Raw genomic sequence first — 447,050 nt, 5'->3', positions numbered from 1 at the left:
GCGGGGCGGATGAACAGGCGCTTCATCTCGCAGGCGTTGGCGTAGTCGGAATCCGTCATCGGCCGGAACCCGCCGCAACCGGCGATCTGGCCGTCGACCAGCGCGAGCAGGAGGGTGCCTTGCGGCTCGTCGTACTCGCCGGGGAGCGAGGCCAGTTCCTGGTCGAAGTTCTGGAAGTCGAGGTCGACGTCCAGGCTCTGCGCGTATTCGCGCATGATCGCGCGCGCTTCTTCCCACAACGGGGGCGAATCGGGGCAGATCAGGCGTATCTCAGGGGTGTCCACAGCGGGCGAGTGTAGCGAGGCCGTTCCGGCGATCAAGTGCGGCGTCTAGAGGCGCCCATCAAGGGCCGGCTGCCGGACCGTGCATCGCGAAGCCAGGTCGGGTCAGCAGGCGCTGGTACCAGGCTTCGACCGACGGGAGAGCCGCATGCGCGATCGGCGCGGCGCGCCAGCGATGGGCCGACAGGCCCAGCACCACGTCCGCGAGCGTGAAGGTGTCACCGAGCACGAACGGCCCGCCCGAGCGCGCGAGCTGCCGGTCGAGCATGGCCATGTGCCGGTTCCAGTTCGCGACGCCGGCTTCGATCAGCACGGCATCCTGGTGCTGCGCGCTCTTGCGCACCGTCGCCATGAACGCATAGCGCCAGCTGTTGTTCAATTCGCCGCCCTGCCAGTCCATCCACATCTCGACGAGCGCCCGCTCGCGCGGCCCGTCAGGCAGCAGGTCGACACGGCCCTCGCGCCGCGCGAGGTAGCGGCAGATGCTGTTGCTCTCCCACATCGAGAACGGCCGGCCGTCCTCCGAGCCCGGCATCGGCGTCGCAGCGGCATCGTCGAGCAGCACCGGCATCATCGCGTTGGGGTTGAGCGCGCGGAACGCGTCCGCCTTGACGTCGACGTCCTCGCGCGTCAGGTCCAGGCCCAGTTCGACGCCGGTCCACAGCACCTTGCGGACATTGATGGACGCCGCGCGTCCGAGCACACGAAGTCCGCTCATGACGATGCCGCGGTCGCCGCCGAATCCACGGGCGCGAAGCCCAGCACCACGCGGCGCGTCTTGGCCGACTTCTTCTCGATCTTCGTGACGACCACTGCGCCGATCTCCGACGTGTTGCCGACATGCGTGCCCCCACAGGGCTGCAGGTCGACGCCGTCGATCTCCAGCAGGCGCACTCGCCCGGTGCCGCGTGGCGGTTGCACGCTCATGCTGCGGACCAGGGTCGGATTCGCGTCGAGTTCCTCGTCGCTGATCCAGCGGTGGCCGACCGGATGCGCCTCGGCGACGAGCCGGGCGATGCCGGCCGTCAGCGCGTCCTTGTCGAGCGGGTCGGTCATGTGGAAATCCAGCCGCGCGTAACCCGCGGTGATCGAGCACCCGTCGACCGGATGCGGCACCAGCGCGCACAGCAGGTGCGTCGCGGTGTGGAAGCGCATGTGGGCATGCCGGCGCGCCCAGTCGACACGCGCGGTGACCGGCGTGCCGGCGTCGAGTCCGGTCAGGTCCTGCTCAGGCGCGGGCAGGTGCAGGATCTCGCCACCTTCACCCTTGCGGGTGTCGGCGATGAGCAGTTCCCGCCCGCCCGCCAGTGTCAGCGTGCCGGCGTCACCGGCCTGGCCGCCGCCTTGCGGATAGAACACCGTGCGATCCAGCAGCAGGCCGCGCTCATCGGCGCGCAGGAGCGTCGCCTCGCACTCGCGCAATTGCGCATCCTCGCGGAAAAGATCCAGCGTGCTCATCGGGTCCTTGTCGTCACTGGCGGCGCTTCGTCGGGACGTCGGCAAGACCTCATTCGAGGTCGCCAGACTGCGTCGGCGCATCGGACAAGGTCCCCTCGATGGCCTCCAGCTCGACCGGGCCCTTGGGCGTCGAGAGCTGCGCACGCAGGCCGTCGCGGGCCTCGAAGCCGAGCAACTGCACCCCGCTCTCGGGCAGCTTGTCGGTCGGATGGGCGTCGCCCTTCCATTCGATCGGCACCGGCAGGCCTTCCTTGCGCAGGCGGCGGCCGTCCTCGCGCAGCGCGATGCGCCAGCTCAGGTCGCCTCTCGCCGCCTCGACCGCCTCGCCGGCATCGACGCCCTCGCCCGCCCAGGTGGCCAACGTCGCGTCCAGGCTCTGCACCCGCGCGACCCAATGCAGCAGCGACGGACCATCGTCCTTCAGACGCTCACGCACGGCCGGTTGGTCCAGGTCGAACCAGCGGGGCCGGCCGGGATCCGGGGCCTCCGGATCGATCGCGATGATTTCCAGGTAGCAGCGCGGATAGGTCGGCGGCCCGCTGATGTTCAGCAGCAGGTTGTGCGTGCCCATCAGCGCGTGGCGCCCACCGGGTTGAGGAGACACGCCGAGGACGCGCTCGCACCATTCGCGGCCCTCCTCGAGGGTGTTCGCGGCGACAACGAGATGATCGACTTCCATGCTCATGGCTTCACAACCTCACCTGACCGTGGATCAACGGCGTGACATCGCCGCCAATCCAGCAATGTCCGCCCTCTTTCGCCACATGCACCCGGCCGGCACGCCCGAGGGCGGCGCCCTGGGCGGCCACATAGCGGTCGGGCGCCAGACCGGCGCCTTGCAGCCATAGTGCCAGACCCGCGTTGAGGCTGCCTGTCACCGGGTCTTCCGCAGGGCCGAGGCCGGGCACGAAGGCCCGCACCTCGAACTGCAGCGGCGAGCCCGCAGGATAAGCGCCAACGACGCCCAGCTTGAGTCGCCCCATGGACACGTAGTCCGGTTCGATGGCCAGGACCGCCTCGGCCGACGCCAGGCGCGCCGCCATCCAGTCGGGGCCGTTGTTCACCCAGACGACGTCGAGCAGGTCCGCGTCGGCGACGCGCAGCGCGCGTGCCACCTGTTCGCGCAGCGCCGGCTCGACCGGCCCCTCGCGCAGCAGCGGCGGCGCGGCGAAGGCCAGCCGCGCGCCGTCACGGCGGATGCGCACCAGGCCGATGGCGCATTCCTGGACCACCTCGCCGGGCCGCTTCGGATCCCCGCCGCTGGACAGCCAGGCGTGACAGGAGCCCAGCGTCGGATGCCCCGCGAAGGGCAGCTCGCCGCCCGGCGTGAAGATGCGGACGCGGTAGTCGGCATCGGGATGCGTGGGCGGCAGCAGGAAGGTCGTTTCGGAGAGGTTGGTCCATTCGGCGAACTTCGCCATCGTGGCGTCGTCCAGACCGGCGCCGTCGATGACGACGGCCAGCGGGTTGCCCTTCAGCGCCTCGGCGGTGAAGACATCGACTTGAACGAAGCGGCGGAGTTCGGACATGGGGAACCTCGGAAAAACAAGGCGAGTCGATCCGTCCCGCCTGACGAGGCGGTGACGGGTGACGGGAACAGGGGACAAGCCCCGACCCCGGGCGGGGTCGGCGTCGGTGCCTGCGTCGGCGCTTTTGACGACGCCTGAGACGGCGAGTCGATCAGGGCGCCGTTTCGGCGGTCGTCAGCGCGAGCGCCTCGTGCAGCACGCGGCCGAGCTTGTCGACGCCTTCCGCGATCAGGTCGGGCGTCAGCGTCACGAACGACAGGCGCAGCGTGCGCGTGTCCGGCTGGTGCGCGTAGAACGCGGCGCCCGGCACGTAGGCGATGCCGGCCTCGACGGCGAGCGGCAGCAGCGCCATCGCGTCCAGGCCCTCGGGCAGGCGGATCCAGAAGAACATGCCGCCCTCCGGTGTCTGCCATTCGCAGCCGGGCGGGAGGGACACCGCCAGCGCCTTGGCCATCGCGTCGCGGTTGGCCTTGTAGCGGGCGCGGATCTTGGGCACGTGCTCGTCGAGGAAGCCGCCCTTGATGACCTCGTGCACCACGCGCTGGTTGAAGCCCGGCGTGTGCAGGTCGGCTGCCTGCTTGGCCTGCAGCAGCTTTGGGTAGAGCTCGCTCGGGGCGACGATGTAGCCCAGGCGGAAGCCCGGCGTCAGCACCTTGGAGAACGAGCCCAGGTAGATGCTGCCTTCGGGCCACAGCGAGCTCAGCGAAGCCGGCGGCGCCTGGTCGAACCACAGGTCGCCATACGGGTTGTCCTCGACGATGGGCACGCCGGCCTTGCGGGCGGCGGCGACCACGGCCTGCCGGCGCTCCAGGCTCATCACGCGGCCGGTCGGGTTCTGGTAGTTCGGCAGCAGGTACGCGAAGCGCGTGCCCGGCGCGTCGTGCGGCAGCGCCTCGATGGCGGAAGGCAGCGGGCCTTCATCGTCGCTGGCGAGGCTGGCGAAGATCGGCTCGTACGGCGTGAACGCCTGCAGCGCGCCGAGGTAGGTCGGCGTCTCGACCGCCACCGGCGCACCCGCGTCGCACAGCAGCTTGCCGACCAGGTCCAGTCCCTGCTGCGACCCGCTGGTGATCAGCACCTGATCCGGAGACGCGTTGATCCCCAGCGTCGCGACCTTGGCCGCCACCCACTCGCGCAGCGGCGCGAAGCCTTCGCTGGCGGCGTACTGCAGCGCTTCCTTCGCGTTGTGCGTCAGCACGCGGTCGCAGGCGGTCTTGATGGCCTCCACCGGGAACGTGTCCGCGCTGGGCAGGCCGCCGGCCATGGACAGGATGCCCGGCTTCTCGGTGACCTTGAGGATCTCTCGGATGATGGACGGGTTCATGCGCGCCGCGCGGCGGGCCTGCGTCCAGGGACTGCGGTTCATGGGGGTTGTCTCCGGTTGAGCGGACCAGTCTAAGGGGTCGACCAGCACAGGACCAATACACTGCGCCATACCACCGCATGATCTGTATCGGCATGGACACCAGCACAGCCAACGCCAGCATGAGCGCCCCCAACAGCGCGAATGTCGCTCCGGTCGCCCTCTCCCGCAATGCCAGCCAGCCGCTCGCGCAGCAGCTGGCGCAGCGATTCGCGGCGCGGATCCAGCAGCGGCTGCTGCTGCCGGGCGCGCGTCTGCCGTCGGTGCGGGATTGCGCGCGGCACCATGGCGTCAGTCCGTACACGGTCGTCGCGGCCTACGACCAGCTGCTCGCGCAGGGCCTGCTGGAGGCGAAGAAGAAGCGAGGGTTTTTCGTTCGCGAAACCCGGACGCCGGTGCCCCGGGCGGCGTTCGCCCACGACGTCGCCCCCACGCCACTGCCGCCGCCGGTGGACGCCAGCGCGCTCATCCGCGGCATGTTCCAGGCGGATGCGCGACGCTCGCCGGGCCTGGGCACCTTGCCGGCGGAGTGGCTGGACCTGGGGCTGCTGCAGTCGACGCTGCGGCGGCTCGCGGCGAACGCCGACGACGCCCTGCTGTCCGGTTACGGCGAGCCGCTCGGCGACGAGCGCCTGCGACGCGCGCTGTCGCGGCGCCTGCTGGACATCGCGGTCCAGGCGGCGCCGGACCAGATCATGAGCACCGTCGGCGCGACGCACGGGCTGGACCTGATCACGCGGGCCTTCCTGGAGCCGGGCGACGCCGTGCTGGTCGACGACCCGGGCTGGGCGATCGAATACGCGCGCCTGTCCCAGGCCGGCATGCGCTTGTTGCCCGTGCCACGCGGCGCGCATGGACCGGACATGGCGGTGATGCGCCGGCTGATCGAGGAGCACCGGCCGCGCATGTACGTGACGGTGTCGGTGCTGCACAACCCGACCGGTGCGACGCTGGACCTGGCGCATGCGCACCAGGTGCTGCAGCTGGCGCACGCGCACGACCTGCTGATCGTCGAGGACGACACCTACGCGCTCTTCGCGCCCAACCACGCACCGCGGCTGGCCGCGCTCGACCAACTGCGGCGCACGATCTACGTCTCCGGTTTCTCGAAGATGCTGTCGCCGGCCTGGCGCGTCGGTTTCGTCGCGGCGAGCCCGGAACGCATGGCGCGCCTGACCGACCTCAAGCTGCTGGCCTCGCTGACGACCAGTCCGCTGATGGACCGCGCGGTCGCGTTGTGCCTCGAGCAGGGCCTGCTGCGCAAGCACGCGGAACGCATCGCGGCGCGGCTGGTGTCCGCGCGCCAGCGCTGCGTGCGGCTGGCCGAGGACGCCGGCTGCCGCTTCGCCGCGACACCGGCCGGCCTGTTCGGCTGGGTCGACGTGGGCGCGGACACGGAACGCCTGGCCCCCGCGTTGATGGACCAGGGCTGGCTGATCGCGCCCGGCATCCTGTTCAGCCCGACGCGCACGCCGGGCACGCTGATGCGCATCAACTTCGCGACCTCGCAGGATCCGAAGTTCTGGCAGGCGCTGGAACGGGCACGCGAGGCGCTCAAGCGCTGAGTCCCTCAGCCGGCGCGGGCGTCCGAGGGCCGCTCCGCCCACCAGCCCTTCCCGTCACCGGCTCACTGGCGGGCGCCCTCGTCGCGCACCGGCGCCCAGGGACCGATCAGCCGGTAGCCCTGACGCCGCGTGCAGATCACGGCGACCGGCTCGCCGCGCAGCGTGGCGGGCCGTACCCGCCAATCCTTCATCGCGACGTGCACGTGGGTGATGAAGGTGCGGTTCGGTCCCTCGGCGAGGGTCAACGGCTCCACGCGGCCCTGCGCGTCGACCTTGAACATCACGACGACATTCGCGTCATTCCCGTTCATCAGGTGGGTCGCCGGGTACATGGTGTCGCTGCCGAATTCGAGGTAGGGCGCCACATCGTGCGGCCCCTTGCAGCCGCCGATGGCACCGGGCTTGAGCACGTTGTCCGTGTCGTAGGGGCGGCCGAACGGGTTGAGCGGCTGCGGCGCGCAGGCGCCGAGCATCGCGGCCAGCGCGAGCGCGGCGGCGCCCACCGCGGAGGCGGAACGGATCGTCATTGGAGAACCTCCCTGGGCGCGTTCCGCATCGCGGGCCGCGTGTGGTCGTTGTTGTCGCGCACCATCCTAGCGACGACGCCTAAGATCCACGCTCATGACGATCCCTAGCTCCTCCTCCCCCGCCGACCTCGGTGCCGCGCTCGCCGAGGCCTGGACCACAGACACCCTGCTCGACGACGCCGCGTGGTCGCTGCCCGACGAGGCCGCCGCCTATGCGGCGCAGGCGGAACTCGCGAAGCGGCTCGACTGGCTGTCGCCCGGGCGGGTGCAGTTCTGGAAATGCGGCGGCTCGTCGCGCGACGGCGCGCTGGGCAGTTCGCCGCTGCCGCCGCAGCGCGCGCGAGAAGTCCGCGGCCTGCGCAACGGCGGTGACTTCGGCGACCTGACGCTGGTCGGCGCGGAAGCGGAGATCGCCCTGCGCCTCGGGCAAGACGTGACCCCGGAGATGGCCGCGGCGCTGGTGCCCGGGCAGGCGGAACACCTGATCGACGCGATGTGCGTCGCCGTGGAATGGCTGGGCTCGCGCTGGCAGCGCGGCCTGGCGGCGGACAACACGCTGCGCCTGGCCGACGCGCAGACGCACGGCGCGCTGGCGCTGGGTCCGTGGCAGGCGTGGAAGCCTGGCCACGACTGGGCGAACCAGCCCTGCGAACTGATCGTCGAGGGTCAGCCGCCGATGGGCGGCGTCGGCGGCCACGGCCTGAACGACCCGGCCTGGGTCGTGGCCGGCTGGCTGCAGATCGCCACGCGCGGCGGGCTGACGGTGCCGGCGGGCAGCGTCGTCACGACGGGCTCGTGGCGCGTGGCCACGAAGCTCGCCAAGGGCGCGACGGTCACCGCCCGCTACGAGGGCCTCGGTGAGCTGACCGTCCGCGCCTGACGATCAAGGTCTGGCCATCGGCGCCCGGCGGTCAGCCTGACGATCACTTCCCGTCGAGTTCTTCCCAACGCGTCATCAGGGTGAGGAGCTCGTCGTCGATCTCGGCCGCGCGGTTGGTCACCTCGGTGATCCGACCCGCGCCCTGCTGGTACAGCTCGGTGCCGTTGAGCAACGCCTGCAGGTGCTTCTGCTCGGTCTCGAGCGCGCCGATCTGCTTGGGGATCTCGTCCAGCTCGCGCTGTTCCTTGTAGCTGAGCTTGCGCTTCGTGGCCACGACCGGCGCGGGAGCGGGTGCCGGGGCAGGCGCCGGCGTGGGTGCGGCGGCCGGGGCCTGGCGGGCCTTGATCTCGGCGGCGCGCTGCGACTGCTGCAGCCAGTCCTCGATGTCGCCTTCGTACTCGCGCCACTTGCCGCCGCCTTCGCTGACGATGGTCGAGGTCACGACGTTGTCCAGGAAGCGCCGGTCATGGCTGACCAGGAACACGGTGCCGTCGTACTCGGCCAGCAGTTCCTCCAGCAGTTCCAGCGTCTCGATGTCCAGGTCGTTGGTCGGTTCGTCCAGCACCAGCACGTTGGCCGGCCGCGCGAACAGCCGGGCCAGCAGCAGCCGGTTGCGCTCGCCGCCGGACAGGCTGGACACCGGCGATTCCGCCCGCGCGGGCGAGAACAGGAAGTCGCTCAGGTAGCTCTTGACGTGCTTGCGCTGGTTGCCGATCTCGATCCACTCGCTGCCGGGGCTGATCGTGTCGGCCAGCGTCGCGCTGAGGTTGAGCGCGTCGCGCATCTGGTCGAAGTAGGCGACCGACATCTTCGTGCCCAGACGCACCGCGCCACTGTCGGGCGGCAGTTCGCCGAGGATCATCTTCAGCAGCGTCGTCTTGCCGGCGCCGTTCGGGCCGATCAGGCCGACCTTGTCGCCGCGCAGGATCGTGCCGGTGAAGCCGTCGACGATCACGCGATCGCCGAAGCGCTTGGAGACGTTCTCCAGCTCCGCCACGATCTTGCCGCTGGAATCGCCGGTGGCGACGTCCAGCCGCACCTTGCCCTGCACATCGCGGCGGGCCTGCCGCTCGTTGCGCATCTCGTGCAGGCGCTGCACGCGAGCCACGCTGCGCGTGCGCCGGGCTTCCACGCCCTTGCGGATCCAGACCTCTTCCTGCGCCAGCAGCTTGTCGAAGCGGGCGTTGGCCAGCGCCTCGTTCTCCAGCTCGTAGGCCTTGGCCGCCTGGAAGGCGGCAAAGTTGCCGGGATAACCGCGCAGCTGGCCGCGGTCGAGTTCGACGATACGGTTGGCGACGTTGTCCAGGAAGGCGCGATCGTGGGTGATCAGCAGCAGCGAGCCCTTGAAGCCGTTCAGCAGTTCCTCGAGCCAGCGGATCGCGTCGAGGTCCAGGTGGTTGGTCGGTTCGTCGAGCAGCAGCACGTCCGGCTGCGCGACCAGCGCGCGGGCCAGCGCGACGCGTTTCTTCAGACCGCCGGAGAGTTCGCCGATCTTGCGGCCGCCGTCCAGGTCCAGCCGGTGCAGCGTCTCGTCGACGCGCTGCTCCCAGTTCCAGGCGCCGATCTGCTCGATGCGTTCCTGCACCCAGCCGAGGTCGTCGTTCTCGTCGTGCGCCTCGTAGCGTTCGCGCAGCGCCTTGGCTTCGGCGACGCCTTCGCTGACGACGTCGAAGATCGTCGCCTCCGGGCGCAGCTCGGGTTCCTGCGGCACGTAGACGCTGGTCAGGCCCTTCTCGAGCTGCAACAGCCCGTCGTCGAGCTTCTCGATGCCCGCGAGGACCTTCAGCATCGAGGACTTGCCGGTCCCGTTGCGACCGATCAGACCGACGCGGTCGCCGGTTTCGAGGGAGAAATTGGCGCCGTCGAGCAGCGGCACGTGGCCGAAAGCGAGGTGGGCGTTGGAGAGGGAAAGGACAGCCATGGGGCGATTGTCCCCGATGAGCGTGACGGTCGCCTCTGACCGCCCTCAGACCGGGCTCGGGTCCGGTTCAGACCCAGACGCGATAGGCCCAGAACGCCTCGTCCTGGGCGACGCGGCGGCGCAGTTCCTCCGGGCTGAAGCCGCTGAGCCGGCGGGTCTCGCGGCAGAGGTGGGCCTGGTCGGCATAGCCATGGTCCTGCGCCAGCGCGCTCCAGATCACGGCGCCCTCGTCCTCGTCGAGCTTGCGCACCTGCTGGAAGGCAGCCTCGGCGCGGCTGACCAGACGAAGCGCGCGCAGACTCTGGCCGCTCCATTGCTTGATGCGGCGTTCCGCCTGGCGGACGCTGCGCCCGTGGCCCGCCGCGATCGCGCGCAGGGCCAGGTGTTGCATCCAGCCGGCGTAGCCGCGCGGCGGCGGATCGTCCGCCAGGACCTCATCGCGCACCGCTTGCCAGCGCGGCAGCACGAAGTCTTCCAGCGTGCGCCGCGCCGTCTGTTCGTCGCGGGCCGCGAGCATCGCGGCGTCGAGCGCACGCCACGCGGGATCGTCGATGAACGACAACGGCAGCATCCGGTCCTTGAGCTGGCCGAGATCGATGCCCGTCATCGCCTGCAGTGCCTCCGGCCGGATCGCGACCATGAACGCGCGGCAGTCGGGCGTCGCCTGGAAGCGCTTGGGGCCGCCGCGCGGTCCGCCGATGACGCTGGCGGGCAGCCAGCGACCTGGCTCGCCATCGCGGGCGCCGTCCGTCTCAACATCCAGCTCCCGCACACGTCCGCTCAGGGTCCAACTGAGGCCACACAGCGGCGTCGCGGGGAACCAGCTTTGGCATTGGGCATCGGACAAGGTTTCGCCTTGCTCGGCGGCCGCCGACAGGTCTCGCCATAGGTAAGCGTAGAGGCAGCCCTCCAGCGCGCGCGACGGGATGTGCAGGCGGGCGACGGTGCCGGGATGCAAGGGAGCGTCCATGCGTCGCAGTCTAGGCGCACCGCCCGCCTTGCTCCCTCTCCCGCGCCGCGGGAGAGGGTGGGGGTGAGGGCCAGCGGCCGGAGAAGTACGGTCACGGACGATGTCGCTTCGATTCAAGACGACTCACCGCGTGGTGGCGACCATGCGATCCCATGAGCCACGTCCTTGCGATCCCCGATGCCGTCCCCGGTCCGCGCCCGCGCTGGGCCGGCCTGCCCGAAGTCCTGTCCATGCGCCGCGACTACCTCGGCCACATGCAGCGACTTCAGCAGCAGTACGGCGACGTCGTCCACCAGCGGTTGCTCGGCCTGGACGACTTCAACTTCTTCCACCCCGACCACGTCCGCGAACTGCTGATCGCCGGCCACGACGGGATGATCCGCTGGGAGCGCGCGACGCAGGTCTTCGCCGACGCGCACGGCCGGAGCGTGCTCGTCGCCGAAGGCCCGGCGTGGCAGCGGCAGCGCAAGCTGCTGCAGCCGGGCTTCGCGCCGCAGCGCGTGCAAGGCTTCCTGCCGTTGATGGTCGACGCTGCCCATCGCGCGCTGGATCGCCTTCCCGGCAATGGCGCGGCAGATGCCGGGACAGGGTGCGGCACCGCGATCCCCGGTGGCATCGATCGCGCCGGCGGCGTTGACATCGACTTCGAGCAGCTCATGACGCTGTTGACGATGGACGTGATCCTGCGCACGCTGTTCTCAACGGGCGACGGCGAGGCCGTGGCCGCCGAAGCCTCCTGGGCGGTGCACGAGCTCGGCAAGGTGGCGATGGGCGAGATGTACGTGCCGGTGAGCGCGCCGCAGTGGGCGCCGTGGAAACGCGGCAAGCGCCGTGCGTTGCGCGCGCTGGACACGCTGGTCCGCGGTCATCTCGGCGAACGCCGCGCGAGCGCGGAGCGCGGCGATCCACCACCGGACGACCTGCTCGCGATGCTGATGTCGCTGCGCGACGCCGACGGTGCCGCGCTCGACGACACCGCCCTGCGCGACGAGTGCATGACGACCTTCCTGGCCGGCCATGAGACCAGCGCCGCCGCGCTGACCTGGTGGGGCTGGTGCATGGCGGCGAATCCGGACGCGCAGCGACGCGCGGCCGACGAGGTCGACGCCGTGCTCGGGGGCAGGACACCGACTGCGGCGGACCTGACACGGTTGCCGTGGCTGAGCCTGTGCATCAAGGAGACGCTCCGCCTGTATCCGCCGGCGCCCGCCCTCTTCTCCCGCCAGCTGACCGGCGAGGTGGAGATCGCCGGGCTTCGCCTCCAGCGCGGCGCGATGATTCGCCTGACCCCCGGCGTGATCCAGCGCGATCCCCGCTGGTTCGACGAGCCGGACGCCTTCCGCCCGGAGCGCTTCGACCCGGCAGCGGGGCATCGCGACATCCCGCGCGGCGCGTGGATGCCCTTCGGCGCGGGGCCGCGCGTGTGCCTCGGCAGTCACTTCGCGCTGATGGAGATCACGCTGATCGCGGCGATGGTGCTGCAACGCCATCGCCTCGCGCCGGTGCCGGACGTGCCAACACCGACCCCGGTGCTCAACATCACGCTGCGTCCGGCGACGCCATTGCGGCTGCGCCTGCTGCCGCGCTGAATCTTTTATTCGTGGACGGCGGGCGAGGCGGTCCGTAGCCTCGCGGCATGACCGCCTTACGAGATCGTCTCGGTCAACCGAACGAAGCTTCCGTCCGAGAGTTGGAAGCGCACCCAGCGCATCCGGCTCGGCAGGATGGGCATGTCCTGCTCCACCGAAGCACCGGTGTCGAATTCGACCGCGCCGGGCGCGGGCTCGTACCAGCCGAGCGCGTCGAGCCGCGCCTCCTGCGCCACGATCTCCGGCGTCGCGTAGCACCACAGCGCGCGGCCGATCAACTCGGCGCGCGGCAGCCGGCACAGGTGCTCGCGTCCGCGCGACATCGCCAGCAGGCGATGGCTGAGGTCGCAGATCAGATGCACCGCGCCGGGTGCGCGCTCGACAAGGCGCCCCAGCTCGAAGTCGGCGGCGCTGTCCAGTCGCGCGGCCATCAACCGGCGCAGCGTCTGCTGCTCGTCCAGCGAAGGCGCGGCCAGGCCGGACTCCCACCGCGACACCGTCGTCTGCGACACCTGGAGCTCCGCCGCCACCGCGCCCTGCTTCAAGCGGCGCAGCGTGCGCCACAGACGCAGGCTGCGGCCGAGCTGGCGGGCATCGCAGGAGAGCAGCGGCGAATCGTTCATGGCGAGGCGGCGGACAGACGGAGGGTCAAGGGCTCGATGTCGATGTCGATGTCGATGTCGATGTCGATGTCGATGTCGATGTCGATGTTCAGGATGATCGGTACCGGAGGACCGGAGTGAGGATTTTGCTGTACTACCTCTGCGGCGTGTTTGCCGCGGCGCAATTGGGCAAGCTGGCGGCGCTGTCGCCGCCGATCGCCCGCGAGCTGCAGCTCGGACTGGCGGCGATGGCCGCGTTGACCTCGCTGCTCGAGGTCTGCGGCGCCACGCTCGGCGGCGTTGCGGGACGCTGGCTCCCGCGCATCGGGCTGAAGCGCGCGCTGGCCGCGGCGGTCCTGGCGCTCGCGATCGGCGCTGCCGCGGCGGGATTCGCCCACGGTGTGGCCTTGCTCGCGCTGGCGCGGCTGGTCGAAAGCCTGGGCTACCTCGCGGTCGTCGTCGCCGCGCCCGTGCTGATCGCCCGTGCAGCCGAAGGCCGGCGCCAGGCCGCCGCGATGGCGCTCTGGAGCACCTTCCTGCCGGTCGGCATGGCGATCGGCGCGTGGACCTATGCGCACGCGGCGGGCTGGGCCGGCTGGCGGCCCGCGCAGGCGTTGAGCGTCGCGGGCGGCGTGCTGCTGTGGATCGGACTGTGGTCCGTCCGCGGGGACGACGATCCGCACGCCGTCGAATCCCGCCATCCGCCGGGTCCGACCGGCGCTCTGCTGTGGGCACTGGTCGCCGCCTTCGGCGCGTACGCGATCGCGGAAGTCGGCCTGCTCGCGCTGCTGCCCAGCCTGCTCACGCAAGGCGGCATGCCCTTGAGCGCCGCCGGCACCTGGACCGCCGCGGCCGCGCTGGCCAACGTGCCCGCCAGCGCCCTAGGCGCATGGCTGCTGCGCCGACATGGCGCGCTGTCCCGTGGAATCGCCGTCGGCATGGCGGTGTCGCTGGGCACGTCGGGGCTGCTCTATCTCGGCGTGATGCGCGATGGCGGCGATGCTTCCTGGCAGGCCGTGCTCGCGATCAGCATCAACGCCGCCTCGGGCGTGTTCCCGAGCCTGGTCTTCGCGCTGCTCCCCCTGGCGGCGCGGACGCCGGAGCGCCTGTCGCTGGCCAGTGGGCGCCTCACGCAGTTCGGCGCCTCGGGGGCGCTGCTCGGTCCGCCGCTGATGGGCACGGTCGTCGAGCGCTGGGGATGGAGCGCCGCGGGCGGCCTGTCGCTCGCGTTGTCGCTGCTCGCGATTCCGCTGGCGCTCTTTGCATGGCGGCGGCTCGCTCAATCGTCCGAGGAGAACCCGGACGCCGCCACGATCGGTCCCCACTGCGCACGTTCGGCGGCGAGCCGGCGCGCGTAGTCCGCCGGCTGCATCGACAGCGGCTCGAAGCCGAGCTTGGCCAGGCCCTCGACGACCTGCTTCTCGCGCAGCGCGACGCGCACCAGGTCGAAGACCTTGTCGACGATCGCGGCGGGCGTCTTCGGCGGCAGGAAGAGGCCGTAGGTCTCGACGCCGATGATGCCCTTGAAGCCCTGCTCGCCGAAGGTCGGCACCTCCGGCGCGAAGCGCGAGCGCTCGTGGTCGGTGACGCCGAGGATGCGCACGCGACCGCCAGCGACGTAGGGCAGCAGGTCGCCCAGGATGAAACAGCCCGACGCGATCTGCCCGCCCATCAGGTCCTGCAGGCCAGGCGCGGCGCCGCGGTACGGCACGTGCGTCAGCGTGATGCCGGCGGCGCGCTTGAACTGGTCGCCGAGGAAGTGCGGCATCGCGCCGGCCGCGGGCGACGCGTAGGACGACTGCTCCGGATGCGCCTTGGCCCAGGCGGCGAAATCGCCCATGGTCTTCACCGTCGCCGGCACCATCGGCCCGACGCCGAAGCCGCAGGTCGCGTTGGCGATCGGCGAGACGGCGATCGCGTCCGTCTCCGGCTTGTAGGCCAGCTTGCGATAGACATGCGGATAGATCGTGAACATCGACGACGGGCTCATCAGCAGCGTGCCGCCGTCGGCGGGCGCGTCGCGCAGCGCGGTCACCGCAAGGCGGCCGCCCGCGCCGACGCGCTGTTCGACCAGCACGTTCTCCGCGAGCCGCCCCCGCCAGGCTTCCGCGACGCGCCGCGCGCTGACGTCCACCGAGCCGCCGGCCGGGAAGCCGACGAGGATGCGCGGCATCGCCGCGGTCTGCGCGCGCAGCGGTCCCGCCAGCCCGGCCATCGCGGCGCCGAGCAGCAGGCCGGCGTCGCGGCGGGTGAGCTTCCGATCGAGGTCGTCCATCGCTTGTCTCCGTCGTTGTTGTCTGTCGTCGTCTGCCGTCGTCGTCTGCCGTCGTCTTCTTCTGTCGTTGTTCTCAGTCGACGTCTTCCGTGGTTCTCATCCGCCGCCGCCGTGCGCCGCGGCGATCTCCGCCAGGTGCTCCAGATCCGCCTTCAGGCGCGCGGCGCGTTCGCCGAGCTCGCTCATCAGGCGCTCGTCGTGCGTGCGCACGCGCCGTTCCAGCACGGCGAGCTGGCGCTTGCCGGCCGCCGTGAGGAACAGACCCCAGCGGCGCGCGTCCTCGGCATCGTCGCGACGCTCCACCCAGCCGCGGCCGGTCAGCCAATCCGTCAACCGCAAGGCACCGCTGCGATGCAGCCCCATCGCCTGCGCGAGCAGGCCCTGCCGCATGCCCGGATTGCGTCCGACCAGGACCAGGGCGGCGAAGCGTTGCGGGCTGACGTCGAGCTCCGCCGTCGCGCGGTAGAAGTCCAGGTAGAGCGCGTTCTGGGCCCGCCGCAACGCATAACCGAGCAGGTCGTCGAGGACGCCGTAGTCCAGCCCGGGGACGGGCAGCAGCGGCGCCTCGGGCGGCTCGGGGACGACGTTCGGCGCTTTCGATCGGCTCATCGGGATCAGCTTAGGTACTGTTGCATAGCGCAACTATCTCGCTTACCCTGACTTCATCGACTGGAGATCCCCATGGCCCTCGACATCCTGATCGCCGGCGGCGGCATCGGCGGACTGACCGCGGCGCTGGCGCTGCAACGCGACGGGCATCGCGTGACCGTCTGCGAGGCCACGGCGGAACTCAAGCCGCTGGGCGTGGGCATCAACCTGCTGCCGCACGCGGTCGCCGTCCTCGACGGCCTGGGGCTGATGCCGGCATTGCAGGCGATGGCGGTGCCGACCTCGGCGCTGATCTTCGCCAACCGGCACGGGCAGACGATCTACGAGGATCGGCGCGGCCTGGCCGGCGGCTACAGCCATCCGCAGTTCAGCGTGCATCGCGGGGAACTGCAGTTGATGCTGTGGCGCGAGGCGGCGGCGCGACTCGGCGCGGAACGTGTCGTCAGCGGCTGGCGCGCCACCGGCGCGCGGACCGATGGCGACGGCGTGATCGCGCAAGGGGCGGACGCCTCCGGCGCCCTGGTCGAGCGGCGCGCGGACCTGCTGATCGCGGCGGACGGCATCCATTCGGCGATCCGCCGGCAGTTCCATCCCGACGAGGGCGCGCCCCGATGGAACGGGATGATGATGTGGCGCGGCACCTCGCTGGCGAAGCCGTTCCTCGACGGACGGACGATGGTGCAGGCGGGACACCGGCGCGCGAAGTTCGTCGTCTATCCGATCGCGCCGCCGCGGCCGGACGGTCTGCAGCTGGTCAACTGGATCTGCGACCGGCGTCTGCGCGAGGACGGCCTGGGCGGCGGTCTGACCGCGCCGGGCCGCGAGGACTGGAACAAGCCCGGCTCGATCGACGACCTGCTGCCGACCTTCGGCGGCTGGCGCTTCCCGTGGCTCGACGTGCCGGGCGTGATCGCGAGCGCGACGCAATTGCTGGAATGGCCGATGGTCGACCGCGACCCGCTGCCGCGCTGGCGCCAGGGCCGGATCACGCTGCTGGGCGACGCGGCGCATCCGATGTACCCGATCGGATCGAACGGCGCGACGCAGGCGATCCTCGACGCCGAGGCGATCGCGCGGGCGCTGCGCGAGGAACCGCGCGTGGAGACGGCGCTCGACCACTACGAAGCCGAGCGCTTGCCGATGTGCGCGCGCATCGTCGAGCTGAACCGCCAGGAGGGGCTGGACTACATCCTCGACATGGTCGAGGAACGCGCGCCGGACGGTTTCGATCGGCTGGAGGACGTGATCGATCCGGCGGAGGTGGATGCGTTCGTCAAGCGCTACAAGGCGGCGGCGGGGCATCGCCAGACAGCGTTGCCGGAAACGCCGAAAGATGCGTCTCCGGCCTCCGCGCCGTAGCATCCGGAACCGCCCTGCTCATCTCGGTCACCCAGTCTCCCTGGATCGGGGACCGCGCCTGGATTTCATGCTGATTGAGGTGAGAGACGTCAGGCGACGGGCTTCGAAGAATCACCACCTTCCCTCACGAAGTTGCAGGAGTGGTGAATGTCCTTCATGTACCAAGAACAGCAGATGACCGCAGATGAATTCCTGAGCTGGCAGCTTGACCAAGAGGTGCCGCACGAGTTGGCCGGCGGTCATGCGGATGCTCTGCCCGATCGTGACGCCACCTTCTTTCGGGTCCTGGTCAACGTCACCTCTGCGATCCGGCGGCACTTGGACGAATCCGAATCGGCAGTGTTCATTCGAGGCGAGCACTTGCCGATCGATGTTCACAACGTCATGTGCCCTGACGCCATGGTTGCGAATCGCTGGAGCCCTGTAGATCCTCCCTGGACCATGGAGATCGTTTCCTCCCGAGGTCGCGCGCCGGACGCGGTACGACGCACATTGGCGCTTCGCCGCATTGAATCGCTGGAGGAGCACGTGACGGTCGATCTGGCCACCCGAACACTCCAGGTGGACCGTCGACTCGCCTCAGGGGCATGGTCATCCGTGTCCTTTGCCGAAGGCGATCGGGCCACGTTCCATTCTCTGCAGTTGGAGTTCGAGGTATCGGACGCTTTCGCGGGGCTGGGTCGCGAACAGCCGTCGCTCACGCTGAGCGAGTTTCTCGCGTGGGACAGGCTCGCCGGACAATCCGAACTCTCCAGGTACGAATTCAATGACGGCGTCATCATCATTCGCGCCGGGGCGAAGCTGAACCATGAACGCGTCGTCAACAATGTCGTCGTTGCCCTGTCTGCCCACCTCGACGGCACGGGATGCGAGGTCTTCGGAAGCAATCTCAGGTTGACCTGTGACGGTTCGAAAGGCGCGTTCTTGCCTGACGCCTCAGTCGTCTGCGACGCCGCGGACCTGACCAACGACGATGAGATCCGCAGGCCCATTGTGCTTATCGAGGTTCTCTCACGGTCCACACAAAGCCGTGATCGAACCGTGAAGCGCGACCACTACCTCCGGATCCCGACACTGCGGGAGTATGTGTTGATCGACTATCGGCTACGAAGGATCGACATCCACCGGCGCGAGCAAGGGGGAACCTGGTCACTATTCCAGTGCATTGCCGAGTCGCCGTTGACTTTGACGTCGATCGACTTCGTGTTGCCTGCCGAAAAGGTCTATGCCCGCGTTCGGGCAATCGGCGAGTGAGACTCAGACGTCAGCCCACCCCGTCCTCAACCACCTCGCCCAGTCCCCTCGACCGTTCCGGGAAGCGAGGTCCGCCACCGCCTCATGGTCGTACGGCACGCTGACGGACTCGGTGCGCCAGCCCTGCGCCGTCCGTTCCAGGATCGCATAGCGCGCTTCTGGAGAGCCGTTCTCCGCGACATGGCGGATCGGATGGTCGTCATCCCAGGCCTGCAGACCGACGCTGCCGGGATTCACCAGCCACTGACCTCGCGCGCTGCGCAGCACGCGCGGAATGTGCGTGTGGCCGCAGCACACCACCGTTGAAGCTTCATCGCCGAGCCGTTCGGCGATCTCCGGCGCCGTCGCCATGCTCAAGCGAGGGCCCTCCTGTGTATCGAGGAAGTACTCGATATCGCTGCGCGGCGTGCCGTGGCACAGGAAGACCTCGTCGCTCAGCTGCATCGTCTTCGGCAGCGAGCGCAGCCAGGCGAGCTCCCCGTCGCCGAGTTGCGCCCGCGCGAAGCGGTCGGACTCGCCGCCGGGCTTCTCCGCCGTGACCGCGAGCAGTTGCCGCTCATGGTTGCCGGCGATCGTCGGCCAGCCTTGCGCCATCAGGTACTGCGCCGTTTCCAACGGCTGCAGCGGCCCGGACAGGATGTCGCCGAGGTTCACGATCTGATCCGCACCCCGGCGCCGCGCATCCGCCACGACGGCCTCCAGCGCGAGCAGATTCCCGTGGATGTCGGACAGCAGGGCGATGCGCATGGCGGCCTCGGGGGTAGCAGCGCGGTGGCGCGTTCAGCCCGCCAGTTGCCGCGCGTGATGCGCCAGGTGATCGTCGATCACGCTCGCGATGAAGTAGTAGCCGTGGTCGTAGCCCTCGTGACGGCGCAGCGTCAGCGGCTGGCCGATCGACGCGCAGGCCGACTCCAGCGCTTCCGGGTACAGCTGCTCGACGAGGAACTTGTCCGCCAGGCCCTGGTCGACCAGGATGCCGTGCGGATACGGCGCGCGCTTCTGTGCCTGGATCAGTGCGCTCGCGTCATGCGCGGGCCAGGCGTCGCGGTCCTCGCCCAGGTAGCCGGTGAACGCCTTCACGCCCCAGGGGCAACGGCTCGGCGCCGCGATCGGCGCGATCGCCGACACCGACGCGAATGCGCCCGGATGACGCAGCGCCAGCGTCAGTGCGCCATGGCCGCCCATCGAGTGGCCCGCAATGCCCGTCTTCGCGGCATCCAGTCCGAGCGACGCCTGCACTTGCGGAATCAGTTCCCGCATCAGGTAGCTCTCCATCCGCCAGTGCGTTGCCCACGGCGCTTGCGTGGCATCAAGGTAGAACCCTGCCGCGACGCCGAAGTCCCAGGACGCCGTCGCGCCCGGCAACGCGCTCACCGTCTCGCCGCGCGGACTCGTGTCCGGCATCAGCAGCGCCAGTCCCAACTCAGCGGCCTTGCGTTGCGCGCCGGCCTTCATCGTGAAGGTCTCTTCGCTGCAGGTCAGCCCCGCGAGGAACACCAGCAGGCCCTTCACCGCCCGCGCGCCGCCCTGCGGCAGGAACAGCGCGAAGCGCATCGGCAGACCGATCTCGGCCGAGTCGTGGCGATGGAAACGCTGCACGCCGCCGAAGCTGGCGTGCTCGCTGATCAATTCGAAAGTCATGTCGATGTCCTCAGGCGACCGCAGCCGCGCTCAGCGCGCCGCGGCCATCGCCGCTTCCAGCGCGTCGATGAACACCGCGCCGACGTCGAAGCCCGTCTGCTCCATGATTTCCTGGAAGCAGGTCGGGCTGGTCACGTTGAGCTCGGTCATCCTGTCGCCGATCACGTCCAGCCCCACCAGCAGCAGGCCACGCGCCGCCAGGATCGGCCCGAGCGCCTCGGCGATGCGGCGGTCGTCATCGGTCAGTGGCTGCGCGACGCCCTTGCCGCCCGCGGCCAGGTTGCCCCGCACCTCGGTGCCCTGCGGGATTCGCGCCAGCGAGTACGGCACCGGCTTGCCGCCGATCAGCAGGATGCGCTTGTCGCCCTTGACGATCTCCGGCACGAAGCGCTGCACCATCACCGACTGCGCGCCGTTCTTGTTCAGCGTCTCGATGATGCTGCCCAGGTTCAGCGCATCCGCCTTCACACGGAAGATGCCCATGCCGCCCATGCCGTCCAGCGGCTTCAGGATGATGTCCTGGTGCTCCGCATGGAACGCGCGGATCGCCGCCGCCGACCGCGTCACCAGCGTCGGCGCGATGAACTGCGGGAACTCCAGGATCGCGAGCTTCTCCGGATGGTCGCGCAGCGAGGCCGCCTTGTTGAACACCTTCGCGCCTTCGCGCTCCGCCTGCTCCAGCAGGTGCGTGGCGTAGAAGAACTCCGAATCGAACGGCGGATCCTTGCGCATCAGCACCGCGTCGACGTCGGCCAGGGCCAGGTCTTGCGTCGCGGTGACCGCGTGCCACACGGCCAGCTTGGTGCCGGCCTGGCTGGCGACGGCTTCCGGCGTCAGCGTCAGCCGCTGCGCCGCATGCGCCGTCACGCGCCCGCCGCTGACCCACAGCAGGTCCGGCACCTCGCAGACCCAGAGCTCGTGGCCGCGGCGCGCGGCCTCGCGCATCATCGCGAAGGTGGAGTCCTTGTAGGTGTTGAAGGTCGACAGCGGATCGGCGACGAACAGCAGTTTCATGGGCAAGGCTTTCAGCAGGAGTCTCAACGTTTCCTGAAGTGTTGCACCAAAAGAGAAACCGCACCGGCAACCACGCCCCAGAACGCCGAGCCGATGCCCAGCAGGCTCAGCCCGGACAGCGTCACCAGGAAGGTCAGGATGGCCGCGTCGCGATGCGCCTCGTCCTTCAGCGCCGCCGACAGGCCGCCGGCGATCGTGCCCAGCAGTGCCAGGCCCGCCACGGCAGCGATCAGCTCGCGGGGGAAGGCGGTCAGCAGCCCCACCACCGCGCCGCCCGCCAGACCGATCGCGAGGTAGAACACCCCTGCCATCGCCGACGCCATGTAGCGCCGCGCCGGATCCTCGTGCGCTTCGCGCCCCATGCAGATCGCCGCGGTGATCGCCGCGAGGTTGAACGCGTAGCCGCCGAAAGGCGCGAAGACGATGGACGCGAAGCCCGTCGCCGCGATGCTCGCCGACACCGGCGTCTGGTAGCCCGACGCCCGCTGCGCCGCGACGCCGGGCAGGTTCTGCGAGGCCATGGTCACCAGGAACAAGGGCAGCGCCACACCGACCAGCGCGGTCACCGAGAACGACGGCGTGACCCACACCGGTGTCGCCCAGTCCCAGACGACAGCCTCCAGATGCAGCCGCCCCTGCGAGGCCGCGACGACGATGCCGGCCACCAGCACCAGGGGCGTCGCATAGCGGGGCAGGAAACGGCGCGCCAGCACATAGGTGAGCGCCATCGTCAGCACCATCGCCGGCGCGGTCTTCGTGGCCAGCACCGCGTCCAGGCCGAAGCGCGCCAGCACGCCGGCCAGCAGCGCGGAGGCGATCGCGATCGGAATGCGGTCCATGATCCGTTCGAACCAGCGCGTCGCGCCGGCGATCAGGATCAGCGCGCCGCAGACGATGAAGGCGCCGACCGCTTCCGGCATCGAAATGCCGGAGACACCCGCGATCAGCGCGGCGCCGGGCGTGGACCACGCGGTCAGGACCGGCTGCCGGGTCCACAGCGACAGGCCGAGGCTGGTCAGCCCCATGCCCAGCCCGAGCGCCCAGATCCAGGAACTGGTCTGCGCCGGCGTCGCGCCCAGCGCCTGCGCGGCCTGGAACACGATCGCCACCGAACTGGTGAAGCCCACCAGCACCGCAACGAAGCCCGCGACCACGGCGGACAGGGACAGGTCTTTCAGCCAGCGATTCATGGCCGCCAGCATAGCGACGCCCGCGTCAGATCTCGACCTTCGACCCCAGCTCCACGATCCGGTTGGCCGGCAGGTGGAGGAAGTCCGCCGCCGCCGCCGCGTTGCGGTGCATGCTGGCGAACAGCTTCTCCCGCCACAGCGCCATGCCCGACCCGATCGTCGGGATCACGATGTCCCGCGACAGGAAGTAGCTCGTCTCCATCTCGTCCAGGTGCACCCCGCGCTGCTCCAGCAGTTTGAGTGCGTCCGGCACGTCGGGCTCGTTCTTGAAGCCGAAGTGCAGGTTGACCTGCCAGCAGTCGTTGTCCAGGCTCTCCACCTCGACGCGTTTCTCGAAGCCGATCCACGGCACCTCGTGATGCTTGACGCTGACGAACAGGTTCTGCTCGTGCAGCACCTTGTTGTGCTTGAGGTTGTGCAGCAGCGCGTTGGGCGTCACGCCCTGCTCCGCCGACAGGAACACCGCGCTGCCCTGCACCCGCGTCGGCGGGTTGATGAACACGGCCTCGAGGAAGCTCTTCAGGTCGATCGCGTCCTCGCGCAGCTTGTCCGACAGCAGCCGCCGGCCCTGCTTCCAGGTCAGCATCAACGTGAACATGCCGAAGCCGATCAGCAGCGGGAACCAGCCGCCGTGCGCCACCTTCAGCAGGTTGGACGCCAGGAAGGTCGCGTCGATGACGAAGAACGCGCCCGTCGCGACCACGCACAGCCACAGCGGATAACGCCAGCCGAAGCGGATCACGAAGAAGGTCATCACCGTCGTGATCGTCATGTCGATGGTCACCGCCACGCCGTAGGCGCCGGCCAGCTTGCTCGACGACTCGAAGAAGGCCACCGCCACCACGACGAAGGCGAACAGCCCCCAGTTGACGAAGGGGACGTAGATCTGGCCGATGTCGCGCACCGAGGTGTGGACGATGCGCATGCGCGGCAGCAGCCCCAGTTGCACCGCCTGCTTGGTCACCGAGAACGCCGCCGTGATCAGCGCCTGCGAAGCCACGATCGCCGCCAGCGTCGCCAGGATGAAGAGCGGGATCTCCGCCCAGCTCGGCGCGAGCAGGAAGAACGGGTTCTTGATCGCCTCCGGGCTGTCCAGCAGCAGCGCGCCCTGGCCGAAGTAGTTCAGCGTCAACGCCGGCATCACGAAGCTGTACCAGGCGATGCGGATCGGCTGCTTGCCGAAGTGGCCCAGGTCGGCATAAAGCGCCTCGCCGCCGGTCACCACCAGCACCACCGCGCCCAGCGCGACGAAGGCGATCCAGCCGTAGTGCGTGCAGAAATCGATCGCCCACATCGGGTTGATGGCCTGCAGCACATGCGGGTTGCCGAGGATCTTCGGGATGCCCAGCAGGGCCAGCGTGGTGAACCACACCAGCATCACCGGCCCGAAGGCCTTGCCCACGCCGCCGGTGCCGAAGCGCTGCACCGCGAAGAGCCCCGCCAGCACCACCAGCGAGATCGGCACCACCGCGTCGTGGTACTGCGGCGCGTAGACCTCGATGCCCTCGACGGCGGAGAGCACCGTCATGGCCGGCGTGATGACCGCGTCGCCGAAGAAGATCGCCGTGCCGAACAGCCCCACCAGCATCAGCCCGCGCCGCAGCGACGGCTTCTCGCGCACGGCCGTCGTGGCCAGCGCCAGCATGGCGATCAGGCCGCCCTCGCCGTTGTTGTCGGCGCGCAGGATGAGCAGCACGTACTTGAAGGAGACCACGATGGTCATGGTCCAGAACAGCAGTGACAGCACCCCGAGGATGTTGTCGTGCGTCATGGGGACGTGCGCGCCGTGGAAGACTTCCTTCAGCGCGTACAGGGGACTGGTGCCGATGTCGCCGTAGACGACACCGAGGGCCCCGACGGTCAGGCCGGCCAGGGCGGCCGGCGAGCGGGGCGCGTGATGTGAACTCACAAAGGTCGCGGCAGCCACGCGGGCTGCCGGAAGTCGAAAGTGCGTATTGTCTGCCTTCCGTTGTGCAGTGCGTCAATGCCCCCCGCCACCGTTGCGGGGGCGGGGGTTGACGGCGTCCGCCGGAACACGTAGCTCGCCTCCCGGTCCAGGCGGTCTTCGCACGGGCTGGGCTGGACGGCAAGACCTGACCCGCCGGACGACGCCATGACGATGCCGGACGCCCCCCAGACGAACACCTGGCGACGGGCGGAACCCGTGGTGCCGCATGACAACTGAGCCTCGCAACCATGAGGTGGTCTCATGGATCGGAGGTCTCCATGCCGTTCTCAACTCCCGCGTCCAACGCCCGTGACGTGTCGGACCCGTCCCTCGTGCCGCTGGTCGACCCCGGCCCGCCGCTGCCGCCGTCTCAGCCCTGCTTCGTCGAGATCGTCCTGAATCGCCCCATCCGGCGAGCCCCCGACGTGCCGCGGCCGATGCCGCCGAAACGCTTCCGCGCGAAATCGCACAAGGGTCCGGCCCCTCAGCCGCCGAAGGCGTCCGGCGCCGTGCAGCCGGCACGTCCGCCGTCGCCCACGGAGGCGTCCCGGGCGGCCTGGCTGCTGGAGGCGGACGGCCGGCGGGCGCGGAAAGACGCGTCACGCACCCGCTTCGAACGCCTCCGGGATCGCATGGCCGGCGCCATCCCGATGCCCTTGCGCCGGGCATGGCGGGCCGTCAGTGGCGCCGCCCAGCGGATGGTCGACCGCCTGCGGTCACGGGGGGCCTCGCCTCAGGCGTAGTCCTCGGCGTCCGGGTCGGTCGTCTCCAGCTCGTAGCTGGCCGCGAGCATCGCGAGGCGGCCGATCACGCCGTACATGTAGAAGCGGTTGGGCGCGCTGGCGCCGGGCTTCTCGCCGGGCGCCGGCAGGTGCGACGAATGCGCGAAGGCCAGCGGCACGAAGCTCGAACCCGGCGCGTTGAGGTTCTCGTCCTCGGCGCGGTCGGCGTGCACGCGGTAGAAGCCGCCGACGACATAGCGGTCCATCATGTAGACGACCGGCTCGGCGACCGCCTCGTGCATGCGCTCGTGCGTCACGACGCCTTCCTGCACCAGCACCTGCGACAGCGCGGGCACGCCCTCCAGCTTGGCCAGCTTGTCGCGCGCCTTGATCGCCAGCACGTCCAGGTCCTTCGCGTCGCGGATCGTCATCACGCCCAGGCCGTGCGTGCCGGCGTCCGGCTTGACGACGACGAAGGGCTTCTCCTGGATGCCGTATTCCTTGTACTTGCGGCGCGTGCGCGTCAGCGTCGCGTCGACCTGCGCCTGCAGCGCGTCCAGGCCTGCGCCGGTCGCGAAGTCCAGCCCGTCCACCGCCACCGAGTGCGGATAGATCAGCCACGGATCCATGCCCAGCAGCTTGGCGAACTTCTTGGAGACTTCCTCGTAGGCGCGGAAGTGCTGGCTCTTGCGGCGCTGCGCCCAGCCGGCGTGCAGCGGCGGCAGCAGGTACTGCTCGTGCAGGTGCTTCAGCACGTCCGGAATGCCGGCCGACAGGTCGTCGTTCAGCAGGATGGTGCAGGGATCGAAGTCCTTGAGCATCAGCCGCGAGCGCTGGCGGATCAGCGGCTCCAGCGTCAGCGAATTGCCGTCCGGCAGCGCGACCGTCGTCGGTTCCTTGACCGACTCGTCCAGCGAGCCCAGCCGCACGTTCAGCCCCGCCATCGAGAAGATACGGACCAGCGTCGCCAGGTTGGACAGGTAGAAGCTGCCGCGGTTTTTCGCTTCCGGGACCAGCAGCAGGTTCTTGGCCTCGGGGCAGATCTTCTCGATCGCCGCCATTGCCGCCTGCACGGCCAGCGGCAGCATCTCGGGCGTCAGGTTGTTGAAGCCGCCCGGGAACAGGTTGGTGTCCACCGGCGCCAGCTTGAAGCCGGCGTTGCGCAGGTCCACCGAGGTGTAGAACGGGGGCGTGTGTTCCATCCACTCGAGCCGGAACCAGCGTTCGATCGCCGGCATCGACTCCAGGACGCGCTGCTCCAGTTCATTGATGGGCCCGGTCAGGGCGGTGATGAGGTGAGGGACCATGATGAGCGGGCGCCTGGACAGCCGGAGGGCGGATGTTCCGATTCTAGGCACGCCCACATTGGGGTTACTCGCCCCATCTCAAGGGGGGCTCAAAAAGGGCCGTACCCTCCCCCACCGGGTGTGCGGATGACGAAGACGTCGCCCGGCGCCATCTCCACCTGACCGATGTGGCCCAGCGCCTCGATCCGGCCGTCGGCCCGCTCGACGAAGTTCTCCCCGACCGCTCCCGGCTGGCCGCCGGCCATGCCGAACGCGCCCGACAGCCGCCCGTTGCTCAGGATCGAGGCTGTCATCGGCGTCAGGAAGCGGATGCGGCGCTCGCCGCCCTCCCCGCCGTGCCAGCGGCCCGCGCCGGACGATCCCTGACGGATGGCATAGCTGTCCAGCCGCACCGGGAAGCGGAACTCCAGCACCTCGGGATCGGTGAGCCGCGAGTTCGTCATGTGCGTCTGCACGACCGAGGTCCCCTCGAAGCCGGGCCCGGCGCCCGAACCGCCCGAGATCGTCTCGTAATACTGATGTGTCGCGTCGCCGAAGGTGAAGTTGTTCATCGTGCACTGGCCGGCCGCCATCACGCCGAGCGCACCGTACAGCGCGTTGGTCACGCACTGCGAGGTCTCCACGTTGCCCGCGACCACCGCCGCCGGGAAACGCGGGTTCAGCATGCAGCCCTCGGGCACGATCACGTCGATCGGCTTCAGGCAGCCCGCGTTCAGCGGGATCGCGTCGTCGACCAGCGTGCGGAACACGTAGAGCACCGCCGCCATCGTGATCGACTTCGGCGCGTTGAAGTTGTTGGGCTGCTGCGCGCTGGTGCCGGTGAAATCGACCGTGGCTCGCCGCGCCGCCGTGTCCACGGTCACGGCCACCTGGATGCGCGCGCCGTTGTCCAGCGGCAGCGTGAACGCGCCATCCTTCAGCACCGAGATCACGCGCCGCACCGAGGCCTCGGCGTTGTCCTGCACGTGCCGCATGTAGGCCTCGACGGTGGCGCGGCCGAACTGCGCCACCATCGCCTGCAGTTCCTGCACGCCCTTCTCGTTGGCAGCCACCTGCGCGCGCAGGTCGGCCAGGTTCTGCGCCGGATTGCGGCTCGGGTGCGGGCCGGAGCGCAGCAGCGCCTGCAGCTCGGCTTCGCGCAGCCGGCCCTGCTCGACCAGCTGGAAGTTGTCGATCAGCACGCCTTCCTCGGTGATGTCCTTCGAGAACGGCGGCATCGAGCCCGGCGTGATGCCGCCGATGTCGGCGTGGTGGCCGCGGCTGGCGACGAAGAAGCCGGGCGTCGCGTCGTCCTCGTCCAGGAAGACCGGCGTCACGACGGTGATGTCGGGCAGGTGCGTGCCGCCGTGGTACGGGTCGTTGAGCACGTAGACATCGCCGCGCTTCATCGAAGGGTTGCGCTCGATCACGGAGCGGATCGACTCGCTCATCGAGCCCAGGTGCACCGGCATGTGCGGTGCGTTGGCGATCAGCTGGCCCTGCGCGTCGAACAGCGCGCAGCTGAAGTCCAGCCGCTCCTTGATGTTGACCGAGTGAGCCGTGTTCTGGAGCCGCAGCCCCATCTGCTCGGCGATGTTCATGAAGAGGTTGTTGAAGACCTCCAGCACGACCGGGTCGGCCTCGGTGCCGAGCGCGCGCGTGCGGGCGCGGTCGCGGAAGCGCGTCAGCAGCAGGTCGCCGGAGGACTGCAGCTCGGCGCGCCAGCCGGCGTCGACCACCGTCGTCGCGTTGCGCTCGGCAATGATCGCCGGACCGTCGATGCGGGCGCCCGGGCGCAGGGACTCGCGGTGGTGGAGTTCGGCCTCGCGCCAGCCGGCAGGCGACTCGTCGGCCAGGCAGTACATGCGCACGCGCTCCAGCGGCTCGGGGCGGTGCGTGCTGGCGATCGCGGCCTCGGCCGGCGCCTCCAGCGACGCGCCGGCGGCGAGCGCTTCGACCGAGACCGCCTCGATCACCAGCGCGCGGTCCGGCATCAGGAAGGCGAAGCGTCGGCGATAGGCCTGCTCGAAGGCCTCGCGGATGGCGGCGATCGCCGCGGGCGCCGACCCATCGAGTGGCAGCGGGCAGGTCAGCGCCGTGTCGGTGCCCTGGTAGCGGACCTGCGCCCGCGCGATCGTGCGCAGCGCACCGGCGGGAACACCTTGCGACTCGAGCTCGCCGCCCGCCTGCGCGGCCAGCGAGGCCGCCGTCTCGCGCGCGGCGGCCAGGCCGCCGGCATCGAGCGCGCGTTCGATCGAAGCCTCGCGCATCGCGGTCTGGTCGGCCAGTCCCATGCCGTAGGCGCTGAGCACGCCGGCGAACGGATGCGCCAGGATGCGCGTCATGCCGAGCGCGTCCGCGACCAGGCAGGCCGCCTGGCCGCCCGCGCCGCCGAAGCACTGCAGCGTGTAGCCGGTGACGTCGTAGCCGCGCGCGACGGAGATCCGCTTGATCGCGTTCGCCATCGCGCCGACGGCGATCTGCAGCGCGCCGGCGGCGGCGTCCTCGGCCGTCATCGGCCGGCCGGCGGCGGACATCTGTCCCGCGAGGGCATCGAAGCGTGTCTTCACGACCGCGCCGTCGAGCGGCTCGTCCGCGCCCGGCCCGAAGACTTTCGGGAAATGCGCCGGCTGGATGCGGCCCAGCATCACGTTGGCGTCCGTCGTCGCGAGCGGGCCGCCGCGGCGGTAGCTCGCGGGACCGGGGTTCGCGCCGGCCGAGGCCGGTCCCACGCGCAGCCGCGCGCCGTCGAAGGCGATCACCGACCCCCCGCCCGCCGCCACCGTGTGGATGCTCATCATCGGCGCGCGCATGCGCACGCCGGCGACCTCGGTGTCGAAGGCGCGTTCGAACTCGCCCGCGAAGTGGCTGACGTCGGTCGAGGTGCCGCCCATGTCGAAGCCGATGACCCGGTCGTGGCCGGCCGCCTCCGCCGTGCGCACCATGCCGACGATGCCGCCGGCCGGGCCGCTGAGGATCGCGTCCTTGCCCTGGAAGCGGCGCGCCTCGGTGAGGCCGCCGGAGCTCTGCATGAAGAACAGCCGCACGCCGGGCATCTCGGCCGCGACCTGGTCGACGTAGCGCCGCAGGATCGGGCTCAGGTACGCGTCGACGACGGTCGTGTCGCCGCGCGGGATCAGCTTCATCAGCGGGCTGACCTCGTGCGAGACGGAGATCTGCGTGAAGCCGATCTCCTGCGCGATGCGCTTGGCGGCGAGCTCGTGCTCCGGCGTGCGCCAACCGTGCAGGAACACGATCGCGCAGGCGCGCAGGCCGTCGTGGAACGCGAACTGCAATTCGGCCCGCAGCGTGGCTTCGTCCAGCGGGGCGATCGCGCGGCCCTGCGCGTCGATGCGCCCGTCGGCCTCGATGACGCGCTCGTACAGCAGCTCGGGCAGCTGGATGTGGCGCTCGAAGAGCTTCGGGCGCGCCTGCGTCGCGATGCGCAGCGCGTCGCGGAAGCCGCGCGTCGTCACCAGCAGCGTGCGGTCGCCGCGGCGCTCCAGCAGCGCATTGGTCGCGACCGTCGTGCCCATCTTGACGCAGTCGACGCGCTCCGCCGTGATGGGCTCCCCGGCCTTCAGGCCGAGCAGGCGGCGGATGCCCTCGACCGCCGCGTCGCGGTAGTGCTCCGGGTTCTCCGACAGCAGCTTGAGCGTCTTCAGCGTGCCATCGGGGGCGCGTCCGACCAGATCGGTGAAGGTGCCGCCGCGGTCGATCCAGAACTGCCAGCGATCGGAGGAGGGGGTGACTTGCATCGTGAGGTCCAGGGAGTTCATTCAGGCGGCCGCGGGCGCGAGTTCGCGTCCTTGGGTTTCAGGCAACGCCAGCGCCGCGACGATCACCAGACCGTAGCAGAGCGCCGCCATCCATCCCAGCGTCTGCCCCAGCGGGTACTGCGTGCTGAAGCTGCCGATCAGCGCGGGACAGGCGGCGCCGAGCGCCCGTCCGATGTTGTAGCAAAAGCCCTGGCCCGAGCCGCGCACATCGCTGGGAAACAGTTCCGCCAGGAAGGCGCCCATGCCGGAGAAGATGCCCGACAGGAAGAAGCCCAGCGGAAAGCCCAGCATCAGCATCAGGCCGTCGGTGATCGGCATCTGCGTGTAGGCCAGCACCAGGATGCCGCCCATCAGCGCGAACAGCATGAAGCAGCGGCGCCGGCCGATCGCGTCGCTGAGCCAGGCGCTGGTCAGGTAGCCGGCGAAGGAGCCGGCGATCAGCACCAGCAGGTAGCCGCTGGTCCCCAGCACCGACAGATGGCGCTCGGTCTTGAGGAAGGTCGGCAGCCAGGTCGTCACCGAGTAGTACGCGCCCTGCATGCCGGTGGCCAGCAGGCTGGCGAGCACCGTGTTGCGCAGCAGCGCCGGCGAGAAGATGCGCAGGAAGTTCGCGCGCTGGCCGCGGGCTTTGGCGCGTTCCTGCTCGGCCAGGTAGACCTGCGGCTCATCGAGGTTGCGGCGGATGTAAAGGATCAGCAGCGCCGGCAGGATGCCGATCCAGAAGAGCACCTTCCATGCGGTCTCCGGCGGCAGCACCGAGTACAGCCCCCAGAACGCCACCGCCGATGCCGCCCAGCCGATGGCCCAGCTGCTCTGGACCAGCCCGGCGGCCTTGCCGCGGTGCTTCGCCTTGATCGTCTCCGCGATCAGCACCGAGCCCACCGCCCACTCGCCGCCCATGCCGAAACCCTGCATGGCGCGGGTGAAGAAGAGCTGCTCGAACGAGGTCGTGAAGCCGCTGAGGAAGGTGAACAGCGCGAACCACAGCACCGTCCACTGCAGCACGCGGACACGGCCGAAGCGGTCCGCGAGCACGCCCGCCGCCCAGCCGCCGACGGCGGAGGTCAGCAGCGCGCCAGTGGCGATCGCGCCGGCCTGGCCCTTGCTCATGCCCCAGGCCGCGATCAGCGTGGGGATCAGGAAGGTGTAGATCATGTAATCGAAACCGTCGACGCCGTAACCGGCGAAGGTTGCGGTGAGGGTGCGCCGCTCGGTCGGCGTGGTGTCTCTGAGCCACATGGTGCATCGTCTTTCTTCGGTGTCGACGCGTGGCGCCGACGGGGGACGGAGACGGCCGACGCCATGCACGGGGTGCGCGCGGCGGCCGGGACGGTACTGCGGAGGCATCCGATCAGGGACGGATCGGGAACGGATCGGAGATGGATCGGAGATGGATCGAAAACAGGCCGTGATCGGGCCGGGATCAGGTCGCGATGAGACCCTTGTTGAGGAGATCGGTGAGGAGCATGTGCCCGGGCGCATGCGTGATGCAGAACGGGGGGCGCGCGGCGGCGATGGCCGATTGCGGGGTGACGCCGCAGGCCCAGAACACCGGCAGCTCGCCGTCGCGGATGTCGACGGCGTCGCCATAGTCGGGACTGGCGATGTCGCGGATGCCGATACGCGACGGGTCCCCCACATGCAGCGGCGCACCGTGCACCTGCGGGAGCCTCGAGGTGATCTGTGCCGCGCGGATCGCGTCGGCGGCGGTCAGCGGCCGCATCGACACGACGGTCGGCCCGCGGAAGATGCCGGCCGGCGCAGTCGCGATGCTGGTGCGGTACATCGAGACGTTGCGCCCCTGCTCGACGTGGCGCAGCGGGATGCCCTCGGCCAGCAGCGCATGTTCGAACGAGAACGAGCAGCCGATGACGAAGGCGACCAGGTCGTCGCACCACCAGCGCATCACGTCGGTGGGCTCGTCGACGAGTTCGCCGTCCCGCCACACGCGATAGCGCGGCACGTCGGTGCGCAGGTCCAGGTCGGCGCCGAGCGCCGCGAGCGTCGGATCACCCGGCTCGGTCACGCCGAGCAGCGGGCAGGCCTGCGGGTTCAATGCGCAGTAGCGCCGGAAGTCGTCGGCCAGTGCCGCCGGCAGGATCGCGAGATTCGCCTGCACGAACTCGCTGGCCAGGCCGCTGGTGTGGCCGGTGAAGCCGCCGGCACGCGCGGCGCGCCGGACGTCGAGCGCGCTGGACAACGCGTCGAGATCGAGGAGATCGGTCGGGTGGCTCATGGCGGGATCGCGGTGGCTGTCTGACGATGGAGCGGATTGTGGAAGCCGACACCCCTCGCGATCCAACGCAAATTTTCCGCGCACCATCATCGATTTTTTCGATGAGCCCAGCAGTGATTCCGCTTAGCGCCGCGACGGCGCCGATGCCATGCGGGCTTTCCCGGTGGACCTGCCGGAAGCCTTCCCCGCGCCATGCCGCGCGACGTGATCCAGCGCGGAGTCGAGCACCGACTCGGTGAGCTGCGAACTCGGATCCTCGCGGTAGCTCGCATGGATCGGCAGCGGCACCAGGTCGGTGTCGCTGCGCAGCACGCGCAGCGAGGTCCGCTTCGCCAGCTGTTCCGCCACCGCCACCGGCAGCGTCGCGATGCCGAAGCCCCCTTCCACCAGCTGCACCATCGCCGAGATCGACGAGATCGCATGCACGCGCGGCAGCGGCAGGCCCGACTCCTGGAACATCTGCAGCAGCGCCTGGTGCGGCTGGGAGCCGCGCTGGAAGGTCAGCAGGTCGTGGCCCGCCAGGTCCGACAGCCCGTAGCGGCGTTTGGTGTGCAGGTCCGAGCGGCCGACGAATCCCATGGGCATCGAGGCCATCGCCCGCGTGCGGACGCCGCCGGCATCGGCCGCCGGAATCGCCGCGAAGACCAGGTCCTGCGCGCCCCGCCGCACCTGGTCGACCAGCACCGGCGAGGTCTCCACCGTCAGCTCGAGCTCGAAGTCCGGATTCGCCGCGCGCATCTCCTGCAGCCAGCCGGTGAGCCAGCTGTGCACCACCGACTCGATCGCGCCGATGCGCAGCACCGCCGGCCGGCCCGCGCCGCCGGTCCCGCCCATCTCCTCCTTCACCTGACGCTGCATGTCGAGCAGCCGCTGCGCCAGCGTCTGGAAACGCTGGCCGGCGACGGTCAGGCGGAACTGCTTGTCGCGCCGGTCCAGCAGCACGACGCCCAGCTCTTCCTCCAGCGTCGCGATCCGGCTCGACAGCGCGGACTGCGTGATGTGAAGCTTTTCCGCCGCGCGCGTGATGCTGCGCAGCGAAGCGGCCCAGTGGAAGGCTTCGACAAAGCGGAGGTTCATGGCGGCGGATTATGGGGATGCACGGACGTAAAAAAGCCGCCCCAAGGGGCGGCTTGAACATTGCAGGAGACTGAAGATTTACTTGTGATACGCGGTCTCGCCGTGCGAGCTGATGTCCAGGCCCTCGCGCTCTTCCTCTTCGGAGACGCGCAGACCGATCACCAGGTCGACCACCTTGAACGCGATCACCGAGACCACGCCCGACCACACGATGGTCAGCACGACGGCCTTGAGCTGCGTGAAGACCTGCGTGCCGATCGAGTAGGCGTCCGGCGCGATCGTCGCGGCGGTCACCCAGTCGCCGACGGCCGACGGGCCGCCCAGGCTCGGGCTGTTGAAGACACCGGTCAGCAGCGCGCCGACGATGCCGCCCACGCCGTGGACGCCGAAGACGTCCAGCGAGTCGTCCGCGCCCAGCAGCTTCTTCAGGCCCGACACGCCCCACAGGCAGGCGAAACCGGCGACCAGGCCGATCACCAGACCGCCGCCGATGCCGACGTTGCCGGCGGCCGGCGTGATGGCGACCAGACCGGCCACCGCACCCGACGCGGCACCCAGCATCGAGGCCTTGCCCTTGAGCAGCGCTTCACCGACGCACCAGGCCAGCACCGCGGCGGCGGTGGCGAACAGCGTGTTGATGAAGGCCAGCGCGGCGAAGCCGTTGGCTTCCAGCGCGGAGCCGGCGTTGAAGCCGAACCAGCCGACCCACAGCAGCGAGGCACCGACCATCGTCAGGGTCAGGCTGTGCGGCGTGAACGCTTCCTTGCCGTAGCCGATGCGCTTGCCGACCATGAAGGCACCGACGATGCCCGCGACCGCGGCGTTGATGTGCACCACCGTGCCGCCGGCGAAGTCCAGCGCGCCCCACTGCCAGAGCAGGCCGGCCTTGCTGTTCATCTCATCGACGACCGCCGCCGAGGCGTAGGCGTCCGGACCCATCCAGAACCAGACCATGTGGGCCATCGGCGCGTAGCTGAAGGTGAACCACAGCGTCATGAACAGCAGCACCGCGCTGAACTTGATGCGCTCGGCGAAGGCGCCGACGATCAGGCAGCAGGTGATGCCGGCGAAGGTGGCCTGGAACGCGGCGAAGACGATCTCGGGGATGTAGACGCCCTTGCTGAAGGTCGCGGCCGGCGCGAAGGTGCCCGCGACGTTGTCCCAGATGCCCTTCATGAACAGCCGGTCGAAGCCGCCGATGAACTTGTTGCCCTCGGTGAACGCCAGGCTGTAGCCGTACAGGGCCCACAGCACCAGGATCAGCGAGAAGGTCACCATGACCTGCATCAGCACGGACAGCATGTTCTTGCTGCGGACCAGGCCGCCGTAGAACAGGGCAAGACCCGGCACCGTCATCATGATCACCAGCAGGGTGGAGACCATCATCCAGGTGGTGTCGCCCTTGTTGATGACGGGCGGAGCCGCTGCGGCGGCGGACGCGGCATCGGCGGGGGCCGAGGCGGCCGGGGCGGCGGCCACCGGCGCCGTCGGCGCGGGGGCCTGCGCGGTGGTCTCGCTGGCGACGGCGGCGGGCGCGGAGGCCGCATCCTGCGCCATGGCCGCGGGGGCCAGGCTGGTGAAGGCTGCCGCGGCCAGGGCCAGGCAGGCGAGTAGTTTCTTCATGATCGGGACTCTCTTCGTTGGATCTTGATCGGCGGACGCGCGGAACTGCTGCGCGCGGGGACGGCGAAGGACTGCAGCGGACGGCTTCGCGGCCTCCCTCGGGGGCCGCGTCGGATCAGGGCTCGCTCAGAGCCCCCTCACAGGGCATCCTGGCCGGTCTCGCCGGTGCGGATGCGGATCACCTGGTCCAGCGGGGAGACGAAGATCTTTCCGTCCCCGATCTTGCCGGTGCGGGCGGCGTTCTCGATCGCCTCGATGACCTGCTCGACGACGGTGTCGGAGACCGCGGCCTCGATCTTCACTTTCGGCAGGAAGTCGACGACGTACTCCGCGCCGCGGTACAGCTCGGTGTGGCCCTTCTGGCGGCCGAAGCCCTTGACCTCGGTGACGGTCAGCCCCTGGACGCCGATGGCGCTCAGCGCTTCGCGCACTTCATCCAGCTTGAAGGGCTTGATGACGGCAGTGATCAGTTTCATGCGTAGCTCCTCAGAAGACCTTCTTGACGGACACGACCACACCGTTCTTGCCCAGGTCCTTGCCCTTGCCGCCGATGTAGTTGTCGTTGTTGGTGGCGACGAAGCCGAGGCCGAAGGTGAAGCCCTCCCAGTCCTTGTTCGCCGTCAGCGAGTAGTCCGTGTAGCTGAAGTCGCCGTTGTTCTTGACCTTCTGGTGGCCCACGTGCGGGGTCAGCGTGAAGCCGCCGCCGACGTCGAAGGTGGCGCTGAGGTCGAGGTAGCCGCTCTGCTTGGAGTCGGCGAAGCCGAACAGGTTGCTGATCGCGTGCGAGTACTTCAGCGTGGCGGGGCCGAAGGAGACGGCGCCGTAGAGCTCGTTGGTATTGGCGCTGGTGGGCAGCTTGTTGCTGGGGTAGTTGTAGCGCAGGAAACCGACGTCGACGGTGACGCCGCCGCCGACCTCGGTCTTGTAGCCGGCGTAGGTGTCGATCTCGATGTCGGCGTCACCGCCGCCGTCCTTGATCCACTTGATGGTGGAGGCCCAGGCGCCGATGTAGAAGCCGCTGGAGTGGGCGTAGTCCACGCCGCCTTGCAGGGCGGGCTTGAGGCGGGTCTGCGAGATGCCGCGATAGCGGTAGTCGGAGGTGACGCTGACGTTGAAGGACAGCGGATTGGTCTCCTCCGCCAGCGCCGGAAGGGCGATGGCGGCAATGGCGGCGACGGCTGCGGCACGGACGGCGGCGATGGGCTTCATGCGCGGGGACTCCTGATTGTTGGGGCGACTCTGGGCGACTGCTTCCAACGAGGCTTTGCAGCTTTTGTGCCAAGCATTCCCGGGCGAGCCCGCTCCCCCACATTTCCCTCCGACAGGGCCCCATTCCGGCTCACGCCGCGACGAACGGTTGCCGATACCGCCCCGTCAAGCGTCAAAGCGCACCAAATGCATGCGCGGATGGGGGATTGGTTAACCCTAGAAACGCCCCAACAGGGTGCTAGGCGTGAAATCGTTCGCTGCGGACACTGCGGACCTCAGGAACCGGAAGGGTGCGGAGGGGATGCGGATGTCAGGCGACGGAACAGGCGGCAAGTCCGACGGAGAGTCCAACGGAGAGTTGGACGGCAAGTCGAGTGGCGTGCAGATCCAGTGGCCCGTGGACCTGTCGCACATGCGGCCGGAGGACGCGGCGGAGTGGGTGGTGAAGCGGTACGGAGACGGTGCGATGCCGATCGTTCCGGAGCGGATCGCCAGGCGCATGGGCATTGAGGTATATGCCCTGACCGACGGGGATCGAAGCTCGGCGTATCCCGGCGCGGACGGCAAGTTCTGGATCGTGGTGGATGTCAGCGATCCGATCTACCGGCTGCGCTTCGCCATCGCCCATGCACTCGGCCACATCGTGCTGCGCCATGAATGTCCCCCACTTGAATCGTGGAACTCGTTCGCCAACGAAGCCCCCGATCCGCGGGACCAGGCCGCCAACCTGTTCGCCGCCAGCTTGCTGGTTCCCACTGAGAAATTGCGGTGGTGCGTCACCAGCGGATGGATGAGAAATGTCGACCAGATTGCCAAGACGCTGTGGGTTCCTCGCGGACTGCTGTCCTTTCGATACGGCCAGTTGCTCGATAGCCGATGAGCCTGCATCCCGCTCAAGCCGCTCAAGGAGCCGCACGTGCTCGACCATCCTCCCCCTCTTCAATCCTCCGATCTCGACAAGGTCAACACGACGACCGGCATTGAACTGCTGAAGGCGGCGACAGACACCATCGAGACGGTGCTCAAGGGCCTGCCCAAACGCTGAGGCGAGGCGACATCTCATGGCGATGTCCCTCTCCATCATCCACAGCCGGGCGCTGGACGGGCTGTCGGCCGCCGCGGTCGAAGTGGAAGTGCATCTGGCCAACGGACTGCCGAGCTTCACGCTGGTGGGGCTCGCGGACCTCGAAGTCAAGGAGTCGCGGGAGCGCGTGCGTGCCGCACTGCAGAGTAGCGGGCTGGAGTTCCCGGCGAACAAGCGCATCACCGTCAATCTATCGCCGGCAGACCTGCCGAAGGAAGGTGCGCGTTTCGACTTGCCGATCGCGCTGGGACTCCTCGCGGCCAGCGGGCAGATCGACGCGGAGATGCTCACGAACATCGAATGCGCCGGAGAACTCGGGCTCTCAGGTGAGCTGCGTCCGGTCAAGGGCGCGTTGGCGATGGCGCTCGCGCTGCGCGCGGCCAGGCTTGAGCGGGAGCTGGTCCTGCCTCGGGGCTGCGCCGAGGAAGCGGCGTTGGTGCAGGGACTCGTCGTGCGAGAGGCGGCGCATCTGCTCGACCTCGTGAACGCGCTGCAACCGCACAGCGAAGCGCCCTTGCCGCGCGTGCAGCGCGATCCGCCACCGCGCGGCGAGACCCCGCTCGACCTGCGCGACATCAAGGGACAGTCCGGACCGAAGCGCGCCCTCGAAATCGCGGCGGCGGGCGGCTTGAGCATCCTGTTGGTCGGACCGCCGGGCACCGGCAAGTCGATGCTTGCGCAGCGGCTGCCGACGCTGCTGCCGCCTCTATCGGAGTCGGAAGCGCTGGAGTCCGCCGCGCTGCTCAGCGCGAACGGGCAGTTCCGCCCGTCGATGTGGGCACAGCGCGCTTTCCGCGCGCCGCATCACAGCGCCTCGGCGGCCGCGATGATCGGTGGAGGCTCGCCGCCTCGCCCCGGCGAGATCACGCTCGCGCAGCACGGGGTGCTCTTCCTCGACGAGCTGCCCGAGTTCCAACGCATGTCGCTGGAAGCCCTGCGTGAACCGCTCGAGACCGGCCGCGTGCACATCTCGCGCTCGGCGCATCAGGCGGAGTTCCCCGCTCGCTTCCAATTGGTCGCCGCCATGAATCCCTGTCCCTGCGGGCATCTCGGCAATCCGACAAAGGCCTGCCGATGTTCACCGGACCAGGTCACACGGTATCAGAACCGTCTCTCAGGGCCGCTGCTGGATCGCATCGACCTGACCGTGGAGGTGCCCGTGTTGTCCCCGGCCATCCTGTCGGCGGCTGCGGATGGCGAGACCAGTGCCACGGTCGCGGCTCGCGTCGTCGCGGCGCGTGATCGCGCGGTGCGGCGCCAGGGGTGCTCGAATGCGATGCTGGCCGCCGGGCAACTCGACGGGCATCTGGGCATGTCGCCGGAGGGCGAAGCGATGCTGCATCGCGCGGCGGCGCGACTGGCCTGGTCCGCCCGCAGCTTCCACCGTGTGCTGCGCATCGCGCGAACCGTCGCCGACCTGGCCGACAGCGACGTCATCACAGCCTTGCATGTCTCGGAAGCGATCCAGTGGCGACGGGCACTGCCGGGGCGCAATGACTGACCCCTCATGCACGCCCTATGCAGGCCTTACGCACGCCTCACGGCGCCCGTCCAGAAACGACAAACGCCGGCATGGCCGGCGTTGTCGATGAGCGCGCGCGGAACCGCGCGGCGCTTATTGGCGGATCAGCTGACCTTCGCTGGCGCGCACGACGTCGCCGGCCTGCACGCCCGGGTCGTGGCTGAAGGTCATCGTGCGGTTGCTCTGGTCGGCGTTGCGCATCTTGACCACCCACACGGTCGTGCTGCGCTGGCGCTTCTCGATTTCGTTGCCGGCGTAGCCGCCCGCGACCGCGCCACCGACGGTGGCGATCTTCTTGCCGGTACCGCCGCCGACCGCGCTGCCCAGCAGGCCGCCGACCACCGCGCCGCCGACGACACCGATGCCGGTGCCTTGGCCCTGACGGGCCTCGGTGTGGACCGACAGCACCGTCGCGCAGGCCGAGCAGATGCGGGATTCGGACTGGGCGGAACCGGACGTGCCGTTGTTGTCCGCATAACCGGTCGAACCGCCGTCCCGCGGCGCCTGTTGCTGCGCCACGCGGCGCGAGTCGTTGGCCGGACGCTGCTGGACCGCGTCATCGCCGGAACGGCGGGCCGCCCGGGACTCGTCCGCGGCGTTGGCGCCATTGCGGTCGACGATGTTGCCCTGCTGCTCGGTCGCCGCCACCGGCGAATCGGGCAGGGACGGCGCCGCTTGACGCCCTGCGAAGAAGGCCGCCACGACCAGCACGGTCGCCCCAACGGCCCCAGCCGCGATCTTCTGATTGGTATTCAACGCCATGATTCACCTCTTATGGTTTTCCCCTAGCAACGGGGGATGGGCGAAGAATGCCACGCTGTTACAAGTCGCGGGGGCCGAAAACTGTCCCGTTTGTAAAGGGGTGAAACGCGGCCTGTAGGACAAGGCCGCATCCTGCGGTTTTCGTTGCGCCGGCGCGTCGCTGCCGCGTCGCAACAGCGCGGCGGCGGGTCAGCCGAGCAGCGGCGCCAGCGCCCGTTGCGCGTCCTGGTGGTCGAGCGCCATCCGGGCCGCCCAGTCCGCCACCTGATCGTCCCCGATGCGGCCGACGTTGAAGTACGCCGCCTCCGGATGCGCCAGATAGAAGCCGCTGACGCTGGCCGCCGGCGTCATCGCCATGCCTTCGGTGAGCGCCATGCCGATGTCCTCGGCCTGGAGCACGCGGAACATGTCCCGCTTGACCAGGTGGTCCGGGCAGGCCGGATAACCCGGCGCCGGACGGATGCCCCGGTAGGACTCGGCAATGAGCTCCTCGTTGCTGAGCGTCTCGTCCGCCGCATAGCCCCAGAGGTCCAGCCGCACGCGCTGGTGCAACCGTTCGGCGAAGGCCTCGGCCAGGCGATCGGCCAGCGCCTTCAGCATGATCGCGGAGTAGTCGTCCAGGTCGTCGATGAACTGCTGCTCCTTCTTGTCCACGCCCAGGCCCGCGGTGACCGCGAACAGCCCGATGTAATCCGGCACCGTGCCCTTGGCCGCGATGAAGTCGGCCAGCGCCCGGTTGGGCCGGCGCACGCCGTCGACGACCGGCCGCTCGGTCTGCATGCGCAGCCCGCGCCAGGTCATCAGCACCTCGGTGCGCGACTCGTCGCTGTAGATCTCGATGTCGTCGTCGTTCACCTGCGCGGCGGGGTACAGGCCCATCACGCCGCTGGCGGTCAGCCAGCGGCCCTCGATCAGCCGCTGCAGCATGCGCTTGCCGTCGCTGAACACGCGTTGCGCCTCGGTGCCGACGATCTCGTCCTTGAGGATCGCCGGGAACGGGCCCGCCAGGTCCCAGGTCTGGAAGAACGGGCCCCAGTCGATGCACTGCGCGAGCTCGGCCAGGTCGTAGTTGCGGAATTGGCGTTTGCCGATGAAGCGTGGCACTGCCGGCGTGTAGGTCGTGAAGTCGGCGCAGTGCTTGTTCGCGCGCGCCTGCGCCAGCGTCACCATCGGCGTCTGCTTCTTGTTGGCGTGCAGCTCGCGGACCTTCTCGTAGTCGGACTTCAGTTCGTCGATGAAACGCGTGGCGCGCTCGTCGGACAGCAGGTCCGAACACACCCCCACCGAACGCGACGCGTCCGGCACATAGACCACCGGGCCTTCATAGTGCGGCGAGATCTTGACGGCCGTGTGCACGCGGCTGGTCGTCGCGCCGCCGATCAGCAGCGGGATCTTCTTCATGCGGAAGTAGTCGTCGCGCTGCATCTCGGCGGCGACGTACTGCATCTCCTCGAGGCTGGGCGTGATCAGGCCCGACAGCCCGATGATGTCCGCGCCCTCGACCTTGGCCTTCGCGAGGATGTCCTGGCACGGGACCATCACGCCCATGTTGACGACCTCGAAGTTGTTGCACTGCAGGACCACCGTCACGATGTTCTTGCCGATGTCGTGCACGTCGCCCTTCACCGTCGCGATGACGATCTTGCCCTTGGAGCGCACGTCCTCGCCGGCTTCGGCCATCAGACGTTTCTCTTCCTCGATGTAGGGCACCAGGTGCGCGACGGCGGACTTCATCACCCGCGCGCTCTTCACCACCTGCGGCAGGAACATCTTGCCGGCGCCGAACAGGTCGCCGACGACGTTCATGCCGGCCATCAGCGGCCCTTCGATCACGTGCAGCGGCCGGCCGCCCTTGGCGAGGATGCCTTGCCAGGCTTCCTCGGTGTCCTCGACGATGAAGTCGGTGATGCCGTGGATCAGCGCATGCGACAGCCGCGCGGCGACGTCGCCGGCGCGCCAGGCCAGCTTGGCGCTGTCGTCCTTGGCGGCGCCCTTGACCGTCTCGGCCACCTCGAGCAGCCGCTCGGTCGAATCCTCGCGGCGGTTCAGCACCACGTCCTCGACGCGCTCGCGCAGGTCGGCGGGGATCTCGTCGTAGACGCCGACCATGCCGGCGTTGACGATGCCCATGTCCATGCCGGCCTGGATCGCGTGGTACAGGAACACCGTGTGGATGGCCTCGCGCACCGGCTCGTTGCCGCGGAAGCTGAACGACACGTTGGACACGCCGCCGCTGACCTTCGCGCCGGGCAGGTTGCGCTTGATCCAGCGCGTCGCCTCGATGAAGTCGACGGCGTAGTTGTTGTGCTCCTCGATGCCGGTGGCGATCGCGAAGATGTTGGGGTCGAAGATGATGTCCTCGGGCGGGAAGCCGATCTCGTCCACCAGCATCCGGTAGGCGCGGGTGCAGATCTCGATCTTGCGCTGGTAGGTGTCGGCCTGTCCGGTCTCGTCGAAGGCCATCACCACCGTGGCCGCGCCGTAGCGGCGGATCAGCTTGGCCTGGCGGCGGAACTCCGCCTCGCCTTCCTTCAGCGAGATCGAGTTGACGATGCCCTTGCCCTGGATGCACTTCAGGCCGGCCTCGATCACCTCCCACTTGGAGGAGTCGATCATGATCGGCACGCGCGCGATCTCGGGCTCCGAGGCGATCAGGTTGAGGAAGCGCACCATCGCGGCCTTGCTGTCGAGCATGGCCTCGTCCATGTTGATGTCGATGACCTGCGCGCCGTTCTCGACCTGCTGGCGGGCGACGCTCAACGCGGCCTCGAACTCGCCGTTCAGGATCAGCCGCGCGAAGGCCTTCGAGCCGGTGACGTTGGTGCGCTCGCCGATGTTCACGAAGAGCGTGCCCGCGCCGATGTTCACCGGCTCCAGGCCGGAGAGCTTCATCGGCGGCACGGCGACGGGCGTCGCGCCCTGCGCGGCGGACAGGTCGGGGGCGTTGGCGGCGGAATTCGGGGCGGACATGGCGGCGGCGCTTTTCGAAGCTGGACGTGAGCTGGAACGAAAGACGGGGCCGCGCAACTCACCGCAACCCCGCGGAACGCGGGTCGGTGAGCGCCGTTGTGAGGCGGTGTCCGGGAGTCCGACACCGCCGTTCCGAGCCTGGCGGGCACCCGGGTGACGGGACCTGTCGCAACGCTCCTCGGAAACCACCGCCGCCGCAGGGGCGCGGGTGCGGCCTTGCTGGTAGCGGGAACAGCGTGCATTCTACCGATCCGGCCCTGGTTTGTTCGTGCCGTAATGCCTTGCGGGGCCGCGTGCGCCCGTATCCTGCGCGGCGCAACGACACAACAACGACAAGACGACGACACGTCGATGGGAAGCCGCCGTGGATCTGGTCCAACTTCCTCCCAACAGCCTGCGCGTGGGACAGGTGCTGACGTTCTCGCTGCGCGACGCGGCGGGACATCTGCTGTTCGCCTCCGGGCATCCGCTGCCCGACACCCCGCAGGTCCGCGACCTGCTGGCCCGCGGGCCGTTCGTGCAGGCGCATGAGACGCGCGAGTACCAGCGCGCCCTCGCCCACAAGCTCGACACGATGATGCTGCAGGGTGCGTCGATGTCGGCGCTGGCCAACGCGACCGCCGAATACAAGCCCACGCGCCCGATGCCGATGCCGCAGCAGACGGCGCCGGCGCACACCGCCATCTGGGCCGACCTGCAATGGCACGCGCAGCAGGTGCTGCGCGATGCGCGGCGGCCGGACTTCCTGCTGCGCCTGACGGAGCTGCTCGACAAGGTGCTGGGCCGGCTGACGCAGCAACCGGACGCCTCGCTGGCGATGCTCGTGCACGACGCCGGCCAGGAGCCGCTGCAGTACAGCGCGCGGCATGCGCTGCTGTCGCTGGCGCTGGTCGAGATGACGACGCGCCAGCTGGGTTGGGGCGAAGGCCGCCGCCGCACGCTCGGGCTGGCGGCGCTGACGATGAACCTCGACAGCGGCGCGCAGCAGGACCAGCATGCGATGCGCCCGGAGGCGCTCGGCGAGGCGCAGCGCGAACAGCTCGCCGGTCACGGCGACCGCGCGGCGGCGACGCTGCTGGCGATCGGCGTCGACGACGAGGACTGGCTGACCGCCGTGCGCCTGCATCACGACGCCGGCCCGGGACCGCTGAGCGGCCGTTCCGACGGCGAGTTGATGGCGCGGCTGCTCCGGCGCGCCGACGTCTACGGCGCCCGCCTGAGCCCGCGGCGCAGCCGCCGGCCGTTGTCCGCGGCACAGGCGGCGCGGGCGGTCTACCTCGACGAGCTCCAGCAGCCCGACGAGGCCGGTGCCGCGCTGATCAAGGCGATCGGGCTCTACCCGCCCGGGTCGCTGGTGCGGCTGGCCAACGGCGAGGAAGGCATGGTCCTCAAGCGCGGCCACAGCGCCAACGCGCCGCTGGTGGCCTCGCTGCTCGGCCGCAGCGGCACGCCGTTGACGTCGCCGGTGCTGCGCGACACGCGCCTGCAGGCGCAGGCCATCACGGCCAGCCTCGCGCCGCATGAGATCCGCCTGCGGATCAACATGGATGCGATGTTGAAGTTGTATTGATCGCCCGCGCGGCCGCGAGCCGCGCCGGGATCAGGCCTCTTCGGTTTCCTCGACCAGCCCGCTGAACAGCTTGCTGCCCCAGCGGCGCGGCTGGTAGGCGGAGACCTTCTGCGCGATCGCCCGGATGTGGTCCGGCGTCGTGCCGCAGCAGCCGCCCGCGATGTTCAGGAAGCCTGCGGCGGCGAACTCGCCGACCAGGCGGCCGGTGACATCCGGCGTCTCGTCGAAGCCGGTGTCGCTCATCGGGTTGGGCAGCCCGGCGTTGGGGTAGCAGGAGATCGGCGTGTCGCCGGCCGCCTTCGAGAGTTCCTCGATGTAGGGCCGCATCAGCGCCGCGCCGAGCGCGCAGTTCAAGCCGATCGCGATCGGCTGCGCATGCCGCACCGAGTGCCAGAACGCCGTCACCGTCTGCCCCGACAGGATGCGGCCCGACGCGTCGGTCACCGTGCCGGAGATGATCACCGGCAGGCGTTCGCCGGTGTCGTCCATCAGCTCGTCGACCGCGAAGATCGCGGCCTTGGCGTTGAGCGTGTCGAAGATGGTCTCGATCAGGAACAGGTCGACGCCGCCCTCCAGCATGGCCTTGGCCTGGTCGTAGTAGGCCTTGCGCAGGGTGTCGAAATCGACGTTGCGGGCGCCGGGATCGTTGACGTCAGGGCTGATCGACGCCGTGCGCGGCGTCGGGCCGAGCGCGCCGGCCGCGAAGCGCGGCTTCTCCGGCGTGCTGAACGCGTCGCAGGCTTCGCGCGCCAGCCGCGCGGCGGCGACGTTCATCTCGTAGGCGTAGTCCTGGAGGCCGTAGTCCTCCTGCGCGACGGTCGTCGTGCCGAAGGTGTTGGTCTCGATGATGTCGGCGCCGGCATCGAGGTACTGGCGGTGGATCTCGCTGATGACCTCGGGCTTGGTCAGCACCAGCAGGTCGTTGTTGCCCTTGAGGTCCTTGGGATGATCGGCGAAGCGCTCGCCGCGGAAGTCGGCTTCCGTCAGCTTGTAGCGCTGGATCATCGTGCCCATCGCGCCGTCGAGGACGGCGATGCGCTGCGCCAGGATGGCGGGCAAGGCGGCGCCGCGGGTGTAGGCGACGGCGGGACGGGTGGAAGTCGGGGCATTCATGGGGCTCGATTGTAGAAAGCCCCGCCCCGGCCCACCGTTCTCAACCGCCGAAGACCTTCTTCAGGATGGCGCTTCCCGTGCCGACCGGGTCCTGGCGGATCTTCTTCTCTTCCTGGCCGATCATGAAATAGAGGCCGTCCAGCGCCTTGTCGGTGACATAGCCCTGCAGGTTGGCGTCCTCCTTGCGGATGAGACCGAACCCGGAGGCCTTGCCGGCCACCGCGTTGTACTTCTCGCTCAGCGACTGGCGCTCGGTCGCCTTCGTCACGATGGGCAGGAACTTCGTCGTCAGCGGCGAGCGGGTCTTCTCCTCGAAGAACTGCGTCACCGCGTTGTCGCCGCCGCGCACGATCTTCACCGCGTCCTCGACGCTGATGTTGCGCACGGTGGTCACCAGCAATTGGCGCGCTTCGGGCATCGCCTGCTCGGCGGCGCGGTTCATCGAGGTGATCAGGTCGTCGATGCGCTTGCCCTGGCCGGTCGTGCGCAGCAGGCGCGCGGCGTCCTTGAGGGCGCCGGGCAGTTCTATCTTCACCTGAGGGTTGCCGAGGAAGCCGTCGGTGCGCCCCAGGTTGGCGAGCGCCGCCTGGGCGCCGCGTTCGAGCGCCGCGCGCACGCCGGAGGCGGCGTCGCCCTCGCTCAGGCTCAGCGCCATTGCCCAGGGCGAGGCGCAGCCAGCGCCCAGCAGCGCGATCAGGTCACGGCGAAACAGATTCATCGGTGTCTCCTTCTTGAGCATCAGGGGTGGCCGTCTCGACGGCTTCAGGGGCGGCCTCGGCAGCGATATCCGGGGTATCGGCGGCAGCGTCGTTCGCGGACTCGTCAGAGGGCTTGTTCGAGGATTCGTCCGTGGCGTCCTCGTCGGTGCCGGCGTCGTCCGACACTGCATCTTCCGACTCCGCGAGGTCCATGTCGATGGCGCCGAACGGGCCGGGGCCGTCGCCCAGCTTGAACTCGATGCGCAGGCTGTCGCCGGGTTCCAGCGACACCGGCTTGCCGAGCACCGGCGTGCCCGCGCCGACCAGCGTGCCGGCGCGCAGCGGCCGGTTGAGGGCGGCCTCGGCCAGCAGGTCGCCGAAGGACCATTTCATGCCCGTCTTCGCGTCGACGACGGCCTGCTTGCGCCCGTTGCGCATGACCTGCAGCTGCAGCGCCGCGCGACCGAGGTACCAGGCGCCGGTCAGTTCGTCGGGCGTGACGGCGACCGGTGCGAACTGCAGCGCCGGGCGGCTGTGCAACGCCGGCCAGCCGTTGGCGAGTTCCTCCTGCTGCACCGGCCGCAGCACCCAGTCGCTGACCAGCATCAGCAGCCGGATCGACTCCAGCGCCTGCGACGGCACCGCGCCCTGCGCCAGATCGCCGGTCAGCGCGGCGAGCTGAGGCTCCGGTTCCAGGCCCGGCGTGCGCAGGTCCAGCAATTCGGTGGGACCGAGCAGCGCCTCCGCGCCGCCGGCGCGCAGCAGCGGCGCGCTGAGCCGCTCCGGCCACGCGAGGCCGCGTTCGCGCAAGGCCTGACCCTGCTCGGGGTAGGCCTCGCCGGCGATCCATCCGGCAAGGCGCGGCAGCGGTGCCAGGCATTGCTTCGGATCGAACGCGAACGCGTGCCGCGCCCGGCCGTGATTCAGCGACTGCGACAGCGCCTCCAACTGGGGCGCCATGAAATTCCAGTCGTCGAGCACCTGTTGCAGGCGCGTGGCGATCCCGTTGGCATAGCATGCCTGGCTCAGGTCTCGCGACACGACCACCAGTTGGCCGTCGCGGGATCCGTCGCGGTAGGTGGCGAGTTTCATTGTGGTGAGCGGACAGTCATTCGTGGGGCGATCGTTGGCGGCATTTTCACCTCAGGATCGGATGGCCTTCGCGGCAGCCGTCGCCGGGGCGCTGATGCTGCACGCGGGAGCGATCGGTGCGCTCTCGGGGCGCCCGCTGCCGCAGGCGATCGACACGCCGGTGGTGACGACCCGCATCATCGACGCACCGCGCCCGCCGCCCCCGCCGAAGGCCGAACCGGTCGCACCCGTGATCGCTCCGCCCGCCGTGCGGCGCACATCCCCGCGCAGCGCCCCCGCGCCCGAGACCCGTCCCGTGCCGGCGCTGCTCGCGATGCCCTTGCACGGCGACGGCACCCTCGCCTACGCGTTCCTCATCGACGGCCAACCCGGCGAGGCGGCCCTGAGTTTTCACATCGGAGAAGGCCGCTACAACATCACGCTCGAACGCCGCGCCGGCGATCGCGAATTACCGGTCTGGCGCAGCGAAGGTCGCGTGGGTCCGCAAGGTTTGCAGCCGGAACGGCATCGCGTTTCCCGCCAGGGCCGCGAACGCGAACTGCAGATCTTCGACCGCGACGCCGCGCGGCCGGTTCTGCTGGTAGGCGCGCGCGCCTATCCCCTGTCGGCGGGCACGCAGGATCGCCTCTCGTGGTGGTTGCAACTGGCCGCCATGATGGCCGCGGAGCCCGCGCCCTTTCTCGGCCAGCGGATGCGTGTCCCGGTCGCCGGTCCGACGGGCGTCGGCGACTGGGATTTCGAGGTGATCGCCCGCGACGGCGACCGGTGGCTCCTGCGGCGCGATCTCGTGCGCGGCGCGGGCCGCCCCGCGCTGCAATGGTCCGTCTGGCTCGACGGCCGGCGGGGTTTCCTGGCCGTGGACCTGCGCTTCAGCCTGGACGATGACGAACAGTGGGCGCTCCGCTTGCTGGAGTGATCCCGTCAGCCGCGCACATGTCCGTTTGACCTCGACCCCGTGTGTGCGCGTTACGGTTCGTATATCCGTGAAACCTTGTGCGGTTGGCACCACAAATGCTTGAGGCACGGCCAGCGTGTTCCGCAAGTTCTGCCACCATGGGTCATGGCCTGGGTTGGGAGCGACGGGTCTTGAATCCGTCGCAACAGGCCATAACTCCTACAACCAAGGAGTCCTTCATGCACATGCTCTACGACTCACCGAGCTACATCGTCGTCCAGTTCGATGTACCGGTCGCGCCGTCCGCTGGCGATGCTGCGCACGCCGCCCAGGTGGACCACACCAACCTTCCCTCGCTGCAGCGCGACGGCTTCGAGATCGTCGACAAGTTCACCCGCAAGGAAATCTTCATCGAGGGTGCCCTGGCCCAGACCTTCCAGGAGGGCGTCGAAGCCCTGATCGAGCAAGGCCCCGACGTCGACGACCTCGACGCCTTCATCGCGCAATACGCGAACCTGGGCCAGCAGCCCGTGATCATGCATTGATCCTCCCGCAGCACCCGCCCCCTGACATGCAGTCAGCCACTGCCCCGCCAATGGGCAGTCAGCGATTGCCTGTGGGGCCGGAGTGGTGCTAGGGGTTCGCGGACGCGATGCCCCTTGCGCCGCGGAGAGCCCGCGCTTGGCCTCCCGCACGCTGTCCCCCGCCGAACTCCGCTGATCCCATCAGCCGGGGCTTGTCCCCAAACCTTCCCTGCGCCAAGATCGTGCAGCCGCGCCCCTCCGAGGGGTGAAGCGGCAAGCGGCGCCCGGGTCCGGGGCCATGTCCGCGTCCTCGACGCCGTTCTCGTTCCGGAGACTCCCCTCCCGCACGAACCATGGCCAAGCGCGCGCAGCTCCCGCTGGACTCTCCGGGCCTGTCCGACAGCCCGGTGCTGGACCTCATGTGCTCGCACTTCGTGCTCACGCTGACGGTCCGCCACGCCAACCGCTTCAATCCGCGCCGCGACCTCAGCGGCCTGCTCGCGCTGACCGCGCGTCACCTCGTCTGGCCGCCGCAGGTGCTGGCGCGCGTCCGTGGCTATCTGGCACGGCGCTGCCAGGGGCACTCGCTGTGGGCCGGGCATGAGCGGCTGGGCGACGCCGCCTTCCTCGCCCGTCACGGTGTCTGGCGCGGCCCTTTCGCCGAGGGCACCCTGTTCTTCTACCTCGACGAGTACATCAAGGACGCCCCCAAGGACCTGCTGGCGCTGCTGTCCTGCACCTGCGACGCGCTCGATGGCCAACTGCGGAGCCGATCCACGCTGGTGGAGCAGAACATCGACGTCCTCGGTCGCCTGCTTCAGTTGAACGCTGCCGAGCGTGCGCTGCTGCTCTACGGCACGCTGGCGCGTTATCAGCGTGAACTGCGCGGCGCCCTGGTCGAGTTCAAGGTGAACACCGCGCAGGAGGCCTTCGCCGCGATCGCGGAGGTCGCCGGCGTCGATGCGCACGAGGTGGCCGACGCGCTGCGCGCCGGTTCACGGCTGGAGCGCGTCGGCATGATCGAGAACCTGATCGCCGAGCACAACATCACCGACCTCTCCGACCTGATGAAGGTCAGCGAGCAGCTGCCGCCGGTGCTGATGCGCGCCTACGACGGCCCGCAGGACCTGATGGCCGTGTTCACGCGCCCGGTGACGCCGAGCCCGCTGCAGCGCGCCGACTTCGACTTCATCGCCGAGGACGTGACCCTGCTCGCGACGCTGCTGCGCCAGGCGGTGGCGCAGGCACAGGCGGGCGTGAACGTGCTGCTCTACGGTCCGCCGGGCACCGGCAAGACGGAGCTGGCGAAAGTCGCCGCGCGCGAGGCCGGCCTGAGCCTGTACGAGGTCGAGTACGCCGACCGCGACGGCAACGCGCTGAGCGGCCGCGACCGCTACCGCTCGCTGCAGATCAGCCAGGTATTCCTCAAGGCCAGCCACGACGTCGCGTTGCTGTTCGACGAGGTCGAGGACGTCTTCCCGCACCTGAGCGGCGACACCGCGCACCTGATGGCCCGGCTCGACGCGGCGCTGGAGGTGCCGGCGACGATGACCGTCAACGGCAAGGCCTGGGTCAACCAGATCCTGGAGACCAACCCCGTTCCCGTGCTGTGGATCACCAACCGCATCGAGCACATCGACCCCGCGTTCCGGCGCCGCTTCCAGTACCACCTCGAACTGACCTCGCCACCACCCGGCGCCCGGCTGGGACTGGTGCGCAAGGCGCTGGAGGAACTGCCGGTGCCGGAGGGTTTCGCCGAACGGCTGTCCGAGCGCCGCGGGCTGACGCCGGCGCAGGTCCGCACCGCCGTGCGCTTCGCACGCCTGGCGGGCAGCGAACGGAGTGACGTTGCCGACGGCGGCGCGGATGCTGATGCGGAGGCACGGGCTGCCTTCAACGAACGCCTCGTCAGCCGGCAGCTGCTGCATGCGGACAAGGCGCTCGGCCTGGTCGACGCCTCGCCCCAGGCGCGGCCGTCGGCGACGCGTTACTCGCTGGACCTGATCCACTGCGAATGCCGCTTCGCGCTGCCGCGCCTGATCGAGGCGCTGCGCCGCCGCGGCATGGGCAGCCTGTGCTTCCACGGCCCGCCGGGCAGCGGCAAGACCGCCCTGGCGGAACACATCGCGTCGGAACTGCAACGGCCGCTGATGGTACGGCTGGCCAGCGACCTGATGTCCAAGTACGTCGGCGAGACGGAGCAGAACATGGCCCGCATGTTCGAAACCGCCGCCGCCGAGGGCGCGCTGCTGCTGCTGGACGAGGCCGACAGTTTCCTGCGCAGCCGCCGGAGCGCCGAACGGCATTACGAGGTCAGCGAGGTGAACGAGATGCTGGCCGGCATGGAACGCCACGCCGGGCTCTTCATCTGCACGACCAACGCCTTCGACGACCTGGACGAGGCGGCGTTGCGCCGCTTCAGTTTCAAGATCCGCTTCAAGGCGCTGCGGCTGGACCAGCGGCTGACGATGTTCGAGCGCGAGGTCGGCACGCGGCCGGACGATGCGCAAGCGGACCGGCTCGGCGCGCTGGATGCGTTGACGCTGGGCGACTTCGCGGCGGTGCGGCAGCAGGCCGAGATCCTCGGCGAGGCGCTGTCGCCCGACGAGTTCATGACGCTGCTCGAGGCCGAACATCGCGTGAAGCCGGAGGTCCGGCAGCGCCGCCCGATGGGCTTCCGGGCCGGCGAGACCTGACCCCTTCATCACTCTTGCCCCCATTTCGGCCTCCCCATTCGGGTCTCCCCAATCAGGCCTCGCTCTTCGGTGGGTGCACCGCTTGCCTCGAACCGGTCCGGTTCTATGGCATCGTGCCGCCCATGCTGCATCCGTCCCTGTCGTCTCTCCTGACGCGAGCCTCGCGAGGTCTCGCCACCGGCGCGCTCGCCCTTCTGGCGCTGCTGCTCGGCACCGGCGCGGTGGCCGCGCCGAAGGCCTCCTGTCCGCCCGAGCCCGCGCCCCTGTCCGCCGACCGCCTCGCCGCCCAGGCCAAGGACCGCGGCCTGATGTGGACGCTCAAGCGCGATGGGCGGACCTCCTACCTCTACGCCAGCCTGCACGTCGGCAAGCCGGGCTGGGCCGCGCCCGGCCCGCGGCTGCGCAAGGCGCTGGACGAGGTCGACGCCGTCGCGCTGGAGCTCGACCCGCTCGACCGCGACGCCTGGAAGATGCCGGCGATGCCCGAGCTGCCGCTGGACGCCGCCCTGCGCCAGCGGCTGGACGCGCAGGCCGCGGCGGTGTGCCTGGAGCCCCGCGCGCTCGCCGCGATGCATCCGTTGCTGCAGACCAGCACCTACATGCTGCTGCGTGCCCGGTCGCTGGGACTGGACGTGCGCTACGGCCAGGAGATGCTGCTGAGCCAGTGGGCGCGCGACCGCGGCCTGCCGGTGCTGGCGCTGGAGACGCTGCAGGGCCAGCTCGAGGCGCTGCTGCCCGCCGACGAGGACGCGGCGCGGCGCGAACTGCGATCCAACCTGCAGCAGCTCGAACGGCCGAAGTCGCTGCTGCGCACGCTGGACACGATGGTGGGCGTCTACGACCGCGGCGACCTGGGCCGCCTGAACCGGTACGCCGACTGGTGCGACTGCGTGGCCGACGCCGCCGACCGCGCCGCGCTGCAACGGATCAACGACGGGCGCAATCCCGCCCTCGCCCAACGGATCTCCGAACTGCACCAGCGCGGCCAGTCGCTGCTGGTGGCCGTCGGCGCGATGCACATGACCGGACCGCGCGCGCTCACTGCCTTGCTCAAGGAACAGGGCTTCGAGGTAACCCTGATGCCGCGGACCGGATCGCGGTGACCGAGTTGCGGCACACTGGGCCGCGCCGGCCCGGTCTTTCCGCCGGCCTTCTCCTTCTTTCCACCGACGCTTTCCCTCTGGAGTCGCGCATCTTGGACAACCTGCCGTCCTTCTTCCAATCGCTGTTCCTGGTGCCGCTGACGCTGCTGCCGATCATCAACCCGGTGGGCGTGGCCCCGATCGTCATCGGCGCGGCCGGCGGCGACGACAAGGTCCTGAAGCGGCTGGCGCGCCAGGTCGCGATCAACGGCTGGGTCGTGATCATGGTGTCGCTGCTGGTGGGCACCTACGTGCTGGACCTGTTCGGCATCTCGCTGCCGGTCGTGCGCGTCGGCGGCGGCCTGCTGGTGGCCTACAGCGCCTGGGTCATGCTGACCCGCAACGAGACCGACGAGATGCAGGCCGCCGTGGTGCACGCCTCGCCCGGCGACATCACCGAGGCCGAGATCGTCCGCCGCAGCTTCTTCCCGATCACCTTCCCGCTGACTACCGGTCCGGGCAGCATCGCCGCGGCGATCGCGCTGGGTGCGCAGATCCCGCGCTCGCCGGTGCCGTACGTGATGGGCGCGGGCATCGCCGCCATCGGCGCGGCCTTCACGGCCGCCGTGGTCTACCTGGTCTACCGCAACGGCGGCCGGCTGCTGATGAAGATGGGCGAGGTCGGCACCCTGGTCATGATGCGGCTGATGGCCTTCGTGCTGCTGTGCATCGGCATCCAGATCCTGTGGTCCGGTTGGGCCGACCTGAACCACATTCCGACCTGACGCGGACACCGCCCTTCCCGACATCGGACGGTCCCCGCCAGGACGTAGGATCGGACCCATGGCCGCCCCCGGGCACTCCGCGCACGCGGAGGCAACCGGCGCGGACGGCCCCAGGAGACACCATGGCGGACACCGACTTCAGCAAATTCGTTCCGGGCTTCGATTTCCTGCAAGGACTGATGAAGAACGCCGGGGCCGCGATCCCTGGCTTCAACCAGTGGGTCGCGCCGACGCTGGATCCCGAGGAGCTGGACAAGCGCATCGACGAACTGCGCACCGTGCAGTTCTGGCTCGAGAACAACGCCCGCATGCTCAACGCGACCATCCAGGCGCTGGAGGTGCAGCGGATGACGCTGTCGACGCTGCACGCGATGAACGTGCCGATGGCCGACCTGAAGGACGTGCTGAAGACACCACCGGTGCCGCCCGCGCGGCCGGCGCCGGCGGAAGCGCCGGTTCAGGCGGAAGCGAAATCCGCGCCGATGCCGGAGGCGGGTGCCCATGACCCGGCCGGTCCCAGACCTGCCGGTGCCGATCCGATGCAATGGTGGAACGCCCTCACGCAACAGTTCACGCAGGTCGCGTCCAACGCGATGAAGACGGCCCAGACCGCCGCGGCGGCCGCGACACCGGCGACCAAGGCGGCCCCGCCGGCGGCGAAGAAGGCGTCCGCCACATCCGCCGCCAAGTCCGCCACGAAGCCCGCCGCAAGGAAGGCGGCACCCGCGCGCAAGGCCGCCCCCAAACGCAAGGCGCCTTGAGCCATCCCCAGTTCCATCGAGGGCCGTTCATGCCTCGTTTCTTCCAGGCACACGCCACCCATCCCGATCCCCACATGGCGCTGGCGCTGGCCGGCGCGCAGCTGGAGGGGCAGCGCGCCGGCATGACGCCGACGCTGGGTTTCCTCTACCTCACGCATCCCTACGTGCCGCAGGCGCAGGCGCTGCTGGACGAGGTGCGCGAGCGCTGGCCGGGCTGTGGCTGGGTCGGGGCCTCGGCGCTGGCGGTCAGCGCCAGCGGCGTCGAGTACTTCGACGAGCCGGCGCTGGTCGTCATGCTCTGCGACCTGCCCTCGGACCAATGGCGGATCTTCTCGGGACTGCGGCCGCTGACGCCCGACTGTGAGTCGCGCAGCCTGCTGCTCCACGCCGACGGCGGCACGCCCGACCTGCAGGAACTGATCAGCGAGCTCGCCCAGCGCTGCAGCAGCGGCTACCTCTTCGGCGGGCTGGTCAGCGGGGGCGACGACGCGGTGCAGATCGCCGACGGCGTCTTCGAAGGCGGTCTGTCGGGCCTGGCGCTCGGCCCGGACGTGCGCTGGATCTCGCGCGTCAGCCAAGGCTGCCAGCCGCTGGGCCGCGAACGCCGCGTCACCGGCTGCGACGGGCCGCTGGTCACGGAACTCGACGGCCAGCCGGCGCTCGACGCGCTGCTCGAGGACCTGAAGCTGCCCGCCTACACCGGCGAATCCGGCTCCCTGCGCCAGGCGATGCCGCTGTTCCGCCGCACGCTGGTCGGCCTCAGCGACGAACCCGGCGCCCGCCGCGAGTACGGGGCCGAGGTGCGCGTGCGGCACCTGGTCGGCCTCGATCCCGGCCGGCGCGGCATCGCCGTCGCCGAACAGATGCACGAGGGCGAACTGCTGAGCTTCTGCGAACGCCACCCCGACGCCGCCCGGCGCGACCTCGTGCGCATCTGCACCGAGATCCGCGCCGAGGCGGAGGAGCGCGGCGCCCGCATGGCCGGCGCGCTGTACTTCAGCTGCACCGGTCGCGGCGGGCCGCACTTCGGCGCGCCGTCGGCGGAGCTGCAGTGGGTGCAGCACGCGCTCGGCGACGTGCCGCTGGCCGGCTTCTTCGCCAACGGGGAGATCGCCCACGCGCGCTTGCACGGCTATACCGGCGTGCTGACGGTGTTCCTGGACGCCTGATGCCCGCCCGCCGCGACCTGCTGCAGGCCGCCGCGGCCTCGGCCTTCTCCACCGCCCTGCCTGCGCTGTCCCTCCTGCCGGGGCTCGCGTCGGCCGCCCGGCCCGCCAGCGTCCCGCTTGCCTCGACGCCGCCGGAACCGACCACCGTCGTCTATCCGCGCCACCTGCCGCAGCAGGACAAGCAGGTCGACTACTTCATCAGCCTGCTGCACGCCGCGCTGCAGCGCAGCGGCACGCGCTACGCGCTGATCCAGACCCAGTCGGAGATGGTGCAGAGCCGCGCGCTGCTGGAGATGGCCAGCAACGACCCCGGCATCGACGTGTTCTGGACGATGACCGACCCGCAGCGCGAGAAGAGCCTGCTGCCGGTCCGCGTTCCGCTGGACCGCGGGCTGATCGGATGGCGCCTGTGCCTGACGCGCGCCGCCGACCGCGACCGCCTGCGCGACGTGAAGGATCTGAAGGACCTCGCGCGGCTGACCGCCGGGCAGATGCATGACTGGCCTGACACCGCCGTGCTGCGCGCCAACGGCTTGCCGGTGCAGGTGAGCACGCATTACCAGGGCCTGTTCCAGATGCTGTCGGCGGGTCGCTTCGACTACTTCCCGCGGTCGATCTTCGAGATCGATTCGGAGCTCAGCAGCTTCGCCGATCAAAACCTCGTCATCGACCCTTACCTGCTGTTGCACTACCCGGCGGCGCTCTACATGTTCGTCCGGCCTGGCCGTCCGCGGCTGGCGGCGGACCTGACGCGCGGCATGAACGCCCTGGTGGCCGACGGCACTTTCGAGCGCCTGTCGCGCCAGATCTTCGGCGATCTGCTGCAGCGCCACCGCATCGACCAGCGCCGTGTGCTGAGGCTGCGCAACCCGCTGCTGCCCGCGCAGACGCCGCTCGACCGCAAGGCCTTGTGGTGGCCGTTGCCGGGTTCCCGCTGACGGGTTCCCACCGACGGGGGATGCGGGTTCAGTCCGGGGTCAGCGCGCGGGGCTACAGTTCGACGCCATGACCGCCGTCCTTCCTTCGACCCACGAGCCGCCCGGCGACCAGGCCGCCGCGCTGGCCAGCTACCGTGCCGGGCGCCGCTCGAAGCTGGTCCAGGCCCTGCGGGCCGAGCTGCCTGCGCATGCGCTGCTGTGGCAGGACGAGCAGACGCGCCCCTACGAATGCGACGGCCTGACCGCCTATCGCGAACGCCCGCTGGCGGTGGCGCTGCCCGAGACCGAGGCGCAGGTCGCCGGCGTGCTCAAGGCCTGCCACGCGCTGGGCGTGCCGGTGGTGGCGCGCGGCGCGGGCACCGGCCTGTCCGGCGGCGCGATGCCGCACGCCGAAGGCCTGACGCTGGCGCTGGCGAAGTTCAACCGCATCGTCGCCATCGACCCGCTGGCGCGGACCGCCCGCGTGCAATGCGGCGTGCGCAACCTGGCGATCTCCGAGGCGGCGGCCGCGCACGGCCTGTACTACGCACCGGACCCGAGCAGCCAGATCGCCTGCACGATCGGCGGCAACGTCGCGGAGAACTCCGGCGGCGTGCATTGCCTGAAGTACGGCCTGACGCTGCACAACGTGCTGAAGGTGCGCGGCTTCACGGTCGAAGGCGAGCCGGTCGAGTTCGGCTCCGAGGCCCTGGACGCCGCCGGCCTGGACCTGCTGAGCGTCGTCATCGGCAGCGAAGGCATGCTGGCGGTGGTGACCGAGGTCGTCGTCAAGCTGACGCCCAAGCCGCAGTTGGCGCGCTGCATCATGGCCAGCTTCGACGACCTGCGCCGCGCCGGCGACGCCGTGGCGGCGATCATCGCGGCCGGCATCATTCCCGCCGGCCTGGAGATGATGGACAAGCCGATGACCGCGGCGGTCGAGGACTTCGTCCATGCCGGTTACGACCTCGACGCCGAGGCGATCCTGCTGTGCGAGAGCGACGGCACGCCCGAGGAGGTCGAGGAAGAGATCGGCCGCATGAACGAGGTGCTGCGCGCGAATGGCGCGACGCGGCTCGAAGTCAGCGAGAACGAAGCGCAACGGCTGCGCTTCTGGAGCGGCCGCAAGAATGCCTTCCCGGCCTCGGGGCGCATCAGCCCGGACTACATGTGCATGGACTCGACGATCCCGCGCAAGCGGCTCGCCGACATCCTGCTGGCGATCCAGGAGATGGAGCGCAAGTACGGGCTGCGCTGCGCCAACGTCTTCCACGCCGGCGACGGCAACCTGCATCCGCTGATCCTGTTCGACGCGAACGATCCGGATCAGCTGCACCGCTGCGAGCGTTTCGGCGCGGACATCCTCGAGACCAGCGTCGCGATGGGCGGCACGGTCACCGGGGAACACGGCGTGGGGGTCGAGAAGCTCAACAGCATGTGCGTGCAGTTCTCGCCGCAGGAACGTGAATGGATGCTGGCTCTGAAGCGGGCCTTCGATCCGCAAGGCCTGCTGAACCCCGGCAAGGTGATCCCGACGCTGCAGCGCTGCGCCGAATACGGCCGCATGCATGTGAAGCGCGGCGCCCTCTCATTCCCAGAACTGGAGCGATTCTGATGGCAGCGCAAGCAGCAGGTGTCGCGGCGGCGGACACGGATCCGGCCGCCGGCTTCGTCCCCGCGACGCAACTGATGGCCACGCTGGAAGCGATGGCGGCACGCTTCGCCGAAGGCCGGCCGGTGCGTTTCACCGGCCACGGCAGCAAGGACTTCTACGGCGGCCCGCTGGGCGACGCCGAGCCGATGTCGACGCTGTCCCTCAACGGCGTGATGGCGTATGAGCCGAGCGAGCTCTACATCACTGCCGCCGCCGGCACGCCCGTGGCGGACGTCGAGGCGCTGCTCGCGCAGCACGGGCAGCACCTGGCCTTCGAGCCGCCGCGTTTCGTCGGCGCGGCCTCGGGCGGCACGGGCACGATCGGCGGGATGGTCGCGAGCGGGCTCTCGGGTCCGGCGCGTGCGACGGCCGGCGCGGTGCGCGATCACGTGCTCGGGTTGACGATGCTGGACGCGAAGGGCGAACTGCTGCACTTCGGCGGCACGGTGATGAAGAACGTCGCCGGCTACGACGTGTCGCGGCTGATGGCCGGATCGATGGGCGTGCTCGGGTTGATCGCCCAAGTCACGCTGAAGGTGCTGCCGCAGCCGGTCGCGACGGTGACGCTGCGCTTCGAGGCCTCGCAGGACAAGGCGCTGCTGCGGATGAACCGCTGGGGCGGGCAGCCGCTGCCGATCTCGGCGAGCGCCTGGTGGGACGGCGCGCTGGTGGTGCGCCTCTCCGGCGCCGAGGCGGCGGTGCGCGCGGCGGGCCACAAGCTCGGCGGCTCCGCGATTCCGGAAGCGATGGCCGCGCCGTTCTGGCAGGGCCTGCGCGACCAGTGCGACGAGTTCTTCCTCGGCGCGCGCCGGGCGGTGCAAGGCGGCGCCACGCTGTGGCGCATCGCCGTGCCGTCGACGACGCCGCAGATGGCGCTGCACGGCGAGCAGCTCGTGGAATGGGGCGGCGCGCAACGCTGGGTCGTGACGCCGATGGCGCCGGCGCAGGTGCGAGAGGTGGTGGCCGCGGCAGGCGGACACGCGACGATGTTCTACGCGAACGACAAGTCGGACGGCACGTTCTCGCCGCTCGGCCCGCAGCTGACGCGGATCCACAAGGCGCTGAAGCGGCAGTTCGATCCGGCGGGGATCTTCAATCCGGGGCGTCTTTACACTGATCTATAGCCGGTAGACGTCCGATCTCCAGCCAACGCCAACTTCTTTCTCTCCATGTACGTCAAATCCCTCCAGATCGAAAACTTCCGGCGCTTCGAGAAGTTCGAGTGCGCGTTCGATCCGAAGCTGACCTTGTTGATGGGGCTGAACGGGGCGGGCAAGTCATCGCTATTGAAAGCCATTGCCCTTCCGATCAGCGCGGCCATGCACCGCGGCGGTTGGTCGTCCCGGCTCGCGTTTGAACGAGATGATGTGCGCTGCGGGTATTCAGACGAACCATCTAACGAGAGTTGGAAGCACCTCATTTTTCCTTCAACCCTGACGGTCGAGTTGGAGACCGACGAAGGAGATGCGCTTCTTCGTCTTGAGCACAGCGGCGTGGAATCTCACCTTATTCAAGGGCGTACTGCGGTCGAGCGGGAATTCGGCCCCCACAACTTTCAGGGTCAGGTGTTCCGTTCGTTTTCCCCAGAGAACGTCTCTCCCATCCCCTTGGTCGCGCGATTCGGCATCTCGACGCCAAAGAGTTCGGTTGTCATGGCGGTGGCCAATCGTCCATTCGAGGAGAAGCGCCAGATCTGGGATCGCTTCAACAGCGATTCAATCGATGCTTCAAGCCTTTCCCAATGGTTTCAATTCAACGAGTTTCGATCGCTACAAGAAGGCAGAGAGCCGCTGATCTACCGCGCGGCCAAGGAAGCGGTCATCGCCGCGACGCACGCGGTGGATATCAAGTTCGTCGTCCGCGAGAACCGTTTGATGCTTCGCTTCGCTGCGGACGGGTGGCGACCCTTCGACGAGTTGAGCGATGGCCAACGTCGATTGGCCGGGCTGTTCATGGAGATCGCCGTTCGCGCGTCTTCCCTCAATTCCCATCTTGGGGATCGATGCGTTGCCGAAACTCCTGGATTGGTGCTGATCGATGAACTCGACATGCATCTGCACCCGCAGTGGCAGCGTGCCGTGATCGACGACCTGCTGGAAACTTTCCCGAAGCTCCAGTTCATCGTTGCATCGCACTCTCCGTTCCTCATCCAATCAGCATTGGAGCGGGGAATCGTGATCGACGTCGCGACAGGCGAACTCGCAACCGCGACAGATCACAGCATCGAAGACATCACCGAGCAGGTGATGGGCGTAGACCAGCCTCAGCGAAGCCAACGCTTCCTGGAGATGCGGCAACTGGCGCAGGAGTACCTCGAGCTCATGGAATCGCCAGCGCCCACTGCTGAGGCAAAGGCCGATCTGAAGGCTCGACTGGATCAAGCCCTCTCCGTTTTCGCCGATGATCCAGCGGCTGCGGCCTGGCTGAGCCAGAGGCGCATTGCCAAAGGAATCTGATCGATGCGCTCTGTCGACAAAGGCTCTCATCCCACGCTCGACACAGGAGAACTTGTTCAGCTCAGCCCGTATCAAGAGGCCGCCACGCATCTGAAGCGGCGATTAGGCAGGTATTGCAGTTTCTGCGAACGCTCCGTCCCTGTTAGCCTAGCGGTTGAGCACAAGCTTCCTAAGCATCACTTTCCCGAGTTGGAATGCATCTGGGACAACTTCCTGCTCGGCTGCGCCAACTGCAACGGCGTCAAAGGAACCACTTTCGTCGTTGACGGCGCTGTGATGTTCCCGGACACCCACGACACTTTCAGCGCATTGGAGTACGTCGAGTCGGGGCGCATCCGCCTCCGTTCGGGTCTGCCTAGCGAGACCGCTGCGGAAGCTACTGCATTGCTCAATCTGGTGGGGCTTTCTCGCGAGCCTAAGGACCTAACGGAAGCTGATCACCGCTGGGACGATCGGCTGGAGACTTGGTCCCTCGCCATCCAAAGTCGCGAGGACCTTGCTTCTGACGACACGCCTGCGATGCGTGCAGCCATTCTTCGAACTGCAGTTTCGCGAGGAGGCTTTTCGATTTGGATGGTTGCGTTCGCGCACGACCCCAAGATGCGCCAGGCTCTCGCCACCGCCTTCCCAGGCACCCGTTCTCTGGAAGTGGCCGCCTGACCATGCAAACCCACCTGGCTCCCGAATTCCAAGGCACCCCGGAAGGCGAGACCGCCGAGGCCATCCTGCGGCGCTGCGTGCACTGCGGCTTCTGCACCGCGACCTGCCCGACCTACCAGTTGCTGGGTGACGAGCTCGACGGTCCGCGCGGCCGCATCTACCTGATCAAGCAGGTGCTCGAAGGCGAGACCCCGACCGAGGCCACGCAGCAGCATCTGGATCGCTGCCTCACCTGCCGGAACTGCGAAACGACCTGCCCGTCCGGCGTCCAGTACGGCCAGCTCGTCGAGATCGGCCGCCAGATCGTCGACGCGAAAGTCGAGCGCCCGCGCGAGGAGCGCCTCAAGCGATGGCTGCTGAAGGAGGGCCTGACCTCGCCGCTGTTCAAGCCGGCGCTGCGGATCGGCCAGGCGCTGCGTCCGCTGGTGCCCGGCGCGTTGAAGGACAAGGTCCCGCCCAAGCCGGACGCGCGCGCGCACCAGTGGCCGCAACGCACGCATCCGCGCAAGGTGCTGATGCTGCTCGGCTGCGTGCAGCCGGCGATGATGCCCAACATCAACGCGGCCACCGCCCGCGTGCTCGACGCCGCCGGCGTGCAGACGCTGGTCGCCGACGAGGCCGGCTGCTGCGGCGCGATCCGGACGCACATGAACGACCACCACGGCGGCCTGGCCGACGCGCGGCGCAACATCGACGCCTGGTGGCCGATGGTCGACGGCCACGGCGAGCAGGTCGAAGCCATCGTGATGAACGCGTCCGGCTGCGGCGTGCAGGTCAAGGACTACGGCCGGTTGCTCGCGCACGATCCGGACTACGCGGAGAAGGCCCGACGCGTGTCCGCGCTGACCCGGGACCTCAGCGAGTTCCTGCCCAAACTGGTCCAACCGCTCCGTTCGCGGCTCGGCAAGGACTCATCGGCGGCGCGGCGCCCGAAGCTCGCCTATCACCCGCCTTGCACGCTGCAACATGGCCAGCAGCTGCGCGGCGGCGTCGAGGGCCTGATGCGCGAGCTCGGCTTCGAGATCTCGATCGCCCCCAGCGACAGCCACCTCTGCTGCGGTTCCGCCGGCACGTATTCGGTGCTGCAACCGCTGCTGTCCAAGCAGTTGCGGGAGCGCAAGCTCGCCGCGCTGGCGCCGCTCGAGGCCGAGGCCATCGTCTCGGCCAACATCGGCTGCATCCAGCATCTGCAGAGCGGCACCGACATTCCCGTTCGACACTGGGTCGAAATCCTGGACGACGCACTTCTACTTCGATGAGTCATTGACTCGCGCTCCGGATCTCTTGAGAAATCGTCGCGTCGGCGCATCACTCTGCGCCAAAACCCTTCCCACTTGAGAAGGAGTTCTCACATCAGACGCCCCAACCCGGGCAAACCCGGGCATGCCCATTGCCTGCGGCCCGCAGAATCGCCCCCCATAACAGGAGGGGAGCGCGTCAAGCGATCCAACCAGAAAGTGAAAAAGGCCGGTCACCGCGTGGTGTCCGGCCTTTCTTCCATCTGGGCCGATACTCCGCTGTCATATTTGTTTCAGCGGCTTCGTCCGAAGCCCCGATCCGCCATGAGCCTGACCCGTCGCGCCTGGTTGCTGGTGCCCGTCCTGGCCGCGCTGGCCGCCTGCGCCAACGCCCCCTCCTCCTCCACATCGGCCACCGGCGCCGCGCCGGCAACACCTGGCCCCGTCGCCTCCGCCTTCCAGGCGAAGAAACCGCCGAAGCTGGTCGTCTTCATGGTCGTCGACGGGCTGCCGATCCGGCAGGTGCTCGGCTACCGCGACCAACTCCAGCCGGACGGCTTCAAGCGCTTCCTCGACCGCGGCGCGTGGTTCGCCAACGCGTATTACGGTCACGGCTACACGGTGACGGCGGCCGGCCACTCGATCATGCTGAGCGGCGCCTACCCGCAGCGTAGCGGCATCATCGGCAACGAGTGGCGCGATCCGCAGACCGCCGCCCCGCAGTACAACACCGCCGATCCGCGCTACCAGTACATCGGCAACAAGACCGAGCCGCTGGCCGGCACCAGCCCGAACAACTACAAGGTCGAGACCGTCGGCGACGTGCTGCGCACGCTGCAGCCGGCGTCCAAGGTGATCGGCATCTCCGGCAAGGACCGCGGCGCGATCCTGCCGGCCGGCCACAAGGGCACGGCCTACATGTACATGGGCGGCAGCGGCGAATTCGCGTCATCCACCTACTACATGGACAAGCACCCCGCCTGGGTCGACGCCTTCAACGCGGCCAAGCCGGCCGACAAGTTCTTCGGCAAGACCTGGACCCCGATGCTCCCGGAATCGGCCTACGCCCGCAGCGTGCCGGACGGCCAGCCCTGGCAGGCCAACAGCGGCAACGGCAACCGGCTGCCGGCCGTGCTGGGCGCCGGCATGGACGGCCCGGGGCCGCGCTTCTACGGCAACATCCTGCCCTCCCCGTTCGGCGACGAGCTGACGCTGGCCTTCGCCAAGGCCGCCGTCGAGGGTGAGCAGCTCGGCACCGACGACCAGACCGACCTCCTGTCCGTCAGCCTGTCCGGCCACGACTACATCAACCACGCGTTCGGCCCCGAGTCGCGGCTGTCGCACGACCACTTCCTGCACCTGGACGCCGACCTGCAGGACTGGTTCAAGTACCTCGACGCCAAGATCGGCCACGACAACTACGTTGCCGTGCTGACCGCCGACCACGGCTTCACCGACACGCCCGAATGGGCGAAGTCGCAGGGCCGCGACGCCGGACGGATCAATCCGGCGCAGGTCGTGGGCGTCATCAACGCGGGCCTGTCGAAGCGCTTCGGCGAGTTCCGCTGGGCCCTCGGCATGTCGGGATCGGGCGTGATCTTCGACGAGGTGGCGATCAAGATGGCCGGCCTGAACCCCGACGACGTCTACGCCGTCGCCAAGGCGTCGGTCGAGCAGATCGACGGCATCCAGGTCGCCTTCACCCGCGCGCAGCTGGCGGGGACGGACACCACGACGCCCTACCTCGAGCAGTTCCGCCGCTCCTGGTACCCCGGCATCGCCGCGCAGTTGCAGGTGGTGCCGAAGGCGGGCTGGATGTTCGGTTCCCGTGCGACGGGCACGACCCACGGCAGCCCCCACGAGGACGACACCCACGTGCCGCTGTTGACCTGGGGGCCGAAGTGGGTCGGCCAGGGCCGCATCGAACAGCGCGTCGAGATCGTTGACCTGGCGCCGACGCTGTCGGCCCTGCTGCACATCCCCGCGCCGAAGCAGGCGCAGGGTCAACTGCTGCCGCTGCCGGCAAAGTAAGCCACCCAAGCGGGGATTCCCCCCGTTCACCCCACCCACCCGCCACCGAAGCGGGGGTGGGGTGCGTCCGCCACACGGCTCCTGTAGGCTCTCCGGTCTCGCAGAAGTGACAGGGAGACCGCCGTGTTTGGCTGGTTTGAAAAACTCGTCGATCCGTTTCCGCAGACCCCGGCGCCTCAGCCGCCCAAGGGGTTCTTCACCTTCGTCTGGGCCGGCTCGCACGGGATGCGCGGACTGGTGGCGGTGCTCATCGTCCTGACCGCCGCGATCGGCGCGTTCGAGGCGCTGCTGTTCTCGATGCTGGGCTCGGTCGTCGACTGGCTGAGCCAGGTCCCGCCCGCGCAGTGGTGGGCGACGCAGCAGGACAAGCTGCTGATGCTCGGCGGCATCCTGCTGGCCAGTCCGCTGCTGATCGCGCTGCAGTCGATGAGCAAGTACCAGGGCCTGTCCAGCAACTTCCCGATGCGGCTGCGCTGGAACTTCCACCGGCACCTGCTCGCGCAGAGCATGAGCTTCTACCAGGACGAGTTCGCCGGCCGCGTCTCCGCCAAGCTGATGCAGACGGCGCTGGCCGTGCGCGAGTGCTGGCTGATCGTCACCGACATCCTGGTCTTCATCACGATCTACTTCGTGACGATGCTGGGCGTCGTCGGCAGTTTCGACGCGACGCTGCTGCTCCCCTTCCTGGGCTGGCTGGCCTGCTACGTCGTGGCGCTGAGCTACTTCGTGCCGCGCCTGGGCAAGGCCGCCACCGCGCAGGCCGACGCCCGCAGCCTGATGACCGGCCGCATCACCGACGCGTACACCAACATCAGCACGGTCAAGCTGTTCTCGCACTCCAACCGCGAGGCCGGCTTCGCCCGCGGCGCGATGCAGGACTTCCTGAACACCGCCTACCGCCAGATGCGGCTGATCAGCGGCTTCGAGATCGTCAACCACGCGCTGTCGATGGGCCTGATCGCCTCGACCGCCGGCATGACGGTCTGGCTGTGGACACAGGGTCAGGTCGGCATCGGCGCAGTCGCCGCCGCCACGGCGATGGCGCTGCGCCTGAACGGCATCTCCCACTGGATCATGTGGGAGATGGCCAGCCTGTTCGAGAACATCGGCACCGTGCAGGACGGCATCACGACGCTGTCGCGCCCCATCGCGATCCAGGACGCCGACGGCGCCCGCGCGCTGACGGTGACGCGCGGCGAAGTGCGCTTCGACCACGTCGACTTCAGCTACGGCGGCCGCAAGACCGTGCTGCACGACCTGACCCTGACGATCCGCCCCGGCGAGAAGATCGGCGTGGTGGGCCGTTCGGGCGCGGGCAAGTCGACGCTGGTGAACCTGCTGCTGCGCTTCTACGACGTGGACAAGGGCCGGGTGCTGATCGACGGCCAGGACATCGCCACGGCCACGCAGGACAGCCTGAGACGACAGGTCGGCATGGTGACCCAGGACACCAGCCTGCTGCACCGCTCGGTCCGCGACAACCTGATGTACGGCCGCCCCGACGCGACGGAGGACGAGATGCGCGCCGCCGCCGAGCGGGCCGAGGCCGTGGACTTCATCGACGGCTTGACCGATCCGAAGGGCCGCCAGGGCTACGACGCCCACGTCGGCGAGCGCGGGGTGAAGCTGTCCGGCGGCCAGCGCCAGCGGATCGCCATCGCCCGGGTGATGCTCAAGGACGCGCCGATCCTGCTGCTCGACGAAGCGACCAGCGCGCTGGACTCCGAGGTCGAGGCCGCCATCCAGCGCAGCCTGTACCGGCTGATGGAAGGCAAGACGGTGGTGGCGATCGCGCACCGGCTGTCGACCATCGCGGCGATGGACCGGCTGATCGTGATGGACCAGGGCCGCATCGTCGAACAGGGCGACCATGCCGCGCTGCTGGCCCAGGCCGGCCTGTACGCGAAGCTGTGGGCGCACCAGAGCGGGGGCTTCCTGGTGGAGGATGAGATCGACGAGGAAACGAAGGAAGACGCCCCGGCGCAGGCCTTGTCGCCTGAAGCCGTCACCGGCATGGGCCGTCCGCCTCATGCCGCCGGATCCATCGTTGGACATGTGGACCAAGCGTCAACAACGGCAAAGGATTCCGCGTAAGCCAGCGCTGACTTAATTGGCATGTGGCGGACGCCGCACGCCACCCGTTCAAGGGGTTGGGCGGGGTATCCGGTGGCAGGCTTGTATGGAACACTGCGATCGCAGGTCGGACGGGAGCGCCGATCCGCTTGAGCGTCCGCAGGAATCGGGACGACGTAGCACCACGAAAGCTGAGCATATGGACAACAGCAGCGACACCACCCCGCAGTCTTCGGCCACCACGACCCCGGTCGCGGGCCCCGTCGTCTCGCAACGCCGCCGCCGTTTCATCCAGGCGGGCGTGGTGCCCATCGGCCTGACGCTGGCCAGCCGTCCCGCGATGGCCTGGCACTGCAACACGACCTCGGCCTGGGGCTCGGCGATCCTGCGCAACGGCGGCGCCAGCGTGCAGGCCCGTGCCGACGCGGCGGTGATCAACAACACCGAGTGCTGGTACATCTCCAACTGGAAGGACAACTCGGGCCGGACCCAGGTGCGCGGCGGCAACGCCCCCTGGAACTACATCATCGCCCAGTGGTATTCCGGCAAGTCCCTGTCGTACGCCCGCTCGAACCTGACCGTCGCCAAGCTGTTCCCGGGCGGCCTGAAGAACGTCAGCGGCACGTCCAACGTCTACAACCTGCTGAAGAACGACACGGCAGGCTACGGCACGATGATGATCGTCGCGCGCCTGAACACCCTGTTCGCCGGCAACAGCGTCAACCAGTGCGTGCTCTCGGCCACCGGCCAGGACATGCTGCTGCAGATGGCCACGCAAGGCCCCGGCATCTTCAAGCCGTCCAACTCCACTGGCGCGGCCTGGACCCAGGCGGACTTCAAGAACTACCTGTACAGCAACTATCTCGTGGCCTGATGCCCGGCCCGGCTTGGCGCTGCAGGCAACCGATCGCTGAGGTGCTGCTCGCCTGGGAGGGCGAACAGCACGCGGTCTATTTCGACCCCGAGAGCGGGGACACCCACCTCATCGCCGCGCTCGGCGCGCAGTTGGCCGAATGGCTGGCCGCCGGGCCGCTCGACCGCGACCAGCTCCTGGCGCGCCTGACGCGGGAGGTCGACTGGGACGAACCCCCGACGCCCGAGGCGCTCGCCGAACTCCTGGATCTGCACCTGCGCCGTCTGGCCGAGGTTCACCTGCTGACGCCGGTGGACATGGCGGATGCCGCGGCGGACGCGGTGGAGGAGCCGGTCGCTTGAAGCTGCAGGACGTCGGCACCGCCGGGCTGCGGGCCCGGATGCGCGACGGCGGCGTGACGCTGCGGCTGTCGCCCTTCACCGTGCGCGTGCGCTCGGACATCCCCCACCTCGCGGCGGACGTCGCGGCCATGTACCGCGACTTCGACCTGGTCGACGACAACGAGTTCGTCGACTTCTACGTCGCCGTGCTGCGCAGCCCGCATTGGCTGAGCCGGCTGCAGGGCCGCGCGGAGTTCTGGTTCGACGGCCAGCGCTCGTTCACGCCGCTGCCCGCCGCGCAGGCGCTGGCGATGCTTGAATGGGGCATCAACTGGTGCATCGCCGCGCACGCCCATCAATTCCTGCTGATCCACGCAGCGGTGCTCGAGCGTGACGGCCGCGCGCTGCTGATGCCGGCACCACCGGGGTCGGGCAAGAGCACGCTGTGCGCGGCGCTGGCGCATCGCGGCTGGCGGCTGCTGTCGGACGAACTCGGCCTGCTGGACATGACCACCGGCCTGGTCCATGGCATGGCGCGGCCGATCAACCTGAAGAACGCGTCGATCCCGCTGATCCAGTCCTTCGTGCCGGAAGCGCATTTCAGCGCGTCCATGCCCAACACGTCCAAGGGCACCGTCGCGCTCGTGCGCGCGCCGCAGGATGCGATCGAGCGCCGGCTCGCGCCCGCCCGGCCCGCCTGGGTCGTGCTGCCCGCGTGGCGCGCCGACACCGCCGCGCAGCTGCTGCCGATTGAACGTGCCCGCGCCTTCATGGACCTCGCCGAGCAATCCTTCAACTACGACGTGCACGGTCAGTCCGGCTTCCGGACGCTGGGAAGGCTGGTCGACGCCTGCGCCTGCTACCGCTTCGAGTACAGCCGGCTCGACGAGGCCGTGGCGCACTTCGAGACACTGGCGGAGTCTTCGCCATGAGCGCGCATCACGGCGAACGCCGCCGGCCGCTGCTGGTCCGCGTGCTGCTGCAGCCAGCGATCGCGGCCGGACTGAGCCTGACGGATTGGGACCTGCTGCTGCGTCAGGCGCGGCGGTCCAACCTGGCGGGCAAGCTGGCCGCGCAAATGGAGACCGGCGGCTGGCTGGACGCCTTGCCGGCGCCGGTGCAGCCACACCTGCGCTCGGCGCTGCTGCTGTCGCGACGCCAGGCGCAGATGCTGCGGCGCGAGGTCGACCTGCTGCGCCAGACGCTGGCCGAGCTGCCCGGGCCGCTGATCCTGCTCAAGGGCGCCGCGTATGCGCTCGGCGGACACGCCCCGGCACCGGGGCGGATGTTCAGCGACATCGACCTGCTGATCCCGCCTGAGCAGCTGCCGCGCTGCGAGACGACGCTGCTGGTGCACGGCTGGGACTTCGACGACGGGCTGGACGCCTACGACCAGCGCTACTACCGCGAGTGGATGCACGAGTTGCCGCCGTTGCACCACAAGCGCCGGGGCACCTCGCTGGATGTGCACCACACGCTGCTTCCGCCGACGGCACGCACGCCGCTGGACAGTCGCGCGCTGTTCGACGCACCACGACCGCTGCCGGGCCTGCCGGGCGTCTTCACGCTGCCGCCGGAAGACATGCTGCTGCACAGCGCCGCCCACCTGTTCCACGAGGGCGAGTTGCCGAACGGCCTGCGCGACCTGTTCGACCTGGACGCGCTGCTGCGGGAGTTCGGTGCGATCGAGGGCTTCTGGCCGCGGCTGGCCGAGCGCGCACGTCGCATCGGCCTGTCCCGCCCGCTCTGGCTGGCGCTGCGCTACACGCGGATGCTGCTGGACACGCCGTATCCGGACACTTTGCCGTCGGAGCTCGGCCCGCCGCCGGGCCCGCTGGCGCTGCGACTGCTGGATGCCTGCTACCGCCGCGCGCTGCGGCCGGCCCACGACAGCTGCCGCCTGCCCGGCCATGCCCTGGCCGAGAGCGCGCTCTACGTGCGCTCGCACTGGCTGCGGATGCCCTTCGGGCTGCTCGCGCTGCACCTGGCACGCAAGGCCTGGGGGCGGATGACGGCGGTCCCCGAAGCGCCCAAGGTCGACGCGCCCCGCGACGCCTGAAGGCCCTCACCCCACCCGCTGCCGCAAGCGGAGCGCGGGCCCTGCGGGCGGGAGCACCCGTCCGGGCGCGGCCTTTGCCACGAGGGCCAGGGCCTTCGCTTATGCTCGCTTCCCATGAATCGACCCAAGCCTTTTTCCATGATCCGCGAGTTCCATCTGGCGGACTGGTTCACCCTGGGCAACGCCTTCTGCGGTGTCGGCGCGTTGTTCTCGGTGATGACCTACCTGCAGACCGGCACGGTGCAGCACCTGTACTACGCCTGCGCGCTGATCCCGGCGGCGCTGGTCTTCGACGTGCTCGACGGCCGCATCGCGCGCTGGCGCCAGAAGAGTTCCGCGATGGGGCGTGAGCTCGACTCGCTGGCCGACGTGATCTCCTTCGGCGTCGCGCCGGCGGTGATCGCCTACGGCTGCGGCATGCAAGGGCTGTGGGACCGCATCGTGCTGGGCTTCTTCGTCGCCTGCGGCGTGTCGCGCCTGGCCCGCTACAACATCACCGCCGAGACCCTGTCCGGCGGCGGCGACAAGGTCGCGTACTTTGAAGGCACGCCGATCCCGACCTCGCTGCTGATCGTGATCGTGATGTGGGTCGCCGCCTGGCAAGGCGCGATCGGCGAAGCGCTGTGGTTCGGCGGGGTCAAGCTCGGCGGCTTCACGCTGCACCCGCTGGTGCTGCTGTTCGCCATCTCGGGCTCGCTGATGATCAGCCGGATCAGGATTCCGAAGCTCTGATCCGGCGCGGCACGCGGCCCACATCACCCCCGCTTCCGCTTGCGGGAGAGGTCGGGGTCAGGACCAGCGGCCGATGTCTCAACGCGGCGTCGTGAAGATCGCGCCGCCGCGCAGCGGATCGCGCCAGGGCTCGTCCGGCGCCGCGCTCGCGGGACGAGTTCCCGGTGCTGTCTGCACCGGCGCCGGACAGTTGCCCGTCGCGACATGGTTCAGCGCCGCGGCCAGCAACGCCTCCTTGGCATCGCCGAGCTCGTGCTGGAGGTCGTCCTCCACGAAGCACCCTGGAATGCCGTTCAGTCCTGATCCCCCAGGCACGAACCCCTCGTCATACCCTGTGAATCCCTCGTCGTTGCCCATCACATGCTCCAGCGGCAGGACAGTGTGGCCACAGTTGTGCCTGGGGCTGGTGGCCAGCGGCCGCCCACAGGTGGTGCTGCCGATCTGCACGATGTCCATGCCGACGCCTCGCAGGCCGTTGATCAGGGCCTCGCTGGCCGCGCAAGTCGCAGCCTGGGTCAGCACATACACACGATTGAGGCGGTCGTCATTGACCGTGGGCAGCAGATCCTTCTCCGCACAGGCCTGGCTCACATCGGCGCACGCATGGAACGGCAGCTGGGCCCGGTCCAGACCGTTGCTCCGGAGCTTCGCGAAGGCTCGGCCTTGCGTCCGCCAATGGCCGGCGATCATGTGGGCCAGTTGACTGGCGACGGACAGGTCGCCGCCCTGGTTGAATCGCAGGTCGATCACCAGCTCGTCGATCTGCGACTCGTTGAAGTGGCGGATGGCCGTGGCGAGCTCGGCGGTCGCCTGCGCGTTGTGTTCCTGGAAGAGCAGATAACCGACCTTCGTCCCGTCGACCTCGACGGAAGTGGCCATCGGCACGGGATGTCTGGCGAGGCCGCTGGTCAGCTTCACTTCCTTCGATGAAGTCCTGTCCTTCGCCGCCAGCAGGAAGGCGTGCGTCGTTCCCTTTTCTCGCGGAAACATCGATGCCGCCAGGATGGCCGAACGCTTCTCGTCGGCGACCTCGGGTCCAAAGCCAGCGGCGCCAATCAACACGTCGCCCCGCCGGACGCCTTGCCGTTCCGCCTCGCTGCCGCGCTGCACGTAGGCGACGCGGATGTCCCTCGGCGGCGTGTGCGATCCCAAGGACCATTCGATGCCGAACCCGGGCACGTCCCCGCCGCTCATGAAGGCCCTGAACGCGGACGTGGGCGCGACCTGGGTGTAGCCATCCCGGCGTTTGCCGCCAGGCTTGAACGCCGGCGAGCGCAGGGCGCCAAGATAGTCCGACAGGGCCTGGGACACGTCGACGCCGCCGTCGTCGAACGCGTCGACATCGACATGCGGCACGTCCTGGCGCCAGAGGTAGACCTCGTCCATGAGCGATCGCACCCAGTTCCGCTCGATCGCCAGGCTGCCGATGCGCCGGGCGCTGCCCGCCTCCGCGTTCTCCGGATCGCATTGGCCCGCGTAAGCCGAGCTGTGCTGGAACGCGCGATTCAGCACGCGGCCGGCGTCCTTGCCGTCCACTCCTGCCGCGCCGCGTGGTCCTGTCGGGCCCTGAGGACCTGGGAGACCTTCCGGGCCAGGAATGCCCGGTTCACCCCGTTCACCCCGATCGCCTGGTCGGCCGTCCTTGCCGTTCAGCCCATCCTTGCCCTGCTTGCCATCCTCGCCGGTCGGTCCCTCCTCGCCGTCCTCGCCAGGCAGACCCCGTGGCCCGGGTACACCGTGCTCGCCGTCCTTGCCGTCCAGTCCGTCCTTGCCATCCATGCCAGCCGGTCCGGGAAGACCGATCGTTCCGTCCTTGCCGGCCGGGACGGGAGGGCTGTCCTTGCCGTCGAGCCCGTCCATGGCGATCACCTCCTCGCCATCGTCATCGCCATGACAGGCTTGCAACAGCGTGGCGAACGCAGCGCACATCACGACGATCGACACCCGCCTCATCGCGAGCTCGATCCAGGTTCTCTTTGTCATTCCTGTTGTCCGCCGATCGACTCGGTGGCCTCTTTGGGAGAAGGCCACTTTGTCGAAGCGACGCGGGCAGGGTTCCGTTGCGCTGCGCAACAAACCGGCACGCGCGAACAACGAAAAAGCCGCTCCTGGGAGCGGCTTTTCCCGTGCGCCTGGAACGGCGCGGCGCGAACGGTCAGGGCCGTCCGCCGACGATCCGGTTACTGCGCGCCGCGAGCTTCCTGAGGCTCAGCGCGACGGCGTCCTCGCCTGCCGACCGGACCCCCATCGCCAGCGCCCGGCCGGCCTCCGACGGCACCGCCGCCGGGCAGGTGCCGTTGCTGCGGTACTGCAGGGCCGCGGCCAGCATGGCTTCGCTGGTGTCGCCCAGCGCGTGGTTGAAGTCGTCCGCCACCTGGCAACCCTTGACCCCCGTCGCGCCCGAGCCCGCCGGCACGAAGCCGTCCGCGTACTCGCCGAAGCCCTTGTTGTTGGTGCCGACGAACTCGATCGGGAAGTAGCTGTAGCCGCAGTTGTCCTTGGCGGAGAAGCCATAGGGCTTGCCGCAGGTGGTGCCGCCGACGAGCACGACCTCGACGTCGACGCCGCGCAAGCCGTTGATCAGCGCCTCGCTGGCCGAGCAGGTGCCCGACTGCGCCAGCACGAACACGCGCTTCAGGTTCAGCGCCGGCAGCGGCTGCTGCGAGGTGCAGTTGTTGCCCGACAGCAGGCAGGACTCGTTGTAGAACGGCGTCTTCGAATCCGGGCTGTTGGTCTCCGCCGTGCGCTTGCTGTTGTAGCGCAGCTGCTCGAAGGTCTTGTCCGACGTCGCCGCGTTGCCCGCGATCATGTAGGCCAGTTCGCTGGCGATGAACAGGTAGCCGCCGCCGTTGTAGCGCAGGTCGACGACCAGATCGCTCACGCCGCTGGCGCTGAAGTTCCGCATCGCGGCGATCAGTTGCGCTTCCGCCGTCAGGATGTGGTCGTTGAAGACCATGTAGCCCACCTTCGCGCCGTCGGCGGCGGTGAGCACCTGGCTGGTCGGCACCGGGGTCTTGGTGATGCTGCCGGCAGCCAGCGTGACGTCGCGCGGCAATCCTGCGTTGGAGGTCAGCACGAAGCGGTGGCTCGTGCCGGCCGTGTCGGGGAAGAGCGCCGCGTTGAGCGTGTTCACGCCCGCCGAGTCGCCGGCATCCGCGGCCGCGCCGTCGGCGGTCACCAGCGTGTCGCCGCGCCGCACCCCCGCCCGGTCCGCCACGCTGCCCGGCTCGACGAAGGCGACGCGCAGGCCGCGCGGCGGCGTCGGCGACTTCATCGACCACTCGATGCCGTAGCCGACTTCCACGCCGCCCTGCGACAGCGCATTCCACTCGCGCGTGCTCATCACGAAGCTGAACTGGTCCTTGCGCTTGCCGCTGGCGGTGAGCGCCGGCGACAGCAGGTCCTCGAAGTAGGCATTCAGCGCGGTCGCGACGTCATTGCCGCTGTACGCGGACGCCGAGGCGTTGATGGCCGGCACGTCCTCGCGCCACAGGTAGGCCTCGTCGAGGTAGGAGCGGATCCAGCTCTTCTCGGTGCTCAGCGAGCCCGTGCGCAGGTTGGCGGCCGCCTCCGTGTTGCCCGGCGCGCATTGCTGGGCGTAGCTGGCGCTGGGCTGGATCGGCGTCTCGCCACCGGTGTTCCCGCCGGTGTTCCCGCCGTTGTTGCCACCGCCACCGACGGATCCGCCGCCACCGCCGTTGCTGCCGTTGTTGCTGCCGTTCAGCGGCGTGCCGCTGGCATCGCCGCCGCCGCCGCAGGCGCTCAGCAGCATCACTCCGACGGCACCGGCCACGGCCAGACGCGTCACCCGCCACATCGCGGATCGATTCATCGCAACTCCCTCGTGGGACTCGCGTCCCGTGTCTTATGTTTCTCCGCTGACACCGCTGGATGTCATCCGGAAACCTACGAGGGCCGAGTTATAGCGAAAAACCGGGCCGGGCCGCGTGCTTAGTCGAGCGTCTCCGCCTTCAGGGTGACAAATGATGCGCCCTCGCCACTGACGAAGATCCGCCCCCCGAACCAGCCCGCAGGCGCCGGCAGGTCCAGCGTCTGGCCGGGTTCCAGCCAGTGATCGTCGGGCCAGCCGGCGCGCGTGATCCAGGCCCGCCCGCCGAAGACCCGCAGCCGCACCGGGCGGCGCAGGCGCAGCGCGATCGGACGGCCGTCGGTCGGCAGCACGACGGCGTCCCGTCCGGGACCGGGGGGAACGAACGCCGGCGCCGGCCAGACCTGGGGCTGGGACCGGGGCCGGAACGGCGAAGGGAGCAGGCGGAGCGGTTGCATGCCGTCACGATAAAAAATCCGGCTGTCGCGCTCCATCCACAGCCGCCGACCGATGCGAGGCATACAGCCCGCGCACGAACGGGGCCTGTGCTGGCCGGCTTGCCGCTCATCTGTATCGGTCAATGCCGACTTCGAACACACAGAATCGACGCATGGACGCGCCGCTGTTACCGCTGTACATGCAACTCGCCGACCGGATGGCCCGGTCGATCCGCTCGGGCACCCTGAAGCGCGGCGAGCGGCTGCCGTCGGTGCGGGACCTGGCCGGGCAGCACGGCGTGTCGCTGTCGACGGCGGTCCAGGCCTACCGCTGGCTGGAGGACGCGCGGCTGATCGAGGCCCGGCCGCGCTCGGGCTACTTCGTCGCGGCGCGCCCGCCGCGGCTGCCGGAGCCCCGCGTCTCGCGCCCCGACACCTCGTCCCGGATGGTGCAGCTGGACCAGTTGGGCGTGCAGGTGATGGCGCTGTCGCAGGACCCGTCCTTCGTCTCCTTCGGGGCGGCCTGTCCGGGGCCCGAGCTGTTCGACCAGGACCGCGTCCGCCGCGCCATGGCGCGCGCGGTGATGCGCCATCGCGACCTGCTGTGCACCTACCCGCTCGGCCCGGGCATGGAGGAGGCGCGGCGCGCGGTCGCGCGCCATGCGCTGGGACTGGGCTGCGTGCTCGACCCGGACGAGGTCGTCCTCACCAACAGCTGCATGGAGGCGATCAGCCTGTGCCTGCGCACGGTGTGCAAGCCCGGCGACGTGGTGGCGCTCGAATCGCCGACCTATTACGGCTTCCTGGAGATCCTCCAGAGCCTGCACCTGCGCGCGCTGGAGATCCCGACGCATCCGCGGCACGGCATGTCGCTGGACGCGCTGCAGCTGGCCTTCGAGACCCAGCAGGTCAAGGCCGTGCTGACGGTGCCGACGCTGTCGAATCCGCTGGGCGCCTCGATGCCGGTGCCCGAGCGCCGCCGCCTGGCGGCGATGCTGGCGCAGCACGACGTGGCGCTGATCGAGGACGTGCTCTACAACGACCTGTCCGAGCAGGAGGACAAGCGCCGCGCGGTGAAGTCCTTCGACACGACGGGGCACGTGATGATCTGCGGCTCGTTCTCGAAGACGATCGCGCCCGGGCTGCGGCTGGGCTGGGTCGAGGCGGGCCGCTGGGGCCGGGTCTTGCGTCGGACGAAGGCGGTGCAGTCCGGCGGCCAGACCAGCGTGCTGGAGCTCGCGCTGGCGGACCTGCTCACGCAGGCGGGCGGCGGCGCCGCGTTGCGGCACCTGCGGGCGACGATCGCGGCGCGCGTGGACCAGGCCCGCCAGATGATCGCCGAGAGCTTCCCGAAGGGCACGCGTGTGTCCGACCCTGCCGGCGGCTTCATCCTGTGGGTGGAGCTGCCCGACGGGCTCGACACCGCGCTGCTGTACGAGGCCTGCCTGGCGGAGCACATCGTGATCGCGCCGGGGATGATGTTCTCCGCGAGCCCGCGTTTCCGGAACTGCGTGCGACTGGGCTTCGGCGGCCAATGGGGCGAAGAACACCCGCGCGCGCTGCGCCGCATCGGCGCGTTGGCCAAGGCGCTGCTCTTGGCGCCCTCCAACACCTCGAACTCGTCCGATGACGAACTCGCGGCCTGAAGGGTGGCCAATCTAGGCGCGGAGCACAGCCGTAGCAGCGCTACGGCGCGCATCCGCAACGACGAGTGGCCGCCCTTCAGGCCGCGAGTCACCCTTGGAGCCATTCGTCTTCAGTGGCCAGACCCTTCGGTGACCTGAGGCGCGTCTGCGCGTCCTCATCTCCGAGCAATCGCCAGCGCCACCAGTCGGTGCTGATGGACTTGATGAGTGCCGCGTGATGCGCGGCGAGCTTCTCCGGCGCGCGCTCGCGCTCACGGCCGAGCAGCCGTTGCCCGAAGCCCGCGCCGCGTTCCCCGCCGCCGCCGAAGCTCATGTGATCGGCGCCTTCGAGCCACAGCTGCGCCTTGGCACCGGCCGGCAGCGTGTCGTAGACGGCGCGGCGGTAGCGGCCGTCGCGTTCCTGGCCGATCGGGTTGCCGTCGAGGCTGCCGGTCAGGCACAGCATCGGGCGCGTGATGCCCTTGATACCGCCCGGGAAGTGCCCCGCCGACGGACTGAACGCGGCGAAGGCCTTGAAGTGCGACTCCGTCAGGTCCGGCGCTGCGCGCACCTGGAAGTCGCGTCCCGCGACCGCCAGCGTCGTCTGCGCGCCGAAGGAGTGGCCCGACATGCCCAGCGCCTTGGGCGACACGCGCGCCCACGGGCCGTTGCCGTCCTTCTGCAGCTTCAGCAGCTGCCCGACGGCGAACTGCACGTCGTGCCCGCGTTCGATCAGCTGCTCGGCGCTCGCGGCGGCCTTCACACCCTGCAGTCCGCCGCCCCAGATCGCGCGGTCGCTGCCGGCATGCTGCAGATGCAGGGTCGCGATGCCGGCCTCGGCCCAGGCCTGCGCCCATTCCGTGCCGCCGTCGAGACTGCCGCCGAGACCGTGCGAGAACACCACCAGCGCCACCGGGCGGTCGCCCTCGGGCAGACGCAGGCGCCACGGGATGTCGCGCAGCCGGGACTGGTCGCGCCAGACGCCTTGCTGAACGCCGGGCGGGCCGTCCCTCCGGACGTCGGCGTCCGGCGCGCCCTGCGCACGCGCGGGCAGCCACGCGGCGGTGCCTAAAGTGGTCCCCGCAGCGCTCAGCGCGGAGAGGGCGGAAGCACGCTTCAGGAGCGCGCGGCGAGCGGGATCGTGAGGCTGAACATTCATGGCGGCGAAGCGGGCAGATCCCGTTCCCGCCTCAAGCCGGCACCGGGGACCGCACCGGTTGGAGGCGCAGCGCCCAGCAGACGCCGCCGACCAGCAGCACCACGCCCGCGACCCCCATCAGCGGCGGCCACGCGCCGCGGTGCAGCTGCGCGTAGGCGAGCGCGGCCAAGGTCTCGAAGACGATCAGCTGGCCCACCAGGGCGGTCGGCAGGCGCTGGCTGGCCTCGTTCCAGCACAGGGTGCCGAGCCAGGAGGCGAACAGGCCGACGGCGGTCATCAGGCCGACGTAAGGCCACAGCCGGGGTCCGGCGGGAAAGTCGAAGCCGGCCGGCAGCAGCGGCAGCCCGGTGCCGTCCGCGACGGCGATGACGAGGAAGGCCAGTACCGCCATCGGCAAGGTGACCAGCCCCTGCGCGGTGGCCCAGGCCCGGGGGTTGCGATCGGCATGCGCGCGCAGCCAGTCGGCGTTGCGGATCGGGTACCAGGTCCAGCAGGCCAGCGCGATCAGCGCCAGTCCCGCGCCTTGCAGATACCGGCCCAGTTGCTGGGGCGCGACCGCGGCCTGCTCGACCTGGTTGACGCAGCCGATGCCCAGCGCGATCAGCAGCAGCGCCGGCGCCAGGTCGCGCCAGCGGTAGTGCCCATCGCGCGCGGCGTTGCGCTGGTTGGAACAGACCGCGATGACCACGGGCAAGGTGCCGATGATCATCGTCGGCAACGGTCCGCCGGCGCGCTGGATGGCGGCGGCCAGCGTCAGGTAGTAGAGGAAGTTGCCGATGGCGCTGAGCTTCACCGCGTCGACCCAGTCGGCGCGGGTCAGGCGTTTCAACTCCCGCCAGTCGAGGGCCGCCAGCGGCACCGCGAGCAGGCCGAACGCGAGGTAGCGGCCGGCCATCAACATGGCGGCGGGGTAGTCGGGCAGCAGCAGGGGCGTGACGAACACCAGGCCCCACATCAGGCCGGCGGCGAGCGCGAACAGGAATCCAGACAACATGCGACGCAGTGTCGCGCGCCGTCAGGGCCGGCGTCTTGTACCGAGTTGCTGCTGGTAGCGCGCCGGCGTCACGCCATAGCGGCGCGCGAAGGCGCGCGTCAGGTGCGCCTGGTCGGTCAGACCGACGGCGGCGGCCACCTGCGCGGGCGCCTGGCCGGCGGCGAGCTGCCGCTTGGCCTCGTTGAGCCGCAGGGCCATCAGCGCCTGCTGCGGCGTCGCATGGTGCTGCGCCTTGAAGCTGCGCAGGAAGTGGAACGGACTCAGTCCGGCGACGGCGGCGAGACGCCCGGTGTCCATCGCTTCGTCGAGGTGGGCGCGCATGTGCTCGATCACCGGCGCGAAGCGCGGTGCCGCGCCGTCGGGGCGGACCGCCGCGCGATGCGCGTGGCGGCTCAGGCCCTGGACCAGCTCGAGCAGGGCGCTGTCGAAGGCCAGCGGCTCCCGCGCGTGCCACAGCGCGGCGATCAGCCCGGCGGCGCGCGTGGCCGCCTCGGCATCGTGCGCGACGGCGGCGTTGAAGCGCCAGGCCGGGCCGCCGTACAGCCCGGCCAGCACCTCCTCGTCCAGGTAGACCATCCGGTAGCCCCACGCGTCCGCGGTCGCGGCCTCGCCGGTGTGGATGTCCTCGGGGTTCATGAGCATCAGCGTCGCGCGGGGGGCGAGGTGCTCGCCGCCGCGCCAGCGGAAGCGCCCGACACCGTCGGTGATCGCGCCCAGGCCATAGGCCTCGTGCGTGTGCGGCTCGAAGCTGTGGCGCAGGATGTGGGCGTGGTACAGCTCGACGCCCGCGCGATGCGCGGGGCGACGGTACTGGGCCTGATCCTCGGGATGTTCGAACGCCGTGGGCATGAGGCCGAGTCTATGCGGGGCCTCGCGCCGCGCATTGGCGCCAGCCTTCGCGGCTTCGGAAGTCCGGCGGCGGCGGCGCTCAGAGCAGGCCCGGCGTCATCCCGGTCCAGCGCTTGAACGAGCGCCGGAAGTTGCTCTTGTCCGTGAAGCCCAGCGAACGCGCCACGGCCTCGCCGCGCTGGCCGCGCAGCAGCATCAGGTAGAGCGCGGCATGCGCGCGGACCTGGTCCAGCTGCGCCTGATGGTGCGTGCCGAGCTGGGCCAGCTGGCGCTTGAGCGTCGCCGGACTGACGCCGAAACGCCGCGCGCTGCGCTCCAGCGACGGATCGCCGCCGACCTCGGCCAGCAGGTGGTCGTAGAGGGCCGCGAGCTGGCCGCGGGAGGCGGCCTCGGGATCCGCGCCCTGCGCCAGCGCGCCGGCCGCCATCGCCGGACGGCCCGGGACCGCTGCGGGCCAGGGAACGGTCGCCGCTGTCAGTGGCAGCCGCATCGCATCCACCTGACAACCGAAGCGCAGATCGGGGCCCAGGTAGGCCGCGTGCTGCGAAAGCTCGCGAGGGCGCGTGCGGTTGAAACTGAAGGACCACGGCAACCGTTGTCCGCCGCCCAGCCATTGCGCCATCGCGACGACGGCGCTCATCTGCATGTCCACGAGCAGCGGTTGCAGGCTGGCCGGTGCGCCGCAGGACTCGGTCCAGACGAGCAGCAGCTCGTCGGCCGTCTCCACCAGCCGGGGCGTGAGCAACGGCGACAGGCGCGCCGGCCAGTCGCAGAGCACCCGTAGCGCCTGGCGCAGGTCGCCAGCCTGCTGCATCGCCTGGCTGGCCAGGCCGTAATGCCCCGGCAGGCTCAACTGGCCGACGACGAACCCGACGTCGCGCGCCAGCGGCTGCAGGGCGGCCAGCATCGACAGCAGCTGGCGCGGTGACAGCACCTCACCCGGTGTCACCCCGCAACGGCCCAGCCATTCCTGTGCTTCGAACCCGCGGCTCCGGGCGAACTCGGCCAGCAGCGCGCCCTGGTACGCCCAGGGGATGAAGGCCCGATCGGCGCCATGATGCGGTGCGGCGCGTGTCGGCAAGGCCTGGCGCAACGCGGCCAGCGCATCGTCGGCCACGGCCGACACAGCCGACACAGCCGACACATTCGCCACGGCGCCCATGGCGGAGGTGGCCGCCGCGCCGACGGCCGCAGGGGCGTCGTCCGCGACGAGTCTCACCGCAGCCGCTCCAGCAGGCGCAGCACCTGCGCCTCCGCGTCTTCCTGCGGATCCAGCGCGGCGCTCGCCATGCGGGCGCTCAGCCGCGCCCGCGTGCGTCCGTCGGCACACGGATGCACATGCGAGGACAAGACCGCCAGCAGATCGCCCGGAAGGGCCGAATCGGCCTCCGGCAGCAGCGCCACGAAGCGGTCGGCCGCGTAGCGGCACAGCAGGTCGCCGCCGCGCAACTGCAGCAGCAGCAGCGGGCCGGTGGCCTGCAGCAGACGGTCGGCTTCCGCCAGGCCGTGCTGGCGCGCGAGCGCGGGCAGGTCCTGCCAGCCCAGCATGACCAGGGTCGTGCCTGCCGCCGTCGGGCTCGTCGAAGCGGCTTCCGACGTCCGTGCCAGGTCTTGCTGCCGACGGATCTGATCCAGCAGATAGGCGCCGTCGCCCAGTTGCGTCAGGCCGTCGATCTGCGTGTGTTCGCGATAGCCCCGCTCGCGCCCGGCGCGCAGCGCATTCAGCGCGAGCTGCTCCTGCCGCCACAGGTGCAGGCCGAAGGTCAGGCCCGTCATGCCGACGACGTGGAAGGTCGACTCCATGCCCATCAGCAGCGTGAACTCGCGCGGGAACTTCCAGAACTCGTCCATCAGGTCGGCCCAGCCGCCCAGCAGCATGCCCGACAGGCCCAGGCAGAGCCAGGTCGTGACGCGGCCCGCGGGCCGGCTCGCGCGCAGCTGCACCAGCCACAGCGCCAGCATCGCGACGATGGAGGTCTCGCTGACGATGTCGATCCAGCGCCAGATCGACGTCGGCTTGGCCACGGCCCAGTAGCCGAAGGCCCAGGTGATGCCCGCCATCGCCAGCAGCAGCGCATGGCCGAAATGGCGCGAGCCCGCGACGGGCGCGAGCACCAGCGGCGGGCGGGGCAACACGACTTTCATGAGACGACTTTCATGGCGCGCGATGCTAGGCGGCGCGTGTGACAGCCGCTGTCACATCACCGGGCGGGGGTCGATACGGCTCACCGGCTGCGGCGTCGCGGAGCCGCCCGCACGCCGCTGTGACGAGAATGCCGCGCTGTCACGGACCCGCCACCCGCGATTCCTAAGGTGCGTCCCCATCCGTGACTCACCTCCCTCCCGCCATGCGCACGCCTCCCCGCCCCACCCTGCTCGCCCTGTGCCTGTCCAGCCTCTTCGCCGCCGCGCCGGCGCTGGCGCAGCAGGCCGGCGATTCCAAGGCCGACACGAAGACCGAATCGAAGAAGGACGCCAAGGACACCAAGCCCGAGCCGAAGCAGCTCGAGACCGTCACCACCGTCGGCCAGGCCGCGGCGCTGCGCTCCGCGCTCGACAAGCAGGCGGCCGCGACGGGCGTCGTCAACGTGGTGCACGCCGACGGCATCGGCCAGCTGCCCGACAACAACGCCGCCGAGGCGCTGGCCCGCATGCCGGGCGTGTCGGTCGAACGCGACCAGGGCGAAGGCCGCTTCATCCGCGTCCGCGGCCTGGGCCCCGACTACAACGCCGTCAACATCAACGGCGCGCTGACGCCGGCCTCCGAATCCGATCGCCGCGCGCCCGGCCTGGACCTGGTGCCGGCCGGCCTGATCCGCTCGCTCGAAGTGCAGAAGACGCTGACCCCGGACCAGGACGCCAACTCGCTCGGCGGCACGGTGACCGTGCGCACGCTGAGCGCCTTCGACCAGCCGGGCCGGCTCTTCACGATGGAGCTCGGCGGCAACTACGACGCCAACGCGGGCAAGACCAAGCCGCGCGGCTCGGTGGCCTTCGCCGACCGCTTCGCCGGCGGCACGCTGGGCGTGGCGGTGGCGCTGTCCGGCGACCAGCGCCGCTTCGCCAGCGACAACGTCGAGACCGGCGGCGACTGGGACGGCGAGAAGCTCAACAGCTTCGAGCTGCGCCGCTACACGATCACCCGTGAGCGCGTCGGTGCCGCGCTGAACCTCGACTTCAAGCCGGACGACGCGTCGCTCTTCTACCTGCGCAGCTTCACCAGCAAGTTCACCGACCAGGAGAACCGCCAGTCCATCGCCGTCGAGTTCGAGGAGGCGCAAGCCCCGGGCGAGACCGGCGACGGCACCGTCAGCCGCGGCCTGAAGGCGCGCAAGGAGATCAACAAGTCCAGCGCGGTGGTGCTCGGCACCGAGCTGTCGCGCGGCGACTGGAAGTTCTGGGCCGAGGCCGGCGCCGGCCGCGCCAGTGAGAACAAGCCCGACACGCTGGCCTCATCCGCGTTCACGGCGGACTTCTCCGGCCTGGGCTACACGGACACCGTGAAGCCGATGCCCACGGCCGTCCCCGGCCTCGGCGACCCGTCGCTGTATGCGTTCAACAAGGCCAAGATCGAGAAGAGCAACGCCACCGACCGCGTGCGCCACCTGAAGGCGGACGTGCAGCGGGAGTTCGACCTCGGCGGCTGGGACCTCGACCTCAAGACCGGCCTGAAGGCGACGCGTCGCGACAAGGACAACGAGCAGGAGACTTACGCGCCCAGCGCCAAGGTGCTGAAGAAGGCGCCGTACGGCCTGAGCAACGCGCAGCTCGGACTGGGCAACTTCGTCGGCGGCGGATCGGTCGACTACCCGTGGACCTCGTTCGGCCCCGGCATCGACTTCGGCAAGCTGCACGGCCTGTACGGCGGCTACGACCTGAACGCGTTCCGCGACGAGGTCGATTCCACCGTCAACGACTACGGCATGAAGGAACGCACCGACGCCGGCTACCTGCAGGCGACGCTGGAGAGCGGCGGCACGCAATGGCTGGTCGGCGTGCGCCACGAGCGGGTGCGCTTCACCGCCGACGGCACCGCCTGGAAGGACGGCGTGCTGAGCCCGGTGCATGAGGAGACGCGCTCGCGCCACTGGCTGCCGGCGGTGCTGCTGCGCCAGAAGCTGAACGAGGGGCTGGTGCTGCGCGCGGCGCTGACGCACTCGGTGGTGCGGCCGGCCTTCGGCCAGTTGAGCCCCGGCGTGACCGTCGACGGCGACGAGGCGACCATCGGCAATCCGCTGCTCAAGCCGCTGCGCGCGCGCAACCTGGACCTGGGTCTGGAGCAGCGCCTGGGCCGCGACGGCGCGATGTCGGCCTACGTGTTCCACAAGAAGATCCGCGACTTCGCGTTCCAGACCGACCTGGCGGGCACGCCGGGCTGGGAGGACTTCAGCCATGTGGAGGCCTTCGCCAATGGCGGCGACGCGACGGTGCGTGGCGTGGAGCTCTCCTGGAGCCAGGCGCTGAGCACGCTGCCGGCGCCGTGGAACGGCTTGGTGATCGGGGCGAACGGCAGTTTCGTGAAGTCGCGCGCGACCATCGGCGGCTATGACGGCGGCCAGTTCGTCAGCCGCCGCATCGCGCTGCCGAGCCAGTCCGACCGCAGCGTCAACCTGAGCCTGGGCTGGGAGTCGCCGGCCTTCGGCGCGCGCATCGCGCTGAACCACAAGTCGCCGTACCTGCTCGAAGTCGGTGACGTGCTGGACGCCCGGCAGGATCGCAAGGTCGACACGCAGAACCAGATCGACGCATCGATGCGGGTGCAGCTCACGAAGCAGCTGCAACTGCAGTTCGAGGCGCTGAACCTGAGCAACGAGCGCTACTACGTGTACCAGGGCAGCAAGGCCTTCAACACGCAGTACGAGCAGTACGGCCGCGCCTACAAGCTCAGCCTGAAGCTGGCGATGTTCTGAGACGGCAGCGCACGATGACGATGATGACGAAGAAGACGATCGGTGCCTTCGCGTTCTCGGCCGCGCTGGCGGCCGCGATGTCGGTGATGGGGTTGGCTGCACACGCGGCGACTGCAGGCGTCGCGGGTGCAGGGGCGCGTGCAGGTGCGGGCGCCGCCTCCGCGGCGATGCCGAAGGCCGTGCTCGAACTCGGCAAGGGCGGGCTGCGGCTGCTCGACGACAAGGGCCAGGTGGTGGACGAGTTCGGCGTCCGGGCCAAGCGCTGGGACCGCCGTCAACTGGCGGACGGGACCACGGTCGCGTTGCTGCAGGACGCCGACTCCGGCGCGCTGCGCCTCATCGAGGTCCGCGACCGCCGCCTGCGCGAGCGCGCGCACTGGACCGGTCCGGCCTTCGATGTGGAAGCGGTCTGCCTCTACCTGGAGCCGCGGCAGCTGACGCTGCAGGCGTTCCTGCTGGGCAGCGACGGCTTGGCCGAGCAATGGCTGCTGTCGACGCCGGGCCAGGGCGAGGCTAAGGGAGCCAGCAAGGGCGGCAGCAACGGCGGCATCAACAGCAGCAGCAATGATCTTGGCAAGGGTCAGGTGTTGCGCCAGCTGGCCACGGTGCCCGATGCCAAGGGCTGCACGGTGCGGGACGACGAGGCGACGCTGTACGTCGCCGAGGCCGGCGTGGGCCTGTGGGCCTTCGTCGCCGATGCCGAGCGCGCGGGCCGCGAGCTCGTCGCGCCCGGTCTGGCGCCGCAGGACATAGGGCTTTGGCTCGAAGCGCGAACGGCGCAACCCCGGCCCGTGATCCCCGTCGCGATGCCCTCGGCCCAGACCGAGCCGGTGCGCGGCGGCGGCGACGCGGCGGACGACCCGGCGATCTGGGTTCATCCGACGCAGCCGGGCAGGAGCCGCATCCTCGGCACCGACAAGAAGCGCGGCCTGGCGGTCTACGACCTGCAGGGCCACGAGACGCAGTTCCTGCCGGTGGGCCGGGTCAACAACGTCGACCTGCGCCAGCGCGTGCGCTACGGCGATCGCACCTGGGACCTCGCCGTCGCGACGCAGCGCGACCAGCGCAGCGTGCTGCTCTTCGGCATCGACGGCGCGGGCCAGGTCTCGACGCTCGCCGAGCTGCCGACCGGACTGGACGAGGTCTACGGCATCTGCAGCGCGCGCAATCCGGCGGGTGGGCTGGACGTGTTCGTCAATGACAAGGATGGACGTCTCCTGCAGATGCGCGTGACGCGCAAGGGCGGCGCCTGGACGTCGGAGACGGTGGCGTCGATGAAGCTGGCGACCCAGCCGGAAGGCTGCGTCGCGGACGAACCCGGCCGGCAGTTCTTCGTCGGCGAGGAGAAGCGCGGGCTGTGGCGCGTGGCGCTGGACGCGGACGGCCGGCTCGGCGACGCCGCGATCATCCTGCCGGTGGGCGAGGTGCTGCATGCGGACGTCGAGGGCATGGCGGTGCATCGCAGCCCCGCCGGCGCGTGGCTGGTGGTGTCCTCGCAGGGCAACGACAGCTACGTGGTGCTCGACGCCGATGCGCCGCACGCGGTCAAGGGTCGATTCCGCGTCGGACTGAATCCGGCGCGCGGCATCGACGCCGCCTCGGAGACGGACGGCCTGGACGTGACATCGGCGTCGCTCGGCGGCGAGTACGGCGAAGGACTGCTCGTCGTCCAGGACGGCCACAAGCGCTGGCCCATGGGGCGGCAGAACTTCAAGCTGGTGCCGTGGAGCGAAGTGGTCAGGGTGATTGAGGCGCCCAAGAACACGGGGCGATGATCAAGATATTGATCATTTGAGGCCAGAAGCCAAAGCTCTTGAGCTTCTGGTCTCAGCGCATCCGCCGGCGCAGATCCTGGCGCGCGCTTTCCGCGAGATCGGTGCCGCGCGCGCCGCCTTCCGGGAACGACGCCATGCCCATCTGCAGGCGCACCTGCATCGTCATGGCGTCCACGCCGTAGGGCCCGTTGAGCGCGGTCTCCAGACGGTGCTGCACCAGGTGAGCCTCGGCGATGCCGGCATCCAGCAGCAGCACTGCGAAGCTCGTCTCTCCCACTTGCAGGACCATGTCGGTCCCGCGCACCCGGCTGCGCAGACGACGGCCCACGGCCGTCATCAGCCCGTCCCGGGCCCCGGTCGCGGCGGCGCGTTCTGCGGCGCCCTCGCCTTCATCGGCATCGTCCGCGCACGTGGTGGCCTCGACGGCCGGCGTCGCCAGCTCGGCTTCCAGCCACAGCACCGACAGGTGACCGCCGTAGCGGCGGCACTGCGTCAGCTGACGCGAAATCATGAGGCCGAACTCGGCCAGCGAGTCCACCCGCGGCACCCACAGCGCCGGCGTCTGCCGCGGCGGCTTGATGAGCGCGACCCGGGCCTGCTCCAGGGCGTCGGCGGGCGCTGCGGCGGCGGTGGACGGACTCATGCGCAACTGCTCCAGACGGAAGACGGGGTCACGCCCGCGCGCCGGAACCGGCCGCCCGCGGGGTGCGAATGAATGGGGGTGAGGACACGACCCGCTGAAGCAGCCCGATCCTTGCCGGCCTCCCTTGCCACATTGATCAAGCCGTGTCCTCATCTATCTAAAACGGATCCCCGACGGCGTTCCCGACATCCGCTAACAAAAATCTTCTCAGTGGAAACCCTTGAATTGACGCCTGCGACATGCTGGGCGCGTCATCCGTCGCCCGAAGGTCTGTAACAAGGTCATACGAGGCCGCTAGAGTTCCGCTCCATGAAGGACATCACCGAACTGCTGCACGACGCCGGTCAAGGAGACCGGGCCGCCGCCGACCAGGTGGTGGCGCAGCTGTACGGCGACCTTCAGCGCCTGGCGCGGCAACGCATCCGCCAGGCAGGAGACCTGACCCTGCTGGACACGACCGCGCTGGTGCACGAGGCCTGGCTGCGGCTGGCCGGCTCGCAGGGGCAGACCTTCCCGGACCGGCGCCACTTCCTGGCCTATGCGGCGCGCACCATGCGCCATGTGGTCATCGACCTGGTGCGCGCGCGCCAGGCCGAGCGCCGAGGCGGCAACCAGCCGGACCTGACGCTGAACACCGCCGTCGTGGAAGGCGTGCCGCAATCCGACGATCACATCCTGCGCGTGCACGAGGCGCTGGAGGAGCTGGCGACCATCGATCCGCGTCTGGCGCAGGTGGTCGAGATGCGCTACTTCGGCGGCTTGCTCGAGCAGGAAATCGCGGAAGCCCTCGGCGTCACCGAACGGACCGTCCAGCGGGACTGGCAGAAGGCGAGAATCCTGCTTTCGATGAGCCTCAAGGACTGACCCCCGCCGGGTCGGATCCGACGGGTTCGTCCTCACCGCCACCAGACGCCCGCCCGATGGACGCACTCGATAAACAGCGCTGGATCGCGCTGAGTCCGCTGCTCGACGAACTCCTGGACCTGGAGGGGCCGGACCGCGCCCGCCGGCTCGAGGAGATCCGGGCCGGCGACGTCGCCATGGCTGAACACCTCGAGGCGCTGCTCGCGCGCGACGAGGCGCTCAACGAGGACGGCTTCCTGGAGCAGCCCGCCGCGGAGGCGCTGCAGGGACCGGTGCCGTCGGCGGTGCCGCCGCTGGACTTCCGCGGCGAGTCGCTCGGCCCCTACGAGCTGGAGCGCGAGCTCGGCCAGGGCGGCATGGGCGCGGTGTGGCTCGCGAGCCGGGCCGATGGCCGCTTCGAGGGCCAGGTCGCCGTCAAGTTCCTGAAGTCCGGCCTCTTCGGCAAGGGCGACAGCGGGCGTTTCGAACGCGAGGGCCAGATCCTCGCGCGGCTCTCGCATCCCAACATCGCGCGGCTGCTGGACGCGGGCGTGCACAACGGGCATCAGCCCTACCTGGTGCTGGAGTACGTCGACGGGCTGCCGATCGACCGCTACTGCCAGCTCAACGCGCTGGATGTCGAGTCGCGCATCCAGCTCTTCCTCGACGTGCTGGCGGCGGTGGCGCATGCGCATTCGCGGCTGATCCTGCACCGCGACCTCAAGCCCAGCAACATCCTGGTCACGCACGACGGCCAGGTGAAGCTGCTGGACTTCGGCATCGCCAAGCTGCTCGACGACGCGACCCACTCGGGCGCGGCGACGGAACTGACGCAGCGCGCCGGCAGCGCCTTCACGCCGCAGTACGCGGCGCCGGAGCAGGTCCAGCAGGCCGACGTCACGACCGCGACCGACGTCTATGCGCTGGGCGTGCTGCTCTACCAGATGCTGGGCGGCCGCCATCCGACGGCGGACGACACGCAGACCCACCTGGACCGGCTGCGCGCGGTCGTGGAGCTCGTGCCCAAGCGGCTGTCGGACGTGGCGCGCGACCAGCTCGACCCGGTCATCGCGCGCCAGGCCAAGCTACTGCGCGGCGACCTGGACACGATCGTCGGCAAGGCGCTGAAGAAGAAGCCGTCCGAGCGCTATGCCAACGCGGAATCGATGGCCGTCGACCTGCGGCACTGGCTGGCGCATGAGCCGATCACGGCAAGACCTGACACGCGGTTCTATGTGCTGGGGCGCTTCGTGCGGAGACACCGCTGGAGCGTGGCCGCCAGCAGCCTGGCCGTGCTGGCGATGGTGTCGCTGACCGGGCTCAGCGTGCTGCAGGCGCGGCGTGCCGAGCGGGCGGAGCACCAGGCGCAGGAACGGCGGCAACAGGCGGATGACCTGTTGAGCTACATGCTCGGCGAGTTCGCGGACAAGCTGCGGCCGGTCGGCCGGCTCGAGTTGCTGGATAGCGTAGGCAGCAAGGCGCTGACGTACCTCGCACAGGACGACAACGCCACGCCCGAGGAACGTCTTCAGCGCGCCAAGGCGCTGACCGTCATCGGCGAGGTGCGGGTCTCCAAGCGCAATCTGAAGGAGGCGCTGGAACCCTTGCAAGCGGCCAGCAGACTGCTCTCCGGCGCGCCCCCCTCCAAGGAACTGAACGGCGCATGGTTCAAGGCGCAGGGAGCGGCGGCATTCTGGACCGGCCATGTGTATTACTACACCCGGGAGCTGGAGAAGGCGGCCAGCGCGTGGCTCGAATATCGCGATGCGGAGCAGGCATGGGTCGACGCGGAACCCACCAATCGCGAGGCCCTCGTCGAACTCTCCTACGCCTACAACAGCCTGGGGACGGCGCGACTCAACATGGCCGAACTGGCCGAGGCCACGACCTACTTCAAGCGCTCGATCGAACTGAAGAAGAAGAACATCGACGCCGATCCGAAGCCCGATCCCAAAGCGCTGATGGAGTACGCAGACAGCTTGAGCTGGCTGGGCAACGTGTTGCTGCAGCAGGGTCTGGAACGGGCGGCTGAGCGCCTTTTCTCCCAGGGCACGGACGTCATCGCGAGCGCACGCAAGACGGCGCCCGACGACAACCTCTGGCTCTATCGGGAAGCCATCATGCGCAGATGGCGCTCGGATGCCCTCGCTCGAATGGGCCGCATCGTCGAAGCTGAAGAGGAGCTACAGACCACCTTGACGATGTTGAAGCGACTGACCATGGTTGATCCGTCGAATACGCAGTGGCGGCTCAATCTGCTGACTGTCGACGTGAGCGACTTCGTCTTGCGCGCCAACAGGATGTCCCCGGCGGAACGGGTCGAGGCGGCCCGCAACCTGTACAGGCAGTGGGAACAGTACGGAAGTGAAGTCCCCAAGTCGAGTGCAAGGACGCTCGAATCCCGGGCAAGGGTCCTGACGCTGCTGGCTCGCGCCCTGGTTGCACAGGGGAGGGCAGAGGCGGCGGTCCAATCGCTCGGTGCACCTATGAAGGAGCAGTCCGGCTCCCTTTCTACCCGAGCGACGGATCTGAACTTCATCACGAGTTATGTCGACACGCGCCGGACCTTGATGGAGATCGCCGCAGCCTCGCCTCGATCGGTGCCGCCCGCGGTCAAGGCCGCCGCGTGCAAGGAGATCGATGACGCCACCATGAAGATGGGCAGGGCTATACGTGTTCATCAGCAGATCACGCAGGCCTGGGTTGAGGCCCAATCCTGTTTGGGGAGGGGAGACCGAGAAGACGTGAAGCAAGCAGCGTCCTGGTTGCTGCGTGACCGAACTGCCGAGCTGCCCCCCTGAGCCAATGTCACCCATCCAAGGAGAGGAAATCATGTCCGCAACCATCTACGTGTCCGCCAAGATCAGCCCTGACGGCAACTTCGCCGATTGCATCTATGCCCGCAATGTCGACGGATCCGATCCGTATGACAGCGGCATGATCAGCATTCCCGAAAACTCCGGCGAATGCATCTTCGCCCAGGCCGAATCGACCGAACTGCTCCTGATCGGTGCAACGTTCAAGACGATTGGCTCCGCGCCCGGCATGAACGCGAGCAACTTCGCCCCGGCGGACGACGAAAACAATGTCGCCTTCGCGATGCCGTTGACCAGCGTCATCACCAAGGGCGTCGTGCTGCTGTTCTCGACGCCGGGCGTCGTCGAGAGCCTCTACCCAAGCAGCGATCCGCAGGTCACTAACGACGCCGTGTCCTGCTGACTGGCCACCCGGGCTGTCAGCGCGACGGCCCGGCGACCGGCGAGAGGCTCGGGAGTGCCTCCTCCGCCATGACCCGTCCCAGCCGGGACGGGTTCACCCGATCCATCACGCGCGCGTCGAGCGCGAATTCCTTCTGCTGCGTGTAGGCCACCGCGCCGATCCTGGGCAGACTGCCGGCCGCCTGCGGCCCGAGCATCCCCAACACCGGATAGACGCGCAGCCGCACGATCAGCAGGCCCTGCGCCACGTCGGCGAACACGGCCGTCTCCAGCACCCGCGTGCAGCCGCGCCGCTGCACTTCCGCCAGCAGTCCCTGCAGATTGCGCGGCACGTCGGTCGCGGACACCGGCAGCACCACGTTGACCACCGCCAGGCCAGCGGCCACGAGCGGCTCGCGCGCCGCGAGGTTGAAAGCGCCGTTGGCCTCGTCCCACAGGCGATTGGCGGCGGGCTGCTCCGCATCGAAATTGCGCCCCTGGCCGAAAAGCAGCACGCACGGCGCGCCGCTTGCCACGGACGCTGACGCGGGCGCCGGAGCGGATGCCGGCGCCTGAGCCCGCGCCGGCCCGGCGGTGAGGGCAAAGGCGACGATGGCGGCTTGCAGAAACGCCTTCCGGATGTGCGGTCTAGACATGCGGCGGATTGTGCGCCGCCGGGATCGCCGCACAATGGCCGCTCCGTCTTGCAGGAGAGAACGATGCGTGAATGGACGAGCCTCGGCACCCTGTGCGCGACGACCGTGGCAGTGGTGGCGACCGTCGCTCTCGGCGGCTGCGCGACGCCGCTGAAGGATGAGCGCATGCGGCCCGGCGCGACGACCAGCGCCGAGGTGCAGCAGTACTACGGCCAGCCGACGCGCGTCTGGCCGGAGGCCGACGGCGGCCGCACGCTGGAGTACGCGACGCAGCCCTTCGGCCAGACCTGCTACATGGTCCGTCTGGATGCGCAGGACCGCCTCGTCGGCACGACGGACGGCCTGTCGCCGGCGAGCCGCGAGCGCATCGTGCCGGGCCTGACGACGGAGCAGGTGACGCGCATGCTCGGCCAGGAGCGCAAGCGCATCTTCTTCAGGCTCAGCGGCGAGGACGTCTGGGACTGGAACATCGCGCCGGAGATGAACGGCTACCTGCTGCGTTTCAACGTCCACTTCAAGAACGGCGTGGTGGTGCGCACCTCGCAGAGCGTGGTCTATCCGGATCGGCGTTTCCTGTGGGATGACTGAGAGGCCGCGAAGCAGCGGCGTCGCGCCACCACGACGACTCCGCAACTTCAGGCCAATCGCATAGCAAGACGAGTCATTGAATCGGGTCTCCGTCTTGGGGACGATGTCCATCGCGACGCCCATTCCCCGGGCTGCGAGAAAGGACCTCTCCCGTGACCTCCATTGAAATCCAGCTGCCGCCCCTTCTTGCACACGAGGCGGCGCGCGCCGGCCTGTTCGCGCCAGACCGCCTGGAGACCATGTTCCGCAGACAACTCCACGTCGAAGATCTCCAAGCTTTCTTGAGGGAAGAAGAAACCCTCGAAGAACTGGTCATGCAAGAAATTCAGGTGGAAGTCGATGCGGTCCGGGCAGACAAGCGAACAGCGCAGCGCAGTACGACTCGTGCTTGACACCAATGTCGTCGCTTCCGGCCTCATGTGGGAGGGAGCCACGGCGCGGCTGATGGAGCTCGCGGCCAACGGCCCTCTCCATGTCCAGCTCGTTTGCAGCAGACCGCTGTTGGCGGAGTTGCGAGACATCATCGGGCGTCACAAGTTCTCGAAACGCCTGTTGCTGAAGTCCCGCAGTGCCGACGAATTCGTCGCGGACTATGCCTGTCGCACCACCCTGGTGGCACCGACGGCGATTCCACCCACGGTGCACGAGGATCCTGACGACGACGTGGTTCTGGCGACTGCCCATGCGGGTCGGGCCCATTTGATCGTCACCGGAGACGCTCATCTGCTGAAGTTGGGCCGCTTCAGATTCGTTCCAATCGTGCGCCCCGCCGCCGCCATTGCCATGCTCGGCGGCCCGCCACTGCGCAGAAGGACGCCCCCCTCTCCTCCCAAAGGGGGAACCCCACCCCCACGCCTGTGACGGAATGAATACAGCCCCTGCGCTGTCGTCGCGCTGACGTACGGAGCCGTTCACACCCTCTTTACACTCCCGGGCCAAGAGGGAGAGAAGAGGATGTCGAACCAATCCGTCGGCCTGGCGCCCCGCGCGCTGGCCATGGTCATCGACGGCGTTTTGATGATCGCCGCGAGCACCTTGTTGATGTGGGCCGTGTACGGCGACCCGGTGTCGAAGTGGAACGATCTGCGGCCCGGCACCATCGCCATCAACTGGCTGCTGCCGCTCATCGTCTGCGTCGCGTTCTGGTCCTGGCAGGGCGCCACGCCCGGCAAGCTCGTCGCCGGCATCAAGGTCGTGGATGCCCGCAGCGGCGGGCGCCCGACACCCGCGCAGGCCTTGATCCGCTGGATCGGCTATCTGATCTCGGCGATTCCGCTGTTCGCCGGCTTCCTGTGGGCGCGCATTGACCCCGAAGGCCGCGCATGGCATGACCGTCTGTCCCGCACCGCCGTCGAGCGCAGCCGACCCGCCCCGGCCGACGGCGAAGGCCTGCTCATCGGCTACATCGCCAGCCACTGGCGCGGCGAGCAGAGCCTCGCCCAGAGCTTCTGGATCAACCACGTCCTCCTGACCTGGCCCCTCGCCGCCGGCGTGCAGGGCCTGGTGGCCTGGCTCGCCACGAAGAGCGACGGCCTGCAGGGCGTCGCGATCGCGCTGCTCATCGTCTGGCCGCTGCTGATCCTCGTCGAGATCTGGAGCGCCGTCGGCACCTGGCGATCGGTGCGCGGCTACGTCGACGCCGGCGGGTCCTACCTGATCTCAGGGTTCGCGCGTCTTTCACTGCTGTTGTCATTCCTGCAGATCGCGTTCTCCCTTGCGCTCGGCGTGTTCGGCGAACTCCCCGAACTGTGGAAGCTCGCCCGCGGCATCGATCCGATCGGCAACGTGCACCTCGTCGTCAGTGCCGACGGCCGCACGATGAAGCTCAATGGCCCCATCGGCGCTGGCGATGCGGGCCGACTCGGCTCGCTGCTCGAGGCCTCCCCGGCCGTACGCCTGCTGGAGGTCGCCTCGCCCGGCGGACGCGTGACCGAAGCCGAACGCATGGTCCAACTGATCCGACAACGCGGTGTCGGCACGCGCGCGATCGGCAATTGCGAGAGCGCCTGCACGCTGGTCTTCCTGGCGGGCAACAAGCGCCAGCTGATGCCAGGCGCCCAGCTGGGCTTCCACCGTGCCTCCAGCGGCTCCTTCAATCCGGCCTTCGACGAGATCGCCAATCAGGAGCTTGCACGCACGTACCGCCGCATGGAGCTGCCGGAGGAGTTCATCCAGAAGACGCTCAACACGCCGGCGCGCACCATGTGGTATCCGCCGCCCGTCGAGCTGGTGCGTCACTCGCTGATCCAGCCGCCGCCGAAGACGCTGGACGTCGCCCTGCCCGAAGGGGACAAGCCCGGTGAGTTCGCGCCGCTGAGCGAGTACGTCAACGCACTGCGCGCGAGCGACGCGTGGTTCCGGCTCGACCAGCGCTTCCCCGGTTTGATCGACGATGCGGCGGGCCGCATGCGCGCGGCCCATGTGGGGCTGGCCGGCTCGGAACATGCCGTCGACGGCGCGCAGATCGCGGCCCAGGGCGCGCTCGCACCCAATGTGCGCGAAATGCTGCTCACCGGCTCGCGTGACCTGCGCCGCCGTTACCTGCAAGTGCTGCGCGCGCAGCTGACCGCCGCGCAGGCGCTCGGCGCCGAGACCTGCCAGTCCTGGTTGTCCGGATCGCCGGTACCGCGCCGGCTGCTGCCGGAAGACGCCATGGCGTTGGAGGCCCTCTGGCTGACCGACGCCGCCGGCGAGGCGCTCCCCACGCGCGCCCGCACATCGCAGGCGACGCCGCTGGAACTCGAGGTGGTGAGCCGGACCGTCGGCGCCACCGCTGCGGGCGCGTTCTCCAAGCTGTGGACCGAAGGCACTGCGGGATCCGCGCCCATCACCTGCGAGCGTGCCGGACAGGTGCTCGATCACATCCAGCGTCGCACCGTCGGCGCGCCGCGTGAGCTGGCGGAGCGGGTGGTGTTCCAGAACGCGCGCTGAGCCGGCGACCGCGCGCGGCCTCCACGTCACACCATGAAGAAGGCCCTCGTCAGAGGGCCTTTCCGTTTCCGGGGACCTGAAGCGGCATGTGCCGCGACGGCCAGCGCTGCCGGTCAGTCGTCCTCGCCGAGGCCGGCGGCCGTCTTCGCGCGGATCCGCGCGTGGTGGTAGGCGCCCTGCGGGATGTGCAGCAGGTCGGCGATGCGCCACATCGTGTGGCGCTCGATGTCGCCGAGCTTACCGTCGGCGTAGGCCACGCCCCACATCAGCTCGACCAGCCGCAGCTTCGTCGGCATGTCCCAGCGCTCGTCGACCGGCGAGGTGAAGGCGAACAGGTCGGACGCCGTGCGGGCGGTGCGCTCGGCCTGCGCGGTCAGCGCATCGGCCTCGTCCTCGGACAGCGCGAACAGCGCCGTGAGCGCCTTGTTCACCGCGGCGCGTTCGACGCCGGAGAAATCAGCGTCCGCGCGCATCACCTCGACCAGCAGCACGGCCGCCGCCAGCGGCAGCGACGGCGCGCCGCCCCGCGAGCCGCCGAACGCGTCGTCCGGCGCGAGCGTGTCGAAGAGGTCCATGAGGGACTTGAACATGCCCGAATGGTGGCATGTGGCGGGGCCCAGGGCTTATGCCGTGCTTAAGCCGCTGGCCCTCACCCCGGCCCTCTCCCGCAAACGGGAGAGGGAGAAGGCATGCGGATCACCGCACCTTGCCGTCCTTCCACGCATTCAGCAGCTTCTCGTAGGCGATCGTCTCGCCCTTGGGCTTCTCGTTGGCCAGCTTGGCCCACGGCGCGCCCTTGTCGGACAGCCACTTCTTCGGGTCTTCCTTCTTGTTGAGCTTGGGCGCGCACTTGGCCATGCCCGCACGCTCCAGGCGCGCCATCACGGCGTCCATCTCGTCGGCCAGCGTGTCCATCGCGGCCTGCGGCGTCTTCTCGCCGGTCACCGCCTGCGCCACGTTCTTCCACCACAGCTGCGCCAGCTTCGGATAGTCCGGCACGTTGGTCCCCGTCGGCGTCCACGCCACGCGCGCCGGCGAGCGGTAGAACTCGATCAGGCCGCCGTACTTGTTGGCGTTCTTGGTGAAGTACTCGCTGCGGATGTCGCTGTCGCGGATGAAGGTCAGGCCCTGGATGCTCTTCTTCAGGCTCACCGACTTGGCCGTCACGAACTGCGCGTACAGCCAGGCGGCCGCGGTCCGGTTGGCGTCATGGCCGCTGAAGAAGGTCCAACTGCCCACGTCCTGGTAGCCGTTCTGCATGCCGTCCTTCCAGTACGGACCGTTCGGTCCCGGCGCCATGCGCCACTTCGGCGTGCCGTCCGCGTTCACCACCGGCAGGCCCGGCTTGACCATGTCCGCCGTGAACGCCGTGTACCAGAAGATCTGCTGCGCGATCTGACCCTGCGCCGGCACCGGACCCGATTCCCCGAAGGTCATCCCGGTCGCTTCCTTGGGCGCGTACTTCTTCATCCAGTCGACGTACTTGGTCAGCGCGTAGACCGCCGCCGGCGAGTTGGTCGCGCCGCCGCGCGCCACCGAGGCGCCCACCGGCGTGCACTTGTCGTCGGCGACGCGGATGCCCCACTCGTCGACCGGCATGCCGTTGGGAATGCCCTTGTCGGCCGCGCCGGCCATCGACAGCCATGCGTCGGTGAAGCGCCAGCCCAGCGACGGGTCCTTCTTGCCGTAGTCCATGTGGCCGTAGATCGGCTTGCCGTCCAGCGTCTTCACGTCGTTGGAGAAGAACGCGGCGATGTCCTCATACGCGCTCCAGTTCAGCGGCACGCCCAGGTCGTAGCCGTACTTGGCCTTGAACTTGTCCTGCAGGTCCTTGCGCGCGAACAGGTCGGCGCGGAACCAGTACAGGTTGGCGAACTGCTGGTCGGGCAGCTGGTAGAGCTTGCCGTCCGGCGCCGTCGTGAAGCTGGTGCCGATGAAGTCCTTCAGGTCCAGCCCGGGATTGGTCCACTCCTTGCCCGCGCCGGTCATGTAGTCGGAGAGATTCATGATCTTCCCGTACCGGTAGTGCGTGCCGATCAGGTCGGAGTCCGAGATCCAGCCGTCATAGATGCTCTTGCCCGACTGCATCGAGGTCTGCAGCTTCTCGACGACGTCGCCTTCCTGGATCAGGTCGTGCTTGACGGTGATGCCGGTGATCTCGGCGAAGGCCTTGGCCAGCACCTTGCTCTCGTACTCGTGCGTGGTCAGGGTCTCGGACACCACCGAGATCTCCTTCACGCCCTTGGCCTGGAGCTTCTTGGCCGCCTCGATGAACCACTTCATCTCGGCCGTCTGCTTGTCCTTGGACAGCGTCGACGGCTGGAATTCGCTGTCGATCCACTTCTTCGCCTCGGCCTCGCCGGCCCATGCGGCGTTCGCTCCCAACGCCAGCAATGCGGCCACGGCCAGCGCGGAATACTTGCTCTTGTTCACGCTTGTCTCCTGTGTCTGTCGAATCTCCCCCTGCTTGAGGACGAATCGCGGCTCCGGGGGAACGGGAAAGCCGAATTCCTTGAAGCGCTCAACTACTCGGACAACTGCTCGATCACTGCTGGCTCAACCCTTGCGCAGGATCAGTCCCAGCACCAGCATCGATGCGACGAAGCTGAACCAGACGCTGGGCTCGGCTTCCAGCTGGAACCATTCCATCATCTTCGCGCCCAGGCCGACGAAGGCCAGGTTGATGTACGCCGCCGTCAACAGGCCGATGAACAGCCGGTCGCCGCGCGTCGTGCGCATCGGCAGCCAGCCCTTGCGCAGCGTCGTCGGCGACTTGATCTCCCACACCGTCATGCCGACCAGCATCAACACCACGCAGGTGAAGAAGACGGCCACCGGCGTTGTCCACACCATCCAATCGAACATCGTGGACCTCCTTTAGACGCGACCCATCGCAAAGCCTTTTGCGATGTAGTGACGGACAAACCAGATGACGATCGCGCCCGGCACGATGGTCAGCGTGCCGGCGGCGGCCAGCGTCGCCCAGTCCATGCCGGAAGCGCTGACGGTACGGGTCATCGTCGCGACGATGGGCTTGGCGTTGACGCTGGTCAGCGTGCGCGCCAGCAGCAGTTCCACCCACGAGAACATGAAGCAGAAGAACGCCGCCACGCCCACGCCGGCCTTGATCAGCGGCAGGAACACGGTCAGGAAGAAGCGCGGGAACGAGTAGCCGTCGATGTAGGCGGTCTCGTCGATCTCGCGCGGGATGCCGCTCATGAAGCCTTCCAGGATCCAGACCGCCAGCGGCACGTTGAACAGCAGATGCGCCAGGGCGACCGCGATGTGCGTGTCCATCAGCCCCAGCGTCGTGTACAGCTGGAAGAAGGGCAGCAGGAAGACCGCCGGCGGCGTCATGCGATTGGTCAGCAGCCAGAAGAAGACGTGCTTGTCGCCGAGGAACGAATAGCGGCTGAACGCATACGCGGCCGGCAACGCCACGGTGATCGAGATCACCGAGTTGATGCCGACATAGATCAGGCTGTTGATGTAGCCGCTGTACCAGGACGGGTCGGTGAAGATGGTCTTGTAGCTGGCCAGCGAGAAGTGCTGCGGCCAGAGGCTGAAGCTGGAGAGGATCTCCTCGTTGGTCTTGAAGCTCATGTTGACCATCCAGTAGATGGGCAGCAGCGCGAAGAGCAGGTACGCGATCAGGAAGATCGTGCGCTTGCGGAAACGGCGGTCATCCATGGCCGGCCTCCATCGACTTGTCTTGGGTGCCGAGCGACTGCATCCAGTTGTAGAGGATGAAGCACAACAGCAGGATGATCAGGAAGTAGATCAGCGAGAACGCGGCCGCCGGTCCGAGGTCGAATTGGCCGACCGCCTTCTGCGTCAGGTACTGGCTGAGGAAGGTGGTCGCGTTGCCGGGTCCGCCGCCGGTGAGGACGAAGGGCTCGGTGTAGATCATGAAGCTGTCCATGAAGCGCAGCAGCACCGCGATCATCAGCACGCCCCGCATCTTGGGCAGCTGGATGTAGCGGAACACGGCGAACTTGCTGGCGCCGTCGATGCGCGCGGCCTGGTAGTAGGCGTCGGGGATGGAGCGCAGTCCGGCGAAGCACAGCAGCGCCACCAGCGGCGTCCAGTGCCAGACGTCCATGATGAGCACGGTGATCCAGGCATCGGTCGCGTCGCCGGTGTAGTTGTAGTCGACGCCCAGCGCCTGCAGCGACGCGCCGAGCAGCCCGATGTCCGCGCGGCCGTAGATCTGCCAGATGGTGCCGACGACGTTCCAGGGGATCAGCAGCGACAGGGCGACGATGACCAGCACCAGCGACGAACGCCAGCCCTGCGCCGGCATGGACAGCGCGAGGCAGATGCCCAACGGAATCTCGACCAGCAGCACCGCCAGCGAGAAGCCGAGCTGCCGCAGCAGCGCGCCGTGAAGTTCCTCGTCGCGCATCACCGCGGCGAACCACTCGGTGCCGACGAAGACGCGCCGCTCGGGCGAGATGATGTCCTGCACCGAGTAGTTCACCACCGTCATCAACGGCAGGATGGCCGAGAAGGCCACGCAGATGAACACGGGCAGGACGAGGAACCAGGCCTTCTGGTTGATCGGTTTCATGCGAGGCCCTCCGTGGTCGCCGCGATCAATCGCTCATCGGCGCCGTAGAAGCAGGTGTGGGGATTGAGTACGCGCAACGCCACCGTGGCACCCGGCTCGGGCGGCTGCGCATGAGCGGACAGGCGCGCCTTCAGCGTGTGCGGGCCGACCTTCGCGGTGAGCAACCAATAGGTGCCGATGTCCTGGACCTGGCTGACCACGCCGGTGATCGTGCCCGGCAGCGCGGGGACGCCGTCGCTCACGTCGTCGACCTCCACGTACTCGGGCCGGATGCCCACCATGAACGGCTCCGCGCGCGACAGCGCCGCGCCGGTGCCGGGATCGACCGAGCCGGCGACCGGTTGCCCGGCGACGCTCAGGCCGCCGCCGTCCTCCAGCGCCGCCGGCAGGAAGTTCATGCCCGGCGAGCCGATGAAGTGGCCGACGAAGCGGTGGCTGGGGCGCTCGAACAGCTCGCCGGCCGAGCCGACCTGCACCGCGCGGCCGCGCGTCATCACGACGATCTGGTCCGCGAAGGTCAGCGCCTCGACCTGGTCGTGGGTGACGTAGACCAGCGTGAGCTTGAGCTCGTTGTGGATCTGCTTGAGCTTGCGGCGCAACTGCCACTTCAGATGCGGATCGATGACGGTCAGCGGCTCGTCGAAGAGCACCGCCGACACGTCCTCGCGCACCAGGCCGCGGCCGAGCGAGATCTTCTGCTTCGCGTCGGCGGACAGGCCCGACGCGCGCTGGTTCAGCTGGCCGTTGAGCTCGAGCATCTCGGCGATCTTGCCGACGCGCGCCTTGATCTTGTCGGCCGCCACGCCGCGATTGCGCAGCGGGAAGGCGAGGTTCTCGGCCACCGTCATCGTGTCGTAGATGACGGGGAACTGGAACACCTGCGCGATGTTGCGCTGCTGCGGCGTCAGCGCGGTCACGTCGCGGCCGTCGAAGCGCACGCTGCCCTGCGAGGGCCGCAGCAGGCCGGAGACGATGTTCAGCAGCGTCGTCTTGCCGCAGCCCGACGGGCCGAGCAGCGCGTAGGCGCCGCCGTCCTCGAAGGTCATTTTCAGCGGCAGCAACGCGTAGTCGCTGTCCTCCTTCGGATCGGGACGGTACGCGTGGGCGAGGTCCAGGTCGATGCGGGCCATCAGCGGGCTCCCCGGCGCTCGGGGGCGCGTGTCAGCAGGCCGGCCGCGTCGAAGACGTGGACGTGGGCGGCGTTGAGGTACAGCGTCAGCGGGGCACCGAGCTCGAAGTCGTGCACGCCGGTCAGCTGCGCGACCAGCTCGCCGATCTGCGTGCGCGCGTGGACGAAGGTGTCGGAGCCGGAGATCTCGGCCAGCTCGACTTCGCCCTGGATCGCGATGTCGCCGGGCCGCTGCGTGACGTGCAGCGCGCTGGCGCGCACGCCCACCGTCACGCCGCCCTGCCCCGGCAGCGCGAGGTCGAGCCCGGGCCGCAGTTGCAGCCGGTCGCCCATCCCCTGGGCGATGAGCAGGTTCATCGGCGGGTCGCTGAAGGCGCGCGCGACGCGCAGCGACGCCGGCCGGTGGAAGACCTCGGCCGTCGGACCGTATTGCAGCAGCTCGCCGGCGTCCATCACCGCGGTGTAGCCGCCGAGCTGGAGCGCCTCGGCCGGCTCGGTCGTTGCGTAGACCACCGTCGATTCCCCGGCGGCGAAGAGCTGACCCAGTTCCTCGCGCAGTTCCTCGCGCAGCTTGTAGTCGAGGTTCACCAGCGGCTCGTCCAGCAGCATCAGCGGCGCCTGCTTGGCCAGCGCCCGCGCCAGCGCGACGCGCTGCTGCTGGCCGCCGGACAGCTGGGCGGGCAGCTTGTCGAGGTGCATCTCGATATGGAGCTTGTCGGCGAGCTCGTCCACGCGCCTGCGGATGGCGTCCCGGTCGAGCTTGCCGCGCAGCTTCAGCGGCGAGGCGATGTTGTCTCGCACGCTCATCGACGGGTAGTTGATGAACTGCTGATAGACCATCGCGACGTCGCGCTTGCGCACCGGCCAGCCGGTGACGTCCGTGCCGTCGACGGTCACGGTGCCGTCGCTGGGCTTGTCCAGGCCCGCCATCAGGCGCATCAGCGTCGTCTTGCCGGCCTGCGTCGCGCCCAGCAGCACGGTGACCGCGTTCGGCACCAGCCGCAGGTCCATCGGGTACAGGTGCTGCTGCGCGCCGACCTTGTGGCTCACGCCGCGCAGGCTCAGCTCCATGAAGTCGGCTCCATCGTTGTCTCTCTCTGCAGGTTCTGCATGTCGTTCTTGTCGGTCAGATTCTCATCCGGCGCCCGCGCCGGGGCCAGGTCATGCCGCGGCGGCCGGCGGTTTGACCCAGAGGTGCTCGCGTTCGGCGAACCACTGGACCACCGCCATCCGCTGCGCCTCGGTGTAATGCAGTCCCAGCTTGGAGCGGCGCCACAGCACGTCGTCGGCCGCGCGCGCCCATTCCTCGCGGACCAGGTATTCGAGTTCCGCCTGGTGCAGCCCGGGGGCAATCTCCGGGCCAAGGTCGTCCAGACGCTCCGCGCCGCCGAGCACACGCCCGAGGCGCGCGCCGTAGGCCCGTGCGAGGCGGCGCGCCAGCGACGGCGGCAGCCACGGATGCCGCTGTCCCACGGCGGACAGCAGGCGCTGGAAATCCGTGTCGGGCCGCTGCGGCGCGCCGATCCAGTCGCGCAGGTCGCCGCCGGGCAGATGCGCATGCTCGGTCCAGGCGCGGCGGCGGTCGCCGAGCAGGTCGCCCAGCAGATCGGCCGCATCCTCGGCCAGCTTGCGGAAGGTCGTGATCTTGCCGCCCCATACGCTCAGCAGCGGCGCGCCGCCGTCCGAGTGCGTCTCCAGCAGGTAGTCGCGCGTCACCGCGGAGGGATCGCCGGAGGCGTCGTCCAGCAGCGGGCGCACGCCGGCGTAGGTCCAGACCACGTCCGACGCGGCCACCGGCTCGCGGAAGTAGCGGCTGGCCTGCTCGCAGAGGTAGGCGATCTCGCGCTCGTCGATGCGCGCCTTGCCGAAGCCGGCCAGCGCGTCCGGCGCCAGCTCCACGTCGGTCGTGCCGATCAGCGTGAAGTCGTCTTCGTACGGGATGGCGAAGATGATCCGCTTGTCCGGGTTCTGGAAGATGTAGGCGTGATCGTGCTGGAAGCGCTTGCTCACGATGATGTGGCTGCCCTTGACCAGGCGCAGGCTCTTCGTGGCGAGCGCCTCGCCGCGCGCGGGCGCGGCGACTTCGCGCAGGAAGCCTTCGGCCCAGGGGCCGGCCGCGTTGACCAGCGCGCGCGCCTTCAGCGTGCGGTCGCCGTCGGCGCAGCGCAGCGTCGCGGTCCAGTGGTCGGCGTGTCGCTTCGCGGCGGTGACGGTCGTGCGGGTGTGCAGCACGGCGCCGTGCTCGCGCGCGTCGAGCGCGTTCAGCAGCACCAGCCGGGCGTCGTCCACCCAGCCGTCGGAATAGACGAAGCCCTTGGTGTACTCGGCCTTCAGCGGCTCGCCGTAGGGCGAGCGGCGCAGGTCCACGCCCTCGGAGCCCGGCAGCACCTCGCGCCGCGCCAGGTGGTCGTACAGGAACAGGCCGATGCGGATCATCCAGGCCGGGCGCATCGCCGCGTCGTGCGGCATCACGAAGCGCAGCGGCCACATGATGTGCGGGGCGCTGCGCAGCAGGACCTCGCGCTCCTGCAGCGCCTTGCGCACCAGCGAGAACTCGTAGTACTCGAGGTAGCGCAGCCCGCCGTGGATCAGCTTGGTCGAGGACGAGGACGTGTGCGCCGCGAAGTCCGACGCTTCCGCCAGCACGACCTTCCAGCCGCGGCCCGCGAGGTCGCGCGCGATGCCGGCGCCGTTGATGCCACCGCCGACGACGAGCACGTCGCATTCCCCGTCCGCGCCGGAGAGACCGGACGCATCGCGCGCACCGACGATGCCTGCATCGGGAGCGGCGCGGTCGGCGGAAATCGGGTCGGGGATCGAGGCGGCGGTCAAGGTGTCTCCTTGGATCGAATTGGCCGGACAGTCAAACGGCCACCCTGCTATGGCCGTTGGAAAGTTCGCAATTCTGTTCTTCTTTTTTCTTTTTAGCGCGAATATGCGCGTTTCGACTGAGGGTTAACCCGATCAATTGTTCGTTTCGGTTCCTTTAGCCTGCGCGCCATGAATCCGAACCCCCGTCAGAACGATCTGCTGCAGGAGGTGCGCGCCCATGGATCGGTGAGCGTCGAGTCGCTTGCCGAGAAGTTCGGCGTGACGCTGCAGACGGTGCGCCGCGACGTGCAGCGCCTGGCCGAGGCCGGCCTGGTGCAGCGCTTCCACGGCGGCGTGCGCGTGCCCTCGTCGACCACCGAGAACATCGCCTACCGCCAGCGCCAAGCCATGCAGGCCGACGGCAAGGCGCGCATCGCGCGCGCCATCGCGGCGCGCATCCCGGCCGGCTGCTCGCTGATCCTGAACCTCGGCACGACGACCGAGGCGGTGGCCCATGCGCTGCTGCGCCACAAGGGCTTGCGCGTGATCACGAACAACCTGAACGTCGCGATGATCCTGAGCGACAACCCGGACTGCGAGCTGGTGATGGTCGGCGGCTCGGTGCGGCACCGCGACCGCGGCATCGTCGGCGAGGCGGCGGTCGACTTCATCCGCCAGTTCAAGGTGGACATCGGGCTGATCGGCATCTCGGGCATCGAGTCCGACGGCAGCCTGCGGGACTTCGACTACCGCGAGGTGATGGTGGCGCGGACCATCGTCGAGCACTCGCGCGAGGTGTGGGTCGCGGCGGACGCGACCAAGTTCAACCGGCCCGCGATGGCCGAGGTCGCCCGATTGCCGCAGATCGACGCGCTGTTCACCGACGAGCCGCCGCCGGAGCCCTTCCCCGCGCTGATGGCGGATGCGGGCGTGGAGCTCGTGGTCGCGCCGTAGCATCGCGACACCAAGAACACAACGAACGAGACAAGCCATGACCTACCTGCTCGCCCTGGACCAGGGCACCTCGAGTTCGCGCGCGATCGTCTTCGACGCGCAAGGGCGCATCGTCGCGATGGCGCAGCGCGAGTTCCGCCAGATCTATCCGCAGCCGGGCTGGGTCGAGCACGATGCCGATGAAATCTGGGAGACGCAGCTCTCCGTCGCCCGCGAGGTGCTGACCAAGGCATCGCTGAAAGCCTCGGAGGTGAAGGCGCTGGGCATCACCAACCAGCGCGAGACCACGCTGGTGTGGAACCGCAAGACCGGGCGCGCGATCCATCACGCGATCGTCTGGCAGGACAGGCGCGCCGAGCCGCAATGCGCCGCGTTGCGCGAGCAGGGCCACGGCCCGCGCATCCAGGAGAAGACGGGGCTGGTGGTCGACGCGTATTTCTCGGGCACCAAGCTGCAGTGGATCCTCGACAACGTCAGCGGCGCGCGCGACGCGGCGGAGCGCGGCGAGCTCGCGTTCGGCACGGTCGACAGTTGGTTGATCTGGAAGCTCACGAACGGGGACGTTCACGTCACCGACGTCAGCAACGCATCTCGGACGATGCTGTTCAACGTGCGCGAGAACCAGTGGGATGAAGAGCTGCTCGCGCTGCTGCGCATTCCGAAGTCGCTGCTGCCCGAAGTGAAACCGTCGGCGTCCGAATTCGGGCGCGTGGCGCCGGAGCATCTCGGCACGGCGCTGATGATCGGCGGCATCGGCGGCGACCAGCAGAGCGCGCTGTTCGGGCAGGCCTGCTTCGAAGCCGGCATGGCCAAGAACACCTACGGCACCGGCTGCTTCATGCTGATGCACACGGGTCCGCGCTTCCAGACCAGCGCGAACGGGCTGATCACGACGAGCGCGGCGCAGATCGACGCGACGCCGCAATACGCGCTGGAGGGCAGCGTGTTCATCGGCGGCGCGGTGGTGCAGTGGCTGCGCGACGGGCTGAATGCGATCAAGGGCAGCGGCGAGGTGCAGGGCCTCGCGGAGAGCGTGCCCGACGCGGGCGGCGTGATGTTCGTGCCGGCCTTCACCGGCCTCGGCGCGCCGTACTGGGACGCGGAAGCGCGCGGCGCGATCGTGGGTCTGACGCGCGGCTCGACCGTGGCGCACATCGCGCGCGCGGCGCTGGAGAGCATCGCGTTCCAGAGCGCGGCGCTGCTGCAGGCGATGAGCCGCGACGCCGTGGCGGCCGGCGGCGCGCCGGTGAGCGAGTTGCGCGTCGACGGCGGCGCGTGCGTGAACGACCTGCTGATGCAATTCCAGGCGGACCTGCTCGGCATCCCGGTCGTGCGTCCGAAGGTGATCGAGACGACGGCGCTCGGCGCGGCCTACCTCGCCGGCCTCACGGCGGGCGTCTACGGCAACCTCGGCGACATCGGCCGCAACTGGCAGACGGAACGGACCTTCCGCCCGACCATGTCGCGCGACCGCGCAGAGACGCTGATGGCGCAGTGGGAACGCGCGGTGAGACAAGCCTCCGCGCGCTGACCGGACCCCTCTTCGGAAGGCCCCATTCAGGGGGTCAGGTCTTCACCCCTCAATGGGATCAGAACCCTATCGATTCGCCGGCACCCAGCAGCGTCAGAACGCCCAGCACCGCAAAGATGATCGCCGCGATCCCGTGAACCAGTCGCACCGGCATCTTGTGCGCGAGCTTGTCGCCCACGAAGACCGCCGGCACGTTGGCGATCATCATGCCGAAGGTCGTGCCCGCGACCACCGGCCACAGGTCGTTGAAGCGCGCCGCGAGCGCCACCGTCGCGATCTGCGTCTTGTCGCCCATCTCCGCCAGGAAGAAGGCCACGATCGTCGTGCCCAGCACGCCCAGGCGGAACTTGCCGCCCGTCTCCTCTTCATCGATCTTGTCGGGGATCAGCGTCCACGCCGCCATCGCGATGAAGCCCACGCCCAGCACCCAGCGCAGCGTCTGCGCCGACACCTGCGTCGTGATCCAGCTGCCGACGGCACCGGCGCACGCGTGATTCACCAAGGTCGCGATCAGGATGCCCAGCACGATCGGTCCCGGCTTGCGGAAGCGCGCCGCCAGGATGAAGGCCAGCAATTGGGTCTTGTCGCCGATTTCGGCGAGGGCCACGAGGCCGGTGGAGATGAGGAAGGCTTCCATGAAAGACTCAGCGGCCGAGACATACCAATGACCATGTCGCCGCCGGCCGCAAAAGTCCGGGGACATGGTCAAAGGTCTCGCCAGGCTGGGAACCCGTGGGTTCCTGGCTACCTCGCGCCATGAGCCAAGGCTCAAGTCTGTTGACGCGGGTCTGCTGAATCGGCCTGCCGCCCAAGAGGCCTTCCAAAAGGCCGGGCGACGGGCGGGGTGCAGCGGCTACTCCCCAATGACAGCCCGCATTGTAGTCGCTGCCAGCCCCGGCCACGCGCGCTGCGCCGGCCCTGGCGGGCCCGCATCGCCCAGCAGCAGCAGATGTGTGCGGGTATCGCGCCAGCTGGACGCCATCAGCAGCTGAAGCACCGGCGCGCTCACCGCGTGCAGGCGCTGCGGCCACAACACGCAATCCTCGAGCTCGCCCACCGCCAGCGCCTGCGCCAGCAGCGCATCCGGCGCCTCGGCGAGCTGGAACTCCCACTCGCCTTGCGCCAGGGCCTGCGCGAGCGCCAGGTCCTCCGGCGTCACCGCCTCGGCCGCAAGCAGCGGCAGTTGCTCGCGCAACAACGCGAGCTGGTCCGGCACCGTCGACACCGGCAGCGTCACGCTCAATCGCCAGCACAGCGCCCCGTTCAACGATTCGATCTCGCTCTCCCACGGCCAGGGCAGCCGCGCCATCAGCCGTTGCTGCATCAGCGTGCGTGCCAGCTCGCGCAACGCGGGTGGCGTGCCGCGCGGCACCGGTGTCTGCACGACCAGCCGGCAACCCTGACCCTGCGGCAACGGCAGGAACTGCGCGATCGCCGGCGTGGGCGCCGCGGCCGGCAGCGACACCGCCGGCGTCGCACCGGTCGGTGGCACCTTCGCCACGCGCCAGCTACCCATGAAGTCTTCGGCCAAGCCGCGCGCCGTCTGCAGCGTCAGGTCCCCGGCAAAGAGCAGCACCGCGCGCTCCGGCCGCCAGTACTGGCGATGGAAGGCCAGCACGTCCTCGCGCTTCAGCCGCTTCAGGCTGGCCGAGGTCTGCACCGGCTGCGCGCGGCCCCGGAACTGCCGCCGCGCCGCCCACGGCGCCAGCAGCAGCGCATCGGCACGCCGCAGCACCAGTGCATCGATGGCGCGGCTGCGGATGTGCTCCAGCGATTCGAAGGCGAGCAAGGGCCGTTGCGTCAGGTCCGCCAGCAGGTTGACCGCGTCGTCGCATTGATCGGGCAAGGCCTCCAGCGCGATCTCCGCCGTCGACGGCGTCAACTCCAGTCGCAGCGGCAGACCCAGCAGATCGCCCGCATAGGCGATGTCGGCGGATTCCATCTCCTCGCCGTCGCGCTTCGCGCCTTGCGCGAGCATGGCCAGCGCCACTTCCGCCAGGCCATCCTTGCCCGCCGGGTCCCGCAGCCAGCCACCCTCCCCGATCAGGCGGATCGCCGTGCGCGGCGCACCGGGCCGCGGCAGCACGAGGACGCGCAATCCGTTCGCGAGCTTCGTCTGTTCGAGTGGCAAGGGCTGCGGCGCGGGCGCGGGCGGCGCCTCGGGCGGTCGATCGAATCCGTCCTGCGCCAACGCCGGCCAGGCGGCCGACCCCGACACGATCGCAGTGCCGAGCATCAGCCCGCGGCGGTGCAGATCGACCGTCATGCGGCGACTCCCGCGGCGGCGCCGATGTCCGCCAGCAGCGTCAGCGCCGGCGCCTGCACGACCTGCTTGCGCCAGAACTGCTGCACCTCGGCACTGCTCAGCTTGAGCCACGCGGCCATGTCCCTGGCCGGCGCTCCGGCGTCGCCCCGCACCGCCCAGGCCGTGCCGAGCGACCGCGCGAGGCGGTCGGCGGTCCAGTCGGCCGACAGCGTCTGACGCCGCAGCAGCGCCTTGGCCTTGTTGAGTTCCTCGTCGGTCACCGGCTCGTCGGCCAGGCGCAGGACTTCCTGCTGCAAGGCCTGCGCCACCGGCGCGGCGGTCTGACCGTGCGCCGCGAGCGCCTGCGCGACCAGCAGTCCCGCGTCGCGGTGCACGTCCAGGCGCAGGCTGAGCTGATGCGCCAGCGCCTTCTCGTCGACCAGCGTGTCGATCAGCCGGCCGGAACGGCCCAAGCCCAGCAGCGAATGGGCCAGCTGCCAGATCGGCATGGACGGATCGTCGGCGCGCGGCACCTGCCAGATGAGCGCGGCCGCCGGCAGCGGCGCCTGCGCGAGCGACAGCTTCAGTGTCTGGCTCTGGGGCCGGCGCGCCTCGCGCATCTCGCGCGGCTCCGCACCGGACAGTGACGGCGACGATGAAGACGGCAGCGTTGCCGAAGCCGACGAGGAAGCCGAAGAGGAGGCTGAAGAGGCCGTCGTCGTCGAGATCGAGTTCGAAGACAGTTGCGCCGGCATCGGCGGCCGGATCGAGCCGAAGTAATGCAGCACCCAGCGCGCCACCGCCGCCTCGTCGAAGGCGCCCGTCACGACGAGCAGCGCGCGGTCGCAGCCGAAGCGGTTGGCATGGAAGGCGCGAACGGCGTCGATGTCCAGGTCCTTGAGCTGCTCCGGGTCGCCGAGCGCGCCGCGCTGGTACGGATGCGTCAGGTAGCCGTGGCGCTGGACGGCCAGATCCAGCCGCGCATACGGATTGAGTTGCGGCTCCTGCACCGCCTGACGCAGCTGCTGCCGCGCGGTGGCGAGCGTGTCGGGCTCCAGCCGGGGGTTGCTCATGCGTTCGGCCTCGGCCCACAGCACGCGCTCGAGCTGGTGTGCGGGCACGACGGTCTGCAGCGCGGCGAAGTCCTCGTCGATCTCGATCCCGCTGCGGCCGCCGGCCGAGGCGACCAGCCGGTTGAACTGCCCCGGCTCCAGGTAACGGCTGGCACCGGCGACGAGTCGCAGCACCAGGTGCGTCATGCCGCTGCGGCCGGTGGGATCGTCGCGGCCGCCGCAGCGGTAGACCACGCGCACCGCCGCCTGCGTACCCGCGACCGGGCGCGCCAGCCAGAGCAGGCCGTTGGGCAGCCGTTGCGGCTCGAGGGACGGGGCACTCGTGGGCGCACTCATATGGGCGGCAATCCTAGCTGCCAATCCGCTGTCAGCAGCCGGTCCGCATCATGGACGCGACATCGTCCTACAGGTCGGCCCACCCGAATCGGGGGCCCCGGAGGGGCGATGAGGAGCCCGGCCCACGCCGGTGCCCCGCACGAAGGGGACAAACGCCCCGCCGTCATCGTCGATCCACGGAGAGCCCGCCATGAGCGCCATGAACTTCGCCTACACGATCGTCTACGTCGAGGACGTGGGTGCGTCGCTGGACTTCTTCGAGCGCGCCTTCGGCCTCCGGCGACGTTTCCTGCACGAGTCCGGCGCCTACGGCGAACTGGAGACCGGCGCCACGACGCTGTCCTTCGCCCGGCACGACATCGCGCGCGGCAACCTCGGCCAGGACTACCGGAAGGCCGAGGACGGCACGCCGCTGGGCATGGAGATCGGCTTGTCCACGCAGGACGTCCCCGCCGCCTACGCCCTGGCGCTGGCCGCGGGCGCGCAAGGCCTGACCCCCCCGACGACCAAGCCCTGGGGCCAGGTGGTGGCTTACGTCCGATGCCCCGACGGGTCGCTGGTCGAGATCTGCACGCCGATCTGACGCGGACTAAGCCTCGTCCCTGGCGCCAGGCCGCGGTTCGACCACGATCCGCGCGTGGCGCTGGAAGGTGAAGTACGCCCAGGCCCAGTCCGCGAAGACGCGGACGCGGTTGCGGAAACCGATCAGGAAGTACACGTGCACGAACAGCCAGAACAGCCAGGCGGAGAAACCGCTGAACTGGATCGACCCCAGGTCGGCGACCGCCGCCTTGCGGCCGATCGTCGCGAGGTTGCCGTAGTCCATGTACCGGAACGGCGGCTCCGAGCGCCCCTGCATCCGCGCCAGGATCTGTCGCGCGGCGTGGCGGCCCGCCTGCTTGGCGCCGGGGCTCACGCCGGGCACCGGCTTGCGGCTGCCGTCCTTCTCGAGGCTGGTCGCCGCGGCCATGTCGCCGACGACGTAGATCTCCGGATGGCCGGGGATGTTCATGTACTCGTCGACGACCACGCGCCCGGCGCGGTCCAGCGGCACGTCCAGCGTGCGGGACAGCGGCGATGCAGCCACGCCGGCCGCCCAGACCTTGGTCCGCGACGCGATGCGTTCCTTGCCGCCGTCGGCGGTCTGGAGATCGACGCCCTCCTCGTCGATGCCGACGACGCGGCAACCGGTCCGCACCACCACGCCGATGCGCTCCAGCTGCGCCTGGGCCTGCGCCGACTGCGCCGGCTTGAACGCCGCCAGGATCCGGTCCGAGCCCTCGACCAGCAGCACCTGCGCGCGGCTGGGATCGATGCGGCGGAACTCGTCGCGCAACGTGTGGCGGGCGATCTCGGCCAGCGTGCCGGCCATCTCGACGCCGGTCGGCCCGCCGCCGATGACCACGAAGTTCAGCCACGGCGCGCGGCTGGCGGCGTCAGGCAGCGTCTCGGCGCGCTCGAACGCGCTCAGCAGCCGCGCCCGGAGCTGGAAGGCATCGGCCAGGGTCTTCAATCCGGGCGCATGCGCCTGCCACTGATCGTTGCCGAAGTAGCTGTGCGTCGCGCCGGCGGCCACGATCAGATGGTCGTAGGCGAAGCGTTGACCGTCGGCGAGCACGACTTCCCTCGCGTCCTTGTCGATGGCCTCGACGTCGGCCATCAGCACGGTGAGATTGCGCTGATGGCGCCGCATGTGGCGGATCGGCGAGGCGATCGACGGCGCGGACAGTCCCGCCGTCGCGACCTGGTACAGCAGCGGCTGGAACAGGTGGTGGTTACTGCGATCGATCAGCGTGACGCGGACCGGCGCGCCGTCGAGGACCTTGGTGGCCTCCAGGCCGCCGAAACCGCAACCGACGATCACGACATGGGGGAGCGCAACATGTGGGTCAGCCATGCAACACATCGTAGCGGGGATGACGACCTGGACAGGTCATGTCCATCGCTGACAATCGTCCGATGCGCCGCGCCGACCGCCTGTTCCAGATCGTCCAACTCATCCGTGGACGCCGTCTCACCACCGCCGAGTTCCTCTCCCAGCGGCTGGAGGTGTCGATCCGCACCGTCTACCGTGACGTCGCCGCGCTGCAGCAGCAGGGCGTGCCGATCGACGGCGAGGCGGGCGTCGGTTACCGCATGCGGGTGGGCTTCGAGTTGCCGCCGCTGATGTTCAGCGCCGAGGAAGCCCAGTCGCTGGTCGCCGCGGTGCGGCTCGCGCAGCCGCAGCTGGACGCGGTGCTCGGCCAACGCGCCGAGGAGGCGCTCGGCAAGATCTTCGCGGTGCTGCCCGGCTCGGCCCGCGCGGCGGCGGAAAGCCTCACGGTCTACGCGCCGCAGCGCGGCCTCGATGCCGCCACGCGGGAACGCCTCACGCACCTGCGCCAGGCCACCGAATCGCGCACCAAGCTGCGCCTGCACTACCTCGACCTCAGCGACCAGACCAGCACACGGCTCGTGCGGCCGCTGGCCTGCTTCTTCTGGGGACCGGTGTGGACCTTCTCGGCCTGGTGCGAGTTGAGAGAGGACTTCCGCAGCTTCCGCGTCGACCGCGTGCAGCAGCTCGAGCTGACGGAGGAACGTTTCCGCGATGAGCCGGGCAAGACCCTCGCCGACCTGCAGCGGCGCGAGAACGCGCGCGAGAACTGGGCCTAGGCCAGGCGGATCAGCGGACCGCCACGCCCTGCGGCAGCACCGCGGCGCGCGGACGCCAGCGCAGCAGCGGCGCCTCGATCCAGCGATGGAACGGCAGCGCGGCCAGGTTGCTCAGGAACCAGGCGGCCACCAGCGCCAGCGGCGCGAGCGCGTCCAGCATCGGCGCGGGACTCTCGGCGCGGTGCTCGTAGATCGCGTTCACGAGCAGGCAGACCGGGAAGTGCACCAGGAAGAGCGCGTAGGCGTGACGCGCCATCGACTGCACCGGCGCCTGCCCGTGCCGTTCGAACCACGCCGGCAGCGTGCCGCGACGCCACAGCACGATGACCACGGCCGTCAGCGCGGCGACGACCAGACGCTCGCGGAACTGCAGCGCGAGCGCGGCGACCATCAGTCCCCCCAGCGCCAGCAGTGCGGCGCGACGCGCGGCCGGCGCCCAGCCCTGGCACCAGCACAGCAGCACGCCCAAGCCGTAGGCGCCGAAGAAGTAGATCGCGTAGGCGTCCATGTCGGCCATGCGATTGAACTTCAGCAGCGACGCGGCGCAGAGCGCGCCGACGACCGCCGGCGCCATCCACTGCCGCGACGCGCGCGTCAGCGGCAGGCAGCGCAGCCCCCACATCACCAGCAGGAGCAGCGCGAAGAGCTGGAAGTCGATCGCCACGTACCAGGCGCCGACGGTCAGCGCCTCGACCGACATCAGGTCGTGCAGCAGCAGCGCATGAGCCAGGATCTGCGTGAGGTGGACCTGGGTCGGCACCAGTTCCGGCAACAGCGGCTGGACCAGCCACGACGCCAGCAGCGTCAAGCCGACCGCCGCCATGAACGGCGGCACCAGGCGCCAGTAGCGCTGCGCCAGCAGGGCCGGCGCCGAACGGCGCAGCTGCGGCTCCTGGGCCGAGAGCGCCCGCGCGCTGAGGTAGCCGCCCAGGACCAGAAACACCTGCACGGCCATGCGGCCGTAGTCGTAGAGCCATCCCGACAGCAACGGGAACAGGCCGTGCATCGCCTCCGCGATCGGTCCGTAGACCGACAGGTGATGCAGCACGATCAATTGCGCGGCGGCCGCGCGCAGCGCGTCCAGCGGGAAGAGGCGAGAGGCCATCAGGGGGCGGCGGATTCGGTCGCCGAGAGGCCCAGAGGACGCATTCGGCGGAAAACGAAGCGGCCACCGCGAGGTGGCCGTTGAATTGCGCCGGATTCTATAAGCGAATCAACAAGTTACATCGGCGCACAAGTGCGATGACGATCGCGTGACGCCCGGGCGTCGGCCTCAGCGCTTGTCGCGGGGGCGTGGCGGACGCGGTTTCGGCACGGGAAACAGCGTCCCGTTGAAGATCGCCGCGAACCAGCCGAGGTACCAGTCGACCAGCCGCTGCGGCCACGGCTTGGGGGGCGCTTTCACTGGCAGGGGACGGTCGGAGGGATGCCGGCGCTCGACGGCGGCGGCGAAGTCCGTGAGCCGCGCGCGGAGCGCCTGCAGGCCGGCCACCTTCGACGGCGTCGCGGCCTCGGCCTGGATCACGAGCGCCACGTGCAGCAGCGCGCGGTCGTCGCCGAGCAACTCCAGCCGCAGTTGCGCCTGACCCGTCACTGCGCCCGTGCGGGGCCCGCGACCCTCGAAGCTCAGACGCAGGCGGCTGGGCGCGTCGAGATCGAGTTGCAGCATGCGGCCCTCGAATCCCGGCAGCGACAGCGCAAAGACGCCCGGCGCATCGCCGGCCTGGAGGCTGGCGCCCTCGGGCAGGCTGTCGGCGAGCAGGGTCAGGTCGTGCAGCGTCTTCCAGGCCAGGGTCTGGGGGACGGGCAGGACGAGATCGTCGTTGAGGGCGAGCGTGGGCATTGGCGGGATTGTGGACCCGTCCGCGCGATCACGCGGACATGCGCGCGGTCCGACGCAGACGGGAACGAAATTCGCTATGGTGCGCGCATGGACAACATGGACCTGCAGGTGCTGCGCCAGGTGCAGCAATGGACAGACGCCGATCAGCGCGTCGTGCTCGGCACCATCACGCGGACCTGGGGCTCGGCGCCGCGGCCGGTCGGATCGATCGTCGCGGTGCGTTCTGACGGACTGATCACCGGATCGGTCTCCGGCGGCTGCATCGAGGACGACCTGGTCGCGAAGATCCGCGAGGGCGCGCTGACCTTGAAGACGCCGGAGCTGATCCGCTACGGCGTCGGCGCGGAAGCGGCGCAGCGCTTCGGGCTGCCCTGCGGCGGCACGCTGGAGCTGATGCTGGAGCCGGTCGGGGCGCACTCGGCGATCGCGCCGCTGCTGGAGCGGCTGTCACGCGGCGAGCGCGTGCTGCGCACGCTCGACCTGGCCACCGGTGCGGTCTCGCTGGCGGAGCCCGGCGAGCATTCACGCGACGGCGCGGACCGGCTGGTGCTGAGCGACGCGCTGCTGGTGACGCACCATGGCCCGCAATGGCGGCTGCTGATCATCGGCGCGGGGCAGATGAGCCAGTACCTGGCGCAGATGGCGCTGGCGCTCGACTACCAAGTACAGGTCTGCGACCCGCGCGACGACTACCCGTGGACGCTGATCGCCGCGCCGCTGACGCGCGAGATGCCGGACGATGTCGTTCAACGGCTGAAGCCCGACGGCCACACGGCGATCGTGGCGCTGACGCACGACCCCAAGCTCGACGACCTGGCGCTGATGGAGGCGCTGCGCGGCCCGGCGTTCTACGTCGGCGCGATCGGCTCGCGCGTGAACCAGGCCAAGCGCCGCGCGCGGCTGAAGGAGCACTTCGACCTGACGGACGCGCAGCTGGATCGGCTGCACGGCCCGGTGGGCCTGCACATCGGGGCCCGCACGCCGCCCGAGATCGCGCTGGCGATACTGGCGCACATGACCGCGGAGCGGTATGGCGTGCAGGTCAGCAGCAGCGCGACGCCAACGGATGGGAGCGAGGCGGGGTGCGTGGTGTGAACCAGACGTGCGTTGATCCGATGGTCGCTCCCCCCGCTCAGGCGGGTTGCGACGCCGACCGGCCAGATTCCCAGGCCGCGGCCATCGGCAGCAATGCCGCCGCCGCCCAGCTCGCCACGGCGCCTCGCGCAGCGAGGCTGACGCACAGCGCGGGCAGGCCGCGCACCACCTGCCCGGTGTTCTGGATGTGCAACTCCAGACGTGCCATCTCGCGTCGACGCTCGAAGGCCGCGCCGGACCAGGCGGTCAGCCACGCCGCAGGCATCAGCGCCGCGGGTCCTTGCAATCGGACGCCGTCACGCGCCGCGGCTCTCAGCACACCGCGCAGCGCCGGCAGGTCGCGCCAGGCGCCGAGGCTCGCCGCCGTCGCGACCGGCATCGCGTCGATCGCGCGAAGTTCGGCCCGCGCGGGCATCGCTGCCGGCAGCCGGAAGTCCCAGGCGAGGCCGAGACGCTTCAGCAGCATCAGCATCCACCAGCCCGGGTCGAACTCGCCCGGATAAAGGCCCAGTCGCGCGGAACCGGGGAAGGCATGGTGGTTGTTGTGCCAGCTCTCGCCCATCGTCAGCAGCGAGGTCCAGCGGATGTTGCGCCCCTGGACGGCGGCGCCTTCGACCTCGTGATGCATGCCGCCCGCGTTGTGGGCGAAGTGCCCGATCAGCCAGTGCCCGACGACCCCGGCGCAGATCCGCGCGCACACGCCCCAGCAGACGAAGGCCCAGCCGCCTGCGGCGTAGAGCAGCAGCGCCGGCGGCAGTTGCTGCAGCATCCAGGTGCGTTCCAGCAGACGCAGGTAGCGGTCATCGGCGATGCGGGGCTCCAACTCGATGCGCGGCTCGCGCGCAAGGCGCAGCTCGCAATGCAGCTGCCACCAGCCGTCGCGCCAGAACGAGGCGCCGTGACGCAGGTAGGGATGGCAATCAGGGAGGCGCTGCGCGAAGTCGCGCAGCTCGTGCTGGCGCAGCAGTCCCAGCGGACCCGCGAGCCCCACCTGGACGCCGAACCAGATCAGCAAGCGCTCGAGCCAGCGCGGCGCCTGGTAGCTGTCGTGGATCAGCTTGCGATGGCTGCCGAGCGAGTGGCCCAGCAACAGCACCGCGACCGTGGCCAGCACGAACACCAGCACGGCGGGCCAGGACAGGAAGAACCAGGCGCCGACGAGCGCGCCCGCCAGATTCGCGATCAACCAGAACGACTTCACCGGCGAATAGCGGACCTCGCCGATGAGGACATCTTCTGGCGCATCGACATGCACGCGGTGGCCGTCGAGGGAGTCAGGGGCGGCGAATGGCATGGGGGTCTCCGGGATCAGCCCTTGGCAGACTTGGCTCGTTTGGCGGCTGCGACGGTCTTGACGGCCTTCGTGACCTTCACCGTCTTTGCGGAAGTTGATGGCGCCGCGGCTTTGCTCGCACTGGCGCGCGCCTTCGCCTCCTGCTTGAGCGGCCGGCCGACCGGACAGACCTCCAGCGCGTAGCCGGTCAGGCTGTTGACGAGGTTGTCCGGGTTCAACCGGTACAGGACGAACTGCCCCTGGCGCTCGCTGCTGACGAGCCCGGCCAACTCGAGGATGGAGAGATGGCGGGAGATCGCCGGCGCGCTCATGTTGAAGCGCTCGGCCAGCGCGCTCGTGCTCAGTTCGCCGCCGGAGAGGTAGGCGAGGATCTGACGGCGCGGCCCGGAGGCCAACGCTTCGAAGACGCGATCGAGTAGCATGAGAATCAGCTATTAAGCAATTTGTTAATAGCTTATCTCCAACGCAAGTCGCCTGACAAGTGGAAGATTGAAATGACAAAGGGCCAGCACTTGCCTGGCCCTTGTTCGACGTCAAAGCCCTCGCAGAGGGCGACATTCACCGCATGCTGTATCCGCGCCCATCCATGCAAGCCTCCACCGCGCGGTTGAACACGCCGGCGTCGTTCATCGACGAGGGTTGCGTCGTCGCCCAGCGGTTGCATTCCTGGCGGTCGGCCTCGGTCTGCGCGGCCGACTGCCCGTTGCGCGGATAGATGATCGGATCGGGCCGCGGCGGCGCGACCGGCGCCGGCGTCGCCGCGTCGGCACCCGGCGGCGGCGCGACGACCACGTAGCCCGGTCCCGGCGAGGCCACCGTGTAGTAGGCGCCGTTGGCGTAGTAGTACGGGTAGCCGCCGATGCGCAGCGTCACGTAGGCGCTCGGCAGGATGGGGACCACGAAGCCCAGCGGCGGCGCGATCACGCGGAAGCTCGGGCCCCACGGCTGGTACCAGACGCCGCCGTGGTACCAGTAGCGGTTGCCCACGAACACCGCGCCGCCCGGCAGGCCGCGCGCGACATAGCCCGGCGCGGGGTAGTAGTGGTCGTGGTGGTAGCGGCTGTCCAGGCGCAGGCCGATGTCGACACGCGCCCCGCCGCCGCCGTGATGCTGCGCGGACGCCAAGCCCGCGGACAGGGCCAGCGCAACGGGAATCAACCAACGAAGCTTGTTCAGGCTGCTCATGATCTGCTCGCGCCGTCCATCGGCGCCCAAAAAGTCCAGATGGCTTATTCAACGCCGCAGCACTCGGCCACGTCTACGGAAGGGAGTTTCGCCGGGGTAAAGAACCATTGCTTCGAAGGCCCCGTGCAAGCTTGCAAACACGTCGCGACGCCGGCCCGGCGGCCGACCACGTCCGCGGATCGGCGATGATTCGCGCCGCCTGGCGCCTCCCCCGTCAAGGCACGCCTCCACGAGAGATTCACGAGACATTCACGCCGCCGCCACGCGCCGCCCCGACGCCATGATCGAGCTCTACTACTTCCCCAGCAACGCCAGCTTTGCGCCCCACGTCGTCCTGCATGAACTGGGCATCCCGTTCCAGCTCCGGCTCGTCGACCGCGACAAGGACGAGCACAAGTCGCCCGCCTTCCTCGCGATCAATCCGAACGGCCTGCTCCCCGCGATGCGCGACACGCGCCAGTCCGAAGGCGACGGTGCGGGCAACAGCGAACTCGTGCTGTTCGAGACCGCCGCGATCCTGCTGCACCTCGCCGACACGCACCCCGATGCCGGCCTCATGCCCCCGCTGGGCAGCGCCGAACGGGCGCACGCCTACAAGTGGCTGATGTGGCTGACCAACACGCTGCAGCCCACCGTCATCGCCTACTACTATCCCGATCGTTTCGTCGCGCCGGGGAACACCGCCGGCAGTGCCGAGGTGAAGGCCCAGGCGCAGGTCCGCGCCGGCGCGCAGCTGGATCTGCTCGCCGCCGAATTCGAACGCCACGGCGGGCCGTTCATGCTCGGCGAGCGCTATTCGGTGCTGGACGCCTTCGCGTTCATGCTCTGCCGCTGGACACGCAACTTCGCCGATCCGGCGCGCAACCGGCCGGCCCTGGCCGCGTTCCTCGAACGCATGGCGCAACGTCCCGCGCTGCAGCGCGCGATCGAAACCGAGAAGCTGCCGAAGCCCTGGTTCTGAGGGCTCAGCGCGCGGGCAGCGCCCGCAGGTAGTCGTAGAGCCGCTGCGCGATCGCCGCGCGATCGGCCGCCGTCATCGCTTCGGACAGCGGCGGCATCGTCGTGCCGGGTCGCACCGCGGCGGGGTCGAGCAGCCAGCGCTTCCACGCCGCGGCGTCATAACCCTGGACGACCACGTCGAGGTCCAGCGGCATCTTGTCGCCGCCATAGCCGCGAATGCGGTGGCAGCTCAGGCAGTGCGTGCGGGCGAGGTCCGCCGCATCGGCGTACTTCGCCGCCAGGCCGCCGGGCAACAGCGCGCGCGTCGAGGACGGTCCCACGCTCACCGACGCGACCTGGTACGGCCACAGTGCGCCGCCCTCGGCCTGCAAGGCCTTCGACCCGCGGTTGTCCCAGACCAGATAGAAGGGACCGAGCGGAACCTGCTTCTCGCCCTGCAGATGGTTGTCGACCTGGAAGGCCTGCCCGTCGGCGCGTGCATGCACCAGCCACGCGCGATGCTGCGCGAAGCGCTCCACCGGGATGCGGGAGACGAAGCCATCCAGCGCGCGGAACTCGAGCTCCTGACCTGGCGCCCGCCAGCCCTTCCCGAGCACCGCCGTCAGCACGGCATCCGCCGGAAAACCGACATAACGCACTTCAGGCATGCGGCCGTCGCGAATCAGATGGGGCTCGAGGACGGCGACCGTCACCGCGGCGCCGTTCCGCGTCGACGATTTGTCCGCGCTCTTTTCCTTGCTGCTGTCCGCCTGCAGGCTCAGCTGTCGGCTGAGCTCGGCGGGCTTCGGCAACTCGACGGCGAGCGCCGGCATCGCGGCCCATGCGCTCGACATCACGACTGCCGCAGCAATCGCGCGGGTCACTCGCATCGCGTTCATGGCTTGAGGATCAGCATCCCGCGGGAGTGTGCTTGCACGTCCGATTCGTTCAACCACTCGCGGCGGTACTGCCCCTTGGCCAGCAGCTCGGCTTGATCGCTGTAATGCGCATCCGGCCAGACGCCGCTCTGTCCCACCGGGTTGACGCCGAGCGCCTCCTGCGGCCGCGCGAAGTCGATCAGCCGTCGCGTCGACGGCCCGTAGACCACGCCCCACGGCGCGCTGCCGTTGCGCTGCGCGAGGTTGTTGGGCACCTCGTGGCCGCCGGGCACCGGGAACGGGCCGACGTTGAACAGCTTGTCGAGCGGCTTCTGCTTGCCCAGCGGATGTTCGTGCGTCAGCGTGTGGACGCTGTCCCAGCGCCAGGCCGTGCTGTCGGGCCCGAGCGTCATGCTCAGGTGCGCGACCGCCGCCTTCCAGGCACGGCGCACGATGTCCGTCTGCGTCTCGCGCTGCGGCGTCGAGCGGTCGTCCCACCAGGGCGAGTCGGTGTCCGCCGTCAGCTTCGGCAGCGCCTGATCCAGCGCGCGCGTGCGGCGCAGGTTCTCGAACTGCGCGTCGCCCAGTTCGTCCTTCATCGCCGCGCGCAGCAGTTCCGCCGCGAACTGCTGGAACAGCACCGGCGCCACGGCGTCGGCCTTGTAGGCGCCGTTCCAGCGCACCAGCGCCTCGACCAGCGACTGCTCCTCGGCCGAGGCCGAGCCGCGCAGCAATGGGATGATCGGCCGCAGCACGCGCGGGCCGTAGTCGGTCTGCACGTCGAGCTGCAGCGCCTGGCTGTTGTGGATGTCCCAGCGCTTGCCCTGGTTCAACAGCGCGTCGAGGCGGATGCCCCGCTCGGCCAGGTTGTAGTAGCCCGGCACCGGCGTGTCGCCCGCCGGCTGGAAGTTGGCGGAAACGATGTAGCCGCGCGCCGGATTCTCCTCGTGCGGATTCGCGGAGAAGGGCAGGAACCCGGGCTTGTCGGCCTCGTCCGTCGCGCCATCGAGCACGAAGGTCGGGTTCACGCCCTCGGGCCGGATCGGCAGCTTCGCCGCGGCCCACCAGGCGATGTCGCCGGCCGCGTTGGCCCAGACCACGTTCAGGCCCGGCGCGTGGATCAGGCTGACCGCTTCGCGCGCCCGGTCCAGCGTGTCCGCGCGGCCCAGCTTGTAGAAGCCGTCGATCACCGGGTTCTCGGTCTCCAGGAAGGCCCACCACATCGCCACCGGGCGCTCGCCGCGGTCGCCCGGGATCGCGTCGTTGACGATGGGGCCGTGCGGCGATCGGCGCAGCGTCAGCACCTGGTCCGGCTGCCCCTTGACCTTGAGCACCTCCTGGCGCGACGTCATCGGCACCCAGCGGTCCTTGATCCAGACCTCGTTCGGATTCTCCGGGTTGACCTTCTCGGCGATCAGGTCGACGTCGTCGTTCTGGAACATCGTCAGGCTCCAGCCGAAGCGCTGGTTGTGCCCCAGCAGCGCCATCGGATTGAGCGCGAGATGATGCCCGTAGAGCTCGAACTGCGGCGTGCGCAGATGCGCTTCCCACCACACGGCGGGCGTCGAGTACGCGATGTGCGGATCGCCCGCGAGCAGCGGCTTGCCGCTGGCCGTGCGGCTGCCGGAGACGACCCAGGCGTTGCTGCCTTCGAACTGCGGCAGGCCCGCGAGCTCCGCGGCGCGGCCGCTGACCTCGGCCAGCCGCGCCAGCATCGGCGCCACGTCGGCGAAGCGACGGTCAGACGGGCTCGGCGCCCCGGGCGATCGCGGCGCATTCAGCGCCTGCGGCTCCAGCGCGCCTTTCGGATGCCACGCGAGATCGAAGATGCGCAGATAGTCCGGCCCGAGCTGGTCGCGCACCGCCGTCAGCGCCGGTTCGGTGCGGAAGGCCGCCGCGAAGCTGTAGGCCAGGTACCCCGCGATGCTGTAGGTGTCCGCCGCCGTGAACGGGCGCTTCGGAATGCCGAGGATCTCGAACTCCAGCGGCGCGGGTCGCGTGGCCTGGTATTGGTTGACGCCGTCGAGGTAGGCGTACAACGCGCGGACCGCGCCCGGCTGCGCGGTGATCGCCGACGAGGCCGCCGCCAGTTCATCGGCGCGCTGCCGGATGCCGAGCGTGCGGAACAGGCGGTCGGTCTCGACCAGCTTCGGGCCCAGCACCTCCGCCAGTTCGCCGCGCGACAGCCGGCGCAGCATCTCCATCTGGAACAGCCGGTCCTGCGCATGCAGGTAGCCGAGCGCGCGGTAGAGGTCGTCCTCGTTGCGGGCATCGACGTGGGGCACGCCCCATTCGTCGTAGCGGACGGTGACCGGGGCGCTCAGGCCGGAGAGCTGCAGCTCGCCGTCGCGCACCGGCAGCTTCTTGTGGACATGCCAGGCCGCGCCCGCGGCGCCGATGGCCACGAGCACGGCGAGCGTGACCGCGCCGCGCCTGAGCCAGCGACCGACGCTCATGGGCGGACCGGTGGGCGCAGGTGGGACAGCGCCTCGACGCGCTTGATCAGCTCGCGGTCGTTCCAGGGCTTGTGGAACATGCCGTACAGCCCCTGGATCTGATGCAGTCGCGCATGCAGCTCCTCGTGGCCGGTGATCGCGATCATGGGCAGGTCCTCCGTGGCGAGGGCGCCCTGCACCGCCTTGATCAGCTCGAAGCCGTCCATGTTGGGCATCTCGAGGTCGGTGATCAGCACGCCGAAGCGGGTCTGGCCGAGCAGCTCCATCGCCTCGACGCCGTCGCGCGCGGCGACGACCTCATGGCCGGCGTCGCTGAACAGCTTCAGCAGCTTGGCGCGCACCACGGCGGAATCGTCGACCACCAGCAGCGGCAGGCGCTCGGGTGCGACGCCGGCCACGGCCGGCGCCGGCGGGGGCACGGCGGGGGTGGCGGCCGGCACGGGCGGCAGCGGACGCGGCGTGGGCGGCGGCGACGCGTCGAAGTCACGGTAGTCGCCGCGGCGCACCGTGATGATGATGATCAGGATCGCCAACGGAACGACGATCAGCAGCGGCAACAGGAACGGCTGCAGGGTCTCAGGCAAATCAAACGGCATTCGGCTCTCCGACTCCTCCCCAAACCGGGCACGCTACACGGTCAAGGGGCGTCACTGTAGAGGAAAAGCCCTCTCGATGGATGGCCGGTGGATGACACCCGACGAGCCGCTGCCGCGTTCATGGGGCCGATGCGCTCGCGCCACAGCCGCTTGTGGCGCCGTCCCCGCATCCAGGGGCTTGCGTGACTTCCGGCCTGAGGTCGGGCTCGCCTGCTCCTCCGCCGTTCGACTTGACTCGATTCGCATCGGCGCCACGCCGCGCGAAGGTCCACCAGTTTTTGCGATTGTTGGCCGCCGACACCCCTCCGATGCTCTCGCCTCCGTCGAACGAACGGCTCGACACGCACGAGGGCCGCACGATGAATTCCTACTCATTTGTGCGATTCCGAAGTTCTGGGGGCTCGCTATGATTCACCCCAATACGTCCCCCACCTCTGTCCCCGGCGAAAGCGCGGTGCGTCACGTGGGGGCCTTCATTTCTGGACCGGTGGCGCGTGCCCTCAAGCCTTTCGCCACCACCTGTCAGCAGATTGAATTGCTTCGATCCCGAGGGCTCGAGATTGACGATGAGCAGTCCGCGCGCGCATCACTGAGCCAACTGGGCTACTACCGCTTCTCCGGATACGCCCATGCACTGAAGGTGGCGCGAGCCGATAGCCACCCGACAGCCCGGCAATTCAAGCCCGGCGCCACGTTTCCGCTGGTGGTTCAACTCGCAGAATTCGACAAGGCCCTTCGGCTGCTCGTGCTGCAAGGCCTCGAACTCATCGAGATCGCCGTAAGGGCGTCAGTCGCGGAGCAACTCGGCAAGCTCGATGTTGAGGCGCATCGCAATCGCGCGCTGCTCGATGGCCGATTCACGAATGCATTGCCGGGACAGATCTCCGCACACGACGAGTGGCTGCAGAGGTTCGACCTGCTTTTCGCGCGGTCAAAAGAGGACCTGGTTGAACATCACCGCCTGCACTATGGCGCCCGCATGCCCGTTTGGGCTGCGCTCGAAATCCTCGAATTCGGACTGCTCTCCCGGCTCGTGGCAGGCCTGCAGCATCGTGACCGGCGAGCGCTCGCGCGCCGGTTTCAGGTAAGCCATCCCGGCGTGCTCACATCCTGGCTCCACGCCTTCAACCTGACCAGGAACCGAGCCGCCCATCATGCCCGCCTGTGGAATCGAACCAATGTCATGGCACCGCTGCTCCCCACGCCCTCCGAAAGTGGAGATCTGGCATTTCTACATCTCGACGAGTTCGCCAGGAAGCGGCTCTTCGGCACCCTCTGCTGCATGCAGTCGATGATCCGCGCCATTACGCCGCGCTCGGCTTGGCATGTGCAACTCAAGATGCTGACGCGATCGTTCCCTGCATCACCGGCGCTGTCGCTGCATTCGGCGGGTTTTCCAGCGAATTGGGAGACGCTCGCCTTGTGGAAGGACTGAGCTGCCGCTCAAGGCACGCGCGCTGCCCTCAACCGGCGGTGCACCGCCCTCGCCTGCGGCACCCAGCCCAGCCGCGCCCAGCGGCGCCACATCAGCAGGCCGCGGATCCACTCGTCGGCGGCGTAGGCGATCCACAGCCCCACCAGGCCCAGCCCCAGCACCTCGCCCAGCAGCCAGCTGCCGCCGGCCAGCACGAGCAGCATCGATCCCGCGCCCACCATCACCGGGTACTTCGCATCGCCCGCCGCGCGCAGCGCGTTGATGACGACGAGGTTGAAGGTCCGCCCCGGCTCCAGGATCACGGTGATCCACATCAGCACCACGGCGCTCGCGAGGATCTTCTGGTCGTGCGTGAACATCTGCAGCAACCACGGCGAGGCCGCCGCCGCGCCGGCCGCGACCACCACGCTGATCATCAGCCCGCGCGCGAGCGCGCGCCGCACCAGCCGGTGCGCCTCGTGCAGCTGCCCCGCGCCGATCAGGTGCCCGACGACGATCTCCGCCGCGAAGCCCGTCGCCAGCCCCGGCAGCAGCACGAAGTACATCAACTGCGACGTGTAGCTGTGCGCCGCCAGCGCGGACGCGCCGAGGTGCCCCGCGATCGCCACGCTCACCATGTAGGCGAGCCGGTAGGCGATGTTCTCCGCCGCGCCGGGCAGGCCGATGTGCAGCACACCCGCCAACTCGGCGCGCGGCAGGCGCCACCAGTCGGAGGCCTTCGGCCGCAGGTCCAGCCGCGCGCGCCACAGCCACACATGCAGGGTCAGCCCGAACGCCCGGCTCACCGCCAACGCGACCGCGAAGCCCGGCAGGCCGAGCTGCGGCATCAGCGTGATCGACAAGAGCAGCTGCGCCACCTGCATCGCCACGAGCACCATCAAGGTGTCGCGGCTGCGCAGATGCGCCCGCATCACGCTCGCCATCGACGCGTTCCAGGCGTCGAGCATCATGGCCGGCGCCAGCGCCATCAGGAAAGGCTGCGACAACGGCAGCACTTCCGCCGGCGCGTTCATTAGGCGCAGCAGCGGGCCCGCGAACAGCAGCGCCATCAGCGCCGTGAAGCCGCCCAGCCAGGTGCTCGCGCCGAGCGCTGCCCGCGCCGTCGCGTCGGCCACCGCACGACGCCCGCCGCCCAAGGCCTGCGTGATCACCACGCTGATGCCGGCGCCGATGATGCGGAACAGGATGAACAGCGTCGCCGCCAATTGGTTGGCCAGCGCGAACGCGGCACCGGCGGGGTCGGAGATCCGCGCCGCCAACATCGTCCCGATCACCCCGATGGCGATGCCCAGGCAGAGCTCGAGGAACAGCGGCCAGGCCAGCGCGAACAGGCGCGGGGTCGGGAGGGAATTCGGAGAGGAGGACATCAGGCAGCGGCGGCAGGCAGGTCCGCGCCGCCGCTGACAGCGGAGGACACGACGCGCGGAATTCTCTCGTGATGCCCTCGGGCCGGGGGCCGTAACCGCGATGAAACCGACATGAACCCGTGACGGCGCGGGAAGGACGCCGGGGGTCTGTGGTTTCGCCGCCACCGCGGCGGGCGATCAGCGATCGCCCGCGGGCATCGACCCGCTCAACCTGCCGAAGGTGCGGGCGGCGTGGTGACCGGGCACATGGGCAGACCGCCGGCCATCAGCGTGGCGCGCTCGGCATCCTCGGCCCGGCGCAGCGATACCAGCTCCGACCGCGCGCCGTAGAGCTCGTCGAGTTCTTCCAGCAGCAGCGCGCGCACCTGCGCCTCCGCGATGGGCGGCAACGCGCGGACCCATTGCCGGTCGCGCGCGTCCAGGCGGTAGACCACCACCCAGATCTCACAGGTGTCGATGAATGCGGACATCAGCGCAGCCTAGTCCAGCCGCCACCGGCTGGCGATGGGGACTGCCCCGACCCGTGCGCCATATTCATCGAATCGCGACGCCAGGAAGAGGGATCAGCGCGGTCCGATCAGCGCCATTCGACGACCGACACGCCCAGCCCGATCCGGGACTCGCGGAAGTTGTAGTCGATGAGGCTCTCGCCGTAGCCGCTGAACAGCTGCAGGTAACCGTGCAGCCCGCCGCCGATGGGGAAGGCCCACTCCAGTTGCGCCGATCCGCGCGAGCGGTCGCCTCCCTTCAGGCTGTGCCGCGCCGTCACGGCCAGCACGTGCCGGCCCAGCTTCTGCGTCACCAGCACCTCGCCACGGCCGATGTAGTCCTGGATGCCCGGGTTGTCGTCGCTGCCCGTGTTGAGGATGCGCCACCAGGGACGCAGGCTCACCGTGGTCTCGCCGCGCTCCAGGCTCAGCTCGCCGATCACCCGGTTCCAGCTGCGCGACAGCGGCACCGCCCGGCCATTGGACTGATGGTTGAAGCTCAGCCCGACCATGCTGGCCTTCCACCCGAACGGCAGGCCCACGTCGGTCCCGTGCGTCAGGATGAGTTCGGGCTCGTAGTTGGTCTCGCGGAAGGGCCGCGACTCGCGCCCGTTGTAGACCTGCCAGCGCGAGTTCTGCGTGTACGCGCCCCACACGGAGAAGGTGCCGTGGTCGTCGAGTGCCCAGATCTTGGACTTCAGGCTGATCTGGAACTTGGCCTCGTTCTTGTCCAGGTCCAGCGCCTGGACCACGCCGTTGTCCGGGCTCTCGGACGACGCGGGCCCCGGCGTGCGGTTCGACCGCGTGGTCCACGACACCGGCAGCAGGTAGACCGGCCGGTGCGGGCGCGGCAGGAAGCGCGGCATCTGATCGCGGCAGGACAGCTCCCAGCGCTCCGACAGCGTCGAGCCCAGGTAGTTGCGGGCACTGCCGGAAGCCTCCGGCAAGCGCGAACAGGGGTCGTCGACGCGCGGCGAACTCGCCGCGGCTGCCACCGGCAAGGCGGCCGGCACCGGCTGGAGCCGGACCTGGGCCGCGGCCGACGGCGGAGGCGCGTCCGGCGCCCGGCCGCTCAAGCGGTCGTAGCAGGCCAGGCGCGCATCGTTGTCGCGGATCGCGGCGCAGTCGGCCGGTGTCTTCGCCGACGAGGCCGCCGACATCGCGGGGTTCTCGGCCGGCAAGGCCGCGACCTGCGCGGACACGTCCTGCGGCATGGCCGCGATGAGCGCCGCCAGCAAGGCGGCGGCCCATGTCATCGCCACGGCCAGGCGGCGGCGGAACTCCCTGATGGACAGCATCTCGTTAAGCCCTTGTTCAGTCGGGGCGTCGAGTGCAAACAGCGTTCCCGGGGGCGATCGGCATAAGTTGCCAGCAGCACCCTCCCTAGAATCGGCCACCATGCAGACGCCCCCTTCCGTCGCCCTCGCCCCCGGCCTCATCGCCGCCGGCAAGTCCTGGCCCCGCTGGGCCGCGCTGGCCGCGCCGCTGCTGCTGGCCGCCTGCTCGCAACTGCCCCGGACGCCCGCCCCCGCCTCCGAGCCGACGCCCGGCGGCCCGTTCAGCCCCGCAGCCCTGCAGGCGCTGCGGCCGGCGCAGTTCCGCTCGACGGTCGGCACCACCGTCCAGGCCCAGGAACGCTGGAGCACCGACCGCACCCGCATCCGGACCGCATCCGCGCAGGCGCTGGCCGCGCCGCAGGACGGCGCCGCGTTGCGCGAGTTCGCGCAGGCCTTGCGGCTCGTCGCCCATTACCGGGCCGAGATCGACACCGCCCGCCCGGCGCTGCTCGCCGCGCTGCCCGCGCTGGACGGCCAGCCAGCCGACATCCAGCGTCCGCTGCTCACGGCGGCGTACACGCTCTATGCGGTCGACGCCGCCCCGTTGCTGCGCCCGCTGCTGCCGCGCCTGGCCACGCCGCGCGAATTCGCGATCGCCGCCTACGCGCTGATGCAGACGCGCCAGCCTTCAGACCTGGCACTGATCCAGTCCCAGCTCGCCCAGCGCGACCGCGACGAGCCGCGCCTGCAAGCCCTCGCCCAGGCGGTCTCGACCGCGCAAGGCGTGCCGCAGAGTGCGCGGCCGCCGCTGGCCGACCTGCTCGCGATCCGTCCGGGGTCGCCCGTCGTGTTCAGCTTCCAGCGGCCGGGCCGGCAGCAGATGGGCCTGGCCCTGGTGCGCCAGGCCGATGGCCGCTTCGTGCGGCGTCCCGATGGCGGCCTGTTCAACATCGAGCAGTTGGCGCTCTCGAGCAGCGGCCTGCCCGGCACGATCACGCTGGGCAACACGCCGCAGGGGCTGTTCACGATCCAGGGCGCGGGCCGCGCGGCCTCCAACATCTGGATCGGCCCCACTCCGTACCTGCACACGAAGGTGCCCGGCGAAGCGAGCGTCGCCGAGTACGAGCAACGCGCCCCCGGCCCGAACGAACCCGCCTGGTCGCTGGACCGGTACCGGGCCCTGCTGCCCGCGTCGTGGCGCGACTACGCGCCGTTGCAGGAAGCCTGGCTGGCCGGCCGCGCGGGGCGCGACGAGATGCTGATGCACGGCAGCACCATCGATCCGCGCTACTACGCCGGCAGCCGTTACTACCCGGGCACGCCGTCGGACGGCTGCCTGGTGGCGATGGAGTACTGGTCCCCGGAGGGTGTGATGGTGCACAGCGACCAGATCGCCCTGCTCCAGGCCTTCACCGCGCAAGGACGCGACCGCGGCTACATGGTGCTGATCGAGCTGGACGCCGCGCCCACACCGGTGGCCCTGGCGGAAGTGATCCAGGCCGTGCTCGAAGCCGAGGCCCGCACGAACGGACGCTGACGAGGCACGAGCAGGGCGTGATTACCGTGGGTTATGGCGCGCCCGCCCCGTTTCATTGGCAGAGTAGGAATCGGCCCACTAGAGTAGGCCGCACCTTGCGGGCCTCCCCTTCCGCCCTGGCCGACCCATGTCCCATCCTTTGAAGACCGAAACCCCCAGCGCCGACCACCAGGACCTGGACCTGTACGACAGTGCCCGATTGATGGAGGTCTTCATCGACGACCAGCGGTCGGCGGTGGAAGCGGTGCGGGCGGCGGCGCCCGCGCTCGCAGCGGCGGTGGACGCGGCATTGCCGCGCATCGCGGCGGGTGGCCGGCTGCTGTATGCCGGCGCCGGAACCTCCGGCCGGCTGGGCGTGCTGGACAGCGTCGAGCTGGTGCCCACGTTCTCCTGGCCGCGTGAGCGTGCCGTCGCCGTGCTGGCGGGCGGTGAAGGCGCGATGTTCGTCGCCGTCGAAGGCGCCGAGGACGACGAGCCCCAGGGCCGCCGCGACATCGAGGCGCTCGCGCCGACGCCCGACGACGTGCTGATCGGCATTGCCGCCTCGGGCCACACGCCTTACGTGCTGGGCGCGCTGGCCGCGGGCCGCGCCGCCGGCTGCCTGACGATCGCGATGGCCAACAACCCGGGCGCGGCGGTCTTGGCCGCGAGCGAGCATCCGGTCCTGCTCGACACCGGCGCCGAGGTGATCTCCGGCAGCACGCGTCTGAAGGCGGGCACCGCGCAGAAGATCGCGCTGAACAGTTTCTCCAGCGCGTTGATGGTCAAGCTGCACAAGGTCTACGGCAACCTGATGGTGGACATGAAGGCCACCAACGCGAAGCTGGTCCGGCGTGCCGTCGCGCTGACGATGCGCGCCGCCGGCGCCGACGAGTCTGCCGCGCGCGCGGCGCTCGACCAATGCGGCTTCCACGTGAAGACCGCGACCGTGATGCTGCTGCGCCAGCTCGATGCCGCCGACGCCCAGGCCCTGCTCGCGCGAAACGCCGGCGACGTGCGCGGCGCGCTGGCCGATCGCTGAGCCCTCCGCGCGGCGCTCGCACAGTCCTCGCACGCAAGCGCTGCAATCCCCGATGCAAGCCCCGCACCGTTTGCATCGACACTGAGGCTCATGTCCGCCTCTCCCGAATCCCCGAGTTCCGACAACGCGCGCAGCACCGGCGGCGCACCCAGCCCCTGGCGCTGGGTGCCCACGCTCTACTTCGCGCAGGGCATGCCGTACGTGGTCGTGATGACCTTGTCGGTCATCATGTACAAGAACCTGGAGATCTCGAACACCGACATCGCGCTCTACACCAGCTGGCTCTACCTGCCCTGGGTGATCAAGCCGCTGTGGTCGCCGCTGGTCGAGATGCTGGGCACGAAACGTCTATGGGTCGTGACGCTGCAATTCGCCGTCGGCGCGGCATTGGCGATGGTGGCGCTGACGCTGCCGATGGAGCGCGCCTTCCAGATGTCGCTCGCCGTGCTCTGGCTGATGGCGTTCGCCTCGGCCTCGCACGACATCGCCGCCGACGGCTTCTACCTGCTCGCGCTGGAGAAGCATGAGCAGGCCGCCTTCGTCGGCGTACGGTCGACGTTCTATCGCGTCGCCAACATCGGCGGTCAGGGCGGGCTCGTCTGGCTGGCCGGTGAACTGCACGACCGAGGCGACAGCTGGGTGCTCGCCTGGCAGGGCGTGATGGCGGTCCTCGCGGGCGCCTTCATGCTGCTCGCGGCCTGGCACTTGTGGCGCCTGCCGCGCCCGGCCGTCGATGTGCCCCTCCCTCGCGACCAGCGTGAACCGGGCACGTTCTTCCGGATCTTCGCGGCGTTCTTCCGCAAGCCCGGTCTCGCCGTGACGCTGGGCTTCCTGCTGCTCTACCGTTTTCCCGAAGCGCAGTTGCTGAAGCTCGCCACGCCCTTCCTGCTCGACCCGCTGGACAAGGGCGGCCTTGCGCTGACCAACAAGCAGGTCGGCATCGCCTACGGCACGGTCGGCCTGATCGCGCTGACGCTGGGCGGGCTGCTGGGCGGCTGGGTCATCTCGCGCGTCGGACTGAAGAAGGCGCTCTGGCCGCTGGTGCTCGCGATGCACCTGCCCAACGTCGTGTTCCTGGTCATGGCCTATGCGCACCCGGGCAGCCTCGCCGTCATCAGCGCGGCGCTGGCGGTCGAGCAGTTCGGCTACGGGCTCGGCTTCACGGCCTACCTGATGTACATGGTCCTGGTCGCCGAGGGCGCCCACAAGACCGCGCACTATGCGATCTGCACCGGCTTCATGGCGCTGGGCATGATGCTGCCGGGCATGTGGAGCGGCTGGCTGCAGGACCACCTCGGCTACCCGCACTTCTTCGCGTGGGTGCTGATCGCGACGATCCCGTCGCTGGTCATGACGGCGCTCATCCAGGTCCCCGAGAACTTCGGCCGCAAGGAGCCCGGCGCATGAGCGCGTCCACGACCGGCGGCGGCCACGGCGGCGACCGCCTGCTGTCGCTCGACGCCTTCCGCGGCTTCGCCATCGCAGCCATGCTGCTGGTCAACAATCCGGGCGACTGGTCGCAGCTCTACGCGCCGCTTGAGCATGCCGAGTGGCACGGCTGGACCTTCACCGACTGGATCTTCCCGTTCTTCGTCTTCATCAGCGGGATCTCGATGAGCTTCAGCCTGGCCCGCCGCGGTCAGGCCGCCGATCGCCCCGCCTTGCTGCGCCACATGTGGCGTCGCGGGGCGACGATCATCCTCATCGGGCTGGCGCTGAACCTCTTCCCGTTCTTCCACTTCGAGACGCTGCGCATCCCCGGCGTGCTCCAGCGGCTGGGACTGATCACGATCCTCGTCGCGCCGATCGCGCTGTGGTGCGGATGGCGTGCCCAGCTGGCGTGGTTCATCGGCCTGCTGCTCGGCTACGGCCTGGTGCAGACCTTTGTCGCCGTGCCGGACGCGCAGGGCGTCTGGCATCGCGGCTCGCTGCAGCCGGGCGAGGACGTCGGCGCGTGGCTGGACCGGACGCTGCTTATCGGCCATCTGTGGGCGAAGAGCAAGACCTGGGACCCCGAAGGCCTGCTGAGCACCCTGCCCGCCGTCGCGAGCCAGATCGCCGGCCTGCTCGCGGGACGTTGGCTGGCGCTACGTGGCCGTGATCCCGGCGAGAAGGCGACCTGGTTCATGGTGTCGGGTCTTGCCTGCCTCTGGATCGCGCAGGTGCTCGACGCCTGGACGCTGCCCATCAACAAGAATCTCTGGACCCCCGCCTTCGTTTTCCTCACGACGGGCTGGGGATGCCTCGTGTTCGGCGTGTTCTACTGGCTGCTCGATGCCGCGCCCCTGCCGCGGATGCGTGACGCGATGGCGCGGCGCGTCCACCCGCTGGTGGTGTTCGGTGTGAACGCGCTGTTCCTGTTCGCGCTGTCGGGCGTGGTGGCCCGGCTGCTCGGATTGATCCATGTCGCCGAGGGTGTCACGCTCAAGGCCTGGCTGGTCGCGCCGCTGCGCGCGCTGCCGGTGGATCCACGTTTCGCGTCGTTGCTGTTCGCCGTCGGTTTCGTCGCGGTGTTCTACGGCATCGCGTGGGCGATGTGGCGGCGCGGCTGGATCGTGAAAGTGTGAGCGGCCCCTGCGGCGCCGCCAGCTGAGAGCCCTCGATGCGACGACGACAGTGGATGACCGCGGCCCTGGCCGCACCGGTGCTCGGTTCCCTGGGCACGACGCTCACGGGCTGCGGCAGCGCCCCGCCCCAGGCCTTGCCGGCGCTGCCTGGCCCCGGCCCTGACAACGACCCGCCGCCGGCGCCGCGCGAGTTCCGTGCCGCCTGGGTCGCGACCGTCGCCAACATCGACTGGCCGAGCCGCCGCGGGCTGAGCGACGCCGCGCAGATCGCCGAGATCCACGCGATCCTCGACAGCGCCCGCGCGCTGCGCCTGAACGCGATCGTGCTGCAGGTGCGCACCAGCGCGGATGCGCTGTACCGCTCGACGCTGGAGCCGTGGAGCGAGTACCTCTCCGGCGTGCAAGGCCAGGGGCCGGGCTACGACCCGCTGGCTTTGTGGATCGCGCAGGCGCATGCGCGCGGCCTCGAGCTGCACGCCTGGCTGAACCCGTACCGCGCGAAGCAGAGCGGCGGCAAGTCGGCCGCCGCCGCCACGCACCTGAGCCGCACCCGGCCGGAGTGGGTGAAGAAGTACGGCGACCAGCTCTGGATCGATCCGGGCGAGCCGGCCGCCGCGGACCACACGCTGGCCGTCTGCCGCGACCTGCTCACCCGTTACGCGGTCGACGGTCTGCACATCGACGACTACTTCTATCCCTACCCGGTCCAGGACGCGGCCAAGCAGGACATCGACTTCCCCGACGACGCCAGCTGGCTGCGCTATCTGCACGGCGGCGGCACGCTGTCGCGCGCGGATTGGCGGCGGGACAACGTCGACCAGCTGGTGCGGCGGATGTACGAGCTGGTCCGCGAGTTGCGCCCCACCGCGCGCGTCGGCATCAGCCCGTTCGGCCTGCCGCGGCCGGACCTGCGTCCTGCGGGCATCATCGGGTTCTCGCAATACGACAAGCTCTACGCCCACGTCGAGCACTGGATGGCGATGGGATGGCTCGACTACGTGGCGCCGCAGCTCTACTGGCCACGGGCGCAGAAGCCGCAGGCCTTCGAGCCGCTGATGCGCGCCTGGCAGGGCGTCAATCCTTTGGGGCGGCACGTCTGGCCGGGCCTGTTCACGAGCCGTGCCGCCAACGAGGCTGAAGGCTGGCCGGCCGACGAGATCCCGGCGCAGATCGAGCTCATGCGCACCGCGCCGCCCACGGGCGGACACCTGCACTTCAGCATGGTCGCGTTGTTGAAGAACCGCCGGAACATCGCGGATACCTTGCGAGCCGGCGCTTACCTCCACCCCGCCCTGCCGCCGGAAACGCCGTGGCTGACCGCCCCTGCCTGTGGAGTCGTCGCGCTGGAGCGCCTGGCCGACGGCCACCTGCGGCTGTCCGCCCGGGAGGGCGCTCCGCCCCGTGCCTTTGCGCTGTGGAAACGCGACGCGCGGCGCGCCGACTCGCCCTGGCTCTTCGACCTCGTGGGCCCGGACGGCGACCTCGGCCCCGTGGGCGACGGCTGGCTGCTGAGCGCCAGCGCAGTCAACGCGATCAACCGCGAGGGGCCCCGGACGACGTTCTCAAGTTGAACGCGACCGACTCAAAACTGTCGATTCCGCGCAACGACGGGTCAGCGCCGGGGCGCACCCCAGCTCCGTGGAAACCCTGTATCACCGTGGTGCGCGAATAGTCCGGAAGAGCCCATTTCCGGGCGGGGTCCGCCCGTTCCGTCGCGTGCGACAAACAGGTGGGAAAGCGCCGGCGCCCCTGTCATTCCTTGTCACAAACCCACAACATCCGGCAAAGAGACTCACGGCCGTGCATCGCCGAGGCGGGTGCCGGGACTCCCGGAATCCGCCCAGCAACAGGGCCCGTCAACGCGGAAAGCCCCCCGCACGGCGGATTTGGCCGCATTGCTGGGGGCTGTCTCGACTGGTAGGCTTTTTGCTTCAGATGAAGGAGGAGCCGCGTCAAGACGGTTCCCCGACACAGGCGGGCTGGTACGAGCAGAGCCTGGCCAAGGATGTTTTCCTGGGCCGGAAAAACCAACGTAAAACGTTTGCGAGCTTCCGAAGTTGATGACTTCGGCAGACGAAAACGGTTGCGCGAGGAATCTGCCAACGGAAGGGCGGGAAGCCTTCCCCAGCCGCACCAGGATTTCAGTTGTTAGTTCAGTTTGGTCTCGTCGCACAGGAGCGCAGGAATGAATCAGAAGAATTGGTCGGGTTTCCGCAAAACCGCCTTGGCAGCCGCCGCGGCACTGGTCGCCGTCATGCCGGCCATGGCCCAGGAAGCCAAGAAGGACGCCGACACGTCCGCCGATGACGGCGCGCCGCGCGCCAAGGAAGACAAGGTCCGTCTGGGCACGATCACGATCGTGGGCAGCGGCGGCAAGCTGGCCGCCGGCCAGATGCTGAACGAGGACACGGCCAAGAGCCGTTCCACCGTCACCCGCGAGGCGATCGACAAGGACCGCTCCTCCGGCAACCCGTTCCAGGCGCTGGCCCTGCTGCCGGGCGTGAACACCTTCAACTACGACGGCACCGGCCTGTTCGGCGGCGGCCTCACGGTCCGCGGCTTCAACTCCGACCAGATGGGCATGATCATCAACGGCGTGCCCGTCAATGATTCGGGCGGCTACGCCGTCTACCCGCAGGAATACGCGGACCAGGAAAACCTCTGCACCCAGTCGCTGGCGCAAGGCACCCCGGACGTGGACTCGCCCAACGCCGGCGCCACGGGCGGCAACATCACCGTCACCAGCTGCGACCCGGAAGACAAGCAGCGCATCCGCGTCAGCCAGGGCCTCGGCGAACTGCGCTACACCCGCACCTTCCTGCGCTACGACACCGGCCGCTTCCTCAACAACAGCGCCAAGGTGTTCGTCAGCTACTCGCACACCGAGGCTGACAAGTGGAAGGGCGACGGCCAGGCCAAGAAGGACCACATCGACGCGGCGTTCCGCTGGGACATCAACCAGGACAACGTGATCCTGGGCTCGGTGCTCTACAACCGCGCGATCAACAACAACATCAACAGCATCAGCCTGGCCCAGCTCAAGGCCAACGGCTACAACTTCGACTTCTCGACGAAGTTCCCCGGCCACCTGACCCCGGTCAAGGGCACGGCCCAGAACGAAGGCGCCTCGGGCTACCTGCCGTCGCCGGCGTACTACAAGCTGGCCAACAACCCGTTCGAGAACGCCATCGTGTCGGTCTCGGGTTCGTTCAAGGTCGCCGAGAACACCTACCTGAAGGTCCAGCCCTACCTGTGGTACGGCTTCGGCAACGGTGGCGTGCAACAGACCACCCTGTCGGAAACCAACACCTTCCTGAACCCGGCCACCGGCGCCAAGGTCAGCCAGGACCTGAACGGTGACGGCGACACGCTCGACACCCTGATCGTCGGCCGCGCCTCGGTGACCCGCACCATGCGCCCCGGCCTGACCACCGAAATCAACACGCAGATGGGCGACCACGCGCTGAAGGCCGGTGTCTGGATCGAGCGCGCCAGCCACAAGCAGACCCAGCCGGCCGTGCGCGTGAGCGACTCGGGCGAGCTGTCCAGCGTCTGGCTGAACAGCAGCTACATCCTGCGTCCGGACGGCAGCCGCTATCAGGGCCGCGACTGGGAGACCATCAGCACCTCCGGCCAGTTCTACGCCAACGACAACTGGTCGTTCGCCGAAGACAAGGGCCTGCTGATGCTGGGCTTCCGCACCCCGTACGTGAAGCGTGACGTCAAGAACTTCGCCAACGAAGGCGTGACGGCGGACTACAACTTCGAGAAGTCCTACAGCGAGTTCCTGCCGCAGGTCGGCGTCCGCTACCAGCTCACGCCGAGCCAGCAGGTCTTCGTGAACGTCGCGAAGAACTTCCGCGCGCCGCCGAACTTCGCGTTCACCGGCTCGAACGTGAACGTCGCGAACAACGTCGCCACCCTGCGCCTGGCTCCCAAGGCCGAGACCTCGATCAACACCGACCTCGGCTACCGCTTCCAGACCAAGGACATCTCGCTGTCGGCGACGGTGTTCAACGTGGACTTCAAGGACCGCCAAGGCAACGCCTACGATCCGAACACGCTGAACAGCGTGTACACGAACATCGGCCGCGTGAAGACCCACGGCCTGGAAATGGAAGTCGGTTCGGGCACGTTCAAGGGCTTCTCCGCCTACGGTTCGCTGACCCTGCAGAAGAGCAAGGTGAAGGACGACCTGCCGGTCTCCGTCGTCAACGGTCAACAGGTCTTCCTGCCCACCAAGGGCAACAAGATGACGCTGACGCCGGACATGATCCTCGGCGGTTCGGTGCAGTACACCTACGGCCCGTTCTACGCCCGCCTGAAGGTCAAGCGCACCGGCAAGCAACAGGCCACGCTGATGAACGACGAGGAAGTGCCGGCATACTGGACCGGCGACGTCGACGCCGGCTACAACTTCGGCAACGTCCAGGACTGGCTGAAGAACATCCAGCTGCGCCTGAACGTCAGCAACATCGGCAACGCCCAGTACCGCAACCCGAGCTCGGGCACGGTGGTCAATGCCCAGGCGTATCCGAAGCTCGGCGGCACGACCTACAACCAGACGGCCAGCACGGTCTTCTACTACCTGGGCGCCCCGCGCTTCGTGTCGATGAATCTGAGCGCCGACTTCTAAGTCGACGCACCGAAGCGGCCACGGCCGCTCCGCATGGAAACCGCGCCCTTCCCGGCGCGGTTTTTTTTCGTCCGATCACTGGGGCGATCGCGACCCACGGTGAAGCGATGCCTGACCCTCTCCTTCCCATGAGCCTGACTCATACCTGCCACGCGCATTGACAATGGCGAACGCCCGGTGCCCCTCGTAAGCTCCGCGCGCCAACGCCGCCATGAGTCCCACGCCCTCCGTCACCGACCAACCCCTCGAGCACGACCGCACCGACCGTGCCGTGCCGGCCCGCGCGGGTGCCGCGTCAGGATCGCTGGGACTGGGCCTGGACGCCGGCGGCACGCAGACACGCTGGGCGTTGGCCCGACCCGACGGCAGCCTCGTCGCACGCGGCGAGGTCGGCGGCTTCAGTGCGCTGCTGCTGGACACCAGCGCCGGACGCGTCGTGCTGGCGCAGACGCTGCAATCGCTCGCCGCCGCCGTGCTGTCGCACGCGGCGCCCGGCGCGCTGCACGGGCTGCAGGCCGGCATCACCGGACTCGGCGAACCGGATGGCCCCGCCGGCCGGCAACTGCGCGCGCTGCTCGCCCAGCAGCTGGGTCTGGCCCCGGCGCAGATCCAGTGCGACAGCGACATCGCGCAAGCCTGGCATGCGCTGTTCCGACCCGGCGAGGGCTACCTGGTCTACGCCGGCACCGGCGCGATCGCGGCCTTCATCGACGAGGCCGGTTCGCTGCATCGCGCCGGCGGCCGCGGCCCCTTGCTGGGCGACGAAGGCGGCGGCCAGTGGATCGCGCGCGAGGCGCTCGCGCTGGTCTGGCGCCGCGAGGACGAATCCCCCGGCGCGTGGAACGAATCCCCGCTCGCGCGACATCTCTTCGACGAGCTCGGCGGCCCCGACTGGCCGACGACGCGCGCCTTCATGTACGGCGGCGACAGCGCGGCACGCCGCGGCTCGATCGGCCGCCTGGCGCTGGCCGTCGCACGCGCCGCGGCGGACGGCGACGCCGACGCCCTGACCCTGCTGCATCGCGCCGGCCGCGAACTCGCCCGGCTGCCGCTGGCCCTGGTGCGCCGGCTGGGCGTGCGTCCCGTCAGCGCCGCCGGACGTGTGCTGCAATTGCATCCCGCCATCGAATCGGGCCTGCGCGACGCCCTGCCGCAAGACCTGTCCCTCACCGTTCATCAACCCGACACCGCCCTGGCCGCCGCGAGGCGGGCCGCGCTCGCCTCATGAAAACCAAGCTCCTGACCCTCGCCGCCGCCGCGCTGCTGGCGGCCTGCGCCACGCCGACGCTGCAGATCGATCGCACCCATGTCTCCGAGAACCAGGACAGCCGCGCGCAGTTCCTGATCCTCCACTACACGGTGCTCGACTTCGACAAGTCGATGAAGGTGCTGACCACCGGCGGCAAGGTCTCGGCCCACTACCTGGTGCAGGAAAAGCCCTCCAAGGTCTACCAGCTGGTCGACGAGAACCGCCGCGCCTGGCACGGCGGCGTCAGCTACTGGGGCGGCGCGACCAACCTGAACTCGGCCTCGATCGGCATCGAGATCGTGAACCCGGGCTTCACCGAGACGCCGATGGGCCGCGTCTACGCGCCGTATCCGCAGGAACAGATCGACGACGTGATCAAGCTGGTCAAGGAGATCGTCGCGCGCCAGGGCATCCGCTCGGACCGCATCCTCGGCCACAACGACATCGCGCCGGGCCGCAAGCAGGACCCGGGTCCGGCGTTCCCGTGGAAGCAGCTCGCGGACGCCGGCCTGATCGCCTGGCCCGACGCCGCGCAGGTCCAGATCAAGCAGGCGATCTACCAAGTCGCCCCGGTGCCGGATGCCGTCTGGTTCCAGAAGCGGCTGGCGCAGGTGGGGTACCAGACGCCGCAGACCGGCCTGCTGGACACGGCCACGCGCGAGGTGATCAGCACCTTCCAGATGAAGTACCGGCCGGCCGACTTCTCCGGGAACATGGACGCCGAGACCGCCGCGCTGCTCGAGGTCGTCACGACGCCCGGCGGCATGCTGATGAAGAAGCCGCTGCCGGCGGACAGCCGTCCGCGTTCAGAGTATTGATGGCTCCCGGCTGACCCCGTCACGTTCGCCCGCCACGCACCCCGCCGCCGCCCGCCTTGCTGAACTTCCTGCTCCGCCGCCTGGCCTCGTTGCTGCCGACCCTGATCGGCGTGACGCTGGTCGCCTTCGGCCTGATCCGGCTGGTGCCGGGCGATCCGATCGCGATCATGATGGGCGAGCGCGCGCTCGACGACGACACCCACGCGCGGCTGATGCACGAGCTCGGCCTGGACCAGCCGCTGTGGCGCCAGTACGCGGACTACGTCGGCGGCCTGCTGCACGGGGACCTGGGACGCTCGCTGGTCTCGCACGAGCCGGTGTCGCACGAGTTCCTCGCGCTGTTCCCGGCCACGGCGGAACTGGCGCTCTTCGCGCTGCTGCTGGCGATCGTGCTCGGCATGGCGCTGGGCACCGGTGCCGCGCTGCGGCGCGGCTCGCTGCTGGACCAGGGCGTGATGGGCGTGGCGACGGTCGGCTACTCGATGCCGGTGTTCTGGTGGGGGCTGATCCTCATCATGTTCTTCTCGGTGGGCCTGGGCTGGACGCCGGTGTCGGGTCGCATCGCGGTGGAGTACGACGTGCAGCGCGTCACCGGCTTCATGCTGATCGACGCGGCGCTGCACGACGAGGCGGGCGCCTGGCGCTCGGCGCTGCGGCACCTGCTGCTGCCGGCGCTGGTGCTGGGTACCAGCACGACGGCGGTGATCGCGCGGATGACACGCTCCAGCCTGCTCGAGGTGCTGCGCGAGGACTACATGCGCAGCGCCCGCGCGCGCGGCCTGTCGCCGTCGCGGGTGGTGCTGGTGCACGGCCTGCGCAACGCGCTGATCCCCGTGATCACGGTGATCGGATTGAAGGTCGGCAGCCTGCTGGCTGGCGCGGTGCTGACGGAAACCATCTTCAGCTGGCCCGGCATCGGCAAGTGGCTGATCGATGCGATCGCGCGGCGCGACTATCCGGTGGTGCAGGCGGGGATCCTGATCTCGGCCTGCACCTTCATCGCGGTCAACCTGCTGGTGGACCTGCTCTATGGCGTGGTCAATCCGCGCATCAGAAAATGAGCCCCCAGTCGCTCCGCTCCGGCCCCCGAGGGGCGCAGTCCGCCTTGGGGGCGGCCCGGCGGCGGACATGGCAGGGATGACACGACCATGAGCGCCCTCCCCTCCACGTCGACAGCCCCCGCGGCGATCGCGCCCCCCGGCCCGCTCGCCGAGTTCTGGCGCGGGTTCTCCGCCAACCGCGGCGCGCTGTTCGCACTGATCGTCTTCACGCTGCTGGCGCTGGCGGCGTTGCTGGCGCCCTGGATCGCGCCGCATGATCCGGTGCGGCAATACCGCGAGCACATGCTGACGCCGCCGATCTGGATGGACGGCGGGCAGACGCGCTTCCTGCTCGGCACCGACGAGCTCGGCCGCGACCTGCTCTCGCGGCTGCTGCACGGCGCGCGCGTGTCGCTGGGCATCGGCCTGGCGTCGGTGGTGCTGTCGCTCATTCCCGGCGTGCTGCTCGGACTGCTGGCCGCCTTCCATCAACGGCTGCTCGCGCCCGTGGTCATGCGCGTGATGGACGTGATGCTGGCGCTGCCGGGTCTGCTGCTGGCGATCTGCGTGATCACCGTGCTGGGCCCGGGCCTGATGAACACGGTCATCGCGATCGCCGTCGGCAGCCTGCCGGAGTACGTGCGGCTCACACGCGCCGCGGCGCTCGCGGAGCTCGGCAAGGACTACGTCACCGCCAGCCGCGTCGCCGGCGCGTCGACCTGGCGGCTGATGTTCTCGGCCGTGCTGCCGAACTGCCTCGCGCCGCTGATCGTCAACGCCTCGCTGAGCTTCTCCGCGGCGATCCTCGAGGCGGCGGGCCTCGGTTTCCTCGGCCTGGGCGTGCAGGCGCCGATGGCGGAGTGGGGCACGATGCTTTCGTCCGCGCGCGACTACATCGTCCGCGCGCCGTGGGTGGTGACGCTGCCGGGACTGGCGATCCTGCTGTCGGTGCTCAGCGTCAACCTGATGGGCGACGGGCTGCGCGACGCGCTCGATCCGCGCCTCAAGAGGGTCTCGTGATGCTGGAGATCCGCGATCTGCGCGTGCGCTTCGGCGCCTTCCCGGCGGTGGACGGCGTCGACCTCGACGTCGCGCCGGGCGAGGTGCTGGGCATCGTCGGCGAGTCGGGCTCCGGCAAGTCCGTGAGCATGATGGCGCTGATGGGCCTGATCGATCCGCCGGGACAGGTGAGCGCGACGGCGCTGCGCTTCCAGGGTCAGGACTTGCTCGGCATGAGCGCGTCGCAGCGGCGCAAGCTGATCGGCAAGGACATCGCGATGGTATTCCAGGACGCGCTGGCCAGCCTCAATCCGAGCTACACCGTCGGTCACCAGCTGGAAGAAGTACTGCGCGCTCACCTCGGTCTGCGCGGCGCCGCGGCGCGTCAACGCGCGACGGAGCTGCTGGAGCAGGTCGAGATCCCCGACGCCGCGAGCCGGCTGAAGGCCTATCCGCACGAGCTGTCCGGCGGCATGAACCAGCGCGTGATGATCGCGCTGGCGATCGCGTGCTCGCCCAAGCTGCTGATCGCCGACGAGCCGACGACCGCGCTCGACGTGACGATCCAGGCCCAGATCATGGACCTGCTGCTGCGCCTGCAGCGCGAGCAGGGCATGGCGCTCGTGATGATCACGCACGACCTGGCGGTGGTGGCGGAGATGGCGCAGCGCGTCGCCGTCATGTACGCGGGCCAGGTGGTGGAGACGGGCGCGTTGCCCGATGTCTTCGAGGCGCCCAAGCATCCGTACACCGCCGCGCTGATGGCGGCGATCCCGGAACACAACCGCGGCGCGCGACGGCTGCAGGCGTTGCCGGGCATCGTGCCGGGCGCGCTGGACCGGCCGGCGGGATGCCTGTTCTCGCCGCGCTGCGCGCGCGTGCAGGCGCGCTGCCGCGCCGAGCGTCCGGACGTCGTCGACGGCGTGCGCTGCTTCTATCCGTTGGTCGAGGAGTCCGCCGCATGAGCGCCGCGCCTGACATGCCCGTCGCTTCCGATGCGGCACCGCTGCTGGTGGCGCGCGATCTCGCCCGCCACTACCGCGTGAGCCGCGGCTGGTTCGCGCCCAAGGCGACGGTGCGGGCGCTGGACGGCGTCAGTTTCTCTCTGGCGCCGGGCAAGACACTGGCGGTGGTCGGCGAATCGGGCTGCGGCAAATCCACGCTGGCGCGCGCGCTGACGCTGATCGAGACGCCGACCTCCGGCGACCTCCGGATCCACGGCCGCGACGCCGCCGACGCCTCCGCGCGCAAGGCCTTGCGACGCGACGTGCAGATGGTGTTCCAGAACCCGTACGCGGCGCTGAATCCTCGCAAGACGATCGCGTCGACGCTGGCGGAGCCGCTGGTGATCAACACGTCGCTGGGCCGCGCCGAGCGGCAGGAGCGCATCCAGTCGCTGGCCGCGAAGGTGGGGCTGCGCCAGGAGCACCTGCAGCGTTACCCGCACATGTTCTCGGGCGGTCAACGCCAGCGCATCGCGATCGCGCGGGCGATGGTGATGCAGCCGGGGATCGTCGTCGCGGACGAGCCGACCTCGGCGCTGGACCTGTCGATCCAGGCGCAGATCCTGAATCTCTTCATGGACCTGCAGGAGGAGTTCGGGACGGGCTACGTGTTCATCTCGCACAACCTGGCGGTGGTGGAGCACGTAGCGGACGAGGTGATGGTGATGTACCTCGGCCGCGTGGTCGAGCACGGCGACAAGCGCCGCCTCTTCGCCAAGCCGCTGCACCCGTACACGCAGGCGCTGATCAGCGCGACCCCGGCGCTGCGCCCGGCCGACCGCCGCCAACGCATCCGCATCCACGGCGAGCTGCCCAGTCCGCTGAAGCCGCCGACGGGATGCGCGTTCCATCAGCGCTGCCCGAAGGCCGTCGCGCGCTGCGCGGAGGTGCGGCCGGAGTTGCGGGAGATCGATGGACGACTCGTGGCTTGTGATGTGATTTGAACAACCATTCGAGGCAATTGCGATCTGCGTGCTTCGTCCCTCCAATGACAGGTCGTTAGCGCACTGGCGCGCGCCCCGTTAAAAGGAGGTCCTATGAATGCCGAGTCTCCGTTTCCAACGATTCCCCTCTTCTAATTTGCTCGCGATCCGGCTGCAGCCATGAAAGCGGCCCACCATGGCCCCTTGCTTGTCCACCGAGTGGGTCAACCGCTTTTCTATGCGCTCAGCCCGGAACTGCACCACGCCCTGATGACGGAGCTTGAAGAGCTGATCGGTGATCGCGACATGCTGCTCTCGACGATCAAGGGCGCCGAGACCGTCGAAGTCGATATCAACGATCTCTGATCCCAGCCACGCGCCTCATCCGCATAACCCAGTGTTATGGTCCAACCCGCCCATTTCAGTTGTGACCTGGGAAGCGGCGTTTCGACAATGCGCGGCTTGCCCTCCTCCCGATGCGCTCAGTCCTCCCCCTCTCACTGGCCATAGTCCTGTCCGCCGCCCTGCCTGCCGCGTTCTCTGCCGCTCATGCGGCCGGCGCCGCCGCGGTCAAGCCGCTCGTGTACTGCACCGACGCCAGCCCCGAGGGCTTCGACCCGGGGTTATGGGATTCGGCCAGCACGAACAACGTCAACAACCAGATGTTCCAGGGGCTGGTCCGCTTCGAGCGCGGCGGCACCGCGCTGCAGCCTGCCCTCGCGACGAGCTGGACCATCAGCCCCGACGCCCGCGAGTTCACCTTTACGCTGCGCGAGAACGTCCGCTTCCACACCCGCCCGTGGTTCACGCCGACGCGCACGTTCAACGCCGATGACGTGCTCTTCACCTTCGGCCGTTTCCTCGACCGCGAGCACCCGTTCAACAAGGCCTTCCCCGCCAACTTCATCTATCCGCAGAACCTCGGCCTGGCCAAGGCGATCGCGAAGATGGAGAAGCTCGACGACCACACCGTCCGCTTCACGCTGGCACAGCCCAACGTCACCTTCGTCACCTGGTTCGCGATGGCCTTCGCCGGCATCCAGTCGGCGGAGTACGGCCAGCAACTGCTGCGCGACGGCAAGGCCCCGCAGATCAACCGCCTGCCCATCGGCACCGGCCCGTACCGCTTCCGCAGCTATGCCAAGGACGACGTCGTCCGCATGGAAGGCAACCCCGACTACTGGGGCGAGCCGCAGAAGACGCAGAAGCTGATCTTCACCATCAGCCGCGAGGCGCCGGTGCGCGTGCAGAAGCTGCTCGCCGGCGAGTGCCAGATCACCTCGCCCCTGCGCGACATCGACGTCGCCGCGATCGACCGCCATCCGGAGCGCATCAAGCTCGAGAAGATCCAGGCGCTCAACATCTCCTACCTGTCCTTCAACCTGCGCAAGGCGCCGACTGACAACCGGCTCGTGCGCGAAGCGCTGGACATCGCCGTCGACCGCGACGCGATCTTCCGCGCGCTGTTCCCGCGCGGCGACGCCATGCAGGCGGTGAATCCGTTCCCGCCCGCGATCCCCGGCTACAACAAGGCGTTGAAGAACGAATACAACCCCGAGCGCGCCAAGGCGCTGCTCAAGCAGGCCGGTTTCCCGAACGGACTGGACCTCGATCTGTGGGCGCTGCCGGTCACGCGCCCGACGAATCCGAATGGCCAGCTGATGGCGCAGCTGATCCAGCAGGACTGGGCCCGCATCGGCGTGCGCGCGCAGATCCGCAGCTACGAATGGGGCGAGTACCTCAAGCGCGCCAACGCCGGCGAGCACACGGTCTACATGAGCGGCTGGTCCGGCGAGAGCGGCGACGCGGACGACTTCCTGACGCCCAACCTCAGCTGCGCGACCAACAAGTCGGGCGTGAAGTTCTGCAACCAGGAGTTCGAGCGGCTCATCGACGCTGCCCGCGCGACGGCTGATCAGCCCAAGCGGATCGCGCTCTACGAAAAGGCCCAGGAGATCTTCAAGCGCGAACGGCCTTGGATCACGATGGCACACTCGACGGTGTACATCCCCACCAGCAAGGACTTGCGAGGCTTCAAGATGCAGCCGAACGGGGGGGTGGTGTTTGAGAACGTCTACCGCGAGTGAGCATGCGTCTTCGTCACATTGAAGTCTTCCACGCGATCATGCAGGCCGGCACGATCAGCGGCGCGGCGCAGCTGCTCCACATCTCGCAACCCGCCGTGACCAAGGTGCTGCAGCATTGCGAGCTGCAACTCGGCATGCCGCTGTTCGACCGCGTCCGCGGCAAGCTTTATCCGACGCCGGAAGCGCAACGGCTCTTCGTCGAGATCGACAAGCTCAACCGCGACCTCGTCGCGATCCGGCGCCTCGCGGCGAACCTGCGCAGCGGCGAATCCGAATCGCTGCGCCTGATGGCCACGCCGACGCTGGGCGCCTCGGTGATCCCCGCGGCGATGACGCATTGGGCGCAGGCCTTCCCGCGCAGCCGCTGCCAGCTCAGCACGAATCACACGCGCGAGATCGTCTCCGCGCTGCTGCTCGGCGAGGCCGACCTCGCCCTCAGCCTGCAGGACCCGCGCCACCCTGGCATCAAGGCCGAGGTGCTGGCCAGCGGCACGATGATGGCGCTGTGCCCGATGCACAGCCCCGAGGCGCAAGGCGCCGGCCCGCTGCCGCTGGAGGAGATCCAGTCCGAGCTGATCGCGATGGCCGAGGACGACCCGCTCGGCCACATGCTGCACAACGCCAGCGAGGCCGAAGGCCGCCACCTCGACAGCCGCATCACGGTCCAGACCTACCAGCTCGCCCGCGCGCTGGTGGAAGCCGGCGTCGGCATGACCGCGGTCGATCCCTTCACCGCCGCCTCGGCCGACCGCACCCGCGTGAAGGTCCGTCCGCTGGCGCCGGCCATGAGCATCCAGCTGTACCTCCTGACCTCCGCCAGCGCGCCGCTGGCGCAGGCGGCGCGCCGGCTGGTGACCTACCTGCGGGACGCCGCCCGCGCCAACCTCGAGAGCCTGGAGTGACGCGCCTCGGCGTCTGATCTTCCGGCTCCACGCCGCTTCACCATGACTCCGGACGCTTCCGTCGCCAACGCCCCGCCACCGCCCATTCCCTGCGAGGAAATCGCCTCGCACGCGGAGTTCCGCTCGCTGCTGACGATCCCCGGCATCGCGGTGGACCTGCGCTACGCGACGCCCGACAACTTCGTCGGCCGCAACGTCTACGGCGGGCTGGACTGCGCCTACCTGCGCCGCGAATCGGCGGACGCCGTCGCCGAGGCCGCCGCATACCTGGGCCGCCACTGCCCCGGCGTGACGCTGGTCGTGCTGGACGCGCTGCGGCCGCAACGCGTGCAGGAAGCGCTGTGGGCCGAGCTCGAAGGCACGCCGCTGACCAAATACCTCGCGCATCCGGCGCGGCGCTCGATCCATTCGTTCGGCATGGCGGTCGACGTCACGCTGCTCGATGCCGCCGGCCGCGAGCTCGACATGGGCACCGGCTTCGACGAGATGACGCCCGCATCGCACCCCGAGTTCGAGGCCGAACAGCTCGCCGCCGGCGGCCTGACCGCCGACCAGCTCCGCCACCGCGGCTGGCTGCGCGCGGCGATGCGCCACGCCGGCTTCCAGACCATCAGCACCGAGTGGTGGCACTTCGACTTCGGCGATCGCGAGCGCGTCCGCCGCGAATTGCCGCTGGTGATCTGACTCCCATCCGACATCACGTCATCGCACGAATCGCCTGACCGCCTGGCTGACTCGACGCGCCTGCCTTCCGGAGATCCCATGACCGCTTCCCGTCGCCAGATCCTCACCGGCGCCGCCACCGCGGCGGCCGCCGCGCTCGGCGCGCTGCCGGCTGCGCAGGCCCAGACGACCGCGCCCGCCCGCGATCCCCGCAACGCCCGCGCGGCGACGGCGCCCGAGCCGCTGCGCGCGCGACGTCTGAAGGTCGGCGACACCATCGGCCTCGTCAGCCCCGCCAATGCCACCTACGAGCGCGAGCCGCTGGAGATCGCCGTCGAGTCGCTCGAGGCGCTCGGCTTCAAGGTCAAGCTCGGCGCCAACGTGCGGGGGCGTTACGGCCAGTTCGGCGGCACCGACGTCCAGCGCGCGGCGGACATCAACGATTTCTTCGCCGACGACGAGGTCGCGGGCATCCTCGCGCTGACCGGCGGCTCCGGCTGCAACCGCATCGTCGACAAGCTGAACTACGCGCTGATCCGCCGCAAGCCGAAGTTCTTCGGCGGCTTCTCGGACCTGACCAGCCTGGTCAATGCGATCCACAAGCAGACCGGGCTCATCACCTTCCACTGCCCGGTCGCGGGCTCGGAGTGGAACGAGTTCTCCCTCCAGCACTTCCGCGCCGTCGCGATGGACGCCCAGGCGGACCTGCTGCAGAACCCGCAGGGCGAGCGCGGCGCCAACCTCGTCCAGCGCGAGGACCGCATCAGCACGCTGCGTCCGGGCCTCGCGCGCGGACCGCTGGTCGGCGGCAACCTGGCCGTGCTCAGCTCGCTGGCGGGCTCGCCCTTCTTCCCCGACACGCGCGGCGCGATCCTCTTCCTGGAAGAGGTCAACGAGTACATCTACCGCGTCGACCGCATGCTCTCCACGCTGCGCCTGTGCGGCGCGCTCGACCAGTTGGCCGGCGTCGTGCTGGGCAAGTTCACGCAGTGCGGGCCGGGCGACGGCAACTTCGGCACGCTGACGCTGGACGAGGTCTTCGACGACTACTTCCTGCCGCTGAACGTGCCGGTCTATCGCGGCGCGATGATCGGCCACATCCGGCGCAAGTTCACCGTGCCGGTCGGCCAGCCCGCCGAGATGGACGCACGCGCTGGCACGCTGCGGCTGCTGTCGCCGGCGGTGCTCTGAGGGCGCCAGCCGCCCCGCGTTCCACGCCCTCGCGCCCTTCTTCCGGCCTCTCAGGGGAACCGCCCTTCTCCGGCACCCGCCCGCTTGGCTAGCATGGCGGCCGAGGGAGTTCCTGACCAATGAAGACAGTTCGAGACCCGCGCGAGACGCGGGCAGGCGGCCGCATGGCCGCATTCGCCATCGCGGCGACCGTGGCCGTGGCCGCCATGGCCTTGACACCCGTCGGCGTCGCCGCCGCGCCACTGCCGGCGCTCACCGACGCCCCGGCCTGGGTGAGCCCCGTCCCGCCGGATCCCGCCCGGACGGTCAAGAACGCGATCCAGGGCCTGGACTACCTGCTGGCGGACGCGCAGACCCGGGTCGCGCCGGACGGCACCCGGCAGGCCTTCCGCCACTACGCGATGCGCGTGCGCACGACCAAGGGGCTGGACCAGGCCGGCCAGCTCGAGATCGAGTGGGACCCCGCCTATCAGCGCGTGCAGCTGCACCAGCTGCGGGTGCTGCGCGACGGCCGCTGGCTGCCGTGGCGCGATCGCGTGTCCGCGCGCACCTTGGATCGGGAGCCCGAGGCCGAGCAGCGCATCTACGACGGCCGCAAGACCATGATCCTGCAGCTCGACGACATCCGCGTGGGCGACGTGCTCGACTACGCCTACAGCGTCAGCGGCTGGAACCCGGTCTACGCGGGCCGGCAGTTCGGCGGCTTCTCGCTGGACTACGGCAGCCCGGTCGCCCGCATCCACAACCGCCTGGTGATGCCGGGCGGGCGCGAGATCGTCGTCCGCACGGCGCCGGGCACGCCGCCGCCGCGCCGCAGCACCGAGGGCGGTCAGCAGGAGCTGGTCTGGGACGCGAGCGACGTGCCCGCGGTGCAACGCGAGAACAACACGCCGTCCTGGTTCGATCCCTGGCGCCAGGTGCGCTGGACCGAGTTCCGCGACTGGGGCGACGTCGCGCGCTGGGGCGCGCCGCTGTACCAGCCACCGGCGCGGCTGTCACCGGCGCTGCGGGCGGAGGTCGATCGCATCGCCGGCGCGTATGCCGCGCCGGCCGAACGCGCCGCGGCCGCGCTGCGCCTGGCGCAGGAGCAGGTGCGCTACCTGTCCATCTCCATGGGCGCGGGTTCGCACGCACCGCGCGCGCCGGACCGCGTCTTCGCACAGCGCTTCGGCGACTGCAAGGACAAGTCGCTGCTGACCGTCGCGCTGATGCGCGCGCTGGGCCTGCAGGCGAACGTCGCCCTCGTCCACACGGAGCTGCGCGAGAAGCTGGCCGACGAACTGCCCTCCGCCGGTGTCTTCGATCACGCGATCGTGCAGGCGGTGGTCGATGGCAAGACCTATTGGCTGGATCCGACGCGATCGCCGCAGCGGGCGCCGCTGGACCTGATCGCGCCCGCGGACTTCGGCCAGGCGCTGGTGCTCTCGCCGGAGACCACGGGCCTCACGCCGATGACGACCGGCGACGCCGCGATCTACCGGCGCCGGATCGCCGTGGTCTACGACCTCAGCAAGGGGCCCGGCCACCGCGCCGGTTTCGAGGTCACGACGCGCTACGAGGGCGTGGCCGCCGAGCGCATGCGCAACGGCACCTTCTCGGAGAACCTGCCGGACTACGAATCGAAGTCGCTGAAGTACTACGCGAACTACACCCGGCTGGCGGGCATCCGGCCGCTCGCGACGATGGAGTGGCAGGACGACGAAGAGGCCAACGTCGTCACCACCCACGAACGCTACGACATCGACGATCCCTGGGAGCGCGACAAGCGCGGCCAGCCGTCGAAGGCCGGGCTGCCGTCCCCGGAGATGGTGGACCTGCTGCGCAAGCCCGAGATCGCGCTGCGCAAACAGCCGCTGGGTTTCGCCCGGCGCGAGGAGCTGGTCATGCGGGTCGAAGAACGCGTGCCGGATTCCTGGGCGCCGATGGCCAAGGACAGCGACGTGCAGAACTTCCAGTCGCACGCGTTCTCGTATCAGCGCGAATTCAAGATGGAAGGACACCGCGTCCACCTGACGCAGACCTTCCGCAGCAAGTCCGACCATGTGCCGGTCGACCAGCTGGCGGACCATGCCAAGACGATGGACAAGGCGGCCGACTGGGTCGGCCACGACCTCACATGGGACGTGCCGCCGCGGTCAGGCGCTGGCGAAAAGGGCAGCCTGGGCAAGGGCATCCTCGCCCTGATCGGCATGCTGGTCGTGTGGATAGGCGCCTACCATGGCTCGAACTGGCTGCGCCGCCGGCGCCTGGACGCGTCGCTCGCGCGGGTCGCGGCGGCTAGCGCCGCGCCACCCAGTCCACCAGCGCATCGATCGCCGGACGCGCCTTCGCCGCCTGATCGTCATTGACGATCGCCACGACGATCCAGGTCTTGCCGGTCGAGTCCGGCACGTAGCCGGCCAGCGCGACGACGTCGCGCAGCGTGCCGGTCTTCATCCGGGCGCGGCCCTCCGCGGCCGTGCCCTTCATGCGGCGGACCAGCGTGCCGTCGACGCCGGCCACCGGCAAGGTGGCCAGCAGTTCGGGACCATGCGCGCCGCGAGCCGAGGCCTGCAGCATCGCCGCCATCTGCGCGGCCGAGGCGCGCTCGCTGCGCGACAGGCCCGAGCCGTTCTCCAGCGCCAGGCCGGCCGTGGCGATCTTTTGCGCGGCGAACCACTCGCGCACGACGCGCGCGGCCGCCTCGCGGGTGTCCTCGCCCGGCTGGGCCGCGGACGCGCCCAGCCGCAGGAACAGCATCCGCGCCAGCGCGTTGTCGGAGGACTTCAGGATGGGTCGCAACAGCTCGGCCAGCGGGCGGTCGCGGTGCTGCGCCAGCACACGGGCGCCTTCGGGCGTCGCGCCCTCGCGGATCCCGCCCGACAGCGTGCCGCCCAGCGAGCCCCACAGCTGCCGCAGCGCCTGCGCCGTCTCCCACTGGCGATCCAGCACGTTCAGCGACTGCGAGACCTGGCACCCGCGCGGGAATTCGCCCGCCAGCACCAGGCGTCCGCCGCCGTCCGGCAGCGCCTCGAAGCGCGACGGCAACCAGCCGTCGTCCCAGTCTTTGCAAGGCTTGTCGTTCAGCGTGACCGCGCTCGCGTCGATCGCGAGCCCGCCGAACTGCGGATAGGGCCGCACCGTCAGGCCGCGGTCGTCGGACCAGAAGTCGTACTGCAGCAGGCTGCCGTTGAGGTGCAGCGCATCCGGGATCACGTTGTACGGGAACTCGGCCTGCTCGTCGAAACGCGGCGCGCCGATGTCCGGACGCGCCGGGTTGAACAGGCCGCGATCGACGACGATGCCGCCGGCCAGTTCGCGCACGCCGTGGCGCTCGCGCACCTCACGCAGCATCGCCCACAACGCGGGCCAGTCGAGGTCCGCGTCGCCGCCGCCCTTGAGCACCAGCGGTCCGTCGAGGCGACCGTCACGCACCTCGCCTGCGGCCAGCAGCTGCGTCTGTCCCCGGCTGTTGGGACCGAGCCGGTCCAGCGCCACGACCGCGGTGATCGTCTTCATCGTCGAGGCGGGCGCCATCGGCCGGTCCGCATTCAGGCGCAGGCCGGTGCCCGGCGCGTCCAGCGGATAGGCCACCACCGCCAGCGACGAGGCCGGCACGCCGGCCTGGCGCAACGCGGCCTCGACCGGCGCGGGCGGGGTGTCGACGAAGGTGGCGCAGCCGCTCGTCACGAGCGCGGCGACCAGAAGCACGAAGGCGGGGAGGGCTCGCATGAGCAGCGACTGTATATTCCCGGCCCCGCTGCATTCCCGCAGGTTATACGCGCGAGACAAGCATTCATCGGGACGGAAACAACAAATGGGTGACGTTCCTATGACGGTGAAAACCGCTCGTGCTTGAAGATCATTCACAGCTCGCAACACAGCCACATCAAAGGGTCGCCCTCGCATCGGACGGCCGCAGTCGTTGGAGGCGTTCCAGGACGCCGGACCGGTTAACAAGGAGAAGGTCGTGAAACTGAATCAACTCGCCCGCTGCCTCGTCGTGGTGGGACTGGGCGCCCACGCGGCGGCCTGGTCGCAGGAAGTCCAGAAGATCGAGCGGGTGGAAATCACCGGCTCCAGCATCAAGCGCATCCAGGACGAAGGCGCGCTGCCCGTGCAGACCATCTCGCGCCGCGACCTGGACCGCCAGGGCATCGTGTCGGCCGAGCAGCTGATCGCCACGCTCTCCTCCAACGGCAACGGCCTGGACAACCTGGCCTCCAACGCGGACGTGGTCTCGGGCCAGTCCCGTGGCAACAACGGCGCGACCTCCGCCAACCTGCGCCTGCAGGGCGCCAACGCCACGCTGATCCTGCTGAACGGCCGCCGCATCGCGGCGCACGGCCTCAACGGCGGCGTCGTCGACCTGAACCAGATCCCGATGGCCGCGATCGAGCGCGTCGAGGTGCTGAAGGACGGCGCCTCGTCGACCTACGGCACCGACGCCGTCGGCGGCGTCATCAACTTCATCCTGCGCAAGGACTACACCGGCCTGACCGTCAGCGGCTTCTCCGACGTGACGCAGCACAGCGGCGGCAACATCTACCGCGGCTCGGTGACCGGCGGCATCGGCAACGTCGACAAGGACGGCTTCAACGTCATGGCTGTCCTGTCCATGACGGACAACAAGCGCCTGGACGGCTCGCAGCGCGACTTCGTCAACAGCTTCCAGCCCGAACGCGGCCTGTCCCCGGACACGCGCGGCACGCCGTTCGCGACGGTCTTCTTCTCGCCCACGATCACGGCGCCGGTCTACAACGGCACCACCATCACCAGCGCCAACATCCTGGACCTGCCGGGCGGCGCGGGCTGCGCCTCGCAGCCGGGCATGGCCCCGTACGCGGAGAAGCTGTGGAACTCCGCCGCCGCGTCGCCGGCCAACCAGTTCGGCTGCGCGTGGGATTCGGGCAAGGCCGCGGTGATCCAGCAGCCGGTGAAGAACACCAACCTGGTCACGCGCGGCATGCTCAAGCTGGGCGAGCACATGCTGACCGGCGAAGTGCTGCTGGGCAAGTCGGAGTCGCAGAAGATCTTCTCCGCCAACCAGATCAGCAGCGGCAGCGCCACGGCGACCATCGGGCTGCCCAACGGCACCAACGCGATCAGCCCGTTCCGCAACCTCGCCTATCCGTCGACCGGCGCCGGCTACCAGGCCGTGTGGAATGCGCTGGTGGGCACCTTCCCGTCGCTGGCCTCGCAGGCCGGCAAGCCGCTGGCCTTCCGCTGGCGCTGCATGGAGTGCGGCCAGCGCGAGTTCGAGACCACCACCGACACCGGCCGCTACCTGCTGAGCATGGACGGCCCGCTGCCCTTCCTCAAGGACTGGGACTACAAGGTCGGCGCGTCGCAGGCGTTCAGCAAGAGCAACTCGGTGCTGGGCAGCGGCTACCAGAACTGGGTCGGCCTGGCCAACCTGATCAACACGGGCGTGCTCAACCCGTTCCTGCTGGCCGGACAGTCGCAGACACCGGCCGCGCTGGCGGCGCTGGACGCGATCTCGGCCGAGGGCACCAAGCTCTACGGCGGCAAGTACACGACCGACGAGTACGACGCGACCGCCTCCGGTCCGCTGTTCAAGCTGCCGGCCGGTGACGTGATGGGCGCGGTGGGCGTGGACTACCGGATCGAGAAGTACCGCTTCGACGGCAACCAGACGGTCAACACCAACGACATCAACACCTGGATCTTCAACGCGCCGTTCGACAACGTGAACGCGCTGAGCGGCGTGAAGCGCAAGGTGGGCGCGATCTTCGGCGAGACCATCATCCCGATCGTCAAGAACCTGGACCTGAACCTCTCGGTGCGCTACGACAAGTACACCGGCTTCGGCAGCACGACCAACCCCAAGGCTTCGATCCGCTACCAGCCGATCGACAGCCTGGTGTTCCGCGCGTCGTACAGCACCGGTTTCCGCGTGCCGACCTTCAACCAGCTGTTCAACGGCGTGACCGAGTCGCCGTACACCGGCGCCGGCGTGCCGGATCCGGCGACCTGCCCGACCAACGTGGTCAGCAACACGCCGGGCTGCCAGGCGGTCACCTTCAACACGCTGTTCGGCGGTCGCAGCGACCTGAAGCCGGAAGAGTCGAAGATGTCCAACATCGGCTTCGTGTGGCAGCCGATGAAGGACTTCAGCGCCTCGGTGGACCTGTGGGACATCCGTCGTGACGGCCAGATCCAGAGCCTGACGCTGACGCAGATCCTGAACAACTACCAGCTGTTCCCGCAGGCGTTCCAGCGTGACGCCAACGGCGTGCTGCAGACGGTGGACACCCGTTGGGTGAACACCGGCGAGACGCAGACGCGCGGCCTGGAACTGTCGATGCGCGGCAGCACGCCGATGAACGGCGGCCGCCTGAGTGCGGGGCTGGACGGCACCTACCTGCTGAAGAAGCGGTCCAAGCTGCTGGACAACGTGGCCTTCGGCCCGAGCGAGATCGGCCAGTTCACGCGGTCGAGCGAGCTGGGCATCCGCTGGAAGCACAGCGCGTACATCACCTACACCTATGGCGACTGGGCCTGGTCGCTGCGCCAGCAGTACAGCACCGGCTACTACGGCTACGTCCCGCCGGGCGTGGCCAACGGCAACGCGTCGACGCCGGCCTTCGATCCGTGGGTCAAGCCGTACTACCTGCACCACGCGAGCGTGGCCTACAGCGGCATCAAGAACCTGACGGTCACCGTCGGTGTGAAGAACATCTTCGACCAGGATCCGCCGTTCGCGAACAGCTACGACACGAACACCGGTTCGGGCAGCTCGTGGGAACCGCGTGTGGCCGACCCGCGCGGACGGTCGTTCACGCTGGGCCTGGACTACAAGTTCTTCTGATCAAGCGCCGCCTGCCGCCTCGCGCGGCGGGCCATCGGACACCAAGCCCGCCGGGAGACCGGCGGGCTTTTTTACGCCTGGCCGCCGAGTGCACGAGAGCTCAGCGGGAACACGTTCCTGATGCCCTGCTCCCTGATGTTGTGCAACAAGCGGAGGATCGGGCCGGTGGGACGGGTCAGTCCCTGCTCATAGCGGCGCAGCAAGCGCGCCGTCGTGTTGAGCATGTTGGCGAAGGTGTAGAGGTCCAGATCCGCGCTTTCACGAATGATCCGGACTTCCTCGGGCATCAACGGCTCCGCTGGAGCAATACCGACCCAAGCCAGTCGCTGGAAGTCCTCGCCGCTCGCCAAGCCGCAGGCATACATACGGCGTCCGGTCTTCACCATCCGGTCAATCGAGTCGAACTTGCGTTTACGCATCACAGATCACCTCTTTCAAAAGTCCTGAAACGACGGCCCCCGCCAGTTGATCGTCGTTCATCTTTTCGAGGAGCACGTTGGTTTCCTTGCAGCCACGGAGCCTCCACCCTTCGATGTTGGCCACCGCATTCTTCGCGTAGCCCTCGATGAAGAACCACGGCCCGCCTCGTCGATGGGTGACGATCACGCGATACCCATCGCGTTTGCCGGACCCGGATCGTCCGATCCGCTTCTTGAAGAGTCCACTACCGAGATTTGCATCGATCAGCCCACGTTCCATTTCCGCCACGGCGCGGCACAGGTCCGCGTCTGCGCAGCTCCTGCTTGCGCATCCACCGTTGAAAGCCTTCAACCAGATAGATGGGATTCGCCACTTCGACCTCTCGACCTCTTCGCACTGTTTCGAGAGGCCTGAGTGACAGGTCTTGCCCAGGACTGATTCGTCCTGAAGTCGGCCCCCTGATGGGGGAGAAGTGGCGCTCAGGCGCTGAGCGTTCTCTCGGCCGGATCCAAGGTCACCGCCACGCCAATCGGCAGCGGCAGGTTGGGCGTCGCATGGCCGCTCGGCCAGCCGGCGAGGACCGGGATGCCGAGGTCGCCGAAGTAGTCGGCGAGCACCTCGTCGGGCGAGTCGGTGTCGGTGAAGCTGCCGAGCAGCACGCCGGCGATGTCGTCGAGCGCGCCGGCCAGGCGCAGCTGGCACAGCAGGCGGTCGATCTTGTACGGATCCTCGCCAATGTCCTCGAGGAACAGGACCGCGCCGCGCAGGTCCGGCATGAACGGCGTGCCCAATAGCGCAACGAGCACCGCCAGGTTGCCGCCGCTCAGCACGCCGCGCACCGGCGTCGAACCGCGGTTCAGCACATGCGGCGCGAGTGCCGGCCCGAGAGCCTCACCGATGCGCAAGCCGCTGCGCAGGCGCTCGGCCAGCGCCACGGCGTCGGCCCAGTCGGCGTCGCCCTTGTGCCAGTCCGAGGCCGGCATCGGCGCATGCCAGCCGGCCATGCCCAGTTGCTGGCGCAGCGCATGCAATGCCGTCAGGTCGCTGTAGCCGATCAACGGCTTCGGCGATCGACGCAGCAGCGCGCGATCGATGCGGTCGAGCAGCCGCAGGCAGCCATAGCCGCCGCGCAGGCCGATCACCGCATCGACGTGAGGATCATCCAGCGCCTCGTGCAGGTCGGCGAGCCGGCGACCGTCGTCCGCCGCGAGGTGGCCGAGGAAGGCCGGTCCGTGACACCCGGGAAAGAGCTTCGCGCGAAAGCCCAGCCGCTCGATCAGCGGCACCACGAGGTCGAGCGTACCGTCCCTCGGCGGGCCGGCGGGCGCGATCACGCCGAGGCAAGCGCGCTCGGGCAACGGGGGCAGCAGGAAGGTGTCGTCGGCCATGAGCAGCGTGGAGGAACATCGGCGGCGCGCGCCGGGAACATCGTCGGAATCAGGACTCCAGCCAGGCCGCCATCCGCGCGTCGATCGCGGCGCCGAGCGCCGGGATGCGCCAGGTCGTGGAGCAGCTGGGATGCGGAGCGTAGCGCGAGCCGAGGTTGCTCAGCAGCGCGATCAGGTAGTGCCGGCGTCGGGGCAGGATGCCGCGCACGATGCCCGCATCGGACGTGTAGTTCTCAGTGTTGCCGGTCTTGTGTGCGAACCAGACCTCGCCACCCATCGCGAAGCGGCGGAGGTCACCAGGCAGCGACACCTCGCCCGCATGCAGCGCGCCGTCCGGCATCAACCACCGACCCGGCAGCCGCGCTGGCAGACCCGGCACCCAGCCAGGCACGCCACCCAGCGCGCCGCTCGACAACACCTGATGCAGGGCCTGGTCCTGCAACGCATGCATGGCCTGGTTGCGGCTCTCGGGCGAGAGGCGCGGCGCATCGCCGCGCAGCCATGGCGCACGCGGCGCCACCGGGTCCAGCCACCACAGCAGCCGCACCGTGTCCCAGGCCGTCATCTGGATCTGGCCCACGCCCGATCCCGAGCCGTTGCCCCAACCGCCCTCTGGCGTCGTGTTGGCGAAGCGCAGCGTCGTCAGCCCGAGCGAGGCGAACAGCGTGTGCAGCTCATTGCGCACTTCGCGCCCGCCGTCGCGGCGGATCGCGCCGGCGGCGTGCATCAGCGTGACCAGCGCCGAGGTCGCCTCGTTGCTGCTCCAAGTGACCATGTCGTAGGCCCAATCGGACACCGCGCGCTCGCGGCCGCCGTAGGTCAGCGGCTGCCACCAGCCGGCCCGCCCCTGGTCGACCAGCCGGCCCACGCCCGCCAGCAGCATCAGCTTCAGCAACGACGCGGGGTAAGGCGCCACCATGCGGCCGCCGCCCTCGCCCACCTCGCCTGCCAACGGCGTCCAGTCCATCGCGGACCAGTCGGACGCCGGCCGCCACGCGATCGAGTTGCCCTCGGCATCGCGTTGATCGGCCAGGAACTGGATGTTGCGCACGGAGCCCGCGTCTGCCGCGATGTCGGCGACAAGACCCTGCGGATGCTCGCGCGAGAAGAGCACATTCGCCGCGACCGGCGCGCCGCGTTCCGGGAACGCGACGACGGCCAGATCGATGCTCGGGAAGTGCCGGATCGGCCTGTCGTCGTCCTGCGGATCGCGCGTGGCGCCGAAGTCCTGGGCGAGCACCGCGGCCCGCAGCGCCTCGGCGAGCGAGGCGGCGTCCAGCGCGACGGGCTTGGCGGCCGTCGTCATCGCGGGCCCTCAGGCAGCGCGGAGTTGCAGCCCGTCCAGCGCGATCGGACTGGGCTTGCCGGAGATGAGATCGGCCACGATGCGGGCCGAGCCGAACGAGAAGGTGAATCCCAGGGCGCCATGACCGACATTCAGCCACAGCCCGCGCAGCGGCGTCTCGCCGAGCATGGGCGCGCCGCTCGGCGTGGCCGGGCGCAGACCGGCCCAGGGCACCGCGTGGTCGTAGTCGGCCGCCTTCGGGAAGGTCTGGCGCACGTTGCGCTGCAGCGCGGCCAGACGCTTCGGATCGATGCGGGTGTCATCGCCGACCAGGTCCACCATCGCGGCGACACGCAGTTGATCGCCGATGCGGGCGTAGAGCGTCTTGCGCTCGAAGTCGGTGACGCTGACCGTCGGCGGGCGATGCACGCCGTTGATCGGGGCGGACAGGCTGTAGCCCTTCAGCGGATACAGCGGCAGCCGCACGCCGATGAGTTCCGCCAGCGCCGCGCTCTGCAGGCCGGCGGCCAGCACGATGCCGTCCGCGACCAGATCGCCCTGGTCCGTCCTCAATGCGACGACACGATCGCCCTCGACGATGAAGCCGGTGGCGTTGGCCTTCACCCGTCCCCGGAAATTCGGATGCCGCGCGAGCCGCTCGCCCAGCTGCACGCTGAGCGCATGGCAATCGGCCACGGCCTCACCGGAGGTGAAGATGCCGCCGGCCAGCCACTCCGCGCCGCCGTCGCCGAGCGAGGGCTCGATCGCCAGGCATTCATCGCGGGTCAGCGCCCGTTCCGGCCCCCGTGCGGGCGTGCGTGCGGCAACGCGGGCGAATTCCTCCGGCTTGCGATACACGACCAGCTTGCCCGGCGTGCGCAGCGCGATGGCATCGAGCGCCGCATGCCGCTGAAGCTCGCCGAAGCACTGCTGACTGAACGCGCCGAGTTCGAGCAGGCGTTCGGTGGTGCGCTGATTGACCGGCCCGCGGCAATGCGCCAGGAACGACGCCAGCCAGCGCCATTGCGCCGTCGTGCCGTCCGGCTTGAAACGCAGCGGACCGTCCGGATCGAGCAGCCAGCGCAGCGCCTTCAGCGGCACGCCGGCATCCGCCAGCGGCGACACGTAGCGGTAGCTGAGCTGACCGCCGTTCGCACGGCTCGCGCCCGTGCCGAGCGTGGCCTCGCGCTCCACGAGCGTCACCCGATGCCCCGCCTCCGCCAGGGCCCAGGCGGTGGTGACGCCCACGACGCCCCCACCGATCACGACTAGCTGCTTCATCCCGGACGAATTCATTCTTGAATGGTCCGGGAGGTTACGGATTCACGACACCCTCAGCCAATGAAAGCGGTGCCGCTACCCATAACCTTGTTGAATGTGCGCAAGGACTATCCCTGTGGCCTCGGGTCCACCGCCAGGCGGCCTTCGTTGCGCGCGCGCCCATTGACCGGATGTCGCGGAGGCCATCCGACGTCGCCCATGCAGTCCCAGATGGCATCCCCGATCTTGTGGCCGCCGCGATGTCCCACAATGAACTCGGTCTCCGCATTGATGATCCCCCGGTCGAACAATCGACGGAAGATGCTCCGCGCCACGTCGGCGCAGATTCCTTCCGTCTTGAACTCTGCGCCTCGCTCCACGGCGTAACGGTGGAAATTCACCGTGTTGTCAGCGCGGTCGTAGCCCAGGGCGTGCAGGAAGACTCCGCTTCTCACGGCGTGATCCAGGTACTCCGCCGCCCGTTTCGGCTGGCCTGCCCGTTCATGCGCCGAGATCAACGCGTTGTAGACGCTCACGTCGGGATGCACGCGTTCGCCGGTGTGCGCGTTGACGGCGCGATCCAGTTCATCGAAGCAGGCCCGCGCATCGGCCGTCCTGCTGCCGCACAGGGCCATGCCGCTGACCGTCGCTCGCAGCACATCCGAGGCCGTGCATGCGCCGGTTATGAAGTCCTGGACCCTCGATGCGTTCCGGGACGGCCTCCCGCCCGCCTCTTGCTGCCGCCGCAATGCGGACGCCGCGGGGGAGGACGTGGTGTAGAACGCCCGATGCCATCGGGGCTTTCTCGCGTCTCGCCGGGGCGGGGTCTCCATCTCCTGCGGTGCCGGCGCGACGGGCGGTTCGGCGCCGAGGTCGGGCGGAGTGACGCCCGGGGCAGGAAATTCACGAGATGAATCCAAGTTGAGCATGACACGTCCTGTTCGAGGGATCGACGGAGTGCACATGCAAACCCACAGGGTTCACTTGAAAACGTTCTGACAATGAAAAAGGGCAGCCTCCCGGCTGCCCTCATCGCCTCCGATGGATCGGGTCAGGTCATGCCAGGACGGCCGCCATCGCGTTCGCCGTCGCCTCGACATTGCGCGTGTTCAGGCCCGCGATGCACATGCGGCCGGAGCGCAGGATGTAGACACCGAATTCCTCGCGCAGACGATCCACCTGCTCCGGCGTCAGGCCGGTGTAGCTGAACATGCCGCGCTGCTTCAGGAAATAGTCGAAGTTGCGGCCCGGCACCTTGGCCGAGACCACCTCGAACAGCGCGTTGCGCATCGCCAGGATGCGCTCGCGCATCTCTTCGACTTCGCCCTCCCACAGCGCGCGCAGCGCCGGGTCGCCCAGCACCTTGGCCACGACCTGGCCGCCGTGCATCGGCGGGTTCGAGTAGTTGCGACGGATCGTGAACTTCAGCTGCCCCAGCACATTGGCCGCCTGCGCCGCGTCGGGACACACGACCGACAGCGCGCCGCAGCGCTCGCCGTACAGGCTCATGTTCTTGGAGAAACTGTTCGCGACGAAGAAGCTCAGGCCCGCCGAGGTCAGCGCGCGGATCGCGAAGGTGTCCTGCTCCAGCCCGTCGCCGTAGCCCTGGTACGCCAGGTCCAGGAAGGGGATCAGCTCGCGCTCCTGCAGCACCGGGATCAGCGCGTCCCACTGCGACTGCGACAGGTCCACGCCCGTCGGGTTGTGGCAGCACGCGTGCAGCAGCACGACGCTGCGCGCCGGCATTTCCGAGAACGCCTGCAGCATCGCGTCGAAACGCAGGCCGCCGGTCTTGGCGTCGTAGTACGGGTAGCTCCGGCACTCGATGTACGAGCCCTCGAAGACGGCGCGGTGGTTGTCCCAGGTCGGGTCGCTCAGGTAGATCGCGCTGTCGGGGAAGTAGCGCTTGATGAAGTCCGCGCCGACCTTCAGGCCGCCGGACGAGCCCACGCCCTGGATGGTCGCGACGCGCTTGCCCTGCAGCGCTTCGCTGTCGGCGCCGAAGAGCAGCTTCTGCACCTCGGTGCGGAAGTTGGCCGCACCTTCCATCGGCAGGTAGGGCCGCGCGCCGGCCTGTTCCACCACTGCCAGCTCGGCGCGGCGCACGGAGTCCAGCATCGGGATGCGGCCGTCGTCATCGAAGTAGATGCCGATGGACAGGTTGATCTTCTGCGTGCGCGGATCCTTCTGGAAGGCCTCGTTGAGACTCAGGATGGGATCGCCCGCGTAGGCGTCGACGTGCTGGAACATGCTGGAAACTCCACGTTGGACTATCGGCTCGCGTCATTATCCCCAGCCGCGACCGCCCGCACCGGAACAGCCCCCGTGCCGACGCACCGGTACAGGCCCGACGACAATGCCGGCTTCGCATTGCTTGCCCCACAGAATCACATGATCACGGACTTCAACGCGCGCGGCGCGGCCTGCCTGCCCGGCCACATGGGCATCGAGATCGTCGAGGTCGAGAAGGGCCGCGTCTTCGCGCGCCTGCCGGTCACCCAGCAGGTCATGGCGCCCAACGGCTACCTGCACGCCGGCAGCGTCGTCACGCTGGCCGACACCTGCTGCGGCTACGGCTGCATCTCGTCGCTGCCCGACGGCGCGCAGAACTTCACCACGGTCGAGCTCAAGTCCAACCACCTGGGCACGGCCCGCGAAGGCGTCATCGAGTGCCTCGCCACCGCGGTCCACATGGGCCGCACGACCCAGGTCTGGGACGCCACCGTCACGCACAACGGCAAGACGATCGCGCTGTTCCGCTGCACGCAGATGGTCCTGTATCCGAAGGCCTGATCGCGCATCGCGTCCTGCCACCTTTTGCGCGCTTGGCCGCCATGGCATGGGGCCTTGCCGGCCAGCGGCAAAACCCCAAGCCATGCCGTCCCCGAACCACCGAGGACTGCTGCCATTCCGAGGACTGCGTCAGAGCGCCTTGCCGCTGCCGATGGCCATCACCAGGCGCGTGACGAGCGCCAGCTTCGGCGCGATGGCGTCGACGACGACGTACTCGCTGTCGCTGCTGTGCGCGCCGTAGCCGCGTACGCCCAGGCCTTCGATCACCGGCGCCTTGGTCGACAGCGAGGCGTAGGCGGCATCGGTGCCACCGCCGGTCGGGCGGTCGCGCACGACCAGTTCCAGCTTCTGCTCGTCGGCCAGGGCCTTGACCTTCGCGGCCAGCGCGCGCGACGCGTCGGTCGCCTGCAGCGGCGGGCGGTTGCGGTTGAAGCTCAGGGTCACTTCCGCATCCGGGACCAGCTTGTTCTGGATGCGCTTGCGCAGCTCGGCCTCCAGGGCATCGAAGTCGGAGAAGCGGTCCGCGCGCGCATCGCCCTGGGCCTCGGCGCGCTCGGGAATCGCGTTGCGGACCGAGCCCGCCTTGGACATCGTCCAGTTCAGGTGCAGGCCGCGCTTGGGATCGGACAGGTCGCGCGTCTGCAGGATCTGGTGGGACAGCTCGGTCAGCGCGTTGATGCCCTTCTCCGGCGCCGCGCCGGCGTGCGACGAGCGCCCCTTGACCTTCAGGTCGACCATGGCGATGCCGCTGGTGGCCAGACGCACCGTGTCCGGCGTCGTCGGGCCGCCGCCGCCCTCGAAGGACAGCACGGCGTCATGCTCGCCGCCGAGCTTCGTGATCAGCGGGTGCGACCCTGGGGAACCGATCTCCTCGTCGGCATTGATCAGCACGGTGATCTCGGCGTAGTCCTTGAAGCCGACGGACTTCAGGATCGCCAGCGCATGCAGGATCGTGGCGATGCCCTGCTTGTCGTCGGCGATGCCCAGGCCGTAGGCGAGGTTGCCGTCGATGCGGAAGGGCTGCTGCTTCAGGCCGCCGCGCTGGTAGACGGTGTCCATGTGCGCGATCAGCATCAGGCGTTTGCCGTTGGCGTTGCCGCCCTTGAACGAGGCCCGCACGACCTGCCCGACCTTGGCCGGACCGTCGCCCGCGTCCGAGGTCGGCGAGGCGATGACGGTGTCGGGATCGATCAGCTGGACCTGGCCGCCCAGGTCGCGCAGCCGCTGCGCGATGACGCCGGCGATGCGGTCCAGGCCCTGGCGATCGGAGCTGCCGGACTCGATCTCGACCAGCTGCTGCAGGGTCTTCATCAGCGCGGGCTGTTCCTTGGCGGCGAGCGCGGTGAGCTCGGGCACCGTCTGCGCGTGCGCGCCGAGGGCGGTCATCGCGGCCAGGGCCAGCGCCGCGCGGCGCAGTCGGGGGAAGGAAGCGGTCATCGGATGGGTCATCTTCGCGATCTCCAGCGTTCGTGAGGGGAGGGGCGGGCCATCCTAGCCATCATTCCTGTCCGCTTGAACGCTCGAAAGCGATAGGGCAAGCTCCCGGCCATGCGTCAGCCGCCGCCATTCGCCCGCCGCCTGTGCGTCTGCGCACGGACGGCGTTGATCCTGTCCGCGGTGCTGCCTGCCTTCGCGGAAGAAGCGCGCCGCAACGTCTTCGACGACCCCTTCGTGCAACTGACCTCGGCGATTCCCCTTGCCGAATGTCCGGCGCCTCCCGGTCCGTTGATGACCGATGCCGAGGCCAAGGCGCAGGCGCACGGCCGCATCGAGCGCGGCACCAGCTGCTTCCAGAGCGGCCGCTGCCGGCTGCCCAACGCGTATCTCTACGACAAGGAGATCATGCCGCGCGTTCAGAAGGCGATCGCCGCCGACGGCCGGTTCGACGCGACGACGAGTGCCTGGGCGCTCGGCCAGCGGCGCTGGATCTGGCTGCAGGGCTGCGTGCGCAGTGCCGATCAGGCGGCCGCGCTCGAGGCCTTGGTGAAGCAGATCGACGACGTGGAGATGGTCGTCAACGAGTTGAAGCTCGTGCCCGGCGCGCCGGCCAGTCCAGCGCCGGGGGCCTCACGCTGAGCGGGCGTGTCCGTCGTCCAGCCACTCGATCCACCGTCCGTGCGGATGGGACCAGGCCAGCGATTCCGTGCGGACCTCGCCGCCGTCGCGCCATTGCAGCGTCCACAGCGTGCCGCTGCCGGGCGACTCGCCGGCCGGGCAGTCCGGTGGCGACGGGAGCGGGGCGAGCTTGCCCACTTCGCCGCTGATCCAGGCCAGGCCGCGCTCGCGCACCAGCCGGCCGATGCGCTCGACATGCGTCGTGAATGCCGCGGCGTCGAAGTAGGCCAGCACCCAGACGTTGAAGATCACCGGCGTGACGCCGGCGGGCAGTTCATCGATCCAGCGCTCGAGCACCGAGAGCCCATCCTCCGATTGCACCAGCGGCACCGGATGCCGCCGTGCATCGGCGAGCGCGCGGTCGAGGCGCTCGCGACGCGCGGCATCGCCCGGCCACAGACACGCGCGCAGCCAGCGGGCCGCCGCGTCGTCGGCCGGATCGATGGGATGCAGGTCGACGCCCATCCGGTACGACGCGCGCCAACGCGGCTCGCCAAGCAGCCCGGCGGGCCGCTCGCCTCGCCAGAGCGTCGGGACCAACGGGGCATCGGGCGAGGCGCCGGGCAGCGCCTCGACGCCGTCGTCATAGGCGTAGCGATCGACGCCGAGGATCAAGCCCGCGCTGCAACCGAATTCGAACAGCGCGAACTCGACCGGGGAAAGGTCGGCGCCACCGAGACGCGTCGCCAGGGTCTGCAGCACGGGCCGCAGCACGGCGCAGCGGCCGGTCTCGTTGGTCTGCGTGGTGCGCACGCGGATCAGCGCGCGCAGCGCGGCGTCCTCGCGGCGGACGAAGTCCTCGAGCCGCGACTTCAGTTCATCGTCCGGCGCCCGCGTGCCGCCGACGCTCGCGTAGTACGCGGCGATCGGATGGGGCTCGCCGGCCAGGATCCGGTCGTGCAGTGCGGCCAGCAGCAGCACTGGCTTGCGCTGGGTCGTCGGTGCTTCCAGCAGCAGGGACATGAGGCCCCGATCGGCAGCGATGATGCCTGCGAGCGCCGCGTAGAACGGGTCGTCCGCGCCGTCGGTCTCGGCGAAGCGGGTGAAGTGGTGGGCGATGCGCCCCAGTGCGTCTTCCATGAGCAGTGACTCTAGGCTCGCGGGTGCCGCCAGAATGTCGGGTATCCGACAAATGCCTTCCGCTCATCGTGCCACCCGCACTGCTACCGCCCTCGCCCATGCCCGGCGCCGTCCAGGCCCTGTGCGCCAACTTTCCCGCCCTGGCGCCGCCGTCCACGCCCGATTTGCGCCTGGAGGCGCTGATGCCTGCTCGCCGACTCGCGGCTGGCCGGGTGCTCTTCGCGCAGGGGCAGACGCCGACGGCGTTCTACATGGTGGAAGACGGCGAGATCGAAGCCCGCTTCGCCGCGCTCGACGGTCGCATGTCGGTGCTGGAGCACGTGCGCGCGCCGCGCCTGTTCGGCCTCGCGGCCTTCATCAGCGGCAAGCCCTCGCGCTACGAGGCGGCGGCCATCTCGGACAGTCGCGTGCGGGTCATCGGGGAGGCCGCCTATCGCGTGCTGATGGACGAATGGCCCGGATTCGCGCGCGCGCTGATGCGGGAGTTCGCCGAACGCTTCGAAGGCAACCTGCGTCTGCTGGAGGCCGCCAGGCACCTGAGCGCCGCCGAACGCTTCGGCGTGGCGCTACGCCAATTGGCCGATGAGCGTGCGGCGCCCCCGGACGCCGAGGGTTGGCGGACATTGAAGGCGACGCAGGCGGAACTGGCGCAGCTCGCCCATCTGTCGAGGCAGACGGTCAATCAACTGCTGCGCGCTGCGCAGGCCGAAGGTCGGCTGCGGCTGCGTTATGGCGGGATCGACGTCCGCCGGTGAGCCTCACTCCGCCAGCGCCGCCTCGATCTCCCCGCGGATAGCCGCCGGAGCATCGTTCGGGGCGAAGCGCTTCAGCACCTGGCCGTCGCGGCCGATCAGGAACTTGGTGAAGTTCCACTTGATCGCCTGCGTGCCCAGGATGCCGGGCTTCTCCCCCTTGAGCCATTGCCACAGCGGATGTGCTTCCCCGCCGTTGACCTTGACCTTGGCCATCATCGGGAAGCTCACGCCGTAGTTCAGCTGGCAGAACGACGAGATCTCCTCGTTGCTGCCGGGGTCCTGGCCGCCGAATTCGTTGCTCGGGAATCCGACGACCACCAGCCCGCGCGCCTGGAAGTCGCGCCACAGGTCCTCGAGACCCTTGAACTGCGGCGTGAAGCCGCACTCGCTGGCGGTGTTGACGACCAGCAGCACGCGGCCGCGGTACTCCGACAGCGCGACCGGCTCGCCGGCGATGCTGACGGCGTCGAAGTCGAAGGCAGTCTTGCCATTGGCGCTCATGGGGGGACCCTCCTCGTAACGGCCCGGGTGGACCGGGATGCATCCTAGCGCGGCGGAACGGATCAGGCGCGGCGCCGTTCCAGCGCCGCCAGCATCGCCGCGGCCAGGATCGCGGCACCGCCCGCGGCGGTTTTGCCGTCCAAGGTGCCGCCGCCCAGCAGCAGCGCCGAGATGGCGGCCACCGGGACCTCCGTCAGCATGACCACCGCCGTGACGTTGGCCGGCAGCCGCGCCGCCCCGTATTGCAGCGACAGGTTGGAGACGAAGAACAACAGCGCCATCCCCGCCAGCGGCAGCAGCCAGGCCGCGCCGGGCAGCGACGGCCACGGCGCGAGGCCCTGGCCGGCCATGGCCATGGCGGACAGCCCCGCCACCAGCACGCCGCCGGTGAACATCGCCAGTGCCCGCGCGCCGGGGCTGCGGGCCGCCTCGCGGCGCAGCATCACGTTGTTGAATGCGAAGGTCATGCCCCCGATCAGCCCCAGCACGTCCGGCAGGCTGGACGGCACCGGCCAGCCGCCGTCCGCAGGCGCCAGCACCGCCAGTGCGCCGCCCAGCGCCAGGGCGATGCGCAGACCGGCCGACGCCGTCAGCGGCTCGCCCAGCACCAGGCGCGCGAGCAGCACGGCCCACAGCGGCATCAGGTAGAAAAGCAGCACCACCCGGACCACGTCGCCGGTCGACACGCCCCAGTTGAACGCGGTGTTGGTCATCCCCGCCGCCAGCGTCACCACCCACAGGCCGGGGGAGCGCAGCCATTCCGCCAGGGCGCCGCGCTGGCTGGCCAGCACCACGGCGAGGGACAGGACGTACAGGATCACCGTCGTCCACAAGGGGTGCATGCCCGCCCCCTCGAACTGCCGGAAAGGCCACCAGGACAGCCCCCAGATGGTGGCGTTGAGCATCAGCGCGAGGATCGGCATTCGGGAACTGGAGACAGGGCGGGGGACAGAGGGAGGGACAGACGAAGGGACAGGGGCGCGACAGATGCGCACAAGAGGTGGGGCTTGTGCAACAGTCCCCCCCGACAGGGCTTGGATCCGGGCTGCGGACCGGCCAACAATGCCCAGGGTTTGTAGCATGGCGCAAGGACTGACCCTGACCTCCAATCGGGGCGCCGTGCGCCTGTCATGCACGCGGCCTACCCTGTCGCGTGTGACCCGTCCACCAAAGTAGGGAGAGCTTCTTGGATCACCTGGCCTGTTTCGCCCCCGAGGATTTGCAGTCCAAGCCCGGGCCCGACCTGCAGAGCTACCACTGGCGCCTGCTGGCTCAAGGGGACTCCTGGTTCTCGACCGCCCAGGCCAAGCTCAGTGCGCACGCGAACCTGCTCCAGGAACTGGTGCTGACCAAGGCCACCGTCGCGATCAACTGCGCCGGGCAGCGCGAAAGCCTGTCCAAGGTGGTGGAACTGGCGTCTTCCCCCGACTTCGTCCGCCTGCTCACCGCGCCGGACGCCCCCGTCTGGGACGGCGTCCTGCTGTCCGTGGGCGGCAACGACCTGATCCAGGCGGCGCAGACGCCGACCCAGCTCGACGGCGTGGAGGTGCCCCTGCACCTGCGCCTGCTGCGCAACCAGACCGAATGGGGCCCGCCATCGGCCGGCGTGGGGCGCTACTTCTCGGAACCCGGCTGGGCGACCTACGCCGAGTACCTGAAGGCCAACCTGCGCCATCTGCTGACGCTGCGGGACCAGGGCCCGTCCGCGGGCAAGCCGGTCTTCATCCACTGCTACGCGGTGCCGATGCCGCGTCCGGCCGGCGCGGAAGACGCCGGTCACGGGCCGTGGCTGTATCCGGCGCTCAAGGCCTACGCGATCCCGGCCGCCGACTGGGCCGCCGTCAGCCGGCTGATGGTGATGCACCTCGCGCTGCTGCTGAAGACGCTGATGGCGGACAAGGAGCAGTTCCCGGGGCTGTTCGTGTTCGACTCGACCGCCGTCCCGCTGGCCGCGGCCACGCCGGGCGCCAGCGGCATCAGCGGCGACTGGCACAACGAGATCCACCTCAACCACAGCGGCTGCCTGAAGATCGGTCGGGCGTGGTCGGAGCACATCGACCAGGTGCTGACCACCGGCGGCATCGTCGTCGCGGCGCCGCCGACCGGGCGAGGACGCGCACGGCGCTGAGGGCTTCAGGACTGGGAGCAAGAAACGACAACGGCCCCGAAAGGGGCCGTTGTCGTTTCAGCGGAAGCCTCCGCGCAGGCTCAGTGCTTGTCGCTGCGGGCGATGGCGAGCAGGCGGTTGAGTTCCTCGGCGTGCTCGCGCTTGTTGTGCGCGTGCCAGCGGCCGACCACCCACATGATCCCCGCCACCAGCAGGCCGAAGATCGTGATCGAGCCGAAGGCCGAGGTGCCGAAACGCGTCAGCATCGTGTACAGCGCGCCCAGGCCCAGGATGCAGGCCTGCTCGTTGAAGTTCTGCACGGCGATCGAGCGGCCGGCGCCCATCAGGTTGTGCCCGCGGTGCTGCAGCAGCGCGTTCATCGGCACGACCAGGTAGCCGCCGATGCCGCCCAGCACGATCAGGAAGGGGATGGCCAGCCACAGGTTGTTGATGAAGTTCAGCACCAGCATCAGCAGCCCCATGGCGATGCCCAGCGGGATGACGCCGGTGGCCTTGTCCAGGCGCACGGCCATCGAGGCGGCCACGGCGCCGACGGCGGTGCCGATCGCCACCACGCCGGCCAGTGCCGACGCCTGCGTCGTGCCGTAGCCCAGCGCCGCGGCGGCCCAGGCGAAGACGATGTAGCGCATGTTCCCGGACACGCCCCAGAACAGCGTCGTCATGCCCAGCGAGATCTGGCCCAGCTTGTCCTGCCACAGCCGCGAATTGCAGGCGGCGAACTCCCGCACCAGGTCGGTCGCGTTGTGCGAGATCGGCTGCAGCGGAGAATCGGTGCGGGGGATGCGCAGGTTGAAGAGCGCGGCGATGAAATACAGCACCACCATGAAGGCGATGGCCGCCTCGGGCGGGGTGTCGATGCCGGTGTCGATGAAGGGGATGTCGATGGCCAGCAGCATCGCCGACGCCTTGTCCCCGATCAGCTGTCCGCCGAAGACGGCGCCCAGGATGATGGACGCGATGGTCAGGCCCTCGATCCAGCCGTTGGCCTTCACCAGCTGGGACGGCGGGAGGAGCTCGGTCAGGATGCCGTACTTGGCCGGCGAGTAGGCGGCGGCGCCGAGACCGACGATCGCGTAGGCGATCAGCGGGTGCACCCCCACCAGCATGCTCAGGCACCCCAGCACCTTGATGGTGTTGGAGATGAACATGACTTTGCCTTTGGGCACCGCGTCCGCGAAGGCGCCGACGAAGGGCGCGAGCACCACGTAGAACAGCGCGAACATCGGCACCAGGGCGGCGCGCTGCCACTCGGCGGCGCCGCTCGTGCGGAGCAGTTCCACGGCGGCGACGAACAGCGCGTTATCAGCCAGCGAGCTGAAGAACTGCGCTGACATGATGGTGTAGAAGCCTTTTTTCATCGACCCGGAATACCTGGAACTGCGGTGAACACGCTGGGTCCACGGGGTGGGGAAAGGCAGCGCTGCGGCGGGTTTATAGCACGCGCTCGTTTTCGTAACAGCGCTTCACGGGACAGGGTGCGCGTGTTAGTGGGCGCCGGTTTTCCGTTCATGGCGCGGCACAATGGGAACCCATGCCGCGTCCGATCGAAGCCCTCGTCCACCAGCCCGCGCTGGCCCACAACATCGCCCGCGCCCGCGCCTGCGCGCCCGACGCGCAGGTGTTCGCGGTGGTGAAGGCCAATGCCTACGGCCACGGCATCGAGCGCGCGTTCGACGCGCTGCGCAGCGCCGACGGCTTCGCGCTGCTGGACCTGGACGAAGCCCAGCGCGTGCGCGATCTGGGCTGGCGCGGCCCGATCCTGCTGCTGGAAGGCTGCTTCGAATCCCGCGACCTGGAACTCTGCTCGCGGCTCAAGCTCTGGCACGCGGTGCATCACGAGCAGCAGGTCGACTGGCTGGCCATGCACAAGACCCACGAGCCGCACCGCGTGTTCCTCAAGCTCAACAGCGGCATGAACCGGCTCGGCTTCACCTCGAGCGCGTTCCGTGGCGCCTGGAACCGTCTGAACGCGCTGCCGCAGGTGGACGAGATCTCGCTGATGACGCATTTCTCGGACGCGGACGGACCGCGCGGCATCGAGCACCAGACCGCCGTCTTCAAGGAGGCCACGGCCGACCTGCCGGGCGCGCGGACGCTGAGCAACAGCGCCGCGATCCTGCGCCACAGCCAGGATCCGGCGGTGCGGGCCGACTGGGTGCGCTCGGGGATCATGACCTACGGCAGCGCGCCGGACTTCCCGGAGCACGACATCGCCCACTGGGACCTGAAGCCCACGATGACGCTGCGGGCCAAGGTGCTGGCCGTGCAGCACCTGAAGGAAGGCGACAGCGTGGGCTACGGAAGCAGCTTCGTGGCGCAGCGCGCGATGCGCATCGGCACGGTGGCCTGCGGCTATGCGGACGGTTATCCCCGCCACGCCGTGCACGGCACGCCGGTGCTGGTCGGCGGCCGGCGCAGCGCGACCATCGGCCGCGTGTCGATGGACATGCTGGCGGTCGACCTGAGCGACCTCCCCAACGAGGGCATCGGCAGCGAGGTCACGCTCTGGGGCCAGGGTCCGCACGGGTCGGTGCTGCCGATCGACGAGGTGGCGCGCTCGGCCGGCACCATCGGCTACGAGCTGATGTGCGCGGTGACCCGGCGCGTACCGGTGCACGTCGAGTCGCTGGGCTGACGCCCGGGGATCGTCCGGCAGGATCGGCGACAGCGGCGTCATGCACCTGGACTGGACGCCGGCCGACTGGGAACTGGAGATCTCCGCGATCCGGGCCAGCGGCCCCGGCGGCCAGAACGTCAACAAGGTGAGCAGCGCGGTGCATCTGCGCTTCGACATCCGTCGCTCGACACTGCCGGCGCTGATCAAGGAGCGCCTGCTGGCGCTCAGCGACCAGCGGATCACGGCCGAGGGCGTCGTCGTGATCAAGGCCCAGGAGTCGCGCAGCCAGGAGCAGAACCGGGCGGATGCGATCGCCCGGCTGGTCGCGCTGGCGCAGAGCGTGGCGCACACGCCGAAGGCGCGCCGGGCGACCAAGCCGACCTACGGCTCGCAGAAGCGCCGGCTGGAGGCCAAGAGCCAGCGCGGCGACATCAAGGCCGGGCGCGGCAAGGTCCGCGGCGACTGAGTCGTCCCGGGCTGGACGACCATTGAGGGAGAGACATGTTCAAGGCATTGCGGATCCTGATCCTGCTCGGGATCCTGTTGACGGTGGCGGTCACCACGCTGGTGGGCCGGTGGCAGGCCCAGTCGTGGAAACGGCCCCAGATCGTGACGCTGTATCCGATCAATGCGTCGGGCGACGCGGTGACGGACCTCTACCTGGAGCGGCTGGACGCCACCGCCTTCGCGGGACTGGCGCCCTACTTCCAGCAGGAGGCGGCCCGGTACGGCGTGTCCTTGTCCGAGCCGGTGCGGATCGTGCTGGGCAGCCGTGTGCGTGTCGCGCCGCCGACGGTGCCGCGCGACGCGGGGCCGTTGTCGGCGATCTCGTGGAGCCTGCGCATGCGCTGGTGGGCCTGGCGCCAGACACCGCCGAGCTCGCCGGTGCCCGACGTGAAGCTCTTCCTCATGTATCACCCGCCGGACTTCGCCGGCGCGCTGCCGCATTCGATCGGGCTGGAGAAGGGCCGGCTCGGACTGGTGCACCTGTTCGCAACGAAGGCGCAACAGGCGCAGAACGAGGTCGTCATCGCACACGAGGCGCTGCACACCTTCGGCGCGACCGACAAGTACGACCTGTCGACGCTGGCGCCGGTGTTCCCCGAGGGCTTTGCCGAGCCGCGCCAGGAGCCCCGCTATCCGCAGACGACCGCCGAACTGATGGCCGGCCGCATCCCGGTCCGGGAGGGCGAGCAGCGGATCCCGTCGGGGCTCGGGGAGACGGCGGTCGGTCCGGCGACGGCGGTGGAGATCGGCTGGGTGAAGTGACCGACCGTTGCCACACCCCTCCATTCGAGGGGTCTCACCAGCGCAGAGGCGCTCAGGCCCTGATCTCCTCCAGCAGGTCCGGGTAGCGATCCAGCAGCCGCAGCAGCTTGATCAACGCCAACGGCGGCTGCGTCTTGCGATCTTGACGCCTTGCGAATACGCAAGACCCGACCCCAGTTCCCGCTTCATTGGGAGGCGATCAAAAAGGCATCACAAGGAGTTCGGAACCAAGCGCGAGCACGCGCTCACCGCTGCGGCCGCGTCGCCACGTAGATGCTGCTCAAGCACAGCACCATGCCGGCGAGCGCGAGGGCCGTCGGCCGCCAGCCTTCGAAGATCGCGGAGATCCCCAGCGCGATCACCGGGATCACCACGCCGGTCAGCGCGGCGCGCGCCGTGCCCTGACGCTGCGCGAGCTTGAAGTACAGGACGAACGCGAACACCGAGCCGAACACCGCCAGGTACAACAGGCTGAACACGTATTCCGGCGTCCACGCGAAGTTCAGGCCCTGCCCCGTCGTGACCGACGCGGCCAGCAGGAACACCGCGCCGTAGCCCATGCTCCACGCCAGGACCGGTACCAGCGGCAGGCCGCGGCGCGTCAAGGTCAGCGTCAGCACGTTGCCGATGCACGCGGCCAGCACCGCCGCCAGGCCGATCGCCAGGCCGTAGGCCGCCGTCGGGCGGGCGCCGGTCGAGGCGATCTCCGGCCAGAAGATCATCACCACGCCCGCCACCGCGCCCGCCGACGCCGCCAGGAAGCGGCCCGTCACGCGCTGGGCGAAGAAAATCCGCCCCGACAGCGCGTTGCCGAACACCATCAGGCAGAACAGCACCGCCACCAAGCCGCTGGGAATGTGGCGCTCAGCCTCGTAGACGGAGAAGTAGTTGCCGCTGTACTGGACGATCCCCGTCGCTAGCATCAGCCCGTGCGCCGACCACGGCAGCTTCAGCGACAGTTTCTGCCAGCGCGCGAAGCCGGCCAGCATCAACGCCGCCAGACCGAAGCGCCAGCCGACCGAGTTCAGCACCGGGACACCCGAGGCCAGCTGATAGAGGATCACGTGCCAGGTGCTGGCCCAGATCAGCGTCGGGCCCCAGAACAACCAGCGATCGGAAACGGTGGACATGATGTGCGGCAGCGATCTGTACCGGCCGCCCGCGCGAGGACGCATTCAGCGAACCGGTGGAAATGACGAGGCCGCCCTGTGGGGGCGGCCTTCGGTGGGAGACGCCCTCCTTGCGGGGGCCGCAGGGAGGGTCCGGACGTCGACCTCAGTCGGCGGCCTTTTTGAAGGTCGCCAGCAACGCGCCGGCACCGACGAACAGCGATCCGAAGATCCGGTTCATCGCCTTCAGGTGCGATTCCGAGCGCAGCGCGCGCAGCACGCGCGCTGCCAGCAGCGTGTAGCCGGCCATCACGACCGCGTCGGTGAAGGCCAGCGTCGCGCCGATCACCGCGTACTGCTGCGGCAGGCTGTGGTGCAGGTTCAGGAACTGCGGCACCACGGCCAGCAGGAAGACCGTGCCCTTGGGGTTCACCGCGTTGATGCCCCAGCCGCGCAGGACCAGGTCGCGACGCGAGACCTGCTTGCTCTCGGCCTGCTCGGCCACCAGCGGCTTGGCCGGCGACCGCCACTGCTGGATCCCGAGGTAGACGAGGTAGGCCACGCCGGCCCACTTCACCACCGCGAACGCCTGTTCGGACGCCGCGATCAGCGCGCCCAGTCCGGCGCCGACCACCACGATCTGGGTCAGGATGCCCAGGATCAGGCCCATCGTCATGAAGTAGCCGCGCTGGAAGCCGTGATTCAGCCCGGCGCTCATCGCCGCGATGGCACCGGCGCCCGGGGACAGGCTGATGGCCCAGGAGGCCGCGAAAAACCCCAGCCAGACTGACAACTCCATGATCGACTCCTTCGAAGGAGCCGAGGTTGTAGCACGCCGCCTCTGCGCCGACGAAGGTCAGGGTTAACGCGGCCCCGTGTCCATCGGCCTTGCGGGCGACCCAGCGTTCTCCCCAGGGAGGGCGGACCGGTGGCATCGGCCCGGGTTATGCCCGCCGCCGCATTCGGAATGCCGCCCCTGCGGCGGCGCTTCAATAATCCCGCGCCATGTCCGCCACCGTCCTGCTCATCGTCGTCATCGCCTACTTCTCGCTGCTGCTGGCGGTGGCCTGGTGGACGTCCCGCCGCGCGGACAACGACAGCTTCTTCATCGGCAACCGCAACAGCCACTGGGGACTGGTCGCCTTCGGGATGATCGGCACCTCGCTTTCCGGGGTGACCTTCATCAGCGTGCCGGGCTCCGTCGGCGCCGGCGCGTTCAGCTACTTCCAGATCATGCTGGGCCAGTTCGCCGGCTACGCGGTCGTCGCCTTCGTGCTGCTGCCGCTCTATTACCGGCTCAACCTGAGCTCCATCTACCGCTACCTCGGCACGCGCCTGGGCGTCGCCGCGCACCGCACCGGCGCGGGCTTCTTCATCCTGTCCCGCACGCTCGGCGCCACCGCCCGGCTCTACCTGGTCGTGCGCATCCTGCAGGACCTCGTGCTCGCCCAGTTCGGCATGCCGTTCTGGCTCAGCGCGCTGCTGGTGCTCGTGATGATCCTGCTCTACACGCTCGAGGGCGGCGTCAAGACCATCGTCTGGACCGACACGCTCCAGACCACCGGCATGCTCGGCGGCCTGGTGATCTGCGTGGTGTTCCTGCTGCACGCGCTGGGCCTGGACCTGGCGTCGGGCTGGCAGGCGATGCGCGCGGCCGGCCTCGCCGAGGTCTTCGTCACCGACCCGATGAGCGCCTCGCACTGGGCCAAGCAGCTGCTCGCCGGCGCGGCGATCGCCGTCGCGATGACGGGACTGGACCAGGAGATGATGCAGAAGAACATCTCGGTCAAGCGCCTGGCCGACGCACAGAAGAACATGATGGTGATGGCGGCCATCATGACCGTCGTCGTGCTGCTGTTCCTGTTCCTCGGCGGCCTGCTGACGATGTATGCGCAGCAGCAGGACATCGCCGCCCATGGCGACCGCCTGTTCCCCGCCGTCGTGATGGGCCACCTGCCGGCGTGGGTGCAGCTGATCTTCGTGGTCGCGTTGATTTCGGCGCTGTTCCCGAGCGCCGACGGCGCCATCACCGCGCTCACCTCCAGCACCTGCATCGACCTGATCGGTCTGCAGGAACGCCGCGACTGGGACGAGGCCCGCCAGCGCCGTGTCCGCAAGGCCGTGCACCTGGGCTACGCGCTGCTGTTCCTGCTGCTGACGCTGGGCTTCCGATGGCTGGACGACCCCAGCATGGTCAACCTCATCCTCAAGTTGGCGGGTTACACCTACGGTCCGCTGCTGGGACTGTTCGCCTTCGGCATCCTGACGACGCGCACCTTGCGCGCGGGCATCCTGCCGTGGGTCGCGCTGGCCGCGCCAGCGCTGTGCTGGGTCGTCGACGCCCACCAGGCCACCCTTTTCGGGGACTACCGGATGGGGTTGGAGCTGCTGCTGGTGAACGCCGCTCTCACCTTCGGCGGTCTCTGGGCAGGTTCGCGTTCTCCGATGGACAGGATCGGGCGTTCCGCAGCGGTGAACTGACCCTCGCCCGCTATCCTGCGGCGACATGCCCACGCCGCAAGTCACGCCGCATTCCCTGCCGCACGCCGACCGCGCCCATCAGGCTCGTCACGCCTCGGCATCCATGTCCTTCGCCGAGCGCCACCACGCGCGCCTGCACTGGATCCAGAACTTGCGGCACCGGCTGCGCGGCCAGTTCCTGCTGCGGCTGCACGTCTTCGTCATCGCGCTGCTGATGTTGGGCGCGCTGATGCTGGGTGGCGCGGGACTGCGAGCGCTCGGTGTCGAAGCCCTGGCCTGGCGCTACGCGTTGCTGCTGCCTGCCAGCTACCTCCTCTACCTGGGACTGCTGCGCGTCTGGGCGCGTGCGCTCGTGCGCCGCCACGGGTCGCCGCTCGAGGCCACGCCAGACCTGCTGGACCTTGGCATCCAGCTGTTCAGCGGTCTGCGACATGGCACCCCTCCCGTGCCGTTCCGCAGCGGTGGAGGCGGAAACTTCGGCGGTGGCGGGGCTTCCGGAGATTTCTCCACAGGCTCGTCCACATCCTTGTCCACCGACTTGCCAACACCATTGTCCACAGGTTTTCCAGTGGACTTGCCAACAGCTTCTCCCTTGGACTTGTCCCCAGCCGGCGATGCGCTCGGTGCCGCCGGCGACGCCCTGGGCGGGCTGGATGAGGGCGCCATCATCGCCGTGCCCGTGCTGCTGATCGTGGGGATCGGCGCGGCGCTGGGTTTCTGCGTTTTCGGCCTGTTCGGCGTGGAGGTGCTGCTGGCCGTTTCCGTCGAACTGGCGCTGGCGAGCGTCGCCGGCGGCATGGCCTGGCGGCGCATGCATGAAGAGGGTTTCTGGCGGTGCGCGGTCCGGCGCACCTGGGTGCCGGCCTTGTCACTGGTCGTGGTGGGCGTGCTGCTGGGGGCGGCCGTCGACCGGTGGATCCCGGCCGCCGACTCGCTGCCGCATGCCTGGCAACTGGTCCGCCTGAAGTAGCGGCGACGGCGGGCGGCCTCCTGCCGCGAGCGGGTCGAGGCGGCGGCGACAATCCCGCCCCATGGCCACTCAGAAATCCCACTACGTCTGCTCCGAATGCGGCGCCACCAGCGCCAAGTGGCTGGGCCGCTGCCCGTCCTGCAGCGCCTGGAACACCCTCGTCGAAACCGCCGCCGAACCCGCCGCCGGCAAGAACCGCTTCCAGGCGCTGGCCCGCAGCCAGCCCGTCGCGACGCTGTCCGAGATCGAGGCCCGCGACTTCGAACGCACCCCCACCTCGCTGGAGGAACTGGACCGCGTGCTGGGCGGCGGCATCGTCACGGGTGGCGTGGTGCTGATCGGCGGCGATCCGGGCATCGGCAAGTCGACGCTGCTGCTGCAGGCGGTCGACGCGCTGTCCCGCCAGATGAAGGTCCTCTACGTCACCGGCGAGGAATCCGGCGCGCAGGTCGCGATGCGGTCCCGCCGCCTGGGCCTGGACGGTTCGCAGGTGCGCGTGCTGGCCGAGATCGGCCTGGAGAAGATCCTCGCCACGATCGAGGTGGAACAGCCGGACTTCTGCGTCATCGACTCCATCCAGACGATGTACTCCGAGCAGCTGTCCTCGGCGCCCGGCTCCGTCGCGCAGGTGCGCGAATGCGCCGCGCAGCTGACCCGCACCGCCAAGTCCGGCGGCTGCGCGATGGTGCTGGTCGGCCACGTGACCAAGGAGGGCGCGCTGGCCGGTCCGCGCGTGCTGGAGCACATCGTCGACACCGTCCTCTACTTCGAGGGCGACACCCACAGCAGCTACCGGCTGGTCCGCGCGATCAAGAACCGCTTCGGCGCGGTCAACGAGATCGGCGTCTTCGCCATGACCGAGAAGGGCCTGAAGGGCGTCACCAATCCGAGCGCGATCTTCCTGTCCACGCACGGCGAGCCGGTGCCCGGCTCCTGTGTGCTGGTCACGCTGGAGGGCACACGGCCGCTGCTCGTCGAGCTGCAGGCACTGGTCGACGGCGGCGGGCCCAGCCCGCGCCGGCTGTCGGTGGGCCTGGAGCGCGACCGCCTCGCGATGCTGCTGGCCGTGCTGCACCGGCACGCGGGCGTCGCGACCATGGACCAGGACGTCTTCGTCAACGCCGTCGGCGGCGTGCGCATCAGCGAGCCGGCGGCTGACCTGGCCGTGCTGCTCGCGATCCAGAGCTCGCTGCGCGGCAAGCCGCTGCCCAAGGGCTTCTTCGCCTTCGGCGAGGTCGGCCTGGCCGGCGAGGTCCGCCCCGCGCCGCGCGGCCAGGAGCGGCTGAAGGAAGCGGCCAAGCTCGGCTTCTCGATCGCGGTCGTACCGCAGGCCAACGCGCCGAAGAAGCCGATCGACGGCCTGACGGTCCACCCGGTCGCCCGCATCGAGGACGCCATCGAGATCCTGCGCGGGCTGTGACCTTGCCGGCGTCGGGATCGGCGATGGCGGCATCCGCAATCGCCACACCCGCCGCCGCCGCGGCCCGACGACAATCGCGGGTTCCGTCCCACCCGGCCGCCCCCGCCAGGCGCCCCCTTCGGAGTTCCCCCGCATGAACCGCCTCGTCGGCATCCTCCTCGCCATCGCCGCCATCGTCGCCGGCACCTACTTCTTCGGCTGGAAGGGCGCGATCCTGGGCACGTCCGCCGTCATCTTCTACCTGCTGCTGCAGTTCTCGCAGCTGATGCGCGTCATGCGCACGGCGCAGAGCTCGCCGCTGGGCCACGTCTCCAGCGCGATCATGCTGAACTCGAAGCTGCACGCCGGGATGAAGCTGATCGACCTGATCCGCATGTGCAAGTCGCTGGGCGTCAAGGTCGAGGAGAACACCTACCGCTGGACCGACACCGGCGGCGACGCGGTGGACGTGGTCATGGAACGCGGCGTGGTCGCACGATGGACGCTGATCCGCGCCCAGGAGCCCGAATCGGCCGCCCCCGACTACACACCGGCCGCATAAAATCCCCGACTTCGCAGCACCCGGCCCATTCGCGGCCGCAAAGGAAGACCCATGTCTCTGGACGATCGCGACGGCAAGATCTGGATGGACGGCGAGCTGGTGGACTGGCGCGACGCCAAGATCCATGTGCTGACCCACACCCTGCACTACGGCTGCGGCGCCTTCGAAGGCGTGCGGGCGTACCAGACCGACAAGGGCACCGCGATCTTCCGGCTGCGCGAGCACACGGAGCGCCTGTTCAACAGCGCCAAGATCCTGCGCATGAAGATCCCGTTCTCGATCGAGCAGGTCGAGGCCGCGCAGAAGGCGGTCGTGCGCGAGAACAACCTGGCCAGCTGCTACCTGCGTCCGCTGACCTGGATCGGCAGCGAGAAGCTGGGCGTCAGCCCCAAGGGCAACAAGATCCACCTGATGGTCGCCGCCTGGGCCTGGGGCGCCTACCTGGGCGAGGAAGGCCTCAAGCGCGGCATCCGCGTCAAGACCAGCAGCTACACCCGCCACCACGTCAACATCACGATGACGCAGGCCAAGACGGTGTCGAACTACACCAACTCGATCCTGGCCAACATGGAAGCGACCGAGGACGGCTACGACGAGGCGCTGCTGCTGGACGCGTCGGGCTTCGTCTCCGAAGGCGCGGGCGAGAACCTCTTCATCATCAAGAACGGCGTGGTCTACACGCCGGACCTGTCGGCGGGCGCGCTCAACGGCATCACCCGCAACACCATCTTCGCGATCTGCCAGGACCTGGGCCTGCAGCTGGTCGAGAAGCGCATCACCCGCGACGAGGTCTACATCTCCGACGAGGCCTTCTTCACCGGCACCGCCGCTGAAGTCACGCCGATCCGCGAGCTGGACCGCATCGAGCTGGGCAGCGGCAGCCGCGGCCCGATCACCGAGAAGATCCAGTCGGCCTTCTTCGACATCGTCAACGGCCGCAATCCCAAGTACGCCCACTGGCTGAGCGTGGTCTGAACGGGGTCTCCCCCACGGACCGCCAGCCGCCGCAAGCTTTCAAGAACAAGATCATGAGCGCCAACACCACCACGCCCAAGGCCACCGTCGAAGTCACCGCGCAGGACCTGCAAGGTCCGGGCGTCGTCTTCTGCCCGAATCCCAAGATGCCGCTGTGGAGCAACCATCCGCGCGTCTTCATCGACCTGAGCCACACCGGCGAAGGCGCCTGCCCGTACTGCGGCACGCTGTACAAGCTGAAGGCCGGCGAGCACCTGCCCTCCGGTCACTGAGCCACGACGGCCGACGGCATGCCAGTCGGCCCTCGCCCGCTCCCCTGAACAAGGAAAGAGACCCATGGTGCGCAAGCCTCAGACCGCCCTGCTGCTGGCCTCTCCCGAGGACACCGAAGCGCAGTTCTACGAGGCCCTGCAGGCCGGCGACCTGGAACGCCTGATGGCTGTCTGGGGCGACGAGGACGAGGTCTGCTGCGTCCATCCGGGCGGGCCGCGCGTCGTCGGCGCGGCGGCGATCCGGGCGAGCTTCGAGCAGATCTTTGCCAGAGGCTCGATCCCCGTTCATCCGGAGTGCCAGCGCAGGCTGGTCAACGGCGAGACGGCGATCCACCAGGTGCTGGAGCGCGTCGAGATCACCGACGAGGACGGCGTGCAGAGCGCCTGGGTCGTCGCGACGAACGTCTATCTGAAGACGGCGCTGGGCTGGCGCATGGTCGCGCACCATGCGAGCCCCGGCACCTCGCAGGACGTGAAGCAGGAGCTGGCTATCGTGTCCGCCGGCGCGCCCACGACGCTGCATTGAGGGGGTTGTCCATGCAGTACCAGGCGCCTCCCTGGTTGCCCGGAGGCCATGCCCAGACGATCTGGCCCGCGCTGTTCGCGCGCCGCTACGTCGGTCCCCCGCCGCAGTTCCGCCGCGAACGCTGGTTGACCCCGGACGGCGACTTCGTCGACGTCGAGCACCTCGTCGATCCCGCGACCTCCGCGCCGAACACCTCGGCCACCGTCCCGTCGAACGGGGCGGATGCCACGACCGCGCCCGCCGAACGTCCGCTGCTGGTGCTCTTCCACGGGCTGGAAGGCTCGGTGGACAGCCAGTACGTGCAGGCCTTCGCCGCGGTGGCACAGCAACGGGGCTGGGCCTTCGCGATGCCGTACTTCCGAGGGTGCTCGGGCGAGCTCAATCTCGCACCGCGCGCGTACCACTCGGGCGACTACACCGAGATCGGCTGGATGCTGGAACAGCTGCGCGCCGCGCATCGCGGCCCGATCATCGCCGTCGGCATCTCGCTGGGCGGCAACGCGCTGCTGCGCTGGGCGCAGGAAGCCGGCGAAAGCGCCGGATCGACGGTGAAGGCCGTCTGCTCCGTCTGCTCGCCGGTGGACCTGACGGCCTCCGGCCATGCCATCGGCAAGGGCTTCAACGGGCTCGTCTACACGCGCATGTTCCTGCGGACGATGATGCCCAAGGCGATGAGCAAGCTGAAGCAGCATCCCGGGCTGTTCGACGCCGAGCGGATGCGGCGCGTGCGCAACCTCTACGAGTTCGACAACATCTTCACCGGGCCGGTGCACGGCTTCCGCGACGTCGACGATTACTGGCTGCGCGCCTCGGCCAAGCCGCACCTGGCGCGGATCCGCATCCCGGCGTTGGTGCTGAACGCGCGCAACGACCCGTTCGTGCCGGCACACAGCCTGCCCGAGCAGAGCCATGTCGGCGCGCATGTGACGCTGTGGCAGCCGCGCGAGGGCGGGCATGTCGGCTTCCCGTCGGGCCGGCCGCCCGGGCATGTGCGCACGATGCCGCAGCGCGTCACCGACTGGCTGGCGACGCGGCTCTGAGCCGCGCGGAAAGGACACGCATGGATGCCATCGTCGAAGCGGCCCTGAAGAAGTGGCCCAACGTGCCGCATTGCTACGGCTGGCTGGCGCTGGACGCGCGCGGCGACTGGTACATGCGCGACGAGCGCATCCAGGCCGCCGGCCCGTTCCCGACGGTCAAGGGCAGCCGCATCGTGCATGACAAGCTGATCGCCTTCATCGACCGCAACTACGCGTCGGACGACCAGGGCGCCTGGTTCTTCCAGAACGGGCCGCAGCGGGTCTACGTGCAGCTGGAAGCCGCGCCCTGGATCTGGCGCCTGCAGCCGGACGGCCGCGTGCTGAGCCACACCGGGCGCGAGGCACAGGTCGCCACCGCGGTGCTGGACGAGCGGGACCGCCTGTTCCTCGAGACCGACCTGGGCCTGGGGCTGGTCCACACGCAGGACATGGGACCGGCGGCGGACGCGCTCGAAGCGGGGCGCTGGGGCATGTCGAACGCCACGCACGCCGAGTTGCTCGCCCGTCATGGCGTGTTGCTGGCGCCCGTCGATCCAAAGGGGGAATCGGGCAAGTCCTGACCCTTCCGAAGAGTGAGACGATCTCTTCAGGCGATCGTCCATGAAAAAGCCGACCCTCAGGTCGGCTTTCGTGTTTCTTGCGCGAGCGGTTTACTGCGACGCGGCGGAGGCCGCGGCGGCGGGCGCCGAGGCACCTGCGTCGGCGCCGGAGGCGGCCGCGGCGGGCAGCTTCGGCTCGTCGAACTTGGCGCCGCCCTGGTTGGCCATGTAGACGACCGCGCGGGAGATCTCGAAGTCGCTGAAGTCGCCGCCGCCCTGCGGGCCCATGTTGCCCTTGCCCTTGAGGGCGGAGTGCACCAGGGTGTCGAAGCCGGTCTTCACACGCGGGCCCCAGGCGTCGTGGTCGCCGATCTTGGGAGCGCCGGCCGCGCCGGTGGCGTGGCAGGCCGCGCACTGGCCCTGGAAGACCTGCTCGCCGGTCTTCATCGCGGCGGCATTGGTCAGGTCTTTGAGCTCGATCGAGCCCACGGGCTGGATGCGGGCGGCGACCGCCTGTGCCTCGAGGCCGGAGCCGCCGGCGCCGGGCTTGATCTCGCTGGACACGTAGTTCGCGAGCATCACGATGATCACGATCGGAATGACGAAGGCGAAGAAGACGGCGACGATCAGTTGCTTGGGGGTCTTGATCGGGCCCTCGTGGGCGTCGTGTCCTTCGGCGTGCGTGTCCTGGGCGTTGGCGTGGTCCTGGGTTCCGCTCATGAATTCCTCGTGGCTCGAATCGAATCGGATACGGCAGAAGCGAGTCCGTGTTTCGGCAGGGCTGTCGGATGACGGATCGCCCTGGGAAAACCGGACCGTGGAACAGCAAATCGGCGCAGTATAGCCAGCCCCCTGTCGCCCCACCCTGGGGCTTTCGTCAAGGTCGGCACGTTGGTGGGGCAGGTGTTGCGCGAGGGTCGCGCAGGTGTTCGCGGTGGTTCCGTTTCGACGGGACGGGCGTGGTCGGGTCGAGGAGGGTCAGAAGAAGGCTAGAATGCGCGCTTCCCGCGGCGACCGTGGTGAAGTGGATATCATTGGGCCCTCCGAAGGCTTAGTCGCAAGTTCGATTCTTGCCGGTCGCACCAGAATTCCCAGAAGCCGGTTGTCACGTGTGTGGCAACCGGCTTTCTGCTTTCTGGCCTTGCACGGTTCGATCCCCCATTCGGCGTGGCCTCCGACACGCAAATTCGCTCATGCGGATGCCGCCATTTGTGCGATTGATCCGCGAACGGATTTCCCTAGAGTTCCTCACCTCTGCTCCAGCGCGACTGGCCAGGTCAGCGCCTCGCTGGAGCTGGCTTCACGCCCGCCAAGAGGTCTTCGGATGGAACTGCTCAAAGAGAACTGGATCAGGCTCGCCTACGGCGCGGCCAGCGTCGGCATCGTGTGGGCCGCGTATCACTTCCGCGTCGAAGTGCTGTCGGACAAGGACACCTTCGACCGCTTCAGCTACATCGGCGGTGTCGCGACCTTCATCGGTCTGCTGATCACGGTGTGCGAGGTGCTGCAAGCCATCAGCATCTCAAAAGGAATTCGCGCCGAGGCGCGGGCGCTGCTGGCCGAGGCGCGGAAGGTGGATCGCGCAGCGCTCCTGAGCGAGTGCCTGTTGTTGATCGATCGCATCAACGACGACCTCATCGACAACCGGAGGTCCACAGCCCTGCAATGCGTCCAGCAGGCACGACGGTCCTTCTTGCGCGCCGTGCCGCCTGGCCCTGAAACCGACGAGTTGTCCTCCGGGCTGGTGGGACTTGAGGCGCATCTCCAGGACGCGATCCGATCCAACGATCGAGATGAACGTCTCTCCAAGCGCGTCCTGACCGACATCCAGGAACGCTCCCTGGATGTGAAGCAAGCCCTTGAACAACTGATATCCGGAAGGAGCAAACCTCATGTTTCCTGAGAAGGTCCGACACTTCGTGTCCGAACTCGTGCAGCGCACCGAAGCCGGAGAGCTCCCGTGGACGTACGACTATTTCGACGCCGTCTTCTGCACGGCAAAGAACTTCTCCGCGAGGCTGCTCTTCTCCCAGAACTCGCGGGAGTCCTGTACCCAATTCGTCCTGGTCTATCGCGACGCCGAAGACAACCTTTACGACTTCTGCGTCACAAGCCTTGCCAATGACATCACCGACTATCACCTCGCGAAGCAACTCTTCGACACGGCGCGCGCCAGCGGGATGGCGCTCCCGTTCTGACATCCTGAAAGATGGACACTGAGGTCACTCCCACCAAGGAACAGAACGCCATGCGCCTCCTCATCCTCGGCGGCACCGTCTTCCTCGGTCGCCATGTCATTGACGCCGCGCTCGCGCGCGGCCACACGGTTTCGATGCTGAATCGCGGGCGGCACGGCCCGGGTCTGTTCCCCGAGGTCGAACGCCTCATCGGCGATCGCGACGGCGACATGAGCGCACTGGGTGGTCGCGAGTTCGACGCGGTCATCGACTGCACCGCGTTCAACCCCGCGCAGGTCGAGCGCACCGTCGCCGCGCTCGACACGGGAACGCCGCATGTGGTGCTCGTGTCCTCGATCTCGGCGTATGGCGTGTTCCCGCCGCATCGCGTCTTCGACGAATCGACGCCGCTCGCTGAGGGCAATGAAGGCTACGGGCCGCTGAAGGCCCGTGCCGAAGAGGCACTCGCCCGCGCCCTGCCCGACCGGCACGCGATCGTGCGGCCAGGGCTAATCGTCGGCCCGCATGACCCGACCGGTCGATTCACCTATTGGCCGACGCGCGTCGCTCGCGGCGGCGAAGTGCTCGCTCCCGGGCGGCCAGAACGGCCGGTGCAGGTCATCGATGTCCGCGACCTTGCCGCGTTCTGCGTGACGCTCGCGGAGTCACGGACCACCGGCGCGTTCAACGCCGTTGGTCCGCGTCTGCCGATGAAGGAGTTGCTCGACGCTTGCTTGCAAGCCGCACCCGGCAGCGACGCCCGCTTCACCTGGAAGCCGGACGCCATGCTGCTCGTGCTCGGCGTCGCGCCGTGGACGGGGCTGCCGCTCTGGTTGCCCGAGGAGGATCCGGATCACGGCGGCATGCTGCTCGGCGACGCCTCCCGCGCCGTGGCCGTGGGCCTCAGGACCCGTTCGATTCAGGAGACAGCAGCCGACACCCTCGCCTGGGCGAGCGCACCGCGCGAGCCGGGCTGGGATGCCAGCAAGCTCGTCGCGACGCTCGCGCCGGAGCGCGAGGCCGAGATCCTCGCCGGCCATTCCGCCACGGACCGCCCGAGCGGCCCGGGCGGTGCAGGTCACATCACGTCAACCTGAACACCGCAATCGCCGTCGACAACCGTGTCGACTGGTCCTTGAGGCTTTCCGCCGCCGACGCCGCCTCCTCGACCAGCGCCGCGTTCTGCTGCGTCATCTGATCCAGTTGACCCACCGCGGCGTTCACCTGGTTGATGCCGTCGCTCTGTTCCTGCGAGGCCGCGCGGATCTCGGCAATGATGTCCGTCACCCGCTGCACGCTGGTCACGATGTCGTTCATCGTCGAGCCCGCGTCGCTGACCAGGCGCGAACCCGATTCCACGCGCTCCACGCTCGTGGCGATCAGCGTCTTGATCTCCTTGGCGGCCTGGGCGCTGCGCTGCGCGAGCGAGCGCACCTCGCTCGCCACCACCGCGAAGCCCCGGCCCTGTTCGCCCGCGCGGGCCGCTTCCACCGCCGCGTTCAAGGCCAGGATGTTGGTCTGGAACGCGATGCCGTCGATGGTGCCGATGATGTCGGCGATGCGGCGCGAGCTGTCGCTGATCTCGCCCATCGTCGACACGACCTGCCCCATCACCGCGCCGCCGCGCTGCGCCGTCTCCGCCGCGGAACCGGCCAGCTGGTTGGCCGTCGTCGCCGCGTCCGCGGTCTGCCGCACCGTGCCCGTCAGCTGCGTCAGCGATGCCGCCGCCTGCTGCAGATTGGACGCCGTCTGCTCCGTGCGCGCCGACAGGTCCATGTTGCCCGTGGCGATCTCAGCGCTGGCCGTGCTGATGCTGTCCGTCGAACCGCGCACCTCGCCGATCAGTCGCACGAGCGAGCCCTGCATGGCATCCAGCGATCGCAGCAACTGGCCGGTCTCGTCGCCGCCCGAGGTCTCGATGCGGCCCGTCAAATCGAAGCGCGCGATCGCGTCGGCCACGTCCGCCGCCTGCGCCAGCGGGCGCGTGATCGAACGTGTCAGCCACACCGCCAAGGCGCCGCCCACCGCCAGCGCGACCAGCCCGAACACCACCAGGGCCATCCGCGCCCGCGCGTTGGTCTCCGCCAGCGCCTTCAGCGCCAGGTCGAGCTGATCCCGCTGCTGCTGCGCGATCACGCGGATGCTTTCCAGATAGGTCGCCGCGGCCGGCTTGAACTGCTCGTCGAAGAGCTGCTTCGCCCGTGCCGGATCGCCCTGCTTCTTCGCCTCGGTGATCGTGTCACGCACCTTGATGTAGGCCTTGCGCAGCTCGATCACGCGGTCGAACGCGGCGCGTTCCTCGGGCGAGTTCAGCAGCTTGTCCATCCGGGCCTGCAGCTCGTTGGAGGACTTCGTCGATTCCGCCGCCTGCTCGGCGAAGAAGGTCGCCAGGGCCGGGTCCGCGCTCACGGCGATCGCCGTCGTGCGGGTCCCGCCGTTGAAGACATTGCGGTACCAGTCGGACGCCACCCGCTCGGTGACGATGGTCTCCTGGTACATGGACTCCGTCTGTGCCGCGACGCGGCTCAGCCCCAGATAACCCATCGCCGATCCGATCAGCGCGATCACCAGTACCAGGGCCTGGACCAGCCCCAACCGCCGACCGATGGATCCCCGGACGTTCGTGTTGGCCATCATGTTTGTTCTCCTCGACACCGGCCCGAAGGGAGATCGGACCGCGATGCCCGCGCGATGTTGGCACCGGTACCGTACACCGATATCAAGTCGCCGTTAAGAGGCCTTCTGCCCGTGCATTGCTTGGCAGAGGCGTGGGCGATCCTCAGATCCTCGGCGTCAATCGCACTTGAGGAATCGGCTTGAGTGATCCCACGTCCAGCGTGCGCGGCTGGCCCGACAGCTTGCGGGGCGTCGCGGCACCGATGCCGTCCAGGCCGGTGAGGAAACGCGCCGCCTCGGCTCGCAACGCCGACGAGCGCTGGTAGCGCGTGTCGGTCTCGAGCAGCACCAGCCAGTCCGCCGCCGTCCCGGCGCCCTTGCCGGATTCCATGCCCGTGCCGGTGCCAGGGCTTGCGCCCATCACCGACGCCAGCCCGACCGTCGCGGGCTGCATCACGCCGAGGAAGGTCGTCAGCCGCGCGCGCCGGTGGCTGTCCCAGCCCGCGCCGCCTTCCGCGCCCGACGGATGGAAGCGCGCGACCAGGCGCTGCGCCGCCATGCCGCCCGCGTCCGCCAGCGCGGCGATCGTGCCGGCGGGCATCGCGAGGTTGAGCCCGCCCTCCTCGGCCTTCTGGCTGATCTGGACGATGCGGTCGCGGAAGCCCGGCGTCGGGAACAGGATCTCATCGCGCCAGTTCTGCATCGTGCCGACGATGCTCCCCAGGAAACCGACCAGCCCCGCCAGCGGCGCTTTCTCCCGAGCCTCGGGCGCGTGATGCTCCCAGCCGTCGACCAGGTCCGGCTCCGGCCAGTAGCGCAGGCGGCCGCCGCGGTCGTCCTCGGGCAGGTAGATCCGACCGCCGTCGTTGCCCGGGTCCTCGGGCCGGATCCCGTGGTCCGGATGCGGCGGCTTCAGGTTGACCGCAAAGGTCGGATGCCGCGGCAGCATCGCGTCGAACAGGTGCAGCGGCATGTTGCTGCCGATGCCGCCGTCGGAGAACCAGATACGCGTCGCCCGCAGTCTCAGGCGGCGGCGCTCCTCGGCGGTCGTTGCGGCGCGGACCGCGGCCTGCGTGCGCTGGTTGGCCGTGCGCGACCAGTCCACCGCATACAGCGGCACCGCCGACAGCAGCAGCGGAAAGCTCAGGCTCATCCGGATCGCCACCACCACCGGCAGGTCGCCATGGCGCGGCAACGGGCGCAACTCGCGACCCTGGGCGCTCTCGATCACCGGGCCGTCGTGGCCGTCGCCGAACGGCGCCGCCAGGGCCGCCATCACCGCCGGCGGGAACAGCCGCGACCACTCCGTCGGGTCGTAATAGAACATCGGCGTCCCGGGTCGGAACGGGATGCTGTAGACCATCTGCTGACTGACCGCGCTGGTGATCACCTCGAGGTTGATGCGGCGCGTCGCCGGGTCCGGTCCCCACAGGTCGCCGAAGCTCAACGGCGGCCCGTCGACGCTCTTGCCGGCGAGTTCGTTGAAGTAGACGTGGAGCCAGTCGGTCAGCGCCGCCTGCCCCTCCTGCTCCTGACCCGGCTGCGTCAGTCCGCTGCACAGGCCGTAGCCGTTGTCCTTGAGCCCACGCAGCAGGCTTCGGGTAAAGAGCACCGCGACCGCTCCGACGAGGGCCGTCGCCACCAGAGCGACGATCACCGCCGCTCCCACGACCGCGAGCAGCTTCTGCCAGGGTCCGGTGCCGGCGTCGGGCGCGATCAGTTGGACATATGGCACCAGCAGCACCGCGCCGATGCCGGCGATGGCCGACGCCGCAAGACCGTGCATCGCCACCATCCCGCCGACGACCGAGGCCACCGCCGCGCCCGGCGGCTTTCCGAGCGCCCGCATCAGGACATCGAAGTGACGGCGCAAGGCCGGAACAGGCTGGAAGAGCGCGAACAGCCGGCTGCGGCGAGGGCCAGGTCTTGCCCCCGGCAGTTCGGCGCCGAGCTCCTCCGGCAGGCGGGCCAGTTGCTCGAACGCGCCGGCATGCCCGCGCTGGCGACCGAGTTCCGCCGCGGCGCTCGCGCCGGCCGCGATCGCACCGGCCGACGTGCCGCCGATGTTCTTGAACCGGTATCGCTCCGAGAGTCCGGCCACCAGCCGCGGATAGATCACGCCGCTGGTGACGCCGCCCTTCATGACGAGGTCGCAATGACTGACCCCATCGGTTCCCGGCTCCGTTTCTGATTGGCGCATGTCGTCGCTCCCCATGACGCCTGATTCTCAGGGTCCGGGCGACCAGCGCTGTCAGGATCGTTCGGGATCGACCTCGCGCACCTGGCCGTCGCGCAGCATCACGCGGCGGTCGCCGAAGCGCGCCAGGTCCTCGGGGTCGTGCGTGATCATCAGCATCGGCACGCCGACGCGCTCGAGCAGCGTGTCCAGCTCCGCGCGCATGCGGCCGCGCAGTTCCGGATCGAGCGCGGAAAACGGCTCGTCGAGCAGCAGTGCGCGCGGCTCGTTCACCAGCGCACGGGCGAGCGCGGTGCGCTGGCGCTGACCGCCGGACAGCTGGTGCGGCCGCTGCTGCGCGACGCGTTCCAGCTCGAAGGCCTGGATCCAGCGGTCCACCGCCTCGCCGCCATCGTGGCGCGACGGGTTGCGCCAGCCGCGCTTCAGCGCGAAGGCGATGTTCTGCCGCACCGTCAGCTGCGGGAACAACGCGTAATCCTGGAACAGGTAGCCCAGCCGCCGCTCGCGGGCCGGGACGTCGATGCGCGACGCGCTGTCGAAGACAGGATGGCCGTCGATGTAGATCGTGCCCTCGTCCGGCTTCAGCAGGCCCGCGATGGTCTGCAGCGTCAGGCTCTTGCCGGCGCCCGACGGCCCGTAGATCACCGTCCGCCGCGCCTCGGTGCTGAAGGCGACGTCGAGCTCGAAGCGGCGCCCGCCACCCTCGACGTGCTTGCGGATGCGGACCTCGAAGCTCATGCGGCGCTCCTCGGGCCGGCCAGCTTGCCGGCGGCCAGCAGCACCACGATGCAGGTCAGCGACACGATCAGCACCAGCAGGTTGGCGGTGTCGTCCTGGCCGGCCTGCACCGCTTCGTAGACGGCGACCGACAGCGTCTGCGTCTTGCCCGAGATGCTGCCGGCGACCATCAGCGTCGCGCCGAACTCGCCCAGCGCGCGGGCGAAGGCCAGCAGCACACCGGCGAGCACGCCGCGCCATGCCATCGGCAGGGTCACGCGGAAGAACAGCGACCATTCGTTGAGCCCGAGCACGCGGCCGGCACGCTCCAGCTGCGGATCGACGCCTTCAAAGGCGGCGCGCGCGGACTTCATGACCAGCGGGAAGGCGACGATGGTCGCCGCGATCACCGCGCCCTGCCAGGTGAAGATCAGGTTGATGCCGAAGGTCTCCCACAACCAGGCGCCGAGCCAGCCGCGCTTGCCGATGACGACCAGCAGGTAGTAGCCGAGCACCGTCGGCGGCAGCACCATCGGGAGCGTCAGCACGGCGTCGAGCAGTTCGCGGCCGGGGAAACGCAGCCGCGCGAGCGCGAAACCGGCGGCGACGCCGAGGACCAGGTTGAGCGCGGTCGCCCAGCCGGCGACCTTCAGCGACAGCGCAAGCGCGATCCAGGCGGATTCCACGGGGGACGGCGCTCCTCAGATCGCGGTCGTCGGCCGCTCAGGGCTTCTGGAAGCCGTACTTGGCCAGCACCGCCTGGCCGGCGACCGAAGCGACGAAGTCCAGGAACTGCTTGCCGCCGTCGGCATTCGTGCCGCCGTTGGTGACGGCGATCGGATACGAAATCGGCGTCTCGGTCGGCACGCTGAACAGGATGCGGACCTTGTCCTTCAGCACGAAGGCATCGGTCGCGTAGACGAAGCCGGCCTCGGTCTCCCCGCGCGAGACGTAGTCCAGCGCCTGGCGCACGTTCTGCGCATAGACGGCCTTGGGCTCGACGGCGGTCCACAGGTTGGCCTTCTCCAGCGCGCCCTTGGCGTAGCGGCCGGCGGGCACGCCTTCCGGCTTGCCGATGGCGATGCGCTTGACGGTCGGCTGCTGGAGGTCGGCGAGCGACTTCAGCGCCACGCCGTTCTCCGCCGGCGTGATCACGACCAGCGCGTTGGTGACGAAGTTGCGTCGCGTGCCGTCGACCAGCAGCTTCTGCTGCTGGGCCTTGTCCATCGTCTCCTGGTCGGCCGACGCGAAGACGTCCACAGGCGCGCCCTTGGCGATCTGTGCGAGCAGCGCGTCCGACGCGGCGAAGTTGAACTGGACCTTCGTCCCCGGATGCGCGGCCTCGAAGGCCGGGGCCAGTTCCTTGAACGCGTTGGTCAGGCTGGCCGCGGCGGAGACGGTCACGTCGGCGGCGTGGGCCAGGCCGGCGGCCATCAGCGCGAGGGTGAGAACGGCCGTACGGCGGGCGATCTGGACGGGGTGAATCGAGCGCATGGCGAGTCCCTCGAAGGGTGGACACGGAGGAGGCTCGCAATATATCCCAGGATATTGCGCCGACCTCAGCCGGCGAGCAGCTTCATCAACCGTTTGATGTCCGGCTTGCAGGCTTCGAGCGCGGTCTCCTCGATCTGTCGATAGAGCGCGATCAACGCCCGGCCGGACTCGGTCAACGCGCTCCCGCCACCCTTGGCGCCGCCGGCGGCGGTCGCGACGGCGGGTTCCTTGAGGGCGCGGTTGGTCTCGTCGATCAGCAGCCAGGCCCGTCGATAGGACATGTCCAGCGACTTGGCCGCCGCGGTGATGGAGCCGGTCTCGTCGAGCGCCTCCAGCAGCGCGATCTTGCCGGGACCGATGGCGATGACGTCGCCGATGGTGACGCGCATGCGGAGCTTGAGCGTGGGCTTGAGCGCCGGCTGGGGCGTGGACGGAGCGGGAGTCGGACGGGCAACCATGCCGCGCATTACACCTGAAGCCGCACGGGACGGCGGGCCTGGGACATGCCTCAGTCCGCCAGGGTCCAGCGACCGCGCCCCGCCGCCTTGGCGGCATAGAGCGCGTCGTCGGCACGGCCGAGCAGCGCCACGTCGCCCTCCGCCCCGCCGTCGTGACACGCGATGCCGATGCTGGTCGACAGCCGCAATTCCTGACCCTGCAGCGTCAGCGGCGCCGCCACCACCTCCAGCACCTTCTCCGCGACCAGCGTCGCCTCCTGCGGCGCATTCAGGTTCTCGAGGATCAGCACGAACTCGTCGCCGGCCAGGCGGCAGAGCTGGTCGGTCTCGCGGATCGCGCCGCGCACGCGGTCGGCGAAGGCCCTCAGCACCACATCGCCGCCGGCATGCCCCAGCGAATCGTTGATCTGCTTGAAGTGGTCCAGGTCCATGAACATCAGCGCCATCGTCCGCTGGTTGCGGCGCGTGCGGGCGATCGATTCGGACAGGCGGGACTCGAACTGGCGCCGGTTCGGCAACCCCGTCAGCGGGTCGACACGGCTGAGCTGGTCCAGCTCCCGCTCGATCTGCTTGAAGGGCGTGATGTCGCTCGCCAGCGTGTAGACACCGGCCACGCTGCCGTCGGGGCGCAGGTCGGGCACGTATTCGGCGAGCATGTCCCGCGTCACGCCGTTCATCTCCGAGCGCGTCTCGAAACGCTGGCGCGCCCCCGCCAGCGCCGCCTTCAGGAAGGGCTGCCGCTGTGCGTACAGCACCGGCCCGGTCACCTCGCCCACCGGCCGGCCCAGCGCCGTCTCCAGTTCCACGCCCATCCAGGTCCGGAACGTCGCATTGAGGAAGCGCAGCCGCTCCTCCGAGTCGATGTAGGAGATCAGCACCGGGAGGTTGTCCGTGATCGTGCGCAGCCGGCGCTCGCTGTCCTCGTGCCGCAAGAGCGCGTCGTGCAGTTCCAGCGTGCGCGCCTCGACGCGCAACTCCAGCGACGCGTTCAGCTCCGCCAGCGAGCGGTCCTGCGCAGCCTGCCGCTGCGCCAGATCGGTCAGCGCATGCGACAGCACCGCCGCCTCGCGATAGCCGCCGACGGTGGGAAGCGCGTCCTCGCTCAGGTGACGACGCTGCGCGATCGCGTCGGCCAGCTCGTTCAACGGCCGGCTCATGCGCCGCGCCAGCCACCAGCTCGCCGGCACCGATGCCGCCAGCAGCAGGATCGCGCTGAGCATGATCTGGCGACGCAAGCCGTAATAGTCCGCCAAGGCCACCGCCACCGGTTGCCGCACCAGCACCGTCCAGCCCAAGCCGGGGTACGCGCCGTAGCCCTGGCTCGGCACGCTGACGGCGAAGTAGTCGACACCGCCGGCCTCCTGATGCCGCAGGCCCTGGCCGTTCTCGGTGCCGATCGGCATCGTCTTGCCCTCGCGGTCCGACGGTCCGAGGATCACCAGGCCGTCCTTGCCCAGGACCAGCGCGTCGGCCTGGTGGGCCGCCATCGTCGCGTCGATCAGCTCGCTCTTGATCCGGCGCGCCCAGCCCCAGCTCAGGTGCACGCCGAAGACGCCCTGCAACTGGCCGCGGTGGTCCAGCAGCGGGATCGCGAAATCGACGAAGCGCCAGGGCTCGTTCTGGCGCGGCAGCAGCTTCTCCAGCAGCAAGGCCGCGTGCACGTCGCCGACGAAGGGCTGACCGCCCTTCGCGCCCTGCCACCACGGACGCTTGGACACGTCGACGCCGTCCAGCAGCCCGCCTGCGGCGGCCAGCACCTTGCCCTGCCCGTCGGTCACGCCCAGCCACGCGAAATGGTCGTAGCCGACCTGCACCTGATCCAGCGCCCGGCGCATCGTCTCGGGATCGTCGAAGCGGCGGAAGGGCTCCAGCTGGGCCAGCACCCGTACTTCCTTGAACTGCTGCGCCATGCCGTGATCCAGCGCGTCGCGGAAGTCGATGGCGACCTGTCGCAGCAACTCAACCGCGCGGCGCTCGGCATGGGCACGGGCGAAGTTCTCGATCAGCAGGGCGGAGATCAGCAGCGCCGCCGCCACCGCGCCCAGCACCATCGCGGTGAGCCAGCGGCCCAGCGACGCCCGCGAGCCGCGCGGCGGGACGAAGCGGTCGGTGCCCGCGCCGCCGGATCCCTGGGAGCCTCCGGGCGCGGGAGGCGACGGCAGGGCCTGCGTGTTGTCGTGCATTGCACAGTTGTAGCGAGTGCCGGGCCAACCCGCAACGCGGGATAGTGCCACTGCACCGGGGAGGGGCAAAGACCGACCCTGTGCGGGCACCGTCGCGGGGCGGACTGTGCAGGGGCACCAAAAGCGATCAAGCTGGAGGCCTGACCCGTCCGCCCGGCGGGCGGGGGTGGGCACGGGGCTTGCAACCTGCCCCTCCCGACCGTCCACCGGAGGCGGTCCGTCCCCTGGAGACCTCATGCATGCGCTGACCCTTCCGGCCGCTGGCCACTATGACGAGATGCTGCTGCAAAGCGGCGCGATCCGGCCCAGCTACCAGGCCTTCGCGGACTGGCTGCACGCGCAGACGCCCGACGCCCTGGCCAAGAAGCGGGCCGAGGCCGACCTGCTCTTCCACAAGGTCGGCATCACCTTCGCCGTCTACGGCGACGAGGCCGGCGCCGAGCGCCTGATCCCCTTCGACACCGTGCCCCGCATCGTGCCGGCCGACGACTGGCGGATGCTGGAGCGCGGCCTGCGCCAGCGCGTCACCGCGCTCAACCGCTTCCTGTGGGACATCTACCACGACCACGAGATCGTGAAGGCCGGCCTGATCCCCGCCGAGCAGGTCTTCGCCAACGCGCAGTACCAGCCGGCGATGCAGGGGCTGGACCTGCCGCTGGGGGTCTACGCGCACATCACCGGCGTGGACCTGATCCGGCATTCCGACGGCGGTTATTACGTGCTGGAGGACAACCTGCGCGTGCCTTCCGGCGTCAGCTACATGCTGGAGAACCGCAAGATGATGATGCGGCTCTTCCCGGAGCTGTTCGCGAAGTATTCGATCGCACCGGTCGCGCACTACCCGGCGCTGCTGCTGAACACCCTGCGCCAGGCCAGCCTGGCGGACAACCCGACCGTCGTCGTGCTGACGCCGGGGCCGTTCAACTCGGCCTACTTCGAGCATGCCTTCCTCGCCCAGCAGATGGGCGTGGAACTGGTCGAGGGCCAGGACCTGTTCGTCAAGGACGGCTTCGTGTTCATGCGGACCACCGTCGGCCCCAAGCGCGTCGACGTCATCTACCGCCGCATCGACGACGCCTTCCTCGACCCGCTGGCCTTCCGGTCCGATTCGATGCTGGGCGTGCCGGGCTTGCTGTCGGTCTACAAGCAGGGCCACGTGGTGCTGGCCAACGCGGTGGGCACCGGTGTGGCCGACGACAAGTCCATCTATCCGTACGTGCCGGACATGGTCCGCTTCTACCTGGGCGAAGAGCCCATCCTGCACAACGTGCCGACCTGGCAGTGCCGCAAGCCGCAGGACCTGGACCACGTGCTGGCCAACATGGCCGAGCTGGTGGTGAAGGAGGTCCACGGGGCCGGCGGCTACGGGATGCTGGTCGGGCCGGCCGCCACGGCGGCCGAGGTCGCGGACTTCAAGGAACGGGTGAAGGCGAATCCCTCGAACTACATCGCGCAGCCCACGCTGTGCCTGTCGAGCTGCCCGACCTTCGTCGAACGCGGCATCGCGCCGCGCCACATCGACCTGCGACCCTTCGTGCTCTCGGGGCGCGAGGTCAACATGGTCGCTGGCGGCCTGACGCGCGTGGCGCTGAAGGCGGGCTCGCTCGTCGTCAACTCGTCGCAGGGCGGCGGGACGAAAGACACCTGGATCCTGGAGAACTAATGATGAAGCCCCCACGCTCACTTCGTTCACTGCCCCCCGAGGGGGCGCACGCCCCCCTTGGGGCGGCCCGGCGGGAGGCTTGAATGCTCAGCCGTACCGCCGCACAGCTCTACTGGATGAGCCGCTACATGGAGCGCGCCGAGAACCTGGTGCGCATGCTCGACGTCACGCACTCGCTGTCGCTGCTGCCGCAGTCGCGCGGCGCGGCGACGGAGCTCGCCGCGCCGCTGGCCGTGACCGGCACGCTCGAGGCCTACCAGGCGCGCCACCCGCGATTGAGCGCGGAGCAGCTCTTCCGCTTCATGGGGATGGACCTGGAGAACCCGGCCTCGGTGCTGTCCTGCATCCGGCAGGCGCGCGAGAACGCGCACGCCGTGCGCGGCCAGATCACCGCCGAGATGTGGGAGGCCATCAACACCAGTTGGCTGGAAGCCCGCGAGCTCGCGCGCAAGGGCGTGGCCGAGCCGTCGTCGTTCTTCGACTGGGTCAAGGAGCGCTCGCACCTGTTCCGCGGCGCGACCTACGGGACGCTGCAGCGCAACGACGCCTACTGCTTCATCCGGCTGGGCACCTTCGTCGAGCGCGCGGACAACACCGCGCGGCTGCTGGACGTGAAGTCGCAGCTGATCGCGCCCGCGGTGGACACGCTGGCGCCCGTCGACGCACCCAGCGAGAGTGCCCCCGACTTCTATGCCTGGAACGCGCTGCTGCGGTCGCTCTCGGCCTTCGAGGCGTATCACGCGGCCTACCGCGACAGCCTCAACGGCCGCCGCGTGACCGAGCTGCTGATCCTGCGCCCGGACGTGCCGCGCTCGCTGCGTGCCTGCTGCGACGAGATCCGCGCGGTGCTGCCGCAGATCGAGGCGCGCGGCGGCGACGAGGACGCGGGCCGCAAGGTCAAGCAGAGCGCCGGCCGGCTGGCGCTGCGGCTGGAGTATGGTGCGGTGGACGAGATCCTCGACCAGGGGCTGCATCCCTGGTTGACGGGTTTCCTGCAGGATTCGGCGCGGCTGGGCCGCGACATCCAGCAGGCCTATTTCGAGGCGCAGTGAAACCAGGAACAGCGCCATGCATCTGCACATCTCGCACGAGACGGTCTACGCCTACGACTCCCCGGTGGCGCGCAGCACCCAGTACCTGCGCCTGACGCCGCGGCCGACGCGCGGCCTGCGCGTGCTGCACTGGCAGCTGGAGCTGCCCTCGCCCGCCAGCGCCTGCAAGGACGCGTTCGGCAACACGATGCATGTGCTGAGCCTGGACGGCCCGCGGCGCGACATCGTGCTGCGCGCGATCGGCGAGGTCGACACCGACGACGCGCCGCCCACGCCGGACCCGGAAGAAGAGCTGCCCTCCCCGCTGTTCCTGCGCGACAGCCCGCTGACGCGCGCGGACGACCAGCTGCGGCAGTTCGCCGCCGGATTCGCGGACGCCGCGAAGGCCGACGCGCACGGGGCGCTGCTCGCGATGATGGCGGCGATCGGCGAACGCATGCCTTACGTGCGGGGCTACACCGACGCGGCGACGCCCGCGGCGGAAGCCTTCGAGACGGGCCACGGCGTCTGCCAGGACCATGCGCAAGTCTTCGTCTGCTGCGCGCGGCTGCTGGGGCTGCCGGCGCGCTACGTGTCGGGTTACCTCGCGACGGACTTCGAGCATGTGGCAAGCCACGCCTGGGGCGAGGTGCGTCTGCCCGCGGCCGATGCCACCGAACCCGCGCACGGCATGGCCGGCGGCTGGCTAGGCTACGACATCAGCAACCAGTGTCTGGCGGACGGCCGTTACGTGAAGCTGGCGACCGGCGCGGACTACCTGGACGCCTGCCCGGTGCGCGGTGTCCGCACGGGTGGCGGACTGGAGACGATGCGGGCCGAAGTGCATGTGAAGCCCGGCACGACCGACCAGCAATGAGCGTGCACCACGACGGCGCGCTGCAAGCCTGATGCGCTAACCTTCCGCCCCATGACTTACTGTGTTGCCATGCGGCTGCGTGCCGGCCTGCTGTTCGCGTCGGATTCGCGGACGAACGCGGGCGTGGATCACATCGCCACGTTCCGCAAGATGAACCTGTTCGAGCAGCCCGGCGAGCGCCTGATCACGCTGCTCACGGCCGGCAACCTGGCGACCACGCAGAGCGTGGTGAGCCTGCTGCGCCAGCGCGCGACCGTCAACGGCCGGCACCTGATGAGCCTGACGTCGATGTACGACGTCGCGGAGCTGGTGGGCAAGACGCTGAAGGAAGTCGTCGCGCGCGACAGCGACGGCGTCGGGCAGCTGAACCAGGGCGTGGACTTCGGCGCCAACTTCATCGTCGGCGGGCAGATCCGGGGCGAGGCGCCGCGCGTCTTCCACGTCTATCCGCAGGGCAACTTCATCGAGGCCACGGAAGACACGCCCTACGTGCAGATCGGCGAGTCCAAGTACGGCAAGCCGATCATCGACCGCGTCATCGACTTCGAGAGCTCGCTGGCCGAAGCCACGAAATGCGCGCTGATCTCGTTCGACTCGACGATCCGGAGCAACCTGTCGGTGGGGCTGCCGATCGACATGCTGCTCTACAAGACCGACAGCTTCGCGCCGGCCGAGCCGCACCGGATCACGAAGGACGATCCCTACTTCACGACGATCAGCCAGGGCTGGGGCGGGGGGTTGAAGCGGGTGTTCGAGCAGTTGCCAGACGAAGACTGGTTCGCGTGAGCGGACGGCAAGCCCGTCACGGCTTGCCCTTGCAGTCGCAGACCTCGCTGCCGTTGTCGAAGACGACGCGCCAGCGACCATCGGCATCTAGCCGCCAGGTGGACGCGAAACGCGCGACCAGCTTGTCCTTCACGTGCACCGGTCCGGTGGAGTAGCCGAGCTTGCCGTCGGGCAACACCTCGACGAGATCGGGTGTCCAGGAGAACGGCGCTTCGGCGCCTTCGAAGAAGCGCTTCCAATGCGCGAGCACGGCGGCCCGGCCGCGCAGCGGCTGCTTGCCGTCGATGAAGATGGCGTCCTCGGCGACGAATTCGGCGAAGGCCTTGAAGTCCCGCTTGGCCATCGTGGCGGCGAAGGCGATCTCGGCGTCGCGGACAGGGTTCTGCTCGCCAGTGACGGAGGGCGTTGCTGCATTCAGCGACATCGCCGCGGTCGCGCTCAACGCGCCAGAGGCCAAGGCAAGCGTGGATCGGAGGATCGAGCGGCGGTCGGGCATGGCGGGGCTCCTCGAAGTGCGCCCCCAGTCTAGGTCGCACCCCGGACCCTGCCATCAGTCATCCAGCGACTTCAGGAACTGCTTCAACTCCGGCGTCCTCGGCGAACCGAAAACATCGGCCGGCGTGCCGATCTCATGCACCCGTCCCTGGTGCATGAAGATCACCCGGTCCGCGACCTTGCGCGCGAAGTTCATCTCGTGCGTGACCATCAGCAGTGTCATACCCTCGTCGGCCAGCGATTCGACGACGCGCAGCACCTCGCCGACCAGCTCGGGATCCAGCGCCGACGTGATCTCGTCGCACAGCAGCACCTGCGGCTCCATCGCCAACGCCCGCGCGATCGCCACGCGCTGCTGCTGTCCGCCGGAGAGCTGGTCCGGCATGGCATCGAATTTCTCCGCCAGCCCCACCCTCGCCAGCAGCGCACGCGCCTGCTCGGCGGCGTCCTTGTCGGAGCGCCGCTTCACCAGCGTGGGCGCCAGCATCACGTTGCGACCGACGCTCAGGTGCGGGAACAGGTTGAAGCTCTGGAAGATCATCCCGACCTGCTGCCGCAGCGCGCGCATCGCCATCGCGCTTTCGTATAGCAGCGGCTTGTCGGCCACGCGCAGCGAGCCCTCCTGGAACTGCTCCAGGCCGTTGATGCAGCGCAGCAGCGTGCTCTTGCCCGAGCCGCTCTTGCCGATCAGCGCGATCACCTCGCCGCGCATCACGTCCAGGTCGATGCCCTTGAGCACCTCGTTCGTTCCGTAGGACTTGCGCAGCGCGGTGATGCGCACGATGGGCACGCCGGGAGCGGGCATCGCCATCGGCGGGTTCATCTCGTCGATCGGGTGGTCGATCACGTGATCGATCAGCTTGTCAGGCAGTGCGGCCATGCTGCTTCCTTTCGAGGTGTTGGGCGGCCAGGCTCACGGGGAAGCACAGCGCGAAATAGAACAGCGCCACGCAGCCAAAGACCAGGAAGGGCTTGAAGCTCGCGTTGGCAATCATCCCGCCGGCCTTGGTCAGCTCCACGAAGCCGATCACCGATGCGAGCGCGGTGCCCTTGATGACCTGCACCAGGAAACCGACCGTCGGCGCGATCGCCAGGCGCGCCGCCTGCGGCAGGATCACGTGGCGCAACTGCTCGCCGAAACTCATCGCCAGGCTGCGCGCCGCCTCCCACTGACCGCGCGGGACGGCTTCGACGCAACCGCGCCAGATCTCGACCAGGTAGGCGCTCGTGTAGAGCGTCAGCGCCAGCGAGGCCGCCGTCCACGCCGAGACCTCGATGCCCAGGAGCGACACGCCGAAGTAGGCGAGGAACAGCTGCATCAGCAACGGCGTGCCCTGGAAGATCGCGACGTAGGCGCCGATCACGCGCTGCGTCTTGCGGCCCAGGCCGATGCGCAGGCACAGCAGCGTTCCGCCGACCAGCCCGCCGCCGATGAAGGCGATCAGCGACAGCGCCACCGTCCAGCGCAGCGCGAGCGCCAGGTTGCGCAGGATGTCCCAGAGGGTGAACTCGATCATGAACGCCTCCCGCCGCCGAAGAACCACTTCGGTCCCGCCCAGAGCAGCAGGCGACGCGTGATCAGCGACAGCGCCAGATAAATCGCCAAGGCGACGAAGGTCGCCTCGAACGCGCGGAAGTTGCGGCTGTGGATCAGGTTGGCGGCGTAGCTCAGTTCCTCGGTGGAGATCTGGCCGCACACCGCGGTGCCGAGCATCACGATGACGATCTGGCTGGTCATCGCCGGCCACACGCGCTTGAACGCGGGCGGCAGGATCACGCGCGTGAAGACCTGCGTCGGGCCGAGGGCCAGGCTTTGCGCCGCCTCCCACTGGCCTTTTGGCGCGGCCTGGATGCCGGCGCGCAGGATCTCGGTGCCGTAGGCGCCGAGGTTCAGCGTCATCGCGATCAGCGAGGCGGCCTCCGGCGACAGCTTCACGCCCAGCGCCGGCAGGCCGAAGAACACGAAGAACAGCTGCACGATGAAGGGCGTGTTGCGCAGCAGCTCGACGTAGACGCCGACGCCGCGCCGCAGCGCCGTCGACCCGCAGGCGCGGGCCCAGGCGCCCAGCGTCGCGATCAGCAGGCCGAGCGGCACGGCGATCACCGTGAGGCCGACCGTCCACGCGAGGCCGCGCAGCAGCAGCGGCCATTCGGCGAGGACGGCACCGAAGTCGAACTCGATCATGGGTGGCTCCCGATGTGCCTGCTAGGTGCGATCGATGCCGAGGGGCAGTGGACTCGCCGCTCAGAGCGGCAGCTCGCCCGCGCCGCGGCCCAGCCACTTCTTGGAGAGCGCCTCGAGTTCGCCGCCCTGCTTGGCGGCAGCGACGATCGCGTTGACCTTCGCGAGCAGCGCGTCCTCGCCCTTGGCCACGCCGATGAAGCACGGGCTGTCCTTGAGGAGCAGCTTGTATTCGATGTTCAGGCCGGGCTGGCGCTGCATCAGGTTGCCGGCGACGGCGGCGCTGGTGGCGACCACCTGCGTCTGGCCGGCGGCGAACGCGGCGATGGTGGCGTTGTTGTCCTCGAAGCGCTTGAACTCCAGCGTCGACGGCGCGACCTTGGCGAGTTCCTGGTCCTCCATGGCGCCTCGCGTCACGGCGACGGTCTTGCCGGCGAGGTCGGCGAAGCTCTTGATCGCCAGGCTCTTGGGCGCGAAGACGGCTTGATAGAAGGGCGCGTAGGCCGAGCTGAAGGCGATGACCTTCTCGCGCTCCGGGTTCTTGCCGAGCGTCGAGATGACGAGGTCCGCCTTCTTCGTCTGCAGATATGGGATGCGGTTGGCGCTGGTGACCGGCACCAGCTCGACCTTCACGCCGAGCTTGGCGGCGATCAGCTCGGCCATCGCGACGTCCAGGCCTTGCGGCTTCATGTCGGGACCGACGAAGCCGTAGGGCGGGTAGTCGGTCGGGATCGCGATCTTGATGGTCTTGGACTTGGTGATCGTGTCCAGCGCGGTCTGCGCGTGTGCGCCCAGCGCCATGACACCCAGGCTGAGGCCGAGGCCCGCCGCCAGCAGCAGGCGACGCGGCAGGAAAGCGCGGACGGAGGGACGGACGGCGTGGCTCATAACAAGGCTCCTAGGTAGGGGGCGGGGGCGGAATCGGAGGCGTCGGCCGCTGCCGTGCGCGCGCGGGAACGGCGTGCCGGTGCGGCGGGAGCCGACGTGGAGGAAGCGGCGGCGGAAGTCGAAGCGGAAGCACTCGACGCCAGCGGCGTGAGCGCCTGGCGAAGGTGATGCAGCGGGTCGTCGGTCTGCGTCTCGAGCTGCAAGCCGGCCTGCACGCTGGCGAGGTGCTCGGCCATCAGCGCCTCGGCGCGGACGGCGTCGCCCTGCTCGAGCGCGGCCACGATGGCGACGTGTTCCTGGCAGGACTGCGCGGCGTCGTGCGACGACTGGTAGAGCATCGCGATCAACGTGGTGCGCGCGGTGTAGTCGCGCAGCGTGTCGGCGAGCAGGCTGTTGCCGAGGCACTCGGCGAGACAGACGTGGAAGTCGCCGAGCAGGAAGCTGCGCGCGCCGATGTCGTCGCCACGCAGGGCAGCCTTCTCCTGCGCGAGGTGCTTCTTCAGGCGCGTGAGCGCGGGTTTGTCGAGCGGCCGCCGGCCACGAAGCAGGCCGAGTTCGATGACTCGTCGTGCTTCGAACGCCTCACGGGCTTCGTCGCGCGAAGGAGCGATGAGATACCAGCCGCGACGCGCGCTGACGGTCACGATGCCACGCGCGGCGAGCCGGGTCAGTGCCTCGCGGACGATGGTCCGGCTGCAGTCGAAGAGCAGCGCGAGCTGCTGCTCGCCGAGGCGCGTGCCCGGTGCCAGCTTCTGCGCGAGCACGGCATCGATGATGCGTTGGCTGATGTCGGTGGCGGTGATGCCCATGCACGGGGCTTTGCAGCTTCCGTGCCAGCGCGGGTCCACCCTGCCTTCCCAGGCTCATCTGTCTTGTATGCAAGCCAGAACGACACCCGCGCACCGCGGTTGCGCACAAGCTTGGTGTGGCGGGCACTGTCGCAGTGCCTGTGGGGACCTTATGCAAGCGCCTCGATTTGCTTCTGACGAGTCCGCCAAGCCAAGTGGATGAGCCGGCTCTCTGCGCGATCCAACATAGGCCCGTAGAAGAGTGGCTGCGTCGTCGCGAAACTCGCAGTTCCCATCTTCTGGTCCTCACAGCCCTCAAAGCGCTCGCCAACAAGATAGCCCTGGACACGCGTGTCGCGCCCGATCAGTTTGAGCTCTCGCAGTCGCTTGGCGCTGTCCCACACAACCAGTCGTTCCTTGGCACCGGCCTTGATTCCTGGCCGAGTCAGTACAACGACGATCAGTTGATCGATGCCGTTCTGGTCGAGGTCGGGGTCGGAAGCTGCACACGAATAGAAGCCGACACTCCGGTCCGGCGTCAAGATCGCGTGCAGATCCGGGAAGACGCTGGCGATGAGCAAGTTGGGAACGAATTCGATGGAGTCGAGCTGGGAATCCAGCAGCCAGAGATGGAGCCCGAATACTGGTTGAAGCTCAGGCGCTCCGCGGTCGGGGATGTCGACCAACACCCTGCGTAGGTCCTCGATCAACTCGAGGCGGCGCGAGATCTCATTCTGCAAAGCTTCGGTCATGGCTGACTCCTTCAGTTGTGAAGACAGCCAGTGTCAGAAAGAACTTCGGCGCCGAAAATGGCGCCGAATTGCAGGAGTCGCTGATATCTGAGTCAGTGTCAGCCGTCGACCCGCATCGAGTAGTCGACCGCCTTCGCGTCTTTGGTCAGGCGTCCGACCGAGATGCGGTCGACGCCCGTCGCCGCGATCCAGCGCAGCTGGTCGATGGCCACGCCGCCGGACACTTCCAGCAAGGCCTGACCCCCGGCGATCGCCACCGCCTCGCGCATCATCGGCTCGCTGAAGTTGTCCAGCAGCACGCTGACCGCGCCGGCCTTCAAGGCCTCGCGCAGCTGCTCGATGGTCTCGACCTCAACCTGGATGGTCACGCCGGCCTCCAGCGCCTGCGCCTGTTGCAGCGCCTGCGTCACACCGCCGGCCGCGGCGATGTGGTTCTCCTTGATCAGGATGCCGTCGTAGAGGGCCAGGCGTTGATTCGCCCCGCCGCCCACGCGCACCGCGTACTTCTGCGCCAGCCGCAGGCCGGGCAGCGTCTTGCGCGTGTCGAGCACCGCGCAGCCGCGCGGATTCGGGCTGGCGCCTTCGATCGCGCGCGCATGCGCCCGCGTCGTCGTCGCCGTGCCCGACAGCAGCTGCAGGAAGTTCAGCGCCGGCCGCTCCGCCGACAGCAGCGACCGGCCTTCGGCCTCGATGCGGCAGACCACCGTGTCAGGCGCCATGTCGGCGCCCTCTTCATACGACCACTCGATCCGTGACGACCCGTCCAGCGCCAGGAACACGCCCTCGAACCAGTCGCGGCCGCACAGCACCGCCGCTTCGCGCACGCGGACATGCGCCGTCACGCGCCGGCCCGCCGGCACCAGCCGCGCGGTCCAGTCGCTGACGCCGATGTCCTCGAACAGCGCATCACGGATGTTGCGTGCGCGGGCCTCGTCCAGGGTCTCGTTGTGATCGAACATCGTCGCGGGTCTCTGCCTAGCGCTGCGCTTACTCGGCCTCGCCGATCGTGATCGACAGTTCGCCGAAGCCCTCGATCACACCGGTGATCTTGTCGCCCGGCTTCACCGGACCGACACCTTCCGGCGTGCCCGTGTAGATCAGGTCACCCGGCTCCAGGTGATAGAACTGCGACAGGTTGGCGACCAGCTCCGGAATGCTCCAGATCATGTCGGACAGGTCGCCGCGCTGCTTCTCCACGCCGTTCACGGACAGCGTGATCGCGCCCTTCGTCAGGTCGCCCTGCTCCGAACGCGGCACCAACTCGGTGATCACCGCCGAATGCTCGAAGCCCTTGCCCAGGTCCCACGGCCGGCCGATGGCCTTGGCCTCGTTCTGCAGGTCGCGGCGCGTCATGTCCAGCCCGGCGGCGTAGCCCCAGACCGCATCGCCGGCCTGCTCGGGCGTCGCCTTGAACACCGGCTTGCCGATCGCGACGACCAGCTCCATCTCATAGTGCAGGTTCTTCGTCCCCGGCGCGTAGGGGATGGTGCCGCCCGACGGCGCCAGCGCGCTGGCCGGCTTGGTGAAGTAGAACGGCGGCTCGCGATCCGGGTCGCTGCCCATCTCGCGGGCGTGGGCGGCGTAGTTGCGGCCGACGCAGAAGATGCGGCTGACGGCGTAACGCGCGTCGGTGCCACGCACGGCCACGGCGGCCTGCGGCGCTGGGGGGAAGAGGTAGGTGCTCATGACGGTGCGGACGTAACGATCGAAACGATCATGAAAGGGAAGAAGCGAGCGCGCAGCATAACCTTGGCAAATCCGCGCCGCATTGCTAGGGTTGCGGCCATGTTTGAAGCCCGCCCCGCCGGTCAGCGCCTGACCGTCCTGACGTGTGCCCTGATCCTGGCCGCCTGCGCCAGCCCTGGCCCCTCCCCCACCCGTCCCTCCTCCGGCGGCCCCAAGGTCTCCTCCTGGCCCGACCGGGACGGGCCCGACGCCGTCATCCCGCCCGACCTGAAGAAGGTCCCCGACGCGGTGCCCAAGCTGGAATCCATCCGCAAGGGCGGCCCCAACAAGCCGTACGAGGTGCTCGGCGAACGCTACGAGCCCATCGCCGAGGACAAGCCGCTGGTGCAGAAGGGCCTGGCCTCCTGGTACGGCCGCAAGTTCCACGGCAAGCCGACGTCCAGCGGCGAGATCTACAACATGTACGCGATGACGGCCGCCCACGCGACCATCCCGATCCCGAGCTACGCCCGCGTGCGCAACCCAAAGAACGGGCGCGAGATCATCGTGCGCATCAACGACCGCGGCCCCTTCCACAAGGGCCGCATCATCGACCTGAGCTACACCGCCGCGCTCAAGCTGGACGTGCTCAACGGCGTGGCGCCGGTGGAGATCGAGCGCATCACCTACGAGGACATCCGCACCGGCGCGTGGACGCGGGACCGCGACACGCTCTCGCCCGATCCGAAGGTCGCCCCCGACACGCCGGTCTACGCGGCCGCCACGCCCAGCGGCGCGCCCGACCTGACGACCACCGCGCAGATGCGTCCGACGGTCACGCCGGTGCCGGCCCAGGTGCCGCTGCCGACGCCGGTGATGCCGCCGGTGGCCAAGGCGGATCGGCCCACGACATCGTCGACAGGGTCCACGACCCCTTCGACCGCCTCATCGGCGACGCCGGACGCGGGCATGACGCCGATCCCCATCACCGCGCTGCCGCCGGGCAGCGACCTGCCGCCGACGGGTCAGTCCAAGGCCGATGCGATGGCGGTCGCCACGGCCGGTGCGATCGCCGCGACCGACTCGCAGGCGCCGGTGCCCGCGCTGAAGATCACCGCCGCCGCGCAGGGCTACTGGCTGCAGTTCGGCGCGTTCTCCCGCATGGAGGGCGCGGAGCAGCTGCGCGAGCGCTTCACGCGCGGCATGGAAGAACTCGCGCCGATGCTGACGATCTTCAAGGACAAGAACCTGCACCGACTGCAGGCCGGCCCGTTCGCGAGCCGTGAGGACGCCCGCGCCGCCGCGGACCGCGTCCGCACCTCGATGGCGTTGACGCCCATCCTGGTCGAGCGCCGCTGAAGGCCCCGAGCGTCCCGCGCGCCGCGAGCGCAGGGCGCGGGCGTTCCGCCAGGCTCAGCGCCCGCCGGCCACGTCCAGCGTGGCACCGACGGTGTAGCTCGCCGCGTCGGACATCAACCACGCGATGACCTCGGCGATCTCCTCCGCGCGGCCGAGCCGGCCGATGGGAATGCCCTTGGCCGCCTCCGACAGCCGGGCCTGCAACTCGTCCGCGGGCAGGCTGTCGGCATGGATGTCGGTCTCGATGACCCCGGGGCGCACGCCGTTGACCCGGATGCCCTGCCCGATCAGTTCATGCCCGAGGCTCAGGGTCAGCGTGTCCACCGCGCCCTTGCTGGCGGCGTAGTCCGAATAGAGGTTCGCCGACCCGCGCTGCGCCGCGCGCGACGAGAGGTTGACGATCGCGCCACCGCGTCCGCCGTGCGCGGTGCCCATCCGCGCGGCGGCCTGCTGCGTGCAATAGATCAGCCCGAAGACGTTGACCTCGAAGACGCGCCGGATGCGGTCGGGGGTCAGGTCCGCCAGCGAGGCCATGCGCCCCACCACGCCGGCGTTGTTCACCAGTCCGGTGAGCCGGCCGAGCCGCCCGTCGATCTCGGCGAACATCGCCGCGACCTCGTCCGGATCGGCCACGTCGGCGCGGAGGGTCACCGCCCGCCGGCCCAACGCCCGCACGCGGCTCGCGACGCCTTCGGCCGCATCGGCATCCTGCTGGTAGTTGAGCGCCAGATCGTGACCGCGCGCCGCCAGCAGCAGCGCGGTCGCCGCGCCGATGCCGCGGCCGGCACCGGTGATCAGCGTGATCGGACGATCGGCCTCGCGGGTCGACGCGGCGGAGCCGCCGGCTCCCTTGGAGTCAGGGACATCATTCGTCATGAGCGCGATTGTGCGCGTCGCATCGCTTTGCGATGATGGTCCGCATGCCGCCGCTCGACGCCGCCACGCTGCTGATGGTGATCGCCGTGATCGACGCCGTCGCGTGTGTCGTCTGGCTCGCGCTGGGCGAGGCGCTGCGCATCGCGCCGCGCGCGTCGCGGCAGATCTCGGCGTATCACGGCCTGCTCGCGCTGGCCTGGTGGCCGGCCCTCCCGGACACGATGGAGCGGCTGGTCGCGCTGCCGCTGGACCTGGTCTCGGCGGGACTGCTCACCGCCGGCGTCCGCGGGCTGACGCGCGTCCGCGACGGGGCGTGGGACATCGTCGCCATCGTGGGTCTCGGACTGATCGCCACCGCGTTCACGGCCGGCGATCCGGACCTCACCAGCGCACGCGCCATCTCCAACCTCGTGGGCGGTGTGCTCGCACTGATGGCGGCGTGGGACGTCGCGACCGGCGCCGGTTTCCGCCTCACCCTCACCGGCGTCGTCGTGCTGCCGTACGGTGTGCTGGCCGCCGGCTGCTTCTGGCGCGCGGGCGGACTGCTGGGCTGGATCCCCGCGGGTCTGAGCGTCGCGGGCCTGGGTGCCAACGCGCCGCTGGCGCTGCTGCGGCTGGTGGTGGACCTGACGATCGCCACCGGGCTGGTCGCCCTCGTGATCCAGCGCCTGATCGCGCGGGTGCGTCATCTGACGCGCCGCGACGCGCTGACCGGGCTGCTCAACCGCCGCGCGCTGGAGGAAGTCCTCGCCCGCCTGCAGGCGCAGACCGAGCGGGGCCGCCGCCACGCGGTGCTGGTGCTGGACGTCGACCACTTCAAGCGCATCAACGACGAGCTCGGCCATGCCGGCGGCGACGCGGCGCTGCAGCACCTGGCGGGCGTGCTCGGGGAGACGCTGCGCGACACCGACGGTTTCGGCAGGCTCGGCGGCGAGGAGTTCGCCGTCCTGCTGCCCGACACCGACCTCGACGGCGCGATGCTGGTCGCCGAGCGACTGCGCGAGCTGCTGCAGAAACAGCCGCTCACCTGGGGCGACAAGCTCTGGCCCATCAGCGCGAGCTTCGGCGTCGCGACCATGCATCCGGGTGACGCCAACGGCCATGGCGCGTTGTCGCGGGCCGACGCGGCGATGTACGCGGCCAAGGCGCGCGGGCGCAATCGCGTGTTGCGCGCGGCCGGCGAAGCGGAGTTCGCCTGATGCTGCCCGTCGCCGATCCGGTCACGCTGATCGCCGCGCTGGTGGCGCTGTTCGGCGTGGCGACGGTGGTCTGGCTCATGATCGCCGTCGGCCTGCGCGAGTCCCCTTGGGCCTGCGCGAGCGTGGCCGGCGCGAACGCGGCGCTGGCCGGCGGGTTCCTGCTGCACGAGGCGCTCGGCCTGGTGCCGCGTCTGGAGTACGGCTGGTCCGACCTGCTGTCGCTGACGGCCTTCGGCCTGGTGCGGCTGACGGTGCCGCTGGTCGGCGAGCGGCCCGCGCCGTGGCGCGTAACGCTGCTGATGATCGTCGCAGTCGGCCTCGTGACCGCGCGTCTCACCGGCGGACCGGAAGCGCTGCCGCACAAGCTCGTGCTCTACGGCGCGATGAGCGCACTGGCATTGATGTCGGCCTTCGATGCCTGGCAACTGATGCGGGCGCGGGGGCTGAATGCACGCGCGGCGCTGGTGCTGGCGTCGCCACTGGTGGTGGTCGGCCTGCTGCTGCTGTCGCGTCCGCTGGAGGCGGTGCTCGCCCCGGGCCGCACCGAAGACATCCACGTCGCCAGCGCCTTCAACATCGCCTGGCTGTGGGCGTCGCTGGTGCTGGCGCTGTTGATCAACGGATGGATCGCGTTCCTGCTGCTGATGAAGCTGGTGCTGGAGATCCGCCGGCTGACCGAGCGCGATCCGCTCACCGACGCGCTCAACCGCCGGGCCTTGTCCGAGGCCGTGGACATCGAGCATTCCCGCCAGATGCGCGGCCACGGCTATGCGCTGGTGCTGCTGGACATGGACCGCTTCAAGCAGTTGAACGACACGCTGGGCCATGCGGCCGGCGATGCCGCGCTGAGGGCGCTGGTCGCGCTGCTGCGACCGTGCCTGCGCGAGGTGGACCGCCTCGCGCGCCTGGGCGGCGAGGAGTTCTGCGTGCTGCTGCCCCACACCGGCATCGCCGGCGCGGCGCTGGTCGCGGAACGGATGCGCACGCTGCTCGCGGAGCATCCGTTCGCGTGGGAAGGGCAGGCATGGCCGCTGACGGCCAGCTTCGGCATCGCCGAGTCCATGCCCGGGGACGCGACCGCCGCCGACGTGCTGCGGCGCGCCGACCAGGCGCTCTATCGGGCGAAGGGGCAGGGGCGCAACGTCGTGCAGGCGGTGGAGCTGGAGCCGGCGCGGACGCAGGAGCGCTGAGGCGCGCCGATGAACGCGGTCAGGCCAGGGCGACGCGGTTGCGGCCCAGGTGCTTGGCGCGTTCGACGGCGGCGTTGGCGCGGGCGATGAGCAGGTCGGTCGCGTAGGGCGGCGCGCTCGCCAGACCCATGCTGAGCGTCACGTCCAGGCCCGGCGCGAGCTCGTTCCAGGGGTGCACCGAGACGCTGGCGCGGATGCGCTCGCAGACCTCGAAGCCGCGGTCCGCGATGGTGTCGGGGAACACGACGAGGAACTCCTCGCCGCTCCATCGCAGCAGCAGGTCGGAGCCGCGCGTGTTCTCGCGCAGCAGGTCGGCGAGCGCCTGCAGCACGCGGTCGCCGACCTCCTGGCCATGGCGCTCGTTGATGTTGCGCAGGCCGTCGGCGTCGATCAGGGCGACGGTCAGCGGACGCGCCTCCTGTTCCGCCGCGCGCAGCAACGGCGGCAGGCGGGCCTCCAGGCAGCGCCGGTTGCCCAGGCCGGTCAAGGGATCCTTGAACTCGGCCGCATCGCGCGCGGCGACGCTCGCGGGATCGGCGGCGAACTCCGCCTCCATCCGCGAGACGAAGTACTGCGATTGCGCCATCAGCTGCGAGACCGCGCGCCGTCGCTCCAGCGTGCGCGCCTGTTCGAGGTGGAACAACGACGGCCCGAGCAGCGCGAGCGCCTTCGCGGCACGGTAGCTGGCCTGGTGCTGGCGCACGCGCTGGCCCAGCGGCACGTCGTGCGGCACGGGGATCGCCGGCGCCGTCGACGCGCCGGCGGTCGCGACCCGATCGGTCTCGGCGCGCAACGCCTCCAGTTGCTGCCAGGCGACGCTGGCTTGGCCGCGCGCCAGTTGCAGTTCCGCCAGCATGCAGCGCAGGCGCCAGTCCAGCAGCCGGAAGCCGGCGCGTTCGCTGTCGTCGCGGGCCTCGATCAGCAGCGGCTCGGCCTCGTCGAGGCGACCCATCAGCAGCAGGACTTCGCCGAAGTTGGACGCGGTCAAGGCGATGCCGTAGCGGTCGCCGAGCTGCAGCGAATGGGGACGTGCCTCGCGGGCGAGCTCCAGCGCGCGTTCGAGCGTGCGGGCCGCCTGCTCCGGCGCGGCGCCGTCGCGCTGCAGGTGGTAGGCACCGATCGCGACCGTGCACAGGTTGGTGAGCGTGACGACGCGCTCGAACGGCGTCGGGTTGGTGCGGAGCAGGCCCGCCGCCTCGCTCATCAGGCGCTCGGCCTGCCAGGGGTCGCCCATGCGCTCGAAGCAGGCGCCGAGGCCGTTCAGCGCGACGGCATGCAGCCGCAGGTCGCCAAGCTCGCCGGCGAGTTTCAGCGCCTCATGCGCGCAGGCCAGCCCTTGTTCGAACGCGCCGAGCTCGCAGGCGGCAAGGCTCATCCAGCGCAGCAGCTCGCACATCGCGGGGCTGGCGCCCAGCGGACGCATCAGGCGCAGCGCGCGTTCGCCGACGTCGAGCACGCCGGGCAGATCGCCCATGCGCAGCCGGAAGAAGCTGCGCAACTTGCCGGCCTCGGCCTGCTCGTTGATGAAGCCTTCGGCATCGGCTCGATGCCAGATCGCGTCGGCGAGCGCGACGCCGTCGTCCAGCCTCGCCTGCTGCTGTGCGAGACGCGCGCGCTCGAGCAGCTCGCTCAGCGGAACGCCGTCGAAGGCGTCCGGCGAGGTCGGATCGGAAGAGGGAACACCATGCGGAAACATCCGGCAAGGTTAGCCGATCAGACGACGGCGCCGCTCAATTCACTTGCTCGTGGGCATCACGAACTCGGCGCCCTTGGCGATGCTGGCGGGCCAGCGCTGCATGACGCTCTTCTGCTTCGTGTAGAAGCGGACGCCGTCCTCGCCGTACGCGTGCATGTCGCCGAAGAGGCTCTTCTTCCAGCCGCCGAAACCGTGCCAGGCCATCGGCACCGGGATCGGGACATTGATGCCGACCATGCCGACCTGCACGCGGCGTGCGAATTCGCGGGCGACGTTGCCGTCGCTGGTGAAGCAGGCCACGCCGTTGCCGAACTCGTGCGCGTTGACGAGGTCCAGCGCCTCGCCGAAGTCCTTGACCCGCACGCAGACGAGCACGGGGCCGAAGATCTCTTCCTTGTAGATGCGCATCGTCGGCTTCACGTGGTCGAACAGCGTGCCGCCGGTGAAGAAGCCGTCGGGCAATCCGTCGACGCGATGACCGCGGCCGTCGACGACCAGTGTCGCGCCTTCCTCGACGCCGTGGGCGATGTAGCCCTCGATGCGGTCGCGCGCCTCGCGCGTGACGATGGGGCCCATCTCGGCATCGAGCGCCATGCCGTTCTTGATCTTGAGCGCCTTCGCGCGCTCGGCGAGCAGCGGCACGATGCGGTCGCCGACATCGCCGACCAGCACGGCCACCGAGATCGCCATGCAGCGCTCGCCCGCCGAGCCGTAGGCGGCGCCGATCAGCGCGTCGACGGCCTGGTCGATGTCGGCGTCGGGCATGACGACCATGTGGTTCTTCGCGCCGCCGAGCGCCTGCACGCGCTTGCCGTTGCGGGCGCCGGTCTCGTAGATGTACTGCGCGATCGGCGTGGAGCCGACGAAGCTCAGCGCCCGCACGTCGGGATGGTGCAGCAGCGCGTCGACGACCTGCTTGTCGCCCTGCACGACCTGGAAGATGCCGTCGGGCAGCCCGGCCTGCTTGAAGAGCTCGGCAATGGCGAGGCTGGGCGAGGGGTCGCGCTCGCTGGGCTTGAGGATGAAGGCGTTGCCGGTGGCGATGGCCAGCGGCGCCATCCACATCGGGACCATGAACGGGAAGTTGAACGGCGTGATGCCGGCGACCACGCCGAGCGGCTGGCGCGTGGTCCAGTTGTCGATGCCGGTGGAGACCTGCTCGGTGTAATCGCCCTTGAGCAGTTGCGGCACGCCGCAGGCGAACTCGACGACGTCGATGCCGCGGCTGACCTCGCCCTGCGCATCGGTGAAGACCTTGCCGTGCTCGGCGGTGATCATCGCGGCGAGGCGGTCGCGGTGCTGGTTCAGCAGATCGAGGAACTTGAACATCACACGCGCGCGGCGCAGCGGCGGCGCGTCCGCCCAGGCGGGGAACGCCGCCTGTGCCGCGGCGACGGCGGTACTCACGTCTTCGACGCTGCCGAGCTGGAGCTGGCGTGCGACCTGGCCCGTGGCCGGATTGAAGACGGCCTGGCTGCGGCCGGACGTCGCCGGATACAGCTCGCCAGCGATGAAGTGGGTGATGTCGGCGCTGTCGGTGAAGGCGGCGGGGGCGTTGGCGGTCGAAGTCACGGCGGTCTCCTGCTTCTTGGGGGCATCGGGGGTTGGGAACGAGTCTAGGCACCACCTCTTCGCCTGCCTAGCCCACATCACCGATCACATTGTTCGATAAACTGAACAATCATGGCCCGTCGTTCCCCCTCCCGTCCGCCCTCACCTGCTGCGTCCCCATCGCCCGTGCGCACCGGGATGCCTGCCGCGCCCGCGACCGCAGCTTCCCCGGACGTCGTCACGCCCTCCTCCCTCCGAGGGGACGCGCGTGATGAGCTGTTGTGGTCGCAGCTTCAGGCGCTGATCGCGGTGGCGCGGCTCGGGAGCTTCACCAAGGCGGCGCAGCGCCTGGGTTTGTCGAAGGCGGCGATCAGTCAGCGCGTGGCGGAGCTGGAACGCCACCTCGACCAGCAACTGGTGCTGCGCACGACCCGCTCGGTGCGGCTGAGCGAGTCAGGCTTGCGACTCGTCGAGCAGGCGGAGCCGGGACTGGTCCTGCTGAACCGCAGCCTCAGCGAAGCGCGCGAGGCGGCCGGCGCGCCGCGCGGCCTGCTGCGCGTGACGGCGCCGGTGGCACTGGGCAGGCAACACGTGGCCCCGGCGCTGCCGTCATTCTTCGAGCGCTATCCGGAGTTGCGGATCGAGCTCGATCTCTCGGATCGGCTGGTGCCGTTGGCGCAGGAGGGTTTCGACCTGGCGATCCGGCATACGAGCGCGCCGCCGGAGACGCATGTGGCCTTCAAGCTTTGCGCGTCCCGGGCGCTGTTGACGGCAAGTCCGGCCTACCTGGAGCGGGCCGGCGTTCCGCAGCGTCCGGCGGAACTGGCGCAGCACCGCTGTCTGCCGTATCTGCGTCCGGGACCGGCGCAGTGGTTCTTCGAGCGGACCGCAGGCGACGCGGAGCCCGAGCGCATCCGCGTGCCGGTGCAGGGGAACTTCCGCGCGAGCAACAGCGAAGTGCTGCGCGACGGCGCGCTGTCGGGGCTCGGCATCGCGCTGCTGCCGGACTTCAGCGCGCGGGATGCGATGCGGGAGGGGCGGCTGATCGAAGTGCTGCCCGACTGGCGCGCGGTCGGTTTCTTCGGCGATGCGATCTACGCGATCCATCCGTGGAGCAGCCACACCCCGCAGGGGGTGCGCCTGCTGATCGATCACCTCAAGGGGATCATGAGCGCGGGGTATTGACCACGGCGCCGATCCCCGAGAGGGCATCCAGCCGGGCGCGAAGGTCGGCGATCTCCGCGGCGAAGTTGTCGCGGGCGGTGGTCGCGCCGACGAGTTCCATCTCCGCGGCGAGGCGCTTGTCGGACTCCGCGGCGGAGGTCGCGACCTGGCGTTCCAGTTGCTGGCGCAGATCGACGAGCTGTGCGTCCTTGCCGGCGATCGCGAGCTGGTCCTTGGCCTTGCCGACCAGCGCGTCCGAGGCGATGTCGCGTGCGTGGCGCAGCTCGATGGTCAGGCGCTCGATGCTGGCGTCGCGTTCGGCGACGCGCGAGAGCGCCTCGTCGCGCGCGGCGGCGACCTGGTCCAGGTGCGCCTGCAATTCGTCGCGCTCGGATTCCGCGCGCTCGTTCAGATGCAGCAGCGCGGCGAGGTCCGTCTCGGTCCGCGCCAGGCTGTCGCGCAGGCGGGAGGCGACGTCCTCCATCAGATGCCGCGCATCGCGGAAGGTGGCGGAGATGCCTGAGGCGGCAGCCGGAGCGGCGACGGCCGCATCGTCGAATGTCGTGTCCATGTCGGTTCCCAATCAGGTCCGTGAGCCGAAGGGATCACGGCGGCGGCCGATGCGTGTGTCGGGCGCCCAGGGATGTGAAGGCGACCCGGGGCATCCGATTCTTTAATCGCCCCTCGTGAAGGCTGACGTTTGGATGCCAGACCCGCCGCTGCCAAGATGGCGGTCAGCCAACGCCCTTTGCGGGCCGATCGCCAAGGAGTGTCCGACCATGAGCACCGTCTCCATCCTGTCGAAGCTGTTCCGCCACCAGGCCTGGGCCCACGACGGGTTCCTGCAGGTCCTCGAAGGACCTGACGCCGAGCGGCATTCCGAAGAGCGCCAGACTGCGCTCCGGGTCCTGAATCACTGCTACGTCGTCAACCAGATCTTCACGGGGCATCTGACGGGCCAGCCGCACGGGTACACGGCCAGCAACACCGTCGAGACGCCGACGCCGCAAGCGCTGCGTGCGGCGCATGCGGCGTCGGATCGATGGTTCCTCGAGTACATCGAGTCGGTCACGCCGGAGCAACTGGCCGAGCCCATCGCCTTCACCTTCACCGACGGCGATCGCGGCACGATGACGCGCGAGGAAATGCTGTTCCACGTCGTGACCCACGACGGGTTTCACCGCGGCGAGGTCGGTCGCCTCCTGAAGCAGATCTCGTTGCTGCCGCCGCGCGACACCCTGGCCGTGACCCTGCATCGGGAAGAACCAGACCGGCGCGAGCACGGCTGACCCGATTCCTCGGGGGCCGCCATGACGTCGTGGCGCCGTAGCGCCGTGGCGGCTTTATCCGATGGCCCGCGCCATGTACCGCACCCACCCGATGCGGCCCTGCTCCCGCAGCCCCGAGTCCATGAAGCCGGCCTTCTCATAGGCGCGCCGGCCCGGTGCGTTTTCCTCGTCGACCGAAAGTACAAGCCGCGCGGACGCCGGCCATTGCGTCCGGACCCACGCGAAGACCGCGCGGAGCGCCAGCGTCCCGTAGCCCTTCCCTTGGTGCGCGAGGTCGATCCGCATGGCGCTGATGACGGCATCCGATGCCTGCGACCAGGCAGGCAGGCTTGCGGCACGCTTGAGGACCAGGAAGCCCACGACCTGCCGACCTGCCACGATGGCCAGGCCGGCCACGTTGCCGTCCGCGTTGGCGTCGCACGTCTGCATGGCGCGCTCGACGCTGCCGGCGAACTCGACCTGCGCATCAGTGACCGACAGCGTCGACACGGCATGCCGTTCAGCGTCGGTCAGCGTGTCCCAGGTCTTCAAGGCAATGACGGTTTCGACGGACCTCAGGTAGTAGCGATCGAACTCGCCTTCATCGACGAGCTCGAACCCGTGTCGTTGATAGAAGCGGTTCGAGTCGCTCTGCTTCAGCGCACCGACGCGCACCGGCAGTCCGAGCCGTCGCGCTTCGTCGAAGACGATCGCCAGCACCGCCGCGCCGAGGCCGCGACCCTGGTTCACCGGATTGATGTAGAGGTGGTCGAGTGACAGCCATTCCGCCTGCGGCGTCGTGACGACGAAGCCGATGCGATGTCCGTCGACGACGATGTGCCGCGTGCGCGCCGGGTCGAAGCTCGACAGGAAACGCTCACGGGCGCGCTGCGGATCGAAGCGGCCGATGCGCTCGAGGCTCTCGCGCATGGCGGCAATGCGCAGGGCCACCAATGCCGAAGCGTCGTCGGACTCTGCGTGCTGGAACGTGAGGATCGAACTGGCGGAGGTGCGCGTCATGGCGGCGGAGTATCCAGGCGCTTGAGCGTCACGATCACGTCGTCGACATACGTTGCTTCCACCTGCTGCGCTTCCTTCAGCGCAAACAGTTTGCCCATCGGCATCAGGAAGCCGCAGTCACAGCCAGGCCCTGAGGTGACCGTCGTGAAGCCCTCGCCGGAGATCGAGAACCGCACATGACCGTTGCCAACCCGATGCTGACGCTGCTCGATCACAACGGGGCCGGACACGGTGCGCAGCGCGGGCGAGGTCGCAAGCTCGCGACGGGCGATGGTCTCCCGCGTCTCGCGGACCAGCACGCCGAACGACGTGCCGAAGAACAGGGCGCCGAACATCCACTGCGCCAGCAGCGCCAGCGGGCCGGGCAGTCCTCGCAGCCAGACCTGCCTGCGTGCCGCCGCCCAGAGCTGCGCACTGCCGATCACCAGCAGCAACACGAGTATCGGGATGGGGCCCCAGGAAAGCGGCGCGTCGACAAGCGCATACAGCAAGGTGCCACTCATGCCGGTCAGCTCGACTTGAATCAGCAGTCATGGCCCGATGGCAGCGACGCCTCCGGGTCGGTGCCGCTCTCGGGCTCAACCCCGTGAACGGCCATGGCATAGAGCCCCGCCACCCGCGCCACGGTGATGCCATCGCGCTGTTCTACCGCCAGCGGATGGTCCGTGGGCTCCAGTTCGATGAACGGGCGGATGAGGCCGTCACGCAGGTGCACCCGGGTCTTCAGGTTCACGGTGTCCGGATAGCCCTTGAGGCCCGCATTCAGCCATCCGAAGAAGGGCCCGACGTGGGATCGTTGCTCGTGTTCAAAACACGCGACCCATTGCTCGTAGCTGGCACGGCTCAGTGACACCCAGACGCCCCAGCTGAACGGATCGGACTCGCCCTCGACCGGGATCTCCAGGCAGCCACGGATGAAGAAGAACTCTTCATCGATCACGCAGTCGTCGCTGCTCAATGCGCAGCGCCACTCGCGCTCCGCTTCGGGAACGACGTAGTAGCTGAGCGGTGCCGGCGCATCGAGCGCCGGCATCCCGTGATGCGTCTGGCCACATCCCGCGCAATGAAACTCGAACCCCATGCCGCTCCCCGAATCCTGGTCCCGGCGGATCGTAGCCGTGTCGCCGAAACGCCTGGCACACGCCACAAAAAAGGACGCCCGACCAGCAGAGCTGACCGGGCGTTGCAAGTCCTAGAAAGGACGTCGTTGGGATCGGTGCCGTCCATCGGGGCCTTGCGGGCCGCGCCGTTGGAGGGCGTAGATGCACTCTAGGGCGAACCCTGAGCGTGCGGCATCCCCTCAAGGTGGGATACATGCGAAAAATGGTCAGCAGGTGTAAGAGCGACTCCGCATTACGGAAAAACGGCGCACGCCCACCCCGTTCGCACCATGACTTTCGTGCGGTGACGAACAGAAGCCATGCGACTCCCCTGCCCCGACGGGCTCGCCCGGATAATCGCCCCCATGACCGCGCCCAAGCATCCCAACAAGTCCGCGCCTCGCCGGCCCGCCCCGAAGACGTCCGGGGGCCCCGCCAAGACCGGCACGCCGTCGCGCGGTCCGCGGCCGCAGCAGGGATTCGCTCCGGCAGGCCCGTCCGGGCCATCCGCTGCACCAGCGCCGGCGGCGCCGCCCGAGGCCTGGAGCGATGACGATCTCGAGGAGCTGCAATCGCTGCTCGACGAGGTGCCCGCGCCGCTGGAACCGCTCGACGTCTCGATGCTCGACGGCTTCCTGGTCGCGGTGATCCTGCAACCCAAGCCGGTGCCGCTGTCCGACTGGTGGCGCTGGGTGCTGGACTCGGAGGAGGGCCGGCCCGCTCCCGCCCGCTACGACGCGCGGCCGCTGCTGCAGCTCGTCCAGCGTCGCGAGCACGACCTCAAGCAGGCGATCGCCGATCGGCAGTGGTTCGATCCGTGGGTCTTCGAACTCGATGAGGATGCGTCGGCTTCCGAGACCGTCCTGCCGTGGGTCGCCGGCTTCGCGCTCGCCGCGGACCTGTTCCCCGCCTTGATGAACCTGGATGAGACCGAGCTCACCGAGCCGCTCGCCCAGCTCTACATGCACCTGGACCCCGACGACCTCGAGGACGCGGAGGCGCTGCTCGTGGAGATCGAAAGCCTGGAGCCACCGGAAGAGCTCGACGACGCGGTCGAGAGCCTCGTCCGCGCCAGCCTGCTGCTGGCCGATGTGTCGCGGCCTATCCCCGCGCCCAAGCCGCAACGGCCGGGCGGCCATCGCCGTGGCCCGGGTGGCCGCGGCGGCCCGCCGCCCCGTCGACTGCGCTGAGGCTTTCAGCGCAGCGTCCGGTCACTGCGGGGGAATCGCCGCGCCAGGGCCGACCTGGCGCTTCATCCACTCGCTCATCTCCCAGAGCGTGTGACCGACCGACTCGCGCGCCGAATAGCCGTGCGACTCGAACGGCAGCGTCACGTAGCGCACCGAGCCGCCCGTGCCCGCCAGCGCCTGGTACAGGCGCGCGCTCTGGATCGGGAAGGTGCCCGAGTTGTTGTCCGCCTCGCCGTGGATCAGCAGCAGCGGCTCCTTGAGCTTGTCGGCGTAGTTGAACGGCGAGAGCTTCTGGTAGACGTCCTGCGCCTCCCAGTAGGTGCGGCGCTCGCTCTGGAAACCGAAGGGCGTCAGGCTGCGGTTGTACGCGCCGCTGCGCGCGATGCCCGCCTTGAACAGGTGGGTGTGCGCCAGCAGGTTGGCCGTCATGAACGCGCCGTAGCTGTGGCCGCCGACGACCATGTGCTCGCGGTCGCTGACACCCAGTTCCACCGCCTTGTCGATGACCGCCTGCGCGTTGGCCGTGATCTGCGCGATGAAGCTGTCGTTCACCGTCTTGGGATCGCCGACCACCGGCATGGTCGCGTCCATCAGCACCACGTAGCCGTCCAGCAGCAGCATCAACGGGCTGGTGGCCGCGAAGCTGTTGAAGCGGTTGCCGGAGCCGCTCACCTGACCCGCGGTCGACGCGTCGGTGTACTCCAGCGGATAGGCCCAGACGAAGGTGGGGCGGCGCTCGCCAGCCTTGTAGCCCGGCGGCTTGTAGAGCCAGAACGACAGCTCCACGCCGTCCGCGCGCTTGAAGCGGACGAACTCGCGCTGGATGTCGCGCAGTTGCGGCGACGGATCCTTCACATCGGTCAGCGCCTGCGCTGTCGCGAGCGCGGCCCCGCCGCGCAGCATCACATTGCCGGGCTCGCTGACGCTCTCGCGCACCGTGAGGACGCGGGCGCCTTCGGTGTCGAGCACTGCCAGCGGGCGCTCGTAATGCGCGCTGTCGCCGCCGTTGGCTTCCGAGCCGGACTGGAACACGCGCGTCTTCTTGTTGTCCGCGAGCACGAGCCGGTCGATGAAGGGCTTGTCGCCCTCGGGGCTCGCACCGGTCCCGAAGTACCAGATCGCGCCGCCGTCCAGGCGGACCACCGTCCGCCCGGTCGACTGCATGCGAGGCAGCGGCGTGCCCGGGTCACGGTAGCGGTCACGCACCGAGCGCTCGATCAGCCGTTGCGCCGGCGATGCGCCGTCCATCGTGACGAGTTCCGTCGACGTGCGCATCTTCGTCAGGTCGAAGTCCTGCACCAGCGCCTGCTTGCCGCCCTCGATGAACTCGAGCCGCGACAGCCGCTGCGGGACGCGATGCACCTCGCGCGCCTCGCCGGTGTAGGGCGTGTCCAGCCGCATCAGCCGGTCGCGATGGGGCACCTGCGCGCGGTTGTCGCCGCCGTCCAGCGCCTCGACCCAATACACCGCGCCATCCGCGCCGGGTGAGGCGAAGAAGTGGCGCGGTCCCGTGATCACGCCTTCGACCGGCACGCCTTCCTTCAGCTTCACCTTGCCGATCGCCACGACCTTGCCGTCGACGCCGCGGACCTCGGCCTGCGCGGCGAAATCGTCCCAGCCGACCTGGTAGCTGAACGGCGGCAGCAGCCGCATCGTCAAGACCTGACCCGGCGTGCCGAGCGCCTCGAGATGGCTGAAGATGCCCGGCTCGCCGACCGGGCGCACTGCGCCGCTGTTCAGATCGATGCGTGCCAGCTGCGAGGTCGCGTGGTGCGCGAAGACGGCCGCCTCCTGCGCGTTGGTCAGCAGGTTCTGCTGGGTGCGCTCCGGCGAGTTGCGCGCGATGGATTCCTGTATCGACGGGCCCGAGGGCGCCGCGAAGGTCGGCGCCGGACCGCGCTTGGCGGGCACCGTCAGCGTGACGAGTTCATGGTCGTTGAGCCACACGACGTCGTTCTCGAGCATCGTGTGCAGCTTGAGCTTGGGCACGGCCTTGAGCTTGCCCGTCGCGACGTCGCCGGCCCACAGCTCGACCGCCGTGTCGGTGCGCCGGTTCAGCAGGAAGCGCTTGCCGTCCGGCGAGAAGCGCAGGTGATGGAACGCGCCGCCCGCGGGCAACACGACGGGGCGGGCGACGCCGTCCGCGCCGTTCTGGAGCGGGCGCAGCGACAGCGACTCGATCGTGGTGATCAGCTGCGGGCTGTCGGTCGCCGGGTCATAGCGCAGGCCGGCCTGGCGCAGCACGGGGCGGGCGAGTTCGGCGATCGCGCGCGACTTCCGGTTGACGACGATCGCCAGAGTGCGCTGGTCCGGCGAGACCTGGAAGACCGGCAGGGCCTTCGCGTCGAGCACCGCGCGGATCGCTTCGGACGGCTGCTGGTAGATCTGCGCGAGGGTCGCGGCGGAGGTCAGGGCCGAGGTCGATGCCGCCTCGTCCGACGGTGCCGCGATCGCGGAGAGCCCACCGAACGCGGCGGACAGGGACAGGGTCAGCGGGATCAACGACGAGGCGCGAGGCTTGGGCATGTGTCGGCACCGTTAAGCAGGGGAAGGCGGCAATCTATCAGCGCCCTCCCCCCGATGTCCGACGTCAGCCCCCCGGGTGATCCCGAGGTTTCAGGCCCGCCGCCTCACGTCCGTATCACGCAGCGAACAGACGCGCCGCATGCAGGCCCAGACCGGTCGCGACCGACGCGAAGCGGTCGCCGCGCACCGTCTTGGCGTCGGGGTAGTCCGCCGCGATGCGGTCGGCCAGCACGGTCAGGCCCGTCGAGCCGCCGGTGAAGTACAGCGCATCGATGTCCGAGGGCTTCAGCCCCGCGCGCTCGACCGTCTCGCGGCCCGCCTGCGCGATGCGCTCGATATCGCCGCGCAGCGATTCCAGCGCCACGGCTTCCGAAAGAGGCACCGTGAGGCCCGACTCGATCAGCTGCAGGTCGATCACGCAATCGCCGCCACCGGCGACCTCGATCTTGGCGTCTTCCGCGCGGTTCGCGAGCTCATGGCCGAGCCGCTCGTCCAGCACCGTCATCAGCCGCTGGTGATGGCGTGGATCGCCGTAGAAGCCCTTCATGTTGCGCAGCTCCAGCACACGCTGCGGGCTGTAGCAGGTGTTGATCAGGTGCCAGGTCGCGAGGTCGAAGTAGACGCCGCTGGGCACCTCGCGCGGCGTCTGGCCGGGCTTGGCGGGGCCGAGCGCGCGGTAGCCGAATTCGCGCAGGATGCCGGTCAGCTCGATGTGGCGGTCGAAGTCCGTGCCGGCGATGTGCACGCCGTGGTTGGCGAGGATGTCGTCGCGGCGGTCCAGCCGCTTCGCGCGGTCGGGGCCGACGCGCACGAGCGAGAAGTCGGAGGTGCCGCCGCCGATGTCGGCGACCAGCACGAGCTGCTCGCGGTCGGCCTGCTGCTCGAAGTCGAACGCGGCCGCGATCGGCTCGAACTGGAAGTGCACGTCTTCGAAACCCACCGCGCGGGCGGCGGCGGCCAGCGAGGCCTGCGCCGCTGCATCGCGCTCGGGCTCGCCGTCGACGAAGTAGACGGGCCGGCCCAGCACGACACGGCGCGGCTCGTGGCCCTTCGCATCGGACGCGCCGGCTTGCTTGCGCAGGCGCTTCAGGTAGCCGCTGAGCATGTCGATGTACTTCACGCCGCGCCCGCCGCCGACGTCCGTCACCTGGTCGATCAGGCTGGAGCCGAGGATGCTCTTCATCGAGCGCATCAGCCGACCGTCGACGCCCTCGACGTAGGCGCTCATGGCCGCACGGCCGAAGGCACGTGGCGGGCCGTCGGCGTCGTGACGTCCCTCGGCGAAGTAGAAGACCGCCGTCGGCATGGTCACGTTGCCGCCTTCGAGCGGCACCAGGCGCATCGCGCCGGGACGTTCGATGTCAGGCACGGCGACCGCCGAGTTGGAGGTGCCGAAGTCGATGGCGCAGAAATCGCGCGGCAGGTCGGAAAGCGATGAGGACATGGCGGCGCGGCGGGAAATGCGAAAAGGGCGCGGATTCTAGCCGCGCCCTGGTTTCGGGGTTCCGGCGCCTCGATGACGCCGGGAGGGGTTCCGCCGGATCAGGCGGGCTGGAGATTGCGCACGGCCTTGGCCGGCAACGCGTCGCCGTAGAAGCCGAAGTCCAGCGCGGGCCGCTTGCCGCTCATCAGTTCCGCCAGCGCGCGGCCGGAGCCGGCGCCGTGCGTCCAGCCCAGCGTGCCGTGGCCGGCGTTGATCCACAGGTTGGACGCCTTCTGGCTGCGGCCGATGTAGGGCACGTTGGTCGGCGTGCTCGGGCGCAGGCCGGTCCAGAAGTTGGGCTCGGACAGGTCGGCGACGCCGGGGAACAGCTCCTCGTAGCGGCGCACCAGCGACTCGCAGCGCACCTTGGAGGTCGGGCTGTCCAGGCTGGTGTCCAGGCCCACGAGCTCGGCGGTGCCGGCGATGCGGACGAAGTCGCCCAGGCGCGAGATCGCGATCTTGCGCGCATCGTCCAGCAGGCTGACGGTGCTGGCCTGCTCCGGCTTCTTCAGCCGCAGCGTGGCCGAGTAGCCCTTGGCCGGATAGATGTTGAGGTGCTCGCCCAGCGACTTGGTCAGGGCCGGCGCGTACGACGCCAGCGCCACGACGTAGGCGTCGCCCTTGAGCCATTGCGTCTGGCCCGTCTCGCGCGACTGGATCTGCACGCCGGCGATCTCGTTGCCTTGCGCGCCGCCTTGTGCCTGCAGCGTCACGATGTCGTGGTTCCACAGGAACTGCGCGCCTCGCTGCTCGGCCAGCTTCGCCAGCGCCTGCGTGAAGACGCGGGCGTCGCCCGATTCATCGCTCGGCGTGTAGGTGCCGCCGAACACCGCGTGCTGCGCCGAGCGCAGCGCGGGTTCGATCGCCAGGACCTCGTCCCGGCTCAGCACGCGGCGGTCGACGCCGTGGCGGCGCATGATCTCGGCGCCCTGCGCGCCGGCCTCGAAATCGGCCTCGCTGCCGAAGAAGTGCAGGATGCCCTTCTGCAGGCGGTTGTACTCGATGCCGGTGTTCGCGACGAGCGATTGCAGCGACTCGTGGCTGTAGCGGCCCAGGCGCACCAGCTGCTCGACGTTGCGCTCGAACGCGGCCGTCGTGCACTGTCCCAGGAAGGACAGACCCCAGCGCCATTGCGCCGGATCGAGCCGGGGGCGGAACAGCAGCGGCGCGTCGTCCTTCAGCAGCCACTTGGCGACCTTGAACGGCGCGCCCGCGTTGGCCCAGGGCTCGCAGAAGCAGACCGAGATCTGGGCGCCGTTGGCGAAGCTGGTTTCCAGCGCCGCGTCGGGCTGCCGGTCGACGACGACGACGTCGTGGCCCTGATCCAGCAGATACCAGGCGGTGTGGATGCCGATGATGCCGGCGCCGAGGACGATGACCTTCATGGAGAGCTCCAGGTGAACTTGTGGTTCTGCTGCGGTTCAGCGTTGGACATGCATGCGTCAGGCCAGCGGGCGCAGGATCAGCTGCAGTCCCAGCAAAGCCATCACGAGGGCGATCAAGGCATCGATGCTGCGCCAGACCGCCGGCCGGCGCAACGCCGGAGCGACCGCCGCCGCGCCGAAGCCCAGCAGCGAGAACCACATCCAGGACGCCACCGAGGCGCCCGCCGCGAACGGCCATTGCAGACCCGCCGGCTGTTGCGCGCCGACGGTGCCCAGCAGGACCACCGTGTCCAGGTAGACATGGGGATTCAGATACGTCATGGCCAGCGTGCTGCCCAGCACCGCCGACAGCGAAGCGCTGCCCGCCTGCGCCTGCAGCCCGCCACGGGGAGACAGCGCGCGCAGCGCCGCCTTGGCGCCGTAGGCCAGCAGGAACGCGGCACCGCCCCAGCGGAAGACTTCCATCAGCAGCGGGCTCGCGGCGATCAGCCGGCCCAGTCCGAACACCCCCAGCCAGATCAGCAGCATGTCCGAGAGCGCACACACCACCACCACCGGCGCCACGTGCTGGCGCATCAGGCCCTGCCGCAGGACGAGCGCGTTCTGCGCGCCGATGGCGACGATCAGGCCGGCTCCGGTGAGCCAGCCTTGCAACAGGGCTGCGCTGGGGGACGACATCGGGGGGCTTGGCTGAAGCGTGGCGGGAGGTAGGTGTCGGGGCGAACGTTGCCATCCGCCCCGTGAGGGGTGGATCGCCGGATTGTCGGGAGCACACCCGCTTTCATGAAGCCGGATTAATATCTCAGCGAATCCATTAGGAACGCTTATGAAAGACCTGGACGCCGCCGGGCTGGACTGTCTAGCCGCGCTCGCCGACGAACGCAGCTTCGAACGGGCCGCGGAGACGCTGGCCATCACGCAGAGCGCGGTGTCGCAGCGGCTGCGCAGTCTGGAGGCGCAGGTCGGGCAGCTGCTGGTGGTGCGTTCCCGGCCGTTGCGACTCACCGAACCCGGCAAGCGGCTGTTGCGCTATGCCCGTCAACTGGCGGCGTTGCGCGCCGACGTGGTGAGGGAGCTGGGCGTGCAGGCGGCCCAGGCCGAGCGGCTGCCGATCGCCGTGAACGCCGACAGTCTGGCGACCTGGGTGCTCCCCGCCCTCGACCCGCTGGTGCAGCGCGGGATGCGGGAGGGATTCGGGCTGGAGCTCGTCGTCGACGACCAGGACTTCACCCACGACTGGCTGCGCCAGGGCGAGGTGCTGGGCTGCGTCACGACCGTGCCGCAGGCCTTGCGCGGCTGCATCGCCCAGCCGCTGGGCGTGATGCGCTACATCGCCGTCGCGAGCCCCGACTTCGTCGCGCGCATGCTGCCCGACGGACTGGGCGCGGCCAATTTCGCGCAGGTGCCCTTCCTCGTGTTCAACCGCAAGGACGACGCCCAGCAGCATTGGGTCCGCCAGGCGATGGGGCTACGCTCCGCCAGGCTGAACGCCCGCTACGTGCCGTCCAGCGAGGGCTACGTCAACGCGGTGCGCATGGGCTGGGGGGTCGGCGTCGCGCCGGAGCTGCAGGTCCGGCCGCTGCTCGCGAGCGGGGAACTGGTGGCGCTGCGGCCGGAGGTCCAGGTGGAGGTGGCCCTGTACTGGCACCAGTGGAAGCTGGGCGGCGAGACCGCCGCAGGTGCCGGAAAGACGGCAACGCCGGAAGGCGGGGCGCCTCCAGCGTTGCTGGATCAGATCGGAGAAGCGCTGGCCCGGGGAGCCCGGGACGCCTTGCTCAGCGCTTGAGGGACGCGACCTGCACCTGGCCCTTGGCTTGCGCCTGCAGATGCGCCGGGACCACGGCGGTCGCGCCCGAAGCGGGCGTGGCGCCCTGCTCGGCCAGACGCATCCGGAAACCGCCGCGCTCGTGCTTGTCCTGCACGGAGTTGGCCAGCCAGGCGGAGGTCAGCACGACGCTGCTGACGATCGCCCAGGTCATCGACTTGTGAATCAGTGGAGACATGAGAAAGCAATGGCTTCCACGAACTAGGGAAGGCCCGAAGCATAGTCACCCCTGAATGAGGGGGGCATCACACCTAAGTGGGGCTCGTGGTTATTTCGCCGCACCTGTGGTGGGCACGCCCCAATCTGTGTGTATTTGTGAACGCGATTCCGGAGCACCCGCGATCTGGGGATTTGCCTGAAGACAAAGACGCGCAAACTGTGCTTCACCGCGCGGCGTCGCAGTCACCGCGCAACGGTCACACCCCGTGCTTTCCGACGAGGTCCATCATGCGAATCACCTCCGCCCTTCGCCTTTTCCGTCGCAACACGCCCGGCAGTCACGAGCCGGAGCCCGCCGACATGGGCACCGCATTCGGGATGGAAGCCAGCTTCGGCGACGACAGCGAGTACGAGGACTTCCGGCGCAGCGACTACGGGCTCGAGTCCGAGTCCGCGCCGCCGGCCACGATCGAATCGCCTCTCTCCTGGATGGCCGCCCGGCGCGGCTGACACGACAAGGCGCCCTCTGCGGGCGCCTTTTGCATTCCTGGGGTGCGTCGCCTTCCGGCTGGCGCGGATCAGCGGATCAGCAGCACCGGCACCTCGCTGTGCGCCATGACTTTCGTGGCGACCGAGCCCAGCACCAGCTTGCCCAGCGCCGTGTGGCCGTGCGAGCCCATCATCAGCAGATCGAAACGCCCCTTCTCGGCGACGGCCGTGATGGCGTCCGACGCGTGTCCGGTCTTGATGACGTACTGCGCCTTGATGCCGCGCTTGTCCATGAACGTGCGGATCGGCTTGAGGACCTTCTCGGCCTCGTCCTGGTAGTACTCGGCGAGCACGGCCTTGTCGAGCACCGCAGCCGCGCGCGGCGGCACGCCGGGGACCACGTGCACGACCGTGTAGTCATGCGATCCGCCCAGCCACTCGTCGTGGGCGGAAAGATAGGCCAGCATGCGCTTCGAGTACGTGCTGCCATCGACGGCGACGAGGATCTTCATCGGGATGTCCCTCTCTCTGACAGCCGACATCCGGCCGCGGACCAGTGTGGCACAGGGGCGCTTCCGGAAAGCCGCCTGCAGGCCGCAGGTTGCTTCGTCCTTGACGTTGGACAATCGCGCTTTCCGTCATCCGCCCCGCCGCTGATCCGCCGTGCGACTGCAACTGATTTCCGACCTCCATCTCGAACGCCAGACCGACTTCCAGACCGTCGCCGCGCCGGACGTCGACCTGCTGGTGCTGGCCGGCGACGTCGGCTCGTACCAGACCGGCTCGCGGCTGGTGACGGACGACTTCGGCCTGGGGCGCTTCTCGCCGAAGCGCGACGGCGCGCCGTGGTCGCGCGTGCTCTACGTGCCCGGCAACCATGAGTACGACGGCATCGACTTCGCCACCGCGCATGCGCGGCTGCGCCAGACCTGCGCCGATCTCGGCATCGAGTGGCTGGACCGCGAGGAGATCGTCATCGGCGACGTGCGTTTCCTCGGCACGACGCTGTGGGCGGACTTCGACGCGCTGGCCGCGCGCGAAGCGACGCCGACCAAGCAGCTGGCGGCCAGAGAGAAGGCGTTCCGCGCGGCGAACCACTACCTGCGCCGGTTCTCGACGCTGGTCGACGGGCAGCACATGCTGGCGGAACGGCAACGCGACCTGGCACTGGAATGCCAGGCCTGGCTGCGCGAGGCACTCGAACGACCCTTCGATGGAAAGACCGTGGCGGTGACCCATTACGCGCCCAGCCTGCGCAGCGCGGACCCGCGCTACGGGCTGACGCCGGGGACGGCGGGCTTCTGCAATTCACTCGACGACCTGTTGCCGTATGCGGACCTGTGGCTGCACGGCCACCTACATTGCGGCCACGACTATGTCGTCGAGTCGGCGTCCGGTCCGCGCGGCGACGTGCCGCACCACTGCCGCGTCGTCGCGAATCCGCTGGGCTACGCCAACAAGGGCGAGCAGGAGGACTACCGGCCGGACCTCGTCATCGAGGTGTGAGCCCCTTCCAGCCTTTCCCGCTTCGTCGAGCTTGGCCGCGCCTCAGCGCTTGGCCGGCGGACCGTCGTAGGTCCACAGGTATTCGCGCGGCATCGGGCCCTTGTTGCGTCCGCCCTGCTGCGTCTGCTCCCACGCGTGCGCCAGGATGCCCACCGAGCGCGAGATGCAGAACAGCCCCCGCGCCAGCGGCGCCGGGAAGCCGAGCTCGGCATAGATGACCGCCGTCGCGCCGTCGATGTTCATCGGGATCCGGCGACCGTCCTTGCGCCGCTGCAGTTCCGCTTCCACGGCGCGACCGATGGTCGCGAAGCGGCCCGACACGACGCCCAGTTGAGCCGCCTCGTCGACCAGCTCCAGCAGCCGCGGCGCGCGCGGGTCCACCGGATGGAAGCGGTGTCCGAAGCCCGAGACGAACTTGCCCCGAAGCTCGATGGCCTCGTCCAGGCCCGCGGCAGTCGCGGCTTCGAGCGAGGCCCCCGCGTCCATGCGCATCGCGATCGACTGCAGCATCTCCACGCATTGCTCGCCCGCGCCGCCGTGCACGTCGCCGAGCACATTGATCGCCGATGCCATCGCGTTGTTGAGCCCGACACCGCAGGTGGCGGCCATGCGCGCGATGGCGATGCTCGGCGCCTGCGGGCCGTGGTCGACGGCGGCCATCAGCGCCACGTCCAGCAGCTTGGCCTGTTCCGAACCGGGCAGCTCGCCCCGCGTCATCAGCCAGATCATCTGCGCGAAGCTGACCTGTCCGATCAGGTCCTGGATCGCGTGCCCGCCATAGCGGATGACGCCGGGCGACATCTCGATGATCGAGGTGCGCCACCAGTCCGGCACGCGCTGATCGTGGACCGGGCCCTTGGCCGCGGCAGCGTTGTCGTCTTGGGCGCTCATACGGCCTTCTCCTCTTTCAGCGCGGCGCGCTCGGCGGCGCCATAACCCAGCTCTTCCAGGATCGATTCGGTGTCCTGCCCCAACCGCGGTGGCGGCGTCGACACCGACGGTGCCTGGCCGTTCAGCTTGAAGCCGGTGCGCAGCACACGGACGTCGCGGCCGACGCCGGGAACGTTCTCGAAGTGGGCGACCATCCCGCGATCAGCAACCTGCGGATGGGCGAGCGCCTCTTTCACCGAGTACACCGGCCCCGCCGGCACCCCTGCGTCGTTGAGGCGCTGCCACCAGTCCGGCGCCGGGCGATCGCTCATCGCGGCCTCCAGCAGATGCTTGAGTTCGGCGCGGTGCTTCAGCCGCGCGTGGCGGTCGACGAAGCGCGGATCGGTCTTCCATTCCGGATGGCCGACGGTGTCGCAGACCGCCTCGAACTGCTCCTGCTTGTTGGCCGCGATGTTCAACAACCCCTGCCCCGTGCGGAAGGTCCCCGAGGGACTGGCCGTCACGTTGTCGTTGCCCATCGGTTGCGGCTCGCGGCCGGCGACGAGCAGGTTCGACACCGCCCACCCCATCGTCGCCATCGCGGCTTCGAGCATCGACACGTCGATGAAGGTCGCGTCGGCGCGTTCCTTGTCGGCCAGCGCGGCGGCGATGGCCATCGCCGCGGTCAGGCCGCCGATCGTGTCCGCCACCGGATGGCCGACGCGGTAAGGCGCGGTGTCCGGACCGCCGGTGATGCTCATCATCCCGGACATGCCCTGGATGATCTGGTCATACGCGGGCAGGTCGCGCAGTGGGCCGTCCTGGCCGAAGCCCGAGATCGCGCAATAGATCAGACGCGGATTCACCTGCCGCAGTTCGTCGAAACCGACGCCCAGGCGCTGCATCACGCCGGGCCGGAAGTTCTCGACGACGACGTCCGCCGTCGCCACCAGCTTGCGGAACACCGCCTTGCCGGCGGGCCGCTTGAGGTCGATGGTGATCGAGCGCTTGCCCGGGTTCTGCGCCAGGAAGGACACGCCCATGTGCGCCTGGTTCAGCGCGGTGTCGGCGCCGAGCTGTCGGGCCAGATCGCCGGTCTCGCGCGCCTCGACCTTGATGACGTCGGCACCCAGGTGCGCGAGCTGGTGGCACGCGAAGGGCCCGGCCAGCACGTTGGTCAGGTCCAGGACGCGGACGCCGAGGAGCGGAGAGGGGCTCATGCGAGGCTCCGTCGCGGACTCAGTCGACCTTGACGTTGCCGCTGCGGACGACGTCGCCCCAGCGCTTCTGCTCGCGCGCCAGGAACTGCGCCGCCTGCTGCGGCGTGCCGGCCATCGGCACGCTGCCTTCGGACTGCAGTTGCCCGATCGTGGCCGCCTTCGACAACGCCTTCTGCACCTGCGCGTTCATCCGGGTCACGACCGCCGCCGGCGTGCCGGCCGGCGCGACGATCATCTTCCAGTCCGAGGTGTCGAAGCCCTTGAAGCCGCTCTCGGCCACGGTGGGGACGTCGGGCAGCACTGGCAGCCGCGCGGCGGAACTGATCGCCAGTGCGCGCAGCCTGCCGGCCTTGATGAAGGGCACCACCGTCTGCGGCGTCGCGAAGTAGTAGTCCACCTGCCCGCCGAGCAGGTCGGTCGCCGCCGGGCCGGCCCCCTTGTAGGGGATATGGGTCACCTGGATGGCGGCCTGCTTGGAGAACAACTCCCCCGTGAGGTGGCCCACCGTGCCGTTGCCGGCGGAGGCCATCGTCAAGGTGCCAGGTTTTGCCTTCGCGGCAGCGACCAGGTCGCCGACGGTCTTGAAGCTCGAGGACGACGAGACCACCAGCACCACCGGCTGCCCCGCGACCAGCGCCACCGGCGTGAAGGCCTTGGCCGCGTCGTACGGCATCTTGGGATAGAGCGTCGGGTTGATCGCCAGGTTGGCGGTCTGGCCCATGCCCAGCGTGTAGCCGTCGGCCTTGCTCTTGGCGACGGCGTCCAGTCCGATGTTGCCGCCCGCCCCGGCCTTGTTGTCCGGGACGAAGGTCCAACCGGTGTCCTCGCGCACCTTCTCCAGGATCAGGCGCGACACGATGTCCGTGCCGCCGCCCGGCGGGAACGGCACGATCATCCGGATCGGCTGCGTCGGGAACGCGGCGTCCGCCGCCATCGCCGGCGTCGCGGTCATGCCGGCGATGGCGGCGGCGATCAGCGTGAAGGCGGCGCCTCGGATCAAGTACTGCGTCATGTCGCGCCTCCGTGTTTGTTCTATCTAGCAGAACGTCGGTTTGTTTGATAGAACTGTAGAACGTCTCGCATGACCTGAGACGAGGGATTACCCGTGGCTGAAAAAGACGAATCGCCTTCCGGAGCAGCCGACAGCACCGCCGCATCGAGCGGCGTCGCGGTGCTCGACCGCGCGTTCGCGCTGCTGGGGGCTTTCGGCCAGGACGACGACGCCCTGTCGCTCGCCGAGCTGTCGCGACGGACCGGCCTCTACAAGAGCACCGTGCTGCGATTGCTGGCCGCGCTGGAACATGGCGGCTTTGTGCGACGGCTGGCAGACGGGCAGTACGCGATCGGTCCCGCGCCGCTGCGTCTGGCGACGATCTACCAACGTTCGTTCCACGTCGGACCGATCGTCGAATCGCTGCTCAAGCAGCTCAGCACGGACACCGGCGAGACGGCCTCCTTCTACGTCCGGCACGGCGAGGCCCGGATCGCGCTCTATCGCTGGGAGCCGGCACGCTCGGTGCGCGCGGCGGTGGCGGTGGGGCAGCAGTACGCGCTGCAGCAAGGCGCTTCGGGGAAGGTGCTGTGCGCGTTCTCGAGCGACTGGCGCGACGGCCTCGCCGCCGTCCGCGACCGCGGCTGGGCGGCCTCCTACGGCGAGCGCGAACCGGACACCGCCTCGGTCGCCGCGCCGGTGTTCGCCATCGATGGTCGCCTGCAGGGCGCGATTGCCGTCTCCGGACCGCGGGTCCGGCTGTCGCCGCCGGAGACGATGCTGGGCGCCTGCCGCGCCGTGCTCGGCGCCGCGCGCGAAGCCAGCCGGCTGCTCGGCGGTGATGTCGCGCTGCTGGACGCGGCGCTGCGCACGGTGTCCGTCGCCGACTTCACGACCGGCGGCTGACCATGTCAAACGCCGGCGCTGGGGCCGGCGTTGTGCGTCTTCATCGTCTTCACCGCGCCTCGGGAGCGGCGTGACGATCAGCGGCGATCGCGCTCAGGCCGCGCCGTGGCAGTTCTTGAACTTCTTGCCCGAGCCGCAGTGGCACGGATCGTTGCGCCCCAGCTTGGGCGCGTCGCGGCGCACCTGCTCGACGTGATAACGCTGCTGCTCCGTCGCTTCCTGCAGGTCGACGACCGTCAGGATCAGGTCCTCGATGGCCTCGTCGATGTTCTTGAGCGGATGCTCCTCGTTGAGCAGCTCGACGATCTCCACTTCTTCCGGCGTCTCGGCCGGCAGGTGGCGGTACAGGCGCGCCAGCAGCGCGTTGATGTTGTCGTCGGCCTGCTCGTGCAGGTCAGGGAAGGTCACCGCGGCGTACTCGAAGCCGCCGACCCAAGGCAGCAGCGCCTGGGTGATCGGGTCTTCGGGGAGTTGGGGCGCGTCCGGATCGACGGGCTCCTCAGCCACAACTTCCGCGGCGCCCTCGGCTTGTGCCTCGCCGTCTTCTGCGCCTTCTTCTTCCGCGTCGAGATCCAGCACGACGGGGTAGAACCAGCCCTGCTCCAGCATGCTCTGGTTCAGCGACGCGAAGCGGCGCTCCACCAGCGAGCGGATGCGTGCCAGCCAGGCGGGGTCGATGTCGTCGGGGAGCGCGCGGCCTTCGTAGTCGAAGATCGGCGGCAGCCACTCCTCGATCGGGATCAGGCGGGGCTGCACCAGCACGCCGGCGAGGTAGCCGTCCAGCATCGAAGCGTCCAGCGGCTCGAGCGGCTCAGGAGTGATGGCGAGAAGTTCGTCGAGTTCGTCGAACTCGGCGTCGGAAAGGTCGTGGGCAATGCTCATGGGGCGCGATTGTCGCCGCTCAGGTCGGCGGGCGTGGTGACAGCCGTGCCGGCGGACGGCGGACGCACCGCGTCGATCAACCGTTCGCGCATCCAGCGCTGGGCGCTGCGGTCCTCGTTGCGCAGGTGCCAGAGCACGTCCACGTGGACCGGCGACAGCGGCATCGGCAACGGCCGGTAGATCAGCGCGTCCTGGTAGCCGGTGGCAGTGATGAAGGACTGCGGCAGCACCGTCAGCAGGTCGGAATGCGCCACCACCCGGCCGGCGGTGAAGAACTGGTTGACGGTCAGCGCGATCCGGCGGCTGCGCTTGAGCGCCGCCAGCGCCTCGTCGACGAAGCCGTACGGCCGGCCCGAGAAACTCACCAGCAGGTGATGGGCCTGGCAGAAGACATCCAGCGTCAACTCCTGGTCGGCCAGCGGATGACCGCGACGCATCACGCAGACGTAGTACGAGTCGTAGAGCCGCTGCTGCCGGATCGCCGCCATGTCGCCCTGCCCCTTCAGCGCGGCGACCGCGTTCGGGAAGTAGCCGAGCGCGAAGTCCGCCTCGCCCTGCTCCAGCAACAGGCGCGGATCGCGCGTCGTCAGCGGCAGCACATGGACGTTGGCCAAGGCCCGCATCTGCTCCAGTTGCTGCATCAGCGGCGGGAGGATCAGCGCAGCCGTCGCGTCCGCCATCGCCAGACGGAAGGTGTACTCCTCGGACGTCGGCTGGTAGTCGCCGGGATCCAGCGCCACCCGCAACCGGGTCAGCGCCGAACGCACTTCCGGCCACAGCCCTTCCGCCCGCGAGGTCGGCTTCATCCCGAAGGCCTGACGCACGAACAGGTCCTCGCCGAGCGCTTCGCGCAGCCGCTTCAGCGCATGGCTGACGGCCGGCTGGGTCATCGACAGGCGCTCGGCGGCGCGGGTCATGGAGCGCTCGGCCATGACGGCGTCGAACACCTTCAACAGGTTCAGATCGAGGTTCCGGAAGCTCATGGAAGGCACTTTTTCTCGGAGAACGCGCAGAAATGGCCGCCAAGCAACGGTCCGGCAGAGGCCCTCGAACAGGTCATCGAGGCCTGGGTTTGCGCATTCCTTGGCACTCGGCGGTGACCGGCGTGACGCGCATCACGGGCTGGACGCGGTCCGCCCAATGATATGCACAGCGTTCATACATTCAATGCCCATCTTTCATTGGCGGCATGACTAGGGGAAACCCTATAGTTCAGTCCATCGGTTCTACAGAGCCGACCCAACAAGTCAATCAAAGGAAATCGCCATGAGCGTCGCTACCCAAACCTTCGGTCTTCCCCTGAGCCGCACGGTGCGTCGCGGCGGCACGTTCGCCACGATCGGCGCCCGCGTCTGGGCCCGCACGATCACGAACGTCAAGGCCCGCATCGAGTCCGCCAAGATGGCCCGCGCCGAGCGCGAGATCCTGGCCCTCGCCGCCCAGTACGAAGAGAGCATGCCCTCCTTCGCCGCTGAGCTGCGCGCCGCGAACGCCCGCCGCAACGGCTGAACGATTGAACGGCTGATCAGCCGACCCGCCGGGTGCCGTATGGGCCCGGTCGCAAAGTCCGGAAGCGTCGTGATGTGAGCGCAGGCTCTCATTGAACACCGCACCAGGCCAAGCAAAAGAAAAGCCCGCTTCGAATCAATTCGAGCGGGCTTTGCCTTTTCAGGTTCCCCCGGACCCGCCTCTTTCGAGGCGGTCGCCGGGTGGAATTCGGGGAACGATCAGGCCTGGGCCAGGCGCTGTTCGATCTTGGCCTTGGTGGCGGGCAGTTCCGCCGGCAGACCCTGGGCCAGCTGGACGAACAGCTCATCATGGAGCTTCAACTCTGTCGCCCAGTCTTCGTTCGAGATGTGGGTGACGGTCTTGTACTGCTCCGGCGTGAACGCCAGGCCTTGCCAGTTCAGGTCCTCGTAGCGCGGGCTGGTGCCGAAGGCGTGCTCGACGCCCTGACCCTGACCGTCGACGCGCTCGAGCATCCACTTCAGCACGCGCATGTTCTCGCCGTAGCCGGGCCAGACGAACTTGCCGTCGGCGCCCTTGCGGAACCAGTTGACGCAGAAGATCGCCGGCAGCTTGGCGCCGGACTGGGCCAGCTTGGCACCCAGCGTCAGCCAATGCTGGAAGTAGTCCGCCATGTTGTAGCCCATGAAGGGCAGCATCGCGAACGGGTCGCGGCGCACCACGCCCTGCTGGCCGGCGGCCGCGGCAGTGGTTTCGGAGCCCATGGTCGCGGCCATGTAGACGCCTTCGGTCCAGTCGCGGGCCTCGGTCACCAGCGGCACGGTCGTCGAGCGACGGCCACCGAAGATGAACGCATCGATCGCCACGCCGGCGGGGTTGTCCCATTCGGCATCCAGCGCCGGGTTGTTGGTCGCGGCGACGGTGAAGCGGGCGTTCGGATGAGCAGCCTTGGCGCCGGTTTCCTTGGCGATTTCCGGGGTCCAGTCCTTGCCTTGCCAGTCGACCAGATGGGCGGGCGGCGTGTCGGTCATGCCTTCCCACCAGACGTCGCCGTCGTCGGTCAGCGCGACGTTGGTGAAGATGACGTCCTTGTCCAGGCTGGCCATGCAGTTCGGATTGGTCTTCACGTTCGTGCCCGGGGCGACGCCGAAGTAGCCGGCTTCCGGGTTGATCGCGTAGAGTCGGCCGTCCTTGCCGGGCTTGATCCAGGCGATGTCGTCGCCGATGGTGGTGACCTTCCAGCCTTCGAAGCCAGCCGGCGGGATCAGCATCGCGAAGTTGGTCTTGCCGCAGGCGCTGGGGAAGGCGGCGGCGACGTGGTGCTTCTTGCCTTCCGGCGAGGTCACGCCCAGCACGAGCATGTGTTCGGCCAGCCAGCCCTGGTCGCGGCCCATCGTCGAGGCGATGCGCAGCGCGAAGCACTTCTTGCCCAGCAGCGCATTGCCGCCGTAGCCGGAGCCGTAGGACCAGATCTCGCGGGTCTCGGGGTAATGGACGATGTACTTCGTCTTGTTGCAGGGCCACTTGACGTCGGCCTGGCCGGCTTCGAGCGGCGCGCCCACGGTATGCACGCAGGGGACGAACTCGCCGTTGTCCCCCAGCGTGTCCAGGACTGCGCGACCCATGCGGGTCATGATGCGCATGTTCACGGCGACGTAGGGGCTGTCGGACAGTTCGACGCCGATGTGGGCGATCGGGGAGCCGATCGGGCCCATCGAGAACGGCACGACGTACAGCGTGCGGCCGCGCATGGCGCCGCGGAACAGCGCCTTGTCGCCGGTCTGCAGCAGGGCGCGCATCTCGGCGGGTTCCATCCAGTTGTTGGTGGGACCGGCGTCGAGCTTGTTCTTCGTGCAGATGAAGGTGCGGTCCTCGACGCGCGCCACGTCGGTCGGATCGCTCCAGGCGAGGAAGCTGCCCGGTCGCTTGGCCGGGTTCAGCTTCTGGAAGGTGCCGGCGTCCACGAGCTGCTGGCACAGGCGGTCGTACTCGGCTTGGCTGCCGTCGCACCAGTAGACGTCCTTCGCCTCGGTGAGGGCGGCGATCTCGGCGACCCAGGCGACGAGGCGCTGGTGTTTGACGTAGGCCGGTACGTTCAGGCGCAAGCCTTCCATGACGGGTTGGTTCATGACGGTTTCCAATTTGAGGATATGAAAAGCGGAATTGGGTCAGCTCCGTTCCGGTGGCTCCCGCCCCTGTTTTTCAGAGGAGGAGACCGCGGAGCTGACCCAATGCCGCGCCTCAGCGTGGTGCTTCGCCGAACACTGGTTCCAATGTAATCACGCCGTAACTCCAACGCTTGCCGGGGTTATGCGTTTCTGGAATGGTTTGATGCATCGCCTGGCGGACGGTGGACCCGCGGGGCAGGCAAACGGCGTGCGCGCCGCGTGCCGGGCGATCAAAGCGGGAGGTGCGCCTCCCGGCACAGCTCCCACAACGCCGGCACCCACAGCGTCTGCGGCGCCGGTTTCGGCAGCTTGACGAGCCCGGCCTCTCCCGGCCAGTCCCGGCGGGGCGATGCCGCGCACAGCAGCGTCTTCATCCCCGGCCAGCGCGCGCGCCAGTCGTGCCACGCCTCGATCGACGGCAGCGACTCCGGCGATGAGGCCAGCAGCAGTCCCTGCCCCGTCGCCGCCGCTTCCTCGAGCGCCTCTGGCAACTCCTCATCCCGCTCGACCTCGCGCGCGTCGAATCCGCATTGCAGCAGCCGCTCCAGCATCACCTCGCGCACTGCCGCGCAGCGGTCCCACACGACCGCCACCCAGCCCTCGCCGATACGCTCCATCCCGGCCTGCGTCTGCAGGGGCGGCCATTGCACTTCGGCCTCCGTCGCCTCGATCAACGGGAGTTCCGCGATGAAGCTGCTCCCCTGCCCCGGCGAACTGCGCCCGCTCAACTCCCCGCCCATCGCCCGCATCGTCTGACGCGCAATGGCCAGTCCGAGTCCCAAGCCGGGCATCGCGCTCACCGCCCGGCCCCGGGTGAACGGATCGAAGATCCGTTCCAGTTCCTCTGACGCCAGACCCGGCCCCTCGTCGGTCACTGACAGCACCAGTTGCCTGCCGTCAACGCGAGCCTTCAGCACGACCTCGCCCGGTTGCCCGTACTTCGCCGCATTCGACAAGAGATTCAGCAGCACCTGGCGGAGCCGCCGCGCGTCCAGCGCCACGACCGCCGGCAGCGATTCATCCAGGGTCAGCGAGAGCCGGGTCTTGCCTGCCAGCATCAAGGCCTGCGATTGCAGCGCCAGCTCATGCAGCAGACCATGCAGGTAGACCGGCGCATTCAGCACCTCGACATCCGCCTCCGCCGTCGGCTGCCGCGCGAAGCGCTGCAACTCATCGATCGTGTCCAGCAGCATCACGCCGCCGTGCTCCAGCGCCTGTCGGGTCGATTCGAACTCCGTCCCCGGCGTCAGCCTTCGCGTCAGTTGCACCATCGACGCCAGCGGCGCGCGCAGGTCATGGCCGATGTGTCCGAGCAGCCGGCCCTTCGCCGCATCGCTGGCCTGCGCATGCGCGCTGGCGCGAGCCAGCTCCGCGGTGCGCTCCAGCACCGCCGCTTCCAGCGCCTGCGCGTGCTGAAGACGCTCGCGCTGCAGCAGCCTCAGCATCGCCACCAGCACCGCCGCCGCGCCCGCCGTGCCCACCATCGACGGGGCCAGCTCGATCCAGTCCGCGTACGGCAGGAAGCCGAGCAGGCTGAAGTACCGCGGCGCCATGCCCAGCACCACGCCACCGAGCGCACAGAGCCACACGCCGCCGACCGGATCGCCGCGCCGCATCGCGCGGAAGCTTGCGATCAGGCCGATCGCCGTCAGCGCCAGGTTGGTCGGCGCGGCCATGCGCGTGCCCGTCTGATAGTCCGCCCCGATGCACGCCGCCACCGCGATCAGGCTCATCCCCACCACCGCGAGCAGGGCCCGGTGCACCGCCGGTTGCGTGACGCGCAGCCGCAGCACCGTCGCCAAGGCCATCAGCTGGAAGACCGTCGTCAGCGCGCCCGTCGTGCCCAGCGCCCGTTGCGCCCAGTCCGTCGCGTCCGGCCAGAACCGTTGAAATGCGGTGCCGCGCATCGCCATCTCGTAGACCATGGCGCTCGAGAGGAAGGCCGCGATCCACGCGTACCCGCGATCGCGCAGCGACACCGCTAGCCCCGCCGCCAACGCCGCCAGCGTCAGCCCCACCGCGGACAGCATTCCGTCGCGCCAGACCCGCCATTGCTGCTGCTCGACGAGCGCTTCCGCGACCCAGAGCGTCGGCTCGATGGCCAGCGCCCCGCGGCTCGCGGCGCGCAGCCGCAGTTCCCAGACCTCGCCGGGCTCGATGCGCATCGGGAAGGCGCTCTCGCGCAATGCCAAGGGCCTCTGGTCGAAGGGGATGTCGGTGCCCGCGCGTTCCCGCGTCCACGGCGTCGCGCTGCCGTCCGGCAGCAGACGGCGGCGATAGAGCGCCACCGACTCGATCCGCGCCGGGTCGACCATCAGGACGTAGCGTGCTGCCTCGGCCCCCTCCTGGCGCAGCGTCCAGCGCAGCCAGTAGGTGTGGCGGGTGTACCCGGGCGACAGTGCGGGCCGATTGGCGGGCCGCCAGCGCGTCGGTCCATCGGGGAGCAGGTCCGCGCGCTCGATCCAGAGCTGCCCCTGGTCGACCAGCGCGATGCGGCCCGGCGTCGTGCCGTGAAGGGCGATCACCGGTTGCGGCTGCACCTCGCTCGACACATCAGGCACCGTCACCGGCAGTTCCGGGACGGGTTCAGCACGCGCGGCGGTCAACGCAACAGTGAATGCGACCGCGACACCCAGCGCAGCGGTCCATCGGCGCCAGCCGGCCATCAGGGCGCCAGGCCTTCTGAAGCGCCGGACTCGCGCGTGCGCAACGCCGTCCGGTAAGCCTGCGGGCTGAGCCCGTTGCGCTCGCGGAACGCCGTCGCGAAGTTGCCGGCGTTGGCATAACCCACGTGGAACGCGATGTCCGAGATGCTCATGTCCGTATCGGCCAGCAGCCGCTGTCCGGTCCGCACGCGCTCGTCGCTGATGTAGCCGGACACCGTCTGCCCCAGCTCCTCGCGGAACAGCGCCAGCAGCCGCCGTCCGGTCAGCCCGACCTGCCGGCCGATCTGGTTCACCGTCAGCGGCTCGACCAGGTGCTCGCCGATGTACTGCCGCGCCGCGTTCAACAGGCGCTGGTCGGGCGTGCCCGCTTCAGCGGCGGGATCCGCCTCGACATCGTTTGAAGCCTGCGGCCTGCGCGATGCGGCCAGATGCAGATGCACCCGCACGCGCGCCAGCACCTCCTGCGGATGGAAGGGCTTGCTGATGAAGTCCACCGCACCTTGGGACAGGCCCTCGATCCGGCTGTCCACGTCGTTGTGGGCGCTCAGGAACAGCAGCGGCATCTCGCGCGTCGCCGGATCGGACTTCAGCAGCCGGCACAGGGCGAAGCCGTCCATGTCGGGCAGCCCGACGTCCAGCAGCGCGAGGTCCGGTGCCAGGCCTTGCGCCTTCTGCAGCGCCGCGCGGCCGCTCTCGGCGAAGGCCAGCCGGTAGAGCGGATGCAGCAGCGCGGTCAGCCAGCGCAGGTCCTCGGGCTGGTCGTCCACCAGCAGCAACAAGGGGCGATGGATCGCTGGAGCGGGCGCGGCACGGGACATGGCCGGAATTGTCCCGGCCCGTCCCCCGCAACGCGCGCGCGGCGCCCCGTCCGGTGGGCGCGTGGCGTTCAAACCGCCCATCTGGGGGGGAGGAACGGGAGCGGAAAAACTACCGGAAACAGGCACGGCCTGACCCCCTCCGCCGCCCTTGAACGAATCGCCAAACATGCGCGGCGAATTGACAGAACTCCGGACCGCTGCCGCACGGGATAACCGCGCCCTTGCCAAACACAACCGGAGATTGGGAATGAAGTACAGCACGCGACAAGGCGCGGCCGGCCTGGGGCTGAGTCTGATGAGCCTGTCCGTCAGCCTGGCCTGGGCCGCGGCACCGGACGCCGGCCAACTGCTCAACGAGCAGCGCCGCCTGAATCCGCCCGCGCAGCGCGGCGACCTCGACAAGGCCCCGACCGTCAACGCGCCCCTGGGCGACGACCAGCAGGCCGGCCTGCGCGCACGCATCGACCGCATCCGTTTCACCGGCGCCGACGACCTGATCCCCGAGGCCGACCTGCAGGCGCTGGTCGCCGACGCCAAGGGCCGGCAGCTGTCGCACAGCCAACTGCAGGCGCTGGCCTCGCGCGTCACGGCCGCGCTGCAGAAGCGCGGCTTCGTGCTCGCCCGCGCCTACCTGCCCAGGCAAGACCTGACCCAGGGCGAACTGGAGATCGCCGTACTGTCCGGCCGGCTGCAGTCCGGCGCGAACCGCGTGCGGGTGACCGGCGCCGACGAGGCGCTCGCGCCGCGCCTGGGCGCGATCGCCGACGCAGCCCTGGCCTACGGCCCGGTCCGCTACGAGCAGCTCGAACGCGCGCTGCTGCTGATCAATGATGTGCCGGGCGTGCAGGCCCGCGCGACGCTGGAACGCGGCGACGAACCCGGCACCAGCCGCCTCGACGTCCGCGCCGAAACCGGCCGCGCCTGGGCGCTGGACGCCTCGGTCGACGATTACAACAACCGCTACACCGGCCAGTGGCGCGTGGGCGCCGCGGCATCGCTGATCCGGCCGCTGAACCATGAGGACCTGCTGCAGGCCAGCGTGTCGCGCACCGACGGCAGCCGCCAGGCCGCCCTCGTCTATGGGTTCGCCGTCGGCGCCTCGGGCCTGCGCGCCCAGCTGGCGACGACCTGGCTCGACTATCACGTCGGTGAGGAGCTCAAGCCGCTGGACCTGCGCGGCACCGCGCGGACCGTCTCGGCCAGCCTCAGCTATCCGCTGCTGCGCAGTCGCGAGCGCAACCTGTGGGTCTCCGCCGAAGGCGAACAACGCACGCTGGTGGACGACGCGCTCGGTCAGACGCTGCGCGATCGCCGCCTCAACCGGCTGTCGATCAACGTCTACGGCAATGCGTGGGACAACGTGCTGGGCGGCGCGCAGAACGACTTCGGCCTGGGCGTCACCAACGGCACCGTCGCGCTGCGCGAAGCGGGCGACCAGATCGCCGATGCGATGACCGCCCGCACCTCCGGCAGCTACGACAAGCTGACCTGGCGCGTCTCGCGCCTGCAGACCGCGCAGGCGCTGCCGGGATGGGGCCTGTTCGTCGGCGGCTACGGCCAGATGAGCGCGCGCAACCTGGACTCCTCGGAGAAGTTCCTGCTGGGCGGACCGTCGGGCGTGCGCGCCTATCCGGTCGGCGAGGCCAGCGGCGACAACGGCTGGGTCGGCACCGCCGAACTGCGCCGCGAGCTGCGCATGGGCAACGGCTTGGCCGCGCAGCTGATCGCTTTCGCGGACTACGGCCGCGTCGAGCAGCACGAGCGCCCGTGGGCCGGCGCGCTGGCTGGGCAGCCGAACTCCTACGGACTGGGCGGCGCGGGCCTCGGCGCCAACCTGGCCGGCGAGCGCTGGACGCTGCGCGCCAGCTGGGCGCATGCCGTCGGCCACAACGCCGGACGGTCCGCCGCCGGCCGCGACGCCGATGGCCGCGACGACCGCGAGCGCTTCTGGCTCCAGGCCTCCTTCCACTATTGATCGACGCCGCGGCCGACCTTCAGCCCGCCTCGAGTCCGCGTCCACGCCCGACTCCGCGCCTGCTGATCCGGCCGCCTCCATCGCACTGACCGAACAGATCAAAGAGAACCACCATGGGATCGTTGAACCACAGCTATCGCCTCGTCTGGAACGAGCTTTGCGGCGCCTTCGTCGCCGTGCCTGAATTCGCCCGCGGACGCGGCAAGCGCACCGGCGGCACCGTCCGCCGCGCGATCGCCGCCGCCATCGCGGCTGCCGCAGCCGGCGCCTTCGCGGGGCCGGCCGCCGCGCTCGATGCGGGCGCGCTGCCCACCGGCGGCCAGATCGCCGCCGGCCAAGCCGCGCTGACCCAGCAGGGCTCGCAACTGCGCATCGACCAGACTTCCAGCAAGCTGATCCTCAACTGGAACAGCTTCGACATCGGCAGCGGCGCCTCGGTGCGCTTCAACCAGACCGGCGCCGACGCCGTGGCGCTGAACCGCGTCACCGGCGGCGCACCGAGCCAGATCTTCGGCGACCTCTCCGCCAACGGTCAGGTCTGGCTGGTCAACAACAGCGGCGTCGTCTTCGGCAAGGGCGCGACGGTCAACGTCGGCGGCCTCGTCGCCAGCACGCTAAACGTCAGCGACGCCGACTTCCTCGGCGGCCGCGCGCGCTTCTCCGGCACCAGCACCGCGCAGGTCCGCAACGACGGCGCCATCCACGCCGACGGCGTGGTCGCGCTGCTGGGCGCCTCGGTGGTCAACACCGGCACGATCAGCGCCGGCCAGGTCGCGATGGCGGCGGGCCAGCAGGTCGCGCTCGACTTCAACGGCGACGGCCTGCTGCAGGTCCGCGTCGACCAGGCGGCGCTCGACGCCGAGCTGTCGCAGGAAGGTCTCGTGCAGGGCCGGCAGGTCGTGCTGAGCGCGCCCAGCGCCAGCGCGCTGCGCGCCAGCGTGATCAACATGGACGGCGTCATCGAGGCCAAGGGCCTGTCCGAACAGGGCGGCCGCATCGTCCTCGACGGCGGTGACTCCGGCCAGGTGAACGTCACCGGCCGCCTGGAGGCGAGCTCGGCCCAGGGCCTGGGCGGCGACGTCCGTGTCACCGGCGGCACGATCGCGCTGCGCGGCGCGACGCTCGACGCCAGCGGCGCCACCGGCGGCGGCCAGATCCACGTCGGCGGCGGCTGGCAAGGCAAGGACGCGAGCCTGCGCAACGCCGACAACGTCAGTGTCGACGCGGCGACCACGCTGCGCGCGAACGCCACGCTGACCGGCAACGGCGGCGAGGTCGTGACCTGGTCGGATGGCCGCACCGAATTCTCCGGGCGCGTGGAATCGCGCGGTGGCGAGCAGGGTGGCAACGGCGGCCGCATCGAGGTCTCCGGCAAACAGGAACTGGCCTACAACGGCCGCGCCGACGCGCGCGCCGCGAAGGGCACGACCGGCGACCTGCTGCTCGATCCGGCTTCTCTCGAGATCAACGGCGGCGGCAGCGGCAGCGGCGCGCTGACCGGCTCGGTCGTCTACGAGAAGGACATCGAGGCCCAGCAGGCCAACGTGCTGCTGCAGGCCACCGGCGACATCCTCGTCAACGACCTGAACCTCAACGGCGGCGACGGCAAGATCACGATGCAGCCGAACGTCAGCCTGCGCATCGAGGCCGGCACCAGCAGCGGCACGCACCTGACGCCGCCGTCCAACCTGACCGACGGCAGCTTCGGCAGCAACTTCGATCTGATGTTCGCCAACGCCAGCAACGTGCTGGAGGTCTCGGGCAGCGGCAGCCTGATGCTGGTGGCCGGCGCGACCGGTTCGGGGCGCGTGCTCAACGTGCCGACGCTGATCGCGCACGGTGCCGGCACCAACCCGTCCGGCGCGCTGCCGACGCACAACGTCTCCAGCCCCGGCAGCGGCACGCCGGGCGCGGGTTCCATCACCATCTACGGCGCCGACGGCGCCACGGTGGGCGGCTCGCTGACCACCAACGGCGGCTACGTCCGCATCTGGGCCGACTCCGACAACGGCGGCGCCGGCTTCTTCACGCTGTCCGCGCCGGTCAACACCAACGGCGGCAACCTGTACGTGTCGACCGGCAGCGGCGACGTGACGCTGAACTCCAGCATGGTGCTGGGCACCGGCCGGATCTTCTTCCGCGCCGACGGCAGCTTCACCGACGGCAACAAGATCCTGGCCGGCCTGCTGAGCGTCAGCGGCGACGTCAACATCGACACGCCCTTCATCTTCAAGGGCGGCGCCAGCATCTACACGGACAGCGCCATCAACTTCGGCAACGTCAACGTCAACATGGACACCGGCACGGGCGTCCTGACGCTGCGCGCCAACCGCATCGACTGGGGCAGCTCGACGCTGCAGAACCTGAGCACCGCGTCCCTGCGCCTGGAGCCCTTCGACCCGGCGACCAACATGGTGCTGGGCGACGCGAGCGGTTTCGCCTCCGCGACGACGCTGGCCAAGCTGCCGGGCATCAAGAACCTGACGATCGGCCGCGCCGACGGCACGGGCACGATCAGCGTGCCGGGCAACTTCAGCTTCAACGCGTCGGGCAGCTTCGAGATGGTCGACCGCACCATCGACATCACCGCCGGCACGCTGAACAACACGACCGGCAACGTCGTCCTGACCGGCGACAACGTCAACCTGTCGCAGACCATCACCGCCAACGGCGGCGCGGGCAAGGTCACGATCCGCCAGATGACGGCGGCCAACGAGCTGCACCTGGGCGGCGGACTGAGCAACGCGTCGATCGGACAGGTCAACGCGGCCACGCTGGAAGTCGGCCGCAGCGACGGCGGCAACCTCGTCTTCGACAACGACATCACCACCAACGCCACCACGGTCAGCCTGAAGAGCGGCGGACAGGTGATCGGCGTGAACGGCGGCGTGGCGGCGGCCAACGTGGCCGTGACCGCCGGCCAGGGCGCGACGCTGACGGATGACACCTTCAGCTTCACGCGTCTGGCGCTGGACGTCGGCGGCACCACCGTCGTGAACCCGGCCAGCGCCAACGGCTTCACGCTGGGCACCGTCGACGGCGTCGTCGGCCTGACCACGCATGGCGCCGCCAACGTAACGCTCAACAGCGGCACGGGCACGCTGGCGCTCGATGCGCCGATCAACTTCACCGGCGGCGCGGCGCAACTCACGCTGCAGGCGCCGAACTGGAGCAGCACGGCCAACCAGGTGACGAGCAACGGCGCGCTGGCCACGGTCGTCTTCGACCGCACCGGCCCGGCCACCGGCATCACTGTCGGCGGCACGACCACGGCGGACCTGACCAACACGATGCTGGCGCGCTTCAACGGCGTGAACACGCTGCGCGTCGATGCCTCGGACCTCGACCTGAGCGTCGTCGATCCGGTCCAGCTGTCCCTGGGCAACCGCCTGGAGCTGCTGGGCGGCACCTTCGCCCAGGCCGGGGCGATCACGATGACCAACGGCGGCGTGCTCGTGCGCGCCGAGGCCGGCGGCATCGATGTCGCGCGCAACATCAGCTCGAGCGGCACCGTCTCGCTGGACGATCGCGGCACGGCCGGCATCGGCAACCAAGGTGGCGGTCTCGTCACCGCCGGCAAGCTGGCGTTGCGCAGCGGCGGCGACGCCGTCTTCGACGGCGCGCAGCAGGTCGGTACGGTCGCGGCGGACGTCCACTCGCTGGCGCTGATCAACAACGGCGCGCTGATCGTCGGCACCGCGGACGGCCTGCAAGGCATCCAGGCCGACGGCACGGTCGCCGTCCAGGCCCAGGGCGCCAACGCGGATCTGACGCTGCAGCAGCAGGTCGTGGCGGGCAATGACGGCCATGCCGCCACGCCGATCGTCCTGCGCGCGGGTCGCAACTTCGTCAACCAGGCCGGTGCGACGGCGCTGCAGGCGGGGAACGGGGGTGCCTGGCAGGTCTACTCGACCTCCCCGCTGAACGACACGCGCGGGGGTCTGGTCGCCGCGTTCAAGCAGTACGACGCGAGCTACGGCGATACCGTGCTGGGCAGCGGCAACGGCTTCCTCTACACGGTGGCGCCGACGCTGAACGTCGGCCTGTCGGGCAGTGCGTCCAAGGTCTATGACGGCAACACCGACGCGGCGACCGGCGGTCTCCAACTGGCGGCCACCGGTGCGATCGACGGCGACGTGGTGAACCTGGCCATCCGTGCCAATGGCGCGGCCCATTACGACACGAAGAACGTGGGCAATGGCAAGACGGTGACGGTCGACGGCATCGTCGTGGCCGACGGCCAGAACGGAGGCACGGCCGTCTACGGCTACCGGCTGGCGTCGGACAACGCCAGCGCCGCGATCGGCCAGGTCACGCCCAAGACGGTGACCGTGGCCAACGGCGCCGTGCAGGACAAGGTCTATGACGGCAACACCACGGCGCAGTTCTCGGCCGGCGGCATCGCGGGCCTGGTGCAGGGCGACGCCGCAGCGCTCAACGGTTCTGCCAGCTTCCTGGACAAGAACGCGGGCCGCGGCAAGACCGTCGATCTGTCGGGCCTGGGCCTGACCGGCGCCGATGCCGCCAACTACGTGCTGGACACCAGCGGCGGGGCGACTGCCTCGATCACGCCCAAGACGGTGGACGTCGGCGCGATCCAGGTCGGCAACAAGGTCTATGACGGCACGCGCGGCGCACAGGTCACCACCGACGGCGTCATCGGCACGATCGCGGGTGACGCGCTCGGCGTGGCGGCCAGCGGCCAGTTCGACAACAAGAACGCCGGCAACGGCAAGGCGGTCGACGTTCAGCTGGCGCTGACCGGCGCCGACGCGGGCAACTATCAGCTGGCGACCGGATCGACCCAAGCGACGGCCGACATCACGGCGCGCACGATCCAGGCGCCAGCGGTGACGGTCGTGGACACAACCTTCAACGGCGGGACGGCCGCGACGATCGTGGTCGGAGCGCCGCAGGGCGTGCTGGCCGGTGACCAGGTGGGCGTCGGGGGCACGGCCCGCTACGACACGCCGTTCGTCGGTACCGGCAAGGCGGTGGACGTGCAACTGGCGCTCACCGGTGCGGACGCGGGCAACTACCGCCTGGATCCGGCGACGCTGACGGTGACCGGCACGATCAAGGCGCAGGTCTCGCCGCCGGCGGTCAGCGCGCTGGTGGTCCAACCGGTCGGCGGCAACGGCACGCAGGACGGCGGCGGCAGCAAGACGTCGAACGTGCCGACCGGCAACGGCGGCAACGGTGGCGGCCTCGGCAACAGCGTGTCCGCCGTCGCGGCGGGTCCGTCGGGCAATCCCGCGGGCACGGTCGACGTGGGCAACGGTGGCAGCGGCAATGGTGGCAGCGCGGGGAACGGCTCCGGCAGCGGTGCAGGCAACGGCAACGGCGCGAACACCAGCAACGGCCTGGGCGGACAAGCTGGCGCCGATGGCAGCGCGGGCAATGCCATGAACGGGAACGGGAACGGCTCGACCCAGGGCGCGGCTGCGGGCTCCGGCACTGTCGGCGCCAACGGCGGCGCGGCTTCCGGTGACGGATCCGGCGAGAACGCCAACGGCACCGGCACCGGCACCAGCATTGCCGTCGCCAACGTCAGCGTGGAGCAGATGCTGCGCGACAGCGGACAGATCAGCCTGGCGATCGACACGCCGGCCTATGACCAGCCGCGTCAGAGCCAGTTGCCGGTCTACGCCGACAAGGGCGATGCGGCGCCGACGCCGCTGGGCATGTTCCGCGTGGACGACCTGGGCGACAGCCTGGCGCTGAAGCCGGTGCAGCAGCCCGTCCCGGCGGCGGACGTCGCCTCCGGCGGCGTCACCCGCCAGGTGAAGGCGATCGTGGCGCTCGGCGGCGAGCGTTCGGCGACGCTGGACGTCGTGCTGATGGCCGACGGCACGCTGCGGGTGCAGGCGCCCGCCACGGCCGCGGAGCTGGACGACGACCTCGTCACCACGCTCGCGCTCAGCGCGCTCAAGCAGCAGACCGGCGTCGCGCCCACCAGCGTGCGTGCCGTGATGCTGCGCCGCGGCGGCTGACCCGCCGGTCGCGGCGATCCCCGCCAGGGGATCCCCTCAACGCCGCGGCGCCGACACGCCGCGGCGTTGCCGTTTCCGGCCGTCGGGCTGCCCCCAACGCTTCGGGGGTCGGCTCCCACGCCGAAACGCCCTATGCTCGGCGCCTCCTCCGCGAGGTCCCCGACGCCCATGTCCGCCCCCACCGGCCTGTCGCTCCGAGCCCGTCTCTACCTAGTCCTGGGCCTTGCGCTCGCGCTGGTCGCCGCGTCCGCGCTGCTGGGCTGGTGGCAGTCCAAGCGGCTGGCCGGCATCGCGCAGTCGCTGTATGAGGACCGGCTCGTCCCCGTCGACCTGCTGCGCGAACTGGAGCACACGCTCGGTCCGCACCAGCTGGGCGCGCTGCTGGTCACGCAGGCGCAGCAGCCCGACGCCGGCAAGCTGGACAGCGGCGGACGCCGTCTCGCCGACACGACCCGCCAGCTCTGGACCCGCTACCTCGGCACGCGCATGGCGCCGGCCGAGCGCGCCCTCATCGCCCGCACGCAACCGCTGCTCGATCAGCTCTGGGCCGCCCTCACCACAGGCCAGGCCGCCACGCCGGACACGCTGCGCGAGCTGAACCTGCGTCGCCTCGCCACGATGCGGATGCTCGACGAGCTGATCGCCTTCCAGCTCAGCCAGGCCCGCGTCGACACGGAGCGCGCGCAGCAGACGGCCACCGAAGCCGCACACCTCGGCCTGCTCCTGGTGCTGCTCACCGGCGGCCTCTGCAGCGTCGTCGTCTGCACCGTCTGGACCCGCTACGACGACGAACGCCGGCTCGGCCAGGACTCGCGCGAGCGGCTGCAGCGGCTCTACCTCGCGCTGTCGCAGACCAACCAGCTCATCGTGCGCCGCGAGGCCGATGCCTTCGACGATCCACGGGCCGAGCAGCATCTGTTCGAAGGCCTCTGCCGCATCTGCGTCGAGACCGGTCATGCCCGCCTCGCGGCCGTCGTGCTGACCGACGGCGACCACTTCGAGCGCGTCGCCGAACACGGTCCCGGCGATCGCCTGATGCCCGGCACGCCGAAGCAATGGTCGCGCGACGCTCCCTTCGCGCGCAGCTCGATGGCGACGCGCGCGATCCTCGAAGGCACGCACCAGGTCAGCAACCGCGCGCTGGAGGATCCCAGCCTCGCCCTCCCCGGCGCGCCGGTGATCCCGCCCGGCGTCGAGTCGATGGCGGCCTTCCCGCTGCGCCGCCGCGGCGAGGTCGTGGGCGCGCTCAGTCTGCTCGCCGGCGAGCCCGGCTACTTCAGCCCGCAGGTGCTCCAGCTGATGGACGAGATGGCCGGCGACCTGTCCTTCGCCCTCGATCATCTGCAACGCGAGCGCGATCAGGCGCGCGAGCTCGACGTCCTGCGCGACGCATTGCGCCGCCAGGAGGGCAGCCTTGTCGAAACCACGCCGGCCGCCTTCCGGCCCTCGATGCCGCCACCGCCGCTCGTGCCCTTGGGGACGCCGCCGACGCCTGCGGCAGAATCGCCCGATGCAACTGATCAGTCTGAACACGGCCCGCGCTGAACCGCTGCTCATCGACGGGCGCCCGGTCATGACGGGCATCCGCAAGCGGCCGGTGGACGGCGAGGTGGAGGTGCGGCCCCTCGGTCTGGAAGGCGACGAACAAGCCGATCCCAGCGTCCACGGCGGCCTGTCCAAGGCCGTCTATGCCTACCCGTCCGAGCACTACGCCTTCTGGCGCACCGTGCGCGCGCAGGCGCAGGCCGCCGGCTGGGACGACGCGCTGCCCTGGGGCGCGATGGGCGAGAACCTGACGATCTCCGGCCTCGCCGAAGGCGACGCCTGGATCGGCGACGTGCTGGTCTTCCCCGACTGCGAGCTCGCGGTCAGCGAGCCGCGCTACCCCTGCTTCAAGTTCAACGCGGTGATGGGTTTCAACAAGGCCGCGAAGATGATGACCCAGAGCGGGTGGTGCGGCTTCTACCTTGCGGTACGACAGCCCGGCACGATTGCCGCGGGCCAGTCCTTCACCGTGCGCCCAGGACCGCGCGAGGTCTCCATCGCGGAGCTCTTCCGGGCCAAGACCCACCGCTGATCCTTTCTTACTCCCTCTCCCGCTTGCGGGAGAGGGCAGGGGTGAGGGCCAGCGGCCGTGGCAGTACCGAGGCCCTCAGTCCGCCAACGCCGGATAGTCGGTATAGCCCTCGGCGCCGCCACCATACATCGTGGCCGAATGGGCCTTCTGCAGCGGCGCGTTGAGCTTCAGACGCCGCACCAGATCCGGGTTCGAAATGAAGCTGCGACCGAAGGCCACCGCATCCGCATGCCCCTTGGCGACGGCGTCGATCGCCATCTCGCGGGTGTAGCCGTTGTTGGCGATGTAGACGCCCTTGAAGCGCTCGCGCAGCGCGTCGTAGTCGAACGGTGCGACATCGCGCGGACCGCCGGTATGGCCTTCGATGACATGCAGGAAGGCCAGCTTCATCGGCGACAGCTGCTCCACCACATAGTTGAAGAGCGTCTGCGCATCACTGTCCTGGCCGGCGTCGTTGACCGGCGTGACCGGCGACAGCCGCAGACCGGTCCGGTCGGCGCCGATCGCCGCGGCGATGGCCGTCATCACCTCGAGCAGCAGGCGCGCGCGGTTCTCGATCGAGCCACCATAGGCGTCGGTGCGGTCGTTGATGCTGTCGCGCAGGAACTGGTCCAGCAGGTAGCCGTTGGCACCGTGCACCTCGACGGCGTCGAAGCCCGCGGCCATCGCCGCCTTCGCCGCATGGACGTAGGACTGGATGACACCGGGCAGTTCCTCGAGCTTCAGCGCGCGCGGCGCGGCGACATCGACGAAGCCGTCCTTCGTGAAGGTCTTGCTCTTGGCCTGGCGGTCCGTCGCCGACAGCGGCTTGGCACCGCCGGGCTGGAAGTCGGCATGGGAGATGCGGCCCACGTGCCACAGCTGCACGGCGATCTTGCCGCCGGCCTCATGGACGGCGTCCGTCACCTGCTTCCAGGCGGCGATCTGCTCGGGCGAGTGGATCCCGGGCGTATCGAGGTAGCCCTGTCCCTCCTGCGTGATCTGGGCGCCCTCGCTGATGATCAGTCCGGCGCTGGCGCGTTGGCGGTAGTACTCGATCGCCAGCGGTCCCGGCACCAGGCCGACGGAGCGGTTGCGCGTGAGCGGCGCCATGACGACGCGGTTGGCCAGCGAGAGGGCGCCGACTTGCAAGGGGTCGAAGAGACTGGGCATGACGATGTCGAAGAGGCGGAGTGGGTGTGACGTGAAGCCCGGTGGGGGCCGGACCAGAATGGCACGCAGCTTAGCGAGCGAATCCGGCCTTCGCAGCGCCTAGGCGACAGCCCGGATGCGGGCTGGGGCCTTGCGCGGCCTTCACGATGGGCTCGTAACGCTTGGCTACACTCGCCCGGCTGCCTGGGGACGCCGTCCCCGCCTCCGCGCGGCATCCCTCCTTCACCGCCACGACCCGGGAGCCTGTCGATGCCCTTTGGTTCCTCGCTCTCCTCGCTCGAATCCTGGCTCCGCGCGCCGAGCATCGACCTCGGACGCCGACGCCTGGTACAAGCCGGCGCCTCGCTGGCGCTGACGCCCTGGCTGCTGCCTGTGCACGCGCAGCGAGGCGGCGCGTCGGGAGCCGTGATGCATGTAGGGCCCGACCATCCGGTGAAGACGCTGGCGGCGGCGGCCACGCAGGCGAAGGCCGGCATGACGATCGAGGTGCAGGCCGGCGACTATGCCGGCGATGTCGCCGTCTGGGCGCAGGACGACCTGACGCTGCGCGCCGTCGGCGGACGCGCACGGATGCTGGCCAAGGGTGCGCATGCGCAGGGCAAGGGGATCTTCGTCACGACCGGCAAGCGGATGACGATCGAGGGCTTCGACTTCGTCGGCGCGCGCGTGCCGGACCGCAACGGCGCTGGCATCCGGCTGGAGCGCGGCTCGCTGACGCTGCGCGACTGCCGCTTCCAGGACAACGAGAACGGCCTGCTGGCCGGCAACGACGCCAGCATCGAGTTGCGCATCGAGTCCTGCGACTTCGGCCCGATCGCACCCGGCGAGGGCCGCACGCACACCTGCTACGTCGGCGCGATCGGCAAGCTGTCGGTGGTGGCGAGCTACTTCCACCACGGCGCGTCGGGCCATCTGCTGAAGACGCGCGCGGCGGTGAACCACATCTTCTACAACCGCCTGACCGACGAGACCGGCCGCGCGAGCTTCGAGCTCGAGTTCCCCAACGGCGGCGTGGCACTGGTGATGGGCAACGTGATCCAGCAGAGTCCGTCGAGCGAGAACTACCACCTGATCGCCTACGGCAGCGAAGGACTCTCGAACCGCCGCAACGAACTGCACCTGATCAACAACACGCTGGTCGACCGGCGCCAGGCCGGCGGCGTGTACCTGCGCATGGCGCAGCAGGCGCAGAAGCTGCGGCTGATCAACAACCTGCTGTGCGGCAAGCACGAGTTGCCGGCGGGTCCGGACCGCGAGCAGCACCACAACTACTTCGTCGAGCTGGACAGCTTCGTCGATCCGGATCGCTACGACTTCCGCCTGCGGCCGGACTCGCCGCTGATCGGGCGCGCGGTGGACGCGGGCGTCGTCGACGGACAGGTGCTCAAGCCGGCGATGCAATACCAGCATCCGTGCGGGCTCAAGGAAGTGCCGGCGGGGACGGCGTATTCGCCGGGGGCGTTTCAGGTTTGAGGCCGATGGACAGCTGACCCGCAGCCTGCACCGGGTACAGTGCCGGACATGCTCGCTTACCGACACGCCTTCCACGCCGGCAACCACGCCGACGTGCTCAAACACCTGGTGCTGGCCGAGGTCCTCCGCTACATGGGGGAAAAGGACAAGCCCTACACCGTCGTGGACACCCACGCCGGCGCCGGCGGCTACGCCCTCGACGGCCGCTACGCCCAGAAGAACGCCGAACACGCCGGCGGCATCGCCGCGCTCTACTCGCGCAAGGACCTGCCCGAGCCGCTGCAGCAATACGTGCAGCTGGTGCACGACTTCAACCCCGGCAAGAAGCTCGAGCAGTACCCCGGCTCGCCGGCGATCGCGCGCATGCTGATGCGCTTCGACGACCGCCTGCGCTGCTACGAGCTGCACGGCACCGACCACCGCATCCTCGCCAGCTACCTCGAGGACCGCGCCAACACGCAGGTCCTGCAGCAGGACGGCTTCGCGTCGCTGAAGGCGGAACTGCCGCCGCCCTCGCGGCGCGGCGTCGTGCTGATGGACCCGTCCTACGAGATCAAGGCCGACTACGGCAAGGTCGTCGCCGCGCTGCGCGAGGGGCTGCAACGCTTCGCCGACGGCACGATCGCGATCTGGTATCCGCAGCTGCAGACCGTCGAATCCGCGCAGCTCGTGCAGCGCCTGAAGTCGGCCTCCGAGCCCATCGCGAAGAAGGGCTGGCTGCACGTGCGCCTGACCGTCACGCAGGCCGACGAGCGCGGCTTCGGCATGATGGGCAGCGGCATGTTCGTCGTGAACCCGCCGTTCGTGCTCCACGACAAGCTGGCCGAATGCCTGCCCACGCTCGTGGACACGCTCGGCCAGTACGACGACGCCAACTACCTGCTGGAACAGCAGACCGCCTGATCAGTACCCGACGGTGAAGCGCCGACGGATGTGCTGCGGGCGCTCGAGTTCGTCGACGATGGCGACCGCCAGGTCGGCCGTCGACACGTGGGCCGGGCCGTTGGCGTCCATCACCGGCGTGTCCAGGCTGACGCGGTAGCTGCCGCGGCGCTCGCCCGGTTCCAGGTGCGGGGCGGGCGACAGGAAGGTCCAGTCCAGCGACGACTCCAGGCGGATCAGGTTCAGCGCTTCGCGCGCGGCCAGGGCGCCCTGCTTCCATTGGTCCGGGAACTCCGGCAGGTCCACGATCTGCACGCCCGGCGCCGCGTACAGGCTGCCCGCGCCGCCGACCACCAGCAGGCGCTTCACGCCGGCGCGCTTCACGCCGTCGTAGATGGCGCGGGTGCCTTCCAGGAACTCGGTGTGGATGTCCGGCACCGACCAGCCCGGGTTGTAGGCATTGACCACCGCGTCCACGCCTTCGACGGCGGCGGCGACCTGGTCCGCCTGCTTCGCGTCGGCCTTCACCACGGTCAGGCCGGCACGGGCGTCCAGCTTGGCCGGATCGCGTGCCAGGGCGACGACCTCATGGCCACGGGACAGCAGTTCCTTGAGCACTTCCTTGCCGACAAAGCCGGTCGGTCCGATCAGGGCGACTTTCATGGGGGATTCCTTTCGAGGGAGATTCCGAGAGATTCGGGGGATGCGACGGGGTGTCGCGATGAAGTGAACTGTAGAAACTTCACAATCGCCGCAGAAGTCCTCAGAATCCGACTCCATTCTTTAGACGATCTACACAATCTCCCGATGCTGGACCAACTCCGCCGGATGGCCGTGCTGGCGACCGTCGTCGAACAGGGCAGCCTGGTCGCCGCGGCGCGGCAGCTCCAGACCACGACCTCCGCCGTCAGCCAGCAGCTGCGCGCGCTGGAGCGCGACATGGGCGTCACGCTGCTGCACCGCTCGACCCGCCGCCTCAGCCTGACGCCCGCCGGCGAGCGCTTCGTGCAGGGCTGCCAGGCGATGCTGGCCGCCGCCCGCGAGGCGCAGACCCAGCTGCACCACCTGCGCGACGCGCCCGAAGGCGAACTGCGTGTCAGCGCCCCGGTCGGCGCGGCGCGGCAGATCGGACCGTCGCTGGCGCCGCTGCTGGCGGCTCATCCAGGAATGAGCCTGCATCTGGAGGTGGACGACGGCTTCACCGACCTCGTCGCCAAACGCATCGACCTTGCCGTGCGCTTCGGCCGGCTGCCCGACAGCAACTGGGTCGCACAGCGCATCGGCCAGCGGACCGTCGGGCTCTATGCCGCGCCGGCCTACCTGGCGCGGCGCGGCGTACCCACCTCGATGTCGGACCTGACGCGTCATGACTGGGTGTTCCTGCGCTCCGACACCGGCACGATCCGCAACCTCTCGCTGGTCGGCCCCGACGGCCGCGAGGAAGTGCTGCGCGTCGATCCCCGCGCGAGCAGCAACAACCAGCTCAGCCTCCAGCAGTTCTGCGAGGCGGGCATCGGGCTGGCGTTCCTCAGCGCGGAGGACGTCGAGGAGTCGCAGTCCCAAGGCCGCCTCCTGCCGCTGCTGCCCGGCTGGTCGCTGCCGATGCTGCCGGTCTACGTGATGACGCCGCAGCGCGATGCGCAGCCGGCCAAGGTCCGGCACGCCATCGACGCGCTGCGCCACGCGTTTGCCGGCGCGACGCCGGCGGCCATCTCGACGTCCCCGGTATCCTCGACGTCTGCTGCGTCATCGACCGGGAACGACCAGGATGTCCGATGAACACTGGATTCAGCTGCGACGCGATCCGCGCACCGGCATCGAGACCGTGCGGGCGCATTTCACCGGCCACGCCTACGACCCGCACGGCCACGACGAACTCCTGATCGGCATCACGCAGCAGGGCGTGCAGCGCTTCCATTGCCAGCGCGCCCTGCACACGAGCACGCCCGGCCGTGCGATCCTGATCGAGCCGGGCGCGGTTCATGACGGCCATGCGCCGGAGGACGCCGGCTTCACCTACGCGATGCTCTACCTGCCGCAGGACTGGACGACGCGGTTGCTGGCGCAGCACGGGCTGGCTGGACTGTCCGCGATCCAGCCGGCATTCCGCGACACGCTGGCCGAAGACCCGCGCCTCTTCGCGGCGATCGAGTCGGCCTTCCACGCGCTTCACGGCGGCGAGGCGCGTCTGGGCTGCGACCAGGCCCTCGACCGCCTCATGGGGCTGCTCGCCCGGCATGTTGGTGTCTCGGACGAACCGGTCCGCGGGGACTCGACCCGGCTGGCGGAACGCGCCCGCGAGTTCCTCCATGACCGGATGGCGGAGGACGTCGGCCTCGACGACCTGGTCGCGTACACCGGGATGGACCGCTTCCGCCTGACACGGCAGTTCAAGCAGACCTTCGGCCAGTCGCCGCATGCCTACCTGGTGAGCCTGCGGCTGCGCGCGGCACGGGCGCTGCTGGCGCGCGGCCAGCGGCCGTCCGAGGTCGCGACCGGGGTCGGCTTCTCCGATCAGAGCCATCTGGGGCGCTGGTTCCAGCGGGCCTACCGCCTCACGCCGGCCGACTACCGGCGCCGCTGCACAAACGTTCTAGACCCGGATCCGGGGCCGCCGTGACGATGCGGGCTTCGCAGTTGAAGCACGCCGTGCGACGTCCATGTTTGATACGAAAGTGGCCCTCATCGTCCGGAACGACCTGGCGACCTGGCAGCGCCTGAACGTGACCGCCTTCCTCGCGACGGGGGTCGCGGCCGCGGCGCCGGAGGCGATCGGCGAGCCCTACGTCGACGCGCTCGGACGCCGTTACGCGGCCATGCTGGGCCAGCCGATGATGGTCTTCGAGGCTGACCTCGCCGGACTGCTGGCCGCGCATCGAAAGGGACTTGAGCACGACCTGACCCTGGTGCCCTACGTCCACGCGATGTTCTCGACCGGCCATGACGAGGCCAACCGCGCCGCCTTCCTCGCGGAGGACGCCGAGCGGCCCGACCTCGTCGGTCTCGCGCTGCGCGGACCGAAGAAGGCCGTCGACAAGGCGATCAAGGGCCTCTCGCTGCACCGCTGACGACACCGTCGCCTGCACCGCTGGCGGCCTCTCGGTTGTCCGCATGCCGTCGTCACGGCGCGCCGCTACATTGGCCCCATGCAACTGAGTCAAGCCGCCTGGGCCCGCATCGTCCCGTTCGCCCTCTTCATGCTGCTGCTGGCGCTGCGGGGCGCCTTTCCCGAGCAGAATGCCCTGGGCCTCGATCCGCGCTGGATCTACGCGTTGAACCTCGTGGTGGTCGGCGGCGCGCTGGCCTGGTTCTGGCGCGGCTACGGCGAATTCGACCGGCAGAACCGGCCGGGCCTTGGCGAGGCCGCGTTGAGCGTCGCCGTCGGCCTCGTCGTCTTCGGCTTGTGGATCAACCTCGACGCGCCCTGGATGCAACTCGGCGAGGCGACCGCCGCCTTCGTGCCGATGACGGCGGACGGCCGCGTGGACTGGCCGCTGATCGCGATCCGCTGGCTGGGCGCGACGCTGCTGGTGCCGGTGATGGAGGAGCTGTTCTGGCGCAGCTTCCTGATGCGCTGGATCTCGAGCCCGCAGTTCGAGACCGTCGATCCGCGCGCGGCCGGGCTGCGGGCGCTGGTGCTGTCGACCTTCGTCTTCATGCTCGCGCACACGCTGTGGCTGGCCGCGATCGTGGCCGGCGCCGCGTATGCCTGGCTCTACATCCGCACCGGCAAGCTGTGGTGCGCCGTCATCGCGCATGCGGTGACGAACGGCGTGCTCGGGATCTGGGTGGTCTACAGCGGGCGATGGGAATTCTGGTGACGCGACCGGCGTCCTCGACGCAGCGTTAGCGGTGGCTCCAGCCGCAGCCCACGATACGCTCAGCGCTTGAGCGCCTTCGTCACGGCCGCCGGCCGCTGCAGGTGCTTGAAGCGCTCGAACAGCCAGCAGCGCATGCCCATCACCAGCGTGAACTGGCGCTTCTCCTCGTCGGGCAGCTTCTGGTCGAGCAGGTGCTGTCGCGCGAAGTCCTCGGCGACACGCTGAAGCCGGTCGCGCAGCTCCCGCGCCATGTCGGGGCTGAGCTGGCCGTGGACCAGCATCAGCAGCTCCGCGTCGCTGTCGAAGCCGCCGGCGAAGAAATCCTGCATGACGTTCTCGCGGAAGAAGGCCATCACCGGCCCCTGAGGCCGCCAGCGGAAGGTCTTCGCGACCTGCAGCCGATACCGGTTCAACGGCCGCAGCTCGATGATGCCGAGCCGGTCCAGCTGCGCGAGCGCGCGCGTCACGTCCGGCTCGCCCATGCGGTAGGTCGCGACGATCTGCTCGAAGCTCCATTGGCTCAGGCAGCAGATGGCGGTCAGCAGCAGCTTCTCGTCGGCGACGACCTCACGCTCCTGCTGCAGCGTCAGCTCGCGGCGCAGCGGCTGCGATTGGGCGAGGCGCTGCGAGAGCTCGGCGAAGTCGGTCTTCAGCACGCGGCAGATCTCGTCGATCCGCGACAGCGGCATCTCGCCGCCCGAGGCGAACATGCGCTTCACGCTGGACTCGGACAGGTCCAGCGCGGTCGCCAGCTGCGCGTAGCTGATGCCGGACTGCTTCAGCTCGGCCTTGATGAGATCGATGAGGGATTGCGTGCTCGCCATGGGGGCGGACGTTAGCGCAACTCGGTAGCGGGAATCGAGACCACACAGTGCGCTCGGCGATACCGCCGCAGATGATGCGCGTCCTGGCCCGCACCGTTCCCGACCATCGCGTCCGTTCCAACTTCCAACGGGCGCCGACATGCTCCGCCGACGTCATCTCCTGTGCTGCGGCGCCGCCGCAGCAGCGGGTCTCTTCAGCGCACTCGCGGCCGATGCGGCCGGTCCGCTGCGCAATCCCTGCGGTCATGCGTCGCTGCCGATCCCCGGCGTCGATCCGCAATGGCTTGAACGCATCTGGGACGGCCTCGACCCCGCCCAACTCTGGGACGTCCACGCGCACCTGATCGGCACCGGCGATTCGGGCTCGGGTTGCTGGATCGCGCCCTCGCTGTCGCAGTGGTGGCATCCGGTCGAGTTCGCCCGCAAGCACGCGATCCTCAACGGCGCCTGCGTCGATCCGCGTTCGGTCGCCGCGGGGGACATCGACCGCGCCTACGTGCGCCGGCTCACCGCGCTGGCGGACGCCTTCCCGGCCGGCGCGCGCTGGCTGCTCTTCGCTTTCGACGAGGCCGTGGACGCCACCGGCCGCCGTCGACCCGACTGGACGACCTTCCACGTCCCGGATGCCTATGCCCGCGCCATCGCCGTCGAACGTCCCGACCGCTTCGGCTGGGTCGCCAGCATCCATCCGAACCGCGACGACGCGCTGGAACGGCTGGACCGCGCGATCGCCGGCGGCGCGCTGGCGATGAAATGGCTGCCGAGCAGCATGGCCATCGACCTGCGCGACGCCCGGCTGCGGCCCTTCTACGACCGCCTCGCTGCGGCACGGCTTCCGCTCATCGTTCATTGCGGGGAGGAGCACGCCGTCCCCGGCGCGGACCGCCAGGACCTCGGCAATCCGCTTCTGCTGCGCGAGCCCTTGCGGCACGGCGTGCGCGTGATCGCGGCGCATTGCGCCTCGCTGGGTCACGCGATGGACCTGGATCTTCCGCGCCCCCGCTCCGTGTCCGCCTTCGAGCTCTTCGGCCGCTTGATGGACGAGCCGGCCTGGCAGGGCCTGCTGCTGGGCGACGTCTCCGCGATGTTCCAGTTCAACCGCCGGCCCGAGGTCTGGCGGACCGTGCTGCGACGCAAGGACTGGCACGACCGGCTGCTGCACGGCTCCGACTACCCGCTGCCCGGCGTGCTCCCGCTGGTCCGGCTGCCTCAACTCGTCCGGGCCGGGGTGCTGGACGAGGCCCACGTCGCTCCTTTGGGGGCATTGCGCGATCACCATCCCCTGATGTTTGATCTCGCCCTCAAGCGGCTCGCCCAGTGGCGGGGGGACGCACTGAGCGCTTCGGTCTTCGCGACCGCCCGGCACTTCCCCGTGCAGGCGGCATGAAGAACTCCCACTGAACCCCGGGGGTCACTCGTCGGCGAGACCCGAACGGCCCCGAACCGAGCGGTAGCACCGATCGATACCGGGACAGGCGGCGGGTGATACTCGCCGCAAATCAGCAGGGGGAACCGGGCGCTCGCGACGACAGTCGCGCCATCGCCACCGGCAACCACCCGACGGGGCGACGACCCCGGCAACCACAACCGGTCCTGACCGACCGGCCTACAGGAGGAAACCTAGACATGACCACCCCGCACATCCGCATCCAGCGCGACACGCCAGCCTGGCGCTACCAGGTGTGGATCTCCTTCGGCATCAGCGTCGCGCTCTGCGCGATCGGGCTGGCCTGGCTCCCCGGCGCCGACCTGGATCGCGCCTTCATGGTCATGGGCTACGTGTTCTGCCTGTCCGCCGCCTTCGCGCTGTCCAAGTACATCCGCGACAACCAGGGCGCCCGCAGCGATACCCCGATGTGGGGCCTGGTCGTCTGGAGCGGCTTCGCCCTGGCGATGGCGCTCACCGGCTGGGGCCTGTGGCGCATGGAAGTCCAGCCCGTCTGGAAGGCCTACCTGCTGGTCTGCTGGTTCTACCTGATCTCCAACGTCTTCACGCTCGCCAAGATGCTGCGCGATGCCCACGAGGCCGATCTGGCCGAAGCCCGCCTGCAAGGCCGCCGCGATGCCCAGCGCGAGGCCGTGCCGGCCGCCGCCCAATGAGCACCGCCGCCCACGTCCCACCAACCCCGTCTTCGACCTTCCCGACCGCAAGGAGTTCCGCCATGCGTCCCCGTTCGTCCCTCATCGCCCTCCTGACCGCCGCCGCCCTCGCCTTCGGAGCGACGGGTGCGGCCCGCGCCCACGGCGGCCTCAGCGACGCCAGCGCGGCGCTCTCGGCCATCCCGGTCGCCATCTCCGTCGTCGCGCCCTCCGCGGTTCTGGCCGGCGGCGCAGCCTTCGTCGTCGTCGCGGTCGAGAGCACCGCCCGCGGCACCGTCTGGGTGCTGGAACGCGCCTCCGACGGCGTGCGCATCAGCGTCGAGTTCTCCGGCAAGGTGGTCGTCGGCGCGGCGACCTCGGTGGGCACGGCCGTCGTCGTCACGGCGATCAGCACGGGTTACGTGATCTCCGCCGCGGCCGAGGCCATCGCCTTCATTCCGAACGAGATCGGTGCCTCGCTGCTCCACAACGAACGCGTCACCAACAAGGACCGTGTCACGCGATGAACGGCGACCGGGCCATGAAGGCGATCCTGGTGGCCGCCACGCTGGCAGCGATGCTTGCCGCGGCTCCGGCCCATGCCGGCCGGCCGTGCGAGGACAAGCAGCCCACGCTCGACCAGATCCGGCGCGGCATGGACCTCGCGCAGGCGACCGCCGCCGCGCTGGACCGCAGCGGCGCCGACGTCGTGCTGCTGGCCCGCGCCGGCCAGAACCTCGGCGAGTACGGGCTGCGCTGGTCGCATGTGGGCTTCGTCTATCGCGACACCATGGGCAGCGGCGCCGATGCCAAGCCGGTCTGGCGCGTGATGCACAAGCTCAACCAGTGCGGCACCGCGCTGGCCGACCTGTACCGGCAAGGCCTGGGCGAGTTCTTCATGGACAACCCGTTCCGCTACGAGGCGGCGTTCTCGATCCTCAAGCCCGAGCTGCAGCAGGCGCTGCTGCCGGTGCTGAAGGAGAACGCCCGCTCGGCGGCCCTGCATACGCCGGACTACAACATGGTGGCCTACCCGTGGTCGCGCCAGTACCAGCAGAGCAACCAGTGGGCGCTGGAGACGCTGGCGTCCGCCGCCGCGCCGCGCGAGGTGCTGAACCGCGCGCAGGCGCAGGACTGGCTCAAGCGCCAGGGCTACGAGCCGTCGGACCTGCGTCTGTCGACCGCCAAGCGCCTGGGCGCGCGCATCGGCATGGCCAACGTCGCCTTCGACGACCATCCGTCGGCGAGGCGCTTCTCGGGTCACATCGAGACCACCACGGCCGACACCATCTTCAGCTGGCTGGTCCGCACCGGCTACGGACAGGCGCCGCAGAGCGTCAAGGCCGCGCCCTGACACTTGTGCGCGGACACTGATTCCTCCCTTCCCCCGACTTCCACAGCGAGCCCTCCCATGAGCGACTCTTCCCACACCAGCCAGTTCGCGTTGCTGAGCCAGCGCCGGTTCGCGCCCTTCTTCTGGACGCAGTTCCTCGGCGCGGGCAACGACAACCTGTTCAAGTTCGCCTTCACCGTGCTGGTGACCTACCAGCTCAGCGTGAGCTGGCTGCCGCCGACGCAGGCGGGGCTGGCGATCGGCGCGTTGTTCATCCTGCCCTTCGTGCTGTTCTCGGCGACCAGCGGCCAGCTCGCCGACAAGTACGACAAGGCGCGGCTGATGCGCTTCGTGAAGTCGCTCGAGATCGTCATCATGGGCCTGGCCGCCTACGGCTTCTATGCGGTGAACGTGCCGGTGCTGCTGGGCTGCGTGTTCCTGATGGGGCTGCACTCCACGCTGTTCGGGCCGGTCAAGTACGCCTACCTGCCGCAGCACCTGAGCGACCACGAGATCACCGGCGGCAACGGCATGGTGGAGATGGGGACCTTCGTCTCCATCCTGCTGGGCAACCTGGCGGGCGGACTGCTGGTCGCGACGCCGATCGTCGGGCCGCAGCACGTGGCGATCGCCTGCGTGGTGGTGGCGCTGCTGGGCCGCGCGACGGCGCAGGCGATTCCCGCCAGCCCGTCGACCGATCCGGGCCTCGTCATCAACTGGAATCCGGTCTCCGAGACCTGGCGCAACCTGAAGCTGGCGCACGGCCAGCTGGCGGTGTTCCGCTCGCTGCTGGGCATCTCGTGGATGTGGTTCTTCGGCGCGGTGTTCCTGGCCAACTTCCCGTCGTTCGCGAAGGAAGTGCTGCACGGCAACGAGCAGGTCGCGTCGCTGCTGCTGATGGTGTTCTCGGTCGGCATCGGCGTCGGCTCGCTGCTGTGCGAGGTGCTGTCGCGCCGTCAGGTCGAGATCGGCCTGGTGCCGCTGGGCGCGATCGGGATGAGCATCTTCGCGATCGACCTGTACTTCGCGTCGCGCGGGCTGCCGCCGTCGGCGCCACTGAGCGTGGGGGCTTTCCTCGCCAATCACGCGCACTGGCGCGTGCTGGCCGACCTGGGCCTGCTGGCGCTCTTCGCCGGCCTGTACAGCGTGCCGATGTATGCGTTGATCCAGATGCGCGCGCAGCCCTCGCATCGCGCGCGGATCATCGCGGCCAACAACATCCTCAACGCGCTCTTCATGATCGCCAGCTCGATCCTGGCCGGCGCGCTGCTGGGCGCGGGCTTGACGATCCCTCAACTGTTCCTGGTGGTCGGCATCGCCAACGCGGTGGTGGCGTTCTACATCTTCCTGGTCGTGCCGGAGTACCTGCTGCGCTTCTTCGCCTTCGTGCTGTCGCGCGTCGTCTACCGCTTCCGCGTGAGCGGCGATCAGCACATCCCGACGCAAGGCGCGGCCGTGCTGGTCTGCAACCACGTGAGCTTCGTCGACGCCGTGCTGCTGATGGCCGCAAGCCCGCGGCCGATCCGTTTCCTGATGGACCACCGCATCTTCCGGGTGCCGGTGCTGGGCTGGCTGTTCAAGCTGGCCAAGGCGATCCCGATCGCGCCGCAGAAGGAAGACGCGGCGACCTACGATGCGGCCTTTGCCGCCGCACAGGCGGTGCTGGATGACGGCGAGATGGTGGGGATCTTCCCGGAAGGCGGCCTCACGCGCGACGGCTCGCTGCAGGCGTTCAAGGGCGGCGTGATGAAGCTGCTCGAAGGCCGTCCGGACATCCCGGTGGTGCCGATGGCGCTGCAGAACCTGTGGGGGTCGTTCTTCTCGCGCGTCGAGGAGGGTCAGGCGATGGTGCGGCCATTCCGGCGCGGGCTGTTCAGCCGCGTGGGGCTGGTGGCGTCGGCGCCGATCGCGGCGAAGGAGGTGACGCCGGAGTTGTTGCGCGAGCGGGTGGCGGCATTACTCGTCTCGCAAGACACCGGGACGGCGCAGCCGGTGAAGGCGTGAGCTGACGCGATCCGGTAGCAGGCAAGAAGGCCTCCGCAAGGAGGCCTTCTGCATTCAGCAGCGGCATCACGCGCTGCGTGTGCCTCGCCGCATGAATCGCCTGATCCGCAACTTGATCGCCCTCGCCGAGCGCCACACGGCGCTAGCGCGTACCCAGACCAGCAGGCTTTCCTTCCATACGGTCCAGCGTCCGTAGAGCCGCGCGAACCAGGGCAGGCTCATCAGCGCGGGCTGCGTGAGCGCGAAGATCCGCGCCACCACCGCCGTGCCGACGACCTTCGCCAGCACGATGACGGCGAGCCCCAGTCCCGGCCGGCCGATGCCGATGAGCCAGAGCGCCAGCAGCTTGATCGGCAGCAGCAGCAGGCCCGGCAGGAAGAACACCACGAGCGCCAGATAAGGCGGCAGCCGCCTCACGACGGCTTCCAGCTGGCGCAGCACCGGCAGGCGGCCGATGGCGGCCATCACGCGCTGCAGCGGCTCCCAGCCCCATTCCTCGAAGAGGATGACGATGGCCAGGACCACGCGGATCAGCCATCGGAACGGCGCGAAGAGCAACTTCAGCATCACGCCATCTTTGCACGGCCCACCTTAGGGCCTTCTGAAGTCAGACCCCTCGCGCCCGATCCGCCGCGAAGCGCTGCCGGAAGCCTTCGAAGTCCCCGGCGTCCAGCGACTCACGGACTTCCTTCATCAGGTTGAGGTAGTAGTGCAGGTTGTGCACGCTCGTCAGCATCGGGCCCAGCATCTCGCCGCAGCGGTCGAGGTGATGCAGGTAGGCGCGGCTGAAGTTCTGGCAGCAATAGCAGCTGCAGGTCTCGTCCACCGGCTTCTCGTCGGACTTGTAGCGCGCATTGCGCAGCCGCAGGTCGCCGAAGCGGGTGAACATGTGGCCGTTGCGCGCGTTGCGCGTCGGCATGACGCAGTCGAACATGTCGACGCCCTGGCGCACGCCTTCGACCAGGTCCTCCGGCGTGCCCACGCCCATCAGGTAGCGCGGCTTGTCCGCCGGCAACTGATGCGCGATGTGATCGAGGATGCGCAGCATGTCCGCCTTGGGCTCGCCCACCGAGAGCCCGCCGATCGCGTAGCCCGGCAGGTCCAGGTCCTTGAGCCCGGCCAGCGATGCGTCTCGCAGGTGCTCGAACATGCCGCCCTGCACGATGCCGAACAGCGCGTTCGGGTTCTGCAGCTTGGTGAACTCGTCCTGGCAGCGCTTGGCCCAGCGCAGGCTCATCTCCATCGACAGCCGCGCTTCCTTCTCGGTCGTCAGCTGGCCCTTGGATTCATAGGGCGTGCATTCGTCGAATTGCATGACGATGTCGCTGTTGAGCACCGTCTGGATCTGCATCGAGATCTCCGGCGTCAGGAACAGCTTGTCGCCGTTCACCGGGGACGCGAACTTGACGCCCTCCTCGGTGATCTTGCGCATCTCGCCCAGCGACCAGACCTGGAAGCCGCCCGAGTCCGTCAGGATCGGCTTGTTCCAGCTCTCGAAGCGGTGCAGCCCGCCGAACTGCTTCATGATGTCCAGGCCCGGCCGCATCCACAGGTGGAAGGTGTTGCCCAGGATGATCTGGGCGCCCATCTCCTCGAGCGAGCGCGGCATCACCCCCTTCACCGTGCCGTAGGTGCCCACCGGCATGAAGATGGGCGTCTGCACGACGCCGTGGTTGAGCGTCATGACGCCGCGTCGCGCGCGGCCTTCGGTCTTGAGCAGTTCGAACTTCAGCATGGCCGCGATTATCGGGCCCCGCGTCCGATGGGGGTCGGGCCGTGGCGAGGCGTCACGGCCGCGGCGTAGACTCCTCTCGCAATCGGGAGCGCAGACTCCCCGGAGAAGCATCTTGAGGTCCTGGATCGCCGCCCTCCTCGCGACGGCCGCCTGCGCCATCGCGCCGGCGCCCGCGCTCGCCTGCGGGCCGTACTCGGTCGGCCTCTACGAGTACAGCGGGCTCTACTACCGCGACACCAAGGGCCGCTGGACCGGCATCGACAAGGACGTCATCGACGAAGTCGCCCGCCGCAGCGGCTGCCGGCTCGACGCCCGCACCGAATCGCGCGTGCGCATCTGGGCGCAGATCGCCTCCGGCCAGATGGACATGACGGTCTCCGCGCTGATGACGAAGGAGCGCGAACTCCTCGTCGAGTTCATCCCGTACATCGAGTCCAAGCAGTTCGTCGTGATGCGGCCGGCGCTGGCGGCGGCATTGACGACGCCGGCGGCCTTCCTCGCCGACAAGAAGCGCCGCGTCATCGTCGTCCGCGGTTACGTGTTCACGCCGACGGTGGAATCGTGGATCACGACGATGCGGATCCAGGGGCGCGTCGACGATGCCCCCGACCAGCCCACCGCGATGCGCATCTTCAAGGCCGGCCGCGGGGACGCCGTCGTGCTGGGCGCGCACAGCCTGGCCACCGCGCGGCGCGCCGACCCGGCGTTCGCCTCCTACGTCGCGCTGTCGTATGCGCCGAACGAGCGCAGCATCGGCGCGCTGGCGCTGTCCCGCGAGCGCATCCCCCAGGCTGATCGCGACCTCATGCGACACGCCGTCGACGAGATGCTGAAGGACGGGACCATCGAGGACTTCAAGCACCGGCACCTCGGCAATCTGTCCGAGACCCCGTGAGCCGGACAGCCTGGACGAGGCGGACGCGACAATCGCGGCCATGCCCCACAGCCTCGCCGCGCCCGTCCACGCCGAACTGATCATCAAGAAGAGCCGCTTCATCGGCTGCGTGGAGTCGGTGCCCGATCGCGCGGCGGCGCTGGCGCGTGTCGAGCAGCTGCGCGCCGAGCATCCCGGCGCCGCCCACGTCTGCTGGGCGCTGATGGCCGGCGGGCAGTCCGCCGCCAACGACGACGGCGAGCCCGGCGGCACCGCCGGCCGGCCGATGCTGGAGGTGCTGCGCCACCAGGACCTGGAGGGCGTGCTGGCGACGGTGGTGCGTTACTTCGGCGGCGTGAAGCTGGGCGCGGGCGGCCTGGTGCGCGCCTACACCGACGCCGTCGCGCAGGCGCTGCTGAAGGCCGACAAGGTGCCGGTGATCCGGCTGCGCACCTTGCGCTGCACGCTGCCCTATGCGCAGGAAGGCCTGCTGCGCCGCGAGGCTGAGAAGGTCGGCGCGCAGCTGATGGATGCGACCCATGGGGCGTTGGTCGAGGTCACGCTGCGGTTGCCGGAGAGTGCCGCAGACGCTTTCATCGCGCTGCTCAACGAGGCGGGTCAAGGACGGATCGGATGGTTGGCGCATCCCGAGGACTGAGCGAGCGCCTCTTTGGGATCGATATGCAAACGCCCTTATAGAGGCTCTTAAGGCAGTTCTTTCAGGGCTAAGAGTCCTTAAAGAGGCGCTTATTTTGCGTCGTCACCTCCGATCGTTCCTGCTGCCACTCGACCCCTCCATCGCCCATCCGCGAAAGCTCCGGCCCTCGCCCAGCCTAGAATCGCCGGCTGTTTTCCCCACTACCGCGCGAGACTGCCCGTGGCCGCAACCATCCTCCAAAAGATTCCCGCCGGCGAGCGCGTCGGCATCGCCTTCTCGGGCGGCCTGGACACCAGCGCCGCGGTGCACTGGATGCGCGGCAAGGGCGCCGTCCCCTGCGCCTACACCGCCAACCTCGGCCAGCCCGACGAGAGCGACTACGACGAGATCCCCCGCAAGGCCAAGGCCTACGGCGCCGAGATCGCCCGCCTGGTCGACTGCCGCGCGCTGCTGGTCGCCGAAGGCATCGCCGCCCTGCAGTGCGGCGCCTTCCACATCAAGAGCGGCGGCGCCACCTACTTCAACACGACCCCGCTGGGCCGCGCCGTGACCGGCACCGCCCTGGTCGTGGCCATGCGCGACGACGGCGTCAACATCTGGGGCGACGGCTCGACCTTCAAGGGCAACGACATCGAGCGCTTCTACCGCTACGGCCTGCTGGCCAACCCGGCGCTGAAGATCTACAAGCCCTGGCTGGACCAGACCTTCATCGACGAGCTCGGCGGCCGCAAGGAGATGAGCGAATACCTCATCGCCAACGGCTTCGACTACAAGATGAGCGTGGAGAAGGCCTACTCGACCGACTCCAACATGCTGGGCGCCACCCACGAGGCCAAGGACCTGGAGTTCCTTAACCAGGGCATGAACATCGTCAACCCGATCATGGGCGTGGCCTTCTGGAAGGAAGACGTCGTCATCAAGCCGGAGACCGTGTCGGTGCGCTTCGAGGAAGGCGTGCCCGTCGCGATCAACGGCCGGACCTTCCCCGACCTGGTCGAGCTGTTCCTGGAAGCCAACCGCGTCGGCGGCCGTCACGGCCTGGGCATGTGCGACCAGATCGAGAACCGCATCATCGAGGCCAAGTCCCGCGGCATCTATGAAGCCCCCGGCATGGCGCTGCTGCACATCGCCTACGAGCGACTGGTCACCGGCATCCACAACGAGGACACGATCGAGCAGTACCGCATGAACGGCATGAAGCTCGGCCGCCTGCTGTACCAGGGCCGCTGGTTCGACCCGCAATGCCTGATGCTGCGCGAGACCGCCCAGCGCTGGGTCGCCCGCGCGATCACCGGCGAGGTGACGGTGGAGCTGCGCCGCGGCAACGACTACACCATCCTCGACACCGTCAGCCCCAACCTGACCTACGCGCCGGAGCGCCTGTCGATGGAGAAGGTCGAGGACGCCGCCTTCACGCCGGCCGACCGCATCGGCCAGCTGACGATGCGCAACCTGGACATCGCCGACACCCGCGAGAAGCTCGGCGTCTACAGCCGCAGCGGCCTGCTGGGCAAGAACTCGGAAGGCTCGATCCCGCTGCTGACCGGCGGCGGCGAGTAAGCCGCGGCCACGGCGCTCCGGCGCCGTCGGAAGTTCACTGCAAAAGCCGCCGTCATCGGCGGCTTTTTCGTGGGCGATCGACATCGCCGCCAGGCACTGAGCGCGCTCCTTCGCCTCTTGAGGAGCCCTCATGCGTTCCGCCCTCCTGGCCGCCGTGCTCGTGCTCGGCAGCGCCGTTTCCGATGCCGCCCTCGCCGTCTCACCTCCCCGGAAACCGTGGACCGCGTGGGATGGCGGATGGGTGCGGCTCGAAGCCGACGGCAACCTGAGCTGCTTCAGCTACGACGGCACGAGCTGCGCCTGGCGCGGCAGCGTGGCCGACCCGCGCGCCATCCCGCGCGCGCAGGTGCGACCGCTCGTGTGCGGCGCGGCTCACCGGCTCAGCGCGTGGAACGTCACCGGCTACAACGACGGCGACGAGCTCTCCGGGGAGCGTCACTGGTGCCGGTCGGCCTATGCGACGCTGTTCGCCAAGTGGCAGGACTACAGCACGCTCGGCGCCCCGTTCTGGCTGTCGGAGACGCCGGCCGGCGACCTCATGTGCCATTCCACGGACGGCAGGCATTGCACACCGGTCATCGCAGGCGCCTCCGGTCCACCGACGCTCACCAAGGCACACCCGCTGGTGTGTGGCGCGCATCACCGCAAGATGGTGGGCAACCCGGGTTATGACCAGCCCGACCACTGGTGCCGGATGCCGCAGATCATCGAACGCAAGCGGAATCTCCGCGTGAGCTCATCACGCCGGCAGATCGCGACGCCGGCATGGACGGCGGAGGACGAACCAGCCGTCGTCGTGCGCGCGCGGGTGCCGTCGGATCGCATGCTGCAGCTCCTGACCAAGGCCCGCTTCGCCGTGCCCTGGATCGACGGCAGCAGTTCGATCCTGTTGGGCTTCGATGCAGGCGCCAGTGGCCGCGTGATCGCGGGCGCCCTGGACCTGCCCCCGCCCTGGGGATCACGACGGACGGCGGACGACACCGTCACCGCCGGCCTCTCGGTGACCGCTCGAGGCAACCTGTGCTTCTTCAGCACGCGCTCGGGCAGGACGCGCTCGGGCCAGGTCTTCTCGGCGTCGTCGCTGCTCGGCAATTCCCGGCAGGTGGCGCTGGCCTACGGACTGCCGCCGGTGCAGATCGCGGGGAGTCCGCTCCGCCATCCGGCGGTGCTGCTGTCCACCGAACTGGGAGGGGCCGATGTCCAGATCGACGAACTCCTGACGGTCGTGGCGCGCGTCGTGCCGGTCGAAGGCTCCACGACGCTGAAGCGCAAGATCCCGTACCACGCCCCTTGCGACAGCTACTGGTGAGCCCGGCACGATGCCCGTGGACCGTGCGGCAACAAAAAAGCCGCTGATCGCTCAGCGGCTTCTTTCGCGAGGGGCCCGGCGCCCCGATCCGGGTGATCAGCCGCGGCGGCGGCGCGCCAGGAAGCCCAGCGCGCCCAGGCCCGCCAGCATCAGCGCGTAGGTGTGCGGCTCCGGGACGGCCGGGGCGACCGCGGCGTTGACGTTGGAGCTCAGGAACTCCGCGCGCAGGCCGGTGAAGTTGTAGGTCTGGTCCACGGTGTCGGTCACGACGAACTGCAGGGTGTTCACGCCCGCGAGGAAACCGCTCGAGGCCGAGAACGAGGTCCAGTCCGCATAGCCGCGCTGGCCGGAGATCGTCGAGATCGCCACGCCGTTGAGCAGCAGCACGCCGTTGTTGTCCGCCGCCCAGTGGCCGCTGAACGAGGCGCTGCTGGCATCGAAACCGGTCAGGTCGAAGTTCAGCGTCCAGGTGAACGTCGAATTGCCCGTCGGGCTGTAGTTCGTGTTCTGGTCGGCACCCGGGATCAGCCACGACGAGGACGAGGTGTTGGGCAGCCAGCTCGGGAACGGATCCGCATTGCCGTTGCTGACGACGCCGAAGCCGTTCAGACCGGCCGCTTCGCCGGTGGCCGTGTACTTGTAGTTGGTGTCGGTGCTGCCGGCCGCCTGTCCGGCACCCGTGTTCACCAGGCCCCCGATGGAAGCGGCGGCGGCCAGGCCGCTGAACAGCGCGGCGGCGGCGGCGATCAAGGTGCGTGCAAACAGCGTCATGGTGGATCCCGAGCAGAGGTAGGTCTTGTGGGCTCGATTGTCCCTAAACATAGGGATTCCCAAACGTCCACAACCCCCCGTGGGCACGGGGGGACACCACAGTCCGAAAGAGGGGTCGGGTGTTGCCTGAACTGTCATTTCGCGCCAGAACGGCGCGCGATCGCGCCGAATGGGCGCATCACGCCCACTTCCGATTCACGCCGCACCGTCGCCGGGCGCCGGGGACATCGACGTCGGAACGGGACCGGCCGGTGCGAGCGGCTCGATCCGCGGCAGGTGACCGAGCTTGTCGGGATTGCGCTGGACATAGATCGCGCTGACCCGACCCGCTTCCGGCGCGGGTCGCAGCGCGACGGTCTGGATCGGTTCGCCGGCCACGTCGTAGACGATGTAGCCCGGCAGGCCGTTGACCCGCGCGGGGCGGACGCGCCAGTCGCGCGCGGTCGGCATCTTCACGAAGCCCACGAAGGTCCGCGCCACCAGGGCGCCGCCTTCGAGCATCCGCGGCACCGCGGAGACCTTGCCGCCGCCGTCCGCCAGCAGCACCGCGTCGTCGGTCAGCACCTTGGCCAGTCCTTCGACGTCGAAGGACTGCAAGGCCCCCATGAAGGCCTGGAACAGGCGCTGGCGCTCCTCATCCTCGACCTCGTGGCGCGCGTAGTCCGCCTTGACGTGCTGTCGCGCGCGGCTCGCCAGCTGGCGGCACGCCGCGGCGCTGCGGTTCAGGCGGCGTGCGATCTCGTCGAAGTCCAGTTCGAACACCTCGTGCAGCAGGAAGGCGGCGCGCTCGAGCGGGGAGAGCCGCTCCAGCGTCAGCATGAACGCCACCGACACGTCCTGCGCGAACTCCGCCTGCGCCTCGGGGTTCGGCGACCAGTCGCCGGCCTCGTCGACCAGCGGCTCCGGCAGCCAGACGCCGACGTACTGCTCGCGACGCATCGCCGCCGACTGCAGCCGGTCCAGGCAGAGGTTGGTCACCAGCCGCGACAGGAATGCGCCGGCGTGACGCACGGTCGACTCGTCGACATCGGCCCAGCGCAGCCAGGCCTCCTGGACGATGTCCTCGGCCTCGGCGCGCGATCCCAGCATGCGGTAGGCCAGCGCCCGCAGCGAACGGGCGTGATCGCGGTCGTAGCGCAGCGCGCGCGCGGCCGGCGAGGGATCGAGCACGGGCGTGCCGGCGGCAGGGGCACCGGGAGCAGCGTCGGGAGCGGTGTCGGGAGCGGTGTCGGTCATGGGGTCGTCCGGAGTCGTCTTGCTCACAAGACGACGCAGCCTACGCCGATGTGACACGGCGCGCGACACACCTCAGCGGAACAGGGGCCGGCCCGGAAGCGAGCCCTCGTCGGTCAGCGCCCGGCGCGCTCCAGCAGCATCGCGTCGCCGTAGCTGAAGAAGCGGTAGCGCCGTTCGATCGCGTGGCGGTAGAGCGCCATGATCGGCTCGTAGCCGGCAAAGGCCGACACCAGCATCATCAGGGTGCTCTTGGGCAGGTGGAAGTTGGTCACCAGCCGGTCGACGACCTGGAAGTCGAAGCCAGGCGTGATGAAGATGTCGGTCTCGCGCGCGCCGGCCTTGAGCCCGCCGCCGAGTGCCGCCGATTCCAGCGCGCGCAGCGTCGTGGTGCCGACGGCCGTGACCTTGCCGCCCGCGGCGCGGCAGCGCGCGATCGCGTCGACGGTCTCGGGCGTGACCTGGAACCACTCGCTGTGCATCTTGTGCTCGGCCAGCGACTCGACGCGCACCGGCTGGAAGGTGCCGGCGCCGACGTGCAGCGTCACGTGCGCCGTGCCGACGCCGCGTTCGGCCAGCCGCGCGAGCAGCGCCTCGTCGAAGTGCAGCGCGGCCGTCGGCGCGGCCACGGCGCCGGGCTCGCGCGCGAACACGGTCTGGTAGCGCCGCACGTCGTCGGCCGAGTCGCCGTGCTCGATGTAGGGCGGCAGCGGCACGTGGCCGTGCTGCTCGAGCAGCTCGAAGGGGTCGCCGGACAGGCGCAGGTGGAAGAGGCCGTCGTCCGGCCCGCAGCGGCCGAGAACCTCGGCGTCGAAGGCGTCGGCGAAGCGCACCACCGCGCCCGCCTTCGGGCTCTTGCTGGCACGCATGTGGGCCCAGACCTCGCGGGTGCCGGGCAGCACGCGCTCGACCAGCGCCTCGACCGCGCCGCCGCTGGCCTTGGCGCCGTACAGGCGGGCCTTGATGACCTTGGTGTCGTTGAACACCAGCAGGTCACCCGGGTTCAGCAGGTCGGGCAGCTCGCGGAACACGCGGTCGACGGGTGGATCGGACCGGCCGTCGAGCAGACGCGAGGCGCTGCGTTCCGCGGCGGGGTGCTGGGCGATGAGATCGGAGGGCAGAGCGAAATCGAAATCGCTCACCGAGAAGGTTCGGGACATGGGAGCGATTTTCCCACTACTGCCAGCGCGCCCCTTGCTGCAGCAGCATGGCCAGCCGGCCACTGCCTTGCAACTCGCCGAGGCCGCGGCTCAGCGCGGCGGCGAATCGCTCGCCCTCGGGACGGATCTTCGAGAACACCGTGTACAGCGGGATCTCCGACACCGAGGGCTCCAGCCACACCAGCTTGCCGGCGGCGGCGCGCAGATGCGTCTCCAGCAGGTGCGCGCCGACACCCTTGTCGATCAGCGCCAGATCAACGCGACCGGCCAGCAGCTTGCGCAGGTTGGCGAGGTCGTCGACGGCACCCTCGACCGGCAGGTTCGCTGCGTCGAAGCGCGGCGGATTCGCATAACCGTGGACCACGCCGATGCGCAGGTCGTGCAGCGCGGCGAGGTCGTCGATGCGGCGCCGGTGATCCGCCCTCGCCATGAAGCCGACCTGGTTGAGGATGCCCAGCGGTTGCGGGAAGCGCATGGTGCGCTCGCGCTCGGTCGAACGCCACGTGCCGATGACGCCGTCGTGTTCGCCGCGCTGGAACTCCAGCAGCGCGCGCGCCCACGGGCGGAAGGTGAGTTCCATCGACCGGCCCGCCTGATGCAGGGCGGCGCGCGTGATCTCACAGGCGATGCCGCCGCCGGCCAAGGCGCTGCCGGTGTAGGGCGGGAACTCGGTGGCGACCATCCGTACCGGCGCATCGCCCGCATTGGCCGCGCGCGCCGGCAGCGCCGGCACGGCGGTGGCGGCGAGCCAGAGCAGGCTCTCGCGGCGGGTGATCATGGGCGGACGGGGCAGATGGATCGATGACGGCTGGACGGCCGGCAGGCGCGTCCAGGCCAGCCTAGCAGCCGCCCGTGGCGAACGGCCCCTCCCCGACCCGGGTGCGGACGCCAGAACGGCGCGGTGAACCGGCAATCGATCACGGCCGCGCTGAAAACGCGTCGGCATCGGGCACGCGGATCGACGCCTTCCTCTGCATCCCTCCGCCTTCATCCCCCTCCTCCCCCGAGGCAGAATCCTCCCCCATATGTCCGAGGCCAGCACCGCTCCATCGTCTCCGCCGCCGCCCGCGAAACCGGGTCGCGCGGGAGCGGGCGGAGAGGCCGCGGCGCCCCGGTCCGCGCCCCAGAAGGCGATGGAGAAGATGGGCCTGACGCGCGACATCGACCTCGCGCTGCACCTGCCGCTGCGCTACGAGGACGAGACCACGCTGACGCCGCTGGACCACGCGCGCGACGGCGACACGCTCCAGTGCGAGGGCGAGGTCATCGAGTGCCGCATCGAGATCCGCGGCCGCCGGCAACTGCTGGTCAAGCTGCGCGACGACGGCGGCGCGCTGCTGGCGCTGCGCTTCCTCCACTTCTATCCCGCGCATCAGAAGACGATGGCCGTCGGCAACCGCGTGCGCGTGCGCGGCGAGATCCGCGTCGGCTTCTTCGGCCGCGAGATGGTCCATCCCAACTTCCGCAAGGTCGACGCGGACACGCCGCTGTCGACCTCGCTGACGCCCGTCTACCCGACCAGCGCCCAGCTGCCGCAGGCCTACCTGCGCAAGGCCGTCGCGTCCGCGCTGCGCAGAGCGCCGCTGGATGAAGTGCTGCCGCTGGCGCTGGTGCCCAAGGGGCTGCCCGCGCTGCGCGACGCGCTCAACTTCCTGCACCATCCGCCACCGTCGGCCGGTCTGTCCACGCTGGAGGACCACACCCACCCCGCGTGGCAACGACTCAAGTTCGAGGAGCTGCTCGCGCAGCAGCTCAGCCAGCAACGCGCGCAGCGCGAGCGCGCCCATCTGCGCGCGCCACCGCTGCGCGGCGCGCCGGGCGGCCTGCATGAACGGCTGCTCGCCGCCTTGCCCTTCGCGCTGACGGGCGCGCAGCACCGCGTCGCCGAGGAGATCGCCGCCGACCTCGCCCGCCCGCAGCCGATGCACCGGCTGCTGCAGGGCGACGTCGGCTCGGGCAAGACCGTGGTGGCCGCGCTCGCGGCGGCCGTGGCGATCGACGCCGGCTGGCAATGCGCGCTGATGGCACCCACCGAGATCCTGGCCGAGCAGCACTTCCGCAAGCTCATCGGCTGGCTGGAGCCGCTGGGCATCCGCGTCGCTTGGATCACCGGCAGCATCAAGGGCAAGGCCCGGCAGAAGATGCTTGATGCGGCCGCTTCGGGCGAGGCCACGCTGATCGTTGGCACGCACGCGGTGATCGAGGACAAGGTGCGCTTCCACCGCCTGGGGCTGGCGATCATCGACGAGCAGCACCGCTTCGGCGTCGCGCAACGGCTGGCGCTGCGCAAGAAGCTTGCGGACGAGGCGGCCGGCGCCGACGGCGCGGGAGCGCCGGGTTCAGGCCCGCTCGAGCCGCACCTGCTGATGATGAGCGCAACGCCGATCCCGCGCACGCTGGCCATGACCTACTTCGCCGATCTGGACGTGTCCACGATCGACGAGCTGCCGCCGGGTCGCAGTCCCATCGTCACGCGCGTCTTCGCCGACGGCAGACGCGACGACGTCATCGAGAAGATCGCCGCCGCCGTCGAAGACGGGCGGCAGGTGTACTGGGTCTGTCCGTTGATCGAGGAGTCGGAAGCCCTCGATCTCAAGAACGCCACCGAGACGCATGCCGAGCTCGGCGCGGCGTTGCCGGGGAAGATGGTCGGATTGCTGCACGGCCGCATGCCGTCGGCGGAGAAGGCCGCGGTGATGTCGCTGTTCAGCGGCGGGCAGATGCAGATCCTCGTCGCGACGACCGTCATCGAGGTCGGCGTCGACGTGCCCAACGCCAGCGTGATGGTCATCGAGCACGCGGAGCGCTTCGGCCTGTCGCAGCTGCACCAGTTGCGCGGCCGCGTCGGACGGGGATCGGTCGCCAGCGTGTGCGTGCTGATCTACACCGGGCCGCTGTCGGACACCGGCAAGGCGCGTCTGCGCGCAATGGCGGAGACCACGGACGGCTTCGAGATCGCGCGGCGCGACCTCGACATCCGCGGGCCGGGGGAATTCATGGGCGCGCGCCAGAGCGGCGCGCAGCTGCTGCGCTTCGCCGATCTGCAGGAAGATGCGCCGCTGCTGAGCGCGGCGCGGGCGCTGGCGCCCCGGCTGCTCGACGAGCAACCGCGCGCGGCGCGGCTGCAGGTCGAGCGCTGGCTCGGTCACAAGACCGAATACCTCAAGGCCTGATCGCTCAAGCCTTGGTCACGCCAGCCGGATCACTTCAGCCGGATCACCCAGTACAGCAGGACTTCGGTCGCCGGGGTCTCGGCGCCGCTGTAGAGCTGCGGTTCGGCGTTGATCTTGTCGATCGTGGCCTGGCCCAGGATCACGCGACCGAACGCGGCGTAGCCCGGGTCGGCGGCGCTCTTGTAGTCCAGCACCGTGTTGTTGTCGACCGAGTTGAAGAAGAACTGGCTCGTCGCCGAGTCAGGCACGCCCGTCCGTGCCATCGCGATCGTGTACTTCAGGTTGGACACGCCGACGTTGGTCTCGAGCTTGATGGTGCCACCCAGGTCGGTGCCGGGGGCCTTGGGCGCATAACCCGTGATGAAGCCGCCGCCCTGCGCGACGAAGCCCGGCACCACGCGATGGAAGATCGTGTTGTCGTAGTACTTCGCGTTGACGTACTTCAGGAAGTTGGCGGTCGTGATCGGCGTGCGGGAGTCCAGCTCCACGACCATCTCGCCGTCGCTGGTCAGCATGCACACGACGCTCGCGGCGGTGCTCGCGTTCGCGGCGGCGACGCCGGCCGTGCTGCACGTGGTGGTCGGCGCGACCGGCACCGGGTTCGGCTTCGGCGTCTGGGTCGGCGTGCCGCTGTCGTTGTCGCTGCCGCCGCCGCAGGCAGCCAGCATCAGTGCACCGCCGAGCGCGGCGGACAACGCCAGCAGACGGGGCTTGGAGGACATCGGGGAAGTGATGGAAATCGGCTTCATGTGGGCTCGCGATGGGAGCTCGTGGCTCCCGCTTTCTGGCAAAGAAGGGCGAAGTATCGTGGGCGGACCGACACAAGTCATGGGGCCCGGTGCGTGCGCCGCACGAAATGAGACCGGGCTTTCCCTAACGCCGCCTTTACAGAGTGTCGGACCTCACTCTGCGGGTTCTGAAGTGCCCAGGATTTCTGTCGGAAAGACACGTCCGGTTTCAGAACTCGAGGTTGTCGATCAGGCGCGTCTGGCCGATCCGCGCGGCCGCCAGCGCCACCAGCGGTTCGCCGTCGCGCGCGGCGCCGAGGTCGTGACGCCGGCGCAGCGTCAGGTAGTCCGGCGCCCAGCCCGCATCGCGCAGCGAGGCCATCGCCTCGGACTCGACGCGTTCGAGGTCCCGCTCGCCCGCGGACCAGCGCGCGATCATCGCCTTCAGGGTGCGCGACAGCATCAGCGCGTCCTGCTTCTGCTGCTCGCTCAGATAGCCGTTGCGCGAGGACAGCGCCAGGCCATCGGCATTGCGCTCGGTCTCGCCCGCGAGGATGCGGATCGGCATCGCCAGCTGGTCGACCATGCGGCGGATCACCATCAGCTGCTGGTAGTCCTTCTTGCCGAAGACGGCGGCGTCCGGCTGGACGATCTGGAACAGTTTCGCGACCACGGTGCAGACGCCGATGAAGAAGCCGGGGCGGAAATGGCCCTCGAGGATGTCGGCCAGTTCCGCCGGCGGATGCACCTTGTAGCCCTGCGGCTCGGGGTACATCTCGCGCTCGTCGGGCGCGAAGACGAGGTCGCAGGTGGCGCCCTCGAGCAGTTCGGCATCGCGCGGGAGCGTGCGGGGATAGCGGTCGAAGTCCTCGTGCGGCGCGAACTGCAGCCGGTTGACGAAGATGCTGGCGACGACGAGGCCGTCCGGACCGACCGCCGCGCGGGCCTGGCGCACCAGCGCCAGATGGCCGTCGTGCAGGTTGCCCATCGTGGGCACGAACGCGACCGGGCGGCCGCCCGCGAGCGCGGCGCGCAGGCCGGCGATGTCGTGGTGGATCTTCATGATCAGTAGGTGTGCTCGGCGGCCGGGAAGGCGCCCGACTTCACGTCGGTGACGTAACGCGAGAAGGCCTCGCCGATGGAGGCCGCGCCTTGCATGAAGTCGCGCACGAAGCGCGGCTTGCGGCCGCCGCCCACGCCGAGCATGTCGTGCATCACCAGCACCTGGCCGGAACACTCCGCGCCCGCGCCGATGCCGATGACCGGCACGCCCAGCGAGCGGGTGAGCTCGCCGGCCAGCGCCGCCGGCACCATCTCCAGCAGCAGCATCTGTGCGCCGGCGTCGACCAGTTCGCGCGCATGCGCCTTGATGCGCGCGGCGCCGGCCTCGTCGCGGCCTTGCACCTTGAAGCCGCTCAGCGCGGTGACGGTCTGCGGCGTCAGGCCGAGGTGGGCGCACACGGGGATGCCGCGCTCGGTGAGGAAGCGGACCGCCTCGGTGGTCCAGCCGCCGCCCTCGAGCTTGACCATGTGCGCGCCGGCCTGCGCCAGCTGCATCGCGTTCTTCCAGGCCACCTGCGGCGACTCGTGGTACGTGCCGAACGGCAGGTCCGCGATGACCCAGGCGACGCGGCGCGCGCGCGCCACGTTGGCCGTGTGATAGACCATCGCCTCCAGCGTGACCGGCACCGTCGTCTGCAGGCCCTGCACGACATTGCCCAGCGAATCGCCGATCAGGATCGAGTCCACGCCGGCGTCCTCCATCGCATGCGCGAAGGTGGCGTCGTAGGCGGTCAGCATCGCGATCTTCTCGCCGGCGGCATGCATGTCGAGCAGGCGCTGCAGCGTGACCGGCTTGCGGTCGGGCGACGTGCCGGCCGCGCGCGGCACGGCGTAGAGGGAAGTCGGGGGGGAGGTCTGTTCGGTCATGCGTGTCCCCTGGAGGCAGGTCCGGGGAGGGTCCGGGGGGGTGGGGCGGCAGTGTACCGGGACGGTGCCACGATGCCGCTTTCTGAGGACAATGCCGGCCATGACCCTGACCGAACTGCGCTACATCGTCGCCGTCGCCCGCGAGCGCCATTTTGGCCGCGCCGCGGAAGCCTGCTTCGTCTCCCAGCCGACCTTGTCGGTGGCGATCAAGAAGCTGGAGGAGGAGCTCGACGTCAAGATCTTCGAGCGCGGCGCCAACGAGGTGACGATGACGCCGCTGGGCGAGGACATCGTGCGCCAGGCGCAGTCGGTGATCGAGCAGGCCAGCGCGATCAAGGACATCGCCAAGCGCGGCAAGGATCCGCTGGACGGGCCGCTGCGGCTGGGGATCATCTACACGATCGGGCCCTACCTGCTGCCGGAGCTGGTCAAGCATTGCATCGACCTCTATCCGCGCATGCCGCTGATGCTGCAGGAGAACTTCACCCAGAAGCTGCTGGACATGCTGCGCACCGGCGAACTGGACTGCGCGATCATGGCAGAGCCCTTCCCCGACGCGGGCCTGGCGGTGGCGCCGCTGTACGACGAGTCCTTCGTCGTCGCGGTGCCGGCGGTGCATCCGCTGGCGAAGAAGCCGCGCATCAGCGCCGAGGAGCTCAAGGCGGAGACGATGCTGCTGCTGGGCAACGGCCACTGCTTCCGCGATCACGTGCTGGAGGTCTGCCCGGAATTCGCGCGCTTCTCGACGGACGCCGAAGGCATCCGGAAGAGCTTCGAGGGCAGCTCGCTGGAGACCATCAAGCACATGGTGGCGTCCGGGATGGGCGTCACGGTGGTGCCGGCGCTGAGCGTGCCGGACCACGTGCCGCCGCACCTGCGCTACGTCCCGTTCGAGGACCCGGCGCCGACGCGCCGCGTCGTGCTCGCGTGGCGCCGCACGTTCACCCGCTACGAGGCGGTCGCGGCGCTGCGCAACGCGGTGTACGCGTGCACGCTCAAAGGGGTGACGTTGCTGTCGTAAGCCCCGCAAGGCCTGACCCCTGACCGAAGCCGCCCAAGGGCGGCTTTAGTTTTTCCCAATCGTCACGCTTAAGCTATCCAAATATCTTCATCGATAGCATTTACCTAAAGTCCTCCTCATGCGCCGTCGCCGTCCTCCTTCCGGGAGAGTGCAGCGCCGGTCCGGACCTCTACAAAAGCGTCCCTGTCTGAAGCATCGAGGAGTGCCCCGAATGAGCGCCAAGCCTGAACATCCCGCCCAGTGCCCGGTCATGACGACGAGCGCCGGCGCGCCGATCGCCGACAACCAGAACTCGCTGACCGCCGGCCCGCGCGGTCCCGTCCTGATGCAGGACTACCAGCTGATCGAGAAGCTGGCCCACCAGAACCGCGAGCGCATTCCTGAGCGCGTCGTGCATGCCAAGGGTTGGGGCGCCTTCGGCACGCTGACCGTCACGCAGGACATCACCCGCTTCACCCGCGCGAAGCTCTTCGGCGAAGTCGGACAGCAGACGCCGATGCTGGCGCGCTTCTCGACGGTCGCCGGCGAGTTGGGCGCCGCCGATGCGGAACGCGACGTCCGCGGCTTCTCGCTGAAGTTCTATACCGGCGAAGGCAACTGGGACCTGGTCGGCAACAACACCCCGGTGTTCTTCATCCGCGACCCGCTGAAGTTCCCCGACTTCATCCGCACGCAGAAGCGCCACCCGGTGAGCAACCTGCGTTCCGGCACCGCCGCGTGGGACTTCTGGAGCCTCTCCCCCGAAAGCCTGCATCAGGTCACCATCCTGATGAGCGACCGCGGCATCCCCGTCAGCCCGCGCTTCATGGACGGCTTCGGCTCCCACACCTACAGCTTCTGGAACGCCGATGGCGAGCGCTTCTGGGTGAAGTTCCACTTCAAGACGCGCCAGGGTCATCGCACGCTGACCAACGCCGAAGCCACTGCCGTCATCGGACAGTCCCGCGAGAGCTACCAGGAAGACCTCTTCGGCGCGATCGAACAGGGCCAGTTCCCGCAATGGACGATGTCCGTGCAGGTGATGCCGGAACTCGACGCCGACAAGACCTCCTACAACCCCTTCGACCTGACCAAGGTCTGGCCGCATGCGGAGTACCCGCTGATCGAGGTCGGCGTGCTCGAGCTCAACCGCAACCCGGAGAACTACTTCGAGGAGATCGAGCAGGCCGCGTTCTCGCCGAGCAACATCGTGCCCGGCATCGGCTTCAGCCCCGACAAGGTCCTGCAGGCGCGCATCTTCAGCTACGCCGACGCGCACCGCTACCGCCTCGGCACGCATTACGAAGCGCTGCCGGTGAACGCGCCCAAGTGCCCCGTCCATCACTATCACAAGGATGGGGCCATGAAGTTCTTCCGCACGCCGACTGGCAACCCGAACGCGTACTACGAGCCCAACAGCTTCGGCGGCGCGACGCAGGATCCCTCGGTGGCCGAGCCCCCGCTGCGCCTGCAGGGCGACGCGGCGCGCTTCGACCACCGCGAGGGCAACGACGACTACGCCCAGCCCGGCGCCCTCTTCCGCCTGCTCGGCGAGGAACAGCAGCAGCGCCTGGGTCGCAACATCGCCGAATCGATGCGCGGCGTGCCGGCCTTCATCATCGATCGCCAGCTGGGTCACTTCGACAAGGCGGATCCTGCGTACGGCCGCGTCGTCCGCGCCGCGCTCAGCACGCTCGACATCGAGTTCACCGCCTGACGCCGGCGGATTTCATCTGTAAGGAGCAAGACATGACCCCACGTTCCGGACAACGCACACTGGGTTGGCTGCTGGTCGTGGCCGGCGCCGCGCTGAATGCGCAGTCGTTGATCGACTGGATGCAACACAGCGTCGCGTAGGCCCAAGGCCCGAGCCGCCCGGTCGTTCGGGGACGGGAGACCTTGGGGTTTTGGCGCTTGCCGCCAAGGCCCCATGGTCTCGCGGCCTAGCGCGCCAGATGTCGAAGTAGCAACGCAGCCGTGCCCCACGGTCACCCTTCCAATCACTCGGATCGGTTAGGCTGCGAGGCGTCTTTTGTCTTCCATTCCCGTAAGGAGTCTCTCGATGGCCAAGAAGAGCCCCTCTCCCGCCAAAGCCGCTTCGGCCAAGGGCGCGCCGTCCATCCAGATCGGCATCAGCGACAAGGACCGCGCCGCGATCGCGCAGGGCCTGTCCAAGCTGCTGGCCGACACCTACACGCTGTACCTGACCACGCACAACTTCCACTGGAACGTGACGGGGCCGATGTTCAACTCGCTGCACGCGATGTTCATGGCCCAGTACACCGAGCTGTGGAACGCCGTGGACCCGGTCGCCGAGCGCATCCGCTCGCTGGGTCACAAGGCGCCGGGTTCGTACGCGCAGTTCGCGGCGCTGAGCTCGCTGCCGGATGCGCCGACGACGCCGCCCAAGGCGCTGGACATGGTCCGCATCCTGGTCGACGGTCATGAAGGCGTCGCCCGCACCGCGCGCGCGCTGTTCGACCTGGTCGACAAGGCCAGCGACGAGCCGACCGCCGACCTGCTCACCCAGCGCCTGACGGTGCACGAGCAGACCGCGTGGATGCTGCGTTCGCTGCTGGAAGAGTGATCAGCCCACGGCCTTGATGCGCCCGGCCCGCCGGGCCTCCGCCAGCATCGAGGCCAGCGCGCACGACGCGAGCCGCGCCGTGCGCGAATCGGCGCGGCTGGTCAGCACGATCGGCACCTTCGCGCCGAGCACCACGCCCGCCGCGTAGGCCTCCGCCAGGAAGCTCAGGCTCTTCGCGAGCATGTTGCCCGCGTCCAGGTCGGGCACGATCAGCACGTTCGCCTTGCCCGCCACCGGCGACACGATGCCCTTGATGCGCGCGGCCTCGGGATCGATGGCGTTGTCCATCGCCAGCGGGCCGTCCAGCACCGCGCCGGTGATCTGTCCGCGGTCCGCCATCTTGCACAGCGCCGCCGCATCCAGCGTCGACGGCACCTTCGGATTCACCGTCTCCATCGCCGACAGCAGCGCCACCCGCACCTCCGGGAGCCGCAGCGCATGCGCGAGGTCGATCGCGTTCTGCACGATGTCGACCTTCTCCTCCAGCGTCGGCTGGATGTTGATCGCCGCGTCCGAGATGATCAGCGGCTGCGCATGACCTGGCACGTCCATCACGAAGCAGTGGCTGATGCGCCGCGCGGTCCGCAGACCGCCCTCGCGCCGCACGACGGCACCCATCAGTTCGTCGGTGTGCAGGCTGCCCTTCATCAGCGCGTCGACTTCGCCCTTGAGCGCCATCGCCACGCCCATCTCCGCCGCCGCATGGCTGTGCGGCACGTCGACGACCGTGTAGCGCGAAAGGTCTACGCCGGCCGCGGCTGCGGCCTCCGACACCTTGCCCGCCGGACCGATCAGGATCGGCTCGATCAGGCCCAGCGCCGCCGCTTCCGTCGCCGCGAGCAGGGACACGTCATTGCACGGGTGAACGACCGCCATGCGCAACGGCGGCAGCTCGCGCACCGCTTCGATGAGGCGGTCGTAGTGCGGATGGGCACTGGGCGCTTGTTCGGTCATTGTTCGATCACCCTGCGTCTCCCTCGGACATTGACAACGAGTCGCGGTCGATGATGCATGCTGCGGTGCAACAAATCAAGCCGAGCGGACCTCGCGAGGCGGTGCTGGGAGCAATGCGAATGTCCGGAACGTCCGACTGGATCCACGACTGGCAAGCGTACGCGACCGATGCGTGGCAGCGCTCGCTGCTGACGCTGGACACGATGCGCGAGCGCGGCAACGTGTTCCTCGACCACCTGAAGGCGGGCAAGCCCGCGCTGCTGAAGTTCGAACATGAACTGCTGATCGACGGCCGCGACCTGCCGCAGCCCTGCAACTACGCGCTGCTGCGCATCCTGCCGGCCGACGGCGATGTCGTCGACCCGAAGCGGCGGCCCATCGTCGTCATCGATCCGCGCGCGGGCCACGGGCCCGGCATCGGCGGCTTCAAGCCGGACTCGGAAATTGGCGTCGCGCTGCGCGCCGGCCACCCGGTCTACTTCATCACCTTCGAGCCGGAACCGGTCGAGGGTCAGACCTTGCTCGACGTCGCCCGCGCCGAGGCGCAGTTCATCGAGGAGGTGACCCGCCGCCACCCGAAGGCGCCGGGACTGCCCGCGGTGATCGGCAACTGCCAGGCCGGCTGGGCCGTCGCCGCGCTGGCCGCCGTGCGCAGCGACCTGATGGGGCCGATCGTGCTGAACGGCGCGCCGCTGTCGTACTGGGCCGGCTCGCCGGAGCAGAACCCGATGCGCTACGCGGGCGGCGCACTCGGCGGCGCGTGGCTGTCGGCGCTGTCGGCGGACCTCGGCGGCGACCGCTTCGACGGCGTGCACCTGGTCTCCAACTTCGAGAACCTCAACCTCGCCAACAGCTGGTGGGACAAGTATTACCACCTCTACGCCAACGTCGACACCGAGCGCGAACGCTTCCTCGACTTCGAGCGCTGGTGGGGCGGCTACTTCCGGATGACCGGCGAGGAGATCGAGTCCATCGTCGAGAACCTCTTCATCGGCAACCGCCTCGCGCGCGGCGAGGTCGAGCTGGAAGGCTACCGGCTGGACCTGCGCAACATCGCCGCGCCGATGGTGATCTTCGCGTCCTGGGGCGACAACATCACCCCGCCGCAGCAGGCGCTGGACTGGATCATCGACGTCTGGGGCAGCGAGAAGGCGCTGGTCAAGGCCGGCCGCACCATCGTCTACATGCTGCATCCGAAGATCGGTCATCTGGGCATCTTCGTCGGCGGGGGCATCGCGCGGCGCGAGCATGAGCAGATCCTCGACACGCTCGAGCAGATCGTCGCGCTGCCGCCCGGCCTGTACGAGATGAAGATCGATGCCCGCGATCCGGAGGCGCCACTGGCCGCGCTGGAATCGGGCGACTACTCGGTGAGCTTCGAGACCCGCACCGTGGACGACCTGCGCGCACTGAATCCGGAATGCCGTCGCGACGAGGCGCTGTTCAGCACGATCGCGCAGGTGTCCGAGATGAACATGCGCCGCTACCGCCAATGGCTGCAGCCGGCCGTGCGCGCGGTGGGGAGCAAGGCGCTCGGCGACTGGCTGCGCTGGATGCACCCGCTGCGCCAGCAACACCTGGCCCTGTCCGACCTGCACCCGCTGGCGCCGTGGCTCAAACGGGCCGCCGACGGTGCTCGCGCGCAGCGCCAGACCATCGATGCCGCGAACCCATGGTTGAAGTGGGAACAGCTCGGCTCCCGCGCGATCAGCGAATCGCTGGACCGTCTCGGTCATCAGCGCGATGCGACGCTCGTGCACTGGATCGAAGCGGTCTACGGGCCGTACGGCCTGGGCGCGCTGCTGCCGCCGCGCGAGTCGGACATCGCCTCCGGCACCGCGCACGCTGCCGCCGATGAACGCGAAGGTCGTCGCATGGCGTTGGAGCAGGTCGAGCAAGGCGGCTTCGCCGACGCGGTCTGCCGCATCCTGCTCGCGGGGCTCGCACATCGGGGCGTCGTGCAACGGCGCGGGCTCGTCCTGGGCCAGTTGCTGGCCGACTCCCACCGCCGCATGGCCGAAGAGGCGGAAGGCGCCGTCGCCGCCGAGGCGGTGCCCGGCGAGGACTGGGCGACGCTGCTGCATCGGCAGGCGTTGATCGTCACTTTCGCGCCGGACGAGGCGATGGCCGCGCTGCCGACGCTGCTCCCGACGCTCGAGGACCGCGAACAGGCCTTGGCGCTCGCGAGCGCGGTGCTGATGAGCGAATCCGAGCTTGCCGATCCGAAATCGCCGACAGCGCGCTATGTCCACGAGCTGCTGCACGTCGACCCGGCGCGCGTCGCCGACATGGCGCTCGCACTGTCGGCGCCCGGCGCAGCGACGGCGACAGCGGCCACGGTCTCGATCGCGGCGGCGCCCGCGCCCAAGCCCGCGCGTCGCCGCAAGGCGGTGGCATGAACTCCGCCGCCGTGCAGTTCGGCCGGCTGCTGGCCGGGCGCAAGGTGCTGATCACCGGCATCGCCAACGACCAGTCGATCGCCTACGGCTGCGCCCGGGCCTTCCGCGCGATGGGCGCCGACCTGGCGCTGACCTACCTCAACGACAAGGCGCTGCCGCACGTGAAGCCGCTCGCCGACGAGCTCGGCGCCGAGCTCCTCCTGCCGCTGGACCTGCGCGATCCCGAGGCGCTCGACACCGTCTTCGCCGCCCTCTCCGAACGCTGGGGCGTGCTGCACGCGGCGCTGCATTCGATCGCCTTCGCGCCGAAGGACGACCTGCACGGTCGGCTGATCGACAGCAGCGCCGCCGGTTTCGCGATGGCGATGGACATCTCGTGCCACAGCTTCATCCGCATGGCGCGACTGGCCGAGCCGCTGATGCGAGGCGCCGGCGGCACGCTGTTCACGATGAGCTTCCAGGGCGCGAGCAAGGTCGTCGAGCACTACAACCTGATGGGCCCGGTGAAGGCCGCGCTGGAGGCCTCGGTGCGCTACCTGGCGCATGAACTGGGTCCGGCGGGCATCCGGGTGCACGCGATCTCGCCAGGGCCGATCGCGACGCGCGCGGCCTCGGGCCTGGAGGAATTCGACCAGCTGCTCGCGGACGCCGCCGCACGCGCGCCGGCCCACGCGCTGGCGACCATCGATGACGTCGGCTACGCGACCGCGATGCTCGCGGGCGATCACGCGCGGCTCATCACCGGCTCGACGCTCTACGTCGACGGCGGCTATCACATCATGGGGTGAGCAATGAATGCACGACTTGAAGGTGAATTCATCGCCGTCGTCAACGCGGGCTCGTCCAGCATCAAGCTGTCGATGTACTCGCTGCACGAGGACCGCCGGCTGGGCCCGCTGAGGCTCGAGTTGCGCGCGCAGGTCGACGGGATAGGCACCGCGACGCCGCATTTCGAGGCCTCGCATGCCGACGGCTCGAAAGCCGGCTCGCGCGACTGGCCCGTCGGCGAGACGCTGACGCACGAGGGCGCCCTCGATCACCTGGTCGAATTCGTCACCCACGAGTTCCCCGGCATCGAGATGCTGGGCATCGGCCACCGCGTCGTGCACGGCGGCACGGCCTTCGCGCAGCCGGTCCGGGTGACGCCGCCGGTGCTCGCCCAGCTCGAGACGCTGGTGTCCCTGGCGCCGCTGCATCAGCCGCACAACCTGGCCCCCATCCGCCGCGCCTTCTCGGCGCTGCCGGGCCTGCCGCAGGTCGCGAGTTTCGACACCGCCTTCCACCGCGGCCAGTCCGACGTCGCCGACGCTTTCGCCCTGCCCTACGCGCTGTTCGAGGCCGGCGTGCGCCGTTACGGCTTCCACGGCCTGAGCTACGAGTACATCGCGTCGCGGCTGCCGGCGCTCTCGCCGCGGCTGGCGGACGGCCGCGTCGTCGTCCTGCACCTGGGCAACGGCGCCAGCGCCTGCGCGCTGCACCGCGGCCGCAGCATCGCCAGCAGCATGGGCTTCACCGCCGTCGACGGCCTGCCCATGGGCACGCGCAGCGGCGCGGTCGACCCCGGCGTGCTGATCTATCTGATGGACGAGCAGCGCATGGACGCGCGCGAGCTCGAAACCCTGCTCTACAAGCAGTCCGGCCTGCTGGGGCTGTCCGGCATTTCCAGCGACATGCGCCAGCTGCTGGCCAGCGACGCGCCGCGGGCGCGCTTCGCGATCGATGTCTTCGTCCATCGTGTCGCCCGCGAGATCGGCGCGCTGGCGGCGGAAATGGGCGGCCTGGACGGGCTGGTCTTCACCGCCGGAATCGGCGAGCATGCCGCGGAGATCCGTCGGCGCGTGCTGTCGCGCTGTCTGTGGCTGGGGGTGTCGGTGCAGGATGCCGCCAACCGCGAGGGGCCGGCCGAGCGCCGGATCAGCACCGTCGACAGCCGGTGCGAGGCCTGGGTCATCCCCACCGACGAGGAACTCATGATGGCCCGCCACACGTTCCGGCTGCTCGCCGGGGAGGAGTGATCATGCGAACGCCCAAGCAACGTCACAGCCACGAGGAGTGGGAGAAGACCGTCGAGGACGTGGACCTGCAGATCGCCCAGCTGGCGATCATGTGCCACGTCCGGCTGCTCGATCCCGGCGTCATCGAACGCGTGCTCGACAACGACCTGCGCATCTGCGGCGACGGCCACGAGAGCGGCTTCGAGAAGCTGCGCGGCATGCTCTACCTGCACTACGAGGTCCAGGCCCGGCTGGCCGAGGAACTCGGCCCGGTGGACGCGGCCGAGGTCGTGCAGCGCGTGCGCCAGCACCTGATGGTGCGCATCGGCACGCAACTCGGGACGCTGGACGCGCCGCAGGCGCCAGGCGGCCCCGGCGGCGGTCAATAACCCCAACGGCTTGGGCCCCGCGGGCACCGGCGCTACAGTGGGCCGCATCGCCTTGCGGGCCTCCCGGGTCTCCCTCATGCGCATCGCCATCCTTTCCTTCGACGGCTTCAACGAGATCGACAGCTTCGTCCCGCTCGGACTGCTGAACCGGCTCAAGCCCTTGGGCTGGTCTGCCGAGCTGTGCGGGCCGGGGCCGTCGGTCACCTCGATGAACGGCGTGACCGTCCAGCTGAAACACCCTCTCGAATGGGCCAACGAGGCCGACGCCGTCTGGTTCGGCTCCGGCGTCTACACGCGGGCCATCGCGGAGAACTCGGCCCTGCTGGACCGGCTGCAGCTCGATCCGACGCGGCAGCTGATCGCGTCGCAATGCTCCGGTGCGCTGCTGGTGGCGCGGCTGGGGCTGCTCGGCGATGCGCCGGCCTGTACTGATTCATCCACACGTCCCTGGCTGGTCGAGGCCGGCGTGCGCGTGCTCGACGAGCCCTTCCACGCCCGCGGCCCGGTGGCGACCTCGGGCGGCTGCCTGGCGTCGCAGTACCTGTCGGCCTGGCTCATGTGGAGCAAGGCCGGCGAGTCCGCCGCGCGCGACGCGCTGACCTACGCCGCGCCGGTGGGCGAGAAGGACGAGTACGTCGAGCGCCTGCTGGCCCGCGTGCGCCCGTTCATGACCGCCGCCTGAGCGGCCCTGCGACGTCCACCACCAGGAGTCGGCGGCAGCCGGCCCCGGGGGATGCGACCTGCGGTTAAGCCCCGCCAGCGTGGGAGCAGACCCCGGGGCCGGCTGCCGCCGACGGGCGCGGTCAAAGAAGCGAGACTGCCCGATAATCGCGGGTTCGCCGCCCCAGAGCCGCCATGTCCACCGACCAGTCCCGCATCCCCGCCGAAGTGCGCCGCCGCCGCACCTTCGCCATCATTTCCCACCCTGACGCGGGCAAGACCACGCTGACGGAGAAGCTGCTGCTGTTCTCCGGCGCGATCCAGATCGCGGGGTCGGTGAAGGCGCGCAAGGCCTCGCGGCATGCGACGTCCGACTGGATGGAGATCGAGAAGCAGCGCGGCATCTCGGTGGCCTCGTCGGTGATGCAGATGGAGTACCGCGACTGCGTCATCAACCTGCTGGACACCCCCGGCCACCAGGACTTCTCCGAAGACACCTACCGCGTGCTGACCGCCGTCGACGCGGCGCTGATGGTCATCGACGCGGCCAACGGCGTCGAGCCGCAGACCCGCCGGCTGATCCAGGTCTGCCGCGCGCGCAACACGCCGATCCTGACCTTCGTCAACAAGATGGACCGCGAGGTCCAGGAACCGTTGGCGCTGATGGACGAGATCGAGCGCGAACTGGGCATGACGGTGGTCCCCTTCACCTGGCCGGTGGGCATGGGCAAGCACTTCCACGGCGTGATGGACCTGCGCCAGCAGCGCATGCGCGTCTTCGCGCCCGGCGAGGACCGCGCCGCCGGCACCGAGGAGGTGCTGCACGGCCTGGACAATCCGGCCTACGCCGAGCGCTTCGGCATGCAGTACGACAACGCGCAGGGCGAGATCGAGCTGGTCAACGAAGCCGCGCCCGCCTTCGACGAGGACGCCTTCCTCGCCGGCCAGCAGACGCCGATGTTCTTCGGCTCCGCGGTCAACAACTTCGGCGTGCAGGAAGTGCTGGACGCGCTGGTGGAACTGGCGCCCGCGCCGGCCGAGCGCGCCGCCATGCAACGCGTCGTGCAGCCGGAAGAGCCCAAGTTCACCGGCGTCGTCTTCAAGATCCAGGCCAACATGGACCCGGCGCACCGCGACCGCATCGCGTTCCTGCGCGTGGCCTCTGGCCACTTCGAGCGCGGCATGCGCCTGAAGGTCGTGCGCTCCGGCAAGGAGCTGCGTCCCAACACGGTGGTGAGCTTCCTGTCGCAGCGCCGCGAGCTGCTGGACGAAGCCTTCGCCGGCGACATCATCGGCATCCCCAACCACGGCGTGCTGCAGCTCGGCGACACGATCACCGAGGGCGAGGCCCTGCAGTACACCGGCCTGCCCTTCTTCGCGCCGGAAATGTTCCGGTCCGTGGAAGTGGCGGATCCGCTCAAGACCAAGCAGCTGCGCGAAGGCCTGCGCCAGCTCGGCGAGGAAGGCGCGATCCAGGTCTTCCGTCCCGAGGCCGGCAGCGTGCTGCTGCTGGGCGCGGTCGGCCAGCTGCAGTTCGAGGTCGTCGCGCACCGGCTGGAGCATGAGTACGGCGTCAAGGCCCGCGTCATGCCGGCGCGCTACAACGTCGCGCGCTGGGTGACCTGCGACGAGGCCGACGGCGGCGAGAAGGAACTGCGCCGCTTCATCGACCACAACGCGCACCGCGTCGCCTGGGACGCGGTGAACGCGCCGACCGTGCTGCTCGAGTACGCCGGCGAGCTCCGCGCGATGCAGGAGAACTGGCCGAAGATCAAGTTCCACGCGCTGCGCGAGCACGCGGGCCTGGTCTTCCAGAAGCAGATGGACGCCTGACGGCGTCCACGCCGTGCGTCAGTAGCCGAGCTGCCAGCTGACCAGCCACAGGCCGGTGTTGATCCCGGAGTAGCGCTCGTAGCCGGCAGTGATCGCGAGGTGCCGGCCCATCTCGAAAGCCGCGCCGACGCCGGCGGTCACGCTGGTCTTGTCGCTCGCGCTGCCGCCGTCATCACGCGACATCTTGGTCTGACCGATACCGATCCGGGCGTTCAGGCTGAGCAGCTTCGCCACCGGATAGCGGTAGACGGCGGCGATGCCAACATGCGAATCCGGATAGATGAAATCGCGGCGATGGCCGAAGGGCTTGAACGCGAGACTGCGCGTGTAGATCTCGGCGGCGTAGTTCTCGTTGAAGTAGTAGCCGAACGAATAACCGACGGACAGCTGGCTGCCATCGCGCTGGTAGGACTCATGGCTGCCGTCGACCCCCCCGACACCCACGGCGCCGTAGATCAGCGTGTCGTCGGCCGCATGCGCGGCGCCGGCCGCCATGGCCATCACGGCGGCCAGTCCGCCCCAGAACTTTTTCATTCTTTCTCCCTTGTGCTCGAGACGCCCGGACCCCCCGGGCGGCGGGGGAGAATAACGGCCGAGGTCAGGTCTTTCACGGCCCTGCCCTCTTTGGAGGGAAAGGGCTTTCCCCAACCTGATGCCGTGACCTTGTTGGCGTAATGCGACGACACCGTTGTCGGTCTGTCACCGCCCCTTCCTACACTGCCCCGATGCCCCACGAGATCCAGCCCCTGCCGGAGCGCCGTCTGTGCTGCCTCCTGCTGGCGGCGGGACTGCTGCCGGGCGCGCTGCCCGCGGCGATGGCCGTCCCGGCGGCACGCGCGCGGACAGGCCTGGGGCCCACCGGGCTGGTCGCGTTCACCGAGAACCTGCCCCCGCTGAACTACGCCGAAGGCAGCGAGGCGCGAGGCTTCAGCGCGGAGCTCCTGACACTGATGGCGGCCGAAGCCGGCATGCCCTTGCGCGTTCAGGTGCTGCCATGGCAGCGGTCGGTGCAGGAGGCGGCGCGGCGCACGGACAGCGTGCTGTTCTCGCTGACGCGCACGCCCGAACGCGAAACCCAGTACCGCTGGGTCGGGCCGATCAGCCCGCGGCGCATCCTCGTCTACCGGCTGAGCCACCGCACCGACGTGCGTCCCACCAGCCTCAGGCAGCTCAACGGCTGGCGTCTGGGCGCGTCGCGCGACTCTGCCGCGGCGAAGCAACTGATCGCCGATGGGCTGCGGCCGGAGACCGAGCTCGAGCTCGGCCTGGACGACGCCACCAACCTGCGCAAGCTCCTGGCCGGTCGCATGGACCTGATCGTGCTGCTGGACTGGGCCGCGGCCTGGCATCTGCGCGAGCTCAAGCTGCCCTACGCGACCCTGACGCCGGTCCTGCCCATGGACGTCGACAAGTCCTACTGGTACGGGCTGCCCGCGGACAGCGACCCGGCGGTGGCGCGGCGCCTGCAGGCCGCGCTGGACCGCCTCAGGCGGGATGGGCGTTACGAGCGCCTGCGGCAACACTACTTCGATTGAGCATCGCCGGACCGGCCGCGCCGGCCGACCCCGCGGCGGGCAGACAGCCCAGCGCTTCCAAGGTGCGTTCGATCGCCACATCGAACGGCGTGTGCGGCACACCGCCGTCGTGGGCCAGTTCGGCGGCGAGACGCGCCTCGCCCATGCGCAGCGGCTCGCGCCAGAGGTAACGCATCTCGGCCAGCTCGCGGAACAGCGGCACCACCGGCTGCGCCAGCCGCACCGCCCACCACGGGAAACGCGTGATCCGCGGCTGTTTGCCGGTACGCCGCTGGACGACGCGGCGGATCGCCTGCGCCATCTGGCCTCCGTCGGCATCCCAATGGCCGGCGAAGTGGAAGCGGGCGAAGGCCGGCAAGGTGTCGCAGCGCTCGATCAACGCGGCCATCGCCGTCGCCACGTCGGGCAGATAGGCCCATTGGTGGCCGACGCCATCGGTGCCCGGCTGCTGGATCCGTGTCACCGGCCGGCCCGGCGTCACGAGCCCTTGCGAGAACCAGCTGTTCGCCGCGCCCGGGCCGAAGAAATCGCCGGCCCGGAGCACGATCGCGCGGAAGTCGCCGCGTTCAGCGCCCGCCTGCAGGCGGCGCTCCATCTCGGCGCGGATCGCGCCCTTGCGCGTCAACGGGCGCTGCGGCGCGTCCTCGGTCGGATGCGGCATCGCGTCGGGTCCGAAGTTGTAGACGGTGCCGGGCAGCACGATGGTCGCGCCTTGGACCGACGCGGCGGCGATGGTGTTGTCGAGCATCGGCAGCACCAGTTCGCTCCAGCGGCGGTAGCCGGGCGGATTCACGGCGTGGACGATCACGCTGCAGCCCTCGGCGGCGCGTTGGACATCCTGGGCATCGAGCGCGTCGCCGCGCAGCCAGTGCAGGCCGTCGCGGTGTTCCGAATCGCCGGCCAGTCCGCGCTTGAGCGCCCGCACCGTCCAGCCCGCGTCGCGCAGGGCCCGTGCCACCGCGCCACCGACGCCACCGCTCGCGCCGAGCACCAGCGCCGTCCGCCGCGCCACCGCCGTCATCGCGGCCAGCACACCGATCGCGTCCATCGAGGTCATCGCATCCATCGTCAACTCCTGTTGGACCGCCCGGGTCCTGTTGGGGGAAGGCATGGGATGGATTCTGGAAAGGAGCGGCTTTCCTGGAAATTACCGAGCATCGACAGGCGGCTATACATTTCTGCATGGCTTCGAAGATTTCCGCGCAGACAACGGATAGCTCCTCCTCCGCCGACTCGGCCGGCTCATCCGCCGGCACCTCCAGTGCCGGCATCGCCTGGGAGTGGTACCGCTCCTTCCTGGGCGTGCTGCGGGAAGGCTCGCTGTCAGGGGCCGCGCGCGCGCTCGACCTGACGCAGCCGACGGTCGGCCGGCACGTGTCGGCACTGGAGACGCAGGTGGGTCAGTCGCTTTTCGTGCGGACGCCCGCGGGCCTGCTGCCGACGGAGGCGGCGCTGGCGTTGCGGCCTTACGCGGAGGCGATGGACAGCACGGCAGCCGCGCTGGAGCGCACCGCGCGCAGTCATGGCGACGGGGTGCGCGGCATCGTGCGGGTGACCGCGAGCGAGGTCATCGGTGTGGAGGTGCTGCCGCCGCTGATCGCCGAATTGCGCGAACGCCACCCGGCGCTGATCGTCGAGCTGGTGCTGAGCAACCGCGTGCAGGACCTGCTGAGACGCGAGGCCGACATCGCGATCCGCATGACGCCGCCGAAGCAGGAGCAATTGATCGCGCGGCGCGTCGGTGTGATCGAGGTCGGGCTGCATGCGCACGAGCGCTACCTGGCGCCGCACGGGACGCCCGACTCGATGAAGGCGCTGTTCGCGGAGGGGCACGCGTTGATCGGCTACGACCAGCCGGCGCCCTACGTCCGTGAGCTGGCGCGACGCTACCCGGGGATGGACCGCGAGCGCTTCACGCTGCGCGCGGACAGCGACCTCGCCCAACTCGCGCTGATCCGCGCAGGCGCGGGGCTGGGGCTGTGCCAGGTCGCGCTCGCGAAGCGCGATCCGGCCCTGCATCGCGTGCTCAAGGACGAACTCAGCATCCCGCTGGAGACCTGGGTCACGATGCACGAGGACCTGCGGGACAGTCCGCGGTGCCGGGCGGTGTTCGATGTGCTGGTGGCCGGCCTCGAACGTCATGTCGAGGCCGGCGGCTCCGCCCTCAGCTGATCACGGCTTGATGCTGTAGTTCGCCGGCACCCAGCGGTAGCCCTTGCCGTCCGCGGCCACGTGGCCGAGGCCCGGGAAGGACACGTGCGCGATCGCGACCCAGTAGCCGTTCTTCGCCGCGTCCGCATAGGCCTTCTGGCGCTGCGGCATCGCCTGCTTCGAGTCGGTGTCGAAGTTGATCGTGACCGACGGATCCGGGAACTGCACCGCCGCGACGTGCATCAGGTCGCCCCACACCGCCAGCTTCTGGCCCTGGCTCTCCACCATGTAGACGGTGTGCCCCGGCGTGTGGCCGTAGGCCGCGTGCGTGCGGATGCCCGGCACCAGCTCGGTCTCGCCACTGAACGTCTTCAGGCGGCCCGCATCCTGGTACGGCTTCAGCGCCGCGATCGCCGCGGCGAAGAAGTCCTTGTGCGCCGGATCCTTGGCCACGTTGTCGGCGTTCAGCCAGAACCCCGCCTCCTGCTGGTCCATCCGGACCACGGCATTCGGGAACACCGCCTGTCCGTCCTTCGTCAGGCCCGCCGCATGGTCCGAATGCAGGTGGGTGATGTAGATCTCGTCGACCTGCTCCGGCTGGTAGCCCGCCGCCTTCAGGTTGGTCAGCAGCTTGCCCGTCGTCGGACCGAACGCGCCGTTGGCGCCCGTGTCGATCAGCACCAGCTTGGTGCCGGTGTTGATCAGGTAGCCGTTGATCGAGGTCTCGACCGGCGGCTTGAGATAGTTCTTGCCCAGCGCCTTCACCACCGTGCCGGGCTTGGCCTTGTCCATCAGCTGGTCGACCGGCAGATCGACCGTGCCGTCGCTCAACGCGGTGATCTCGAAGTCGCCGAGCATCAGCCGGTAGTAGCCCGGCGCCTGCGTCTTCACCTGCGGCGCGGCGGCCTGCACGCCGGCGGCGGCCAGTGCGAGCGCCAGTCCCAGCGCGGCGAATTTTCCGGAACGGATCATGGGGAATCTCCTGTGCATGTGATGCGTGTGTAAGGCGTGATGAGTGTGTGCCAAGCCATGCGTGCGTTGGTGGAACCGCTGTGTTCGAGCTGGCGCGCAGCATAGCCACGCCGCGCGCCGGCCGCCCTCCCCGTTCGGAAGAAGCACCCTTCTCCCGCAGGAGATTCCGGTGACACACGCTCGTCAGGCGCGCGTTGTGGCATGTCCTGGCCCCTGCGCGTCAGCCTCGTGCAAGACGCGTGCGGCGTCATGTGAAGGCCCGAGGGTTAGCCCTTGCGCAATGCTGCGTAAAGGGTTTTACGCTGTCTACGGGACCCGCCAGGGCCCTAAATTCCTGGCTCCACTACAGAGGCACCGGACCACCGGTGCCCACCCTTGCGCCGATGAGCAACCTCATCCTGGAGACACGCAAACTGACCAAGGAGTTCAAGGGCTTCACCGCCGTGGACTCGGTCGACCTGCAAGTGCAGCGCGGGCATATCCACGCGCTGATCGGCCCCAACGGCGCCGGCAAGACCACCTGCTTCAACCTGCTCACCAAGTTCCTGACGCCGACCCGCGGCCAGATCCTCTTCAACGGCGTCGACATCACCGGCGAGAAGCCCGCGCAGATCGCGCGCCGCGGTGTGATCCGCTCGTTCCAGATCAGCGCGGTGTTCCCGCACCTGACGGTGCTGGAGAACGTCCGCATCGGCCTGCAGCGCTTCACGGGCACCAGCTACCACTTCTGGAAGGGCCTCGGCGGTCTGTCGAAGCTGGACGGCCGCGCGCTGGAACTGCTGGAACTCGTCGACCTGCGCGACATGGCCGCGCTGCGCGCCGCCGACCTGCCCTACGGCCGCAAGCGCGCGCTGGAGATCGCCACGACCATGGCGATGGAACCCGAACTGATGCTGCTGGACGAGCCCACGCAGGGCATGGGCCACGAGGACGTGGACCGTGTCACCGCGCTGATCAAGCGCGTCGCCGAAGGACGCACCGTGCTGATGGTGGAACACAACATGAAGGTGATCAGCAGCATCGCCGACCGCATCACCGTGCTGGCCCGCGGCGCCGTGCTGGCCGAGGGCGACTACGCCGCCGTATCGAAACACCCGCGCGTGCTGGAGGCCTACATGGGCTCCGAGGCCACCGAGCTCCAGGGAGCGCATTGATGGCGTACGCGCTCGAGATCAAGGGACTTCAAGCCTGGTACGGCGAGAGCCACATCCTGCACGGCATCGACCTGGCGATCCCGCAGGGTCAGGTCTTGACGCTGCTGGGCCGCAACGGCGCCGGCCGCACGACGACGCTGCGCGCCATCATGGGCCTGACCGACCGCCGCAGCGGCTCGATCAAGGTCCACGGCCAGGAGAGCGTGACACTGCCGACACACCGCATCGCGCGACTCGGCCTGGGTTACTGCCCGGAGGAGCGCGGCATCTTCGCGTCGCTGAGCACGGAGGAGAACCTGCGCCTGCCGCCGGTGTTCAAGAGCGGCCGCGGCAAGGTCATGTCCGAGGACGAGATCTACGCGATGTTCCCCAACCTCTCCGAGCGACGCCACAGCCCGGGCACACGGCTGTCCGGTGGCGAGCAGCAGATGCTGGCCGTGGCCCGCATCCTGCGCACCGGCGCCGACATCCTGCTGCTGGACGAGATCTCCGAGGGGTTGGCCCCGGTCATCGTCCAGGCGCTGGCCCGCATGATCACCGCGCTGAAGGCGCAGGGCTTCACCATCGTGATGGTGGAGCAGAACTTCCGGTTCGCCGCGCCGCTGGCGGACCACTTCGTCGTGATGGAACACGGCCAGGTGGTCGAGTCCTTCAGCGCCGCGCAGCTGGACAGCAAACGCGCGCTGCTCGACGAACTGCTGAGCGTGTGACGGACGCGCACCGCCGTCACGCACGACCCCGACATCCGATATCTGGACACCGACATTCCGAGCTTCGAGTCTGAAACCCGCATGGGCCCATTGAGGCCGTTAGAACAAGGAGACAAGCGATGAAGACGACCCTCAAAACCGTTGCCCTGGCCTCGGTGCTGGCCTGCGGCAGCCTGAGCGCGCAGGCGCAGATTTCCGGCGACACCGTCAAGATCGGCATCATCACCGACATGTCCAGCGTCTACGCGGACATCGACGGCGCCGGCGGCGTGGAGGCGATCCGCATGGCCATCGCCGATGCGAAGGGCATGGCCGCCGGCAAGAAGATCGAGCTGGTCTTCGCCGACCATCAGAACAAGGCCGACGTCGCCGCCTCCAAGGCGCGCGAGTGGTTCGACACGCAAGGCCTGGACCTGCTGATCGGCGGCACCAACTCCGGCACCAGCCTGGCGATGGCCAAGGTCGCGGCGGAGAAGAAGAAGCCCTTCATCTCGATCGGCGCCGGCACCTCGCGCCTGACCAACGAGGAATGCACGCCCTACACCATCCACTACGCCTACGACACGGTGGCCCTGGCCAACGGCACGGGCGCGGCGGTGACCAAGTCGGGCGGCAAGACCTGGTTCTTCCTGACGGCGGACTACGCCTTCGGCACCTCGCTGCAGGCCGACACCTCGGCGGTGGTGGCGAAGTCCGGCGGCCAGGTGCTGGGCGCGGTGAAACATCCGCTGAACGCCAGCGACTTCTCCTCCTTCCTGCTGCAGGCGCAGAGTTCCAAGGCGCAGATCCTGGGCCTGGCCAACGCAGGCGGCGACACCATCAACGCGGTGAAGGCGGCCAACGAGTTCGGCATCACCAAGACGATGAAGCTGGCCGGTCTGCTGATGTTCATCAACGACGTGCACTCGCTGGGCCTGAAGACCACCGAAGGCATGTACCTGACCGACAGCTGGTACTGGAACCAGAGCCCCGAGGCGCGCGCCTGGGCGCGCCGCTTCTTCGAGAAGATGAAGCGCATGCCCTCCTCGCTGCAGGCGGCGGACTACTCGGCGGTGTCGCATTACCTGAAGGCGGTCGAGGCGATCAAGTCCGACGACGGCGACAAGGTCGTCGCGCAGATGAAGGCCACGCCGATCAACGACTTCTACACCAAGGGCTCCATCCGCAAGGAAGACGGCCGCGGCGTGCACGACATGTTCCTGCTGCAGGTGAAGTCGCAGAAGGAGTCCACCGAGCCGTGGGACTACTTCAAGGTCGTGACCCGCATCGCGGGCGACGACGCGTTCACCAAGCTGGCCGACTCGAAGTGCCCGCTGGTCAAGAAGTGAGCTGAGGCCGGAGACACCGCATGACCGACTTCTTTGGCGTCCCGTTGCCGGCGCTGCTCGGCCAGCTCCTGCTGGGGCTGGTGAACGGGTCCTTCTACGCGATGCTGTCGCTCGGGCTTGCGGTGATCTTCGGCATGCTGAACATCATCAACTTCGCCCACGGCGCGCTCTACATGATGGGCGCGTTCCTGGCGTGGATGGGGCTGGAGTACTTCGGCATCAACTACTGGGCGATGCTGCTGATCGCGCCGCTGATCGTGGGCGTGTTCGGGCTGGTGATCGAGCGGCTGCTGCTGCAGTGGCTCTACAAGCTGGACCACCTCTACGGCCTGCTGCTGACCTTCGGGCTGACGCTGGTGATCGAGGGCGTGTTCCGCTCCTTCTTCGGCGTCGGCGGGCAGCCGTACTCGGCGCCGGAGGCGCTGTCGGGCGCGACCAACCTGGGCTTCATGATCCTGCCGAACTACCGGGCGTGGGTGGTGGTGGCCTCGCTCGTGGTGTGCCTGGGCGTGTGGGTGCTGATCGAGAAGACTTCGCTGGGCGCGACGCTGCGCGCCGGCACCGAGAACCCGAAGCTGGTGCAGGCCTTCGGCGTGAACGTGCCGCGGCTGGTGACGCTGACCTACGCGGGCGGCGTGGCGCTGGCGGGCTTCGCCGGCGTGCTGGCCGCGCCCATCCTGCAGGTGAATTCGCTGATGGGCTCCAACCTGATCATCGTGGTCTTCGCGGTGGTGGTGATCGGCGGCATGGGCTCGATCCTCGGATCGATCCTGACCGGCCTGGGGCTGGGCGTCGTCGAGGGCCTGACCAAGGTTTTCTATCCGGAGGCGTCCAACACGGTGGTGTTCGTCGTCATGGCCCTGGTCCTGCTGGTGCGTCCCGCCGGCCTGTTCGGCAAAGAGAAATGAACAAGAAACCGCTGGGCTACGTGGCCCTGTTCATCGCCATCGCGCTGCTGCCCTTCCTGGGCGTGTATCCGATCTTCGCGATGAAGGTGATGTGCTACGCGCTGTTCGCGTGCGCCTTCAATCTGCTGATCGGCTTCACGGGGCTGCTGAGCTTCGGCCACGCGGCCTTCCTCGGCGCCGCGGCGTATGCGGCGGGTCACGCGATGAAGGTCTGGGGCTTCCCGCCGCTGATCGGCATCGCGTTCGGCACGCTGATGGCGGCGCTGGCGGGGCTGGTGTTCGGGCTGCTGGCGATCCGGCGATCGGGGATCTACTTCTCCATGATCACGCTGGCGCTGGCGCAGATGCTGTTCTTCTACTTCCTGCAGGCGCCGTTCACCGGCGGCGAGGACGGCCTGCAGTCGGTGCCGCGCGGCACCTTGCTGGGCATCAACCTGGAGAACGACAGTGCGCTGTACTACCTGGTGCTGGCGATCTTCGTCTTCGGCTTCTGGCTGATCTACCGGACGGTGCATTCGCCCTTCGGGCAGGTGCTGACCTCGATCCGCGAGAACGAGGCCCGCGCGACCTCGCTGGGCTACGACGCGGCGCGCTTCAAGCTGATGGCCTTCGTGCTGTCGGCGGCGCTGGCCGGTCTGGCGGGCGCGACCAAGACGCTGGTGCTGGGCTTCGCGACGCTGACCGACGCGATCTGGACCACGTCCGGCCTGGTGATCCTGATGACGCTGGTGGGCGGTATGGGGACGATGGTGGGACCGATCGTCGGAGCGCTGGTGATCATCGCCCTGGAGAACAAGATCGGCGACCTGGGCCAGTGGCTGGCCAACCTGACCGGCATCCAGTGGTTCACCGGCCTGGGCGAATCGGTCAGCCTGGTCACGGGGTTGATCTTCATCGTCTGCGTGCTGGCGTTCCGGCGTGGGCTGGTGGGTGAGGCGGGCGCTTTGGTGGAGCGGCTCAGGAAGCGGGCCTGACGCCTGGACCGAACACCTTGATGAACGCCTTGTGCTTTGCAGCCCGCCAGGTGACCGGGAGGTCGCCGTTACGTTCCAGGGCTTCGTAGATCTCCCGCACGAGATCGTTGTCGATCATTTTTGCGGTGCGCAGTTTGGCCAACAACTCATGGCCGTGCATGACCTCGATCTCGAACGTCGCAGCCAGATCGTGCATGGCCAAATCGTCAGTGACGATAGCGGCACCATGGACCTGACCAAACGCTAGCACCCGGCAGTCGACCGGGCTGGGCGGCGTTCGCCCCTTGGACGTGAAGCTCAAGACTTCTTCGACCACCCAGTCATGGAGGAACTTGGCCGCGACGTCGAGTTCCTGCTGGCCCTGCCTGTTCAGCCGGATAGCCTGCGACAAGCGCTCCGCGGCGGCCCCTTCATCTGTCGAAAACCAAGGAAAGAGATGGCGCAAGCGACCGCTGCGCAGAACCTCGTTCTCGACGTCGGGCAAGATGGTCAAGACATATTGTTTCTGTCCGAATGCGATGCCGAGCAGCGGCTTTACCCGACGCGCAAGACGAAGGTACGCGCAGGTATCGAGCAGCAGCCGCGTCAACGGAGTTCACCTCATCAGAGCCGCGTGGAGAGAGGTCGCATCGGCCAACGGTAGATCGAGGATCTGCTGCAGATACGCAGCCCCGATGTCCTGACCTTTCAACATCCGTTGCAACGACGGGAAAAACTCGCTGCGAAAGACGTTCTGCGCTGCCGCCAAGTAGGCAGATGCGTCCGGCGGCGCCGTACCGAAAAGGTCCTGCGCCACTGTCGTGCCTCGTATCGCGCTGCGGACGGCATGAATGTCGATCGCCTCATTCAGAACGAGCGGCTTCAAAGCGTGTGCCTCCGCATAAGCCTGGACTTGGCGATAGACAGTGAACAGCGAGATCTCGTGCTCCGCGGCGTGGCGCCTCAAGGTGGCGACGATTTCCAGTTTGCGTCGGCTGCTGGCGGCCTCCCTCCACGCCTTCTCGGCAAGGGCCTGCGGGAACAGCAGCGCCCCGGCAAATGCGTCGGCGAAGTCCTCACCCTCGTCGGTGCCTGCCAACGGCGGCGTGTAGACATGGGCAAGTTCATGTGCCATCCAGAACTTGAAGTCCTCGATCCGCGCGTCGAGATTCAGATAGATGAAAGTCACGCGCGTGGCTGGCAGCAGGATGTGCAGCGCGTTTTCGTGACGACTCTTCTCGCCCCACAGCACTGGCACGATAAAGGCGTCATTCGCAGCGAATTCGCTGATCAGCACCGAATACGCCAATCGGGCGTCCTGGCCGATTCCCAGCTTGGCGCGCGTCTGGGTGACTGCCCTTTGCAGGTCCGCATAGCCAACGCTCGGATTTGGCAACTCCGTCCGGAGCGCCCTGAGTTCAGGCAGCGAAGGCACGAGCGCCCGCAACAGTTTGCCCCGCGTCACTGCAGCGTCGACATGTTGTTGCGTGGTTTTCGTCGCTGCCCGTTTGCGGAAGGCAACCACCGGGCGATCAGGATCGTCGGCGTGTACCAGTTGCCCCAGCGACAATCGCAGCGTCGTCGCGAGCTTCAGCAACTTGTCCGGCCGCGGCAACCCCTCACCCTTGAGCCACAACGTTACCGCCTGGGCAGACACCCCCAAGGCTTCAGCGAGTTGCTTCTGCGTCCACCCTTTTTGCGCGAGTGCGGCTTTGATGTTCTCGCTGTGGACAACCTTGTGCATAGACGGTGGATTATCGGTGAACAGTTTTTCCCGATCAAGTTTTTTCAAGTTTTGAAGTCTATGCGTGGTCATGTGGCGCTGCGACGATGCTCGTGAAATCGAGCCTTAAGTCGATAAGGCTTGATTTCACGAGCATGGCGGAGCGCAGACGGACTCACTTCGACCTACGACTAGAGAGCTGGCCAGGCGGCGCGACAATGCGCGCCATGACCTCCGCAGCCCCCGCTCCCGCCGCGCCGTCGCGTCTGTCGCTCTATCTGAACCTGATCCGCTGGGATCGACCGACCGGTACTTACCTGCTGCTGTGGCCGACGCTGGCCGCACTGTGGATGGCCGCCGACCGCTGGCCGGGCTGGCACCTGCTGCTGGTCTTCACGATCGGCACCTTCCTGATGCGCAGCGCGGGCTGCGCCGTCAACGACGTCGCCGACCGCGACTTCGACAAGCACGTCAAGCGCACCGCCCAGCGACCGGTGACCTCGGGACTGATTTCGGTGAAGCAGGCCCTCGTGCTCGGGGCGGTGCTGGCGCTGATCGCCTTCGCGCTCGTGCTGACGACCAACCCGCCGACGATCCTGCTGTCGTTCGCCGCGCTGGCGGTGACCATCCTCTACCCGTTCACCAAGCGCTGGGTCTCGATGCCGCAGGCGGTGCTCGGCGTGGCGTTCTCGTTCGGGATCCCGATGGCGTTCTCCGCGGCGCTCGGCGGTCGCGAGTGGAGCCTGCAGGCCATCGCCGACTCGGTCCCGCTGGCCGCGTGGGGGCTGCTGGTCGCCAACCTGTTCTGGGTGCTGGCCTACGACACCGAGTACGCGATGGTCGACCGCGACGACGACATCCGCATCGGCATCAAGACCTCCGCGCTGACGCTGGGACGCTTCGACGTCATCGGCGTGATGGCGTTCTATGTCGCATCCCTCGCGCTGTGGGCCGTGCTGGGCTTGCGCCTGGGCATGGGCCACTGGTTCCTGGCCGGTCTCGCGGCCGCGGCGGCGCAGGTCGTCTGGCACTACACGCTGATCAAGGACCGCAGCCGCGAGGGCTGTTTCAAGGCCTTCCGCGAGAACCACTGGGTCGGCTTCGCGATCTTCGCGGGGACGGTGGTGGATCTGGCGTTGCGTTGAGCCGTCCGGCTCAGGACAGCCACTGCACGATCACGTCCGGATGCAGCGGCCATCCCGCGAGCCCTGCCACGCCCATCAGCACGCCGAAGACCGTCGGCACCATCGCCGCCGCGTACAGCCACCACAGCTGCGTCAACGCGGTCACCGCCAGCATCGCGATCGCGATGGCGAGCAGCGCATCGGACAGGTCGAACTGGTCATCCCGGTAGTTGAGCGCGTCGTAGCGCTGCTGGTCGGCTTCGGCCTGCTTGCGCAACTCGTCCTTCTTGGCGGCCTGGTCCGCGGCGAGTGTCTCGTAGTGCGTGATCGCCGCCCGGTAGCCGTCGGCAGCCGAGGCCGGCGCACCGATCGCCTGCAGCTTCAGCTGCGTCAGCGCGGCCTTGGCGACTTCCTCCCGCGCGTTGCGCGCCTGGTAGAAGGACCAGTGGTCGATCTTGTCCGCCTGCGCCTGCTGCATGCCCTGCCCGATGTTGTCGTCCTTGATCTTGCAGATGCCCATGAAGGTCGCCAGCAGCGCGACGGTCAGCGCGACCGCCACGTTCAGGCGCGATTGCGGCGTCGGCGTCTCGGAACGCTCGTTGGCTTGGCGGGCGGTCTCGATCAGTTCGTCGGGGTCGATGTCCATCGGCGGCAGGGTGTTCAGGAAGGGCCGCGGCAGCATACCGAGCGAAGCTGAGCGGGACCTGTACGCCCGCTTAGCCGGCGCTTAGCTGGCCCTTAGCTGGCCCTTGGCCGACGCCTGGCCGCCGTCCGGCGTCCGGCGTCCGCTCAGAGCCGGTCGACCCGTGCGAGCGCCGCCACCAGATCCGACTGCGTCAGGATGCCCACCAGCCGCGCCTCCTCACCGACGATGGGGATGTGGTGGTGGCCGGTCGCCGCGAACAGCGGCACCAGGTCCGCCAGGGGCCGGTCCGCGCTGGCCACGCGCACCTGCCGGCTCATGATCTGCCCGACGACCTCCGCCTTGTCGCTGTGGGTCGCCGGCGTCGGACGGATCAGGTGACGCAGGCGCGTCGCCCAGTCGTCGTGCACATCCAGCGAGGCGCCCCGCATGAAGTCCGCCAGCGTCACGATGCCGACCACGCGCCGCGCGCGGTCCACCACGGGCAACGCCTTGATGTGATGTGCCCGCAGCAGCGACCAGGCCTCCTGCAGCGGCGTGCCCCACTCGACCGTCTTCACGTCGCGCGACATCACGTCGGCGCAGCGCAGCGTCGTCATCCGGCGCCGCGCGGCCAGCAGGCCGGCTTCGTCGACGATCGCCTGCAGGTCGTCGCGGGGAATGTCCAGCACCTGGTTGTAGTGCGCCAGGACCGTGTCCAGGTCGGCGCCGCTGAACGCGGGCGATTCGCCCGCGGTCCCGCCCACGCCTTCCGTCGGACCGCTGGTCTGTGGCGCAACGGACAGCGCGGTCTGCGGGTGCGGGTATCTGCGCCCGGTGACGCCGTTGTAGGCCATGCCGGCGAGCACCATCAGCACCGAGTTCAACAGCACGGGGTCCAGCGCGAAGTGCCAGTCGTGCACGCCGCTGAGCACCATCAGCAAGGCCGCGGCACCGCCGGGCGGATGCAGGCAGCGCAGCAGGAACATCAGACCGATCGCCCCGCCGACGGCGATCGCCGCCGCCAGTTCCGACGTGCCGCCGAACAGGTGCGCGCAGGCGATGCCGACCAGTGCCGACGCCGTGTTGCCCATGATCACCGCCCACGGCTGGGCCAACGGACTGGCGGGAACGCCGAACACCAGCACGGCGCTTGCGCCCAGCGGGGCCACCAGCCACGGCACGCCCGGAGCATGGCGCGACAGCCATTCGGTCAGCACGCCGGTCAGCAGCAGGCCCGCGATCGCGCCGGCCACCACGCGCAGCCGCTCGCGTGCGTCGACGCGCATCGGCGCCGGTCGGAACGCCTGCAGCCAATGGCGGAATCGATTCATCACCGGCGCGGCCTCGACTTGCGTCGCAACGGTCCGGGATCGCGCTGCGCGACGCCGGGCACGAACATCTCCATCACCCGCAGCTGCTGCCCGTACCGGGTGAAGACGGAGTTCCGCGACCACTGCATCTGCGCGGGCGCCTCGGTCCCGGTGGCTGCCAGCCATTGGCGCTGCATCTGGTGATGCGTCGCGCCATGGCGCGTCACGCGCCGCGGTTGCAGCTCACTGCGATGGATGCGGGGATCGTCGTAGAGCAGATGGCCGAGCGGCCGACTGCCCAGTCCCTTCAAGGCCTTCCAGGGGCCAGCCACCGCGTGACCATGCACCGCCGAGCGGGCCCACACCAGCGGCTGTCCGTCGACGCGCAGCAGCACCTCGCGCACGAGCGTCAGGCCGCGCTTCGGCAGCCCGAGCGCGGCGCGCTCCTGCGGCCGCAGTGGCGCGGTGGTCTGGCGCAGCACCTGCACCTCATAGCGGCGGCCGGTCGCGGCCAGACGCTTGCTCAGCGAGCCCGGCGCGCGCAGCCACGCGCGCAAGCCCCAGCGATCGGCGATCCCCATGGATGGAAGCGGTTCTCAGATATCAGGCAGTTGGCGACAGGCAGGCGGCGCACTGGTCATCGGTCTCGGACGCGGCGGCATTCAAGCGCGGCCGAACTCGTCGCCCAACTCGCCGGCACGCCGGTGCGCGGCCTTCACGGCGCGCTCGACCGCCTCGCCGACGCCGTCGGCCTGCAGGCTGGTGATCGCCGCGTATGTGGTGCCGCCCTTGGACGTCACCTTCTCGCGCAGCATGGTCGGCGAGTCGTCCGACTGCAGCGCCAGCGCCGCGGCGCCGCCGCAGGTGGCCAGCGCGAGTTCGCGCGCCTTGGCCTCGTCCAGGCCAAGCGCGCGCGCGGCGGCGACCATGTGTTCGACCAGGAAGAAGAAGTAGGCCGGTCCCGAACCCGACAGCGCGGTGACGGTGTCGAGATCGCCCTCGTTGTCCACCCACACCGTGCGGCCGGTCGGCTGCAGCAGTTGCCCGACCAGCGCGCGATCGTCGATGGTGACGGCCTCGCTGGCGAAGAGGCCGGTGATGCCCTGCCCGATCAACGCCGGCGTGTTGGGCATGCCGCGCACGACACGCGACGCGCCGGTCGCACGCGCGATCGCATCACTGCGCAGACCGGCCATCACCGACAGCTGCAGCGCGTTGCCGACATGCGGCGCCACGGGAACGGCGGCTTCCTGGAACAGCTGCGGCTTGACCGCCCAGACGACCGCGCGAGCCCGCGCCAGCGATGCATCCGCCGCCGCGAGCGGCCGGAGGTCGAAGTCGGCGGCGAGACGCTCGCGCTGCGCCTCGAAAGGCTCGACCACCAGCAGGTCCTCGGCCGGGAAACCAGCCCGGCGCAGGCCGCCGACGATGGCGCTGGCCATGTTGCCTCCGCCGATGAATGCGATGCAGGGATTCATGGGCGGGCAGTTTAGCCCTGCGTTCACCGGGGAAGCGGAGCGTCGGGCGCGTTCAACGCACTCGAGGCATCGACGCGCAGAGCTCGCCCAGCGTCGCGATCGCGCGCCGTTGCGCCTCGTCCATCGGATTGCCCGCGTTGATGCGGATGAAGTTGTCGAAGCGCTCGGAGTTCGAGTACATCAGCCCAGGCCCGAGCCGGATGCCCTTCTCCAGCGCGGCGTCGAACAGCGCCAGCGAGGACAGCCCCTCGGGCAGCTCGACCCACAGGCTGGGTCCACCCGGCGGCAGGCTGAGCCGCGTGCCGGCCGGCAGTTCGTCGGACAGCGCCGTCACCATCTGCTCGCGCTGCGTCGCGAGCTTGGACCGCAGCACGCGCAGGTGGCGTTCGATCTGGCCGCCGGCCAGGAACTCGGCCAGGATGGCCTGGCCGAGCATCTCGTTGGGCCGGCTCTGCGCGTATTTGAGGATCTCCACGCGCGGCTGCCAGCGCCCCGCCGCGATCCAGCCCACGCGCATGCCGGGCGCCAGCGTCTTGTGCAGCGACGAACAGAAGATCACCCGCCCCGTCGTGTCCCAGGACTTGATGGCGCGCTGCGGTGTCTCGCACAGCAGCGCGTAGGTGTCGTCTTCGATCAGCGCGAGATCGCGGGCCTCGCAGACTGCCAGCAGCGCCTGCTTCGCCTCGTCGGGCATCACCGCACCGAGCGGGTTCTGCAGGTTGGGCACGACGACCACGGCCTTGAGCCGGGGCTCATTCATCGCGGCAGCCTCGAAAGCCTCGACGGACAGGCCGGTGTGCGGACTGGTCGGGATCTCCAGCGCGCGCAGGCCGATGCTTTCCAGCAGTTGCAGCAGGCCGTAATAGGTGGGTGATTCGACGGCCACCGCGTCGCCAGGGGTCGTCACCGCGCGCAGCGCGATGCCGAGGGCTTCGGTACAGCCGTGCGTGATGACGAGCTGCGACGGATCGAGCTGGATCTGCGCGTTCAGCGCCAGACGCGACAGCCCCTGGCGTAGCGCGAGCAGGCCTTGCGGATCAGGCTGGGTGCCGAGGATCTCGGGCCGGCGACGCAGCAGCCGCTGGCCGTGCAGCGCCAGCGCGCGCGTCGGATACAGCGAGGGATGCGCGCACGCGCCGGAGAGATTGACCTCCGGCTTGGCAGCGATGCCGCGGGTGAGGATCTCGGAGATGCGCTCGTGCACGCCGACGAAACGCGCGGGATCGGCCTGCGTCTGGCGCGGCTCGGCGGCTCGCGCCAACCGGTTCGGGCGCGGCGGCCGCACGAAATAGCCGGCGCGCTGGCGGGCCTGCAGCAGGCCCTGGCTTTCGAGCAGCCGGCAGGCCTGCAACGCGGTGCTCAGGCTCACGCGATGCAGGCCCATCAGCGTGCGCACCGATGGCATCCGGCTTCCCGGCGGCATCGTGCCGGCGGCGATGGCCTGGCGGTAATGCGCGGCGACCTGCGCGTACAGAGGGTCCGAGGCATCCATGCCGGCGATTCTGCGCTCGCAAGCTCACGCGACACCGGAACAGCCGGAGCGCCATCGATACGGAACAGGCCGGCGGCAATCGCTGTTACGCAGAACAAAGGGCGCCGCTGTGCCTGTCACGCCGGGCCGCCCATGGGAACACTGGACACCCATCCCATCGAGGCGCCTTCGGGCGAAGCCGTCATGTTCCTCGCCGCCGTCCTGCGATCCTTGCCCCTCCCCTGGCCGTGGCAGGCCAGGTCCGCGCAAGCCACGCCCACCCGCGTGCTGCAGCCTTCGGCGGCACCGCAGGAACACCGTCTGGTCGCCGGTCAGTCGCTGATGCTGAAGCTCGCACGAGGCACCGTGATGCACGTGCAGGGCGGCGTCGTCGACGTCGAGGACGCGCCCGCGCTGTGGGCCGACCACTGCTGGCCGCAGCCGCGGCGCTTCAGGAGCAGCGAGGTCTGGGTCGTGCCACGCACCGGCTGGTGGCGGCTGGAGGGCCGGGTCTCGCGCGACCCGGCCTGCCGGATCAGTGCACGCCCGCCAGCAGCGCGGCGTTCCCGCCGGCCGCCGCCGTATTGATCGTCAGGGTCTGCTCCGCGACGAGGCGGTAGAGCTGGCGCACATCGGCCAGTTCGACCATCGGCACGACCGGCAGGATCGCGCCATCGCGGCCCGCCAGTTCGCGCTGCACCGGCACCTGCAGCGTCGCCGACGCGATCACGCCCGCCAGGCGCGTCGCGCGCAGCACCGCGCCGAGCTGGTCCGCCGGCAGCAGCTGCATGGCCGCCGCCGTCACGCCGCCACGCATCAGCGCCGTGCGCAGCTCCACGGCCACATCGCCGCCGCCCACGACCGCGACCGCGTTGCCCGCCACCAGCGCCGCGCCCAGGGCGCGTGCCAGCTCCTCCGGCGACGCGCCCTGCGCCAGCACCGCGATCACGCCGCGGCCGTGCAGGCGCAGTTCGTTGCTCTCGCCGGTCGGGCCGGGCAGCTTCACGTCGACCAGCGCGCGCCGCGCGCCGGCGGCCAGGGTGCGCCATGCACCGGCGACCACCGGCGCCTGGCCGGCCGCGGAACGCTCCAGCGCCGTGGCGCGCTCATCGACCGGACGTTCCGCCCAGGCCTCGTGCGCAGTGAACAGCGGCGACAGGTCGGCGCCCGCGCCGGTCGTCGACAGCGCCGGCGCCTCGGCCGAGGCTTCGACCTTCGGCTGCGCGACGAAGCGCAGCAGGTAGTGCGGACCGCCCGCCTTCGGGCCGGTACCGGACATGCCTTCGCCGCCGAACGGCTGCACGCCGACGACCGCGCCGATGATGTTGCGGTTCACGTAGACGTTGCCGATGCGGGCTTCCGACGCGAGTCGCAGCGCCCGGCTGTCGATGCGGGTCTGGATGCCCAGCGTCAGGCCGTAACCCAGCGCGTTGATCTCGCGCACGACGCCGTCGACATCGCCGCTCCAGCGCACCACGTGCAGCACCGGGCCGAAGATCTCCTTCTTCAGCGAGGCGATCGTCGCCAACTCGACCGCCACCGGCGGCAGCAGGCGCGGGCAGGCATCGGCGGGCACGGCCTCGGCGATCAGCGTCGCTTCGCGCTTGAGGCGCTGGACGTCCTTGGACACGCCCTCGAAGGCTTCGTCGTCGATCAGCGGGCCGACGTCGGTCGCGAGGTCCGCGGTGTCGCCGACACGCAGTTCCTTGACCGCGCCGCGCAGCATCTCGATGACGCCGTCGGCGACCGCCTCGTGCACCGCCAGCAGTCGGAGCGCGGAGCAGCGCTGACCCGCGCTGCGGAAGGCCGATTGCACGACGGCATCGATGACCTGCTCCGGCAGCGCCGTCGAGTCCACGATCATCGCGTTCAAACCGCCGGTCTCGGCGATCAGCGGCAGCGCAGCGGCGCCAGGCTTGGCCGCCAGCTGGCGGTTGATGATCTGCGCCACCTGCGTGGAGCCGGTGAAGCACACGCCCGCCGTCTGCGGCGCAGCCACGAGGCGCGCGCCGACGGTTTCGCCGCGGCCGTGCACGAGTCGCACCGCATCGACGGGAACGCCCGCCGCATGCAGCAGCGCGACGCATTCGCGGGCGACGGCCGGCGTCTGCTCCGCGGGCTTCGCAGCGACCGCGTTGCCGGCGGCCAGCGCCGCAACCACCTGGCCGGCGAAGATCGCCAGCGGGAAGTTCCACGGCGAGATGCAGACGAACACACCGCGTCCGTTCAGCGCGACGCCGTCGACGGCCAGGCGTTCGGCTTCGTCGGCGTAGTAGCGCAGGAAGTCGATGGCCTCGCGCACTTCGCTGATCGCGTCGCCCAGGCTCTTGTAGGCCTCCTTGACCAACAGCGCGCAGTACTGCGGCAACTGGGCTTGCATCGCATCGGCGGCGCGTCGCAACACGGCGGCGCGCTCGGCCACCGGCGTCGCGTTCCAGCCGGCGAAGCCGCCTTGCAGGCGGGTCATCACGGCGTCGACCTCTTCCGGCGACGCCTCGACCATCACCGGCACCGTGCCTGTCGCCAACGCGTCCAGCAAGACCTGGCGCTGCTCCGGCACCGCGAGGTCCAGGCCCGACGAGTTGCCGCGGCCACGGCCCGCCGCGTCGCGGTACAGGTCGATCGGCAGCGGCAGCGAGGCTTCATCGCGGATTTCGGTCATCGGCGAGGCCAGCAGCTCTTCCGGCGCCACGGTCGGATCGGCCAGCTGGTGCACGAAGGACGAGTTGGCGCCGTTCTCCAGCAGGCGGCGCACCAGGTAGGCGAGCAGATCGCGGTGCTCGCCCACCGGGGCGTAGACGCGGCAGGGGATGGAGCCGTCCTTCAGCACTTCGCGATAGACGCCCTCGCCCATGCCGTGCAGGCGTTGCATCTCGAACTTCGCGCCCAGCGAGCGCGCCATCTGCAGGATGGCGGCGATGGTGCCGGCGTTGTGGCTCGCGAACTGCGGATAGATGACGTCGTGATGCCGCAGCAGCGCCTGCGCGCAGGCCAGGTACGAGACGTCCGTGTGCGGCTTGTGCGTGTAGACCGGATAGAACGGCAGGCCCTGCTCCTGGGCGCGCTTGATCTCGCCGTCCCAGTAGGCGCCCTTGACGAGGCGCACCATGAATTTCAGCCCGTGCTTGCGGGCGATCGCGGCAACCGCCTCGACGACATCGCGGGCGCGCGTCTGATAGGCCTGCACCGCGAGGCCGAAGCCGCGCCACTGCGGGAAGTGCGTCGCGATGCGCGCCGCCAGCGTGTCGAGCAGGTCCAGCGAGAGCTCGAGCCGGTCGACCTCCTCGGCGTCGATCGTCAGGTTGATGTTGGCCTGCGCGGCCTTCTCGACGAGTTGCCACACGCGCGGCAGCAGCTCGGCGTAGACGCGTTCGCGCTGCAGGACCTCGTAGCGGGAGAACAGCGCCGACAGCTTGATCGAGATGCCGTCGCTGCCTTCCGGCGACTCCGCCTTGCGGCCCGAGGCGATGGCGGCGATCGCGTTCAGGTAGGACGCCTGGTAGCGCTCGGCATCGCGTTCCGTGCGGGCGCCCTCGCCCAGCATGTCGTAGGAGAAGCGCAGTTGCGCCTGCACCTTGCGCGCCGCGTCCGCCTCCTTCATCGCTTCCTGGATGTTGCGACCCAGCACGAACTGGCGGCCCAGCAGCTGGATCGCGCGCACCGTCGCGGCGACCACGGTCTGCGCGCCAAGACGCTTCATCAGACCGGAGTCGGCCTCGGCATCCGGGAGGAACTTCTTGGACAGCGAGATCGCGCTCGCCGCCAGACCGGCCAGCATCTTGTGCGGACCGTCGGAGGCGCCGTCGAAGTCGGCACGGCCCAGTTGGTCCGCGGTCAGCGCGATGGCGGTCTCGGCATCCGGCACACGCAGCAGCGCCTCCGCCAGGCGCATCAGCGCCAGGCCCTCGGCGCTGGTGATCGGGTACTCGCGCAGCAGCGATTCCATGGCCCAGAACGGCGCCGGATTCCCACGCACCTGCTGCACCCACGGGCGTGCCTGGTCGACGACCGCCTGCCAGTTCAGCGCCTGCATCTCCGCGGCGAGGGCGCGCACCAGCGGCAGTTCCTCGCGGTACGGGTCCGGCAGGCGGGAAGTTTCAGTCGGGAGGGGGAAGGCAGTCATAGAATCCTCGAATGTTCGTGCGAGGGGCGCTCCCCTAGCGAATATCGGGAGTTTAGGAAGTAACGCTTCGAATTACTCACCAATGTTTCCCACCTTCACCGGATGGAATCCAGCATGAGCAGCCTCGAGGACCTGGACAAGATCGATCGCCGCATCCTGGGGCTGTTGCAGCAGGACGGGCGCATCAGCAACCTGAAGCTCGCCGAGGAGGTGCAGATGTCTGCGACGGCGGTGCTGGAGCGCGTCCGGCGCCTCACCCGAGACGGCTTCATCCTCGGCTACGAGGCCCGGCTGAACCCGGCCAAGCTGGGCGCGCAGATGCTCGTGTTCATCGAGATCCTGCTCGACCGCACGGTGCACGACGTCATGGACAACTTCCGCGCCGCGGTGCAGGCCCGGCCGGAGATCCTGGAGTGCCACCTGGTGGCGGGCGGCTTCGACTACCTGCTCAAGACCCGGGTGTCCGACATGGCGGCTTATCGGGAGTTCATCGGCGCGGTGATCTGGACGCTTCCCGGCGTCCGCGAGACACGGACCTACGCGGTGATGGAAGAAGTGAAGAGCACGACCGCGCTGCCGCTGTGACCGGGACGGCGCTGTCCTTGTGATTTCCACACACCGCCGCGGTTTGCAAGCGAATTCAAGGGGGAGATGTCCTCCCCCGTCAGCCCCTCCATCTGCGGGCTGACGTGCGGCGTGCGACAGGATCACCATGGAGTGCCTCCTCCCCGTGATCCTGAGGTCTCCGAGATGAAGTACCGGCCCTTCCAGACCCCGTCCCAGCTGCCGCGCGCGACGTCCAGGCCGTTCGCGACTGCTGGCGGCCCTGACAGCGAGCTGCCCAGCCACTACGGCGACAGCCGGTTCAGCCATGGCGACAGTCGCTACTCCGACAGCGGCAGCAGCTTCGGTGATTCCGACTTCGGTGCGGAGCCTCCGCCGCGACGGACGCTCGCCGGACCGGTGGAGAGCTGGCATGACTCCAGCTTCATCCTGCGCCGCGGCCTGGAAGTGCGCGAAGTCAGCGCCAAGGAATGGCGCGTGTGGGCGGAAGCGCCCTCGGCACCTTCGGCACCTTCCGCGTCCTCCATGCCGACGGCCCCGCGTCGGCGGATGTCGGGCGATGGCGATGCGTGATCGGCGCTCGTCCCGGACGCTCGGGGATCAGGCCAGTTGCAGACGCTTGGGCGCGCGGCGCAGCGGCTCGGGCGGCGGCGTGACGACGAAGTCTTCCGGCGGCATCGGGCGGCCGTAGTACCAGCCCTGCGCCCAGTCGCAGCCTTCGCGCCGCAACCACTCGGCCTGTTCGATCGTCTCGACACCCTCGGCAAGCACATCGAGGTTGAGGCTGCGCGCGAGCACGATGACCGTGCGGGCGATCGCGGCGACGTTCGCATCGCTGCTGAGTTCGTTGACGAAGCTGCGGTCGATCTTCAGCGTGCTGACCGGCATCCGCTTCAGGTAGGCCAGCGACGAGTAGCCGGTGCCGAAATCGTCGATCGCGATGCGCACGCCGCGGTTGGAGATCCGCATCAGCAGGCTGATGGCCTGCTCGGCGTCTTCCAGCAGCAAACTCTCGGTGACCTCCAGCTCCAGCGCGCTCGGCGGGCAGCCGGTTTCGCCGAGGATGAAGTCCAGCGTCTCGATGAAGTCCGGCTGGCGCAGCTGGCGCGCCGAAACGTTCACTGCGACCTGTTGCGGCTTGCCCTCCTGGCCCTGCCAGCGCGCCACCTGCGCGCAGGCCTGCTCCAGCACCCAGCGGCCGATCGGGATGATCAGGCCGGTCTCCTCGGCCAGCGGAATGAAGTCCGCCGGCGAGATCGATCCCCGCGTCGGATGGCGCCAGCGCAGCAGCGCTTCCGCGCCGATCAGCGCGCCGTCGCTCAGACGCACCTGCGGCTGGTACTCGAGGCGGAACTGCGCGGCTTCGTTGGCCTGCCGCAGCGCGTGCGTCAGCTCGAAACGCTGCTGCACCGCCTGCGTCAGTTCCGGTCGATAGGCCTGGACCGAACCGCGCGCGTGCAGCTTGGCGCGCACCATGGCGACCTCGGCGTTGCGCAGCAGCTCGTCGACGTGCGTGCCGTCGGCGGGGAACAGTGCCAGGCCGATGCTGGCGCCGACATTGAAGCGATGGTGGTCGATGACGATCGGTTCGTCCATCGCCTGGATCAGCCGGTCGCCGAGCCGCATCGCGGTCTCCTCGTCCACCAGGCCCGACAGCACGACGACGAATTCATCGGCGCCGACGCGCGCCACCGAATCGCTCAGACGCGTCACGTTGGCGAAGCGCGCCGCCGCAGTCAGCAGCACCTGGTCGCCCGCGGCGTGGCCGGCGATGTCATTCACGTCGCGGAAGCCGTCCAGGTCGATGTACAGGACAGCCACGCAGGTGTGTTCGCGCTGCGCGTTGCCGACCTGGCGGGAGATGCGGTCACGCAGCAGCGCCGCGTTGGGCAGCCCGGTCAGGCTGTCGTGCAGCGACTGGTGCAGCAGCTCCGCCTCGGTCTGCTTGATGCGGGAGATGTCGGTCAGCACGCTGAGGTACTGCACCTGTTCCGGATCGCCCGACGGCGCCGGCACCTTCACGAAGGTCGCCCACATCGGGATCGAATCGCCGTTCTTGTGGCGCTCGGTGACCTCGCCGCTCCACTTGCCGCGGGTCTCGATGTCGGCCCACAGGGCGCGCAGCTTCTCGGGGTCCTGCTCCGCGTCGCGCAGCAGCAACGGGCGCTTGCCCAGCAGCGTCTGACGGTCGTGGCCGACCATCGCCACCAGGGCCGGATTGACGTCGACGATGCGCAACTGGTGGTCGATGACCATGATGCCCTCGCCACAGTGCTCGTACACCGTGGCGGCGCGGCGCGCGGCATCGGTGGCCTGCTGCAGCTGGGTCACGTCGCGCGCGATGGCGACCTGGCCCAGGTACTGGTCGTCGTCGAACACACGGGCGCTGGAGACATCCAGGCAACGCGTCCCGGTGCCGGCCTCGCTCGTGTCGTCGCGCCAGGTCAGGAGACGGCCGTCGGACTGCGTGTCGACCCAGCCCGGGGGATTCGGCAGGTCGGCATCGCGGCGGCCGATCAGTTCCTGTTCGGTGAGGCCGACGGCGCGTTCGAAGGCCGGATTGCAGCCCTCATAGGCGCCGTTGGCGTCCTTGAAATACATGGGATCGGGAATCGCGTTCAGCAGCGCGCTGAGGCGGGCGCGTTCGCGGCGCACGCGCTTGAGTTCCTCGCGGCGACGATGCAGGCGGCCGCGCTGCTGCACGAACAGGCTGACCATCACGCCCAGCGTCAGGCCGCCGATCACGCAGCCGGCGCCCAGCCAGAACACGGTGGAGCCGGAATCGATCCACGCCGGCAGTTGCGCCACCATCGCCCGCGCCGCGGACGGCACCGCCGCCGGGACGGGCGCGGACGCACCCGCCCACGCCGGCGTGCTCAGGCACGCAGGCAGCAGCGCGGACACGGCAAGGCATCCCCAACGACGGTTCAGGCGAAGACGCATGGCTCACCCAAGGATCTTTTTATGAATGGAGGGGCAACAGCTGGCCCCATGTCGGCGCCGCCCGCGGGTCGCGGGCGTTCCCTCATGCACGACCGCCGGAGTATCGATGCCGGTCGGAAAATGTTGCTAGGGGTTACAGCGAGGCCGCCACTCGCGTTCCCTGCAGGATTGCACGTTTTGCATCCAATTCTTTGGCCTCGGCCGAACCGCCGATCAGCTGCACCGACCTGCTCGCGGCGCGCAGCGGCGCCTCGAGTTCGCGCAGCGGTTCCTGACCCGCGCACAGCACGATCGTGTCGCAGTCGATGCGCTCGGGATCGGTGCGATCTTCGCCCTGGCTGATCCACAGGCCGTGCTCGTCGATGCGCTCGTACTGCACGCCGCCGACCATCCGTACACCGTGCGTCTTCAACGCGGCGCGATGGATCCAGCCGGTGGTCTTGCCCAGGCCCGCGCCGAGCTTGCCGGCGCGTCGCTGGAGCAGCGTGATCTCGCGGTCGGCGGGCTCGGGTTGCGGGCGCGCGAGACCGCCTCGCGTGTGCTCAGGATCGCCGACGCCCCAATGCTTGCGCCACGCCGGCGCGTCGAGCGCCAGCGAGTGGCCCTGCTCGAGCAGGAACTCCGACACGTCGAAGCCGATGCCACCCGCACCCACGACCGCGACGCGACGCCCGACGGACTTCTCTCCGCGCAGGACTTCGAGGTAGGTCAAGACCTGACCCCGCGCGATGCCTTCGTCCTGGCCGGGGATGCGCGGATCGCGCGGCGTCACGCCCGTGGCGAGCAGCACTTCGTCGAAATCCATCAGGTCCGCCGCGCTCACGCGGCGTCCCAGTTGCGGCGTGACCCCGAGGACCTCCAACCTCCGCTTGAAGTAGCGCAGCGTCTCGTGGAACTCCTCCTTGCCCGGGATCCGCTTGGCCAGGTTGAACTGGCCGCCGATCTCCTGGGCGGCGTCGATCAGCGTGACGTGGTGGCCGCGCTCGGCGAGCGTCGTCGCAGCCGCCAGGCCGGCCGGTCCCGCGCCGACGACGGCCACACGCTTGCGCGCCTGCCCGGCGGCGACGGGAACGATGCGCAGCAGGGTCTCGTGCCCGGCACGCGGGTTCACGAGGCAGGACGCGACCTCCTGCTTGAAGACGTGGTCCAGGCAGGCCTGGTTGCAGGCGATGCAGGTATTGATCTCGTCAGCGCGTCCCTCGGCGGCCTTCTGCACGAAGGCCGGATCGGCCAGCAGCGGACGCGCCATCGACACCATGTCCGCCGAACCGTCGGCCAGCACCGATTCCGCGACCTCGGGCGTGTTGATGCGGTTGCTGGTGATCAGCGGCGTGCGGATGCCCTCGGCGTGCAACTGGTCGCGCAGCTTCTTCGTGACCCAGGCGAAGCCCGCGCGCGGCACGCTGGTCGCGATCGTCGGGATGCGGGCCTCGTGCCAGCCGATGCCGGTGTTGATGATGGTGGCGCCGGCCTTCGCGACGGCCCGCGCCAGTTGCAGCACCTCGTCCCAGTTGCCGCCGTCCGGCACCAGGTCCAGCATCGACAGCCGGTAGATGATGATGAAGTCCGGGCCGACAGCCTCGCGCATGCGGGTGAGGATCTCCACCGGCAACCGCATGCGGTGTTCGAAGTCGCCGCCCCACGCGTCGGTGCGCTGGTTCGTCGCGGCAACAAGGAATTGGTTGATGAAGTAGCCCTCGGAACCCATCACTTCGACGCCGTCATAGCCGGCCTCGCGCGCCAGCACGGCGCAGCGGACGAAGGCCCGGATCTGGCGCTCGATGCCGCGCTCGCTCAAGGCATGCGGCGTGAACGGCGAGATCGGCGACTTCAATGCCGACGGTGCCACGTTGAACGGGTGATAGCCGTAGCGGCCCGTGTGCAGGATCTGCAACGCGATCTTGCCGCCCTCGCCATGCACGGCGCGTGTGATGGCCTGGTGCCGCTTTGCCGCGCCGCCCGTCATCAGCGTGCCGGCGAAGGGCTTGGTCCAGCCGGCGATGTTGGGCGCGTAGCCGCCGGTGACGATCAGGCCGACCTGGCCGCGGGCACGTTCGGCGAAATACTCGGCCAGGCGGTCGATGTGCTTGCGCGAGTCCTCGAGCCCGGTGTGCATGCTGCCCATCAGCACGCGGTTCTTGAGGGTCGTGAACCCCAGGTCCAGGGGCGACAGCAGCTGCGGGTAGGCGTTCATCGCGCGGATGCTAGCGCCGGACCTCGCGCGCGTTTAGAGAGGTGGTACCAGGGGTGGTGCCAGAGGCGGTACAGGGGCAGGACGCGGAGGCGACGCCAGCGACGCCGGCAACTCTGTGTCGGCGTTGATATCGAAGTTCACAAAGCTGGCAAGCGGCCACAAGCCCCAGCAACACGGCCCGCGTTCAATCGCCGCATTCTCAATCGGAGTGTCGGACGATGCGATTCAAGACCTGGGCCTGGGGCCTGAGCGTGGCCACCGCCGCCCTGCTGACCGCCTGCGGCGGCGGTGGTGACGGCAGCTCGGCGCAGATGCGCCTCCTCAACGCCAGCATCGGCTACGCCGCGCTGGACATGGCCGTGGACAGCACGACGGTGAACTCCGGCGTGGCCTATGCCGGCGTGGGCAACTACGCCGACGTGAAGACGGACGCCACCGGCACCGAGGTGCAGAGCAACAACGTCGGCAGCACGCTGGCGTCCTCGACGCCGACGCTGGCCTCCGGCAGCCACTACACGATGATCGCGTACGGCTCGGCCGGTTCGGTCCGCACGACGCTGCTGCAGGAAGACCAGGATGCGGCCGCCACCGGCAAGTCCAAGCTGCTGGTGCTGAACCTGGCACCGGACGCCGGCGCGCTGGACGTGTATGTCACCGGCGCGGACGAGTCGCTGGACACGGCCTCGACCGTGGCGAGCGGCATCGCAACCGGCTCGGGCAGCGGCTACATCACGCTCAACAGCGGCACCTTCCGCGTGCGGATCACTTCCGCCAGCACCAAGACCGACCTGCGGCTGGACATCCCCAGCATCAGCCTGCCGTCGACCGGCGTCTCGACGCTGATCCTCACGGGCAGCACCGGCGGCGTGCTGGTCAACGGCATCCAGCTGCTGCAGCAGGGCGCCACGTCCAACTTCCCCAACACGACCGTCCGGGCCCGCCTGGTGGCCGCGGTGGGTGGCAGCGCGCTGGTCTCGGGCTCGATCGGCCAGACCTCACTGATGCCGACCTCGGTGGCGCCCACGATCGGCGACTACACGACGGTCGCGGCCGGCACGGCGGACCTGTCGGTCTACGTCAACGGCACGCTGATGTCGTTCGCGAAGCCGGCGCTGACCGCGGGCAGCGACTACACGCTGATGGTGTGGGGCACGGCGGCAGCGCCCCAGCTGGCGGTCCTGACCGACGACAACCGCCTGCCGACCAGCCCGACGACGACGGCCAAGATCCGCCTGGTCAACGGCGTGGCGAGCGCCACCACCGGACTGACGCTGAACGTCGACTACAGCGCGCTGGCCTCGAACGTGGTGGCCGGGACCTCGTCGTCGCCGCAGACGACCGCGGCCTCCACGTCCGCGCTGCTGACGGTGACCTCGCCGTCCTCGACGACACCGGTCTACAGCCTGAGCGAACTGGGCATCCAGGCGGGTTACGTCTACACGGTGTTCGTGATGGGCGACAGCAACACGATGGTCGGTTCGCTGCGACGCGAGCGCTCCTCCAACTGACCCACCGACACGGCGACGGGTGGCATCGGCCGGGAACAGATCCCGGCACCGACGCCACTGAACGCCCGACCCGGCGCGACGGTCAAGACGACCGCAGCCCGGCGCACCCTCCTCCCTGTTGGCCACGTCCTCTCACGAGGCGTGGCCTTTTTTTTTGATTCAACGCTGCTGACGCCCATCGTCCGACGCCTGCGGCAACATCGTGGGATGTCCACGACGTCACCCCGCCCGACCGTGATCCAGGTCCGCCGTCTGCGCCAGCTCTGGCGCTCGGCCGGCTGGCCGTGCCAGGACATGCTGGAGGTGGAACTGCTGGCACTGGGCTGGCTCGAGCGCCGGATCGACGCACAGGGCCGCGAGACCTTGCGGCTGACCGCGCCCGGCATCGAGGTGCTGCATCTCGGGCTCCAGAAGAACCGCACCGCGCGCGATCGCCACGAGGATCTGGTCGCCCGCATGGCCGTCGAGTTGCAACGCGCGGGGCGCGTCGTGTGGCGCGGGCTGTCGCTGCGCGCCGGTCTGCCGCGCGAGGACGACCCCGAGCGGATGCGATGGGTCAATGCGATGCCGGACGTCTATTCGGTGCGCAACACCACCGTCGAGGACTACCTCGAACCCGCGGTGCACGAGATCAAGGTCAGCCGGGCCGACCTGCTGTCGGAGCTCCGCCGTCCCGCCAAGTCGCAGGCCTACCTCGCGCTCAGCGGACAGTGCTGGTACGTGCTGCGCGCCGGCATCGCGGAGGTGGAGGAGATTCCGCCGGCCTTCGGCGTGCTGTTCGCGCACGACCTGAGCGGCGGCGAAGGCTTCCGTTTCGAGCTCGGCCGGCCCGCGCCGCGCCGCGCGATGAAGCCGGACTTCGCGACCTGGATGACGCTCGCCAAGGCCGCACCGGAGACGCCACCGCTCGACGAAGGTCAGGATCTGCTCGGCGAGGTCCGACGCCCGGACGGCGGGTGACCTCCGTCGTCCCAGGTTCCTGCAGCTCCACGTCGGCAATGGCCGTTTTCGGACCGCTATCCTGCGCGCTCGCATCACCAGGGAGACCCCATGACCGACACGCAGGACACGTTCGAAGGCGGCTGCGACTGCCGCCAGATCCGCTACCGCATGACCAGCCGTCCGCTGATCGTCCACTGCTGCCATTGCCGCTGGTGCCAGCGCGCAAGTGGCGCGGCCTTCGCGCTCAACGCGATGATCGAGGCCGACCGCGTCGAGCTGCTGGCCGGCGAACCGGTGCCGTTCATGAACCCGAGCGAAAGCGGCAAGGGCCAGAAGATCTGGCGTTGCCCGAGCTGCGCGATCGCCGTCTGGAGCAACTACGCCGGCGGTGGCGATGCCGTGCGCTTCGTGCGTGTCGGCACGCTCGACGAGCCGGACCGCCTGCCGCCGGACATCCACATCTTCACCGCCTCCAAGCAGCCCTGGGTCCCCTTGCCGCCCGATACGCCGGCCGTGCCGGAGTACTACGACGTCCGGGTGCAGTGGTCCCCGGAAAGCCTCGAACGCGGCGCGATCCTGCGGGCGAAACGTCCGTCGGGAACGGGGAGCGCCGCCACGACTCAGGATCCTCCGGGCTAGGCCCGACCGGCGTCGGGCGGGCCCAGGAGGCGACGGAGAAAGCGTACCGCCCGATGGTCCTTCGGCCAATGTCCCGTCAAGGCGCGGGCGAGCAGCCACACGGCAAGCGCTTCCCGGGTGGGTGCCTCGGCTTCACCCCGCCCACGTTCTTCCTGATGGAGCGCGCGCAGGAACTGATCCTCACGGCCGCGCGGCGACGCGACCGTTTCCAGCATGTGCGCCACCGCGAGCCAGATCGCGGAGACCTCGTCGCGTCCCGGCTGTTCGAGCAGCACCTGCCTTTCGATCTCCAGGGCCGCCCATTGCCGGGCATTGCCGGCGACAAGGATCCGCCCGCGCGCTTCATCGAGCGACACCTGCGGCCCATGCGGGGTGATCTTCCCGATCGACGTGGTCGGCGCGGTCCCCACCGCAAGGTGCGCTGCCGGGACAGGAGTGAAGCGGACGTCGCGAAGCAGATCCTGCGCTCGCTTCGGCAGCGTTGACCTGAACTTCAGGAGCGCGTTGAACTCGTCGCCCATGGCGGTCGAGCGGCTGGACGTCGCCATGGCCGTCGCTCCGGGAACGACGCCATCGCGCGCCGGCTCGCTGTCCGCCGCACTCGGGAGCGACTGTGCGTAGCCGGCAGCCGGATCGTGCTTCAAGGCATCGGCATCGCGCCGGACGTCGTGCAACCATGCCCGGATCGATGCAATTTCTCCAGGATCCGGGCGGTCCTTGTTCAGCTCCGCCTGGGCCTTCTTGGCCCGCGAGGCGTGATGGCACCAGGGCTCGCCCTGGTTGCGGTACAGGGCTTCGAGCATCACGAGCCAGACCCACGCCCGCAGTTCGACCAGTGTGCACCGATCGAAATCTTTCGAACAACGATGCCAGTACGAGTCGAACGGCCGACTGGGTCCGGACAGAGCCTCACGGGAGTGGGCGAGCTCGGGCGACAAACCCGCCTCGGGCGCCGGCTCGACATCGAGCTGCGATGCTGGCGGCGGAGTGGGCAAGGAGACAGGAATCATGGTGGGCACCGGGCGCCTTGCGCCCGGAAAAGGAGAACGGGCTTCTAGTGCCAAGCAAGGTTAGAAGCGTCCCGCATATCGGGTTCGGCGGCGCAGCGCCACAATGCCTGCTTTCCTCGATACCGACCGGCTCACGAGGCCGCGATCACCGCCATGACTTTCCACACTTCGATGGCCCGTCGTCTCCGCTCGGCGGCACGTCTGAGCGCCCTCGCCGCCGCGTTGTCCACGGTCGGCGCACTGCCGGCCCTGTTGCCCACGGCGATGGCCGCCAGCGCGTCGGCTTCGGTGTCGTGGCAGGAAGCCTCCGGCGATGCGGACATCGAGCGTGCCTTCACGCAGGCCCGTGGCGAAAAGAAGCCGGTGCTGCTGTATTGGGGCGCGAAGTGGTGCCCGCCGTGCAATCAGCTCAAGGCCACGCTGTTCAATCGCGCCGACTTCATCGAGCAGTCGCGTGCCTTCGTCGCGGTCCACATCGACGGAGACAACCCCGGCGCCCAACGCCTGGGCGCGCGCTTCAAGGTGCGCGGCTACCCGACGATGATCCTGTTCAGCAACGATGGCCAGGAACTCACCCGCCTGCCGGGCGAGGTCGATGCGCCCCAGGTGCTGCGCGTGCTGCAGCTGGGCCTCGCCGGCGGTCGTCCGGTGAAGACCGTGCTGGCGGACGCGCAGGCCGGCAAGAAGATCTCCGCCAACGAATGGAAGCTGCTCGGCTTCTATTCCTGGGAAACCGATGAACAGCAGCTGGTGCCCGCCGCGCAGCGGCCGGCGTTGCTGGCGAAGCTGGCCGCCGCGAGTCAGGGCGTCGACGAGGAGACGACCACCCGCCTGTGGCTCAAGGCGCTGGCCGCCACCGAAGGCGGCGGTTCGCTGAAGGCCGACACCGCCCTGCGCGCCCGTGTCGAGCAGGTGCTGGCCGATCCTGCCGCCGCCCGCGCGCAGATGGATGTGCTGAGCAACAACGGCGACGACATCGTCCGCGCGCTCGCTCCCACGGCTGGCGTCGACCGGCAGGCGCTGGTCGCGAAGTTCGATGCAACGCTGAAACGCTTCGAGGCCGATGCCTCGTTGTCCCGCGCCGACCGGCTGCAGTCGCTGCTGGCTCGCGTCGAGCTGGCTCGCCTCGATCAGAAGAAGGACGAACTCGCGCCCAAGCTGCCCGCCCCGCTGCTGGCGGAGGCCAAGGCGCATGCCGCCAAGGTCGACAAGGAGGTCACCGACGGCTACGAGCGCCAGGCGGTGATCACGTCGGCGGCCTACCTGCTCGGACGCGCCGGCCTGTGGAGCGACAGCGACGCGCTGCTGAAGTCCAGCATCGCCAAGAGCCACAGCCCGTACTACCTGATGAGTTCGCTCGGCAGCAACGCCCGCAAGCAGGGCAAGAAGGACGAGGCACTGCGCTGGTACGAGGAGGCCTTCAACAAGAGCGAAGGCCCCGCCACCCGCCTGCAATGGGGCTCGAACTACCTGAGCGCGCTGGTTGAACTGGCGCCGCAGGATTCGGCCCGCATCGAGAAGGCCGCGGCGCAGCTGCTGGCCGAAGCCGAGAAGGACAAGGGCGCCTTTTACGAGCGCAGCGCGCGCTCGCTGCAGAAGGTCGGCAGCCAGTTGGTCGCATGGAACGCGAGCGGGCAGCACGACGCCTCCCTCTCCCGTCTGCGCACTCAGCTGGACGGTGTATGCGCCAAGCAGGATGCCGGCGACAAGGGCGCCTGCGAGTCGCTGTTGAAGAAGAAGGGCTGAGGCCCCTCTCCTTCCCGTCTTACTTCACCAGGCCTTCGGCCTTCATCGCTTCCTGGACCGCCGGCCGCGCCGCGACGCGGCTGCGGTAGGCGACCAGGTCCGGGTAGCCGGCGAGGTCGACGCCGACGTGCTGGCCCCAGTTCGAGACGGTGAACAGGTAGGCGTCGGCCACCGAGAACTGGTCGCCCATCAGGAACTGCTTGCCGGCCAGTTGCCCGTCGACCCACTTGAAGCGCTCATGCAGCTTGGTCCGGAAGACGCCCTTGGCATCGTCGGAGATCGCCGGGTTGAACAGCGGGCTGAAAGTCTTGTGCAGCTCGGTGGTGATGAAGTTGAGCCACTCCTGCAGCCGGTAGCGGGCCATCGTGCCGTTGGCCGGCGCGAGCTGCTTGTCCGGCGCCTGGTCCGCGATGTACTGGATGATCGCCGGACCTTCGGTCAGCCGCTGACCGTCGTCCAGTTCCAGCAGCGGCACGTAACCCTTCGGATTGATGCCGTAGTAGTCGGTGCCGTCCTGCAACTTGTGGGTCTTCGTGCTGGCCATCACCGGCTCGAAGGCCAGGCCGGCCTCGCGCAGGACGATGTGGGGCGACAACGAGCAGGCGCCGGGGCTGTAGTAGAGCTTCATGGGGGGTCTCCTTCAGACCCGTGGATCGTACTCGTACAGTCTGCCGGTCGACACCTCTCCAAGGGCTTCATCCATGAGCACCGCTTCCTCCGCCAAGACCTACGCGTTCGAAGACTTCACCGTCGGCCAGGTACGCGAGTTCGGCTCGCGCCTGGTCGACCGCGAGGAAGGCCTGGCCTTCGCCGCGGCCTACGACCCGCAGCCACTGCACCTGGACGAAGCCGCCGCCGACGCTTCGGTGCTGGGCGGGCTGTCGATCAGCGGCTGGCAGACCTGCGCGCTCGTCATGCGCATGATGTGCGACGCCTACCTGCTGGACTCCACCAGCCAGGGCTCGCCCGGCATCGACAACCTGCGCTGGCTCAAGCCGGTGCGTCCTGGCGACACGCTGCGCGTGCGCATGTCCGTGCTGGAGACCAAGGCCAGCCGCAGCCGTCCGCAGATCGGCCTGGTGCGTTCGGCCTGGGAAGTCTTCAACCAGAAGGACGAGCAGGTCATGAGCATGGAAGGTTGGGGCATGTTCGGCCGCAGGGAAAGCGGAGCGGCAGGCTGACCGAAGGCACCCTGCCGTGCGCCTCCCGCTCGCCATAATCGCCGGGCACCATGGAGGAGCGAGTTGATGACGATGCGTCCCGGGGCAAGCCCTGTCCCCCGAGCCTGGCCGATCCGCGGCCGGACACTGATGACGACGGCCGCCGTGTTCGCCGCGCTGGCCGGCGGCGCGGCCCGGGCCGCGGCGGAAACCCCCGCGGGCCCGCTGCAGCCATGCCGCGTGGAGGGTGTTGCCACCGAGGTCCTGTGCGGCAGCGTCCAGCGCCCGCTCGATCCCGCCCGACCGGACGGCGTCCGCATCGATATCCGCTATGTCGTCGTGCCCGCGCTGGCGCGCAACAAGCTCCCGGACCCGGTGCTGCTGCTCGCCGGCGGTCCCGGCCAGAGCGCCATCGCCCTGACGGCCACGGTCATGCCGCGGCTGTCCCGGTTGAACTACCGCCGCGACCTGGTGTTCATCGACCAGCGCGGCACGGGACGCTCGGCGCCGCTGGCCTGCCCGGACAACAGCGCCCGCAGCCTCGATGAGCTGTTGAAGCCCGGCGCCAAGATCCGGTTGCTGGAACAGTGTCGCGATGCGCTGAAGCAGCTGCCCTATGGCGACCTGCGCTTCTTCACGACGACGATCGCGATGCAGGACATGGACGCGGTGCGCTCGGCGTTGGGTGTCGAACGCTGGAACCTGGTCGGCGCGTCCTACGGCACGCGTGCGGCGCTGGAGTACCAGCGGCAGTTCCCCGATCGCGTGCGCCGCAGCGTCATCGACGGCGTCGCGCCGCCGGACATGGTGCTGCCAGTCACGTTCTCGCAGGATTCGCAGCGCGCGCTGGACGCGGTGTTCACCGCATGCGCGGCCGATGCGGCCTGCGCCGTGCGCTTCCCCGGTCTGCAATCCGAATGGCAGACGCTGCTCAAGAGCCTGCCGCGCAAGGTGTCGTTCACACATCCACTGACCGGTCGGCCGGAGGAGGCCACGCTGACGCGTGAAGGCCTGCTCGGCCTTGTCCGGCCGCCGCTGTATGCACCCAGCATTGCCGCCGCACTGCCCGCCGCGCTGCACGAGGCGTCGCTGGGACGCTTCGACGCGTTGGCCGGTCTGGCGGGTCAGTTGGGTGGCGGCTCGCGCGGGATGAGGATCTTCGAAGGCATGCATTTCTCCGTCGTCTGCGCCGAGGATGCCCCGCGCATCGCCACCTCGACCGAAACGCCGGCGTCCGACTTCGGCACGCTGGATCGCGATCTCTATGCCCGTGTCTGCGGCGCCTGGCCACGCGGCGAGGTGCCGTCGGCGTTCTACACGATCCCGACGGCGAAGACCCCCGTCCTGCTCACCAGCGGCGGCAACGATCCCGCCACGCCGGAACGGCACGGGCAACGCGTGAAGGTGGCGCTCGGTGACCAGGCGCGCCATGTCGTCGTCGGCGCCGCCGGCCACGGTGTCGCGTTGACGCTGCCTTGCATGCGCGACGTGCTGTTCCGCTTCATCGACGCTCCGCGCGATGCCGACGCACTGCAGGTCGACGCGAGTTGCGCCAAGGGCGTGCCCCGTCCGCCCGCATTCCTGCCCCCCACGCCGGCCGCCATCGCGGCTGCCGCCTCTGCCGCCCGGGAGTCCGATCGATGATCCGCCTGCATGCGCTCCACAAGAGCTTCCAGACGCGTGGCGGCGGTTCGCTGGCGTCGATGTTCGTCAAGAAGGGTCAGGCCCGCACGGTGGTGGCCGTCGAGCACCTGAACCTGGACGCCCCCAACGGTCGCATCACCGGGCTGCTCGGCCCCAACGGCGCGGGCAAGACGACCTCGCTGCGGATGCTCGCGGGCCTGTTCCCGCCCGACCAGGGCAGCATCGAGGTCGACGGCCTCGACGTGCTCCAGCAGCCGCGTGCGGCGCTGGCTCGGATGGGCATCCTCGGCGACGCGCACGGGCTGTACCCGCGACTCACGGCGCGCGAGAACATCGTCTACTTCGCACGGTTGCAGGACATGCCGATGGACCAGGCTCAGGCGCGCGCCGAGTCGCTGGCCGAGCTGCTGGACCTGCGCGCGATCCTCGATCGCCGCGCTGAAGGCTTCAGCCAGGGCGAACGGATGAAGACCGCACTGGCCCGCGCGCTCGTCCATGACCCGGCCAACATCGTGCTGGACGAGCCCACCAATGGGCTGGATGTCGTCGCCACCCGCGCGCTGCGCGAGGTCCTGCGCCACCTCCGCTCGCCAGAGGGCGGCGGCAAGTGCATCGTCTTCTCCAGCCACATCATGCAGGAGGTGGAACAGCTCTGCGACCAGGTGGTGGTGATGTCCCACGGGCGCTCGGTGGCCACGGGCACCGTGGACGGGCTGCTGGCGCAGACCGGCCGCCAACGCTTCGAGGACGCCTTCGTCGACCTCGCCTTCCCCGAAGCCGCGCTCGCGCGCCAGGAGTCCGCATGAACGGTCCGTTCTTCAAAGCCTTCCGGACGGTCTTCGCCAAGGAGATCCTCGATGCGCTCCGCGACCGCCGCACGCTGCTGCGCCTGCTGATCCCGTCGGTGCTGATGGGTCCGTTGATGCTGACACTGATGTCGGGACTGGCCGCCTCGCTGCAGGAGCGCGCCGAGCAGCGCGAGGTGCTCGTCGCCGGCATCGAGCACGCGCCGACCTTGCGCAACTACATCGAGCGTCAGACCTACACGATCAAGCCGGCGCCGGTCGACTACGAGGCGCGATTGCGCGATTCGAAGCTCACCGATCCGGTGCTCGTCGTGCCGGCGGACTTCGAGACGCTGCTCGCCGGCGGCGAGCCGGCGACGGTGGAGATCGTCAGCGACAGCGCCAATCAGCGCGCCGAGGCCGGTGTCGGCTCGCTGGGCCGCTTGCTGCAAGGCTTCAGCAGCGAACGCGCGACGCTGACCCTCGCGATGCGCGGCATCGGCGCGCAGCAACTTCGCCCGATCGACGTCCAGGAACGCGACCTCGCGAGCATGCAGGCGCGCTCCACGCGGCTCACGCAGATGCTGCCGATGTTCATCATGATGGCGGTGCTCTACGGCGCGCTCACCGCGGCGCTCGACAGCACCGCCGGCGAGCGCGAGCGCGGCTCGCTCGAGCCGCTGCTGGTCAACCCGGCGCCGCATTCAGCGATCGTCGCGGGCAAGTGGGCCGCGGTGCTGATGGCGGGGCTGCTGGTCGCGGTCCTGTCGAACCTCAGCTTCCTGCCGGGCCAATGGCTGATGCGCAGCGATGCGCTCGCCGCGATGTTCCAGTTCGGCTGGGGCGAGGCGCTGCGTTTCCTGCTCCTGCAGATCCCGCTGGGCGCGGGCCTGTCCGCAGTGCTGATGGCGCTGGCGATCCGCACCAAGACTTTCAAGGAGGCGCAGGCCAGCACGACGCTGGTGATCACCGCCATCGCGCTGACGCCGATGGTGGCCATCGTCAATCCGGGGGGAGAGGCATCCTGGCACCTGTGGGTGCCGGGGCTCGGTCAGAACCAGCTCATGATGCAGGTGCTCAAGGGCGAGCCGCTGACCTTTGCGAAGGTGATGCCGACGGTGATCGTCGGTGCCGCGCTCACGTTCGGCGGGCTGACGCTGGTGGCCCGCTCGATGCGCGCGGCGGTGGCGCGATGAGCGGGCGGCGCTGGAGCACTACTCAGTGGCGCGTGGCAAGCGCCAGCTGGACCTGCTCCTGCCACGGCAGCATGTGGACGATGCCGTTGAGCTGGATCGCCGATTCGATCGGCGCGAGCACCTCGCCCTCGCCGTTCAGGAACTGCATGTTGGTCACGAGCGCCATCGGATCGACCATCGAGACAACCCCGTAAGGCATGCGCACCCAGTCCCACGCCACGCCGGCTGCACCGAACTCGGATTCGCCGCTCCACAGGGTTTGCCCCATGGCCGGGTGATCCTCGTCTCCCGTCACCAACACGCGCGTGCTCAAATGCGCGAACTGTAAGCGGGGCAAACGCTGGACATCACACAATATTCGTGGCCACGCGTACACAATCCAAGCTGGTGTCATTGTCAGAATTGTTTGGTTTGGCTATTGCGGATCGGCGGTTGCTGCTTCTCCCCTTGACCAGAAGTGTGGTCACGAAGCGGTCGACTCGCCAGCTGTAAACCCTGTCAGGGGCGTGAATGCGTCACGTGACCTATGCGGCCCATGCGGGTGCGTGGCGGATCACAGACAGGCGAGCAGGTCCGACACAGCGACCGAAGAGGCCCACTAGGCCGGCCACGGGCCGGAGCGATCAATGCTGCAAGGCGGTTATCAATCAGTCCTGGAAGCGCGCTCACGCGAAGAGTTCCGCAGTGAGGTGATCCGCTTCGCGCATAAGCTGGACTTCCAGACGGTGTCAGCCATCACGGTGGTCGATCACACGCTGGCCGAGACCGAGTTCATCACCATCGACAACTGTCCCGTCGGCTACGCCGAAGTGATGCATGCGCCCGAGTTCGGCCGCCGCGATCCGGTGATGCAGCATTGCAAGCGCAACAGCATGCCGATCGTCTGGGATCGTCAGACCTATGCCCGTCACGGCGCGAGCGACATCTGGGAATCGCAGGCGCAATTCGGCTACAGCACCGGCATCTGCCTGGCGCTGCATCTGCCCGAAGGGCGGCACTTCGTGCTTGGCGTCGATCGCGATCAGCCACTGCCCAGCGACTCGGGCCAGTTGACGCGCATGGTTGCAGATCTCCAGCTGTTCGCCGTGCACGCGGTGGACACCGCGCTGCGCGTGCTGTTGCCGGAAGAGAAGGTCACCGAGTCGCCGCGGCTAACGCCGCGCGAACTTGAGTGCCTGCATTGGACGATGGAAGGCAAGACCGCCTGGGAAGTCGGCGCCATCCTCAGCATCACCGAGCGCACGGCCGTGCTGCACATCAACAATGCAATGCACAAGCTGGCTTGCTCCAACAAGCATCAGGCGGTGCTCAAGGCCCTGCGGCTGGGCCTGATTCGCTGATGCTGCCTTTGGCGCCAGCTTGTAAACACTGTAAGAGCTGACAGTTATGCGGGCGTCCGCACGCTGCTTCAATCCGTTCCGTGCTCAACACATTCCTGGGCACGTCACCGAATCTGGAGCCTCTCATGCAAGCCCAACCGCAAAACGTCGCCGTCAACACGCAAGTCGAAGAAGGTCTGGTCGAGTTGGACCTGCAGTCCTTGGTGCATGTCGGCGGCGGCGCTCCGAAGGGCACCTGGCTGGTGGGGCAGACTGTCCTTGTCGACGTGTCTGCCGCGGAAGTCGAACCCGCGCCGAAGGGCACTTGGTAAACCGTCCATGCGTCGCGAGCCGTCAGGTTCGCAACAAGGCGTAGCAAATCGTGGTGGCGCTGTTCCGCGCCGAGGCGCAGGCCTCGCAACAGCAGGCCTGGCTGGGTTCGGTGCAATTGCATCGACCGACCACGTTGAAGTGGCTGAGCATTCTGGCGCTGGGCGGCGTGGTGGCCGTCGGGGTCTTCCTGTTCAGTACCGAATACACCCGCAAGGCCCGAGTCAATGGTCTGCTGGTGCCCGAGCGAGGTGTGATGCGGCTGAGCGTGCCGCAGAGCGCCACCGTCATGGCACGGCCCGTCCAGGATGGGCAACAGGTCCGCGAAGGCGACGTGCTGTTCGTGCTCTCGCTCGACAGTGCCAATCCGACCGGCGACGGCTTGTCGCGGACCTTGAAGGATCGCGAGGAATCGCTGGGTGCCGCGCAGGCACAGCAGCGGGAACTCGCGCAGAGCCAGGCGACATCGCTGAAAGCGCGAATCGCTACGCTCGCATCCACACTGCAGCAGGCTGACGCCGAGCTGCAGCTGCATGCCCAGCGCGAAGCGCTGGCGCAGCAGAGCCTGGGGCGGCTTGAATCGCTGGCGAAAGACCAGTTCGTTTCGAGCGCCCAGGTCCAGACCAAGCGGGAGGAGTTGCTTGGCTTGCAGGCCCAACGGCAGGCGCTGGCGCGAGAGCGCGAGAACCTGCAGCGGGAGGCGTTGGGCTTGCAAGCTGAGCTTCATTCGATTCCGTTGAAGGCCCAGGTCCAGCAAGGGGAACTCGCACGCGACATCGCCGCGCTGCAGGCGCAAGGCGTCGAAAATGAGGCGCGCCGCCGGCTGGTACTGCGCGCGCCCAGTGACGGTCAGATGAGCACCGTGCTCGCCGAGCCTGGCCAGGTCGTCCAGGCCGGGACGCAACTCGCCGCCCTGCTCCCCGCGCACATGCCCCTGCAGGCCCACCTCTACGCGCCATCCAGCGCGGTCGGCTTCCTGCGGCCTCATCAGGCGGTACTGCTGCGCTACCAAGCCTTTCCGTACCAGAAATTCGGCCAGCAGCAGGGCGAGGTTCTGCAAGTCTCGCGTACACCGCTGCAGGCTGCAGAACTCGCGCAGCTCGGCCTGCCCGCAGCGATGGCGCAAGGCGAACCGATGTACCGCATCACTGTGCAACTGCAACGCCAGTCCGTCGAAGCCTATGGGCAGGACCAGACGTTGAGCCCCGGCATGTTGCTTGAAGCCGATGTACTGCTGGAACGGCGCCGTTTGATCGAATGGATCTTCGAACCGCTTTTGAGCCTCGTCCGCCGTGTCTGATGCTCCCTCTTCTGGCACCCCAGTCGCTGGCGCCACATCCAGCGGCGTCCTGTCGCGGCTGAACCTCGGTTGGCGCCGCCACCGTCCCGCCATCCTGCAGACCGAGGCTGCGGAGTGCGGCCTCGCGTGCCTCGCCATGGTCGCTGGCGCGCATGGTCAGCGCTGGACGCTGGGCGAGTTGCGCGACCGCTTCGCGGTCTCCCTCAAGGGCCTGACGATGGCGGACCTGGTGCGCATGGGCGCGCAACTCGGGTTGACCGCCCGCGCCCTGCGCGCCGAACCTCACACGCTGCACAAGCTCCAAACGCCCTGCATCCTGCACTGGGACTTCAATCACTTCGTCGTGCTGGAACGCGTCGACGGCGATCGTGTCCTGGTGCTCGATCCGGCGCATGGTGAGCGCCGATTGACGCTGGCTGAGGTGTCCAAGCATTTCACCGGCGTCGCGCTTGAATTGCGACCGGGCATGGACTTCGCGCGCAAGGCGCCGGCACCCGCGCCGAAGTGGCGCCAGTTGCTTGGCCACGTGACCGGCCTCAAGCGCTCGATCGCTCAAGTCCTGGCACTCGCGTTGGGACTGGAACTGCTCGGCCTGCTGGCTCCCTTCCTGCTGCAATGGACGGTCGACGGCGTGATCGTCAGCGCCGACCGCGACCTGCTCGTGACGCTGGGCATCGGCTTTGCGCTGTTGGTGCTGCTGCAGGTGGGCGTTGGGCTGCTGCGCTCGTGGGCGGTGATGATCCTGTCAGCATCGCTGAATCTGCAGTGGCTCTCCAACGTGTTTTCGCACCTGCTGCGGCTACCGCTCGTCTGGTTCGAGAAACGGCACCTCGGCGACATCTGGTCGCGCTTCTCCAGCGTGCAGGAAATCCAGAAGACACTCACGGGCAGTTTTATCGAAGCCGTCCTCGACGGTCTGATGGTGCTGCTGACGCTGGCGATGATGGTGCTTTACAGCGGCCGACTGACGGCCGTGGCGTTGGCCTCGGTGGCCGGCTACGCGCTGCTGCGTTGGGCCTGCTTCCGCCCGCTGCGCGACGCGCAGGAAGAAGCGCTGACCCATGAAGCTCGCCAGAACACCCATTTCCTTGAGTCACTGCGCGGCGCACAGGCGATCAAGCTTTTCAACGCGCAGGCCGACCGCAGCGCGCGCTTCGCCAACCTGGTCGTCGAGCAGATGAACGCGTCGCTGACCGGCCGCAAGTTCGAGCTTGGCATGACGCAGGGCAACAAGCTGCTGTTCGGTCTGGAGCGCGTGGTGATCGTCGCGATGGGTGCGATGCTGGTGCTGGACAATGCGCTGTCGGTGGGGATGCTCTTTGCCTTCCTCGCCTACAAGGATCAGTTCAGCCAGCGCATCGCCGGGCTGATCGACAAGCTGGTCGCATTGAAGATGCTGCGGCTCCAGGGTGAGCGGCTGGCCGACATCGTGTTGACCGCCCCCGAGGCGGAGTTCGAAGCACCTGGCCGCACGGTGCCGCCCGACGCGGCGCTGGAGCTCGACGGCCTGCGTTTCCGCTACGCCGATGGCGAGCCGGAAGTCATCGCCGGCTGCTCGCTACGCATAGAACCCGGCGAGTCGGTGGCGATCGTCGGCCCCTCGGGCTGCGGCAAGACGACGTTGATGAAACTGATGTTGGGCATCCATGCGCCGCAGCATGGCGAGATTCGGATCGGCGGCGTGGCGCTTGCGCAGTTGGGCGCGAATGCCTGGCGTGAGCGTATCGGCACGGTCATGCAGGACGACCAGCTTTTCGCCGGCAGCATTGCCGACAACATCAGTTTCTTCGACCTCGATGTCGATCCGGACTGGGTGCGCGAGTGCGCGCGGCTTGCCTGCGTGCTCGAGGACATCGAGGCCATGCCGATGCGACTGCAGACACTGATCGGCGACATGGGATCGAGCCTGTCCGGCGGGCAGCGGCAGCGCATCCTGCTGGCGCGCGCGCTGTACAAGCGACCGCGCTTCCTGTTCCTGGACGAGGCCACCAGCGCGCTCGACGTGGAACGGGAGCGACTCGTAAATGCAAGCCTGCGCCAGCTATCGCTGACGCGGATCGTCATCGCGCATCGCCCCGAGACCATCGCGGCGGCGCAGCGCGTGGTCAGCCTCCAGGGGGGGCGCGTCGTGCAGGATCTGCGTTCGGTCCAGCACCGCTGAGCCTCCCCCTCAGGCGCCGCGACTTTCGATCAATCGGGCTTGATCTTCGCGCGAGCCACGACCTGCTTCCATCGCTGCTGCTCCTGCGCGATGAACGCAGTGAATTGTGCTGGCGTGTTGCCGACAGCCTCGGCCGCATCATGGCTCAGACGCTCACGGGCCGAAGCGGAGCGGATCGCTTTCACCGATTCAACGGCCAGTTTGTCGGCGTTGGCCTGCGCCAGGTTGGCCGGCGCGCACAGGCCGTACCACTGGGTCATCTCGAAGCCGGGGTAGCCCTGCTCCGCGATCGTCGGCACATCGGGCAGCTGCGGCAGCCGCTCCTTGGAGCCCGTCGCGATGCAGCGCAACTTGCCCGCCTTGATGAACTGCATGATGGCCGGAGCGCCGACCGAGGCCGCCTCGAGGCGGCCCGCCAGCAGATCCGTCAACTGCGGGCCGGTGCCACGGTACGGCACATGCAGGATGAAGAGGTCGGCGACCATCTTCAGGTACTCCATCGCCAGATGCCCCGCGCTGCCGTTGCCGGCCGAGCCGTAGCTGAACTTGCCAGGGTTCTTGCGCACGAGGGCGACCCACTCCTTCAGATTGCGCGCCGGCACGTCAGGATGGACAACGTAGAGGCTGGGCACCTTGGCCAGCAGCGTGATGGGCTTGAAGTCGCGGTTGGGGTCGTAGGGCAGCTTGTCGTAGATGTAGGGATTCACCGCCAGCGTGCCGATGTGGCCGAGGATCAGCGTGTGCTGATCTTCCGCGCGTGCGACCTCACCCATCGCGATGTTGCCGCCACCGCCAGGCTTGTTGTCGACGTAGACCGACTGTCCGAGCGTCTTGCTGAGTTCAGCGGCAGTGGCGCGGGCGACGATCTCGCTGCTGCCACCCGGCGCGAAGGGCACGACGAAACGCACATTGCGCGAGGGCCAGGTCGATTGCGCGAATGCGGGGAGCGCCGTGCCGAGGGCGGCGCCCGCGGCGCCAAGTGCAACGGACTGCTGCAGGAAACGGCGGCGGTCCTCGTCGGTGGGGGTCATGCGGGGTCTCCGATGTGATCTTCTGGAAGCTCCGACTCTACGCGGGGTGCGCTGTCAGCGTCCTTTCAGCTCCCTACGGAGGGCGGCGGCCGCCCCGCGGTTTCTCAGCTGCGGATGTCGTTCTTCTTGGGCAGCAAGGTCTTCGCAGGGGCCGACGCGGCGGTGGCGGTTGCCTCGGCGAGCATTTCCTTGATGGCGAGTGTGTCGATGGCGGCCGAGCGTGCGGCGACGCCGCTGCGGTCGAAGTAGAGGCGGTACTTTTGGCGGAAATCGAAGTCTTCACTCAGGTCGCGCAGCGTGTCGACCTGCGGCTTGAGTTGAGCCTCCGCCTGTTCCGCGAGGCGCTTGCAGGTGTCGCTCCGATCCTTGCCGGCCAGGGACAGGTGGTTGCGGCAGTCCCGGGCCTTGAGCGCAATGGCCTCCACTTCAGCGGTCGCCCGGGAGGCACGATGCACGCGCTGATCGGTCACGCGCGCAAGACTCGGCAGCGGAGGCATTCTCGGGTCTGAAGTCTGCCGCGAGGGAGAGGGCGTCACCTTGACGTCGATTTCCTTGGACTCCGCCTCCCGCGGGCAAGGCGCGTCCTGGAACGAGACCGTGCCATCCTTATTCGTGCACTTGTTGATCGCCCATGCACCGTCGATCGGCGCGAGGAGCAACGGCAGCCACAGCGCCCACTGCTTCATTCGGAACTCCCTCTCTCTGTTTGGGGCGAAAGGATACGGCACCGCCGGCCCCCTGCCTCTCCCCGGAGAGAGGGATCGACGAGGACCTCAGGCGGGTCGGGTCTCTTCCTCCATCCATCCGAGCCAGCGCATCGCCTGCTCTCGGGAGTTGCCGCACATGTCTTCCGACGGAGGCAGCGAACCGCACACGGCGGGCCGCTCCGGCTGGCCAAAGATCTTGCAACGCAGCGCGTCATCGAGCTGGACGCAGCGCACCCCGGCCGGCTTGCCGTTGGGCATGCCGGGGATGGGACTGCTGATCGACGGCGCGATGCAGCAGGCGGCGCAGGAAGGGCGGCAATTCATGGGAAGCACATTGTCGCTGTCCACGCATGAACGCCGACAACAAGGTCCGTCGGGCATGCCCATGAGGCAGTGACTTATCCACAGCCCCGCGTAAAATCACGGCCTTCCCTCATCTGAACGCCAGCCGGCTGCCCATCGCCTGATTCCGCGCCTTGCGCGCGTCGCGATGGCCTCGATCCCTTGATCGCCGATTCCGCTGGACGCCTTGCCATGCTTTATCCGAAAGAGTTCGACGTGATCGTGGTCGGTGGCGGCCATGCCGGCACCGAGGCCGCGCTGGCTGCCGCCCGCATGGGCGTCAGCACGCTGCTGCTGACCCACAACATCGAGACGCTGGGGCAGATGAGTTGCAATCCGTCGATCGGCGGCATCGGCAAGGGCCACCTGGTCAAGGAAGTCGATGCGCTCGGTGGCGCGATGGCCGCGGCGACCGATGAAGGCGGCATCCAGTTCCGCATCCTCAACGGTTCCAAAGGCCCGGCCGTCCGCGCCACGCGCGCTCAGGCTGACCGCATCCTCTACAAGGCGGCCATCCGCCACCGGCTGGAGAACCAGCCCAACCTGATGCTGTTCCAGCAGGCTGTCGACGACCTGATGGTCGAGGGCGATCGCGTGGTCGGTGCGGTCACGCAATCGGGCCTGCGCTTCCGCGCCCGCGCGGTCGTGCTGACCGCCGGTACTTTCCTCGACGGGAAGATCCACATCGGTCTTGAGAACTACGCTGCCGGTCGCGCTGGCGATCCGCCGGCAGTGTCGCTGTCGGGCCGCCTCAAGGAGCTCAAGCTGCCGCAAGGTCGTCTGAAGACTGGCACCCCGCCGCGTCTGGACGGGCGCACCATCGACTTCTCCCAATGCGCGGAGCAGCCCGGCGACCTGGACCCGGTGCCCGTGTTCAGCTTCATGGGGAACGCCGCGCAACATCCACGGCAGCTCCCCTGCTGGATCACGCATACCAACGAACGCACGCACGAGATCATCCGTTCCGGCTTCGATCGCAGTCCGATGTTCACCGGCGTGATCGAGGGCGTCGGCCCGCGCTATTGCCCCTCCATCGAGGACAAGGTCAACCGCTTCGCCGACAAGAACTCACATCAGATCTTCCTGGAGCCCGAGGGGCTGACGACGCACGAGTTCTATCCGAACGGCATCTCGACTTCCCTGCCCTTCGACATCCAGCTTGCGGCCGTCCAGTCGATCCCTGGCCTGGAGAACGTGCACATCCTGCGCCCCGGCTATGCGATCGAGTACGACTACTTCGATCCCCGCGAGTTGAAGTCCAGCTTCGAAACGCGCGCCATCGGAGGCCTGTTCTTCGCGGGCCAGATCAACGGCACGACCGGCTATGAAGAGGCGGCGGCGCAGGGGCTGTTCGCCGGTTTGAACGCTGCGCTCCAGGTTCAGGGCAAGGACGCTTGGCTCCCGAGCCGCGACCAAGCCTATCTGGGCGTGCTGGTCGACGACCTGATCACCAAGGGCGTCACCGAGCCGTATCGCATGTTCACGAGCCGCGCCGAGTTCCGACTGCAGCTTCGTGAAGACAACGCCGACATGCGCCTCACCGAAGCAGGCCGCCAATTGGGGTTGGTCGACGATGCGCGCTGGGACGCTTTCAACCGGAAGCGCGACGCTGTTTCACGTGAAACAGAGAAGCTGAAGTCGACCTGGGTCAATCCGAACACCCTGCCGGCGGCCGATGCCGAGCGGCTCGTGGGCAAGGCCCTCGAACGCGAGTACAACCTGATCGACCTGCTGCGTCGCCCCGGTGTCACGTTCGACACCATCTCCGAAGTCGCTTCCATTGCACGCCCTGAGGTAGGAGTCACTCGCACATCTCTCGCTGAGACGCTCGGGGCCGAGCTGGCCGCCGCCGTGATCGAACAGCTGGAAGTCGGCGTCAAGTACGCCGGCTACATCAGCAAGCAGCAGGAGGATGTGGCCCGCGCATCGAACTACGAGCACCTCAAGCTGCCCGAAGATCTCGACTACGGTCTCGTCACCGCCCTGTCTTTCGAGGCCCGCCAGAAGCTCGGCAAGCATCGTCCGGAAACGCTCGGCCAAGCGTCGCGGATCTCCGGCATCACGCCCGCAGCGATCTCTCTGCTGCTGATCCATCTGCGCAAGGGCCGCTTCAAGGGCTTCACCGAACAAGCCGCGATCAACTCGAACGCTGCCTGACACCACCCTTCCCCGCTTATCGATGACCGACCTCGACCTCCGCTCCCGTCTCGCCGCCGCGGCCGAAACGCTTCAACTCGGCCTCACGGATGAGCAGCTTGACCGGCTGATCGCTTACCTCAGCCTGCTGTCGAAATGGAACAAGGTCTACAACCTGACGGCTGTCCGCGACCCGCAGGCCATGCTGACCCAACACCTGGTGGACAGTCTCAGCTTGATTCCGCCGTTGCAACGTCATGCGACCGGGCGATCGCTCCGGTTGATGGACGTTGGTAGCGGCGGCGGGTTGCCCGGCGTCGTCATCGCCATCTGCGATCCGACCATCGACGTCACCTGCGTGGACACCGTCGGCAAGAAGGCCTTCTTCATCGCCCAGGTTGCTGCAGAGATCGGACTACCCAACCTTCACGCGGAACATTCGCGGGTTGAGCAATTGAAGACAGCACCCTTTGACGTCATCACTTCGCGGGCTTTCGCCTCCCTGGCTGACTTCACCGCATGGACCCGGATGCATTTGAAGCCGGACGCCGTGTGGGCGGCCATGAAGGGCCAGCACCCTGCCGAAGAGATTCACGAACTTGCCCAGCGCGCGCCTGATCTGTCCGTGTTTCACGTGGAACAGCTGGATGTTCCAGGTCTCGACGCGCAACGTTGCCTGCTGTGGATCCGTCCGACCACCGTCATCGGTTAAGCTCCGCCCCTCTCCAGAGCCCTGCCCTCCGACCATTCATGGCCAAGATCTTTTGTGTTGCAAACCAAAAAGGCGGCGTCGGAAAGACGACCACCACCGTGAATCTGGCCGCCGGTCTGGCCAAGGTTGGACAGCGGGTATTGGTGGTCGATCTCGACCCTCAAGGTAACGCCACCATGGGTTCGGGCATCGACAAGCGGGCGCTGTCGCTGACGGTGTATGACGTACTGCTGGAGTCCGCCACCATCGCCGAGGCGAGGCAGCGCAGCGAGAAGGCGGGCTACGACGTGCTGGGGGCAAACCGCGAGTTGGCTGGCGCCGAGGTGGAGCTCGTGGAACTCGACCGTCGCGAACAACGTCTGAAAACGGCATTGGCTGCCTCGGCACAGGATTACGACTTCATCCTGATCGACTGCCCGCCGTCGCTGTCCATGCTCACCCTGAACGGACTGTGCTCAGCGCACGGGGTGGTCGTTCCGATGCAGTGCGAGTACTTCGCCCTGGAAGGGCTGACCGACCTGGTCAACACGATCAAGCAGATCCACGCGAACCTGAATCCGGACCTGCAGATCATCGGCCTGCTGCGCGTCATGTTTGATCCGCGCATCACCCTGCAGCAGCAGGTCAGCGAGCAGCTGAAGGCGCACTTCGGCGAGAAGGTCTTCGACACCGTCATCCCACGCAACGTCCGGCTCGCAGAAGCGCCCAGCTACGGCCTGCCGGGCGTCGTGTTCGACGGCGGCTCCAAGGGGGCTCACGCCTTCATCGATTTCGCCAAGGAAATGGTGACCCGCGTCGGCGCCATGCGCTGAACGATGTCTCCCGAGCTGGACGCCCTCGCCCGCCGCGCGGAACTGGCCGGTCTCAACGCGGCGTCCGCGCCACGTGAAGCACAAGTCGAGGGCTGGCTGCTGAGGTTGTCGCCGGGCAAGGCCAAGCGCTCGCGATGCGTGAACGCGCTGGCCGGCGGCACCCTCCCCCTGGACGAGCTGTTGCGCCGCTGCCGCGTCAGCTTCGAGCAGGCGGGGCTGCCGCTGATCCTTCGACTCACCCCGTTCAGCCAACCGGCTGACCTGGACGATCAACTCGCCGCCCAGGGATGGACCCGCTTCGATCCCGCCGACGTGATGGTGCTGCCTTCGCTGGACGCATTCGTTGACGCGAGCGGCTTGAAATCCCTGTCGCCGGTCGAGTACGCCGCCCTGATCGGCGCGCTGCGCGGTTCCAGCGTCGAGGAGATCGGGGGCCACGCCCGCCGACTCGAGCTGGCCAGCGTTCCCCATCAGGCGTTCAAGATGGAGCGGGACGGCGTGCTGCTCGCCTGTGGTCAGGTGGCCATCGATCCGGGTCCAGAGGGAACGCCCACAAGCGGCATGGCGGGGCTGTTCGACATCTTCACGCCAGAGGACCAGCGCGGCCGCGGACATGGCTACCGGCTCTGCGCTGCCTTGTTGACCGAAGCGCGCCGCCAGGGCGCTCTCACTGCGTATCTGCAGGTCGGTGCTGACAATGAGGCGGCACAGCGCCTGTACGCCCGTCTAGGCTTCTTGCAGGCCTACCGCTACCACTACCGCAGCGACGACCCACGCGCCTGGGCGTAAGCGCCTAGGCGCGCGCCTGCCAGACCTTCAGCAGCGTATGGCGGGTGAAGCCCGGCACGAAGTCGTGCACATGGCTGATGCAGGCGTAGCCGAGGTGCTCGTACATCTCGGCAGTCTCGTCCAGCAGCGTCTCGATCAGCGCGTCGACACAACCGCGCTTCAATGCCATCGCCTCGAGCTGGCGCAAGCAATCACCGCCGAGCCCCTGTCTGCGAAGGTCTGCATCAACCCACAGGTAGTTGACGTAGAGGCGCTGGAACTCGGTGCGACCGGAGGCTCCGGCGATCAGCTCACCGCCCTCGTACAACGCCACCGCGATGTCTTCTGCATCGCTACCCTGCGTCTGCTGGCGCCCGTAACGGATGACCCCTTCACGAAGGGCGTCAAGGTCGCGCGGGGAGACAGCGCCATCCCGGCGCCATTCCCGACTTCCGACCTGCGTCGATGCCGACATCAGATGTCGTTGACGTCCGGACCGGTCAAACCCAGCGATTCGTCCACGCCCAGGTGCACGTTCATGCTCTGCACCGCGGCGCCGCTGGCGCCCTTGCCCAGGTTGTCCAGGCGGGCCATCACGAGAATCTGCTGCTCGCTGCCGAAGACGAACAGGTCGACGTTGTTCGTGTCGTTGCAAGCCTGCACATCGAAGAAACCCACGGCCAAGGTGTCCGCGTCGCGCAGTGGTTTCACGTGGATGAAGCGCTCGCCTTCGTAATGCGCCGCCAGGGCATCGCGGACCTGCTGTGGCGTGGTACCGGCGCGCAGCTGGCTCAGGTGCAGCGGCACCGTGACCGCCAGGCCCTTGTAGAAGTTCGAGACGATGGGCATGAACACCGGCGCCGTCTTCAGGCCAGTGTGGGCCATCATTTCCGGCAGATGCTTGTGGGCCAGACCCAGCGCGTAGGGACGCGGCGCGATCAGCTTCGGATTCCCGCCCGCCTCGTACTCCGCGATCATCGACTTGCCGCCACCCGAGTAGCCGGTGATCGAGGTCGCCGTCACCAGCGCGTCGGCCAGCAGGAGGCCGGCATCGACCAGCGGACGCACCGCCAGGATGAAGGCGCTGGCGTGGCAGCCAGGGTTGGCGATGCGCTTCGAATCGCGGATCGCGGCACGCTGGCCCTTGGCCAGTTCCGGCAGACCGAAGGCCCAGCCCGGCGCGGTGCGGTGCGCGGTGCTGGCATCGATCAGGCAGGTCTTGGGGTTCGTGATCATGGCGGCCGCCTCGCGCGACGCGGCGTCCGGCAGGCACAGGAAGGCGACGTCGGCGGCATTCAGCAGACGGGCGCGCTCGGCGGCATCCTTGCGCTTGTCGGCGTCGATGCGCAGCACCTCGATGTCGGCGCGCTGCGCCAGATATTCATTGATGCGCAGGCCGGTCGTGCCTTCCTGCCCGTCGACATACACCGCGTACTTCATCGCCGCTCCTGCAAAATCTGCTGCCTCCGGGACCCTCCCGAAGAAAGCGCGAAGCATAAGGCCAACCGATGTCAACACACGCCATTCCGCCGAATGACCTGGACCTCTCCCCGATCACGCGGCCCGTCTATCTGCTGCCGGGGTGGCTGAACTCCGACCCGGACCATTGGCAGAGCGAATGGCAACGGCGTCACGGCGACACCCGGGTCGAGCAGAACGACTGGGAATGGCCGCGCCGCGGGGACTGGATGGCTCGACTCGACGAAGTCCTGCAGCAGGACGGCCGCCTGGGTGATCAGCCGGCTCTGCTGGTGGCGCACAGCCTCGGCTGTCAGCTGGTGGCGGCCTGGGCGGAACACTCCTCCCACACGCGTCTGGTCGCTGGCGCGCTGCTGGTCGCGCCTCCCGACACCGAGCGCGAGGAGATGCCACCGCAGCTGCACAACTGGCGGCCGATCCGCCGTCCACGCCTGCCCTTTCCTGCCATCGTCGTCGCATCGAACAACGACCCTTTCTGCGCCCTCGAACGCGCCGCCGGCATGGCGGCGGATTGGGGCGCGGAGTTCGTCCTGGCGGGCCCGCTGGGGCATCTCAACGCGGAATCCGGGCTCGGCGCCTGGCCCGAAGGCCGCGGGATGCTGAAGCGCCTGGCCGGCTGAATCGGGCCAAGCGGGCAACACCCCACATCGGGCTGCCGGCCCTCCCCCGGAATCACGGAGAATCGCGCCCCATGGCGACAAAGAAACCCAAGGGCCTGGGCATGGGCCTCGAGGCCCTGCTCGGACCCAAAGTGAGCGACGCACCGGCGGTGCGCGAAGGCGAACCCGGCGTACTTCCCCTGGCACAGATGCAGGCCGGCAAGTACCAGCCGCGCACCCGCATGGACGAAGGCTCGCTCTACGAGCTGGCCGAAAGCATCAAGGCGCAAGGGATCATGCAACCGATCCTGGTGCGACCGATCGCACCGAACGGCGCGGTCCGCTACGAGATCATTGCCGGTGAACGGCGCTTCCGCGCCGCGAAGCTGGCCGGGCTGGCCGAGGTGCCGGTGCTGGTCAAGCCGGTGCCGGACGAGGCCGCCGCCGCGATGGCGCTGATCGAGAACATCCAGCGTGAGGACCTCAACGCGCTGGAAGAGGCACAGGGCCTGAAGCGGCTGGTCGACGAATTCGGCCTGACCCACGACCAGGCGGCGCAGGCGGTGGGCCGCTCGCGCAGCGCGGCGTCCAACCTGCTGCGCTTGTTGAACCTGGCCGAGCCGGTCCAGAACATGCTGATGGCCGGCGACATCGACATGGGCCACGCACGCGCGCTGCTGGCGCTGGACGGTGCGCATCAGATCACCAGCGCCACCGAGATCGCCGCGAAGAAGCTCAGCGTGCGCGAGGCCGAAAAGCTCGTCCAACGCCAGCAGGGCGGCGGTCGCCAGGCTCCGCTGTTGCGCGTGAAGGCGAACAAGAGCCGGGACGTGCTCAGACTCGAGGAAGAACTCTCCGATCTGCTGACGGCGCAGGTGGAAATCCGCGTCAAGAAGAAGACCAAACGCGGCGAGCAAGGCGAAGTCGCGATCAGCTTCGGATCGCTCGACGAGTTGAACGGCTTGCTGCAAAAGCTGCGTCCGGCGGGCGCGGACGAGTAAGCCCTCACGGGCCTCCGGCAGGCCCGTCGACCGGCTCAATCCAGAAGGATGGCACGCGGGATGCGGGCTGTCTTCTTCGTACTTCTCACAGGTGCCCCGTATCGGGGGATCGTCAACTTTCGCGCTTCACAGGCGTTGGACATGGGAGTACAACGGGGTCATGTCTTGCTATCGCGCATCGCTTCCGATGGGCGTAGCATGACCCGGTAAAGCCGTACCGCGCTCGAGGTTGTCGATGGCGACCTCACACAGGACGGCGGTCTTTGGACCAGCATGGGCTGGCCGTTTGCTGAAAGCTTGCTGAGCTCGGAAAGCTCTGATGACGCCTTGAGTCATGGACGTCGCCAGAACTTCCTGGACGATGCGAGGTCCGTTGTCGCACGGACGCGCGTCGCCTCCCAATGAACCACACTGGAGGTCAGCATGGATGTGATCAGCCATTTCGCGGCACGCTACGAACGCGGCAAGGTCGAGGAGCTCACGCTGGAGGAGTACCTCGACGAGTGCAAGCGCAATCCCCTCGCCTACGCCACCGCGCCCGAGCGCATGCTCAAGGCGATCGGCGAGCCGCAGATGCTGGACACGCGCAATGACTCGCGCCTGTCGCGGATCTTCCAGAACAAGGTCATCAAGATCTATCCCGCCTTCGCCGAGTTCTACGGCATGGAGGACGCGATCGAGCAGGTCGTCAGCTACTTCCGCCATGCGGCGCAGGGGCTGGAAGAGAAGAAGCAGATCCTGTATCTGCTCGGCCCGGTCGGCGGCGGCAAGAGCTCGATCGCCGAGCGCCTCAAGCAGCTGATGGAGCACGTCCCGTTCTACGCGCTGAAGGACAGCCCGGTGAACGAGAGTCCGCTCGGTCTGTTCGACGTGGTCGAGGACGGCCCGCTGCTGGAACGCGAATACGGCATCCCGCGCCGCTACCTCAACCGCATCCTGAGCCCCTGGGCGGTGAAGCGGCTCGACGAGTTCGGCGGCGACATCCGCAAGTTCAAGGTCGTCAAGCGGCTGCCGAGCGTGCTCAAGCAGATCGGTGTCGCCAAGACCGAGCCGGGCGACGAGAACAACCAGGACATCAGCTCGCTGGTCGGCAAGGTCGACATCCGCAAGCTCGAGACCTACGCCCAGGATGATCCCGACGCCTACAGCTATTCCGGCGGCCTTTGCCTGTCCAACCAGGGCCTGCTGGAGTTCGTCGAGATGTTCAAGGCGCCGATCAAGGTGCTCCATCCGTTGCTCACCGCGACGCAGGAAGGCAACTTCAAGGGCACCGAGGGCTTCGGCGCCATCCCCTTCGACGGCATCGTGCTGGCGCACAGCAACGAGAGCGAGTGGAAGACCTTCCGCAACAACAAGAACAACGAGGCCTTCCTCGACCGGATCTACATCGTCAAGGTGCCCTACTGCCTGCGCGTCAGCGAGGAAGTGAAGATCTACGAGAAGCTGATCCGCGGCTCCTCGCTGGCCGACGCCAAGTGCGCGCCCGGCACGCTGAAGATGATGGCGCAGTTCGCCGTGCTGACGCGGCTGAAGGACCCGGAGAACTCCAGCGCCTTCAGCAAGATGCAGATCTACGACGGGGACAACCTGAAGGACACCGATCCGAAGGCCAAGTCGATCCAGGAATACCGCGACTACGCCGGCGTCGACGAAGGCATGTCCGGCATCTCGACGCGCTTCGCCTACAAGATCCTGTCGAAGGTCTTCAACTTCGATTCGACCGAGGTGGCCGCCAATCCGGTCCATCTGATGTACGTGCTCGAGCAGCAGATCGAGCGCGAGCAGTTCCCGCAGGAAGCCGAACAGAAGTTCGTCGGCTTCATCAAGGAGGTGCTGGCACCGCGCTACGCCGAGTTCATCGGGAAGGAGATCCAGACCGCCTACCTGGAGAGCTACAGCGAGTACGGCCAGAACATCTTCGACCGCTACGTGACGTATGCCGACTACTGGATCCAGGATCAGGAGTACCGCGACACCGACACCGGCGAGGTCTTCGACCGCGTGGCACTGAACGCCGAGCTGGAGAAGATCGAGAAGCCCGCAGGCATCAGCAACCCGAAGGATTTCCGCAACGAGATCGTCAACTTCGTGCTGCGCGCGCGCGCCAACAATGCGGGCAAGAACCCGCTGTGGACCAGCTACGAGAAGCTGCGCACGGTGATCGAGAAGAAGATGTTCTCCAACACCGAGGAGTTGCTGCCGGTGATCAGCTTCAACGCCAAGGCCAGTGCCGACGAGGCGAAGAAGCATGAGAACTTCGTTCAGCGGATGGTGGACAAGGGCTACACGCCGAAGCAGGTCCGGCTGCTCTGCGAGTGGTATCTGCGCGTGAGGAAGTCGAGCTGAGGCTCAAGAATGACACCGGAAAGGTCCCTCATGACAGGCCTTCAACAAATCATCGATAGGCGGCTGTCGGGCAAGAACAAGTCGATCGGGAATCGGGAGCGCTTCCTGCGCCGCTACAAGGACCAGATCCGCGACGCGGTGCGGCGCGCGGTGGACAAGCGCGGCATCCGGGACATGGAGCGCGGCGAGGACGTCCAGATTCCCAAACGCGACCTGAGCGAGCCCGTCTTCAGCCACGGCGAGGGCGGGATCCGCGAAGTCGTGCGGCCCGGCAATACCGAGCACATCAAGGGCGACCGCATCGGCAAGCCGCAGGGTGGCCAGGGCGGAGGCGGCGGCTCGCAGGCCAGCGACTCCGGCGAGGGTGAGGACGACTTCGTCTTCCACCTCAGCAAGGAGGAGTTCATGCAGGTCTTCTTCGAGGACCTGGCGCTTCCCAATCTTGCCCGCACGACGCTGGCCGAGACGCCCGAGTACAAGACGGTCCGCGCCGGCTACGTCACCGACGGCACGCCGACCAACCTGCACGTGGTGCGCTCGATGCGCGGCGCGTTGGGACGTCGGATCGCGCTGGGCATGGACAAGCGGCGCGAGCTCCACGAACTCGAAACGCGGCTGCTGACCCTGCAGCAGGAAGAAGACAAGCGCCGCCCCGAGATCCAGGCGTTGATCGCCGAGACGGAGGCGCGCATCGTGCTGCTGCGCCAGCGCCTGTCCAACATCCCGTTCCTCGATCCGATCGACCTGCGTTTCCGCAACCGCATCAAGGTGCCACAACCCACGACGCGGGCGGTGATGTTCTGCCTGATGGACGTCTCGGGCTCGATGGACGAGAGCCGCAAGGACCTGGCCAAGCGCTTCTTCATCCTGCTCTACCTGTTCCTGACGCGGCACTACGAGAAGATCGACGTCGTCTTCATCCGACATCACACCCAGGCGCAGGAAGTCGATGAGCAGAACTTCTTCCATGCCACGGAGACCGGCGGCACGGTGGTGTCCTCGGCGCTGGTGATGATGGAAGAGATCATCCGCGCGCGATATCCGGCCGGCGACTGGAACATCTACGGCGCGCAGGCCAGTGACGGCGACAACTGGCACCACGACAGCGGCCGCTGCCGCGAACTGCTGGCCGACAAGATCCTCCCGCTCTGCCGCTACTACGCCTATGTGCAGGTGGCGGAGGCCGAGCAGAACCTCTGGGAGGAATACGCGAAGCTGGAGGACGAGGTGCACCACTTCGCGATGCGCAAGGCGGTCGAGGTGGCGCAGATCTATCCGGTCTTCCGCGACCTGTTCAAGAAAGAAGGGGCGACCGCGTGACCGCGGCCCCGGAGGACATCACCATGAGCAGTCTGGAGAATCGCCGCAATGTCAGTGTCGGTGTGGGTGCCAACGAATATGGCGGCCGCCGGGTTCGCGCGCCCCTGACCCAGATGCGGCCGCTGGAGAAGCGGCCCGAGCATCCGCTTCCCTCACCGAGCGACTGGACCTTCGAGCTCGTCGAGCAGTACCACGATGTCATCCGCCAGACCGCGGAGCGCTACGGGCTGGACACCTATCCGAACCAGCTCGAGGTCATCACCGCCGAGCAGATGATGGATGCCTACGCGTCCGTCGGCATGCCAGTGAACTACCGGCACTGGAGTTACGGCAAGGAGTTCATCTCCACCGAGCGCAACTACAAGCGTGGCCAGATGGGCCTGGCCTATGAGATCGTCATCAACTCCGATCCCTGCATCGCCTACCTGATGGAGGAGAACACGATGGCGATGCAGGCGCTGGTGATCGCGCACGCCTGCTACGGCCACAACAGCTTCTTCAAGAACAACTACCTGTTCCGGATGTGGACCGACGCGTCGTCGATCATCGACTACCTCGTCTACGCGAAGAACTACGTCGCCGACTGCGAACAGCGTTACGGCCTCGACGCGGTCGAGTCCACGCTGGACTCGTGCCATGCGCTGATGAATCACGGCGTCGACCGGTATCGCCGGCCGGCGAAGCTCTCGCTGGCGCAGGAGCAGTCGATGCGCAAGGACCGCGAGTCCTACGCGCAGCTGCAGGTCAACGACATGTGGCGCACCTTGCCGCGGCGCCCCGAGGACGAAGCCAAGGCGGAAGAGAAACGCCGCTTCCCCGACGAGCCGCAGGAGAACCTGCTGTACTTCATCGAGAAGAACGCGCCGCTGCTGGAGCCCTGGCAGCGGGAGATCGTGCGCATCGTCCGCAAGATCGCGCAGTACTTCTATCCGCAGCGGCAGACGCAGGTCATGAACGAAGGCTGGGCGACGTTCTGGCATCACAAGCTGCTGAACACCATGTACGACGACGGCTACCTGTCCGACGGCATGATGATCGAGTGGCTGAAGTCGCACACCAACGTGGTGGCGCAGCCGCCGATGACACAGCTCAATCCGTATGCGCTGGGTTTCGCGATGTACACGGACCTCAAGCGCATCTGCGAGAAGCCGACCGACGAGGACCGCGAGTGGTTCCCCGCGATCGCCGGCAGCGACTGGCTGCCGACGCTGGACCATGCGATGCGCAACTTCAAGGACGAGAGCTTCATCGCGCAGTACCTGAGCCCGAAGATCATGCGCGACTTCCGGCTGTTCTCGATCCTCGACGACGAGCACCAGGCGGAGTACGAGATCTCCGCGATCCACGATGAACAGGGCTATCAGTATGTGCGCCAGGCGCTGTCGCGGCAGTACGACCTGTCCACGCGCGAACCCAACATCCAGGTCTGGAACGTCAACCTGCGCGGCGACCGCTCCTTGACGCTGCGTCACCAGCAGCACCAGGACCGCCCGTTGCACGACGGCGCACAGGAGGTGCTGAAGCATGTCGCGCGCCTCTGGGGATTCGGCGTCCAGCTCGAGAGCGTGAACGCGCGCGGCGACGTCTCACGCCGCTGGAGCGTTCCGGCACCTCAACACTGACTTCCCGGGCCCTTCAGACGAAGATCTTCCCGGGATTCATGATGTCGTTCGGATCGAGCGCCCGCTTGAGCGCCCGCATCTGATCGACCGCGCCGTCCCCGGCCTCCTGCAGCAGGAAGCCCTGCTTGTGCAGGCCGATGCCGTGCTCACCGGTGCAGGTGCCTTCGAGCGCGATGGCCCGCGCCACCATCTGCGCGCTCAGGCGTTCGGCGGTTTCGCGCTCCGCGGGAATGGCCGGATCGATCAGATACCCCATGTGGAAGTTGCCGTCGCCGACGTGGCCCACGATGAAGTAGGGCAGTCCGCTCGCCTCGACCTCTTCGACCGAAATGTTGATCGATTCCGCCAGGCGCGAGATCGGCACGCAGGTGTCCGTCGTCACCGCGCGGCAGCCGGGCTTCATCTGCAGCGCCGACAGGTAGGCGTGGTGCCGCGCGGTCCAGAGGCGCGTGCGCTCCTCCGGCGTCGTCGCCCATTCGAAACCGGTGCCGCCGTGTTCGGCCGCGATCTCCTGGACCGTCGCGGCCTGCTCCGCGACACCGGCCTCGGAGCCATGGAACTCCATCAACAGCATCGGTGCCTCGCGCAACGTCAGCTTGTCATGCCGGTTGACCGCCCGCACGGCGTGCGCGTCGAGCAACTCACAGCGCGCGATCGGAACGCCCATCTGGATGATCGCGATCGTCGTCCGTACCGCCGCGTCGATCGACTCGAAGGAGCACACCGCCGCCGACACGGCTTCCGGCAGTGGATACAGCCGCAGCGTGATCTCGCAGATGGCGCCGAGCGTGCCTTCGCTGCCGACATACAGGCGCGTCAGGTCGTACCCGGCGCTGCTCTTTCGTGCACGGGAGCCGGTGCGGATCAGACGGCCTTCCGGTGTCGCGACGGTCAGCCCGAGCACGTTCTCCTTCATCGTTCCGTAGCGGACGGCGTTCGTGCCGCTCGCACGCGTCGCCGACATCCCGCCGATCGACGCATCCGCGCCAGGGTCGATCGGGAAGAACAGACCCTGATGCCGGATCTCCGCATTCAACTGATTGCGCGTCACGCCGGCCTGTACGGTCACGGTCAAGTCCTCGGCGTCGATACCGAGGATGGCCTTCATCCGCGACAGGTCCAGGCTCACGCCACCGTGCACCGCCAGCAAGTGTCCTTCCAACGAGGTTCCGGCGCCGTAGGGAATCACGGGCACGCGATGCGCATTGGCCAGCGCCAGCACCGCCGCCACGTCCTCGTTGCTCTCCGCGAAGACGACGGCCTCGGGCGGCGGCACGTCGAAAGGCGATTCGTCGCGACCGTGCTGCTCACGCAGCGCCATCGCGGTGCTGCAGCGCTCACCGAACCGCGCCTTCAATGCGTCCAGCATTGCCGCCGGCATCGGCCGCGGCGCATAAGACGGTTGGTGGGACGGCTGATGGACCGGTGGGTTCGACGTCGGGTGGTCACCGAGTTCTCGAGGCGCATTCATCGCTGTCTCCTGGTTCCACACGGTCCGATGCGCAGGAACTCCCGGCCGGTGTTGTCCGGTCGATTCTAGGAAGGGTCGTCGCTGCATCCGCTTGCATCGTCGCGCTTGCGTCGCGCCCCGCACAGTGACAGCATGGACGGACCGCGCGCTGGCTCGCGCGACATGAGGAGTCCGCCATGTCCCATCTGTGGTTATGGACGATCTGGGCCCTGCTGCTGGCGCTGCTGGTGGTCGCCACCCTGCGCATGGATTGGCTGAAGGTCTGGTGGATGGATCAGCTCCGCCACCTGCCCAACGACGCCGCGGCCCGCGACATCGATCCTGGCATTCCGGCCGACACGCCTGAACCCGGCACACGCCCACAGGCGCATCACATCCCGAGACCCGTCGGCATTCCGCGCCACACGGTCCACGACATCCATGGCCATTCGACCGGGATGTCCCACCACCGTCCGGTGTTCCACCGCAGCGGCAGCCGGAACTGAGGCAGCCCCGCCCGGGGGCCGGGCGAGTTGCGGCAAGATGCCGGGTTTGCACTTCCGCAGCCCGCGCGGCACCCGTCATGGCCAATCGACTTTCCCAGATCGCGACCCGCACCGGCGACGACGGCACCACCGGCCTCGGCGACGGCACCCGCGTCCCCAAGGACCACCTGCGCGTGCAGGCGATGGGGGACGTGGACGAACTGAACTCCCAGATCGGCGTGCTGCTGGCCGAGCCGCTGCCCGACGACGTGCGCGACCTGCTGGTCACGATCCAGCATGAGCTGTTCAACCTCGGCGGCGAGCTTTGCATGCCCGGCTACAGCCTGCTGAAGGAAGCGGCCGTGCTGCACCTCGACCAGGCGCTGGCCGACCACAACGCCGCCCTGCCCCGCCTGGCGGAGTTCATCCTGCCGGCCGGCACGCGCAGCGCCGCCATCGCCCATGTCTGCCGCACGATCGCCCGCCGCGCCGAGCGAGCCGTCGTCACCCTGGCGGCGCAAGAGACGATCAACACGGCGCCGCGCCACTACCTGAACCGCTTGTCCGATCTGCTGTTCGTGCTGGCTCGCGTGCTCAACCGGGCCAACCTGGACGGCAAGGGCGGCGACGACGTCTACTGGAAAAGCGAGCGCATGGCTCGCTACGCTGCGGAAGACGCCGCCGAGGACGCCACGGAACAAGCCCAGGAAGGCCCCGGAAACGCCGGCTGAGCGCCTTGACGGCCCCGCTCAGGCCACGGCGGCCGCCGCGGTCCTGAGGCGCTTCCCGTAGGCGTCGCGCAACGCGGGCGGTTCCACGACCTCGACCTGGCCGGCATGCCGCAACAGGTCCATCAGCAGTTCGGTCGCATCCACGAACGGCAGTTCCAGCTGCCAGCGCCCGTCCGGCAGCCATTCACTGCGCTGGGCCGGGTGCCATTCCTCGCTGGAGACCCAAGCCGCGATCTGCTCGCTGAAGATCACCGTGGCCCATTGCGGATCGCCGCCGGCGAAGATCCCGTAGCCCTGGTCGAGCTCTCCTTCGAGTTCCTTCAGCGGCAGGCTGCGCGCGACCTGATCCTCCATCACCGCGGCATCCTCCATCGCGTCGAGCGCGAATCGTCTCAGCCCGTCGCTGGCGTGGCACCACGCATCGAGGTACCAGGTGTTCCGGTAATGCACCAGGCGCTGCGGAGATACCTCCCGATCGCTGACCGATCCACCGCCGGGTCCGCGCTTGCGGTAGCGCAGCTTCAGCCGCCGGCGCTTCACGACGGCGCTTCCCACCGTCTCGAAATGCTCTGACGGCACCCGTCGCCGGGCCGTCGAGATCAGCTTGATGCGACGCGTCATCTCCTGCGCCTCGACCTCGTCACCGCCAAGCATGCCGGTGAGCTTGTCCAGCATCGGCTGCAGGTGGCGGCTGAGCAGACCGTTCTCGTCGAGTCCGGCCATCATCTGATGCATGGTCAGCAGTGCGTGCAGCTCCTTTTCGCTGAACCACACGCCGGGCAGCTCATGCCGCTGGCCTCGCCACTGCTGGCCGAAGCGATAGCCGTTCTCCGTGGCGTCATATTCGATCGGGGCATCCATGCGCTCGCGCAGGTACTGCAGGTCCCGCTTGAGCGTCGCCGGCGACACCTCCAGCAACTCACGCATCTCCGCGAAGCTCACGCAGCCGCGGCTGCGGATCAGCATCTCGATCTTGTAGAAGCGCTCGGTGCGGTCCATGAAGGTGCTCTCCTGACAGATCTGGGTGGTCGATCCACAACTTTCTGTGGACCGATGGCGGTGTAGCTCATTCTATGAGCCACCCAGCTTGAATACTTGATCCCAAGCCTGAAGCTGTCTTGCGCCAGGCCTCGGTTTCCAAGTCCTCAAGGAGAACCCACATGGTCGCCACGATCCACCGCAACGCCAACGACATCGCCATCCAGCAACTGCCCCTGCCGATGACCGCCGTGGAGGCCATGGTCGACGCCAAGGACGAGACCGGTGTCTCCAGCCACGAGCGCATCGGGTTCGAACTGGGTTGGGACTATGCGCATCACGGGCAGACGCCGCCGGTCGAGCAGCTGTTCCGCCAATCGCCGCTTCAGCAAGGCTGGCAACTGGGCCGATCGACCTTCGGTGCGCGCACGCTCAAGTCGCCTCGCCAAACGCAGTTGTGGCTTTCGCTGCGCCTGCACGCCTGGCAGCGCGGCCGCAGTTTCGAGACGCTCCTGGTCACGCCCAACTACCTGCAGCAGCTGGACACGACGCACTGCCCGGTCAGCCGCCTGGCGTTCAATGACGAGCAGGACCACCCACAACGCCGCTCCATCGACCGCGTACGTGACGACGCCGGCTACGCCGCGGGCAACCTGGCCCTGATGAGCCACGCGGCCAATGTCGCGAAGCTCGACCGCGGATGGCAGCAATGCTGGGCGATGGCGCAAAGCCTGCGCCAGGGACCGATGACGATGGCCGGCGGCCTGAACGCCGACGCCTGGGAACGCATGGCGATCCTGACCAGCTTCGTGACCCCGATGTCGCATGACCTGGCCGCGCAGTTGCCGATGCTGGTGCTGCCACCGAACCGGTTGCGGATGTTCAACCCCGTGCAAGCCTTGCAGGCGCTGGTCACGCGGCAGCTGGCGACGCCCGGATGGAGCCAGCGCCTGACGCGACTGGAAGCGCTGATGGCCGCTCAACAACGCGCCGATTTCTCGAAGTTCGTGCTGGCCCTTGTTCCGCGCGTGCTGCGCTGCCAGTCGCTCAGCGACCCGATGGAAATCCGTTGGGCGCTGGAGGATGCCTGGCGCGATCCGCTGCTGCAGAAGCGCTGGACGCACTTCGCGCAACAACTGACCCCCGAGCAGGCGGAACAGCTGGTGCAACGCGCCGCCAACAAGCGGCTGAGCACGGTGCGCGTCCAGAGTCACGACGCTCCCACGGACGGCTGGGCGCTGGAGCGTCAGGGGTTCCGCCCGGCCGCCTGAGCTCCGACGCGAGCCTCAGCCCGGAAGTCCCACGTGCAGCTTTTCGAGGCTGCCGTTCTGATCCTGGAGCGCGACGTGATAGCCCTGCTCCTTGAACCAGTCGGCCCATTGCCGGGCGTGCATCTTCTCCGGGAGCCAGGGCCCGGTGCGGTCAAGGTGGACGCGATTGCCGCGGCGTTCGTAGAACACCACGCGCCACATGTTGCTGGGGATGCGATCGTGGAAGCTGGACATATGCGACCGCGGAATCTAGCAAAGCAACATGTCACGACGGGAGGGGGGCAACACCTGGAACCATGCAGACATCGCACGCACCGTGCAGAGTTGCCGGGCGGCCTGACTGCGACTGTTCGCAGACCATGCCGACAGCACCACGTCGTCGCACAGCAGCAGTGAAGCACCACCTTGCAGCGCGAGTTCGACGAGCGATTGCACGGACTCGGAAACGCCCGTGATCCGCGGCCCACGCGCCGGCTTCACCACCTCTGCGTACGGCAGGAAATCGGCGAGCAGTTCCCGCTGCTGCGCCTCGGACAAGGCGAACTTCGGATAGGCCAGCGCTCGCATCAGCGTCGCGGCTAGGTCGGGACTCACCAACGGTCTCAGCACACCTTGCTGCCATGCGCGGCGCAGTCCGAGCGCTTCGCCACCCGACATCAGCAACGCGCGCAGGATCAATGCCGGATCGATGACGGCGCGTTCAGGCGTCGCCGGCTTCGATCGACGCGTCATGCGGATTTGCGAGCAGTCTTGCGGACGGCAGTCTTGCCTGCCACGGCGGGCTTCTTGACGGCTTTCACGGCCTTCACGGCAGGCTTCGCCGCCTTGGACGAGAAGGCCATCGCCTTGGCGATGACCCCATCGTCGAGCTCGAGTTCCGCCAGCTTGGCCCGGACCGCATCGCCGCGCTGGATGCGCACCGGCGTCAACACGACCTGCCCGGCCTGGAGCAGCACTTCGAAGTACTGCACGGGACCGAGTTTGTCGGTGACGCTTTTCGGCAGGGTCAGCTGGTTCTTGGACGTCAGCTTCGCCAGCACGCGATCAGACCAGCGAGCGCTGCAGACGGAGCTGTTCCAGCGCGCGGCCTTCGACGTCGACTGCCTTCACGCTGTCGTTCTCGGCCTTGAAGCCGGCGATCTCGAAGAAGCGCATGGCGCGCTCGTTGTTCTTGTAGGTCCACAGCGTGACGCGGGTGCAGCCTTCTTCCTGAAGACCTTCCTGCGCCGCTTCGACCAGCGCCTGGCCGACGCCCTTGTCCCAGTGGGCGGGCATGGCGTACATGGCCCAGATCTCACCAGTGGTGGAGGGCGTGCCCTTGTCGCGGGAGCGGTCGAAGCCGACGAAACCCATCACCTCGTTGTCCAGGTGCGCGACCAGCACTTGCGGCTCGCACATGTTGATGGCTTCGCGCCAGTAGGCCTGGCGTTGGGCGACGGACAGGCCGTTCAGGGCGGTATCGGGCCAGAACTCCTTGTACGCGTCCTGAGCGGAACTCACCTGGATCTGGGCGATGGCCTTGGCATCACGCAGCGTGGCCGGGCGAATCTGAATACTCGACATACTTGGAGAACAAACGCATTTCGGGGAAAGGGCGGGATTGTCCCAGTCAATGCGACCAAACGGGCACCTTGACAGTAAATGTTTTACTGATCTTGATCGCCGCAGTGCGCATTCAAGCAAGCACCCCGCTCAAAGCTCACGGCAGGCGAACTTCAGACCAGCGAGACCTGCAGATGGCGACGGAAGTCGCGCGCAAAACCGGTGGCGGCCTTGTTCCAATGGGGACGCGCCACGGCCTGCAATCGCAACAGCAGCTCGTGTTCGACGCTCAGTTCCCCGAGAAATTCAGCGAGTTCAACACCGATGTCGCGCTGCATGCGCTGCACCAGCTGAGCGGTGGTCAACGCGTCCGCAAGGGCGCGGTGGGCACGGCCGTTGTCCGGCAAGCGGTGATAGCGGGCAAGGGTGCCGAGTTTGCAGTTCGGCGATTCCGGATAGAGGCGGCGAGCCAGTTTCACGGTACAGGCGAACTCCGGCGCGACGCGCGGCGAAGCGTCCGCGCGGGTGAGCTCATGCAGCCAGAAGCCGCGATCGAAGCTCGAGTTGTGCGCGACGAAGCCGCAGCCCTCGGTGAACGTCGCGACCTCACGCATGACCTGGGCTGCATCGGGCGCGTCCTCGACCATCTCGTTGCTGATGCCGGTGAGGCGCTCGATCATCGGCGGGATCCAGGCGCCCGTGTTCATGAGGCTCTGGTACTGGCCGACGATCTCGCCGTCGCGCAGCAGCACGGCGGCGATCTCGGTAGCGCGACCTCCGCCCTGCGGGGAGTTGCCGGTGGTCTCGAAGTCGATGACGGCGATCGTGCGCTTCATGCGGTCGGGGCGGGATATTTCTTGGCGTTCATCGCGATCTTCCGATCGACTGCAGCCGGCACGTCGATGCCGGCGCGATCAGCGATCTGCAGCAGGTACATCAACACGTCGGCGACCTCTTCGCCGAGGTGCTGGTGCTCCTCGGGCGACAGCTGCCGCGACTCCTCGGCGGTCTTCCACTGGAAGATTTCGACGAGCTCAGCCGACTCCACGACCAGCGCCATCGCCAGGTTCTTCGGCGTGAGGTACGGGTCCCAGTCGCGGGCTGCGGCGAAGTCGCGCAGCCGTCGTTGCAAGTCGGCAATGTCCATGGCTTCGCAGTGTGCAAGTCCGGGGCGGCCTGCTCAAGCGCCGTGTGCGGTGCAAGCACCCCACAGCAACGCCGCAGAGAAATTTCCCGCCTCTGTTTTCAACATCAAGGTTTTAAATATCTCTTTAGTCGTCTTAGTAGAGGGACCATCTTTTTGTGGACAAGTCGAAAATTCCTTTCAGAACCAAGGACTTGAGAAGACTGAAACCTTGTGCGTGGAGGGCCTCGTTGGCGTTGCACGGATCGACAACAACCGGGGCCTCCCCCTGCCGGCCTGTGGAGAAGTGGCCAGTTGCCAGAAAGTTTTCCACAGCCTTGTTGGCTATACAGCAGCGTCCGACTTGCGCTAGCGCCAACGGAAACGGGGATAACTTCCCCGTCCGCCTCAATCGATCCCGACCACCTTGTGCATCTGGATCGACAGCTTCCATTGCGGATGGTCCATGCAATACGCGATGGCCGCCCTGGTGTTCTGCTTCTGCAGGACCGAGTCCATGGGCTGGAGGAAGAAGTGGTCGAAGGCCAGATCCGCGAAGCGCTCAGGCAAGGCCAAAGGCTGTGGATAAACCAGCTTCAACTCGTTGCCCTTCGTCAGGACGACTTCCGCGTCGGCCTTGGGGCTGACACAGATCCAGTCCAGGCCTTCGGGTGCCGGCTGGGTGCCGTTGGTCTCGACGGCGATCTCGAAGCCGTGCGCTTTCAGCGCGGTGATCAGCGGGCCGTCGAGCTGCAGCAGCGGCTCGCCACCGGTGCAGACGACGTAGGGCGTGCCGGTCTTCCTGCCGTGTTCGTCCTTGGGCCACTTGTCGGCAATGGCTTCCGCCAACGCATCGGCCGAGGCGAACTTGCCCCCACCCTGCCCGTCCGTGCCGACGAAGTCGGTATCGCAGAAGGTGCAGACGGCTTTCTCTCGATCCTGCTCGCGGCCTGACCACAGGTTGCATCCGGCGAAGCGGCAGAACACGGCCGCGCGGCCGGCCTGGGCGCCCTCGCCCTGCAGCGTGTAGAACATTTCCTTGACGGCGTAGGTCATACGGGGATCAGCTCCTCGAAGGGACCGTGGCTGACGATGACGCCGCTGCCGCGGGTCTCGTACAGGTCGACGCGCTCCAGGGGGGGCAACTGCGCCTTGGCTCGTTGCAGCACCCACGCGGCCAGGCTGGCCGTGTCCGAGTCGGCCAGGCCGGCGAGCTCATGCAGCGGATGGTGGTCCATGGCCTTGAAGATCGGATCGAACAGCAGTTTCACGTCGCTGAAGTCCATGGCCCAGCCGAAGACCTGGTCCAACTGCGCGCTGAGGTGCAGACGCAGCGTGAACGTGTGGCCGTGGATGCCGGCGAGCGGATGCTCCGCCGGTGCGCGGTTGAGCTTCACCGCGCTGTCGAGGGTGAACTCCTTCCAGATCCGGTAGCGCTCGCCGTCGAAATTGGCGCCGCTCGATCCGGTCTCGTAGACGGTGACCCAGCTCAGCTCGGGCAGTTGCGGCTTCAGGCGAGCCCACAGCCAGGACGAGATCAACTCGCTGGTCGGGTTGGACAGGCCTTCGATCTCGTTCAGGCACTGGTAGTTCAGCTGTGCATGGAACGGTGCCCAGAGCTCGTCGAGGTGGTCGTAGTCGATGCTCAGGTCGCGCTCGCCGAGGTCCTGGTTGGCATGCAGGATCAATTCGAAGCCATGACCGTGCATGCGGCCGCACTTGTGGCCCATCGGGACGTTGGGCAGCTGATGCGCGGCCTGGAAGCGGTATCGACGCCAGACATGCGCATGACCGTTGGCGTCGAGATCGACGCCGGAGTTCGAGGTGCTCTGGATGCCGACCTGCGTGATGCCGGGAACCTTGAACTCGGTCTCGAGACGGTGCCGGATCCAGCGGGCGATGTTCTCGTCGGTGGGCTGGGTGATGTGCTCGTTCAGCAGCGCATGGTCCAGCGGGGCGATGCAGCGTTCGAGGCAGTCGCGCAGCGCGCTGACTTCGCCTCCGGGAAACGGTGCCCAGCCGGCGGGCAGTTCAGCGCGGACCGTGGCCAGATAGCTGTGACCGTGAAGCCCGCGGGAGCGGTGGCCGGGAGGGAGCGCGTCGATCTGACACGCCGACTCGAATCCCGCCGAGGCGGTGAAAAGCGAAGCGGGAGAAGCAGGTAAAGCAGACATTCCGAGAGTGTGACATGCCCGCTTTTCTTATCTTCTTGTATTGAATATCTCCTTGGTCGTATTAGTAGGTGTTCGCGGGTTCGTGTGGACAACGCCCGAATTGCTTGTCAGAACAAGGACTTGCGAGCAGGGCAACGATGTGGGCCGAACCCGGGGCAACTGCGGGATGGAAAGACAACAAGTTCCGGACGCGCGGCAGCGGTGTGGACAACCTGCCAGTTGTTCATCGCTCATCCCCAGGGTTGTGCACAGGCCTGCCCTCAAGACAAATCGTCCGTCAGGACGAAAAAAAGCCCCGCTCTGGCGGGGCTTCGCGATGCGTTGGAAAGGACTTCCGAAAACTACTTCTTGTCTGCCTTGTCAGGCCAGATGCTCTCCAGCACCTGCGCCAGCCGGGCGCCGCCCTTGATGACGTTCAGACGCGTCTGTTCGAGGCTGCGGGCCTCGTAGCCTGCCGGAGGCGTGGCCAGCCAGCGCGGACCGCGCAGGCTCTGCTGGCGGGCACCGAAGCTCATGCCCTCGAACGCGTCCCGGGCGCCCAGCAGCGACTCGCTCGCCCACTGCACGGGCCAGTCGTCCGGATTGCCCGTCGCGGGCGGTACATCCTTGGCCAGTGCCGGCATCGCAGCCAGTTGCTCCGCGCTCAGCCGGCCCGGCATCCCATCCCAGTAGCTGTGCAGGTTGCCGCCCGGCGTGCCGTCCGGCTTGGGCAGCGTGATGGCGTTGGCGCCGACCGTGTGCGTCTGCGCGTCGGTGCCCTGCGTGTCCGGGTCGTACGGCTTGCCGTCCGCGTCCAGGTACAGCGAACCCATGTGCAGCGGCTGGTGCATGTCGCCGATCGCGTGAGCGATCAGCGCCAGCGCGTCCCGCTCGTTGAAGTCCATCGGCGGTGTCTGCTTGCCGGTCTTCAGCACGAGGATCGCCGCCTTCAGCGCCGGCACCAGGTCATGGTCGCTGGTCCCGATCGCGCCAGGCACGTAGCGGCCGCGCTGGATCGCGACGTTGGCATAGTGGTACTGCTTGTTGCAGGACTCCTCGCCGGGCTTGGGCTGGCACTGCTCGAAATTGCGCTTCACGTAGTCGCGCATCCGGGCTTCTTCCTCGGCGTTGTTCTCGAACACCGCGCACTCGGCGAAGCGGCCCGTCACGGCGTACTTGAACTCGTTGCCGGTGTCGATGCCCTTCACGCAGTCGTCCCACACGGCGATGTCGCGCAGCGAGACCGGCCCGAGGATGCGCTTGACCTCGGCTTCGGCGCGATGGCCCTTGATCAGCTGGGCGGCGATCTCACCGACGGTGTTGTGGCCGACGGCGCCGAATCCGAAGGCCTGACCGCAGCAGACGGCCAGCAGCGACAACGCGGCCAGGCCGCGCGCAAACGATTTGGTCATGACAAGAAACCCGTGTCGAACGATGCGCCGGCGGGCGTGCCGGCAGGGGATGGCGGATTGTGCATGGGGCTTCATGACAGCCTTCAACGGAGATTCCCCGGGGACCGCACCGGGCGGGCGCATCGTGCAGCAGCGACACCGGCTTTACCTCCGCTTTACCGTTCCCGCCCTCCCCCGCCCTTATTCGGTCAGCGCATGTTGATCCATCAAGCGCTTCGTTCGGCAAATGAGCCGGGCTGCCTAAGCTGGTCCCCATCTTCTTTGGAGCCCCCACATGACCATCACCGCCATCAACGTCCGCAACCAGTTCCGCGGCACCATCAAGGAAATCGTCGAAGGACCGGTCGTCTCGGAAGTCGATGTGCAGACCGCCGGCGGCCTGATCGTCACCTCGGTCATCACGACACGCTCGGTGAAGGAACTCAACCTGACCGTCGGCAAGGAAGTCGTCGCGCTGGTGAAGTCCACCGAGGTGTCGATCGCCACCCTGTGAGCGTCCGGCCCGAGTCCAGCAGGAGATCGCCATGGCGCTCTACCCTCTCCGTGCGACGCAGCACAACGGCAGCGCCGAGCCGCGCCTGCTGATCATCCCCGGCCTGCACGACAGCGGGCCGGCGCATTGGCAGACCTGGCTCGAGCAGCAGTACCGCGACGCGCACCGGGTGCGCCAGCGCGACTTCAGCCATCCGGATCTGGAGCGGTGGTCAGAGCGCATCCACGCGCGGATCGACAACGCGGGGCCCGGCGAATGGATCGTCGTGGCGCACAGCTTCGGCTGCCTGGCGCTGGCGCATCACCTGCAGCGCCATCCGGATTCACCGGTGCGCGAGGCGCTGCTGGTCGCTCCGGCGGAGCCCGACAAGTTCGGTCTCGCGGAAAGTCTGCCGCATCAACGCCTGGGTCGACCGACGGCGTTGATCGCCAGCCAGAACGACCCCTGGATGAGCGCGTCGAGCGCGTTGCGCTGGGCCACGCGCTGGGGCAGCAGCTACAGCAACATCGGCCTGGTCGGGCACATCAACACGGAATCCGGCTTTGGCCCGTTCCCATTGGCCAAGCGCTGGGTCGAGGCCGCCAAGGCCCGTGCCGCGCGCGAGCGCCGGCCCGAACGCGCGAGCATCCTGGAGTGGTCCTTCTCCGTCTGAGCAAGGACTGACCCGGGCGCGAATCCGTGGGGCAAAGCCGCCCTCCGTGGAATCCCTGTCAGGGGCGCGGGGTCTCGCGCCGGACACGCGCCGAAGCTATCGTGAATCTCCGTTCGCAAACGAATCCAGGAGACTCCGATGCCTTTCACCATCCGCCTGCACCGCGTCCTGAAAGCGCCGCCGGAACGCGTCTATCGCGCCTTCACCGACGCGGCCGCCATGTGCAAATGGCTGCCGCCCCATGGCTTCACCGGCACCATGCACCAAATGGATCCGAAGGTCGGCGGCACGTGGCGCATGTCGTTCACCAACCTCTCGGCGGGCGGGTCTCACAGCTTCGGCGGGGAATACCTCGAGCTCGAACCGGGGAAGAAGCTCCGCTACACCAGCCGCTTCGACGACCCCAACCTGCCCGGCGACATGACCACGACCGTCGAGCTGACGGCCGTTTTCTGCGGGACGGAAATGCACGTCACGCAGGAAGGCATCCCCGATGTCATCCCCTCGCAAGCCTGTTATCTCGGCTGGCAGGAGTCCCTGACCCTGCTCGGCCAGCTCGTCGAACCCGAGATTCCGAACGGTTGATTCCGCGCTTTTTCCTGGCAGGGGTTGTCAGGCTCTCAGCGGTTTTGAACGCTGGTTTTGCGCTTTTCCAGGGTCCTCGACGCCGGTTGGCCAAGCGCGGGCTCTCCACGGGGCATGGGGCCTCCCTCCGGGAACCCCAAGCCCCATTCCGGCCCCACCCTTGCTCGCTGACTTCGCGTTTCCGGCGCAGATCACGGAGGGTGTGAATCGCGGGTTTCGGATTTCCCGGTTTCTTCGAATGGGGAAAGTAAGGAAACAAGGAAAGACGATGCCTTGTGAGGGTCGGGGCCATTGCCTAGCATCGCGCCCATGAGTTTTCTTTCCATGCAACGCCTGCGATCAGTGGCCGCGACAACGCTCGCCGCGTTGACCACGTTCGGCACCGCGATGGCGAGTGCCCAGCTGCCGCCGGACCATGCCGCGACCGAGGAGGTCCAGGTCCGATTGATCAGCGCCTCCTCGCAGGTGGCACCAGGACAGACGCTGCTGCTCGCGCTCGAGCAGCGCGTCGCGCCCCATTGGCACACGTACTGGAAGAACCCGGGCGACTCGGGCCAGCCGACCAGCATCGAATGGTCACTGCCCGATGGCGCGACGGCCGGCGAGATCCTCTGGCCCGCGCCCAAACGATTCGACGTCGGACCCATCACCAACTACGGCTACGAAGACAAGGTCCTGCTGCTGACGCAGGTCCGTCTGCCTCAAGACCTGACCCCGGGAACGACCGCCACGGTGTCCGCGCAAGCCACCTGGCTCGTCTGCCGCGAGGAATGCATCCCTCAGCAAGCCGGACTCTCGTTGTCGCTTCCCGTCGGCACGAAGGAAACGGCCTCGACCGACGCGCCGGCCTTGTTCTCGGCGCGTGCAGGGTTGCCAGGTAAGCTGCCGTTCCAGGCGGCTGCGCGGCTGGAAGGCAGGGAACTCGTGGTGACGTGGCCGGCGTCGGCTGTGACCGACGTCAAGCAGGCGCTGTTCATGCCGCAGCACTGGGGTCGGATCCAACACGCGGCGAGGCCGCAACTCGATCGCATGGGGGATGACTGGCGTCTGCGCGTGCCGGTCGGCGACGAACCGGCGAAGGCGGGCAAGCCGCTGGAGGGCCTGTTGCTGATCGATGGCAAGGCCTGGGAGGTCAGTCTGCCGGTGACCGGCGCGCTGACTGCGCCGACATCGACAGGCGTATCGACAACGACCCCGGCGTCATCGGCGCCTGCGTCCCCAAGCAGCAGGGACGCCGACATCAGCCTCTGGAGCGCCATGGGCTTCGCGTTGATCGGCGGCCTGATCCTCAATCTCATGCCCTGCGTGTTCCCGGTGCTGGCGATCAAGGCACTCGGCTTCCTGCACGGCAACGCCGGTGAGCACCGCCGTCACGGCCTGGCCTACACCGCCGGCGTGCTGGCTGCGTTCGCCGTGCTCGGCGCGGTGCTGCTTGTGTTGCGTGGCGCGGGCGGCAGTGTCGGTTGGGGATTCCAGTTCCACTCGCCGCTGTTCGTGCTGCTGCTGGCCTGGCTGATGTTCGTACTCGGGCTGTCGCTGGCGGGTCAATTGCAGATCGGTGCTGGCTTTGCGGGAGTCGGGCAAGGCCTCGCGAGCAAGCCCGGCCTCGCCGGCAGCTTTTTCACCGGCGTGCTCGCGACGGTGGTCGCCACCCCGTGCACTGCGCCGTTCATGGGCGCCGCGATGGCGTACGCACTGGCGCAGCCTGCCGTGGAGTTGATGGCGGTGTTCCTGTCGCTGGGACTGGGCCTCGCGCTGCCTTACCTGGCCTTGGCCTGGTGGCCCGCGCTGCAGCGACGCATGCCGCGTCCCGGCGTCTGGATGGACGTCCTCAAGCAGGCACTGGCGTTCCCGATGTTCGCGGCCGCGATCTGGCTGGTGTGGGTGATCGCCCAGCAGGCCGGGCCGATGGGCGTGCTGGTGGCGCTCGCAGGGATGGGGCTGCTGGCGCTTGCTGCCTGGATCCGGTCAGTCACCCGGAACGCGACTTCGCGCTGGCGATGGACGGGCGCCGGTGCGGCGATCGCTTCGTTGGCAGCGGCAGCTGCTCTGCTGCCGACGCTGACAGCCATCGGCGGCGAGGAGTCGCCCAGCGCCACGACATCGGGCAGCTCATCGCGGGCCGCATCCATCGATCACGAGCCCTACTCCCCCGAACGTCTGACCCAGCTGCGCGCGCAAGGCAAGCCGGTGTTTGTGAACCTGACCGCGTCGTGGTGCATCACCTGTCTCGTGAACGAGCGGGTGGCGCTGTCCACCGACGAGGTGCGCGACGCTTTCGAGAAGCAAGGCGTGACCTACCTCAAGGGTGACTGGACCCGCCAGGATCCGCGCATCACCGAACTGCTGAAACAGCACGATCGCAGCGGCGTGCCGCTGTACCTGTTCTATCCCGCCGGGACCGGCAGCGACGCGCAGGTGCTGCCGCAGTTGCTGACGCCCGGCATCGTCACCACGGCCCTGCGGGCCGGCACGACCTGAGCGCATGCGCGCACCGCCTCTTTCATTCCACTGCCGTTTTCATCCTGGAGACCCCGTCATGAACAGCTCGATGACTTCCACGACCCTCTCGTTCCGCGGCGCGCTCTCGCGCCGCGTCGTGCTGGCCGGTGCCGCGCTGGCGGCGACGATGGCGATAACCGGCCTGGCGCATGCGCAGGCGCAGATCGACCAACCCGCGCCCGCGTTCAGCGCGACGACGGCCGACGGCAAGACGGTCACGCTGGACAGCTACAAGGGCAAGACCGTGGTGCTGGAATGGACCAACCACGACTGCCCCTTCGTGAAGAAGCATTACGGCAGCGGCAACATCCCGGCGCTGCAGAAGGAGGCCACCGCGCAAGGCGTCGTGTGGCTGCAGGTGATCTCGTCCGCGCCGGGCCAGCAGGGCCATGTCGACGGGGCGACGGCGACGAAGCTGAACAAGGACCGCGGCGCGGCGCCGACGCAGGTGCTGCTCGATCCCAGCGGCCAGTTGGGCAAGGCCTATGGCGCGCAGACCTCTCCGCACCTGTTCATCGTCAATCCGCAAGGCGTGCTGGTCTACAAGGGCGGCATCGACAGCATCGCGACCGCCAAGGCCGACGACATCGCCAAGGCCGATCCTTACGTGAAGACGGCGCTGGGCGAGCTGGCCGCGGGCAAGAAGATCACGCATGCGAGCACCAAGCCTTACGGCTGCTCGATCAAGTACGGCAGTTGACGTCGCTCGCGCGGGCCGTCATGCCCGGCATCACCAGACGAGGGCCTCAGGACGCCCTCGTCCGTCGTCCCCCGTCTGATCACCGGTCCTCCTGCCAGTAGTAGCCCTTGCCGCGCATGCAGGACCCCTGCGCCTGGGACCGACGGCCTTCATTGGCATCGCTGACCTGCGGGGCGAAAGCCAGCGGGGGTGTTGTCGTGGTCTGGCAGTCGACCGTGTCGCCCTTCTTCGTGCACTTCGTGTTCTCGGACGACCGGCCGGCAACTTGCTGCACGGTCGTGATCGACGGCGGGTACATGCGGGCCGCTTCCCGCTCGCAGTCGAACTGGTCGTGGTGGGTGGCCGTCGTCGAAGCGCCTTCGCGCAACCATCGGCCTGACGTGGTGCAACCTGCGATCAGAACTGCAGCGCACACGGCGGCGGTACGCCAGCAGGTTCTATAAGAGAGCGGAAATCGGGTCATTGGCGAGTCTCCAGGAAGCAGTCAAAAGGGACACACACTCTTCGCGGATCGGCGGCCGGCAGCAATGACTCGAATCGGTCAATTTCCCACCTGTCCAGGGGAGCGAAGCGGATCCGCCGCAGGCAGCCGTTACAGTCCGACAGCAACAGAGAGCGGATGGGATGACGGACAGACGAGCGTGGGAGGCGACCGATCCAGGGGCCTGGCTGACGGAGCGGATGCTCCATCAGGGCCGCCGGAGCGAGGTCGTCCGGGTGGGTGACGGACAAGGCGGTACGGCGTTGCTCAAGCGCCTGCGCGATCACCGTGCCGATCCCGCCGCTGTCGCCAGGATGCGCCGCGAATTCGAGCTCGCGCAGCGCCTCGATCCGGTGTTTGTGCTGCGACCCACCGCGTTGATCGAGCATGAGCGTCGCCCCGTGCTGCTGCTGCCGGATCTCGGCGCGGAGACCCTGCGGGACCGCCTGCGGCGCGGTACGCTGGACAACGACGAACTCATCCGCATCGCCCTCGACCTGGTCGAGGCGCTCCAGCACCTGCATGGTCAGGGGCTCATCCATCGCAACCTCGGACCGGGACAGATCGTGCTGCTGCCCGGCGCGGGCCGCGAGGCGCGCAAGGTCCTGATCGCGGACCTCGGGCTCGCCGCGGAGATCGAGCGCGAGCGGCCGCTCGTCCAGCGGGCCGAATTGATCGAGGCGTCGCTCGCGACGCTCGCCCCGGAGCTGACCGGCCGCATGAGCCGCGACGTCGACTACCGGGCCGATTTCTACAGCTTCGGCGCCACGCTGCTGGAAGCGCTGACCGGCGCGCCGCCGTTCAACATCGACGATCCCGCGCGCGCCGTGCATGCGCATCTGGCGCTCGCGGCGCCGATGGCGACGACGCGCAATCACCAGGTCTTCGCGCCACTGGCGCATGTGGTGGCGCACTGCCTGCACAAGGAGCCCGAAGGCCGCTACCAGAGCCATCAGGCGCTGCGGCACGACCTGCAGCTCTGCGAGGCGGCCCTGGAACAAGGCCGCGGACTGCCGGGCTTCGAGCCCGGACAGGGCGACGCCGCCGTGCGATTCCAGCCCAGCGGGCGTCTCTACGGTCGCGAGTCCGCGCAGGCGCAGCTCGGACAGGCGTTCGAGGATGCCGCGCATGGACAGGCCGCCGGCGCCGGGCTGGTGGCCGTGGCGGGTTTCTCCGGCATCGGCAAGACGGCACTGGTGCTGGCCGCGCAACGCAGCCTGCTGGCGCAGCGCGGGCACTTCGCGGCCGCCAAGTTCAACCAGTACGGCCAGGACCGTCCGTACGGTCCGCTGCTGCATCTGCTGCTCCAGCGCGCCGCGCAGGTCATGGCGCTGGCCGCGCCACAGCAGGCGATCTGGCGCGACCGTCTGCGCGAGCGCCTCGGCGCGAATGCCGCGCTGCTTGCGCAGGCGCTGCCGGAGATGACCTCGTTGCTCGTGCTGGACGCGCCGCTGATGCCGGTGGGGCCGGCGGAGGCGGAGAACCGCTTCCTGCGCGCCGTCAGCCAGGGCTTCGCCGCGCTGGCGGGCGAGGGCGAGCCGCAGACGCTGTTCCTCGACGACTGGCAGTGGGCCGACCGCGCCTCGCGGCGCCTGCTGCGCGAGTGCCTGCACGACGCGACGCTGCGCCACACGCTGTTCGTCATCGCCTATCGCGACAACGAGATCCTGCCCGGTCATCCGATCGCGCAGGAACTGGCGGAATTGCGCCAGCAGCTCGGAGAGCGCTTCATGCCCTTGCGCGTCGGCCCCCTGGGGCTGGACGACACACGCCACCTGCTGGCCGACAGCCTGCATCGGGATCCGGTCGAAGAAGACGCGGGCCTCGACGAGCTCGCCCGCCTCTGCCAGACGCGCACCGCGGGCAATCCGTTCTTCCTGCGCCGGCTGCTGGAGGACCTCGTCCGTCGCGGCCTGATCCACTACGACACCACGGCCCAACGCTGGGATCACGCGCTGGAGCGCATCGCGGCGACGCGCACGGCGGACAACGTCGTCGCCCTGATGTTGCAGCAGCTCGAGCGCCTGCCCGACGCGACGCGACAGGCGCTGAGCGTGGCGGCGCTGCTGGGCGCGGGCTTCAACCTCGACAGCCTGGCCACCGCGCTGGATGTGCCGGCCGACCTGCTCGCCACCGATCTGCTGCCGGCGCTGCAAGCCCAACTGCTGGTGCCGGCGAGCGCGATGTACCGCTATGCGCCGCAACTGCAAGGCCAGGCCAGCGAGTCCGTCCGTTATGCCTTCGCGCATGACCGCGTGCAGGAGGCGGCGCTGCAGCGCATCCCGGCCGACCAGCGGCCCGCGCTGCAGCTGCGCATCGGCCGGCTGCTGCGCGACGGCCATCGCGCCGCGCATCCGGACGCGCCGCTGCCTTACACCGTGCTGCATCACCTGAACGCGTCGCGGCTGTTGCTGCATGAGCCGCAGCACGAGGCCGAGCGCCTGGCGCTGGCCGGCTTCAACGCCCAGGCCTCCCGGCAGGCGATGGACGCGGCCGCGTTCGAACCCGCCGCGGATTACGCCGAACTCGCGCTCGAACTGGCGCCCTGCTCGCCGCAGCGCGCGGCCTGGCTGCATCACGCGGCGCGCATGGCTTATCTGGCCGGCCGGCCGTCTCGCATGGACGCCCTGCTCGAATCGGCGATCGCCGACGCCGAGGACAACGCGCAGCGGGCGCGGCTGCTGGAAGTCCGCATGGAGGCCTTCTACGCGCAAGGCCGGCTCGCGGACACCGTCGACCTCGGACTCGAGTTGTTCCTGCTGCTCGGCGCGGAGTTGCCGCGTGCCGGCGGCCCCGACGCGATGGCGCAGGTCATGCAGCTGCTGGCCGACCTGCAGCAGGAGATCGCCGGGATCGGCCTGGACACGCTGGCCGCGCGGGGACCGATGCGCGACGAGCAGCGCCTGCTGCTGATCTCGATCGCCGCCAAGATGACCGCCGCCGCCTACATCGTGCGGCCGGCGCTGCTGCCGCTGCTGACGCTGTTCCAGGTCCGGCTGATGGTCGACCACGGGCATGTGCCGCAGGCGCTGTCGGCGTACTCGGTGCTGGGTCTGATGTGCGCGGAGTTCCTCGGCGACTACCGCTTCGCCCACGACCTGGGCCGCATGTCGACGGAGCTCGTCGAGCGGCACGGCTGGATGCAGGTCTTCGCGCATGCGGGCTTCTCGTTCCACGCCTTCCTCAGCCACTGGGTCCAGGGGCTGCGCGTGAGCATGGACGGCCTGATGCAGACGCATCGCAACGGACTGGAGTTCGGCAACCTGCGCCATGCGGGCCTCGGCTTGTACGTGCATGACGTGCATGCGCTGCTGTCGGGCATGCCGCTGCCGGCGCTGGAGGATCAACTCGTCACGCACGGACAGCGCCTGCGCGCGATGCGCCAGCCGGTGGCGGCGGACTATGAGGACGCGCTGCTCGGCCTCGTGCGCGCGTTGCGCCAGCCCCGGCTGCCCGAGGAGGGCTTCGAGGGGCTGGAGGCGCTCGCGCGGACCTACGGTGAGCGCCAGGACCAGACCGGCCTGATGTTCCTGCACGGCTGGCAGGCGGTGCTGCATTTCATCGCCGATCGGCCGGAGCCTGCCCTGCGTCTCGCCCTGGAAGCGCGAGCGCTCTTCGCCGCGGGCCGCGGCATGCATGCGCAATCGCTGCTGCTGTTCATCGCGGCCTGGGCAGCGCAACGCGTCGCGCTGGCGGACGGCGCGCGCGACCAGGCCTTGGAGGACGACGCGCTGCGTCGCCTGCAACGCTGGAGCGCCGCCGGTCCCGGGCATCTGCACGACCGGGTCGCGCTGCTGCAGGCGCAGCAGGCGATGCTGGCCGCCGCGCCGGTGAATGAGATCGATCGGCTGCTGGACGACGCATTGGCAGCGGCAGAGGGACCACACGGGACGCCGCTCGACGTGGCCGCCGTCCTGCGGGCGCAGGTCGACGCCTGGCGTGATCGCGAACCGGCGCGCGCCGGTCGGGCCCGGTTGCGGCTGCAGCAGGCCTGGAAGGACTGGGGCGTCACGGCGCTCGCGGGTGAGGCGATGTCGCTGCCGATGGGCGACCGTCACACGCCGATCGAAGCGGCGGCCGAGGCCGGCGAGATCCGGGCCGACGCCGCCGACCTCAGCACCTTGACGAAGGCCGTGCAGGCGATCAGCAGCCAGCCCGACCTGCCGCGCCTGTTGCGGCGCCTGCTGGAGGTCGTGGCCGAGAACGCCGGCGCGCAGCGCGCGGCGATCGTGCTGGCCACCGGCACTGCAGGCACGGCCGCCGCGGCGGGTGCAGCGGGTGCGTCGCGCTGGGTGCTGCAGGCCGAGGCCACGCTCGGCGATTCGCCAAGGCTGCACCTGCTCGAGCAACTCCCGCTGGAGCGCGCGGGCCAGCAACTGCCGCTGACGCTGATGAGCCGCGTGCTGCGCGACGGTCAGCGCGAGCTGATCGTCGACGCGCGCGGCCTGGCCACGATGGAGGACTACTTCCAGCGCCACCCGTCGCCGCCGCGCTCGGTGCTGGCGTTGCCGCTGCTCAAGCAGGGGCAGACGGTGGGTGCGCTGTACCTCGAGAATGCCGCCGCCGCGGGTGTGTTCACCGAGGCGCGCGTGAGCTTCCTGGAACTGCTGTGCGCCAACGTCGTCAACGCGGTGGACAACGCGCGGCTGGTGGCCGAGCTGCAGGAGCTCAATGCCGACCTGGAACGCCGCGTGGCAAGACGAACGCGCGAGCTCGCCGACAGCGAGGAACGCTTGCGCGCCGTCCTGGATCACGCGCCGATCCCGATGGTCGTGACGCGCGAGCACGATGCGTTGATCGTGTATGCCAACGGCCCGTCCGCGGCGATCGCGGGGCGGACGCTGGACGACCTCGTCGGCAAGCCGGCGATCAGCTTCTACCGCGAGCCCGGCGAACGCGACCGCATCCAGCTGAAGTTCAAGGAGCACGGCCAGCTGCAGGGCGAAGAGATCTGCCTCCTGGCGGCCGACGGCAGCGAGCTGTGGATCCTGCTGTCGATGGTACCGGTGGTGTACGACGGCGAGCCGTCGGTGCTGAGCACACTGGTGGACTTCACCGACCGCAAGCGCCTGGAGATCGAGCTGCAGCGCCTGGCGACGACCGACGCGCTGACCGGCGCGGCCAACCGGCGCAGCTTCCTGGAGCACGCCGATGCGGAACTGGCGCGCAGCCGGCGCTACGGATTGGACATGTCGCTGGTGATGATGGACGTCGACCACTTCAAGCGCATCAACGACACGCTGGGCCATGCGCGCGGCGACGCCGCGCTGTGTCACCTGGTGCAGCTGTGCGCGCAGATCGTGCGCAAGCAGGACCTGCTGGGGCGGCTCGGCGGCGAGGAGTTCGGGCTGCTGCTGCCGCAGACCTCGCTGGAAGATGCGACCCACCTGGTGGAGCGCCTGCGGCACCACATCGAGACCAGCGGGCTGGAGCTGCAGCCGGGCTCGGCGCCGACGTCGCTCACGGCGAGCTTCGGCGTGACGGCGCTGCGGCCAGAGGATCTTCGGGTCGAGGAATTGCTCGGTCGCGCCGACCAGGCGCTGTATCGCGCGAAGGACGGCGGACGCAACCGCGTCGAGCGCCAGTCCTGACCCTCACCGGAGGCCGGCGATCACTGGACACCGGCGATGGACGCCAGCGGCCGCCGTCGGTGTCGATCAGGGATCGATGCGGGAGGGCTTGGCGCGTTCGCGATAGAACGCGTCGAAGCGGGCCGCGTAGTGGGCCTTCGTTTCCGGCGTGAGCCAGCGCATCAGGCCCTGCCGCAGGTTGGCGGCGCCTTCCGGACGGCCATAGGCCTTGTCGATGCCACGGATCGCCGCGAGTCCCCACGGCGTGCGCGGGCAGGCGATGCCGGCCATCACCAGCTCGCTGGCGCCCTGGATCGGCACGCTGACGAGGTCCTCCGGATTCCCGGCCATGACCAGCGCCATGTCCATCTCCACCGAGTAGTCGGCGCGGCCGAGGCTGAGCATCTGCAGCACGCGGGCGCCGAAGTCCTTCGGCGAATAGAGCGTGACGGCGCTGTCGACCGAGCGGGCGGCGAGCATCTCGTCGAGCGCCGGACCGTAGCTGCGGCCGTCGATCAGCGCGCCGCGCAGCGTCGGATCGGCCAGCAGCCGGGACAGCTGCACTTCGCCGACGGCGTTGCGCGGGAGGCGCTTGAGCTTGTCGCGGCGAACGACCAGGCCCGGCGGCGGCGTGAGCTGGGTGTTGATGAAGTAGGCCGCCTTCTCGCGATCAGGCGTGCGGACCATGTTGGCGCGGCAGACCTCTTCGCCGTTCTCGATCATCTGCCAGCTGCGCTTGGCGTTGGCGAAGACGACCTCGTGCTGGACGCCCGGCCATTGCTTCTCGAGGTAGGCCGTGACGCGCCCGGTCACGCCGCTGGCGTCGGAACCCGTCATCTGCGGCGCATGGTCGGAAGCGAGCCAGGTGATCCGGGTCACCGGTGGTGGCGGGGTCGATTGCGCGAAGGCTCCGCCACCCGCCCCGCTGATCGATAGCACGACACCGCAAATCGCGGAGCACGCCCGTGGTTGGATACGAGAGAGTTTCACAGGCGCGAGCATAAGCCGCCTCTAGAATGGTGCCATTCGGACGTGCGCCGTTTTTGGCAAATGGCCTCAAGAGAAGGCTGTCCGCGGCGCGCGCAGGGAGGAAACATGTCATCGCCCATTGCACGGCCGAGCGTTCGCACGGCCATCCGCCGTTGCGCCGCTCGCGAGGAGCGATGCGCCTCCGCCCCCATCCACAGTCCGCGCGCCTGCACCGTATGGTGTGGTGGCGCAGCCATGTCCCTGGAGAACGTCCAACCATGACACGTCTCGCCATTGGCAAGCAAATCGCATTGCCGTTGATCTGTTTGACCGCGCTCTTGAGTTCCATGGAGCTTCGAGCGGCGCCTGCGGAGGGGAGCTCCGCGCCCGTGACCGTGCAGCGGTATCGCTACGACGCGGGCGGGCGGCTCTTGGCCCAGGAACTTCAATCCGGACCGGGCGCCGCGGAGAGCTTTGACCTCGACGCCGCCGGGAATCGGACGAAGGTCGTCCGAGCGCAGGGGCCCGCACCCAAGCGTTTCAACCCGCAGCCATCGCCCGCAGTACTTCAGGCGATCTTGACAATCCTTCTCGACGATTGAACCGGCAGATCAAATGAAGCGATTCAACAAGATCGGGCTTCGGCTGATTGCCGGAGTTCTGGGCGCGGCGTGCTCTCTCGGCGCCAATTCAGCGACGTACGACGCCGTTGTGGCTTTCCCAGACCTGGCGCAGGAGGACGAACTCGGCGTCGACATCGTGTCCGGCCTGCCCTCCGTGGAGTTGGCGGCACTGAAATTCGGCGGAAACCGTGAATTGAAGTTCAAGTCTGTCGCCGGAGGACTCTTTGCGGGGTCAGGCCTTGACCACACGTACCGCGGCACGATCGAGTGGGTCCCCGCAGACGGTTGGTACTCCGACCCTCAGCGGAGGTCGCAGTACGTGGTCTCCATGGGGCCAATGACCGAACGCTTCTTTAAAACAAGCACCGGCTTCCAATCCGTGAACAAGGGCGGCCTCCTGCGCGAAGACGCCGATGGTTACGACTACATCGCGTCTGACGGAACGCGTGTGCGCTTCAAGAAGGGCCTCTGGTATCGATCGTGGCTGATCACGCCCGCTACCGCAGTCGCGGTGTCTGTGACAAGCCCATCCGGACCTGTCGCGAAGATCAACTGGAAGACGGAAAGTCTCTTCGTGAATGGCGCCGCCAACTCCTACCTGCAGAGTCGCATCCAGTCGGTGGAGTTCTCCGACGGATATCTGCTCAAGTTCGAATATGAAGGCAATCGCGCCCAGTCTTCGGACAAGCTGACGGAAGCGTGGTTGCGGCAGAAACGCGCCTATGCCATCAATCGCGTCCACGAATACTGCGACCCGATGGCCGACACATGCAGCACGAGCTTGGCATGGCCGACGGCTACGGTTGCCTGGGACACCACAAAGGTGTGGCTCCCCAACACCTCCAAACTGGAGCCCAATGTCTTGACCGTCACTCAACCCAGCGGCGCAGTGACAAAAGCCAGGACCAATGCCGACGCGAAGGTCACGGAGGTCCGCTACCCCGGACAGACGGATTACACGACGCAGTTCGAATATTGCGGCGATCGATACAACTGCTATTGGTGGAATGGCAGCGAGGGGAGCCTGGTTCTTGGCCGCGTGCAGTTCGGCTACAAGAATGGGCAGAAGTGGACGTACACAGTGGCGCCGCAGACTTTGGGCAACTACATCGCCATATTCCAGTCCTCCGGGCCGAATGGGTTCAAACAGGTGGTGCGCCGCGTCACACAGAATTCGGGTGCGCTGGCTTCGGTCCGGGAAACCGACGGCCGAACCGTTGGTTATGCGGCCGATGACCGCAACCTGCCGACCTCGGCGTCGGCCCCGGGTCTCGCTTCGATCACGCCGGTCTTCGACAGCCGAGGCAACCGCATCAGCGCCGAGCAGACAGGTCGACTTCCCTCGGGCGAAGAGCAGACGATCAAGACGTCCGCGACGTTCAAGGAAAACTGCACCGCAGAGGACGCTTCTTGCAACAAGGAGACCTCGTACACCGATGCCAATGGAAGTGTCAGCCGGTTCTTCTACAACGCGCAGACCGGTCTGCTTGAGCGTCAGCTGATGCCGGCCGTCGATGGTGTGGTGGCTGAAGTCCGCAACGAGTACACGCAACTCCAGGCGATCTTCTTCACGGCATCCGGCCTCAAAGGCTTCTCCGGTGTTTCCGAAACGAAGCTATCCAGGACAACGGAATGCACGACCGGCGGCATGACCAACGGCGTGTGTGACGTCGCGGGATCGAGCGTCGTGACGGAGATGGACTACGACGCCGACGCGAATCTTCAACTCAGATCGCTCAAGAAGACCTGGGGCGGCGAATCTCAGCTGACCTGCTTCTCCTACGACCGGAATGGCAATCGGACCGCGGTCCGTAAAGTGGCCAATGCGTCGGGAGGTTGCCAATGACAAAGCGTCTCAATCTCTGGAAATGCGGGCTGGTGCTGGCTTCGCTGGTATCGGCAATGGGGTCGGCGCTGGCGCAGGACCGGACGACGGACTCCCGATTCGATGCTCGGGGGCTCCTGATCGCCAAGATCTTTCCGGCCACGGCGGGTCAGACCACGCGCGCGGCGGAGCGATACGGTTATACAAACGGCGAGCCAACTCGCGTCGAAAAGGGCGTGCTAACGGGATCGCCCGACGATCCAGAAAATTGGGGTGCGCGCTTCAGCATCGTCGAGACGGCTGTCACCACACACGACAGCAGAGGCAATCGCATCAAGCTGGACATGACGACCAGTGCTGGGTTCAGACAGGTTCAGCAGTATTCGTACGACGAATTCGATCGTCTGACCTGTGAAGCGCAGCGCATGGATCCGTCGACGTTCGATGCGCTCCCATCGGATGCGTGTACGTTGTCCAACCCGAGTGCTTCCGAGCCGGATCGAATCGTCAAGAAGACCTACGACACCGAAGGTCGGGTCCTGACGGTTACCCACGCAGTTGGCACGACGGCGCAACGCACAGTACTGACGCAAACCTACACCGACGCGGGTTCGGTGGCCACGGTCAAGGACGCCAACGGCAATCTGTCTACCAACGAGTATGACGTTTTCAACCGGCGGACTGCGTGGCGTTTCCCGGATCCTTCGAACGTCGGCGTTTCTTCGACGACGGACAAGGTGACCTATACGTACGATAAGGCAGGACAGTTGCTGGGTCGCACGACTCGGGACGGCCACACGATCAACTATGACCGTGATGAGCGAGGACGTGAGAAGGGGCGTCGCTTCAACGGTGGTTCGCTGGACGTGAACTTCGAACTCGACAACACCGGACAGATCAAGCGGGCGTACTTCGCAGGGACGGGTGCCAGCGATCTGAGATACGAGTACGACGGATTCGGCAGCCTCAGATCGGAAACTTCCAGCCGCGGAACGAAGAGCTACAAGACCTCTTTCCATTACGACAGCCTGGGCTCGCTCACGGAGATCGTCTATCCGACTGGGATGGTCGTACGTCGAGATGTTGACGCCTCGGGCCAAGTGGGCGCGCTATACGTGGGTCCGATGAAGCTTGTCGAGTACGGCTACGACCCCCGCGGGCGGTTGACGAGTGCGATGGTGGGCGGACGGACGCTGAAGCAGACCTTTGACTACGGCGCGGACCAACGCGTCAGCTCGGTGACGATCGGCACGAGCTCTGCCCAGACTGGCGTAGGCGTCACGTTCGGCTTCACTCGGAACCAGGCTGGCCAGATCGTTACACGAGGGTTGAGCAACGAGTTCTATGTCTATCCCGGTGACGCCGATGAGACGGTGACCTACACGTCGAACGGACGCAATCAATACAGCTCCGTCAGCAATGCTGCGGTCGGTTGGAACGACAACGGGCAGCTGTCGACCCTGGGTCAGCAGGCCTTCAAGTACGACGTCGAAGGCAAGCTTGTCCAGACCACCGGAAATCGGCCGTCCACCTTGTCCTACGATCCCATGGGGCGTCTGGAGAGTGTGCAGGTACCGGGTCAGGCGCGCGTGGAATTCATCCACGTGGGCCAGGAGGTCGGTATCGAACTCAGCAACGGCAACGTGATGGCTCAGTACATCCACGGGATTCATGGCCAGTTGGTGGCTCGTGCGGGCGGAGGCAACACCGTGCAGGCCTTCTACATGGTGGATGAAAGGGGTTCTCCGGTGTTGACCACCGACGCGGTCGGGTGGCCGTCAGGGGTCGCCAGCTATAGCGCCTATGGCAAGGCTGACGTTCGCGGAGCCGGTTCGCGATTCGGTTTCGGAGGGAATCTGGAACTGGGAGAGATCGGGCTGATCTACAACCAGGCACGGTTCTACAGTGCGGAACTGGGGCGATTCATCCAGACAGATCCGGCCGAGTATGAGTCCGATGCCAACCTGTACGCGTTCGCCGAGAACGACCCGATGAACAACGCCGATTCGACCGGACTTGGCACCGAGGGCGACTGCTCGGCAGGTTCGTCGAAGACCTGCGATGAATCGAAGGCATCCGGTCAGGGCGCGGTGCCGACGCAGGCGGGAGCGGCCGCGGCAGTCGGGCGCCTGCCTACGGTGACGATCGGGAAGGCGCCCGCCCAATCCCTTCCAAAGCCGGCGGTCGGCGGCGTTTTCATCCGGACGCTCGGTGTAGGGTTGAGTCTCGCGGTGACACCGTCTGATCTCGGCGATGGCACCATCAATGGGCCGCTGCTGGCGTCTGAACATACCTTCAGGAAGCGCTTGCGCGACAAGGACGGCCTGTCGGTCGCGGCGGCCGCAGGCATGGAGGCCCACCATATCGCGCTACGTACCCACCCAGGTGCAGCGGTCGCCCGCAGCAATCTGGCCGCCGTAGGCATTGATGTCAACGATCTCGAGAACGCGGTGATGCTTCCCAAGAGCGTGCACGGTGGTGTTCATACGCCCGTATATATCGACGAAGTGAACCGGGTTACGACCCTCGCGCTGGCAGGCGGTAGAGACGCGATGATCAATACACTCAATGTGATCCGCGTCAGGCTTGTGACCACGGGGAAATATCCATGAACATCTGGTCCCTTGAGCGAGGGAATGGTCTTCCAATGATCGCGCCCGACGTGCCATCGGAGTTCCTGGCCCGAATGTTGCGGAATGGCGCTCATCCGGCGACCTACCGGGAAGTGTTGAGCGAGTTGGACGACGAGGCCAGGCCATGGCGCGTCGCCACGGAGCAGGGATTCGTCGATCAGGAAGTCAGACATGACCTTCTGATCTGGAACACGACCGTCCTCTTGTCGGGACCGGCCCTGGCACTCGCCATCGGGTGCGGAGCCTCGGCGTCCGAATTCCTGACTTGTCTCCTGTCGGCCAATGAGGAACGGTTTCACCTCTTCGTGCCTTCGGCCGGGGTCGATCTCATCGACTACGACGCATCGCGCTTCAACATGGTCATTCCGGTGACGCCTCCCATCTACATCCGGCTTGAGCATCTCGTGCGGAGGGAAGGGATTGCGCCTGAAGACCTCCCGCCGATCTTTCAGGCGACGATGCCCGGTTATCAACATCTGGGCGCGGAAGTCCTGGTCACCGACGCCTTCAAGTCAGCCTGGGAAGCCGCTGGCTTGACCGGCGCGTCGTTCCGCTCACTCGATTGACCGGCGAAAAAAAGCCCCGCCGACTTGTGGCCGGCGGGGCTGCTCGCACAGAGCGAACGGTCTGGTTGCCTGGAGGGCCGCTTGCGCGGCACCCGAGACCGACCGAGGAGACAAACGTTGAATACCTGTCGCGAGGTCCCGTCGGGACTCAGCGCACCGCGCTGATCTGGTCGAAGACGCCGCCGTCGTCGAAGTGCGTCTTCTGCGCATTGCGCCAGCCGCCGAAGACTTCGTCGATGGTCACCAGCTTCACCGGGGCGAAGGTCTTGGCGTACTTCGCGGCGATCTTGGGGTCCCGCGGGCGGTAGTAGTTCTTGGCCGCGATCTCCTGGCCTTCCGGCGAGTACAGGTACTCCAGATAGGCCTGGGCGACCTTGCGCGTGCCCTTCTTGTCGACGGTCTTGTCGACCACCGACACCGGCGGCTCGGCCAGGATCGACAGGCTCGGGGTGACGATCTCGAATTTCTCCGGACCCAGTTCCTTCACCGCCAGGTAGGCCTCGTTCTCCCAGGCGATCAGCACGTCGCCGATGCCGCGTTCGACGAAGGTCGTCGTCGAGCCGCGCGCGCCGGAGTCCAGCACCTTGGTGTTGGCGTAGATGCGCTTGACGAAGGCTTTCGCCGACTCGGCATTGCCGCCCGGCTGCTTCAGCGAATACGCCCACGCGGCCAGGTAGTTCCAGCGCGCGCCACCCGAGGTCTTCGGATTCGGCGTGATCACGTCGATGCCGCTGCGGGCCAGATCCGGCCAGTCGTTGATGTGCTTCGGGTTGCCCTTGCGCACCAGGAACACGATGGTCGAGGTGTAGGGCGATGCGTTGCTGGGCAGACGCTTCTGCCAATCGGCCGGCACCAGCTTGCCGTGGTCGTGCAGCGCGTCGATGTCGTAGGCCAGCGCCAGCGTGACGACGTCGGCATCCAGGCCGTCGATCACCGAGCGGGCCTGCTTGCCCGAGCCGCCGTGCGAGTTCTTCACCGTGACGGTTTCGCCGGTCTTGGCCTTCCAGTACTTCGCGAACGCGGCGTTGTAGTCCTGGTAGAGCTCGCGGGTCGGGTCGTAGGACACGTTGAGCAGCGTGACCGAGCCCTGCGCATGGGCCAGGGGCATCAGCGCGGCACCGCTCAGCAGGGCGGCGGTGGCGAGCAGCGAGACTTTGCGGCGGAGTGGGTTCACGGGATTCTTCTCATCACGGGGGGGTGGAGGGGAGCGCTCAATGTAGGCAAGCGCACATTCAAAGGGAACGAAGAAGATCTGCTTTGCTTTGCACCGTTCCCGGAAAAATGGGCCGCCCCCTCGTGAGGAGCGGCCCGCAAGCCGAGGCGGGGTCGCCGCGGCAGTCGGAACCGGCGGAACGACGCGGCTTGATCCGCATCGGCCGAAGGCTTCGGGGCGGCGTCAGGCGCCGAAGCAGTGCTCCAGCTCGATCCAGCCTTGCCGCCCGTGCGGCGAGTAGTAGCCGACCGGGTAGTACGGCCAGGTGGCGCTCGGATCGCGGCGGATCTTGTCGAACAGGTTGTTGACGATCAGGCTGACGCTGGTCCGCTTGCCGATCTGCCAGGCGGTGCTCGCGTTGAAGTTCCAGTAAGGGCCCAGCGTGCCCTCGTGGTCCTCGCGCGCGATGCGGCCGTTGCGCTGCGCCGAGAGTGCGTGGGTCCAGTCGCCGGTCTGCCAGACCACGCTGGCATTGAGCCGGCTCGGCCAGTCGCTGAAGTCCGGCGTTCCGACGACGTTGCGGTTCTCGTCGCCGGCGAACTGCTGGTACTTGAAGCTCTTCACCCGCGTGTACTTCGCGTCGACCGTCCATTTGCCCCAGGCCGCCGTTCTCCACGAGTAACGCGTGCCGACGTCGACGCCCCAGGTCGACTCGTTCGCCGCGTTGATCGGGTTGACGCGGATCTCCGCGACTTCGCCCGGGCGGACCAGCGCGTCGGCGGGATTGCGGCGCACGCGCGCGATGGCGTCGACGCAGGTCGGCGACTGGATGTCCTTGATGCCGGTGCGGCAGTCCGACTCGTCGCGCAGCACGCCGTCCGCGCTGAGGTCGGTGACCAGGTCGCGGATCGCGATCTTCCACAGGTCCAGCGACACGTCGAAGGACGAGGCCGGCTGCCACACCGCGCCCACGCCCCACGAGCGGCCACGCTCCGACTTCAGGTCCGACGAGCCCGTGCGCACGAAGTTGAAGCCGGGAGAGACGTCTGCGAAGTCGCAGCTCGACAACGGCTGCCCCGTCTGTGCGCAGCGATAGTAGTCCGTCGACGACGAGTAGTAGCCCTTCGTCTGCTGCGCGAAGATGTAATTCATGTCCGGCGCGCGGAAGCTGGTCGCGTGCTGGGCACGCAGCAGCAGGGACGAGAGCGGCCGGAACTCGAGGCCCGCGTTGTAGGTCGTGCTGCCGTCGCTGCGGCCGGCGAATTCATAGCGGTCGTGGCGCGCAGCCAGCGTCGCGGTCAGCTGCTTCGTGATCGGCGCATTGAGTTCGCCGCCCAGCGCCAGCCGCTCGCGCGTGCCGCGCACGGTCGGCGACGTGCTCGTGTTGTAGAAGACGCCTTGACCCAGCCGCGGGTCAGCTTCGTTGCGGAAGCCCTGCGTGCCTGCCTCGGCCACCACGGCCGCCCGCACCGGCCCGCCGGGCAGCTTGAACCATTCGCCGCTGGCCGACGCGCTCAGCTGCTGGTTCCAGCTGGCGTTGCGTGTCCAGCTGCGGTCGGTGACGCTGTCGATCTCCTGCGGCGTCAGCGGGCGGAACAGCCGCGCCGGATCGGCCGAGTAGATCGCCGTGCCGTCCGATTCGGTGCCGAGCTTCTGTCCGAGCAGCAGCTGTTCGATACCCGCCGTCAGCCGCGGTGTCGTCGTGCGGTTCAGGTAGTAGGAACTGTTGGCCGCGACCTCGAAGGTCCAGGTGCCCGTGAGTTCGCCGCGCGCGCCGACGGCGACGTTGTGCGTCGAGTCCTGCCACTTGCGGTTGAAGCGGTCCACGCCGCCGAGCTCCTCGGGCGAGAAGCGCCGCGTCCAGATCTCCCGCAGGCCGGTCGCGGCGTTGCGGAAGTAGCCCTTGCCCGCGATGTCCGAGGTCCAGGTCGGACCGCGCGTGTTGTTCTCGGTCCGTGCCCAGCCGAACTGGCCCTCGGCGAACAGCTCGAGGCCGTGGTCCAGCGCGAGCGTCAACGCACCCGCCGCCTGCGCGCTGCGGTTGCCGGTCTGCGTCGTCCAGTAGGTCGGCGATGCGCGGCCACTGCCGCAGTAGGTGCCGTTCTTCGCCGTGTAGGCCGAGACCGACCCTTCGAACAAGGTGCCTGCGCCGGCACACCCGTCGGTCGGCGCGAGGTAGGCACCGCCGTTGGCGTTGCGGCGACCGAAGACGACCGTCGGCGCGGCGCCCTGCAGCGTCGTGTCGGCCATGAAGTCTCGCTGACGGCTCCAGATCGGCTCGCGGCCGCTGAGCTCGACGCCCCAGACGCCCTGCAGCGCACCGGCATCCAGGCCGCCCGTGATCTGGGCGCGCGCGTTCTCGCCGCCGCCGCGCTGCGTGCCACCGCCGCGCAGGTTCACGGTGACGCCGTCGACATGCTTCTTCAGCACGATGTTGACGACGCCCGCGATCGCGTCGGAGCCGTACACCGACGACGCGCCGCCGCTGAGCACCTCGATGCGGTCGATCAACGCGGACGGGATGTTGGCGATGTTGACGAAGTTGACCGAGCCCTCATACGCGGTCGGGTAGTCCGCGACGCGTCGGCCGTTGACCAGCACCAGTGTGTGGTTGGGCCCGAGGCCGCGCAGGCTGATCGCGTTGGCGGCCGGCGTGAAGGTGTTGCCGAAGTCCTCGCCCTGCGTGAAGCCGGTGTTCTCGGTCAGGTTGCTCAGCGCGTCGGAGACGTTCTTGTAGCCGAGCCGGTCCAGGTCCTCCGACTTGATCACGGTGATCGGGCTCGGGCCCTCGCTGTTGACGCGCGAGATGCGCGATCCGGTGACGACCACCGATGGCAACGGCGCGTCCTTGGCCGGTCCCGCGTCCTGGGTCGGCGCGGCGGCCGATGCAGGTGCCGCGGGCGAAGTGGGCGGCTGGGCCTGTGCGAAAGCGCCGGTGACGGGATAGGCGGCGGCGAGGGCCGCGGCCAGTGTGGCGGCCGGTCCGGTGAGGCGGGCCACGTGCTCGACGAACTGCTTCAAGAGACTTCCTTGTGGGAGTGAACAGGTGAGCCCGTCACTCTAGGAAGCCCGCCCACCGCGCCGAACCAATGCTTTCTGCGTTGCTTAGCTGTGCACCTGGCCTATGCACATGCGGAAAATCTTTCGACACCCCTCGATGGGACGACGCGCCCATCGAGAGCCAGTCGATCAGCCGATGGATGGCCCCGTCGGTTGGTGCGTCAGTCCGAGCCGTTGGGCGCGACGCGCGCCTGCTCCACGAGCTCGCGCGACAGAGGCGGCGCGAAAGTCTCGATGAACGCGTAGACGTAGTCGCGCAGGTAGGCGTCGCGGCGCACCGCGAGCCGCGTCAGGTTGTCCGCGAACAGATGTCTTGCATCGATCGAGCGCAGGTGGCGGTCGCGTTCCTCGTCGTACGCGATGGCGGCGACGATGCCGACGCCCAGGCCCAGCTCGACGTAGGTCTTGATCACGTCCGCATCCATCGCGACCAGCACGACGTTGAGGTCGAGTCCCGCCGCCGCGAAGGCGTCGTCGATGTGCGAGCGGCCGGTGTAGCCGGTCTCGTAGGTGATGACCGGGAACTCGGCCAGGCGCTCCAGCGTCAGCGGCGTGCCGGCGTTGGCTTCGGCCTCGAGCGGATGGCCGGGCGGCACCAGCACCGTGTGGGTCCAGCGGTAGCAGGGCAGTGTCAGCAGTTGCGGATGCAGCGCGAGCGCCTCGGTGGCGATGCCGATGTCCGCCTCGCCATCGATCAGCAGGCGCGCGACCTGCTGCGGCGAACCCTGCGTGAACTGCAGGCTGACCTCGGGATGCGAGTCGCGGAAGTCGCGCACCGCCGGCGGCAGCGCGTAACGCGCCTGGCTGTGCGTCGCCGCGATGCGCAGGTGGCCGCTGTCGGCGCGGGCGAAGTCCTCGCCGGCGCGGCGCAGGTTCTCGGCCTCGCGCAGCAGGCGCTCGACGATGGGCATCACGTTGCGGCCCGGCTCGGTGAGCCCGGTCAGCCGCTTGCCCGCACGGATGAAGATGTCGATGCCGAGCTCGTCCTCGAGCTCGCGGATCTGACGGCTCACGCCGGGCTGCGAGGTGTGCAGCGCTTGCGCGACCTCGGTCAGGTTGAAGTTGCGGCGCTGGGCCTCACGGACGGATCGGAGTTGCTGGAAGTTCATCGTCGGCCACACATCGGGGGAACGTCAGCCGATGCGAGGAGACATCGGAAAGCGTCGGGGGGATCGGATGACGTCGGGAAACGTCGGGAAAGCAGATTGCTTATGCGGATTGATTATTCGAATCCGCGCGCCCGGTGTCCTCCAACAAAAATCGATATGCATTCCCGAGCTGGCTGCATGTGGATAGAAGGCCTAAGCTGTAAAGCTCGCCTGCCGTCCACCATGACTCCCCGTTCCCTGCACCGGTCGTCGACCGTCACGCTGTCGGTCGTGGTCGCGTGTGCCCTCGGCGCGCCGTCCATGTCATGGGCCGTCGACACGATCGTGTGGCTGATGCGCGATGTCGACACGGTGGCGCCGCGCTCCCCCGGCGCGGCCTCGGTGCCCCTGCGGCGCAGTCTGGCGCAGCCGCTGGCGGACTATCTGATGGCGAATTGGGAAACGCCGGCGAAGCACGAGGCGCTGATCGCCAACGTCAAGCGCAGCTGGCGGATGATCGAACAGGGCGAGACGGCCTGTGACCTCGGCGCGTTGCGGACACCGGAACGCGAGGCCATCGCCTACTTCGTCGATATCTACCTGCTTCCGCCGCATCAGCTGATGGTGCGGCGCAGCGCGCTGCCGAAGGTGCCGCGCCTTCCGGACGGCGACGCGGACCTTGAGAAGATCTGGGCCGCGAAACAGCTGCGTGGCGCGATCACCACCGGGCGCAGCTACGGACCGGCGCTCAACGCGCTGCTGGCCAGGCGACCGCCGGGCGTGATCGACGAATACACGACGTCGGACCTCGGCGGGAACATGCTGTCGATGATCGCCATGGGCCGTGCCGACTACACGATCGAATACGACTTCGTGCTCGTCAATCAGCAGGAGCAGCGCGCTGCCGAGGGGCCGGCCGGCGCGAGCGGCAATGGCAAGGTGTCGACCGCGGATCTTGTCAGCCTGTCGATCGCGGGCTTCGGCGATCCCGTGATCTCCAGCATCGCCTGTCCCCGCAACGCGTGGGGCAAACGCATCGCCGGACAGGTGGAGCGCATCCTTGGCACGCCACAGGCGCGGCAGTTCCTGCACGACGACATCGTCGCCCGCCTCAGCCCCGAGGCCAGGGCCCGCTACGGCCCGCGGATCGACGCGTTCTACTTCAACACGAAACCGGCGGCCAGCGCGCCGCGCTGAGAGGAAGGGCCGTCGTTCGATGACGGCAGGCGACGCAGTCGGGTCGCCTTAGGCGTCCGGATCCATCGCCTCGCGCACCGCGTCCTCGGTCAGCTCGGCCACGCATTCCTGCAGGAAGCGATAGGCGAAGCCGCGCAGGTAGTGGCCGCGCTTGAGGGCGATGCGCGTGGTGTTCGGCGGGAACAGGTGCGTCGCGTCGATCAGCTGCAGACCCGCGTCGCGCGCGGGCTCGAAGGCCATCGCCGCGATCACGCCGACACCCAACCCGATCTGCACGTAGGTCTTGATGACGTCCGCGTCCAGCGCCGACATCACCAGGTCCGGCGCCAGGCCCGCCGCGGCAAAGCTCGCGTCGATGCGCGCGCGGCCGGTGTAGCCCTCGTGGTAGGTGATCAGCGGTTGCTCGGCCAGCGCTTCCAACGTCAGCGGCTGGCGCGTCAGCGCATGCCCTTCCGGCACGACGACCGCGTGGCGCCACTCGTAGAACGGGAAGGTGACGAAGGCGTCGTCCTTGCCGAGCGCCTCGGTGGCGATGCCGATGTCGGCCTCGCCGGATTGCAGCAGCGAGACGATCTCCGACGGACTGCCCTGGTGCAGCACCAGGTGCACGCGCGGGTACGCGGCCTTGAAGCGCGCCACGACCTGCGGCAGCGCGTAGCGCGCCTGAGTGTGCGTCGTCGCGATCGTCAGCTGGCCCTGGTCGGCGCTGCTGAACTGCTGCGCCAGACGCTTGATGTTGCGCACGTCCTGCAGCATGCGGTCGACGACGACCGCCAGTTCCTTGCCCGGCTCGGTCAGCCCGAGCAGACGCTTGCCGCGGCGCTGGAAGAGCTCGACGCCGAGTTCGTCCTCCAGGTCCTTGATGTGCTTGCTCACCCCCGACTGCGAGGTGAACAGCGCCGCCGCCACCTCGGTCAGGTTGAAGTTCTGCTGCACCGCCTCGCGGACGATACGCAATTGTTGAAGGTTCATGCCGCCTGGTCGATGCCGAACAGACTCAGGCGCGAGGCCTGCAGACGCACATGCTGACCGGCGGACAGCTGGAGCGCTTCGGCCTGTTCACGGCTGAGTTCGGCCTCGAGGTGCTCGCCCTGCGCGCCGCGCAGCTCGACGCGCGCCGCGGCACCGAAGGCCAGCACGCGCTCCACCGTGGCGGGCAGACCCGGTGCATCCTGCGACGGGATGATCACCAGTTCATGCGGACGCGCGTAGGCCTGCACCAGGCCTTGCTGCGCGCCTTCGATCGAGGCGGCGGCGCCTTGCGCCAGCGTCTGGTCGCCGACGCGCACGATGCCGCTGTCCACGCGGCCTTCGAAGCGGTTGACCGCACCGAGGAAGCCGTAGACGAAGGGCGTCGCCGGACGCTGGTAGACCTCGATCGGCGAGCCGACCTGTTCCACCCGGCCGTGATCCATCAGCACGACGCGGTCGGCGACTTCGAGCGCCTCTTCCTGGTCATGCGTGACGAAGATGCTGGTGATGTGCAGCTCGTCGTGCAGGCGGCGCAGCCAGCGGCGCAGTTCCTTGCGGACCTTGGCGTCCAGCGCGCCGAAGGGCTCGTCCAGCAGCAGCACGCGCGGCTCGACGGCCAGCGCGCGGGCCAGCGCGATGCGCTGGCGCTGCCCGCCGGACAGCTGCGGCGGATAACGGTCGGCCAGCCAGTCCAGCTGCACCAGCTGCAGCAGCTCATGCACCTTGCGCTTGATCTCCGCTTCCGGCGGACGCTGCTTGCGCGGCTTCACACGCAGGCCGAAGGCCACGTTGTCGAAGACCGTCATGTGGCGGAACAGCGCGTAGTGCTGGAACACGAAACCGACCTCGCGCTCACGCACATGCGTGTCCGACGCGTCGGCGCCGTCCAGCAGCACCTGGCCGCGGTCGGCCGTCTCCAGCCCCGCGATGATGCGCAGCAGCGTCGTCTTGCCGCAGCCCGACGGGCCCAGCAGCGCGGTCAGTTCGCCGGTGGGGAAGTCCAGGCTGACGTCGCCCAGCGCCGTGAAGCTGCCGAAGGACTTGTGGATGTTGCGGACCTGGATGCTCATGCTTCTTCCTTCACGACGCTGCGCGTCGCCTGCCATTCCACGAGCTGCTTGAGCCCGAGGGTGACCAGCGCCAGCAGGGCCAGCAGCGATGCGACCGCGAATGCCGCGGCGAACTGATATTCGTTGTAGAGGATCTCGACCTGCAGCGGCAGCGTGTTGGTCTGGCCGCGGATGTGGCCCGACACCACCGACACCGCGCCGAACTCGCCGAAGGCGCGCGCGTTGCACAGGATCACGCCGTAGAGCAGGCCCCACTTGATGTTGGGCAGCGTCACATGCCAGAAGGTGCGGAAGCCGCTGGCGCCGAGCACCGTGGCTGCTTCCTCTTCATCGCGACCTTGCGCCTGCATCAGCGGGATCAGCTCCCGCGCGACGAAGGGGAAGGTCACAAAGACGGTAGCCAGCACGATGCCGGGCACGGCGAAGATGATCTTGACGTCGTGCTCCTGCAGCCAGGGCCCGAACCAGCCCTGCGCGCCGAAGATCAGCACGTAGATCAGGCCCGCGACCACCGGCGACACCGAGAACGGCAGGTCGATCAGCGTGATCAGCAGCTGCTTGCCGCGGAAGTCGTGCTTGGTGATCGCCCAGGCGGCGCTGACGCCGAAGACGATGTTCAGCGGCACCGAGATCACCGCCGCCAGCAGCGTCAGCTTGATGGCGGAGACCGCGTCGGGCTCGATCAGCGAGGCGAGGTAGGTGTCCCAGCCCTTTCGCAGCGCCTCGGTGAAGACGGCCGCCAGCGGCAGCAGCAGGAACAGGGCGAAGAAGGCCAGGCCCAGCGTCAGCAGCGTGTAGCGCACCCAGCGCTTTTCTGCCGTGGCGGGGTTGCCTTGATAGTGGCCGGCCGAGCGGGCCCGGCCGAGCGATGCAGCGGATCCGGCCATGTCAGCGCTTCCCGTCCAGACCGTTGCGACGCAGGCTCCAGGCCTGCAGTCCGTTGATGCCCAGCAGCAGCAGGAACGAGAACACCAGCATCACGACCGCGATCGCGGTGGCGCCGACGTAGTCGTACTGCTCGAGCTTCGTGATGATCATCAGCGGCGTGATCTCGCTGACCATCGGCATGTTGCCGGCGATGAAGATCACCGAGCCGTATTCGCCCACCGCGCGCGCGAAGGCCAGCGCGAAGCCGGTCAGCAGCGCCGGCGTCAGCATCGGCAGCACCACCAGGCGGAAGGCCTGCCAGCGATGCGCGCCCAGCGACGCGGCGGCTTCCTCGAGCTCCGTGTCCAGGTCCTCGAGCACCGGCTGCACCGTGCGCACCACGAAGGGCAGGCCGATGAAGATCAGCGCGATCAGCACGCCCAGCGGCGTGAAGGCGACCTTGATGCCCAGCGGCTCCAGCCACTTGCCCATCCAGCCGTTGGGCGCGTAGAGCGCCGTCAGCGCGATGCCGGCGACGGCGGTGGGCAGCGCGAAGGGCAGGTCGATCAGCGCGTCCACCAGCTTCTTGCCCCAGAAGTCGTAGCGCACCAGCGACCAGGCCAGGATGAAGCCGAAGATCACGTTGATGAACGCGCCCAGCAGCGCCGCGCCGAAGCTCAGCCGGTACGAGGCCAGCACGCGCGGCGAGGTCGCCGCGGCCCAGAAGGCCTCGGCGCCGTGGCCGGCGGACTTCAGGAACACCGCGCACAGCGGGATCAGCACCAGCAGCGAGAGATAGAAGAGCGTGAAGCCCAGCGTCGGTGCGAAGCCGGGCAGCACGCGGCGTCGCTTGCGGGCGGGCGCCGGGGCAGCCTGCGTCGCGGGGAGCACGGCGGTGTTCATCGTCGGGTCGGGAGCTCGGAGATCAGGATCGGAGACGGACGATCAACGGCGCGAGGCCATGATCTGGTCGTAGGTGCCGCCGTCGGCGAAGTGCGTCTTGCCGACCTTGGCCCAGCCGCCCAGCGTCTGGTCGACGGTGAATAGCTTGATCGGCGCGTAGCGCTTCTCATGCTTCTTGAAGATCGCCGGGTCGCGCGGACGGAAGTTGTTCTGCGCGATGATTTCCTGGCCCTCGGGCGTCCACAGGAAGTCCAGGTAGGCCTTGGCCAGCGCGGCGGAACCGCGCTTCGCAGCGACCTTGTCGACCACGGCGACCGGCGCATCGGCTTCGATGGAGATGCTGGGCGCGACGACCTCGAAGTTGCCCTTTCCGAATTCGTTCTCGATGAGCTCGGCTTCCGACTCGAAGGTCAGCAGCACGTCGCCGATGCCGCGTTGCGTGAACGTGGTCGTGGCGCCGCGGCCGCCGCCGTCCAGCACCGGCACGTTGGCCAGCACCTTCGAGACGAAGTCCTTCGCCTGCGCGTCCGTGCCGCCCTTGGCGATCACGCTGCCCCACGCGGCCAAGTAGCCGTAACGGCCGTTGCCCGTGACCTTGGGGTTGGGAATGATCACCGAGACGCCGGGACGCGCCAGGTCGGCCCAGTCCTTGATGCCCTTCGGATTGCCCTTGCGGACCAGGAACAGCATCGTCGAGCTGTAGGGCGCGGCGGCGTTCGGGAACTTGCTGCGCCAGTCGGCGCCGGTCAGGCCCTTCTCGGCCAGCGTGTCGACGTCGGTGGCCTGGTTCATCGTGACGACGTCGGCCTCCAGGCCGCCGATCACCGAGCCGATCTGCTTGGACGAGCCGCCATGCGACTGGTTCACCGTGATGGTCTGGCCGGTCTTGGCCTTGTACGAGGCGACGAACGCCGGATTGACCTGCTTGTAGAGCTCGCGCGCCACGTCGTAGGAGACGTTCAGCAGCGTCGTAGGCTGATCGGCCGCAGCCGCCAGCATCGGCACGCCCAGCAGCGGCGCCGCCGCAGCCAGCATCAACGCCTGGCGGCGGGAAGCGGAGAACAGGGAACGGGTGTTCTTGTGGGCGTTGTTCTGGGTCATGGCGGACGGGGCAAGCAGGCGTGGGCCGGCGACGTTGAGGGTCGGGCTGCGAAGCTTGCCAAACAGTCCTTATTCCAGGAACGATTGTTTGGGCATTTGCTTATCTCGCATAACGCATATGCGAGAAAGGCAGAAGACCGGGGCAGAAGAAAAGCGCCAGGACCGCGATCGGACACCGCCGGAAGCGCCTCCCCCAAGACCCCGAGGGCGGCCCCCGGTCGCGACCTGGGCTCTCACCATGCCTTCCCGGCGGCCGTACTGCCGCCGCCGGCGGGGGCGACATGGGCGCGCCCCGTGGAACGGAGTCTGGGCGTGCACGGCGTGCGCCGCCAATGCGCAATGGGCGCAAGCTGCTGCGCCGCCCTCATATGGCGATCCGCAAAGGTGTCACCCATGTCCTGGCACGCGTGTCACTCCGGCCCTCTGTCTCTGCATTTCCCCCTGATGGGCGACCCGGGTGGCGCCCTGTGGACAACTCGGATAGTCTGGGGTTTCGAAGGCGCGGCGGCAGTCTGGCCGCGCAGGGAGAGACGACATCGGAAGAGCGAGGAACCGCCTCCATGATGAATGCCCCGATTCCCGAGAACGAAGCCGACCGGCTCCAGGCACTGCGTGAACTGCTGATCCTGGACACGCCGCCCGAGGAGCGCTTCGATCGCCTTGTCGAGTTCGCCGCCGAGGAGTTCGGCGTGCCGATCGCGCTGATCAGCCTGGTCGACGACGACCGCCAGTGGTTCAAGGCCCGCTTCGGCCTGGCGGTGTGCGAGACCGACCGCAAGAGCAGCTTCTGCGGCCACGCGATCCACGTCCCCGAGGTGATGGTGGTCGAGGACGCAACGCAGGATCCGCGCTTCGCGGACAACCCGATGGTGCTGGGCCCGCCGAACATCCGCTTCTACGCGGGCGCGCCGCTGGAGATCCGCCCGGGCGTGCGCATCGGCACGCTGTGCCTCATCGACCGGCGGCGACGCACGCTCGACGAGACGGATCTCGCCATCCTGATGAGCCTGCGCGACCTCGCGGTCTCGGAGCTGATGGGACAGACCGTCGAGGAGGGTCGGTGATGCCGGGCTCGCAACGGCACCTGCTGCTGGTCGATCCGCACTCGCTGTTCCGCCGCACGGTCGCGATGGTGGCGCGGCAGCTGCAGATCGCGGAGGTGCATGAGTCGAGCAGCCTCGAGGCGGCCCATCGGCTGCTGGAGAGTCAGCCGATGGACGGCCTGCTGCTGGACATCGGACAGGGGCTGGACGCGCTGGCGCTGCTGCAGAGCGTGCGGGCCGGCGCCTTGCGCTGCCCGGCGGGCACGCCGGTCGCGCTGACCGCAGAGGCCTGCGACCTGTCCACCGCGCAGCTCTACAAGGAGCTGGATGTGCGGCGGATCATGCTCAAGCCGTTCAAGGTGAAGACGGCGCTGGAGGTGATCCAGGACCTGGCGCGGCCGGCGCCTCCCGGCACCCAGCACTAGCGCAGAGCCTCCGTACTTCCACCGCCGCTGGCCTCACCCCCGACCCTCTCCCGCAAGCGGGAAAGGGAGTCACTCCACCCAGTGTTGAGCGACCCAGGGCGGCGGCAGCACGAAGCTGCGCAGATGGCGCCAACGGTGCTTCACGCCGCCGGCGAAGGCCGCGCGGAAGTGATCCCACGGCTTCTCATGCGGCGGATCCTGCGTGTTCCAACGACCCAGCAGCACGTCGGCCGGATTCGGTCCGCCGGGGAAGGTCACGATGCGCGCGCCCGAAGGCAGCCGCGCCGGCTTGAAGTAGCGCAGCGGGAACGCCGGCAGGCAGTGCAGGCGGAAATGTCGCGTCCACAGGTGCGGCCAGAACTTGATGCCGCCCGGCACCGAGGCGGTGACCCAGTGCTGCTCGAAGCCGTGCTTGTCGGCGACGGCCTGCGGGTTGGCGCGGAAGTTCTCGATGATGTGCGGGTACTTGCCCACCGGGAAGCGGAACACGGAGGTCTGGCCCAGGCGCTGCATCGGCTTGGCCCAGTTGCGGGCCAGGATCACGTCGTCCGGGTTGCCGTGGCTGAAGTAGCCGTCGATGTTGTCGACGATCACCGAGTCCAGGTCGACGAACAGCACGGGACCCGACAGGCCGGTCTTCTCGCCCATGTCGGCGCTCCACATCACCAGCTTGCGCCACTTGCCCAGCGATTTCTTGGGCCATTCGCAGCCCAGCTCGGGCAGGTCGTAGGCATCGACCTCGGGGCGCAGGCCCTCGGCGTTGTCGGTCAGGCAGACCAGGCGGAAATCGCCGGTGATGTGCCGGCGCAGCATGCCGTACAGGCGGTTGACGTACTCAGGGCCGTACGCGGTTCCCCATTTGACGCAGATGACTTGTTTCATGGGGCTCCTGCTCCTCTGGTTGTTATCCCTACTGGCTTCGGGGAAGTGCATCACTATACGCATGCACTTGTAAATGGTTTGCAAACAGGGCATTCCGGGGGTGACGTCCGCCATCCAGGGAAGGCGGCGTTCTCGCCCAACGGGGCGATCCTCGGAGCGTTGGCATTCACGGCGATTCTTATTCGGTTTTCGCGCTAGGACATGCCGTCAGCTTCGTTCCGGCGGGGAAGGCCGATGCCTAGAGTCGGCGACCATGACAGCCCTCGCCCCGCCCCTTCCCACCGCGGTTCCGGCCTCCGCGACCGGCGCCGCGGCGTCCGGCACGACCGCGGCCTTCGCCGACGCGCCGTCGCAGCACTTCGACATCCACGCCTTCGATGAGCCGCTCGGCGCCGAGGTGGTGGGGCTGGACCTGACGCGACCGCTGAACGACGCCGACTTCGCCCGTCTGCACCGCGCGCACCTGGACCACCACGTGCTCGTGTTCCGCGACCAGCGCATCACGCCGGCGCAGCACATCGCGTTCAGCCGGCGCTGGGGCCCGCTGCAGATCCACGTGCTGCGCAATTTCCAGCTGGCGGGCCATCCGGAGATCCTGCAGGTCTCCAACGTGCGCGACGCGCAGGGCCAGCCGGTCGGACTGGGCGATGCCGGGCAGTACTGGCACTCGGACCTGTCGTACAAGGAGCGCCCCAGCCTGGGTTCGCTGCTGCACGCGCAGGAGCTGCCGGCCGAAGGCGGCGACACGCTGTTCGCCAACCAGCACCACGCCTACGACGGCCTGCCGCTGGCGTTGAAGACGGCGATCGCCGGCAAGCGCGCCGAGCACAGCTACCTCGCGAAGTACGAGGAGCTGCGCGCCCGCAATCCGTGGCGTCCGAAGCTCACGCCGGAGCAGATCGCCGAAGTGAAACCGGCGTCGCAGCCGATCGTGCGCACGCACCCGGAGACGGGTCGCCGCGCGCTCTTCGTCAGCGAGCACTTCACGACGCGCGTCCTCGACGTGCCCGAGGACGAAAGCCGCGACCTGCTCGCCCAGCTCTTCGAACACAGCAGCCGCAAGAGCATCGTGTACCGCCACAAGTGGTTGCCGCACGACCTGGTGTTCTGGGACAACCGCTCGCTGCTGCATCTGGCCACCGGCTGCCCGGATCACCTGCGCCGACACCTCTACCGAACGACCATCGAAGGCGATCTTCCCGCATGAAACTCCACCGCCCCGCTGTCCTGAAATCCCTGCTCACGGGCGCGCTGGCGGCCGGGCTGTCGCTATCGACGCTCTCCGCGCATGCGGAAGGCAAGATCCGCATCGCCGAGCAGTTCGGCATCGTGTACCTGCTGCTGAACGTCGCGCAGGACCAGCAGCTGATCGAGAAACACGGCAAGGCCGCGGGCGTCGACATCCAGGTCGAGCGCGTGCAGCTCTCCGGTGGCCCGGCGATCAACGAGGCGCTGCTGTCCGGCAGCATCGACATCGCCGGCGCGGGCGTCGGTCCGCTGCTGACGCTGTGGGACAAGACGCAGGGCAGGCAGAACGTCCGGGGCATCGCGTCGCTGGGCAACTTCCCGTACTACCTGACCAGCAGCAATCCCGCCGTCAAGAGCATCGACGACTTCGGCGACAAGGACCGCATCGCGTTGCCGGCGGTGGGCGTGTCGGTGCAGTCGCGCATCCTGCAGCTGGCCTCGGCCAAGCGCTGGGGCGACGCGCAGTTCAACAAGCTGGACCGGCTGCAGGTCGCCTTGCCGCATCCGGAAGCGACCGCGGCGCTGATCAAGGGCGGTACCGAGATCAACGCGCACTTCGGCAACCCGCCGTTCCAGGAGCAAGGCCTGGCGGGAAACTCGAACGTCCACATCGTGCTGAACAGCTACGAGGTGCTGGGCGGGCCGGCGTCGGCCACGGTGCTGTACACGACGGAGAAGTTCCGGCGCGACAACCCGAAGACCTACAAGGCCTTCATCGGCGCGCTGGCCGAGGCGGCGGACTTCATCTCGAAGAACCCGGAGCGCTCGGCCGACATCTACATCAAGAACGAGAACTCCAAGGTGCCCAAGGAGCTGCTGCTCAAGGTGATCAAGAACCCGGAAGTGCAGTTCAAGATCACGCCGCAGAACACCTTCGCGCTGGCGACCTTCATGCATCGCATCGGGGCGATCAAGAACAAGCCGGCGTCGGCGAAGGACTACTTCTTCGACGACCCGCACAACGCGGCCGGCAGCTGAGCATGAGCGCGGTGCTGGAGCAGCTCGATTCGGTGCCCGCCTGCGAGGCGTGCGGCGGTCTGGCGGGCGCGCTCCCGCAGGAGCAGCAGGCGCGTCTGCGGGTCGACGGCGTCAGCCTCGACTACAAGAGCGATCGCGGCGTGGTCCGCGCGACGCACCGCGTCGGATTCGACGTGCTGCCCTCGGAGCGCTTCGTGCTGCTCGGCGCATCGGGCTGCGGGAAGTCCTCGCTGCTGAAGGCGGTCGGCGGCTTCGTCACGCCGGCGGAGGGGCGCATCCTCGTCGACGGCAAGCCGGTGAACGGACCGGGGCCGGACCGCATCGCGGTGTTCCAGGAGTTTGATCAACTGCCGCCATGGAAGACGGTGCTGGAGAACGTCGCGTTCCCGCTGGTCGCGTCGGGAACGGCATCGCGCAAGCAGGCGCTGGAGCGGGCGCGCGACTGGCTGTCGCGCGTGGGGCTGAGCGACTTCGCCTCGGCGTATCCGCATCAGTTGTCGGGCGGGATGAAGCAGCGCGTCGCGATCGCGCGAGCGTTGGCGATGAAGCCGCGCGTGCTGCTGATGGACGAGCCGTTCGCGGCGCTCGATGCGCTGACGCGCCGACGGATGCAGGATGAGCTGCTCGCGCTGTGGGAGCAGGAGCGCTTCACGTTGCTCTTCGTGACCCACTCGATCGAGGAAGCGCTGATCGTGGGGCATCGCGTGCTGGTGCTGTCGCCGCATCCTGGACGGGTGCGGGCGGAGCTGAACGCGCAAGGCCTGACCCCGGCGCAGCGCGCCGGGCAGGCACAGCGTATCGAGCACCTGCTCTTCGGCGATGAACCGATCGCGGAGTCGGTGACCGCCTCTGCCGCCGTGGCCCTGAATTGAGGATTCACCGATGACCGTCACCGTGCTGCCGACGCAGCGGCCGCTTGATCCGCCCTTGCGCGCCGAGCGCGAGGAAGCGCTCGCCGATTACGTGCCCGTGCAGGTGGCGTCGATTCCGCTGTGGCGCCGTGCGCTGGATTCGAGCGCCTGGCGTCAGGCCGCATTGCTGGCGCTGCTCGCCGCGCTCTGGGAAGTCGCCGCACGCGCGGCGGACAACGATCTGCTGTTCCCCTCGTTCGTCTCCGCGGCGAGGGCGCTGTGGGAAGGCTTGTACGGCGGTGAACTGCTGGTGCGGGCGGGGATCTCGCTGAAGCTGCTGCTCCAGGGCTACGCGCTGGGGGTGGTGCTGGCACTCGGACTGACCGCGCTGGCCACCTCGTCGCGCTGGGGTCGGGACTTGCTGTCGAGCTTGACCGCGATGTTCAACCCGCTGCCAGCGATCGCTTTGCTGCCGCTGGCGCTGCTGTGGTTCGGACTGGGTTCGGGGAGCCTGATCTTCGTGCTCGTGCATGCGGTGCTGTGGCCGCTGGCGTTGGCGGCGTCGGCGGGCTTCTCGTCCGTGCCGGAGACGCTGCGCATGGCAGGTCGCAACTACGGGCTCACGGGGCCGCGTTACGTCGCGCAGATCCTGCTGCCCGCGGCGCTGCCGTCGATCTTGTCAGGGCTGCGCGTTGGCTGGGCTTTCGCGTGGCGGACCCTGATCGCCGCCGAGCTGTTCTTCGGCGCGTCTTCGGGCCAGGGTGGTCTGGGCTGGTACATCTTCCAGAACCGCAACGAACTGCAGACCGATCGGGTCTTCGCTGGGCTGGCCTTGGTCATCCTGATCGGATGGCTCGTCGAGCGCCTGGTGTTCAGCACCATCGAGAAGGCGACGGTCACGCGGTGGGGCATGCAGCGATGAGTTCGATCTAGCAACCGTCATCCTCATTCCAAGCCCTCCGGAGCGCTTAGGGACGGACGACGGCGAGGAACGTCGGGGAGATCGGGCGCCGTTCCTCCCATGTCGGCAAGCCTGAACTGAGCTTGGCGGGCGATGAATGCGCGGAGCGCCGCATTGATGAGATCGCGCTCCTCGACGGGCTGGTCGGCGACGGCGAGGGCGCGTTGGTAGAGAGCTTGATCGATCACGGTCTTCCTTTGCGGGATTTGCGTCGAGGTGTCATCACCGAAACCGCTTCAGTGATTCGACACACACATCGGATTGCGAAGGCGTTAGATTGCTCCCGCCGCTATCGATCGTCACTGACTGGTTCTTGCGTTCCTTGCCAGCGCACTCACTGGATTCCGTAGTCCCCCTCGCATGAATGCGTGGAAGCGGTCGACCGCCGAGGGCGCGGTGACAGGTGTTGCGCGCTGGCGGCCGCTTCTCCGCTCCACCGCGTGCGCGAGGCGCGACAGCCCGAAGCACATCACGAAGTAGCACCCGGCCAGCGTGCCGTAGACCGCGACCGGCTGCACCAGCACCTGCGCGTTGACCTGGCCGGCGATGAAGGACAGTTCCGACAGCCCGATGATCGTGCCGAGCGAGGTTTCCTTGATCGTCGACGCGAACTGGTTGACCAGCGAGGGCAGCATGTGGCGCAGCGCCTGCGGCAGCAGCACCAGCCGCAAGGACTGACCCCGCGACATGCCCAGCGCTTCCGCGGCCAGACGCTGTCCCGATGGCAGCGACTGCAATCCCGCGCGCACGATCTCGGCCAGGTAGGCGGCGTCGAAAATCACCAGTGCCGCCAGCATCGTGCTGAACTGGTCCGTCTTGTGGCCGGTCACCGCCGGCAGGAAGAAGTAGGCCCAGAACACCACCATCAGCAGCGGCGTGCCGCGTACGACGTAGACCAGCGCGGTCACCGGCCAGCGCAGCCAGGCGCGCCGGCTCACGCGCGCGATGCCGAGCAGCACGCCCAGCGGCAGCGCGAGCAGCAGCCCCAGCGCGGCCAGCACCACCGTCAGCGCAAGGCCGCCCAGCGGTCCGTTGGGGTACTGCCCCACCAGCACGTAGAGCCAGTAGGTGTCGATCATTTCGGCGATGCTCATCGCGAAGCGCTCCTGTTCATCACGATCGCCTCAATGGCCGGCCGGCCGCACCGGATACCGCCGCTGGTACAGCACGCCCGCGCCGGTGATCAGCATCGACACGCCCAGGTAGGTCGCCGTCGCCATCGCGAAGGTCTCGAAGCCGCGGAAGGTCGCGGACTCCACGCGCTGCGCCTGATACATGAGCTCGGCGGCGCCGACCACCGTCGCGATGCTGGTGTTCTTCCAGAGATTCAAGGTCTGCGAGATCAAGGGCGGGACCGTCGCCCGCAGCGCCTGCGGCAGCACGACCCATCGCACCGAGCCGGCGAAGCGCAGACCCATCGATTTCGCCGCTTCCCATTGGCCCGGCGGTACCGACCTCAGCCCGGAGCGCACGTCTTCGGCCATGAACGCCGCCGTGTAGACCACCAGCGCAGCGAGCGCCGCGGCCGCCTCGACGTTGCCGGCGTAGAGCCAGGCCTTCACGTCGTCGGGCAGCAGCTCCGGCACCGCGAAGTACCAGAACAGCATGTGCGCCAGCAGCGGGACGTTGCGCACGGCCTCGACGTAAGTCCATGCCAGCGCGCGCAGCGGCGGGAACGGTGCCAGACGAGCGAGCGCGATCAGCGTGCCCAGCGGCAGCGCGATCACCAGCGCGAGCACCGTCAACGTCAGCGACAGCCGCACGCCGGCCAGCAGCCAGTCGAGGAACTGCCCTTGCAGCAGCACCGAGAAGTCGAGATGGGGCATGGAATCAGACAGGCGCGAAGGAGGTGCGGCGGCGGTCGACTGCGGAGGCTGCCCGCAATAAACAACGCCCCGGCCGAAGCCGGGGCGTGCTCGCATCGGATGACAAGGTAGATCAGTTCATCTGGGTCGTGCTCAGCCCTCCACTTGGTCGCTATCGATCTTGAAGCTGCGCGTCTGGAACTTCAGGCGCGTAGACGGTCCGTACCACTTGTTGAACAGCTGCTCGGCGGTGCCGTTGGCCTCGAGCTCGCGCAGCGCGCCGTCCACTTGTGCCTTCAATTTGGTCTCGCCCTTGCGCAGGCCCAGCGCCAGCGGCTCGACGCTGAGGTTGGCCTGCAGGATCTCGTACTGCGACGACGCCGGACCGAGCTTGGCGTACTGGTCGAGCAGCGATACCTCGTCGTTGACGAACGCCACGCCCTTGCCCTGCTGCAGCGCCTGGAAGGCCTGGGGACCGGTGTCGAAGGTGACCACGTCGACCGACGGCACGGCCTTGCGGACGTTGGGTTCCTGCGTGCCGCCCTTGATGGTCACGACCTTCTTGCCGGCCAGCTGGTTCAGCGCCTTGATGCCGCTGTCCTTCTTGACCAGCACCTTCTGGCCGGTGACGAAGGTGGTCAGCGAGAAGTCGATGACCGCCTCGCGTTCCTTGTTGTGCGTCAGGCTCGCGGCCAGCACATCGACGTGGCCCTGCTGCAGTTCGGGGATGCGCGCCGCGACCGCCAGCTGCTTCAGGCGCAGCTTCACGCCGAGCTTCTGCGCGACCGCCTTCGCCAGGTCGACCTCGTAGCCGACGATCTCGCGCGTCTTCGGATCGATGAAGCTGTTGGGCTCGTCGGTGCCGAGCACGCCCACCACGAGCTCGCCCTTCTTCCTGATGTCGTCCAGCTGATCCGCATGGGCGATGCCCAGCATGGCGGCCGAGGTGGCGATCACGAGCAGGGCGCGGCGGGTGATGGTCGCGGGCAGGGTCAGGGTCATGGCGTCGGTGTCCTTTTTGGGAGCGGTGGAGCGGTGGTTCGCGATGGACATCAGCTTAGGAACGCCGGCCTTCACGCGGAACGAACGGTTGGGCATATGCATGCGCGGCTTTCGCACGTCCCCTTCATCGGCGCGGTTTCGCGCTTGCGGCATGCTCAGGCCATGACCCTCCTCCACGACCGCGTGCCCGTCATCGACATTTCGGGCCTGCACGACCCGGCGTCCGACGATCCCGCCTCGCCCGGCGGCCATCTCGCGGCCGTGCAGATCAGCGAGGCCTGCCGCGCGCATGGCTTCTTCTACGTCAGCCACCACGGCGTCGATCCCGCGCTGATCGAGCGGCTCGACCGGCTGGCGCGCGTGTTCTTCGCGCTGCCCGATGAGCAGAAGCAGCGCTGGCCGATGACCGATGGCGGCCGCGCCTGGCGCGGCTACTTCAGCGCCGGCGGCGAGCTGACCTCGGGGCGGCCGGACTGGAAGGAAGGCCTGTACCTCGGCGCCGAACTGCCGCCGGACGATCCGCGCGTGCTCGCCGGCACGCCGCTGCATGGCGCCAATCTCTGGCCGGACGTGCCGGGATTGAGGGACACGGTGCTCGAGTACCTCGCCGCCGTGACCGCGGTAGGACAACGCGTGCTCGGCGGCATCGCGCTCAGCCTCGATCTGCCGCCCGCCTATTTCCTGACGCACGCCACTGCGGATCCGCTCGTGCTGCTGCGGCTCTTCAACTATCCCGCCGTTCCGAATGCGGCCGATGTCGACGCGCCGTGGGGCGTCGGCGAGCACACCGACTACGGCCTGCTCACGCTGCTCTACCAGGACGACACCGGCGGGCTCGAGGTCCATGGCCGTCGCGGCTGGATCGCCGCGCCGCCGCTGCCCGGCACCTTCGTCTGCAATATCGGCGACATGCTGGATCGCATGACCGCCGGGCTCTACCGCAGCACGCCGCATCGGGTGAAGCTCAACCGCGGCGCGCGCGACCGCCTGTCGGTGCCGCTCTTTCTCGACCCGTCCTTCACCAGCCGCGTCCAGCCGATCCCCGGCCTGCCTCCGGCGGAGGACGACAGCGCCTCGCGCTGGGACGCGAGCAACCTCCACGTCTTCGCCGGCACCTACGGCGAGTACCTGATGGGCAAGGTCGGCAAGGTGTTCCCGGAGCTGGGCGCTTCCGTGCTTCCGTGAGGACGGTGGCCGCTCATGCCATCCGCGGATAAGCTGCTGCGACAACCGCGCTTGGAGGCCATCGCTTCCAGCGGATAACCTACGCGGTTTGCCCGCGCCCGGCACCACCCCCGCCGGACGTGTCGCCCGACCATCCCACCAGGATCACAAGGAGCGCCCATGAGTGCCAAGGAGACCTCTTCCACCCCCGTGCTGCCGCCCGAGCGGCCCGCCGTGCTCGACCTGATCGGCAACACGCCGCTGGTTCCCGTGCACCGGCTCGACACCGGCCCCTGCCAGCTCTTCCTGAAGCTCGAATCGCAGAATCCCGGCGGCTCGATCAAGGACCGCATCGGCCTGTCGATGATCGAGGCCGCGGAACGCGACGGCCTGCTGCCGCCCGGCGGCACTGTCGTCGAGGCGACCGCCGGCAACACCGGCCTCGGGCTCGCGCTGGTCGCGCGGGCGAAGGGCTATCGCGTCGTGCTGGTCGTGCCGGACAAGATGTCCGCCGAGAAGGTGCTGCAGCTGAAGGCGCTGGGCGCCGAGGTCCACATCACGCGTTCCGACGTCGGCAAGGGCCATCCCGACTACTACCAGGACCGCGCCGCGCGCCTGGTTCAGGACATCGCCGGCGCCTGGTACGCCGACCAGTTCAACAACCCCAACAACCCGCTGGCCCACGAGACCACGACCGGTCCGGAGATCTGGCAGCAGGTCGGCCATCGCATCGACGCGCTGGTCTGCGGCGTCGGCTCCGGCGGCACGATCACCGGCCTGTCGCGCTTCTTCGCGAAAGTGCGTCCGGGCCTGGACGTGGTGCTCGCCGACCCGGCGGGCTCCATCCTCAAGGACTTCATCGAGACCGGCAGCTTCGGCGAGGCGGGCTCCTGGGCCGTCGAAGGCATCGGCGAGGACTTCATCCCGCCCATCGCCGACCTGAGCGGCGTGCGCCACGCCTACTCGATCACCGACCAGGAAAGCTTCGCCACCGCGCGCGACCTGTACCGCGCCGAAGGCATCCTGGCCGGCTCCTCGACCGGCACGCTGCTGGCCGCGGCGCTGAAGTACTGCCGCGCACAGACCACGCCCAAGCGCGTCGTCACGCTGGTCTGCGACACCGGCACCCGCTACCTGTCCAAGGTCTACAACGACCCGTGGATGTTCGACCAGGGCCTGCTCAAGCGCGCCACCAAGGGCGACCTGCGCGATCTGATCGCGCGCCTGCCCGAGGACGGCGCCGTCATCAGCGTCAGCCCCGAGGACACGCTGGCCACGGCCTTCTCGCGCATGCGCCAGGCCGAGGTCTCGCAGCTGCCGGTGCTGAAGGACGGCAAGCTGGTCGGCCTGCTCGACGAGTCCGATCTGCTCGCCCAGATGCACATGGACGCGCGCCACTTCAAGGACAGTGTGGACAGCGCGATGAGTCATGATGTGCAGACCCTGGCTCCCGGCGCGCCGCTGTCCGACCTGATCGCGCAGCTGCGCAAGGGCCTGGTGGCCGTGATCGCGGACGATCGCGGCTTCCACGGCCTCGTCACCCGTTTCGACCTCTTGAACCACCTGCGAAAGGGCTTGTCATGAGCCACCACGACCACAACGACAACGACAAAGACAACCAGCTGAATCAGCCGCTCCATGGCGCCGACCTGCGCTTCGACACGCGCGCGATCCACGGCGGCCAGCATCCCGATCCGACGACCGGCGCGGTGATGCCGCCGATCTACGCGACCTCGACCTACCGCCAGCAGAGCCCCGGCGTGCACCAGGGCTACGAGTACGGCCGCACGCACAACCCGACCCGTCAGGCCTACGAGCGCGCGATCGCCAGCCTCGAGGGAGGCGTGCAGGGCTATGCCTTCTCGTCGGGCCTGGCCGCGATGGCCACGGTGCTGGACACGCTGGATGCCGGCTCGCACATCGTCGCGGGCGACGACCTCTACGGCGGCAGCTATCGCCTGTTCGAGCGCGTGCGCAAGCGCAGCGCCGGCCTGCAGGTCACCTACGTCGACAGCAGCAAGCCGGAGAACGTCCGCGCCGCGCTGCGTCCCGAGACCAAGATGATCTGGATCGAGACGCCCAGCAACCCGCTGCTGACGCTGACCGACCTGGCCGCCGTCACGAAGATCGCGCGCGAGCATGGCGCGCTGGCCATCGCCGACAACACCTTCGCCAGCCCGTGGTCGCAGCGTCCGCTGGAACTGGGCTTCGACGCGGTGATGCACTCGGCCACCAAGTACCTGAACGGCCACAGCGACGTGATCTCGGGCGTGGTGGTGGTCGGCGGCGAGCAGCGCCAGGCGGCGCTGCGCGAGCAGCTCGAGTTCCTGCACAACGCCGTCGGCTCGATCGCCGGCCCGTTCGACAGCTTCCTCGCGCTGCGCGGGCTGAAGACGCTGGCGCTGCGCATGGCGCGCCACAACGAGAGCGCGTTGGAACTTGCCGGCTGGCTGGAAGCGCAACCCAAGGTGCGCCGCGTCTACTACCCGGGCCTGGAAAGCCATCCGCAGCTCGCGCTGGCCAAGCGCCAGATGCGCGGCGGCGGCGGGATGATCAGCATCCAGCTCGACACCGACCTGGCCGGCGCGCGCCGCTTCCTGGAGCGGGTGCAGATCTTCTCGCTGGCGGAAAGCCTGGGCGGCGTCGAGAGCCTGATCTCGCTGCCCGCGCTGATGACGCACGCCTCGATTCCGGTCGAGACGCGCAACCGGCTCGGCATCACCGATTCGCTGGTGCGGATCTCCGCCGGCATCGAGGACATCGAAGACCTGCGGGACGACCTGAAGGCGGGGCTCGCCGCCATCTGACGACGTCTCACGGACGACGCCGCGGACCACCCGTCCGCGGACCCACGAACGCGCCGGGGCCGGGAGGCCTGCGGCGCGTTCTGCTTTTCCGAACCGCAGTCCGCACAAGAAACGAAGTGAGACGTGAAGAATGCGTGAAGATATGCGCGTCAACCGCGCGCTGAACTCAACCGACAGGGGCATGGACTCCACCTGACCGGGCCGATGCGCTGTCGGAAAAACCTTCGCTTGAATCGCCTTAACTTCCGTTTAAGCGAAGTTCGTTATCATCCCGGTTCGTCTTTTTCGGAGGCCCCGCCATGTCCACCCTCAACTACCGTCACCTCCACTACTTCTGGGTCGTCGCCAAGGAGGGCGGTTTCGCCCGTGCCGCCGACCGCCTGGGCATGGCGGTGCAGACGATCAGCGCGCAGGTGCGGGAGCTGGAGCGGTCGCTGGGTCACCAGCTCCTCAAGCCCGAGGGCCGGGGCCTGGTGCTGACCGAGGCCGGGCAGGCCGCCTTCGCCAGAGCGGAGGAGATCTTCCAGATCGGCCAGATGGTGCCGAACGAGGTCCACGAAGCGGCCACGCAGCGCGTGCAGCGACTGTCGGTGGGCCTGTCGGACGGACTGTCGAAGCTGGCGGCGCATGCGCTGCTGGCCCCCGTGCTGGACACCCCGCAACTGCGCCTCGTCTGCCATGAAGGCGAGGTGGACCAGCTGATCGGCGAACTCGCGCTGCATCACCTAGACCTGGTGCTCACCGACCAGCCGGCCCCCGTCAATCCGACGCTGCGCATCACCAGCCAACTGCTGGCGAGCACCACCGTCGACTGGTACGGCCCCGCCGAGCTGATCGAGCGCGCCAAGCGCGCGCCGAACAAGGGCTTCCCGTACGTGCTGGAGACGCTGCCGGTGCTGCTGCCGACCCGTCACGCCTCGCTGCGCTCGGGCCTGGAGCGCTGGTTCGAACAGCACCACATCCGCCCGCAGATCGTCGGCGAGTTCGAGGACAGCGCGCTGATGAGCGTCTTCGCCGCCCGCGGCCTGGGCGTGTTCCCGGTCAGCCGTCTGGGCGCCGACGACCTCTCGCTGATGGCCGGCCTGCACCTGCTCGGCCAGACCGAAGTGGTCGAGGACGTGCACGCGATCTACTCGCGCCGCGGTCAGAACCACCCCCTGGTGGCCAAGCTGCTGGAGCGTCGCGGCACCCCGATCAACCTGAACGAACTGGAAACGGAAATTGCTTCAGCAAAATGAGCAATAAGCAGGTTTATTCGATGTGATGGTGGCGTTAAGGTCAGCCCCTCATGCGCGCGCGAGCGCGCTTCCCGTTCAACGGCTCGATTGGCTCAAACGGCCCGAGCGGTCTGAACGGCTTCCACGACTTTCAAGGCTTCAGGAGAACTTCTCATGAGCGACTTCCAACGACAACCGGCGTCCCCCCAGAGCTGGACGCCCGCCACCGCGAACGGCGGCGATTCGGTCTTCACCCAGCGCGCCGACGTGGCGCGCGTGCTGCGCAACACCTACGCGCTGCTGTCGATGACGCTGCTGTTCAGCGGCGCCGTCGCGGCGGCTGCCGTCGCGTACCGGCTGCCCGCCCCGGGCATGATCATCACGCTGATCGGCTACTTCGGCCTGCTGTTCGCGATCCACAAGACGCAGAACAGCGCGGCCTCGGTGCCGCTGGTGTTCGCGTTGACCGGCTTCATGGGCTACACGCTGGGCCCCTTGCTCGGCGCGATCCTGAAGATGGCAGGCGGCGCCAGCATCATCGCCATGGCGATGGGCACCACCGGCGCGACCTTCCTGGTGCTGTCGGCCTACGTGCTGGCGACCAAGAAGGACTTCAGCTTCATGGGGGGCTTCCTGTTCGCCGGCATGATCATCGCGATCCTGGCGTCGCTGGCCAACCTGTTCTTCCAACTGCCGTTGCTGTCGGTGGTGGTCTCGGGCGTCGTCGCGCTGCTGTCGGCCGGCATGATCCTGTTCCACACCAGCATGATCGTGAACGGCGGCGAGCGGAACTACGTGATGGCCACGGTCAGCCTGTTCGTGTCGCTGTTCAACCTGTTCACCAGCCTGCTGAGCATCTTCGGCTTCGCCGGTTCCAGCGACGACTGAACGGACAGGTCTTGAACGACTGAGGCGAGGCACGCGATGAAGACCTTTCTCTGGTCCGTGACCGGGCTGTTCGCGCTGCTCTGGAGCGGACTGGCCTGGGCCACGGCGGGCCTGGTGCGCTGGACGGTGGAGGCTCTCTCCACCGGCCGCGCGGCCGAGCTCGGCAAGAGCGCGGTCGAGTTCAAGTTCCCCGCCTGGCTCGAGCCTTTCCTCGACACCGGCCTGCTCGAGGCCGTGCAAGGCGTCGTGCAATGGCTGCTGGAGATGGCCGGCACCGGCGCGCCGATGGCGGGCACGGCGATCGGCTGGCTGATCCCCGTGGTCTGGGTCACCTGGGCGTTCGGGCTGACGGTGCTGATCGTGATCGCGCTGGTGATCAACCACCTGATCAAGCGCCTGCCGAGCGCGGGCACGACCGGACCTCACGGGGCGGCACTGCGCTGAACCGAGCAAGCGACACCCACCGAACGACGAGGCGCCCCCAGGGCGCCTCTTCTGTTTCAGGCGCCCGCAGGCAGGGCCACGATGAAGCGGTAAAGACAGCACTCGTCCCCGTGGAGGGTGCGGATCTCGCGGGCGATGTCGCCGACGGCCTGGCTGCGGATGACGCCCGGCCAGAACTGCACGGCCGGCGTGTTGGCCATCAGGTGGTAGACCTCCCAGCGGCCCGGGAAACGCGCCAGCACCTCGCCCGCCGCGCGCGCCGCCAGGCCGTGACCGCGGTAGCCGCGAGCGAGGAAGAAGTAGCCCATGTTGTGGTCCGAGTCCGGGTGCTCGCATTCGCCGTCGACGACCGCGAAGCCGGCGAGTTCATCGGCGACCCAGATCAGGAACGGATGCACGTCGGGCTGCGCCCAGTACGGCGCCTTGGGCCGCAGCTGGTACCGACCCTCGTGCGCGAACGCCACCGGCGTCCACTCGCTGAGGTCGTAGTTGTAGAACTGCATGAGGTTCTCGATGCGCGGCAGATCGTCGGGCGCGGCGCGTTCGATCCTCAAGGCCGGACTGTCCGGCAGCGGGACCGGGATCGAGTCGTCGAAGTCGGAAGGTCTTGTCTCCATCGTCGCTTTCTTGTGGCGCTCTTCAGGCGCTTGTGGGGAACGCATCGTCGAACGGCGACCGAACACCCGCCAGCGCGCGGATGCGGTCCATCCAGCCGAGCACCGCGAGCGTCTCCGCATGCGGCACCCCCGGGCTCTCGATCTCGCCGGCGCGCGCGCAGCGCATCGTCTCGCGGATCTCGTTCTCGAAGCCGTTGATCTCGAACGGGCGCACGATCGTCTCGGGCGTTCCGTGCGCTGGCAACCACTGGGCGAGTCGGGCTTCCCAGAAGGTCTCCGGCAGGACGATCGCGCCCGCGCTGCCGAGGACGTGCATCGTGTTCGGCGCGAAGGTGTCGATGGCGCACTGGAACTGCGACGTCAGCCCGTCGCCGAAGTCGAGCGTCACCGCGAGTCCCGCATCCACGCCGGTCGGCGCGAGCCGGGCCTTCACGGCCAGGTCCACCAGCGGCGGCACTTCGCCGAGCGCGTGCTGCAGCACCCAGCGCGTGGCGGTCAGGTTGTAGATGCCGATGTCCAGCAGCGCGCCGCCCGCCAGCGCGGGGCTGTAGATGCGGCTGTCGGGGTCGTAGGGCGCGGGGAAGCAGAAGCTCGACTGCATGCCGCGCAACGCGCCGAGGCGCCCTTCGCGCAGCCAGGCCGCGAGGTCCTGGTACAGCGGCAGGAAGCGCGTCCACACGGCCTCCATCAGGAAGGCGCGGTGCGCGCGCGAGGCCTCGACCAGCCGCCGGCCCATCTCCTGGTTCGGCACCAGCGACTTCTCGCACAGCACGGCCTTGCCGGCCTGGAGCGCCGCCAGCACGTAGTCGTAGTGCTGACCGTGCGGTGTCGCGACATAGACGCCCTCGACGAGCGGATCGCTCATCACCGCGGCGGGATCGGTGTGGGCGATCACGGCGGGCTCGCCGGCCTGGGACCAGCGCTCGGCGAACTGCTGCGCGCGATGCGCATCGCGGCCGCACACCGCGTGAAGGCGGCAGCCGTCGAGCTGCGCGACGGCCTCCGCGAAGCGGTGCGCGATCGAGCCAGGGCCGATGACGGCCCAGTGGAAAGTGCGTTCGGACATGAGCGGAGATGCTAATCGGACGGGCCCGTCGCGGACGGCCTGCAGACCCGGAACGCGGGGCTCTCAGGGTTGTCCCGGGGCGGGTTCTCCACGGGGCGGACGGCGCCCATGGCGTTCGGCTTCGAGAGGCGCTTCGGCTAAGGTGACGGACTCGCACAACACGCATGCCCGCCCACAAGACGGGCCCGTTCCCCATGAGGATTCCCTTCGTCCTGGCCGCCACCGTGGCCCTCGCCGCTCCCGTGATGGCCCAGACGGCCGCGCCCGTTGCGCCCGCCGTTTCCAGCAACGCGACCGCGACCGATGCGTCAGCCGCCGCGAATCTGCTGCTCGCGCCGAGCACGCTGCCGCTGCAGTACCCGCCCTTCGACAAGATCCGCGACGCCGACATCGGTCCCGCCATCGACCAGGGCATGACGGAGCAGCTGGCCGAAGTCGCCGCGATCGCGGACAACCCCGCGGCGCCGACCTTCGACAACACCATCGTCGCGTTGGAACGCGGCGGCCGCACGCTCGGCCGGGCGACCACGCTGCTGATGAGCCTCACCGGCGCGGACGCCAACCCCGCGCGCCTCAAGCTGCAGGCCGACTACGCGACGAAGCTGGCCGCGCACCGCGACGCGATCCAGCTGAACCCGGCGCTGTTCGCGCGCATCGAGTCGCTGTACCAGCGCCGCGCCTTGCTCGGCCTGGGCGCGCAGGAGCAGCGGCTGATCGAGCGCCAGTACAACCAGTTCCTGCGCGCCGGCGCGAAGCTGGACGAGGACGGCAAGGCCCGCATGAAGGCCATCAACGCCGAGATGGCGCAACTGGGCGCGCGCTTCAACCAGAACGTGCTGGCGGAGGTGAACGACTCGGCCGTGACGGTCGACAGCGTCGACGAACTGAAGGGCCTGAGCGACGAGCAGATCTCGGCCGCCGCGGCTGCCGCGAAGGAACGCGGTCTGGACGGCAAGTACCTGATCGCGCTGCTGAACACGACCGGCCAGCCGGTGCTGGCGCAGCTGGAGAACCGCGCGCTGCGTCAGCGCATCTACGAGGCCTCGGTGGTGCGAGGTTCGCGTGGCAACGCTTACGACAACACGGCGCTGGTGTCGCGCGTCGTGTCGCTGCGCGCCGAGCGCGCGAAGCTGCTGGGCTTCGCGACGCATGCGGACTTCGTGCTGAAGGACGAGACCGCCCGGAACCAGCAGGCCGTCAACGGCATGCTGCGCCAGCTGGCGCCGGCGGCGGTCGGTGCCGCGCGCCGCGAGGGCGCGGAACTGCAGGTCATCATCGATCGCGAGCAGAAGGCGAAGAAGCAGCCTTCGTTCCAACTCGCGGCCTGGGACTGGAGCTTCTACAGCGAGAAGCTGCGGGCCGAGAAGTACGGCTTCGACGAGGCGCAGCTCAAGCCCTACTTCGAGATGAAGAACGTGCTGGAGAACGGCGTGTTCTACGCGGCCGGGCAGCTGTACGGCCTGAAGTTCAAGCAGCGCCACGACCTGCCGGTCTACCACCCGGACGTGCTGGTCTACGACGTGTTCAACGCCGACGGCTCGCAGCTGGCCATCTTCATCGCCGACATGTATGCGCGGCCGTCCAAGCGCGGTGGCGCGTGGATGAACGCGTATGTCGACCAGAGCGGGCTGATGAACCAGAAGCCGGTGGTGGCCAATCACCTCAACATCCCGAAGCCGGCGGACGGCAAGCCGACGCTGCTGACCTGGGACGAGGTGACGACGATGTTCCACGAGTTCGGGCATGCGCTGCACGGCATGTTCTCGAACGTGAAGTACCCGAGCATGGCCGGCACCAAGGTGCCGCGCGATTTCGTCGAGTACCCGTCGCAGGTCAACGAGATGTGGGCGGACTGGCCCAGCGTGCTCGCGAACTACGCGAAGCACTACAAGACCGGCGAGCCGATGCCGCGCGCGCTCCTGGACAAGGTGCTGGCGGCCAAGCAGTTCAACCAGGGCTTCGCGACGACGGAGTACCTCAGCGCCGCGAGCCTGGACCAGCGCTGGCACCAGCTGCCGCTGGACCAGGTGCCCGGCGCCGACAGCGTGATGGCCTTCGAGGCGAAGGCGCTGCGCGAGGAAGGCTACGACTACGACGCGGTGCCGCCGCGTTACCGCACGCCCTACTTCAGCCACATCATGGGCGGCTACGCGGCGGGCTACTACGCGTATGTCTGGTCGGAGGTGCTGGACGCCAACACGGTGCAATGGTTCAAGGCCAACGGCGGCCTGAAGCGCGAACTGGGCGACGCGTTCCGCGCGAAGCTGCTGTCGCAGGGCGGCAGCCAGGACGCGTTGACGCTGTTCCGCGGCGTCGTCGGCCACGAGCCGCAGATCCAGCCGCTGCTGGAGCGTCGCGGCCTGGTCATCGAGAAGACCCGGACGGCGGGCAAGCCGCAGGCATCGACGCCACAGTAATTGGGGGGAGATAACCCACCCGTAGGTGGGTTGTCATCCGTGTTTCGTCAAAGGGCGCCCATCGAGGCGCCCTCTTTCGTTTCTGGGAGGAACTTCCCGCACCAGACTCTCTGTTGTTCGCAGCACCACATGGAGATTGCGCAATGACGGTATGGGAAGTCGCGGCACGAGTGTGCCGACCCATGACGACTGAAGAATCGAGGCGGCTGACTCGCGAGCGCCACGAAGGCCGGGAGTTTGGCGATACCGACCCGCTGCTGGAGGCCGAGATCCGTGAGATGAGGGCACGGATCGAACGCAAGGCGCGTGAGTCGGGCTCTTGAGGTCGCGGTACGAAACCTTGGGAAGTTGCCGCCCGCGCCTGTCGGCCAATGTCATCCGAAGAGGCGATGAGACTCACGGTCGAGCGATACGGCTCGCGCGAGTTTCCTGATCTCGATCAGCTGCTCGAAGCCGAGATCCGGGAAATCGACGCGAGGATCCAGAATCGGAAACAGGCCCAGAAGCCAGGAGACTGAAACTGTCTCTCACCCGCCCGTTTTGTCCAGATCGGTGGTGTCCTCGACACCCTGCTGCGTGGTCAAGCGCTGCATCAACGCGAAGAACCGGTCGTAGAACTGCCCGGCGGGGATGGTTTCGGAGGCGACCTTGACCAGCGACTCCGTCGACGACGACAGCGGCACGGAGATCGAGCCGATCGCGCTCACGCCCAGGCTCGTGGAGTTCGCGCTGCGCTTGACGTTGTAGCGGTCCTGCAGCGCCGAGACATACGCCGTCGCGAGCTTGCCGCTGCCGCCTTCCGGCACGCACACCACCGTGAAGCTGATCTCCACGTGCACTTCACCCTCGGGCTGGAAGCGCTTCGTGCCCGAGATCGAATCCGGCAGCGCCGCGTTGATCACGTAGCCCTGGCTCAGCAGCGCGCGACGCGCGGCCTCGCAGGTGTCCTGCACGCTCGAATCGAACAGGCGCGAGAAGGTCTCGTCCGACGCGAAGCGCTCGTTCTGGTACACGGAGTTCTTGCGCTCGGCGCTCGTCCCGAAGGTGCCGCAGCCCGTCATCAGCATGGCGGCCAAGCCGGCCACCGCGAGCGGGGGCAGGGAGCGGGAGAGAAAGGAAAAAGGGCGTCGGATCATCGTCGTCAGGCCATGATCGGCCAGCGACGGATTATCCGCGCCCCGTCTTAGAGCAGCTTGAGGATGCCGCCCAATGTCTGCTCAGCGTGCTCGCACCGCGCGCTCAGTGCGTCGTCTGCGCGGTCAGCAGCGTCTGCCATTCGCCATCGACGCAGGCCGACAGGCGACGGGCGCAGCCCGGGCAGCGTTGCCAGTGCTCGGTCGCGGCCGACAGCAGCGCCGGCCAGTAAGGGTGATCGCCTTCGCAGCGGCTGCGCGGGATCACCAGCGCGATCTCCTGATCGTCAGTTTGGCCATCGGCGTCGATATAGGCCAGCTTCGCCCGCACCACCACCGTCAGCGGCGTGGAGAGCAACAGCTCGGCGTTCACGCAATGGGAAGGGCGGAAATCGGGATGGGCAGGGGCCGGCGCCTGGGCGGCGCTTCCAACGGCGGCGGAGAAGGTGTTCATCTTGTTCTCGTCTCAGGTCTTTGTTCGATGGCTGCATCCTATGAACAGAGGCCCGCGGAACCTGTGGGGCCCCTGCGCGATGCCTTGTAGGACAACGCCTCATTCGGCCCGTGGGCAAAGCCATCTCCGCTTGTCCTACAAGACATCGCGGATGTGGACGACAGGGCGGACTGTTCGGCATACGTAGAGTCAATCCCAGCGCACCACGGGGTGCACAAGGAGCTGACAGATGGGCATCGCCGACCACCATTCCCTCGCCTTGCACGTTCATGACTACGCCTGCCAGGTCCAATGGACCGCGGTCAGCGACCACGAACCGGTGCTGGGTCTGGAAGCGGCGCTTCCCTATCTGCTGGACCACGCCCCCGCGACGTTCGCCGAGCCGGCCCCTGCTGTCGTGTCGTCAGACCGCCACGCCGCGTGAGTCCGAGCCTTTTCATCAATCGAAGGAGATCAACATGATGATTCGAGCCACCGTTCTCGCCCTGGCCACCGCTGTGGGCGCCCTGACCCTGCTGCCCGGCTGCGCCGTGACGCGCGGTCAATCCTCCGTCGGCGAATACGTCGACGACGCGGCCGTCACCACCGCCGTGAAGTCCAAGTTCGTCGAGGCCAAGTCGGTCGACGCCAGCTCCATCCACGTGGAGACGCTGCAAGGCGAGGTGATGCTCTCCGGCTTCGCCAAGAACGCCAACGAGAAGGCCGATGCCGAACGCCTGGCGCGTGAAGTCAAGGGCGTGAAGCGCGTCAAGAACGAGATCGCGATCCGCAACTGATGCGCTGACGCGATTTCCCTGATCGTGTGTCGGAAGGCGGACTGACCCACCGCCCAGGACGCACCGCGCGAACGGACGGTCTGCCTCTGCAACCCGTCCGTTCGCGCGTACCCGCTTGTGCTTGCCAGCTGTTCACGAGCCTGCCCATGGATACCCCGCCCGCCAGCGCCGCCCTCACCTGCTTCCTCGTCGAGGACAACGCCGTCATCCGGGAGAACCTCGTGGCGACGCTGGAGGAGATGGTGGACCTGCGCGTCCTCGGCCACGCGGTGGACGAGAACGGCGCGTTGCGCTGGCTGTCGGAAGACCATGCCGCCTGCGACCTGCTGATCATCGACATCTTCCTGGCGCAGGGGACGGGGCTGAACGTGCTGCGCGCCGCCAGCGAGCGCATGCCCGCGGCGCGGCGCGTCGTGCTCAGCAATTACGCCACGCCGGACATGCGTCAGCGCTGCTTCGCGCTGGGCGCCGACAAGGTCTTCGACAAATCGGCCGAGCTGGAAGACCTGCTCGCCTACTGCGGCGGCCTGGTCGACGCGGCCAACAACCGTGGCGCCGGCGATGCCGCTACTCGATCAGCCCGTTCTTGAGGGCGTAATACGTCAGCTCGCTGTTGGTGCTGAGCGAGAGCTTCTCCAGCACCCGCGACCGGTAGGTCGACACCGTCTTCACGCTCAGCGACATGCCGTCGGCGATGTGGCCGACCGTCTCGCCGCGCGCCAGGCGCAGGAAGACCTGGAGTTCGCGTTCGGACAAGGCGTCGTGCGCGGCCTGGTCGGCCGGCGAGCCGAGGCCTTCGGCCAGCAGTTCCGCCACGGCCGGCGTGATGTACTTGCGGCCCCGGAAGACGGTGCGGATCGCCGTGGCGATCTCCTCGGGGTCGCATTCCTTGTTGAGGTAGCCGCTGGCGCCCTGGCGCAGCAGCGTGGTCGCGTAGTGCGTCTCCGGGAAGCCGCTGAGGATCAACACCGGCAGTTCCGGCTTGCGGGCCTTGATCGCGGCCAGGGTCTCGACGCCGCTCTGGTCGGGCAGCGAGAGGTCCATCAGCATCACGTCGAGCTCGCCGGCGCGCACGAGGTCCAGCGCCTCGCGGCCCGATCCGGCTTCGCCGGTGACGCGCAGGTCGACTTGTTCGGAGAGGAATTGCCGCAGCCCGGCGCGGACAATCGCGTGGTCGTCGACGATGGCGATTCGGATCATGGTGGCGATGGTCAAGTGAGCGAAATCGCTCAGGGAGTGTAGAGGATGAGCCTGAAGGACACCGTCACGAACCTGGGTCGCAAGACCTGGGCGATGCCGCTGGGCGTGTTCGTGGCCCTGCTGATGATCCTGATCAGCGAGCTGGCCTACTTCGGCGCCGTCTCGCAGATGGACCGTCTGGACACGCTGGGCCGGGCCCGGATGGAACTGCTCCGGCTGATGGCCCGCGTGACCGACGCGGAGTCAGGGCAACGGGGATACCTGATCACCCGACGCCCCGAATACCTGGACCCTTACCGCTTCGCCGCGGAGGACGCGTCGCAGGGCCTGAACTCCCTGCAGCGGATGTACGCGCAGGTCGGCGCCGAGGACGCGGAGCGCCGCAGCAAGGAGATCGCCGGGGCCGTCAGCGCCAAGCTCAGCGAGCTGCAGGAGGTGCTCAAGCTCTACGAGAACGGCCGCGAGACCGCCGGCCGCGAGCTCATGATGACCGACATCGGCCGCGACCAGATGGAGCAGATCCGGCGCCGCTCGGCCGAACTGCTGACCGACGAGAACCGCCGCATCGCGCTCGGCACCGGTCAGGTCTACGACACGCTGATGCTGAGCCGCATCGGCGTGGCCGGCATGACGCTGCTGAGCCTGATCGTGTTCATGCTGTTCGTGCGCAAGAGCCGGGCGCTCGACGTCCAGCGCGCCGAGCAGGCGCAGGAGGTGCGCGCCGAGCGCGACCGGCTGGAGGTCGAGGTCTCCCGCCGCACCGCCGAGCTGACGCAGCTGGCCCGGCACTTGCAGACTGCCCGCGAGGATGAACGCGCCCGGCTCGCCCGCGATTTGCACGACGAACTCGGCGCGCTGCTGACGGCGGCCAAGCTCGATGTCGCTCGGCTGCGTCCCAAGCTGCAGGCCGGGGCGCCGGACCTGATGCAGCGCCTGAACCACCTGACCGAGACGCTCAACAGCGGCATCGCGCTCAAGCGCCGCATCATCGAGGATCTGCGTCCGTCCACGCTCGACCAGCTGGGCCTGGTGCCGGCGCTGGAGATCCTGTGCCGCGAGATGTCCGAGCGGCTGGGTGTGCCGATCGCGGTGGAACTCGATCCGGCGGTGGACCTGGTCCCCAGCGCCCAGCTCACCGCCTTCCGGCTGGTGCAGGAGGCGCTGACCAACACCGCCAAGTACGCCCATGCGACGGCGGTGACCGTCGCGCTCAAGCGCGAGTACGCGCAGGCGATGGTCATCGTCACGGACAACGGCCAGGGCTTCGACCCGGCCCGGCTGGCGCTCGGCTCGCACGGGCTGCTGGGCATGCGCTTCCGCGTCGAGGCCGAGCGCGGTCAGCTGCGCCTGCGCAGCGCGCCGGGGCAGGGCACCGAGGTGTGCGCCTGGCTGCCGATGAAGCAGGACGAGCCGGACATCCCGCGGATCGATTTCCCGGTTCCCGGCATGGCCGTCATGCCGGGTGCGGCACCTGGCGTGATGCCGCCCGCGCCTCCGGCCCCGGGGCCGACGCCGGCGGGCGAGAGCGGCCTGCCGCCGGCCGGCGGCGGCCTGTAGGCGTGCTCCTACGGCGAACCGGGACGCCGGGCGACCGGCGCTTCCGGCGGCAACCGACCCGCTGCCGACGAGGCGATGTCTAGAGTGGACTCATGGATCCGCGGCCACCCGCGGAATGTTTGCGGACCCTCCGCCTCACCCGCGCTGTGCCGCGTCAAGCCGCGATGTGCCGCGATATCTCGCGATTGCACCGCGAAAGGAGCTTCCCCATGAACCACGCTTCCCGCCCCTCCGCCCTGTCCCTGCTGCTGCCCGCCGTGGTGGCGGCCGTTGCCCTGACCGCCTGCGGTCGCGAGGATGATGGACGCACCGCCGGCCAGCGTCTGGACGACGGCATCGCCAAGATGGAACAGAAGTCCGAGGCCGCCAGGCAGGACACCGAGCAGGCCATGGACAAGGCCGGCGCCAAGATGGAACGGGCAGCCGACAAGGCCGGCGCCGCCATCGACGACGCCCAGATCACCACGTCCATCAAGGCTTCGCTGGCCGGCGATCCGAAGCTGAGCGCGCTCGACGTCAAGGTCGAGACCGAAAAGGGCCATGTGACGCTGGACGGCACGGCGCCGGACCTGGCCGCGCGCGACCGCGCGGGTTCGATGGCACTGGCCGCCAAGGGCGTCCAGTCCGTCAACAATCGCATCAAGGTGAACGGCTGATCAAGGTCAGCGGCCGAGTCCTCCTCTGCCGTCCGTTGACCGGAGCCCCGGTCCGCGTCCGATGACGCGGTACCGGGGCTTTCTGCGTGGCGGGCGCCAGATTCAGGCTGGGGGCCGCCTCGGGAATTCCCGCCTTCTTGTCGTATTCGTGTCGATTCGTGAAGCAACTTAACAGCGCTGTCATCAGCGCTGCCTAGCGTGCCGCCCTGTCCCGCCATTGCGGGCCTCCGCGATCCACGAAAGAACGACATGACCAAGACGACCGCCCGACCCGCCACGGACCTCGCTGCCCCTTCTGCTGCCCCTTCTGCTGCTCATCCGGCTGCCGGCATCCGCCGCCTGGGACTTCCGTTGATGACCTTGATCGCTGCCGCTGCGCTGAGCGCCTGCGGCGGCGACGACGATCAGGCCGTCGTGCCAACCATCCAGTCGCGTCTCGTCGACGCGCCGGTGGAAGGCGTCAGCTACGCGCTGGCGCCGAGCGGCACCAGCGGCAAGACGGCCGCGAATGGCGCGTTCACCTGCGCGACCGGGGACACAGTGAGCTTCACCGTCGGCGGCGTCGCGGTCGGCAGCGCCAAATGCGGCGAGACGATTGCCGTCGGCGACCTCGCCGGCACCACGACCTTGACGGACGACAAGCTCGCCAACCGGCTGGTGTTCCTGCAGGCGCTGGACGAGGACGACGATCCCACCAACGGCATCAGGATCCCGGTGGCGGTGCATGACGCCTTCGCGGGCAAGACGCTCGACTTCGCGGCCGCCGCGACCGACTTCGACAAGGCCTTCGCCGCGCTGTTGCCGGCCGGGCAGAACGACGTCTACGGCCAGGCGTATGCTGCCCGGACGATGAACGCCAACCGCCGCGCCGCCGCCGTCGAGCACTACGAATCCACGCTCGCCACGCTGCTGGGCAAGTCCGAGACGAGCAGCGTCACGCAGGCCACCGCCGGTGGCGCCGTCGCGATCACCAAGTTCCAGATCAAGGCCGCCGACGGCCAGTACGTGCCCTACGAGGGCAGCAACGCCGACGCGAAGAAGGACTTCCCCAAGGGCTTCTACCCGGCGGTCGGATCGGGCCTGGTCTACAAGGGCAAGAACGCCGCGGGCGCGCTCGAGTTCTGGGGCATCACCGATCGCGGCCCCAACGGCGACAGCCCGAACGCGCCGCGTCCCGACAACGGCGCCGTCGTCACGACGAAGATGTTCCCGGCGCCGAGCTTCTCGCCGTCGATCGGCGTGATCACGCTGGGCAAGGACGGCGCGGTCATCTCCGCGCTGAATCCGCTGAAGAACGCCGACGGCTCCGCCGTCACCGGCCGCCCGCTGCCCTTCGGCGCGGTCGGCAACAGCGCCGAGGTGCCGCTGTCCGACACGCTGAAGTACGACGGCACCAAGGGCGCCTTCGACGCGAACGGCCTCGACAGCGAAACCCTGGTCTACGACGAGGCCAACAAGGTGTTCTGGACCTCGGACGAGTACGGCCCGTTCATCGTCAAGATCGACGCAACCACCTTCAAGGTCATCAAGCGGTATGCGCCGGGCACCACCGCCGGCACCCTGCCCGACGTCCTGAAGAACCGCCGCCCGAACCGCGGCATGGAAGGCCTGGCGATGGACAGCGCGAGCGGCAAGCTGCACGGCTTCCTGCAGAGCCCGATCGATCCCGTGGACAACGCCGGCAAGAGCATCGAGGTCGTCGACAGCGCCGACATGGACCAGGACGGCAAGAACACCGACAAGGTGAAGGTGCGCGACTTCGCGCAGTTCGCGCGCTGGATCGAGTTCGATCCGAAGACCGAGACCTCGAAGCTGTACGCCTACCCGCTGAGCTACCCGCTCGCCGCCAAGGGCGAGAAGTGGGATCGCAACCGCACCGGCAGCGCCAAGCTGGGCGACCTGGTGTCGCTGGGCAACGGCAAGTTCATCGTGGTGGAGCAGGGCGCCGATGCGAACGGCGCCGTGCGCAACTTCCTGATGCTCGTCGAGGTGCCGGCCACGGCGACCGACATCGCCGCCATCGGCAGCGAGCTCGAGAAGAACAGCATCGACGGCGTGACGACCTCCGCGGTGAGCTGGGCCAACGTCGTGAAGCTGAAGAAGACCGTGCTGCTCGACCTGAACGCCGCCGGCTGGAAGGCCGAGAAGGCCGAGGGCTTGGCGATCGTCGACGGCAACACGCTGGCGCTGATCAACGACAACGACTTCGGCCTGAAGACGGTGCTGGTGGATGCGAAGGGCAAGCAGATCGCCGGCGATCCGACCGAGTGCACGGTCGACGTCAACGGCGTGATCGTCCAGGACGGCACCTGCGCGGCCGGCGCGGTCCTCTCGCGCGTGACGCGCGGCAACGAGGTCGACCGCCTGACGCACCTGTGGCTGTTCAAGTTCCCGAAGGCGCTCAACACCTTCAGCGCGCAGTGATCGCGTGATCCGGACGGGCCGGGAAACTTTCCGGCCCCGATCTCCACTGACAAGCGCGCGGGCGGTATGACCCGCGCGCCCTCTTCCTGGAGATCCCGATGATCAAGACTGGTTCCAATCCGCACGTCGGCCTTCCGGACGACGATTCCGCCGCCACCGGCGACACCTCGGAAAGCCTCTATGCGCACCTGGGGGAAGAGGGCGCGCCCCCTGAAGAGAACGTCTATGGCATGGCGTCCGGCCAGGGCCTGATGCTGGCGCTGGGCGGCAGGAAGCGGCCGCGGCTCGAGACCCCGCCGCCGCAAGCCGACGCCCGGCTGCCAGCGTCGAAGTCGGACTATGAGAGCGTCGACTCTCCCCGGACCCTGACCTACGAGCAGGCCAGGCGGGCATATGCCAACCGCCCCAGGGAGCCGTTGCCGTCGGAACGCGACGCCATCTATGAACGTGTTCCGCCGGCGAAGCCCATGCGAGCGCGCGACGACGATGCTCCCGTCGGATCCGCCACGAAGACCCCGCCGCCGGTACCGCTGAAGCCGGCCAAGGCCGATGCCACCCGCCACGTCGACCTCCAGGCGCAGGAGGCGCCATCGAGGCGCGGACCGCCCACGCCGCCGAAGCCGATTTCGCCGTCTCGATCGCCGCTGCATGACAGGCCGGCGCCAGACAGCGTCGCCGGCCCGCAACTGGGGACCGTGATCGCCGACGCGGCTGCGGCGATCGCGCGCCGGCGCAACGACGTCTGACCCCCGTCCGACGTCCGTCGGACGGCGCATCCGCGTGCCGCCCAGCATCGCGACGAGGCACTCGCCCGCATCCCGGCGCCGGGGCTAGCATCACCCCATCCCATCCGATGGAGCGATGACCATGTACGCCAAGATCCTGGTTCCCGTCGACGGCAGTCCCACCTCCAACGCCGGCCTGGCGGAGGCGATCCGGCTGGCCAAGCTCAGCGGCGGCGAGATCCGCCTGCTGCACGCGCTGGACCTGCAGGCCTTCGCGATGATGTCCAGTGCCGGACTTGGCATCACGCCGGACAACTTCGAGCAGATCCGCGCCGGCGGCCAGAAGGTGCTCGCGGACGCCTCGGCCGCCGCCACTGCCGCGGGCCTGCGCGTGTCGACCCAGCTCAGCGAAAGCCTGTCGTCCCGTGTCAGCGACCTCGTGGCCGAGGAATGCAGGACCTGGGGCGGCGAGGTCATCGTGCTCGGCACCCATGGCCGGCGCGGCTTGTCGCGTGCGCTGCTCGGCAGCGACGCGGAGCTGATCGTGCGTTATGCCGAAGTGCCGGTGCTGCTGGTCCGCGGGCCGAAAGCAGGCTGAAGCGGCGCAGGGGCGAGGCCGCCACGGCGCACCCACCGCGCATCGACGGCCGCTCGCCAAGACGGGTCAACCCGAGGTGTCGTCCGGCACCCTGCAGCGGCAGGCCGCTGGCGGAGAATGCCCGGCAGCACACACTCTCCGCTGTCGAGCATGACCCACCCCCTCCTCGCCCGCACCGCCGCGGCCGCGCTTGTCGCGGCCGTTTCCTTTGGCGCCTCCACGACCGTGAGCGCGCAGAACGCCACGCCGGCTGCCGCGGCCGCGACGTCCGCCGCCGCGCCGGAAGGGCCACTCGACCAGCTGCCCTACACGCCGAGCCTGGACACCGCCGCGATGGATCGCAGCGCCGATCCGTGCGAAGACCTCTACCAGTACGCCTGCGGCGGCTGGATGGCCGCCAATCCGATCCCGCCGGACCAGGCGCGCTGGTCGGTCTACGCCAAGATGGCCAACGAGAACCAGCGCTATCTCTGGAGCATCCTGGACAAGCTCTCGGCCGCCGATCCGCAGCGCAGCGCGAACCAGGCCCGCATGGGCGACTACTTCGCCGCCTGCATGGACGAGTCCGCCGCCGACCGCCACGCGCTGGCGCCGCTGCGTCCGCTGCTGTCGCGCATCGACGCGTTGAAGGACCGCCGCGACCTGCCCGCGCTCCTGGCCGCACTGCATCTCGCGACCAACAACGAGCGTGTGCTCTTCCACTTCACGTCGGGCCAGGACATGGCCGATTCGACGCGCGTGATCGCGTTCGCCTACGCGGGCGGCCTGAGCCTCCCCGACCGCGAGTACTACTTCAAGGCCGACGAAAAGTCCCGCACGCTGCGCGACCAGTTCATCGCCCACGTGGCGCGCAGCTTCGAGCTGCTGGGCGACACGCCCGAGGCCGCCCGCGCGCAGGCGAAACAGGTGATGGCGTTCGAGACCGCGCTGGCGCGCGCCTCGCTGAGCCGCGTCGACAAGCGCGACCCCTACAAGGGCTTCCATCCGATGAAGGCCGCCGGCCTGCAGGCGCTGACGCCGGGCTTCGACTGGGCCGCCTACCAGCGCGGGCTGGGCCTGGACCCGCAGCCGACCTACAACGTCACCGAGCCCGCGTTCTTCAAGGCGCTGTCGAGGGAACTGCGGCAGCGCGACCTCGCGCAGCTCCGCAATTACCTGCGCTGGCAACTGGTCAGCAGCCAGGCGCCGACGCTGTCGGGTGCCGCGGTGCAGGCCAACTTCGAGTTCTTCGGCCAGACGCTGCAAGGCGTGCCTCAATTGAAGGCCCGCTGGAAGCGTTGCGTCGAACTGGTCGATGCGCAGCTGGGCGAGGCCTTGGGCCAGGAATTCGTCGCGCGCAACTTCAGCCCGGACCTGAAGGACAAGACGCTGACGATGACGAAGCAGATCGAGGACGCGATGGCCGCGCGCATCCAGTCCTTGAGCTGGATGAGCGAGACGACGAAGCAGCGCGCGCAGGAGAAGCTCCATGCGATCGTCAACAAGGTCGGCTATCCGGACCGCTGGCGCGACTACGGCGCCCTGACCGTGGCGCGCGACGACTTCGCCGGCAACGTGATGCGCGGCAACGACTTTGAACTGAAGCGTCAGCTCGCCAAGATTGGCAAGCCGCTGGACCGAGGCGAATGGGGCATGACGCCGCAGACGGTCAATGCGTATTACGACGCGCAGATGAACGACATCAATTTCCCCGCAGGCGTGCTGCAGGCGCCGCTGTTCGATCCGAAGCTGGACGACGCGCCGAACTACGGCAACACCGGCGGCACGATCGGGCATGAGCTGATCCACGGTTTCGACGACGAAGGCCGGCAGTTCGACGCCAAGGGCAACCTGCGCGACTGGTGGACGAAGAAGGACGGCAAGGCCTTCGAGCAACGCGCGGCCTGCGTGACGAAGCAGTACGCGCAGTACGTGGTCGTCGACGACATCCGCATCAACAGCAAGCTGACGCTGGGCGAGGACCTCGCCGACCTGGGCGGCCTGGTGCTGGCGCATGCGGCGTGGAAGGCGCAGATCGCGGACCTGTCGCCCAAGCCGGCGGACCGGGACGGCCTGACGCCGGAGCAGCGCTTCTTCGTCGGTTTCGCGCAATGGGACTGCAGCCACGCCCGGCCTGAATATGCGCGGGTGCATGCCTTGACCGACCCGCATTCACCCGGCCGCTATCGCATCAACGGCGTCGCGGTGAACATGCCCGAGTTCGAGCAGGCCTTCCGCTGCAAGCCGGGGCAGAAGATGGTGAAGCCGGACGCGGAGCGCTGCCGCGTGTGGTGAGGCCGGTTTAATCGGCGAACTGCACAGGTTTGTGCGGGTGACTGATGTATCGGCCTGACCGCCGCGCGCGTGTCGAGCCCATGCGTCTCAACTTCATCCGCCCAATCATGCATCCCGCCCCACCCATTCCTCACCATCCCTACCAGGCCTCCACGACGAACACCGACTATGCCGACGTGATGCCGGCATCCGCGTCCTCGGAGGTCAGATCCACCCCTGCCGTTGCCGACTCGGACATCCCCTATCGCCCCGAGCGAGAGAAACTGAACTACATCGAGGTCGAAGCGGTGAAGATCTCTTCGGCGCACCGTCGCTTCGGGACGAAGCCGGATCCCACGCCCGAGGCCGAGGCGAAGCCTCCCGCGCTGCCGCTGCGCCTCTATGCCCTGAGCGACGGCCCGGAAATGCAACAGCTCGACAGCGTCGTCGAGGATCTGATCCGCAAGTTCGCGACTTCCATCAAGGCTGGCCCGGGCCGGCTTTTCAAGGACAAGGACTCCTATGGCGCACGGGTGTCGGTGAAGGAGCTGGTGTCCGAACTGATGAGCGAGCGTTTCGCGTCAACCATCGTCAAGCTCGACCGTGCTTTGGGAGTTCCCGGCAACAGAGATGAAGTGACTCTGAAGCAGGGAGCCTTGACCGAGGCCATGACAAACAGCGTCTTCAATGCCATCGGAAAACTGTCAAAGGCTGAGACGGCCGTCCTGAACCGCCGCTTGTGCCATCACGACAGCCTGGTGGAGGCTTTGAACGCCAAGGAAAACGACGCGGTGACGGACTGGCCGGCTGCAAGCGAAGCGCGCACCGCATTCATCGACGCGCTGAAGCACACCGGCCGTTGAGCGTGGAGGAACGCGCGCCGTGAGGCGCGGCTTCCTTCAACCGATCAACAGGTCCTCGGCCGTCTTCCCGGCGGCCAGGGCGTCCTTGAACCAGTTCGGGCGCTTGCCCACGCCGGTCCAGGTGCGGCCGGCGCCGTCGTGGTACTTCGGGGCGCCCGCGCTGCGCGGGGCCTTGGCCTTGCGCGGGCCCGCGGCGGCCTTGCCGGCTTTGGCGACCTTCGCCACTCTGCCCCGGCCCGCCGGCTTCCTGGCGGCCGTGCCGAACAGTTCCTCGGCCGTGAGCCCGTAATGATCGATGGCTTCACGGATGCGTTCGACGACGCCGGAGATTTCCTTTGCGCGCAGCGATTCGGCTTCCTTCTTCAGCTTCTCGATCTGGGACAGGACTTGCTTCAAGGACTTGGCCATTCAACGGGCTCCATTCGGGTGTTTGACATCGGGCATTCGCCTCTAAGTCGCAGACCTCCCGGTCGCGACTGTAGCGCTTGGTGGTCACCGATGCGGAAACGACACAGCGCCTGCCTTCGATTCGGGATCGCTTCCACCGATTCCAGTAGGGCGCGGCGCGACAAACACGTGGATTGAGCAGTCGATCCGCCGACCGATTGCGCATTCATTGCGCTTCGGCAAAAACGGCGATTCAGGGGTGAATCGATCCGGCGCCGGACGTCCATCTCTCCGTAGAGTGATCCGTGATTCCCCACTGTTCACCGGACGGAGTGCCGCGATGGTTCGTTCCACACACCCGATCAATACGCCGACCTATCTGCGGCTGCGCGACCAGATCCGCACCGACATCGAGGACGGCTGCTGGCGTCTGGGGCAACACCTGACACTGCATGAGCTGAGCGTGCACTACAGCGTCAGCAATGTCCCGGTGCGAGAGGCCCTGCTGCAGCTGCAGGGCGACGGCATGGTGGACATGCGGATGAACAAGGGCGCGGTGGTGCGGGCGGTCGACGCGCGCTTCATCGACGAGTACTTCGATGTCCGCGAGGCCTTGCAGTCGATGCTGCTGGCGCGCGCCTGCCGGTCGACGTGGGCAGGATCGGCACAGACGCTGTCCGTCGTGAACGCGTTGCTGAAACCGCTGGAGGAAGCCACGCGCGTCGGCCGCGTGCGGGAACTGTTGGCGGCGGACGAGGCCTTGCAGGACCACTTGGGCCGGCTGGGCGGCAACGACCAGGCGCTGGGCATGCAGGCGTCCCGCGGGCGCTTGCTGGAGGCGTTCCGGCGGGCGCGGATGGCGCTCTGGGCGCCGGAACTCGAGATCCTCGCCGTGCAGGGCCGGGCGATGCAGCAGGCGCTGGCGCACGCCGATCCCGCCATCGCCAACGAGGCGGTGCGCCGCCATGTGGCGGCGTCGCGCACCTACATGTTGCGGATGCTGAAGGTGCCGGAGCTGCCGCTGTCGAAGTGACGGGGTGCCGAGGTGACGACCGCCCGCTTCAGAGCGGCAGCGAACTCGCCTTCAGGCAGCGCAGCACGAAGCTCGACTTGCTGTGCCGGACGCCGGGGATCTTGTAGAGCTTCTCGCGCAGCAGCCGCTCGTAGTCGCGCGTGTCGCGGACGGACAGGCGCAGCACGTAGTCGTAATCCCCGGACACGAGATAGGCGTCGATCACTTCGGGGATCGCTTCGAGATGGCGCGCGAACTCCGCCATCGCGGCGTCGGTGTGCTTGTTCAGCGTCAGCTGGACGATGAGCTGCTCAGGCCGGCCGATCTTCTCGGCATTGACCTTGACGGTGTAGCCCTCGATCACGCCCGATTCCTCGAGCCGCTTGATGCGCGTCCAGCAGGGGGAGGTGGTCAGCCCCACCTCGTCGCTGACCTCCTGCAGGCTGGCGCGCGCATTGCGCTGCAAGGCGCGCAGGATGGCGCGGTCGAACTTGTCGAGCTTGATTTCCTGGTCCATGTCGCTTTTGAAGGAAAGTTTGCTGCGATCGGGATTCTAGGAGGCAAGAACGGGAACGCTTCCCGAGAGGGCCCCGGGATACTGATCCACATGAATGCACTGATCGATCGCGCCGTGCTGGGCGCCCCAGAAGTCACGACGCGCAACGGCGCGCAGACGCTGCTCGATACGCTGGTCGCCTGCGGTGTGGACACCGTCTTCGGTTATCCCGGCGGCGCCGTGCTGCCGCTGTATGACGCGCTGCATGGCGAGCCGCGGCTGAGGCACATCCTGGTCCGTCATGAGCAGGCGGCCGTGCACGCGGCCGAGGGGTACGCGCGCAGCACGGGACGGCTCGGCGTGGTGCTGGTGACCTCGGGGCCGGGGATGAGCAACACGACGACCGGGTTGCTGGATGCGCTGTGCGACTCGATCCCCGTGCTCTGCATCAGCGGGCAGGTGAACAGCGCGGTGATCGGGACGGATGCCTTCCAGGAATGCGATGCGCTGGGCATCTCCCGCCCGGTGACGAAGTGGAACGCGCAGCTGCGGCCCGGGGACGATGTGGCGGCGCGCGTGCGGCAGGCCGTGGACATCGCACGGGGCGGACGTCCGGGACCCGTGCTGCTGGATGTGCCCAAGGACGTGCAGCTGGCGCCGGCGCGTTCGACCACGCGTGTGCCGATCAGGACGCTCAGAGATTCGCCGCCCGTGGATGTGCGTGCGGTCGAGCAGGCGGCGGACTGGATCGCGAGTGCGCGACGACCCGTGTTCTACGGCGGCGGTGGCCTGATCAATGCCGGCGAGACCGCGTGTGCCGCGTTCGCGTCGGCGGTGGCCTTGAGCGGCGCGCCGTGCACGCTGACGCTGATGGGCCTGGGTGCGTTGCCGGCGTCTTCGCCGCAGTGGCTGGGCATGCTGGGCATGCACGGCACGCTGGAGGCCAACCTTGCGATGCATCACGCGGACCTGATCGTGTGCGCAGGCGCGCGATTCGACGATCGGGTGACGGGGCGTCTGGACAGCTTCGCCCCCAACGCTCGCGTGATCCATCTGGACGTCGATCCGGCGGCTATCGACAAGGTCCGTCGCGCGGATCTCGCGCTGTGCGGCGATGCGCGCGTGCTGCTGCCGCGGCTGCGCCACGCGCTGGAACGCCGCGCGATGCCGCCGGAGCGCCTCGCGGACTGGTGGACGCGCATCGACGCGTGGCGTGCGCAGCGCTCGCTGGCCTTCGAGGACACGCCGGACGTGATCGCTCCGCAGGCGCTGATGACGCGGCTGCAGGCGCAACTGGCAGGTCGCGACGCGATCGTGTCGACCGATGTCGGCCAGCATCAGATGTGGGCGGCGCAGCACCTCGCGTTCGAGCGGCCACGGCGCTGGCTGACCTCGGGCGGCGCGGGCACGATGGGTTACGGCCTGCCCGCGGCGATCGGGGCACAGGTGGCGCATCCGGACCGGCTCGTCGTCTGCGTCAGCGGCGACGCGTCGATCCTGATGAACCTGCAGGAGATGGCGACGGCGCGGCAGCATCGCGCCGCGGTCAAGGTCGTGCTGTGCAACAACGGCCACATGGGCATGGTGCGGCAGTGGCAGGAGCTGCACCACGGCGAGCGCTACAGCCACAGCTACAACGCGTGCATGCCGGACTTCGTCGCGGTGGCGAAAGGGTTCGGGTGGGAAGCCGGCCGGGTGACGCGGCGGGAGGACCTCGATGGGGCGCTGGCCGAGTGCCTGGCGAGCGACGGGCCGTACTTCCTCGACGTCGCCGTCGCGCCGGCGGAGAACTGCTTTCCGATGATCCCGGCGGGGAAGGGGCATCACGAGGTGATGCTGGGATGACGAACCGGAGCGACATCCCGTCGCTCCGGCCCGCTCATCGATCAATAGCCGATCGGCACGATCGCGAGCTTGGGATCGTCCGTCGGCACGACCACCACGCCGCCGTCCGCACTGACCACCAGCTGGCGCGGTAGCAAGGCCTGGGCGTATCCGGCAACCTTGTAGCCCTGAACCAGCGCACCGGCCGCCGTGTGGACCCAGAAGTCGTAGGTCGAGTACCAGCCCTGGATCCCGCAGATCGCGCGGCCGTCACTGGTGACCTCGATGTTGTTGGGATACGCGTCGCCGCCGGGCAACGCGGTGACGGGGGTGCTGTTGCCGACATTCTGCACGACGCACCGGTAGCCGCCGACGCCGCCACCAGCCGCCGAATAGATGCGGGAGGAGTCCGGCGAGAAGGCGGCGTCGACAACGTTGCCTCCGTCCAGCAGCGTGATCCTCGAACCAGGGTTGAACTGGCCGCCGTCGATCACCGAATACAGCATGAAGTTCTCACCGGTGCCCGGACCGATCGTATGCTGACCGTCCGGACTCACGGCGAACTGGTCCGTCGTCACACTGCCGAGCACGTGGCCGTTGGGTTCGGCTGCGCTGACGCGATAGGCATCGCTGCCGGCATAGAGGACCTCGACGCCGGACGGGAGGCCAACGGCCATGAATCGCGGCGAGTCGGTGGCGTTGCGTTGCGGCACGGCGCCGAGCTTCACGAAGTCCGGCAGGCGCAGGATAGCAAACTCCTTGCGCACCTTGTCATGCAGGTACAGCAGACCGCCGTCGGGCGAGACCGCCATGGCGTCGACCTCGGCGCCCGGCAGCGTCACCGTCGTCTCGATCGCGCCGGTGTGCGCGTTGATGACGTCGACCGAGGCGCCGAGTGCGCTCGCATACACCCAAGGGCGAATCGTGTCGGCGACCACGCGCTGGTAGGCGGCGTTGATCGTGCGCGCGACGGCACCGGTCGTGCCCTTCCACAGCGCCACGCGAACCTTCGAGGGTTCCACGTCGGCGTCGGAGGACGTCAGCGTCACCGTCGCGTAGCTGATGGCATCGCCCGGCAAGGTCGCGGGATCCGCGGTCACAGTGAGCTGGTTGCCTGCCTTGGCCACAGCCAGCCAGGTCGCGTCCGAGCTTGCGCTCCAGGGGACCGCGGCGCCATAGGACGGGCCCACCTTGATGATGCGGGTCAGGACCTGGCCGAGCGGCGTACTGGCGAGCCCGATGCCCGCGCGCTGCGGCAACAGGCGGCGCTGATCCCGCCGGACGCTCATCGGCACGTCGACGGTGAGCGTGTCGCCGTTCACCAGCGCGGTCACCCTGGCGTTGACGATCGTGTTGCCGATGGGCGCAGCCACGTTGCTGAAACCCACGGAGAAGCTTGCCGGCGCCATGCCGTCGACATTGCCGCCCGCCGGTGCCGACAGCCAGGACGGCAGGCCGGTGACCGTGAAGGGCCAGCTGTTGCTTCCCGTGTTGAGGGTCAGGTTGACGGGCTGCGCCGACTGGAAACGGCCTTGGATGCCGCCGAGGTAGATCATGCCGCCCGGTGCGGCGAGCGTCGCCGGTATCAGATTGAGTTTGACGGGGACGCTGGCCGAGGCCAGGCCGGTGGACACGAACTCCGCGTTTGCGTTGTAGGTGCCCGAGCCGAGGCGAGGCGTGGTCGCATCCGCGGTGAGGGTCACTTCGGCGGGTGCCGTGCCGGTCAACGGCGAGATCTTGAGCCAGCTCTGGGTGCTGGAAACCTGCCAGGGCGAGTTGCCGGCGTTGTTCAGGTCGACCTGGATCGACTGCGGAGGGATAGGCGCGCCGTTGACTGCCGTGAAGATCGCCCCCTCGGCCTTTGAGAACACAAACGCCGTGGGCAGGACCTCCAATTGGACGGACTGGGTAGCGAGACGACCGTCTGCGGTCTTCACGGTGACGACGCCGGCGTACTTGCCCACGGCCAGACCTGCGGCGTCGGGACGCAGCGTCAGGCTGACGTTGCCGGTGCCGGAGGGCGGCTCGGCGCGCAGCCACGCGCTGTCAGAGGTCGCGGTCCAGTTGGCATCCGCCGTACCGCTGAGCGCCACCGTGGCGGACACGCCACCCTGATGCACCGTGAAGCTGGTCGCGCCCGCGGCGGTCAGCGAGAACGGACGCGCGTTCACGATGATGTCGTAAGGGAGGGACACCGGGGAGCCGGGATACTGGGCGCTGCAGCCGGCGTCCCGGCAGAGCTTGATCTGGAGTGTCCCGGTGTAGCGTCCGGCGCCCAGTCCAGCGGCCGTGCGCAGTGTCGCGACCAGGGTGTTCCCGGTCAGCGGCCCGAGAGAGACCGTGCCATCGAGGACCCCCTTGTCGTCGACGACCACGGCGTAGACCGTGCCCGAGAAGGCCGAGGGATCGTTGACCGTGGCGGTGACGGCCAGCGTCGACGCCCTGCCGGCGACGATGTCGGAGGGAGCGCTGATCGGCGCGAACGACACCGGTGGCGGCGCTTGATTGCCGCTGTCTCCGCCGCCGCCACCGCCACATGCGGTCAGGAGGGCGCTGGCGAGCATGCCGATGCCGAGCAGCACGGACGAACGTCCGCGCGGGTTGTGAGCCATGTGATTTCTCCCTCGGCCAGGGCGCGGAGGAGACGCCCCGTTCTTTATTTGGAACCGCAGTGTCGCGGCCGGGGGATTCTGTCATCGCGGCGTTAAGGGCTGCCAGCCGAGTCCCGCCTCTTTTGGGGGGAATCCGGCGCCCTTGTGCGAGATGCGCTCAGTCCGACAACGCCCGCATCACCGCATACAGATCCGACTTCCCCTCGAACCCGATCCCCGGCAGGTCCGGCAGCGTGACATAGGAGTTCTCCACCTTCACCCCGTCCGGGAAGCCGCCGAAGGGCCGGAACAGGTCCGGATACGATTCGTTGCCGCCCAGGCCCAGGCCGGCCGCGATGTTCAGCGACATCTGGTGCCCGCCGTGCGGCACGCAGCGGCTCGCGGACCAGCCGTGTTCCTTCAGCATGTCCAGCGTGCGCAGGTACTCCACCAGGCCGTAGCTCAGCGCGCAGTCGAACTGCAGCCAGTCACGGTCCGGCCGCATGCCGCCGTACCGGATCAGGTTGCGCGCATCCTGCATGGAGAACAGGTTCTCGCCCGTCGCCATCGGGTTGGCGTAGTAGTTGCGCAGCGTCGCCTGCAGCTCGAAGTCCAGCGGATCGCCGGCCTCCTCGTACCAGAACAGGTCGTACTTCGAGAGCGCCTTCGCATAGGCGATCGCCGTGTCCAGGTCGAAGCGGCCGTTGGCGTCGACGCACAGCTTCTGACCGTCGCCAAGCACGCTCAGGATCGAGTCGATGCGGCGCAGGTCCTCGTCCAGCGACGCGCCGCCGATCTTCTTCTTCACCACCGAGTAGCCGCGGTCGATGTAGCTGCGCATCTCGTCCTTGAGCTTGCCGTGATCCTGGCCCGGGTAGTAGTAGCCGCCCGCGGCGTAGACGAAGACCTTGCGGTCGGGCGTGCCCGTGCCGTAGCGCTCGGCCAGCAGCTGGAACAGCGGCTTGCCCTCGATCTTCGCGACCGCGTCCCACACCGCCATGTCGATGGTGCCGATGGCGACCGAGCGCTCGCCGTGGCCGCCGGGCTTCTCGTTGGTGAACATCGCGTCCCAGACCTTGTGCGCGTCGAGGATGCCGCGGCTGTCGAGCAGCGAGTCGGGATCGGCCTCGAGGATGCGCGGGATGAAACGCTCGCGCATCAGCGTGCCCTGGCCATAGCGGCCGTTGGAGTTGAAGCCGTAGCCGACCACCGGCTTGCCGTCGCGGATCACATCCGTGATGACCGCCACGAGGCTCAGGGTCATCTTGCTAAAGTCGATGTAGGCATTGCGGATGGGGCTGCTGATCGGCAGCGTCTTTTCTCGGATCTCGACGATCTTCACGGGGAACTCCACTTCGGGTTGGCTGGGAACGGGTCGCATGATCCCGCCGGGCCCCCTCGCGAGGCCAATTCAGTTTTCTTAGCTTTTGATGCTTTGCGGGCACCGCCCCGCGATCACCGCTTCCAACGCTTCCCGACGCCCCCGACGCCATGACCCTGAACCTGAGCTGGATCGACGATTTCATGGTGTTGGCCGAGACCGGCAACTTCTCGCGCGCCGCCGAGGAGCGCCACATGACCCAGCCCGCCTTCAGCCGGCGCATCCGCGCGCTGGAGGAGTGGCTGGGCACCGACCTCTTCGACCGCAGCTCGCAGCCCGCGCGGCTGACCGAGGCGGGACTCTGGTTCCGCAAGTCGGCGCAGGAACTGCAGGCGCATGTCGCCCGCGTGCCCGGCGAGGCGCGCGCCATCGCGGAGGCCAGCTCGCAGACGCTGCGCTTCGCGGCGACGCATGCGCTGTCGTTCTCTTTCATGCCGCGCTGGCTGCGCGCGCTGGAAGCCCGCACCAGCGTCGGACCGGTGAACCTCGTCTCCGACACCCAGCAGAAGTGCGAGGCGCTGCTGCTGCAGAGCCAGGTGCAGTTCGTGCTCGCGCATGGGCACCGGCAGGTGCCGGGACCCTTGGACGAGGCGGCGTTCGCCTGCATCGTCGTCGGCCAGGATCAGCTGCTGCCGGTCTGCGCGCCCGATGCGGCCGGCGGGCCTGCGCATCCGCTGGAGGGCGGAAGGGGCGCCAAGGGCACCGCCGTGCCGCTGCTCGCATACAGCTCGGAGTCGGGACTGGGACGCGTCCTGCGCGAGGTCAAGGGGACGGCGTTGGATCGGCTCAGCGTGTCGCCGGTGTTCACGGCGCATCTGGCGTCGGTGCTGCGCACGATGGCGCTGGACGGCCGCGGCGTGGCCTGGCTGCCGAAGATCCTCATCGGCGACGACCTGGCGGCCGGGCGGCTGGTGGTCGCGGGGGGCAAGGACTGGCACCTGGACCTCGACATCCGCCTGCACCGCGATCGTGGCGCGATGGGCGCGGCGGCCGAGACGTTCTGGACGGCGGCTGCCCGCGAGGGCGGCGCGTCGACCTGAACCGCGGATGAACTCCGCCTGAATCCCGGATGAGCCCCGCATGAACGGGATCGCCGCGCAGCGCCCCGGCGGTGCCGGCGCGGCATCAAAGCCAACAAATCCGGCATTGGTGTGAAGCGGCGCGGGTCTCGATGATGGTCGCAGGCCGGGGCGGTCGCCTCGGGCAGAGCCACAGATCCCATCAGAGGACATCGAGGAGACACGCATGGACAACATCCGCAGGCGGCTGGCGTTGACCGGCATCGCGGTGGCGCTGGGCGTCGTGACGACGCTGGCGCGGGCTGAGTTCCCGGACAAGCCGGTGACGCTGATCGTGCCGTTCGCGGCCGGCGGGCCGTCGGACAAGATCGCCCGCGACCTGGCCGAGGCGCTGCGCAAGAAGCTCGGCCAGACCGTGATCGTCGAGAACGTCGGCGGCGCGGGCGGCACGCTGGGCACCTCGCGCGTCGCGAAGGCGCCGCCGGACGGCTACACGCTGCTGGTGCACCACATCGGCTTCGCGACCGCGCCGTCGCTCTACCGCAAGCTGCCGTACCAGGGCATCAACGACTTCGCCTTCCTCGGCCTGATCAACGAGGCGCCGTCCACGCTGATCGCCAAGCCGACGATGCCGGCCAAGACCTTCGACGAACTGCGCAAGTACATCGCCGCCGATCCGTCGAAGATCAACCTCGCGCATGCGGGTGTGGGCTCCGCGTCGCAGCTGTGCGGGCTGATGCTGCAGTCGGCGTTGAAGACCAACCTGACCTCGGTGCCGTACAAGGGCACCGGCCCGGCGATGACCGACCTGATGGGCGGCCAGGTCGACATCATGTGCGAGCAGGCCACCAACGCCGTGCCGCAGATCGAGGGCGGCAAGGTCAAGGCCTACGCGGTGACCAGCACGCAGCGGATGACGCTGCCGGCGCTCGCTGCGCTGCCGACGCTGTCGGAGGCTGGCCTAAAGGACTTCAGCGTCACCGTCTGGCACGGGCTCTATGCGCCGAAGGACACGCCCGCGCCGGTGCTGAAAAAGCTCAACGACGCGCTGAAGGCGGCGCTGAAGGATCCGGACCTGGTCAAGCGCTCGGAGGCGCTCGGCATCAGCGTCGTCAACGACGGCCGACTGGAGCCGGCCGGTCACAAGCACTTCGTCGAGACCGAAGTCGCGCGCTGGAAGAAGGTGATCGAGGCGTCTGGGCAGTACGCCGACTGATGTCCGATGCCGCCGCTTCCGAAGGAGCGGCGGCGGCCTTCAGCCCATGCTGCGGAGCACGTTCTCCGCCGCCTGCTTCACATGCTCGCCGCACAGCCGCGCGGCGAGTTCCCCATCCCGCTGCTCGATCGCCGTGACGATCGCATCGAGCTCGCGCAGCGTCTCCGGCAGCCGCCCCGGCTGCGCCATCGAGATGCGGCGCAGCACCGTCACGCGGTTGTTCAGCTGCTTCAGCATCTGCCCCGCCACCGTGTTGCCGCAGCCTTCGACCAGGATGTCGTAGAACTGGTTCTTGATCGTGAGGATCCGGGCCCGGTCGCCCGCGGCGTGCGCCTGCGCCAGCTCGGTCAGCTTGGCGCGCAGCGCCGCGCGCTGGGCGTCGGACGCGTTCGTCGCGAAGCCGCGTCCGGCCAGGCTTTCCAGGCTGGCACGCACCTCGTAGATCTCGCGCACCTCGTCGCGCGAGATGCTGGTCACCTCCGGCCCGCGGTGCGGAATGATGGTGATGAGGCCCTCGGCCTGCAGATGCTGCAGCGACTCCCGCACGCAGGAGCGGCTGACGTCCAGGCTCTCGCAGAGCTCCCGTTCGGACAGCTTCTGACCCGGCGCCAGCACGCCGTCCAGGATGGCGGTGCGCAGCGCCTGGGTGGCGCGCTGGCGCAGGGACGTCTCTTCGCGGGCTACTTTCACGAGGCTCATGGGCCGGATCCTACCTGTGGGCGGGCGATGGCCGGACGTCCGGATCACCCGATGTTCATACAGACGGATTGTCATACAACACGACGGATCGACTTTCAATCCATACATTCCCAATGTCGGATTGTCAGACAATCCGACTACATTGATCCATCGACGAGCCGCAGTGGGCTCGTCTCCTCCCCACCCTCATCACCAGGAGTTTCCGATGACCCGTGCGTACGCCCCGAAGAACCAGGCCCTGTTCGACCAAGGTCTCTCGACCCGGCGCGAGGTGCTCGGCACCGAGTACGTCGACAACTCCATCAAGAACGCGACGGACTTCAACATCGACATGCAGGAACTGGTCACCCAGTACTGCTGGGGCGACGTCTGGAACCGTCCGGGCCTGGACCGCCGCACGCGCTCCTTCCTGAACCTGGCCATGATCACCGCGCTGAACCGTCCGCACGAGCTGAAGCTGCACGTGCGCGGCGCCATCAACAACGGCCTGACGCGCGACGAGATCAAGGAAGTCTTCCTGCAGACGGCGATCTACTGCGGCGTGCCGGCGGCGATCGACTCGTTCCGGGTCGCCGCCGAGGTGTTCAAAGAGATGGACGCCTGAGGAGCCGACGCCATGACCCGCATCGGATTCATCGGCCTGGGGATGATGGGCACGCCCATGGCCCACCTGCTGCACGCCGCCGGCCATGAGTTGGTCGTGCAGGACGCGCGGCCGGAAGTCGCCAAGGGCTTCGCGGAGGCGCATCCCGGCGCCCGCATCGCCGGCAGTGCTGGCGACTACGCGGACTGCGAGGTCCTCATCACCATGCTGCCGAACTCGGACATCGTCGACGCCGTGCTGGCGCCGCTGGCCGCGCAGCTCAAGCGCGGCGCGGTGGTCATCGAGATGAGCTCCGCCGATCCCAACCGCACCCGCGCGCTGGCCGAGCGCCTGGCCGAAGGCGGCGTCACGCTGATCGATGCCCCGGTGTCGGGTGGCGTCAAGAAGGCCGTCGCCGGCACGCTGGCCATCATGGTGGGCGGCGACGTCCCGGCCTTCGAGCGCGTCCGTCCGGTGCTGGAGATCATGGGCAAGGCCATCACGCACGTGGGGCCGGTCGGCGCGGGCCACGCGTTGAAGGCGCTGAACAACTACGTGTCGGCCGCCGCGCTGATCGCCACGGCGGAAGCGATCCATGTGGGCGAAGCCTTCGGCATCGATCCGGCCACGATCGTCGACGTCATCCAGGCCTCGACCGGGCGCAACAACACGACCGAGAACAAGGCCCACCAGTTCATGCTGAACGGCGCGTTCAACTCGGGCTTCTCGCTGGCGCTGCAGGCGAAGGACGTCGGCATCGCCGCGTCGCTGGGCCGTGCGATGGGCTTGCCCATGGCGCTCGCGCAGGACGTGTACGCGATGACCGCGGAAGCGTCCGAGTCGCTCGGCGCCGGTGCGGACCACACCGAGCTCTACCGCTTCGTCGGCCGGTCCTGACGTGATGAGCGCAACTTTCGACGTCGTCAACCCAGCGACCGGCGAGCGCGTCGCGCGGGTGCGCAAGGATTCGGCCCAGGACGCGCAGGCGGCCATCGAGGCGGCGCGTATCGCGCAGGTCGAGTGGCGCCGTCGCGGCGGCCATGCTCGGGCCGATGTGCTGCAACGCTGGTTCGACCTCGTCATCGCAGAGACCGACGATCTGGCGCGCGTCATGGTGTCCGAGCAGGGCAAGCCGCTGGCGGAAGCGCGCGCCGAGATCGTCTACGCCGCGAGCTACATCCGCTTCTATGCGGAGGAAGCGCGGCGGCTGCATGGCGAGACGATCCCAGCCTCGTCGCCGGATCGCCGGCAGCTCGTGGTGCGCGAGCCGGTGGGTGTCTGCGCGGCGATCACGCCGTGGAATTTCCCTGCGGCGATGATCACCCGCAAGGTCGCGCCGGCGCTCGCGGCCGGCTGCACGATGGTGCTCAAGCCGTCGGAGCTCACGCCGCTGACGGCGCTTCGACTGGCGGAACTGGCGCTCGAAGCCGGCCTCCCGGTCGGCGTGCTGAACGTCGTCGTCGGTGACGCGGTCGAGATCGGCGCGGTGCTCACGTCGTCGCCGACGGTGCGGATGCTCAGCTTCACCGGCTCCACGCCGGTGGGTCGCCTGCTGATGGCGCAATGCGCGCCGACGGTGAAGAAGCTCGGCCTCGAACTGGGTGGCAATGCCCCGTTCATCGTCTTCGACGATGCGGACCTCGACGCCGCCGTGGACGGTGCGATCGCCTCCAAGTTCCGCAACGCGGGCCAGACCTGCGTCTGCGCCAACCGGCTCTTCGTGCAGCGCGGCGTGTACGAGGACTTCGCGGCGCGGCTGATCGCGCGTGTCCGCACGCTGCGGACCGGCAACGGCCTCGACGAGGGCGTGACGCAAGGCCCGTTGATCAACGAGGCGGCGCGGCGCAAGGCGTTGTCGCATGTCCGGGATGCACTGGACCGCGGCGCCCGCCTGGGCATCGGCGGCGAAGCGGTCGACGGTCCGGGATGGTTCATGCAACCGACCGTGCTGCTCGACGTCAAGGCCGGCATGCGCTGTCTGGACGAGGAGACCTTCGGCCCCGTCGCGCCGCTGGTGGCCTTCGACACCGAAGCCGAAGCGATCGCCTGGGCCAACGCGAGCGAGTTCGGCCTGGCGAGCTACTTCTACTCGCGCGACGTCGCGCGCTGCTTCCGCGTCGCGGAGGCGATCGAGTCCGGGATGGTCGGCATCAACACCGGCGCGATCTCGAGCGAGACGGTGCCCTTCGGCGGCATCAAGCAGTCCGGGCTGGGGCGCGAAGGATCGCGGCACGGCCTGGACGAATACACCGAGCTGAAGCTGATGAGCTTCGGCGGCATCGGCGCGGCGGCCTGAGGTCGCGCTTTTCATTTCCTGCATCGACAGACACGCAGCGGCCGGCGATGGACCGGCGGCGCACTTCCTTACCCCTTGGAGCGAGACATGCGAAAGATTGCGAAGAAGGTCCTGGCCGTCACGGTGACGACGGTCTCGATGGCGCTGGCCACGGCGGCGTCCGCCGCGTATCCGGACAAGCCGATCACGATGGTGATCCCGTACGCGACGGGTGGCTCCACCGATGTGATCGGCCGGCTGATCGCCGAGGCGATGACGCGCGACCTGGGCCAGCAGGTGATCGTCGAGAACGCGGGCGGCGCCGGCGGGACGATCGGCACGGCGAAGGTCGTGCGCGCGCCGGCCGACGGCTACACGATCCTGCTGCACAACATGGGCATCGCGACGGCGCCGGCGCTGTACCCGAAGCTGACCTTCGACGCCAACAAGGACCTGGCGCCCATCAGCCTGGCCGGCGACGTGCCGATGATCCTCGTGGGGAACAAGGACTTCGCGCCCGCGACGGTCGCCGAGGTCATCAAACAGATGAAGGCCAAGCCGGGCGAGGTGCGCTTCGCGCATGCGGGCGTCGGCGCGACCTCGCATCTCTGCGCGATGCTGTTCAGCCAGACCACGAACACGACGGTGACGATGGTGCCGTACCGCGGCACCGGCCCGGCGCTGCAGGACGTGATCGCCGGCAACGTCGACCTGATCTGCGACCAGCCGGTCGCGACGGGCCCGCACGTGGCGTCGGGGGCGCTCAAGGCGTATGCGATGGCGACCAAGGCGCGCGTGTCGCAACTGCCGAACGTGCCCACCTTCGCTGAAGGCGGCCTGCCGGGCTTCGAGCTCGCCGTGTGGCACGGCGTGTATGCGCCCAAGGGCACGCCTGCCGCGGTGGTGACTCGCCTGAACACGGCGCTTCGCCATGCGCTTGCGGACCCGAACGTCGTGAAGCGCTTCCAGGAAATGGGCGTCGTCGCGCCGCAGGGCGACCGGCTCAAGCCGCAGGCGCTCGGCGCGCAGACGGCGTCCGAGATCAAGAAGTGGGATCCGGTCATCAAAGCCGCGGGCGCGAAGGCGGAGTGACGGCGCGCTGACGGCAGACTGATGGCGGAGTGACGCGCGGAGTGGCGCGCGGAAGCGGGCTTTGAGCGAAGCGGCCGCCGGTGTGTCGTGAATGACCGCCGGCATGTCGCGGACGACCGTGGCGTCAGCCCCGCCGACCAACTAGAGTCCAGGCGCATGAACATCGCGCCGACCTCTCCTGTCCCGACGCCGTCCGACGATTCACTGCTCGATCATGTGGTCTGGCAAGCGCTCACGGGGCGGCAAGCCGCGCTCGCTGCCGGGGAGGGCGACGCCTGGCGCTTCGCGCCGGACGTCGGTCCCTTCGGCGCCGTGAGGCCCCCGACGACAGGCACTCCCGCCCAACTCACCGACCTGCTTCGCATCGGGTCACCCGTCGTGCTCGTGATGGCGGAAGCGGAGCGTCCGTTCGGCGGGCTCGTGCCGTTCAAGCGGGCGCCGGTCGATCAGATGGTGTTGGTGGAGCCGTCGGCGATGGCGTCCGTGCCTGATATCGAAACGCTGACGATGGGCGCGGCCGACGTGCCGGACATCCTCGAACTCGTGCGCGCGACGCAGCCGGGACCCTTTGGACTCCGCACGCTCGAGTTGGGCCGCTACATCGGCGTCCGGCAGGAGGGGCGTCTCGTGGCGCTGTCCGGCGAGCGGATGAAGGTACCCGGCTTCACCGAGGTCAGTGCGGTCTGCGTCGATCCGTCGTGCCGGGGCCGCGGCTATGCCGCCTCGTTGATGAAGGGGGTCGCGCAAGGCATCCTCGATCGCGGCGAGACGCCCTTCCTGCACGTGTTCACCGACAACCTCACCGCGATCGCGCTCTACGAGCGCCTGGGCTTCTGCCTGCGGCGAAGGTTCAGCGTGAACTTCTTCGATGCGTCGAGTCTGCCGACCGGGCCGACGGCGTCATGACGGCACGGGCGCGGACGGTGCTCGGTTATCGTTCTGCATCCTCGACGATGCCCTCAGACTGGCTGAACACCATGACGCACACGCCTCGCCTCCTCGCTGCCGCCCTGACGACGGGGCTGCTCACGTTCTGCGGCATCGCCCGCGCGCAACAGACGGCGCCGCAGTTGCCCGTGGCCGAATTGACCCGCTGCGATGCGAGCTTCTTCAACGCGATTGCCGCGCAGGCGGAACCATTGAAGCGCATCGCTCCGGTGAAGTTGCGCGGGAGCGTCGCGACCTTCGACGTCCCCAAGCCCGAGGGCGACGGCGCCCCGACCCTGATGTTCGCCAAGCCCGTTGTCGTCGAAGGGCTCGAAGTCGTCGGCTTCTACGATGACAGCAACGGCATCCCAGGCGTGCTGGACATGCACTACTGGGGCTTCCTGGTGAAGGCCAGCCCGTCCGAAGTCGCGCGTCGCTTCAAGCCGCTGATCTGGGACGCGGAGCGTCTGCGCGCGGCGCCTGAAGACTCCTTCGTGCGCTCGGAGATCTGGCTGGAGAAGCGGGCGGCCGACGGTTTCCGCGCCGCCCGCACGCAGTCGGGCTCGGCGCCGAGGCCGGGCACGGTGGAGCGGGTGCTGCTCATCGAGGAGCGGGAGGACAAGCTCACCGAGTTCGGCTGCAGCCTCCAGGGTCCGAAGGTGCCGGAGACGGTGCTCCGGGACATCCGCCCGGATCTCGCGCGCTGAGCCGGGACCTCAACGCGCCATCGGATCCATCAGGTACACCCCGTCCGACAGCGCCTTCTTGACCTGGCGAGTCGAGTCGTCCACCGTGATCTCGACGGCGCCCTGCTCGATCTCGTCGAGCGAATCGCGCACCACGTCCTCGGGACGGGCCTTCGGCACATCGAAGTCGCGGATCATGTCCGTGTCGATGAAGCCTCCGTGGAAGCCGGCGACCTGCGTGCCCTGCGGCGCGAGCTCGGCACGCAGGCTGTTGGTCAGTGCCCAGGCCGCGGCCTTGCTGACGCCGTAGGCGCCGAGCATCGGCGTGTTCACCCAGCTCAGGATGGACAGCATGTTCAGGATCGCGCCGCCGCCGTTGCGGCCCAGCACCGGCGCGAACTCGCGCGCGACGTGGAAGATGCCGAACAGGTTGGTCTCGAGCTGCTCGCGCAGGACGGACTCGGCGTTGTCGCTCGCGATCCCGCCGATGCGGCCGATGCCGGCGTTGTTGATCAGCAGCGTGACGTCGCCGCAGGCGCGCGCGGCGGCGGCGGCCTGTTCCGGCTTGGTCACGTCGAGCTGCACCGGCACGACGCCGGGCAGCGTGATGGTCGAGACGTCGCGCGCCGCTGCGTAGACCTTCTTCGCGCCGCGGGCCAACGCCTGCTTGGCGAATTCGAGCCCGAGGCCCCGGTTCGCGCCGGTGATGAAGACGACGGCATCCTTGATCTGCATGGAACTTCCTTCTGCGCCGCGGCGCGTTGGTTTCATATGACACGCGTCATATGTATGGACAAAGAGAAGGGACCCGAAGGTCCCCGATGGAAAACGGGATCAACGCATCGCGCGGGCCGGCTGTGCGGCGGCTTCGGCGTGTTGCGCCAGCAGCGAACGCTTCGTGCTGGCGAGGATGTCCCGCGCCTGCTCGCGATCGCCGATGGCGCGGGCCAACTGCAAGGCGCCGATCAGCGCGGACGCAATCGGCCAGGCCGCGTCGGCGGGCACGTCCGGCCCCAGCGCTTCCGAGACCATCCGCTGCAGCTGCTGCACCAGACGGCGGCCTTCATCCTGCACGGCGCTGGATTGGCGCGGCATCTCCGACACCAGCGCGGCGACGGGACATCCGCATTCGATGTTGTCGAGGCCATCCTCGTGCAGATAGGTTTCCACGACCGCGCGCAGCGGGGGAACGCCAGCGGCGATGAGGCGGTCGACGTGACCCTGGTGGAGCTGTCGGCTGTCCTGTCCGGCACGAACGGCCGCGGCGCTCAGCAGATCGTCGCGCGACGGGAAGTGCGCGTAGAAGCCGCCGTGCGTCAGCCCGGCCTGCTTCATCACGTCGGCGACACCCACGCCGTCGAACCCGGCGCGTCGGACGGTGCGCGAGGCGACGTCGAGGATGCGATCGCGGGATTCTTCCTTGCGGGTGGAGCGGGAAGAGGGGGACGAGGCGTTCATGGGGCCGGAGCTTAATATGATGATCATCATATGTCAACGGAGTCCACTGCCTCGGTGCATTCCCGAGCTCAGTCGTCCCGCGCAGGAAAGATGATGCAGGTCTCCGACCCATGCGCGAGCAACTTGCCATTGCTGTCCACAAGGCGGCCTTCGCTGGTAGCGGTTCGGCGACCGCGATGAATCACATGGCTCTCGCAGCGCAGCGGACCGCCGTCCGGAGACACGGGACGGATGAAGCTGATCTTCATCTCGAGCGTCGTATAGCTTTCTCCACGCTTCAACGTGGTGTGCACGCAATGCGCCATCGACGCGTCAAGGATGGTGGCCGCCCAGCCGCCTTGGATGACGCCGATGGGATTCAGGTACGACGCCGATGGCGTGCCCACAAACACAACGCGCCCTTCGGCGACGACGGACAGCGCCATGTCCATCGTGTCTGCATACGGGGCGCAGGGATGCCGTCCATCGAGCATGCCGTTCAGGAAATCGAGACCGTCCTCGGCAGTGAGCGTCTCCTGGGGAACCACGCCGACATTCTTGACGCAGGGCTGGGTGGGCATATGGGCGAGCTCCACGAGAGAAAGGTTCAGGGAAGTTCGCCGCGGCGAGCGGACATGCGGGCGACGTCGATGATGGCCTGCGCGAAGGTCCGCGGCGCTTCCTGAGGCAGGTTGTGGCCAATGCCGCCGGTGATCGTGCGGTGCTCATACCTGCCGATGAATTTGGCGGCATACGAGGCCGGATCAGGGTGCGGAGCCCCGTTGGCGTCTCCCTCCAGCGTGATTGTCGGAACGGAGATGTCCGGTGCGGCGGCCAGGCGCGCCTCGATCGGGTCGTACCGCGCCTCGCCGTCCGCCAAGGCGAGCATCCAGCGGTAGTTGTGGACGGTGATGGCGACGTTGTCCGGGTTGTCGAGCGCGGCGATCGAGCGTTTGAAGGTGGCCTCGTCGAACTGCCATCGCGGGGATGCCGTCTCCCAGATGAGGCGGGCAAACTCGGCACGGTATTTCTCATAGCCCCGGCGACCGCGTTCGGTGGCGAGATAGAACTGGTACCACCACAGGCTTTCCGCCTGGGGTGGCAGCGGTGTGGGGCCGGCCGCGGGCGAGGACAGCAGATATCCGCTCACCGAGACCAGCCCCGCGCAACGCTCTGGCCAGAGCATCGCCAGCACGCAGGCCGTGCGAGCGCCCCAGTCGCATCCCCCGATCACCGCGCGTTCGATCTTGAGGGCATCCATCAAGGCAAGGATGTCCAATGCGATCGCGGACTGCTGTGCATTGCGTGCGGTCGCGTTCGAGAGGAATCGTGTTGAACCGTAGCCGCGCAGGTAGGGCACGATGATCCGGAATCCTGCGGCAGCCAGCAGTTGGGAGGCCTCTGCGTAGCAGTGGATGTCGTACGGCCAGCCATGAAGGAGAACAACGGGCGGACCGTTCGCCGGGCCGACATCGGCGTACCCCACATTGAGCAATCCCGCGTCCACCTGCTTCACGTGGGCGAACGGCGTTGAGACGGTCGGAACGACCGCGGGAGTCCCCCGGCTTCCCGACAGGTCGAGCGCATGGACTGGGCGCAGAAGTGCGCCATTGGCCGTCATTGCGCCTGCGGCAGCCGCGCCAAGCATGTGGCGACGCCCGGCATTGATGGTGGAGGGCATGAGAGGGGTCTTTTCGGCTTGGGGAGAGGATCAACGGATCCAGGACGGATTTCTCTTGGCCAGAAAAGCCGCCAGGCCTTCCTGCGCCTCCGTTCCGGCGCGGATTGGGGCGACGATCGCGGCCAGTTCGCCGGCAAGGCGGTCATCGATCGTCCGGCCGGATACCGTCGTGGCCACCTGTTTGGAAAGTCGACGCGCATCCGGTGCTGCCAGACGCAGATGTCGCGACAACTCGTTGATGCGATCGTCGAGGTCGTCTGGAGCCACGATCTCGTGGAGAACGCCGATGCGTAGCGCCTCAGCCGCGTCGAAGACCTCCGCGGTCTGGAAGTACCGGCGCGCGGCGCGCTGGCCGATCGCCCGCGTCACGTACGGGCTGATCATTCCCGGGACGGTCCCCAACTTGATCTCCGACAAGCAGAAGGTCGCCGTCGACGCGCCGATGGCGACATCGCAGGCCGTCACCAGGCCGAGCCCGCTGCCATAAACGGGTCCCTGAACCCGCACGATCGTCGTCTGAGGCATCCGGTCCAGGGTCTGGAGCATGCGCCCGAGGACCCTCAGGTCGGCCATGCTGGCTGCCCGACCCAGTTGACCCGCCCGTCGCATCCAGTCGATATCCGCGCCTCCGCACAGGCTCCGCCCCTCGCCAGCGAGGACGACTGTCGACACGGATCGATCGGCGGCAATCTCTTCGAGGCTCGCAAGAAGGCATTGAATCAAGGCTTCGTCGAGGGCGTTGGTCTTGTCCGGACGATCGAGCGTGACGTGAGCCACGCCGTGGCCGCGCTGAATGGAGACGCCCGCGTTCATGTCGGGGAAGGCTCGTTCAGGCGCGCTTCGGCGCTGGCGCGGACATGCGCGGGCCAGGGCAGTGCCCGCCGTTCCAGCCGATCGAGGTGGACGGCCGTCATCTCGCAGGTCGCCGCGACCGCGTCGGCTTCCACATTGAACATTTCATGGAAGAAACGGACCGACTTCTCTCCGATGTCCAGCAAGCGTGTCCGGATCTCGATGAGATCCCCCGCCATGAGCTCACGCTTGTAGCTGAGGTTCTGCTGGACCGCGGCCAGTCCGCGACCCGATTCGCGGACATAGGTCGGCGTCAATCCGAGCCGGGAGAGGAAGTTCCAGTTGGCTTCATCGAACTTGCCCACGTACCACATCACATTCATGTGACCGACGTGATCGCACTGCCATGGATAGACAGTGCCCCGGTAATTGATCTCCATGGCAGCCCTTCGTCGCCCCTTCGCGGGGATGACGCCCATTCTCCGGAGACGCCATGTCGACGCCATCGACAGTGCTGAGAGTTCCGGATGGACTGTATTGGCTCCTGGAACGGTACGGTGGTGGATGGCCTAAGCCCGCATGAGCTTTGCCAGGATGTCGAAGACGCGCTTGTCGAGGCATTGCGCGGCGTTGAATCTCAGATACCGTCCGGCCGAGCCCGAGATGCTGAAGACGTTGCCCGGCGCCAGCACCATGTGGCGTGAGAGCGCCCGTTCCGCGATCTCCGCCGAGTCAATGCCGGCGGGCAGGCGCGCCCAGACGAACATGCCCGCATGGGGTCGCGTCCAGAGGTCGAAGCCCAGGCGCTCGAGCTGCCCGATCGTGAACGCCATCGCGCGCGCCAATCGAGGACGGACGTTGTCGAGCTGATGGCGGTAGCTGCCGTCCACCAGGATGCGATGGGTGACCTGCGCAGGCAGATCGCTGACGCCGAAACTCGTTGCGAGCGCCAGGTCGGTCAGGCTCTCCATCCAATCCCCGCGGGTCACGACATAACCACATCGCAGCGCGCCCGTGAACATCTTCGAGAAGCTCCCTACCAGGATCACGCGCTCGAAGCCGTCCAGCGCGGCCAGGCCTGGCGCCGGCGATTCTTCGAAGTCTGCGTAGACGCAGTCCTCCACCAGGACGAGGTCATGCGCTTCTGCAAGCTTGAGGAGCCGATGCGCGGTGCCCAGGCTGATGCTGGAACCCGTGGGGTTGTGCAGCGCGCTGTTGGTCAGATAGAGCTTGGGGCGATGGGTGACGCAGGCCTCGGCGAATCGCTCGAGATCGGGCCCGGCCTGCGTGAAGGGGATGCCGATGGCCTTGACCCGTTGCGCCTGCAACATCGCCTGGAAGGAAAAGTAGCAGGGGTCGTCGATCAGAACGGTGTCGCCAGGCTGAAGCAGGAGGCGGCAGACGAGGTCGATCGACCGGGTAGCAGATTCCGTCACCAGAATGGCGTTGGGGTCCGCCGCGACGTTCCGTTCCTGCAACCGTCGTGCGATCTGGTCACGCAGCGGCGCGAATCCCTGAAGCACGCCGTAGCCGGTGAGATTGGCCCGGGCTTCCCGCGCCGTGCCTCGCAGGATCCGGCGCATGACCTCTCCGGGTAGCCAGTCTTCAGGCAACCAACCGCATCCCGGGGTGAATGATGCGTTCCCGACGGCGAGGGACTGTCTCATGATCCACATCGGATCGATCGCGCGGTTGAACTGGGGGCCCGGCTCCGCCAGCTTGAAGGGGCGAACCCGGGCGGAGGCGAAGAATCCCGACCCGGCCTTCGCTTCGACCTCGCCCTCCGCGACGAGCCGGTCGTAGGCCTCGACGACCGTGGACTTCGACACCCCTTGGGACTCCGCAAGCTGACGGATCGAAGGCAGCCTTGCACCGGGGGCGGCCTGGATGCGCTTCCGGATCACCGCCATCGTCACGTCGATGCGCGTGGGTGTCTTGATCTCGGTGCCCATCCGTACCCTTCCTCATGCCAGCACAGTACAGGGAAATTGTACGGGTGCGTGTCTTCCTCCGTCTGGCGCCCGGGCGATACAAACAGGGTCCTGGATACGGGGTCCGGCGACCATGCCGCCCCGCTTGAAACGCCGGACCCTGACCATGAATCCGATACCGCAAACGCTGCTCATCAGCGGCACTGTCCTGAGTCTTGTCAGTCTCCTGATGGGGGTGGCGATTCCGCACCTTGGTAATGCCCGCATGGGTGTCTCGGCGCACGTCGCTGGCCTGCAATGCGCAACGATGCTGTGGATATTCGGCCTCACCTGGGACCGGATGTCGCTGCCCGCCGGAGCCGAGCAGCTCACGTGGATCCTGGCGGTGATCGGGGCCTACGCGATCTTTGGCTCGCTGCTGCTGGCGGCGATCTGGGGCACGAGTGAAGCGACACCCATCGCAGGTGCCGGCCACCACGCCAGCCGCCTGCGGGAGATGACCGTCACCACGATCCTGGGCGGCGGCTCTCTGGCGACGCTGCTCGCTGTCGCGCTGGTGTTGTGGGGATTTCTTCGCTGGACCCGTTGAGGCCACGCGGATCCGAGGAGACAACATGACGGACCTGCACACCTTGCTCGACCGGCTCGTCCAAGAGGACCAGGACTATTGCATCGACGTGAGCGGCGATTGGTTGCAAGGAAGAACCATCTATGGGGGCCTGGCCGCTGCCCTTTGCGTGGCGGCGGCCTTGCGGAGCTTCGAGGACCTGCCGCCGTTGCGCTCCGCGCAGTGCAGCTTCATCGGTCCGGCCAGCGGCACCCTTCGCGTGCAGCCCCGGTTGTTGCGTCGCGGTCGGTCGATCACCTTCCTGAACGTCGACCTGCTGGGTGGCGAAGGTCTGGCGACCCGCATGGTTCTGTGCTTCGGCGCGGCGCGGCGTTCAGCGATCCGCCATGAAGCGTGTGTGGCGCCGCGGGTGCCTCCCCCGGAGTCGTGCGAGCCCTTCTTTCCAGAACCGCCGCTCGCCGCCTTCACGCGACACTTCGATGTTCGGCAAGCTGCCGCTTCACGTCCCTTCGACGGATCGGAGCCTGCGTATGAGGTCTGGGCTCGCCTGCGTGGTACTGCGCCTAGCTCCATTGCGGGCCTGCTGGCCATCGGAGATGTACTTCCACCTGCGGCCTATGTTCTCGCGGCCCAGATGGAGCCGCTCAGCACGGTGAGCTGGTCGCTCGACATACTCGCCGATGACTGCGGTTCGGAAGACGGGTGGTACCTGGTGCAGGCGCTCAATGAACATGCCGCACAAGGCTACGCCAGTCAGACGGTGACCATCTGGAACGCGCGCGGAACGCCGCTAGCGCTCGCGAGGCAGCACATCGCCATCTTTGCCTGACACCCGTCGCCGCCTCAGTTCGGCCTGAAGGATCCAGGCCTGGAAACCTTCGTATGGTTACCCGCCGATGCGACGCTTCCTACATTGATGACCTCCGGAATTCAATGAGGGCATCGACATGCTGAACATCGCGCACAGCTACATCGACGGGCGCTTCGTGCCTACCGCGGGGGACGAGATCGTCGAGATCGTGAATCCCGCCAACGAGGCCGTCATCGGCCGCGCCAGACTGGCCAGCCGCGAGGACGTCCGAGCAGCCATCGACGCCGCCACGAAGGCGCAGCCGACCTTCGCGCGGACCTCGAAGGCCGAGCGCATCGGCATGCTCGAGCGCCTGCAGGCGGCGATGCTCGCCCACGCCGATGCGCTGCGGGAATCCTCCATCCTCGAGTACGGCGGCCCTTTCTCCCGCTCCCGATGGGTGTCGAACTACGCGGCCGAATGCTTCGGACAAGCGGCGCGCACGCTGGAGCACTACGTCTTTGAACGCCCGGCTGGCGCGGACGGCATCTCGACGCTGCGCATGGAGCCGGTCGGCGTGGCGGGACTCTTCGCGCCCTGGAACGCCGCTGCCGGGACGATGGCGAGCAAGCTGGCCGCCGCATTGGCGGCCGGCTGCGCCACCGTCGTGAAGCCCAGCGAACTGAGCCCCTGGCAGGCGCGGGTGATGGCTCAAGCGGTGGACGATGCCGGCCTGCCGCGTGGCGTCGTGAACATCGTGACCGGACGCGGCGCGGGCGTCGGCACGGAACTCAGCAGCCATCCGGCCGTCGCGAAGCTGTCCTTCACCGGCTCGACGCCCACCGGCAAGCTCATCGCGCAGGCCGGGATCGACGGCCTGAAGCGCGTCAGCCTGGCGCTGACGGGCAAGTCCGCTTCCCTGCTGCTGGACGACGCGAGGCTGGATGTCGCGGTGCCTCTGGCCGTCGCCGCCGCATTCACCAACAGCGGCCAGGCGTGCGTGGCGGGTACGCGGCTGTTGGTCTCGCGGCATCGGATGGCGGAGGTCGTGGCGCGTGTGCAAGCCGCCGTGGCCGCGCTGCGGGTCGGAGACCCGGGCGATCCGGCGACGGCGGTCGGCCCCATGGTCGGACGCGCCCAGTTCGAGCGGGTCCAGTCCTACATCCGCGGCGGCATCGAGCAAGGCGCGACGCTGGTGATCGGCGGACCCGGCCGCCCGCCCGGCATCGCGCACGGCTGGTTCGTGCAGCCCACGGTGTTCGCCGACGTCCGCAAGGACATGGCCATTGCGCGCGAGGAGATCTTCGGCCCGGTGCTGTCCATCCTGGCGGTGGACGACGAGGACGACGCAGTGTCGGTCGCCAATGATTCGCCCTACGGGCTCCAGGCTTACGTCTTCTCCGAGGACATCGCGGCGGCGCGACGCATCGCCGCCCGCCTGCAGGCGGGCACCGTGCTGATCAACCGCGTGGCGCCGGATCTGCTGGCGCCGTTCGGCGGGGTCAAGCAATCGGGCCTGGGACGGGAGTTCGGTGTGATGGGGATGGAGGCCTTCCTCGAGCCCAAGACCATCACCGTCGGCTGATCGTCTGGCGGGCGGCTCGTCCAGGCGCGTGCTCATACCTTGGTAGGTTGGTCGAACGGGAGGCGACGTGAGACGCTGCCGACGGCATCTTGTCCGCGGACATCACGTCCGCATCGCACCGTCAGGAGATCTCCCCCATGCCTCAACCCATCACCCACGCCAACGGCGCGCCCGTCGTCGACAACTTCAACATCCAGACCGCCGGCCCGCGCGGCCCCGCGCTGCTGCAGGACGTCTGGCTGCTGGAGAAACTCGCGCACTTCGACCGCGAGGTCATCCCCGAACGTCGCATGCACGCCAAGGGGTCCGGCGCGTACGGCCGCTTCACCGTCACCCAGGACATCACCCGCTACACACGCGCCAGCCTGTTCTCGCAGATCGGCAAGTCGACCGACGTGTTCCTGCGCTTCTCCACCGTGGCCGGCGAGCGCGGCGCGGCCGATGCCGAGCGCGATATCCGCGGCTTCGCGGTCAGGTTCTATACCGAGGAGGGCAACTGGGACCTGGTGGGCAACAACACGCCGGTGTTCTTCATGCGCGATCCGCTGCGCTTTCCCGACCTGAACCACGCCGTCAAGCGCGACCCGAAGACCAACCTGCGCAGCGCGCAGAACAACTGGGACTTCTGGACGCTGCTGCCCGAGGCGCTGCACCAGGTCACCATCGTGATGAGCGACCGTGGCCTGCCCGACGGCTATCGCCACATGCACGGCTTCGGCAGCCACACCTTCAGCTTCATCAACGCCGACAACGAACGCCACTGGGTCAAGTTCACGTTCAAGTCCAGGCAGGGGATCCGCAACCTGACCGACGAGGCGGCCGGTCAGGTGATCGCCGGCGATCGCGAGAGCGCGCAGCGCGATCTCTTCGATGCCATCGAGCGCGGCGAGTTCCCGCGCTGGACGCTCTATGTGCAGGTGCTGAGCGAGGCCGATGCGCGTGCGCTTCCCTACAACCCCTTCGACCTCACCAAGGTCTGGCTGCACTCGGACGCGCCGCTGATCGAAGTCGGCGAGCTCGAGCTCAACCGCAATCCGGAGAACTACTTCGCCGAAGTCGAGCAGGCTGCGTTCTCGCCGGCCAACGTGGTGCCGGGCATCGGCTTCTCGCCGGACCGGATGCTGCAGGCGCGCCTGTTCAGCTACGGCGACGCGCATCGCTACCGGCTGGGTGTGAATCACCACCAGATCCCGGTCAACACGCCCAGGTGCCCGTTCCACAACTACCACCGCGACGGTGCGATGCGCGTGGACGGCAATGCCGGCGCGGTGCCCGCCATCGTGCCCAACAGCCGGGGCGACTGGGCGGATCACCCGCAGCTGCACGAGCCGCCGCTGGCGATCGACGGCGCCGCGGCACATTGGGACCATCGGGTGGACGACGACTACTTCACCCAGCCCGGGATGCTGTTCCGCCTGATGGACGCGACGCAGCGGCAGGCGCTGTTCGACAACACCGCCCGCGCGATGAGCGGGGCCGACCCGGCGGTGCAGGAACGCCATGTCGCCAACTGCCTGCGTGCCGACGCCGCGTACGGCGAAGGGGTTCGGCAGGCCATGTCGACCCTCGCGGAGGTGCATCACCGCGGCGCGCGGCGCGTTCCTTGACCCGGTAGATCCAAGGCCTTCATTCAAGGCCTTCTAGCGCTCGCCGCAGACGCTGTGAAGCGACCTGCGGCCGGCCGCCGTCCGGGAGGCGGCGGCCGGCGGACTCAGCGCAGGGAACGGAAGGCCGCCCGCATTTCCGCGGCGAAGAGTTCCGGCTGTTCCCACGCGGCAAAGTGTCCGCCGCGATCCACTTCATTGAAGTAGGCCAGGGTCGGATACGCCCGCTCGGTCCAAGAGCGTGGCGCGCGATAGATCTCGCCAGGGAAGATCGTGACGGCGACCGGTAGCCGGATCTGCGCGGTGCGCTGGTGCT

At 68.7% G+C, this 447,050-nt stretch carries 407 protein-coding genes, 1 tRNA gene, 3 pseudogenes and 2 riboswitches (2 of these 413 only partly in view); of the genes and pseudogenes, 216 read left to right on the top strand and 195 right to left on the bottom strand.

Going from position 1 to position 447,050, the window contains the following annotated elements; genetic code table 11:
- From AC07OZ_RS11240 to AC07OZ_RS11215, 6 genes are all read right to left on the bottom strand, one after another.
- Window positions 1-215: the 5' portion of a GNAT family N-acetyltransferase gene (locus AC07OZ_RS11240; protein WP_495467212.1), read on the bottom strand. Its footprint begins 208 nt before the window's first position; the window shows 215 of its 423 coding nt (coding positions 1-215); the start codon lies at window positions 213-215; the stop codon falls past the left edge of the window.
- A gap of 127 nt (window positions 216-342) precedes the next feature.
- A complete protein-coding gene (locus AC07OZ_RS11235) occupies window positions 343-999 on the bottom strand; it encodes a glutathione S-transferase C-terminal domain-containing protein (RefSeq protein ID WP_495467211.1) in 657 nt (218 codons plus the stop codon).
- Window positions 996-1,739, bottom strand: coding sequence for an alanyl-tRNA editing protein (locus AC07OZ_RS11230; RefSeq protein WP_495467210.1), 744 nt, complete (start codon window positions 1,737-1,739; stop codon window positions 996-998). The genes AC07OZ_RS11235 and AC07OZ_RS11230 overlap by 4 nt, the downstream gene beginning before the upstream one ends.
- A gap of 49 nt (window positions 1,740-1,788) precedes the next feature.
- Entirely contained in the window at window positions 1,789-2,418 is a 630-nt protein-coding gene (locus AC07OZ_RS11225) for a VOC family protein (RefSeq protein ID WP_495467209.1), read from the bottom strand.
- A 10-nt stretch (window positions 2,419-2,428) separates the two neighbouring features.
- Window positions 2,429-3,268, bottom strand: a complete 840-nt coding sequence (locus tag AC07OZ_RS11220) for a PhzF family phenazine biosynthesis protein (protein ID WP_495467208.1) — start codon at window positions 3,266-3,268, stop codon at window positions 2,429-2,431.
- Window positions 3,269-3,419: 151 nt separating this feature from the next.
- Window positions 3,420-4,634 (bottom strand): aminotransferase-like domain-containing protein, encoded by a 1,215-nt coding sequence (locus tag AC07OZ_RS11215; RefSeq protein ID WP_495467207.1) that lies wholly within the window; start codon window positions 4,632-4,634, stop codon window positions 3,420-3,422.
- A gap of 119 nt (window positions 4,635-4,753) precedes the next feature.
- On the opposite strand from AC07OZ_RS11215, the gene AC07OZ_RS11210 reads away from it, so the two are divergent.
- Window positions 4,754-6,196 (top strand): aminotransferase-like domain-containing protein, encoded by a 1,443-nt coding sequence (locus tag AC07OZ_RS11210; protein ID WP_495467369.1) that lies wholly within the window; start codon window positions 4,754-4,756, stop codon window positions 6,194-6,196.
- Window positions 6,197-6,258: 62 nt separating this feature from the next.
- Here the strand turns inward: AC07OZ_RS11210 and AC07OZ_RS11205 are convergent, their stop codons facing one another.
- Window positions 6,259-6,723: an energy transducer TonB gene (locus tag AC07OZ_RS11205; RefSeq protein ID WP_495467206.1), complete on the bottom strand. Its 465-nt coding sequence runs from the start codon at window positions 6,721-6,723 to the stop codon at window positions 6,259-6,261.
- 94 nt (window positions 6,724-6,817) lie between these two features.
- Between AC07OZ_RS11205 and AC07OZ_RS11200 the strand changes: the two genes are divergently transcribed.
- Window positions 6,818-7,603 (top strand): fumarylacetoacetate hydrolase family protein, encoded by a 786-nt coding sequence (locus tag AC07OZ_RS11200; protein WP_495467205.1) that lies wholly within the window; start codon window positions 6,818-6,820, stop codon window positions 7,601-7,603.
- A 43-nt stretch (window positions 7,604-7,646) separates the two neighbouring features.
- Here the strand turns inward: AC07OZ_RS11200 and AC07OZ_RS11195 are convergent, their stop codons facing one another.
- Both AC07OZ_RS11195 and AC07OZ_RS11190 read right to left on the bottom strand, forming a co-directional pair.
- Window positions 7,647-9,524 (bottom strand): ATP-binding cassette domain-containing protein, encoded by a 1,878-nt coding sequence (locus tag AC07OZ_RS11195; RefSeq protein WP_495467204.1) that lies wholly within the window; start codon window positions 9,522-9,524, stop codon window positions 7,647-7,649.
- Between the two features lie 67 nt (window positions 9,525-9,591).
- A complete protein-coding gene (locus AC07OZ_RS11190; RefSeq protein ID WP_495467203.1) occupies window positions 9,592-10,494 on the bottom strand; it encodes a helix-turn-helix domain-containing protein in 903 nt (300 codons plus the stop codon).
- Between the two features lie 152 nt (window positions 10,495-10,646).
- Here AC07OZ_RS11190 and AC07OZ_RS11185 point away from each other — a divergent pair, with 152 nt between their 5' ends.
- Window positions 10,647-12,083: a cytochrome P450 gene (locus AC07OZ_RS11185; RefSeq protein WP_495467202.1), complete on the top strand. Its 1,437-nt coding sequence runs from the start codon at window positions 10,647-10,649 to the stop codon at window positions 12,081-12,083.
- 56 nt (window positions 12,084-12,139) lie between these two features.
- On the opposite strand, the gene AC07OZ_RS11180 is transcribed toward AC07OZ_RS11185, so the two are convergent.
- Window positions 12,140-12,706 carry a helix-turn-helix domain-containing protein gene (locus AC07OZ_RS11180; protein WP_495467201.1) on the bottom strand — a complete coding sequence of 189 codons (567 nt, stop codon included), beginning with the start codon at window positions 12,704-12,706 and terminating at the stop codon, window positions 12,140-12,142.
- A gap of 116 nt (window positions 12,707-12,822) precedes the next feature.
- Here AC07OZ_RS11180 and AC07OZ_RS11175 point away from each other — a divergent pair, with 116 nt between their 5' ends.
- Complete coding sequence (locus AC07OZ_RS11175) at window positions 12,823-14,043, top strand: MFS transporter (protein WP_495467200.1); 1,221 nt, start codon at window positions 12,823-12,825, stop codon at window positions 14,041-14,043.
- Here AC07OZ_RS11175 and AC07OZ_RS11170 read toward each other — a convergent pair.
- Both AC07OZ_RS11170 and AC07OZ_RS11165 read right to left on the bottom strand, forming a co-directional pair.
- The gene (locus AC07OZ_RS11170; RefSeq protein ID WP_495467199.1) at window positions 13,965-14,960 is read right to left on the bottom strand and encodes a Bug family tripartite tricarboxylate transporter substrate binding protein; all 996 of its coding nucleotides are present in this window, start codon (window positions 14,958-14,960) and stop codon (window positions 13,965-13,967) included. The two genes, AC07OZ_RS11175 and AC07OZ_RS11170, sit on opposite strands and share 79 nt — an antisense overlap.
- Before the next feature lie 96 nt (window positions 14,961-15,056).
- A complete protein-coding gene (locus AC07OZ_RS11165; protein WP_495467198.1) occupies window positions 15,057-15,569 on the bottom strand; it encodes a MarR family winged helix-turn-helix transcriptional regulator in 513 nt (170 codons plus the stop codon).
- A 72-nt stretch (window positions 15,570-15,641) separates the two neighbouring features.
- Here AC07OZ_RS11165 and AC07OZ_RS11160 point away from each other — a divergent pair, with 72 nt between their 5' ends.
- On the top strand, window positions 15,642-16,928 hold the full coding sequence (locus AC07OZ_RS11160; protein WP_495467197.1) for a flavin-dependent oxidoreductase: 1,287 nt from the start codon (window positions 15,642-15,644) through the stop codon (window positions 16,926-16,928).
- Window positions 16,929-17,075: 147 nt separating this feature from the next.
- Window positions 17,076-18,182 (top strand): Uma2 family endonuclease, encoded by a 1,107-nt coding sequence (locus AC07OZ_RS11155; RefSeq protein WP_495467196.1) that lies wholly within the window; start codon window positions 17,076-17,078, stop codon window positions 18,180-18,182.
- A gap of 3 nt (window positions 18,183-18,185) precedes the next feature.
- On the opposite strand, the gene AC07OZ_RS11150 is transcribed toward AC07OZ_RS11155, so the two are convergent.
- From AC07OZ_RS11150 to AC07OZ_RS11090, 13 genes are all read right to left on the bottom strand, one after another.
- Window positions 18,186-18,929 (bottom strand): metallophosphoesterase family protein, encoded by a 744-nt coding sequence (locus tag AC07OZ_RS11150; RefSeq protein WP_495467195.1) that lies wholly within the window; start codon window positions 18,927-18,929, stop codon window positions 18,186-18,188.
- Window positions 18,930-18,962: 33 nt separating this feature from the next.
- Window positions 18,963-19,823, bottom strand: a complete 861-nt coding sequence (gene fghA / locus AC07OZ_RS11145) for an S-formylglutathione hydrolase (protein WP_495467194.1) — start codon at window positions 19,821-19,823, stop codon at window positions 18,963-18,965.
- Between the two features lie 30 nt (window positions 19,824-19,853).
- The gene (gene gshB / locus AC07OZ_RS11140) at window positions 19,854-20,837 is read right to left on the bottom strand and encodes a glutathione synthase (RefSeq protein ID WP_495467193.1); all 984 of its coding nucleotides are present in this window, start codon (window positions 20,835-20,837) and stop codon (window positions 19,854-19,856) included.
- Between the two features lie 23 nt (window positions 20,838-20,860).
- Complete coding sequence (locus tag AC07OZ_RS11135; RefSeq protein ID WP_495467192.1) at window positions 20,861-22,027, bottom strand: benzoate/H(+) symporter BenE family transporter; 1,167 nt, start codon at window positions 22,025-22,027, stop codon at window positions 20,861-20,863.
- A gap of 25 nt (window positions 22,028-22,052) precedes the next feature.
- Window positions 22,053-23,936, bottom strand: a complete 1,884-nt coding sequence (locus AC07OZ_RS11130) for a potassium transporter Kup (protein ID WP_495467191.1) — start codon at window positions 23,934-23,936, stop codon at window positions 22,053-22,055.
- 772 nt (window positions 23,937-24,708) lie between these two features.
- Window positions 24,709-26,004, bottom strand: coding sequence for a glutamate--cysteine ligase (gene gshA / locus AC07OZ_RS11125; protein ID WP_495467190.1), 1,296 nt, complete (start codon window positions 26,002-26,004; stop codon window positions 24,709-24,711).
- Window positions 26,005-26,093: 89 nt separating this feature from the next.
- Entirely contained in the window at window positions 26,094-29,741 is a 3,648-nt protein-coding gene (locus AC07OZ_RS11120) for a hydantoinase B/oxoprolinase family protein (protein WP_495467189.1), read from the bottom strand.
- Window positions 29,742-29,762: 21 nt separating this feature from the next.
- Entirely contained in the window at window positions 29,763-31,001 is a 1,239-nt protein-coding gene (locus AC07OZ_RS11115) for an MFS transporter (RefSeq protein WP_495467188.1), read from the bottom strand.
- A 184-nt stretch (window positions 31,002-31,185) separates the two neighbouring features.
- Window positions 31,186-31,998: a putative hydro-lyase gene (locus AC07OZ_RS11110; protein WP_495467187.1), complete on the bottom strand. Its 813-nt coding sequence runs from the start codon at window positions 31,996-31,998 to the stop codon at window positions 31,186-31,188.
- A 123-nt stretch (window positions 31,999-32,121) separates the two neighbouring features.
- Complete coding sequence (locus tag AC07OZ_RS11105; RefSeq protein ID WP_495467186.1) at window positions 32,122-33,075, bottom strand: LysR family transcriptional regulator; 954 nt, start codon at window positions 33,073-33,075, stop codon at window positions 32,122-32,124.
- Window positions 33,076-33,153: 78 nt separating this feature from the next.
- A complete protein-coding gene (gene amt / locus AC07OZ_RS11100; RefSeq protein WP_495467185.1) occupies window positions 33,154-34,698 on the bottom strand; it encodes an ammonium transporter in 1,545 nt (514 codons plus the stop codon).
- Between the two features lie 137 nt (window positions 34,699-34,835).
- Complete coding sequence (gene glnK / locus AC07OZ_RS11095; protein WP_067279313.1) at window positions 34,836-35,174, bottom strand: P-II family nitrogen regulator; 339 nt, start codon at window positions 35,172-35,174, stop codon at window positions 34,836-34,838.
- Between the two features lie 10 nt (window positions 35,175-35,184).
- Complete coding sequence (locus AC07OZ_RS11090) at window positions 35,185-35,907, bottom strand: TorF family putative porin (protein ID WP_495467184.1); 723 nt, start codon at window positions 35,905-35,907, stop codon at window positions 35,185-35,187.
- A 244-nt stretch (window positions 35,908-36,151) separates the two neighbouring features.
- Between AC07OZ_RS11090 and AC07OZ_RS11085 the strand changes: the two genes are divergently transcribed.
- The 3 genes from AC07OZ_RS11085 to AC07OZ_RS11075 are packed head-to-tail and all read left to right on the top strand — an operon-like array spanning window position 36,152 to window position 38,492.
- Window positions 36,152-36,787: an ImmA/IrrE family metallo-endopeptidase gene (locus tag AC07OZ_RS11085; protein WP_495467183.1), complete on the top strand. Its 636-nt coding sequence runs from the start codon at window positions 36,152-36,154 to the stop codon at window positions 36,785-36,787.
- 36 nt (window positions 36,788-36,823) lie between these two features.
- On the top strand, window positions 36,824-36,952 hold the full coding sequence (locus AC07OZ_RS11080) for a hypothetical protein (RefSeq protein ID WP_495467182.1): 129 nt from the start codon (window positions 36,824-36,826) through the stop codon (window positions 36,950-36,952).
- A gap of 22 nt (window positions 36,953-36,974) precedes the next feature.
- Window positions 36,975-38,492 carry a YifB family Mg chelatase-like AAA ATPase gene (locus tag AC07OZ_RS11075; protein ID WP_495467368.1) on the top strand — a complete coding sequence of 506 codons (1,518 nt, stop codon included), beginning with the start codon at window positions 36,975-36,977 and terminating at the stop codon, window positions 38,490-38,492.
- Window positions 38,493-38,606: 114 nt separating this feature from the next.
- On the opposite strand, the gene AC07OZ_RS11070 is transcribed toward AC07OZ_RS11075, so the two are convergent.
- Together AC07OZ_RS11070 and metH are read right to left on the bottom strand one after the other, a co-directional pair.
- On the bottom strand, window positions 38,607-39,275 hold the full coding sequence (locus AC07OZ_RS11070) for a glycine zipper 2TM domain-containing protein (RefSeq protein WP_495467181.1): 669 nt from the start codon (window positions 39,273-39,275) through the stop codon (window positions 38,607-38,609).
- Window positions 39,276-39,464: 189 nt separating this feature from the next.
- Complete coding sequence (gene metH / locus AC07OZ_RS11065; protein WP_495467367.1) at window positions 39,465-42,167, bottom strand: methionine synthase; 2,703 nt, start codon at window positions 42,165-42,167, stop codon at window positions 39,465-39,467.
- 159 nt (window positions 42,168-42,326) lie between these two features.
- Window positions 42,327-42,431: riboswitch (S-adenosyl-L-homocysteine riboswitch) on the bottom strand.
- 178 nt (window positions 42,432-42,609) lie between these two features.
- On the opposite strand from metH, the gene AC07OZ_RS11060 reads away from it, so the two are divergent.
- Complete coding sequence (locus tag AC07OZ_RS11060; RefSeq protein WP_495467180.1) at window positions 42,610-43,815, top strand: HD-GYP domain-containing protein; 1,206 nt, start codon at window positions 42,610-42,612, stop codon at window positions 43,813-43,815.
- 30 nt (window positions 43,816-43,845) lie between these two features.
- Here the strand turns inward: AC07OZ_RS11060 and AC07OZ_RS11055 are convergent, their stop codons facing one another.
- Genes AC07OZ_RS11055 through AC07OZ_RS11045 form a run of 3 tightly spaced genes read right to left on the bottom strand, consistent with a single transcriptional unit; the run spans window position 43,846 to window position 46,718 of the window.
- Window positions 43,846-44,928 carry a homocysteine S-methyltransferase family protein gene (locus AC07OZ_RS11055; RefSeq protein WP_495467179.1) on the bottom strand — a complete coding sequence of 361 codons (1,083 nt, stop codon included), beginning with the start codon at window positions 44,926-44,928 and terminating at the stop codon, window positions 43,846-43,848.
- 40 nt (window positions 44,929-44,968) lie between these two features.
- A complete protein-coding gene (locus AC07OZ_RS11050; protein WP_495467178.1) occupies window positions 44,969-45,646 on the bottom strand; it encodes a DUF4197 domain-containing protein in 678 nt (225 codons plus the stop codon).
- Window positions 45,627-46,718, bottom strand: coding sequence for a fumarylacetoacetate hydrolase family protein (locus AC07OZ_RS11045; RefSeq protein WP_495467177.1), 1,092 nt, complete (start codon window positions 46,716-46,718; stop codon window positions 45,627-45,629). The genes AC07OZ_RS11050 and AC07OZ_RS11045 overlap by 20 nt, the downstream gene beginning before the upstream one ends.
- 61 nt (window positions 46,719-46,779) lie before the next feature.
- Between AC07OZ_RS11045 and AC07OZ_RS11040 the strand changes: the two genes are divergently transcribed.
- The 20 genes from AC07OZ_RS11040 (at window position 46,780) to pssA (ending at window position 69,644) form a co-directional block, all read left to right on the top strand.
- Complete coding sequence (locus AC07OZ_RS11040; RefSeq protein ID WP_495467176.1) at window positions 46,780-47,634, top strand: hypothetical protein; 855 nt, start codon at window positions 46,780-46,782, stop codon at window positions 47,632-47,634.
- A gap of 218 nt (window positions 47,635-47,852) precedes the next feature.
- The gene (locus AC07OZ_RS11035) at window positions 47,853-48,158 is read left to right on the top strand and encodes a BTH_I0359 family protein (protein ID WP_067279348.1); all 306 of its coding nucleotides are present in this window, start codon (window positions 47,853-47,855) and stop codon (window positions 48,156-48,158) included.
- Between the two features lie 332 nt (window positions 48,159-48,490).
- Window positions 48,491-50,833: an ATP-binding protein gene (locus AC07OZ_RS11030; protein WP_495467175.1), complete on the top strand. Its 2,343-nt coding sequence runs from the start codon at window positions 48,491-48,493 to the stop codon at window positions 50,831-50,833.
- Between the two features lie 122 nt (window positions 50,834-50,955).
- On the top strand, window positions 50,956-51,936 hold the full coding sequence (locus AC07OZ_RS11025) for a TraB/GumN family protein (RefSeq protein WP_495467174.1): 981 nt from the start codon (window positions 50,956-50,958) through the stop codon (window positions 51,934-51,936).
- A 92-nt stretch (window positions 51,937-52,028) separates the two neighbouring features.
- Entirely contained in the window at window positions 52,029-52,700 is a 672-nt protein-coding gene (locus AC07OZ_RS11020; protein WP_495467173.1) for a MarC family protein, read from the top strand.
- Between the two features lie 122 nt (window positions 52,701-52,822).
- On the top strand, window positions 52,823-53,461 hold the full coding sequence (locus AC07OZ_RS11015) for a PhaM family polyhydroxyalkanoate granule multifunctional regulatory protein (RefSeq protein ID WP_495467172.1): 639 nt from the start codon (window positions 52,823-52,825) through the stop codon (window positions 53,459-53,461).
- A 29-nt stretch (window positions 53,462-53,490) separates the two neighbouring features.
- Window positions 53,491-54,630 (top strand): FIST signal transduction protein, encoded by a 1,140-nt coding sequence (locus AC07OZ_RS11010; protein WP_495467171.1) that lies wholly within the window; start codon window positions 53,491-53,493, stop codon window positions 54,628-54,630.
- Window positions 54,630-55,568 carry a substrate-binding periplasmic protein gene (locus AC07OZ_RS11005; protein WP_495467170.1) on the top strand — a complete coding sequence of 313 codons (939 nt, stop codon included), beginning with the start codon at window positions 54,630-54,632 and terminating at the stop codon, window positions 55,566-55,568. Before AC07OZ_RS11010 ends, AC07OZ_RS11005 begins: the two co-directional genes overlap by 1 nt.
- Before the next feature lie 67 nt (window positions 55,569-55,635).
- Window positions 55,636-57,162 carry an FAD-linked oxidase C-terminal domain-containing protein gene (locus AC07OZ_RS11000; protein ID WP_495467169.1) on the top strand — a complete coding sequence of 509 codons (1,527 nt, stop codon included), beginning with the start codon at window positions 55,636-55,638 and terminating at the stop codon, window positions 57,160-57,162.
- Between the two features lie 74 nt (window positions 57,163-57,236).
- Complete coding sequence (gene glcE / locus AC07OZ_RS10995; protein ID WP_495467366.1) at window positions 57,237-58,325, top strand: glycolate oxidase subunit GlcE; 1,089 nt, start codon at window positions 57,237-57,239, stop codon at window positions 58,323-58,325.
- Window positions 58,326-58,370: 45 nt separating this feature from the next.
- On the top strand, window positions 58,371-59,657 hold the full coding sequence (locus AC07OZ_RS10990) for an AAA family ATPase (protein WP_495467168.1): 1,287 nt from the start codon (window positions 58,371-58,373) through the stop codon (window positions 59,655-59,657).
- Between the two features lie 3 nt (window positions 59,658-59,660).
- Entirely contained in the window at window positions 59,661-60,317 is a 657-nt protein-coding gene (locus AC07OZ_RS10985) for an HNH endonuclease family protein (RefSeq protein ID WP_495467167.1), read from the top strand.
- Window positions 60,318-60,319: 2 nt separating this feature from the next.
- Complete coding sequence (gene glcF, locus AC07OZ_RS10980) at window positions 60,320-61,576, top strand: glycolate oxidase subunit GlcF (RefSeq protein WP_495467166.1); 1,257 nt, start codon at window positions 60,320-60,322, stop codon at window positions 61,574-61,576.
- A 303-nt stretch (window positions 61,577-61,879) separates the two neighbouring features.
- Window positions 61,880-63,586: an alkaline phosphatase family protein gene (locus tag AC07OZ_RS10975; protein ID WP_495467165.1), complete on the top strand. Its 1,707-nt coding sequence runs from the start codon at window positions 61,880-61,882 to the stop codon at window positions 63,584-63,586.
- A 123-nt stretch (window positions 63,587-63,709) separates the two neighbouring features.
- Window positions 63,710-65,680, top strand: coding sequence for an ABC transporter ATP-binding protein (locus tag AC07OZ_RS10970; RefSeq protein ID WP_495467164.1), 1,971 nt, complete (start codon window positions 63,710-63,712; stop codon window positions 65,678-65,680).
- Between the two features lie 178 nt (window positions 65,681-65,858).
- Complete coding sequence (locus AC07OZ_RS10965; protein WP_495467163.1) at window positions 65,859-66,533, top strand: hypothetical protein; 675 nt, start codon at window positions 65,859-65,861, stop codon at window positions 66,531-66,533.
- Window positions 66,534-66,574: 41 nt separating this feature from the next.
- The gene (locus AC07OZ_RS10960) at window positions 66,575-66,874 is read left to right on the top strand and encodes an HPr-rel-A system PqqD family peptide chaperone (protein ID WP_495467162.1); all 300 of its coding nucleotides are present in this window, start codon (window positions 66,575-66,577) and stop codon (window positions 66,872-66,874) included.
- The gene (locus tag AC07OZ_RS10955) at window positions 66,871-67,785 is read left to right on the top strand and encodes an HprK-related kinase A (protein ID WP_495467161.1); all 915 of its coding nucleotides are present in this window, start codon (window positions 66,871-66,873) and stop codon (window positions 67,783-67,785) included. Before AC07OZ_RS10960 ends, AC07OZ_RS10955 begins: the two co-directional genes overlap by 4 nt.
- A complete protein-coding gene (locus AC07OZ_RS10950; protein ID WP_495467160.1) occupies window positions 67,782-68,912 on the top strand; it encodes a nucleotidyltransferase domain-containing protein in 1,131 nt (376 codons plus the stop codon). The genes AC07OZ_RS10955 and AC07OZ_RS10950 overlap by 4 nt, the downstream gene beginning before the upstream one ends.
- Before the next feature lie 114 nt (window positions 68,913-69,026).
- The gene (gene pssA, locus AC07OZ_RS10945) at window positions 69,027-69,644 is read left to right on the top strand and encodes a CDP-diacylglycerol--serine O-phosphatidyltransferase (protein WP_495467159.1); all 618 of its coding nucleotides are present in this window, start codon (window positions 69,027-69,029) and stop codon (window positions 69,642-69,644) included.
- A 78-nt stretch (window positions 69,645-69,722) separates the two neighbouring features.
- Here pssA and AC07OZ_RS10940 read toward each other — a convergent pair whose 3' ends face one another.
- The 3 genes from AC07OZ_RS10940 to AC07OZ_RS10930 form a co-directional block, all read right to left on the bottom strand.
- Window positions 69,723-71,627: a S41 family peptidase gene (locus AC07OZ_RS10940; protein ID WP_495467158.1), complete on the bottom strand. Its 1,905-nt coding sequence runs from the start codon at window positions 71,625-71,627 to the stop codon at window positions 69,723-69,725.
- Window positions 71,628-71,799: 172 nt separating this feature from the next.
- A complete protein-coding gene (locus tag AC07OZ_RS10935; protein WP_495467157.1) occupies window positions 71,800-73,476 on the bottom strand; it encodes a S41 family peptidase in 1,677 nt (558 codons plus the stop codon).
- Window positions 73,477-73,595: 119 nt separating this feature from the next.
- Window positions 73,596-73,931 carry a DUF2917 domain-containing protein gene (locus AC07OZ_RS10930; protein ID WP_495467156.1) on the bottom strand — a complete coding sequence of 112 codons (336 nt, stop codon included), beginning with the start codon at window positions 73,929-73,931 and terminating at the stop codon, window positions 73,596-73,598.
- Window positions 73,932-74,083: 152 nt separating this feature from the next.
- Between AC07OZ_RS10930 and AC07OZ_RS10925 the strand changes: the two genes are divergently transcribed.
- Window positions 74,084-75,556: an aminotransferase-like domain-containing protein gene (locus AC07OZ_RS10925; protein ID WP_495467155.1), complete on the top strand. Its 1,473-nt coding sequence runs from the start codon at window positions 74,084-74,086 to the stop codon at window positions 75,554-75,556.
- An 88-nt stretch (window positions 75,557-75,644) separates the two neighbouring features.
- Here AC07OZ_RS10925 and AC07OZ_RS10920 read toward each other — a convergent pair whose 3' ends face one another.
- The 5 genes from AC07OZ_RS10920 to AC07OZ_RS10900 form a co-directional block, all read right to left on the bottom strand.
- Window positions 75,645-76,694 carry an alpha/beta hydrolase family protein gene (locus AC07OZ_RS10920; RefSeq protein ID WP_495467154.1) on the bottom strand — a complete coding sequence of 350 codons (1,050 nt, stop codon included), beginning with the start codon at window positions 76,692-76,694 and terminating at the stop codon, window positions 75,645-75,647.
- 31 nt (window positions 76,695-76,725) lie between these two features.
- Complete coding sequence (locus tag AC07OZ_RS10915) at window positions 76,726-77,688, bottom strand: DMT family transporter (protein WP_495467153.1); 963 nt, start codon at window positions 77,686-77,688, stop codon at window positions 76,726-76,728.
- Window positions 77,689-77,709: 21 nt separating this feature from the next.
- The gene (locus tag AC07OZ_RS10910) at window positions 77,710-78,537 is read right to left on the bottom strand and encodes an AraC family transcriptional regulator (protein ID WP_495467152.1); all 828 of its coding nucleotides are present in this window, start codon (window positions 78,535-78,537) and stop codon (window positions 77,710-77,712) included.
- Window positions 78,538-78,616: 79 nt separating this feature from the next.
- Window positions 78,617-79,756, bottom strand: coding sequence for an AraC family transcriptional regulator (locus tag AC07OZ_RS10905; protein ID WP_495467151.1), 1,140 nt, complete (start codon window positions 79,754-79,756; stop codon window positions 78,617-78,619).
- Entirely contained in the window at window positions 79,753-80,682 is a 930-nt protein-coding gene (locus tag AC07OZ_RS10900) for a GGDEF domain-containing protein (RefSeq protein ID WP_495467150.1), read from the bottom strand. The genes AC07OZ_RS10905 and AC07OZ_RS10900 overlap by 4 nt, the downstream gene beginning before the upstream one ends.
- 203 nt (window positions 80,683-80,885) lie before the next feature.
- Here AC07OZ_RS10900 and AC07OZ_RS10895 point away from each other — a divergent pair, with 203 nt between their 5' ends.
- Both AC07OZ_RS10895 and AC07OZ_RS10890 read left to right on the top strand, forming a co-directional pair.
- Window positions 80,886-83,447, top strand: a complete 2,562-nt coding sequence (locus tag AC07OZ_RS10895) for a TonB-dependent receptor (protein ID WP_495467149.1) — start codon at window positions 80,886-80,888, stop codon at window positions 83,445-83,447.
- A 23-nt stretch (window positions 83,448-83,470) separates the two neighbouring features.
- Window positions 83,471-85,222, top strand: coding sequence for a phytase (locus AC07OZ_RS10890; RefSeq protein ID WP_495467148.1), 1,752 nt, complete (start codon window positions 83,471-83,473; stop codon window positions 85,220-85,222).
- Window positions 85,223-85,274: 52 nt separating this feature from the next.
- Here AC07OZ_RS10890 and AC07OZ_RS10885 read toward each other — a convergent pair whose 3' ends face one another.
- Window positions 85,275-85,865: a diguanylate cyclase domain-containing protein gene (locus AC07OZ_RS10885; protein WP_495467147.1), complete on the bottom strand. Its 591-nt coding sequence runs from the start codon at window positions 85,863-85,865 to the stop codon at window positions 85,275-85,277.
- Between the two features lie 309 nt (window positions 85,866-86,174).
- Here AC07OZ_RS10885 and AC07OZ_RS10880 point away from each other — a divergent pair, with 309 nt between their 5' ends.
- Genes AC07OZ_RS10880 through AC07OZ_RS10870 form a run of 3 tightly spaced genes read left to right on the top strand, consistent with a single transcriptional unit; the run spans window position 86,175 to window position 89,927 of the window.
- Complete coding sequence (locus AC07OZ_RS10880; protein ID WP_495467146.1) at window positions 86,175-86,729, top strand: ECF-type sigma factor; 555 nt, start codon at window positions 86,175-86,177, stop codon at window positions 86,727-86,729.
- Window positions 86,730-86,785: 56 nt separating this feature from the next.
- Window positions 86,786-89,509: a serine/threonine protein kinase gene (locus AC07OZ_RS10875; RefSeq protein WP_495467145.1), complete on the top strand. Its 2,724-nt coding sequence runs from the start codon at window positions 86,786-86,788 to the stop codon at window positions 89,507-89,509.
- 31 nt (window positions 89,510-89,540) lie between these two features.
- A complete protein-coding gene (locus AC07OZ_RS10870; protein WP_495467144.1) occupies window positions 89,541-89,927 on the top strand; it encodes a hypothetical protein in 387 nt (128 codons plus the stop codon).
- A gap of 16 nt (window positions 89,928-89,943) precedes the next feature.
- Here AC07OZ_RS10870 and AC07OZ_RS10865 read toward each other — a convergent pair whose 3' ends face one another.
- Complete coding sequence (locus AC07OZ_RS10865; protein WP_495467143.1) at window positions 89,944-90,420, bottom strand: hypothetical protein; 477 nt, start codon at window positions 90,418-90,420, stop codon at window positions 89,944-89,946.
- A gap of 204 nt (window positions 90,421-90,624) precedes the next feature.
- On the opposite strand from AC07OZ_RS10865, the gene AC07OZ_RS10860 reads away from it, so the two are divergent.
- From AC07OZ_RS10860 to AC07OZ_RS10845, 4 genes are all read left to right on the top strand, one after another.
- A complete protein-coding gene (locus AC07OZ_RS10860) occupies window positions 90,625-91,149 on the top strand; it encodes a hypothetical protein (RefSeq protein ID WP_495467142.1) in 525 nt (174 codons plus the stop codon).
- Between the two features lie 152 nt (window positions 91,150-91,301).
- Window positions 91,302-91,541: a hypothetical protein gene (locus AC07OZ_RS10855; protein WP_495467141.1), complete on the top strand. Its 240-nt coding sequence runs from the start codon at window positions 91,302-91,304 to the stop codon at window positions 91,539-91,541.
- Complete coding sequence (locus AC07OZ_RS10850; protein ID WP_495467140.1) at window positions 91,534-92,010, top strand: putative toxin-antitoxin system toxin component, PIN family; 477 nt, start codon at window positions 91,534-91,536, stop codon at window positions 92,008-92,010. Before AC07OZ_RS10855 ends, AC07OZ_RS10850 begins: the two co-directional genes overlap by 8 nt.
- 93 nt (window positions 92,011-92,103) lie before the next feature.
- Entirely contained in the window at window positions 92,104-94,080 is a 1,977-nt protein-coding gene (locus AC07OZ_RS10845) for an RDD family protein (RefSeq protein WP_495467139.1), read from the top strand.
- 113 nt (window positions 94,081-94,193) lie between these two features.
- Here AC07OZ_RS10845 and AC07OZ_RS10840 read toward each other — a convergent pair whose 3' ends face one another.
- The 8 genes from AC07OZ_RS10840 to glpD form a co-directional block, all read right to left on the bottom strand.
- On the bottom strand, window positions 94,194-94,670 hold the full coding sequence (locus AC07OZ_RS10840) for a tellurite resistance TerB family protein (RefSeq protein WP_495467138.1): 477 nt from the start codon (window positions 94,668-94,670) through the stop codon (window positions 94,194-94,196).
- Between the two features lie 106 nt (window positions 94,671-94,776).
- Window positions 94,777-96,513, bottom strand: coding sequence for an ABC transporter substrate-binding protein (locus AC07OZ_RS10835; RefSeq protein WP_495467137.1), 1,737 nt, complete (start codon window positions 96,511-96,513; stop codon window positions 94,777-94,779).
- A 123-nt stretch (window positions 96,514-96,636) separates the two neighbouring features.
- Window positions 96,637-96,945, bottom strand: coding sequence for a DUF2160 domain-containing protein (locus tag AC07OZ_RS10830; protein WP_495467136.1), 309 nt, complete (start codon window positions 96,943-96,945; stop codon window positions 96,637-96,639).
- 12 nt (window positions 96,946-96,957) lie between these two features.
- Window positions 96,958-97,770: a carbohydrate ABC transporter permease gene (locus AC07OZ_RS10825; protein WP_495467135.1), complete on the bottom strand. Its 813-nt coding sequence runs from the start codon at window positions 97,768-97,770 to the stop codon at window positions 96,958-96,960.
- Window positions 97,763-98,650 carry a carbohydrate ABC transporter permease gene (locus AC07OZ_RS10820; protein ID WP_495467134.1) on the bottom strand — a complete coding sequence of 296 codons (888 nt, stop codon included), beginning with the start codon at window positions 98,648-98,650 and terminating at the stop codon, window positions 97,763-97,765. The genes AC07OZ_RS10825 and AC07OZ_RS10820 overlap by 8 nt, the downstream gene beginning before the upstream one ends.
- Complete coding sequence (locus AC07OZ_RS10815) at window positions 98,647-99,780, bottom strand: ABC transporter ATP-binding protein (protein WP_495467133.1); 1,134 nt, start codon at window positions 99,778-99,780, stop codon at window positions 98,647-98,649. Before AC07OZ_RS10815 ends, AC07OZ_RS10820 begins: the two co-directional genes overlap by 4 nt.
- On the bottom strand, window positions 99,780-100,850 hold the full coding sequence (locus tag AC07OZ_RS10810; RefSeq protein WP_495467132.1) for an ABC transporter ATP-binding protein: 1,071 nt from the start codon (window positions 100,848-100,850) through the stop codon (window positions 99,780-99,782). The genes AC07OZ_RS10815 and AC07OZ_RS10810 overlap by 1 nt, the downstream gene beginning before the upstream one ends.
- Window positions 100,851-100,940: 90 nt before the next feature.
- A complete protein-coding gene (gene glpD, locus AC07OZ_RS10805) occupies window positions 100,941-102,551 on the bottom strand; it encodes a glycerol-3-phosphate dehydrogenase (RefSeq protein WP_495467365.1) in 1,611 nt (536 codons plus the stop codon).
- Between the two features lie 228 nt (window positions 102,552-102,779).
- Between glpD and AC07OZ_RS10800 the strand changes: the two genes are divergently transcribed.
- The gene (locus tag AC07OZ_RS10800) at window positions 102,780-103,544 is read left to right on the top strand and encodes a DeoR/GlpR family DNA-binding transcription regulator (protein ID WP_088405752.1); all 765 of its coding nucleotides are present in this window, start codon (window positions 102,780-102,782) and stop codon (window positions 103,542-103,544) included.
- A gap of 37 nt (window positions 103,545-103,581) precedes the next feature.
- Window positions 103,582-105,075 (top strand): glycerol kinase GlpK, encoded by a 1,494-nt coding sequence (gene glpK / locus AC07OZ_RS10795; RefSeq protein ID WP_495467131.1) that lies wholly within the window; start codon window positions 103,582-103,584, stop codon window positions 105,073-105,075.
- Window positions 105,076-105,133: 58 nt separating this feature from the next.
- Here the strand turns inward: glpK and AC07OZ_RS10790 are convergent, their stop codons facing one another.
- The 3 genes from AC07OZ_RS10790 to AC07OZ_RS10780 all read right to left on the bottom strand — a co-directional run bounded on the left by AC07OZ_RS10790 (window position 105,134) and on the right by AC07OZ_RS10780 (window position 108,729).
- Entirely contained in the window at window positions 105,134-105,712 is a 579-nt protein-coding gene (locus tag AC07OZ_RS10790; RefSeq protein ID WP_495467130.1) for a TMEM165/GDT1 family protein, read from the bottom strand.
- A gap of 79 nt (window positions 105,713-105,791) precedes the next feature.
- Window positions 105,792-105,949, bottom strand: a riboswitch (yybP-ykoY riboswitch).
- Entirely contained in the window at window positions 105,929-107,341 is a 1,413-nt protein-coding gene (locus tag AC07OZ_RS10785; protein WP_495467129.1) for a M16 family metallopeptidase, read from the bottom strand. (Overlaps the previous riboswitch by 21 nt.)
- Window positions 107,338-108,729, bottom strand: coding sequence for a M16 family metallopeptidase (locus AC07OZ_RS10780; protein ID WP_495467128.1), 1,392 nt, complete (start codon window positions 108,727-108,729; stop codon window positions 107,338-107,340). Before AC07OZ_RS10780 ends, AC07OZ_RS10785 begins: the two co-directional genes overlap by 4 nt.
- Before the next feature lie 199 nt (window positions 108,730-108,928).
- Here AC07OZ_RS10780 and AC07OZ_RS10775 point away from each other — a divergent pair, with 199 nt between their 5' ends.
- Window positions 108,929-109,312, top strand: coding sequence for a VOC family protein (locus AC07OZ_RS10775; protein WP_495467364.1), 384 nt, complete (start codon window positions 108,929-108,931; stop codon window positions 109,310-109,312).
- Window positions 109,313-109,318: 6 nt separating this feature from the next.
- On the opposite strand, the gene AC07OZ_RS10770 is transcribed toward AC07OZ_RS10775, so the two are convergent.
- On the bottom strand, window positions 109,319-110,626 hold the full coding sequence (locus AC07OZ_RS10770) for an NAD(P)/FAD-dependent oxidoreductase (RefSeq protein ID WP_495467127.1): 1,308 nt from the start codon (window positions 110,624-110,626) through the stop codon (window positions 109,319-109,321).
- Between the two features lie 62 nt (window positions 110,627-110,688).
- Here AC07OZ_RS10770 and AC07OZ_RS10765 point away from each other — a divergent pair, with 62 nt between their 5' ends.
- The gene (locus tag AC07OZ_RS10765; protein WP_421035651.1) at window positions 110,689-111,381 is read left to right on the top strand and encodes a helix-turn-helix transcriptional regulator; all 693 of its coding nucleotides are present in this window, start codon (window positions 110,689-110,691) and stop codon (window positions 111,379-111,381) included.
- 10 nt (window positions 111,382-111,391) lie between these two features.
- Here the strand turns inward: AC07OZ_RS10765 and AC07OZ_RS10760 are convergent, their stop codons facing one another.
- Both AC07OZ_RS10760 and AC07OZ_RS10755 read right to left on the bottom strand, forming a co-directional pair.
- The gene (locus AC07OZ_RS10760; RefSeq protein WP_495467126.1) at window positions 111,392-112,486 is read right to left on the bottom strand and encodes an acyltransferase family protein; all 1,095 of its coding nucleotides are present in this window, start codon (window positions 112,484-112,486) and stop codon (window positions 111,392-111,394) included.
- A gap of 168 nt (window positions 112,487-112,654) precedes the next feature.
- Window positions 112,655-113,224, bottom strand: a complete 570-nt coding sequence (locus tag AC07OZ_RS10755) for a hypothetical protein (RefSeq protein ID WP_495467125.1) — start codon at window positions 113,222-113,224, stop codon at window positions 112,655-112,657.
- Window positions 113,225-113,311: 87 nt separating this feature from the next.
- Between AC07OZ_RS10755 and AC07OZ_RS10750 the strand changes: the two genes are divergently transcribed.
- Entirely contained in the window at window positions 113,312-114,319 is a 1,008-nt protein-coding gene (locus AC07OZ_RS10750; protein WP_495467124.1) for an XdhC family protein, read from the top strand.
- A gap of 37 nt (window positions 114,320-114,356) precedes the next feature.
- Here the strand turns inward: AC07OZ_RS10750 and AC07OZ_RS10745 are convergent, their stop codons facing one another.
- The 3 genes from AC07OZ_RS10745 to AC07OZ_RS10735 form a co-directional block, all read right to left on the bottom strand.
- On the bottom strand, window positions 114,357-115,613 hold the full coding sequence (locus AC07OZ_RS10745) for an acyl-CoA desaturase (protein WP_495467123.1): 1,257 nt from the start codon (window positions 115,611-115,613) through the stop codon (window positions 114,357-114,359).
- Between the two features lie 14 nt (window positions 115,614-115,627).
- On the bottom strand, window positions 115,628-116,035 hold the full coding sequence (locus AC07OZ_RS10740) for a metalloregulator ArsR/SmtB family transcription factor (RefSeq protein WP_495467122.1): 408 nt from the start codon (window positions 116,033-116,035) through the stop codon (window positions 115,628-115,630).
- Window positions 116,036-116,171: 136 nt separating this feature from the next.
- Complete coding sequence (locus tag AC07OZ_RS10735; RefSeq protein WP_495467121.1) at window positions 116,172-116,798, bottom strand: DUF6515 family protein; 627 nt, start codon at window positions 116,796-116,798, stop codon at window positions 116,172-116,174.
- A 280-nt stretch (window positions 116,799-117,078) separates the two neighbouring features.
- Here AC07OZ_RS10735 and AC07OZ_RS10730 point away from each other — a divergent pair, with 280 nt between their 5' ends.
- A complete protein-coding gene (locus AC07OZ_RS10730) occupies window positions 117,079-117,759 on the top strand; it encodes a glutathione S-transferase family protein (RefSeq protein ID WP_495467120.1) in 681 nt (226 codons plus the stop codon).
- Window positions 117,760-117,763: 4 nt separating this feature from the next.
- On the opposite strand, the gene AC07OZ_RS10725 is transcribed toward AC07OZ_RS10730, so the two are convergent.
- From AC07OZ_RS10725 to AC07OZ_RS10715, 3 genes are read right to left on the bottom strand one after another with little or no spacing between them, the layout of a single operon-like run.
- Window positions 117,764-118,636, bottom strand: a complete 873-nt coding sequence (locus AC07OZ_RS10725) for a hypothetical protein (protein WP_495467119.1) — start codon at window positions 118,634-118,636, stop codon at window positions 117,764-117,766.
- A complete protein-coding gene (locus AC07OZ_RS10720) occupies window positions 118,633-121,071 on the bottom strand; it encodes a penicillin acylase family protein (RefSeq protein WP_495467118.1) in 2,439 nt (812 codons plus the stop codon). Before AC07OZ_RS10720 ends, AC07OZ_RS10725 begins: the two co-directional genes overlap by 4 nt.
- Window positions 121,068-121,667: a response regulator gene (locus AC07OZ_RS10715; protein WP_495467117.1), complete on the bottom strand. Its 600-nt coding sequence runs from the start codon at window positions 121,665-121,667 to the stop codon at window positions 121,068-121,070. The genes AC07OZ_RS10720 and AC07OZ_RS10715 overlap by 4 nt, the downstream gene beginning before the upstream one ends.
- 406 nt (window positions 121,668-122,073) lie before the next feature.
- Here AC07OZ_RS10715 and AC07OZ_RS10710 point away from each other — a divergent pair, with 406 nt between their 5' ends.
- Window positions 122,074-123,102, top strand: coding sequence for an Abi family protein (locus AC07OZ_RS10710; RefSeq protein WP_495467116.1), 1,029 nt, complete (start codon window positions 122,074-122,076; stop codon window positions 123,100-123,102).
- Window positions 123,103-123,110: 8 nt separating this feature from the next.
- Here the strand turns inward: AC07OZ_RS10710 and AC07OZ_RS10705 are convergent, their stop codons facing one another.
- From AC07OZ_RS10705 to AC07OZ_RS10695, 3 genes are all read right to left on the bottom strand, one after another.
- Window positions 123,111-124,469 carry an MATE family efflux transporter gene (locus tag AC07OZ_RS10705; protein WP_495467115.1) on the bottom strand — a complete coding sequence of 453 codons (1,359 nt, stop codon included), beginning with the start codon at window positions 124,467-124,469 and terminating at the stop codon, window positions 123,111-123,113.
- A 206-nt stretch (window positions 124,470-124,675) separates the two neighbouring features.
- The gene (locus AC07OZ_RS10700) at window positions 124,676-124,939 is read right to left on the bottom strand and encodes a hypothetical protein (protein WP_495467114.1); all 264 of its coding nucleotides are present in this window, start codon (window positions 124,937-124,939) and stop codon (window positions 124,676-124,678) included.
- 107 nt (window positions 124,940-125,046) lie between these two features.
- Window positions 125,047-126,255, bottom strand: coding sequence for a phospholipase A (locus AC07OZ_RS10695; protein ID WP_495467113.1), 1,209 nt, complete (start codon window positions 126,253-126,255; stop codon window positions 125,047-125,049).
- A gap of 100 nt (window positions 126,256-126,355) precedes the next feature.
- Between AC07OZ_RS10695 and AC07OZ_RS10690 the strand changes: the two genes are divergently transcribed.
- From AC07OZ_RS10690 to AC07OZ_RS10605, 18 genes are all read left to right on the top strand, one after another.
- On the top strand, window positions 126,356-127,771 hold the full coding sequence (locus AC07OZ_RS10690) for a hypothetical protein (RefSeq protein ID WP_495467112.1): 1,416 nt from the start codon (window positions 126,356-126,358) through the stop codon (window positions 127,769-127,771).
- A 127-nt stretch (window positions 127,772-127,898) separates the two neighbouring features.
- Complete coding sequence (locus AC07OZ_RS10685; protein WP_495467111.1) at window positions 127,899-128,792, top strand: N-acetylmuramic acid 6-phosphate etherase; 894 nt, start codon at window positions 127,899-127,901, stop codon at window positions 128,790-128,792.
- A gap of 90 nt (window positions 128,793-128,882) precedes the next feature.
- Window positions 128,883-130,199, top strand: coding sequence for an MFS transporter (locus AC07OZ_RS10680; protein ID WP_495467110.1), 1,317 nt, complete (start codon window positions 128,883-128,885; stop codon window positions 130,197-130,199).
- Window positions 130,196-131,359 (top strand): acyltransferase family protein, encoded by a 1,164-nt coding sequence (locus AC07OZ_RS10675; RefSeq protein WP_495467109.1) that lies wholly within the window; start codon window positions 130,196-130,198, stop codon window positions 131,357-131,359. Before AC07OZ_RS10680 ends, AC07OZ_RS10675 begins: the two co-directional genes overlap by 4 nt.
- Before the next feature lie 35 nt (window positions 131,360-131,394).
- Window positions 131,395-132,930, top strand: a complete 1,536-nt coding sequence (locus AC07OZ_RS10670; RefSeq protein WP_495467108.1) for a glycoside hydrolase family 10-like protein — start codon at window positions 131,395-131,397, stop codon at window positions 132,928-132,930.
- Between the two features lie 614 nt (window positions 132,931-133,544).
- Window positions 133,545-135,995, top strand: a complete 2,451-nt coding sequence (locus AC07OZ_RS10665; RefSeq protein ID WP_495467107.1) for a TonB-dependent receptor — start codon at window positions 133,545-133,547, stop codon at window positions 135,993-135,995.
- A gap of 211 nt (window positions 135,996-136,206) precedes the next feature.
- Window positions 136,207-137,223, top strand: a complete 1,017-nt coding sequence (locus AC07OZ_RS10660) for an N-acetylglucosamine kinase (protein ID WP_495467106.1) — start codon at window positions 136,207-136,209, stop codon at window positions 137,221-137,223.
- The gene (locus AC07OZ_RS10655; RefSeq protein WP_495467105.1) at window positions 137,220-138,062 is read left to right on the top strand and encodes an N-acetylmuramoyl-L-alanine amidase; all 843 of its coding nucleotides are present in this window, start codon (window positions 137,220-137,222) and stop codon (window positions 138,060-138,062) included. Before AC07OZ_RS10660 ends, AC07OZ_RS10655 begins: the two co-directional genes overlap by 4 nt.
- A gap of 56 nt (window positions 138,063-138,118) precedes the next feature.
- Window positions 138,119-139,123 carry an ABC transporter permease subunit gene (locus AC07OZ_RS10650; RefSeq protein WP_495467104.1) on the top strand — a complete coding sequence of 335 codons (1,005 nt, stop codon included), beginning with the start codon at window positions 138,119-138,121 and terminating at the stop codon, window positions 139,121-139,123.
- 87 nt (window positions 139,124-139,210) lie between these two features.
- The gene (locus AC07OZ_RS10645; protein ID WP_495467103.1) at window positions 139,211-140,122 is read left to right on the top strand and encodes an ABC transporter permease subunit; all 912 of its coding nucleotides are present in this window, start codon (window positions 139,211-139,213) and stop codon (window positions 140,120-140,122) included.
- Complete coding sequence (locus AC07OZ_RS10640) at window positions 140,122-141,066, top strand: ABC transporter ATP-binding protein (RefSeq protein ID WP_495467102.1); 945 nt, start codon at window positions 140,122-140,124, stop codon at window positions 141,064-141,066. Before AC07OZ_RS10645 ends, AC07OZ_RS10640 begins: the two co-directional genes overlap by 1 nt.
- Window positions 141,063-142,049 carry a peptide ABC transporter ATP-binding protein gene (locus AC07OZ_RS10635; protein WP_495467101.1) on the top strand — a complete coding sequence of 329 codons (987 nt, stop codon included), beginning with the start codon at window positions 141,063-141,065 and terminating at the stop codon, window positions 142,047-142,049. The genes AC07OZ_RS10640 and AC07OZ_RS10635 overlap by 4 nt, the downstream gene beginning before the upstream one ends.
- A gap of 159 nt (window positions 142,050-142,208) precedes the next feature.
- Window positions 142,209-142,394, top strand: a complete 186-nt coding sequence (locus AC07OZ_RS10630; RefSeq protein WP_495467100.1) for a hypothetical protein — start codon at window positions 142,209-142,211, stop codon at window positions 142,392-142,394.
- Window positions 142,395-142,504: 110 nt separating this feature from the next.
- Window positions 142,505-144,115 carry an ABC transporter substrate-binding protein gene (locus tag AC07OZ_RS10625; RefSeq protein WP_495467099.1) on the top strand — a complete coding sequence of 537 codons (1,611 nt, stop codon included), beginning with the start codon at window positions 142,505-142,507 and terminating at the stop codon, window positions 144,113-144,115.
- Between the two features lie 2 nt (window positions 144,116-144,117).
- Window positions 144,118-145,017 carry a LysR family transcriptional regulator gene (locus AC07OZ_RS10620; RefSeq protein WP_495467098.1) on the top strand — a complete coding sequence of 300 codons (900 nt, stop codon included), beginning with the start codon at window positions 144,118-144,120 and terminating at the stop codon, window positions 145,015-145,017.
- 42 nt (window positions 145,018-145,059) lie between these two features.
- Window positions 145,060-145,701 (top strand): M15 family metallopeptidase, encoded by a 642-nt coding sequence (locus AC07OZ_RS10615; RefSeq protein WP_495467097.1) that lies wholly within the window; start codon window positions 145,060-145,062, stop codon window positions 145,699-145,701.
- A 78-nt stretch (window positions 145,702-145,779) separates the two neighbouring features.
- The gene (locus tag AC07OZ_RS10610; RefSeq protein ID WP_495467096.1) at window positions 145,780-146,871 is read left to right on the top strand and encodes a S66 peptidase family protein; all 1,092 of its coding nucleotides are present in this window, start codon (window positions 145,780-145,782) and stop codon (window positions 146,869-146,871) included.
- A gap of 164 nt (window positions 146,872-147,035) precedes the next feature.
- Window positions 147,036-149,219 carry a DUF3857 domain-containing transglutaminase family protein gene (locus AC07OZ_RS10605; RefSeq protein ID WP_495467095.1) on the top strand — a complete coding sequence of 728 codons (2,184 nt, stop codon included), beginning with the start codon at window positions 147,036-147,038 and terminating at the stop codon, window positions 149,217-149,219.
- Here the strand turns inward: AC07OZ_RS10605 and dacB are convergent.
- Entirely contained in the window at window positions 149,149-150,582 is a 1,434-nt protein-coding gene (gene dacB, locus AC07OZ_RS10600) for a D-alanyl-D-alanine carboxypeptidase/D-alanyl-D-alanine endopeptidase (RefSeq protein WP_495467094.1), read from the bottom strand. The two genes, AC07OZ_RS10605 and dacB, sit on opposite strands and share 71 nt — an antisense overlap.
- Before the next feature lie 238 nt (window positions 150,583-150,820).
- Here dacB and AC07OZ_RS10595 point away from each other — a divergent pair, with 238 nt between their 5' ends.
- Entirely contained in the window at window positions 150,821-153,682 is a 2,862-nt protein-coding gene (locus tag AC07OZ_RS10595; RefSeq protein ID WP_495467093.1) for a TonB-dependent receptor domain-containing protein, read from the top strand.
- A gap of 71 nt (window positions 153,683-153,753) precedes the next feature.
- Here the strand turns inward: AC07OZ_RS10595 and AC07OZ_RS10590 are convergent, their stop codons facing one another.
- From AC07OZ_RS10590 to AC07OZ_RS10560, 7 genes are all read right to left on the bottom strand, one after another.
- Window positions 153,754-154,101 (bottom strand): helix-turn-helix domain-containing protein, encoded by a 348-nt coding sequence (locus tag AC07OZ_RS10590; RefSeq protein WP_495467092.1) that lies wholly within the window; start codon window positions 154,099-154,101, stop codon window positions 153,754-153,756.
- Window positions 154,094-154,453, bottom strand: a complete 360-nt coding sequence (locus AC07OZ_RS10585; protein ID WP_495467091.1) for a type II toxin-antitoxin system RelE/ParE family toxin — start codon at window positions 154,451-154,453, stop codon at window positions 154,094-154,096. Before AC07OZ_RS10585 ends, AC07OZ_RS10590 begins: the two co-directional genes overlap by 8 nt.
- Window positions 154,454-154,581: 128 nt before the next feature.
- Window positions 154,582-155,490: a S66 peptidase family protein gene (locus AC07OZ_RS10580; protein WP_495467090.1), complete on the bottom strand. Its 909-nt coding sequence runs from the start codon at window positions 155,488-155,490 to the stop codon at window positions 154,582-154,584.
- A gap of 49 nt (window positions 155,491-155,539) precedes the next feature.
- Window positions 155,540-156,796, bottom strand: coding sequence for a serine hydrolase (locus AC07OZ_RS10575; protein ID WP_495467089.1), 1,257 nt, complete (start codon window positions 156,794-156,796; stop codon window positions 155,540-155,542).
- 9 nt (window positions 156,797-156,805) lie between these two features.
- Window positions 156,806-158,098, bottom strand: coding sequence for a D-amino acid dehydrogenase (locus AC07OZ_RS10570; RefSeq protein ID WP_495467363.1), 1,293 nt, complete (start codon window positions 158,096-158,098; stop codon window positions 156,806-156,808).
- A gap of 65 nt (window positions 158,099-158,163) precedes the next feature.
- A complete protein-coding gene (locus AC07OZ_RS10565; RefSeq protein WP_495467088.1) occupies window positions 158,164-158,964 on the bottom strand; it encodes a hypothetical protein in 801 nt (266 codons plus the stop codon).
- 127 nt (window positions 158,965-159,091) lie between these two features.
- The gene (locus tag AC07OZ_RS10560; protein WP_495467087.1) at window positions 159,092-160,285 is read right to left on the bottom strand and encodes an amino acid aminotransferase; all 1,194 of its coding nucleotides are present in this window, start codon (window positions 160,283-160,285) and stop codon (window positions 159,092-159,094) included.
- Window positions 160,286-160,426: 141 nt separating this feature from the next.
- Between AC07OZ_RS10560 and AC07OZ_RS10555 the strand changes: the two genes are divergently transcribed.
- Complete coding sequence (locus AC07OZ_RS10555) at window positions 160,427-160,828, top strand: PaaI family thioesterase (protein ID WP_495467086.1); 402 nt, start codon at window positions 160,427-160,429, stop codon at window positions 160,826-160,828.
- A 129-nt stretch (window positions 160,829-160,957) separates the two neighbouring features.
- Here the strand turns inward: AC07OZ_RS10555 and AC07OZ_RS10550 are convergent, their stop codons facing one another.
- Window positions 160,958-162,277: a glutamate carboxypeptidase gene (locus AC07OZ_RS10550; RefSeq protein WP_495467085.1), complete on the bottom strand. Its 1,320-nt coding sequence runs from the start codon at window positions 162,275-162,277 to the stop codon at window positions 160,958-160,960.
- Window positions 162,278-162,376: 99 nt separating this feature from the next.
- Here AC07OZ_RS10550 and AC07OZ_RS10545 point away from each other — a divergent pair, with 99 nt between their 5' ends.
- Complete coding sequence (locus tag AC07OZ_RS10545; RefSeq protein WP_495467084.1) at window positions 162,377-162,904, top strand: BON domain-containing protein; 528 nt, start codon at window positions 162,377-162,379, stop codon at window positions 162,902-162,904.
- Here the strand turns inward: AC07OZ_RS10545 and AC07OZ_RS10540 are convergent.
- Window positions 162,896-164,023, bottom strand: coding sequence for a DUF2332 domain-containing protein (locus tag AC07OZ_RS10540; protein WP_495467083.1), 1,128 nt, complete (start codon window positions 164,021-164,023; stop codon window positions 162,896-162,898). The genes AC07OZ_RS10545 and AC07OZ_RS10540 overlap by 9 nt on opposite strands.
- Window positions 164,024-164,205: 182 nt before the next feature.
- Here AC07OZ_RS10540 and AC07OZ_RS10535 point away from each other — a divergent pair, with 182 nt between their 5' ends.
- Window positions 164,206-164,778, top strand: a complete 573-nt coding sequence (locus AC07OZ_RS10535) for a Crp/Fnr family transcriptional regulator (protein WP_495467082.1) — start codon at window positions 164,206-164,208, stop codon at window positions 164,776-164,778.
- A gap of 3 nt (window positions 164,779-164,781) precedes the next feature.
- On the opposite strand, the gene AC07OZ_RS10530 is transcribed toward AC07OZ_RS10535, so the two are convergent.
- Both AC07OZ_RS10530 and AC07OZ_RS10525 read right to left on the bottom strand, forming a co-directional pair.
- Window positions 164,782-165,279 carry a glutathione peroxidase gene (locus tag AC07OZ_RS10530; RefSeq protein WP_495467081.1) on the bottom strand — a complete coding sequence of 166 codons (498 nt, stop codon included), beginning with the start codon at window positions 165,277-165,279 and terminating at the stop codon, window positions 164,782-164,784.
- 62 nt (window positions 165,280-165,341) lie between these two features.
- Window positions 165,342-166,202 carry an EamA family transporter gene (locus AC07OZ_RS10525; RefSeq protein WP_495467080.1) on the bottom strand — a complete coding sequence of 287 codons (861 nt, stop codon included), beginning with the start codon at window positions 166,200-166,202 and terminating at the stop codon, window positions 165,342-165,344.
- 263 nt (window positions 166,203-166,465) lie between these two features.
- On the opposite strand from AC07OZ_RS10525, the gene AC07OZ_RS10520 reads away from it, so the two are divergent.
- Complete coding sequence (locus tag AC07OZ_RS10520) at window positions 166,466-167,407, top strand: hypothetical protein (protein WP_495467079.1); 942 nt, start codon at window positions 166,466-166,468, stop codon at window positions 167,405-167,407.
- Between the two features lie 80 nt (window positions 167,408-167,487).
- Here the strand turns inward: AC07OZ_RS10520 and lplT are convergent, their stop codons facing one another.
- Entirely contained in the window at window positions 167,488-168,765 is a 1,278-nt protein-coding gene (gene lplT / locus AC07OZ_RS10515) for a lysophospholipid transporter LplT (protein ID WP_495467078.1), read from the bottom strand.
- Between the two features lie 173 nt (window positions 168,766-168,938).
- On the opposite strand from lplT, the gene alr reads away from it, so the two are divergent.
- The 3 genes from alr to AC07OZ_RS10500 are packed head-to-tail and all read left to right on the top strand — an operon-like array spanning window position 168,939 to window position 171,293.
- The gene (gene alr / locus AC07OZ_RS10510) at window positions 168,939-170,042 is read left to right on the top strand and encodes an alanine racemase (RefSeq protein ID WP_495467077.1); all 1,104 of its coding nucleotides are present in this window, start codon (window positions 168,939-168,941) and stop codon (window positions 170,040-170,042) included.
- 40 nt (window positions 170,043-170,082) lie between these two features.
- Window positions 170,083-170,490 (top strand): alternative ribosome rescue aminoacyl-tRNA hydrolase ArfB, encoded by a 408-nt coding sequence (gene arfB, locus AC07OZ_RS10505; protein ID WP_495467076.1) that lies wholly within the window; start codon window positions 170,083-170,085, stop codon window positions 170,488-170,490.
- A 35-nt stretch (window positions 170,491-170,525) separates the two neighbouring features.
- Entirely contained in the window at window positions 170,526-171,293 is a 768-nt protein-coding gene (locus AC07OZ_RS10500) for a hypothetical protein (protein WP_495467075.1), read from the top strand.
- 52 nt (window positions 171,294-171,345) lie between these two features.
- Here the strand turns inward: AC07OZ_RS10500 and AC07OZ_RS10495 are convergent.
- The 3 genes and pseudogenes from AC07OZ_RS10495 to AC07OZ_RS10485 form a co-directional block, all read right to left on the bottom strand.
- Window positions 171,346-171,480 (bottom strand): annotated as a pseudogene (locus AC07OZ_RS10495) (type II toxin-antitoxin system MqsA family antitoxin); the annotation flags it as partial.
- A gap of 58 nt (window positions 171,481-171,538) precedes the next feature.
- Window positions 171,539-172,423 carry a DMT family transporter gene (locus AC07OZ_RS10490; protein ID WP_495467074.1) on the bottom strand — a complete coding sequence of 295 codons (885 nt, stop codon included), beginning with the start codon at window positions 172,421-172,423 and terminating at the stop codon, window positions 171,539-171,541.
- Window positions 172,424-172,568: 145 nt separating this feature from the next.
- A complete protein-coding gene (locus AC07OZ_RS10485) occupies window positions 172,569-173,201 on the bottom strand; it encodes a LysE family transporter (protein WP_495467073.1) in 633 nt (210 codons plus the stop codon).
- Window positions 173,202-173,407: 206 nt separating this feature from the next.
- On the opposite strand from AC07OZ_RS10485, the gene AC07OZ_RS10480 reads away from it, so the two are divergent.
- The 9 genes from AC07OZ_RS10480 (at window position 173,408) to AC07OZ_RS10440 (ending at window position 181,187) form a co-directional block, all read left to right on the top strand.
- Window positions 173,408-174,883: a sodium:solute symporter gene (locus AC07OZ_RS10480; protein WP_495467072.1), complete on the top strand. Its 1,476-nt coding sequence runs from the start codon at window positions 173,408-173,410 to the stop codon at window positions 174,881-174,883.
- 25 nt (window positions 174,884-174,908) lie between these two features.
- A complete protein-coding gene (locus tag AC07OZ_RS10475; protein WP_495467071.1) occupies window positions 174,909-175,853 on the top strand; it encodes a hypothetical protein in 945 nt (314 codons plus the stop codon).
- 61 nt (window positions 175,854-175,914) lie between these two features.
- Window positions 175,915-177,273 (top strand): DNA repair protein RadA, encoded by a 1,359-nt coding sequence (gene radA / locus AC07OZ_RS10470; RefSeq protein WP_431259771.1) that lies wholly within the window; start codon window positions 175,915-175,917, stop codon window positions 177,271-177,273.
- A gap of 133 nt (window positions 177,274-177,406) precedes the next feature.
- Window positions 177,407-177,814 carry a hypothetical protein gene (locus AC07OZ_RS10465; RefSeq protein WP_495467070.1) on the top strand — a complete coding sequence of 136 codons (408 nt, stop codon included), beginning with the start codon at window positions 177,407-177,409 and terminating at the stop codon, window positions 177,812-177,814.
- A gap of 51 nt (window positions 177,815-177,865) precedes the next feature.
- Window positions 177,866-178,789: a branched-chain amino acid transaminase gene (locus AC07OZ_RS10460; protein WP_495467069.1), complete on the top strand. Its 924-nt coding sequence runs from the start codon at window positions 177,866-177,868 to the stop codon at window positions 178,787-178,789.
- Between the two features lie 53 nt (window positions 178,790-178,842).
- Window positions 178,843-179,061 (top strand): zinc-finger domain-containing protein, encoded by a 219-nt coding sequence (locus tag AC07OZ_RS10455; protein WP_067279675.1) that lies wholly within the window; start codon window positions 178,843-178,845, stop codon window positions 179,059-179,061.
- 64 nt (window positions 179,062-179,125) lie between these two features.
- On the top strand, window positions 179,126-179,587 hold the full coding sequence (locus AC07OZ_RS10450; protein WP_495467068.1) for a YybH family protein: 462 nt from the start codon (window positions 179,126-179,128) through the stop codon (window positions 179,585-179,587).
- A gap of 11 nt (window positions 179,588-179,598) precedes the next feature.
- Window positions 179,599-180,627, top strand: coding sequence for a YheT family hydrolase (locus AC07OZ_RS10445; protein ID WP_495467067.1), 1,029 nt, complete (start codon window positions 179,599-179,601; stop codon window positions 180,625-180,627).
- 20 nt (window positions 180,628-180,647) lie between these two features.
- The gene (locus AC07OZ_RS10440; protein WP_495467066.1) at window positions 180,648-181,187 is read left to right on the top strand and encodes a DUF2946 family protein; all 540 of its coding nucleotides are present in this window, start codon (window positions 180,648-180,650) and stop codon (window positions 181,185-181,187) included.
- Window positions 181,188-181,277: 90 nt separating this feature from the next.
- On the opposite strand, the gene AC07OZ_RS10435 is transcribed toward AC07OZ_RS10440, so the two are convergent.
- Window positions 181,278-181,886, bottom strand: a complete 609-nt coding sequence (locus AC07OZ_RS10435) for a c-type cytochrome (RefSeq protein WP_495467065.1) — start codon at window positions 181,884-181,886, stop codon at window positions 181,278-181,280.
- 290 nt (window positions 181,887-182,176) lie between these two features.
- Between AC07OZ_RS10435 and AC07OZ_RS10430 the strand changes: the two genes are divergently transcribed.
- The 4 genes from AC07OZ_RS10430 (at window position 182,177) to AC07OZ_RS10415 (ending at window position 184,440) form a co-directional block, all read left to right on the top strand.
- A tRNA-Arg gene (locus AC07OZ_RS10430) sits at window positions 182,177-182,251 on the top strand.
- Window positions 182,252-182,490: 239 nt separating this feature from the next.
- Window positions 182,491-183,069: a hypothetical protein gene (locus AC07OZ_RS10425; protein WP_495467064.1), complete on the top strand. Its 579-nt coding sequence runs from the start codon at window positions 182,491-182,493 to the stop codon at window positions 183,067-183,069.
- A complete protein-coding gene (locus AC07OZ_RS10420; protein ID WP_331615515.1) occupies window positions 183,059-183,364 on the top strand; it encodes a hypothetical protein in 306 nt (101 codons plus the stop codon). The genes AC07OZ_RS10425 and AC07OZ_RS10420 overlap by 11 nt, the downstream gene beginning before the upstream one ends.
- Before the next feature lie 50 nt (window positions 183,365-183,414).
- Window positions 183,415-184,440, top strand: coding sequence for an NAD-dependent epimerase/dehydratase family protein (locus AC07OZ_RS10415; RefSeq protein WP_495467063.1), 1,026 nt, complete (start codon window positions 183,415-183,417; stop codon window positions 184,438-184,440).
- On the opposite strand, the gene AC07OZ_RS10410 is transcribed toward AC07OZ_RS10415, so the two are convergent.
- The 7 genes from AC07OZ_RS10410 to AC07OZ_RS10380 form a co-directional block, all read right to left on the bottom strand.
- On the bottom strand, window positions 184,427-185,980 hold the full coding sequence (locus AC07OZ_RS10410; protein ID WP_495467062.1) for a methyl-accepting chemotaxis protein: 1,554 nt from the start codon (window positions 185,978-185,980) through the stop codon (window positions 184,427-184,429). The genes AC07OZ_RS10415 and AC07OZ_RS10410 overlap by 14 nt on opposite strands.
- 142 nt (window positions 185,981-186,122) lie before the next feature.
- On the bottom strand, window positions 186,123-188,159 hold the full coding sequence (locus AC07OZ_RS10405; protein ID WP_495467061.1) for a hypothetical protein: 2,037 nt from the start codon (window positions 188,157-188,159) through the stop codon (window positions 186,123-186,125).
- A gap of 51 nt (window positions 188,160-188,210) precedes the next feature.
- Complete coding sequence (locus tag AC07OZ_RS10400) at window positions 188,211-188,894, bottom strand: sulfate/molybdate ABC transporter ATP-binding protein (RefSeq protein ID WP_495467060.1); 684 nt, start codon at window positions 188,892-188,894, stop codon at window positions 188,211-188,213.
- The gene (gene modB / locus AC07OZ_RS10395) at window positions 188,891-189,559 is read right to left on the bottom strand and encodes a molybdate ABC transporter permease subunit (protein WP_495467059.1); all 669 of its coding nucleotides are present in this window, start codon (window positions 189,557-189,559) and stop codon (window positions 188,891-188,893) included. The genes AC07OZ_RS10400 and modB overlap by 4 nt, the downstream gene beginning before the upstream one ends.
- A 37-nt stretch (window positions 189,560-189,596) precedes the next feature.
- The gene (gene modA / locus AC07OZ_RS10390; protein ID WP_495467058.1) at window positions 189,597-190,367 is read right to left on the bottom strand and encodes a molybdate ABC transporter substrate-binding protein; all 771 of its coding nucleotides are present in this window, start codon (window positions 190,365-190,367) and stop codon (window positions 189,597-189,599) included.
- Between the two features lie 65 nt (window positions 190,368-190,432).
- Window positions 190,433-190,825 (bottom strand): winged helix-turn-helix domain-containing protein, encoded by a 393-nt coding sequence (locus AC07OZ_RS10385; protein ID WP_495467057.1) that lies wholly within the window; start codon window positions 190,823-190,825, stop codon window positions 190,433-190,435.
- A 50-nt stretch (window positions 190,826-190,875) separates the two neighbouring features.
- Entirely contained in the window at window positions 190,876-193,008 is a 2,133-nt protein-coding gene (locus AC07OZ_RS10380; protein WP_495467056.1) for a diguanylate cyclase domain-containing protein, read from the bottom strand.
- A gap of 235 nt (window positions 193,009-193,243) precedes the next feature.
- On the opposite strand from AC07OZ_RS10380, the gene AC07OZ_RS10375 reads away from it, so the two are divergent.
- The 4 genes from AC07OZ_RS10375 to AC07OZ_RS10360 all read left to right on the top strand — a co-directional run bounded on the left by AC07OZ_RS10375 (window position 193,244) and on the right by AC07OZ_RS10360 (window position 197,365).
- Window positions 193,244-194,671 (top strand): circularly permuted type 2 ATP-grasp protein, encoded by a 1,428-nt coding sequence (locus tag AC07OZ_RS10375; RefSeq protein WP_495467055.1) that lies wholly within the window; start codon window positions 193,244-193,246, stop codon window positions 194,669-194,671.
- An 83-nt stretch (window positions 194,672-194,754) separates the two neighbouring features.
- Window positions 194,755-195,723 (top strand): alpha-E domain-containing protein, encoded by a 969-nt coding sequence (locus tag AC07OZ_RS10370; protein ID WP_495467054.1) that lies wholly within the window; start codon window positions 194,755-194,757, stop codon window positions 195,721-195,723.
- Window positions 195,724-195,739: 16 nt separating this feature from the next.
- On the top strand, window positions 195,740-196,579 hold the full coding sequence (locus AC07OZ_RS10365) for a transglutaminase family protein (protein ID WP_495467053.1): 840 nt from the start codon (window positions 195,740-195,742) through the stop codon (window positions 196,577-196,579).
- Between the two features lie 51 nt (window positions 196,580-196,630).
- Entirely contained in the window at window positions 196,631-197,365 is a 735-nt protein-coding gene (locus AC07OZ_RS10360) for a proteasome-type protease (protein ID WP_495467052.1), read from the top strand.
- 16 nt (window positions 197,366-197,381) lie between these two features.
- Here the strand turns inward: AC07OZ_RS10360 and AC07OZ_RS10355 are convergent, their stop codons facing one another.
- The 9 genes from AC07OZ_RS10355 to AC07OZ_RS10315 all read right to left on the bottom strand — a co-directional run bounded on the left by AC07OZ_RS10355 (window position 197,382) and on the right by AC07OZ_RS10315 (window position 204,156).
- On the bottom strand, window positions 197,382-197,861 hold the full coding sequence (locus AC07OZ_RS10355) for a YybH family protein (protein WP_495467051.1): 480 nt from the start codon (window positions 197,859-197,861) through the stop codon (window positions 197,382-197,384).
- 54 nt (window positions 197,862-197,915) lie between these two features.
- Window positions 197,916-198,683 carry an amino acid ABC transporter ATP-binding protein gene (locus AC07OZ_RS10350; RefSeq protein WP_495467362.1) on the bottom strand — a complete coding sequence of 256 codons (768 nt, stop codon included), beginning with the start codon at window positions 198,681-198,683 and terminating at the stop codon, window positions 197,916-197,918.
- Between the two features lie 40 nt (window positions 198,684-198,723).
- Window positions 198,724-199,377: an amino acid ABC transporter permease gene (locus AC07OZ_RS10345; RefSeq protein ID WP_495467050.1), complete on the bottom strand. Its 654-nt coding sequence runs from the start codon at window positions 199,375-199,377 to the stop codon at window positions 198,724-198,726.
- Window positions 199,374-200,045: an amino acid ABC transporter permease gene (locus AC07OZ_RS10340; protein ID WP_431259795.1), complete on the bottom strand. Its 672-nt coding sequence runs from the start codon at window positions 200,043-200,045 to the stop codon at window positions 199,374-199,376. The genes AC07OZ_RS10345 and AC07OZ_RS10340 overlap by 4 nt, the downstream gene beginning before the upstream one ends.
- 60 nt (window positions 200,046-200,105) lie before the next feature.
- Entirely contained in the window at window positions 200,106-200,930 is an 825-nt protein-coding gene (locus tag AC07OZ_RS10335) for a transporter substrate-binding domain-containing protein (protein ID WP_495467049.1), read from the bottom strand.
- Complete coding sequence (locus AC07OZ_RS10330; RefSeq protein ID WP_495467048.1) at window positions 200,927-201,739, bottom strand: GntR family transcriptional regulator; 813 nt, start codon at window positions 201,737-201,739, stop codon at window positions 200,927-200,929. Before AC07OZ_RS10330 ends, AC07OZ_RS10335 begins: the two co-directional genes overlap by 4 nt.
- Before the next feature lie 149 nt (window positions 201,740-201,888).
- On the bottom strand, window positions 201,889-202,470 hold the full coding sequence (locus tag AC07OZ_RS10325; protein WP_495467047.1) for a hypothetical protein: 582 nt from the start codon (window positions 202,468-202,470) through the stop codon (window positions 201,889-201,891).
- A 98-nt stretch (window positions 202,471-202,568) separates the two neighbouring features.
- Entirely contained in the window at window positions 202,569-203,429 is an 861-nt protein-coding gene (gene nadC, locus AC07OZ_RS10320; protein ID WP_495467046.1) for a carboxylating nicotinate-nucleotide diphosphorylase, read from the bottom strand.
- Window positions 203,430-203,457: 28 nt separating this feature from the next.
- Complete coding sequence (locus AC07OZ_RS10315; RefSeq protein ID WP_067279786.1) at window positions 203,458-204,156, bottom strand: fumarylacetoacetate hydrolase family protein; 699 nt, start codon at window positions 204,154-204,156, stop codon at window positions 203,458-203,460.
- 99 nt (window positions 204,157-204,255) lie between these two features.
- Here AC07OZ_RS10315 and AC07OZ_RS10310 point away from each other — a divergent pair, with 99 nt between their 5' ends.
- Window positions 204,256-205,494, top strand: coding sequence for a septal ring lytic transglycosylase RlpA family protein (locus tag AC07OZ_RS10310; RefSeq protein WP_495467045.1), 1,239 nt, complete (start codon window positions 204,256-204,258; stop codon window positions 205,492-205,494).
- 54 nt (window positions 205,495-205,548) lie between these two features.
- On the opposite strand, the gene AC07OZ_RS10305 is transcribed toward AC07OZ_RS10310, so the two are convergent.
- Window positions 205,549-206,370: an SDR family oxidoreductase gene (locus tag AC07OZ_RS10305; protein WP_495467044.1), complete on the bottom strand. Its 822-nt coding sequence runs from the start codon at window positions 206,368-206,370 to the stop codon at window positions 205,549-205,551.
- A 44-nt stretch (window positions 206,371-206,414) separates the two neighbouring features.
- Here AC07OZ_RS10305 and AC07OZ_RS10300 point away from each other — a divergent pair, with 44 nt between their 5' ends.
- On the top strand, window positions 206,415-207,569 hold the full coding sequence (locus AC07OZ_RS10300) for a GGDEF domain-containing protein (protein ID WP_495467043.1): 1,155 nt from the start codon (window positions 206,415-206,417) through the stop codon (window positions 207,567-207,569).
- Entirely contained in the window at window positions 207,569-208,759 is a 1,191-nt protein-coding gene (locus AC07OZ_RS10295) for a GGDEF domain-containing protein (RefSeq protein ID WP_495467042.1), read from the top strand. The genes AC07OZ_RS10300 and AC07OZ_RS10295 overlap by 1 nt, the downstream gene beginning before the upstream one ends.
- A gap of 19 nt (window positions 208,760-208,778) precedes the next feature.
- On the opposite strand, the gene AC07OZ_RS10290 is transcribed toward AC07OZ_RS10295, so the two are convergent.
- Both AC07OZ_RS10290 and AC07OZ_RS10285 read right to left on the bottom strand, forming a co-directional pair.
- On the bottom strand, window positions 208,779-210,455 hold the full coding sequence (locus AC07OZ_RS10290; RefSeq protein WP_495467041.1) for a diguanylate cyclase domain-containing protein: 1,677 nt from the start codon (window positions 210,453-210,455) through the stop codon (window positions 208,779-208,781).
- A gap of 39 nt (window positions 210,456-210,494) precedes the next feature.
- A complete protein-coding gene (locus AC07OZ_RS10285) occupies window positions 210,495-212,027 on the bottom strand; it encodes a CoA-acylating methylmalonate-semialdehyde dehydrogenase (protein WP_495467040.1) in 1,533 nt (510 codons plus the stop codon).
- 258 nt (window positions 212,028-212,285) lie between these two features.
- Here AC07OZ_RS10285 and AC07OZ_RS10280 point away from each other — a divergent pair, with 258 nt between their 5' ends.
- Entirely contained in the window at window positions 212,286-213,191 is a 906-nt protein-coding gene (locus AC07OZ_RS10280) for a LysR family transcriptional regulator (protein ID WP_495467039.1), read from the top strand.
- On the opposite strand, the gene AC07OZ_RS10275 is transcribed toward AC07OZ_RS10280, so the two are convergent.
- On the bottom strand, window positions 213,172-213,741 hold the full coding sequence (locus AC07OZ_RS10275; protein ID WP_495467038.1) for a DNA-binding protein: 570 nt from the start codon (window positions 213,739-213,741) through the stop codon (window positions 213,172-213,174). The two genes, AC07OZ_RS10280 and AC07OZ_RS10275, sit on opposite strands and share 20 nt — an antisense overlap.
- Before the next feature lie 208 nt (window positions 213,742-213,949).
- On the opposite strand from AC07OZ_RS10275, the gene AC07OZ_RS10270 reads away from it, so the two are divergent.
- A complete protein-coding gene (locus AC07OZ_RS10270) occupies window positions 213,950-214,459 on the top strand; it encodes a DinB family protein (protein WP_495467037.1) in 510 nt (169 codons plus the stop codon).
- A gap of 54 nt (window positions 214,460-214,513) precedes the next feature.
- Here the strand turns inward: AC07OZ_RS10270 and AC07OZ_RS10265 are convergent, their stop codons facing one another.
- The 3 genes from AC07OZ_RS10265 to AC07OZ_RS10255 are packed head-to-tail and all read right to left on the bottom strand — an operon-like array spanning window position 214,514 to window position 216,539.
- On the bottom strand, window positions 214,514-215,458 hold the full coding sequence (locus AC07OZ_RS10265) for a GNAT family N-acetyltransferase (protein WP_495467036.1): 945 nt from the start codon (window positions 215,456-215,458) through the stop codon (window positions 214,514-214,516).
- The gene (locus AC07OZ_RS10260) at window positions 215,455-215,961 is read right to left on the bottom strand and encodes a hypothetical protein (protein WP_495467035.1); all 507 of its coding nucleotides are present in this window, start codon (window positions 215,959-215,961) and stop codon (window positions 215,455-215,457) included. Before AC07OZ_RS10260 ends, AC07OZ_RS10265 begins: the two co-directional genes overlap by 4 nt.
- A gap of 20 nt (window positions 215,962-215,981) precedes the next feature.
- On the bottom strand, window positions 215,982-216,539 hold the full coding sequence (locus tag AC07OZ_RS10255; RefSeq protein WP_495467034.1) for a DUF2199 domain-containing protein: 558 nt from the start codon (window positions 216,537-216,539) through the stop codon (window positions 215,982-215,984).
- A gap of 384 nt (window positions 216,540-216,923) precedes the next feature.
- Here AC07OZ_RS10255 and AC07OZ_RS10250 point away from each other — a divergent pair, with 384 nt between their 5' ends.
- A complete protein-coding gene (locus tag AC07OZ_RS10250) occupies window positions 216,924-217,748 on the top strand; it encodes a YecA/YgfB family protein (protein WP_495467033.1) in 825 nt (274 codons plus the stop codon).
- A 21-nt stretch (window positions 217,749-217,769) separates the two neighbouring features.
- On the opposite strand, the gene AC07OZ_RS10245 is transcribed toward AC07OZ_RS10250, so the two are convergent.
- The 4 genes from AC07OZ_RS10245 to AC07OZ_RS10230 form a co-directional block, all read right to left on the bottom strand.
- A complete protein-coding gene (locus AC07OZ_RS10245) occupies window positions 217,770-220,274 on the bottom strand; it encodes a prolyl oligopeptidase family serine peptidase (protein WP_495467032.1) in 2,505 nt (834 codons plus the stop codon).
- 115 nt (window positions 220,275-220,389) lie between these two features.
- Window positions 220,390-221,718, bottom strand: a complete 1,329-nt coding sequence (locus tag AC07OZ_RS10240) for an Hsp70 family protein (RefSeq protein ID WP_495467031.1) — start codon at window positions 221,716-221,718, stop codon at window positions 220,390-220,392.
- Between the two features lie 98 nt (window positions 221,719-221,816).
- Window positions 221,817-223,142, bottom strand: coding sequence for a D-amino acid dehydrogenase (locus AC07OZ_RS10235; RefSeq protein ID WP_495467030.1), 1,326 nt, complete (start codon window positions 223,140-223,142; stop codon window positions 221,817-221,819).
- Between the two features lie 57 nt (window positions 223,143-223,199).
- The gene (locus AC07OZ_RS10230; protein WP_495467029.1) at window positions 223,200-223,820 is read right to left on the bottom strand and encodes a LysE/ArgO family amino acid transporter; all 621 of its coding nucleotides are present in this window, start codon (window positions 223,818-223,820) and stop codon (window positions 223,200-223,202) included.
- A gap of 148 nt (window positions 223,821-223,968) precedes the next feature.
- Between AC07OZ_RS10230 and AC07OZ_RS10225 the strand changes: the two genes are divergently transcribed.
- The gene (locus AC07OZ_RS10225) at window positions 223,969-224,928 is read left to right on the top strand and encodes a LysR family transcriptional regulator ArgP (protein WP_495467028.1); all 960 of its coding nucleotides are present in this window, start codon (window positions 223,969-223,971) and stop codon (window positions 224,926-224,928) included.
- Here the strand turns inward: AC07OZ_RS10225 and AC07OZ_RS10220 are convergent.
- A complete protein-coding gene (locus AC07OZ_RS10220) occupies window positions 224,918-225,145 on the bottom strand; it encodes a hypothetical protein (protein WP_495467027.1) in 228 nt (75 codons plus the stop codon). The genes AC07OZ_RS10225 and AC07OZ_RS10220 overlap by 11 nt on opposite strands.
- A 269-nt stretch (window positions 225,146-225,414) precedes the next feature.
- On the opposite strand from AC07OZ_RS10220, the gene AC07OZ_RS10215 reads away from it, so the two are divergent.
- Window positions 225,415-225,636, top strand: coding sequence for a hypothetical protein (locus AC07OZ_RS10215; RefSeq protein ID WP_495467026.1), 222 nt, complete (start codon window positions 225,415-225,417; stop codon window positions 225,634-225,636).
- A 68-nt stretch (window positions 225,637-225,704) separates the two neighbouring features.
- Here the strand turns inward: AC07OZ_RS10215 and AC07OZ_RS10210 are convergent, their stop codons facing one another.
- Entirely contained in the window at window positions 225,705-226,127 is a 423-nt protein-coding gene (locus AC07OZ_RS10210; RefSeq protein WP_495467025.1) for a universal stress protein, read from the bottom strand.
- 151 nt (window positions 226,128-226,278) lie between these two features.
- Here AC07OZ_RS10210 and AC07OZ_RS10205 point away from each other — a divergent pair, with 151 nt between their 5' ends.
- On the top strand, window positions 226,279-227,121 hold the full coding sequence (locus AC07OZ_RS10205; RefSeq protein WP_495467024.1) for a metallophosphoesterase: 843 nt from the start codon (window positions 226,279-226,281) through the stop codon (window positions 227,119-227,121).
- 42 nt (window positions 227,122-227,163) lie between these two features.
- Here the strand turns inward: AC07OZ_RS10205 and AC07OZ_RS10200 are convergent, their stop codons facing one another.
- From AC07OZ_RS10200 to AC07OZ_RS10190, 3 genes are read right to left on the bottom strand one after another with little or no spacing between them, the layout of a single operon-like run.
- On the bottom strand, window positions 227,164-228,012 hold the full coding sequence (locus tag AC07OZ_RS10200) for a citryl-CoA lyase (RefSeq protein WP_495467023.1): 849 nt from the start codon (window positions 228,010-228,012) through the stop codon (window positions 227,164-227,166).
- Window positions 228,009-229,211 (bottom strand): CaiB/BaiF CoA transferase family protein, encoded by a 1,203-nt coding sequence (locus AC07OZ_RS10195; protein WP_495467022.1) that lies wholly within the window; start codon window positions 229,209-229,211, stop codon window positions 228,009-228,011. The genes AC07OZ_RS10200 and AC07OZ_RS10195 overlap by 4 nt, the downstream gene beginning before the upstream one ends.
- Window positions 229,212-229,230: 19 nt before the next feature.
- Entirely contained in the window at window positions 229,231-230,223 is a 993-nt protein-coding gene (locus AC07OZ_RS10190) for a Bug family tripartite tricarboxylate transporter substrate binding protein (RefSeq protein WP_495467021.1), read from the bottom strand.
- A 93-nt stretch (window positions 230,224-230,316) separates the two neighbouring features.
- Between AC07OZ_RS10190 and AC07OZ_RS10185 the strand changes: the two genes are divergently transcribed.
- Window positions 230,317-231,108: an IclR family transcriptional regulator gene (locus AC07OZ_RS10185; RefSeq protein WP_495467020.1), complete on the top strand. Its 792-nt coding sequence runs from the start codon at window positions 230,317-230,319 to the stop codon at window positions 231,106-231,108.
- A gap of 93 nt (window positions 231,109-231,201) precedes the next feature.
- Here AC07OZ_RS10185 and AC07OZ_RS10180 read toward each other — a convergent pair whose 3' ends face one another.
- Together AC07OZ_RS10180 and AC07OZ_RS10175 are read right to left on the bottom strand one after the other, a co-directional pair.
- Window positions 231,202-231,990, bottom strand: coding sequence for a UPF0149 family protein (locus AC07OZ_RS10180; RefSeq protein WP_495467019.1), 789 nt, complete (start codon window positions 231,988-231,990; stop codon window positions 231,202-231,204).
- The gene (locus AC07OZ_RS10175; RefSeq protein WP_495467018.1) at window positions 231,987-232,973 is read right to left on the bottom strand and encodes a LysR family transcriptional regulator; all 987 of its coding nucleotides are present in this window, start codon (window positions 232,971-232,973) and stop codon (window positions 231,987-231,989) included. Before AC07OZ_RS10175 ends, AC07OZ_RS10180 begins: the two co-directional genes overlap by 4 nt.
- A 283-nt stretch (window positions 232,974-233,256) precedes the next feature.
- On the opposite strand from AC07OZ_RS10175, the gene AC07OZ_RS10170 reads away from it, so the two are divergent.
- Entirely contained in the window at window positions 233,257-233,499 is a 243-nt protein-coding gene (locus AC07OZ_RS10170) for a hypothetical protein (protein ID WP_067279865.1), read from the top strand.
- Between the two features lie 218 nt (window positions 233,500-233,717).
- On the opposite strand, the gene AC07OZ_RS10165 is transcribed toward AC07OZ_RS10170, so the two are convergent.
- The 3 genes from AC07OZ_RS10165 to AC07OZ_RS10155 all read right to left on the bottom strand — a co-directional run bounded on the left by AC07OZ_RS10165 (window position 233,718) and on the right by AC07OZ_RS10155 (window position 239,109).
- Window positions 233,718-235,586, bottom strand: coding sequence for a phosphoenolpyruvate carboxykinase (GTP) (locus tag AC07OZ_RS10165; RefSeq protein WP_495467017.1), 1,869 nt, complete (start codon window positions 235,584-235,586; stop codon window positions 233,718-233,720).
- 269 nt (window positions 235,587-235,855) lie between these two features.
- Complete coding sequence (locus tag AC07OZ_RS10160; RefSeq protein ID WP_495467016.1) at window positions 235,856-238,192, bottom strand: sensor histidine kinase; 2,337 nt, start codon at window positions 238,190-238,192, stop codon at window positions 235,856-235,858.
- A 98-nt stretch (window positions 238,193-238,290) separates the two neighbouring features.
- Window positions 238,291-239,109, bottom strand: a complete 819-nt coding sequence (locus AC07OZ_RS10155; RefSeq protein WP_495467015.1) for a response regulator — start codon at window positions 239,107-239,109, stop codon at window positions 238,291-238,293.
- Between the two features lie 247 nt (window positions 239,110-239,356).
- Here AC07OZ_RS10155 and AC07OZ_RS10150 point away from each other — a divergent pair, with 247 nt between their 5' ends.
- The 4 genes from AC07OZ_RS10150 to AC07OZ_RS10135 all read left to right on the top strand — a co-directional run bounded on the left by AC07OZ_RS10150 (window position 239,357) and on the right by AC07OZ_RS10135 (window position 249,154).
- Window positions 239,357-241,084, top strand: coding sequence for a ShlB/FhaC/HecB family hemolysin secretion/activation protein (locus tag AC07OZ_RS10150; RefSeq protein ID WP_495467014.1), 1,728 nt, complete (start codon window positions 239,357-239,359; stop codon window positions 241,082-241,084).
- A gap of 113 nt (window positions 241,085-241,197) precedes the next feature.
- Window positions 241,198-247,077 (top strand): YDG domain-containing protein, encoded by a 5,880-nt coding sequence (locus tag AC07OZ_RS10145; RefSeq protein WP_495467013.1) that lies wholly within the window; start codon window positions 241,198-241,200, stop codon window positions 247,075-247,077.
- 168 nt (window positions 247,078-247,245) lie between these two features.
- Window positions 247,246-248,622, top strand: a complete 1,377-nt coding sequence (locus AC07OZ_RS10140) for a GAF domain-containing protein (protein WP_495467012.1) — start codon at window positions 247,246-247,248, stop codon at window positions 248,620-248,622.
- Window positions 248,588-249,154 (top strand): MOSC domain-containing protein, encoded by a 567-nt coding sequence (locus AC07OZ_RS10135; protein WP_495467011.1) that lies wholly within the window; start codon window positions 248,588-248,590, stop codon window positions 249,152-249,154. Before AC07OZ_RS10140 ends, AC07OZ_RS10135 begins: the two co-directional genes overlap by 35 nt.
- A gap of 75 nt (window positions 249,155-249,229) precedes the next feature.
- On the opposite strand, the gene AC07OZ_RS10130 is transcribed toward AC07OZ_RS10135, so the two are convergent.
- Window positions 249,230-250,306, bottom strand: a complete 1,077-nt coding sequence (locus AC07OZ_RS10130; protein WP_495467010.1) for an alkene reductase — start codon at window positions 250,304-250,306, stop codon at window positions 249,230-249,232.
- Window positions 250,307-250,555: 249 nt separating this feature from the next.
- On the opposite strand from AC07OZ_RS10130, the gene AC07OZ_RS10125 reads away from it, so the two are divergent.
- Entirely contained in the window at window positions 250,556-251,779 is a 1,224-nt protein-coding gene (locus AC07OZ_RS10125) for a hypothetical protein (RefSeq protein WP_495467009.1), read from the top strand.
- Window positions 251,780-251,827: 48 nt separating this feature from the next.
- Window positions 251,828-252,682, top strand: a complete 855-nt coding sequence (locus AC07OZ_RS10120; protein ID WP_495467008.1) for a 23S rRNA (adenine(2030)-N(6))-methyltransferase RlmJ — start codon at window positions 251,828-251,830, stop codon at window positions 252,680-252,682.
- On the opposite strand, the gene AC07OZ_RS10115 is transcribed toward AC07OZ_RS10120, so the two are convergent.
- Window positions 252,683-253,324, bottom strand: a complete 642-nt coding sequence (locus AC07OZ_RS10115) for an NAD(P)-dependent oxidoreductase (RefSeq protein ID WP_495467007.1) — start codon at window positions 253,322-253,324, stop codon at window positions 252,683-252,685.
- Window positions 253,325-253,468: 144 nt separating this feature from the next.
- Between AC07OZ_RS10115 and AC07OZ_RS10110 the strand changes: the two genes are divergently transcribed.
- The 4 genes from AC07OZ_RS10110 to AC07OZ_RS10095 all read left to right on the top strand — a co-directional run bounded on the left by AC07OZ_RS10110 (window position 253,469) and on the right by AC07OZ_RS10095 (window position 256,482).
- Window positions 253,469-254,440: a LysR family transcriptional regulator gene (locus tag AC07OZ_RS10110; protein WP_495467006.1), complete on the top strand. Its 972-nt coding sequence runs from the start codon at window positions 253,469-253,471 to the stop codon at window positions 254,438-254,440.
- A complete protein-coding gene (locus tag AC07OZ_RS10105) occupies window positions 254,430-255,281 on the top strand; it encodes an AraC family ligand binding domain-containing protein (protein WP_495467005.1) in 852 nt (283 codons plus the stop codon). The genes AC07OZ_RS10110 and AC07OZ_RS10105 overlap by 11 nt, the downstream gene beginning before the upstream one ends.
- 40 nt (window positions 255,282-255,321) lie before the next feature.
- On the top strand, window positions 255,322-255,729 hold the full coding sequence (locus AC07OZ_RS10100) for a DUF2000 family protein (RefSeq protein WP_495467004.1): 408 nt from the start codon (window positions 255,322-255,324) through the stop codon (window positions 255,727-255,729).
- A gap of 78 nt (window positions 255,730-255,807) precedes the next feature.
- A complete protein-coding gene (locus tag AC07OZ_RS10095; protein WP_495467003.1) occupies window positions 255,808-256,482 on the top strand; it encodes a CAAX prenyl protease-related protein in 675 nt (224 codons plus the stop codon).
- 59 nt (window positions 256,483-256,541) lie between these two features.
- Here AC07OZ_RS10095 and AC07OZ_RS10090 read toward each other — a convergent pair whose 3' ends face one another.
- Window positions 256,542-257,306 carry a helix-turn-helix domain-containing protein gene (locus tag AC07OZ_RS10090; protein WP_495467002.1) on the bottom strand — a complete coding sequence of 255 codons (765 nt, stop codon included), beginning with the start codon at window positions 257,304-257,306 and terminating at the stop codon, window positions 256,542-256,544.
- 139 nt (window positions 257,307-257,445) lie between these two features.
- Here AC07OZ_RS10090 and AC07OZ_RS10085 point away from each other — a divergent pair, with 139 nt between their 5' ends.
- From AC07OZ_RS10085 to AC07OZ_RS10065, 5 genes are all read left to right on the top strand, one after another.
- Window positions 257,446-258,693 carry an amidohydrolase family protein gene (locus tag AC07OZ_RS10085; protein WP_495467001.1) on the top strand — a complete coding sequence of 416 codons (1,248 nt, stop codon included), beginning with the start codon at window positions 257,446-257,448 and terminating at the stop codon, window positions 258,691-258,693.
- A 239-nt stretch (window positions 258,694-258,932) separates the two neighbouring features.
- On the top strand, window positions 258,933-259,406 hold the full coding sequence (locus AC07OZ_RS10080; RefSeq protein WP_495467000.1) for a YiaA/YiaB family inner membrane protein: 474 nt from the start codon (window positions 258,933-258,935) through the stop codon (window positions 259,404-259,406).
- 62 nt (window positions 259,407-259,468) lie between these two features.
- Window positions 259,469-259,912: a hypothetical protein gene (locus tag AC07OZ_RS10075; protein ID WP_495466999.1), complete on the top strand. Its 444-nt coding sequence runs from the start codon at window positions 259,469-259,471 to the stop codon at window positions 259,910-259,912.
- A gap of 14 nt (window positions 259,913-259,926) precedes the next feature.
- Complete coding sequence (locus AC07OZ_RS10070; RefSeq protein ID WP_495466998.1) at window positions 259,927-260,739, top strand: DUF2145 domain-containing protein; 813 nt, start codon at window positions 259,927-259,929, stop codon at window positions 260,737-260,739.
- Between the two features lie 57 nt (window positions 260,740-260,796).
- Window positions 260,797-262,722, top strand: coding sequence for an MFS transporter (locus AC07OZ_RS10065; protein ID WP_495466997.1), 1,926 nt, complete (start codon window positions 260,797-260,799; stop codon window positions 262,720-262,722).
- 66 nt (window positions 262,723-262,788) lie between these two features.
- Here AC07OZ_RS10065 and AC07OZ_RS10060 read toward each other — a convergent pair whose 3' ends face one another.
- A complete protein-coding gene (locus AC07OZ_RS10060) occupies window positions 262,789-263,289 on the bottom strand; it encodes a hypothetical protein (protein ID WP_495466996.1) in 501 nt (166 codons plus the stop codon).
- A 40-nt stretch (window positions 263,290-263,329) separates the two neighbouring features.
- Window positions 263,330-264,457, bottom strand: coding sequence for a tRNA guanosine(34) transglycosylase Tgt (tgt, locus tag AC07OZ_RS10055; protein ID WP_495466995.1), 1,128 nt, complete (start codon window positions 264,455-264,457; stop codon window positions 263,330-263,332).
- A gap of 112 nt (window positions 264,458-264,569) precedes the next feature.
- Between tgt and AC07OZ_RS10050 the strand changes: the two genes are divergently transcribed.
- The 4 genes from AC07OZ_RS10050 (at window position 264,570) to AC07OZ_RS10035 (ending at window position 268,858) form a co-directional block, all read left to right on the top strand.
- On the top strand, window positions 264,570-265,352 hold the full coding sequence (locus tag AC07OZ_RS10050) for a substrate-binding periplasmic protein (RefSeq protein ID WP_495466994.1): 783 nt from the start codon (window positions 264,570-264,572) through the stop codon (window positions 265,350-265,352).
- 40 nt (window positions 265,353-265,392) lie between these two features.
- Window positions 265,393-265,989: an IMPACT family protein gene (locus tag AC07OZ_RS10045; RefSeq protein ID WP_495466993.1), complete on the top strand. Its 597-nt coding sequence runs from the start codon at window positions 265,393-265,395 to the stop codon at window positions 265,987-265,989.
- 219 nt (window positions 265,990-266,208) lie between these two features.
- Window positions 266,209-267,549 carry an argininosuccinate synthase gene (gene argG, locus AC07OZ_RS10040; RefSeq protein ID WP_495466992.1) on the top strand — a complete coding sequence of 447 codons (1,341 nt, stop codon included), beginning with the start codon at window positions 266,209-266,211 and terminating at the stop codon, window positions 267,547-267,549.
- Between the two features lie 130 nt (window positions 267,550-267,679).
- Window positions 267,680-268,858, top strand: a complete 1,179-nt coding sequence (locus tag AC07OZ_RS10035; RefSeq protein WP_495466991.1) for a hypothetical protein — start codon at window positions 267,680-267,682, stop codon at window positions 268,856-268,858.
- 96 nt (window positions 268,859-268,954) lie between these two features.
- Here the strand turns inward: AC07OZ_RS10035 and AC07OZ_RS10030 are convergent, their stop codons facing one another.
- From AC07OZ_RS10030 to AC07OZ_RS10015, 4 genes are all read right to left on the bottom strand, one after another.
- A complete protein-coding gene (locus AC07OZ_RS10030; protein ID WP_495466990.1) occupies window positions 268,955-269,629 on the bottom strand; it encodes a PEP-CTERM sorting domain-containing protein in 675 nt (224 codons plus the stop codon).
- Between the two features lie 195 nt (window positions 269,630-269,824).
- Entirely contained in the window at window positions 269,825-270,865 is a 1,041-nt protein-coding gene (gene sigJ, locus AC07OZ_RS10025; RefSeq protein WP_495466989.1) for an RNA polymerase sigma factor SigJ, read from the bottom strand.
- A 113-nt stretch (window positions 270,866-270,978) separates the two neighbouring features.
- Window positions 270,979-272,022 carry a tRNA preQ1(34) S-adenosylmethionine ribosyltransferase-isomerase QueA gene (queA, locus tag AC07OZ_RS10020; protein ID WP_495466988.1) on the bottom strand — a complete coding sequence of 348 codons (1,044 nt, stop codon included), beginning with the start codon at window positions 272,020-272,022 and terminating at the stop codon, window positions 270,979-270,981.
- 16 nt (window positions 272,023-272,038) lie between these two features.
- The gene (locus AC07OZ_RS10015; protein WP_495466987.1) at window positions 272,039-272,800 is read right to left on the bottom strand and encodes a substrate-binding periplasmic protein; all 762 of its coding nucleotides are present in this window, start codon (window positions 272,798-272,800) and stop codon (window positions 272,039-272,041) included.
- 355 nt (window positions 272,801-273,155) lie between these two features.
- Between AC07OZ_RS10015 and recG the strand changes: the two genes are divergently transcribed.
- Complete coding sequence (gene recG, locus AC07OZ_RS10010) at window positions 273,156-275,195, top strand: ATP-dependent DNA helicase RecG (protein WP_495466986.1); 2,040 nt, start codon at window positions 273,156-273,158, stop codon at window positions 275,193-275,195.
- A 29-nt stretch (window positions 275,196-275,224) separates the two neighbouring features.
- Here the strand turns inward: recG and AC07OZ_RS10005 are convergent, their stop codons facing one another.
- The 3 genes from AC07OZ_RS10005 to panB form a co-directional block, all read right to left on the bottom strand.
- On the bottom strand, window positions 275,225-275,944 hold the full coding sequence (locus tag AC07OZ_RS10005; protein WP_495466985.1) for a peptidylprolyl isomerase: 720 nt from the start codon (window positions 275,942-275,944) through the stop codon (window positions 275,225-275,227).
- A 208-nt stretch (window positions 275,945-276,152) separates the two neighbouring features.
- Window positions 276,153-276,986, bottom strand: coding sequence for a pantoate--beta-alanine ligase (panC, locus tag AC07OZ_RS10000; RefSeq protein WP_495466984.1), 834 nt, complete (start codon window positions 276,984-276,986; stop codon window positions 276,153-276,155).
- Window positions 276,987-276,988: 2 nt separating this feature from the next.
- Window positions 276,989-277,852, bottom strand: coding sequence for a 3-methyl-2-oxobutanoate hydroxymethyltransferase (gene panB / locus AC07OZ_RS09995; RefSeq protein WP_495466983.1), 864 nt, complete (start codon window positions 277,850-277,852; stop codon window positions 276,989-276,991).
- 100 nt (window positions 277,853-277,952) lie between these two features.
- Between panB and AC07OZ_RS09990 the strand changes: the two genes are divergently transcribed.
- From AC07OZ_RS09990 to AC07OZ_RS09980, 3 genes are all read left to right on the top strand, one after another.
- Window positions 277,953-278,873 carry a hydrogen peroxide-inducible genes activator gene (locus AC07OZ_RS09990; protein ID WP_297532779.1) on the top strand — a complete coding sequence of 307 codons (921 nt, stop codon included), beginning with the start codon at window positions 277,953-277,955 and terminating at the stop codon, window positions 278,871-278,873.
- 211 nt (window positions 278,874-279,084) lie between these two features.
- Complete coding sequence (locus tag AC07OZ_RS09985; protein ID WP_495466982.1) at window positions 279,085-280,569, top strand: catalase; 1,485 nt, start codon at window positions 279,085-279,087, stop codon at window positions 280,567-280,569.
- A 345-nt stretch (window positions 280,570-280,914) separates the two neighbouring features.
- Window positions 280,915-281,439: a Dps family protein gene (locus AC07OZ_RS09980; RefSeq protein ID WP_067280034.1), complete on the top strand. Its 525-nt coding sequence runs from the start codon at window positions 280,915-280,917 to the stop codon at window positions 281,437-281,439.
- On the opposite strand, the gene AC07OZ_RS09975 is transcribed toward AC07OZ_RS09980, so the two are convergent.
- Window positions 281,440-282,393 carry a phosphate acetyltransferase gene (locus tag AC07OZ_RS09975; RefSeq protein WP_495466981.1) on the bottom strand — a complete coding sequence of 318 codons (954 nt, stop codon included), beginning with the start codon at window positions 282,391-282,393 and terminating at the stop codon, window positions 281,440-281,442.
- A gap of 119 nt (window positions 282,394-282,512) precedes the next feature.
- Here AC07OZ_RS09975 and AC07OZ_RS09970 point away from each other — a divergent pair, with 119 nt between their 5' ends.
- The 6 genes from AC07OZ_RS09970 to AC07OZ_RS09945 all read left to right on the top strand — a co-directional run bounded on the left by AC07OZ_RS09970 (window position 282,513) and on the right by AC07OZ_RS09945 (window position 289,668).
- A complete protein-coding gene (locus tag AC07OZ_RS09970; RefSeq protein WP_495466980.1) occupies window positions 282,513-284,792 on the top strand; it encodes a DUF3141 domain-containing protein in 2,280 nt (759 codons plus the stop codon).
- Window positions 284,789-285,580, top strand: a complete 792-nt coding sequence (gene fabI, locus AC07OZ_RS09965; RefSeq protein WP_495466979.1) for an enoyl-ACP reductase FabI — start codon at window positions 284,789-284,791, stop codon at window positions 285,578-285,580. Before AC07OZ_RS09970 ends, fabI begins: the two co-directional genes overlap by 4 nt.
- 3 nt (window positions 285,581-285,583) lie before the next feature.
- Window positions 285,584-286,807, top strand: a complete 1,224-nt coding sequence (locus AC07OZ_RS09960; protein ID WP_495466978.1) for an acetate/propionate family kinase — start codon at window positions 285,584-285,586, stop codon at window positions 286,805-286,807.
- A gap of 2 nt (window positions 286,808-286,809) precedes the next feature.
- Window positions 286,810-287,175: a hypothetical protein gene (locus AC07OZ_RS09955; RefSeq protein ID WP_495466977.1), complete on the top strand. Its 366-nt coding sequence runs from the start codon at window positions 286,810-286,812 to the stop codon at window positions 287,173-287,175.
- A gap of 76 nt (window positions 287,176-287,251) precedes the next feature.
- Window positions 287,252-287,857, top strand: a complete 606-nt coding sequence (locus tag AC07OZ_RS09950; RefSeq protein WP_495466976.1) for a DJ-1/PfpI family protein — start codon at window positions 287,252-287,254, stop codon at window positions 287,855-287,857.
- A gap of 173 nt (window positions 287,858-288,030) precedes the next feature.
- Window positions 288,031-289,668, top strand: coding sequence for a peptide chain release factor 3 (locus tag AC07OZ_RS09945; protein WP_495466975.1), 1,638 nt, complete (start codon window positions 288,031-288,033; stop codon window positions 289,666-289,668).
- Between the two features lie 18 nt (window positions 289,669-289,686).
- Here the strand turns inward: AC07OZ_RS09945 and AC07OZ_RS09940 are convergent, their stop codons facing one another.
- The gene (locus tag AC07OZ_RS09940; protein WP_495466974.1) at window positions 289,687-290,202 is read right to left on the bottom strand and encodes an outer membrane beta-barrel protein; all 516 of its coding nucleotides are present in this window, start codon (window positions 290,200-290,202) and stop codon (window positions 289,687-289,689) included.
- Window positions 290,203-290,393: 191 nt separating this feature from the next.
- Between AC07OZ_RS09940 and AC07OZ_RS09935 the strand changes: the two genes are divergently transcribed.
- On the top strand, window positions 290,394-291,203 hold the full coding sequence (locus tag AC07OZ_RS09935; RefSeq protein ID WP_495466973.1) for a substrate-binding periplasmic protein: 810 nt from the start codon (window positions 290,394-290,396) through the stop codon (window positions 291,201-291,203).
- Here the strand turns inward: AC07OZ_RS09935 and AC07OZ_RS09930 are convergent.
- Window positions 291,154-292,260: an NAD-dependent epimerase/dehydratase family protein gene (locus tag AC07OZ_RS09930; protein WP_495467361.1), complete on the bottom strand. Its 1,107-nt coding sequence runs from the start codon at window positions 292,258-292,260 to the stop codon at window positions 291,154-291,156. The two genes, AC07OZ_RS09935 and AC07OZ_RS09930, sit on opposite strands and share 50 nt — an antisense overlap.
- A 125-nt stretch (window positions 292,261-292,385) precedes the next feature.
- Between AC07OZ_RS09930 and AC07OZ_RS09925 the strand changes: the two genes are divergently transcribed.
- Window positions 292,386-293,375: a LysR family transcriptional regulator gene (locus tag AC07OZ_RS09925; RefSeq protein WP_495466972.1), complete on the top strand. Its 990-nt coding sequence runs from the start codon at window positions 292,386-292,388 to the stop codon at window positions 293,373-293,375.
- On the opposite strand, the gene AC07OZ_RS09920 is transcribed toward AC07OZ_RS09925, so the two are convergent.
- On the bottom strand, window positions 293,376-294,326 hold the full coding sequence (locus AC07OZ_RS09920) for an MBL fold metallo-hydrolase (protein WP_495466971.1): 951 nt from the start codon (window positions 294,324-294,326) through the stop codon (window positions 293,376-293,378).
- 383 nt (window positions 294,327-294,709) lie between these two features.
- On the opposite strand from AC07OZ_RS09920, the gene AC07OZ_RS09915 reads away from it, so the two are divergent.
- The 5 genes from AC07OZ_RS09915 (at window position 294,710) to AC07OZ_RS09895 (ending at window position 299,400) form a co-directional block, all read left to right on the top strand.
- The gene (locus AC07OZ_RS09915; protein WP_495466970.1) at window positions 294,710-295,480 is read left to right on the top strand and encodes an ABC transporter ATP-binding protein; all 771 of its coding nucleotides are present in this window, start codon (window positions 294,710-294,712) and stop codon (window positions 295,478-295,480) included.
- Window positions 295,480-296,190 carry an ABC transporter ATP-binding protein gene (locus AC07OZ_RS09910; protein ID WP_088408002.1) on the top strand — a complete coding sequence of 237 codons (711 nt, stop codon included), beginning with the start codon at window positions 295,480-295,482 and terminating at the stop codon, window positions 296,188-296,190. The genes AC07OZ_RS09915 and AC07OZ_RS09910 overlap by 1 nt, the downstream gene beginning before the upstream one ends.
- A gap of 119 nt (window positions 296,191-296,309) precedes the next feature.
- On the top strand, window positions 296,310-297,518 hold the full coding sequence (locus tag AC07OZ_RS09905; RefSeq protein ID WP_495466969.1) for an ABC transporter substrate-binding protein: 1,209 nt from the start codon (window positions 296,310-296,312) through the stop codon (window positions 297,516-297,518).
- A gap of 20 nt (window positions 297,519-297,538) precedes the next feature.
- On the top strand, window positions 297,539-298,426 hold the full coding sequence (locus AC07OZ_RS09900; RefSeq protein ID WP_088408004.1) for a branched-chain amino acid ABC transporter permease: 888 nt from the start codon (window positions 297,539-297,541) through the stop codon (window positions 298,424-298,426).
- Entirely contained in the window at window positions 298,423-299,400 is a 978-nt protein-coding gene (locus AC07OZ_RS09895; protein ID WP_495466968.1) for a branched-chain amino acid ABC transporter permease, read from the top strand. The genes AC07OZ_RS09900 and AC07OZ_RS09895 overlap by 4 nt, the downstream gene beginning before the upstream one ends.
- On the opposite strand, the gene AC07OZ_RS09890 is transcribed toward AC07OZ_RS09895, so the two are convergent.
- Together AC07OZ_RS09890 and AC07OZ_RS09885 are read right to left on the bottom strand one after the other, a co-directional pair.
- The gene (locus AC07OZ_RS09890; protein ID WP_495466967.1) at window positions 299,384-299,989 is read right to left on the bottom strand and encodes a hypothetical protein; all 606 of its coding nucleotides are present in this window, start codon (window positions 299,987-299,989) and stop codon (window positions 299,384-299,386) included. The genes AC07OZ_RS09895 and AC07OZ_RS09890 overlap by 17 nt on opposite strands.
- A 6-nt stretch (window positions 299,990-299,995) precedes the next feature.
- Window positions 299,996-301,195, bottom strand: coding sequence for a helix-turn-helix domain-containing protein (locus tag AC07OZ_RS09885; protein WP_495466966.1), 1,200 nt, complete (start codon window positions 301,193-301,195; stop codon window positions 299,996-299,998).
- 134 nt (window positions 301,196-301,329) lie between these two features.
- Here AC07OZ_RS09885 and ubiA point away from each other — a divergent pair, with 134 nt between their 5' ends.
- Window positions 301,330-302,247, top strand: a complete 918-nt coding sequence (gene ubiA / locus AC07OZ_RS09880) for a 4-hydroxybenzoate octaprenyltransferase (RefSeq protein ID WP_495466965.1) — start codon at window positions 301,330-301,332, stop codon at window positions 302,245-302,247.
- Window positions 302,248-302,257: 10 nt separating this feature from the next.
- Here ubiA and AC07OZ_RS09875 read toward each other — a convergent pair whose 3' ends face one another.
- From AC07OZ_RS09875 to AC07OZ_RS09855, 5 genes are all read right to left on the bottom strand, one after another.
- Window positions 302,258-302,908 (bottom strand): DUF4337 domain-containing protein, encoded by a 651-nt coding sequence (locus tag AC07OZ_RS09875; protein WP_495466964.1) that lies wholly within the window; start codon window positions 302,906-302,908, stop codon window positions 302,258-302,260.
- 107 nt (window positions 302,909-303,015) lie between these two features.
- Entirely contained in the window at window positions 303,016-304,182 is a 1,167-nt protein-coding gene (locus tag AC07OZ_RS09870; protein ID WP_495466963.1) for an HPP family protein, read from the bottom strand.
- A complete protein-coding gene (locus AC07OZ_RS09865; RefSeq protein WP_495466962.1) occupies window positions 304,182-304,742 on the bottom strand; it encodes a chorismate--pyruvate lyase family protein in 561 nt (186 codons plus the stop codon). The genes AC07OZ_RS09870 and AC07OZ_RS09865 overlap by 1 nt, the downstream gene beginning before the upstream one ends.
- 81 nt (window positions 304,743-304,823) lie before the next feature.
- Complete coding sequence (proC, locus tag AC07OZ_RS09860) at window positions 304,824-305,639, bottom strand: pyrroline-5-carboxylate reductase (protein ID WP_495466961.1); 816 nt, start codon at window positions 305,637-305,639, stop codon at window positions 304,824-304,826.
- Window positions 305,640-305,691: 52 nt separating this feature from the next.
- Window positions 305,692-307,131, bottom strand: coding sequence for an aminotransferase-like domain-containing protein (locus AC07OZ_RS09855; protein WP_495466960.1), 1,440 nt, complete (start codon window positions 307,129-307,131; stop codon window positions 305,692-305,694).
- Between the two features lie 132 nt (window positions 307,132-307,263).
- Here AC07OZ_RS09855 and AC07OZ_RS09850 point away from each other — a divergent pair, with 132 nt between their 5' ends.
- On the top strand, window positions 307,264-307,698 hold the full coding sequence (locus tag AC07OZ_RS09850; protein WP_495466959.1) for a hypothetical protein: 435 nt from the start codon (window positions 307,264-307,266) through the stop codon (window positions 307,696-307,698).
- On the opposite strand, the gene AC07OZ_RS09845 is transcribed toward AC07OZ_RS09850, so the two are convergent.
- Window positions 307,646-311,233 carry an L-glutamate gamma-semialdehyde dehydrogenase gene (locus AC07OZ_RS09845; RefSeq protein ID WP_495466958.1) on the bottom strand — a complete coding sequence of 1,196 codons (3,588 nt, stop codon included), beginning with the start codon at window positions 311,231-311,233 and terminating at the stop codon, window positions 307,646-307,648. The two genes, AC07OZ_RS09850 and AC07OZ_RS09845, sit on opposite strands and share 53 nt — an antisense overlap.
- Before the next feature lie 114 nt (window positions 311,234-311,347).
- Here AC07OZ_RS09845 and AC07OZ_RS09840 point away from each other — a divergent pair, with 114 nt between their 5' ends.
- Together AC07OZ_RS09840 and AC07OZ_RS09835 are read left to right on the top strand one after the other, a co-directional pair.
- Entirely contained in the window at window positions 311,348-311,818 is a 471-nt protein-coding gene (locus AC07OZ_RS09840) for an Lrp/AsnC ligand binding domain-containing protein (RefSeq protein WP_431264480.1), read from the top strand.
- A gap of 132 nt (window positions 311,819-311,950) precedes the next feature.
- A complete protein-coding gene (locus AC07OZ_RS09835; protein ID WP_495466957.1) occupies window positions 311,951-312,370 on the top strand; it encodes a hypothetical protein in 420 nt (139 codons plus the stop codon).
- 27 nt (window positions 312,371-312,397) lie between these two features.
- On the opposite strand, the gene AC07OZ_RS09830 is transcribed toward AC07OZ_RS09835, so the two are convergent.
- Together AC07OZ_RS09830 and AC07OZ_RS09825 are read right to left on the bottom strand one after the other, a co-directional pair.
- Window positions 312,398-314,701: a sensor domain-containing protein gene (locus tag AC07OZ_RS09830; RefSeq protein ID WP_495466956.1), complete on the bottom strand. Its 2,304-nt coding sequence runs from the start codon at window positions 314,699-314,701 to the stop codon at window positions 312,398-312,400.
- A gap of 172 nt (window positions 314,702-314,873) precedes the next feature.
- Complete coding sequence (locus tag AC07OZ_RS09825; protein ID WP_495466955.1) at window positions 314,874-316,934, bottom strand: FAD-dependent oxidoreductase; 2,061 nt, start codon at window positions 316,932-316,934, stop codon at window positions 314,874-314,876.
- A 218-nt stretch (window positions 316,935-317,152) separates the two neighbouring features.
- Here AC07OZ_RS09825 and AC07OZ_RS09820 point away from each other — a divergent pair, with 218 nt between their 5' ends.
- The 3 genes from AC07OZ_RS09820 (at window position 317,153) to AC07OZ_RS09810 (ending at window position 320,023) form a co-directional block, all read left to right on the top strand.
- On the top strand, window positions 317,153-318,442 hold the full coding sequence (locus AC07OZ_RS09820; protein WP_495466954.1) for a DUF4397 domain-containing protein: 1,290 nt from the start codon (window positions 317,153-317,155) through the stop codon (window positions 318,440-318,442).
- Window positions 318,443-318,649: 207 nt separating this feature from the next.
- Window positions 318,650-319,402: a hypothetical protein gene (locus AC07OZ_RS09815; protein ID WP_495466953.1), complete on the top strand. Its 753-nt coding sequence runs from the start codon at window positions 318,650-318,652 to the stop codon at window positions 319,400-319,402.
- A gap of 90 nt (window positions 319,403-319,492) precedes the next feature.
- Window positions 319,493-320,023 (top strand): GFA family protein, encoded by a 531-nt coding sequence (locus AC07OZ_RS09810; RefSeq protein ID WP_495466952.1) that lies wholly within the window; start codon window positions 319,493-319,495, stop codon window positions 320,021-320,023.
- Here the strand turns inward: AC07OZ_RS09810 and AC07OZ_RS09805 are convergent.
- Window positions 320,020-321,033: a hypothetical protein gene (locus AC07OZ_RS09805; RefSeq protein ID WP_495466951.1), complete on the bottom strand. Its 1,014-nt coding sequence runs from the start codon at window positions 321,031-321,033 to the stop codon at window positions 320,020-320,022. The two genes, AC07OZ_RS09810 and AC07OZ_RS09805, sit on opposite strands and share 4 nt — an antisense overlap.
- A gap of 153 nt (window positions 321,034-321,186) precedes the next feature.
- Between AC07OZ_RS09805 and AC07OZ_RS09800 the strand changes: the two genes are divergently transcribed.
- A complete protein-coding gene (locus AC07OZ_RS09800; RefSeq protein WP_495466950.1) occupies window positions 321,187-322,779 on the top strand; it encodes a thioredoxin family protein in 1,593 nt (530 codons plus the stop codon).
- A gap of 19 nt (window positions 322,780-322,798) precedes the next feature.
- Here the strand turns inward: AC07OZ_RS09800 and gstA are convergent, their stop codons facing one another.
- Window positions 322,799-323,407: a glutathione transferase GstA gene (gstA, locus tag AC07OZ_RS09795; protein WP_495466949.1), complete on the bottom strand. Its 609-nt coding sequence runs from the start codon at window positions 323,405-323,407 to the stop codon at window positions 322,799-322,801.
- A 73-nt stretch (window positions 323,408-323,480) separates the two neighbouring features.
- Here gstA and AC07OZ_RS09790 point away from each other — a divergent pair, with 73 nt between their 5' ends.
- The 4 genes from AC07OZ_RS09790 to AC07OZ_RS09775 all read left to right on the top strand — a co-directional run bounded on the left by AC07OZ_RS09790 (window position 323,481) and on the right by AC07OZ_RS09775 (window position 327,564).
- A complete protein-coding gene (locus AC07OZ_RS09790; protein WP_495466948.1) occupies window positions 323,481-323,960 on the top strand; it encodes a MaoC family dehydratase in 480 nt (159 codons plus the stop codon).
- 129 nt (window positions 323,961-324,089) lie between these two features.
- A complete protein-coding gene (locus AC07OZ_RS09785; RefSeq protein WP_495466947.1) occupies window positions 324,090-325,583 on the top strand; it encodes an alpha/beta hydrolase in 1,494 nt (497 codons plus the stop codon).
- Complete coding sequence (locus tag AC07OZ_RS09780; protein ID WP_495466946.1) at window positions 325,580-326,389, top strand: ABC transporter ATP-binding protein; 810 nt, start codon at window positions 325,580-325,582, stop codon at window positions 326,387-326,389. The genes AC07OZ_RS09785 and AC07OZ_RS09780 overlap by 4 nt, the downstream gene beginning before the upstream one ends.
- Window positions 326,386-327,564 carry an ABC transporter permease gene (locus AC07OZ_RS09775; RefSeq protein ID WP_495466945.1) on the top strand — a complete coding sequence of 393 codons (1,179 nt, stop codon included), beginning with the start codon at window positions 326,386-326,388 and terminating at the stop codon, window positions 327,562-327,564. The genes AC07OZ_RS09780 and AC07OZ_RS09775 overlap by 4 nt, the downstream gene beginning before the upstream one ends.
- Window positions 327,565-327,586: 22 nt before the next feature.
- Here AC07OZ_RS09775 and AC07OZ_RS09770 read toward each other — a convergent pair whose 3' ends face one another.
- Window positions 327,587-327,958 (bottom strand): DUF4902 domain-containing protein, encoded by a 372-nt coding sequence (locus AC07OZ_RS09770; RefSeq protein WP_488657366.1) that lies wholly within the window; start codon window positions 327,956-327,958, stop codon window positions 327,587-327,589.
- A gap of 232 nt (window positions 327,959-328,190) precedes the next feature.
- Here AC07OZ_RS09770 and AC07OZ_RS09765 point away from each other — a divergent pair, with 232 nt between their 5' ends.
- The 4 genes from AC07OZ_RS09765 (at window position 328,191) to AC07OZ_RS09750 (ending at window position 332,674) form a co-directional block, all read left to right on the top strand.
- Window positions 328,191-328,904 carry a helix-turn-helix transcriptional regulator gene (locus tag AC07OZ_RS09765; RefSeq protein ID WP_088408028.1) on the top strand — a complete coding sequence of 238 codons (714 nt, stop codon included), beginning with the start codon at window positions 328,191-328,193 and terminating at the stop codon, window positions 328,902-328,904.
- Window positions 328,905-329,029: 125 nt separating this feature from the next.
- Window positions 329,030-329,215, top strand: coding sequence for a hypothetical protein (locus AC07OZ_RS09760; RefSeq protein ID WP_088408029.1), 186 nt, complete (start codon window positions 329,030-329,032; stop codon window positions 329,213-329,215).
- Window positions 329,216-329,268: 53 nt separating this feature from the next.
- A complete protein-coding gene (locus AC07OZ_RS09755) occupies window positions 329,269-330,513 on the top strand; it encodes an HlyD family secretion protein (RefSeq protein WP_495466944.1) in 1,245 nt (414 codons plus the stop codon).
- Window positions 330,506-332,674: a peptidase domain-containing ABC transporter gene (locus AC07OZ_RS09750; protein WP_495466943.1), complete on the top strand. Its 2,169-nt coding sequence runs from the start codon at window positions 330,506-330,508 to the stop codon at window positions 332,672-332,674. Before AC07OZ_RS09755 ends, AC07OZ_RS09750 begins: the two co-directional genes overlap by 8 nt.
- A gap of 29 nt (window positions 332,675-332,703) precedes the next feature.
- Here AC07OZ_RS09750 and AC07OZ_RS09745 read toward each other — a convergent pair whose 3' ends face one another.
- From AC07OZ_RS09745 to AC07OZ_RS09735, 3 genes are all read right to left on the bottom strand, one after another.
- Window positions 332,704-333,705, bottom strand: coding sequence for a Bug family tripartite tricarboxylate transporter substrate binding protein (locus AC07OZ_RS09745; protein WP_495466942.1), 1,002 nt, complete (start codon window positions 333,703-333,705; stop codon window positions 332,704-332,706).
- Window positions 333,706-333,809: 104 nt separating this feature from the next.
- Complete coding sequence (locus AC07OZ_RS09740) at window positions 333,810-334,391, bottom strand: DUF4124 domain-containing protein (protein WP_495466941.1); 582 nt, start codon at window positions 334,389-334,391, stop codon at window positions 333,810-333,812.
- Between the two features lie 87 nt (window positions 334,392-334,478).
- Window positions 334,479-334,736 (bottom strand): YkgJ family cysteine cluster protein, encoded by a 258-nt coding sequence (locus AC07OZ_RS09735; RefSeq protein ID WP_495466940.1) that lies wholly within the window; start codon window positions 334,734-334,736, stop codon window positions 334,479-334,481.
- Between AC07OZ_RS09735 and AC07OZ_RS09730 the strand changes: the two genes are divergently transcribed.
- From AC07OZ_RS09730 to AC07OZ_RS09710, 5 genes are all read left to right on the top strand, one after another.
- The gene (locus tag AC07OZ_RS09730) at window positions 334,678-334,809 is read left to right on the top strand and encodes a hypothetical protein (protein ID WP_495467380.1); all 132 of its coding nucleotides are present in this window, start codon (window positions 334,678-334,680) and stop codon (window positions 334,807-334,809) included. The two genes, AC07OZ_RS09735 and AC07OZ_RS09730, sit on opposite strands and share 59 nt — an antisense overlap.
- Before the next feature lie 137 nt (window positions 334,810-334,946).
- A complete protein-coding gene (gene mnmG / locus AC07OZ_RS09725) occupies window positions 334,947-336,911 on the top strand; it encodes a tRNA uridine-5-carboxymethylaminomethyl(34) synthesis enzyme MnmG (protein WP_495467360.1) in 1,965 nt (654 codons plus the stop codon).
- A gap of 22 nt (window positions 336,912-336,933) precedes the next feature.
- Complete coding sequence (gene rsmG, locus AC07OZ_RS09720; RefSeq protein ID WP_495466939.1) at window positions 336,934-337,602, top strand: 16S rRNA (guanine(527)-N(7))-methyltransferase RsmG; 669 nt, start codon at window positions 336,934-336,936, stop codon at window positions 337,600-337,602.
- 38 nt (window positions 337,603-337,640) lie between these two features.
- A complete protein-coding gene (locus AC07OZ_RS09715; RefSeq protein ID WP_483108322.1) occupies window positions 337,641-338,414 on the top strand; it encodes a ParA family protein in 774 nt (257 codons plus the stop codon).
- 3 nt (window positions 338,415-338,417) lie between these two features.
- Window positions 338,418-339,203 carry a GNAT family N-acetyltransferase gene (locus AC07OZ_RS09710; protein WP_495466938.1) on the top strand — a complete coding sequence of 262 codons (786 nt, stop codon included), beginning with the start codon at window positions 338,418-338,420 and terminating at the stop codon, window positions 339,201-339,203.
- A gap of 4 nt (window positions 339,204-339,207) precedes the next feature.
- Here the strand turns inward: AC07OZ_RS09710 and AC07OZ_RS09705 are convergent, their stop codons facing one another.
- Window positions 339,208-339,657, bottom strand: a complete 450-nt coding sequence (locus AC07OZ_RS09705) for a GNAT family N-acetyltransferase (protein WP_495466937.1) — start codon at window positions 339,655-339,657, stop codon at window positions 339,208-339,210.
- Window positions 339,657-340,622, bottom strand: a complete 966-nt coding sequence (argC, locus tag AC07OZ_RS09700; protein WP_495466936.1) for an N-acetyl-gamma-glutamyl-phosphate reductase — start codon at window positions 340,620-340,622, stop codon at window positions 339,657-339,659. Before argC ends, AC07OZ_RS09705 begins: the two co-directional genes overlap by 1 nt.
- Window positions 340,623-340,690: 68 nt before the next feature.
- On the opposite strand from argC, the gene AC07OZ_RS09695 reads away from it, so the two are divergent.
- The 5 genes from AC07OZ_RS09695 (at window position 340,691) to AC07OZ_RS09675 (ending at window position 347,549) form a co-directional block, all read left to right on the top strand.
- Window positions 340,691-341,281 (top strand): RBBP9/YdeN family alpha/beta hydrolase, encoded by a 591-nt coding sequence (locus tag AC07OZ_RS09695; RefSeq protein WP_495466935.1) that lies wholly within the window; start codon window positions 340,691-340,693, stop codon window positions 341,279-341,281.
- 71 nt (window positions 341,282-341,352) lie between these two features.
- Window positions 341,353-342,261, top strand: coding sequence for a ParB/RepB/Spo0J family partition protein (locus AC07OZ_RS09690; protein WP_331614092.1), 909 nt, complete (start codon window positions 341,353-341,355; stop codon window positions 342,259-342,261).
- A 423-nt stretch (window positions 342,262-342,684) separates the two neighbouring features.
- Entirely contained in the window at window positions 342,685-344,607 is a 1,923-nt protein-coding gene (locus AC07OZ_RS09685) for a PrkA family serine protein kinase (protein ID WP_495466934.1), read from the top strand.
- Between the two features lie 30 nt (window positions 344,608-344,637).
- On the top strand, window positions 344,638-345,927 hold the full coding sequence (locus AC07OZ_RS09680) for a YeaH/YhbH family protein (protein ID WP_495466933.1): 1,290 nt from the start codon (window positions 344,638-344,640) through the stop codon (window positions 345,925-345,927).
- 113 nt (window positions 345,928-346,040) lie between these two features.
- Window positions 346,041-347,549: a SpoVR family protein gene (locus tag AC07OZ_RS09675; protein ID WP_495467359.1), complete on the top strand. Its 1,509-nt coding sequence runs from the start codon at window positions 346,041-346,043 to the stop codon at window positions 347,547-347,549.
- A gap of 13 nt (window positions 347,550-347,562) precedes the next feature.
- Here the strand turns inward: AC07OZ_RS09675 and AC07OZ_RS09670 are convergent, their stop codons facing one another.
- Window positions 347,563-348,930: an FAD-binding oxidoreductase gene (locus tag AC07OZ_RS09670; RefSeq protein WP_495467358.1), complete on the bottom strand. Its 1,368-nt coding sequence runs from the start codon at window positions 348,928-348,930 to the stop codon at window positions 347,563-347,565.
- A gap of 266 nt (window positions 348,931-349,196) precedes the next feature.
- Here AC07OZ_RS09670 and AC07OZ_RS09665 point away from each other — a divergent pair, with 266 nt between their 5' ends.
- Window positions 349,197-349,505 carry a hypothetical protein gene (locus tag AC07OZ_RS09665; RefSeq protein WP_495466932.1) on the top strand — a complete coding sequence of 103 codons (309 nt, stop codon included), beginning with the start codon at window positions 349,197-349,199 and terminating at the stop codon, window positions 349,503-349,505.
- 77 nt (window positions 349,506-349,582) lie between these two features.
- Entirely contained in the window at window positions 349,583-350,215 is a 633-nt protein-coding gene (locus AC07OZ_RS09660; protein WP_495466931.1) for a cob(I)yrinic acid a,c-diamide adenosyltransferase, read from the top strand.
- Between the two features lie 18 nt (window positions 350,216-350,233).
- Here the strand turns inward: AC07OZ_RS09660 and AC07OZ_RS09655 are convergent, their stop codons facing one another.
- Window positions 350,234-351,214, bottom strand: coding sequence for a helix-turn-helix transcriptional regulator (locus AC07OZ_RS09655; RefSeq protein ID WP_495466930.1), 981 nt, complete (start codon window positions 351,212-351,214; stop codon window positions 350,234-350,236).
- Between the two features lie 161 nt (window positions 351,215-351,375).
- On the opposite strand from AC07OZ_RS09655, the gene AC07OZ_RS09650 reads away from it, so the two are divergent.
- Entirely contained in the window at window positions 351,376-352,464 is a 1,089-nt protein-coding gene (locus AC07OZ_RS09650) for a hypothetical protein (protein ID WP_495466929.1), read from the top strand.
- A gap of 15 nt (window positions 352,465-352,479) precedes the next feature.
- On the opposite strand, the gene AC07OZ_RS09645 is transcribed toward AC07OZ_RS09650, so the two are convergent.
- The 9 genes from AC07OZ_RS09645 to AC07OZ_RS09605 all read right to left on the bottom strand — a co-directional run bounded on the left by AC07OZ_RS09645 (window position 352,480) and on the right by AC07OZ_RS09605 (window position 358,694).
- The gene (locus AC07OZ_RS09645) at window positions 352,480-352,698 is read right to left on the bottom strand and encodes a hypothetical protein (protein WP_495466928.1); all 219 of its coding nucleotides are present in this window, start codon (window positions 352,696-352,698) and stop codon (window positions 352,480-352,482) included.
- Between the two features lie 15 nt (window positions 352,699-352,713).
- Entirely contained in the window at window positions 352,714-353,196 is a 483-nt protein-coding gene (locus AC07OZ_RS09640; RefSeq protein ID WP_495466927.1) for a PIN domain-containing protein, read from the bottom strand.
- A complete protein-coding gene (locus AC07OZ_RS09635) occupies window positions 353,193-353,504 on the bottom strand; it encodes an AbrB/MazE/SpoVT family DNA-binding domain-containing protein (RefSeq protein ID WP_495466926.1) in 312 nt (103 codons plus the stop codon). The genes AC07OZ_RS09640 and AC07OZ_RS09635 overlap by 4 nt, the downstream gene beginning before the upstream one ends.
- Before the next feature lie 4 nt (window positions 353,505-353,508).
- Window positions 353,509-354,027 carry a GNAT family N-acetyltransferase gene (locus AC07OZ_RS09630; RefSeq protein WP_495466925.1) on the bottom strand — a complete coding sequence of 173 codons (519 nt, stop codon included), beginning with the start codon at window positions 354,025-354,027 and terminating at the stop codon, window positions 353,509-353,511.
- A 152-nt stretch (window positions 354,028-354,179) separates the two neighbouring features.
- Entirely contained in the window at window positions 354,180-354,842 is a 663-nt protein-coding gene (locus tag AC07OZ_RS09625; protein WP_495466924.1) for a 3'-5' exonuclease, read from the bottom strand.
- Window positions 354,839-355,153, bottom strand: a complete 315-nt coding sequence (locus tag AC07OZ_RS09620) for a nucleotide pyrophosphohydrolase (protein ID WP_495466923.1) — start codon at window positions 355,151-355,153, stop codon at window positions 354,839-354,841. The genes AC07OZ_RS09625 and AC07OZ_RS09620 overlap by 4 nt, the downstream gene beginning before the upstream one ends.
- Window positions 355,154-355,537: 384 nt before the next feature.
- On the bottom strand, window positions 355,538-356,185 hold the full coding sequence (gene queE, locus AC07OZ_RS09615) for a 7-carboxy-7-deazaguanine synthase (protein ID WP_495466922.1): 648 nt from the start codon (window positions 356,183-356,185) through the stop codon (window positions 355,538-355,540).
- Window positions 356,182-357,303, bottom strand: a complete 1,122-nt coding sequence (locus AC07OZ_RS09610; protein ID WP_495466921.1) for a 6-pyruvoyl trahydropterin synthase family protein — start codon at window positions 357,301-357,303, stop codon at window positions 356,182-356,184. Before AC07OZ_RS09610 ends, queE begins: the two co-directional genes overlap by 4 nt.
- A gap of 341 nt (window positions 357,304-357,644) precedes the next feature.
- A complete protein-coding gene (locus AC07OZ_RS09605) occupies window positions 357,645-358,694 on the bottom strand; it encodes a S1/P1 nuclease (RefSeq protein WP_495466920.1) in 1,050 nt (349 codons plus the stop codon).
- 274 nt (window positions 358,695-358,968) lie between these two features.
- On the opposite strand from AC07OZ_RS09605, the gene AC07OZ_RS09600 reads away from it, so the two are divergent.
- From AC07OZ_RS09600 to AC07OZ_RS09575, 6 genes and pseudogenes are all read left to right on the top strand, one after another.
- Window positions 358,969-359,187 carry a TOBE domain-containing protein gene (locus tag AC07OZ_RS09600; RefSeq protein WP_377158865.1) on the top strand — a complete coding sequence of 73 codons (219 nt, stop codon included), beginning with the start codon at window positions 358,969-358,971 and terminating at the stop codon, window positions 359,185-359,187.
- A 31-nt stretch (window positions 359,188-359,218) separates the two neighbouring features.
- Window positions 359,219-359,839, top strand: coding sequence for an RBBP9/YdeN family alpha/beta hydrolase (locus AC07OZ_RS09595; RefSeq protein WP_495466919.1), 621 nt, complete (start codon window positions 359,219-359,221; stop codon window positions 359,837-359,839).
- Window positions 359,840-359,977: 138 nt separating this feature from the next.
- Complete coding sequence (locus AC07OZ_RS09590; protein ID WP_495466918.1) at window positions 359,978-360,424, top strand: SRPBCC family protein; 447 nt, start codon at window positions 359,978-359,980, stop codon at window positions 360,422-360,424.
- Between the two features lie 309 nt (window positions 360,425-360,733).
- Window positions 360,734-362,293: pseudogene (locus AC07OZ_RS09585) on the top strand (protein-disulfide reductase DsbD domain-containing protein); the annotation flags it as partial.
- Window positions 362,279-362,896: pseudogene (locus tag AC07OZ_RS09580) on the top strand (thioredoxin family protein); the annotation flags it as partial. The pseudogenes AC07OZ_RS09585 and AC07OZ_RS09580, both read left to right, overlap by 15 nt.
- 79 nt (window positions 362,897-362,975) lie before the next feature.
- Complete coding sequence (locus AC07OZ_RS09575; RefSeq protein WP_495466917.1) at window positions 362,976-363,626, top strand: redoxin domain-containing protein; 651 nt, start codon at window positions 362,976-362,978, stop codon at window positions 363,624-363,626.
- 79 nt (window positions 363,627-363,705) lie between these two features.
- Here the strand turns inward: AC07OZ_RS09575 and AC07OZ_RS09570 are convergent, their stop codons facing one another.
- The gene (locus AC07OZ_RS09570; protein WP_495466916.1) at window positions 363,706-363,993 is read right to left on the bottom strand and encodes a hypothetical protein; all 288 of its coding nucleotides are present in this window, start codon (window positions 363,991-363,993) and stop codon (window positions 363,706-363,708) included.
- 257 nt (window positions 363,994-364,250) lie between these two features.
- Between AC07OZ_RS09570 and AC07OZ_RS09565 the strand changes: the two genes are divergently transcribed.
- On the top strand, window positions 364,251-369,698 hold the full coding sequence (locus tag AC07OZ_RS09565; RefSeq protein ID WP_495466915.1) for a diguanylate cyclase: 5,448 nt from the start codon (window positions 364,251-364,253) through the stop codon (window positions 369,696-369,698).
- A 66-nt stretch (window positions 369,699-369,764) separates the two neighbouring features.
- On the opposite strand, the gene AC07OZ_RS09560 is transcribed toward AC07OZ_RS09565, so the two are convergent.
- Window positions 369,765-370,679, bottom strand: coding sequence for a TIGR02285 family protein (locus tag AC07OZ_RS09560; protein WP_495466914.1), 915 nt, complete (start codon window positions 370,677-370,679; stop codon window positions 369,765-369,767).
- Window positions 370,680-370,924: 245 nt separating this feature from the next.
- Between AC07OZ_RS09560 and AC07OZ_RS09555 the strand changes: the two genes are divergently transcribed.
- Genes AC07OZ_RS09555 through AC07OZ_RS09540 form a run of 4 tightly spaced genes read left to right on the top strand, consistent with a single transcriptional unit; the run spans window position 370,925 to window position 376,293 of the window.
- Complete coding sequence (locus AC07OZ_RS09555; RefSeq protein WP_495466913.1) at window positions 370,925-371,248, top strand: hypothetical protein; 324 nt, start codon at window positions 370,925-370,927, stop codon at window positions 371,246-371,248.
- 13 nt (window positions 371,249-371,261) lie between these two features.
- Window positions 371,262-373,115, top strand: coding sequence for a hypothetical protein (locus AC07OZ_RS09550; protein ID WP_495466912.1), 1,854 nt, complete (start codon window positions 371,262-371,264; stop codon window positions 373,113-373,115).
- Window positions 373,112-375,706: an RHS repeat-associated core domain-containing protein gene (locus AC07OZ_RS09545; RefSeq protein WP_495466911.1), complete on the top strand. Its 2,595-nt coding sequence runs from the start codon at window positions 373,112-373,114 to the stop codon at window positions 375,704-375,706. Before AC07OZ_RS09550 ends, AC07OZ_RS09545 begins: the two co-directional genes overlap by 4 nt.
- A complete protein-coding gene (locus AC07OZ_RS09540; protein WP_495466910.1) occupies window positions 375,703-376,293 on the top strand; it encodes a hypothetical protein in 591 nt (196 codons plus the stop codon). Before AC07OZ_RS09545 ends, AC07OZ_RS09540 begins: the two co-directional genes overlap by 4 nt.
- Window positions 376,294-376,441: 148 nt before the next feature.
- On the opposite strand, the gene AC07OZ_RS09535 is transcribed toward AC07OZ_RS09540, so the two are convergent.
- The 3 genes from AC07OZ_RS09535 to AC07OZ_RS09525 all read right to left on the bottom strand — a co-directional run bounded on the left by AC07OZ_RS09535 (window position 376,442) and on the right by AC07OZ_RS09525 (window position 381,615).
- Window positions 376,442-377,401 (bottom strand): sulfate ABC transporter substrate-binding protein, encoded by a 960-nt coding sequence (locus AC07OZ_RS09535; protein WP_495467357.1) that lies wholly within the window; start codon window positions 377,399-377,401, stop codon window positions 376,442-376,444.
- Window positions 377,402-377,689: 288 nt separating this feature from the next.
- Window positions 377,690-380,467, bottom strand: a complete 2,778-nt coding sequence (locus AC07OZ_RS09530; protein WP_495466909.1) for a TonB-dependent receptor plug domain-containing protein — start codon at window positions 380,465-380,467, stop codon at window positions 377,690-377,692.
- 200 nt (window positions 380,468-380,667) lie between these two features.
- The gene (locus tag AC07OZ_RS09525; RefSeq protein ID WP_067280248.1) at window positions 380,668-381,615 is read right to left on the bottom strand and encodes a CysB family HTH-type transcriptional regulator; all 948 of its coding nucleotides are present in this window, start codon (window positions 381,613-381,615) and stop codon (window positions 380,668-380,670) included.
- Between the two features lie 222 nt (window positions 381,616-381,837).
- Between AC07OZ_RS09525 and AC07OZ_RS09520 the strand changes: the two genes are divergently transcribed.
- Window positions 381,838-382,791 (top strand): hypothetical protein, encoded by a 954-nt coding sequence (locus tag AC07OZ_RS09520; RefSeq protein ID WP_495466908.1) that lies wholly within the window; start codon window positions 381,838-381,840, stop codon window positions 382,789-382,791.
- Window positions 382,792-382,839: 48 nt separating this feature from the next.
- Here AC07OZ_RS09520 and AC07OZ_RS09515 read toward each other — a convergent pair whose 3' ends face one another.
- The 5 genes from AC07OZ_RS09515 to AC07OZ_RS09495 are packed head-to-tail and all read right to left on the bottom strand — an operon-like array spanning window position 382,840 to window position 387,704.
- Entirely contained in the window at window positions 382,840-383,763 is a 924-nt protein-coding gene (locus tag AC07OZ_RS09515) for a CysB family HTH-type transcriptional regulator (protein WP_495466907.1), read from the bottom strand.
- On the bottom strand, window positions 383,760-384,833 hold the full coding sequence (locus AC07OZ_RS09510; RefSeq protein WP_088408064.1) for a sulfate/molybdate ABC transporter ATP-binding protein: 1,074 nt from the start codon (window positions 384,831-384,833) through the stop codon (window positions 383,760-383,762). The genes AC07OZ_RS09515 and AC07OZ_RS09510 overlap by 4 nt, the downstream gene beginning before the upstream one ends.
- Window positions 384,830-385,720 (bottom strand): sulfate ABC transporter permease subunit CysW, encoded by an 891-nt coding sequence (gene cysW, locus AC07OZ_RS09505; RefSeq protein ID WP_495466906.1) that lies wholly within the window; start codon window positions 385,718-385,720, stop codon window positions 384,830-384,832. Before cysW ends, AC07OZ_RS09510 begins: the two co-directional genes overlap by 4 nt.
- 1 nt (window position 385,721) lies before the next feature.
- Window positions 385,722-386,603: a sulfate ABC transporter permease subunit CysT gene (cysT, locus tag AC07OZ_RS09500; RefSeq protein WP_431259940.1), complete on the bottom strand. Its 882-nt coding sequence runs from the start codon at window positions 386,601-386,603 to the stop codon at window positions 385,722-385,724.
- Between the two features lie 42 nt (window positions 386,604-386,645).
- Entirely contained in the window at window positions 386,646-387,704 is a 1,059-nt protein-coding gene (locus AC07OZ_RS09495) for a sulfate ABC transporter substrate-binding protein (protein ID WP_495466905.1), read from the bottom strand.
- 560 nt (window positions 387,705-388,264) lie between these two features.
- On the opposite strand from AC07OZ_RS09495, the gene AC07OZ_RS09490 reads away from it, so the two are divergent.
- Complete coding sequence (locus tag AC07OZ_RS09490; protein WP_495466904.1) at window positions 388,265-388,768, top strand: GAF domain-containing protein; 504 nt, start codon at window positions 388,265-388,267, stop codon at window positions 388,766-388,768.
- Entirely contained in the window at window positions 388,768-389,172 is a 405-nt protein-coding gene (locus tag AC07OZ_RS09485) for a hypothetical protein (RefSeq protein WP_495466903.1), read from the top strand. Before AC07OZ_RS09490 ends, AC07OZ_RS09485 begins: the two co-directional genes overlap by 1 nt.
- Before the next feature lie 69 nt (window positions 389,173-389,241).
- Here the strand turns inward: AC07OZ_RS09485 and AC07OZ_RS09480 are convergent, their stop codons facing one another.
- Window positions 389,242-390,054 (bottom strand): glycosyl transferase, encoded by an 813-nt coding sequence (locus AC07OZ_RS09480; protein WP_495466902.1) that lies wholly within the window; start codon window positions 390,052-390,054, stop codon window positions 389,242-389,244.
- A 253-nt stretch (window positions 390,055-390,307) separates the two neighbouring features.
- Here AC07OZ_RS09480 and AC07OZ_RS09475 point away from each other — a divergent pair, with 253 nt between their 5' ends.
- Genes AC07OZ_RS09475 through AC07OZ_RS09460 form a run of 4 tightly spaced genes read left to right on the top strand, consistent with a single transcriptional unit; the run spans window position 390,308 to window position 394,053 of the window.
- Window positions 390,308-391,261, top strand: coding sequence for a TauD/TfdA dioxygenase family protein (locus AC07OZ_RS09475; RefSeq protein WP_495466901.1), 954 nt, complete (start codon window positions 390,308-390,310; stop codon window positions 391,259-391,261).
- Window positions 391,258-392,280 (top strand): ABC transporter substrate-binding protein, encoded by a 1,023-nt coding sequence (locus tag AC07OZ_RS09470; RefSeq protein ID WP_495466900.1) that lies wholly within the window; start codon window positions 391,258-391,260, stop codon window positions 392,278-392,280. Before AC07OZ_RS09475 ends, AC07OZ_RS09470 begins: the two co-directional genes overlap by 4 nt.
- A gap of 2 nt (window positions 392,281-392,282) precedes the next feature.
- Window positions 392,283-393,152, top strand: coding sequence for an ABC transporter ATP-binding protein (locus tag AC07OZ_RS09465; protein WP_495466899.1), 870 nt, complete (start codon window positions 392,283-392,285; stop codon window positions 393,150-393,152).
- Window positions 393,153-393,162: 10 nt separating this feature from the next.
- Window positions 393,163-394,053, top strand: coding sequence for an ABC transporter permease (locus AC07OZ_RS09460; protein WP_495466898.1), 891 nt, complete (start codon window positions 393,163-393,165; stop codon window positions 394,051-394,053).
- 23 nt (window positions 394,054-394,076) lie between these two features.
- Here AC07OZ_RS09460 and AC07OZ_RS09455 read toward each other — a convergent pair whose 3' ends face one another.
- The 4 genes from AC07OZ_RS09455 to AC07OZ_RS09440 all read right to left on the bottom strand — a co-directional run bounded on the left by AC07OZ_RS09455 (window position 394,077) and on the right by AC07OZ_RS09440 (window position 396,899).
- Window positions 394,077-394,280: a type II toxin-antitoxin system VapB family antitoxin gene (locus AC07OZ_RS09455; protein WP_495466897.1), complete on the bottom strand. Its 204-nt coding sequence runs from the start codon at window positions 394,278-394,280 to the stop codon at window positions 394,077-394,079.
- Window positions 394,281-394,391: 111 nt separating this feature from the next.
- Window positions 394,392-395,186 carry an amino acid ABC transporter permease gene (locus AC07OZ_RS09450; RefSeq protein WP_495466896.1) on the bottom strand — a complete coding sequence of 265 codons (795 nt, stop codon included), beginning with the start codon at window positions 395,184-395,186 and terminating at the stop codon, window positions 394,392-394,394.
- Between the two features lie 30 nt (window positions 395,187-395,216).
- Window positions 395,217-395,918, bottom strand: coding sequence for an amino acid ABC transporter permease (locus AC07OZ_RS09445; RefSeq protein WP_495466895.1), 702 nt, complete (start codon window positions 395,916-395,918; stop codon window positions 395,217-395,219).
- Window positions 395,919-396,050: 132 nt separating this feature from the next.
- Window positions 396,051-396,899, bottom strand: a complete 849-nt coding sequence (locus tag AC07OZ_RS09440; protein WP_495466894.1) for an ABC transporter substrate-binding protein — start codon at window positions 396,897-396,899, stop codon at window positions 396,051-396,053.
- A gap of 162 nt (window positions 396,900-397,061) precedes the next feature.
- Here AC07OZ_RS09440 and AC07OZ_RS09435 point away from each other — a divergent pair, with 162 nt between their 5' ends.
- The 6 genes from AC07OZ_RS09435 (at window position 397,062) to AC07OZ_RS09410 (ending at window position 403,419) form a co-directional block, all read left to right on the top strand.
- Window positions 397,062-398,084 carry an isopenicillin N synthase family dioxygenase gene (locus AC07OZ_RS09435; protein ID WP_495466893.1) on the top strand — a complete coding sequence of 341 codons (1,023 nt, stop codon included), beginning with the start codon at window positions 397,062-397,064 and terminating at the stop codon, window positions 398,082-398,084.
- Window positions 398,085-398,243: 159 nt separating this feature from the next.
- Window positions 398,244-399,647, top strand: a complete 1,404-nt coding sequence (locus AC07OZ_RS09430) for a pyridoxal-phosphate dependent enzyme (RefSeq protein WP_495466892.1) — start codon at window positions 398,244-398,246, stop codon at window positions 399,645-399,647.
- On the top strand, window positions 399,644-400,870 hold the full coding sequence (locus AC07OZ_RS09425; protein WP_495466891.1) for a trans-sulfuration enzyme family protein: 1,227 nt from the start codon (window positions 399,644-399,646) through the stop codon (window positions 400,868-400,870). The genes AC07OZ_RS09430 and AC07OZ_RS09425 overlap by 4 nt, the downstream gene beginning before the upstream one ends.
- 299 nt (window positions 400,871-401,169) lie before the next feature.
- Window positions 401,170-402,108: a LysR family transcriptional regulator gene (locus tag AC07OZ_RS09420; RefSeq protein ID WP_495466890.1), complete on the top strand. Its 939-nt coding sequence runs from the start codon at window positions 401,170-401,172 to the stop codon at window positions 402,106-402,108.
- A gap of 153 nt (window positions 402,109-402,261) precedes the next feature.
- Complete coding sequence (locus AC07OZ_RS09415; protein WP_495466889.1) at window positions 402,262-402,975, top strand: Bax inhibitor-1/YccA family protein; 714 nt, start codon at window positions 402,262-402,264, stop codon at window positions 402,973-402,975.
- A 36-nt stretch (window positions 402,976-403,011) separates the two neighbouring features.
- A complete protein-coding gene (locus tag AC07OZ_RS09410) occupies window positions 403,012-403,419 on the top strand; it encodes a hypothetical protein (protein ID WP_495466888.1) in 408 nt (135 codons plus the stop codon).
- Between the two features lie 56 nt (window positions 403,420-403,475).
- On the opposite strand, the gene AC07OZ_RS09405 is transcribed toward AC07OZ_RS09410, so the two are convergent.
- Together AC07OZ_RS09405 and AC07OZ_RS09400 are read right to left on the bottom strand one after the other, a co-directional pair.
- Complete coding sequence (locus tag AC07OZ_RS09405; RefSeq protein ID WP_495466887.1) at window positions 403,476-404,036, bottom strand: GNAT family N-acetyltransferase; 561 nt, start codon at window positions 404,034-404,036, stop codon at window positions 403,476-403,478.
- Window positions 404,037-404,058: 22 nt separating this feature from the next.
- Window positions 404,059-405,102, bottom strand: a complete 1,044-nt coding sequence (locus AC07OZ_RS09400) for a Gfo/Idh/MocA family protein (RefSeq protein ID WP_495466886.1) — start codon at window positions 405,100-405,102, stop codon at window positions 404,059-404,061.
- 194 nt (window positions 405,103-405,296) lie between these two features.
- Here AC07OZ_RS09400 and AC07OZ_RS09395 point away from each other — a divergent pair, with 194 nt between their 5' ends.
- Together AC07OZ_RS09395 and AC07OZ_RS09390 are read left to right on the top strand one after the other, a co-directional pair.
- Window positions 405,297-407,519: a M3 family metallopeptidase gene (locus tag AC07OZ_RS09395; RefSeq protein WP_495466885.1), complete on the top strand. Its 2,223-nt coding sequence runs from the start codon at window positions 405,297-405,299 to the stop codon at window positions 407,517-407,519.
- 182 nt (window positions 407,520-407,701) lie between these two features.
- A complete protein-coding gene (locus tag AC07OZ_RS09390; protein WP_495466884.1) occupies window positions 407,702-407,842 on the top strand; it encodes a hypothetical protein in 141 nt (46 codons plus the stop codon).
- A 204-nt stretch (window positions 407,843-408,046) separates the two neighbouring features.
- Here the strand turns inward: AC07OZ_RS09390 and AC07OZ_RS09385 are convergent, their stop codons facing one another.
- Together AC07OZ_RS09385 and AC07OZ_RS09380 are read right to left on the bottom strand one after the other, a co-directional pair.
- Window positions 408,047-408,586, bottom strand: a complete 540-nt coding sequence (locus tag AC07OZ_RS09385; RefSeq protein WP_495467356.1) for a DUF2242 domain-containing protein — start codon at window positions 408,584-408,586, stop codon at window positions 408,047-408,049.
- Window positions 408,587-408,758: 172 nt separating this feature from the next.
- The gene (locus AC07OZ_RS09380) at window positions 408,759-409,106 is read right to left on the bottom strand and encodes a hypothetical protein (RefSeq protein ID WP_495466883.1); all 348 of its coding nucleotides are present in this window, start codon (window positions 409,104-409,106) and stop codon (window positions 408,759-408,761) included.
- A gap of 229 nt (window positions 409,107-409,335) precedes the next feature.
- Here AC07OZ_RS09380 and AC07OZ_RS09375 point away from each other — a divergent pair, with 229 nt between their 5' ends.
- The 3 genes from AC07OZ_RS09375 (at window position 409,336) to AC07OZ_RS09365 (ending at window position 410,472) form a co-directional block, all read left to right on the top strand.
- Window positions 409,336-409,530 (top strand): hypothetical protein, encoded by a 195-nt coding sequence (locus AC07OZ_RS09375; RefSeq protein WP_495466882.1) that lies wholly within the window; start codon window positions 409,336-409,338, stop codon window positions 409,528-409,530.
- A gap of 37 nt (window positions 409,531-409,567) precedes the next feature.
- Window positions 409,568-409,882: a BON domain-containing protein gene (locus tag AC07OZ_RS09370; protein WP_231993337.1), complete on the top strand. Its 315-nt coding sequence runs from the start codon at window positions 409,568-409,570 to the stop codon at window positions 409,880-409,882.
- Window positions 409,883-410,028: 146 nt separating this feature from the next.
- On the top strand, window positions 410,029-410,472 hold the full coding sequence (locus AC07OZ_RS09365; protein WP_495466881.1) for a response regulator: 444 nt from the start codon (window positions 410,029-410,031) through the stop codon (window positions 410,470-410,472).
- On the opposite strand, the gene AC07OZ_RS09360 is transcribed toward AC07OZ_RS09365, so the two are convergent.
- Window positions 410,450-411,082 carry a response regulator gene (locus AC07OZ_RS09360; protein ID WP_495466880.1) on the bottom strand — a complete coding sequence of 211 codons (633 nt, stop codon included), beginning with the start codon at window positions 411,080-411,082 and terminating at the stop codon, window positions 410,450-410,452. The genes AC07OZ_RS09365 and AC07OZ_RS09360 overlap by 23 nt on opposite strands.
- Before the next feature lie 45 nt (window positions 411,083-411,127).
- Between AC07OZ_RS09360 and AC07OZ_RS09355 the strand changes: the two genes are divergently transcribed.
- The 7 genes from AC07OZ_RS09355 (at window position 411,128) to AC07OZ_RS09325 (ending at window position 420,158) form a co-directional block, all read left to right on the top strand.
- Window positions 411,128-412,639, top strand: a complete 1,512-nt coding sequence (locus AC07OZ_RS09355; RefSeq protein WP_495466879.1) for a CHASE3 domain-containing protein — start codon at window positions 411,128-411,130, stop codon at window positions 412,637-412,639.
- A gap of 209 nt (window positions 412,640-412,848) precedes the next feature.
- Window positions 412,849-413,295, top strand: coding sequence for a BON domain-containing protein (locus AC07OZ_RS09350; RefSeq protein ID WP_495466878.1), 447 nt, complete (start codon window positions 412,849-412,851; stop codon window positions 413,293-413,295).
- Window positions 413,296-413,544: 249 nt separating this feature from the next.
- On the top strand, window positions 413,545-415,719 hold the full coding sequence (locus AC07OZ_RS09345) for an esterase-like activity of phytase family protein (protein WP_495466877.1): 2,175 nt from the start codon (window positions 413,545-413,547) through the stop codon (window positions 415,717-415,719).
- A gap of 98 nt (window positions 415,720-415,817) precedes the next feature.
- The gene (locus tag AC07OZ_RS09340; protein WP_495466876.1) at window positions 415,818-416,465 is read left to right on the top strand and encodes a hypothetical protein; all 648 of its coding nucleotides are present in this window, start codon (window positions 415,818-415,820) and stop codon (window positions 416,463-416,465) included.
- Window positions 416,466-416,586: 121 nt separating this feature from the next.
- Entirely contained in the window at window positions 416,587-417,042 is a 456-nt protein-coding gene (locus tag AC07OZ_RS09335; protein WP_495466875.1) for a universal stress protein, read from the top strand.
- A gap of 150 nt (window positions 417,043-417,192) precedes the next feature.
- The gene (locus AC07OZ_RS09330; RefSeq protein ID WP_495466874.1) at window positions 417,193-419,316 is read left to right on the top strand and encodes a M13 family metallopeptidase; all 2,124 of its coding nucleotides are present in this window, start codon (window positions 417,193-417,195) and stop codon (window positions 419,314-419,316) included.
- 80 nt (window positions 419,317-419,396) lie between these two features.
- Window positions 419,397-420,158 (top strand): hypothetical protein, encoded by a 762-nt coding sequence (locus tag AC07OZ_RS09325; protein WP_495466873.1) that lies wholly within the window; start codon window positions 419,397-419,399, stop codon window positions 420,156-420,158.
- A 36-nt stretch (window positions 420,159-420,194) separates the two neighbouring features.
- Here the strand turns inward: AC07OZ_RS09325 and AC07OZ_RS09320 are convergent, their stop codons facing one another.
- Window positions 420,195-420,566, bottom strand: a complete 372-nt coding sequence (locus tag AC07OZ_RS09320; protein ID WP_495466872.1) for an H-NS histone family protein — start codon at window positions 420,564-420,566, stop codon at window positions 420,195-420,197.
- Between the two features lie 319 nt (window positions 420,567-420,885).
- Between AC07OZ_RS09320 and AC07OZ_RS09315 the strand changes: the two genes are divergently transcribed.
- Window positions 420,886-421,578: a GntR family transcriptional regulator gene (locus AC07OZ_RS09315; protein WP_495466871.1), complete on the top strand. Its 693-nt coding sequence runs from the start codon at window positions 420,886-420,888 to the stop codon at window positions 421,576-421,578.
- Between the two features lie 28 nt (window positions 421,579-421,606).
- On the opposite strand, the gene AC07OZ_RS09310 is transcribed toward AC07OZ_RS09315, so the two are convergent.
- On the bottom strand, window positions 421,607-422,074 hold the full coding sequence (locus AC07OZ_RS09310; RefSeq protein ID WP_483108280.1) for an Lrp/AsnC family transcriptional regulator: 468 nt from the start codon (window positions 422,072-422,074) through the stop codon (window positions 421,607-421,609).
- Between the two features lie 90 nt (window positions 422,075-422,164).
- Here AC07OZ_RS09310 and ilvB point away from each other — a divergent pair, with 90 nt between their 5' ends.
- Entirely contained in the window at window positions 422,165-423,898 is a 1,734-nt protein-coding gene (gene ilvB / locus AC07OZ_RS09305; RefSeq protein WP_495466870.1) for a biosynthetic-type acetolactate synthase large subunit, read from the top strand.
- Between the two features lie 41 nt (window positions 423,899-423,939).
- Here ilvB and AC07OZ_RS09300 read toward each other — a convergent pair whose 3' ends face one another.
- Both AC07OZ_RS09300 and AC07OZ_RS09295 read right to left on the bottom strand, forming a co-directional pair.
- Complete coding sequence (locus tag AC07OZ_RS09300) at window positions 423,940-426,489, bottom strand: BACON domain-containing protein (RefSeq protein ID WP_495466869.1); 2,550 nt, start codon at window positions 426,487-426,489, stop codon at window positions 423,940-423,942.
- 157 nt (window positions 426,490-426,646) lie between these two features.
- Window positions 426,647-427,810 carry a mandelate racemase/muconate lactonizing enzyme family protein gene (locus AC07OZ_RS09295; protein WP_495466868.1) on the bottom strand — a complete coding sequence of 388 codons (1,164 nt, stop codon included), beginning with the start codon at window positions 427,808-427,810 and terminating at the stop codon, window positions 426,647-426,649.
- Between the two features lie 149 nt (window positions 427,811-427,959).
- On the opposite strand from AC07OZ_RS09295, the gene AC07OZ_RS09290 reads away from it, so the two are divergent.
- Window positions 427,960-428,889: a LysR substrate-binding domain-containing protein gene (locus tag AC07OZ_RS09290; RefSeq protein WP_495466867.1), complete on the top strand. Its 930-nt coding sequence runs from the start codon at window positions 427,960-427,962 to the stop codon at window positions 428,887-428,889.
- 205 nt (window positions 428,890-429,094) lie between these two features.
- Window positions 429,095-430,084: a tripartite tricarboxylate transporter substrate-binding protein gene (locus AC07OZ_RS09285; protein ID WP_495466866.1), complete on the top strand. Its 990-nt coding sequence runs from the start codon at window positions 429,095-429,097 to the stop codon at window positions 430,082-430,084.
- A gap of 39 nt (window positions 430,085-430,123) precedes the next feature.
- Here AC07OZ_RS09285 and AC07OZ_RS09280 read toward each other — a convergent pair whose 3' ends face one another.
- Entirely contained in the window at window positions 430,124-430,783 is a 660-nt protein-coding gene (locus AC07OZ_RS09280; protein ID WP_495466865.1) for a GntR family transcriptional regulator, read from the bottom strand.
- Between the two features lie 205 nt (window positions 430,784-430,988).
- On the opposite strand from AC07OZ_RS09280, the gene pcaC reads away from it, so the two are divergent.
- From pcaC to AC07OZ_RS09250, 6 genes are all read left to right on the top strand, one after another.
- A complete protein-coding gene (gene pcaC / locus AC07OZ_RS09275) occupies window positions 430,989-431,387 on the top strand; it encodes a 4-carboxymuconolactone decarboxylase (RefSeq protein WP_495466864.1) in 399 nt (132 codons plus the stop codon).
- Between the two features lie 12 nt (window positions 431,388-431,399).
- Window positions 431,400-432,263 carry an NAD(P)-dependent oxidoreductase gene (locus AC07OZ_RS09270; protein WP_495466863.1) on the top strand — a complete coding sequence of 288 codons (864 nt, stop codon included), beginning with the start codon at window positions 431,400-431,402 and terminating at the stop codon, window positions 432,261-432,263.
- Between the two features lie 4 nt (window positions 432,264-432,267).
- Window positions 432,268-433,662, top strand: a complete 1,395-nt coding sequence (locus AC07OZ_RS09265; protein ID WP_495466862.1) for an NAD-dependent succinate-semialdehyde dehydrogenase — start codon at window positions 432,268-432,270, stop codon at window positions 433,660-433,662.
- A gap of 87 nt (window positions 433,663-433,749) precedes the next feature.
- Window positions 433,750-434,733 (top strand): tripartite tricarboxylate transporter substrate-binding protein, encoded by a 984-nt coding sequence (locus tag AC07OZ_RS09260; protein WP_495466861.1) that lies wholly within the window; start codon window positions 433,750-433,752, stop codon window positions 434,731-434,733.
- Between the two features lie 156 nt (window positions 434,734-434,889).
- Window positions 434,890-435,639: a GNAT family N-acetyltransferase gene (locus AC07OZ_RS09255; protein ID WP_495466860.1), complete on the top strand. Its 750-nt coding sequence runs from the start codon at window positions 434,890-434,892 to the stop codon at window positions 435,637-435,639.
- Between the two features lie 71 nt (window positions 435,640-435,710).
- Window positions 435,711-436,367 (top strand): hypothetical protein, encoded by a 657-nt coding sequence (locus AC07OZ_RS09250; protein ID WP_495466859.1) that lies wholly within the window; start codon window positions 435,711-435,713, stop codon window positions 436,365-436,367.
- Window positions 436,368-436,376: 9 nt separating this feature from the next.
- Here the strand turns inward: AC07OZ_RS09250 and AC07OZ_RS09245 are convergent, their stop codons facing one another.
- From AC07OZ_RS09245 to AC07OZ_RS09215, 7 genes are all read right to left on the bottom strand, one after another.
- Complete coding sequence (locus AC07OZ_RS09245) at window positions 436,377-437,081, bottom strand: SDR family oxidoreductase (RefSeq protein WP_495466858.1); 705 nt, start codon at window positions 437,079-437,081, stop codon at window positions 436,377-436,379.
- 99 nt (window positions 437,082-437,180) lie between these two features.
- Window positions 437,181-437,804, bottom strand: coding sequence for a TetR/AcrR family transcriptional regulator (locus tag AC07OZ_RS09240; RefSeq protein ID WP_495466857.1), 624 nt, complete (start codon window positions 437,802-437,804; stop codon window positions 437,181-437,183).
- A gap of 68 nt (window positions 437,805-437,872) precedes the next feature.
- On the bottom strand, window positions 437,873-438,364 hold the full coding sequence (locus AC07OZ_RS09235) for a PaaI family thioesterase (protein WP_495466856.1): 492 nt from the start codon (window positions 438,362-438,364) through the stop codon (window positions 437,873-437,875).
- 26 nt (window positions 438,365-438,390) lie between these two features.
- Window positions 438,391-439,464, bottom strand: coding sequence for an alpha/beta fold hydrolase (locus tag AC07OZ_RS09230; protein ID WP_495466855.1), 1,074 nt, complete (start codon window positions 439,462-439,464; stop codon window positions 438,391-438,393).
- Between the two features lie 30 nt (window positions 439,465-439,494).
- Window positions 439,495-440,277, bottom strand: a complete 783-nt coding sequence (locus AC07OZ_RS09225) for an enoyl-CoA hydratase-related protein (protein WP_495466854.1) — start codon at window positions 440,275-440,277, stop codon at window positions 439,495-439,497.
- Complete coding sequence (locus AC07OZ_RS09220) at window positions 440,274-440,735, bottom strand: acyl-CoA thioesterase (RefSeq protein ID WP_495466853.1); 462 nt, start codon at window positions 440,733-440,735, stop codon at window positions 440,274-440,276. Before AC07OZ_RS09220 ends, AC07OZ_RS09225 begins: the two co-directional genes overlap by 4 nt.
- 90 nt (window positions 440,736-440,825) lie before the next feature.
- The gene (locus tag AC07OZ_RS09215; protein ID WP_495466852.1) at window positions 440,826-442,208 is read right to left on the bottom strand and encodes an aminotransferase-like domain-containing protein; all 1,383 of its coding nucleotides are present in this window, start codon (window positions 442,206-442,208) and stop codon (window positions 440,826-440,828) included.
- A gap of 145 nt (window positions 442,209-442,353) precedes the next feature.
- Between AC07OZ_RS09215 and AC07OZ_RS09210 the strand changes: the two genes are divergently transcribed.
- From AC07OZ_RS09210 to AC07OZ_RS09195, 4 genes are all read left to right on the top strand, one after another.
- A complete protein-coding gene (locus tag AC07OZ_RS09210; protein ID WP_495466851.1) occupies window positions 442,354-442,776 on the top strand; it encodes a styrene oxide isomerase in 423 nt (140 codons plus the stop codon).
- Window positions 442,777-442,801: 25 nt separating this feature from the next.
- Complete coding sequence (locus tag AC07OZ_RS09205) at window positions 442,802-443,584, top strand: thioesterase family protein (protein WP_495466850.1); 783 nt, start codon at window positions 442,802-442,804, stop codon at window positions 443,582-443,584.
- A 118-nt stretch (window positions 443,585-443,702) separates the two neighbouring features.
- Window positions 443,703-445,130 carry an aldehyde dehydrogenase family protein gene (locus tag AC07OZ_RS09200; protein WP_495466849.1) on the top strand — a complete coding sequence of 476 codons (1,428 nt, stop codon included), beginning with the start codon at window positions 443,703-443,705 and terminating at the stop codon, window positions 445,128-445,130.
- Window positions 445,131-445,267: 137 nt separating this feature from the next.
- On the top strand, window positions 445,268-446,737 hold the full coding sequence (locus AC07OZ_RS09195; RefSeq protein ID WP_495466848.1) for a catalase: 1,470 nt from the start codon (window positions 445,268-445,270) through the stop codon (window positions 446,735-446,737).
- A gap of 104 nt (window positions 446,738-446,841) precedes the next feature.
- Here AC07OZ_RS09195 and AC07OZ_RS09190 read toward each other — a convergent pair whose 3' ends face one another.
- Window positions 446,842-447,050: the end of an epoxide hydrolase family protein gene (locus AC07OZ_RS09190; protein ID WP_495466847.1), read on the bottom strand. The gene runs 1,156 nt beyond the window's last position; only the last 209 of its 1,365 coding nucleotides appear in the window; its start codon lies off the right edge, out of view; it ends in the stop codon at window positions 446,842-446,844.

It is taken from the genome of Roseateles sp. GW821-FHT09G03 (assembly GCF_059416045.1).
The sequence above is the reverse complement of the archived record's forward strand: the minus strand, read 5'-3'. Positions and strand labels throughout refer to the sequence as shown.

Coding starts and splice junctions, on each gene's coding strand:
- AC07OZ_RS09365 (WP_495466881.1), top strand. CDS start 410,029: ATGGATACCCCGCCCGCCAGCGCCGCCCTCACCTGCTTCCTCGTCGAG.
- AC07OZ_RS10900 (WP_495467150.1), bottom strand. CDS start 80,682: ATGAAAGTCGTGTTGCCCCGCCCGCCGCTGGTGCTCGCGCCCGTCGCG.
- AC07OZ_RS10875 (WP_495467145.1), top strand. CDS start 86,786: ATGGACGCACTCGATAAACAGCGCTGGATCGCGCTGAGTCCGCTGCTC.
- AC07OZ_RS11230 (WP_495467210.1), bottom strand. CDS start 1,739: ATGAGCACGCTGGATCTTTTCCGCGAGGATGCGCAATTGCGCGAGTGC.
- AC07OZ_RS09380 (WP_495466883.1), bottom strand. CDS start 409,106: ATGAACACCTTCTCCGCCGCCGTTGGAAGCGCCGCCCAGGCGCCGGCC.
- AC07OZ_RS10220 (WP_495467027.1), bottom strand. CDS start 225,145: ATGTCTCCACTGATTCACAAGTCGATGACCTGGGCGATCGTCAGCAGC.
- AC07OZ_RS10630 (WP_495467100.1), top strand. CDS start 142,209: ATGAAAGCGGCCCACCATGGCCCCTTGCTTGTCCACCGAGTGGGTCAA.
- AC07OZ_RS10740 (WP_495467122.1), bottom strand. CDS start 116,035: ATGCTACTCGATCGCGTCTTCGAAGCGTTGGCCTCCGGGCCGCGCCGT.
- AC07OZ_RS10295 (WP_495467042.1), top strand. CDS start 207,569: ATGCTGCCCGTCGCCGATCCGGTCACGCTGATCGCCGCGCTGGTGGCG.
- AC07OZ_RS10240 (WP_495467031.1), bottom strand. CDS start 221,718: ATGTCCTCATCGCTTTCCGACCTGCCGCGCGATTTCTGCGCCATCGAC.
- AC07OZ_RS09420 (WP_495466890.1), top strand. CDS start 401,170: ATGTCCACCCTCAACTACCGTCACCTCCACTACTTCTGGGTCGTCGCC.
- AC07OZ_RS09450 (WP_495466896.1), bottom strand. CDS start 395,186: ATGAGCATCGCCGAAATGATCGACACCTACTGGCTCTACGTGCTGGTG.
- AC07OZ_RS10545 (WP_495467084.1), top strand. CDS start 162,377: ATGCGTCAGCCGCCGCCATTCGCCCGCCGCCTGTGCGTCTGCGCACGG.
- AC07OZ_RS10355 (WP_495467051.1), bottom strand. CDS start 197,861: ATGCCCGACCGCCGCTCGATCCTCCGATCCACGCTTGCCTTGGCCTCT.
- AC07OZ_RS09610 (WP_495466921.1), bottom strand. CDS start 357,303: ATGTCTGCTTTACCTGCTTCTCCCGCTTCGCTTTTCACCGCCTCGGCG.
- AC07OZ_RS10360 (WP_495467052.1), top strand. CDS start 196,631: ATGACTTACTGTGTTGCCATGCGGCTGCGTGCCGGCCTGCTGTTCGCG.
- AC07OZ_RS11190 (WP_495467203.1), bottom strand. CDS start 10,494: ATGGACGCTCCCTTGCATCCCGGCACCGTCGCCCGCCTGCACATCCCG.
- AC07OZ_RS10045 (WP_495466993.1), top strand. CDS start 265,393: ATGCCCCACAGCCTCGCCGCGCCCGTCCACGCCGAACTGATCATCAAG.
- AC07OZ_RS09285 (WP_495466866.1), top strand. CDS start 429,095: ATGGACAACATCCGCAGGCGGCTGGCGTTGACCGGCATCGCGGTGGCG.
- AC07OZ_RS10370 (WP_495467054.1), top strand. CDS start 194,755: ATGCTCAGCCGTACCGCCGCACAGCTCTACTGGATGAGCCGCTACATG.
- AC07OZ_RS09975 (WP_495466981.1), bottom strand. CDS start 282,393: ATGACCGAACAAGCGCCCAGTGCCCATCCGCACTACGACCGCCTCATC.
- AC07OZ_RS10175 (WP_495467018.1), bottom strand. CDS start 232,973: ATGAGCTTCCGGAACCTCGATCTGAACCTGTTGAAGGTGTTCGACGCC.
- AC07OZ_RS10420 (WP_331615515.1), top strand. CDS start 183,059: ATGTTTCCTGAGAAGGTCCGACACTTCGTGTCCGAACTCGTGCAGCGC.
- AC07OZ_RS10635 (WP_495467101.1), top strand. CDS start 141,063: ATGAGCGCCGCGCCTGACATGCCCGTCGCTTCCGATGCGGCACCGCTG.
- AC07OZ_RS11160 (WP_495467197.1), top strand. CDS start 15,642: ATGGCCCTCGACATCCTGATCGCCGGCGGCGGCATCGGCGGACTGACC.
- AC07OZ_RS09210 (WP_495466851.1), top strand. CDS start 442,354: ATGAATCCGATACCGCAAACGCTGCTCATCAGCGGCACTGTCCTGAGT.
- AC07OZ_RS09485 (WP_495466903.1), top strand. CDS start 388,768: ATGCCGGGCTCGCAACGGCACCTGCTGCTGGTCGATCCGCACTCGCTG.
- AC07OZ_RS09745 (WP_495466942.1), bottom strand. CDS start 333,705: ATGACCCCCACCGACGAGGACCGCCGCCGTTTCCTGCAGCAGTCCGTT.
- AC07OZ_RS10670 (WP_495467108.1), top strand. CDS start 131,395: ATGCGACGACGACAGTGGATGACCGCGGCCCTGGCCGCACCGGTGCTC.
- AC07OZ_RS09715 (WP_483108322.1), top strand. CDS start 337,641: ATGGCCAAGATCTTTTGTGTTGCAAACCAAAAAGGCGGCGTCGGAAAG.
- AC07OZ_RS11040 (WP_495467176.1), top strand. CDS start 46,780: ATGGCCTTCGCGGCAGCCGTCGCCGGGGCGCTGATGCTGCACGCGGGA.
- panB (WP_495466983.1), bottom strand. CDS start 277,852: ATGACCGAACAGACCTCCCCCCCGACTTCCCTCTACGCCGTGCCGCGC.
- AC07OZ_RS09200 (WP_495466849.1), top strand. CDS start 443,703: ATGCTGAACATCGCGCACAGCTACATCGACGGGCGCTTCGTGCCTACC.
- ubiA (WP_495466965.1), top strand. CDS start 301,330: ATGACCTCCGCAGCCCCCGCTCCCGCCGCGCCGTCGCGTCTGTCGCTC.
- AC07OZ_RS10225 (WP_495467028.1), top strand. CDS start 223,969: ATGAAAGACCTGGACGCCGCCGGGCTGGACTGTCTAGCCGCGCTCGCC.
- fghA (WP_495467194.1), bottom strand. CDS start 19,823: ATGACTTTCGAATTGATCAGCGAGCACGCCAGCTTCGGCGGCGTGCAG.
- AC07OZ_RS10750 (WP_495467124.1), top strand. CDS start 113,312: ATGGACAACATGGACCTGCAGGTGCTGCGCCAGGTGCAGCAATGGACA.
- AC07OZ_RS09595 (WP_495466919.1), top strand. CDS start 359,219: ATGGCGCTCTACCCTCTCCGTGCGACGCAGCACAACGGCAGCGCCGAG.
- AC07OZ_RS09460 (WP_495466898.1), top strand. CDS start 393,163: ATGACCGTCACCGTGCTGCCGACGCAGCGGCCGCTTGATCCGCCCTTG.
- AC07OZ_RS10265 (WP_495467036.1), bottom strand. CDS start 215,458: ATGACGCGCACCTCCGCCAGTTCGATCCTCACGTTCCAGCACGCAGAG.
- AC07OZ_RS10215 (WP_495467026.1), top strand. CDS start 225,415: ATGCGAATCACCTCCGCCCTTCGCCTTTTCCGTCGCAACACGCCCGGC.
- AC07OZ_RS10140 (WP_495467012.1), top strand. CDS start 247,246: ATGTCCGCCCCCACCGGCCTGTCGCTCCGAGCCCGTCTCTACCTAGTC.
- AC07OZ_RS10530 (WP_495467081.1), bottom strand. CDS start 165,279: ATGAGCGCCAATGGCAAGACTGCCTTCGACTTCGACGCCGTCAGCATC.
- AC07OZ_RS10260 (WP_495467035.1), bottom strand. CDS start 215,961: ATGAGTGGCACCTTGCTGTATGCGCTTGTCGACGCGCCGCTTTCCTGG.
- AC07OZ_RS10235 (WP_495467030.1), bottom strand. CDS start 223,142: ATGAAGGTCATCGTCCTCGGCGCCGGCATCATCGGCATCCACACCGCC.
- AC07OZ_RS09895 (WP_495466968.1), top strand. CDS start 298,423: ATGAACAAGAAACCGCTGGGCTACGTGGCCCTGTTCATCGCCATCGCG.
- AC07OZ_RS10715 (WP_495467117.1), bottom strand. CDS start 121,667: ATGCCGTTTGATTTGCCTGAGACCCTGCAGCCGTTCCTGTTGCCGCTG.
- AC07OZ_RS09915 (WP_495466970.1), top strand. CDS start 294,710: ATGAGCAACCTCATCCTGGAGACACGCAAACTGACCAAGGAGTTCAAG.
- AC07OZ_RS09685 (WP_495466934.1), top strand. CDS start 342,685: ATGGATGTGATCAGCCATTTCGCGGCACGCTACGAACGCGGCAAGGTC.
- AC07OZ_RS09470 (WP_495466900.1), top strand. CDS start 391,258: ATGAAACTCCACCGCCCCGCTGTCCTGAAATCCCTGCTCACGGGCGCG.
- AC07OZ_RS09415 (WP_495466889.1), top strand. CDS start 402,262: ATGAGCGACTTCCAACGACAACCGGCGTCCCCCCAGAGCTGGACGCCC.
- AC07OZ_RS09740 (WP_495466941.1), bottom strand. CDS start 334,391: ATGAAGCAGTGGGCGCTGTGGCTGCCGTTGCTCCTCGCGCCGATCGAC.
- AC07OZ_RS10935 (WP_495467157.1), bottom strand. CDS start 73,476: ATGAATCGATCCGCGATGTGGCGGGTGACGCGTCTGGCCGTGGCCGGT.
- AC07OZ_RS10415 (WP_495467063.1), top strand. CDS start 183,415: ATGCGCCTCCTCATCCTCGGCGGCACCGTCTTCCTCGGTCGCCATGTC.
- AC07OZ_RS10155 (WP_495467015.1), bottom strand. CDS start 239,109: ATGTCCCGTGCCGCGCCCGCTCCAGCGATCCATCGCCCCTTGTTGCTG.
- tgt (WP_495466995.1), bottom strand. CDS start 264,457: ATGCTGAAGTTCGAACTGCTCAAGACCGAAGGCCGCGCGCGACGCGGC.
- AC07OZ_RS10450 (WP_495467068.1), top strand. CDS start 179,126: ATGGTGCGCAAGCCTCAGACCGCCCTGCTGCTGGCCTCTCCCGAGGAC.
- AC07OZ_RS10330 (WP_495467048.1), bottom strand. CDS start 201,739: ATGGGCATCACCGCCACCGACATCAGCCAACGCATCATCGATGCCGTG.
- AC07OZ_RS09960 (WP_495466978.1), top strand. CDS start 285,584: ATGAATGCACGACTTGAAGGTGAATTCATCGCCGTCGTCAACGCGGGC.
- AC07OZ_RS11200 (WP_495467205.1), top strand. CDS start 6,818: ATGACGATCCCTAGCTCCTCCTCCCCCGCCGACCTCGGTGCCGCGCTC.
- AC07OZ_RS09765 (WP_088408028.1), top strand. CDS start 328,191: ATGCTGCAAGGCGGTTATCAATCAGTCCTGGAAGCGCGCTCACGCGAA.
- AC07OZ_RS10145 (WP_495467013.1), top strand. CDS start 241,198: ATGGGATCGTTGAACCACAGCTATCGCCTCGTCTGGAACGAGCTTTGC.
- AC07OZ_RS09625 (WP_495466924.1), bottom strand. CDS start 354,842: ATGAAGCGCACGATCGCCGTCATCGACTTCGAGACCACCGGCAACTCC.
- AC07OZ_RS10250 (WP_495467033.1), top strand. CDS start 216,924: ATGACCGCGCCCAAGCATCCCAACAAGTCCGCGCCTCGCCGGCCCGCC.
- AC07OZ_RS09395 (WP_495466885.1), top strand. CDS start 405,297: ATGAGGATTCCCTTCGTCCTGGCCGCCACCGTGGCCCTCGCCGCTCCC.
- AC07OZ_RS10150 (WP_495467014.1), top strand. CDS start 239,357: ATGAAGTACAGCACGCGACAAGGCGCGGCCGGCCTGGGGCTGAGTCTG.
- AC07OZ_RS10965 (WP_495467163.1), top strand. CDS start 65,859: ATGGACAACAGCAGCGACACCACCCCGCAGTCTTCGGCCACCACGACC.
- AC07OZ_RS10675 (WP_495467109.1), top strand. CDS start 130,196: ATGAGCGCGTCCACGACCGGCGGCGGCCACGGCGGCGACCGCCTGCTG.
- AC07OZ_RS10385 (WP_495467057.1), bottom strand. CDS start 190,825: ATGGTTGCCCGTCCGACTCCCGCTCCGTCCACGCCCCAGCCGGCGCTC.
- AC07OZ_RS09885 (WP_495466966.1), bottom strand. CDS start 301,195: ATGACCACGCATAGACTTCAAAACTTGAAAAAACTTGATCGGGAAAAA.
- AC07OZ_RS09390 (WP_495466884.1), top strand. CDS start 407,702: ATGACGACTGAAGAATCGAGGCGGCTGACTCGCGAGCGCCACGAAGGC.
- AC07OZ_RS10790 (WP_495467130.1), bottom strand. CDS start 105,712: ATGGAAGCCTTCCTCATCTCCACCGGCCTCGTGGCCCTCGCCGAAATC.
- AC07OZ_RS09510 (WP_088408064.1), bottom strand. CDS start 384,833: ATGAGCATCCAGGTCCGCAACATCCACAAGTCCTTCGGCAGCTTCACG.
- AC07OZ_RS11000 (WP_495467169.1), top strand. CDS start 55,636: ATGACCGCCGTCCTTCCTTCGACCCACGAGCCGCCCGGCGACCAGGCC.
- AC07OZ_RS09250 (WP_495466859.1), top strand. CDS start 435,711: ATGACGCACACGCCTCGCCTCCTCGCTGCCGCCCTGACGACGGGGCTG.
- AC07OZ_RS09980 (WP_067280034.1), top strand. CDS start 280,915: ATGGCCAAGAAGAGCCCCTCTCCCGCCAAAGCCGCTTCGGCCAAGGGC.
- AC07OZ_RS09990 (WP_297532779.1), top strand. CDS start 277,953: ATGACCCTGACCGAACTGCGCTACATCGTCGCCGTCGCCCGCGAGCGC.
- AC07OZ_RS10625 (WP_495467099.1), top strand. CDS start 142,505: ATGCGCTCAGTCCTCCCCCTCTCACTGGCCATAGTCCTGTCCGCCGCC.
- AC07OZ_RS09775 (WP_495466945.1), top strand. CDS start 326,386: ATGAACGGTCCGTTCTTCAAAGCCTTCCGGACGGTCTTCGCCAAGGAG.
- AC07OZ_RS09575 (WP_495466917.1), top strand. CDS start 362,976: ATGACTTCCACGACCCTCTCGTTCCGCGGCGCGCTCTCGCGCCGCGTC.
- AC07OZ_RS09310 (WP_483108280.1), bottom strand. CDS start 422,074: ATGGACCAGGAAATCAAGCTCGACAAGTTCGACCGCGCCATCCTGCGC.
- AC07OZ_RS10895 (WP_495467149.1), top strand. CDS start 80,886: ATGCGCACGCCTCCCCGCCCCACCCTGCTCGCCCTGTGCCTGTCCAGC.
- AC07OZ_RS09205 (WP_495466850.1), top strand. CDS start 442,802: ATGACGGACCTGCACACCTTGCTCGACCGGCTCGTCCAAGAGGACCAG.
- AC07OZ_RS11180 (WP_495467201.1), bottom strand. CDS start 12,706: ATGAACGATTCGCCGCTGCTCTCCTGCGATGCCCGCCAGCTCGGCCGC.
- AC07OZ_RS09425 (WP_495466891.1), top strand. CDS start 399,644: ATGAGCCACCACGACCACAACGACAACGACAAAGACAACCAGCTGAAT.
- AC07OZ_RS10975 (WP_495467165.1), top strand. CDS start 61,880: ATGAGCCTGACCCGTCGCGCCTGGTTGCTGGTGCCCGTCCTGGCCGCG.
- AC07OZ_RS09590 (WP_495466918.1), top strand. CDS start 359,978: ATGCCTTTCACCATCCGCCTGCACCGCGTCCTGAAAGCGCCGCCGGAA.
- AC07OZ_RS10125 (WP_495467009.1), top strand. CDS start 250,556: ATGCCCTTTGGTTCCTCGCTCTCCTCGCTCGAATCCTGGCTCCGCGCG.
- AC07OZ_RS10375 (WP_495467055.1), top strand. CDS start 193,244: ATGCATGCGCTGACCCTTCCGGCCGCTGGCCACTATGACGAGATGCTG.
- glpK (WP_495467131.1), top strand. CDS start 103,582: ATGACCTACCTGCTCGCCCTGGACCAGGGCACCTCGAGTTCGCGCGCG.
- AC07OZ_RS09970 (WP_495466980.1), top strand. CDS start 282,513: ATGTCCGGAACGTCCGACTGGATCCACGACTGGCAAGCGTACGCGACC.
- AC07OZ_RS10775 (WP_495467364.1), top strand. CDS start 108,929: ATGAACTTCGCCTACACGATCGTCTACGTCGAGGACGTGGGTGCGTCG.
- AC07OZ_RS11205 (WP_495467206.1), bottom strand. CDS start 6,723: ATGACGATCCGTTCCGCCTCCGCGGTGGGCGCCGCCGCGCTCGCGCTG.
- AC07OZ_RS10710 (WP_495467116.1), top strand. CDS start 122,074: ATGATTCACCCCAATACGTCCCCCACCTCTGTCCCCGGCGAAAGCGCG.
- lplT (WP_495467078.1), bottom strand. CDS start 168,765: ATGAAAAAAGGCTTCTACACCATCATGTCAGCGCAGTTCTTCAGCTCG.
- gshA (WP_495467190.1), bottom strand. CDS start 26,004: ATGGTCCCTCACCTCATCACCGCCCTGACCGGGCCCATCAATGAACTG.
- AC07OZ_RS10880 (WP_495467146.1), top strand. CDS start 86,175: ATGAAGGACATCACCGAACTGCTGCACGACGCCGGTCAAGGAGACCGG.
- AC07OZ_RS10575 (WP_495467089.1), bottom strand. CDS start 156,796: ATGACGACGGCCGCCAAGCCCGTCGCGCTGGACGCCGCCTCGCTCGCC.
- AC07OZ_RS09400 (WP_495466886.1), bottom strand. CDS start 405,102: ATGTCCGAACGCACTTTCCACTGGGCCGTCATCGGCCCTGGCTCGATC.
- AC07OZ_RS09345 (WP_495466877.1), top strand. CDS start 413,545: ATGACCAAGACGACCGCCCGACCCGCCACGGACCTCGCTGCCCCTTCT.
- AC07OZ_RS09985 (WP_495466982.1), top strand. CDS start 279,085: ATGAGCGCCAAGCCTGAACATCCCGCCCAGTGCCCGGTCATGACGACG.
- AC07OZ_RS10480 (WP_495467072.1), top strand. CDS start 173,408: ATGTCCGCCACCGTCCTGCTCATCGTCGTCATCGCCTACTTCTCGCTG.
- AC07OZ_RS09640 (WP_495466927.1), bottom strand. CDS start 353,196: ATGACGCGTCGATCGAAGCCGGCGACGCCTGAACGCGCCGTCATCGAT.
- AC07OZ_RS10030 (WP_495466990.1), bottom strand. CDS start 269,629: ATGACGCTGTTTGCACGCACCTTGATCGCCGCCGCCGCCGCGCTGTTC.
- AC07OZ_RS09605 (WP_495466920.1), bottom strand. CDS start 358,694: ATGACCAAATCGTTTGCGCGCGGCCTGGCCGCGTTGTCGCTGCTGGCC.
- cysW (WP_495466906.1), bottom strand. CDS start 385,720: ATGGCCGGATCCGCTGCATCGCTCGGCCGGGCCCGCTCGGCCGGCCAC.
- AC07OZ_RS10100 (WP_495467004.1), top strand. CDS start 255,322: ATGTTTGATACGAAAGTGGCCCTCATCGTCCGGAACGACCTGGCGACC.
- AC07OZ_RS09260 (WP_495466861.1), top strand. CDS start 433,750: ATGCGAAAGATTGCGAAGAAGGTCCTGGCCGTCACGGTGACGACGGTC.
- AC07OZ_RS09650 (WP_495466929.1), top strand. CDS start 351,376: ATGGTCGCCACGATCCACCGCAACGCCAACGACATCGCCATCCAGCAA.
- metH (WP_495467367.1), bottom strand. CDS start 42,167: ATGAAGCTCTCCGGCCTGGAGCCGGTGAACATCGGCGCGGGCACGCTC.
- AC07OZ_RS09315 (WP_495466871.1), top strand. CDS start 420,886: ATGGTTCGTTCCACACACCCGATCAATACGCCGACCTATCTGCGGCTG.
- AC07OZ_RS11170 (WP_495467199.1), bottom strand. CDS start 14,960: ATGGACGACCTCGATCGGAAGCTCACCCGCCGCGACGCCGGCCTGCTG.
- AC07OZ_RS10065 (WP_495466997.1), top strand. CDS start 260,797: ATGAGCGACTCTTCCCACACCAGCCAGTTCGCGTTGCTGAGCCAGCGC.
- AC07OZ_RS10620 (WP_495467098.1), top strand. CDS start 144,118: ATGCGTCTTCGTCACATTGAAGTCTTCCACGCGATCATGCAGGCCGGC.
- AC07OZ_RS10765 (WP_421035651.1), top strand. CDS start 110,689: ATGCGCCGCGCCGACCGCCTGTTCCAGATCGTCCAACTCATCCGTGGA.
- AC07OZ_RS10840 (WP_495467138.1), bottom strand. CDS start 94,670: ATGTTCAAGTCCCTCATGGACCTCTTCGACACGCTCGCGCCGGACGAC.
- AC07OZ_RS09945 (WP_495466975.1), top strand. CDS start 288,031: ATGTCCACCGACCAGTCCCGCATCCCCGCCGAAGTGCGCCGCCGCCGC.
- AC07OZ_RS11055 (WP_495467179.1), bottom strand. CDS start 44,928: ATGAATGCCCCGACTTCCACCCGTCCCGCCGTCGCCTACACCCGCGGC.
- AC07OZ_RS10455 (WP_067279675.1), top strand. CDS start 178,843: ATGAGCGCCAACACCACCACGCCCAAGGCCACCGTCGAAGTCACCGCG.
- AC07OZ_RS09840 (WP_431264480.1), top strand. CDS start 311,348: ATGAGCAGCCTCGAGGACCTGGACAAGATCGATCGCCGCATCCTGGGG.
- AC07OZ_RS09875 (WP_495466964.1), bottom strand. CDS start 302,908: ATGCTGCCGCGGCCCTTCCTGAACACCCTGCCGCCGATGGACATCGAC.
- recG (WP_495466986.1), top strand. CDS start 273,156: ATGGAGAAGATGGGCCTGACGCGCGACATCGACCTCGCGCTGCACCTG.
- AC07OZ_RS10365 (WP_495467053.1), top strand. CDS start 195,740: ATGCATCTGCACATCTCGCACGAGACGGTCTACGCCTACGACTCCCCG.
- AC07OZ_RS09910 (WP_088408002.1), top strand. CDS start 295,480: ATGGCGTACGCGCTCGAGATCAAGGGACTTCAAGCCTGGTACGGCGAG.
- AC07OZ_RS10115 (WP_495467007.1), bottom strand. CDS start 253,324: ATGAAAGTCGCCCTGATCGGACCGACCGGCTTTGTCGGCAAGGAAGTG.
- AC07OZ_RS10180 (WP_495467019.1), bottom strand. CDS start 231,990: ATGAGCATTGCCCACGACCTTTCCGACGCCGAGTTCGACGAACTCGAC.
- AC07OZ_RS10690 (WP_495467112.1), top strand. CDS start 126,356: ATGCAGACGCCCCCTTCCGTCGCCCTCGCCCCCGGCCTCATCGCCGCC.
- AC07OZ_RS09215 (WP_495466852.1), bottom strand. CDS start 442,208: ATGGGCACCGAGATCAAGACACCCACGCGCATCGACGTGACGATGGCG.
- AC07OZ_RS11015 (WP_495467172.1), top strand. CDS start 52,823: ATGGCGGACACCGACTTCAGCAAATTCGTTCCGGGCTTCGATTTCCTG.
- AC07OZ_RS10110 (WP_495467006.1), top strand. CDS start 253,469: ATGCTGGACCAACTCCGCCGGATGGCCGTGCTGGCGACCGTCGTCGAA.
- AC07OZ_RS10290 (WP_495467041.1), bottom strand. CDS start 210,455: ATGTTTCCGCATGGTGTTCCCTCTTCCGATCCGACCTCGCCGGACGCC.
- AC07OZ_RS09850 (WP_495466959.1), top strand. CDS start 307,264: ATGGGAACACTGGACACCCATCCCATCGAGGCGCCTTCGGGCGAAGCC.
- AC07OZ_RS10755 (WP_495467125.1), bottom strand. CDS start 113,224: ATGCCCACGCTCGCCCTCAACGACGATCTCGTCCTGCCCGTCCCCCAG.
- AC07OZ_RS09300 (WP_495466869.1), bottom strand. CDS start 426,489: ATGGCTCACAACCCGCGCGGACGTTCGTCCGTGCTGCTCGGCATCGGC.
- AC07OZ_RS10860 (WP_495467142.1), top strand. CDS start 90,625: ATGCGTGAATGGACGAGCCTCGGCACCCTGTGCGCGACGACCGTGGCA.
- AC07OZ_RS10605 (WP_495467095.1), top strand. CDS start 147,036: ATGGCCGCATTCGCCATCGCGGCGACCGTGGCCGTGGCCGCCATGGCC.
- AC07OZ_RS10745 (WP_495467123.1), bottom strand. CDS start 115,613: ATGCCATTCGCCGCCCCTGACTCCCTCGACGGCCACCGCGTGCATGTC.
- AC07OZ_RS10195 (WP_495467022.1), bottom strand. CDS start 229,211: ATGAGCCCCTCTCCGCTCCTCGGCGTCCGCGTCCTGGACCTGACCAAC.
- AC07OZ_RS09730 (WP_495467380.1), top strand. CDS start 334,678: ATGGGACTGCTGATCGACGGCGCGATGCAGCAGGCGGCGCAGGAAGGG.
- AC07OZ_RS10200 (WP_495467023.1), bottom strand. CDS start 228,012: ATGAGCGCCCAAGACGACAACGCTGCCGCGGCCAAGGGCCCGGTCCAC.
- AC07OZ_RS09645 (WP_495466928.1), bottom strand. CDS start 352,698: ATGTCCAGCTTCCACGATCGCATCCCCAGCAACATGTGGCGCGTGGTG.
- AC07OZ_RS10435 (WP_495467065.1), bottom strand. CDS start 181,886: ATGAGCGGAACCCAGGACCACGCCAACGCCCAGGACACGCACGCCGAA.
- AC07OZ_RS09325 (WP_495466873.1), top strand. CDS start 419,397: ATGCGTCTCAACTTCATCCGCCCAATCATGCATCCCGCCCCACCCATT.
- AC07OZ_RS10720 (WP_495467118.1), bottom strand. CDS start 121,071: ATGAGCGTCGGTCGCTGGCTCAGGCGCGGCGCGGTCACGCTCGCCGTG.
- AC07OZ_RS11105 (WP_495467186.1), bottom strand. CDS start 33,075: ATGAACCTCCGCTTTGTCGAAGCCTTCCACTGGGCCGCTTCGCTGCGC.
- AC07OZ_RS11155 (WP_495467196.1), top strand. CDS start 17,076: ATGTCCTTCATGTACCAAGAACAGCAGATGACCGCAGATGAATTCCTG.
- AC07OZ_RS10400 (WP_495467060.1), bottom strand. CDS start 188,894: ATGAGCTTCGAGGTCCGCATCCGCAAGCACGTCGAGGGTGGCGGGCGC.
- AC07OZ_RS09355 (WP_495466879.1), top strand. CDS start 411,128: ATGAGCCTGAAGGACACCGTCACGAACCTGGGTCGCAAGACCTGGGCG.
- AC07OZ_RS09695 (WP_495466935.1), top strand. CDS start 340,691: ATGTCAACACACGCCATTCCGCCGAATGACCTGGACCTCTCCCCGATC.
- amt (WP_495467185.1), bottom strand. CDS start 34,698: ATGAAGAAACTACTCGCCTGCCTGGCCCTGGCCGCGGCAGCCTTCACC.
- AC07OZ_RS10665 (WP_495467107.1), top strand. CDS start 133,545: ATGAATCAGAAGAATTGGTCGGGTTTCCGCAAAACCGCCTTGGCAGCC.
- AC07OZ_RS11110 (WP_495467187.1), bottom strand. CDS start 31,998: ATGAGCCACCCGACCGATCTCCTCGATCTCGACGCGTTGTCCAGCGCG.
- AC07OZ_RS10910 (WP_495467152.1), bottom strand. CDS start 78,537: ATGCCCACGGCGTTCGAACATCCCGAGGATCAGGCCCAGTACCGTCGC.
- AC07OZ_RS10120 (WP_495467008.1), top strand. CDS start 251,828: ATGCTCGCTTACCGACACGCCTTCCACGCCGGCAACCACGCCGACGTG.
- AC07OZ_RS10920 (WP_495467154.1), bottom strand. CDS start 76,694: ATGAATGTTCAGCCTCACGATCCCGCTCGCCGCGCGCTCCTGAAGCGT.
- AC07OZ_RS09340 (WP_495466876.1), top strand. CDS start 415,818: ATGATCAAGACTGGTTCCAATCCGCACGTCGGCCTTCCGGACGACGAT.
- AC07OZ_RS10170 (WP_067279865.1), top strand. CDS start 233,257: ATGAGCGTCGCTACCCAAACCTTCGGTCTTCCCCTGAGCCGCACGGTG.
- AC07OZ_RS10800 (WP_088405752.1), top strand. CDS start 102,780: ATGAATCCGAACCCCCGTCAGAACGATCTGCTGCAGGAGGTGCGCGCC.
- AC07OZ_RS09555 (WP_495466913.1), top strand. CDS start 370,925: ATGACACGTCTCGCCATTGGCAAGCAAATCGCATTGCCGTTGATCTGT.
- AC07OZ_RS10590 (WP_495467092.1), bottom strand. CDS start 154,101: ATGCGTAAACGCAAGTTCGACTCGATTGACCGGATGGTGAAGACCGGA.
- AC07OZ_RS09865 (WP_495466962.1), bottom strand. CDS start 304,742: ATGGGGATCGCCGATCGCTGGGGCTTGCGCGCGTGGCTGCGCGCGCCG.
- AC07OZ_RS09435 (WP_495466893.1), top strand. CDS start 397,062: ATGACCCTCCTCCACGACCGCGTGCCCGTCATCGACATTTCGGGCCTG.
- AC07OZ_RS09600 (WP_377158865.1), top strand. CDS start 358,969: ATGACCATCACCGCCATCAACGTCCGCAACCAGTTCCGCGGCACCATC.
- AC07OZ_RS11045 (WP_495467177.1), bottom strand. CDS start 46,718: ATGAAACTCGCCACCTACCGCGACGGATCCCGCGACGGCCAACTGGTG.
- AC07OZ_RS10580 (WP_495467090.1), bottom strand. CDS start 155,490: ATGGCCGACGACACCTTCCTGCTGCCCCCGTTGCCCGAGCGCGCTTGC.
- AC07OZ_RS09770 (WP_488657366.1), bottom strand. CDS start 327,958: ATGACACCAGCTTGGATTGTGTACGCGTGGCCACGAATATTGTGTGAT.
- pssA (WP_495467159.1), top strand. CDS start 69,027: ATGAATCGACCCAAGCCTTTTTCCATGATCCGCGAGTTCCATCTGGCG.
- AC07OZ_RS09785 (WP_495466947.1), top strand. CDS start 324,090: ATGACGACGGCCGCCGTGTTCGCCGCGCTGGCCGGCGGCGCGGCCCGG.
- AC07OZ_RS10095 (WP_495467003.1), top strand. CDS start 255,808: ATGCAACTGAGTCAAGCCGCCTGGGCCCGCATCGTCCCGTTCGCCCTC.
- alr (WP_495467077.1), top strand. CDS start 168,939: ATGCCGCGTCCGATCGAAGCCCTCGTCCACCAGCCCGCGCTGGCCCAC.
- AC07OZ_RS10335 (WP_495467049.1), bottom strand. CDS start 200,930: ATGAGCCACGCCGTCCGTCCCTCCGTCCGCGCTTTCCTGCCGCGTCGC.
- AC07OZ_RS09790 (WP_495466948.1), top strand. CDS start 323,481: ATGAGCACCGCTTCCTCCGCCAAGACCTACGCGTTCGAAGACTTCACC.
- AC07OZ_RS10440 (WP_495467066.1), top strand. CDS start 180,648: ATGGATGCCATCGTCGAAGCGGCCCTGAAGAAGTGGCCCAACGTGCCG.
- AC07OZ_RS10210 (WP_495467025.1), bottom strand. CDS start 226,127: ATGAAGATCCTCGTCGCCGTCGATGGCAGCACGTACTCGAAGCGCATG.
- AC07OZ_RS10645 (WP_495467103.1), top strand. CDS start 139,211: ATGAGCGCCCTCCCCTCCACGTCGACAGCCCCCGCGGCGATCGCGCCC.
- AC07OZ_RS10460 (WP_495467069.1), top strand. CDS start 177,866: ATGTCTCTGGACGATCGCGACGGCAAGATCTGGATGGACGGCGAGCTG.
- AC07OZ_RS10350 (WP_495467362.1), bottom strand. CDS start 198,683: ATGAACCCGCCGATGGCGATGCCCGCTCCCGGCGTGCCCATCGTGCGC.
- AC07OZ_RS11235 (WP_495467211.1), bottom strand. CDS start 999: ATGAGCGGACTTCGTGTGCTCGGACGCGCGGCGTCCATCAATGTCCGC.
- AC07OZ_RS10425 (WP_495467064.1), top strand. CDS start 182,491: ATGGAACTGCTCAAAGAGAACTGGATCAGGCTCGCCTACGGCGCGGCC.
- glcF (WP_495467166.1), top strand. CDS start 60,320: ATGCAAACCCACCTGGCTCCCGAATTCCAAGGCACCCCGGAAGGCGAG.
- AC07OZ_RS10810 (WP_495467132.1), bottom strand. CDS start 100,850: ATGGAGCTGAGCCTGCGCGGCGTGAGCCACAAGGTCGGCGCGCAGCAG.
- AC07OZ_RS10830 (WP_495467136.1), bottom strand. CDS start 96,945: ATGTTCGATTGGATGGTGTGGACAACGCCGGTGGCCGTCTTCTTCACC.
- AC07OZ_RS10135 (WP_495467011.1), top strand. CDS start 248,588: ATGCAACTGATCAGTCTGAACACGGCCCGCGCTGAACCGCTGCTCATC.
- AC07OZ_RS10550 (WP_495467085.1), bottom strand. CDS start 162,277: ATGACCCATCCGATGACCGCTTCCTTCCCCCGACTGCGCCGCGCGGCG.
- AC07OZ_RS09270 (WP_495466863.1), top strand. CDS start 431,400: ATGACCCGCATCGGATTCATCGGCCTGGGGATGATGGGCACGCCCATG.
- AC07OZ_RS10305 (WP_495467044.1), bottom strand. CDS start 206,370: ATGACGAATGATGTCCCTGACTCCAAGGGAGCCGGCGGCTCCGCCGCG.
- AC07OZ_RS09560 (WP_495466914.1), bottom strand. CDS start 370,679: ATGCTCGCGCCTGTGAAACTCTCTCGTATCCAACCACGGGCGTGCTCC.
- AC07OZ_RS10540 (WP_495467083.1), bottom strand. CDS start 164,023: ATGGAAGACGCACTGGGGCGCATCGCCCACCACTTCACCCGCTTCGCC.
- AC07OZ_RS10560 (WP_495467087.1), bottom strand. CDS start 160,285: ATGTTCCAGCACGTCGACGCCTACGCGGGCGATCCCATCCTGAGTCTC.
- sigJ (WP_495466989.1), bottom strand. CDS start 270,865: ATGACCGACACCGCTCCCGACACCGCTCCCGACGCTGCTCCCGGTGCC.
- AC07OZ_RS09265 (WP_495466862.1), top strand. CDS start 432,268: ATGAGCGCAACTTTCGACGTCGTCAACCCAGCGACCGGCGAGCGCGTC.
- AC07OZ_RS10930 (WP_495467156.1), bottom strand. CDS start 73,931: ATGCAACCGCTCCGCCTGCTCCCTTCGCCGTTCCGGCCCCGGTCCCAG.
- AC07OZ_RS10785 (WP_495467129.1), bottom strand. CDS start 107,341: ATGACGGTCGATCTGCACCGCCGCGGGCTGATGCTCGGCACTGCGATC.
- AC07OZ_RS10525 (WP_495467080.1), bottom strand. CDS start 166,202: ATGCCGATCCTCGCGCTGATGCTCAACGCCACCATCTGGGGGCTGTCC.
- AC07OZ_RS11005 (WP_495467170.1), top strand. CDS start 54,630: ATGCCCGCCCGCCGCGACCTGCTGCAGGCCGCCGCGGCCTCGGCCTTC.
- AC07OZ_RS10700 (WP_495467114.1), bottom strand. CDS start 124,939: ATGTCCGCATTCATCGACACCTGTGAGATCTGGGTGGTGGTCTACCGC.
- AC07OZ_RS10680 (WP_495467110.1), top strand. CDS start 128,883: ATGTCCGCCTCTCCCGAATCCCCGAGTTCCGACAACGCGCGCAGCACC.
- AC07OZ_RS09690 (WP_331614092.1), top strand. CDS start 341,353: ATGGCGACAAAGAAACCCAAGGGCCTGGGCATGGGCCTCGAGGCCCTG.
- AC07OZ_RS09410 (WP_495466888.1), top strand. CDS start 403,012: ATGAAGACCTTTCTCTGGTCCGTGACCGGGCTGTTCGCGCTGCTCTGG.
- AC07OZ_RS10310 (WP_495467045.1), top strand. CDS start 204,256: ATGTTTGAAGCCCGCCCCGCCGGTCAGCGCCTGACCGTCCTGACGTGT.
- AC07OZ_RS10985 (WP_495467167.1), top strand. CDS start 59,661: ATGCGCTCTGTCGACAAAGGCTCTCATCCCACGCTCGACACAGGAGAA.
- AC07OZ_RS10760 (WP_495467126.1), bottom strand. CDS start 112,486: ATGGCCTCTCGCCTCTTCCCGCTGGACGCGCTGCGCGCGGCCGCCGCG.
- AC07OZ_RS10230 (WP_495467029.1), bottom strand. CDS start 223,820: ATGTCGTCCCCCAGCGCAGCCCTGTTGCAAGGCTGGCTCACCGGAGCC.
- AC07OZ_RS09255 (WP_495466860.1), top strand. CDS start 434,890: ATGAACATCGCGCCGACCTCTCCTGTCCCGACGCCGTCCGACGATTCA.
- AC07OZ_RS09545 (WP_495466911.1), top strand. CDS start 373,112: ATGACAAAGCGTCTCAATCTCTGGAAATGCGGGCTGGTGCTGGCTTCG.
- AC07OZ_RS11030 (WP_495467175.1), top strand. CDS start 48,491: ATGGCCAAGCGCGCGCAGCTCCCGCTGGACTCTCCGGGCCTGTCCGAC.
- AC07OZ_RS10245 (WP_495467032.1), bottom strand. CDS start 220,274: ATGCCCAAGCCTCGCGCCTCGTCGTTGATCCCGCTGACCCTGTCCCTG.
- AC07OZ_RS10535 (WP_495467082.1), top strand. CDS start 164,206: ATGCCTGCTCGCCGACTCGCGGCTGGCCGGGTGCTCTTCGCGCAGGGG.
- AC07OZ_RS09675 (WP_495467359.1), top strand. CDS start 346,041: ATGCGGCCGCTGGAGAAGCGGCCCGAGCATCCGCTTCCCTCACCGAGC.
- AC07OZ_RS09235 (WP_495466856.1), bottom strand. CDS start 438,364: ATGCCCACCCAGCCCTGCGTCAAGAATGTCGGCGTGGTTCCCCAGGAG.
- AC07OZ_RS09760 (WP_088408029.1), top strand. CDS start 329,030: ATGCAAGCCCAACCGCAAAACGTCGCCGTCAACACGCAAGTCGAAGAA.
- AC07OZ_RS09405 (WP_495466887.1), bottom strand. CDS start 404,036: ATGGAGACAAGACCTTCCGACTTCGACGACTCGATCCCGGTCCCGCTG.
- AC07OZ_RS10085 (WP_495467001.1), top strand. CDS start 257,446: ATGCTCCGCCGACGTCATCTCCTGTGCTGCGGCGCCGCCGCAGCAGCG.
- AC07OZ_RS11120 (WP_495467189.1), bottom strand. CDS start 29,741: ATGCAAGTCACCCCCTCCTCCGATCGCTGGCAGTTCTGGATCGACCGC.
- AC07OZ_RS09320 (WP_495466872.1), bottom strand. CDS start 420,566: ATGGCCAAGTCCTTGAAGCAAGTCCTGTCCCAGATCGAGAAGCTGAAG.
- AC07OZ_RS11035 (WP_067279348.1), top strand. CDS start 47,853: ATGCACATGCTCTACGACTCACCGAGCTACATCGTCGTCCAGTTCGAT.
- AC07OZ_RS10845 (WP_495467139.1), top strand. CDS start 92,104: ATGTCGAACCAATCCGTCGGCCTGGCGCCCCGCGCGCTGGCCATGGTC.
- AC07OZ_RS10815 (WP_495467133.1), bottom strand. CDS start 99,780: ATGGCCCGCATCGACCTGGACCTCGCCCACGCGTACCGTCCCGATCCG.
- AC07OZ_RS09955 (WP_495466977.1), top strand. CDS start 286,810: ATGCGAACGCCCAAGCAACGTCACAGCCACGAGGAGTGGGAGAAGACC.
- AC07OZ_RS10445 (WP_495467067.1), top strand. CDS start 179,599: ATGCAGTACCAGGCGCCTCCCTGGTTGCCCGGAGGCCATGCCCAGACG.
- AC07OZ_RS10725 (WP_495467119.1), bottom strand. CDS start 118,636: ATGAACGCGATGCGAGTGACCCGCGCGATTGCTGCGGCAGTCGTGATG.
- AC07OZ_RS09525 (WP_067280248.1), bottom strand. CDS start 381,615: ATGAACTTCCAGCAACTCCGATCCGTCCGTGAGGCCCAGCGCCGCAAC.
- AC07OZ_RS10770 (WP_495467127.1), bottom strand. CDS start 110,626: ATGGCTGACCCACATGTTGCGCTCCCCCATGTCGTGATCGTCGGTTGC.
- AC07OZ_RS10005 (WP_495466985.1), bottom strand. CDS start 275,944: ATGAAGCCGATTTCCATCACTTCCCCGATGTCCTCCAAGCCCCGTCTG.
- AC07OZ_RS11115 (WP_495467188.1), bottom strand. CDS start 31,001: ATGTGGCTCAGAGACACCACGCCGACCGAGCGGCGCACCCTCACCGCA.
- queA (WP_495466988.1), bottom strand. CDS start 272,022: ATGTCCCGAACCTTCTCGGTGAGCGATTTCGATTTCGCTCTGCCCTCC.
- AC07OZ_RS10780 (WP_495467128.1), bottom strand. CDS start 108,729: ATGAGTGCGCCCACGAGTGCCCCGTCCCTCGAGCCGCAACGGCTGCCC.
- AC07OZ_RS09870 (WP_495466963.1), bottom strand. CDS start 304,182: ATGAATCGATTCCGCCATTGGCTGCAGGCGTTCCGACCGGCGCCGATG.
- pcaC (WP_495466864.1), top strand. CDS start 430,989: ATGACCCGTGCGTACGCCCCGAAGAACCAGGCCCTGTTCGACCAAGGT.
- AC07OZ_RS09535 (WP_495467357.1), bottom strand. CDS start 377,401: ATGCCCCTGGCCCATGCGCAGGGCTCGGTCACGCTGCTCAACGTGTCC.
- AC07OZ_RS09710 (WP_495466938.1), top strand. CDS start 338,418: ATGTCTCCCGAGCTGGACGCCCTCGCCCGCCGCGCGGAACTGGCCGGT.
- AC07OZ_RS10870 (WP_495467144.1), top strand. CDS start 89,541: ATGTCCGCAACCATCTACGTGTCCGCCAAGATCAGCCCTGACGGCAAC.
- AC07OZ_RS10325 (WP_495467047.1), bottom strand. CDS start 202,470: ATGACCGAAGCTTTGCAGAATGAGATCTCGCGCCGCCTCGAGTTGATC.
- AC07OZ_RS10485 (WP_495467073.1), bottom strand. CDS start 173,201: ATGGAGTTGTCAGTCTGGCTGGGGTTTTTCGCGGCCTCCTGGGCCATC.
- AC07OZ_RS10465 (WP_495467070.1), top strand. CDS start 177,407: ATGAACCGCCTCGTCGGCATCCTCCTCGCCATCGCCGCCATCGTCGCC.
- AC07OZ_RS09935 (WP_495466973.1), top strand. CDS start 290,394: ATGCCCCACGAGATCCAGCCCCTGCCGGAGCGCCGTCTGTGCTGCCTC.
- AC07OZ_RS09620 (WP_495466923.1), bottom strand. CDS start 355,153: ATGGACATTGCCGACTTGCAACGACGGCTGCGCGACTTCGCCGCAGCC.
- AC07OZ_RS09350 (WP_495466878.1), top strand. CDS start 412,849: ATGAACCACGCTTCCCGCCCCTCCGCCCTGTCCCTGCTGCTGCCCGCC.
- AC07OZ_RS10660 (WP_495467106.1), top strand. CDS start 136,207: ATGAGTCCCACGCCCTCCGTCACCGACCAACCCCTCGAGCACGACCGC.
- AC07OZ_RS10610 (WP_495467096.1), top strand. CDS start 145,780: ATGACCGCTTCCCGTCGCCAGATCCTCACCGGCGCCGCCACCGCGGCG.
- AC07OZ_RS10915 (WP_495467153.1), bottom strand. CDS start 77,688: ATGTTGTCTGGATTCCTGTTCGCGCTCGCCGCCGGCCTGATGTGGGGC.
- radA (WP_431259771.1), top strand. CDS start 175,915: ATGGCCACTCAGAAATCCCACTACGTCTGCTCCGAATGCGGCGCCACC.
- AC07OZ_RS09950 (WP_495466976.1), top strand. CDS start 287,252: ATGCGCATCGCCATCCTTTCCTTCGACGGCTTCAACGAGATCGACAGC.
- AC07OZ_RS11210 (WP_495467369.1), top strand. CDS start 4,754: ATGAGCGCCCCCAACAGCGCGAATGTCGCTCCGGTCGCCCTCTCCCGC.
- AC07OZ_RS10695 (WP_495467113.1), bottom strand. CDS start 126,255: ATGCTGTCCATCAGGGAGTTCCGCCGCCGCCTGGCCGTGGCGATGACA.
- rsmG (WP_495466939.1), top strand. CDS start 336,934: ATGACCGACCTCGACCTCCGCTCCCGTCTCGCCGCCGCGGCCGAAACG.
- AC07OZ_RS09475 (WP_495466901.1), top strand. CDS start 390,308: ATGACAGCCCTCGCCCCGCCCCTTCCCACCGCGGTTCCGGCCTCCGCG.
- AC07OZ_RS10490 (WP_495467074.1), bottom strand. CDS start 172,423: ATGTCCACCGTTTCCGATCGCTGGTTGTTCTGGGGCCCGACGCTGATC.
- AC07OZ_RS10340 (WP_431259795.1), bottom strand. CDS start 200,045: ATGATCGAGTTCGACTTCGGTGCCGTCCTCGCCGAATGGCCGCTGCTG.
- AC07OZ_RS10380 (WP_495467056.1), bottom strand. CDS start 193,008: ATGCACGACAACACGCAGGCCCTGCCGTCGCCTCCCGCGCCCGGAGGC.
- AC07OZ_RS10190 (WP_495467021.1), bottom strand. CDS start 230,223: ATGACGCAGTACTTGATCCGAGGCGCCGCCTTCACGCTGATCGCCGCC.
- AC07OZ_RS09800 (WP_495466950.1), top strand. CDS start 321,187: ATGACTTTCCACACTTCGATGGCCCGTCGTCTCCGCTCGGCGGCACGT.
- AC07OZ_RS10615 (WP_495467097.1), top strand. CDS start 145,060: ATGACTCCGGACGCTTCCGTCGCCAACGCCCCGCCACCGCCCATTCCC.
- AC07OZ_RS09825 (WP_495466955.1), bottom strand. CDS start 316,934: ATGAACGCCTACCCGCAGCTGCTGTCGCCCCTGGACCTGGGGTTCACG.
- AC07OZ_RS10950 (WP_495467160.1), top strand. CDS start 67,782: ATGAGCGCGCATCACGGCGAACGCCGCCGGCCGCTGCTGGTCCGCGTG.
- AC07OZ_RS10885 (WP_495467147.1), bottom strand. CDS start 85,865: ATGAGTCCGTCCACCGCCGCCGCAGCGCCCGCCGACGCCCTGGAGCAG.
- AC07OZ_RS09495 (WP_495466905.1), bottom strand. CDS start 387,704: ATGACCCAGAACAACGCCCACAAGAACACCCGTTCCCTGTTCTCCGCT.
- AC07OZ_RS10060 (WP_495466996.1), bottom strand. CDS start 263,289: ATGCTGAAGTTGCTCTTCGCGCCGTTCCGATGGCTGATCCGCGTGGTC.
- AC07OZ_RS10500 (WP_495467075.1), top strand. CDS start 170,526: ATGTTCAAGGCATTGCGGATCCTGATCCTGCTCGGGATCCTGTTGACG.
- AC07OZ_RS09335 (WP_495466875.1), top strand. CDS start 416,587: ATGTACGCCAAGATCCTGGTTCCCGTCGACGGCAGTCCCACCTCCAAC.
- AC07OZ_RS10735 (WP_495467121.1), bottom strand. CDS start 116,798: ATGAGCAGCCTGAACAAGCTTCGTTGGTTGATTCCCGTTGCGCTGGCC.
- AC07OZ_RS10825 (WP_495467135.1), bottom strand. CDS start 97,770: ATGGATGACCGCCGTTTCCGCAAGCGCACGATCTTCCTGATCGCGTAC.
- AC07OZ_RS09680 (WP_495466933.1), top strand. CDS start 344,638: ATGACAGGCCTTCAACAAATCATCGATAGGCGGCTGTCGGGCAAGAAC.
- glnK (WP_067279313.1), bottom strand. CDS start 35,174: ATGAAACTGATCACTGCCGTCATCAAGCCCTTCAAGCTGGATGAAGTG.
- AC07OZ_RS09445 (WP_495466895.1), bottom strand. CDS start 395,918: ATGCCCCATCTCGACTTCTCGGTGCTGCTGCAAGGGCAGTTCCTCGAC.
- modA (WP_495467058.1), bottom strand. CDS start 190,367: ATGCGCTCGATTCACCCCGTCCAGATCGCCCGCCGTACGGCCGTTCTC.
- AC07OZ_RS10080 (WP_495467000.1), top strand. CDS start 258,933: ATGACCACCCCGCACATCCGCATCCAGCGCGACACGCCAGCCTGGCGC.
- AC07OZ_RS10130 (WP_495467010.1), bottom strand. CDS start 250,306: ATGCCCAGTCTCTTCGACCCCTTGCAAGTCGGCGCCCTCTCGCTGGCC.
- AC07OZ_RS09550 (WP_495466912.1), top strand. CDS start 371,262: ATGAAGCGATTCAACAAGATCGGGCTTCGGCTGATTGCCGGAGTTCTG.
- panC (WP_495466984.1), bottom strand. CDS start 276,986: ATGAAGATCCACCACGACATCGCCGGCCTGCGCGCCGCGCTCGCGGGC.
- AC07OZ_RS09780 (WP_495466946.1), top strand. CDS start 325,580: ATGATCCGCCTGCATGCGCTCCACAAGAGCTTCCAGACGCGTGGCGGC.
- AC07OZ_RS09370 (WP_231993337.1), top strand. CDS start 409,568: ATGATTCGAGCCACCGTTCTCGCCCTGGCCACCGCTGTGGGCGCCCTG.
- AC07OZ_RS09540 (WP_495466910.1), top strand. CDS start 375,703: ATGAACATCTGGTCCCTTGAGCGAGGGAATGGTCTTCCAATGATCGCG.
- AC07OZ_RS10090 (WP_495467002.1), bottom strand. CDS start 257,306: ATGGCGAGCACGCAATCCCTCATCGATCTCATCAAGGCCGAGCTGAAG.
- AC07OZ_RS10315 (WP_067279786.1), bottom strand. CDS start 204,156: ATGAGCACCTACCTCTTCCCCCCAGCGCCGCAGGCCGCCGTGGCCGTG.
- proC (WP_495466961.1), bottom strand. CDS start 305,639: ATGAATCCCTGCATCGCATTCATCGGCGGAGGCAACATGGCCAGCGCC.
- AC07OZ_RS09920 (WP_495466971.1), bottom strand. CDS start 294,326: ATGATCCGTTCCGGAAAATTCGCCGCGCTGGGACTGGCGCTCGCACTG.
- AC07OZ_RS10640 (WP_495467102.1), top strand. CDS start 140,122: ATGCTGGAGATCCGCGATCTGCGCGTGCGCTTCGGCGCCTTCCCGGCG.
- AC07OZ_RS10015 (WP_495466987.1), bottom strand. CDS start 272,800: ATGATCACCCGCCGCGAGAGCCTGCTCTGGCTCGCCGCCACCGCCGTG.
- AC07OZ_RS11185 (WP_495467202.1), top strand. CDS start 10,647: ATGAGCCACGTCCTTGCGATCCCCGATGCCGTCCCCGGTCCGCGCCCG.
- AC07OZ_RS10035 (WP_495466991.1), top strand. CDS start 267,680: ATGCGTTCCGCCCTCCTGGCCGCCGTGCTCGTGCTCGGCAGCGCCGTT.
- cysT (WP_431259940.1), bottom strand. CDS start 386,603: ATGAACACCGCCGTGCTCCCCGCGACGCAGGCTGCCCCGGCGCCCGCC.
- AC07OZ_RS09195 (WP_495466848.1), top strand. CDS start 445,268: ATGCCTCAACCCATCACCCACGCCAACGGCGCGCCCGTCGTCGACAAC.
- AC07OZ_RS11090 (WP_495467184.1), bottom strand. CDS start 35,907: ATGAAGCCCATCGCCGCCGTCCGTGCCGCAGCCGTCGCCGCCATTGCC.
- AC07OZ_RS11215 (WP_495467207.1), bottom strand. CDS start 4,634: ATGAACCGCAGTCCCTGGACGCAGGCCCGCCGCGCGGCGCGCATGAAC.
- AC07OZ_RS09925 (WP_495466972.1), top strand. CDS start 292,386: ATGGCTTCGAAGATTTCCGCGCAGACAACGGATAGCTCCTCCTCCGCC.
- AC07OZ_RS09905 (WP_495466969.1), top strand. CDS start 296,310: ATGAAGACGACCCTCAAAACCGTTGCCCTGGCCTCGGTGCTGGCCTGC.
- AC07OZ_RS09440 (WP_495466894.1), bottom strand. CDS start 396,899: ATGACCCTGACCCTGCCCGCGACCATCACCCGCCGCGCCCTGCTCGTG.
- AC07OZ_RS09330 (WP_495466874.1), top strand. CDS start 417,193: ATGACCCACCCCCTCCTCGCCCGCACCGCCGCGGCCGCGCTTGTCGCG.
- AC07OZ_RS09845 (WP_495466958.1), bottom strand. CDS start 311,233: ATGACTGCCTTCCCCCTCCCGACTGAAACTTCCCGCCTGCCGGACCCG.
- AC07OZ_RS09280 (WP_495466865.1), bottom strand. CDS start 430,783: ATGAGCCTCGTGAAAGTAGCCCGCGAAGAGACGTCCCTGCGCCAGCGC.
- AC07OZ_RS09670 (WP_495467358.1), bottom strand. CDS start 348,930: ATGCCGGCGGCAATGCTGGACGCATTGAAGGCGCGGTTCGGTGAGCGC.
- AC07OZ_RS10075 (WP_495466999.1), top strand. CDS start 259,469: ATGCGTCCCCGTTCGTCCCTCATCGCCCTCCTGACCGCCGCCGCCCTC.
- AC07OZ_RS09385 (WP_495467356.1), bottom strand. CDS start 408,586: ATGCTGATGACGGGCTGCGGCACCTTCGGGACGAGCGCCGAGCGCAAG.
- AC07OZ_RS10705 (WP_495467115.1), bottom strand. CDS start 124,469: ATGTCCTCCTCTCCGAATTCCCTCCCGACCCCGCGCCTGTTCGCGCTG.
- AC07OZ_RS10475 (WP_495467071.1), top strand. CDS start 174,909: ATGCCCACGCCGCAAGTCACGCCGCATTCCCTGCCGCACGCCGACCGC.
- AC07OZ_RS10410 (WP_495467062.1), bottom strand. CDS start 185,980: ATGATGGCCAACACGAACGTCCGGGGATCCATCGGTCGGCGGTTGGGG.
- AC07OZ_RS09900 (WP_088408004.1), top strand. CDS start 297,539: ATGACCGACTTCTTTGGCGTCCCGTTGCCGGCGCTGCTCGGCCAGCTC.
- AC07OZ_RS11165 (WP_495467198.1), bottom strand. CDS start 15,569: ATGAGCCGATCGAAAGCGCCGAACGTCGTCCCCGAGCCGCCCGAGGCG.
- glcE (WP_495467366.1), top strand. CDS start 57,237: ATGGCCACGCTGGAAGCGATGGCGGCACGCTTCGCCGAAGGCCGGCCG.
- AC07OZ_RS09465 (WP_495466899.1), top strand. CDS start 392,283: ATGAGCGCGGTGCTGGAGCAGCTCGATTCGGTGCCCGCCTGCGAGGCG.
- AC07OZ_RS10925 (WP_495467155.1), top strand. CDS start 74,084: ATGGACGCGCCGCTGTTACCGCTGTACATGCAACTCGCCGACCGGATG.
- AC07OZ_RS10270 (WP_495467037.1), top strand. CDS start 213,950: ATGAGCACCGTCTCCATCCTGTCGAAGCTGTTCCGCCACCAGGCCTGG.
- AC07OZ_RS11050 (WP_495467178.1), bottom strand. CDS start 45,646: ATGAATCTGTTTCGCCGTGACCTGATCGCGCTGCTGGGCGCTGGCTGC.
- AC07OZ_RS10165 (WP_495467017.1), bottom strand. CDS start 235,586: ATGAACCAACCCGTCATGGAAGGCTTGCGCCTGAACGTACCGGCCTAC.
- AC07OZ_RS09630 (WP_495466925.1), bottom strand. CDS start 354,027: ATGTCGAGTATTCAGATTCGCCCGGCCACGCTGCGTGATGCCAAGGCC.
- AC07OZ_RS09240 (WP_495466857.1), bottom strand. CDS start 437,804: ATGAACGCCTCGTCCCCCTCTTCCCGCTCCACCCGCAAGGAAGAATCC.
- AC07OZ_RS09805 (WP_495466951.1), bottom strand. CDS start 321,033: ATGATTCCTGTCTCCTTGCCCACTCCGCCGCCAGCATCGCAGCTCGAT.
- AC07OZ_RS09220 (WP_495466853.1), bottom strand. CDS start 440,735: ATGGGCGTCATCCCCGCGAAGGGGCGACGAAGGGCTGCCATGGAGATC.
- AC07OZ_RS09940 (WP_495466974.1), bottom strand. CDS start 290,202: ATGAAAAAGTTCTGGGGCGGACTGGCCGCCGTGATGGCCATGGCGGCC.
- AC07OZ_RS09290 (WP_495466867.1), top strand. CDS start 427,960: ATGACCCTGAACCTGAGCTGGATCGACGATTTCATGGTGTTGGCCGAG.
- AC07OZ_RS09375 (WP_495466882.1), top strand. CDS start 409,336: ATGGGCATCGCCGACCACCATTCCCTCGCCTTGCACGTTCATGACTAC.
- AC07OZ_RS09565 (WP_495466915.1), top strand. CDS start 364,251: ATGACGGACAGACGAGCGTGGGAGGCGACCGATCCAGGGGCCTGGCTG.
- AC07OZ_RS10685 (WP_495467111.1), top strand. CDS start 127,899: ATGTCCCATCCTTTGAAGACCGAAACCCCCAGCGCCGACCACCAGGAC.
- AC07OZ_RS11070 (WP_495467181.1), bottom strand. CDS start 39,275: ATGGCGTTGAATACCAATCAGAAGATCGCGGCTGGGGCCGTTGGGGCG.
- AC07OZ_RS09230 (WP_495466855.1), bottom strand. CDS start 439,464: ATGCCCTCCACCATCAATGCCGGGCGTCGCCACATGCTTGGCGCGGCT.
- AC07OZ_RS09520 (WP_495466908.1), top strand. CDS start 381,838: ATGACTCCCCGTTCCCTGCACCGGTCGTCGACCGTCACGCTGTCGGTC.
- nadC (WP_495467046.1), bottom strand. CDS start 203,429: ATGTTCGATCACAACGAGACCCTGGACGAGGCCCGCGCACGCAACATC.
- arfB (WP_495467076.1), top strand. CDS start 170,083: ATGCACCTGGACTGGACGCCGGCCGACTGGGAACTGGAGATCTCCGCG.
- argC (WP_495466936.1), bottom strand. CDS start 340,622: ATGAAGTACGCGGTGTATGTCGACGGGCAGGAAGGCACGACCGGCCTG.
- AC07OZ_RS10275 (WP_495467038.1), bottom strand. CDS start 213,741: ATGGACACGACATTCGACGATGCGGCCGTCGCCGCTCCGGCTGCCGCC.
- AC07OZ_RS09225 (WP_495466854.1), bottom strand. CDS start 440,277: ATGAACGCGGGCGTCTCCATTCAGCGCGGCCACGGCGTGGCTCACGTC.
- AC07OZ_RS10820 (WP_495467134.1), bottom strand. CDS start 98,650: ATGAAACCGATCAACCAGAAGGCCTGGTTCCTCGTCCTGCCCGTGTTC.
- AC07OZ_RS10300 (WP_495467043.1), top strand. CDS start 206,415: ATGCCGCCGCTCGACGCCGCCACGCTGCTGATGGTGATCGCCGTGATC.
- AC07OZ_RS11220 (WP_495467208.1), bottom strand. CDS start 3,268: ATGTCCGAACTCCGCCGCTTCGTTCAAGTCGATGTCTTCACCGCCGAG.
- AC07OZ_RS10940 (WP_495467158.1), bottom strand. CDS start 71,627: ATGACAAAGAGAACCTGGATCGAGCTCGCGATGAGGCGGGTGTCGATC.
- AC07OZ_RS09245 (WP_495466858.1), bottom strand. CDS start 437,081: ATGCAGATCAAGGATGCCGTCGTCTTCATCACCGGCGCGAACCGGGGC.
- AC07OZ_RS11025 (WP_495467174.1), top strand. CDS start 50,956: ATGCTGCATCCGTCCCTGTCGTCTCTCCTGACGCGAGCCTCGCGAGGT.
- gshB (WP_495467193.1), bottom strand. CDS start 20,837: ATGAAACTGCTGTTCGTCGCCGATCCGCTGTCGACCTTCAACACCTAC.
- AC07OZ_RS09820 (WP_495466954.1), top strand. CDS start 317,153: ATGCGATTCAAGACCTGGGCCTGGGGCCTGAGCGTGGCCACCGCCGCC.
- AC07OZ_RS09735 (WP_495466940.1), bottom strand. CDS start 334,736: ATGAATTGCCGCCCTTCCTGCGCCGCCTGCTGCATCGCGCCGTCGATC.
- AC07OZ_RS10555 (WP_495467086.1), top strand. CDS start 160,427: ATGATCACGGACTTCAACGCGCGCGGCGCGGCCTGCCTGCCCGGCCAC.
- AC07OZ_RS11225 (WP_495467209.1), bottom strand. CDS start 2,418: ATGGAAGTCGATCATCTCGTTGTCGCCGCGAACACCCTCGAGGAGGGC.
- mnmG (WP_495467360.1), top strand. CDS start 334,947: ATGCTTTATCCGAAAGAGTTCGACGTGATCGTGGTCGGTGGCGGCCAT.
- AC07OZ_RS09430 (WP_495466892.1), top strand. CDS start 398,244: ATGAGTGCCAAGGAGACCTCTTCCACCCCCGTGCTGCCGCCCGAGCGG.
- AC07OZ_RS10070 (WP_495466998.1), top strand. CDS start 259,927: ATGAAGGCGATCCTGGTGGCCGCCACGCTGGCAGCGATGCTTGCCGCG.
- AC07OZ_RS09660 (WP_495466931.1), top strand. CDS start 349,583: ATGGCCAATCGACTTTCCCAGATCGCGACCCGCACCGGCGACGACGGC.
- AC07OZ_RS09360 (WP_495466880.1), bottom strand. CDS start 411,082: ATGATCCGAATCGCCATCGTCGACGACCACGCGATTGTCCGCGCCGGG.
- gstA (WP_495466949.1), bottom strand. CDS start 323,407: ATGAAGCTCTACTACAGCCCCGGCGCCTGCTCGTTGTCGCCCCACATC.
- AC07OZ_RS09655 (WP_495466930.1), bottom strand. CDS start 351,214: ATGGACCGCACCGAGCGCTTCTACAAGATCGAGATGCTGATCCGCAGC.
- AC07OZ_RS09705 (WP_495466937.1), bottom strand. CDS start 339,657: ATGTCGGCATCGACGCAGGTCGGAAGTCGGGAATGGCGCCGGGATGGC.
- AC07OZ_RS09515 (WP_495466907.1), bottom strand. CDS start 383,763: ATGAACCTTCAACAATTGCGTATCGTCCGCGAGGCGGTGCAGCAGAAC.
- AC07OZ_RS10405 (WP_495467061.1), bottom strand. CDS start 188,159: ATGCGCCAATCAGAAACGGAGCCGGGAACCGATGGGGTCAGTCATTGC.
- AC07OZ_RS11135 (WP_495467192.1), bottom strand. CDS start 22,027: ATGAATCGCTGGCTGAAAGACCTGTCCCTGTCCGCCGTGGTCGCGGGC.
- AC07OZ_RS09810 (WP_495466952.1), top strand. CDS start 319,493: ATGACCGACACGCAGGACACGTTCGAAGGCGGCTGCGACTGCCGCCAG.
- dacB (WP_495467094.1), bottom strand. CDS start 150,582: ATGCGAGCCCTCCCCGCCTTCGTGCTTCTGGTCGCCGCGCTCGTGACG.
- AC07OZ_RS10255 (WP_495467034.1), bottom strand. CDS start 216,539: ATGGGGTTCGAGTTTCATTGCGCGGGATGTGGCCAGACGCATCACGGG.
- AC07OZ_RS09815 (WP_495466953.1), top strand. CDS start 318,650: ATGTCCACGACGTCACCCCGCCCGACCGTGATCCAGGTCCGCCGTCTG.
- AC07OZ_RS10655 (WP_495467105.1), top strand. CDS start 137,220: ATGAAAACCAAGCTCCTGACCCTCGCCGCCGCCGCGCTGCTGGCGGCC.
- AC07OZ_RS10105 (WP_495467005.1), top strand. CDS start 254,430: ATGTCCGATGAACACTGGATTCAGCTGCGACGCGATCCGCGCACCGGC.
- AC07OZ_RS10345 (WP_495467050.1), bottom strand. CDS start 199,377: ATGATCGAGTTCACCCTCTGGGACATCCTGCGCAACCTGGCGCTCGCG.
- AC07OZ_RS11075 (WP_495467368.1), top strand. CDS start 36,975: ATGTCCCTCTCCATCATCCACAGCCGGGCGCTGGACGGGCTGTCGGCC.
- AC07OZ_RS09855 (WP_495466960.1), bottom strand. CDS start 307,131: ATGGATGCCTCGGACCCTCTGTACGCGCAGGTCGCCGCGCATTACCGC.
- AC07OZ_RS10565 (WP_495467088.1), bottom strand. CDS start 158,964: ATGCTCAACTTGGATTCATCTCGTGAATTTCCTGCCCCGGGCGTCACT.
- AC07OZ_RS10890 (WP_495467148.1), top strand. CDS start 83,471: ATGACGAAGAAGACGATCGGTGCCTTCGCGTTCTCGGCCGCGCTGGCG.
- AC07OZ_RS09930 (WP_495467361.1), bottom strand. CDS start 292,260: ATGACCTCGATGGACGCGATCGGTGTGCTGGCCGCGATGACGGCGGTG.
- queE (WP_495466922.1), bottom strand. CDS start 356,185: ATGACCTACGCCGTCAAGGAAATGTTCTACACGCTGCAGGGCGAGGGC.
- AC07OZ_RS11150 (WP_495467195.1), bottom strand. CDS start 18,929: ATGCGCATCGCCCTGCTGTCCGACATCCACGGGAATCTGCTCGCGCTG.
- fabI (WP_495466979.1), top strand. CDS start 284,789: ATGAACTCCGCCGCCGTGCAGTTCGGCCGGCTGCTGGCCGGGCGCAAG.
- ilvB (WP_495466870.1), top strand. CDS start 422,165: ATGAATGCACTGATCGATCGCGCCGTGCTGGGCGCCCCAGAAGTCACG.
- AC07OZ_RS11010 (WP_495467171.1), top strand. CDS start 53,491: ATGCCTCGTTTCTTCCAGGCACACGCCACCCATCCCGATCCCCACATG.
- AC07OZ_RS10990 (WP_495467168.1), top strand. CDS start 58,371: ATGTACGTCAAATCCCTCCAGATCGAAAACTTCCGGCGCTTCGAGAAG.
- AC07OZ_RS11195 (WP_495467204.1), bottom strand. CDS start 9,524: ATGGCTGTCCTTTCCCTCTCCAACGCCCACCTCGCTTTCGGCCACGTG.
- AC07OZ_RS10730 (WP_495467120.1), top strand. CDS start 117,079: ATGATCGAGCTCTACTACTTCCCCAGCAACGCCAGCTTTGCGCCCCAC.
- AC07OZ_RS09480 (WP_495466902.1), bottom strand. CDS start 390,054: ATGAAACAAGTCATCTGCGTCAAATGGGGAACCGCGTACGGCCCTGAG.
- AC07OZ_RS09490 (WP_495466904.1), top strand. CDS start 388,265: ATGATGAATGCCCCGATTCCCGAGAACGAAGCCGACCGGCTCCAGGCA.
- AC07OZ_RS09665 (WP_495466932.1), top strand. CDS start 349,197: ATGTCCCATCTGTGGTTATGGACGATCTGGGCCCTGCTGCTGGCGCTG.